437 protein-coding genes, 3 tRNA genes and 5 pseudogenes (1 of these 445 cut by a window edge) are annotated in these 444,604 nt (G+C 63.9%); 219 read left to right on the forward strand and 226 right to left on the reverse strand.

What is annotated here, in order from left to right:
* Together AB4Z43_RS09375 and dnaQ are read left to right on the forward strand one after the other, a co-directional pair.
* A pseudogene (locus tag AB4Z43_RS09375) lies at positions 1-116 on the forward strand (IS110 family transposase); the annotation flags it as partial.
* Between the two features lie 138 nt (positions 117-254).
* A complete protein-coding gene (gene dnaQ / locus AB4Z43_RS09380) occupies positions 255-977 on the forward strand; it encodes a DNA polymerase III subunit epsilon (protein WP_441937090.1) in 723 nt (240 codons plus the stop codon).
* Between the two features lie 9 nt (positions 978-986).
* On the opposite strand, the gene AB4Z43_RS09385 is transcribed toward dnaQ, so the two are convergent.
* From AB4Z43_RS09385 to AB4Z43_RS09395, 3 genes are read right to left on the reverse strand one after another with little or no spacing between them, the layout of a single operon-like run.
* Positions 987-1,943, reverse strand: a complete 957-nt coding sequence (locus tag AB4Z43_RS09385; RefSeq protein WP_441937092.1) for an alpha/beta hydrolase — start codon at positions 1,941-1,943, stop codon at positions 987-989.
* Positions 1,940-2,620, reverse strand: coding sequence for an isochorismatase family protein (locus AB4Z43_RS09390; RefSeq protein ID WP_441937094.1), 681 nt, complete (start codon positions 2,618-2,620; stop codon positions 1,940-1,942). The genes AB4Z43_RS09385 and AB4Z43_RS09390 overlap by 4 nt, the downstream gene beginning before the upstream one ends.
* Positions 2,617-3,912 carry a M24 family metallopeptidase gene (locus AB4Z43_RS09395; protein WP_441937096.1) on the reverse strand — a complete coding sequence of 432 codons (1,296 nt, stop codon included), beginning with the start codon at positions 3,910-3,912 and terminating at the stop codon, positions 2,617-2,619. The genes AB4Z43_RS09390 and AB4Z43_RS09395 overlap by 4 nt, the downstream gene beginning before the upstream one ends.
* A 327-nt stretch (positions 3,913-4,239) precedes the next feature.
* Here AB4Z43_RS09395 and AB4Z43_RS09400 point away from each other — a divergent pair, with 327 nt between their 5' ends.
* Positions 4,240-4,548, forward strand: a complete 309-nt coding sequence (locus tag AB4Z43_RS09400; protein WP_027047565.1) for a hypothetical protein — start codon at positions 4,240-4,242, stop codon at positions 4,546-4,548.
* 51 nt (positions 4,549-4,599) lie between these two features.
* On the opposite strand, the gene AB4Z43_RS09405 is transcribed toward AB4Z43_RS09400, so the two are convergent.
* On the reverse strand, positions 4,600-5,571 hold the full coding sequence (locus AB4Z43_RS09405; RefSeq protein ID WP_441937099.1) for a GlxA family transcriptional regulator: 972 nt from the start codon (positions 5,569-5,571) through the stop codon (positions 4,600-4,602).
* A 219-nt stretch (positions 5,572-5,790) separates the two neighbouring features.
* Here AB4Z43_RS09405 and AB4Z43_RS09410 point away from each other — a divergent pair, with 219 nt between their 5' ends.
* Positions 5,791-7,032 carry a DUF262 domain-containing protein gene (locus AB4Z43_RS09410; RefSeq protein WP_441937101.1) on the forward strand — a complete coding sequence of 414 codons (1,242 nt, stop codon included), beginning with the start codon at positions 5,791-5,793 and terminating at the stop codon, positions 7,030-7,032.
* Positions 7,025-7,837 carry a HEPN domain-containing protein gene (locus AB4Z43_RS09415; RefSeq protein WP_441937103.1) on the forward strand — a complete coding sequence of 271 codons (813 nt, stop codon included), beginning with the start codon at positions 7,025-7,027 and terminating at the stop codon, positions 7,835-7,837. The genes AB4Z43_RS09410 and AB4Z43_RS09415 overlap by 8 nt, the downstream gene beginning before the upstream one ends.
* Before the next feature lie 80 nt (positions 7,838-7,917).
* On the opposite strand, the gene AB4Z43_RS09420 is transcribed toward AB4Z43_RS09415, so the two are convergent.
* The 3 genes from AB4Z43_RS09420 to AB4Z43_RS09430 all read right to left on the reverse strand — a co-directional run bounded on the left by AB4Z43_RS09420 (position 7,918) and on the right by AB4Z43_RS09430 (position 11,100).
* Positions 7,918-9,102: a trans-sulfuration enzyme family protein gene (locus AB4Z43_RS09420; RefSeq protein ID WP_019862191.1), complete on the reverse strand. Its 1,185-nt coding sequence runs from the start codon at positions 9,100-9,102 to the stop codon at positions 7,918-7,920.
* Complete coding sequence (locus tag AB4Z43_RS09425) at positions 9,099-10,532, reverse strand: pyridoxal-phosphate dependent enzyme (protein ID WP_441937104.1); 1,434 nt, start codon at positions 10,530-10,532, stop codon at positions 9,099-9,101. The genes AB4Z43_RS09420 and AB4Z43_RS09425 overlap by 4 nt, the downstream gene beginning before the upstream one ends.
* Positions 10,533-10,701: 169 nt before the next feature.
* Positions 10,702-11,100, reverse strand: coding sequence for a RidA family protein (locus AB4Z43_RS09430; protein WP_441937106.1), 399 nt, complete (start codon positions 11,098-11,100; stop codon positions 10,702-10,704).
* 169 nt (positions 11,101-11,269) lie between these two features.
* Here AB4Z43_RS09430 and AB4Z43_RS09435 point away from each other — a divergent pair, with 169 nt between their 5' ends.
* On the forward strand, positions 11,270-11,602 hold the full coding sequence (locus tag AB4Z43_RS09435; protein ID WP_441937108.1) for a hypothetical protein: 333 nt from the start codon (positions 11,270-11,272) through the stop codon (positions 11,600-11,602).
* On the forward strand, positions 11,599-12,246 hold the full coding sequence (locus AB4Z43_RS09440; protein WP_441937110.1) for a cysteine hydrolase: 648 nt from the start codon (positions 11,599-11,601) through the stop codon (positions 12,244-12,246). Before AB4Z43_RS09435 ends, AB4Z43_RS09440 begins: the two co-directional genes overlap by 4 nt.
* Before the next feature lie 13 nt (positions 12,247-12,259).
* Here the strand turns inward: AB4Z43_RS09440 and AB4Z43_RS09445 are convergent, their stop codons facing one another.
* Entirely contained in the window at positions 12,260-12,613 is a 354-nt protein-coding gene (locus AB4Z43_RS09445; RefSeq protein ID WP_064982314.1) for a winged helix-turn-helix transcriptional regulator, read from the reverse strand.
* 111 nt (positions 12,614-12,724) lie between these two features.
* On the opposite strand from AB4Z43_RS09445, the gene AB4Z43_RS09450 reads away from it, so the two are divergent.
* On the forward strand, positions 12,725-13,495 hold the full coding sequence (locus AB4Z43_RS09450; RefSeq protein WP_441937112.1) for a type 1 glutamine amidotransferase domain-containing protein: 771 nt from the start codon (positions 12,725-12,727) through the stop codon (positions 13,493-13,495).
* A gap of 14 nt (positions 13,496-13,509) precedes the next feature.
* Here AB4Z43_RS09450 and AB4Z43_RS09455 read toward each other — a convergent pair whose 3' ends face one another.
* From AB4Z43_RS09455 to AB4Z43_RS09465, 3 genes are all read right to left on the reverse strand, one after another.
* Positions 13,510-14,853: an FAD/NAD(P)-binding protein gene (locus AB4Z43_RS09455; RefSeq protein ID WP_441937114.1), complete on the reverse strand. Its 1,344-nt coding sequence runs from the start codon at positions 14,851-14,853 to the stop codon at positions 13,510-13,512.
* A 25-nt stretch (positions 14,854-14,878) separates the two neighbouring features.
* Complete coding sequence (locus AB4Z43_RS09460) at positions 14,879-15,349, reverse strand: RrF2 family transcriptional regulator (RefSeq protein ID WP_064982249.1); 471 nt, start codon at positions 15,347-15,349, stop codon at positions 14,879-14,881.
* Between the two features lie 169 nt (positions 15,350-15,518).
* A complete protein-coding gene (locus tag AB4Z43_RS09465; protein WP_171903232.1) occupies positions 15,519-15,674 on the reverse strand; it encodes a hypothetical protein in 156 nt (51 codons plus the stop codon).
* Positions 15,675-16,236: 562 nt separating this feature from the next.
* Here AB4Z43_RS09465 and tauA point away from each other — a divergent pair.
* The 4 genes from tauA to AB4Z43_RS09485 all read left to right on the forward strand — a co-directional run bounded on the left by tauA (position 16,237) and on the right by AB4Z43_RS09485 (position 19,213).
* Entirely contained in the window at positions 16,237-17,250 is a 1,014-nt protein-coding gene (gene tauA, locus AB4Z43_RS09470) for a taurine ABC transporter substrate-binding protein (RefSeq protein ID WP_441937117.1), read from the forward strand.
* Positions 17,251-17,373: 123 nt separating this feature from the next.
* Complete coding sequence (locus AB4Z43_RS09475) at positions 17,374-18,147, forward strand: taurine ABC transporter ATP-binding protein (protein ID WP_441937742.1); 774 nt, start codon at positions 17,374-17,376, stop codon at positions 18,145-18,147.
* A complete protein-coding gene (locus AB4Z43_RS09480) occupies positions 18,144-19,004 on the forward strand; it encodes an ABC transporter permease subunit (protein ID WP_441937119.1) in 861 nt (286 codons plus the stop codon). Before AB4Z43_RS09475 ends, AB4Z43_RS09480 begins: the two co-directional genes overlap by 4 nt.
* Positions 19,005-19,030: 26 nt before the next feature.
* On the forward strand, positions 19,031-19,213 hold the full coding sequence (locus AB4Z43_RS09485; protein ID WP_064982315.1) for a hypothetical protein: 183 nt from the start codon (positions 19,031-19,033) through the stop codon (positions 19,211-19,213).
* A gap of 119 nt (positions 19,214-19,332) precedes the next feature.
* Here the strand turns inward: AB4Z43_RS09485 and AB4Z43_RS09490 are convergent, their stop codons facing one another.
* Both AB4Z43_RS09490 and AB4Z43_RS09495 read right to left on the reverse strand, forming a co-directional pair.
* Entirely contained in the window at positions 19,333-20,094 is a 762-nt protein-coding gene (locus AB4Z43_RS09490) for an ABC transporter permease (RefSeq protein ID WP_019862205.1), read from the reverse strand.
* The gene (locus tag AB4Z43_RS09495) at positions 20,091-21,017 is read right to left on the reverse strand and encodes an ABC transporter ATP-binding protein (RefSeq protein ID WP_064982255.1); all 927 of its coding nucleotides are present in this window, start codon (positions 21,015-21,017) and stop codon (positions 20,091-20,093) included. Before AB4Z43_RS09495 ends, AB4Z43_RS09490 begins: the two co-directional genes overlap by 4 nt.
* A 238-nt stretch (positions 21,018-21,255) precedes the next feature.
* Between AB4Z43_RS09495 and AB4Z43_RS09500 the strand changes: the two genes are divergently transcribed.
* Positions 21,256-22,617 (forward strand): cytochrome ubiquinol oxidase subunit I, encoded by a 1,362-nt coding sequence (locus tag AB4Z43_RS09500; protein WP_441937122.1) that lies wholly within the window; start codon positions 21,256-21,258, stop codon positions 22,615-22,617.
* A gap of 5 nt (positions 22,618-22,622) precedes the next feature.
* Positions 22,623-23,627 (forward strand): cytochrome d ubiquinol oxidase subunit II, encoded by a 1,005-nt coding sequence (locus AB4Z43_RS09505; protein WP_038650851.1) that lies wholly within the window; start codon positions 22,623-22,625, stop codon positions 23,625-23,627.
* Between the two features lie 31 nt (positions 23,628-23,658).
* Here AB4Z43_RS09505 and AB4Z43_RS09510 read toward each other — a convergent pair whose 3' ends face one another.
* Positions 23,659-26,247, reverse strand: coding sequence for an ATP-binding protein (locus tag AB4Z43_RS09510; RefSeq protein ID WP_441937124.1), 2,589 nt, complete (start codon positions 26,245-26,247; stop codon positions 23,659-23,661).
* A 244-nt stretch (positions 26,248-26,491) separates the two neighbouring features.
* On the opposite strand from AB4Z43_RS09510, the gene AB4Z43_RS09515 reads away from it, so the two are divergent.
* From AB4Z43_RS09515 to AB4Z43_RS09525, 3 genes are all read left to right on the forward strand, one after another.
* Positions 26,492-26,764 (forward strand): DUF4242 domain-containing protein, encoded by a 273-nt coding sequence (locus AB4Z43_RS09515; protein WP_032932362.1) that lies wholly within the window; start codon positions 26,492-26,494, stop codon positions 26,762-26,764.
* On the forward strand, positions 26,742-27,032 hold the full coding sequence (locus AB4Z43_RS09520; RefSeq protein WP_441937126.1) for a hypothetical protein: 291 nt from the start codon (positions 26,742-26,744) through the stop codon (positions 27,030-27,032). Before AB4Z43_RS09515 ends, AB4Z43_RS09520 begins: the two co-directional genes overlap by 23 nt.
* A 103-nt stretch (positions 27,033-27,135) precedes the next feature.
* Positions 27,136-27,606 carry a hypothetical protein gene (locus AB4Z43_RS09525; RefSeq protein WP_441937744.1) on the forward strand — a complete coding sequence of 157 codons (471 nt, stop codon included), beginning with the start codon at positions 27,136-27,138 and terminating at the stop codon, positions 27,604-27,606.
* Positions 27,607-27,668: 62 nt separating this feature from the next.
* Here AB4Z43_RS09525 and msrA read toward each other — a convergent pair whose 3' ends face one another.
* The 6 genes from msrA to AB4Z43_RS09555 form a co-directional block, all read right to left on the reverse strand.
* The gene (gene msrA, locus AB4Z43_RS09530) at positions 27,669-28,397 is read right to left on the reverse strand and encodes a peptide-methionine (S)-S-oxide reductase MsrA (RefSeq protein WP_441937127.1); all 729 of its coding nucleotides are present in this window, start codon (positions 28,395-28,397) and stop codon (positions 27,669-27,671) included.
* Between the two features lie 210 nt (positions 28,398-28,607).
* On the reverse strand, positions 28,608-28,928 hold the full coding sequence (locus AB4Z43_RS09535; RefSeq protein WP_441937128.1) for a hypothetical protein: 321 nt from the start codon (positions 28,926-28,928) through the stop codon (positions 28,608-28,610).
* A gap of 84 nt (positions 28,929-29,012) precedes the next feature.
* Positions 29,013-29,711: a DUF1223 domain-containing protein gene (locus tag AB4Z43_RS09540; protein ID WP_038650867.1), complete on the reverse strand. Its 699-nt coding sequence runs from the start codon at positions 29,709-29,711 to the stop codon at positions 29,013-29,015.
* Between the two features lie 263 nt (positions 29,712-29,974).
* Complete coding sequence (locus AB4Z43_RS09545; RefSeq protein WP_038650869.1) at positions 29,975-30,301, reverse strand: hypothetical protein; 327 nt, start codon at positions 30,299-30,301, stop codon at positions 29,975-29,977.
* A gap of 263 nt (positions 30,302-30,564) precedes the next feature.
* Positions 30,565-30,936, reverse strand: a complete 372-nt coding sequence (locus AB4Z43_RS09550) for an endonuclease domain-containing protein (RefSeq protein ID WP_441937130.1) — start codon at positions 30,934-30,936, stop codon at positions 30,565-30,567.
* A 141-nt stretch (positions 30,937-31,077) separates the two neighbouring features.
* Positions 31,078-32,205: a TadE/TadG family type IV pilus assembly protein gene (locus AB4Z43_RS09555; protein WP_441937132.1), complete on the reverse strand. Its 1,128-nt coding sequence runs from the start codon at positions 32,203-32,205 to the stop codon at positions 31,078-31,080.
* 197 nt (positions 32,206-32,402) lie between these two features.
* Here AB4Z43_RS09555 and lepA point away from each other — a divergent pair, with 197 nt between their 5' ends.
* A complete protein-coding gene (gene lepA / locus AB4Z43_RS09560; RefSeq protein ID WP_441937134.1) occupies positions 32,403-34,208 on the forward strand; it encodes a translation elongation factor 4 in 1,806 nt (601 codons plus the stop codon).
* A gap of 109 nt (positions 34,209-34,317) precedes the next feature.
* Here lepA and AB4Z43_RS09565 read toward each other — a convergent pair whose 3' ends face one another.
* Positions 34,318-34,887 (reverse strand): hypothetical protein, encoded by a 570-nt coding sequence (locus AB4Z43_RS09565; RefSeq protein ID WP_441937136.1) that lies wholly within the window; start codon positions 34,885-34,887, stop codon positions 34,318-34,320.
* A gap of 640 nt (positions 34,888-35,527) precedes the next feature.
* Between AB4Z43_RS09565 and AB4Z43_RS09570 the strand changes: the two genes are divergently transcribed.
* The gene (locus AB4Z43_RS09570; protein WP_441937138.1) at positions 35,528-35,917 is read left to right on the forward strand and encodes a hypothetical protein; all 390 of its coding nucleotides are present in this window, start codon (positions 35,528-35,530) and stop codon (positions 35,915-35,917) included.
* 218 nt (positions 35,918-36,135) lie between these two features.
* Positions 36,136-36,648: a hypothetical protein gene (locus tag AB4Z43_RS09575; protein ID WP_441937140.1), complete on the forward strand. Its 513-nt coding sequence runs from the start codon at positions 36,136-36,138 to the stop codon at positions 36,646-36,648.
* 217 nt (positions 36,649-36,865) lie between these two features.
* Here AB4Z43_RS09575 and AB4Z43_RS09580 read toward each other — a convergent pair whose 3' ends face one another.
* From AB4Z43_RS09580 to AB4Z43_RS09590, 3 genes are all read right to left on the reverse strand, one after another.
* Positions 36,866-38,506: an ABC transporter substrate-binding protein gene (locus AB4Z43_RS09580; RefSeq protein WP_441937142.1), complete on the reverse strand. Its 1,641-nt coding sequence runs from the start codon at positions 38,504-38,506 to the stop codon at positions 36,866-36,868.
* A gap of 358 nt (positions 38,507-38,864) precedes the next feature.
* Entirely contained in the window at positions 38,865-39,365 is a 501-nt protein-coding gene (secB, locus tag AB4Z43_RS09585) for a protein-export chaperone SecB (RefSeq protein WP_019862223.1), read from the reverse strand.
* A gap of 258 nt (positions 39,366-39,623) precedes the next feature.
* Positions 39,624-40,121, reverse strand: a complete 498-nt coding sequence (locus AB4Z43_RS09590; RefSeq protein WP_202361211.1) for an FxsA family protein — start codon at positions 40,119-40,121, stop codon at positions 39,624-39,626.
* Positions 40,122-40,328: 207 nt separating this feature from the next.
* Between AB4Z43_RS09590 and AB4Z43_RS09595 the strand changes: the two genes are divergently transcribed.
* The 4 genes from AB4Z43_RS09595 to AB4Z43_RS09610 all read left to right on the forward strand — a co-directional run bounded on the left by AB4Z43_RS09595 (position 40,329) and on the right by AB4Z43_RS09610 (position 43,178).
* Positions 40,329-41,036, forward strand: coding sequence for a Tim44/TimA family putative adaptor protein (locus tag AB4Z43_RS09595; RefSeq protein ID WP_019862226.1), 708 nt, complete (start codon positions 40,329-40,331; stop codon positions 41,034-41,036).
* 126 nt (positions 41,037-41,162) lie between these two features.
* On the forward strand, positions 41,163-42,263 hold the full coding sequence (mltA, locus tag AB4Z43_RS09600; protein WP_441937144.1) for a murein transglycosylase A: 1,101 nt from the start codon (positions 41,163-41,165) through the stop codon (positions 42,261-42,263).
* Positions 42,260-42,790 carry a Smr/MutS family protein gene (locus AB4Z43_RS09605; RefSeq protein ID WP_019862228.1) on the forward strand — a complete coding sequence of 177 codons (531 nt, stop codon included), beginning with the start codon at positions 42,260-42,262 and terminating at the stop codon, positions 42,788-42,790. The genes mltA and AB4Z43_RS09605 overlap by 4 nt, the downstream gene beginning before the upstream one ends.
* 19 nt (positions 42,791-42,809) lie before the next feature.
* Positions 42,810-43,178, forward strand: a complete 369-nt coding sequence (locus AB4Z43_RS09610) for a helix-turn-helix domain-containing protein (protein WP_019862229.1) — start codon at positions 42,810-42,812, stop codon at positions 43,176-43,178.
* An 84-nt stretch (positions 43,179-43,262) separates the two neighbouring features.
* On the opposite strand, the gene AB4Z43_RS09615 is transcribed toward AB4Z43_RS09610, so the two are convergent.
* From AB4Z43_RS09615 to AB4Z43_RS09630, 4 genes are all read right to left on the reverse strand, one after another.
* Entirely contained in the window at positions 43,263-43,505 is a 243-nt protein-coding gene (locus AB4Z43_RS09615) for a hypothetical protein (RefSeq protein ID WP_019862230.1), read from the reverse strand.
* A 384-nt stretch (positions 43,506-43,889) separates the two neighbouring features.
* The gene (locus AB4Z43_RS09620) at positions 43,890-44,504 is read right to left on the reverse strand and encodes a transglutaminase-like cysteine peptidase (RefSeq protein ID WP_038650891.1); all 615 of its coding nucleotides are present in this window, start codon (positions 44,502-44,504) and stop codon (positions 43,890-43,892) included.
* Between the two features lie 158 nt (positions 44,505-44,662).
* Positions 44,663-45,940 carry a polyhydroxyalkanoate depolymerase gene (locus AB4Z43_RS09625; protein WP_441937148.1) on the reverse strand — a complete coding sequence of 426 codons (1,278 nt, stop codon included), beginning with the start codon at positions 45,938-45,940 and terminating at the stop codon, positions 44,663-44,665.
* Between the two features lie 288 nt (positions 45,941-46,228).
* Positions 46,229-46,594 carry a septal ring lytic transglycosylase RlpA family protein gene (locus tag AB4Z43_RS09630; protein WP_019862233.1) on the reverse strand — a complete coding sequence of 122 codons (366 nt, stop codon included), beginning with the start codon at positions 46,592-46,594 and terminating at the stop codon, positions 46,229-46,231.
* 309 nt (positions 46,595-46,903) lie between these two features.
* Here AB4Z43_RS09630 and AB4Z43_RS09635 point away from each other — a divergent pair, with 309 nt between their 5' ends.
* A complete protein-coding gene (locus AB4Z43_RS09635) occupies positions 46,904-47,080 on the forward strand; it encodes a hypothetical protein (RefSeq protein WP_010912525.1) in 177 nt (58 codons plus the stop codon).
* An 88-nt stretch (positions 47,081-47,168) separates the two neighbouring features.
* Here AB4Z43_RS09635 and AB4Z43_RS09640 read toward each other — a convergent pair whose 3' ends face one another.
* The 5 genes from AB4Z43_RS09640 to AB4Z43_RS09660 form a co-directional block, all read right to left on the reverse strand.
* Positions 47,169-47,966: an ATP-binding cassette domain-containing protein gene (locus AB4Z43_RS09640; protein WP_441937150.1), complete on the reverse strand. Its 798-nt coding sequence runs from the start codon at positions 47,964-47,966 to the stop codon at positions 47,169-47,171.
* 8 nt (positions 47,967-47,974) lie between these two features.
* The gene (locus tag AB4Z43_RS09645; protein WP_441937152.1) at positions 47,975-48,751 is read right to left on the reverse strand and encodes an ABC transporter permease subunit; all 777 of its coding nucleotides are present in this window, start codon (positions 48,749-48,751) and stop codon (positions 47,975-47,977) included.
* A complete protein-coding gene (gene ssuD / locus AB4Z43_RS09650) occupies positions 48,748-49,905 on the reverse strand; it encodes an FMNH2-dependent alkanesulfonate monooxygenase (protein ID WP_441937746.1) in 1,158 nt (385 codons plus the stop codon). The genes AB4Z43_RS09645 and ssuD overlap by 4 nt, the downstream gene beginning before the upstream one ends.
* 92 nt (positions 49,906-49,997) lie before the next feature.
* A complete protein-coding gene (locus tag AB4Z43_RS09655; protein WP_441937154.1) occupies positions 49,998-50,951 on the reverse strand; it encodes a sulfonate ABC transporter substrate-binding protein in 954 nt (317 codons plus the stop codon).
* Between the two features lie 229 nt (positions 50,952-51,180).
* Positions 51,181-52,218 carry a phosphatidylglycerol lysyltransferase domain-containing protein gene (locus tag AB4Z43_RS09660; RefSeq protein ID WP_441937156.1) on the reverse strand — a complete coding sequence of 346 codons (1,038 nt, stop codon included), beginning with the start codon at positions 52,216-52,218 and terminating at the stop codon, positions 51,181-51,183.
* 405 nt (positions 52,219-52,623) lie between these two features.
* Between AB4Z43_RS09660 and AB4Z43_RS09665 the strand changes: the two genes are divergently transcribed.
* Positions 52,624-53,793 (forward strand): flavin-containing monooxygenase, encoded by a 1,170-nt coding sequence (locus AB4Z43_RS09665; protein ID WP_038650896.1) that lies wholly within the window; start codon positions 52,624-52,626, stop codon positions 53,791-53,793.
* Between the two features lie 73 nt (positions 53,794-53,866).
* On the opposite strand, the gene AB4Z43_RS09670 is transcribed toward AB4Z43_RS09665, so the two are convergent.
* Positions 53,867-54,091 (reverse strand): hypothetical protein, encoded by a 225-nt coding sequence (locus tag AB4Z43_RS09670; RefSeq protein ID WP_019862237.1) that lies wholly within the window; start codon positions 54,089-54,091, stop codon positions 53,867-53,869.
* A 259-nt stretch (positions 54,092-54,350) separates the two neighbouring features.
* Positions 54,351-56,354: a PhoX family protein gene (locus tag AB4Z43_RS09675; RefSeq protein WP_441937159.1), complete on the reverse strand. Its 2,004-nt coding sequence runs from the start codon at positions 56,352-56,354 to the stop codon at positions 54,351-54,353.
* Positions 56,355-56,629: 275 nt separating this feature from the next.
* On the opposite strand from AB4Z43_RS09675, the gene AB4Z43_RS09680 reads away from it, so the two are divergent.
* Positions 56,630-57,268 carry a hypothetical protein gene (locus AB4Z43_RS09680; RefSeq protein WP_441937161.1) on the forward strand — a complete coding sequence of 213 codons (639 nt, stop codon included), beginning with the start codon at positions 56,630-56,632 and terminating at the stop codon, positions 57,266-57,268.
* A 187-nt stretch (positions 57,269-57,455) separates the two neighbouring features.
* Here the strand turns inward: AB4Z43_RS09680 and AB4Z43_RS09685 are convergent, their stop codons facing one another.
* Both AB4Z43_RS09685 and AB4Z43_RS09690 read right to left on the reverse strand, forming a co-directional pair.
* The gene (locus AB4Z43_RS09685) at positions 57,456-58,118 is read right to left on the reverse strand and encodes a response regulator (RefSeq protein WP_202361202.1); all 663 of its coding nucleotides are present in this window, start codon (positions 58,116-58,118) and stop codon (positions 57,456-57,458) included.
* A complete protein-coding gene (locus AB4Z43_RS09690) occupies positions 58,115-59,506 on the reverse strand; it encodes a sensor histidine kinase (protein WP_027047576.1) in 1,392 nt (463 codons plus the stop codon). Before AB4Z43_RS09690 ends, AB4Z43_RS09685 begins: the two co-directional genes overlap by 4 nt.
* A 171-nt stretch (positions 59,507-59,677) precedes the next feature.
* Here AB4Z43_RS09690 and AB4Z43_RS09695 point away from each other — a divergent pair, with 171 nt between their 5' ends.
* The 4 genes from AB4Z43_RS09695 (at position 59,678) to AB4Z43_RS09710 (ending at position 63,171) form a co-directional block, all read left to right on the forward strand.
* Positions 59,678-60,016 (forward strand): hypothetical protein, encoded by a 339-nt coding sequence (locus tag AB4Z43_RS09695; protein ID WP_019862242.1) that lies wholly within the window; start codon positions 59,678-59,680, stop codon positions 60,014-60,016.
* A gap of 28 nt (positions 60,017-60,044) precedes the next feature.
* On the forward strand, positions 60,045-60,755 hold the full coding sequence (locus tag AB4Z43_RS09700) for a phosphatase PAP2 family protein (protein WP_064982293.1): 711 nt from the start codon (positions 60,045-60,047) through the stop codon (positions 60,753-60,755).
* 295 nt (positions 60,756-61,050) lie between these two features.
* Positions 61,051-61,329, forward strand: coding sequence for a helix-turn-helix domain-containing protein (locus AB4Z43_RS09705; RefSeq protein WP_010912541.1), 279 nt, complete (start codon positions 61,051-61,053; stop codon positions 61,327-61,329).
* A 66-nt stretch (positions 61,330-61,395) separates the two neighbouring features.
* Positions 61,396-63,171, forward strand: coding sequence for a SulP family inorganic anion transporter (locus tag AB4Z43_RS09710; RefSeq protein WP_441937165.1), 1,776 nt, complete (start codon positions 61,396-61,398; stop codon positions 63,169-63,171).
* 13 nt (positions 63,172-63,184) lie between these two features.
* Here AB4Z43_RS09710 and AB4Z43_RS09715 read toward each other — a convergent pair whose 3' ends face one another.
* Positions 63,185-63,916 (reverse strand): haloacid dehalogenase type II, encoded by a 732-nt coding sequence (locus AB4Z43_RS09715; protein ID WP_441937167.1) that lies wholly within the window; start codon positions 63,914-63,916, stop codon positions 63,185-63,187.
* 83 nt (positions 63,917-63,999) lie between these two features.
* A pseudogene (locus tag AB4Z43_RS09720) lies at positions 64,000-64,925 on the reverse strand (DMT family transporter).
* Between the two features lie 207 nt (positions 64,926-65,132).
* On the opposite strand from AB4Z43_RS09720, the gene AB4Z43_RS09725 reads away from it, so the two are divergent.
* Positions 65,133-66,023, forward strand: a complete 891-nt coding sequence (locus tag AB4Z43_RS09725; RefSeq protein ID WP_019862247.1) for a LysR family transcriptional regulator — start codon at positions 65,133-65,135, stop codon at positions 66,021-66,023.
* Positions 66,024-66,061: 38 nt separating this feature from the next.
* Here AB4Z43_RS09725 and AB4Z43_RS09730 read toward each other — a convergent pair whose 3' ends face one another.
* From AB4Z43_RS09730 to AB4Z43_RS09740, 3 genes are all read right to left on the reverse strand, one after another.
* A complete protein-coding gene (locus AB4Z43_RS09730; protein WP_019862248.1) occupies positions 66,062-66,688 on the reverse strand; it encodes a DNA-3-methyladenine glycosylase in 627 nt (208 codons plus the stop codon).
* Positions 66,667-67,047, reverse strand: coding sequence for a nuclear transport factor 2 family protein (locus AB4Z43_RS09735; RefSeq protein ID WP_038653595.1), 381 nt, complete (start codon positions 67,045-67,047; stop codon positions 66,667-66,669). Before AB4Z43_RS09735 ends, AB4Z43_RS09730 begins: the two co-directional genes overlap by 22 nt.
* Positions 67,048-67,165: 118 nt before the next feature.
* Positions 67,166-68,026, reverse strand: coding sequence for an SMP-30/gluconolactonase/LRE family protein (locus AB4Z43_RS09740; RefSeq protein ID WP_441937170.1), 861 nt, complete (start codon positions 68,024-68,026; stop codon positions 67,166-67,168).
* 113 nt (positions 68,027-68,139) lie between these two features.
* Here AB4Z43_RS09740 and AB4Z43_RS09745 point away from each other — a divergent pair, with 113 nt between their 5' ends.
* Positions 68,140-68,937 (forward strand): helix-turn-helix domain-containing protein, encoded by a 798-nt coding sequence (locus tag AB4Z43_RS09745; RefSeq protein WP_441937172.1) that lies wholly within the window; start codon positions 68,140-68,142, stop codon positions 68,935-68,937.
* A 6-nt stretch (positions 68,938-68,943) separates the two neighbouring features.
* Here AB4Z43_RS09745 and AB4Z43_RS09750 read toward each other — a convergent pair whose 3' ends face one another.
* From AB4Z43_RS09750 to AB4Z43_RS09760, 3 genes are read right to left on the reverse strand one after another with little or no spacing between them, the layout of a single operon-like run.
* Entirely contained in the window at positions 68,944-69,750 is an 807-nt protein-coding gene (locus tag AB4Z43_RS09750; RefSeq protein ID WP_202379580.1) for a lipo-like protein, read from the reverse strand.
* A gap of 55 nt (positions 69,751-69,805) precedes the next feature.
* Positions 69,806-70,750 carry a CHAD domain-containing protein gene (locus tag AB4Z43_RS09755; RefSeq protein ID WP_019862252.1) on the reverse strand — a complete coding sequence of 315 codons (945 nt, stop codon included), beginning with the start codon at positions 70,748-70,750 and terminating at the stop codon, positions 69,806-69,808.
* On the reverse strand, positions 70,747-71,220 hold the full coding sequence (locus AB4Z43_RS09760; RefSeq protein ID WP_202379578.1) for a CYTH domain-containing protein: 474 nt from the start codon (positions 71,218-71,220) through the stop codon (positions 70,747-70,749). Before AB4Z43_RS09760 ends, AB4Z43_RS09755 begins: the two co-directional genes overlap by 4 nt.
* 90 nt (positions 71,221-71,310) lie before the next feature.
* Here AB4Z43_RS09760 and AB4Z43_RS09765 point away from each other — a divergent pair, with 90 nt between their 5' ends.
* The 4 genes from AB4Z43_RS09765 to AB4Z43_RS09780 are packed head-to-tail and all read left to right on the forward strand — an operon-like array spanning position 71,311 to position 75,051.
* Entirely contained in the window at positions 71,311-72,051 is a 741-nt protein-coding gene (locus AB4Z43_RS09765) for a CerR family C-terminal domain-containing protein (RefSeq protein ID WP_064982301.1), read from the forward strand.
* Complete coding sequence (locus tag AB4Z43_RS09770; RefSeq protein ID WP_441937175.1) at positions 72,048-73,001, forward strand: HlyD family secretion protein; 954 nt, start codon at positions 72,048-72,050, stop codon at positions 72,999-73,001. The genes AB4Z43_RS09765 and AB4Z43_RS09770 overlap by 4 nt, the downstream gene beginning before the upstream one ends.
* Positions 72,998-73,918 carry an ABC transporter ATP-binding protein gene (locus AB4Z43_RS09775; protein WP_441937177.1) on the forward strand — a complete coding sequence of 307 codons (921 nt, stop codon included), beginning with the start codon at positions 72,998-73,000 and terminating at the stop codon, positions 73,916-73,918. Before AB4Z43_RS09770 ends, AB4Z43_RS09775 begins: the two co-directional genes overlap by 4 nt.
* The gene (locus tag AB4Z43_RS09780; RefSeq protein WP_441937179.1) at positions 73,915-75,051 is read left to right on the forward strand and encodes an ABC transporter permease; all 1,137 of its coding nucleotides are present in this window, start codon (positions 73,915-73,917) and stop codon (positions 75,049-75,051) included. Before AB4Z43_RS09775 ends, AB4Z43_RS09780 begins: the two co-directional genes overlap by 4 nt.
* A gap of 113 nt (positions 75,052-75,164) precedes the next feature.
* Here AB4Z43_RS09780 and AB4Z43_RS09785 read toward each other — a convergent pair whose 3' ends face one another.
* Together AB4Z43_RS09785 and AB4Z43_RS09790 are read right to left on the reverse strand one after the other, a co-directional pair.
* Positions 75,165-76,142 (reverse strand): threonine/serine dehydratase, encoded by a 978-nt coding sequence (locus AB4Z43_RS09785; RefSeq protein WP_064982308.1) that lies wholly within the window; start codon positions 76,140-76,142, stop codon positions 75,165-75,167.
* A 305-nt stretch (positions 76,143-76,447) separates the two neighbouring features.
* On the reverse strand, positions 76,448-76,768 hold the full coding sequence (locus AB4Z43_RS09790) for a hypothetical protein (protein WP_019862259.1): 321 nt from the start codon (positions 76,766-76,768) through the stop codon (positions 76,448-76,450).
* A gap of 179 nt (positions 76,769-76,947) precedes the next feature.
* Here AB4Z43_RS09790 and mbfA point away from each other — a divergent pair, with 179 nt between their 5' ends.
* Complete coding sequence (gene mbfA / locus AB4Z43_RS09795; RefSeq protein WP_441937181.1) at positions 76,948-77,931, forward strand: iron exporter MbfA; 984 nt, start codon at positions 76,948-76,950, stop codon at positions 77,929-77,931.
* A 171-nt stretch (positions 77,932-78,102) separates the two neighbouring features.
* Here the strand turns inward: mbfA and AB4Z43_RS09800 are convergent, their stop codons facing one another.
* Positions 78,103-78,447 carry an antibiotic biosynthesis monooxygenase family protein gene (locus AB4Z43_RS09800; protein WP_064985388.1) on the reverse strand — a complete coding sequence of 115 codons (345 nt, stop codon included), beginning with the start codon at positions 78,445-78,447 and terminating at the stop codon, positions 78,103-78,105.
* A complete protein-coding gene (locus tag AB4Z43_RS09805; protein WP_064985386.1) occupies positions 78,444-78,800 on the reverse strand; it encodes an NIPSNAP family protein in 357 nt (118 codons plus the stop codon). The genes AB4Z43_RS09800 and AB4Z43_RS09805 overlap by 4 nt, the downstream gene beginning before the upstream one ends.
* Positions 78,801-78,947: 147 nt before the next feature.
* Here AB4Z43_RS09805 and AB4Z43_RS09810 point away from each other — a divergent pair, with 147 nt between their 5' ends.
* A complete protein-coding gene (locus AB4Z43_RS09810) occupies positions 78,948-79,622 on the forward strand; it encodes an ArsR/SmtB family transcription factor (RefSeq protein ID WP_019862264.1) in 675 nt (224 codons plus the stop codon).
* Positions 79,623-79,632: 10 nt separating this feature from the next.
* On the opposite strand, the gene ligD is transcribed toward AB4Z43_RS09810, so the two are convergent.
* From ligD to AB4Z43_RS09825, 3 genes are all read right to left on the reverse strand, one after another.
* Positions 79,633-82,122, reverse strand: coding sequence for a DNA ligase D (gene ligD, locus AB4Z43_RS09815; protein ID WP_441937184.1), 2,490 nt, complete (start codon positions 82,120-82,122; stop codon positions 79,633-79,635).
* Positions 82,123-82,131: 9 nt separating this feature from the next.
* Positions 82,132-82,989, reverse strand: a complete 858-nt coding sequence (gene ku, locus AB4Z43_RS09820; protein ID WP_441937185.1) for a non-homologous end joining protein Ku — start codon at positions 82,987-82,989, stop codon at positions 82,132-82,134.
* A gap of 113 nt (positions 82,990-83,102) precedes the next feature.
* Positions 83,103-83,609 (reverse strand): YciE/YciF ferroxidase family protein, encoded by a 507-nt coding sequence (locus AB4Z43_RS09825; RefSeq protein ID WP_441937187.1) that lies wholly within the window; start codon positions 83,607-83,609, stop codon positions 83,103-83,105.
* A 398-nt stretch (positions 83,610-84,007) separates the two neighbouring features.
* Here AB4Z43_RS09825 and AB4Z43_RS09830 point away from each other — a divergent pair, with 398 nt between their 5' ends.
* Positions 84,008-84,148, forward strand: coding sequence for a hypothetical protein (locus AB4Z43_RS09830; protein ID WP_013892047.1), 141 nt, complete (start codon positions 84,008-84,010; stop codon positions 84,146-84,148).
* Positions 84,149-84,497: 349 nt separating this feature from the next.
* On the opposite strand, the gene AB4Z43_RS09835 is transcribed toward AB4Z43_RS09830, so the two are convergent.
* On the reverse strand, positions 84,498-84,959 hold the full coding sequence (locus AB4Z43_RS09835; RefSeq protein ID WP_441937190.1) for a RidA family protein: 462 nt from the start codon (positions 84,957-84,959) through the stop codon (positions 84,498-84,500).
* A gap of 221 nt (positions 84,960-85,180) precedes the next feature.
* Between AB4Z43_RS09835 and AB4Z43_RS09840 the strand changes: the two genes are divergently transcribed.
* Together AB4Z43_RS09840 and AB4Z43_RS09845 are read left to right on the forward strand one after the other, a co-directional pair.
* On the forward strand, positions 85,181-85,549 hold the full coding sequence (locus AB4Z43_RS09840) for a YciI family protein (protein WP_019862269.1): 369 nt from the start codon (positions 85,181-85,183) through the stop codon (positions 85,547-85,549).
* 25 nt (positions 85,550-85,574) lie between these two features.
* Entirely contained in the window at positions 85,575-86,819 is a 1,245-nt protein-coding gene (locus AB4Z43_RS09845) for an RNA polymerase sigma factor (protein WP_441937192.1), read from the forward strand.
* 3 nt (positions 86,820-86,822) lie between these two features.
* Here the strand turns inward: AB4Z43_RS09845 and AB4Z43_RS09850 are convergent, their stop codons facing one another.
* The 6 genes from AB4Z43_RS09850 to hrcA form a co-directional block, all read right to left on the reverse strand.
* Entirely contained in the window at positions 86,823-87,449 is a 627-nt protein-coding gene (locus tag AB4Z43_RS09850; protein WP_441937194.1) for a glutathione S-transferase family protein, read from the reverse strand.
* 340 nt (positions 87,450-87,789) lie between these two features.
* Positions 87,790-88,770, reverse strand: coding sequence for a cysteine synthase A (gene cysK / locus AB4Z43_RS09855; RefSeq protein ID WP_019862274.1), 981 nt, complete (start codon positions 88,768-88,770; stop codon positions 87,790-87,792).
* Positions 88,771-88,950: 180 nt separating this feature from the next.
* Positions 88,951-89,568: a LysE family translocator gene (locus tag AB4Z43_RS09860; protein ID WP_441937196.1), complete on the reverse strand. Its 618-nt coding sequence runs from the start codon at positions 89,566-89,568 to the stop codon at positions 88,951-88,953.
* Positions 89,569-89,678: 110 nt separating this feature from the next.
* Positions 89,679-91,046 (reverse strand): PQQ-dependent sugar dehydrogenase, encoded by a 1,368-nt coding sequence (locus tag AB4Z43_RS09865; protein ID WP_441937198.1) that lies wholly within the window; start codon positions 91,044-91,046, stop codon positions 89,679-89,681.
* Between the two features lie 91 nt (positions 91,047-91,137).
* Complete coding sequence (locus AB4Z43_RS09870; protein ID WP_010912574.1) at positions 91,138-91,335, reverse strand: hypothetical protein; 198 nt, start codon at positions 91,333-91,335, stop codon at positions 91,138-91,140.
* A 39-nt stretch (positions 91,336-91,374) separates the two neighbouring features.
* Positions 91,375-92,457, reverse strand: a complete 1,083-nt coding sequence (hrcA, locus tag AB4Z43_RS09875; RefSeq protein ID WP_010912575.1) for a heat-inducible transcriptional repressor HrcA — start codon at positions 92,455-92,457, stop codon at positions 91,375-91,377.
* Positions 92,458-92,615: 158 nt separating this feature from the next.
* Here hrcA and rph point away from each other — a divergent pair, with 158 nt between their 5' ends.
* From rph to AB4Z43_RS09900, 5 genes are read left to right on the forward strand one after another with little or no spacing between them, the layout of a single operon-like run.
* The gene (gene rph / locus AB4Z43_RS09880; protein ID WP_019862277.1) at positions 92,616-93,332 is read left to right on the forward strand and encodes a ribonuclease PH; all 717 of its coding nucleotides are present in this window, start codon (positions 92,616-92,618) and stop codon (positions 93,330-93,332) included.
* Between the two features lie 15 nt (positions 93,333-93,347).
* On the forward strand, positions 93,348-93,758 hold the full coding sequence (locus AB4Z43_RS09885) for a VOC family protein (protein ID WP_441937201.1): 411 nt from the start codon (positions 93,348-93,350) through the stop codon (positions 93,756-93,758).
* Entirely contained in the window at positions 93,758-94,420 is a 663-nt protein-coding gene (rdgB, locus tag AB4Z43_RS09890) for an RdgB/HAM1 family non-canonical purine NTP pyrophosphatase (RefSeq protein ID WP_064985363.1), read from the forward strand. Before AB4Z43_RS09885 ends, rdgB begins: the two co-directional genes overlap by 1 nt.
* Positions 94,417-95,595 (forward strand): radical SAM family heme chaperone HemW, encoded by a 1,179-nt coding sequence (hemW, locus tag AB4Z43_RS09895; RefSeq protein ID WP_038650954.1) that lies wholly within the window; start codon positions 94,417-94,419, stop codon positions 95,593-95,595. Before rdgB ends, hemW begins: the two co-directional genes overlap by 4 nt.
* A 58-nt stretch (positions 95,596-95,653) precedes the next feature.
* Positions 95,654-95,977 (forward strand): low molecular weight protein tyrosine phosphatase family protein, encoded by a 324-nt coding sequence (locus tag AB4Z43_RS09900; RefSeq protein WP_441937204.1) that lies wholly within the window; start codon positions 95,654-95,656, stop codon positions 95,975-95,977.
* Positions 95,978-96,016: 39 nt separating this feature from the next.
* Here AB4Z43_RS09900 and AB4Z43_RS09905 read toward each other — a convergent pair whose 3' ends face one another.
* Together AB4Z43_RS09905 and AB4Z43_RS09910 are read right to left on the reverse strand one after the other, a co-directional pair.
* Entirely contained in the window at positions 96,017-96,205 is a 189-nt protein-coding gene (locus AB4Z43_RS09905) for a hypothetical protein (RefSeq protein WP_038650961.1), read from the reverse strand.
* Between the two features lie 7 nt (positions 96,206-96,212).
* On the reverse strand, positions 96,213-96,398 hold the full coding sequence (locus tag AB4Z43_RS09910; protein ID WP_095773398.1) for a hypothetical protein: 186 nt from the start codon (positions 96,396-96,398) through the stop codon (positions 96,213-96,215).
* A gap of 170 nt (positions 96,399-96,568) precedes the next feature.
* Here AB4Z43_RS09910 and rsmI point away from each other — a divergent pair, with 170 nt between their 5' ends.
* Together rsmI and AB4Z43_RS09920 are read left to right on the forward strand one after the other, a co-directional pair.
* Positions 96,569-97,483 carry a 16S rRNA (cytidine(1402)-2'-O)-methyltransferase gene (rsmI, locus tag AB4Z43_RS09915; RefSeq protein ID WP_441937207.1) on the forward strand — a complete coding sequence of 305 codons (915 nt, stop codon included), beginning with the start codon at positions 96,569-96,571 and terminating at the stop codon, positions 97,481-97,483.
* Entirely contained in the window at positions 97,476-97,853 is a 378-nt protein-coding gene (locus tag AB4Z43_RS09920) for a YraN family protein (RefSeq protein ID WP_019862285.1), read from the forward strand. The genes rsmI and AB4Z43_RS09920 overlap by 8 nt, the downstream gene beginning before the upstream one ends.
* A 101-nt stretch (positions 97,854-97,954) precedes the next feature.
* On the opposite strand, the gene AB4Z43_RS09925 is transcribed toward AB4Z43_RS09920, so the two are convergent.
* Entirely contained in the window at positions 97,955-98,761 is an 807-nt protein-coding gene (locus AB4Z43_RS09925; RefSeq protein ID WP_019862287.1) for an undecaprenyl-diphosphate phosphatase, read from the reverse strand.
* A 158-nt stretch (positions 98,762-98,919) separates the two neighbouring features.
* Here AB4Z43_RS09925 and AB4Z43_RS09930 point away from each other — a divergent pair, with 158 nt between their 5' ends.
* The 13 genes from AB4Z43_RS09930 to AB4Z43_RS09990 all read left to right on the forward strand — a co-directional run bounded on the left by AB4Z43_RS09930 (position 98,920) and on the right by AB4Z43_RS09990 (position 110,977).
* Entirely contained in the window at positions 98,920-99,612 is a 693-nt protein-coding gene (locus tag AB4Z43_RS09930; RefSeq protein WP_010912586.1) for a glutathione S-transferase family protein, read from the forward strand.
* On the forward strand, positions 99,593-100,747 hold the full coding sequence (queG, locus tag AB4Z43_RS09935; protein ID WP_441937210.1) for a tRNA epoxyqueuosine(34) reductase QueG: 1,155 nt from the start codon (positions 99,593-99,595) through the stop codon (positions 100,745-100,747). The genes AB4Z43_RS09930 and queG overlap by 20 nt, the downstream gene beginning before the upstream one ends.
* Complete coding sequence (locus AB4Z43_RS09940) at positions 100,744-101,643, forward strand: SDR family oxidoreductase (protein WP_441937211.1); 900 nt, start codon at positions 100,744-100,746, stop codon at positions 101,641-101,643. Before queG ends, AB4Z43_RS09940 begins: the two co-directional genes overlap by 4 nt.
* Before the next feature lie 64 nt (positions 101,644-101,707).
* Entirely contained in the window at positions 101,708-102,787 is a 1,080-nt protein-coding gene (gene mepA / locus AB4Z43_RS09945; protein WP_069090626.1) for a penicillin-insensitive murein endopeptidase, read from the forward strand.
* A 188-nt stretch (positions 102,788-102,975) separates the two neighbouring features.
* Positions 102,976-104,001, forward strand: coding sequence for a glucokinase (locus AB4Z43_RS09950; RefSeq protein WP_038653604.1), 1,026 nt, complete (start codon positions 102,976-102,978; stop codon positions 103,999-104,001).
* Between the two features lie 135 nt (positions 104,002-104,136).
* Positions 104,137-105,996 (forward strand): ABC transporter ATP-binding protein, encoded by a 1,860-nt coding sequence (locus AB4Z43_RS09955; protein WP_441937214.1) that lies wholly within the window; start codon positions 104,137-104,139, stop codon positions 105,994-105,996.
* Positions 105,993-106,814 carry a 4-hydroxy-tetrahydrodipicolinate reductase gene (dapB, locus tag AB4Z43_RS09960; RefSeq protein WP_019862294.1) on the forward strand — a complete coding sequence of 274 codons (822 nt, stop codon included), beginning with the start codon at positions 105,993-105,995 and terminating at the stop codon, positions 106,812-106,814. Before AB4Z43_RS09955 ends, dapB begins: the two co-directional genes overlap by 4 nt.
* A gap of 41 nt (positions 106,815-106,855) precedes the next feature.
* Positions 106,856-107,476 carry a 2,3-bisphosphoglycerate-dependent phosphoglycerate mutase gene (locus AB4Z43_RS09965; protein ID WP_038650980.1) on the forward strand — a complete coding sequence of 207 codons (621 nt, stop codon included), beginning with the start codon at positions 106,856-106,858 and terminating at the stop codon, positions 107,474-107,476.
* A 142-nt stretch (positions 107,477-107,618) separates the two neighbouring features.
* A tRNA-Leu gene (locus AB4Z43_RS09970) sits at positions 107,619-107,703 on the forward strand.
* A gap of 288 nt (positions 107,704-107,991) precedes the next feature.
* Positions 107,992-108,534, forward strand: coding sequence for a cytochrome b (locus AB4Z43_RS09975; RefSeq protein ID WP_019862317.1), 543 nt, complete (start codon positions 107,992-107,994; stop codon positions 108,532-108,534).
* Between the two features lie 108 nt (positions 108,535-108,642).
* Entirely contained in the window at positions 108,643-108,969 is a 327-nt protein-coding gene (locus AB4Z43_RS09980) for a PepSY domain-containing protein (RefSeq protein WP_019862319.1), read from the forward strand.
* Positions 108,969-109,634, forward strand: a complete 666-nt coding sequence (locus AB4Z43_RS09985) for a response regulator transcription factor (RefSeq protein ID WP_019862321.1) — start codon at positions 108,969-108,971, stop codon at positions 109,632-109,634. The genes AB4Z43_RS09980 and AB4Z43_RS09985 overlap by 1 nt, the downstream gene beginning before the upstream one ends.
* Entirely contained in the window at positions 109,634-110,977 is a 1,344-nt protein-coding gene (locus tag AB4Z43_RS09990; RefSeq protein ID WP_019862322.1) for a sensor histidine kinase, read from the forward strand. The genes AB4Z43_RS09985 and AB4Z43_RS09990 overlap by 1 nt, the downstream gene beginning before the upstream one ends.
* Positions 110,978-110,984: 7 nt before the next feature.
* Here AB4Z43_RS09990 and AB4Z43_RS09995 read toward each other — a convergent pair whose 3' ends face one another.
* From AB4Z43_RS09995 to AB4Z43_RS10005, 3 genes are read right to left on the reverse strand one after another with little or no spacing between them, the layout of a single operon-like run.
* On the reverse strand, positions 110,985-112,496 hold the full coding sequence (locus tag AB4Z43_RS09995; protein ID WP_441937216.1) for an RnfABCDGE type electron transport complex subunit D: 1,512 nt from the start codon (positions 112,494-112,496) through the stop codon (positions 110,985-110,987).
* Complete coding sequence (locus AB4Z43_RS10000) at positions 112,493-113,212, reverse strand: FAD:protein FMN transferase (protein WP_223217833.1); 720 nt, start codon at positions 113,210-113,212, stop codon at positions 112,493-112,495. The genes AB4Z43_RS09995 and AB4Z43_RS10000 overlap by 4 nt, the downstream gene beginning before the upstream one ends.
* 24 nt (positions 113,213-113,236) lie before the next feature.
* The gene (locus AB4Z43_RS10005) at positions 113,237-114,064 is read right to left on the reverse strand and encodes an FMN-binding protein (RefSeq protein ID WP_441937219.1); all 828 of its coding nucleotides are present in this window, start codon (positions 114,062-114,064) and stop codon (positions 113,237-113,239) included.
* Positions 114,065-114,310: 246 nt separating this feature from the next.
* Here AB4Z43_RS10005 and AB4Z43_RS10010 point away from each other — a divergent pair, with 246 nt between their 5' ends.
* Both AB4Z43_RS10010 and AB4Z43_RS10015 read left to right on the forward strand, forming a co-directional pair.
* Entirely contained in the window at positions 114,311-116,065 is a 1,755-nt protein-coding gene (locus AB4Z43_RS10010) for an FAD-dependent oxidoreductase (RefSeq protein WP_202361179.1), read from the forward strand.
* Entirely contained in the window at positions 116,065-116,373 is a 309-nt protein-coding gene (locus AB4Z43_RS10015) for a UBP-type zinc finger domain-containing protein (protein WP_015314705.1), read from the forward strand. Before AB4Z43_RS10010 ends, AB4Z43_RS10015 begins: the two co-directional genes overlap by 1 nt.
* 49 nt (positions 116,374-116,422) lie before the next feature.
* Here the strand turns inward: AB4Z43_RS10015 and AB4Z43_RS10020 are convergent, their stop codons facing one another.
* The 5 genes from AB4Z43_RS10020 to AB4Z43_RS10040 all read right to left on the reverse strand — a co-directional run bounded on the left by AB4Z43_RS10020 (position 116,423) and on the right by AB4Z43_RS10040 (position 120,185).
* The gene (locus AB4Z43_RS10020; protein WP_019862329.1) at positions 116,423-116,596 is read right to left on the reverse strand and encodes a hypothetical protein; all 174 of its coding nucleotides are present in this window, start codon (positions 116,594-116,596) and stop codon (positions 116,423-116,425) included.
* 140 nt (positions 116,597-116,736) lie between these two features.
* The gene (locus AB4Z43_RS10025; RefSeq protein ID WP_441937222.1) at positions 116,737-117,219 is read right to left on the reverse strand and encodes a DUF2127 domain-containing protein; all 483 of its coding nucleotides are present in this window, start codon (positions 117,217-117,219) and stop codon (positions 116,737-116,739) included.
* Positions 117,220-117,355: 136 nt separating this feature from the next.
* Positions 117,356-117,736 (reverse strand): YkvA family protein, encoded by a 381-nt coding sequence (locus AB4Z43_RS10030; RefSeq protein ID WP_441937224.1) that lies wholly within the window; start codon positions 117,734-117,736, stop codon positions 117,356-117,358.
* A gap of 151 nt (positions 117,737-117,887) precedes the next feature.
* Entirely contained in the window at positions 117,888-118,067 is a 180-nt protein-coding gene (locus AB4Z43_RS10035; protein ID WP_027047588.1) for a hypothetical protein, read from the reverse strand.
* A gap of 96 nt (positions 118,068-118,163) precedes the next feature.
* Positions 118,164-120,185, reverse strand: coding sequence for a transcriptional regulator (locus AB4Z43_RS10040; RefSeq protein ID WP_441937226.1), 2,022 nt, complete (start codon positions 120,183-120,185; stop codon positions 118,164-118,166).
* A gap of 215 nt (positions 120,186-120,400) precedes the next feature.
* Between AB4Z43_RS10040 and AB4Z43_RS10045 the strand changes: the two genes are divergently transcribed.
* The 3 genes from AB4Z43_RS10045 (at position 120,401) to AB4Z43_RS10055 (ending at position 123,414) form a co-directional block, all read left to right on the forward strand.
* A complete protein-coding gene (locus AB4Z43_RS10045; RefSeq protein WP_441937228.1) occupies positions 120,401-121,489 on the forward strand; it encodes a PLP-dependent cysteine synthase family protein in 1,089 nt (362 codons plus the stop codon).
* Between the two features lie 12 nt (positions 121,490-121,501).
* The gene (locus tag AB4Z43_RS10050; protein ID WP_441937230.1) at positions 121,502-122,989 is read left to right on the forward strand and encodes a pyridoxal phosphate-dependent decarboxylase family protein; all 1,488 of its coding nucleotides are present in this window, start codon (positions 121,502-121,504) and stop codon (positions 122,987-122,989) included.
* A gap of 68 nt (positions 122,990-123,057) precedes the next feature.
* Entirely contained in the window at positions 123,058-123,414 is a 357-nt protein-coding gene (locus tag AB4Z43_RS10055; protein ID WP_027047591.1) for a hypothetical protein, read from the forward strand.
* 62 nt (positions 123,415-123,476) lie between these two features.
* On the opposite strand, the gene AB4Z43_RS10060 is transcribed toward AB4Z43_RS10055, so the two are convergent.
* Complete coding sequence (locus AB4Z43_RS10060; RefSeq protein WP_240564570.1) at positions 123,477-124,991, reverse strand: winged helix-turn-helix domain-containing tetratricopeptide repeat protein; 1,515 nt, start codon at positions 124,989-124,991, stop codon at positions 123,477-123,479.
* 229 nt (positions 124,992-125,220) lie between these two features.
* Between AB4Z43_RS10060 and AB4Z43_RS10065 the strand changes: the two genes are divergently transcribed.
* From AB4Z43_RS10065 to AB4Z43_RS10105, 9 genes are all read left to right on the forward strand, one after another.
* Positions 125,221-125,469 carry a DUF1127 domain-containing protein gene (locus tag AB4Z43_RS10065; RefSeq protein ID WP_051726949.1) on the forward strand — a complete coding sequence of 83 codons (249 nt, stop codon included), beginning with the start codon at positions 125,221-125,223 and terminating at the stop codon, positions 125,467-125,469.
* Between the two features lie 143 nt (positions 125,470-125,612).
* A complete protein-coding gene (locus AB4Z43_RS10070) occupies positions 125,613-125,984 on the forward strand; it encodes a hypothetical protein (RefSeq protein ID WP_019862338.1) in 372 nt (123 codons plus the stop codon).
* Positions 125,985-126,095: 111 nt separating this feature from the next.
* On the forward strand, positions 126,096-126,722 hold the full coding sequence (locus AB4Z43_RS10075; protein ID WP_064985346.1) for a CDGSH iron-sulfur domain-containing protein: 627 nt from the start codon (positions 126,096-126,098) through the stop codon (positions 126,720-126,722).
* Positions 126,723-126,780: 58 nt separating this feature from the next.
* Positions 126,781-127,083, forward strand: coding sequence for a cupredoxin domain-containing protein (locus AB4Z43_RS10080; RefSeq protein ID WP_019862340.1), 303 nt, complete (start codon positions 126,781-126,783; stop codon positions 127,081-127,083).
* A gap of 175 nt (positions 127,084-127,258) precedes the next feature.
* On the forward strand, positions 127,259-129,301 hold the full coding sequence (locus tag AB4Z43_RS10085; RefSeq protein ID WP_019862341.1) for a hydantoinase/oxoprolinase N-terminal domain-containing protein: 2,043 nt from the start codon (positions 127,259-127,261) through the stop codon (positions 129,299-129,301).
* A gap of 269 nt (positions 129,302-129,570) precedes the next feature.
* On the forward strand, positions 129,571-131,742 hold the full coding sequence (locus AB4Z43_RS10090; RefSeq protein ID WP_441937234.1) for a malate synthase G: 2,172 nt from the start codon (positions 129,571-129,573) through the stop codon (positions 131,740-131,742).
* A gap of 252 nt (positions 131,743-131,994) precedes the next feature.
* Positions 131,995-132,579, forward strand: coding sequence for a DUF308 domain-containing protein (locus AB4Z43_RS10095; protein WP_441937236.1), 585 nt, complete (start codon positions 131,995-131,997; stop codon positions 132,577-132,579).
* A 132-nt stretch (positions 132,580-132,711) separates the two neighbouring features.
* On the forward strand, positions 132,712-133,299 hold the full coding sequence (locus AB4Z43_RS10100) for a TetR/AcrR family transcriptional regulator (protein WP_019862344.1): 588 nt from the start codon (positions 132,712-132,714) through the stop codon (positions 133,297-133,299).
* Between the two features lie 314 nt (positions 133,300-133,613).
* Complete coding sequence (locus tag AB4Z43_RS10105; protein ID WP_069090636.1) at positions 133,614-133,925, forward strand: DUF3303 domain-containing protein; 312 nt, start codon at positions 133,614-133,616, stop codon at positions 133,923-133,925.
* Positions 133,926-134,121: 196 nt separating this feature from the next.
* Here the strand turns inward: AB4Z43_RS10105 and AB4Z43_RS10110 are convergent, their stop codons facing one another.
* Together AB4Z43_RS10110 and gshB are read right to left on the reverse strand one after the other, a co-directional pair.
* On the reverse strand, positions 134,122-135,654 hold the full coding sequence (locus tag AB4Z43_RS10110; protein ID WP_441937239.1) for a YifB family Mg chelatase-like AAA ATPase: 1,533 nt from the start codon (positions 135,652-135,654) through the stop codon (positions 134,122-134,124).
* Positions 135,655-136,176: 522 nt separating this feature from the next.
* A complete protein-coding gene (gene gshB, locus AB4Z43_RS10115) occupies positions 136,177-137,118 on the reverse strand; it encodes a glutathione synthase (protein WP_441937241.1) in 942 nt (313 codons plus the stop codon).
* Between the two features lie 223 nt (positions 137,119-137,341).
* On the opposite strand from gshB, the gene AB4Z43_RS10120 reads away from it, so the two are divergent.
* From AB4Z43_RS10120 to AB4Z43_RS10160, 9 genes are all read left to right on the forward strand, one after another.
* A complete protein-coding gene (locus AB4Z43_RS10120) occupies positions 137,342-138,586 on the forward strand; it encodes a glycosyltransferase family 2 protein (RefSeq protein WP_064985340.1) in 1,245 nt (414 codons plus the stop codon).
* On the forward strand, positions 138,583-138,990 hold the full coding sequence (locus tag AB4Z43_RS10125; RefSeq protein WP_441937243.1) for a GtrA family protein: 408 nt from the start codon (positions 138,583-138,585) through the stop codon (positions 138,988-138,990). The genes AB4Z43_RS10120 and AB4Z43_RS10125 overlap by 4 nt, the downstream gene beginning before the upstream one ends.
* 115 nt (positions 138,991-139,105) lie before the next feature.
* On the forward strand, positions 139,106-140,923 hold the full coding sequence (locus tag AB4Z43_RS10130) for a GtrA family protein (RefSeq protein ID WP_441937245.1): 1,818 nt from the start codon (positions 139,106-139,108) through the stop codon (positions 140,921-140,923).
* A gap of 209 nt (positions 140,924-141,132) precedes the next feature.
* Positions 141,133-142,482 (forward strand): putative bifunctional diguanylate cyclase/phosphodiesterase, encoded by a 1,350-nt coding sequence (locus tag AB4Z43_RS10135; protein ID WP_019862352.1) that lies wholly within the window; start codon positions 141,133-141,135, stop codon positions 142,480-142,482.
* A gap of 266 nt (positions 142,483-142,748) precedes the next feature.
* A complete protein-coding gene (locus AB4Z43_RS10140) occupies positions 142,749-143,516 on the forward strand; it encodes an SDR family NAD(P)-dependent oxidoreductase (protein WP_019862353.1) in 768 nt (255 codons plus the stop codon).
* A complete protein-coding gene (locus tag AB4Z43_RS10145) occupies positions 143,513-144,472 on the forward strand; it encodes a 2-dehydro-3-deoxygalactonokinase (protein WP_441937247.1) in 960 nt (319 codons plus the stop codon). The genes AB4Z43_RS10140 and AB4Z43_RS10145 overlap by 4 nt, the downstream gene beginning before the upstream one ends.
* Positions 144,469-145,107 (forward strand): 2-dehydro-3-deoxy-6-phosphogalactonate aldolase, encoded by a 639-nt coding sequence (locus AB4Z43_RS10150; RefSeq protein ID WP_441937249.1) that lies wholly within the window; start codon positions 144,469-144,471, stop codon positions 145,105-145,107. The genes AB4Z43_RS10145 and AB4Z43_RS10150 overlap by 4 nt, the downstream gene beginning before the upstream one ends.
* On the forward strand, positions 145,107-145,979 hold the full coding sequence (locus AB4Z43_RS10155) for an SMP-30/gluconolactonase/LRE family protein (RefSeq protein ID WP_441937251.1): 873 nt from the start codon (positions 145,107-145,109) through the stop codon (positions 145,977-145,979). Before AB4Z43_RS10150 ends, AB4Z43_RS10155 begins: the two co-directional genes overlap by 1 nt.
* 152 nt (positions 145,980-146,131) lie before the next feature.
* Complete coding sequence (locus AB4Z43_RS10160) at positions 146,132-147,205, forward strand: D-alanine:D-lactate ligase-like protein (protein WP_441937253.1); 1,074 nt, start codon at positions 146,132-146,134, stop codon at positions 147,203-147,205.
* A gap of 7 nt (positions 147,206-147,212) precedes the next feature.
* On the opposite strand, the gene AB4Z43_RS10165 is transcribed toward AB4Z43_RS10160, so the two are convergent.
* Positions 147,213-147,749 carry an autotransporter gene (locus AB4Z43_RS10165; RefSeq protein WP_019862360.1) on the reverse strand — a complete coding sequence of 179 codons (537 nt, stop codon included), beginning with the start codon at positions 147,747-147,749 and terminating at the stop codon, positions 147,213-147,215.
* 78 nt (positions 147,750-147,827) lie between these two features.
* Between AB4Z43_RS10165 and AB4Z43_RS10170 the strand changes: the two genes are divergently transcribed.
* Positions 147,828-148,574: a GntR family transcriptional regulator gene (locus AB4Z43_RS10170; RefSeq protein WP_441937255.1), complete on the forward strand. Its 747-nt coding sequence runs from the start codon at positions 147,828-147,830 to the stop codon at positions 148,572-148,574.
* A gap of 29 nt (positions 148,575-148,603) precedes the next feature.
* On the opposite strand, the gene AB4Z43_RS10175 is transcribed toward AB4Z43_RS10170, so the two are convergent.
* From AB4Z43_RS10175 to dnaK, 6 genes are all read right to left on the reverse strand, one after another.
* A complete protein-coding gene (locus AB4Z43_RS10175) occupies positions 148,604-148,891 on the reverse strand; it encodes a DUF1330 domain-containing protein (protein WP_019862362.1) in 288 nt (95 codons plus the stop codon).
* A 16-nt stretch (positions 148,892-148,907) separates the two neighbouring features.
* Positions 148,908-149,621 (reverse strand): orotidine-5'-phosphate decarboxylase, encoded by a 714-nt coding sequence (gene pyrF / locus AB4Z43_RS10180; protein ID WP_038653622.1) that lies wholly within the window; start codon positions 149,619-149,621, stop codon positions 148,908-148,910.
* An 11-nt stretch (positions 149,622-149,632) separates the two neighbouring features.
* A complete protein-coding gene (locus AB4Z43_RS10185; RefSeq protein WP_019862364.1) occupies positions 149,633-150,229 on the reverse strand; it encodes an NADPH-dependent FMN reductase in 597 nt (198 codons plus the stop codon).
* Between the two features lie 80 nt (positions 150,230-150,309).
* Complete coding sequence (gene pmtA, locus AB4Z43_RS10190; RefSeq protein ID WP_019862365.1) at positions 150,310-150,912, reverse strand: phospholipid N-methyltransferase PmtA; 603 nt, start codon at positions 150,910-150,912, stop codon at positions 150,310-150,312.
* Between the two features lie 150 nt (positions 150,913-151,062).
* Positions 151,063-152,193 (reverse strand): molecular chaperone DnaJ, encoded by a 1,131-nt coding sequence (gene dnaJ, locus AB4Z43_RS10195; protein WP_019862366.1) that lies wholly within the window; start codon positions 152,191-152,193, stop codon positions 151,063-151,065.
* 223 nt (positions 152,194-152,416) lie between these two features.
* A complete protein-coding gene (gene dnaK, locus AB4Z43_RS10200) occupies positions 152,417-154,333 on the reverse strand; it encodes a molecular chaperone DnaK (protein WP_010912682.1) in 1,917 nt (638 codons plus the stop codon).
* Between the two features lie 212 nt (positions 154,334-154,545).
* Between dnaK and AB4Z43_RS10205 the strand changes: the two genes are divergently transcribed.
* The 5 genes from AB4Z43_RS10205 to AB4Z43_RS10225 all read left to right on the forward strand — a co-directional run bounded on the left by AB4Z43_RS10205 (position 154,546) and on the right by AB4Z43_RS10225 (position 164,406).
* Entirely contained in the window at positions 154,546-156,783 is a 2,238-nt protein-coding gene (locus AB4Z43_RS10205; protein WP_441937259.1) for a hypothetical protein, read from the forward strand.
* A 10-nt stretch (positions 156,784-156,793) separates the two neighbouring features.
* Positions 156,794-160,648 carry a DUF7929 domain-containing protein gene (locus AB4Z43_RS10210; protein WP_441937261.1) on the forward strand — a complete coding sequence of 1,285 codons (3,855 nt, stop codon included), beginning with the start codon at positions 156,794-156,796 and terminating at the stop codon, positions 160,646-160,648.
* Between the two features lie 207 nt (positions 160,649-160,855).
* Positions 160,856-161,533, forward strand: a complete 678-nt coding sequence (rpe, locus tag AB4Z43_RS10215) for a ribulose-phosphate 3-epimerase (protein WP_019862369.1) — start codon at positions 160,856-160,858, stop codon at positions 161,531-161,533.
* A 447-nt stretch (positions 161,534-161,980) separates the two neighbouring features.
* Entirely contained in the window at positions 161,981-162,724 is a 744-nt protein-coding gene (locus tag AB4Z43_RS10220) for a GntR family transcriptional regulator (protein WP_069090647.1), read from the forward strand.
* Between the two features lie 167 nt (positions 162,725-162,891).
* Positions 162,892-164,406, forward strand: coding sequence for a malonate--CoA ligase (locus AB4Z43_RS10225; protein ID WP_441937264.1), 1,515 nt, complete (start codon positions 162,892-162,894; stop codon positions 164,404-164,406).
* On the opposite strand, the gene AB4Z43_RS10230 is transcribed toward AB4Z43_RS10225, so the two are convergent.
* From AB4Z43_RS10230 to AB4Z43_RS10255, 6 genes are all read right to left on the reverse strand, one after another.
* Positions 164,403-166,475, reverse strand: a complete 2,073-nt coding sequence (locus AB4Z43_RS10230; protein ID WP_441937266.1) for an ATP-binding cassette domain-containing protein — start codon at positions 166,473-166,475, stop codon at positions 164,403-164,405. The genes AB4Z43_RS10225 and AB4Z43_RS10230 overlap by 4 nt on opposite strands.
* Before the next feature lie 76 nt (positions 166,476-166,551).
* Positions 166,552-167,664, reverse strand: coding sequence for an NAD(P)/FAD-dependent oxidoreductase (locus AB4Z43_RS10235; RefSeq protein WP_441937268.1), 1,113 nt, complete (start codon positions 167,662-167,664; stop codon positions 166,552-166,554).
* 10 nt (positions 167,665-167,674) lie between these two features.
* Positions 167,675-168,847: an N-acetylglucosamine-6-phosphate deacetylase gene (nagA, locus tag AB4Z43_RS10240; RefSeq protein WP_441937270.1), complete on the reverse strand. Its 1,173-nt coding sequence runs from the start codon at positions 168,845-168,847 to the stop codon at positions 167,675-167,677.
* Complete coding sequence (locus AB4Z43_RS10245; protein WP_202361160.1) at positions 168,844-169,878, reverse strand: SIS domain-containing protein; 1,035 nt, start codon at positions 169,876-169,878, stop codon at positions 168,844-168,846. Before AB4Z43_RS10245 ends, nagA begins: the two co-directional genes overlap by 4 nt.
* Complete coding sequence (locus AB4Z43_RS10250) at positions 169,875-170,657, reverse strand: GntR family transcriptional regulator (RefSeq protein ID WP_095202943.1); 783 nt, start codon at positions 170,655-170,657, stop codon at positions 169,875-169,877. The genes AB4Z43_RS10245 and AB4Z43_RS10250 overlap by 4 nt, the downstream gene beginning before the upstream one ends.
* Positions 170,654-171,535: an N-acetylglucosamine kinase gene (locus AB4Z43_RS10255; RefSeq protein WP_202361159.1), complete on the reverse strand. Its 882-nt coding sequence runs from the start codon at positions 171,533-171,535 to the stop codon at positions 170,654-170,656. The genes AB4Z43_RS10250 and AB4Z43_RS10255 overlap by 4 nt, the downstream gene beginning before the upstream one ends.
* A 198-nt stretch (positions 171,536-171,733) precedes the next feature.
* Here AB4Z43_RS10255 and AB4Z43_RS10260 point away from each other — a divergent pair, with 198 nt between their 5' ends.
* From AB4Z43_RS10260 to AB4Z43_RS10285, 6 genes are all read left to right on the forward strand, one after another.
* On the forward strand, positions 171,734-172,693 hold the full coding sequence (locus AB4Z43_RS10260; protein WP_019862379.1) for an N-acetylmuramic acid 6-phosphate etherase: 960 nt from the start codon (positions 171,734-171,736) through the stop codon (positions 172,691-172,693).
* Positions 172,694-172,695: 2 nt separating this feature from the next.
* Entirely contained in the window at positions 172,696-173,955 is a 1,260-nt protein-coding gene (locus AB4Z43_RS10265; protein ID WP_143974041.1) for an ABC transporter substrate-binding protein, read from the forward strand.
* Between the two features lie 252 nt (positions 173,956-174,207).
* A complete protein-coding gene (locus AB4Z43_RS10270) occupies positions 174,208-175,137 on the forward strand; it encodes a carbohydrate ABC transporter permease (RefSeq protein ID WP_284276597.1) in 930 nt (309 codons plus the stop codon).
* Positions 175,138-175,364: 227 nt separating this feature from the next.
* Complete coding sequence (locus tag AB4Z43_RS10275) at positions 175,365-176,204, forward strand: carbohydrate ABC transporter permease (protein WP_010912697.1); 840 nt, start codon at positions 175,365-175,367, stop codon at positions 176,202-176,204.
* Positions 176,201-177,262, forward strand: coding sequence for a Gfo/Idh/MocA family protein (locus tag AB4Z43_RS10280; protein WP_441937275.1), 1,062 nt, complete (start codon positions 176,201-176,203; stop codon positions 177,260-177,262). The genes AB4Z43_RS10275 and AB4Z43_RS10280 overlap by 4 nt, the downstream gene beginning before the upstream one ends.
* Positions 177,263-177,278: 16 nt before the next feature.
* The gene (locus AB4Z43_RS10285) at positions 177,279-178,277 is read left to right on the forward strand and encodes an ABC transporter ATP-binding protein (protein WP_064985322.1); all 999 of its coding nucleotides are present in this window, start codon (positions 177,279-177,281) and stop codon (positions 178,275-178,277) included.
* Positions 178,278-178,455: 178 nt separating this feature from the next.
* Here AB4Z43_RS10285 and AB4Z43_RS10290 read toward each other — a convergent pair whose 3' ends face one another.
* The 7 genes from AB4Z43_RS10290 to AB4Z43_RS10320 form a co-directional block, all read right to left on the reverse strand.
* A complete protein-coding gene (locus tag AB4Z43_RS10290; RefSeq protein ID WP_019862383.1) occupies positions 178,456-179,301 on the reverse strand; it encodes a fumarylacetoacetate hydrolase family protein in 846 nt (281 codons plus the stop codon).
* A gap of 192 nt (positions 179,302-179,493) precedes the next feature.
* Positions 179,494-180,225 (reverse strand): SDR family oxidoreductase, encoded by a 732-nt coding sequence (locus tag AB4Z43_RS10295; RefSeq protein ID WP_441937278.1) that lies wholly within the window; start codon positions 180,223-180,225, stop codon positions 179,494-179,496.
* Between the two features lie 189 nt (positions 180,226-180,414).
* Entirely contained in the window at positions 180,415-182,787 is a 2,373-nt protein-coding gene (locus AB4Z43_RS10300; protein WP_441937280.1) for an aldehyde dehydrogenase family protein, read from the reverse strand.
* A 76-nt stretch (positions 182,788-182,863) separates the two neighbouring features.
* On the reverse strand, positions 182,864-183,919 hold the full coding sequence (deoC, locus tag AB4Z43_RS10305; RefSeq protein WP_038651093.1) for a deoxyribose-phosphate aldolase: 1,056 nt from the start codon (positions 183,917-183,919) through the stop codon (positions 182,864-182,866).
* A gap of 99 nt (positions 183,920-184,018) precedes the next feature.
* Complete coding sequence (locus tag AB4Z43_RS10310) at positions 184,019-187,177, reverse strand: efflux RND transporter permease subunit (RefSeq protein ID WP_441937282.1); 3,159 nt, start codon at positions 187,175-187,177, stop codon at positions 184,019-184,021.
* Complete coding sequence (locus AB4Z43_RS10315; RefSeq protein WP_441937284.1) at positions 187,177-188,319, reverse strand: efflux RND transporter periplasmic adaptor subunit; 1,143 nt, start codon at positions 188,317-188,319, stop codon at positions 187,177-187,179. The genes AB4Z43_RS10310 and AB4Z43_RS10315 overlap by 1 nt, the downstream gene beginning before the upstream one ends.
* A gap of 533 nt (positions 188,320-188,852) precedes the next feature.
* Positions 188,853-189,680, reverse strand: a complete 828-nt coding sequence (locus tag AB4Z43_RS10320) for a ferredoxin--NADP reductase (RefSeq protein WP_019862391.1) — start codon at positions 189,678-189,680, stop codon at positions 188,853-188,855.
* Between the two features lie 220 nt (positions 189,681-189,900).
* Here AB4Z43_RS10320 and AB4Z43_RS10325 point away from each other — a divergent pair, with 220 nt between their 5' ends.
* From AB4Z43_RS10325 to AB4Z43_RS10340, 4 genes are all read left to right on the forward strand, one after another.
* Positions 189,901-191,985, forward strand: coding sequence for a hydantoinase/oxoprolinase family protein (locus AB4Z43_RS10325; RefSeq protein ID WP_441937288.1), 2,085 nt, complete (start codon positions 189,901-189,903; stop codon positions 191,983-191,985).
* A 16-nt stretch (positions 191,986-192,001) separates the two neighbouring features.
* Positions 192,002-193,744: a hydantoinase B/oxoprolinase family protein gene (locus AB4Z43_RS10330; RefSeq protein ID WP_441937749.1), complete on the forward strand. Its 1,743-nt coding sequence runs from the start codon at positions 192,002-192,004 to the stop codon at positions 193,742-193,744.
* Positions 193,745-193,868: 124 nt separating this feature from the next.
* A complete protein-coding gene (locus AB4Z43_RS10335; RefSeq protein ID WP_441937289.1) occupies positions 193,869-194,642 on the forward strand; it encodes an ABC transporter substrate-binding protein in 774 nt (257 codons plus the stop codon).
* Positions 194,643-194,696: 54 nt separating this feature from the next.
* On the forward strand, positions 194,697-195,827 hold the full coding sequence (locus AB4Z43_RS10340; protein WP_441937291.1) for an aminomethyltransferase family protein: 1,131 nt from the start codon (positions 194,697-194,699) through the stop codon (positions 195,825-195,827).
* A gap of 422 nt (positions 195,828-196,249) precedes the next feature.
* Here AB4Z43_RS10340 and AB4Z43_RS10345 read toward each other — a convergent pair whose 3' ends face one another.
* From AB4Z43_RS10345 to AB4Z43_RS10355, 3 genes are all read right to left on the reverse strand, one after another.
* Complete coding sequence (locus tag AB4Z43_RS10345) at positions 196,250-196,906, reverse strand: methionine ABC transporter permease (RefSeq protein ID WP_441937292.1); 657 nt, start codon at positions 196,904-196,906, stop codon at positions 196,250-196,252.
* A complete protein-coding gene (locus AB4Z43_RS10350; RefSeq protein WP_441937294.1) occupies positions 196,887-197,984 on the reverse strand; it encodes a methionine ABC transporter ATP-binding protein in 1,098 nt (365 codons plus the stop codon). The genes AB4Z43_RS10345 and AB4Z43_RS10350 overlap by 20 nt, the downstream gene beginning before the upstream one ends.
* 92 nt (positions 197,985-198,076) lie before the next feature.
* On the reverse strand, positions 198,077-198,931 hold the full coding sequence (locus AB4Z43_RS10355; RefSeq protein WP_441937296.1) for a MetQ/NlpA family lipoprotein: 855 nt from the start codon (positions 198,929-198,931) through the stop codon (positions 198,077-198,079).
* Between the two features lie 248 nt (positions 198,932-199,179).
* Here AB4Z43_RS10355 and hpaR point away from each other — a divergent pair, with 248 nt between their 5' ends.
* Both hpaR and AB4Z43_RS10365 read left to right on the forward strand, forming a co-directional pair.
* Complete coding sequence (hpaR, locus tag AB4Z43_RS10360) at positions 199,180-199,683, forward strand: homoprotocatechuate degradation operon regulator HpaR (RefSeq protein ID WP_010912713.1); 504 nt, start codon at positions 199,180-199,182, stop codon at positions 199,681-199,683.
* Positions 199,684-199,728: 45 nt separating this feature from the next.
* Positions 199,729-200,022, forward strand: a pseudogene (locus AB4Z43_RS10365) (helix-turn-helix domain-containing protein); the annotation flags it as partial.
* An 11-nt stretch (positions 200,023-200,033) separates the two neighbouring features.
* Here AB4Z43_RS10365 and AB4Z43_RS10370 read toward each other — a convergent pair.
* From AB4Z43_RS10370 to AB4Z43_RS10380, 3 genes are read right to left on the reverse strand one after another with little or no spacing between them, the layout of a single operon-like run.
* On the reverse strand, positions 200,034-202,691 hold the full coding sequence (locus AB4Z43_RS10370; RefSeq protein ID WP_441937298.1) for a glycoside hydrolase family 99-like domain-containing protein: 2,658 nt from the start codon (positions 202,689-202,691) through the stop codon (positions 200,034-200,036).
* Positions 202,684-203,967, reverse strand: a complete 1,284-nt coding sequence (locus AB4Z43_RS10375; RefSeq protein WP_441937300.1) for a rhamnan synthesis F family protein — start codon at positions 203,965-203,967, stop codon at positions 202,684-202,686. The genes AB4Z43_RS10370 and AB4Z43_RS10375 overlap by 8 nt, the downstream gene beginning before the upstream one ends.
* A 22-nt stretch (positions 203,968-203,989) precedes the next feature.
* The gene (locus AB4Z43_RS10380; protein ID WP_032920834.1) at positions 203,990-204,865 is read right to left on the reverse strand and encodes a glycosyltransferase family 2 protein; all 876 of its coding nucleotides are present in this window, start codon (positions 204,863-204,865) and stop codon (positions 203,990-203,992) included.
* 372 nt (positions 204,866-205,237) lie between these two features.
* Here AB4Z43_RS10380 and AB4Z43_RS10385 point away from each other — a divergent pair, with 372 nt between their 5' ends.
* The 5 genes from AB4Z43_RS10385 to AB4Z43_RS10405 are packed head-to-tail and all read left to right on the forward strand — an operon-like array spanning position 205,238 to position 209,830.
* A complete protein-coding gene (locus tag AB4Z43_RS10385; protein ID WP_441937302.1) occupies positions 205,238-206,446 on the forward strand; it encodes an ABC transporter substrate-binding protein in 1,209 nt (402 codons plus the stop codon).
* 12 nt (positions 206,447-206,458) lie between these two features.
* The gene (locus tag AB4Z43_RS10390; protein WP_038651124.1) at positions 206,459-207,238 is read left to right on the forward strand and encodes an ABC transporter ATP-binding protein; all 780 of its coding nucleotides are present in this window, start codon (positions 206,459-206,461) and stop codon (positions 207,236-207,238) included.
* The gene (locus AB4Z43_RS10395) at positions 207,231-207,941 is read left to right on the forward strand and encodes an ABC transporter ATP-binding protein (protein ID WP_064985307.1); all 711 of its coding nucleotides are present in this window, start codon (positions 207,231-207,233) and stop codon (positions 207,939-207,941) included. Before AB4Z43_RS10390 ends, AB4Z43_RS10395 begins: the two co-directional genes overlap by 8 nt.
* Before the next feature lie 7 nt (positions 207,942-207,948).
* Positions 207,949-208,836: a branched-chain amino acid ABC transporter permease gene (locus tag AB4Z43_RS10400; protein WP_441937304.1), complete on the forward strand. Its 888-nt coding sequence runs from the start codon at positions 207,949-207,951 to the stop codon at positions 208,834-208,836.
* Between the two features lie 22 nt (positions 208,837-208,858).
* Positions 208,859-209,830, forward strand: coding sequence for a branched-chain amino acid ABC transporter permease (locus AB4Z43_RS10405; RefSeq protein WP_441937751.1), 972 nt, complete (start codon positions 208,859-208,861; stop codon positions 209,828-209,830).
* A gap of 76 nt (positions 209,831-209,906) precedes the next feature.
* On the opposite strand, the gene AB4Z43_RS10410 is transcribed toward AB4Z43_RS10405, so the two are convergent.
* The 8 genes from AB4Z43_RS10410 to AB4Z43_RS10445 form a co-directional block, all read right to left on the reverse strand.
* Positions 209,907-210,299, reverse strand: coding sequence for a lysozyme inhibitor LprI family protein (locus AB4Z43_RS10410; protein ID WP_441937306.1), 393 nt, complete (start codon positions 210,297-210,299; stop codon positions 209,907-209,909).
* 144 nt (positions 210,300-210,443) lie between these two features.
* Positions 210,444-211,424, reverse strand: a complete 981-nt coding sequence (locus AB4Z43_RS10415) for a 2-dehydropantoate 2-reductase (protein ID WP_441937308.1) — start codon at positions 211,422-211,424, stop codon at positions 210,444-210,446.
* Between the two features lie 2 nt (positions 211,425-211,426).
* Positions 211,427-212,947 (reverse strand): acyl--CoA ligase, encoded by a 1,521-nt coding sequence (locus AB4Z43_RS10420; protein ID WP_441937309.1) that lies wholly within the window; start codon positions 212,945-212,947, stop codon positions 211,427-211,429.
* 66 nt (positions 212,948-213,013) lie between these two features.
* On the reverse strand, positions 213,014-214,600 hold the full coding sequence (gene ggt / locus AB4Z43_RS10425) for a gamma-glutamyltransferase (protein WP_441937311.1): 1,587 nt from the start codon (positions 214,598-214,600) through the stop codon (positions 213,014-213,016).
* A 31-nt stretch (positions 214,601-214,631) separates the two neighbouring features.
* Positions 214,632-215,432 (reverse strand): ABC transporter permease, encoded by an 801-nt coding sequence (locus AB4Z43_RS10430; protein ID WP_202361139.1) that lies wholly within the window; start codon positions 215,430-215,432, stop codon positions 214,632-214,634.
* Positions 215,429-216,352, reverse strand: coding sequence for an ABC transporter permease (locus AB4Z43_RS10435; protein ID WP_019862413.1), 924 nt, complete (start codon positions 216,350-216,352; stop codon positions 215,429-215,431). The genes AB4Z43_RS10430 and AB4Z43_RS10435 overlap by 4 nt, the downstream gene beginning before the upstream one ends.
* Complete coding sequence (locus tag AB4Z43_RS10440; protein ID WP_019862414.1) at positions 216,349-217,434, reverse strand: ABC transporter ATP-binding protein; 1,086 nt, start codon at positions 217,432-217,434, stop codon at positions 216,349-216,351. The genes AB4Z43_RS10435 and AB4Z43_RS10440 overlap by 4 nt, the downstream gene beginning before the upstream one ends.
* 193 nt (positions 217,435-217,627) lie before the next feature.
* Entirely contained in the window at positions 217,628-218,668 is a 1,041-nt protein-coding gene (locus AB4Z43_RS10445; protein WP_441937314.1) for an ABC transporter substrate-binding protein, read from the reverse strand.
* 216 nt (positions 218,669-218,884) lie between these two features.
* On the opposite strand from AB4Z43_RS10445, the gene AB4Z43_RS10450 reads away from it, so the two are divergent.
* The 6 genes and pseudogenes from AB4Z43_RS10450 to AB4Z43_RS10475 all read left to right on the forward strand — a co-directional run.
* The gene (locus AB4Z43_RS10450; protein WP_019862416.1) at positions 218,885-219,586 is read left to right on the forward strand and encodes a GntR family transcriptional regulator; all 702 of its coding nucleotides are present in this window, start codon (positions 218,885-218,887) and stop codon (positions 219,584-219,586) included.
* 265 nt (positions 219,587-219,851) lie between these two features.
* Entirely contained in the window at positions 219,852-220,382 is a 531-nt protein-coding gene (locus AB4Z43_RS10455) for a dihydrofolate reductase family protein (RefSeq protein ID WP_441937317.1), read from the forward strand.
* 286 nt (positions 220,383-220,668) lie between these two features.
* The gene (locus AB4Z43_RS10460; RefSeq protein ID WP_441937319.1) at positions 220,669-221,226 is read left to right on the forward strand and encodes a helix-turn-helix domain-containing protein; all 558 of its coding nucleotides are present in this window, start codon (positions 220,669-220,671) and stop codon (positions 221,224-221,226) included.
* A 13-nt stretch (positions 221,227-221,239) separates the two neighbouring features.
* Positions 221,240-221,764 (forward strand): GNAT family N-acetyltransferase, encoded by a 525-nt coding sequence (locus tag AB4Z43_RS10465; protein WP_064985289.1) that lies wholly within the window; start codon positions 221,240-221,242, stop codon positions 221,762-221,764.
* Between the two features lie 4 nt (positions 221,765-221,768).
* Positions 221,769-222,023 carry a DMT family transporter gene (locus AB4Z43_RS10470; protein ID WP_148307433.1) on the forward strand — a complete coding sequence of 85 codons (255 nt, stop codon included), beginning with the start codon at positions 221,769-221,771 and terminating at the stop codon, positions 222,021-222,023.
* A gap of 11 nt (positions 222,024-222,034) precedes the next feature.
* Positions 222,035-222,103: pseudogene (locus AB4Z43_RS10475) on the forward strand (hypothetical protein); the annotation flags it as partial.
* A 201-nt stretch (positions 222,104-222,304) separates the two neighbouring features.
* Here the strand turns inward: AB4Z43_RS10475 and AB4Z43_RS10480 are convergent.
* Together AB4Z43_RS10480 and AB4Z43_RS10485 are read right to left on the reverse strand one after the other, a co-directional pair.
* Positions 222,305-222,381, reverse strand: a tRNA-Arg gene (locus tag AB4Z43_RS10480).
* 276 nt (positions 222,382-222,657) lie between these two features.
* A complete protein-coding gene (locus AB4Z43_RS10485; protein WP_441937321.1) occupies positions 222,658-224,145 on the reverse strand; it encodes an ATP-binding protein in 1,488 nt (495 codons plus the stop codon).
* Between the two features lie 280 nt (positions 224,146-224,425).
* On the opposite strand from AB4Z43_RS10485, the gene rpmH reads away from it, so the two are divergent.
* From rpmH to AB4Z43_RS10505, 4 genes are all read left to right on the forward strand, one after another.
* Entirely contained in the window at positions 224,426-224,560 is a 135-nt protein-coding gene (rpmH, locus tag AB4Z43_RS10490) for a 50S ribosomal protein L34 (RefSeq protein WP_008833937.1), read from the forward strand.
* Between the two features lie 14 nt (positions 224,561-224,574).
* The gene (gene rnpA, locus AB4Z43_RS10495; protein ID WP_064985287.1) at positions 224,575-224,928 is read left to right on the forward strand and encodes a ribonuclease P protein component; all 354 of its coding nucleotides are present in this window, start codon (positions 224,575-224,577) and stop codon (positions 224,926-224,928) included.
* A gap of 14 nt (positions 224,929-224,942) precedes the next feature.
* Positions 224,943-226,754, forward strand: coding sequence for a membrane protein insertase YidC (gene yidC / locus AB4Z43_RS10500; RefSeq protein WP_019862425.1), 1,812 nt, complete (start codon positions 224,943-224,945; stop codon positions 226,752-226,754).
* Positions 226,755-226,919: 165 nt separating this feature from the next.
* Entirely contained in the window at positions 226,920-227,480 is a 561-nt protein-coding gene (locus AB4Z43_RS10505) for a fasciclin domain-containing protein (protein WP_441937323.1), read from the forward strand.
* Between the two features lie 204 nt (positions 227,481-227,684).
* Here AB4Z43_RS10505 and AB4Z43_RS10510 read toward each other — a convergent pair whose 3' ends face one another.
* Genes AB4Z43_RS10510 through AB4Z43_RS10520 form a run of 3 tightly spaced genes read right to left on the reverse strand, consistent with a single transcriptional unit; the run spans position 227,685 to position 230,843 of the window.
* Positions 227,685-229,232, reverse strand: a complete 1,548-nt coding sequence (locus AB4Z43_RS10510; RefSeq protein ID WP_038651159.1) for a DHA2 family efflux MFS transporter permease subunit — start codon at positions 229,230-229,232, stop codon at positions 227,685-227,687.
* A complete protein-coding gene (locus AB4Z43_RS10515; protein WP_441937324.1) occupies positions 229,229-230,530 on the reverse strand; it encodes an HlyD family secretion protein in 1,302 nt (433 codons plus the stop codon). The genes AB4Z43_RS10510 and AB4Z43_RS10515 overlap by 4 nt, the downstream gene beginning before the upstream one ends.
* Positions 230,523-230,843, reverse strand: a complete 321-nt coding sequence (locus AB4Z43_RS10520) for a hypothetical protein (protein ID WP_441937325.1) — start codon at positions 230,841-230,843, stop codon at positions 230,523-230,525. The genes AB4Z43_RS10515 and AB4Z43_RS10520 overlap by 8 nt, the downstream gene beginning before the upstream one ends.
* Before the next feature lie 178 nt (positions 230,844-231,021).
* On the opposite strand from AB4Z43_RS10520, the gene AB4Z43_RS10525 reads away from it, so the two are divergent.
* From AB4Z43_RS10525 to yihA, 3 genes are all read left to right on the forward strand, one after another.
* Positions 231,022-231,336 carry a hypothetical protein gene (locus AB4Z43_RS10525; protein WP_019862430.1) on the forward strand — a complete coding sequence of 105 codons (315 nt, stop codon included), beginning with the start codon at positions 231,022-231,024 and terminating at the stop codon, positions 231,334-231,336.
* Positions 231,337-231,456: 120 nt separating this feature from the next.
* Positions 231,457-232,095: a CatB-related O-acetyltransferase gene (locus tag AB4Z43_RS10530; protein ID WP_019862431.1), complete on the forward strand. Its 639-nt coding sequence runs from the start codon at positions 231,457-231,459 to the stop codon at positions 232,093-232,095.
* The gene (gene yihA / locus AB4Z43_RS10535; RefSeq protein WP_019862432.1) at positions 232,092-232,751 is read left to right on the forward strand and encodes a ribosome biogenesis GTP-binding protein YihA/YsxC; all 660 of its coding nucleotides are present in this window, start codon (positions 232,092-232,094) and stop codon (positions 232,749-232,751) included. The genes AB4Z43_RS10530 and yihA overlap by 4 nt, the downstream gene beginning before the upstream one ends.
* Positions 232,752-232,847: 96 nt before the next feature.
* Here the strand turns inward: yihA and AB4Z43_RS10540 are convergent, their stop codons facing one another.
* Entirely contained in the window at positions 232,848-233,582 is a 735-nt protein-coding gene (locus tag AB4Z43_RS10540; protein WP_019862434.1) for a TetR/AcrR family transcriptional regulator, read from the reverse strand.
* A gap of 128 nt (positions 233,583-233,710) precedes the next feature.
* Here AB4Z43_RS10540 and AB4Z43_RS10545 point away from each other — a divergent pair, with 128 nt between their 5' ends.
* Both AB4Z43_RS10545 and AB4Z43_RS10550 read left to right on the forward strand, forming a co-directional pair.
* Positions 233,711-234,898, forward strand: a complete 1,188-nt coding sequence (locus tag AB4Z43_RS10545) for an HlyD family secretion protein (RefSeq protein WP_064985282.1) — start codon at positions 233,711-233,713, stop codon at positions 234,896-234,898.
* Positions 234,899-234,970: 72 nt separating this feature from the next.
* Entirely contained in the window at positions 234,971-236,566 is a 1,596-nt protein-coding gene (locus AB4Z43_RS10550; RefSeq protein WP_441937329.1) for a DHA2 family efflux MFS transporter permease subunit, read from the forward strand.
* A gap of 172 nt (positions 236,567-236,738) precedes the next feature.
* On the opposite strand, the gene msrB is transcribed toward AB4Z43_RS10550, so the two are convergent.
* The 4 genes from msrB to AB4Z43_RS10570 form a co-directional block, all read right to left on the reverse strand.
* The gene (msrB, locus tag AB4Z43_RS10555) at positions 236,739-237,242 is read right to left on the reverse strand and encodes a peptide-methionine (R)-S-oxide reductase MsrB (RefSeq protein ID WP_019862438.1); all 504 of its coding nucleotides are present in this window, start codon (positions 237,240-237,242) and stop codon (positions 236,739-236,741) included.
* Positions 237,243-237,451: 209 nt separating this feature from the next.
* A complete protein-coding gene (locus tag AB4Z43_RS10560; RefSeq protein WP_064985421.1) occupies positions 237,452-238,009 on the reverse strand; it encodes a fasciclin domain-containing protein in 558 nt (185 codons plus the stop codon).
* 225 nt (positions 238,010-238,234) lie between these two features.
* The gene (locus AB4Z43_RS10565; protein WP_027047605.1) at positions 238,235-238,957 is read right to left on the reverse strand and encodes an anti-sigma factor; all 723 of its coding nucleotides are present in this window, start codon (positions 238,955-238,957) and stop codon (positions 238,235-238,237) included.
* Positions 238,954-239,493 (reverse strand): sigma-70 family RNA polymerase sigma factor, encoded by a 540-nt coding sequence (locus tag AB4Z43_RS10570; protein WP_019862441.1) that lies wholly within the window; start codon positions 239,491-239,493, stop codon positions 238,954-238,956. The genes AB4Z43_RS10565 and AB4Z43_RS10570 overlap by 4 nt, the downstream gene beginning before the upstream one ends.
* A 136-nt stretch (positions 239,494-239,629) precedes the next feature.
* Between AB4Z43_RS10570 and AB4Z43_RS10575 the strand changes: the two genes are divergently transcribed.
* Both AB4Z43_RS10575 and argB read left to right on the forward strand, forming a co-directional pair.
* Complete coding sequence (locus AB4Z43_RS10575; RefSeq protein WP_019862442.1) at positions 239,630-241,126, forward strand: amidase; 1,497 nt, start codon at positions 239,630-239,632, stop codon at positions 241,124-241,126.
* Positions 241,127-241,288: 162 nt separating this feature from the next.
* Positions 241,289-242,182: an acetylglutamate kinase gene (gene argB, locus AB4Z43_RS10580; protein ID WP_019862443.1), complete on the forward strand. Its 894-nt coding sequence runs from the start codon at positions 241,289-241,291 to the stop codon at positions 242,180-242,182.
* A gap of 6 nt (positions 242,183-242,188) precedes the next feature.
* Here the strand turns inward: argB and bchE are convergent, their stop codons facing one another.
* Both bchE and AB4Z43_RS10590 read right to left on the reverse strand, forming a co-directional pair.
* Positions 242,189-243,754, reverse strand: a complete 1,566-nt coding sequence (gene bchE, locus AB4Z43_RS10585; protein ID WP_038651186.1) for a magnesium-protoporphyrin IX monomethyl ester anaerobic oxidative cyclase — start codon at positions 243,752-243,754, stop codon at positions 242,189-242,191.
* 112 nt (positions 243,755-243,866) lie between these two features.
* The gene (locus AB4Z43_RS10590; RefSeq protein WP_019862445.1) at positions 243,867-244,343 is read right to left on the reverse strand and encodes an Lrp/AsnC family transcriptional regulator; all 477 of its coding nucleotides are present in this window, start codon (positions 244,341-244,343) and stop codon (positions 243,867-243,869) included.
* Positions 244,344-244,482: 139 nt separating this feature from the next.
* Here AB4Z43_RS10590 and phhA point away from each other — a divergent pair, with 139 nt between their 5' ends.
* Complete coding sequence (phhA, locus tag AB4Z43_RS10595) at positions 244,483-245,319, forward strand: phenylalanine 4-monooxygenase (RefSeq protein ID WP_019862446.1); 837 nt, start codon at positions 244,483-244,485, stop codon at positions 245,317-245,319.
* Positions 245,320-245,384: 65 nt separating this feature from the next.
* Here the strand turns inward: phhA and AB4Z43_RS10600 are convergent, their stop codons facing one another.
* On the reverse strand, positions 245,385-245,786 hold the full coding sequence (locus tag AB4Z43_RS10600) for a VOC family protein (protein WP_441937334.1): 402 nt from the start codon (positions 245,784-245,786) through the stop codon (positions 245,385-245,387).
* Positions 245,787-245,888: 102 nt separating this feature from the next.
* Here AB4Z43_RS10600 and AB4Z43_RS10605 point away from each other — a divergent pair, with 102 nt between their 5' ends.
* Positions 245,889-246,521, forward strand: coding sequence for a TetR/AcrR family transcriptional regulator (locus AB4Z43_RS10605; RefSeq protein WP_038651194.1), 633 nt, complete (start codon positions 245,889-245,891; stop codon positions 246,519-246,521).
* Between the two features lie 50 nt (positions 246,522-246,571).
* On the opposite strand, the gene AB4Z43_RS10610 is transcribed toward AB4Z43_RS10605, so the two are convergent.
* Positions 246,572-247,069: a MarR family winged helix-turn-helix transcriptional regulator gene (locus tag AB4Z43_RS10610; RefSeq protein ID WP_019862451.1), complete on the reverse strand. Its 498-nt coding sequence runs from the start codon at positions 247,067-247,069 to the stop codon at positions 246,572-246,574.
* 95 nt (positions 247,070-247,164) lie between these two features.
* Between AB4Z43_RS10610 and AB4Z43_RS10615 the strand changes: the two genes are divergently transcribed.
* Positions 247,165-247,332: a hypothetical protein gene (locus AB4Z43_RS10615; protein ID WP_010912744.1), complete on the forward strand. Its 168-nt coding sequence runs from the start codon at positions 247,165-247,167 to the stop codon at positions 247,330-247,332.
* 2 nt (positions 247,333-247,334) lie between these two features.
* Positions 247,335-248,546, forward strand: coding sequence for an FAD-dependent oxidoreductase (locus AB4Z43_RS10620; RefSeq protein ID WP_441937336.1), 1,212 nt, complete (start codon positions 247,335-247,337; stop codon positions 248,544-248,546).
* 43 nt (positions 248,547-248,589) lie between these two features.
* Here the strand turns inward: AB4Z43_RS10620 and AB4Z43_RS10625 are convergent, their stop codons facing one another.
* The 3 genes from AB4Z43_RS10625 to AB4Z43_RS10635 form a co-directional block, all read right to left on the reverse strand.
* Entirely contained in the window at positions 248,590-250,029 is a 1,440-nt protein-coding gene (locus tag AB4Z43_RS10625) for a GMC oxidoreductase (RefSeq protein WP_064985277.1), read from the reverse strand.
* Entirely contained in the window at positions 250,026-250,223 is a 198-nt protein-coding gene (locus AB4Z43_RS10630; protein ID WP_027047606.1) for a hypothetical protein, read from the reverse strand. Before AB4Z43_RS10630 ends, AB4Z43_RS10625 begins: the two co-directional genes overlap by 4 nt.
* 185 nt (positions 250,224-250,408) lie before the next feature.
* A complete protein-coding gene (locus AB4Z43_RS10635; RefSeq protein WP_019862455.1) occupies positions 250,409-251,170 on the reverse strand; it encodes a GGDEF domain-containing protein in 762 nt (253 codons plus the stop codon).
* 162 nt (positions 251,171-251,332) lie between these two features.
* On the opposite strand from AB4Z43_RS10635, the gene AB4Z43_RS10640 reads away from it, so the two are divergent.
* Complete coding sequence (locus AB4Z43_RS10640; RefSeq protein WP_069090685.1) at positions 251,333-252,061, forward strand: pyrimidine 5'-nucleotidase; 729 nt, start codon at positions 251,333-251,335, stop codon at positions 252,059-252,061.
* 62 nt (positions 252,062-252,123) lie between these two features.
* On the opposite strand, the gene AB4Z43_RS10645 is transcribed toward AB4Z43_RS10640, so the two are convergent.
* Positions 252,124-252,969: an LOG family protein gene (locus AB4Z43_RS10645; RefSeq protein ID WP_081296171.1), complete on the reverse strand. Its 846-nt coding sequence runs from the start codon at positions 252,967-252,969 to the stop codon at positions 252,124-252,126.
* 225 nt (positions 252,970-253,194) lie between these two features.
* On the opposite strand from AB4Z43_RS10645, the gene dapD reads away from it, so the two are divergent.
* From dapD to AB4Z43_RS10665, 4 genes are all read left to right on the forward strand, one after another.
* A complete protein-coding gene (dapD, locus tag AB4Z43_RS10650) occupies positions 253,195-254,049 on the forward strand; it encodes a 2,3,4,5-tetrahydropyridine-2,6-dicarboxylate N-succinyltransferase (RefSeq protein ID WP_140889928.1) in 855 nt (284 codons plus the stop codon).
* A 72-nt stretch (positions 254,050-254,121) separates the two neighbouring features.
* The gene (locus tag AB4Z43_RS10655) at positions 254,122-254,475 is read left to right on the forward strand and encodes a DUF805 domain-containing protein (RefSeq protein WP_019862459.1); all 354 of its coding nucleotides are present in this window, start codon (positions 254,122-254,124) and stop codon (positions 254,473-254,475) included.
* A complete protein-coding gene (locus AB4Z43_RS10660; protein ID WP_019862461.1) occupies positions 254,468-254,845 on the forward strand; it encodes a DUF805 domain-containing protein in 378 nt (125 codons plus the stop codon). Before AB4Z43_RS10655 ends, AB4Z43_RS10660 begins: the two co-directional genes overlap by 8 nt.
* Before the next feature lie 127 nt (positions 254,846-254,972).
* The gene (locus AB4Z43_RS10665) at positions 254,973-255,746 is read left to right on the forward strand and encodes a hypothetical protein (RefSeq protein WP_019862464.1); all 774 of its coding nucleotides are present in this window, start codon (positions 254,973-254,975) and stop codon (positions 255,744-255,746) included.
* On the opposite strand, the gene AB4Z43_RS10670 is transcribed toward AB4Z43_RS10665, so the two are convergent.
* Positions 255,649-256,701 carry a 2-dehydropantoate 2-reductase gene (locus AB4Z43_RS10670; protein ID WP_019862465.1) on the reverse strand — a complete coding sequence of 351 codons (1,053 nt, stop codon included), beginning with the start codon at positions 256,699-256,701 and terminating at the stop codon, positions 255,649-255,651. The two genes, AB4Z43_RS10665 and AB4Z43_RS10670, sit on opposite strands and share 98 nt — an antisense overlap.
* Before the next feature lie 125 nt (positions 256,702-256,826).
* Here AB4Z43_RS10670 and dapE point away from each other — a divergent pair, with 125 nt between their 5' ends.
* Complete coding sequence (dapE, locus tag AB4Z43_RS10675; RefSeq protein ID WP_019862466.1) at positions 256,827-258,020, forward strand: succinyl-diaminopimelate desuccinylase; 1,194 nt, start codon at positions 256,827-256,829, stop codon at positions 258,018-258,020.
* 5 nt (positions 258,021-258,025) lie between these two features.
* Complete coding sequence (locus AB4Z43_RS10680) at positions 258,026-258,658, forward strand: transporter (RefSeq protein ID WP_064985272.1); 633 nt, start codon at positions 258,026-258,028, stop codon at positions 258,656-258,658.
* 82 nt (positions 258,659-258,740) lie between these two features.
* On the opposite strand, the gene truA is transcribed toward AB4Z43_RS10680, so the two are convergent.
* The 4 genes from truA to def all read right to left on the reverse strand — a co-directional run bounded on the left by truA (position 258,741) and on the right by def (position 261,607).
* Positions 258,741-259,490 (reverse strand): tRNA pseudouridine(38-40) synthase TruA, encoded by a 750-nt coding sequence (gene truA, locus AB4Z43_RS10685; protein ID WP_038651216.1) that lies wholly within the window; start codon positions 259,488-259,490, stop codon positions 258,741-258,743.
* A gap of 121 nt (positions 259,491-259,611) precedes the next feature.
* Positions 259,612-260,118: a GNAT family N-acetyltransferase gene (locus AB4Z43_RS10690; RefSeq protein ID WP_019862469.1), complete on the reverse strand. Its 507-nt coding sequence runs from the start codon at positions 260,116-260,118 to the stop codon at positions 259,612-259,614.
* Entirely contained in the window at positions 260,115-261,068 is a 954-nt protein-coding gene (gene fmt / locus AB4Z43_RS10695) for a methionyl-tRNA formyltransferase (protein WP_064985269.1), read from the reverse strand. The genes AB4Z43_RS10690 and fmt overlap by 4 nt, the downstream gene beginning before the upstream one ends.
* An 8-nt stretch (positions 261,069-261,076) precedes the next feature.
* On the reverse strand, positions 261,077-261,607 hold the full coding sequence (gene def, locus AB4Z43_RS10700; RefSeq protein WP_441937343.1) for a peptide deformylase: 531 nt from the start codon (positions 261,605-261,607) through the stop codon (positions 261,077-261,079).
* 103 nt (positions 261,608-261,710) lie between these two features.
* Here def and AB4Z43_RS10705 point away from each other — a divergent pair, with 103 nt between their 5' ends.
* Complete coding sequence (locus AB4Z43_RS10705) at positions 261,711-262,982, forward strand: DNA recombination protein RmuC (protein ID WP_202361115.1); 1,272 nt, start codon at positions 261,711-261,713, stop codon at positions 262,980-262,982.
* Between the two features lie 14 nt (positions 262,983-262,996).
* On the opposite strand, the gene AB4Z43_RS10710 is transcribed toward AB4Z43_RS10705, so the two are convergent.
* The 4 genes from AB4Z43_RS10710 to AB4Z43_RS10725 all read right to left on the reverse strand — a co-directional run bounded on the left by AB4Z43_RS10710 (position 262,997) and on the right by AB4Z43_RS10725 (position 266,258).
* Positions 262,997-263,809: a class I SAM-dependent methyltransferase gene (locus tag AB4Z43_RS10710; RefSeq protein WP_202361114.1), complete on the reverse strand. Its 813-nt coding sequence runs from the start codon at positions 263,807-263,809 to the stop codon at positions 262,997-262,999.
* Positions 263,810-263,890: 81 nt separating this feature from the next.
* The gene (locus tag AB4Z43_RS10715) at positions 263,891-264,295 is read right to left on the reverse strand and encodes a GFA family protein (protein WP_069090692.1); all 405 of its coding nucleotides are present in this window, start codon (positions 264,293-264,295) and stop codon (positions 263,891-263,893) included.
* 76 nt (positions 264,296-264,371) lie between these two features.
* A complete protein-coding gene (locus AB4Z43_RS10720; RefSeq protein ID WP_019862475.1) occupies positions 264,372-265,325 on the reverse strand; it encodes a cation diffusion facilitator family transporter in 954 nt (317 codons plus the stop codon).
* A 123-nt stretch (positions 265,326-265,448) separates the two neighbouring features.
* On the reverse strand, positions 265,449-266,258 hold the full coding sequence (locus tag AB4Z43_RS10725) for a transglutaminase-like domain-containing protein (protein WP_019862476.1): 810 nt from the start codon (positions 266,256-266,258) through the stop codon (positions 265,449-265,451).
* A gap of 213 nt (positions 266,259-266,471) precedes the next feature.
* Between AB4Z43_RS10725 and AB4Z43_RS10730 the strand changes: the two genes are divergently transcribed.
* Together AB4Z43_RS10730 and sugE are read left to right on the forward strand one after the other, a co-directional pair.
* Positions 266,472-266,597: a hypothetical protein gene (locus tag AB4Z43_RS10730; protein WP_080643851.1), complete on the forward strand. Its 126-nt coding sequence runs from the start codon at positions 266,472-266,474 to the stop codon at positions 266,595-266,597.
* A gap of 202 nt (positions 266,598-266,799) precedes the next feature.
* On the forward strand, positions 266,800-267,114 hold the full coding sequence (gene sugE / locus AB4Z43_RS10735) for a quaternary ammonium compound efflux SMR transporter SugE (RefSeq protein WP_010912766.1): 315 nt from the start codon (positions 266,800-266,802) through the stop codon (positions 267,112-267,114).
* A 100-nt stretch (positions 267,115-267,214) separates the two neighbouring features.
* Here sugE and AB4Z43_RS10740 read toward each other — a convergent pair whose 3' ends face one another.
* Positions 267,215-267,643, reverse strand: coding sequence for a DUF6481 family protein (locus AB4Z43_RS10740; RefSeq protein WP_027047610.1), 429 nt, complete (start codon positions 267,641-267,643; stop codon positions 267,215-267,217).
* Between the two features lie 221 nt (positions 267,644-267,864).
* Between AB4Z43_RS10740 and AB4Z43_RS10745 the strand changes: the two genes are divergently transcribed.
* The 5 genes from AB4Z43_RS10745 (at position 267,865) to AB4Z43_RS10765 (ending at position 273,048) form a co-directional block, all read left to right on the forward strand.
* The gene (locus tag AB4Z43_RS10745; protein ID WP_064985264.1) at positions 267,865-268,926 is read left to right on the forward strand and encodes an LLM class flavin-dependent oxidoreductase; all 1,062 of its coding nucleotides are present in this window, start codon (positions 267,865-267,867) and stop codon (positions 268,924-268,926) included.
* Positions 268,927-269,040: 114 nt separating this feature from the next.
* A complete protein-coding gene (locus tag AB4Z43_RS10750; RefSeq protein WP_032921437.1) occupies positions 269,041-270,210 on the forward strand; it encodes an AI-2E family transporter in 1,170 nt (389 codons plus the stop codon).
* A gap of 71 nt (positions 270,211-270,281) precedes the next feature.
* Positions 270,282-271,118, forward strand: a complete 837-nt coding sequence (locus tag AB4Z43_RS10755; RefSeq protein ID WP_441937348.1) for an arylamine N-acetyltransferase family protein — start codon at positions 270,282-270,284, stop codon at positions 271,116-271,118.
* Positions 271,115-272,116 (forward strand): LLM class flavin-dependent oxidoreductase, encoded by a 1,002-nt coding sequence (locus AB4Z43_RS10760; protein WP_019862482.1) that lies wholly within the window; start codon positions 271,115-271,117, stop codon positions 272,114-272,116. The genes AB4Z43_RS10755 and AB4Z43_RS10760 overlap by 4 nt, the downstream gene beginning before the upstream one ends.
* A 137-nt stretch (positions 272,117-272,253) precedes the next feature.
* Positions 272,254-273,048, forward strand: a complete 795-nt coding sequence (locus tag AB4Z43_RS10765) for an inositol monophosphatase family protein (protein WP_441937350.1) — start codon at positions 272,254-272,256, stop codon at positions 273,046-273,048.
* 32 nt (positions 273,049-273,080) lie between these two features.
* Here the strand turns inward: AB4Z43_RS10765 and AB4Z43_RS10770 are convergent, their stop codons facing one another.
* The 6 genes from AB4Z43_RS10770 to AB4Z43_RS10795 are packed head-to-tail and all read right to left on the reverse strand — an operon-like array spanning position 273,081 to position 280,397.
* Positions 273,081-273,542, reverse strand: coding sequence for a MarR family winged helix-turn-helix transcriptional regulator (locus AB4Z43_RS10770; protein ID WP_019862484.1), 462 nt, complete (start codon positions 273,540-273,542; stop codon positions 273,081-273,083).
* On the reverse strand, positions 273,539-274,123 hold the full coding sequence (locus AB4Z43_RS10775; RefSeq protein ID WP_441937353.1) for an amino acid synthesis family protein: 585 nt from the start codon (positions 274,121-274,123) through the stop codon (positions 273,539-273,541). The genes AB4Z43_RS10770 and AB4Z43_RS10775 overlap by 4 nt, the downstream gene beginning before the upstream one ends.
* Positions 274,116-275,000 carry a UPF0280 family protein gene (locus tag AB4Z43_RS10780; protein ID WP_441937355.1) on the reverse strand — a complete coding sequence of 295 codons (885 nt, stop codon included), beginning with the start codon at positions 274,998-275,000 and terminating at the stop codon, positions 274,116-274,118. The genes AB4Z43_RS10775 and AB4Z43_RS10780 overlap by 8 nt, the downstream gene beginning before the upstream one ends.
* Positions 275,000-276,541 carry a 6-hydroxynicotinate reductase gene (locus AB4Z43_RS10785; protein ID WP_441937357.1) on the reverse strand — a complete coding sequence of 514 codons (1,542 nt, stop codon included), beginning with the start codon at positions 276,539-276,541 and terminating at the stop codon, positions 275,000-275,002. Before AB4Z43_RS10785 ends, AB4Z43_RS10780 begins: the two co-directional genes overlap by 1 nt.
* A complete protein-coding gene (locus AB4Z43_RS10790) occupies positions 276,538-279,519 on the reverse strand; it encodes a molybdopterin-dependent oxidoreductase (RefSeq protein WP_441937754.1) in 2,982 nt (993 codons plus the stop codon). The genes AB4Z43_RS10785 and AB4Z43_RS10790 overlap by 4 nt, the downstream gene beginning before the upstream one ends.
* 17 nt (positions 279,520-279,536) lie before the next feature.
* Positions 279,537-280,397 (reverse strand): FAD binding domain-containing protein, encoded by an 861-nt coding sequence (locus tag AB4Z43_RS10795; protein WP_064985257.1) that lies wholly within the window; start codon positions 280,395-280,397, stop codon positions 279,537-279,539.
* A 297-nt stretch (positions 280,398-280,694) separates the two neighbouring features.
* On the opposite strand from AB4Z43_RS10795, the gene pncA reads away from it, so the two are divergent.
* Positions 280,695-281,309 carry a bifunctional nicotinamidase/pyrazinamidase gene (gene pncA / locus AB4Z43_RS10800; protein WP_064985256.1) on the forward strand — a complete coding sequence of 205 codons (615 nt, stop codon included), beginning with the start codon at positions 280,695-280,697 and terminating at the stop codon, positions 281,307-281,309.
* 45 nt (positions 281,310-281,354) lie between these two features.
* Positions 281,355-282,764, forward strand: a complete 1,410-nt coding sequence (locus AB4Z43_RS10805) for a sodium:proton antiporter (RefSeq protein WP_441937359.1) — start codon at positions 281,355-281,357, stop codon at positions 282,762-282,764.
* Here the strand turns inward: AB4Z43_RS10805 and AB4Z43_RS10810 are convergent, their stop codons facing one another.
* The 8 genes from AB4Z43_RS10810 to gcvA (AB4Z43_RS10845) all read right to left on the reverse strand — a co-directional run bounded on the left by AB4Z43_RS10810 (position 282,765) and on the right by gcvA (AB4Z43_RS10845) (position 291,746).
* Positions 282,765-283,487: an ABC transporter ATP-binding protein gene (locus AB4Z43_RS10810; RefSeq protein WP_441937361.1), complete on the reverse strand. Its 723-nt coding sequence runs from the start codon at positions 283,485-283,487 to the stop codon at positions 282,765-282,767.
* Entirely contained in the window at positions 283,484-284,209 is a 726-nt protein-coding gene (locus AB4Z43_RS10815) for an ABC transporter ATP-binding protein (protein WP_027047612.1), read from the reverse strand. The genes AB4Z43_RS10810 and AB4Z43_RS10815 overlap by 4 nt, the downstream gene beginning before the upstream one ends.
* Positions 284,206-285,168 (reverse strand): branched-chain amino acid ABC transporter permease, encoded by a 963-nt coding sequence (locus AB4Z43_RS10820; protein WP_441937364.1) that lies wholly within the window; start codon positions 285,166-285,168, stop codon positions 284,206-284,208. The genes AB4Z43_RS10815 and AB4Z43_RS10820 overlap by 4 nt, the downstream gene beginning before the upstream one ends.
* Positions 285,165-286,046: a branched-chain amino acid ABC transporter permease gene (locus AB4Z43_RS10825; protein ID WP_019862495.1), complete on the reverse strand. Its 882-nt coding sequence runs from the start codon at positions 286,044-286,046 to the stop codon at positions 285,165-285,167. The genes AB4Z43_RS10820 and AB4Z43_RS10825 overlap by 4 nt, the downstream gene beginning before the upstream one ends.
* A 217-nt stretch (positions 286,047-286,263) precedes the next feature.
* Positions 286,264-287,568 carry an ABC transporter substrate-binding protein gene (locus AB4Z43_RS10830; protein ID WP_038651261.1) on the reverse strand — a complete coding sequence of 435 codons (1,305 nt, stop codon included), beginning with the start codon at positions 287,566-287,568 and terminating at the stop codon, positions 286,264-286,266.
* 155 nt (positions 287,569-287,723) lie between these two features.
* Positions 287,724-289,160, reverse strand: coding sequence for a hypothetical protein (locus tag AB4Z43_RS10835; protein ID WP_441937366.1), 1,437 nt, complete (start codon positions 289,158-289,160; stop codon positions 287,724-287,726).
* A gap of 171 nt (positions 289,161-289,331) precedes the next feature.
* Positions 289,332-290,636, reverse strand: a complete 1,305-nt coding sequence (gene pncB / locus AB4Z43_RS10840; RefSeq protein ID WP_019862498.1) for a nicotinate phosphoribosyltransferase — start codon at positions 290,634-290,636, stop codon at positions 289,332-289,334.
* Between the two features lie 135 nt (positions 290,637-290,771).
* Positions 290,772-291,746 carry a transcriptional regulator GcvA gene (gene gcvA, locus AB4Z43_RS10845; RefSeq protein ID WP_019862499.1) on the reverse strand — a complete coding sequence of 325 codons (975 nt, stop codon included), beginning with the start codon at positions 291,744-291,746 and terminating at the stop codon, positions 290,772-290,774.
* Positions 291,747-291,956: 210 nt separating this feature from the next.
* Between gcvA (AB4Z43_RS10845) and speB the strand changes: the two genes are divergently transcribed.
* The 4 genes from speB to AB4Z43_RS10865 all read left to right on the forward strand — a co-directional run bounded on the left by speB (position 291,957) and on the right by AB4Z43_RS10865 (position 295,217).
* Positions 291,957-293,018, forward strand: a complete 1,062-nt coding sequence (speB, locus tag AB4Z43_RS10850; protein WP_019862500.1) for an agmatinase — start codon at positions 291,957-291,959, stop codon at positions 293,016-293,018.
* A gap of 82 nt (positions 293,019-293,100) precedes the next feature.
* Positions 293,101-293,910: a transporter substrate-binding domain-containing protein gene (locus AB4Z43_RS10855; protein ID WP_441937369.1), complete on the forward strand. Its 810-nt coding sequence runs from the start codon at positions 293,101-293,103 to the stop codon at positions 293,908-293,910.
* 6 nt (positions 293,911-293,916) lie between these two features.
* Positions 293,917-294,573, forward strand: a complete 657-nt coding sequence (locus tag AB4Z43_RS10860) for an amino acid ABC transporter permease (RefSeq protein WP_441937371.1) — start codon at positions 293,917-293,919, stop codon at positions 294,571-294,573.
* Positions 294,570-295,217 carry an amino acid ABC transporter permease gene (locus AB4Z43_RS10865; protein WP_038651269.1) on the forward strand — a complete coding sequence of 216 codons (648 nt, stop codon included), beginning with the start codon at positions 294,570-294,572 and terminating at the stop codon, positions 295,215-295,217. The genes AB4Z43_RS10860 and AB4Z43_RS10865 overlap by 4 nt, the downstream gene beginning before the upstream one ends.
* 77 nt (positions 295,218-295,294) lie before the next feature.
* On the opposite strand, the gene AB4Z43_RS10870 is transcribed toward AB4Z43_RS10865, so the two are convergent.
* Entirely contained in the window at positions 295,295-296,179 is an 885-nt protein-coding gene (locus tag AB4Z43_RS10870; RefSeq protein WP_441937373.1) for an AraC family transcriptional regulator, read from the reverse strand.
* A gap of 176 nt (positions 296,180-296,355) precedes the next feature.
* Between AB4Z43_RS10870 and AB4Z43_RS10875 the strand changes: the two genes are divergently transcribed.
* Both AB4Z43_RS10875 and AB4Z43_RS10880 read left to right on the forward strand, forming a co-directional pair.
* A complete protein-coding gene (locus AB4Z43_RS10875; RefSeq protein WP_441937375.1) occupies positions 296,356-297,219 on the forward strand; it encodes a dienelactone hydrolase family protein in 864 nt (287 codons plus the stop codon).
* Positions 297,220-297,414: 195 nt separating this feature from the next.
* On the forward strand, positions 297,415-298,005 hold the full coding sequence (locus tag AB4Z43_RS10880; RefSeq protein ID WP_441937377.1) for a sulfotransferase family protein: 591 nt from the start codon (positions 297,415-297,417) through the stop codon (positions 298,003-298,005).
* A gap of 54 nt (positions 298,006-298,059) precedes the next feature.
* Here the strand turns inward: AB4Z43_RS10880 and AB4Z43_RS10885 are convergent, their stop codons facing one another.
* Positions 298,060-299,463 carry an MATE family efflux transporter gene (locus tag AB4Z43_RS10885; RefSeq protein ID WP_441937378.1) on the reverse strand — a complete coding sequence of 468 codons (1,404 nt, stop codon included), beginning with the start codon at positions 299,461-299,463 and terminating at the stop codon, positions 298,060-298,062.
* A gap of 252 nt (positions 299,464-299,715) precedes the next feature.
* On the opposite strand from AB4Z43_RS10885, the gene AB4Z43_RS10890 reads away from it, so the two are divergent.
* The 6 genes from AB4Z43_RS10890 (at position 299,716) to AB4Z43_RS10915 (ending at position 306,103) form a co-directional block, all read left to right on the forward strand.
* Positions 299,716-300,633: an AraC family transcriptional regulator gene (locus tag AB4Z43_RS10890; protein WP_064985415.1), complete on the forward strand. Its 918-nt coding sequence runs from the start codon at positions 299,716-299,718 to the stop codon at positions 300,631-300,633.
* Positions 300,634-300,872: 239 nt separating this feature from the next.
* Entirely contained in the window at positions 300,873-302,147 is a 1,275-nt protein-coding gene (locus AB4Z43_RS10895) for an ABC transporter substrate-binding protein (RefSeq protein ID WP_027047615.1), read from the forward strand.
* 130 nt (positions 302,148-302,277) lie between these two features.
* A complete protein-coding gene (locus AB4Z43_RS10900) occupies positions 302,278-303,144 on the forward strand; it encodes a carbohydrate ABC transporter permease (RefSeq protein ID WP_027047616.1) in 867 nt (288 codons plus the stop codon).
* Positions 303,141-303,953, forward strand: a complete 813-nt coding sequence (locus AB4Z43_RS10905) for a carbohydrate ABC transporter permease (RefSeq protein WP_027047617.1) — start codon at positions 303,141-303,143, stop codon at positions 303,951-303,953. Before AB4Z43_RS10900 ends, AB4Z43_RS10905 begins: the two co-directional genes overlap by 4 nt.
* Before the next feature lie 15 nt (positions 303,954-303,968).
* A complete protein-coding gene (locus tag AB4Z43_RS10910) occupies positions 303,969-305,015 on the forward strand; it encodes an NAD(P)-dependent alcohol dehydrogenase (protein WP_019862512.1) in 1,047 nt (348 codons plus the stop codon).
* Between the two features lie 2 nt (positions 305,016-305,017).
* Positions 305,018-306,103, forward strand: a complete 1,086-nt coding sequence (locus AB4Z43_RS10915; protein WP_441937382.1) for an ABC transporter ATP-binding protein — start codon at positions 305,018-305,020, stop codon at positions 306,101-306,103.
* An 8-nt stretch (positions 306,104-306,111) separates the two neighbouring features.
* On the opposite strand, the gene AB4Z43_RS10920 is transcribed toward AB4Z43_RS10915, so the two are convergent.
* The 9 genes from AB4Z43_RS10920 to gcvA (AB4Z43_RS10960) form a co-directional block, all read right to left on the reverse strand.
* On the reverse strand, positions 306,112-307,698 hold the full coding sequence (locus AB4Z43_RS10920) for an FGGY-family carbohydrate kinase (protein WP_019862515.1): 1,587 nt from the start codon (positions 307,696-307,698) through the stop codon (positions 306,112-306,114).
* Complete coding sequence (locus AB4Z43_RS10925) at positions 307,695-308,378, reverse strand: HAD family hydrolase (protein WP_441937385.1); 684 nt, start codon at positions 308,376-308,378, stop codon at positions 307,695-307,697. The genes AB4Z43_RS10920 and AB4Z43_RS10925 overlap by 4 nt, the downstream gene beginning before the upstream one ends.
* A gap of 15 nt (positions 308,379-308,393) precedes the next feature.
* Positions 308,394-309,872, reverse strand: a complete 1,479-nt coding sequence (locus AB4Z43_RS10930) for a mannitol dehydrogenase family protein (RefSeq protein WP_019862518.1) — start codon at positions 309,870-309,872, stop codon at positions 308,394-308,396.
* Positions 309,873-310,023: 151 nt separating this feature from the next.
* Entirely contained in the window at positions 310,024-310,794 is a 771-nt protein-coding gene (locus tag AB4Z43_RS10935) for an L-iditol 2-dehydrogenase (RefSeq protein WP_441937387.1), read from the reverse strand.
* Complete coding sequence (locus AB4Z43_RS10940; RefSeq protein WP_019862520.1) at positions 310,791-311,795, reverse strand: ABC transporter ATP-binding protein; 1,005 nt, start codon at positions 311,793-311,795, stop codon at positions 310,791-310,793. Before AB4Z43_RS10940 ends, AB4Z43_RS10935 begins: the two co-directional genes overlap by 4 nt.
* Positions 311,796-311,857: 62 nt before the next feature.
* Positions 311,858-312,682, reverse strand: coding sequence for a carbohydrate ABC transporter permease (locus AB4Z43_RS10945; protein WP_019862521.1), 825 nt, complete (start codon positions 312,680-312,682; stop codon positions 311,858-311,860).
* 11 nt (positions 312,683-312,693) lie between these two features.
* Positions 312,694-313,566, reverse strand: a complete 873-nt coding sequence (locus AB4Z43_RS10950) for a carbohydrate ABC transporter permease (RefSeq protein WP_027047618.1) — start codon at positions 313,564-313,566, stop codon at positions 312,694-312,696.
* A 123-nt stretch (positions 313,567-313,689) separates the two neighbouring features.
* The gene (locus AB4Z43_RS10955) at positions 313,690-315,000 is read right to left on the reverse strand and encodes an ABC transporter substrate-binding protein (RefSeq protein WP_019862523.1); all 1,311 of its coding nucleotides are present in this window, start codon (positions 314,998-315,000) and stop codon (positions 313,690-313,692) included.
* Positions 315,001-315,203: 203 nt separating this feature from the next.
* On the reverse strand, positions 315,204-316,109 hold the full coding sequence (gcvA, locus tag AB4Z43_RS10960) for a transcriptional regulator GcvA (protein ID WP_019862524.1): 906 nt from the start codon (positions 316,107-316,109) through the stop codon (positions 315,204-315,206).
* Between the two features lie 110 nt (positions 316,110-316,219).
* Here gcvA (AB4Z43_RS10960) and AB4Z43_RS10965 point away from each other — a divergent pair, with 110 nt between their 5' ends.
* On the forward strand, positions 316,220-316,405 hold the full coding sequence (locus AB4Z43_RS10965) for a hypothetical protein (RefSeq protein ID WP_027047619.1): 186 nt from the start codon (positions 316,220-316,222) through the stop codon (positions 316,403-316,405).
* A gap of 64 nt (positions 316,406-316,469) precedes the next feature.
* On the opposite strand, the gene AB4Z43_RS10970 is transcribed toward AB4Z43_RS10965, so the two are convergent.
* Positions 316,470-317,429: a sugar-binding transcriptional regulator gene (locus AB4Z43_RS10970; protein WP_010912814.1), complete on the reverse strand. Its 960-nt coding sequence runs from the start codon at positions 317,427-317,429 to the stop codon at positions 316,470-316,472.
* Positions 317,430-317,674: 245 nt separating this feature from the next.
* On the opposite strand from AB4Z43_RS10970, the gene AB4Z43_RS10975 reads away from it, so the two are divergent.
* A complete protein-coding gene (locus tag AB4Z43_RS10975) occupies positions 317,675-318,307 on the forward strand; it encodes an HAD family hydrolase (protein ID WP_038651309.1) in 633 nt (210 codons plus the stop codon).
* Here AB4Z43_RS10975 and AB4Z43_RS10980 read toward each other — a convergent pair.
* The 8 genes from AB4Z43_RS10980 to ureC form a co-directional block, all read right to left on the reverse strand.
* On the reverse strand, positions 318,304-319,071 hold the full coding sequence (locus AB4Z43_RS10980; RefSeq protein ID WP_069090717.1) for a class II aldolase and adducin N-terminal domain-containing protein: 768 nt from the start codon (positions 319,069-319,071) through the stop codon (positions 318,304-318,306). The two genes, AB4Z43_RS10975 and AB4Z43_RS10980, sit on opposite strands and share 4 nt — an antisense overlap.
* A gap of 87 nt (positions 319,072-319,158) precedes the next feature.
* Positions 319,159-319,800, reverse strand: coding sequence for an urease accessory protein UreG (ureG, locus tag AB4Z43_RS10985; protein ID WP_069090718.1), 642 nt, complete (start codon positions 319,798-319,800; stop codon positions 319,159-319,161).
* The gene (locus AB4Z43_RS10990) at positions 319,797-320,237 is read right to left on the reverse strand and encodes a DUF3995 domain-containing protein (RefSeq protein ID WP_019862528.1); all 441 of its coding nucleotides are present in this window, start codon (positions 320,235-320,237) and stop codon (positions 319,797-319,799) included. Before AB4Z43_RS10990 ends, ureG begins: the two co-directional genes overlap by 4 nt.
* Entirely contained in the window at positions 320,234-320,905 is a 672-nt protein-coding gene (locus tag AB4Z43_RS10995) for an urease accessory protein UreF (protein ID WP_038651313.1), read from the reverse strand. The genes AB4Z43_RS10990 and AB4Z43_RS10995 overlap by 4 nt, the downstream gene beginning before the upstream one ends.
* A complete protein-coding gene (gene ureE, locus AB4Z43_RS11000; protein WP_441937393.1) occupies positions 320,898-321,506 on the reverse strand; it encodes an urease accessory protein UreE in 609 nt (202 codons plus the stop codon). Before ureE ends, AB4Z43_RS10995 begins: the two co-directional genes overlap by 8 nt.
* Entirely contained in the window at positions 321,503-322,108 is a 606-nt protein-coding gene (locus AB4Z43_RS11005) for a glutathione S-transferase family protein (protein WP_441937395.1), read from the reverse strand. Before AB4Z43_RS11005 ends, ureE begins: the two co-directional genes overlap by 4 nt.
* Positions 322,109-322,152: 44 nt before the next feature.
* On the reverse strand, positions 322,153-322,746 hold the full coding sequence (locus AB4Z43_RS11010) for a hypothetical protein (protein WP_019862533.1): 594 nt from the start codon (positions 322,744-322,746) through the stop codon (positions 322,153-322,155).
* An 80-nt stretch (positions 322,747-322,826) separates the two neighbouring features.
* Positions 322,827-324,539: an urease subunit alpha gene (gene ureC, locus AB4Z43_RS11015; protein WP_441937397.1), complete on the reverse strand. Its 1,713-nt coding sequence runs from the start codon at positions 324,537-324,539 to the stop codon at positions 322,827-322,829.
* 167 nt (positions 324,540-324,706) lie between these two features.
* Between ureC and AB4Z43_RS11020 the strand changes: the two genes are divergently transcribed.
* Together AB4Z43_RS11020 and AB4Z43_RS11025 are read left to right on the forward strand one after the other, a co-directional pair.
* Entirely contained in the window at positions 324,707-325,084 is a 378-nt protein-coding gene (locus AB4Z43_RS11020) for a hypothetical protein (RefSeq protein ID WP_027047623.1), read from the forward strand.
* 114 nt (positions 325,085-325,198) lie between these two features.
* The gene (locus AB4Z43_RS11025) at positions 325,199-325,693 is read left to right on the forward strand and encodes a hypothetical protein (RefSeq protein WP_441937399.1); all 495 of its coding nucleotides are present in this window, start codon (positions 325,199-325,201) and stop codon (positions 325,691-325,693) included.
* An 80-nt stretch (positions 325,694-325,773) separates the two neighbouring features.
* On the opposite strand, the gene AB4Z43_RS11030 is transcribed toward AB4Z43_RS11025, so the two are convergent.
* The 5 genes from AB4Z43_RS11030 to AB4Z43_RS11050 are packed head-to-tail and all read right to left on the reverse strand — an operon-like array spanning position 325,774 to position 328,127.
* Positions 325,774-326,079 carry an urease subunit beta gene (locus AB4Z43_RS11030; protein WP_038651327.1) on the reverse strand — a complete coding sequence of 102 codons (306 nt, stop codon included), beginning with the start codon at positions 326,077-326,079 and terminating at the stop codon, positions 325,774-325,776.
* A gap of 6 nt (positions 326,080-326,085) precedes the next feature.
* Positions 326,086-326,673 (reverse strand): HupE/UreJ family protein, encoded by a 588-nt coding sequence (locus AB4Z43_RS11035; protein WP_441937401.1) that lies wholly within the window; start codon positions 326,671-326,673, stop codon positions 326,086-326,088.
* 30 nt (positions 326,674-326,703) lie between these two features.
* Positions 326,704-326,958 carry a DUF1272 domain-containing protein gene (locus AB4Z43_RS11040; protein WP_019862539.1) on the reverse strand — a complete coding sequence of 85 codons (255 nt, stop codon included), beginning with the start codon at positions 326,956-326,958 and terminating at the stop codon, positions 326,704-326,706.
* A 10-nt stretch (positions 326,959-326,968) separates the two neighbouring features.
* A complete protein-coding gene (locus tag AB4Z43_RS11045; protein ID WP_019862540.1) occupies positions 326,969-327,271 on the reverse strand; it encodes an urease subunit gamma in 303 nt (100 codons plus the stop codon).
* A 13-nt stretch (positions 327,272-327,284) separates the two neighbouring features.
* Positions 327,285-328,127, reverse strand: a complete 843-nt coding sequence (locus AB4Z43_RS11050) for an urease accessory protein UreD (RefSeq protein WP_202361095.1) — start codon at positions 328,125-328,127, stop codon at positions 327,285-327,287.
* 202 nt (positions 328,128-328,329) lie between these two features.
* Between AB4Z43_RS11050 and AB4Z43_RS11055 the strand changes: the two genes are divergently transcribed.
* From AB4Z43_RS11055 to AB4Z43_RS11065, 3 genes are all read left to right on the forward strand, one after another.
* A complete protein-coding gene (locus AB4Z43_RS11055; RefSeq protein ID WP_019862542.1) occupies positions 328,330-328,584 on the forward strand; it encodes an acyl carrier protein in 255 nt (84 codons plus the stop codon).
* 4 nt (positions 328,585-328,588) lie between these two features.
* Positions 328,589-329,797: a beta-ketoacyl-[acyl-carrier-protein] synthase family protein gene (locus tag AB4Z43_RS11060; RefSeq protein ID WP_019862543.1), complete on the forward strand. Its 1,209-nt coding sequence runs from the start codon at positions 328,589-328,591 to the stop codon at positions 329,795-329,797.
* A gap of 186 nt (positions 329,798-329,983) precedes the next feature.
* A complete protein-coding gene (locus AB4Z43_RS11065) occupies positions 329,984-330,688 on the forward strand; it encodes a glutathione S-transferase family protein (RefSeq protein WP_019862544.1) in 705 nt (234 codons plus the stop codon).
* Positions 330,689-330,751: 63 nt separating this feature from the next.
* On the opposite strand, the gene AB4Z43_RS11070 is transcribed toward AB4Z43_RS11065, so the two are convergent.
* The 4 genes from AB4Z43_RS11070 to AB4Z43_RS11085 all read right to left on the reverse strand — a co-directional run bounded on the left by AB4Z43_RS11070 (position 330,752) and on the right by AB4Z43_RS11085 (position 335,107).
* Positions 330,752-331,060 (reverse strand): hypothetical protein, encoded by a 309-nt coding sequence (locus AB4Z43_RS11070; RefSeq protein WP_038651334.1) that lies wholly within the window; start codon positions 331,058-331,060, stop codon positions 330,752-330,754.
* Positions 331,061-331,153: 93 nt separating this feature from the next.
* Complete coding sequence (locus AB4Z43_RS11075) at positions 331,154-331,765, reverse strand: nucleoside triphosphate hydrolase (RefSeq protein ID WP_027047624.1); 612 nt, start codon at positions 331,763-331,765, stop codon at positions 331,154-331,156.
* A 98-nt stretch (positions 331,766-331,863) separates the two neighbouring features.
* Positions 331,864-332,958 carry a hypothetical protein gene (locus tag AB4Z43_RS11080; protein WP_441937406.1) on the reverse strand — a complete coding sequence of 365 codons (1,095 nt, stop codon included), beginning with the start codon at positions 332,956-332,958 and terminating at the stop codon, positions 331,864-331,866.
* 334 nt (positions 332,959-333,292) lie between these two features.
* Complete coding sequence (locus tag AB4Z43_RS11085; protein ID WP_441937408.1) at positions 333,293-335,107, reverse strand: methyl-accepting chemotaxis protein; 1,815 nt, start codon at positions 335,105-335,107, stop codon at positions 333,293-333,295.
* Positions 335,108-335,640: 533 nt separating this feature from the next.
* Here AB4Z43_RS11085 and AB4Z43_RS11090 point away from each other — a divergent pair.
* The 7 genes from AB4Z43_RS11090 to AB4Z43_RS11120 all read left to right on the forward strand — a co-directional run bounded on the left by AB4Z43_RS11090 (position 335,641) and on the right by AB4Z43_RS11120 (position 344,068).
* The gene (locus AB4Z43_RS11090) at positions 335,641-336,534 is read left to right on the forward strand and encodes a D-alanyl-D-alanine carboxypeptidase family protein (RefSeq protein ID WP_441937410.1); all 894 of its coding nucleotides are present in this window, start codon (positions 335,641-335,643) and stop codon (positions 336,532-336,534) included.
* Between the two features lie 291 nt (positions 336,535-336,825).
* Positions 336,826-337,749 (forward strand): DUF1003 domain-containing protein, encoded by a 924-nt coding sequence (locus AB4Z43_RS11095; RefSeq protein ID WP_019862550.1) that lies wholly within the window; start codon positions 336,826-336,828, stop codon positions 337,747-337,749.
* A 272-nt stretch (positions 337,750-338,021) separates the two neighbouring features.
* A tRNA-Arg gene (locus AB4Z43_RS11100) sits at positions 338,022-338,098 on the forward strand.
* Between the two features lie 100 nt (positions 338,099-338,198).
* Positions 338,199-339,224 (forward strand): tyrosine-type recombinase/integrase, encoded by a 1,026-nt coding sequence (locus tag AB4Z43_RS11105; protein ID WP_441937411.1) that lies wholly within the window; start codon positions 338,199-338,201, stop codon positions 339,222-339,224.
* Positions 339,221-339,616 (forward strand): hypothetical protein, encoded by a 396-nt coding sequence (locus AB4Z43_RS11110; RefSeq protein ID WP_441937413.1) that lies wholly within the window; start codon positions 339,221-339,223, stop codon positions 339,614-339,616. The genes AB4Z43_RS11105 and AB4Z43_RS11110 overlap by 4 nt, the downstream gene beginning before the upstream one ends.
* Positions 339,617-339,908: 292 nt before the next feature.
* A complete protein-coding gene (locus tag AB4Z43_RS11115; RefSeq protein ID WP_441937415.1) occupies positions 339,909-341,771 on the forward strand; it encodes a hypothetical protein in 1,863 nt (620 codons plus the stop codon).
* 656 nt (positions 341,772-342,427) lie between these two features.
* Complete coding sequence (locus AB4Z43_RS11120) at positions 342,428-344,068, forward strand: RNA-directed DNA polymerase (RefSeq protein ID WP_441937416.1); 1,641 nt, start codon at positions 342,428-342,430, stop codon at positions 344,066-344,068.
* A 351-nt stretch (positions 344,069-344,419) separates the two neighbouring features.
* Here the strand turns inward: AB4Z43_RS11120 and AB4Z43_RS11125 are convergent, their stop codons facing one another.
* Positions 344,420-346,423, reverse strand: coding sequence for an ATP-binding protein (locus AB4Z43_RS11125; protein ID WP_441937418.1), 2,004 nt, complete (start codon positions 346,421-346,423; stop codon positions 344,420-344,422).
* A gap of 344 nt (positions 346,424-346,767) precedes the next feature.
* On the opposite strand from AB4Z43_RS11125, the gene AB4Z43_RS11130 reads away from it, so the two are divergent.
* Positions 346,768-347,613, forward strand: a complete 846-nt coding sequence (locus AB4Z43_RS11130; protein ID WP_441937420.1) for a hypothetical protein — start codon at positions 346,768-346,770, stop codon at positions 347,611-347,613.
* 403 nt (positions 347,614-348,016) lie between these two features.
* Here AB4Z43_RS11130 and AB4Z43_RS11135 read toward each other — a convergent pair whose 3' ends face one another.
* Both AB4Z43_RS11135 and AB4Z43_RS11140 read right to left on the reverse strand, forming a co-directional pair.
* Positions 348,017-348,613 (reverse strand): hypothetical protein, encoded by a 597-nt coding sequence (locus AB4Z43_RS11135; RefSeq protein WP_441937422.1) that lies wholly within the window; start codon positions 348,611-348,613, stop codon positions 348,017-348,019.
* A 130-nt stretch (positions 348,614-348,743) separates the two neighbouring features.
* Complete coding sequence (locus AB4Z43_RS11140; protein WP_441937424.1) at positions 348,744-349,847, reverse strand: LacI family DNA-binding transcriptional regulator; 1,104 nt, start codon at positions 349,845-349,847, stop codon at positions 348,744-348,746.
* A 608-nt stretch (positions 349,848-350,455) separates the two neighbouring features.
* Here AB4Z43_RS11140 and AB4Z43_RS11145 point away from each other — a divergent pair.
* The 6 genes from AB4Z43_RS11145 to AB4Z43_RS11170 all read left to right on the forward strand — a co-directional run bounded on the left by AB4Z43_RS11145 (position 350,456) and on the right by AB4Z43_RS11170 (position 356,448).
* Complete coding sequence (locus tag AB4Z43_RS11145) at positions 350,456-351,418, forward strand: sugar-binding protein (protein ID WP_019862553.1); 963 nt, start codon at positions 350,456-350,458, stop codon at positions 351,416-351,418.
* Positions 351,419-351,533: 115 nt separating this feature from the next.
* Positions 351,534-353,072, forward strand: coding sequence for a sugar ABC transporter ATP-binding protein (locus AB4Z43_RS11150; protein ID WP_441937756.1), 1,539 nt, complete (start codon positions 351,534-351,536; stop codon positions 353,070-353,072).
* A gap of 54 nt (positions 353,073-353,126) precedes the next feature.
* Positions 353,127-354,122 carry an ABC transporter permease gene (locus AB4Z43_RS11155; RefSeq protein WP_020629113.1) on the forward strand — a complete coding sequence of 332 codons (996 nt, stop codon included), beginning with the start codon at positions 353,127-353,129 and terminating at the stop codon, positions 354,120-354,122.
* Between the two features lie 82 nt (positions 354,123-354,204).
* A complete protein-coding gene (locus AB4Z43_RS11160) occupies positions 354,205-354,984 on the forward strand; it encodes an SDR family NAD(P)-dependent oxidoreductase (protein WP_019862556.1) in 780 nt (259 codons plus the stop codon).
* On the forward strand, positions 354,981-355,571 hold the full coding sequence (locus AB4Z43_RS11165; protein WP_441937428.1) for an SDR family oxidoreductase: 591 nt from the start codon (positions 354,981-354,983) through the stop codon (positions 355,569-355,571). Before AB4Z43_RS11160 ends, AB4Z43_RS11165 begins: the two co-directional genes overlap by 4 nt.
* Positions 355,555-356,448, forward strand: a complete 894-nt coding sequence (locus tag AB4Z43_RS11170; protein WP_441937430.1) for an aldose 1-epimerase — start codon at positions 355,555-355,557, stop codon at positions 356,446-356,448. The genes AB4Z43_RS11165 and AB4Z43_RS11170 overlap by 17 nt, the downstream gene beginning before the upstream one ends.
* A 40-nt stretch (positions 356,449-356,488) precedes the next feature.
* On the opposite strand, the gene AB4Z43_RS11175 is transcribed toward AB4Z43_RS11170, so the two are convergent.
* A complete protein-coding gene (locus AB4Z43_RS11175) occupies positions 356,489-357,766 on the reverse strand; it encodes a rhamnan synthesis F family protein (RefSeq protein WP_223217827.1) in 1,278 nt (425 codons plus the stop codon).
* Between the two features lie 96 nt (positions 357,767-357,862).
* Here AB4Z43_RS11175 and AB4Z43_RS11180 point away from each other — a divergent pair, with 96 nt between their 5' ends.
* Complete coding sequence (locus AB4Z43_RS11180; RefSeq protein ID WP_245307014.1) at positions 357,863-359,521, forward strand: methyltransferase domain-containing protein; 1,659 nt, start codon at positions 357,863-357,865, stop codon at positions 359,519-359,521.
* Here AB4Z43_RS11180 and AB4Z43_RS11185 read toward each other — a convergent pair.
* The 5 genes from AB4Z43_RS11185 to AB4Z43_RS11205 all read right to left on the reverse strand — a co-directional run bounded on the left by AB4Z43_RS11185 (position 359,507) and on the right by AB4Z43_RS11205 (position 365,038).
* The gene (locus tag AB4Z43_RS11185) at positions 359,507-360,496 is read right to left on the reverse strand and encodes a class I SAM-dependent methyltransferase (protein WP_223217825.1); all 990 of its coding nucleotides are present in this window, start codon (positions 360,494-360,496) and stop codon (positions 359,507-359,509) included. The two genes, AB4Z43_RS11180 and AB4Z43_RS11185, sit on opposite strands and share 15 nt — an antisense overlap.
* 126 nt (positions 360,497-360,622) lie before the next feature.
* Positions 360,623-361,381 carry an SDR family NAD(P)-dependent oxidoreductase gene (locus AB4Z43_RS11190; RefSeq protein WP_441937433.1) on the reverse strand — a complete coding sequence of 253 codons (759 nt, stop codon included), beginning with the start codon at positions 361,379-361,381 and terminating at the stop codon, positions 360,623-360,625.
* The gene (locus tag AB4Z43_RS11195; protein WP_441937435.1) at positions 361,381-362,943 is read right to left on the reverse strand and encodes a sugar ABC transporter ATP-binding protein; all 1,563 of its coding nucleotides are present in this window, start codon (positions 362,941-362,943) and stop codon (positions 361,381-361,383) included. The genes AB4Z43_RS11190 and AB4Z43_RS11195 overlap by 1 nt, the downstream gene beginning before the upstream one ends.
* Positions 362,944-362,998: 55 nt before the next feature.
* Positions 362,999-363,973: a sugar ABC transporter substrate-binding protein gene (locus tag AB4Z43_RS11200; protein WP_441937437.1), complete on the reverse strand. Its 975-nt coding sequence runs from the start codon at positions 363,971-363,973 to the stop codon at positions 362,999-363,001.
* Between the two features lie 54 nt (positions 363,974-364,027).
* Complete coding sequence (locus AB4Z43_RS11205) at positions 364,028-365,038, reverse strand: ABC transporter permease (protein WP_202361085.1); 1,011 nt, start codon at positions 365,036-365,038, stop codon at positions 364,028-364,030.
* 244 nt (positions 365,039-365,282) lie between these two features.
* Here AB4Z43_RS11205 and AB4Z43_RS11210 point away from each other — a divergent pair, with 244 nt between their 5' ends.
* Positions 365,283-366,314, forward strand: a complete 1,032-nt coding sequence (locus AB4Z43_RS11210; protein WP_027047628.1) for a LacI family DNA-binding transcriptional regulator — start codon at positions 365,283-365,285, stop codon at positions 366,312-366,314.
* 4 nt (positions 366,315-366,318) lie between these two features.
* Here AB4Z43_RS11210 and AB4Z43_RS11215 read toward each other — a convergent pair whose 3' ends face one another.
* Genes AB4Z43_RS11215 through AB4Z43_RS11230 form a run of 4 tightly spaced genes read right to left on the reverse strand, consistent with a single transcriptional unit; the run spans position 366,319 to position 370,143 of the window.
* Positions 366,319-367,500 (reverse strand): mandelate racemase/muconate lactonizing enzyme family protein, encoded by a 1,182-nt coding sequence (locus AB4Z43_RS11215; RefSeq protein ID WP_441937439.1) that lies wholly within the window; start codon positions 367,498-367,500, stop codon positions 366,319-366,321.
* 9 nt (positions 367,501-367,509) lie between these two features.
* The gene (locus AB4Z43_RS11220) at positions 367,510-368,499 is read right to left on the reverse strand and encodes a transketolase family protein (protein WP_441937441.1); all 990 of its coding nucleotides are present in this window, start codon (positions 368,497-368,499) and stop codon (positions 367,510-367,512) included.
* Complete coding sequence (locus tag AB4Z43_RS11225) at positions 368,496-369,344, reverse strand: transketolase (RefSeq protein ID WP_441937443.1); 849 nt, start codon at positions 369,342-369,344, stop codon at positions 368,496-368,498. Before AB4Z43_RS11225 ends, AB4Z43_RS11220 begins: the two co-directional genes overlap by 4 nt.
* Positions 369,345-369,348: 4 nt before the next feature.
* Positions 369,349-370,143: an SDR family NAD(P)-dependent oxidoreductase gene (locus tag AB4Z43_RS11230; protein WP_441937445.1), complete on the reverse strand. Its 795-nt coding sequence runs from the start codon at positions 370,141-370,143 to the stop codon at positions 369,349-369,351.
* A 118-nt stretch (positions 370,144-370,261) separates the two neighbouring features.
* Between AB4Z43_RS11230 and AB4Z43_RS11235 the strand changes: the two genes are divergently transcribed.
* The 11 genes from AB4Z43_RS11235 to AB4Z43_RS11285 all read left to right on the forward strand — a co-directional run bounded on the left by AB4Z43_RS11235 (position 370,262) and on the right by AB4Z43_RS11285 (position 383,520).
* Positions 370,262-371,482 carry a mandelate racemase/muconate lactonizing enzyme family protein gene (locus tag AB4Z43_RS11235; protein WP_441937447.1) on the forward strand — a complete coding sequence of 407 codons (1,221 nt, stop codon included), beginning with the start codon at positions 370,262-370,264 and terminating at the stop codon, positions 371,480-371,482.
* Between the two features lie 138 nt (positions 371,483-371,620).
* A complete protein-coding gene (locus tag AB4Z43_RS11240) occupies positions 371,621-374,005 on the forward strand; it encodes a thiamine pyrophosphate-dependent enzyme (protein ID WP_441937449.1) in 2,385 nt (794 codons plus the stop codon).
* A 31-nt stretch (positions 374,006-374,036) separates the two neighbouring features.
* Positions 374,037-375,047, forward strand: coding sequence for a C-terminal binding protein (locus AB4Z43_RS11245; RefSeq protein WP_441937451.1), 1,011 nt, complete (start codon positions 374,037-374,039; stop codon positions 375,045-375,047).
* Complete coding sequence (locus tag AB4Z43_RS11250; protein WP_202361080.1) at positions 375,044-375,769, forward strand: E3 binding domain-containing protein; 726 nt, start codon at positions 375,044-375,046, stop codon at positions 375,767-375,769. Before AB4Z43_RS11245 ends, AB4Z43_RS11250 begins: the two co-directional genes overlap by 4 nt.
* Before the next feature lie 82 nt (positions 375,770-375,851).
* Complete coding sequence (locus tag AB4Z43_RS11255; RefSeq protein WP_019862576.1) at positions 375,852-376,616, forward strand: GntR family transcriptional regulator; 765 nt, start codon at positions 375,852-375,854, stop codon at positions 376,614-376,616.
* Positions 376,617-376,878: 262 nt separating this feature from the next.
* On the forward strand, positions 376,879-377,943 hold the full coding sequence (locus AB4Z43_RS11260) for a substrate-binding domain-containing protein (RefSeq protein ID WP_202361079.1): 1,065 nt from the start codon (positions 376,879-376,881) through the stop codon (positions 377,941-377,943).
* A 58-nt stretch (positions 377,944-378,001) separates the two neighbouring features.
* Positions 378,002-379,069, forward strand: a complete 1,068-nt coding sequence (locus tag AB4Z43_RS11265; protein WP_038653674.1) for a substrate-binding domain-containing protein — start codon at positions 378,002-378,004, stop codon at positions 379,067-379,069.
* A gap of 67 nt (positions 379,070-379,136) precedes the next feature.
* The gene (locus AB4Z43_RS11270) at positions 379,137-380,639 is read left to right on the forward strand and encodes a sugar ABC transporter ATP-binding protein (protein WP_441937455.1); all 1,503 of its coding nucleotides are present in this window, start codon (positions 379,137-379,139) and stop codon (positions 380,637-380,639) included.
* Between the two features lie 3 nt (positions 380,640-380,642).
* On the forward strand, positions 380,643-381,671 hold the full coding sequence (locus tag AB4Z43_RS11275; RefSeq protein WP_064985191.1) for an ABC transporter permease: 1,029 nt from the start codon (positions 380,643-380,645) through the stop codon (positions 381,669-381,671).
* A complete protein-coding gene (locus AB4Z43_RS11280) occupies positions 381,668-382,636 on the forward strand; it encodes an ABC transporter permease (protein WP_064985190.1) in 969 nt (322 codons plus the stop codon). The genes AB4Z43_RS11275 and AB4Z43_RS11280 overlap by 4 nt, the downstream gene beginning before the upstream one ends.
* 2 nt (positions 382,637-382,638) lie before the next feature.
* Positions 382,639-383,520, forward strand: a complete 882-nt coding sequence (locus AB4Z43_RS11285) for an SMP-30/gluconolactonase/LRE family protein (protein ID WP_019862583.1) — start codon at positions 382,639-382,641, stop codon at positions 383,518-383,520.
* A gap of 67 nt (positions 383,521-383,587) precedes the next feature.
* Here AB4Z43_RS11285 and AB4Z43_RS11290 read toward each other — a convergent pair whose 3' ends face one another.
* The 11 genes from AB4Z43_RS11290 to AB4Z43_RS11340 all read right to left on the reverse strand — a co-directional run bounded on the left by AB4Z43_RS11290 (position 383,588) and on the right by AB4Z43_RS11340 (position 394,409).
* A complete protein-coding gene (locus tag AB4Z43_RS11290; RefSeq protein ID WP_019862585.1) occupies positions 383,588-383,803 on the reverse strand; it encodes a hypothetical protein in 216 nt (71 codons plus the stop codon).
* Complete coding sequence (locus tag AB4Z43_RS11295) at positions 383,800-384,555, reverse strand: COG4280 domain-containing protein (protein WP_064985186.1); 756 nt, start codon at positions 384,553-384,555, stop codon at positions 383,800-383,802. Before AB4Z43_RS11295 ends, AB4Z43_RS11290 begins: the two co-directional genes overlap by 4 nt.
* 187 nt (positions 384,556-384,742) lie before the next feature.
* Positions 384,743-385,372, reverse strand: a complete 630-nt coding sequence (gene phnN, locus AB4Z43_RS11300) for a phosphonate metabolism protein/1,5-bisphosphokinase (PRPP-forming) PhnN (protein ID WP_064985184.1) — start codon at positions 385,370-385,372, stop codon at positions 384,743-384,745.
* Positions 385,369-386,508: an alpha-D-ribose 1-methylphosphonate 5-triphosphate diphosphatase gene (locus AB4Z43_RS11305; RefSeq protein WP_064985182.1), complete on the reverse strand. Its 1,140-nt coding sequence runs from the start codon at positions 386,506-386,508 to the stop codon at positions 385,369-385,371. Before AB4Z43_RS11305 ends, phnN begins: the two co-directional genes overlap by 4 nt.
* 35 nt (positions 386,509-386,543) lie before the next feature.
* Positions 386,544-387,251 carry a DUF1045 domain-containing protein gene (locus AB4Z43_RS11310; RefSeq protein WP_064985180.1) on the reverse strand — a complete coding sequence of 236 codons (708 nt, stop codon included), beginning with the start codon at positions 387,249-387,251 and terminating at the stop codon, positions 386,544-386,546.
* Between the two features lie 151 nt (positions 387,252-387,402).
* A complete protein-coding gene (gene iolB / locus AB4Z43_RS11315) occupies positions 387,403-388,215 on the reverse strand; it encodes a 5-deoxy-glucuronate isomerase (protein WP_441937459.1) in 813 nt (270 codons plus the stop codon).
* Positions 388,216-388,219: 4 nt separating this feature from the next.
* Positions 388,220-388,438 (reverse strand): hypothetical protein, encoded by a 219-nt coding sequence (locus tag AB4Z43_RS11320; RefSeq protein WP_019862591.1) that lies wholly within the window; start codon positions 388,436-388,438, stop codon positions 388,220-388,222.
* Positions 388,439-388,481: 43 nt separating this feature from the next.
* Positions 388,482-389,399 (reverse strand): myo-inosose-2 dehydratase, encoded by a 918-nt coding sequence (gene iolE, locus AB4Z43_RS11325; protein WP_441937461.1) that lies wholly within the window; start codon positions 389,397-389,399, stop codon positions 388,482-388,484.
* A 188-nt stretch (positions 389,400-389,587) separates the two neighbouring features.
* On the reverse strand, positions 389,588-391,438 hold the full coding sequence (iolD, locus tag AB4Z43_RS11330; RefSeq protein WP_441937463.1) for a 3D-(3,5/4)-trihydroxycyclohexane-1,2-dione acylhydrolase (decyclizing): 1,851 nt from the start codon (positions 391,436-391,438) through the stop codon (positions 389,588-389,590).
* Between the two features lie 35 nt (positions 391,439-391,473).
* The gene (locus AB4Z43_RS11335; RefSeq protein ID WP_441937465.1) at positions 391,474-393,408 is read right to left on the reverse strand and encodes a bifunctional 5-dehydro-2-deoxygluconokinase/5-dehydro-2-deoxyphosphogluconate aldolase; all 1,935 of its coding nucleotides are present in this window, start codon (positions 393,406-393,408) and stop codon (positions 391,474-391,476) included.
* Between the two features lie 155 nt (positions 393,409-393,563).
* Positions 393,564-394,409: a MurR/RpiR family transcriptional regulator gene (locus AB4Z43_RS11340; RefSeq protein ID WP_038651410.1), complete on the reverse strand. Its 846-nt coding sequence runs from the start codon at positions 394,407-394,409 to the stop codon at positions 393,564-393,566.
* Positions 394,410-394,565: 156 nt separating this feature from the next.
* Between AB4Z43_RS11340 and AB4Z43_RS11345 the strand changes: the two genes are divergently transcribed.
* Positions 394,566-395,675 carry a Gfo/Idh/MocA family protein gene (locus AB4Z43_RS11345; RefSeq protein ID WP_441937467.1) on the forward strand — a complete coding sequence of 370 codons (1,110 nt, stop codon included), beginning with the start codon at positions 394,566-394,568 and terminating at the stop codon, positions 395,673-395,675.
* A gap of 11 nt (positions 395,676-395,686) precedes the next feature.
* Here AB4Z43_RS11345 and AB4Z43_RS11350 read toward each other — a convergent pair whose 3' ends face one another.
* Positions 395,687-396,382 (reverse strand): helix-turn-helix transcriptional regulator, encoded by a 696-nt coding sequence (locus AB4Z43_RS11350; RefSeq protein ID WP_027047635.1) that lies wholly within the window; start codon positions 396,380-396,382, stop codon positions 395,687-395,689.
* Between the two features lie 129 nt (positions 396,383-396,511).
* Between AB4Z43_RS11350 and AB4Z43_RS11355 the strand changes: the two genes are divergently transcribed.
* On the forward strand, positions 396,512-397,147 hold the full coding sequence (locus tag AB4Z43_RS11355) for a LysE family translocator (RefSeq protein WP_064985172.1): 636 nt from the start codon (positions 396,512-396,514) through the stop codon (positions 397,145-397,147).
* Positions 397,148-397,179: 32 nt separating this feature from the next.
* Here AB4Z43_RS11355 and AB4Z43_RS11360 read toward each other — a convergent pair whose 3' ends face one another.
* The 7 genes from AB4Z43_RS11360 to AB4Z43_RS11390 all read right to left on the reverse strand — a co-directional run bounded on the left by AB4Z43_RS11360 (position 397,180) and on the right by AB4Z43_RS11390 (position 404,832).
* A complete protein-coding gene (locus AB4Z43_RS11360; protein WP_069090754.1) occupies positions 397,180-398,271 on the reverse strand; it encodes a 3-deoxy-7-phosphoheptulonate synthase in 1,092 nt (363 codons plus the stop codon).
* Between the two features lie 328 nt (positions 398,272-398,599).
* A complete protein-coding gene (locus tag AB4Z43_RS11365; protein WP_038651421.1) occupies positions 398,600-399,394 on the reverse strand; it encodes an SDR family oxidoreductase in 795 nt (264 codons plus the stop codon).
* 73 nt (positions 399,395-399,467) lie between these two features.
* Positions 399,468-400,469 (reverse strand): inositol 2-dehydrogenase, encoded by a 1,002-nt coding sequence (gene iolG / locus AB4Z43_RS11370; protein ID WP_038651424.1) that lies wholly within the window; start codon positions 400,467-400,469, stop codon positions 399,468-399,470.
* A 121-nt stretch (positions 400,470-400,590) separates the two neighbouring features.
* On the reverse strand, positions 400,591-401,358 hold the full coding sequence (locus AB4Z43_RS11375; RefSeq protein ID WP_441937470.1) for an ATP-binding cassette domain-containing protein: 768 nt from the start codon (positions 401,356-401,358) through the stop codon (positions 400,591-400,593).
* 2 nt (positions 401,359-401,360) lie between these two features.
* Positions 401,361-402,437, reverse strand: a complete 1,077-nt coding sequence (locus AB4Z43_RS11380; RefSeq protein WP_019862603.1) for an ABC transporter permease — start codon at positions 402,435-402,437, stop codon at positions 401,361-401,363.
* 106 nt (positions 402,438-402,543) lie between these two features.
* A complete protein-coding gene (locus AB4Z43_RS11385; RefSeq protein WP_019860851.1) occupies positions 402,544-403,485 on the reverse strand; it encodes a sugar ABC transporter substrate-binding protein in 942 nt (313 codons plus the stop codon).
* A 315-nt stretch (positions 403,486-403,800) separates the two neighbouring features.
* Entirely contained in the window at positions 403,801-404,832 is a 1,032-nt protein-coding gene (locus AB4Z43_RS11390; RefSeq protein ID WP_202361071.1) for a LacI family DNA-binding transcriptional regulator, read from the reverse strand.
* Positions 404,833-404,998: 166 nt separating this feature from the next.
* On the opposite strand from AB4Z43_RS11390, the gene AB4Z43_RS11395 reads away from it, so the two are divergent.
* Genes AB4Z43_RS11395 through AB4Z43_RS11405 form a run of 3 tightly spaced genes read left to right on the forward strand, consistent with a single transcriptional unit; the run spans position 404,999 to position 407,678 of the window.
* Entirely contained in the window at positions 404,999-406,090 is a 1,092-nt protein-coding gene (locus AB4Z43_RS11395) for a fatty acid desaturase family protein (protein ID WP_441937473.1), read from the forward strand.
* 38 nt (positions 406,091-406,128) lie between these two features.
* Positions 406,129-406,443 carry a MocE family 2Fe-2S type ferredoxin gene (locus AB4Z43_RS11400; protein ID WP_019862608.1) on the forward strand — a complete coding sequence of 105 codons (315 nt, stop codon included), beginning with the start codon at positions 406,129-406,131 and terminating at the stop codon, positions 406,441-406,443.
* A gap of 5 nt (positions 406,444-406,448) precedes the next feature.
* A complete protein-coding gene (locus AB4Z43_RS11405; protein ID WP_441937475.1) occupies positions 406,449-407,678 on the forward strand; it encodes an NAD(P)/FAD-dependent oxidoreductase in 1,230 nt (409 codons plus the stop codon).
* 6 nt (positions 407,679-407,684) lie between these two features.
* On the opposite strand, the gene AB4Z43_RS11410 is transcribed toward AB4Z43_RS11405, so the two are convergent.
* The 5 genes from AB4Z43_RS11410 to hslV all read right to left on the reverse strand — a co-directional run bounded on the left by AB4Z43_RS11410 (position 407,685) and on the right by hslV (position 411,807).
* On the reverse strand, positions 407,685-408,659 hold the full coding sequence (locus AB4Z43_RS11410) for a DUF1402 family protein (protein ID WP_441937477.1): 975 nt from the start codon (positions 408,657-408,659) through the stop codon (positions 407,685-407,687).
* A 168-nt stretch (positions 408,660-408,827) separates the two neighbouring features.
* A complete protein-coding gene (gene hslU / locus AB4Z43_RS11415) occupies positions 408,828-410,138 on the reverse strand; it encodes an ATP-dependent protease ATPase subunit HslU (protein ID WP_027047638.1) in 1,311 nt (436 codons plus the stop codon).
* A 2-nt stretch (positions 410,139-410,140) separates the two neighbouring features.
* A complete protein-coding gene (locus tag AB4Z43_RS11420; RefSeq protein ID WP_069090759.1) occupies positions 410,141-410,740 on the reverse strand; it encodes a DUF2585 domain-containing protein in 600 nt (199 codons plus the stop codon).
* A gap of 4 nt (positions 410,741-410,744) precedes the next feature.
* Positions 410,745-411,266: a GNAT family N-acetyltransferase gene (locus AB4Z43_RS11425; RefSeq protein ID WP_019862613.1), complete on the reverse strand. Its 522-nt coding sequence runs from the start codon at positions 411,264-411,266 to the stop codon at positions 410,745-410,747.
* Positions 411,256-411,807 carry an ATP-dependent protease subunit HslV gene (gene hslV, locus AB4Z43_RS11430; RefSeq protein ID WP_019862614.1) on the reverse strand — a complete coding sequence of 184 codons (552 nt, stop codon included), beginning with the start codon at positions 411,805-411,807 and terminating at the stop codon, positions 411,256-411,258. Before hslV ends, AB4Z43_RS11425 begins: the two co-directional genes overlap by 11 nt.
* 237 nt (positions 411,808-412,044) lie before the next feature.
* On the opposite strand from hslV, the gene hisB reads away from it, so the two are divergent.
* From hisB to coaA, 8 genes are read left to right on the forward strand one after another with little or no spacing between them, the layout of a single operon-like run.
* Positions 412,045-412,644, forward strand: a complete 600-nt coding sequence (hisB, locus tag AB4Z43_RS11435) for an imidazoleglycerol-phosphate dehydratase HisB (protein ID WP_441937480.1) — start codon at positions 412,045-412,047, stop codon at positions 412,642-412,644.
* Between the two features lie 3 nt (positions 412,645-412,647).
* Positions 412,648-413,124: a DUF2628 domain-containing protein gene (locus AB4Z43_RS11440; RefSeq protein ID WP_441937482.1), complete on the forward strand. Its 477-nt coding sequence runs from the start codon at positions 412,648-412,650 to the stop codon at positions 413,122-413,124.
* A 1-nt stretch (position 413,125) separates the two neighbouring features.
* A complete protein-coding gene (gene hisH, locus AB4Z43_RS11445) occupies positions 413,126-413,776 on the forward strand; it encodes an imidazole glycerol phosphate synthase subunit HisH (RefSeq protein ID WP_038651438.1) in 651 nt (216 codons plus the stop codon).
* 27 nt (positions 413,777-413,803) lie between these two features.
* Positions 413,804-414,553 (forward strand): 1-(5-phosphoribosyl)-5-[(5-phosphoribosylamino)methylideneamino]imidazole-4-carboxamide isomerase, encoded by a 750-nt coding sequence (hisA, locus tag AB4Z43_RS11450; protein WP_441937484.1) that lies wholly within the window; start codon positions 413,804-413,806, stop codon positions 414,551-414,553.
* Positions 414,550-415,386, forward strand: a complete 837-nt coding sequence (locus tag AB4Z43_RS11455) for an arginase family protein (protein WP_038651441.1) — start codon at positions 414,550-414,552, stop codon at positions 415,384-415,386. The genes hisA and AB4Z43_RS11455 overlap by 4 nt, the downstream gene beginning before the upstream one ends.
* On the forward strand, positions 415,383-416,177 hold the full coding sequence (hisF, locus tag AB4Z43_RS11460; protein ID WP_064985396.1) for an imidazole glycerol phosphate synthase subunit HisF: 795 nt from the start codon (positions 415,383-415,385) through the stop codon (positions 416,175-416,177). Before AB4Z43_RS11455 ends, hisF begins: the two co-directional genes overlap by 4 nt.
* A gap of 35 nt (positions 416,178-416,212) precedes the next feature.
* A complete protein-coding gene (locus AB4Z43_RS11465; RefSeq protein ID WP_019862623.1) occupies positions 416,213-416,536 on the forward strand; it encodes a phosphoribosyl-ATP diphosphatase in 324 nt (107 codons plus the stop codon).
* Positions 416,537-416,560: 24 nt separating this feature from the next.
* The gene (gene coaA / locus AB4Z43_RS11470) at positions 416,561-417,520 is read left to right on the forward strand and encodes a type I pantothenate kinase (RefSeq protein WP_019862624.1); all 960 of its coding nucleotides are present in this window, start codon (positions 416,561-416,563) and stop codon (positions 417,518-417,520) included.
* Between the two features lie 200 nt (positions 417,521-417,720).
* On the opposite strand, the gene AB4Z43_RS11475 is transcribed toward coaA, so the two are convergent.
* The 4 genes from AB4Z43_RS11475 to AB4Z43_RS11490 all read right to left on the reverse strand — a co-directional run bounded on the left by AB4Z43_RS11475 (position 417,721) and on the right by AB4Z43_RS11490 (position 422,314).
* Positions 417,721-419,262: a DegQ family serine endoprotease gene (locus AB4Z43_RS11475; RefSeq protein WP_441937487.1), complete on the reverse strand. Its 1,542-nt coding sequence runs from the start codon at positions 419,260-419,262 to the stop codon at positions 417,721-417,723.
* 196 nt (positions 419,263-419,458) lie between these two features.
* Positions 419,459-420,178, reverse strand: coding sequence for an MBL fold metallo-hydrolase (locus AB4Z43_RS11480; RefSeq protein ID WP_441937759.1), 720 nt, complete (start codon positions 420,176-420,178; stop codon positions 419,459-419,461).
* A gap of 35 nt (positions 420,179-420,213) precedes the next feature.
* Positions 420,214-421,380: a diphosphate--fructose-6-phosphate 1-phosphotransferase gene (locus AB4Z43_RS11485; protein WP_441937489.1), complete on the reverse strand. Its 1,167-nt coding sequence runs from the start codon at positions 421,378-421,380 to the stop codon at positions 420,214-420,216.
* A 166-nt stretch (positions 421,381-421,546) separates the two neighbouring features.
* Complete coding sequence (locus tag AB4Z43_RS11490) at positions 421,547-422,314, reverse strand: L,D-transpeptidase (RefSeq protein WP_441937491.1); 768 nt, start codon at positions 422,312-422,314, stop codon at positions 421,547-421,549.
* Positions 422,315-422,394: 80 nt separating this feature from the next.
* On the opposite strand from AB4Z43_RS11490, the gene AB4Z43_RS11495 reads away from it, so the two are divergent.
* Entirely contained in the window at positions 422,395-422,676 is a 282-nt protein-coding gene (locus AB4Z43_RS11495; protein ID WP_167470444.1) for a hypothetical protein, read from the forward strand.
* A 156-nt stretch (positions 422,677-422,832) separates the two neighbouring features.
* On the forward strand, positions 422,833-423,456 hold the full coding sequence (locus AB4Z43_RS11500) for a LysE family translocator (protein ID WP_019862631.1): 624 nt from the start codon (positions 422,833-422,835) through the stop codon (positions 423,454-423,456).
* Between the two features lie 49 nt (positions 423,457-423,505).
* Here AB4Z43_RS11500 and AB4Z43_RS11505 read toward each other — a convergent pair.
* A pseudogene (locus AB4Z43_RS11505) lies at positions 423,506-426,340 on the reverse strand (autotransporter family protein).
* Between the two features lie 227 nt (positions 426,341-426,567).
* Here AB4Z43_RS11505 and AB4Z43_RS11510 point away from each other — a divergent pair.
* On the forward strand, positions 426,568-427,890 hold the full coding sequence (locus AB4Z43_RS11510; RefSeq protein ID WP_019862632.1) for a tetratricopeptide repeat protein: 1,323 nt from the start codon (positions 426,568-426,570) through the stop codon (positions 427,888-427,890).
* Between the two features lie 81 nt (positions 427,891-427,971).
* Entirely contained in the window at positions 427,972-429,426 is a 1,455-nt protein-coding gene (gene xylB / locus AB4Z43_RS11515) for a xylulokinase (protein ID WP_441937494.1), read from the forward strand.
* 32 nt (positions 429,427-429,458) lie between these two features.
* Here xylB and AB4Z43_RS11520 read toward each other — a convergent pair whose 3' ends face one another.
* Positions 429,459-429,821 carry a nuclear transport factor 2 family protein gene (locus AB4Z43_RS11520; protein WP_019862634.1) on the reverse strand — a complete coding sequence of 121 codons (363 nt, stop codon included), beginning with the start codon at positions 429,819-429,821 and terminating at the stop codon, positions 429,459-429,461.
* A gap of 136 nt (positions 429,822-429,957) precedes the next feature.
* Between AB4Z43_RS11520 and xylA the strand changes: the two genes are divergently transcribed.
* The 3 genes from xylA (at position 429,958) to AB4Z43_RS11535 (ending at position 432,015) form a co-directional block, all read left to right on the forward strand.
* Positions 429,958-431,283: a xylose isomerase gene (xylA, locus tag AB4Z43_RS11525; protein ID WP_038651459.1), complete on the forward strand. Its 1,326-nt coding sequence runs from the start codon at positions 429,958-429,960 to the stop codon at positions 431,281-431,283.
* A gap of 89 nt (positions 431,284-431,372) precedes the next feature.
* The gene (locus AB4Z43_RS11530) at positions 431,373-431,585 is read left to right on the forward strand and encodes a hypothetical protein (RefSeq protein ID WP_223217824.1); all 213 of its coding nucleotides are present in this window, start codon (positions 431,373-431,375) and stop codon (positions 431,583-431,585) included.
* Between the two features lie 226 nt (positions 431,586-431,811).
* Positions 431,812-432,015 (forward strand): hypothetical protein, encoded by a 204-nt coding sequence (locus AB4Z43_RS11535; protein WP_019862638.1) that lies wholly within the window; start codon positions 431,812-431,814, stop codon positions 432,013-432,015.
* A 14-nt stretch (positions 432,016-432,029) separates the two neighbouring features.
* Here the strand turns inward: AB4Z43_RS11535 and AB4Z43_RS11540 are convergent, their stop codons facing one another.
* Positions 432,030-433,010 (reverse strand): GlxA family transcriptional regulator, encoded by a 981-nt coding sequence (locus AB4Z43_RS11540; RefSeq protein ID WP_064985393.1) that lies wholly within the window; start codon positions 433,008-433,010, stop codon positions 432,030-432,032.
* Between the two features lie 79 nt (positions 433,011-433,089).
* Here AB4Z43_RS11540 and AB4Z43_RS11545 point away from each other — a divergent pair, with 79 nt between their 5' ends.
* From AB4Z43_RS11545 to AB4Z43_RS11575, 7 genes are all read left to right on the forward strand, one after another.
* The gene (locus tag AB4Z43_RS11545) at positions 433,090-434,013 is read left to right on the forward strand and encodes a 3-keto-5-aminohexanoate cleavage protein (protein ID WP_032933947.1); all 924 of its coding nucleotides are present in this window, start codon (positions 433,090-433,092) and stop codon (positions 434,011-434,013) included.
* 14 nt (positions 434,014-434,027) lie between these two features.
* The gene (locus AB4Z43_RS11550; RefSeq protein WP_019862641.1) at positions 434,028-434,657 is read left to right on the forward strand and encodes an HD domain-containing protein; all 630 of its coding nucleotides are present in this window, start codon (positions 434,028-434,030) and stop codon (positions 434,655-434,657) included.
* On the forward strand, positions 434,654-435,748 hold the full coding sequence (locus tag AB4Z43_RS11555) for a carnitine 3-dehydrogenase (protein ID WP_019862643.1): 1,095 nt from the start codon (positions 434,654-434,656) through the stop codon (positions 435,746-435,748). Before AB4Z43_RS11550 ends, AB4Z43_RS11555 begins: the two co-directional genes overlap by 4 nt.
* Before the next feature lie 4 nt (positions 435,749-435,752).
* Positions 435,753-436,916 (forward strand): acyl-CoA dehydrogenase family protein, encoded by a 1,164-nt coding sequence (locus AB4Z43_RS11560; RefSeq protein ID WP_019862645.1) that lies wholly within the window; start codon positions 435,753-435,755, stop codon positions 436,914-436,916.
* A gap of 82 nt (positions 436,917-436,998) precedes the next feature.
* Positions 436,999-439,077, forward strand: a complete 2,079-nt coding sequence (locus AB4Z43_RS11565; protein ID WP_027047642.1) for an acetate--CoA ligase family protein — start codon at positions 436,999-437,001, stop codon at positions 439,075-439,077.
* On the forward strand, positions 439,070-439,852 hold the full coding sequence (locus AB4Z43_RS11570) for a carnitinyl-CoA dehydratase (RefSeq protein WP_032932615.1): 783 nt from the start codon (positions 439,070-439,072) through the stop codon (positions 439,850-439,852). Before AB4Z43_RS11565 ends, AB4Z43_RS11570 begins: the two co-directional genes overlap by 8 nt.
* A gap of 216 nt (positions 439,853-440,068) precedes the next feature.
* A complete protein-coding gene (locus tag AB4Z43_RS11575) occupies positions 440,069-441,007 on the forward strand; it encodes an alpha/beta hydrolase (protein WP_441937499.1) in 939 nt (312 codons plus the stop codon).
* A gap of 39 nt (positions 441,008-441,046) precedes the next feature.
* Here the strand turns inward: AB4Z43_RS11575 and AB4Z43_RS11580 are convergent, their stop codons facing one another.
* From AB4Z43_RS11580 to AB4Z43_RS11595, 4 genes are all read right to left on the reverse strand, one after another.
* On the reverse strand, positions 441,047-442,705 hold the full coding sequence (locus tag AB4Z43_RS11580; RefSeq protein WP_441937501.1) for an FAD-binding dehydrogenase: 1,659 nt from the start codon (positions 442,703-442,705) through the stop codon (positions 441,047-441,049).
* Between the two features lie 40 nt (positions 442,706-442,745).
* Positions 442,746-443,732 (reverse strand): Gfo/Idh/MocA family protein, encoded by a 987-nt coding sequence (locus AB4Z43_RS11585; RefSeq protein ID WP_441937503.1) that lies wholly within the window; start codon positions 443,730-443,732, stop codon positions 442,746-442,748.
* Positions 443,733-443,813: 81 nt separating this feature from the next.
* Complete coding sequence (locus AB4Z43_RS11590; protein ID WP_019862651.1) at positions 443,814-444,389, reverse strand: YceI family protein; 576 nt, start codon at positions 444,387-444,389, stop codon at positions 443,814-443,816.
* Positions 444,390-444,458: 69 nt separating this feature from the next.
* Positions 444,459-444,604: the end of a cytochrome b gene (locus AB4Z43_RS11595; RefSeq protein WP_069090771.1), read on the reverse strand. 424 nt of this gene lie beyond the right edge of the window; 146 of the gene's 570 nt are visible here — the last part of the coding sequence; the start codon falls outside the window, past its right edge — the gene reads right to left on this strand; it ends in the stop codon at positions 444,459-444,461.

The following is a 444,604-nucleotide window of genomic DNA, read 5'->3' on the forward strand; positions in this document are numbered from 1 at the left end:
TGCAGACTGCCGGAAAGGAGAAAATGGTCATCCGCATTGCGCTCGCCCGCAAGCTGCTCGTCATTCTCAATGCAAAAGCACGCGACGCGCGTAACGAATTCGCAAATGCAACTTGACACCTCAGATAGTCGCTCATCCGTCTCGGCGCTACGCGCCGATCCACCTTCTCCCACAAGGGGAGAAGAGAAAACAGGCATTGCCATTGCCATTTTGTTCCGCTGTATGATTCTGCTTGCTTAGAACGGACTGATTCGATGCGCGAGATCATCTTCGATACGGAAACCACCGGCCTTGATTCGCGCGACGACCGCGTGATCGAGCTGGGCGGCGTCGAACTGGTCAACCGTTTCCCGACCGGCAGGACGTTCCACTACTATATCAACCCGCAGGGCCGGGCGATCCATGAGGAGGCGCAGGCCGTGCACGGCATCAGCGCGGCCGATCTCGCGGGCAAGCCGACCTTTGCCGACATCGCCGAGGAATGGCTGACCTTCACCGACGGCGCCAAGCTGGTCGCGCACAACGCCACGTTCGACATCGGCTTCCTCAATGTCGAATTCGGCCGGCTCGGCCATCCCGTCGTCGACCCAGGCCGTGTCGTCGACACGCTGGCGCTGGCGCGCCGCAAGCACCCGATGGGCCCCAATTCGCTCGATGCGCTCTGCCGGCGCTACGGCATCGACAACACGAAGCGCACCAAGCACGGCGCGCTGCTCGATTCCGAATTGCTCGCCGAGGTCTACATCGAACTGATCGGCGGCAAGCAGGCGGCGCTCATCCTCGACAGCGCCACCGCGCCGGCGCAGGGCGAGAATGTCCGCCACATCGAGATCATCGTCGCCGAGCGCCCGAGGCCGCTGCCGGCGCGCCTGACCGATGCCGAGCGCGCGGCGCATGCCGCCATGGTCGCGACACTCGGCGAAAAGGCGCTCTGGCTGAAAGCCAATTCCTCCGAAAAGAGCGTTGCGGCGTCGTAGGACAAACACTCAATACGGCCACTCGCTCCGCCCCAGCGATGCAATCGCCGCGATGATGCGCGCGAACGCCTCCGCCGCGGCCGGCACCGTGGTGCGGGCGCGCAGGAAACTGTGCACCAGGCGCTTCTCTTCATGCCACCATGCCTTGCCGCCGGCCGCAACGATGCGGTCGCGGTAGGTTTCGCCATCGGACGATAGCGGGTCGCACTCGGCCGTGATGATCACCGTCGGCGGCAGGCCCGAAAAATCGTTGTCGCGCAACGGCGAGAAGGTCGGGTCGTCGGGCGATTGCCGCTTGGCCGAGCGGACGTTGCGATAGAAGGCGATGTCGCCGACGGACAGCAGTGGCGCCTCGGCATGCTCGACATAGGAGCTGGCTGCCTCATCGCCGCCGAGGCCGGGATAGATCAGCACCTGGCCGATCGCGGCTCTGATATGCTGGCGCGTCGCCTGCGCCACGGCCGCCGCCAGATTGCCGCCGGCGCTCTCGCCGCACAGCACCAGCGGCAGGCCCGACGTCGCCGCCCATGCGAAGGCGGCCATCGCATCGTCGAAGGCGGCGGGGTGCACATGCTCGGGCGCCAGCCCGTAGTCGACCGACACCACGTCGAAGCCGGTGCCGGCGCAGATCTCGGCACAGATGTCGTCATGGCTGTCGAGCCCGCCGAGGATGAAGCCGCCGCCATGGAAATAGAGCACCATGGCCCGCGCTGCCTTGCCGGCGGGCTGGTAGTGGCGGATCGGGATGCTGTGGCCCGAAGCGGCGACCAGGCCATCGCTGGCCTTGACCCCCGGCGGACGGCCCTGATGGAAAGCCCGGCACATCCTGTCATAGACCGCGCGCTGCTTGTCGATCGGCAGGCCGATCACCTCGGGCGGGTACCAGGCGTTGACGCTGTCGATATAGGCCCACAGCGCCGGGTCGAGCCGTGTTTCATATTTGCCGCGGTGTCGGTCTGCCGTCATAGATCGGCGTAGAGCGCCGCCGCATTGTCGAAGGTGAAGCGCAGCGGCACCGACCCCTCGACCTGCCAGGCGGTGACGGTCTCGCCGGCCAGCAGCCGGCAGGCGCCGTCCGTGTCGGTGACCGCGCCGCCATAGAGCCGGTTGGCGAGGTTGAGGATGCCGGTCTGGTGCATGGCCGCGCTGCCGCTGCCGCAGGCATCCTTGACCAGCAGCACGCGAAATCCCTTCGCCACGGCGTCCTTTACGGTGGCGTCGATACAGGCTTCGGTCCAGACGCCGGCGACCACAAGCCATTCGATGCCGCAGGCCTTGAGCCGATCGGCCGCCGGACCGCTGCGCAACGCGCTGGCCTCGGCCTTGATCAGCAGCGCCTCGTCCCTGGCCGGCGCTACCTCACGGCAGATCTCGGTCAGCGGATCGCTCTTGTCTGAGAAGGCCGACTTGCCGTCGGCACCGAGCGGATGAAAGGGCCGGTCCTGCTTGTCGAGATCGACGATATAGGCCCAGTGCTGGAGCGGCACGTGATTGGCGCGCGCCGCTTCTTGCAGCCGCTGGACATTGGCGAGGATGCCGGCAAAGCCCTCGACGAGGTAGCGCTTGTCCTGCCGGTGCTCTTCCTGCAGGTCTATGAACACGGCGGCCACCGTGCCGCGCTTGATGGAGATGGGAGCCTTCACGCCAAAAACTCGTCCTCATAGGGAAAGCGCGACAGAAGCTCCGTGCCCGTCTCGGTGATCAGGATCTCGTCCTCCAGCTTGACGCCCTCGCGGCCGCCCTTTTCGCCAATATAGCTTTCCACGCTCACCACCATGCCTGGCACGATATGGCCGTCGCGGCCATAGGTCTCGTAATCCATGGCATGCGCGATGAACGGTGTCTCGCCATGCATGCCGACGCCATGCATCACCGAAGTATAGCGTTGGTCGACGAAGCGGTCCGGGATCTTCCACGCCTTCTCGGCGATTTCGCGAAACGCCATGCCGGGTTTGACGATCGAGATGTTGTGCTGAACCTGGTCGTGCGCCATGCGGTAGAGCGACTTCTGGTAATCGGTCGGCTTGCCCGGCCCGCAGCGGAAGGTGCGCGAGAAATCCGAATAATAGCCGTAGCAGCCGATCGTGTCGGTATCGAGCGCGAGCAGCTCGCCCGGCCGGATCTTGCGGCCGCTCGCCTCGTTGAACCAGGGATTGGTGCGCTGGCCTGAGGTCAACAGCCGCGTCTCGATGAACTCGCCGCCCTGGCGGATGACCTCGCCATACATGATGGCGAACAAATCGTTTTCGGAAACGCCGGGCTTGATCGCCTCACGCACTGCATAGACGGCGGCCTCGGCGCCGGCCATCGACACTTGCAGGCATTTGACCTCCTCTGGGGTCTTCACCGCGCGCACTGCCAGGATCTCGCCCTGGCAATCCTTGACCTCGCAGCCGCGCTTTTCCAGGGCGAGCGCCTGCAGATGACTGCAGCGGTCGAGCCCGAGCTTCATCGAACCCCCGCCATGCTTCTTCAGGAGTTCGGCGATCTCGTCGGCGAAGGGGCCGGCGGTTTCGTCGTCGCGGCCCGAAACCGACGACCACACCAGCTTGGACGGACGCGCCTCGTCGATCGTGTCGAGCACCATCGAGACATGGTAGCTCTGCGGGTACTCGAACAGCACGATCGGCCCTTGGGTCGGGATAAAGAAGTAACGGGTCGAATTGCGCAGGAAGTAGCCGAACATGTTGCGCGAGCCGGTGGCGTAGCGCTGGTTGTACGGGTCGAACAGCACCACCCCGCCATAGCCGGCGTCGCGCATCCAGCCCCTCAATTTGGCCAGCCGGCCCTTGCGCAAGGCATCGGCGTCGATGAAGGATGGCTCGGTGTCAGACAGCCACATGCCGCCGGCCGGATCAGCCGCCGCCGGGTGGCGCATGCGGTCCTTGAAGTCGACGTCCTCGGTGCTGTCGGGGTCGAATACGACGATGCTCATGGGGTTCGGCCTTGGGTCGGTTGCGAGCCCAGACCATGGCGCAGGAGTGGCGGAGGCATTGTGCGGAAAACCGTATATGTTGTGCGGGATGCCGCTACACCCTAGACCCAGTGCCCATCAACCGAGCGATCGACTTCGATCTTTTGCTGACGGCCATCACCGAGTGATAGAAATGCTCTAGAGGCCGCAGTGGCTCCCCCAAGGGCTAGCGACTGAACTACTGCCAATCGCCCATTGCGGGCCATGCGTCATTCGCGGATATTGTTTGCATGTGAATTGGCCGGACGGAGCTATGAAGCCGCGATTGGCACCGATGGGAAGAGTGCTGTGCAAACCTTCAGCGAAAGAATGATCGGCAAATCGATCCGCTCCGTTGAGAGGAGCGAGCCGGGGTTCGGGATCAGCGTTCTTTTCTCCGACGGCACTGGGCTTACCGTCTATACAGAAGTGTCGCTGCACATGCGTGACAATGCAGGCGGTTCGTATATCGAACGCGTTACATCCACCGATGAAAGGATTACGCTCCACTTGGGTGGGGATGACTTCGTCGCGATTTCGATCGACCGCCAAAAACACGACGCCGTCGAGTTGTTCGTCTACCAAGACACAGACGGTACCTTTATCGTCGAGAACTAAGCGCATCCCTCTCCGCCCCGTTGGCTACAAGCAGAGGGTTGAGTTCTGACTCTAGTGCCGTCGCGCCAGCTTCGGCGGATGGCCATGCTCCTCGCGAAAAGCCCGGGCAAAGCTCGACATCGAGGCAAAGCCGCAGGCGAGCGCCACGTCGCGCACGGCGAGCGTCGAATGCGCCAAGAGGTCGGCGGCGCGCTTGAGCCTGAGCCGCCGGTAGTAGCCATTGGGCGAGATGGCGAGTTCGGAGCGAAAGCTGCGCTCGAGCTTGTCGGAGGAGACGCCGAGCCGCGCCGTCAGCTCCGCCATGCCGAGCCGTTCCTCGACCGCGTCTTCCATGATGGCGATGGCCGACAGCACCAGCTCGTTCTGCACGCCGGTGCGCAGTCTCAGCGGCATCAGCTTGCGGTCGACGCTGGAGCGCAGCTGGCTGTGCACGAACCATTCGGCGACGCCGGCGGCAAGCTCGGCGCCATAGTCGCGGGTGATGATCTCCAGCATCATGTCGAGACTACCGACGCCGCCGGCCGAGGTGAAGCGCTTGCGGTCGATGACATAGAGATCGCGGCGCAGCTCGATGTTGGGGAACGCCTCGGTGAAGGCGGCCTGGCTGGTCCAGTGCAAGGTGCAGGCATGGCCGTCGAGCAGGCCGGCGCGCGCCAGGAAGAACGCCGCATCCGCCACCGCGCCGATATGCGCGCCATTGCGCAGGCTGCGGCGGATCCAGCTTGCCGCGTCCTCGGCGACGAGATGGTCGGCATCGCCGCCCGAGCAGACGACGATGCGGTCGACCTTCGGCGCATCCTCGGCGTAGAACCCCGGCTGGATGACGACGCCGTTCGAGGCCTCGACCGCCCCTTTCGTGCCGCCGACGATGATCCAGCGATAGCATTGCCGCTTCGCCAGAACATTGGCGGCGCGCAGCGGCTCGATGACGGAACTGAACGCCATCATCGGAAAGCCAGGAAACACCAGCACCGCGAAGGTCAGGGGTTCGGTGGGTTTTTCGGGTTCGCGCGGGTTGTTCATGGCGTCGTTTGCCTCCGGCTGGGCCAACCTACCGATAGTACCTGCTGGAGCCGCACAAGTGCACTCAGCTATCTAGCGGCCGACGTAGGACGAGGATAGCGTCGGCGTTCGTTGAAGTACGACTCGTAAAAGAGAGGGACGATCGGCACCTGTCCTGCGAGAGCCATTTGTTGCATAACACCGCACTTTAGCCGCTACTACCACAAGGGAGACGACATAGTGGGTTCAATAGGCAGCAAAGATGAAGATGACGATCCGCTATTCGAGGAATTGGATGACGCAGAAGAAGCTGATGCCGATTTCAATGTGATTTCATTTAAGACGGTGGATGAGATCGAGAAATCAATCGTCGACTCGCCATTCAGAGCCATATATCAAACAAATAATTTTCTATTGCCACAGATAAAAGACGTCGTCGACGAATCGAAAACCGTAAACTTGAGGCCAGAATACCAGAGGCGATCAAGATGGACGAATAAACAGAAGTCATTGCTGATTGAATCGTTTTTGCTAAACATACCTGTCCCGCCAATCTTTCTATTTGAAGGTGATTTTGCACGATATGAGGTAATGGATGGCCAGCAAAGGCTTCTCGCGATTCGCGAGTTCTTTGCCAATCAGTTCAAATTGTCGTCGTTAGGCGTTCTGGCGCCATTAGTGGGCCGCACCTATGCGACTCTCCCACCTCGCACGAAACGTACACTCGAGAGGGCCTCGCTTTCCGCCATTGTGCTTTTGAAAGAATCTCGCGCCTCATTGAGGGACGCCAACACAAATCGTGTGCTTGAATTAAAGAAATTTGTTTTCGAGCGACTTAATACAGGCGGAAAAAAGCTCAACGCCCAAGAGATTCGCAATGCGGTCTATTCTGGTGTATTCAATGATACCATCATCAGTTTGACAAGAACTCCGGCCTTTACCAACATTTGGGGAATCCCCCCTTACAGCGCGGAATACACCGAGGCAGACTATGAGAGTCCTGAGAGAAAGAAAAATGCTCTCTACCAGACCATGGGCGATTGCCAGATTGTTCTTAGATACTTTGCTCTTCAGAACGGCAAGGGCATCAAGGGATCAATGCGTTCTATCCTCGATAAATGCATGGAGGCCAACCTAGACATGACTTCCGCGCAAGGGAGCATAATTTCTAAGCAATTTTCCGAAAGACTGATCTTCGCTGACGCACTTTTCGATGGAGCGCCTTTCCGCCTATCGCCCGGCGACACGGAACGACGATCGGAGAGTATGTACGATGCGGTAATGATCGCGATTGACCGACTCTGGGCAAAGCGAAATGACCTTGCCGCTGCAAAACAAGCGATTCAAGCTGCGTATTGGGCTGCATTGGATAGCCCGGAGAAGATTGAGCAGTTTACAGGACGCGCCAACACGGCAGCCGACATCCGAGCGAGAATATCTGCCATGGAGCAGCTTTTTAAGGCTTGCATCCAAAATGCCTGATTTCAAAGTTGCCGACTCCGAATTCGACAGGCAGGCGTCTATCCTCGAGATTTTAGTCAAGACGATTGACGTGTCGTCGCTCCAAGACGCCCTTGCTCCGACTCTTGTGGCTGGTGCCGCTTTACCTCTGGTTCCAGCGGGCGGGAAAAATACTATGGCCGCCGCAGCTATTGTATTATTAGCTGCACATTTTGAAGAGTATGTTCGGCAACAGGTGGAGGAGTATGCCAAGAGTGTGATCGTCGAATATGCGTTTCTGAAGAGTGAATTCAAGGATAAGTTAGTAGATACCTACTGGAGATCCGGCTCGGGAAAATTGTCACGAATCAAACCAAAAGGTTTTCCCGGATGGGCCGGTTTGGCAGAGCCCGTTCTACACGCGTTAATCGATTACCCGATCGGCACCAACATGCTGTCGTTCCAAGCAAAACTGGTGTCTGAGCACGAAAACAATATGAGATTCGATACTATGGCAGAGCTTTGCGGCAGAGTGGGTATAACAAAGCTTGGAGAACTGATGCATAAGTCCAAACCGCTTCGAGATGCTCTGAATACTCCATCGAAGGATCAGTTCAATATAACCCTTCAGCGGCGCGTATCCGAGTTTTACGAACTCCGGAACGGAATCGTACATTCGATCTCTCAGAATGCTGGTGTAGGCTCAACAGTTTTCAATCAGTGGGCGGTCTTCTTTCGGCACCTTACAACTGCTTTTTCCGGCGCGTTGGATGATGCATTTCAGAAGTTTAACAAGGAAATCGAGAAGGCGAAGCACGACGCGGCAGCGTCCGCGGTGGCAGGTTAGACGCTTGCTGCTCCAAGCTGATAGTCCCCACTAGCAACGGGTTGAGCAACGATCGGATGCGCAGCGAAACCCACCCTCCCCTATCCCCCCAGCGCCTGCTCCAGATCGGCGATCAGGTCATCGCCATCCTCGATCCCCGCCGACAGCCTCACCAGCGAATCCGAAATGCCGATCTCGTCGCGCTTCTCGGCGGGAATGGACCCATGCGTCATCAGCGCCGGATGCTCGATCAGGCTCTCCACGCCGCCGAGGCTTTCGGCCAGCGTGAACAACTGCGTGCGTTCGAGGAAGCGTTTGGTTCCGGCGAGATCGCGGTCGAGCACAGCTGATATCATGCCGCCGAAAGCATGCATCTGCTGGACGGCGATGGAATGCTGCGGGTGGCTGGCGAGGCCTGGATAGATCACGCGGCGCACATCTTTTCGCGCTTCCAGCCACTGCGCGATCTTTAGCCCGTTGTCGGAATGGCGCTCCATCCGGAGCGCCAGCGTCTTCAGGCCGCGCAGCGCGAGGAAACTGTCGAACGGGCCCGATATGGCGCCGACGGCGTTCTGCAGGAATTTCAGCTGGGCCGCCATTTCCTTGTTGTCGCCGACGACAGCGACGCCGCCGACCATGTCGGAATGGCCGTTGAGATACTTTGTCGTTGAGTGCACGACGATATCGATGCCCAGTTCCAGCGGCCGCTGGATATAGGGGCTGCAGAACGTGTTGTCGGCGACAGTGAGGACGCTCTTGCGCTTGGCCAGCGCGGCGACACCTTCGAGATCGACGATGCGCAGCAGCGGGTTGGTCGGCGTCTCGACCCACAGCAGCTTCGTCTCCGGGCGGATCGCCGCCTCCACGGCGGCAAGGTCGGTGAAGTCGACGAAAGAGACCTGCAGACCCGCCGAGCGCTTGCGCACCCGCTCCATCAGTCGGAAGGACCCGCCATAGATGTCGTCGGTGGCGACGATATGGGCGCCGCTGTCGAGCAGCTCCAGCACCGTCGAGATCGCCGCCAGGCCGGAGGCGAAAGCGAAGGCGGCCGTTCCGCTTTCAAGATCGGCCACCGCGCGCTCGAAGGCAAAGCGCGTCGGGTTCTGGCTGCGGGCGTACTCGAACCCCTTGTGCACGCCGGGCGACTGCTGGCCGTAGGTCGAGGTCGCGTAGATCGGCACCATCACCGCGCCGGTCAGCGGGTCGTGGCTCTGGCCGCCATGGATGGTGCGCGTGGAGAAGGCCAGGCGGTTCTTGCCCGATGGTGGTGGTGTGTGGCTGGTCATCGTGCGCGCCTCAAATGGTTGATCAGGTCGATGCGGGTGATCAGGCCGACGAACTCGTCGCCGTCGAAGATGATGGCGACCTCGTTGCGGTCGAACACCGGCAGCAGTGCATCCAGCGTCTGGCTGGCCTGCAGCGTGTGCAGATTGGAGGTCATCGCCGTGCGCACGGGCCCGTTGAAGCGCTCCCAGCGGCCGTCATAGGGGCCGTCGACTTTCGCCAGAATATCGCTCTCGTCGACGATGCCGATCAGCTTGCCATCTTCCAGAACCGGCAGCTGCGAGACATCGGAGCGGCGCATGCGGCCATAGGCGTTGAGCAGGCTTTCGTCCGGGCCGACATAGACCGTGTCGCCGGTGCGGTGCGAGCGCATCACGAGGTCGCGCAGATCGCCATGCTGCTCGTGCTCGGCCAGCCCTTGCTCGGCCAGCCAGAAATCGTCGAACACCTTCGACAGGTATTTGTTGCCGCTGTCGCAGACGAAGGTGACGACGCGCTTGGGCACCGTCTGCTCGCGGCAATAGCGCAAGGCGGCCGACAAAAGCGTGCCCGAGGACGAGCCGGCCAGAATGCCTTCGCGCGATAGGAGATCGCGCACCGCCAGCATGCTTTGCTTGTCTGATATCGAATAGGCTTTCTTCACCAGCGACAGGTCGGCATTGGGCGGTACGAAATCCTCGCCTATGCCCTCCACCGTCCAGCTGCCGGCCTCTTCCATCTTGCCGGTCTTGATCAAGGGCGCCAGCACCGAGCCGACCGGATCGGCCAGCACCATTTCGGTCTTCGGCGACACCTCGGCAAAGTAGCGGCCTAGCCCGGTCAGCGTACCGCCCGAGCCGACGCCGACGACCACCGCGTCGACATCACTGTTAAGCTGCGAGAAGATCTCCGGGCCGGTGGTCGTCTCATGCGCCAGCGGGTTGGCCGGATTGGCGAACTGGTTGGCATAGAAGGCGCCGGGCACCTCCGCCGCGATCTTCTCGGCCATGTCCTGATAATATTCCGGGTGACCCTTGCCGACATCCGAGCGGGTCATGCGCACCTCGGCGCCCAGCGCGCGCAGATGCTGGATCTTTTCACGCGACATCTTGTCGGGCACGACCAGCACGATGCGGTAGCCCTTGGGGATGCCGACCTGGGCAAGGCCGAGGCCGGTATTGCCGGCGGTCGCCTCGACGATGGTGCCGCCCCGCTTGAGCCTGCCCTCACTCTCGGCCGCCGCGATCATCGACAGCGCGATGCGGTCCTTGATCGAGCCGCCGGGATTCTGGCTTTCGAGTTTGATGAACAGCCGGCATTTGCCGGTGTCGAACTTGGTCAGCTCGACCACCGGCGTCTGGCCGATCAGATCGAGAACCGACTTGTAAGGCGGCCGCAGGCGCGAGGATTGGCCATCCGGGCTGCCTGGCGCAGCTTTTCCGTGCTCGCTCATATCGAAGCTCCCTGATCAAGCAACCGGCTCGGGGGCAGAGCGGCAGCGTAGCCTCTTTTCCAGCCGTTTGTCGCGGGAAAGAAGATAGAACGTGCCAATCAGCCGGCCAGACGAGGAATGAAATTCCAAGCGGCAGCTGCTCATCCCCCATGGCACCAAAGCAGGGCTTCTACACGATCGCCGCCTGCCCCTCGATCTCGATCAGGAAATCCGGATTGGCGAGGCCGAGCACGCGTATGCCTGTCACCACCGGCGGCGGCCCGCGATCGCCCCAAAATGCCATCCAGGCGCCGAAGGCCGGCCTGATGTCGGCGTCGCCGACAATGTAGATCGACAGGCGGACGAGGTCTTCCGGCCTGGCGCCGCCGGCATCGAGCACCATCGCCAGATTGGCCAGCGCCTGCGCGGTCTGCGCCGCGATGTCGCCCTTGCCGACGATCTGGCCATTGGCGTCGATGCCGTTCTGGCCGCCGATCAGTATGATGCGGGCCGAGGCCGGCAGCGCCACGCCCTGCGAATAGGCCGGGTTGCTGTGCATGCCCTTCGGGTTCAGCCGCTCGATGGCCATTGTTGTCTCCTCTCCGCTGGATGCCACGCGCCACGAAAGGGCAACCGGCCGGCTCGTTCAATGAACCATCTCGTTCGTTGAAGCCGCCATTTTCGACATGCTAGCCGAACGGGATGCAGGCCGAAACAAGCAGGCCGCGCGATCCTGACATGCCAAGAGGAGACAGCCGATGAAGATCATCGCCTATGACAACTTCAAGCCCGGCGTCACACTCGATGATTTGAAACCCTATCTGCGCGACGAGGTGTCGAATGTCTGGCGGCTGTGGAAGGCCGGCATCGTGCGCGAAAACTATGCCCGCGCCGATCTCGGCGGCGTCATCATCGTCTTCGAGCTCGATAGCGTCGAGGAGACAAGGCGCTATACGGACGACTTCCCGCTGTCGAAGGCCGGGCTGCTCGAGTGGCATTTTCTCGCCTTCGATCCGGCGCCGCTGCCGCTCGAATATCTGTTCGACCCCGGCGTTGACATCGCCCAACCCTGGGACCGGACCGCGGCATGATCCGGTCGAGCGAAGGCATAGAGGTTCCAGCCAACCTGGCCGAATGGTGTGATCCCAGCCGCGTGGCGCTGGTGGTCTACGACATGCAGGTCGGCATCTGCCGCCAGGTCGCCGGCGCGGCCGATATCGTCGAGCGCACAGGTATTGTGCTCGAAGCCGCCCGCTCGGCCGGCATGCGGGTGGCGTTCACGCGCCATCTCTCCTTGCCGCGCAAATGGATGGGCGCCACCCAATTGCGCACCGCCATGGCCTGGCAGCGGCGCGACAGTCCCGACGCGGTAGAGCCATGGTTCCTGCGCGACGCCGAAGCGACGAGAATTGTCCCCGAACTGGCGCCTCGCGCCGACGAAGCCGTGTTCGACAAGCTGACCATGTCGGCCTTCGATTCCACCGCCCTGGGCTTCGCCTTGCGCGATTGCGGCGTGCGCGCCGTCGCCCTTGCCGGCATCGCCATGGAGATCGGCATCGAGCCGAGCGTGCGCCAGGCGACCGACAATGGTTTTACGGCTGTGGTGATCGAAGACGCCTGCGGCTTCGGCAACCAGGAAGCGCGCGACCGCTCGATGGCGACGCTGCGTTTCCTCGGCGAGGCCGTCATCACCGATGTCGCCGGCTTTTGCGGCGCGCTTGCCGATGCGGCGTGAGGGACAAAAGTTGCTAGGCCGCCGCCTCGATATCACTGCGGAAGCGCACACCCTCGGCGCGGCCATGCACGCTGCCCCAGTCGTAGAGCGCCTGGAGCGCTGCGGCCAGATCTTGGCCGCGCTCGGTCAAGGCGTAGCGCGCCTTGCCGTCGGGCGACGTCTCGAGCACCACGAAGCCGATCTCGACGAGATCGGCCAGGCGCTGCGTCAGCATCTTGTCGGACAGCGACGGGATCAGCCGGCGCAGTTCGGAATAGCGCAGCGGCCCTTGCTTGATGCGCGCGATGATCACCGTTTTCCATTTGCCGCCGAGCGCGTCGAGCGCGAACTCGACCGGGCAGCCATAGAGTCTACCGCGTTGTGTCATGGCACCATCGTAGGCAAGGCGCCGCCGCGACGGAAGCGGATTTTGCCCGGCCATGTGGCCAGATTGCCGGGCCCGGCTTTGTCGGCGACAGTTTCATGAGGGAGAGCGAAGATGAGCGTCAGGGATGCCAATCCGGTCAATGCACGCAAGCCGAAACGTGTGGCCATCGTCATCGCCAATCCGGCCATATCGACCACGACAGGATGGCCGGTCGGCTTCTGGTGGAGCGAGTTGAAGCATCCCTGGTTCGCCTTCACCGAGCGCGGCTATGCGGTGGAAATCTTCTCGCCCGAGGGCGGCAGATGCGAGGCCGACGCGCTGAGCGATCCGCGTGATCCCTCGGGTTATTCCGAAACCGATCTCATCTCGCTCGGCTTCCTGTCGAGCCCGAAACTCGCGGCCCTGGTCGAGACCACGCGGCAGGCGGCGGAGATCGATGTCGGCAGCTTTGACGCGATCGTGGTTGCCGGCGGCCAGGCGCCGATGTTCTCTTACGAGAGCGCGACCGACCTGCAACGGACCTTCGTCGCCTTCCATGAGGCCGGCAAGGTGGCCGCCGCACTCTGCCACGGCACCGCCATCCTGCGTTACGCCAGGCGCGCCGATGGGGCGCTGCTCGCCGCCGGCAAGACCGTGACCGGTTTCGCCAATGCCGAGGAGGATTTCGCCGACAAGGCGACGTGGGAGATGGGCGCGCTCGAGCGCGGCAAGCACCTGATGCCCTGGCGCATCGAGGACGAGTTGAAGGCGATCGGCGCCAACTATGTCCAGGCCGGGCTGTGGCGCGGCTTCGCCGTGCGCGACGGTAATCTGATCACCGGCCAGCAGAATTTCTCCGGCGCCGAGACCGCGCGCCTGGTCTGCGAGGCGCTAGGCGGCTGAGCGCCAGCCGGCATTTATCCCAGCAACTGCTTGCTCAGCCGCGCGCACTGGACGCGGATGTCGGGAATGGCGTCGATCTCGAAGAAGGTGCCGCGCGTCAGCGGGCCGACGGCGAGGATCTTGCGCGAGACCGTGCCGTCGCTGGCGATGATCTCGCAATTGGCCGAGACGTCGAGGCCGATGCGCATCGGATCCGGCCGCGCGAGCCCGCGGTCGACCAGGGAGCGCACCACGCTGTTCGACGAGGTCGAAATGTCCCGCACGATGCCCGAGCAATCATAGATACGGGCGACGTCTAAAGTCTCGACAAGCTGGCTGTGGCGCGACTGGATGTCGACGCTGAAAGCCTCGCTTGGCACGATGCCGACGACGCGCCCGGCGACAAGCCGGATGCGGCCGGCCTGCACGGCTTGCGTCACCTTGGCGTAGACTTCCGGCGCCATGCGATGGCGGTGGATGTCCCACCAGGCCTTGGTGTGCTCGACGAACCGGCGCTTGGCCGAAGCCGGCCAGTTCTGCCAGATCTTCTGGTTGAACGGCCTCAGACCATCGACCACGTCGCGCCAGTCGATGCCGGCCTTCTGGTTCTCGCGGATCAGGTCGCGGAACCAGCCGACGAAATAGGAAAGCTGGGTGCCGAGCGGAATGTCGGCGACGTCGAGCTTGATCGGATTGCCCTTGCGGTGCGGCGACGGCAGCAGGCCGCGCCGCGACACCGCGACGATCTCGCCCGTGTGGCCGCGCTGTTCCAGCGCCAGGAACGCATCGACCATGCTGAGGCCGGTGCCCAGCACCATGACGCGGCTTTCGGCGTCGAGCGCGGTGTCGGCCTCCGAGCCCATGCGGATCGCATGGCCTTGCGCCGGCTGTTCGTCATGGCCGGTGGCGAGTATGGCCAGATGGGCGACGACGCTGGTGCCGTTGGCAAGCGCCACCTCGACGCCCGACGCGGTCGGCGTGATCGACAGGCTCTCTTCGTGGATCAGGCGCAGCCGTCCGGTCGGCTGCTCGCGCGCTTCGAGCTCGTCGAGCAGCTCGCCGAGATAGCGGGCATAGAGGCTGCGCGGCGCGTAGAAGGGTGTTTGCGGCGTCTGCTCCTGGTCTACAAGGCCACGTCCCTGCAACCAGCGCCAGAAATTGCCGGGGTCGTCGGCATAGGCGCTCATGCCGGCGGCGCTGACATTCAAGACATGGGCCGACAGCAGCGTCGAATAGGCGATGCCTTGACCGAAATGCGGGCGCTTTTCGATCAGTGTGACGCGCAGATCCGGATTGGGTGATTTCAGGAGATGCGCGGCCATCACGACGCCCGAGGCGCCGCCGCCGACGATGATGATCGAGTTCGCGCGGCCACTCATGCGCGCCTCCGCAGGACGGGAGGCGTCAGGCCTGGACCTTCACTGGTAGCTCGTCGATAGCCCTCGCGACCGTAAGGTCGTCGAGGACGATGTCGCGCATTTCGGCGAGGCTGCGCTGGTCGAGCACCTCGGCGATCGCCTGCCGGACCTCGAGCATCAGATGTCGGACTTGGCATGTCGCCTCGTTGCAGTCTTCACAGCGCTGATATTGCGTGCGGCTGGCGCAGGGAATTGGCGCCAGCGGCCCGTCGAGGACGCGCACGACATGGCCGACCTTGATCTCGTCGGCCGGCCGCGCCAGGCGGTAGCCGCCATCCTTGCCCTTGCGGCTCTGGACGAAACCGGCATTGCGCAGCTCGCCCAGTATGGCGTCGAGAAATTTCTTCGGAATGTTGTTGCCGGTCGCGATGTCGTTGACGAAGGCCAGTTGCCCGGCCGGCATATGCGCGAGGTGGACCAGCGCCTTGAGGCCGTACTTGCCTTTTTTGGTGAGCATTGACCGAACGTTTCTCTGTCATGCGATGGCACGAGGCCATCCGTTGCGAAACGCCTGGCGAGCCTCCCCGCCGCGTCCAAGCATTCATGACACATAAATTCTAGTGACATGATGTACAAGCCGAGAAACGTTGAATTTGCTTCGTTTTCAAGCCGCAATAGCCATTTTGTCAGGCCTTTGTGCCAATAAGAGCACAGAAATGCATCTCGATGGCGAAGAGGCGGCAAATGGTTTCCCGCAGGTCCGCCGTGTCGCGCGCCGACTGATGTGGTGCCTTCAGCCGACGCATGCCGTGAACGATCATGGTGGTGGGGTGCTCGCTCATCGTCGCCTCCAATCCCTCATGTCGATAAGGATACTATACTTACCCTCGAACACGCGGAATGGCTTGTCAATTCCGTGGCTGTTTGCGGTATGGATTTGCGTGGCAAGCGCAAAAGCAAAAATTGTCGTTCGTAGGGGGCGGCGCCGACGGTTGTTGAATAGCCGATCCTTCGTCATCCACGGGCGGAGCAGCCGCGTAGCGGCGTCGCGGAGACCCGAGGATCCATTCCGTGACGTTGGACGAAGGGCGCAACGGAGCAGAATTATGCACCGCAGCGGCGCTCGAAAGTCACGGCACGGATCCTATGGTCTGCGCCGCGTCGCTGCGCTCCTTGCTTCGCCCTCGGATGACGAAGTCTGGCGTTCGCGGGGCACCCTTTCCCGTTCATATGGAGGGGCGATGACGGCAATTGCAGCCGACCTTTCCGTCTCGGCGCCCTCTCTTCGGCGGATTTTTTCCAACAAACCCACCTTCGTTGGAAGGATTTAACTCTACAAGGCCGATAGAATTAGCGGACTATCATAGGGCAATCCGGTTTTCTCTGTTTTCATGGAGCCCTTTGATGTCCACCATTTCGCGACGCATTCTACTTCTGTCGTCGGCTGCCCTCGCCGGCGCCGCCTTTCTCAGCCCGGCTTTGGCCGATGACCTGAAGATCACCATCGGTTACCAGACGGTGGTCGAACCCTCCAAGCTGCCGCAGGCCGATGGCGCCTATGAAAAGGCCACCAAGGCCGCGATCGACTGGCGCAAATTCGATTCCGGCGCCGATGTCATCGCCGCGGTCGCTTCCGGCTCGGTCGATATCGGCTATGTCGGTTCGAGCCCGCTGGCGGCGGCGGCCAGCCGCGAATTGCCGATCCAGACCATCTTCGTCGTCGGCCTGATCGGCCCGTCCGAAGCGCTGGTCGCGCGCAACGGCGCCGGCATCGAGAAGGTCGCCGACCTCGCCGGCAAGAAGGTCGCCGTGCCCTTCGTCTCGACCACGCATTACAGCCTGCTTGCCGCGCTCAAGCACGAGAATGTCGATCCGAAGTCGGTCCAGATCCTCAATCTGCGGCCGCCGGAAATCGCCGCCGCCTTCACCCGCGGCGACATCGATGCGGCCTATGTCTGGGATCCGGCGCTCGGCCAGATCAAGACGACGGGCAAGGTGGTGGTGGATTCCTCGCAGGTCGCCGCCTGGGGAGCGCCGACCTTCGACGCCTGGATCGTGCGCACCGATTTTGCGCAGAAGAACCCGGAAGCCGTGCGCGACTTCGTCAAGGTGACGGGTGCGGCCTATGCCGAGTACCTCGCCAAGCCCGACGCCTGGTCGGTGTCCTCGCCGCAGGCCGGCAAGATCGCCAAGCTCACCGGCGCCAAGCTGGAAGAGGTGCCGGAACTGTTGAAGGGCTATGTCTTCCCGACCTTGAAAGAGCAGGCCTCCGACAAATTCCTCGGCGGCGGCACGGTCAAGGCGGTCGCGGCGGCCTCCGCCTTCCTCAAGGAGCAGGGTAAGGTCGATGCCGTGCTGCCGGACTATTCGAAATATGTGACATCGAAATACGTCACCGAGGCGCTGGCCTCGAACTGAGCGCCTGGCGCCACCTGAACGCGCGCGGATCTCCTTCCCTGACGCCGCGTACCTGCCCCGGAATCGCTGGACGAGGCGCGTTTTCGGGGCAGGCGAGTTTCAATGAACGTCCTGAGAGGCTCCATGCCGCATCTCGTGCTCGACAAGATCTCGATCCACTATGACGGCCAGCCGGCACCTGCCGTCGAGCGTGTGTCGATCGATGTGGCCGGGGATGATTTCGTCGTCCTTGTCGGCCGTTCCGGCTGCGGCAAGACCTCACTGCTCAATGTCGCCGCCGGCCTGGTCACGCCGGCGCGCGGCAATGCCACGATCAACGGCCGGCCGATCACGGCGCCCGGTTCGGATCGCGCCGTGGTGTTCCAGAACGATGCCTTGTTTCCCTGGCTGACCGCGCGCGAAAATGTTGCCTTCGCGCTGCGCCTGCGCGGTGTCCGGCCGGCCGAGCGTGCGCGGCGCGCCGACGAACTTCTGGCGCTGGTCAAGCTCGGTGACGCCGGCGACAAGCGCATCTGGGAGCTGTCCGGCGGCATGCGCCAGCGTGTCGGCCTTGCCCGCGCGCTCGCCGCCGAGCCGCAATTCCTGCTGCTCGACGAGCCGCTCGGCGCGCTCGATGCGCTGACGCGCGAGCGCATGCAGACGACGCTGCTCGATCTCTGGACGGCCAGCCATGCCGGCGTGCTGATGGTCACGCACGGCATAGAGGAGGCGCTGGTGCTCGCCACCCGCATCGTCGTGCTGGCGCCAGGCCCCGGCCGTGTGGTGCGCAGCTTCGAGCCAGGCTTTTCCAGGCGCTACGCCGCGGGCGAGGCCATCCGCGCGATCAAGGCCGACCCGGCCTTCGCCGCGGCGCGCGGCGAACTGAGCGATGCCATCTTCGAGGGAGAAGCGGCATGACCATCTCCTCCTACACCGAGCGCGCCGGCCACAGGACCGAAGAGGCCGACGGCCTATCGGTGCCGTGGTCGCGGCCCAGCCCGAAACGCAAAGGGGTTTCGGCCCGCATGATCAGCGCGGTCACCATACTGCTGGTGCTGGCGGCGTGGGCGCTGTCGGCCCGCCTGCAGCTGGTGTCGCCAGTGTTCCTGCCCTCGCCGGTCGCGGTGTGGAACAAATTCATCGTCGTGGCGCGCGACGGCTTCGTCGACGCCACGCTGCTGCAGCACATTGTCGCCAGCCTGGGCCGCGTGTTTGCAGCACTCGTCGCGGCCATCCTAGTCGGCGTGCCGGTCGGTCTTGCCATCGGCATCAGCACGGTCGGGCGCGGCATTTTCGATCCACTGCTGGAATTCCTGCGGCCGATCCCGCCGCTGGCCTATCTGCCGCTGGTCATCATCTGGTTCGGCATCGGCGAGCCATCGAAGATCCTGGTGATCGCCATCGCCATGCTGGCGCCGGTGGCGCTGTCGACCGCATCGGGTGTTCGCGGCGTCTCGCAGGAGCGCATCGACGCGGCGCGCTCGCTCGGCGCGACCACGCGCCAGGTGGTCCGCCACGTCATCCTGCCGAGCGCCCTGCCCTCGATCCTGACCGGGCTGCGCATCGCGCTCGGCGCCGGCTGGTCGACACTGGTGGCGGCCGAGCTGGTGGCGGCGACGCGCGGGCTTGGCTTCATGATCCAGTCGGCGGCGCAGTTCCTGGTCACCGACGTGGTGATCATGGGCATTCTGGTGATCGCGGCCATCGCCTTCGTGCTCGAATTCACCATCCGCCGGATCGAGCGCGCGCTCGTCCCGTGGGCGGGACGGGAATGATCAACCGCAAGCGCAGGAGAGTGACGATGACCCATTCCACCGCCGTGCTGTTCGCCCATTTCGGCGCCTGGCTGCTCGGCCTTGCCTCCGACGACAAGGCGGCGAGCCAGGAGCGCTCGCCGGCGTCGGTCCAATTCCCAACCGGCCGCGACCGCCTGCCGCCGCGCGACGAAAGTTTTTACTGGGCCTGGCAGTATTGGTCGCAGTGAGAGCTCCAGGGAGCTTCGCTCCCTGTATCGCTCCAACTCTTTGTTTTGAAGCAATTCCGGACGGAAAACCGCTCACACTTTTCCTGGAATTGCCCCAGGACGACGACTTTAGCACTGCGTCAGTTCCGCAGCCTGTAGCCGGTCTTGAAGATCCAGGCGACGATGGCGATGCAGACGGCCAGGAAGACCAGCGTCATGCCGAGGCTGACGCCGACCGAGACGTCGGCCTTGCCGTAAAAGCTCCAGCGGAAACCGCTGATCAGGTACACGACCGGGTTGAACAGCGTGATCGTCTTCCAGATGCCGGGCAGCATGTGGATCGAATAGAAGCTGCCGCCGAGGAAGGTCAGCGGCGTGACGATCAGCAGCGGCACAAGCTGCAGCTGCTCGAAACTTTTCGCCCAGATGCCGATGATGAAGCCGAACAGGCTGAAGGTCACCGCCGTCAGCACCAGGAAGGCGATCATCCAGAAGGGATGTTCGATCTGCAGCGGCACGAACAGCGAGGCGGTGGCCAGGATGATCAGGCCGAGGATGATCGACTTGGTCGCCGCGCCGCCGACATAGGCGATGACGATCTCCAGATAGGAGACCGGCGCCGACAAAAGCTCGTAGATCGAGCCGACGAATTTCGGAAAATAGATGGCGAAGGAGGCGTTGGAGATCGACTGCGTCAAGAGCGACAGCATGATCAGCCCGGGCACGATGAAGGCGCCGTAGCTGATGCCGTCGATCTCGGTGATGCGCGAGCCGATGGCCGAGCCGAAGACGACGAAGTACAGCGATGTCGAGATGACCGGCGAGATGATGCTCTGCAGCACGGTGCGGAAGGCACGCGCCATCTCGACCCGGTAGATCGCCCAGACTGCGCGCAGGTTCATGGCTCTCTCCTCACCAGATTGACGAAGATCTCCTCGAGCGAGCTGTTTTGCGTGTCGATGTCGCGGAACTGGATGCCTGATGCCTCGAGGTCGCGGATCAGTGAGGCGACGCCCGGCCGCTCGGCTTGGTTGTCATAGGTGTAGGTCAATTGCCCGCCATCCGGCGACAGCTCCAGCGCATAGCGCGAGAAGGTTTCCGGGATCGCCGTCAGCGGATTGCGCAGCTCCAGCACCAGCCGCTTGCGGCCGAGCTTGTGCATCAGCTCGGCCTTGTTCTCGACCAGGATGATTTCGCCGCGGTTGATGACGCCGACGCGGTCGGCCATCGCTTCGGCTTCCTCGATATAGTGGGTGGTGAGGATGATGGTGACGCCATCCTCGCGCAGCCGGCGCACCATCTCCCACATGTCCTGGCGCAGCTCGACATCGACGCCGGCGGTCGGCTCGTCGAGGAACAGGATGCGCGGCTCATGCGACAGCGCCTTGGCGATCATCAGCCTGCGCTTCATGCCGCCCGACAGCGTGATCGCCTTGGCGTCCTTCTTGTCCCACAGCGACAGGTCGCGCAGCACCTTCTCGACGAAGCCTGGATTGGCCGGCTTGCCGAACAGGCCGCGGCTGTAGTTGACCGTCGCCCAGACGCTCTCGAAAGCGTCGATGGTCAGTTCCTGCGGCACCAGGCCGATCAGGCTGCGCGCGGCGCGGTAATCCTTGCTGATGTCGTGACCGTCGACGGTGACGGTGCCGGTCGAGCGGTTGACGATGCCGCAGACGATCGAAATCAGCGTCGTCTTGCCGGCGCCGTTTGGCCCGAGCAAAGCGAAGATCTCGCCGCGCTGGATGTCGAGATTGACTTCCTTGAGCGCGGTGAAACCGGTGGCATAGGTCTTGGAGACCCCGGAAATGGACAGAATGGAGGGCATGGGCTGAAAACGGCTGCCTGAAAGAGGTCCCCTGATATAGGCCGAATGTCGTCGCGTGCAACCGCAAGTCAATGGCGCTGCTGACAGTTCTGGACAGCCAGTGTCGGGACGGCTGGAGATGTACCGCATGAACCGGTAAAATTGTCCTGTGGCGTTCAGCCTCGCGGCAGGACGCCGCTTTGACCAACTCGCATTACGGGCATACGCTGCCGCCAGCAAATAGCAGCCGGAGCCCGCCATGGACCCGCTCATACTGTCGCGCATCCAGTTCGGCGCGAATATTTCGTTTCATATTCTGTTTCCGACAATCACCATTGCACTTGGCTGGGTGCTGCTGTTCTTCAAGCTGCGCTACAACGCGACCAACGATTCCGCCTGGATGCGCGCCTATTTCACCTGGGTGAAGGTGTTCGCGCTGTCCTTCGCCATGGGCGTGGTGTCCGGCGTCACCATGAGCTTCCAGTTCGGCACCAACTGGCCGGGCTATATGGAGCATGTCGGCAACATCGCCGGACCGCTGCTGGCCTATGAGATCCTCACCGCCTTCTTCCTAGAGGCGGCCTTCCTCGGCATCATGCTGTTCGGTTTCCGCCGCGTCTCCAACCGCGTCCACACGCTGGCCACGGTGCTGGTCGCCGGCGGCACCACCCTGTCGGCCTTCTGGATCATCGCGCTGAATTCCTGGATGCAGACGCCGGCCGGCTTCGAGATGATTGACGGCAAGGCGCATGCCGTCGACTGGTGGGCCATCGTCTTCAACCCGTCCATGCCCTACCGCCTCGTTCACATGCTGCTGGCATCGGGTCTGACGGTTTCGTTCCTGGTATCGGGCCTGTCGGCGCTGCGTTATCTCAATGGCGACCGCTCGGAATCGATGTGGAAGGCGTTGCGCACCGGCGTCTTCACCGCCGCGATCCTGATCCCGATCCAGATCTTTGCCGGCGACCAGCATGGGCTGAACACGCTGGAGCACCAGCCGCAGAAGATCGCCGCCATGGAGGCCAACTGGAACACCGGCCCCAACGTGCCGCTGGTGCTGTTCGCGCTGCCCGACGAGGCGGCGAAGGAAAACCGGTTCGAGATCGCCATTCCCGACGGCGCCAGCCTGGTGCTGCGGCACTCGACCGACGGCGTCGTGCCGGGGCTGAACGATTATCCCGGCAATCATCCGCCGGTCTTCCCGGTGTTCTGGGGGTTTCGCATCATGGTCGGCACCGGCCTTCTGATGCTCGCCGTCTCCTGGTCGGCCGCCTTCTTCCTCAAGCGCCGGCATAGCCTGCCCAAGCCGCTCGCCATGCTGATGGTGCCGATGGCGCTGTCGGGCTGGCTGGCGACGCTGGCCGGCTGGTACACGACCGAGATCGGCCGCCAGCCCTGGCTGGTCACCGGCGTGCTCAAGACCGCCGATGCCGTCGGCCCGGTGGCGGGCAGCCATGTCGCGCTGACGCTCGCCGTCTATCTCATCCTCTACGTGCTGCTGCTGCTCGCCTATCTCGGCGTGCTGGTGCATCTGGCGCTGAAGGCGGCGAAGGATGGCGATTCATCACCACTGCCGGGCGTCATGAAAGCAGCCATGTCGCAGCCGGCGGCTGGGGAGTAAGAAAAATGACCTTCGACTGGCCCACCGCTCTCCCCCTCATCTTCGCCGGCCTGATGGGCCTCGCCATCCTGATCTATGTCATTCTCGACGGTTTCGACCTCGGCATCGGCATTCTGTTCGCCGTGGCCGAGGACGGCGAACAGGACACGATGATCGCGGCGATCGGTCCGTTCTGGGACGCCAACGAGACCTGGCTGGTGCTGGCCGTCGGCCTGCTGCTGGTGGCGTTCCCGATGGCGCATGGCGTCATCCTCAGCGCGCTCTACATTCCCGTCTTCGTGCTCTTGGTCGGGCTGATCCTGCGCGGCGTCGCCTTCGATTTTCGCGCCAAGGTGCCGAGCGGCAAGAAGCATCGCTGGAACCGCATTTTCTTCCTCGGCTCCGTCATCGCCTCGCTGGCGCAGGGCTATATGCTGGGCGTCTATGTGCTCGGCCTCGATGTCGGCCTGGGCGGCATGGCCTTCGGCGTGCTGGTGGCGTTCTGCCTGGCCGCCGCCTACGCGGCGATGGGTGCCGCCTGGGTGATCTACAAGACCGAAGGCGAGCTGCAGAAGAAGGCGGTGCGCTGGCTGCGCACCGCGCTGGTGCTGACGGCGCTCGGCATGGCGGCGGTGTCGCTGGCGACACCCTTCGCCAGCCCGCGCATCTTCGATAAATGGTTCGTCTGGCCGCAGATTCTCTATCTGTCGCCGCTGCCGATCCTGTCGGCGCTGTTGTTCCTGTGGCTGTGGCGGCAGACCTTCCATCTGCCGAAGCCCGACGACCGTCATGCGCTGACGCCGTTCCTGACGCTGGCCGCCATCTTCGCGCTCGGCTTTGCCGGCCTCGCCTGGTCGTTCTACCCGTTCGTGGTGCCCGATAGATTGACGATATGGCAGGCGGCGTCGGCGACCGAAAGCCTGGCCATCATCCTTGTCGGCACGGTGGTGGTGCTGCCGATCATCATCTTCTATTCCTTCTATGCCTACCGGGTGTTCGGCGGCAAGGCGACGGATCTGACCTACGATTGAGGGGCCGGCCGTTCAAACTGGCCTGCCGCCTTCAGATCAGCCCGCTGGCGCGCGCGGACGCGGAGGCCTGGCCGCGTGAGACGGCATCCAGCTTGCCCAGCACCGCCGAGACGTGGTGATCGACCGTCTTGGGCGAAATGGCGAGATGCTCGGCTATGCGCTTGTTGGAGAGACCCCGCTCGATCAGCTGCAGCACTTCCATCTGGCGCTGGGTCAGGCCGGCGCTGTTGGCGCGCGTGGTGCGGCGCGGTCCGCGCGCGATGCCGATGACGCCGTTTCGCCGCATGATGTCGCGCACATGGCTCGCGACCGGCCGGGCGCCGAGCGCCTCAAGGATCTCCAGCGCCGCCCGCTGTGCCGCCTCGTCGCCCTGCGCCAGCGCCAGGGCGCGTTCGTAAGGCGCGTCGAGTTCGGCCCACGCCGCGGCCGCTCCCCGCCAGTCGCCGGCCAGCAGCATCCGGTAGGGCGCGGCCATGCCTGATGTGTCGCCCGCATCTGCATCGGGCGCCAGCATCTGCCGCCAGCTTGCCAGTTCGGCGAACACCGCCCGGGTCGGCGACATGCCCTCGGCAAGGTCGATCAGCCGCAGCGCCTCGTCCTTGTCCGCCTCCCCCAGCCAGGCCAGTTCGGCCATCACAGCCGCGTAGGGCAACAGCCGCTGCAGTTCGGCGCCCTTCTCCAGAAACCGCTTCATCTCCGCCAGGAGCGGCTCTGCCGAGGGGTCGCCGCGGCGGACCCTCAGCCGCGACAGCGCCACGAGCGCGGGATAGCGCACCAGCGCCGTCGCCCGGTCGTTGGCAATCACATCCAGCGCCTCGGCAGCCGCGTCATCCCAGCGTCCGTTGCGCACCAACAACTGGGCCCGCACGCCACGCATGTAATCGCGCCAGGTCGCCAGATCGTTCTCGACGCAATAGTCGATGCCGCGATCGAGGAAGGACTGGGCCTGGCTGTAGCCCAACTGGTTCATCTCGCCACAAGCGCAGTTGGTGAAGGCGCGCGCGGCATGTTCCTGAAAATTCTGCTCCAGCGCGATCTCGAGGCTGCGGGCAAGATGCAGCCTGCTGCTGCTCAGGTCCAGCCACTGCTCGGCGGCGCCGACATTGTTGAGAGCATGGCAAACGACTTCCGGCCTGTTCAACCGTTCGGCGAGTTCGATCGCCCTGGCGCCGAGCGACAAGGTCTCGTCCAGCCTTTCGGCCAGCATCGCAAGCTGCGAAAGGTTCGAATAGGCCATGGCGAGTTCGGCGCTGGCCGGAACGGTTTCCAGCAATGCGACCGCCTGGGCGCCGAACATGTCGGCTGCCTGTCGGTCCCCCAGAAGATAGGCGAAGCGCGACAGCCATCTGAGGCTGTCGCCTTCCTTCAGCCTGTTGCCAAGCGCCTGTTGCAGCACACGTGCCTGTTCCTGCGCCTTGATGGCCTCGTCTATGCGAGCGATCAAATGGCACTCGAACGCATATTGCTCGTAAAGGCCGGCGCGCTCGTCTTGAGGCAAGGTATCGGCCTGCCGCAGGGCAACCTCGTAATAGCCGGCGGCGTCGCGATGGGCGCCGACACGGGAGGCCTCCCGCGCCGCAATCGGTGCGAACTCACGCACCGCCTGCAGATTGTACGCCTCGACCGCATGGTGGACGAGGCGCGCTGTGGCGACACCACCGTTCTCGAGCAGCGCCGACAGCGCACGCTGATTGAACAATCTCCTGGAACTGGTCGTCAGCATCATCTCGATGGCGCGGCGCGCGATCTCATGACGGAAGGCGTAGCCGTCGCCGAGATCGTCGAGCAGGCCGTTCGACACGCATTCCGCGAGCTGGCCGGCAGCCGCGACGCCGCACAGACCCTGCAAGGCCCACGCGTCGGCGCGTCTGGGAAACACCGAAACTGCATCGAGCATCGAGCGGGCGCCGGCCGACAGCCGTTCGGCCCGTGCGACGACGGCGTCGCGCACGCTGGCGGGTGGCGTCATCTCATTGTCCGCGCACAAAAGCTCGGTGACGAAGAAGGCATTGCCCGCCGTCGCGCGGTAGATGGCATCGCCATCACGGCCGGCGGCATTGGCAAGCAACAGCACCGCCGCCTCGCTCAGCAGCGGCACATCGATGCGCACGACGTTGCCGGCAGGGATTTCGCCGAGCGCGCGGCGCACGCGCATCTGCCCTTCACTGCGGTCGGTGCGCGCCGTCAGGGCGAGCAGGATGTGGGTGTTGGCGATGCGGCGCCCGAGGAAGCGAACGAAATCCAGCGTCGCGTCGTCGGCCCAGTGCAGGTCTTCGATGACCAGGAGCGTCGGCTGGCTCCTTGCCTCGAAGACTCCCAGCGCGTCGGAAAACAGGGGCAACCTCTGCCCCTGCCGCGCGTCGATCGCCTGCGGCATCGCCCATTGCGCCTCGCGGGCAAGATCGTAGAGCGGGCCGAGCGGATCGGGGATCGACAAATCCTCGCAGGCGCTGCGGAAGATGCGCGTGCCATCGGCAACTCCGCCAACGAAGGCCTCGACAAGCGCCGACTTGCCGGCGCCTGCCTCGCCCGACAGCGCCACCACGCGGCCGCGGCCATTCGCGGCCTCTGCGAGAAGTTCATCCAGCTGCGCCAGCTGTGTCTGCCGTTCCAGAAGCATCATCATACGCCCAGAAAGGATTGTGTTTCGGCGGTTCCCTGGACGTCCGCCAGAAGCGTCCGGGACCATCACCGACAATGTGACCCTCCACACATTTCGGTGCAACCTCACACATAACGTCGCCATTATAGGGAATCTTCCCACAAAACATAGGGAAAGGCTCCGATGCGCGTCCATGGCGAGCGTGGTCAATGTCCTGGCGCGCTCAAATCGAGCGTGAAACCATGGAAAAAGGAAAACCAATATGCCTCGCTATGTGGTTGAACGCACATTTCCCGATGGCCTCAGCGTGCCGATGAACGATGTCGGCGCCGAGGCGCTTGGCGGCGTCATCATGCGCAACGCCGAGAAGGGCGTGACCTGGGTGCAATCCTTCGTCTCGCCGGACAAGAAGCAGAGCTTCTGCATCTATGATGCGCCCTCGCCCGAAGCGATCCGCAGCACTGCCCAGAAAAACGCGCTTCCGGTCGACAAGATCACGGAGGTGCGAGTTCTTGACCCTTACTTTTACCGTTGATCGCGGCAATGCGCATCCAACTGCCCTTCGCGGCGATGGCGGCTTGCCTGACAACGCGTCCAGCGAGGTGTCGGCGGCTTCGAGACCGGTCGGACGAGGCCCGTTGCTGGGCCGGCTTTTCCGGCAGCTTGCCGCCTTGCTGTTCGCACCCTGGCGTTCGAGCCGGCGCGGATTGCCACCGCAGGACGATTATCTGAGACGCGACATCGGCTTGCCGGAGCTCGTGGAGCTGCCGCAATACTGGGACTTCACCCGGTCGGACAGATGATGCGCCCAGCCCGGACCCGACTTCGCGGCGGGGGCGGCTGTCCCCGCGCGCAATCAACAAACCAGGAGAGAAAATGAACATTCATGTGTAGACCAGGCACCTCATCAACCTGTCGATCCTGTCGATCGCGGCAACGGCGGCGAATGCCAATGACACGGGTAGGCTGGATGAGAAGGTGCGGGCAGCCGACAGCCGTTTCGAGGATGTGGCGAAGGCCACCGCCGAAGGCTATGCGCCGATCCCTTGCGCCAGCGGCATCACCGGCGGCGCCATGGGCATTCACTACGTCAATGCGGCCTACCTGAAGGACGACGCCGTCGACCTCGCTAAGCCGGAGGCCGTGATGTACGAGCCGATGGCGGACGGCAAGCTCAAGCTGGTGGCCGTCGAATACATCACCTCGAAAGGTCCGGCCTCGCTGGAAGGACAGCTGTTCAACTTCAACAGCGCGCCCAACCGGTATGGCCTGGGGCCTTTCTACGAGCTGCATGTCTGGGCCTGGAAGAAGAACCCGACAGGCACCTTCGCCGACATGAACCCTGATGTTTCATGCGACGCGATGAAGGCCATGTAACCGGCTGGATAGAAGGGGCGCGTATCCACCCTTGGAGGTAAGATGCGCGCCCCTTTTTGAATTCAATTGCTGGCCGACAGAACCAGGACCGGCTTGTCGCTGTACAGCGCCGGGAACAGCTGCTTCAGGTTCGCCACCTTGGGCAGGTCGTTGTAGACGATGTAGGGATAGGTCGGGTTCAGCGTCAGGAAATCCTGGTGGTAGTTCTCGGCCGGATAGAAGGTCTTGCCGGTCTCGATCGTGGTGACGATTCGTGCCGGGTAGAGCTTGGCCTTGTCGAGCTGCTCGATATAGCTCTGCGCGATCTTCTTTTGCGTGTCGTTCTCGGCGAAGATCGTCGAGCGGTACTGGGTGCCGGAATCCGGTCCCTGGTAGTTTAGCTGCGTCGGATTGTGGGCGACCGAGAAATAGACCTGCAGCAGCTGGCCGTAGGTCACCTTGGACGGGTCGTAGGTGATCTCGACGGATTCGGCATGGCCGGTGCGGCCGGTGCCGACGGTCTCGTAGACGGCGTCATCCTTGGCGCCGCCGGTATAGCCGGAGACGGCCTTGCTGACGCCCTTGACGTGCTGGAACACGCCCTGCACGCCCCAGAAGCAGCCGCCGGCGAAGATCGCCGTCTCGCTGCCCGGGGCGGCCTTTTCGTCCATTGCCGGCGGTGGAATCACCACCGCGTCCTCGGCCGAGCGCGCCGGGGTCTGCCATAGGGCGGCCGCCGCCACCGCGGCAAAACCGAGCACGGCCAGCGCGCCGCGGGTAAAGAACGGCCGTGTCTTTTCGATACCGGTCATGTTCTGATCTCCTGTTGTTGTTCCAATATATACGACGTGAGCCGCCAAGAGGTCTCAATTTGCCGTGCGGCGGCTCCCGCCGCCGGCACTTCCCCTCATCCGGCCCTTCGGGCCACCTTCTCCCCGAGGGGGAGAAGAAAAGTTGGCGCCGTTCGCCCCGGAACGGTCAGGCGAGCGAAGCGGAGGCTGGGTGAGGGGCAGCTGACCTGCTTACTGCGCTGGCTTCATCGCGTCGGTGGCCGGCTTCATCGCATCCGCCGCCGGTTTCATGGCGTCGGCGTCAGGCTTCATGGCGTCCGCTGCGGGCTTCATCGCATTGGTGGCCATCGGGTCGGCCGGCTTCATCGCGTCGGTTGCGGGCTTCATGGCATCCGCCGGCTTCATCGCATCCGTCGCCGGCTTCATGGCGTCGGTGGCCATCGCATTGGCGGGCTTCATGGCGTTGGTCGCGTCGTCGGCACGGGCGCCGGCGACGAAAACGGCGGCCGAGAGCGCGAAGGCGAGCGCCGGCAGGGTCAGGTACTTGGTCATTGAGAGTCTCCTTGGGTTTTGGCGCGCAAGCGGGCCGGGTGATGCGTTGCCGCTGAATGCGGCCCCGCGCGAAGAGAAAGAAAATCAGTTGGTGGCGGCGGCCAGGATCGGTCCGCCGCCCGGCGATTGCACCAGCACGGCGGTGCTCAAGCCACCGGGCGCGGCCGGCAGCGCATAGGCGGTGGCGCCGCCGGTCCAGCTGCCGAGGTTTTCCAGCGCATGCACGACATTGGCATGCGGCAGCGTGCGGCCGGTGTTTTCGCCGCGCGCCACCGGCACCTGCACGACGCCCTTGGCATAGCGCACCAGCCAGACATCGGCCTTGCCGCCCGGTGCGGCACCGGCGCCGATCGTCACCTTGCCGCCCTCGAGCGACAGCGAGGGGCCGCCGGTCTTGCCCGTCGCGGAAATCAGCTGCTCGATCTCGCCAGGTGCTGCGCCGACGACATCGGCATGGCCGTTGACCACCACCTGCGGCGTGAACGGCCCGTCATGGCCGAGCGGCGGCTCGTAGGAAACCTGGCGCTGGGTAAATTCCTGCTTTCCAAAAGTGTCCTTCCAGCCGAGATAATCCCAGTAGGTGACGTTGAAGGACAGCGCCAGCACGCCGGGCTGGTCCTTGACCTTGATCAGATTGGCATTGGCCGGCGGGCAGGACGAGCAGCCCTGGCTGGTGAACAGCTCGACGACGCTGAGCGGCTGCGCGGCGGCGGCACCGAGCGAGGCTGCGAGCGCCAACGCCCCCAGGCTGGACAGGGCAATGAACTTTGAGGATCTCGGCATAGGGCGGGCTCCGTGGGGGGCGCTGAGATGCGCCGGTCATTCCCCCATTTCGCCGCCATCTGCCGCTTCGTTACAGCGCTCACCGGTTTGTGATTGGAGCGCCTCTTCCTTCTCCCCCTTGCGGGAGAAGGTGGCCTCGCGAAGCGAGGTCGGATGAGGGATGCTCCAGCGGAGTGAGGCGTTGGCGTTCCCTGGAACACCCCTCATCCGTCGCCTTCGGCGACACCTTCTCCCACAAGGGGAGAAGGGGGAGCTACTACCGCCTACGCGAGCGGCCCGAAACGCCACAGCGAGGTGTAGTGCATGATCGGCCGCTCGAACCTTGCGCCTTCGGCGACAAAACGCTTTCCCGCATCCAGCATGGGCTGGAACGTATCGAGTTGCCTGGCGTGCTCCAGCGTGTCCCACATACTGGTGTTGATCAGCGACGATGTCGCCTCGTCGGCGCCGGCGTAGAAGACGAGCAGCCCCGGCAGTGCCTCGATGCCGGGCCGAAGCTCTGCTTCGGCGTCCACCATCATCTCTCGCAACGACGCGAACTTCGCTGCATCGCAGCGCAGGATGGACACACGCAGCACGGAATCAGGCATCGGGTTCTTCTCCAGGAGTTGACGTGCCCCAGGCTAGGCCCCGCCGACCCTGTCCGCCAATACCGTGCCAATCAAGATTGAGTGCGCATTGAGCCTGGTCTTCCCTTCTCCCCTTGTGGGAGAAGGTGGCCTCGCGAAGCGAGGTCGGATGAGGGGTGTTCCAGGGAATGCCGACGTCTCACTCCGCTGGAACACCCCTCATCCGTCTCGCCGCTACGCGGCGATCCACCTTCTCCCGCAAGGGGAGAAGGAAAGGCGCGCCATCACCGCCAGGGTTGCAGACTGGTGTCCCTTACATAGGCGATGATCGTGTCGCAGACGGCGTTGAGGTCTTTCAGGACATCGTCATTCCAGAAACGCAGAACCCGAAAGCCCTTGGCCTCGAGTTCGGTCTTGCGGATCTGGTCCGTGTCCGACTCCGCATGCTGGCTGCCGTCGATCTCGATGATCAGTCGAGCTTCGGGACAAACGAAATCGGCGACGTATTTTCCGATAGGCGCCTGGCGGCGGAATTTTATCCGGTCGAGCCTGCGGTCGCGCAGCTCCTGCCAGAGCTTGCCTTCCGCTTCCGTCATCTCGCGCCGGAGCGAGCGAGCAAATCTACGTTTGGCTGAGGTAACGGGTTGATGCGGCATGGCGCCAGATTAGCCAGACCCAGCGCTCCGTCCAACCATCCGTCTCGCCGCTGCGCGGCGATCCACCGCCCGAGGCCGAGTCACTGGCCTCGCCCGCCCTTCCTTCTCCCACAAGAGGAGAAGGAAGATCAGCAGCGCCCCTCACTGCGTCAGCGCCGTCAGCGACGGGCGTTGGTTGAAGTCGCACTTGCCGGAGATGTTGTAGACGAAGTCGGCATTGGTATAATCCGCGGGAAGGGTTGTACCGCCGTCTTCCCAGGCCTGGTAGCTGGTCTGCGAGCAAGGCACGACGCTGAAGATGTCGATGAGCTTGCCCGCGGCGACCTCGGTCAAGGGCGTGGGTGTGGTGCCCAGATAGAGGTGGTCGGAGGTGGTGGCGTCGTTCGATTTGAACGTTGCCTTGTTGCCGGTCGTGACATCCATCTGCAGGTAAAGCTGGCCCATCTGGCTGACGTCGACGGCGGCGCCGGCCCCGGTGGCCGGCACGTTGGTGGTGACGCATGTGGTCTGGAAATAGACCGTCTTGCCGCTGTTGCTGTCGTACTGCCCGGCGCTCAGGATCGCGCCCGACGGCGGGCTGGTGAAAGCGGCCGTCGCACCGATGGTCGAGCATGTCTGCGTCTGGACTATCGTCGATGTCGAACCATTGACAAGCGAGATCGTCGTCGTGCCGTAACCCTTCGGTTCCGTCATGGAATAGGACTTGCCGTTCACCTTGTATGAATAGGTGTAGGGCGAGTAGACATAGCTGGCGGTCATCAGCTTTTGCGACGTCGTCGCGCTGAAGGCCGTGCCGTAAAGCGTCATGGTCTTGTTCCAGTAGCCTGACACCTTGTCGATCTTGAACGTCGCCTGCACCAGGCCGGGCGCCTTGTTGACACCCGAGGCGACGGCGACCGGCACGGTGTTGATCCGGGCGATGGTCATGAAATTGGTCGGCATGGCAAAGCTGGCCGAGGTCTGCGCGGTGACGGTGCCGTCGGCGGCGACGTTGAAGCTCACCAGCGTCGTGGTGCCCTGGCCGTTGTTGGCGGTGAAATTGTCCTGCAGCGCTTGCTGGCGGACCGGCTGCGTCGTGCTCGGCGGCAGCGTGGTGATGGCCAGCGTCGCGGCATCCAGCGCTTCCTGCATGTTGGAGCGGGTCTCGACGGCATTGGTGTAGTCGACGGAGAAGCCGACGGCGGTGATCAAGGGCACCAGGCTCAGGAAAAACAGCGGCATCATCGAGCCGCTGCGCGAGCGGGCGAACCCGCCTGCAATTTTCAGCATTTTTTTACCCCGCGGATATTAGTGATGCCGCATATACCACGCGGCAGCAAACCAAGGTCTAACGCGATCGATCAAAGTTTAAGCATCCGCGGCCGCCGCGGCCGGCATTTGGCGCGGCTCACCGCTTTGTGATCGAAGGCGCCGCCCTTGCGCCGCAAGCCTTGCCGCCGCAAGCCACCCCTGCTAAAGCGCGCGACATGAGCACGCCCCTCGACCACATCCGCAATTTCTCCATCGTCGCCCATATCGACCATGGCAAATCCACGCTCGCCGACCGCCTGATCCAGTCCACCGGCGGGCTGGAGCTGCGCGACATGAAGGAGCAGGTGCTGGACTCGATGGACATCGAGCGCGAGCGCGGCATCACCATCAAGGCGCAGACCGTGCGGCTGAAATACCGCGCCAACAATGGCGAGGACTATATCCTCAACCTCATCGACACGCCCGGACATGTCGACTTCGCCTATGAAGTGTCGCGTTCGCTGGCCGCCTGCGAGGGCTCGCTGCTGGTCGTCGACGCCTCGCAGGGCGTCGAGGCGCAGACGCTCGCCAATGTCTACCAGGCCATCGACAACAACCACGAGATCGTCGTGGTGCTGAACAAGGTCGACCTGCCGGCCGCCGAGCCCGAGCGCATCCGCGAGCAGGTCGAGGAGGTGATAGGCATCGACGCTTCCGGCGCCGTGCTGATCTCGGCCAAGACCGGCCTTGGCATTCCCGATGTGCTGGAGGCCATCGTCCACCAATTGCCGCCGCCGCGCGAGGGCGATGCGACAGCGCCCTTGAAGGCCATGCTGGTCGACAGCTGGTACGACGCCTATCTCGGCGTCATCGTGCTGGTGCGCATCATCGACGGCGTGCTGAAGAAGGGCCAGACCATCCGCATGATGGGCACCGGCGCCAAATACCTGGTCGAGCGCACCGGCGTGTTCACGCCCGCCCGCATCAATGTCGACGAGCTCGGCCCCGGCGAGTTCGGCTTCTTCACCGGCTCGATCAAGGAAGTCGCCGACACCCGCGTCGGCGACACCATCACCGAGGACAAACGCCCCACCGCGCATGCGCTGCCCGGCTTCAAGCCGGCGCAGCCGGTGGTGTTCTGCGGCCTGTTCCCGGTCGACGCCGCCGATTTCGAGGATTTGCGCGCCGCCGTCGGCAAATTGCGCCTCAACGACGCGTCCTTCTCCTATGAAATGGAAACCAGTGCGGCGCTCGGCTTCGGCTATCGCTGCGGCTTCCTCGGCCTGCTGCACCTGGAAATCATCCAGGAGCGGCTGGAGCGCGAGTTCAACCTCGACCTGATCGCCACCGCGCCATCCGTCGTCTACCGGCTGCTCCTCAATGACGGCTCGGTGAAGGAACTGCACAACCCGGCCGACATGCCCGACGTGGTGAAGATCTCGGCCATCGAGGAGCCGTGGATTCGCGCCACCATCCTGACCCCGGACGACTATCTCGGCGGCATTCTAAAGCTCTGCCAGGACCGGCGCGGCATCCAGGCCGACCTGTCCTATGTAGGCAAGCGCGCCATGCTGGCCTACGATTTGCCGCTCAACGAAGTCGTCTTCGACTTCTATGATCGCCTGAAGTCGATCTCCAAGGGCTACGCCTCGTTCGACTATCACCTGACCGACTACCGCGAGGGCGACCTGGTGAAGATGTCGATCCTGGTCAATGAGGAGCCGGTCGACGCGCTCTCCATGCTGGTGCACCGCACGGCGGCGGAAAAGCGCGGAAGGCAGATGTGCGAGAAGCTGAAGGAGCTGATCCCGCACCATCTGTTCAAGATCCCGATCCAGGCCGCCATCGGCGGCAAGGTCATCGCCCGCGAAACCATCTCGGCGCTCCGCAAGGACGTCACCGCCAAATGCTACGGCGGCGACGTCTCGCGCAAACGCAAGCTGCTGGACAAGCAGAAAGAAGGCAAGAAGCGGATGCGGCAGTTCGGCAAGGTGGACATCCCGCAGGAGGCGTTTATCCAGGCGCTGAAGATGGGCGATTGAGCGGTCCGGCCTACGGCCGGACGTATCGACCCGGTGGGTCGATACGAGCGCAAGTCCGGGTGGGAGCTGCCGCAGGCAGCGGGTCCCGCCCCGGGGGTTGCGGCAAAGCTCATGACGATTTTGGAAGGGTTTCTTCGTCTTTGACGAATACGTTGTAGATCGTTTGCAACTGCTCCGCGCCGCCTGCTGTCGGCACTGGGGCTATCCCAAGAAACATCGGGGAGTCCGACCAAAATCGAATGTGGATCCCGAAACTTGTCGAATATGCAATTGCCCGAGCCTCTTCTTGTGTGATCTTAGCAAAGACGTTCACATAGATGCCGCTCACTATCCGCTCACATCTATTTGAAATATCGATCTTTTTTTCCTCACCGTTCAATACGATCTCAACAAGGCCGAGTGTAGTCAGCTCGTCCTCCCTGCCTTGAGCTTCGATAACGGCCCAGAAAAAGAAACCCGCTCCCTTGGTGTGGCCAAGCATAACCTTGTGGTGACCAAAGAGCGAATCTCGTTCTCCGCGCACATAAATCATGCTGGCCCGCGCCTGCACCGTCCAATTGGTACCGGTTTCGCCACCAGTTACTACGCCGAGTGTCTTTAGATTGTCTTCGTCTGCGATGAGTATTGAGTTGCTTCGAACCGAAGATGAGAATTCAAGGAAGTCGGGGGATACTCCCATGTCAACCAAAAAACGGGCAATCTTCGCCGATAATACTTGTGACTGACCAACGTCGTCTGGTGACGGGTTTTAAATGAGAATTGATGAACTCCAAACTCAGACCCTTGCGGAAAGTACCTTAGCCGACCACCCAGGAAAATCGGGGTTGCAGCACTCATACATCTACCTGGTAACCACATGCGAGGCACCATAATGTGTGAAATATCAGAGATTTTATTGGTGTTGAGGAGGTACTTGCCGATCGAAGTCGAGAACCAGCAATCTCGGATCGTTCGCCCGATTAACATCGCTTCTTCGACGTTGCCGCCACTCGAATCGATGTAAACAGTTGTTCGTGGCGGCGGCGCAGATCGATTCACGAATTCGCGGAACTTGATCCCATCTCCCGCTTGAATGGTCCCAAGGGCGTTAATCGAAAACGACCCGCCAATGGCCCTTTCAAATTCGGTCTGGGGATCAGTAAACTCGAATTGCACAGTCACTCCTGACCAGAAATGTCTTGATCTTTTCGCCGGATCGAGCGGCTTTATCCCCAGAAAGCCCGCGCAACTATGCGTATCCTTTCATCTCGACTTGTTGCCGCAGGGGAATCACCGGCATAATCGGGCTCCTCCCCACGATTCGTAAAGGCAACAATTCAATGGCCTACAAGCATGTCCTCCTGCTTCAGGTCTTCCTGAGGTTCGAAATCGAGCACTGCGATAGGGAAGTTAAAGCTTTGCGACGAGCGCTAGGCCCTTCCGCCAAACCATGCATGCATGAGAAACGGCATCTTGCGTTCATACTGAAGACAGGCGAGAGGCCCCAGGAGCTAGTGGACCGCCTGCGACCCGTTCTGGATGTAGATAACTTTGCCGACTTCACCGCTGTTGCTGTGCTCGGGGATCCAGCAGGCAAACACGGCGGGTTGAACAGCCTCGTCACTCATATCAACGTGGCTTTCGCCACGCTCAATACGAGCCCAACCAAGTATCTTGAAGAGAGTCAAGTTCTCGTCAAACAGTACCTCCGCAAAGACGCATCGCGTTAAATGCGCGTCGAAGGCTTCCGTATGTGGTAATTTTCTAAGGACCCGGACTGTCCAAATTCCAAACGACGCCATGCTTGCCCTCATGACTATGAACGGCAGTGTGACTGTTGAAGCTTGCGCGGGCAATTCGCCATTGGTCTTGTTTCGTTTGCGCCAGTCGCACTTTGAGAACGCCCCGCCTGGGCGTATCCTCTCCGCAGCTTGGGGGGAGAAATCACATGCGTTCCACTCTGGATACCGTCGCCGCGATCGGCCTTGCCATCGGCGGCGCTCTTGGCTTGGCCGGCACCTTCGTCGCCAGCGATGCGCTGCGCGAAACGTTGTGGGCGATCGACGGCACAGCACTCGTGGTGGCGACCGCGCTGTTGGCGATGAAATACCAGCGGCTGGGCAATGATTGCGTCGCGGCCGGCTTCCTGACCTTCCTGGCCGGCGAGAGCCTGCTGCTGGCCGGCAATGCGGCGGGCTTACAGGCCAGCGTGCCTTCCTATGTCGGCGGCATTTCGCTCTGGGCGGCGGGGCTGGTCATGGTCAGCGCGCCGGGCACGTTCGCGCTGTGGATGCGGCTTACCGCGCTCGTCGCCGCCGTGCTGTTTGTCGTCTCGGCCGGCATGATCCTGTGGGGCGCGCCCTTGCTGCCGACCTCGTCGCCGCTGCCGGCGGCAGGCTATCCGTTCCTGGTGCTGACTTTTATCGGGTGGATCTGGACGCTGGTGCGGGATGGGCGGTGAGGGGAGCGCGCCTTTCCTTCCCCCCTTGTGGGGGAAGGTGGATCGGCGCGCTAGCGCCGAGACGGATGAGGGGTGTTCCAGCGGAGTGAGGCGTTGGTGTTTTCTGGTTCGATTCGTTGTCGACGTCGCGTCAAGCTGGAACACCCCTCATCCGTCTTGCCGCTTCGCGGCAATCCGCCTTCTCCCACAAGGGGAGAAGGGAAGAAGCGTCGGCGCCTCACCCCTCGATCCAAACCTTCTCAAAATGCTGCTCGAGCGCCTGGTGCTGCTCGCAGCCCTCGACCCCCTCGCGATAGGTCCGGTACACCGAGCGCCAGTAGGGCTGGATGATGATGCCTGAATCGCGCAGGTTCTTCTCGATGCCGGCCATGATCTCCTTGCGCGCCTTGGCGTCCGGCGTCGCCAGCGCCTTGTCGAGCAACTCGTCGAACTCCTTGCTGGCATAGGCGCTTTCGTTCCAGGCCGCACCCGATTTATACGCCAGCGCCAGCACCTGGACGCCGAGCGGGCGTCCGAGCCATTCGGTGCAGGAGAAGGGGTATTTGCTCCAGTCGTTCCAGAAGGTGGCGGCGGGCAGCACGGTGCGCTTGATCTTGAGGCCGGCCTCGCGCATCTGCGCGGCGATCGCGTCGCCGGTGCTCTTCTGCCATTCGACGTCGACCGAGATCAGCTCATATTCATGGTCCGGCTTGCCGGAGGCGGCGAGCAGATTCTTGGCTTCCTCCACGTCGCGCTTGGCCGGGCCGATATCGGCATATTCGGGGTGCATGGGGCCGACATGGTGGTTGTCGGCGGGCTTGCCGCGGCCGCCGAGGCCGAGCGCCAGCACGGCCGAATTGTCGACGGCGAGCTGCGCGGCGCGGCGGACCTTGATGTCGTCATAGGGCGCGTTGCCGATGTTGAAGCGGGCGACGATGGTCGAGCCGGTGGCGATCTCGGAATTCTTGAGCCCCATCTTGTCGGTCTGCGAGACGGCGTCGGAGGCGGTTTCATGGTCGGTATCGATCTCGCCGGATTCGAAGGCCGACAGCATGGCGTTGGGGTCGGAGCCGTAGTCGATCCACTGGATGCCATCCAGATAGAATTCGCCCTTCCACCAAGGCTTGTCCTTGCGCTTGACCTCCGCGCCCGTCTCGGCGTCCCATTTCACCAGTTCGCAGGGGCCGGTGGTGATGGCCAGCGCCTTCATCGGATCGCCGTCGCCCCCATAGGAGCGGTGCATGATCAGCGCGGGATAGTCGGCCATGCCGGCGATCAGCGAAATGTCGGGCTTGGGCAGGTTAAGCTTGATCGTGTAGTCGTCGACCTTCTCGATGCCGCCATCGACCGCCTTCTTGGTGTCGGCATTGACCAGCGCGCCCATGCGCGCGGCGACCGAATTGCCGGCCACACCGGCCTCGCACCAGCGGGTGAGGTTGTGGACGACATCGTCGGCGTTGAAGGCGTCGCCGTTCGACCAGGAAATGCCCTTGCGCACATGCAGCGTCAGCGTCTTGGCGTCGTCGCTCATCTCCCATTTTTCGAGCAGCCAGGGCTCGAACGAGAAATCGGTGTTCCAGCGCACCAGATATTCGTTGCAGTGGCGGGCGACATTGGACATTTCGACGCCGTCGAAGGTGCGCGGGTCCTTGAAACCCTTGACGTTCATGGCGACGCGCAAGGTGCCGCCCTTCTTCGGCTCGGCGGCGCGGGCAGGTGTCGGGGCGAGGCCGCCCAGTGCAAACGCGCCGGCGGCGCTGACGCCGAGGCCGGCCATCAGCGCCAGATATTCGCGGCGGCTGATGCCGCCGGTTTTGAAATCCTCGGCGACGGGCTTGGCCTGCGGATGCAATTTGCGGTCGGTCAGCATGAATCTCATCGTCGTTCCCTTTGTCGTTGGTGCAGGCCGCCCAAAAGCGCTGGGGTTTTGGGGCTTGCACGGAAGCAGGCTCGTCCCGGCGGATCGCCGACGCGGGGCGGCTACGACCGCCGGGACGCCTTTGCCTGAGGCGGCCATGATAGGGCGGGGTGACGTAGCGGAGTGTTCTGGAATCCGCAGCAGTTGTGCGCTGCTCCGCAGGGTGAGTGCCGGTCCACGAAGTGAATTCGTCGTGCCTGGGGCACGATGAAAGGCAGCAAACGCCGGGACGCCGCGAAGCAACGGGGACCCGGCCGGCCGTGGCCAACAAAAAACCCGGCTCAAGGCCGGGTTTTTCGAGGCATTCCTTAGATATAGTTCAGCTCACCTGAACCTTCGACGCGGCCTGGTCCTCGGCGATCTTCTGCTGGAACATCTGCGCGAAGTCGATCGGGTCGAGCATCAGCGGCGGGAAGCCGCCATTGCGGGTGGCCTCGGCGATGATCTGGCGGGCGAAGGGGAACAGCAAGCGCGGGCATTCGATGAACAGGATCGGCAGCATGTGCTCCTGCGGGAAGCCGGAGATGGCGAAAACGCCGCCATAGACCAGCTCGACATTGAACAGCACTTCCTGGTCGAAGGAGGCCTTGGCGTTCAGCGTCAGATTGACGTCGAACTGCTTGTCGGAAAGCGGGTTGGCGTTGACATTGACGTTGATGGCGATGCCGGGCGCCTTGTCGCGGCCGCGCAGCGAGTTCGGCGCGCCGGGGCTTTCGAAGGACAGGTCCTTCACATACTGGGCAAGCACGTTGAGCGACGGCTGCGCCGCATTGCCGTTGCCGTTGGCTGCGCCGGTCGGCGCGTCATCATTGCTGGCCATGAGCCTTATATCCTTTTCCCCTGGGCAGCCTTGCTGACCGAATTGAAATCGGGCGTTCGCTACCATGGTCGGCATGACAAGACAAGGTTTGCCGCCTTGTGACCGGAGCGGACCCAGACTGCATCGAGATTCAGGTCAGGCCGAGGCGAAAAGGGTGGTTTCCGAGAACCGGAGCGGAGCGTACTTGAAGTACGTGAGCACCGGAAGCGCAGGAAGCCGCCCTTTGCAGACCGGCATCACCTGAATATCGGTGCAGTCTCAGTCGTCCTTCAGCCGCCGCCACGGCGAATTATGATCCGGGCCGCGCTTGAAATCGTCCTCGCGCGAATAGTCGCCGTCGTCGAGGTCGATGACCCTGTCGCGCGACCGGCGAAAACCGCCGGCCGAGAAATCGGTGGCGACGACGATGCGGCCCTTGAACCGGCGCCAGGCAAGGTCGCGCACCGGCGGCAGGAACAGGAGCAGGCCGATGATGTCGGTGATGAAGCCGGGGATGATCAGCAGGATCGCGGCGACCACGATCATGGCGCCGTGGGCGAGGTGGCGGCTGGGATCATGGCCGGCGTCCATCTCGGCGCGCACCCGCGCCATGACGCCGAACCCTTGGTGGCGGAGCAACAGCACCCCGGCGATGCTCGAGGCCAGCACCAGGCCGACCGTCGCCAGCGCGCCGACCTCACGGCCGACGATGACGAAACCGGCGATTTCCATGAGCGGCAGGGCGAGAAGAAAAAGGGGAAGCAGCGAAATGCGCAAGTCTTGCCAACCTTGTTGGTCGTTTCGATTGTTTTGGCCCCTGGCGGCCAATCGCCGCTGGCACTGAGGCTGTTAGATAGGTATGCCTGCCTTTAATTTGAATGATTGCACCTTGCGTTCTATATGCTTTGAATGTTGAACGCTATGCGACCGCGGCCTGTTGGCCGGATGGTCCGGCCTAGAGGCAGGGATTGATTGGCGGAAGATATGGGCTTCTTCGACTTCGGCACGATTTTCTTCCTGATCGCGGCGGTGGTGATCTTCTTCCAGCTGCGCAACGTGCTGGGCCGTCGGACCGGTAGCGAGCGGCCGCCCTTCGACCCCTACTCGGCGGCGCGCACCGACAAGGACGCCACGCAGAAGCCCGAAAATGTCGTTTCGCTGCCGCGCAAGCGTTTGCCCGGCGAGCCGGCGCCGGCCGACGCCTATACGGCGATCGACGCCTTCGCCAAGCCCGACACCGATCTCAACAAGGGCCTGCGCGCGATCAAGGACAATGACCCGTCCTTCGACCCGAAGGGGTTCATCGACGGCGCCAAGATGGCCTATGAGATGATCGTCATGGCCTATGCCGATGGCGACCGCAAAACGCTGAAGAACCTGTTGTCGCGCGAGGTGTTCGACGGTTTCGTCGCCGCAATCGGCGAGCGCGAGGCCAAGTCGGAAAAGATCCAGTCCTCCTTCGTCGGCATCGACAAGGCCGATATCGTCTCGGCCGAGATGAAGGGCGGCGAGGCGCATGTGACGCTGCGCATCATCAGCGAGCTGATTTCGGCGACGCGCGACAAGGCCGGCACGGTGATCGACGGCGATCCGGAAACCGTGGCCGAGGTCAAGGATGTCTGGACCTTCGCCCGCGACACGCGCTCGCGCGATCCGAACTGGAAGCTCGTCGCCACCGAAGAAGAAGACTGAGCCCCGATGCATGTCGCCCAAAGGTGCGAAGCGGTTTTGGGACAACGACTTGCAGCAAAATCAAGACTCCAAGCGCGTCGCATGACCCTCTTCAAACACGACGCGCTTTAAAGCGACGGGGCTCCGGTGTCGCTATCGCCTCTCTTCATCGAAAAATCCTTCGACGATCTGCCTGGCTGGGGCGATGACGACGCTGTGCCGGCCTTCGCCGCGTTTCGCCGTTCCGCCTTCCATGCGCCGGTAAAACCCTATCGCAGCGGCGCGCTCGGCGTCGATTTTGGCGCCTTCACGGCGGCTTATGCGGAGGCGCGCGGCGCTTCGCCTGCGACCCGAGCGGAAGCCCGCGCCTTCTTCGAGCGCCATTTTGTCCCCATGCTGGTCCGCCCCGAGAGCGGCGCCGGCCTCGTCACCGGCTTCTACGAGCCGCAGGTCGAGGCCTCGCCGGTGCGCACGGAGCGCTTCGTCGTGCCGCTGCTGTCGCGGCCGGCCGATCTCGTCGATGTCGACGACGCCAACCGGCCCGCCGGGATGGATCCCTACCTCGCCTTCGCGCGCCGGACGACGGATGGACTGGCCGAGTATTTCGACCGTGGCGCTATCGAGCGCGGGGCGCTTGCCGGCCAAGGGCTGGAGATCGCCTGGCTGGCCGACAAGGTCGACGCCTTCTTCATCCATGTGCAGGGCGCGGCACGGCTCGCCATGACCGACGGCCGGCTGCGCCGCGTCACCTACGCTGCCAAGTCGGGCCAGCGTTTCACAGGACCCGGCAAGGTACTGAGCGAGCTCGGCGAAATCCCGCTGGCGCAGGTGACGATGCAGTCGATCCGCGCCTGGTTCAAGGCACATCCGCGGCGCATCGACGAGATCCTGTGGCAGAACCGCTCCTACATCTTCTTCCGCGAGGCCGATGTCGAGGACGCCGCGCTCGGCCCGATCGCCGCCGCCAAGGTGCCGCTGACGCCGGGCCGCTCGGTCGCGGTCGACCGGCTGCTGCACACATTCGGCACGCCCTTCTACATCGACGCGCCGACGCTGACCGCCTTCGACGCAAAACCGTTCCGCCGCCTGATGATCGCGCAGGACACCGGCTCGGCCATCATCGGCCCGGCGCGCGGCGACCTCTTCGCCGGCTCGGGCGATGCCGCCGGCGAGATCGCCGGCGTGGTGCGCAACGCCGCCGATTTCTATGCGCTGGTGCCCCGCGCGCTGGCCGGGGGCGCCAAATGAGCAAGCGCCCGGACAGGCTGAGCGAAGACGACCGGGTGCTGTGGAACCTGGTGGCGCGCACGGCCAAGCCGCTCAAGGGCAGGGCCTCGGTCGACATTCCCGACATGGCCATCGAGGCCAAGCCGGCGGCGCCGCAGGCGGCCCAGCCCGCCGCCAATGCGGCGGGCGCGGCGAAGCCGAAGGTGCAGCATGTCACCCATCGCCTCGACGAGCCGACGCTGGACAAATTGTCGAAAGGCCGGCTGCCGATCGAGGGCCGCGTCGACCTGCATGGCATGACACAGGACGAGGCCTATTCGCTGCTGTTCTCGTTCCTGCACCGGGCGCATGCCGGCGGCATCCGCTATGTCCTGGTCATTACCGGCAAGGGGTCGTCCTCCGGCGGCGACGGCGTGCTGCGGCGCGCGGTGCCCGCCTGGCTGTCGACGCCGGCCTTCCGGCCGCTGGTCTCCAGCCACGACCATGCCGCACGCAACCATGGCGGCGCGGGCGCGCTCTATATCAGGCTGCGGCGGGCACGCTCATGAGGGCTGGAGGGCAGGCCGCATGACGCCGTTCGGCGAGAGGCTGCGGGCGCTGCGGCGCGAGCGCGGCGTCAGCCAGAAGGACATGGCCGCGGCAATCGGCGTCAGCGCCGCCTACCTCTCGGCGCTCGAGCATGGCAGGCGCGGCGCGCCGACCTGGACGCTGATCCAGAAGATCATCGGCTATTTCAACATCATCTGGGACGATGCCGAGGAGCTGGCGCGGCTGGCCGAAGCCTCGCACCCGCGTGTTCGGCTAGACACGTCGGGTCTCAATCCCGCCGCCACCGAGCTCGCCAATCTCCTGGCCGAGAACATCGAGAAGCTCGACGAAGCGGAGCTGCGCCGCATCACCGCCTCGATCCGCGCCGCGCTTGGCCGGCTGAAGTAGCAGGTTTTACCCGGATTTCGCGACGGCCTGCCGGAGCGCAAAACAGGGCCCGCCGGCGGCAGCCGGCGGGCCACTGTGGCGGGATCAGGGCTTGCCGGCCGTGCTGCCATTGGGGTTGCCGCCCTTGGTGCCGGGGTCGCCATGGTCGTGGCCATTGTTGCCGCCGCCCAGGCAGTCCGACGCGCCGGCAGTGCCGCAACAACGGCCGGCCCAGAGATCATTGAGGTTGGTGTGGACGCAGCTGACCGTCTGGTCGGCCATTGCGGATCCGCCCAGGGCCGACACGGCAGCGAAGGCGAGAAGGGTGTTGCGCAGGAAAGCAGTCATTTGAAGTCTCCATGGTTGGGTTTTCGTCGTTCACGGCTGTGTGTCGCCGGGCGGACGGAAATGGTTCATGGAGAGGTGTGGAAATTTTTCGGGAGGGATGCGTGAGGTGGGTGGCTGTCTATGTTGGCGCCGCCCTCATCCGCCTGCCGGCACCTTCTTCCCGTATAGTTACTGGGAGGAACAGCCGCGCGGTTGACGCTGTCTTGCGGCGTTGGTGATTGGCGAAAGCGGCGATGACAGCATCTTCTCCCCGTCACTATACGGGGAGAAATGCCCGGCAGGGCAATGAGGGGCGGCGCTGACCTCTGCTATTTGACTACAATGGCCGCAGCGCCCATGGGACTCGCAAGAACGGCCGCGCCTCTAAAACCGCAGCCGCAGCCCCTACTCCACCGACCCGACCAGCACCTGCTGGCCACCGCGAATGGAGACCCAGCGGCCGGTGTTGTCGATCGCCTGCCGCTTGAGGAAGCGGTAGCCGGTCTGGTCCCAGGCCTTGACCTTGTCGGTCAGATTGTCGAGCACGTAGTCGCCCTTGTCGGTGCGCACCGTCAGCACGGAATGGCCTTCGCCGTCGGGCTTGCGCACCACGGTGATGAGCAGGTCGGCCAGCGAGATGCCCATGTGGGACAGCCGGCGGCGCTTTTCCAGAACATAGTCCTCGCAGTCGCCGACGCCCTTGTCGGGATAGGCCCAGACCTCGTCCTTGCCGTAAATGTCCATGTCGCTCATCGGCTTGACGGCGGCATTGACCCTGGCGGTGACGCTAGCGAGCTTGCTCATCAGCCCATTGGTCATCCTGGCCGGCGCCAGGTTGCTCGGACGGATCGAGCATTCGCCCGGGTGCTGCTTGCAGAAATCATAGTGGCCGATCGGCTGCGAGGTGATGCCCCCGGTCGCCATCGCTCCGGCAGCCATTGCCGGCCAGCTTCCCGTGGCTGCCAGACCGGCCGCAGCCACGCACAAACGCAGCCTTCTCGCCATTGTTGAGGAATTCATTGTCCCCGCTCACCCTGTTATTAACGAAACGTTAAGGGCGATTGACAGTCCGTGTCAATTACGACGACGGACTGATTTGCGGCATGGTTACCCGCGGGCAGGGACAGCGTCTATTGTGCAACAGAATCGGCCCTGCAGCCGATCTGTCCCGGAATGGCCTACCGCTTGGCGGTGCGGACCAGTTTCGGCTTCACCGCGACGCGGTTCTGGCGGCCATAGCTGGTGATGAAGTCGACGATGCGCGGCACGATTTCGGAGCGGAAGCGCGAGCCGTTGAAGACGCCGTAATGGCCGACCGCCGGCTGCATGTAATGCGCCTTCTTGTCGGCCGGAATGTTGACGCACAGATCCTGCGCCGCCTTGGTCTGGCCGAGGCCCGATATGTCGTCATTCTCGCCCTCGACCGTGAACAAGGCGACGTTGCGGATATCAGACGGATCGATCCTGGTGCCGCGATGCATCATCTCACCTTTCGGCAGGGCATGGCGCACGAACACGGTGTCGACGGTCTGCAGGTAGAATTCCGCCGTCAGGTCCATGACGGCCAGGTACTCGTCATAGAAGTCGCGGTGCTTCTCGGCATTGTCGCCGTCATGCTTCACAAGGTGCATGAAGAAGTCCTTGTGGGCGATGATGTGTCGGTCGAGATTCATGCTCATGAAGCCCGACAGCTGCAGGAAGCCCGGATAGACCTCGCGGCCGAAGCCCGGCACCGGCCAGGGCGCTCGCATGATGACATTGTCGCGGAACCAGTCGATGCCCTTTTCCCCGGCCAGGAGATTGACCGCGGTCGGGTTGCGGCGCGTGTCGATCGGGCCGCCCATCAGCGTCATGGTCGAGGGCACGAAGGGATCGCCCTTCGCCTCCATCAGCGCCACCGCCGCCAGGACCGGCACGGAAGGCTGGCACACCGCCATCACATGGGTGTCGGGACCCAGCGTGTGGAACATGTCGACGATATAGTCGATATAGTCGTCGAGATCGAAGCTGCCGTCGGCCAGCGGCACCATGCGGGCGTCGACCCAGTCGGTGATGTGGACTTCGGCATGGGGCAGCATTGCTTCCACCGTGCCGCGCAGCAGCGTCGCATAGTGGCCCGACATCGGAGCCACGATCAGCAGCTTCGGATCCGGCTTGCGGCCGGCCGGCACGGCGCGTTCGAAGCGGACGAGATTGCAGAAGGGCTTCGACCAGACGGTCTTTTCGGTGACCGCGACGCTCTTCCAGTCGACGACGGTCTTGTCGAGGCCGAAGGAGGGCTTGCCGTAGCGGCGCGTGGTGCGCTCGAACAGTTCGGCGCCCGCCGCGATCGAACGGCCCCAGGGCGTGTGCGAGACCGGGTTCAGCGGGTTGGAATAGAACATCCGCACCGCATCGGCATAGAGCCGGGCCGGCTGCAGCGCTGCATGGTTCAATTCGTAGAGCTGGTAGAACATCGACAACCCCGCTGCTGCTGCGACCGAAGGGACGACGAGCAGCGCCGAGCCTCAAATGTCTCGTGGCGAAGTTAACAACTAATTGCTGCGATGCAATACGTCACGTGGCGTGACCAATGGTTCTTTCGTCCAAAGCGCTGCAAATCCGCCTGGGACGGCCGAGCCGGCTCAATGTGCAGTGCCGAAATGTGTAGGAAATGTGTCCGGCCCTGCTGCCGGACACCAGACCATGATCCCGAAAAGTGGTTCCGGTTTTCGGAAGAAGATCATGGTCCAGGGAAAATCATATCAAACGCGCGCCATGCAGACCGAGGTATGGCCGGAACCGATGAAGCCGAGCTGGCCGGCGGCGCCCTTCGACAGGTCGAGCACGCGACCCCGGATGAACGGGCCGCGATCGTTGATGCGCACGACGACGCTGCGGCCATTGTTCTGGTTGGTGACCCGCAATTTGGTGCCGAACGGCAGCGTGCGGTGGGCGGCGGTCAACGCCGACGGGTTCATGCGCTCGCCCGATGCGGTGCGCGAGTGCAGCGCGTACCAGGAAGCACGGCCACACTGGCCGGCGGCGGTTGCCGAAGTGGCCGAAGCGCCGACCATCAGGCCAGCAGCGATCGTTACCGCGACAAGCGCGGTCTGGTTTAGGGTCTTCATATTTGAGGGGTGGCTCCGTTTTTGACAGACCCCAGCCGTTAGGTGCCGAATAAGGCAGGAAATGCGGCAAGCATCTGTCCGTTCCGTGGCGAGATCACACGTTTGGAGTCAGAAGGTAACAGTCTGTCAGGGATTTTCCGGCGCGATTTGATTCATTTCCGATGATCTTCGGGCCGATATGCGAGATGTCTTTGACAAGATATCGGATAAATATCCAAGTAGAATCCGACGTGATTGGGGGCCTTCCTTTGGCTCTTTCATCACGCTCACTGCGCGGCAAACGATCGACTTGAAAAGCGAGATCCGTCAATGAGACTGACCAAAAACCTGCTGGCCTTGATTGTGCTGGCTGTCGGCGCGGTGTGGGCGCTGCAAGGCATCGGCGTGATCGGCGGCAGCTTCATGACCGGCCAGTCGCAATGGCTTTATATCGGTCTAGTCGCCATGCTGCTCGGCCTGGCCGGGCTGGTGTGGGCGAACCGGTAGGGGTGATGAGTGGCGCTAGACTGCGTTGCAGAACGAGCGTGGGCGCTGTCGCGCCGCCGTCTCGAGGTTCGCGCCGCCCCCGACACCCCTAACCGAACAGCCGGTCCAGGATCGTGCCTTCGAGGCGGGCGAGCTCGGCGGAGCCGCGCCGGCGCGGCCGGGCCACCGGCACCTCCAGGTCGAGCGCGATCCTGCCGGCGCTGATCACCACCACCCGGTCGGCGAGGGCGACCGCCTCGGCGACATCATGCGTGACCAGAACGGCGGTGAATTTCTGGGCGAGCCAGATGCGTTCCAGCAATTGCTGCATCTCGATGCGGGTCAGCGCGTCGAGCGCGCCGAGCGGCTCGTCGAGCGCCAGGATCTGCGGCTGGCCGACCAGCGCGCGGGCCAGCGCCACGCGCTGCTTCTGGCCGCCGGACAGCACCGAGGGCCATTCGTCGGCGCGGTCGGCCAGGCCAACCTCGCCCAGAATGTCGAGCGCGCGTTGCCTTGCGTCCTGGCCGGCAGCGATGCCGGTCAGCCCGACCTCGACATTTTTCACGACACTCGCCCAGGGCAGCAGGCGCGGCTCCTGGAACATGAAGCGCGTGCGGCTGTGGCCCTCTTCCTCGGCGCCCAGCGTCAGCGATCCCGATGTCGGCCGGTCGAGCCCGGCCAGCAGCCTGAGCAGCGTGCTCTTGCCGCAGCCGCTCTTGCCGATGACGGCGACGAATTGCCCGGCCGGCACATCAAGGTCGATGTCGTCGAGCACGATCTTGTCGCCGAAGCGTTTTTCCACGCCCTTGAAGGCGAAGGCGCGGCGTCCTTCGACAGAAATCGTCGGGCGCGCCGGCACTGGTGCTGCGACAAAAGAACGGACGGAGGTCAGGCTGGCGGCTGGCATCGAAAACCTCATCCGTTATGGAAGGCGGGATGCCAGCCGAGCGACAACCGCTCGAGCAGGCGGGCGAGGCTATCGGCGAGCTTGCCGAGCAGCGCATAGATCAGGATCGACAGCACGACGACATCGATCAGCAGGAATTCGCGCGCCTGCATGGCCATGTAGCCGAGGCCGGAACTGGCCGAGATGGTTTCGGCGACGATCAGCGTCAGCCACATAATGCCCAAGGCATAGCGCAGGCCGACGAAGATCGCCGGCAGCGCGCCGGGCAGGATGACGCGGAAGAACAGGGCGCGCCGGTCCATGCCGTAGACGCGGCCCATCTCGACCAACTGCGGATCGACGCTCTGTATGCCGAGCAGCGTGTTGACGTAGATCGGAAAGAAAACGCCGAGCGCCACCAGGAACAGTTTTGCTTCCTCGTCGATGCCAAACCACAGTATGACGAGCGGAATCAGCGCCAGATGCGGGATGTTGCGGATCATCTGCAGCGTGGTGTCGGTCAGGCCGCGGCTGAGCCGCGACAGCCCGTTGGCAAGGCCGAGCGCGAAGCCGATCGAGCCGCCGACGGCAAAGCCGGCAAGCGCGCGTGCCGTGGAAACGCCGATGTTGCGGATCAGTTCACCCGAAAGCGTCAGCCGCCAGAAGGCCTCGGCGACAGCACTTGGCGCCGGCAGCACATTGGCCGGCACGACGCCCGCGCGCGATGCGGCTTCCCAGCCGGCGATCACCAGCACCGGCAGCACCCAGCCGATGGCATTTGCGTGGAGGCGCGCGGAAAAGCTCATGAGGAGGCCTGCAGGCGAGCGGGGCCATGGAAGCCGACCGAGAATTCGTTGGCGATGTCGCGATGCGCCCGCTGCCGCCTGGTGCCGAGCCCGAGACGCGGGAACAGGAGCTCGGCGACGCGGTAGGCTTCCTCGAGATGCGGGTAGCCGGAGCCGATGATGGTGTCGATGCCGGTCGCCTGGTATTCGCGGATGCGCTGCGTGACCTGCTCCGGCGTGCCGACAAGGGCGGTGCCGGCGCCGCCGCGCACCAGGCCGACGCCGGCCCACAGATTGGGCGAAACGACGAGCCTGTCGCGGCGGCCGCCATGCAGTTCGGCCATGCGGCGCTGGCCGACCGAGTCCATCTGGTTGAGGAAGCGGGCCTGCGCATTCTCGATCTGGGCGTCGGTGACATGGCGGATCAGCCGGTCGGCGGCGCGCCATGCTTCGTCCTCGGTTTCGCGCACGATGAAATGCAGCCGGATGCCGAAGCGCAGTTTCCTGCCGCGCAGCGCCGCCTTTTTGCGCGCGGAAGCGAGCTTTGCCGCCACCTGTGCCGGCGGCTCGCCCCAGGTCAGGTACATGTCGACGAGGTCGGCCGCGAGATCCTGGCCGGCGTCGGACGATCCACCGAAATAGAGCGTTGGCCGCTCTTGGCTTGGCAGAAGGTCGAGGCGGCCATTTTCGACGCGGTAATATTTGCCGTCGAAATTGACGCGCTCGCCCGAGACGAGGCCGCGCCAGATGGTCAGGAATTCATGCGCCTGGGCATAGCGCTCATCATGCGGCAGGAAGACGCCGTCGCCGGCGAGCTCGGTCGGATTGCCGCCGACCACGACATTGAGCAGCAGGCGGCCATTGCTCAGCCGGTCGAGTGCCGCGGTCTGCCGCGCGGCGAAGGTCGGAAGGGTCACGCCGGGCCGCAGCGCCACTAGGAATTTAAGTCTTTCGGTCAGCGTCGCCAGGCCCGTTGCGGTGATCCATGAATCCTCGCAATTCTGTCCGGTTGGCAGCAGCACGCCCGGAAAACCGAGCCTGTCGACCGCCTGTGCGATCTCCTTGAAATAGCCGAACTCCGGCGGTCGCTGTTGCTCCTCGGAACCGAGATAGGAGCCGTCGCCATGCGTCGGGATGAACCAGAAGAAATCGAGCGGGTTGGCTGGAGCGGTCATGTCTGGCGCGGTCACGTGCGGATCTCCCTGGATACACAGGCACAAACGGCAACAGCGCCGGGCGGTCTCACCCGGCGCCGCGAGACAAAAGATCAGTTGCCTGGCGCGGTCCACACGGCGTCTGAGATGCGGACCGCTTTCGGGATCAGGCCGAGCTTGTAGAAGCGGTCGGCGGTCGCCTGCTGGCTGGCGACGATCTCGTCGGTAATCGGAAAGATGCCGAATTTGCTGCGGTTGGCGGCGATGGTCTGGGCGTCGAGCGGCACACCGGTCACCTCATGCAGCGCCTCGGCCACCTTGTCGCGGTTCTGGTCGGCCCATTTCGCCGCTTCGCCGAGAGCGGCGATGGTGGTGGTGATGATTTCGGGATGCGCCTTGGCGAAATCCTTGTTGGCGAGGAAATAGGTGTTGACCTTGAGCACCTCGCTGGAGCGGGCCAGCACACGCGGCTGGTAGCGTGTTTCGGCGATGGCGAAGAACGGATCCCAGACCGCCCAGGCGTCGATCTGGTCGCTGGCGAAGGCGGCGGCCGCATCGGCGGGGCTGAGATAGATCGGCGTGATCTGGTCGAAGGGAACGCCGGCCTTTTCCAGCGCGGCGACGAGCAGATTATGCGCAGAGGTGCCCTTGCCGACGCCGACGCGCTTGCCCTTGAGGTCGGCGACAGACTGGACCGGCGAGGCCGGCTTGACGAAGATCGCCTCGCCATCGCCATTGGACGGCAATGCCGCCGCATAGACGATGTTGGCGCCGGCCGACTGGCCGAAGATAGGCGGGGAGTCGCCGGTCCAGCCGACGTCGATGGCGCCGACATTGAGCGCCTCGACCAGTGGCGGGCCAGCGGTGAATTCCACCCACTTGACGGTGACGCCCTTGTCGGCGAGCGCTTTCTCGATCACCTGCTGCTGCCGGGCGATCACCGGCAGGCCGGTCTTTTGGTAGCCGATGTTGAGCTGCTTCAGCTCCTGCGCGGCGGCGCCGAACGACAGGCCGACGGTCGCGGCGAGCAGGCCGATGCCGAAAACGCGTCTCGTCAGATTGAACATGATCCCTCTCCTTGGCTGCGGATCGGCGCCGGGAAACGCCCTCGCCGGTTGGGACAAGGCTAGGTAGTTCTATAAATTTAGTAGAGGAATGATTTTGCGAATTGGCGCAAAGGTGCGGAAGTATCTTCCACGACAACCCGGCATTCGTCATTCGAGGGCAAGGCAAGGGGCGGAGCGACGGCGCAGGGATGACGAATGAAAAGGCTTTGGCCAGGACCGCGCCGGGTCCCTAGATTGCTTTCACCAGCCGCAGCAGGCCCAGCATCTCGATATAGGTCCCCTTGCGGAAAGCGATGTAGACCGGCTCTTCCATGCCATGGAAGCGGCGCTTGAATGCCGCCTGGCCCTGCAGGTTGAACCTGCGGCGGTTGACCCATGGCGAAGAGTAGGCGCGCTGAAAAGTGTTGCGCCAGAAATCGCTTTCGGCAAATCCGCTGGGGGTGACGTCGAGAAGCGGCGACAGGCCGAGCGTGACCGCCGAAATGCCCTCTTCGCGAAACCGGCCGACAGCGAATTTGGTCAGGCCGATCTCGGCGTGCGGCGAGGCATCGATGTGCTTGCGCTTGAAGGCGGTGGTGTAGCCGATGACCTTGCCGTCGCGAAACAACGGATCGAAATCGAGCAGCGCGATGAGTTCGCCATCGGGGCCATGCAGGACGAAGCGGCGCATGTCGGTGCCGAGCTGATCGTAGAATGGGCGGTTGAGAAAACCCATCTCCCAGCGCTTGACTATGCGGTCGCCGCGCCAGTTCTCGGACAGCCGGGCGATTTCGTCGAGGAATACCGTCCGCTTGTCTTCCTCGAACGAAAAGCCCTTCTTCAAGAGCCAGCGCTCGGAATAGCGCACGGTCTCGTTGCGCTTGCCGGAAAAGTCATGCTCGGGCAGGGCGAGGCGGGTGTCGATGCCCAGCCGGTTGACCTTGTAGCCGAGCCCGGCCAGCACGCGCGCGGTCTCCTCGCCAACCTGCACGAACCACGGGTCGCCGGCGGTCTCGACGAAGCGCCTGATATAGTCGGGCCGCCGGGCCGGCGCCGCCACCGGGTCGCCAAGCGCGAAATGATGCTTCATCTTGGTGCCGAAGGCGATGTAGCCGTCGGCGTCGCCAAAATAGGAAAGCTTGCGCTGTACGGCAGTCGAATAGGCGAGCGAGAAGTCGCCATGGCGACGGACCATCGCCAGGCGTTCGACATGCGTCAATGCCTGGCGCTCGACCCTGGGCGAGGCACCCTCGAGGATTTTGTCGAAATAGATCCGCAAGGAGGGCATGGTCCGGATTCCGCGTGCCGTCTGTGGCGCGACGTGCCTTTCGGCACGCCAGACGCACCACGGCGCCTTGATTTTTCACGGGAAGCCGAAATCGCTTCGGTTTCGAATTCCTGCGTCGGTAACGAGATCCGCCAGCCCCTCGGAACTCGAATCAATCACATTGCCGCGACCTGATTATCGCCGATGCCGCTGATATGCCATATAGGGCTGCATGGTTTCGGACGGAAGCGGGGCATTCCGTTCCATGTCGTTGGTTTAGCCGCATTTGCGCGACGGGAGTTGTTTGCGCCCTGGCGGCGCAAGGCACTTGAGCGCACCGATCCGCTGTTGGGTTTGCGCGCGATCAAACGGTTACAGCGTCCTGCGAGCTTGTAGGGCGGGCGGTTGAATGGATTTTGAGAGCGAATGGCAGATACGACAACCAGATCGAAGGTGGAGCAGGTGGCGGCGATCGAGCCGGCGATTGTCATTGGCGCCGGCGCCGCCGGACTGGCTGTCGCGCAGGCCCTGATCAAGGCCGACGTGCCGGTGGCGATCCTGGAACAGGAGAGCCGGCTGGCCGAACCCTGGCATCGGCGGCACCAGCAGCTGCATCTCAACACCCATCGCGATCTCTCGGCGCTGCCCGGCCTTTCCTTTCCCGGGGGTACGCCAGCCTTTCCACCCAAGAGCGTCGTCATCCGCCATATGAACGATTTCCGCGAGGCGAACCAGTTGCCTGTGGAGTTCGGCGTTGCCGTCGAGACCCTCGTGTTCAAGGGCGACCATTGGCTGGTGCGCACCAGCGCCGGCTCGCGTCTGGCGCGTCATGTCATCGTCGCCACCGGTCGTGACAAGGAGCCCTTCACGCCGCAGTGGGTGGGCATGCAGGCCTTCGCGGGCCGGATCATCCATTCGGCGGATTTTGGCGACGCCAAGTCCTATGCCGGCAAGAAGGTGCTGGTCGTCGGCGCCGGCAATTCGGGCTTCGATGCCCTCAATCATCTGGCCGGCGTGGATACGGCTTCTCTCTGGCTGTCGGCCCGTAATGGCCCCGCGCTTCTGCCCAAGCGGATCGGCAAGATCGCCGTGCACCGGCTTTCGCCGCTCATGGCGCGCTTGCCGCTGCGCGTTGCCGATGCGGTGATGGCCGCGACGCAGCGGCTGGTTTTCGGCGATCTCACCAAATTCGGCATGCCGCCCGCGCCGTCGGGCGGCGCCAGCCGCCTGGCCTCGGACTACACCGCGATTGCTGCGGATGACGGTGCCGTCGACGCCATAAAGTCTGGCAAGATTACCGTGGTGCCGGCGATACGGGAATTCACCCGCGATGGCGTGATCCTGGCCAATGGTCGCCTGATCGATCCCGATATCGTCATTGCCGCCACGGGCTACCGCACCGGGCTGGAGCGCATGGTCGGCGATCTCGGCGTGCTCGACGGCAAGGGTGTCCCGCTCTTCAACGGCGGTGAAGCCGACCCGAAACTGCCCGGCCTGTGGTTCACCGGTATGCGGCCGAGCATTCGTGGCTGCTTCGCCAATGCCGCCATTTTGGGCAAGGCGATCGCCAGGCGGATCGCCGGCGCGGGCCGCTAGCGCAATTCCGGGAAGTGTGAGCGCTTTCCCTTGGGAATTGCGTCGAAACAAAGAGCTCTAGCGACCTGACGCCTCACGCCGATTTCGGCTCGAGCCGGCGGAAGCCGACGGCTTGCATCAGCATCTCCTCGTCGACCATGCCGGCATTGTGCAGCGCGAGCAGGGTGAGCGCGATCTCGCGTGCTTCCGGCGAATCGGGCTGAGCTGTGCGCCGCAGGCAGACTTCGTCAAAGACGCGCTGCAGCCTGGCGATGTCGCCGGGCTTGAGCAGGCCCCGGTCATAGACTGACTTCGACATGGTGGCGGGCTCCAGGAAACGACCCAATGCATCTCGCCCAAAAGCGGCTCCGGTTTTGGGAGTACGACATGCACAAGACAAAGACCTAACGCGCGTCGCACGAATCCGTTTCGACGCGCGTTAGGGCGCCACCAGTAAATTGCCGATCTTTCCCGAGGCTTGAACCTTGGCGATTGGCGGAAACATCCATCGACGTTGGGGAGGCGGTCCGGCACGCAGCGCTCGGTCAAATCCCCTGCGTGCTCCAGCCGCCTGATTATCACACCGCGATCTTGCCGCCGCCTTGCCTGGTGATGGCGACGACCGACGGCCGCACCGGCATTTCGGACTTGAAGTCCGGCCAGCGCGTCGATGGATCCTCATAGTAGGACGGCCGGCCGAAGCCTTCCCAATCCTCGCCGCCATCGCCCGGATGCTGGACGGCAACGAAGGCGGTCCGGTCGTCGGGCGCAAACAGCGGGCCGCACATTTCCGCGCCGATCGGCACGCGGAAGAACAGTTTTGAAGTTGCCCGCGCAGCCCCCTCGGTGTCGACCGCCCACAAGCCATCGGTGCGGCCGGTGGCCTTCGGGCCCTGGCCGTCGGTAGCGACCCACAGGCGCCCGGCCGAATCGACCGCGCAATTGTCGGGCATGCCGAACCAGCCATGGGCCGTCGTCGCCGTCGAGAAGGTGGCGCCGACATCGGCAACCGACGGATCGCCGCATTTCAAAAGCACTTCCCATTTGCCCTTGGCGGCGGTGAAATCACCGTCGGTCTCGGTGATCTCGATAATGTGGCCGAAGGCATTCTCGGCGCGCGGATTGGCGGCATCGACCTGGTCGGCCTTGCGCTTCGAATTGTTGGTCAGCATGACATAGACCTTGCCGTTGACACCATTGGGCTGGATGTCCTCGGGCCGGTCCATCTTGGTGGCGCCAAGCAGATCGGCGGCGCGCCGCGTCTCGATCAGCACGTCGGCCTGGCTGCCAAAGCCGTTTTCCGCCGTCAGCGGCCCCTGGCCGAAGACGATCGGCAGCCAGTCGACCGTGCCGTCCTCGGCGAATTTGGCGACATGCAGCGTGCCCTCGTCGAGCAGGTCCTTGTTGGCGGCATGGTCGTTGGCGGTGAACGTGCCCTTGGTGACGAATTTGTAGACATAGTCGAAGCGCTCGTCGTCGCCGAGATAGAAGACGACGCGACCGTCCTTGGCGACAATGGACTCGGCGCCCTCATGCTTGAAGCGGCCCATGGCGGTGCGCTTCCTCGGCGTCGAATTCGGATCGTTGACGTCGACCTCGACGATCCAGCCGAAGCGATTGGGTTCGTGCGGCTCCTTGGCGAGGTTGAAGCGGTCGTAATGCGCGCCCCATTCATAGGCACCTTCCGGAATGCCGAGCCGCTTGTAGTTGGCGGCTTCCTTGTGGCCCTCGGGCAATTCGCCGGAGAAATAGCCGTGGATGTTCTCCTCGGCCATCACATAGGTGCCCCAAGGGGTGACGCCGCCGGCGCAATTGTTGAAAGTGCCGAACACTTTCGTGCCGGACGGGTCGGCATTGGTCTTGACGCGGTCGTGGCCGGCGACCGGGCCCGACAGCGCCATTTCGGTGGTGGCGGTGATGCGGCGGTTGAGCTTGCCGTCCCGCACCACTTGCCATTTGCCTGACACCTTGCGGATTTCGACGATGGTGCCGCCATGCGCCGCCATCTCGACATCGACCTGCTCCTTCGAGAGCGGCGCGACCTCGGCCTTCTTCTTCCCGTCCTTCTCGACGATCGAGACGATGCCCGGAAACATCAGATGCGGGTTGGTGTATTCGTGGTTGACGACGAGCAGGCCGTGCTCGGCCGAGCCGTCGATCGCGATGTAGCCGACATAGTCGTTGTTGTAGCCAAACTGTCTGGCCTGCGCCTCGGCCGACTGTTTCGTCGGGTCGAACTGCGGCGAATCGGCAAACAACGGATCGCCCCAGCGCAACAGCACGTCGGCGTCGTAGCCCGGCGCGACATGATGCTTGTCGTCTATCCCGGCCTCGAGCTCGTCGAATTTGAAGGCGGAGCCTTCCGCGGCGCGGGCATCGTCGGCGGCGATCATGGCCAGCGGGCCGACGGTCGCGGCGATCGCCGAGACGGCGAGCGATCCCTTCAGGAATCCCCGGCGCGAGAACCGCGCGGCGATGATCTCGCCCATGGTGCGGTTGTCGGTGGGGTTGGTGGCCGGTCCTTCGTTTTCCTCGAGCAGGCTGGTGCGGAATCGGGCGTCGGGAGAGCGATGTTCGGTCACGAAGGGCCTCTGGCTTTGGAGTGGCTGGATCTTTTTTGTCGCCTTTCGACCCCTACAGCCAACTGATCACATTTTCGTGACATCATACCTGCTCCGCCGCTCCACGCGAGGTGGTTGTCACCGTGACATCGGACTTTAGTCCAACCTTGCGCTTGCAAAAGTCCTGGAGGACAAACGCAACGGTCGGAGGTCGCTTCCGGCCAATACATCTTTCGGCGATGTTGCTGGTTGCAACCTTGGGGGTGGGCGCGCCGGCTCAATCGACGGAGATCAGGATGCACGGATCGATCACGGCCCGGTGCCGCCGGCTGACGCTCGTTTCGGCGGCTGCTCTGGCGCTGACCATCATTCCCTATCGAATTGCCCTGCACGGCTCCGCCCCCGGAATCGACGCCGCATCAGCACAGGCCGCCAATGGCGGCAATGGTGGCGGCAACGGTGGCGGTGGCAATGGCGGCAACGGCGGCGGCGGCGGTGGCAACGGCGGTAATGGCGGCAACAGCGGCGGCGGTAACGGTGGCAACAGCGGCGGCGGTAACGGCGGTAACAGCAGCGGCGGTAACGGCGGTAACAGCAGCGGCGGTAACGGCGGCAACAGCAGCGGCGGTAACAGCGGCAACAGCAGCGGCGGTAACAGCGGCAACGGAAATGGAAACGGCGGCAATTCCGGAACGGATGGCAGTGGTGACAACTCGGCATCCGGCAAGGGACAGAGCGACAAAGGCGTCAGCCATGTCAACGCCGCGACCGGTGACAAGGTCTCGGTGAGCGGCAACAACATCACGGTCACACATCCCGACGGCATCACCGAAAAGATCGAAAACGGCCGTTTCAAAATGAAGGATGCGCTGGGTCGCACGATCATCGACCGCCGGGCCACGCCGGCCGATGTCAGCCGTCTAAAGGCCTTGTGAAACTGGCTAGCAGGCAACGGCCGGTTTCACACGTCACCTCCGCCGCCCCCGGCGGAGGTGATCTTCCCTTGTCCGGCCCTTGCGCGGGTCCGCAATGGCCTGACTGTTTGTTTTGCCGCGATTCCCAAGGGAAAAGCGCCATGCGCTTTGCCCGGGAAACCCGTTTCACACTTTTCCTGGAATTGCTCTAAGAGCGGTTTCTGTCCCGGTCGCGGAACTCGCGCACCATGAGAGCCGCTTCCGTGCGGTTTCGCACATTGAGTTTGGACAGCACCCCGGTCATGTGGTGCTTGACCGTCTTCTCCTGCAGCTCCAGGCGCAAGGCAACCTCCTTGTTGCTGAGCCCCTCCGCCACCAGCCGCAGGATTTCCGTCTGCCGTTCAGTCAGTTGCCGCAACCGGTCCGCCACGCCGTTGGCAGGTTGCGGGGACTGGAGATCGGAAAGCAGCCGTGCCGACAGCGTCGGCGTAAGGTAGCCCTCGCCGGCAGCCACATTGCGCAGGATGTCGGCGAGCGCGCGCGATCCGACGCCCTTGAGGATATAGCCCTGCACGCCTGCGTTCAGCGCCGTGGTTACATCGGCATTGGTCTCCGAAACCGTGAGCATGACGATCTTCTGGGCAGGATGGTCGGCGAGGATGCTGACAACCGCGGACAGGCCGCCGCCCGGCATGGAGATGTCGAGCAGCAATATGTCAGGCTGCACCGTCGAGGCGATGCGTTCGGCATCCTGCGCTGTCGCGCCTTCGCCGACGATCTCGAAACCTCCGATCTCCGACAGGCTGCGCGTCACGCCTTCGCGAAACAGCGGATGATCGTCGACAATAGCGATGCGGATAGCGCCAATCATGCTTGCTCCTCGATCGAAAGACTGATCACCAATCGCGTGCCTTGCGCTCCGGTCAAGGTCTCGAACTGGCCGCCAATGCTTTCGACCCGCTCCCTGAGGCCGGCGAGCCCCAACCCGTCGACCCGCGCCGGATCAAAACCCGGCCCGCCGTCCGACACTTCGACAAAAAGCCTGCCATTCTTCATCCCGGCCCGCACCGTCTGATCCTTGGCCCGCCCGTGGCGATAGGCATTGTTCAGCCCTTCCTGCACGAAACGATAGATGCTGATCTTTTCGGAAGTGCCGAGCTCAGGCAAATGCCTGGGTAGCGTGAGCAGCACGGACGTTCCCGTCCGGTGCTGATGTTCGTCGACCGCCATCCGCAATATGTCCGTTGCCGCGGCAGTTTCGATCTGCGGCAAGACGAGACCGGTGCAGATACCGCGAATTTCGCGCATCGCATCCTCCAGCGTCTTGCGGATCATCGCGACCTCGGTCGCGCGGTTTTCGCCCCAATGGCCGTCGCCGGAGAATACCGGGCTGTCCATGCGCAGCGCCGCCAGGGCCACGAGTTGCGCCGGTCCGTCATGCAGGTCGGCACCGATCCGGCGCAAATATCGTTCGTTGAGCGCGGTGGCGCGGCGGGACGCCCTCTGCACACGCTGCCGCAAGGCGCTGTTTTGCGTCACCAGGCCTTGCAACTCCGACACCTGGCGGCGCAGCGCCCCGCGCTGATCGTCGATGGTGCGGCTGGCGCGCAGCACGATGCTCGACAGGAGCAGAAAAGCCGTCAGGGTGGTGCCGGCCACGATCAGCCAGCTCGACAGCAGGGCAGAGGCCAGCGTGGCCTTGAAATCAGTGGCGACCTCGAAGAATTCGGTGACGGCCACCACCTCGCCCGACCAGGGTTCGCGCACGGGATTGTAGATCTCCAGCAATGGCACGCCCGCGGCCTGCTCCTTGCTTTCGGTTTCGTCGAACGTATCGAATTGGGCGGTGACGTTGCCCTGAAAGGCGGACCGCAGATCGTCGGTCAGATCAAAGCGGCGGCCGATCAAAGTTGCATCTTTCGCGTAGAGCACGGTGCCGTCCCGGCGCCAGAGCCTGAACGAGACCAGGCGCTTGCCGAGCGCGCCCTGGCCGAGCGTCTCGTCGAGCGCCTGCTTGACGGACTCGCTGAGCTCCTCGCTCTTGCGCAGGTCCGGCAGCAGCGGCGCGATCACGCTGTCGACATAGAGCGCCGTCGTGGCTGCCGAATTGCGGGTGACGCCGTCCCGGATCTGCGACGTCACCCAGGCACCCACCACCAGCATGACGGCCAGCAGGCCAAAGCCGCCGGCAACGAGGAATTGCAGGGCAAGCGAAAGCTCGCTCCAGCGCCGCGCCAAATTCTGCAGAATGCGAATCATGATCCCCTGACCGCCCTTCCATCGAACAGCTGGGCGACATCGCACATTGAGCCTCAGTCTTGCCGTTGCCAAGACCCTGTCGTTAGAACGAGGTCGCTTGACGTCTCGAGGCGCTTCGGAAACAAGGTCCGCGGCACATGCGGCGGCAGCCGCTTCGAGGGGGATGGGACGTTGAGTTTTTCGGGACTGCTGCAGCTTGGCTTTTCGACGGTGATCTTCCTTTTGGCGGCGACCGCCGCCAAGCAATGGGGACTGGCGCCGAGCCTCGGCAAGATCCTGTTGACGCTCGCGCTCTATTCGCTGGGCAATCTGATCATGCTGCGGCTGATCCGCGAATTCGGCATGTCGGTGTCGTTCAGCCTCTCGGCGGTCATCCAGCTTGTCTCGGTCAACGTCGTGGCGCTGGTGTTCTTCGGCGAGCGCGTCAACGCGCTGCAGGCCACCGGCATCGTGCTGGCGATCGCCGCAGTGGCGCTGATCACGCTTGGGCCCTATCTGCAGGGGCGTTGATCGAGATGAAGATTGCGACACCGGCCCGATGAAAGACACCGCAAGCACCCTGCTCAACCGCATCGAATTCCCGGTGCTGCTGGCCGGCCTGGTCATCGCCGGCGGCCTGTGGGGCTTCGTGGAGCTCATGGAGGTGGCGCGGGCAACCGCGTCGCACGCCTTCGACACCGAAATCCTGCTTGCCTTCCGCCAGGTTGGCCAACCGGCAATCCCGATCGGCCCATCGTGGCTGGAAGGCGCGATGCGCGACATCACCAGCCTCGGCAGCGCCAGCGTGCTGGTGCTGATCACGACGGCAACGATCCTCTATTTGCTGTTGATCCGCCGGCCGGGGACGGCACTTCTCATCTTCGTCGCCGTGGCCGGCGGCCAGGTGCTGTCGAGCCTGCTGAAGGTCGGCGTCGACCGGCCGCGGCCCGAGCTCGTTTCGCATCTGGTCAGCGAGACGTCGCTTTCCTTCCCAAGCGGCCACGCCATGCTGTCGGCGGTGACCTATCTCACGCTTGGTTCGCTCGCGGCGCGCTTCCTGCATGGCAGGGCGACGAAGATCTACGTCTTGTCGCTGGCCGTGCTGACGACGGTGCTGGTCGGCGTCAGCCGCATCTATCTCGGCGTCCACTGGCCGTCGGATGTGCTGGCCGGCTGGTGCGCGGGCTTCGCCTGGGCGATGCTGTGCTGGCTGGTGGCGCGTGTGTTGCAGCGCCGCAAGGTGGTGAGCGACGATGCCGATGGCGCCTGACCGCACCCTCGGGCTTGCGCTCAGATCAAGCGGTTGATGAGGTGTCCACCACAGCCTGCCAGAGCCAGAACCATCGAAAGCAGGCATGCGGATGTCATCAAGGTCTTGAAAATATTCACCGCGTTACCCCCTGCCCAGATGGGCAGCACCCTAGCCTGCAATCCTCGGGAAGTATCGGAAAAAATGGACAATCAGGCGAAGGCGCTTACGCCTCAGACATTCATATTGATGCTTGAAACATCATGACAATGGTATTATACCTTATTCCTGCAGACTCAGACATGGGGTCCGGCCGATGATCACTGCCGCGCAGATGCGTGCCGCAAGGGCCTTGGCCGGCATCGACCAGAAGACGCTCGCCGAACGCGCAGGCGTTTCGCTTCCGACCATCCAGCGCATGGAAGCGAGCGATGGCGTGGTCCGGGGCGTGGTCGATACGCTGATGAAGGTCATCCAGGCGCTCGACGAGGCCGGGGTGGAGTTGATCGGCGAGAACCAGGCCAGCGAGCGCGGCGGCAGGGGCGTGCGCCTCAAACCCGCCGTGCCGCCAGATCCCAGGGCTGAGCCGGCATAAGTCGCGACGGCGACCGCCGACATTCCTGCCGACGATCCCGCCGCCTTCATGTGCGGAAGGCAGTCCATGGATCAGACACGGCAGGCAGTGCATCAATCGACCCAAAGGTCGGCCCACAAATCGACTCGTGGGTCGGCCCAAGGGTCGGCCCAAGGGTCGGCAAGCCCGACATTTGCCGAATTGTTCACGCCCAAACTGGTGACGGTCTGGCGCGAAGGTTACCACCTGCCGCAGTTCAAGGCCGACTTCATGGCCGGGCTGACCGTCGCCATCGTGGCGCTGCCGCTGTCGATGGCGATTGCGATCGCCTCCGGCGTGACGCCGGAGCGCGGCCTGTTCACAGCCATCGTCGGCGGCTTCATCATCTCGGCATTCGGCGGCAGCCGCTTCCAGATCGGCGGGCCGGCCGGAGCCTTCATCGTGCTGGTGGCGGCGACCGTCCAGCGCGAAGGTGTCGATGGATTGCTTCTGGCAACGATGATGGCCGGCGTGTTCCTGCTCGCCATCGGCTATCTCAGGCTTGGCACCTACATCAAATTCATCCCCTATCCGGTGACGGTCGGCTTCACCGCCGGCATTGCGATCATCATCTTCTCCGGCCAGATCGTCGAATTGTTCGGGCTTAAGCTTGCGGGGCCGGAGCCGGGGCCGCTGCTGCCGAAATTGATGGCGATCGGGCAGGCGGCCGGCACGGTAAACATCTCGGCGACGCTGGTGGCGGTGCTGACCATCGTCACCATTGTCGCGGTGAAGCGCTGGCGGCCGGGCTGGCCGGGCATGCTGATCGCCGTCGGACTTGCCTCGCTGGTGGTGGCGCTGCTGGCGTTGCCGGCTGAAACCATCGGCACGCGCTATGGCGGCATTCCCCGCAGCCTGCCGTTTCCGACGCTGCCGACGCTCAGCATGGGCAAGATCGTCGCGGTGCTGCCGGACGCCATTGCCTTTGCCCTGCTCGGCGCCATCGAATCGTTGCTGTCGGCCGTGGTTGCCGACGGCATGACCGGCCGGCGGCACCGTTCCAACTGCGAGCTGGTGGCGCAGGGTTTCGCCAACACCGCATCCGCATTGTTCGGCGGCATCTGCGTCACCGGCACCATCGCCCGCACCGCCACCAATGTGCGGGCCGGCGCGCATGGGCCGGTCTCGGGCATGCTGCATTCACTGTTCCTGCTGGTCTTCATGCTGGTGGCCGCGCCGCTGGCCAGCTACATCCCGCTTGCCGCGCTTGCCGGCGTGCTGGCGGTGGTCTGCTGGAACATGTTCGAGAAACAGGCCTTCGCGACGCTGTTGCGCGCCTCGCGCGGCGACGCGCTGGTGCTGATGGCGACCTTCCTGATCGTCGTCTTCCGCGACCTGACCGAAGGCATCGTCGTCGGTTTCGCGCTGGGCTCGATCCTGTTCATCGACCGCATGGCCAAGTCGATCGCTGTCGAGGCGGATCTGGTGCAGGACGATGTCGCCGACAGCAGCGGTCGCGCCTATGATGCCAGCGAGGCGAGCGACGTCGACACCGTCGTCTACCGCATCTCGGGCGCCTTCTTCTTCGGCGCCGCTTCCACCGTCGGCGGCGTGCTCGACCGCATTGCCGACCAGCGTAAGAATTTCATCCTCGACTGCTCGGCGGTGCCTTTCTTCGATTCGACGGCCGCCAATGTCATCGAAAGCGCGGCCCACAAGGCCAGGCGCGCCGGTGTGCGCTTCATCATATCGGGTGCCTCTCCGCAGATACGGCGCACCCTGATCAACCACGGCGTCAAGCGGCCGCTGGTGACCTATGCCGCTTCGATCAGCGATGCGCGGGCGCAACTGACGGTTCCGCCGGCGGTTGATGCCACGCAATAGGCAGCCTGGCGGCTCAGAGGCCAGCGCCCCGTATTTCTTCAGCGTGCGCCTTCACGAGGTCGGCCATGCTGTCGAAGCGAAAATCCACCGTCGGTGCATCGCCGGGGTTCATCGTGGCGCCGAAGCCCTGATCCGCATGCCGGCGATAGATCCAGCACGATGTCAGGCTGAAGCGATTTGCGGGAGCGTGATCGTGAAACATGCTTTCCGCGGTGTGTAGGACCTCTCGCTTTTCTACCCCGATTGTACCGAGCTTTTCGAGCATATAGTCGAAGTTCCGGTCGGAGGGCTTGTAGGAGCCGATATCTTCCGCCGTATAGATCGCGTCGAAATCAACGCCGAGCTTCTTGTTGCTGAACGAGAAACTTTCGTTGTCGACGTTGGAGAGGATGATCAGCTTGTAGTGCTTTTTGAGGTACTGCAAGGCTTCCGCGGAGTCGGCGAAAGCCGGCCAATCCCTCACGCTTTCCCCATACGCCACGCATTCCTCTCGCGTGGCGACGACACCCCACTCCTCCGCAAGTCGCTTGTAAACGATCGGCAGGAGGTCGCGGTAGCGTTTCCCCGGCGTCCATTTCTGTTGACTGGATTCGTGCCGGGCGTGCGCCTCGAGGATCTCGTTCCGGCTCAAGCTGCGGGCAGCCCTTTCTGTCAGCGGCTTCAGGCCGGCGATCATGCCGGACTCCCAATCGATCAGGGTGCCGTAGCAGTCGAAGGTCAGGGCTTTGAATTCTGTGAGTTTCATGAAACTACCTCCTTTGAAGTCCATGGGTGAAGCGACACTGACGTGGATCGCCATCAATCATCAGGTCGATTTCGCCTCGGCGACTAGCCGACATGATGCTGACTGAGCTGAAAGTCCTTCGACGCTGCGCTGCCCGACGAGATGAACCAGACGCCGGACAGCGTCACCGCAAGGCCAGCCAGCATCGCCTTCGAAAGCGGCTCGCCGAACATCGACCAGCCCCAGAGCATCGTCACGGGTGGGCTGAGATAGATCACGCTGCTGACCTGTGAGGCCGTGTAGAGGCGCAGGCTTGCGTAGTACGTGCCGTAGCAGAAGAAGGTCGAAAACAGCACCAGCCAGGCGATGCCGAATCCGAACCTGGCATCGAGGGGCGGCATCAGCCCGCCATTCCATCCGGCGCAAGCGGCGAAAAGGACTGCTGCCGTCAGGCATTGAATGCACAGGCTCTGATGAATGGGCATATTGATCGTCCCCATCCGCTTCTGCACCACCGTTGCCAGCGCCAGAACCATCATGGAAGCGACTGTCAACAAATATGCCCAGGCCGGGGCCGTCCCGAGGCTCAGGCTGTCCAGCGAAACGATGAGAACGCCGGTCACTCCGAGAGCCGTTCCGATCCACTGTCTCCCGGTCAATCGGTGTCCCAGAACCGGCTGCGACAAGGCCGCGATGGCGAGCGGGACAAGATCGGAATCAGCGCGACAAGGCCGGTCGGCACGCGCTGGCCGATGGCAAGCGCGAATCCGCCGAGATAGAGGAACATCGTCGCCACGCCGAAGACCATCTGCTGGACAAGGGCACGGGCGTTGACGCGCGGTCCGATCAGGAGAGCAAATGGCACGAGGATCAGCCCGGACATCAAGGTCCGCCAGAACAGCACCAGCATGACATCGGCATTCTCGCTGGCGTAGCGGATGCCGACGAAGCCGGAACTCCAGCTTACGACCAGCGCCGTCGCCATTGTTGGCCACACGAGGCGATGGATCCTGGTTTGCGGGAGCTTCATGAAATCTCTCTGTTCAAGCCGGCCCGTGACCCCGAAGCGGAGCATGGCCGACGTGGCTCAGACCATTGAAGGCTCCAGCGCGTGTTTGCACATGACAAATTTCGATACGATCATGAAGCAGTCAGAAAAATCGCCATACTGGCTTGCCTGAAACGCATCGGAGGATCAGAAATTGGCGCGTCTCTTTGGTTTCGAGCGAGGATTGTCATGACCGGACTGATGAGCCGCCGCTTGGATGTCGACGCCTTGCGCGCACTGGTCGCGATCGAGAAGCACGGCGGCGTCACGCGCGCGGCCGAGATTCTTGGCCTGTCGCAGTCGGCCGTCAGCCACAAGATCAAGAGACTCGAAACGAGTCTCGACTGCGAAATCCTCACCCGGAAAGCAAACGCGCCGATGTTCACCACGGCCGGACGGGACCTGCTTGGCTATGCGCGGCGCATTCTGGGCATCCATGACGAGGCGGTCCTGAGCCTGTCGAAAAGCTCTTTGCAAGGCAAGATCGCGCTGGGAATGACCGAGGATACCACCTGCACGGACCTTTCGCGCATTCTTGGCCGGTTTCGCCGGCTCTACCCGGAGGTGAGCGTCCGCACGCAGGTGCGCATGAGCCTCGTCTTGCAGGAGCAGCTCAGCCAGGGAGCCCTTGACGCCGCCATCATCCAGGTATTCCAGCACGAGGTCCGCCCCGCCGACATCCTCCTGTTCCGCGAGACGCTGCATTGGGTGAAATCTCGCGACCTGGTTCTGTCGAACGGGAAGCCGGTCCCATTTCTTTCCTTCGATGAGAATTGCTTTTACCGGCGCTGGGGCATCGACGTCGGGCAGGACGAGGATACGGTGTTGGAGACCGTGTTCGAATGCTCCAGCGCGGCCGGGATCATTGCAGGCGTGACCGCGGGGCTCGGCGTGGCACTCCTGAGTCAGCGGTACCTGCAGCCCGACATGGAGATTGTCGACAACACATTCCCCAAGCCGCCAGACCTGGCCTATGTCATCAGGCGCGCGCGCACCCCCAGGAACCCCGCGCTCGAGACTCTGGTCAGGGAGATCGAGGCTGAGGTAAAGCGTTACGGGACGCTGCAAATTGCCGTCTAGAGCTTAAGCGCGGCGCGCTGCGAAAGCTGGCTGGTCTGTTATTTCTGAAGCGATCTCGGACCGCTGACGAACGGGCTTCCCCTGACATAGAACCGCAGCAGCCGGTCCGCATCCTTGGTAATGCCGATCCTGATGCCCTGCCCGATCTCGCCGGCCTTTTGGCCGTCCTTCGCCAGCCATAGCGGCCCTTTCCGGCAGAGGTCGAGCCCGTCGAGCGACCGATCGATCCGCAGCGCCGCGGCCAGCCTGCCCGGTCCGCGCGCCAGGTCGCGCAAGCGCTCGACGCCGCGATTCTGACGCATGATGGCGATGCCCTCGAGTGGCTCGAGCGCCCGGATCAGCACGCCCGTTCCGATTCCTTCCGCCTCGCTCGAGACATTCAGCATCATGGAGACGCCATAGGCGAGATAGACATAGGCGTGGCCGCGCTCGAGGAACAGCGAACGGTTGCGCGGGGTCATCCCCCTGAAGCCATGCCCGGCGGCGTCGCCGACGACATAGGCCTCCGTTTCGACGATGCGGCCGCTGACCATGCCCTCCGGCAAATCGCGCACCACCAGCTTGCCGATGAGGAAGCGGGCTAACGCAGCCGTATCATCAGGCAGCTCCGAACGAGCGATCGGCGGATGATCTTCCCCATGGCTCACGGCATGCGCTCGACCCATTGCGCACGCGACGGTCCCGGCTCGAACGGGTCGCTGAAATACTGGGTCTCGTGGGCCACCTTGCCGTCGAGGAACTCCATGATGCTGACTGTATAGGAGGGCCGCCCGTCATAGGTCAGGACATATTCGGTGACCCAGAGACCATCCGTGCCGGTGATCCGCCGCACGGCAAAACGCTTGCGGTTGGGCTGCGCGGCGCGGGAGGCCTGGATGTTGCGCCGCCCGTGGATGCGCTCGCCCGATTGCGGATAGTCGAGCACCGCATCCTCCCGATAGATCTCATGCTCTGCCTCGAAATCACCGGCATCCGAGGCGGCCCAGTGACGATCCAGAGCCACGGGGATGTCCCGGTCTTCCATGGCAATGTCTTCCATCGCAATCCTCCTTGACCGTCACCGTGGGATGGACCGTCGTAGCACGGTCCATCCCACGGCTGTTAGCCAGAGGTCGCGCGGATCGACCCTGAGGCGCCGGCTCTCAGTCCAGCTTCAGCGCCGCGATTTCGCCCTCGTTCATGAGCGGCACATAGAGGATCGACTTGCCGTCGGTGCCGATGTCGGCGCTGCCCGGCTTGAAATGCGCCACCGCTTCCGGTGCGCCACCGGCCTTGTATCGGTAAAGCGTGCCGGTCATGTAGGCGGTGGCGTAGATGGTGTCGCCAATGGCGACGACGCCATCGAGGTCGGCGAATTTCTGCGCGCCGGGCAGCGGCGAAATCGCCTTGCTTGCGAGGTCGATGGCGAGCAGCCCGCCTGGCTCCGCCGTGCTGAAGTCGGGCTTGATGCCCTTGCCCCAGGAGGCGACGATCAGCCTGTCGCCATCGGCGAAGACGCCGTTGGGCGAAGCCAGCAGCGCATCCCTGAGGAACAGCTCCGGCCGGTCGCCGTCGATGCGGTAGATCGTGTCGGCCAGCATGTCGCTGACATAGACCTTGCCTGTCTGGTCCGAGGTCATGTCGTTGAGGAAGACGGCATTCGGCACCATGATGCTGGCGATCAGCTTGCCGCTGGCGAGATCGACGACGCGGACCTTGGTGATGTCGGCGACATAGAGTTTGCCGCCGGATATCGCCATGCCCTTGGGCGCGTCCATGCCGTCGGTCCAGTGCTGGGTCATCGTCTTGCCGTCGAGGGAAAGCACCGAGAGATAGCCGTTGCCGTCCGCAGCGCCGGGATTGCTTACGATGTTGGAGACGATGATGCGGTTGTTGGCGGCGTCGAACAGCGCCGATTCCGGCTGTTCGAGGCCCGTGGCGCGCCAGAGCTCGCCGGCCCGGGCGACGGGTGCGGCGGTAATTCCGATGGCGGCGGCAAAGGCTGAGAGGATGAGGCGGTTCATGGCTGTTCTCCTGTGATGACAGGCAAGAGCTAGGATTTTCGATACTTTTCCGGAAGCCAGATTACCGCTAGTATCAAATATCGATACGAAACTGCCGGCAAGAGGTGCATGCCATGAACAGTCTGATCTTCGAGGCGCTGAAGCGGACGCTGAAGGCCAAGGGCGTCACCTATCGCGAGCTTGCCGAACGCATGGGCGTTTCCGAGCCGACGGTGAAGCGCATCTTCCACGAGCGCAACTGCAAGCTCGACCGGCTGGTGGAGATCTGCACGGCCGCCGGCGTCGAGCTGGAGAACGTACTCGGCTCGATGAACCGCGGGCCGGGTCCGGTCAACCACATCGCGCCCGAGATCGAACAGAGGCTGGCCGGCCGGCCGGCGCTGCTGTTCATCTTCGTCATGCTGTCGGAAAAGTTCACGCCCGAAGGCATCATGCGCTCGCAAGGCCTGAGCGAGGCCTCGATGTTCCTCTATCTGCGCGACCTCGAGGAACTCGGCCTGATCGCGCTCGGCCGAGGTCTTTCGGCAAGATTGCTGGTCGAGACGCCGATCCAGTGGAATTTCGAAGGGCCGCTGAGGCCGCTGTTCGAGATCACCAACAAGAATTTCATCGGCTGGGCCATCACCCATATCGACAAGGAGGCGACCTTCGTCAGCTTCTCCAGGCGGATGCGGCCGGAGACGGCGGAGATGGTACGGCGCGAGGCCGAGGAGTTGGCCGAGCGCGCCAAGCTGCTCGCCCATCACGACCAGCATACGACGCCCGAGGACGGGCTCACCGGCTACAAATTCACGTTTGCCTTCGGCGCGACGCCGTTCCCCGCGATCATGCCGATCGGCCCGCACCCGCGCGATGCCGGGGCAAGGCCCGACGATCGGGTCGCCAAGACACGTCGCCCCATGCCGGCCTAGCATCTGCTATTCGGCGGCCCTCGTCTCCGCGCCCGCAGCCTTGTCGTCCCAGACCATCTGCCGGTAGTCGAAACCATATTCCAGCGTCGGCTTGACGATGCGGAAAAACGGCGACAGGTCGAAGTCGCGAGGCGTGTAGAGCGAGTGGTGGCGAATGTGCAGGATTTCCTTGCGCATGTAGGTCGACTGCGCCGAAGCGCGGCCCGGCGCACGGGTGATCTCGGGCAGGATCGGGTAGTGGATCTGGCCATAGGCCTCGGCGATGAGCGAGGAGCAGATGGCCCGCGTCGGATCGCCGGAGCCGAAGGCCAGCATGCGGCGGCGCCAGCGCACCGGCACCGGCGGTGTCGGGAAGAAGTAGCGCAACATGTCGAAAATGTTCTTGAGGTCGTATCTCAGGCCAAGCTTGCCGATCATGAAGGCGACGACATGATCGCGGTCCTCCGGTGTCAGCCCGCTCGCCCGGCAGATGCGGGTGTTGTAGGTGCGATAGCGCGACAGGGGTACCGCCACGCAGCCTTCGCCGAGCGTCACCTCGATCAGCCGACGCCGCTCGGTTCCGTCCTCCGGTTCGGCCAGCGCGTCGCCGACATAGAATGCCGCATGCGACCAGGTCGACTGGGTGAGGTATTTGATCGCCGCCGAAATCTTCTGGTTGCCCTCGATCAGCAGGATGTCGCCCGGCTCCAGCGTGCGGCGCAGCGTTTCGGCGTCGGATGGGGTATAGGGCTCATAGCCGGAGGATTCTTGCTGCAGCCGACCAGCCAGCCAGCGGCCAAGTCGATCCAGAAGCGTGTCGCCGGGCTCGGTCATGGTAGAGCGTGACTAGCACGGGCCGGCGGGGGAGTGCCAGCGCGCCGGCGTTTGGTCAGCCGGCGGAAGCGTTCGTCTCGTCATGCGGCGCCGGGCTGGCCAGGTCGTCGCGCGCCTTGCGGGCCAGCTTGCGTGTCGAGCGCTTGGGGCTGTCGCCGAACAGCTCGGCCGCCTCGGCAAGGCAGGATTTCCTCAGGCTCTTCTCCGAGCGCTTCAACAGCTTGCCGAGAAGCTTTGTGTCCTCGTGCGGACCCAGCGGCTCGTCGTCCGCCTCGAGCAGCGCGCGCATGACGAACAGGTCATGCAGTTCGCCGAGCCGCTCGCCCAGTTCATCCACCGCCTTGCGCCGCGCCTTGATCGGCGTCGGCCACAGCCTGCCCAGCAGGGACAGGTGCATGCCATGCGTCTTGGCGGCCTTGCGCAAATCATGGAAATCATTGGCTTCGCCGCGCGCGCTGGCCTTGTCGAGCGCCTTTTTGGCGCGGCGCAGAGTGACGCGTGCGCCCTCGGCCAGCACGTCGGCTGCCTGTTCCGGCTGGTCGGGCAAGGCGAGGCTTTCGATTCGCTTCATGCCGTCTTCGCACGCAGCGGTCGCCGCGCCGATCGCGGCTTCGAGGCCGGCGCCTTCATGCAAATCGTGCTGACGGGCGACCAGCCTGTCGCGCACGGCGTCGAGCCCGCCATCGGCGCTCTCCTTGGGAAAAGCTGCGGCCAGCCGGTCGAGGGTCTCGATCAGCGCCGTCGCCTCGCGGGGGGCGGCAAGCAGCGCCGCCACGTTGCGATAGCATTGATTCTCTGTCGTGCAGAATGTTTCGTCACCGGAATGAACCAGCCGCAGCAAGGCACGCGCGCTCTTCAGCCGCTTGCGGCATTTATGCAGCCCCTGTTCCGGCCGGCTGCGCGCCGCATCCAGATGCTGGAGCGCCTTGCCGATTTCCGCGGCAAGGATGCGCCTGACCTCGCCGGTCAGCGGCAGGCGCGGGTCGATGCGAAAGCTCATGCGGCGATCTCCGGTATCCCCCCGAGGGCGAGCGACGCGTTGTAGAATTTCTGCTCGCCGGTCACTTCACGGCCGAGCCAGTCAGGCAGCATTTCGTCCGGCACATCTTCCGGAGTTTCGAGTTCGGCCACCACAAGTCCCGCCAGTGCACCGCCAAAGACATCGACTTCATAGAGATAGCCGCGATACCTAACATGGTGACGTGTCTTCTCGATGACACGTCCGATGGCGAAGTCCAGCATCTCCAGGGCATCGGCAAGCGGGATCGGATATTCGAACTCGTCGCGCTCGCGAGCGCCGCTGCCGAATTTGAGCGTCAGCTTGGCGGAAGCGCCGTTGCTGATGCGGATGCGGACGGTTCGTCCGGGCGCCGTGGCGAGATAGAACTGTCGGATGCGGATGTCCGCCTCGGCCAGCTCCCGCCATGCGGTGCTGGAGACCAGGAACTTGCGCTCGACTTCCTTGCCCATGGCCGCGCACTAAAGCGTTTGGCGCGGGCGGTGGCAAGACAGCTCCGAACACAAGTTGACTTTAATCAATCGATTGATTAAAGCCCTGTCATGATCAAATTGCCCGACGCCAAAAATTCCCGCCGCGAGACATCACCGGAGCCGACCCGTGCAGCACTCGTGCAGGCGGCGCTGAAACTGTTCGGCCGGCAGGGTTTCGACGGCACCTCGACCCGTGAGATAGCGGGCGAGGCGCAGGCCAATATCGGCTCGATCGCCTATCATTTCGGCGGCAAGGAGGGCCTCCGCGCCGCCGTCGCCGACTATATCGTCGAAACCGTCCAGGCTGTTGCCGGCCGGGCACTGGCCGCCGGCCAGGCGCCAGCCAGTGGCCAGGCCGCGCCGGCGGGCGATCCCGAGGCGGCGCGCGCGCAGCTTTTCGCCGCAATAGAGGGGATCGTCGGTTTCGTCGTGGCGCAGCCGCACGCCGGCGAGATCGTGCAATTCTTGCTGCGCGAACTGCAGCATCCCACCGCTGCGCTCGACCGCATCTATGACGGCGTGTTCGAGCCCACGCATCGCCGGCTATGTTATCTCTGGGAGCAGGCGACCGGCGAGCCGGCCGAAAGCGAGCGGACCCGGCTCACCGTGTTCACGCTGATCGGCCAGGTCGTCTATTTCCGCATCGGCCGCGAGGCGGTGAAGCGCCGCATGGGCTGGCACGACATCGGCGCCGCCGAGGCCGCCAAGGTCGTGGCGGTCACGACGGACAATCTCAGCGCCATACTGGCCGCCCGAATGGGATCAAAACCTAAAATGGGATCAAAACCCCCAATTGGATCAAAACAATGAGTTTCCTTTGCTCCTTGCCGCTTGCCGCCAAGCTCCTCAGTGCCTGTGCGCCCGCCGCTCCACTCGCCGTCGGCTATGTCGAGGGCGATTATGTGCTGCTGGCGCCGATCGAGGTGGCGCAGGTCGAGACCGTCGCCGTCAAGCGCGGCGATCGCGTCACGCCCGGTGCGACGGTGGTGACGCTGGAAAGCGCCGACGCCAGGATCGCGGTGGCGCAGGCCGAGGCAAGCCTCGCCCAGGCGCAGGCGCAGCTCGCCGATCTGCAGGTCGGCAAGCGGCCGGAAGAGATCGCCGCACTCAAGGCGCAGGTCGACATGGCCAAGGCGCAGGCCGACGATGCAAAGCGCAAATACGACCGCGCCGCCGATCTGTTCAAGCGCGGCACCGGCACCCAGGCCGATTACGACACCGCCTCGGCGACGCTGGAGACCGCCAACGCCCAGGTCGGCCAGGCGCAGGCCAATCTCGCCGTCGGCGGCCTGCCGGCGCGGCCCGAGACGATCAAGGCCGCCGACAACCAGGTCAAGCAGGCGCGGGCAGCCCTGCAGCAGGCTCAGTGGCGGCTGTCCAAGCGCACGCTCGCCGCACCTTCGCCCGGCCGCGTCAACGACGTCATCCGCAATCCCGGCGACACCGCCGGCCCGACCGCGCCGGTCATCTCGATGCTGCCTGACGGTGCGGTCAAGCTCAGCGTCTACATACCGGAAGCCGCCTTCGCCTCGGTCAGGATCGGCAGCCTGCTCAGCGTCCATTGCGACGGCTGCGGCCCCGATGTGAAGGCGCGCGTCAGCTATGTCTCGCCCGATCCCGAATTCACCCCGCCGGTGATCTATTCGCTCGAGAACCGGCAGAAGCTGGTCTATCTGGTCGAGGCGCGGCCGGAGGGCGACGCCGGCCCGCTGCAGCCCGGCCAGATCGTCGACGTCGATCTTGCGGGAACGGCAAAATGAACGCCATCGACGTTCACGGCCTGGTCAAGCGGTTCGGCGACAAGACCGTCGTCGACCATGTGACGATGTCGGTCGCCGAAGGCGAGATCGTCGGCTTCCTCGGCCCCAACGGTTCAGGCAAGACCACCACCATCCGCATCATGTGCGGCCTGCTGACGCCCGACGAAGGCGAAGGCACGGTGCTCGGTTTCAACATCCGCACGGAGTCGCTCAGGATCAAGCGCGAAGTCGGCTACATGACGCAGAAATTCTCCTTCTACGAAGATCTGACGATCGGCGAGAACCTCGAATTCGTGGCGCGGCTCTACCGGCTGAAACCGGTCGAGGAGTATGTCGCCAGGACATTGGAGGAACTCGGGCTGACCACGCGCCGCAACCAGCTGGCCGGCACGCTCTCCGGCGGTTGGAAGCAGCGGCTGGCGCTCGCCGCCTGCATCATGCACAAGCCGAAATTGCTGCTGCTCGACGAGCCGACGGCAGGCGTCGATCCGAAGGCGCGGCGCGAATTCTGGGACGAGATCCATCGCCTCGCCAGCGGCGGGCTCACCGTGCTGGTCTCGACCCATTACATGGACGAAGCCGAGCGCTGCCACCGCATCAGCTACATCTCCTATGGCAAGATGCTGGCCACCGGCACCGTTGAGGAGGTGGTGAAAAACGCCGGCCTGACGACGTTCGTGGTGCAGGGTCCACGGCTCGCCAAGGTGGGCGAAGAGCTGCATGGCCGCCCCGGCGTCGACCAGGTGGCGCCTTTCGGTGCCACGCTGCATGTCGTCGGTTCCGACAGGAAGAAGCTCGAGGCAGCCCTTGCCGATGTCGAGAAGGAGCATGAGGGCGTGACGGTCGCGCCGGGCGAAACCAGCCTGGAGGATGTCTTCATCCAGTTCATGTCGGGGTCGAAGGACAATATGGCATGAACAGCGTCTTCTCTTTCGCCCGGCTCGGTGCCCTGCTGATCAAGGAATTCATCCAGATGCGGCGCGACCGCATCACCTTCGCCATGATGCTCGGCGTGCCGCTGCTGCAGCTCATTCTGTTCGGCTTTGCCATCAACAACGATCCGAAGGGCCTGCCGACGGCGCTGGTGGCGATGAGCAACGACCAGTATACGCGCGCCATGGTCTCGGCGCTGCAGGTGACGGGCTACTACCATTTCGACCATGTCACCGAAAGCGCCGAAGAGGCGGAGTTCCTGATGGCGCGCGGCGACGTTTCCTTCGTCGTCACCATCCCGGCCGACTTCGCCAGCCGAGTCGAGCGCGGCGACAATCCGCAGATCCTGATCGAGGCCGACGCGACCGATCCCTCGGCCGCGAGCGGCGCCATTTCCACGCTGAGCACGGTGGCGAGCCAGGCGCTGCTGCGCGCGCAAGGCATGCAGCCGGCGGCCGCCGAGAATGCCAGACAGCAGCTGCAGGTGGTGGTGCACCATCGCTACAATCCTGAAGGCATTTCGCAATACAACATCGTGCCCGGTCTGCTCGGCGTCATCCTGCAGATGACCATGGTGATGATGACGGCCATGGCGCTGACCCGCGAAACCGAGCGCGGCACGATGGAAAACCTGCTCGCCATGCCGTCCAGTCCGGCCGAGATCATGCTGGGCAAGGTGCTGCCCTTCCTTGTCGTCGGCGCGGTGCAGGTGGCGGTGGTGCTGGTGGCGGCGAAGCTTCTGTTCGATATCCCCTTCGTCGGCAGCCTGACGCTGCTGTTGTCGTCGGTGCTTGTCTTCGTGCTGTCGCTGGTGCTGCTCGGCTACACCATCTCGACCATGGCCCGCTCGCAGATGCAGGCGATGCAGCTCACCTTCTTTTTCTTCCTGCCGTCGCTGCTCCTGTCCGGCTTCATGTTCCCCTATCGGGGCATGCCGGGCTGGGCCCAGGCGCTGGGCGAAATCTTCCCGCTGACGCATTTCCTGCGCATCACCCGATCGGTGATGCTGAAGGGCGCCGACTTCCATGCCATTGCCACCGAGGTCGGCTGGCTGGCCGTGTTCGTGCTGGTCTTCGCGGGCACCGCGCTGCTGCGGTTCAGGCGCACGCTGGACTGACCGGCGCTCGCAAGGAGGTCGCTGAAAAGGCTACGCTACGTGCAAGCCACTTGGGTTGGATGGCAGGCCGTCGGGCCGCGCCGATAGTGGGCACCCCGGAGAGTATAGGGCGATCAGGCGGCCGCCATGATTTCGGCATAGGTGCCGAAATCGACATTGCCGCCGGACAGCACCACGGCAACGCATTTGCCGGACAGTTCGATCTCGCCCGACGACAGCGCCGCGAGCGCCACGCAGCCGCCCGGCTCGACCACCAGCTTGAGATAGCCCATGGCATCGCGCATCGCCTGTGCGGTCGCTTTGTCGGAGACGGCGATGGCGCCGGCGAGGTTCTTGCGGTTGATTTCGAAGGTGATGGCGCCCGGCTCGGCGGTCAGGATCGCGTCGCAGATCGAGCTGTAACCCGGTTCGTTCGAAACCCGGGCGCCGGCGGCGAGCGAGCGGCGCGTGTCGTCGAAATGCTCGGGCTCCACCGCCCAGACCGCGGTGCCCGGCGAGGCGTCCTTGACCGCGACTGAAATGCCGCTCGACAGCCCGCCGCCACCGCAGGGAATGACGACGGCGTCGAGGCTGACGCCGAGCGCTTTGGCCTGCCGCATGAGTTCAAGGCCGATCGTACCTTGCCCGGCAATGATGGCCGGATCGTCGAAGGGCGGCACCAGCACCATGCCCTTGTCGATATAGGGGCGAACCACGGTCATGCGGTCATCGCGAAAGCGGTCGAACGGCACCACTTCCGCCCCCATCCTGCGGACATTGCCGATCTTCATCGCCGGCGCGTCCGCCGGCATGGCGATGACCGCCTTGACGCCGAACATGGCCGCCGAAGCGGCCACCCCTTGCGCATGATTGCCGGAGGAGAAGGCGACGACGCCACGGCTGCGCTCTTCCTCGCTCAGCGACGACAGCTTGTTGTAGGCGCCGCGGAACTTGAACGAGCCGGTGCGCTGCAACGTCTCCGGCTTGAACAGGATACGGCCGCCGAAGCGTTTGTTCAGCTCGGCCGATTCGATCAATGGCGTTTCGACGATCAGGCCGGAGAGGCGGGCGGCGGCAGCATGGATGTCGGCGATGCCGGGAGAGGTGGTCATGGCGGATCCTGTGGCGATGTGATCCGGCCATGGTGCACGCAAACGGCCGCGCCATGCCAACGAAAAGATGTGACCGATACAAAGTTGGCGATGTGAGCTAGGTGCCAAGTGTGGCTAGCGTTACGGCCGGCCACCCCCCTCTGTCCGGCAGGACAGACGGGGGTGCTGTCCCGCCGACGTCTGCGATGTTCTGCTTCCTGCAGTCGGAGCGCTTAGCCGGGGGCCCGCTGCCTGCGGCAGCTCCCCGGTTCAAACCTTTGAAAGGTCCACCGGACCTTTCAATTCGCCTGCGGCGAAGCGGGTTCTCACCCCAGCAACGTCCGCTGCCTCTTCGTCCCGCCCAGCTTGCGCCAATTGTTGAAGCGATGCGTGGCGGCGGCAAATGAGATCTTCATCTGCTGGGCGACCGAATAGCGCGACTTGCCTTCGTCGAACATGCGGTAGCAGCACTCGACCCCTTCCTCGGTCAGCTTGCCGTCGGGGGCCTTGTTGTGCGGGTTGGCGGGGTCGAATTTCTCGATCTGCTGCTCGACCAGGCCCTTCAGGCGCTGCAGATCGGCCTCGATGCTGGCGATGAGATCGAGAACGGGTTTCGGGTCGAAATGCTGGGGGTGCGGCTTCGTCATACGCTCAAAATCCTCATTCTTGTCTTAGGTTCAGCTATATAGGTGAAGCTTTGCCAATAGATAAGGGTCGACGCCGCTCAAGCGCTTCAACAATTCTTGAACCCCGAGACTTCAGCGCGATTGACCCGGAGCACCGCAGACCCTAGTTTAGAACAATTCTAAACTAGGGTCCTTTCCTCATGCTTTCCCGTGTTTTCGGTTTCGGCCGCCGCCCCTTCGAATCGCTCTCCGAACAGGAAATCCTGGCGCTGGCCATTTCATCCGAGGAAGATGACGGGCGCATCTACCGCGCCTATGCCGACGGGCTGGCGGAAAACTTCCCGCAATCGGCGAAAGTGTTCGAGGAGATGGCCGAGGAAGAGGACGGCCATCGCGACTCGCTGATCGAGCTCTTCCGCAAGCGTTTCGGCGAGCGCATCCCGCTGATCCGGCGCGAACATGTGAAGGGCTACTATGAGCGCAAGCCCGACTGGCTGGTGAGGCCGCTCGGCATCGAGCATGTGCGCAGCCAGGCCGAGGCCATGGAGCGGCAGGCCTATCTGTTCTACGTCGAGGCGGCAAAGCGCACGACCGATGCCTCGACGCGAAAACTTCTCGGCGACCTGGCAATAGCCGAACAGGGCCACGAGACGCTCGCCCAGCGGCTGGAGCAGAAGCATGTGCCTGGCGAAGTGAAGGATGAAGAGGCCGCCGCCGAGCAGCGCCAGTTCATCCTGACTTATGTGCAGCCGGGCCTGGCAGGCCTGATGGACGGTTCGGTGTCGACGCTGGCGCCGATCTTCGCCGCTGCCTTTGCCACGCACGACACCTGGCAGACCTTCCTGGTCGGGCTTGCCGCGTCGATCGGCGCCGGTATCTCCATGGGCTTTACGGAAGTCGCTTCCGACGACGGCAAGCTCTCGGGTCGCGGCTCGCCGATAAAGCGCGGCATCACCACTGGCGTCATGACGTCGGCCGGTGGTCTCGGCCACGCATTGCCCTATCTCATCCCGCATTTCTGGACGGCGACGGCGGTTGCCGCCATCGTGGTGTTCTTCGAACTGTGGGCCATCGCCTTCGTCCAGAACCGCTACATGCAGACCCCGTTCCTGCGCGCCGCCTTCCAGGTGGTGCTGGGCGGCGCGCTGGTGTTCGCGGCCGGCGTGCTGATCGGGAATGCATAGTTCTTCCTTCCCCCCTTGTGGGGGAAGGTGGATCGGCGCGTAGCGCCGAGACGGATGAGGGGTGCTCCAGCGGAGTGAGGCGCTGGTGTTCCCTGGAGCACCCCTCATCCGACCTCGCTTCGCGAGGCCACCTTCTCCCGCAAGGGGAGAAGGAAGAAACGCGCCTCTCCACTACCCATTCACGGCCCGGCTGTCCGCCGGCGCCTCGTCCCTTTCGGTCAGCCCATAATCCCTGACCACATGCGCTATGCGCAATCGGTAGCCGGCAAAGATGCCGCCGCGGCCGGCCTGCTGCGCCTGCCTGTGCTCTTCGGTGTTGCGCCAGGCCTTCACCGCGTCCTCGTCGCGCCAGAACGACAGCGACAGGATGCGGTTCGGGTCGGCGAGGCTCTGAAAACGTTCGATCGAGATGAAGCCGTCAATGCCGTCGAGCAAGGGACGCAGATTGGCGGCGATGCCGAGATAGGCATCGCGTTTGCCCTCCGCGGGCTGCACCTCGAAGATGACGGCGATCACGGCAGCACCAGCTTGGCGTGCGGCCCGGAGACGTGTTTCAGGAACATGCGGTCCTCCTTGAGGATGAATCGTTCGCGCTTGGCGAACTCATAGTTTGCCTTGCCGGCGGGATCGGCGGCAAGCCGGGCGCGATAGGCTTCATAGGCCGCCAGGTTCTCGATGTTGTAGGCGGCGTAGGCCGTCGTCGCCGAGCCTTCATGCGGGGCATAGTAGCCGATCAGATCGGCCCCACAGCGCGGAATGGCCTGGCCCCAGTTGCGGGCGTATTCCTCGAAGGCGGCCTTGCCGAACGGGTCGATCTCATAGCGGATAAAGCAGGTGATGGTCACGGTCGTCTCCTTGGGGTTCTGCATCGAGGCTTCGAGCGCGGTCGAAACGTCATACGCATTGGTGTGCTAGGCAGTTCGTGTCAGGAGCCATCGTCGCTTGCGTCGCCGGCTCCTTGATCTGGCCGGAGAATAATGGCTATCTGACAAGAATGCTTCGATGAGGAACGAACTATGCGTGAAGGACCTGACATCGCCCGCATCGCCAGCCTGGTCGGCGACCCGGCCCGCGCCAACATGCTGAACGCGCTGATGGGCGGCACGGCGCTGACGGCGAGCGAATTGGCGCTGGAAGCCGGCGTGTCGCTGCCGACTGCCTCTTCGCATCTGTCGAAACTGATGGAGGGCGGGCTGCTGACCTTGGCCAGCCAGGGCAGGCACCGCTATTACGGCCTTGCCGGGCCGCAAGTGGCGGGCATGATCGAGGCCATCACCGGTGTCGCCGAGGCTGTCGGCCCCAAGCGCGTGCGGCCTGGCCCGCGCGACGGCGCCATGCGCGTCGCCCGCGTCTGCTACGACCATCTCGCCGGCGAGCAGGCGGTGGCGATGCTCGACCGTCTGGTCGAGAAAGACATATTGCTGCGCGACGACAGGGAGATCAGGCTTGGGCCATCCGCGTCGTCGCATTTTGCCGCGATCGGCATCGATGTCGACGCCAAACCGCGCCGCCCGGTCTGCCGCGCCTGCCTCGACTGGAGCGTGCGCCGCTCGCACCTCGCCGGCACGCTGGGCGCCGCCATCCTCGACAAGATCCTTCTGGAAAAATGGGCGCGCCGCGAAAAGGACAGCCGCGCGGTGATTTTCTCGCCACCGGGCAAGCAGGCCTTCGAGAAAGTGTTTTTGAGCTGAGCGCCGAGAACTACCCCCGCTTCAACACCTTGCCCTGCTTGAAGAAATCCACCCAAGGATCGGCTTCCGCCAACTGCTTCAGCGTCGTCTTGTCGCCTATGGGGAACGCATTCGGCGCCAGGCCGGCCTCGATCTCGGCCCAGGTCACCGGCATCGATACGGTGGCGCCCTTCTTGGCGCGCGAGGAATACGGCGCGACCGTTGTCGAGCCCCTGCCATTGCGCAGATAGTCGACGAAGATTTTCCCGGTGCGCGCCTTCTTCGAGAGTGTGGCCGTGTAGCGGTCGGGGGCCCCCTGTTCGAGCGCCTTGGCGAAATCATGGGCGAAGGTCTTCACCGCCTCCCAGTCCGCCGATGGCTTCAGCGGCACCAGCACATGATAGCCCTTGCCGCCCGATGTCTTGACGAAGTTCGGCAGCGACAGCTCGTCGAGCTTGCCCCTGATATCGAGCGCCGCCTCGCGCACCGCCTTCACGTCGACGCCTTCATCGGGGTCGAGATCGAAGATGATCTGGTCCGGCTGTTCAAGCTTGTCGATCGTGCAGCCCCAGATGTGGATCTCGACCACGCCGTATTGGACGAGCGCCGCCACACCGTCGAAATCCCTCACGAACAGGATCTCCTCGCCATCCGTCGGGTCTTTCATCCGGGCTATTCTGTCGCTCATGCCGGCCGAGGCATGTTTCTGGAAGAAGCGCGGGCCGCCGACGCCGTCCGGCGCCCGCACCAGGCTGAGCGGCCGGTTGACGACGAACTGCTCCATGCGCGGCCAAACCTCGGCGTAATGGTCGAGCAGGCCCTGCTTGGAGATCTTCTCGTCGGGCCATAGCAGCTTGTCGGGATGCGAGAGTTTCACGCTGGTCGTCATCGTCCCGCCGCCGCTCGAGGCCGGCTTGGCCTTGCCTGTCGCTGCCTTGGGCTTTTCCTGCACAACGTCCTCCGCCGGCTTGTCCTCGCGCAGCCCCTGGAACGAGGCATGACGTATTATACGGTCCGACGTCCAGCTGCGAAACTCCACTTCGCCGACCAATTCCGGCTTGACCCAGACCAGCCCCTTGCCTTTCGGCACGGCCTTGTCGAAGGGCGAAGCCTTCGCCTTCAGCGCATCGAGCTTGTTCTTCAGCGCGATAGCGCCCTTGGCCGAGAAGCCGGTGCCGACACGCCCGGCATAATGCAGTTTGCCGGCCTCGTAATAGCCGACCAGCAGCGAACGCAGCCCGCGCCCGGTCTTGTCCGACGGCAGATAGCCGCCGATTACGAATTCCTGCCGTGCCGTGCATTTCGACTTCACCCAGGTCGGGCCGCGCCCGCTGCGATAGGGCGCATCGGCGCGTTTTGAGACGACGCCTTCCAGCCCCATGCGGCAGGCATGCTCCAGCATGATCTTGCCAGGTTCAAAAAAATGGTCGGAGAAACGCACCGCCGCATTTTCCGACTGCTTGCCGAGCAGTTCCTGCAAGGCCTGCTTGCGCTCGACCAGCGGCTCGGCGCGCAAATCCCTGCCGTCGAGACGCATCAGGTCGAACACGTAGTAGATGAAGCGATTTGTCCGCTTCGCCGACAGATCCTGCTGCAGCAGCGCGAAGGACGAGACGCCGCTGTCGGCCAGCACGACGATCTCGCCGTCTAGGATGGCGTCGCTGCATTTCAGCGCGGCCAGTTCCGCGATGATCTCGCTCCCAAACTTGTCGGTCCAGTCGAGGCCGGTGCGGGTCAAGAGCCGCACTTCCGTGCCGGCGATCTGCGCCTGCATGCGATAGCCGTCGAATTTGACTTCATGCAGCCAGTCCTTGCCCGGCGGTGCGTCCCGCTCCAGCGTCGCCAGTTGCGGCTCGATGAAATCGAGTTTGCGGCTTGCGGCCTTCGCCTTGCCGGCGGCCGGCTTGTTGGAGTGCCAGACTTCAGGCTTCTTACCCTTGGCGGTCTTGCCTTCACCGACCTCTTCGATCGTCAGGCCCGACTTCACCGATTCCGGCTTCTCCTTCAAAATGTCCTCGCCCGGCCGCGCCGCGGCGTCGTCAGACTTGATCAGCAGCCAGTTGTCGCGCTTTTCGCCCGCGCGGGGTTTCAGCCGCACCAGATGCCACAGCCCATGCAATTTGTGGCCGTTGAGTTCGAAGCTGATATGGCCCTTCTTCATCGCCTGGGCCGGGTCGGTCTCGGGTACCCATGTTCCCTCGTCCCAGACGATGACCGAGCCGCCGCCATATTCGCCCTTCGGGATCGTGCCTTCGAACGGCGCATAGTCGATCGGGTGATCCTCGACATGAACGGCGAGCCGCTTTTCGTGCGGATCAAGGCTCGGCCCTCGCGTCACGGCCCAGCTCCACAGCACGCCGCCATGCTCAAGGCGAAGATCGTAATGCAGCCTGGTCGCAGCGTGCTTGTGGATGACGAAGATGCCGCCCGCTTCGCTCTTTTTCGTGCGTGCGACCTTGCCCGCCGGCTCCGACGTTTTCTTGAAATCGCGCTTGGCGTGATATTGTTCGAGGCCGGCCATATGATGTCCTCAGGCGGATTTGCGCTTCGGCGCGGTGGCTTTCGGCTTGGCGCGTTTGGCCGCCGGCGATGAAGCCTTCGTTGACCCCGAATCCGACGACAGGCTCTTCTTCAGCGCGTCGAACAGATTGACGACGTTGGAGGGTTTGGGGGCCACCTTGGCCTTGGGCGCCTTGTGCCCCGCCTTCTTGGCCCGGATCAGTTCGAGCAGCGCGTCCTCATATTTGTCGTCGAATTTCGAGGGGTCGAATTTTGCTTTCTTCTTGTCGATGATCAGCTCGGCCAAATCGGTCATTTCCTGGTCGGTCTTCACCGCCTTGATCTCGCCGAACACGCTGTCCGCCTGGCGCACCGTGTTGTCGTAGCGCAGCGTCGTCAGCACCATGCCCTTGCCGAGCGGCTCGATGACCACGGGGCGCTCGCGTTGGTAGAGCACGATGCGCGCCAGCCCGGCCATCTTCTTGCCCGCCATGGCATCGCGGATGACGGCGAACGCCTCTTCCGACACCTTGTCGGCCGGCGCGACATAGTAGGGCGTGTCGAGATAGATCTGCTGGATCGAGGCCTTGTCGACGAAACCGTCGAGGCTCATCGTGTGCGAGGATTCGATCTGCACGGCCTCGATCTCGTCTTCCTCGATATGGACGAAATCGCCGCCGTCCAATTCATAGCCCTTGATCTCGTCGCCATCGTCCAAGGGCTTGCCGGTTTCGGCATCGACATAGATGCGCTTCACCGTGTTGCCGGTCTTGCGGTTGAGAATGCGGAACGACACCCTTTCGGTATGCGTCACGACATTGATCAGTTCGACGGCACAGGTGACCAGCGACAGCTTCAGATAACCCTTCCAGGCTGGACGCGGCGCCATGACAAACTCCTTGCAATGGGTTCAATCCAGAACGGGGCAAAGCCCATTCCGGTTCCGACCGCGCGACAAGGCAAGTCGGCGCCGTTGCCGCGCCGATCTTGCCTGCCATCTCACTATTCGGCAGCCTGGAGATTGATCTTGCTTTCCGCCATCTCGGTGAGCTTGCGATCGGTCGCCTGCTCTTCCTTGAGATTCTTCGCGAGTACATTGGCGCAATCGCTGCGGCCGAGTTGCTTGGCCCATGCAATCAGCGTGCCGTAGCGGGTCATTTCGTAATGCTCGACTGCTTGCGCAGACGCGATCAGGGCGGCGTCCAGGACCTCCTTGTCGGCGATGTCGCCGCTCACCTCGTCGGCTTCCTCGAGGATGCCGTCAATGGCCGGGCAGTCGATGGCCTTGGCCTTGACGCCATGCAGCTCGAACACCTCTTCGACGCGTTCGATATGGCCCCTGGTCTGTTCAAGATGCTTTTCGAAGCCTGCTTTGAGCTGCGCGTTGGTGGCCTTGTCAATCATCTTCGGCAATGCCTTCTCGATCTGCTTTTCCGCGTAATAGATGTCGCGCAACGTGTGCACGAACAGGTCGTCCAGCGTGTTGATGTCCTTCGAAAAGAAGCCCATGGTTCTAGCCTTTCCATTTGCTCTTGCGGTGTTGGTGTACGTGCCTGCGGCTTGCAGGCAATCGCGGGCCGGCCACGCCAGTCCCGACGGTCAACGTCCGCCCTATATGCCGGTTCCTTCCTTTCCTGCCTGAGCAAGGAAATTCCATCAGCCAGCCGGAAATTGAAACAGAACCGCGCCCAGGCGACATTCAAACGAAACATATGTGATGCAAAAGTCACACTGGCCGGAAAGGCGACAAAAGGCGCGGAAACACCCCGAAACAGCCGCATTCCGGCCACGAAGCAACGGGTTTTCGACCGGATATTAACATCGTGTTCACCGACTATTCACGCCTCGATGCTATCCTTCGCGCAATTCGGAAGGGACATCCGAAAATCGGGACAGGGACAGGGTAAATGAACTTCCTCACGCACCTCATCGGCTACGCCGCCGCCATCCGCGAATTCGTCGCGCCGACCTATCGGCCGGAGCGCTACTACATGCGCGGCCCCGGTCCGGCTTGCGCCCGTCGCGGCACGTCGCTGGGCGCGCACTGACCATGACGTTCGAGAGCCGCCACAACAGCCGCATCTGCAGGCCGGGAGCCACGACCCGCGCCACCACCTATCGTTCCGAGCGCCCGGCTCTGAGCGACAGGCGTCGTGCGACATCGCCACGTCTTTGATCCCGCCCCCGGCTGGCCTGGTGTCCCAGGACACGATCAGCCGAGGACCGCGTGACCGACCTTCCTCGGTCCAGTCCGCCCCAATCACGTCTGGCCAAGCCCAGTCCTCCCGCTGAACCATCTTTCGATACCAGCCATCCGCTGATCGTCTTCGATGGCGTCTGCGTACTGCGCTCCGGCCTCGTGCGCATGGGGGTGAGGGAGGCACGCCAAGGCCCGGCTCAATCCGGCAGGGCCGCGATCGCGACAATTTCAATGACGATGTCGGCTTGAGCGAGCGCGGCAACGCCAATCACCTCCGAGGGCGGCGGGTTGTTGTAACTGCAGTGCTTCGGGCAATGCTCGGCAAAGAACGCGTCCAGAACGTCCAGGCGAAAATTGGGAGAGCTGAGAACGCCGCCGTCGGGAAACGGTCCTCGGACGAAGAAGGTCAGTTTGACGAGGTTTTCAAGCGCGGTGCCCAGCTCCTCCAGATCGGATTTGATGTTGCCCAGAACCTCGAGCCACTGCGCCGCCGCATCGCCGGCGAAACGACCGCCCTGCTTGCCGGCCGGATCGTAGTCGGCGGCGGTCGCCGTGTTTCCGCAAAGGTAGACGAATCCCTTCGCGCCGGTGACGACGGTCCCCTTGCCCCACGGCATCAACCGGCCGCTTTTGAATTTCTTGTGGGTCACGAGTTCCATTGCTCATCTCCCATCTCTGGCGTGACGTGCCTGGATCACAAAGGGTAGCGCGGCGAGGCATCATGGCCAGCGCCGCCGGCCGCTTGGCGAAACCTGGTCCTTGCGAAACCGCGTGACGAAGCCGAAAGTTTTTTCTTGGCGCCTGTCGAAATCGGTCGACGCCGCGCGACATACGTCTGGCCCCGCAAGGACGCGGCCTTCGAAACCACGGGAGAAGACCCATGCGATACATGCTGATGATCAACAATAACGAAGCCGCAATGGCGGCCATGCCGATCGAGAAGACCCAGCAGATGAGCGCGGCCTATGGCGCCTATACCGAAGCGTTGAAGAAATCCGGCGCCTGGCTGGCCGGCGAACGCCTGCGCCCGACCCAGGCGACCACCTCGGTGCGGATCGCCGACGGCAAGACCAATGTGATCGACGGCCCCTATGCCGACACCAAGGAGCAGCTTGCCGGCTTCTACATGATCGAGGCGGCCGATATCGACACCGCCATCGAATGGGCCGCGCGCTGTCCGGCGGCCAGCACCGGCACGGTCGAGTTGCGGCCGATCTGGGAAATGGCCGACTACATGCCCAAGCAATGACGACGTGCCAGGAAATGACCATGTGATGGACAGTCGCCCGGAGATCGCCCGGGCGGCCGCCGAGGCCGCCGCCCGGCAGAGCTACGGCAAGCTGGTCGCCTGGCTCGCGGCGCGCAGGCGCGACGTGACCGCGGCCGAGGATGCGCTGGCGGACGCCTTTGCCGCCGCGCTCGAGCGCTGGCCGAAGTCAGGTGTGCCTGAAAAGCCGGAAGCCTGGCTGCTGGCCGTGGCGCGGCGGCGGCGGGTCGATGCGGTTCGCCGGCGGCTCACCCGGGAGGCGGCCCGCGATCATCTCAAGCTGATCGCCGAGGAGATGGAGGCGCGCATGACCGACGAAGAGCTGCCCGACGAACGGCTGCGGCTGATGTTTGCTTGCGCGCATCCTGCGATCGAGCCGGGCGTGCGGGCGCCGCTGATCCTGCAGACAGTGCTGGGCTTCGATGCCGCGACGATCGCTTCCGCCTTCCTGGTCTCGCCGGCAACGATGGGCCAGCGCCTGGTGCGCGCCAAGACGCGCATCCGCGAAACCGGCATTCCGTTCCGTGTGCCGGAGCGGGCCGAACTCGGCGAAAGGCTGGGCGCGGTGCTGGAAGCGATCTACGCCGCCTTCGCCGAAGGCTGGTCCGATCCGGTCGGCACCGAGACGCAGCGCCGCAACCTCGCCACCGAAGGCATCTGGCTCGGCCGCCTGGTGGCGACGCTGATGCCGCAAGAGCCGGAAGCGCTTGGCCTGCTGGCGCTCATGCTGTTTGCCGAGGCGCGCCGCACTGCCCGGCGCAGTGCCGAAGGCGACTTCGTGCCGCTGGCCGAACAGGATTGCGACCTGTGGGACCGTGCCCTCATCGACGAGGCGGAGGCGCTTCTGTCCCATGCCGCGCTGAGCGGCGTCGTCGGCCGCTACCAGCTCGAGGCGGCCGTCCAGTCCGCCCACGCGGCGCGGCGGCTGACCGGCCGCACCGACTGGCCGGCGATACGCGCGCTTTACGACGCACTGTTTTCGATCGCCGCGTCACCGGTGGTGGCGATCAACCGCGCGGTGGCGCTTGCCGAGACGGAAGGCGCCGTGGCGGGGCTGGCGGCGCTTTACGTGCTGGGCGACGACAAGAGGCTCAATGAGTATCAGCCCTATTGGGCGGCGCGCGCCGGTCTCCTGGCCAGGCTTGGCCAGGTGCCGCAGGCAACCGAGGCCTATGACCGTGCAATCGGCCTCGAACGCGACCCGGCGGTGCGCCGCTTCCTGCAGGGTAAAAGGGCGACGCTGCGAAACTGACCTTCAGCCCGGCCACATCTCATGTGAGCTGTTGAGCGTCTTCAGCAGCGGATGGCCGCGCAGCCTGGCCCAGAGACGTTCAATATCAGGCCATGCCGCTCGCGCGGTGTCGATGTCGGGATTCCAGGCCACCAGCATGACGAGATAAATGTCGGCCAGCGACATCTGGTCACCAACCAGCCAGTCACGCCCCTTCAGAGCGGCATCGAGGACGGCGAAGCCACGGTCCATCTCGGCGACTGCCGCCTGCTTGACGGCTTTCGTGCCGTCGGCGTCTGCCGTGTAGCGATGGGCGTAGTAATACCGCAGCACCGCCGGGTAGAGCACCGACGACATGAAGGCCATCCAGCGCAGGAAATCGGCGCGGGCAGGCGCATCGACCGCCGGTGCCAGACGGGCCTCGGGATGGCGCTCGGCGAGCAGGATGCAGATCGCCGCCGATTCGGTCATCGAGCTGCCGTCCGGCAAGGTCAGCACCGGCACCTGGTTCAGCGGGCTGATGTCGAGGAAGGCCGGATCGGGGCGGTCGGTCTTCGGCACATCGACCTGTTCGAACGGTGCGTTGGCGAGCGCCAGCGCCGCCTCGACGACGAAGCCGCCGCTGCCGGGACGGGTATAGAGCTTGTACATGAAATTCTCCCCTGATCCGCGCAAAGCGGACCGGGGCGATATGCACCGGAAGCAGGGTCCTGCTCAAGCCGGCTCACAGGCGCCACGGGAGGATTTTTCAACGGGCCAGCGAGATTGGGTCACGACACTGCCCTTCGCTTCGTCATCCACGGGCGGAGCAAGGAGCGAAGCGACGCGGCGCAGACCCGAGGATCCATGCCGCGACTTCAAAGCGCCGCGACGATGCAAAATAGAGCTTCATCCTGAACCGCGGCACTCCTCGGCCGCGATCACGGCATGGATCCCAGGGTCTGCGCGCCGCTTCGCGTCGCTCCGCCCTGGGATGACGAAGCTGTTAGGCCTAAGCCCCCAATCCCTCGAACAAGATCGTCGACAGGTAGCGTTCGGCGAAGTCGGGAATGACCACGACCAGGGTCTTGCCCCTGTTCTCCGGACGCGAGCCGACGACGATTGCCGCCTGCAGCGCGGCACCCGACGAGATGCCGACCGGCACGCCTTCGAGGCGGGCGACGAGGCGGGCATTGGCGACCGAATCCTCGTTGGAAACCTTGACGATCTCGTCATAGATCGTGGTGTCGAGGATCTTTGGCGCGAAGCCGGCGCCGATACCCTGGATCTTGTGCGGGCCGGGCTGGCCGCCAGACAGCACCGGCGAGGCTTCCGGCTCGACGGCGACGACATGCAGCGAAGGCTTGAGCTTCTTCAGCACCTGGCCGACGCCGGTGATGGTGCCGCCGGTGCCGATGCCGGCGACGAAGATGTCGACCTCGCCCTGCGTGTCGTTCCAGATCTCCTGCGCCGTCGTCTTGCGGTGGATTTCCGGGTTGGCCGGGTTTTCGAACTGCTGCGGGATGACGGCATTGGGGATCGTCGCGGCCAGTTCGTCCGCCTTGGCGATGGCGCCCTTCATGCCTTTCGGCCCTTCGGTCAGCACCAGTTCGGCGCCGAGCAGCGCCAGCATCTTGCGGCGCTCGACCGACATCGTCTCGGGCATGGTCAGGATGAGCTTGTAGCCCTTGGCGGCGGCGGCGAAGGCAAGCGCGATGCCGGTATTGCCCGAGGTCGGTTCGATCAGCGTCGTCTTGCCGGCCGCAATCTTGCCGGCAGCCTCGAGCGCCTCGATCATCGCCACACCGATGCGGTCCTTGACCGAGGCGATCGGGTTGAAGAATTCGAGCTTGGCGACCAGATTGGCGACGACGCCCTTCTCCTTGGCGAACTTGTCGAGCCGGACCAGGGGCGTGTCGCCGATCGTGTCGGTGATGGAACTGTAGATGCGGCCGCGGCCGGGGACGCGGGCGGAGGTGACGGGCTTGTTCATTGGTTTCGCTCCCAGGATTTCAGGCAAGTGGCATTGCAGCCGGCAAGATAGGGCTTTCAGCCGCGCAACATAAGCTGTCGGCCGGAAATATCCGAGTGGGGCCTGTGTCTAAAACGCCCAAGTCCCGGAAAAGCATTTCGCGGGGAAGCCTGGCCCCGGAATGTTTTGGCTGAAAGGCTGCTACTGGCGGGCCGCGATCGCTGCCGCGGCGCCGACCATGAAGCCGGCGGCGGTGCGGTTCAGCAGCTTTAGCGCGCGCGGCGATTTCAGGAACCAGCGCGCCTTGGCGGCGAGCGCCAGGTAGGGAACCAGCACGACGAACAGCACGACCACCGTCAGCGCGGCGAGAATGCCGTAATCGGCCAGCGTGATCGTCTTCAGGTCGACGATGGTCGGCGTGATCGCCAGGTAGAAGATCATCGTCTTCGGATTGCCGAGCGTGACGGTGAGGCCGGCGACAAAGCTCGACACCAGTCCGCCCTTGCCCTTTTTCGCCTCGACCGTCTCGGGCGTGATGCCGGCGGTCCAGAAGCGCCAGCCCAGAAATGCCAGATAGGCGACGCCGGCCCATTTGATGGCGAGGAACACCATGCCGAAGGTCTGCGCGACGAAGGCGAGGCCGAGGACCACGGCGGTCAGGTAAATGAGGTCACCGAGCATCAGGCCAAAAGACATGGCCAGCGACGAGCGAAAACCCGAGCCGAGCGCCCGTGCGACAAGCGCGGTGACGCCGGGGCCGGGAATGGCGGCGGCGATGCCGAGGGCGGCACTGTAGGCGAGGAAGCCGGTGAGGGTCATGGCGAGTGGTCCTGGATCAGGCGGCCTTTTCGCACGGAACGGACCAGGATTGAATTCCCTGGCGGTCGGATTCTATTGCACCAGATACCGCGCCATCCGAGTAAAATCCCTCAAGAACGGCCGCCGTCATAGGTCACGCGCCAGATCGTGCCATTGCCGTCCTCGGTGACGATCAGCGCGCCGTCATGGGCCACCGCCACGCCCACGGGCCGGCCCCAGACCTCGCCGCTGGAAACGACGAAGCCGGTCATGAAATCCTCATACTCGCCGGTCGGGTTGCCATCCTTGAACAGCAGGCGGACGACCTTGTAGCCGGTCCGGTTGCCGCGATTCCACGAACCGTGCAGAGCAACGAAGGCATCGCCCCTGTATTCCTTGGGAAAACCGCTGTCGGCGGGCAGGTCCTTGCGGTCGTAGAAGGCGATGTTGAGCGGCGCCGAATGCGCCTGCATCAATACGTCGGGAGTGGTTGCCTTGCCGGCGAGGTCGGGCCGCGCGCCCTTGTGGCGCGGGTCCTCGTGGTTGCCGATATAGTACCAGGGCCAGCCATAGTACGCGCCGTCCTTGACCGAGGTGGCGTATTCGAACGGCACATTGTCGCCCAGCGCGTCGCGCTCGTTGACGACGCACCACAGCGCGCCGGTCGCCGGCTGGATGGTCATGCCCGAACAGTTGCGCAGGCCGGTGGCGACGATGCGGCCGTTCTTGCCGTCCGGATCGAAGGCCTGCACGTCGGCGCGCCCCGCTTCGGAGCCCCAGGTCGCGCCCAGCGGCTGCGATTTCCCCCATGCTTCAAGGCCGCCATCGGGCTCCTCGCCCATGTCCTCGGCGACGTTCGAGCCGGAGCCGACCGACAGATAGAGCGTCTTGCCGTCAGGCGAAAAGACGATGTCGCGGGTCCAGTGATGGTTCGCGGGAATGTTGGCGACGATGATTTCGGGTTCGCCGGATGCCTTCAGGTCGCCACCGCGGTAGGCGAAGCGCACGATGCTGTCGCTGTTGGCGACATAGACCCATTGCGGGTCGTCCCCCGGCGGATAGAAGGCAATGCCATAGGGCTGGTTGAGATTGCCGGCGAAAATGCCGTCCTCGGCGGGCTTGGCGCTGTCCTTGGCCAGGCGATAGACGCGGACCTGGTTGGCTTCGCTGTCGGCGACGAACAGGTCGCCATTGGGTGCGACGCGCACGGCGCGCGGATTGTCGATGCCGGATGCGATCAGCTCGGCCGAAAAACCCGGCGGCAATTGCGGCTTCGCGCCCGCCGGCATGTCGGCAAGCCCGGCGCTGTTCGATACCGACTTGGTGACATAGGGCTTCGGCAGGTCTTCCGGCGTGATCAGTCGGCGCACGCCCGGTTTGTCGGCACGCCAGTCGCCGAAGGCCGCCGCGCCCTTCAGCACCGGCTGGTCCGCCTGCTGTGCGAACGCCGCGCTTGTGAGGAACAGGGCGGGGATCACCAGTCCGGCCAATCGGATCATCTTGTCCTCCATCTGGTCGCGAAGGAAACCAACGGCCGGCGTGTCTCCGGGTTCCGCTCGCTCGACCTGACGAGGAAGCGAAAATCCGGTCTTATGTGCCGGCAGCGTAAAAATCGTCGTCGAGGCGTTTTTCCAGCGCGACCAGATCGGCCGGCAGCGGCAGGCCCATGGCGCGCATTTCCCGCAATTTCTCGCGCAATTGTTCCTGGATTTCGTGCTGGTCTTCCGGCTGGTTGACCATCTCCTCGAGCAGCAGGCTGATCCGGGCCTTGAGTTCTTCGAGCGCCATTCTTTTCTCCTTGCTGCCCGTCTCTTACCGTCCAGGGCCCTACCTTAGCATGCGTGAAATCAGCTGCGCCGTATAATCGACCATCGGCACGATGCGGGCGTAGTTCAACCGGGTCGGCCCGATGACGCCGAGCGCGCCGACGACGCGGGCATCCTTGTCGCGATAGGGCGCGACCACCAGCGACGAGCCCGACAGCGAAAACAACTTGTTTTCCGAACCGATGAAGATGCGCACGCCCGATCCCTGCTCGGCGAGGTCAAGCAGCTGGATCAGCCCGTCCTGCGTCTCCATGTCCTCGAACAGATGCCGCAGCAATTCGATGTCGGCCTGGGCGGTGACGTTTTCGAGCAGGTTGGCGCGGCCGCGCACGATGAGCCGTGCCGGCAGGCCGCTTTCCGCACCCGCCCACACCGCCAGCCCCTTCTCGACGAGGTCCTGCGACAGCGTGTCGAGGGCGGCTCTCGTCTCTTCCTTGATGCGGGCGATCTCGGTGCGCGCCTCGGCCAGCGTGCGGCCGCGAATATGGGCGTTGAGGAAATTCGAGGCTTCGTGCAGCTGCGAGACGGTGATGCCCGCCGGCAGCTCGACGACACGGTTCTCGACGTCGCCATTTTGCGACACCAGCACGGCGAGCGCCTTGGTCGGCTCCAGCTGGATGAATTCGATATGCTTCAGCGCCACCTCGTTCTTGGCGGCCAGCACCAGGCCGGCGCCGCGCGACATGCCCGACAGCATCTGGCTGGCCTCGGTCAGCATGTGCTCCAGCGTCGCGCCCGAGCCGGAGGCCCGCACCTGCGCCTCGATGGTGCGGCGCTCCTCGTCGGAGAGGTCGCCAAGTTCCATGAAGGCATCGACGAAGAAGCGCAGGCCCGCCTGCGTCGGCAGCCGGCCGGCCGAGATATGCGGCGCGTAGATCAGCCCGAGATGCTCGAGGTCGCTCATCACATTGCGAATGGTGGCCGGCGACAGCGAGGAGGGCAGGATGCGCGACAGGCTGCGCGAACCCACGGGCTCGCCGTCCCTGAGATAGGAATCGACGATGCGCCGGAAGATGTCGCGAGAGCGCATGTCGAGTGATTGAAGTGCAAGCGGCTGCGAACCCGGATCGATTGCCTTGGTCATTCGGCCAAAAACCTCCTTGTTCAGGATATAGACTTCGGCACGGTGGGCGCAACCCGGTCTCTGTATCGGGTCGCCCGGTCCGTTTTCCTTTGCGCGCTGCCCCCCATCCGTCTAAAAGCCGGCCACGATTCCGAAAAATGACTGGGAAAGAAGCCTGAATGCGCCCCTCCAAACGCCAATTCGACGAAATGCGCGCCATCTCCTTCGAGCGTGGCGTCTCCAAGCACGCCGAAGGCTCGTGCCTGGTGAAGTTCGGCGACACCCATGTCCTGTGCACGGCGAGCCTCGAGGAGAAGGTGCCGGGCTGGATGCGCAATTCCGGCAAGGGTTGGGTGACGGCCGAATATGGCATGCTGCCGCGCTCGACCGGCGAGCGCATGCGCCGCGAGGCCTCGGCCGGCAAGCAGGGCGGCCGCACGCTGGAAATCCAGCGCCTGATCGGCCGGTCCTTGCGCGCCGTCGTCGATCTGCAGGCGCTGGGCGAACAGCAGATCACCGTCGATTGCGACGTCATCCAGGCCGATGGCGGCACCCGCACCGCCTCGATCACCGGCGGTTGGGTGGCGCTGTATGACTGCCTGCGCTGGATGGAAGCCCGGCAGATGGCGAGCGTCGCCAAGGTGCTGAAGGACCATGTCGCGGCGATTTCCTGCGGCATCCATGACGGCCAGCCGGTCATCGACCTCGATTATCTCGAGGATTCCGCGGCCGGCACCGACGCCAATTTCGTCATGACCGGCAAGGGCGGCATCGTCGAGATCCAGGGCACAGCCGAGGGCGAGCCCTTCTCGGAGGACCAGTTCGGCGAGTTGATGGGCCTGGCCAAGAAAGGCATCCAGCGCCTGGTCAGCCTGCAGCAGATGGCGGTGGCATAAGCCATCGATTTTCTGGTGACCCCCTCCGCCATCCTTGAATCAGCCCTCTACGTCACCGATCTGGCGGCGGCGGAAGAATTCTATGTCGGCGTGCTCGGCCTTGATCTGCTCGGCAAGGTCGACGGCCGCCACCTCTTCTTTCGTTGCGGGCCGGGCGTGCTGCTCATCTTCAACGCCGAGGCGACCAAAATACCGCCGGCGCCGGATGCCCGGCTGCCCGTGCCGCCGCACGGCGCGGTCGGCGAAGGTCATCTCTGCTTTGCGGCCAGCGCGGATGAAATCGTGGCTTGGAAAGCGCATTTAGGGGCAAAAAGAATCGCCATCGAAAGCGAATTCGAATGGCCGCAAGGCGGCCGTTCGCTCTATATACGCGACCCCTCGGGCAATTCGATCGAGTTTGCCGAGCCGAGAATCTGGGGCCTTTGATGCATACACTTGATGGCAAGAAGATCGTCGTCGCCAGCCACAATGCCGGCAAGCTGCGCGAATTCGCCGATTTGATGGGGCCGTTCGGCTTCGAGGCGAAGTCGGCCAAGGACTACGGCCTGCCTGAGCCAGACGAGACCGGCACCACTTTCGAGGAAAATGCCTACATCAAGGCGCTGGCCGCCGCGAAGGCGACCGGCCTGCCGGCGCTGTCGGACGATTCCGGCCTGTGCGTCGACGCGCTCGACGGCGCGCCCGGCGTCTACACCGCCAACTGGGCCGAAACCCCTGACGGCAGCAGGGATTTCGCCATGGCCATGCAGCGCACCGAAGTGGCGCTGCAGGAAGTCGGCGCGGCCTCGGCCGAACAGCGCAAGGGCCGCTTCGTCGCCGTCATTTGTCTCGCCTTCCCCGACGGCGAGGCCGAATATTATCGCGGCGAGGCCGAAGGCACTCTGGTCTGGCCGCCGCGTGGCGAGCTTGGCTTCGGTTACGATCCGGTATTCTTGCCCAATGGTTTCGACAAGACGTTCGGCGAGATGAGCGCCGAGGAAAAGCACGGCTGGAAACCCGGCCAGGCTGCGGCGCTCTCACATCGCGCCCGTGCTTTCCAGAAATTCGCCCAAGCACGGTTGGATCTGCCGAGATTGGGCTCGGCATGACTGGACCCGGCATGACCATGCCGCTCGACCGCAGCCCCGGCTTCGGCGTCTACATCCATTGGCCGTTCTGCGCGGCCAAATGCCCCTATTGCGACTTCAACAGCCATGTCCGCCACCAGCCGGTGGACCAGGAGCGCTTTGCCGCCGCCTTCGAGGCGGAACTGGCGACGATGCGTGAGCGCACCGGGCCGCGCGAGGTGACCAGCATCTTTCTCGGCGGCGGCACGCCCTCGCTGATGAAGCCGGAAACCGTGGCCAGGGTTCTGGACGCCGTGGCCAAGAACTGGACGGTGCCGGACGGCATCGAAGTGACGCTGGAGGCCAACCCGTCCTCGGTCGAGGCCGAACGCTTTCGCGGCTATCGCGCGGCCGGCGTCAACCGCGTCTCGCTCGGCGTACAGGCGCTGAACGACAAGGATTTGCGTTTCCTCGGCCGGCTGCACAATGTCGACGAGGCGCTGCACGCCATCGGCCTCGCGCGGGAAATCTTTCCGCGCCTGTCTTTCGACCTGATCTACGCCCGGCCCGGCCAGACGCCGGAAGCCTGGGCAGCCGAGCTCGAACAGGCGATCGGCCACGCCGCCGACCATCTCTCGCTCTACCAGCTGACCATCGAGGAAGGTACGCCCTTCCACGCTTTGCACGCGGCAAAGAAATTCGCCATTCCCGACAATGACCACGCCGCCGACCTCTATGCGCTGACGCAGGAGATTACGTCCGCGCATGGCCTGCCGGCCTATGAGATTTCCAACCACGCCAGGCCGGGCGCCGAAAGCCGGCACAATCTGACCTATTGGCGCTATGGCGAATATGTCGGCGTCGGCCCCGGCGCGCATGGCCGCTTCGTCGAGAACGGCCGCCGCACGGTGACGATCGCCGAGCGGATGCCGGAAACCTGGGCCAACCTCGTCGAGGCCAAGGGCCATGGCGTCACCGGCGGCGAGATCCTGACACGCTCGGAGGAGGCCGACGAGTTCCTGCTGATGGGGCTGAGACTGGCCGAGGGCATCGACCTCTCGCGCTACGAGGCGTTTTCCGGCCGCGGCCTGTCGAGCGCACGGCTGTCGGTGCTGCAGGGCGAGGGGCTGGTAGCGCCGATCGGCAATGCCCGTCTGCGCGCCACGCCGGCCGGGATGATCGTTCTCGACGCCGTGGTCGCGGATCTGGCGCGCTAAGCATGATCCCGAAAAGTGGAAGCCGGTTTTCGGTCAAGATCATGCTTGAGCAAAAGTCTTGAAAAACGTCCTCTTCGTCTGCAGTCAGAACCGCTTGCGCAGCCCGACCGCCGAGCAGGTGTTTTCAACGCGCCGGGATATCGAAGTTGCGTCGGCCGGCACCAATCATGATGCCGACACGCCGCTGACTCATGAGCTCGTCGCCTGGGCCGACATCATCTTCGTCATGGAAAAGGTGCACCGCACCAAACTGCAGAAGAAATTCAAGACCAGCCTGAAGAAGGCCCGGGTCATCTGCCTCGATATACCGGACAACTATGAATTCATGGATATGGAGCTGATTGACCTTCTGAAGGCGCGCGTTTCACGCTATCTGGGGTGACCCAGACGAAGGCAGAACGGTCTCGGCCAGTCGCGGCGGTCAGGCGTCGTGCTTGAAACGGCGCTTGCCGCGATCCTTCTCGGCATGCGCCTCGCCGTTCCGGGCCGGTTTGGCGTCGGCCTTTTCGCGGCGAACGCTGTGCTGGTCGTTCATCGGGTGCGGGGGCACGCCTTCCCTGGCGCTTTTCGTTTCAAGACGGGTGATGAAGATATCGAAGCGATTGGGCATCGTCCGGTCAGTGCTCCGTCGTGCTATCGGGTTGGTTGTCGGAAAGCCTGACATTCGTCGGCAGGGCGGTTGTCGCCCGCTCGGTCAGGCTGGTGTCGGTCTTGGCAGGCAGGCGCTTGTCCCTGGCGGCGGCAACGCGCTTGCGGCCGGCATAGTAAGGCTCGAAAGCGTCCTGTATCTTCAGGCTGTCCATCCTGTCCTCCCTTTAGGAATCAGGGGCTAAATCTGCCAATGCCGGTTTGGTTCCCTACTGTGGCGAAGGCATGGCGATCACCTTACATCGGCATGACCTTTTGCAAGGCCGCGCCAGCCATGCCAAACAAGATTTGGCAGGCCAAACAGGGCGGAACGGAGACGGCATCAGTGACCGAAGAGACGGGAAGACGCAGCTATGTGGTCGGGCAGACCGAAATCCCCGCCCGTCCGCTCGAGCCGGCGCTCTACCTTGTGGCGACGCCGATCGGCAATCTCGCCGACATCACGCTGCGCGCGCTGGAGACGCTGGCCGCCGCCGACGTCGTCGCCTGCGAGGACACCAGGGTGTCGCGCGTGCTGCTCGACCGCTACGGCATCCGCCGCCGCACCACGGCCTATCATGAGCACAATGCCGGCGAGGCCGGGCCGAAGCTGATCGCGGCGCTTCAAGGCGGCCAGAGCGTGGCGCTGATTTCCGACGCCGGCACGCCGCTGGTCTCCGATCCCGGCTACCGGCTGGTCGGGGAAGCGATCGACCACGGCATTCGCGTCGTGCCGATTCCCGGTCCGTCGGCCCCGCTTGCGGCTTTGACCGCGTCCGGCCTGCCGTCCGACGCCTTCCTGTTCGCCGGATTTTTGCCGGTCAAATCAGGGCAGCGGGTGACGCGGCTGGAGGCGCTGAAGGCGGTACCGGCGACGCTGATCTTCTTTGAATCGCCGCGCCGGCTGGCCGAATCGCTCGGCGCCATGGTCGAGGCGCTCGGCGGCGAGCGCAAAGCCGCCATCGGTCGCGAACTGACCAAGACCTTCGAGGAAATGCGCACCGGCACGCTACGGGCGCTGGCCGACCATTATGCGGCGGCCGACACGCCGAAGGGCGAGATCGTCGTCTGCGTCGGCCCGGCCGAGGCCAAGGCGGACGAGCCCGCAGACATTGACCGGTTGCTTTTGTCGCTCGCTGCCGAAATGCCGGCCTCCAAGGCAGCGGCCGAGGCCGCGAAGATGACCGGTGGCCAGAAGCAGGCGCTGTATCGCCGACTGTTGGAACTCAGGGACGCCTCAGGAGAAAGCAACGGTGGCTGAGCGCCCGAGCGCCAGCCGCCAGAAAGCCTATCGGCGCGGCCATCGCGGCGAGTGGCTGGCAGCCGCCGCACTGATGCTGAAGGGCTACCGGATTCTGGCGCGCCGCCATCGCACCCGCTTCGGCGAGATCGACCTGATCGCGCGGCGTGGCGACCTGGTGCTGTTCGTCGAGGTCAAGGCGCGGCGCACGCTGATGGAAGCCATGGAAGCGATCGGCCGTGAATCGGAGCGCCGCATCGAAGCGGCGGCCGACATCTGGCTGTCGCGGCAGGCGGATTATGGCAGGCTGTCGATGCGCTTCGACATGGTCGCCGTGCTGCCCTGGCGCTGGCCGGTGCATGTCGAAAATGCGTTTTATGGACGGAATTAGGGGGGACCTCAGAGAGGCATTGCTCGCCCTTCGCCGGCTCAGGGCGTTCGTCGTTCGGAAAGCCAAGCAATTGGCTTTCCGTCCGCTTCGCGGATCACTCCTCACCCCCAGATCATCAACGCCACCAGGCCGACGATGCCCACCACCAGCCGCCACCAGCCGAACAGCGAGTAGCCGTTGCGCGAGACGTAATCGAGCAGGAAGCGGACGACGATGAGCGCCGCGACGAAGGCGGCGACGAAGCCGATGGCGATGATCGGCAGGTCGGCCGAGGTCAGCACATTACGGTTCTTGAACAGGTCGAAGGCGAAGGCGCCGACCATGGTCGGGATCGCCAGGAAGAAGGAAAATTCCGCCGCCGCCCGCTTGTCGACGCCCAGAAGCAGCGCGCCGACGATGGTCGAGCCCGAGCGCGACGTGCCGGGGATCAGCGACAGGCACTGGAACAGGCCGATCTGCAGGTAAAGCCTGGTCGGGAAGCGCTCGACGTCGCGGTAGACCGGCTTCAGGTTCATGCGGTCGACCGCCAGCAGCACGACACCGCCGATGATCAGCATGATGCAGATCAGCCTCGGCGATTCGAACAGCACCGTCTTGATGAAATCATGCGCCAGCGCGCCGATGATGGCCGCCGGCAGGAAGGCGATCAGGATGCCGATGACGAAATGCCGCGTCAGCCGGTCGTGCGGCAGGTCGAGCAGCATCTGCCACAGGCGGCGGAAATAGACGCTCAGGATCGCCAGGATGGCGCCGAGCTGGATCAGGATCTCGAAGGCCTTGCCGGTCGAGTTGAAGCCGAGGAAATGGCCGGCAAGCAGGATATGGCCAGTCGAGGACACCGGTATGAACTCCGTCAACCCCTCCAGCAGGCCGAGCAGCAGGGCTTCGACGATGGTCTGGCTTTCCATGGCTACCTCGGCTTTGCGCGACGGCTAACAGAACGGCTTGCTTGTCATGGCGTTGAACTCCCCCTATAGGTCGCAACACCTGACGGCCCGCTAACCGGGCGGCCAAGACTTACCGGTGCGACCGGCGATTCGCCAGTGCGCTTTATCATCGCGGAACCATGCTGACGCTTTTCCATCATCCCATGTTCGCCACCTGCCGCTTCGTCCGCCTTGCTTTCGGCGAGTATGGCGAGGAGCTGGCGCTGATCGAGGAAAAGCCGTGGACGCGGCGCAAGGAGTTTCTGGCGCTGAACCCGGCCGGCACGCTGCCGATCCTGCTCGCCGAAGGCGACGTGCCGATCGTCGGCGCGACGGTGATCTCGGAATATCTCGACGAGACCCGCGGTGTGCTCAAGCGCGACAAGCGGCTGTTCGCCGAGGACCCGATGCAGCGCGCCGAAATCCGCCGGCTGATCGACTGGTATCTCAACAAGGCCGAAAGCGAAGTCACCCGCCATCTGGTGCGCGAACGCGTGCTGAAGCCGATCATGCCGGAAACGGCGGGCGGCGGCTCGCCCGATTCGGGCGCGATCCGTGCGGCGCGCGCCAACATCCGCCAGCATATGAAATACACCAACTGGCTGGCCGGCACCCGCCATTGGCTGGCCGGCGGCAGGGTCACCTATGCCGATTTGGCCGCCGCCGCGACGCTGTCGGTGCTCGACTATCTCGGCGAGATCGACTGGCGCGAACACGCCGCGGCGCGCGAATGGTATACGCGGGTGAAGTCGCGGCCCTCCTTCCGGCCGCTCTTGACCGACCGCGTGCGCGGTCTGTCGCCGGTGTCGCATTATGCGGACCTCGACTTCTGACGTCGCAAAACTGCGCGCGCTGATCGACGCGGAGGCGCAGCGCGCCGGCTTCGATGCCATTGCCGTCGCCACCCCTGATGCGATCCCGCTGGCGCCGGCGCGGCTCGCCGAATTCGTCGCCGACGGCTTTCACGGCTCGATGGACTGGATCGCCGAGACGATTGCAAGGCGGAGCGAACCTTCCACGCTTTGGCCTGAAGTGCGCTCGATCGTCGTGCTGGCGATGAATTACGGCCCCGACCACGACCCGCGTGCGCTGCAGGCCAGGCGCGACCGGGGCGCCATCTCGGTCTATGCGCAAAACCGCGACTATCACGATGTGATAAAAGGCCGGCTGAAGGAAATCGCCGGCAAGATCGTCGCGCGCGCCGGCGGCGACGTGAAGGTGTTCGTCGACACCGCGCCGGTGATGGAAAAGCCGTTGGCCGAAGCCGCCGGGCTTGGCTGGCAGGGAAAACACACCAATCTGGTCAGCCGCGAACATGGTTCGTGGCTGTTCCTCGGCACTATCTTCACCACGGTTGAGCTCGCGCCCGACCGGGCCGAGATCGATCATTGCGGCTCCTGCCGCGCCTGTCTCGATGCCTGCCCGACCGATGCCTTTCCCGCGCCCTACCGGCTCGATGCGCGGCGCTGCATTTCCTACCTCACCATCGAGAACAAGGGTCCGATCCCGCACGAATTCCGCGAAAAGATCGGCAACCGCATCTATGGCTGCGACGATTGCCTGGCCGCCTGCCCCTGGAACAAGTTCGCCCGCGCGGCATCGGAAGCAAAACTCGCCGCGCGCGACGATCTGCGCAAGCCGCCGCTCGCCGACCTGCTCGAACTGGACGACGCGGCCTTCCGCGCCTTCTTCTCAAGTTCGCCGATCAAGCGCATCGGCCGCGATCGTTTCATCCGCAACGTGCTGATCGCCGCCGGCAATTCCGGCGATGCCGCGCTGGCCGTCCCTGTGCGTGCGCTGCTCGGCGATCCCTCGCCGCTGGTGCGGGGCGCGGCAATATGGGCGCTGGCGCGGCTGGTGCCTGACGCCGAATATGCCAAATGGGCCGCGACCGGTCTGAAAACCGAGAACGATGCGGCGGTGCGCGAGGAATGGCGCCTGGCGCCGCCAGACGGGGCGCATGCATGAGCGAGAAGCAGATCTTCATCTTCGGCGCCGGTTATTCCGGCAAGGCCTTTGCCCGCGCCAACAGGGATGCCGCCGTGATCCTTGGCACGACGCGGTCCGATGAAAAATTCGACGCGCTGCGCCAGGCCGGCATCGCGCCGCTGCTGTTCGATGGCGCGTTGACCGGCGAAATCGGCGAGGCGCTGGCGAAAACGACGCATCTTGTGATTTCGGTCGCCCCGGAAGAGGCCGGCGACCCAGTCTTGAATGCCGCCCGGGAGGCAATCACGGGGATGCCGGCGCTCGAATGGATCGGCTATCTCTCGACCGTCGGCGTCTATGGCGACTATGGCGGCGCCTGGGTCGATGAAACGGCCGCATGCCGGCCGGTGTCGAAGCGCTCCGTCATGCGGGTTGAGGCTGAGCAGGCATGGCTGAAGCTCGGCGCGGAAATCGGCAAGCCGGTGGCGATCCTGCGCCTGTCCGGCATCTATGGTCCTGGCCGCAATGCGCTGGTCAATCTGGAAAACGGCACCGCGCGGCGGCTGGTCAAGCCGGACCAGGTGTTCAACCGCATCCATTGCGACGATATTGCCGGGGCGTTGTGGCAGCTTGTCGAAGGCAACACTGGGGGCATCTTCAACGTCACCGATGATGAGCCGGCGCCGCCGCAGGATGTCGTTGCCTATGCCGCGTCGCTGATGGGCGTCGAGCCGCCGCCCGAAATTCCTTTCGACACCGCCCAACTTTCGCCCATGGCGCGGTCCTTCTATGGCGAGAACAAGCGTGTCGCCAATGCGGCGATCAAGGCGGCGGGCTATTCCCTGCGCTTTCCGGACTACCGCGCCGCCTTCGACCATATGTGGGCAAGCGGCGACTGGCGCGACGGCGAAGCGCGCAGCCCGATGAAACGCTGACGATCGAAGCATACTGCGCGGCGTGCTATGATTCGGCTTGGGATTGCGGTGGGGATCCGGTTTCATGAAGACAGCGATGCGGCTTGGCAAGAAATCACTGCTGGCAGCGGTGCTCGGTTTGCTTGGCCTCGCCATCCAGCCGGCGGCGGCCGAGGAACGGGCCAAGGACCTGTTCGGCGCCGAAAAACTGCCGGCCGCGACCGCCGCGCAATCCTTCGGCTTCTATTCCAAGGGCTGCTTCGCCGGCGGTGTCGCCATCCCCATGGACGGCCCGACCTGGCAGGTCATGCGGCCCTCGCGCAACCGTCGCTGGGGCCACCCGGCGATGATCGCGCTGATCGAGAAACTGTCGCGCGACGCCGCCGCCGACGGCTGGCCGGGCCTTCTGATCGGCGACATTTCGCAGCCGCGCGGCGGCCCGATGATGACAGGCCATGCCTCGCACCAGATCGGGCTCGATGCCGACATCTGGCTGACGCCGATGCCTGACCGCGCCATGACCAGGGCGCAGCGCGAATCGATGAGCGCCACCTTGATGGTCGACGAGAAGACCCATCTGGTGAAGGACGCGCTGTGGACGCCCCAGCACACGGCGCTCTTGAAGCGGGCGGCGAGCTACCCCGAGGTGGAACGCATCCTGGTCAATCCCGGCATCAAGAAAAAGCTCTGCGACACCGTCAAGGGCGACCGTAGCTGGCTGCGCAAGATCCGGCCGTTCTGGGGCCACGACTATCATTTCCACATGCGCATCGGCTGCCAGCCGGGCTCGCCCGACTGCAAGGCGCAGGAGGCGACGCCGGATGATGACGGCTGCGGCAAGCCGCTGGCCTGGTGGTTCACCGAAGAACCGTGGCGGCCCAACAAGAACCCGGATGCGCCGAAGGCCCGCGACGTGATGACGATGGCCAACCTGCCCAAGGAATGCCGCGCCGTGCTCGACGCGCCGGGGCCGGTGTCAGCCGAGGCGGCGACCTATCACGGCGGCGCCGTGCCGGTCGCGGCCGCGGCACCCGAACCGGCAGCGCCGTCCGGGCCCGCCACCCCGGCCAGCGATAGCGGCGATTTGCCGAGCGCGGCAAATGCATTCGCCGCGACCCCCAGAATGGGCGCGCCGGTGCCAAGGCCTCGACCGCCCGCGAACTGATTGCCTCCGCGCCACCGGTCGGCTCAATCGGTTTAGCCAGCCGTTTTCGGGAAATAGTGGCCGTTTGGCCGCAGAACCCCTCTCTGCGCACCGACGGGTTCGAAAACCGTTTCCCTTTTCAAACTCATGCGCTAGTCAACGGAGGAACGGCGACACGCCGTCAGGGGGCGCCGGGGACGGACGAGAGCATGCCAAGCGTAAGCGATACCGACACGTCGTTGCGGTTTCCGATCCTGATCGGCGACATTGGCGGCACCAATGCGCGCTTTTCGATCGTGCTTGACGCCAATTCCGAACCGACCGAGCCGCAGATCGTCCAGACCGCAAGTTTCAACACGATCGACGAGGCGATTCAGGCGGCGGTGCTCGACCGCTCGTCGGTCCGCCCCAATTCGGCGGTGCTGGCGGTGGCCGGTCCGGTCGACGGCGACGAGATCGAACTCACCAATTGCCCGTGGGTCGTCAAGCCGAAGCAGATGTTCGCCAATGTCGGCTTGAGCGACATCGTCGTGCTCAACGATTTCGAGGCGCAGGCGCTGGCCGTCGTGGCGCTCGGCGAAGAGCATATGGAAAAGATCGGCGGCGGCACGCCGGAGCCCAATGCCGGCCGCGTCGTGCTCGGGCCCGGAACCGGGCTCGGTGTCGCCGGGCTGGTCCATGCGCTGCACCACTGGATCCCGGTGCCCGGCGAGGGCGGCCATATGGACATCGGTCCGCGCACGCCGCGCGATTTCGAGGTTTTCCCGCATATCGAGAAGCTCGAGGGCCGCATTTCCGGCGAACAGATCCTGTGCGGGCGCGGCCTCGTCAACGTCTACCGGGCTGTCGCCAAGGCGGACGGCAAGCCGGCGCCTTTCACCACGCCGGCCGAGATCACCGGCGCGGCGCTGGCCAAGACCGATCCGGTGGCGCAGGAAGCGCTGGAGACCTTCGTCACCTGCCTTGGGCGCACCGCCGGCGATCTTGCCCTGGTGTTCATGAGCCGTGGCGGCGTGTTCTTGACCGGCGGCATCGCCCAAAAAATCGTGCCGGCGCTGAAGGAGGGCAATTTCCGCGCCGCCTTCGAGGACAAGGCACCGCACAGCGCGCTGATGCGCACCATGCCCGTCTATGTCATCACCCATCCGCTGGCGGCCCTTCTCGGCCTTGCCGCCTATGCCAGGAACCCGTCGCTGTTCGGCGTCCAGACGGCCGGCCGGCGCTGGCAGGCCTGAACCCTCGGCGCGAAGCGTCGGGGCGCCCGCGACGAAGTTAATCAGCCGCGGGCATAGGCAAGCCGGCCGCATGGCGCTAAGAGGAGTGCCGAATTGCAGCCCGGCCCCAGGCGAAAAACCCACGAAGCTCCCGATTTGACACTTCAAGCTCCAAACAAGCAGAAAGCCAGCGTTGGCGAAGTCAACGCCGTGCTGCGCCGCATCCTCTCCGAAAACGGCCGCGATCATCGCCGGTCCTATGTCGTCGCCATCACCTGCATGCTGCTGGTGTCGGGCACGACGGCCTTCACGGCCTGGATCATGAGCCCGATCGTCAACCAGATCTTCTACGAACGGCGCGGCGACCTGGTGGTGTGGATTTGCGCCGGGATCATGGCGGCCTTCCTGGTGCGCGGTTTCGCCGGCTACGGCCAGGCGGTGGCGCTGGCCACGATCGGCAACAATCTGGTTGCGCGTTACCAGAAACGCATCTTCGACCATCTGATGAAGCTCGGCGTCGGCTTCTTCAACGATACGCGCTCCGGCCGGCTGGCGGCGCAGGTCAACGAGAATGTCGGCGGCATCCGCGACCTCTTGTCGATCACGCTGACATCCATCACCCGCGACGCGGTGACCCTGGTCGGCCTTGTCGGCATCATGATCTACCAGGATCCGGTTCTATCGCTGAGTTCGCTGCTGATCGGACCGCCGCTGATCTGGGCGGTCGTCTACCTGACGCGTCGCGTGCGGCGTATCACGCGGGAATCCGTGCTGATCAATTCCCGGCTCATCGGCGCCGTCCAGGAAGCCACGCAAGGCATCGCCATCGTCAAGGCCTTCACCATGGAGGACCAGCTGGCGAGCCGCATCGGCGCCTTGGCCGACACGGCCGAACAGCGCTCGAACAAGATCGCCCGCGTTTCGGAGCGGTTGGCGCCGATTTCCGACATGCTGGCCGGCCTCGCCGTCACCTCCGTCATCGCCTATTCCGGCTACCGGGCACTCGTTCTCGGCCAGCCGCCGGGCGCGGTGTTCTCCTTCATCACCGCGCTGATCCTGGCCTACGATCCGGCCCGGCGCCTGGCGCGCATGCAGGTCGGCATGGAGCGCGCGCTGGTCAATGCCCGCATGATCTACGAACTGCTCGACCTCAAGCCGCAGCAGGGCGACGCGCCGGATGCCGTCGAGGCACACTTCACGTCGGGTGAAGTGCGCTTCAACAACGTGTCCTTCCGCTATGTCGAGGAGACACCGGTGCTGCAGGAGCTGAGCTTCGTCGCAGCCGCCGGCAAGATGACCGCCATCGTCGGGGCCTCGGGCGCCGGCAAGACGACGCTGGTGGCGCTGCTGCAGCGTTTCTACGACGTCGAGTCCGGCACCATCGAGGTCGATGGCCAGGACATTTCCAAGGTCACCAAACAGTCGCTGCGCGGCTCGATCGCCTATGTCTCGCAGTCGCCCTATCTGTTCGAAGGCACGATTCGCGACAACATCCGCTACGGCCGTATCTCGGCCACCGACGCCGAGATCGAGCGCGCGGCAAGCCAGGCGGCGGCCGACGAGTTCATCCGCCAGCAGCCGCAAGGCTACGACACGCCGGTCGGCGAGAACGGCGCGACGCTGTCCGGCGGCCAGCGCCAGCGCGTCTCGATCGCCCGCGCCATCGTGCGCCAGGCGCCGATCCTGCTGCTCGACGAGGCGACCTCGGCGCTCGACAACGAGGCGGAGGCGCGTGTCCAGGAAGCGCTGACCCATGTCATGGAAGGACGCACCACCATCGTCATCGCCCACCGCCTGTCGACGGTGGTCAATGCCGACCACATCGTCGTCATGGAACGGGGCCGGGTGGTCGAGGAAGGCACGCATGCCGAGCTGATGGCCGACCAGCACAGTGTCTATGCACGGTTCCACCGGGTGCAGGGCAAGAAGGGTCTGGGGCTTGTCGATGACAGCAAGCCGATCCAAACTCCGGTCCGGGCCACGCGTGCGAAAAAGACGGCGGTGAGGAGCACATGAGCGAAGCAGGCGATATGGGCCTTGTGGTGGTGGGGGCAGCCGGCCGCATGGGCCAGACGCTGATCCGCGCCATCCACACCATTCCGGGCGCCCGCGTCATCGGCGCGGTCGAGCGCGCGGATTCGCCCCATCTCGGCAAGGATGCCGGTGAGCTCGCGGGCATAGGCATCATCAACGTGCCGATATCAGACGATCCGCTGCCGGTCTTCGCCAAGGCCGACGGCGTGCTGGACTTCACCACGCCGGCCTCGTCCGTCGAATTCGCCGGCTACGCGGCGCAGGCGCGCATCGTCCATGTCATCGGCACCACCGGCTGCTCAGCCGACGACAATGCCAGGATCGCGGCCGCGGCGCGCCACGCGATGATCGTCAAGTCGGGCAATATGAGCCTCGGCGTCAATCTGCTGGCGGTGCTGGTCGAACAGGCGGCACGCGCGCTCGACGCCGACGATTTCGACATTGAGATTTTGGAGATGCACCACAAGCACAAGGTCGACGCGCCGTCGGGCACGGCACTGCTGCTCGGCGAAGCCGCCGCCGCCGGGCGCGGCATTGCGCTCGCCGGCAACGATGTGCGTTCACGCGACGGCCATACGGGTGTGCGAAAAACCGGGTCGATCGGCTTCGCCACGCTGCGCGGCGGCTCGGTGGTCGGCGACCACAGCGTCATCCTGGCCGGCACCGGCGAGCGCATCACGCTGTCCCATCATGCCGAGGACCGCGCCATCTTCGCGCGCGGCGCCGTCAAGGCGGCGCTGTGGGCCCGTGGCAAGAAGCCTGGACTGTATTCGATGCGGGACGTGCTCGGCCTGAGCTGAAGCGGCCAATCTGCCAATTTTGCCAATCTGAAGGAGCAAACATGTCGAGAACCCTCGTGCTCGTGCGCCATGGCCAGAGCGAATGGAATTTGAAGAACCTGTTCACCGGCTGGCGTGACGTCGACCTGACCGAGCAGGGCCATGCCGAGGCCAAGGCCGCCGGGCAGAAACTCAAGGCGCGCGGCCTGAAGTTCGACATCGCCTTCACCTCGGCGCTGAGCCGGGCGCAAAAGACCTGCCAGCATATTCTCGACGCGGTCGGCCAGAGCGATCTCAAGACCATCCGCGACCAGGCGCTCAACGAGCGCGACTATGGCGACCTTTCCGGCCTCAACAAGGACGATGCCCGCAAGAAATGGGGCGAGGAGCAGGTGCATGTCTGGCGCCGCTCCTATGACGTGCCGCCGCCCGGCGGCGAGAGCCTGAAGGACACCGGCGCCCGCGTCTGGCCTTACTACCTGCACGATCTGCAGCCGCACGTGCTGCGCGGCGGCACCGTGCTGGTCGCCGCGCACGGCAATTCGCTGCGCGCACTGATCATGGCGCTGGACGGCAAGTCGGGCGAGGAGATCGTCAAGCTGGAACTGGGCACCGGCGTGCCGGTCATCTACCAGCTGAACGCCGATTCTACCGTGGCGTCGAAGGAAGTGCTGGAGAGCTGACGCTTGCTGAGCCGGCAAGTGGAAATCCAGGCCCTGGCTGGAACGTGGCGCTTTTGCCAAAGCTGTGTTTCCAGCTTTCGGCGGCATGGTCCAAAAAGCGCGTTGACAGCAATCGCTTGCCCGCTTACATGAGCCCGCACCAGCCCAGATGGCGGAATTGGTAGACGCGCACGGTTCAGGTCCGTGTTCCGCAAGGAGTGGAGGTTCGAGTCCTCTTCTGGGCACCAAATTCCCGTTTCGAACCGTTCGATGGTTCAGAGACCCAAAGAAAAAGCCCGGTTCGTCCGGGCTTTTTCTTTGTCCGGCATATCGGCGTTGTCCGGTGTCCGACTGTCAGCGAATTGACAGGTTCCTCCAGCCAATGTCCCACTAGGTCACGATCGCCAAAGCCCGGTTCCAGGACCGCTCTCGTCGGGGGAACCGTCACGGCCCCCTCGATTGCCGTCGAAGGGACCTGACAAAGCTTTGACATGATCGCGGCTAGTTTAGAAACATTCGAAATTGGACAGCCCTGCATGAATCCTACCTACACAAGCGCACAGAAGGCCATTCATTGGGCCGTGTTTCTGCTGGTTATCGGCCTTTACGGCCTGACTTATGTCGCGGATATCTTTCCACGCAACGACCCCGGCCGGGCACTCGTCTGGTGGTTCCATATCTCGTTCGGGATGCTGCTGTTTGCGCTGGTCGTCATCCGCATTGGCCTGCGCCTGATCTTGGGAACCCCGGGTCTGCCGCGGGAAATGTCGGAGCTGGAACGATGGGTGGCCAAGGTCGCGCATCTCGTGCTTTACGGGCTGCTTGTGGCCATTCCGGTTCTTGGCATCCTGGTGACCTGGTACAGGGGCGACGCCTTGAGTTTCTTCGGCCTCTTCACCATCCCCGCTCCGGTCTCCGCGGACAGCGCCACGGCCCGAACCATAAGAGAATTGCACAGCCTCTGCGCCAATCTGATCCTTATCCTTGCCGGCCTGCATGCGGCGGCTGCGCTCTGGCATCACTATGTCCGCCGGGACGAGGTGCTCAAGCGTATGCTGCCGGGGACAAGTGGCCCCTGATCGCGAGTCAAACGTCGGCGGGCGATGCCCTTTGTCGTGTTTGTGGGCCAGGAGACTGGCCAGGTGACGAGCCGGATTGAAACACAAGGTCTGCTGCATGGCCCTTGGATGAAACCGATACTGAAACATCTGGCGACGGCGAGCCTGGTCGGGCTTGTCCTGCTTCGACCGTTCCACGCCCGCGCGGACGAGGATGACGACGGCGATCACGACCGGGCGCGGGACCTTTACGAGCGTGGCGAAATAAAGGGCTTGGCCAATATACTGGGCGTGGTTCACGCCGATGCTCCCGGCGACATCGTGGCCGTCGATTTCATCCGGATTGGCGACCGCTGGGTCTATCGCTTCCAGGTCGTCGCCCCTGACGGACGCCGCAGGATCGTTGACGTCGACGCCGGCGCCGGCGTGCTGATGCGCGACAGGGGTGGTGATTGATGAAAATACTCCTTGCCGAAGACGAGCCGCGCATCGCGGGCGACATCGCGGCAGTGCTCAAGGCCGCGGGGATGGCCGTCGATACCGTGCGCGACGGAGAGGCCGCGTGGTTCGCGGGCGACGTCGAGAATTACGACGCGGCGATCCTCGATCTCGGATTGCCGAAACTCGATGGCCTGACGGTGCTGAAGCGCTGGCGGGCCAACACGCGCCGCTTTCCCGTCCTCATCCTGACGGCACGGGGCCTTTGGACCGAGCGCGTCGAAGGCATCAACGCGGGCGCCGACGACTACCTGCCCAAGCCGTTCGAAATGGACGAGCTGCTGGCGCGGCTGCGCGCGATCCTTCGCCGTTCGACAGGCCAGGCGGCACCGGTGCTGAAATCTGGACCGCTGGTCCTCGATACGCGCCAGATGCGCATTTCGCTGCGCGGCGTTCCCGTCGCACTGTCGCCGCTGGAATACCGGCTGATGGCGTTCCTGATGCATCATGCCGGGCGCGTGGTGGCGCCGACCGAACTCGCCGAGCATCTCTACGATTCCGGCAATGATCGCGATCCGAACACAATCGAGGTCATTGTCGCGCGCCTGCGCCGCAAGCTCGGCAACGACGTCATCGAGACTCGGCGCGGCTTCGGATATTTCGTACCCGACGAGCCGTCCTGATGGGCAATTCGATCCGCTTCAGGCTTTGGTCGGCGGCCACCATTTCGATCCTCGTCGCCCTTGCCATCGCCGGGGTCGGGCTACGCTATCTGTTCGAGCTGAATGTCGAGAGGCGTATCGTCGGCGAACTGACCGCCGATCTCAATGAACTGATCGGCGCGACCAGCTTCGCGGCCAACGGCCAGCTTTCGGTCGCCCCGGGCCTGACCGACCCGCGCTTCACCAATCCGCTGTCGGGTCATTACTGGCAGGTGGAAGACCTGGCCAGCCATGGCCTGGTGCGCTCGCGTTCGTTGTGGGACGCAAAGCTTGCATTGCCCGGCCAAGGCGCGAGCGGCGAACTGAGAACGATCGAGGAGCTCAAGGGGCCTGGCGACGAACTCACCGTAGCCGTCGTGCGCACCATAACCGATGCAGACGGCCGGTCGTTTCGCGCCATCGTGGCGGAAGATCATAGCAGCGTCACAGTGTCGGTGCGCGAATATGTACGCGATCTCATCCCGGCGCTCATCCTGCTCGCCGCCGCCCTCATGGCGGCCTTCTTCGTCCAGATCACCGTTGGCCTCGCGCCGCTGGAAAGCCTGCGGGTCGCCGTTCGAAACGTGATCGCGCAGCGGACGGCGCGACTGGACGTGGCGGCGCCGAGCGAGGTGCAGCCGCTCGCCGACGAAATCAACCGCCTCCTCGATGCGCAGGAGAAGGCCCTTGCACGCGCCCGGTCGCGCGCCACCGACCTGGCGCATGGCCTCAAAACGCCACTACAGGTGCTGTCGGCCGACATCCGGGCCCTGCGCGGGAAGGGCGAAACCGAGTTGGCCGACGAGATCGAGAAGAGCGCTGGAGCGATCCGACGTCATGTCGAGCGCGAACTCGCGCGCGCCCGTCTGGCGCCCGGCGTTTCCGGCAAGGCATCTTGCCGCGTCAGGGAAGCCGCGGCCGGCGTCATCGCCGTCATCAAGCGCACGCCGGGCGGCAAGCAGCTCTCGTTCCTGGTCGACGTCGCGGACGATTTCATGGCGCCGGTCGACGAGGGCGACCTTTCGGAAATCCTCGGCAATCTGGTGGAGAACGCCGCGCGCTTCGCGAGATCCTCGGTCAAGGTCAATGCGTGGGCAACCGGCGGCGAGGTGTCCATAGCCGTCGCCGACGACGGCCCGGGCATCCCCGATGCCGACCGGGAATCCGCCCTGTCGCGCGGGGTGCAGTTGGACAGCAAGGGCGGCAGCAGCGGGCTGGGCCTGGCCATCGTCTCGGACATTGTCGAAGCCTATGGCGGGCGGCTGACCATGGCCAACGCCGATCCCGGCCTGGTCGTGACCATCACCCTCCCCCGCCAGGGTTGATCGACACTCAGGCAAAGCCGGGGAAATAGTCGACCTTTATCTTCGAGCGGCGAACACCCATGGCCAGCAGCGTGTCGCGCAGCGCCTTGACCATGGCCTGGGGGCCGGAAATGTAGAAGGTCCGCTCCAGATAGTCGGGAATGGCCAGGCGCACCAGGCGCGCGTCGATATAGCCGGGATACTGGCCCCGCTCGGCCCCCCGGGCCACGGCAAGCACCGTCCTTATACCCAGTTCCCGTCTCGCCGCGCCGAGCACGTCGCGATAGGCGATGTCCTGCTGGGTCTCTGCTCCGTAGAGGACGACGATGGGCCGCCTTTCATGGCTGTCGATGAGATATTGCAGCATCGAGCGGAATGGCGTGATGCCGATGCCGCCGGCCAGGAAGGCAATCTTGGTTTGGGGATTGGCCGGCAAGGTGAAGTCGCCGGCCAGCTGGGAGGCGTGGATCGTGCTGCCCGGCTTCATCGCGCCCAGCATTCGCTTGAAGGCGCTCGATTGCGGGTAGAACTTGACGCCGAGCCGTATGGATTGCTCCGTGGGCGCCGACGCCACCGTGAAATAGCGGCGGTTGCCGCGACTGTCCGATCGGTCGAGCCCAAGTGTCCATTCCAGATATTGTCCAGCCTGGAAGGCAAGCTTTCGCGGTGACCTGAAGATGAAATCATAGCTGTCGACCGCCGATTGCTCGATGCGCTCGAGCGTCAACACGAGGCGTCCTCTCGGGCTCACGGCGTAGGCAAACAGATTGCCGGTCAGAAGCGCCAGTTCCGGCGTGAAATAGAACGAGCCGACATGGATGTTGGGCGCGAACAGGAAGCCGACGATGGCGGCGAAGGCGATGCGTGGCCACCGTGTCGTCGGCGCCGTCAGCGGCTCGGTCAGCATCACGAAGGCGAAGAACAGCAGCGGCGACGAGCCCAGTGTCTCCGTCAGCGCGGCAGCGTATTGCGACGGCTCGGTGGTTGCCAGGATTGTCGCCAGCGCGACGACACCGAAGGTGGCGACCAGATCGAGCCGGCGCAGCTTGCGCCCCATGAGAAGGCCGCCAAGAAGCACGACGGGAAGCAATGGCAAATTGCCGCCGACCCACCAGGTGGCCGGCTGGTCGAGCAGCAGCGCGGTCAGCGCCACGCCCAGCGCCGCGGGATTGAACAGGTGTTTCCCGCCGATGGCGAGGATGAACTTGGATGAAATCGCCCAGACGCAGGCGAATACCACCGCGCATATCCCCTTGAGGTCCGTGGCGGCCACCGGATCGAGGATGAGCGCCAGGATGAGGGCGGTGATGTAGACCGACTCGTTGTTGGCCGGAACCTTGAAGACGGCGGCAAAAACCCTGTTGGCGATCCAGCAGGCTGCCAGCATCAGCCCCGTCGTGAAGGCGAGCATGACCGGGTCATGCGGCACCAGTTTGAGGAAACCGAGCACGAAGGCCGTGCCCAGCAGGGCGATCAGGTAATAGAGGACCAGCCGGTACATGGTCTGATGGTCGAGAAGCCGGTCGATGGTCTTGATCATGGCTGGCAAAAAGCTCCGAAGCCGCTCGTCGGCGTGGCCCGACGGTTGCTGTCGACGACGTAGCCTTCGAGGCCAGGCGCCTGTTCGAGAAAGAGAATGCCCTGCCGGCCCATGGCGAAGGCGGCGGTGGCGAAACGGTCGGCCTCCAACACATCCGAGCCGATGACGGTCAGGCTGACGATTTCGGTGATCGGATCGGCTCCGAGCGGATTGTAGATGTGCTGCCCGCGCACATAGGTGCCGGAGGTGGCGACGCCGTGTCCTCGCGGGTAGACGATCTTGATGATCTCTTCGGCATTGAAGGGATTGCGGATGCCGACGCTCCAGTCGAGACCCGAAGCATTTCGGCCGCAGGACTGGATGTCGCCGCCCGCCTCGATGAAGAAATCGCCGACGCCGGCCCGGCGAACGATCCCGGCGGCATTGCGGATGGCCCAGCCCTTGACGATGCCGGACGGGTCCAGCGATCCGTCGGGCTTGCGGATGTCGAAATATCCGTCCGTCTGGTTTTTCGTCTGTGCGGCAAGCGCCATCACTTCCATCATTTCGGCGCTCCAGTCGCGGATCGGAAGATCACCCCGGTTGATGGCCGAAATCTCGCTGTCGGTCCTGTAGGTGCTGAAGCGGCGGTCGATGTGCTCGAAATAATCGAAGACCGCTTCCACAAGGGTCGCACCCGAGGCACCGGCGATGTCGACGGTGATGGGCATGCCCATCAAGATCCTCGTGTCGCGCATCGATCAGGACGATGCCTTCTTCAATGCGCCGCCAAGCGACTGGATGAAGGCCTTGCTGGTCAGCGTGGCGCCCGAAATGATGTCGACATTGGCGCTCTGCGCACTGATCGCCTCGTCACGCAGCATCGGCAGCGCCTGCCTGTTGATGCTGACCGAGGTGCGGCGGTCATTCGGGTATTTCAGCACCTTGAGCGCCGTGAGACGGCCGCCTTGGATGGAGGCCTGAATCTGGATGAGGCCGTAATAGGCATCGGCGGCAGGACCGGTGTAGGTACCGTCGGCAAAGCCGTGCCCCGCCGGCTTGGGGCTCACAGCCAGCTTCATGGCGGCCTTGAAGACGCGGGCGGGTGCTTGCGGATAGTCCGGCCTCGGCTGGGGAATGGGGATATAGACGGCCGGGGTTATGGTGAAGGATGCCGTCCGTGGCGCGGCATCGGCGCCAATTTGAACTGGCGCCTGTTCGGGCTGGGCTGCGGGCGCTTGAGAAAGCTGCGGAGGGCTGGATGAGAGCGGCGGCTTTATCGCCTGCTGCTTCGGGGTGGGCGCCGAGATCGCGGCGGTGGTTTCGTCGCCGACCGATGTTGGCTTGGGTGCAGGAGGATCGAACCGCACACTCTGCTGGCGGATCCCAGGCGATGGCGGCGCAGGCGCTGGAGTGGGATCGGTTCGAACGGGGCTGGCCGGAGCTGGGGGCTGCACCACACTGTCCTCGGCCGCATTGGCGGAACCCGCTGTGTCGATCATGTCGCCGGCAGGACCCTTGCCTGCCTGGTCCCATACATAGGCGCCCGAAGACGCGATCACGAAAAGTGACAGGGCAATCTGTTTCATGGGCTCGTTTCACCTTGAATCCCGTGCCGGCGAATCGGCTTCGCGGCTATTCGGAAACAATGTCTCACGATCCACCTGACAATTGGCTGTCAGGCCCCGGCACCGTCGACAGCACCGATCCTTGAGCCTCCAGTCGTCACCTCGAAACGAACGGGACGACGGCGGCCGTCAACCAAACCTGCCCTCGCGGCTAGGCGCTGAACAAACCACTTCAAACCGGGCCGCGGCTTCGCTACGCTTGCGGCCATGTCTCAATCCAGCACCGCGATCTTCGGCGCCCGTCGCGACCAGGCGTTTCCCACGCTGAGCGAGGCCGACATCGACCACATGCGCCGTTTCGGCGAGGCCAGCGCCTATGCGGCCGGCGAGCACATCATCAGGGCCGGCGATGTCGCGCCGGGTCTGATCGTCGTGCTGTCGGGCAAGGTCGATATCACGCAGGATGGTCTTGGCCGGCGCGAGACGATCGTCACCCACGGCCCCGGCAGCTTCGTCGGCGAGCTGGCGCAGCTTTCGGCCCGGCCCTCGCTGGTCAATGCCGAGGCCGCCGAGCCGGTCGAGGCCTTCGTCATTCCCTCGCGGCGGGTGCGCGACCTGATGGTGCAGGAGGCCAATCTCGGCGAGCGCATCATGCGGGCGCTGATCCTGCGCCGCGTAGGGCTCCTGGAAAGCGCCACAAGCGGGCCGATCATCATCGGACCATCAGGCAATGCCGACGTGCTGCGGCTGCAGGGCTTCCTGGCTCGCAGCGGCCAGCCGCACCGCGTGCTCGATTCCGGCAGCGACCCTTGCGCCAAAACCCTGGTCGAGCGTTTCGATGTCGACCCGCACCATCTGCCGGTCGTGCTGTGCCCGAACGGCAGGCTGCTGATGAATCCCGGTGAGAAGGACCTCGCCCGCTGCATCGGCCTGCTGCGGCCGATCGATGCCGATACGCTGTATGATGTCGCCATTGTCGGCGCCGGGCCTGCGGGCTTGGCGGCGGCGGTCTATGCCGCCTCCGAAGGGCTGTCGACCATCGTGCTCGATTGCCGGGCCTTCGGCGGCCAGGCCGGCGCTTCCTCGCGCATCGAGAACTATCTCGGCTTCCCCACCGGCATCACCGGCATGGCGCTGATGGCGCGCGCCTACAACCAGGCGCAGAAATTCGGCGTCGAAATGGTGATCCCGGACGAGGCGAAGCTTTTGAGTGCCGCGACCGACAATTCGGGCGCCCGTTACCTGCTCGATGTCGGCGACGGCGAGACGGTGCGCACCCGCAGCGTGGTGATCGCCAGCGGCGCGCGCTATCGCCGCCTCGATGTCGCTAATTTGTCGCAGTTCGAGGGAACGTCCGTCCACTATTGGGCCTCGCCGATCGAAGGCCGGCTTTGCGCCGGGCAGGAGGTGGCGCTGGTCGGCGCCGGCAATTCGGCCGGGCAGGCGGCCGTCTATCTCGCCAGCCATGCGCGCAAGGTGGCGCTGCTGGCGCGCGGCGGCAGCCTCGATGCCTCGATGTCGCGCTACCTCGTCGAGCGCATCAAGGCGCAGCCGAACATCGAGGTGCTGACCGAGACCGAAATCGAGGCGCTGGAGGGCGAGGAAGGCAATCTTGCCACTGTCCGCTGGCGCAACCGTGTCAGCGGGCAGGAGACGACACGACCAATCGGCCACCTCTTCCTGTTCATCGGCGCCGATCCCAACACCGACTGGCTGGCGCAATGCAATGTGGCGCTCGACGCCAAGGGCTTCGTCCGCACCGGATCGGAGCTCGGACCGGAGCATGGCCTGATGGAGACCAGCCGCAGCGGCGTGTTTGCCATCGGCGACGTGCGCTGCGGCTCGGTCAAGCGCGTCGCGGCCGCCGTCGGCGAAGGTGCCCAGGTGGTCGCGGCCTTGCATGCCTATCTCGCGCGGGACGGCAGCCCCGCCGTCACGCCTCAAAGCATGATCCCGAAAAGTGGCAACCGGTTTTCGGAAGAAGATCACGCTTCAACGAAGAGATATTTCAGGAGAGAGTGATGGCGGACGAATGCAAGCATGCGGCCGGGATCAAGGATGTGACGCCGAGCGCGCTCGGCTGTGAGGAATGCCTGAAGAGCGGCTCGTGGTGGGTGCATCTGCGGCTCTGCCGCACCTGCGGACACGTCGGCTGCTGCGACGACTCGCCCAACCGCCACGCGACAAAGCATTTCCACGCCACCAGCCATCCCGTCATCGAGGGCTACGATCCGCCGGAAGGCTGGGGCTGGTGCTATGTCGACGAGGTCTTTCTCGACCTCGGCGACCGCACGACGCCGCAGAACGGGCCGATCCCAAGGTTTTATTGAGGCGCCGCGCACGCGGCCAAGTTTCCGCCCGATACTGCCGATCTCGCGATCAGTCCCGCTTTGGCGTCACGGGCGCGCGTGCCGGATTGTCGACGCTGTTCTCATTCACCTGGAAGGCCTTTCCTTCGACCTTCTTTTTCCTGAGATCGTCGCCGGTCTGCGGTTGCGGCGGACCCTCGGGATTTTGCTCGGTGTTTTCGTTGACGTCGAGGGCTCGGGTCATGATGTCCTCCAGGGCTGTCCTGGAAGACAATGTTCGACGCGGCACGCGGTTCCGCCGGCAAAGCAGGCGCGCCTTGCAATCAGGCGTTTGTGGCCGGACAGCAGCAGCGTTTACCGTCGGTCCACCTTGTGCCGGCACCGTCATGCCGGCTTGTGCTGTCGCACGACCCTCCACTCATGCCAGATCAACACCATCACGACCGCATCGAAGACGGTCAGGACCAGCAGGCCGGGTGAATGGGTGTATGAGTAGCGGTAGACTTGATAGATCATGAACAGGCCCAAGGCCGCGAGCGAGGCCGGGTAAGACCAGAGCTTGCCTCTCAAAAGCCCGACAACCAGGGCAAGCTTTATCAGGCCGTGGCTGAGCAGGTAGAAGGCGTAGAACTCTTTGCTGGCGATAGAAAAATGGCTTGCCATCTGCGACAGATGCCCAGCTATGAAATCGTTCGGATCTTCGATCAATTCTTCCGCGGTGAGGGCATTGACCCAGGAGGCGATGGTATCGGTGGTGACGACATAGAGCAGAAGCCCGCCGATGCATTCGATCAGGGCATGCGCGCCCTTCAGCCATACGCTGACTTCGAAGATCTGATGGATGCGGTGTTCATCGACGGGTTTCAACAATCCACCTCACAACCAGCCACGTGGTACGACTGGCTTACCGCGAGAACTCCCGGCTGGACAATCTGGTGACCAAAGTTCTTTAGGCCGCCAACGGACGCGTGCAGAACGCGATCGACGGGACGGCTCTTCAGGATCAGCCCGCGAAGTACCGATACCCCAGCCATCCCGCCAGCGCCACCGAAGCGACCCAGATACAGGCGATGATCAGCGCCGCGCCGCGGCTCACCGGCCTATCGATGGCGAGGGCGGCGGCCGCCCTGTGTTCTGCCATGACCTCGGGCGGTATCATCTTGACCACGGCAAGGATGCCCAAGGGGACCAGGACCGCATCGTCGAGGTAGCCAACCACGGGGATGAAATCGGGAATCAAATCGATTGGCGACAAGGCGTAGCCCGCGACACACATAGCAAGCGCCTTGGCGTACCACGGCGTTCGGGGATCGCGCGCGGCGAGGTAGAGCGCATGCACGTCGCGCTTGATCGTTCGCGCCCATTCATTCGTTCTCGGAGCCATTGGCGACCTTAACGCCGACGATGATGCCCCGATAGCGCACGCCAGCCGCCCGGCGCCCCTACATGGCATCCGCCTCGAAGAGCTGACGGACCTCTTGTTAATACATGGCACCGGTTCGGGGCTTCCCGCAAGCGGCTCGGAGCCGCTCCGTTTATCGCACGGATCCGGTAACGGTCCGGTCGACATCCGGAACGGACTTGCGGTCATTGCCGGCAAGCGCGGCTATGAGCAGCAGGCTGGCCACCACCGGAACGAACAGGACAGCGACACGGGCCTGTACATGAAGAATGGCGCGCCATTCGTTGCTGCGCTTGTCGGGGCTGTCGCTCATCATACTCACTTTGCCATGGACCCCCCGAGGGGTCACATAGAGGTGAACTGTTAAGCAACTCCTTCCGACTTCGTTAACGGGGCCGCAAGCGCGAAATCAGCTGAGCCCAATGCGCCTCGCGCCTTGCCGGAACAGCGCCTCGGCATCGGGGTCGAAGCGGAAGGTGCCGATGAAATCGTCGGCACGGTAATCAGGCAATGTCCTGCGGATCGCGGCGGCGAAGCCGCGCGCCTCCTCGAGCCGGCCGGCAAGCGCCAGGCAGTGCGCGGCGATCGCCAGGATGATGGTATGCGCGTTGGGCCGCGCCGCCGCCTTGAGCGCCCATTCGGCCGCCTCCTCGAACTGGCCGAGCCGGACATGCGACATGGCGCGCGACCCCAGCATGCCGAACAGCAGCGGGTCGAAGGGGCTGAGATGCCGCGAATGGTCGGACGAGCTTATCGCCGCCTGCGGGTCACCCGACTGCGAGTGGACGAAGGACAGCGCGTAATGGCCAAGCGCGAAATTCGGGCTGAGATCCACCGCCCGCTCCAGTTCGGAGAGCGACCCGTCCTGCTCGCCGCGCAGCCACAGCGCCCGGCCCATCGCCCAGTGCGCGGCCGGATTGTGATCGTCGACCAGCAGGCTGTGGCCGGCGCTCTCATAGGCCAGCGCGCTTTCCCGGTCGCGGTCGCCCCAGCGCTGGAAGGCATTTTGCCAGTGGGTGAAGGACAGGCCGGCATAGGCGCGGGCAAAGGTCGGATCGAGCTGCAAGGCCTTGTCGAAGAAATGCCGCGCCTGCTCGTTCTCGGCCTGGGTGAAGCGGTACATGTGCCAGAGGCCGCGATGATAGGCTTCCCAGGCATTGAGCGAGTTGGGCGCCTTCAGCATGGCGCGGTTGCGCTCGACCGTTTCGATCTCGGCCGAGATCGACGACACGATGCTGTCGCCGATATCGTCGAGCACGGCAAAGAGGTCGTCGGGCCTCCGCTCGAAGGTTTCGGCCCACACAATCCTGGCCGTGCGCACCTCGACCAGCTCGACGCTGACGATCAGGCGGCCGGTCAGGCTGCGCACCGTGCCGGTGGCGACATAGTCGACGCCAAGCTTTCTGCCTGCCTCCTCGGGTGCCATGGCTTTCTCGGCCAGCGCGAAAACCGATCCGCGTGCGATGACGAAGAAATCCCTAAGCTTGGCAAGCCGGGTGATGATGTCGTGGGTGAAACCGTCGGCGAGCCCGCCACGCCCGCCGCTTTCCTCGACAAAAGGCATCACCGCCAGCGACGCCTGGCTTGGCTCGACCGTGGCCACGTCATCCGCTGTGACCACCAATTGCGGCAGTGTGGAAAGGCCGGCCGGCTGTGACTTGAGCGGGCTGCTTGACTGTTGATGGCGGATGGCCTGCCAGGCCGCGCGAAGCGGGGCGAAATCCAGCTCTTCCGACTGGAATAGGCGAGCAGCCGACGCCAGATGCTCCTCGGCCGCGCCGATAGCCCCGCGCTCGGCCAGATTGGATAGCAAGGCCAGATGAGCGCGCGTGTCGAAAGGCGCCAGCTCGACCCATTTATCGAGATGCGTGGACATTTCGGGCGAGCCCGCCGGATGGTTTGCGGCAAGCTGTTCCAGCACGGCGGCGTGGTATGCGTGAAAACGCCGGCGCTGGGCGACCAGCCAGCCGTCGAAAAGCGGGCTCCGCTCCAGCTCCAGCCCGTCGAGCAGATCGCCGGCGAAGAGTCCTGCCAGCGCCTGCAGCCGCTCCACATCAAGCGTAGCGATCCCTTGCGCGGCGGCATGGCTGATCTCCAGCGCATCGACATGGCAGCCTTCGAGATCGAGCGCGACCGTATCGCCTGGGGTGATGACCCGACGCCGGTCCGGCGTGTCGAGGGCGGCGCGCAGCTTGCTCAGGCACCAGCGCAATTCGCCGCGGGGGTCGTTGGGCACATCCCACAGCAACTCGCACAGGCGGCCACGGCCCACGGCGTGCGGCGCCAGCACCAGATAGGCCAGGAGCGCGCGCAACTTGCGCGATGCCGGCAGCGCCACTGGCACGCCGTCGCGCAGGATTTCCAGCGGTCCGAGCAGGCGTAAGGACAGGATCGGCCTGTCAGCCTCCAGCCTCGATGGTGCGGATTCCACGTGCGTTTCCACGCCTGCTCCCACGCTGGCCCGTCGACCCTTGCTGTATCACCAAACGTGACACGGCGCATCCGGGGCGAATCTCGCGCCGGATACCGTCATTGCCGCATCGTCGGCATGTCAGTCCTAGCGCGGCCATGTCTCGAAACCTCGCCGCCCAAGCCGCCGGTTTGTAACCGGCCTGTGAAGATGAACACGATCGAGGAGATCAAAACATGTTGAATCGACAGAAAATCAGAACCACCGCCGGACGCGGCCGCCTGTTCGACAGCATTCTTGACACCGTCGGCGACACGCCGGTGATCCGCATCAACAATCTGGCACCGGCCCATGCGACGATCTACGTCAAGGCCGAGTTCTTCAACCCCGCCGCCTCGGTGAAGGACCGGCTGGCGCTCAACATCATCGAGCAGGGCGAGCGTAGCGGCGCATTGAAGCCCGGCCAGACGGTGGTCGAGGCAACCAGCGGCAACACCGGCATTGGGCTGGCCATGGTCTGCGCGCAGAAGGGTTATCCGCTGGTCGTCACCATGGCCGACAGCTTTTCGGTCGAGCGCCGCAAGCTGATGCGCATGCTCGGCGCCAAGGTGGTGCTGACGCCACGCGCCGAAAAGGGTTTTGGCATGTACAAGAAGGCGGTGGAACTGGCCGAGGCCAATGGCTGGTTCCTCGCCCGGCAGTTCGAGACGGCGGCGAACGCCGCCATCCACGAGGCCACCACGGCGCGCGAGATCATCAATGATTTCGCCGGCTCGCGGCTCGACTGCTTCGTCACCGGTTACGGCACCGGCGGCACGGTCGTCGGCGTGGCGCGCGTGCTGCGCCGCGAGCGGCCGGAGACCCGCATCGTGCTCTCCGAACCGGCCAACGCGCAGCTGGTCGGCAGCGGCAAGGCGCAGCAGCGCGGTGCCCATGGCGCCCCTGCCGCCAGCCACCCGGCCTTCGAGCCGCATCCGATCCAGGGCTGGACGCCGGACTTCATCCCCAACGTGCTGCAGGAAGCCATCGACGCCAGCCTCTATGACGAGGTGGTGCCGATTACCGGACCCGAAGGCATGAAGTGGGCCAAGGCCTTGGCGCAGAAGGAGGGCATCTTCACCGGCATTTCCGGCGGCGCCACCTTCGCCGTGGCGCGGCAGGTCGCGGAAAAGGCGCCGGCCGGATCGGTGATCCTGTGCATGCTGCCCGACACCGGCGAGCGCTACATGTCGACGCCGCTGTTCGACGGCATCGAGGCCGAGATGGATGCCGAGGAGATGGCGCTGTCGCGCTCGACGCCCGGCTGCCAGTTCCCGGCGGCTTGACGGAGACCGGTCATGGACATCGCGCAGGAAACCCTCGGCGTGGCCGCCGAGGAAACGCTCGACCCCGCCGACTGGGCCTCAGTGCAAGCCCTGTCGCACCAGGTCATCGATGATGCTGTCGATTACCTCAGCGACATCAGGGACCGCCCGGCCTGGCGCGAGATGCCGGCGGAGGTGCGAGAAGCCTTCGCGGCACCCTTGCCGCGATCGCCGGCGCCGCTGGCTGCCGTCTACGGCGAGGTGTCGCGCACGGTGATGTCCTATCCGATGGGCAACATCCATCCGCGCTTCTGGGCCTGGTACATGGGGTCGAGCAACTTCACCGGCGCGCTCGGCGATTTCCTGGCGGCGATCCAGGGTTCCAATCTCGGCGGCGGCAACCACGCCGCCGGGCTGATGGACAGCCAGGTGGTGAACTGGTGCAAGCAGATGCTGGGCTTTCCCGCTTCCGCCTCCGGCACGCTGGTCAGCGGCGGCTCGATGGCCAACATCATCGGCCTGACCGTGGCGCGCAACACCAAGGCCGGCATCGACGTGCGCGAGCACGGCGTCGCCGCAATCGAAAAGCCGCTGCGCTTCTATGGCTCGGACCAGATCCATTCCTGCCACCGCAAGGCGATGGAAGCACTCGGCCTCGGCAACCGGGCGCTACGGCGCATCCCGACGGATGCCGACCTGCGCATCGACATACCGGCCTTGCGGGCGGCGATCCTTGAAGACCGCGAAGCCGGCTTCAAGCCGGCCTGCGTCATCGGCAATGCCGGCACGGTGAACACCGGGGCGATCGACGATCTGCGGGCGCTCGCCAAGCTGGCGCATGAGGAAGGCCTATGGTTCCATGTCGATGGCTGCATCGGCGCGCTGATCGCGATCGCGCCCGACAATGCGCATCGCGTCGCCGGCATCGAATGGGCGGATTCCGTCGCGCTCGATCCGCACAAATGGCTGCACGCGCCGTTCGAGGTCGGCTGCGCCCTGGTCAGGGACGCCGTCGCGCATCGCCGGACCTTCGCGGTGACGCCGGAATATCTGGAATCGACGCCGCGCGGCCTCGCCTCCGGCGAATGGCTGCACGATTACGGCCTGCAGACCTCGCGCGGTTTTCGCGCGCTGAAAGTCTGGATGGCGCTGAAGGAACATGGCGCCGATAAATTCGGCCGCCTCATCGACCAGAACATCGCGCAGGCCTCCTATCTCGCCGGGCTGATCGAGGCCGAGCCGCTGCTGGAGCTGGCGATGGCGCCGACCATCAACATCGTCTGCTTCCGCTACCAGCCCGGCGTCACCGGCGAGGCACTGAAGGCGCTCAACACCGAGATCATGCTGCGGCTGCAGGAAAAGGGCATCGCCGTCCTTTCCGACACCACGGTGCATGGCGAGCACTGGCTGCGCGTGGCGATCGCCAACCACCGCACAAGGAGCGACGATCTCGATCTTCTGGTCGGCGAAATGGTGCGGCTGGGGCGGCAGATCATGGCGGAAGGTTCTTCCGTGAAATAGTTCCAAAAGCGAAGCGACAGGCATGGGCGGTCATGCGATTCTGCGGTGGTGATTCGGGAGGTCCGACCGTGACGCTGTTTCGTATGGCCGTGCTCGCGGCGCTCGTCTGCACGACCTCGGCCAAGGCCGCCGACATGGCCTTCTTCGTCAAGAACCTGCGCAAGGAAGCGGTAGCGGTCGAGCTGTTCAGCCGCGACCGCGAGACCGTCTGGCCGGGCAACGGCAAGGTGTTCCTGATCGACCCGAATTCCCAGAAATCGGTGCCTCTTTCCTGCAATCAGGGTGAGCGCATCTGCTATGGCGCCTGGGTCGACGGCAATGACCGGATCTCGGCCGGCGTCGGGCCTGATAACGACCAGCCTTGCGACACCTGCTGCTTCATCTGCGTGGAACACACGACCGAGACGATCGATCTGGTGCCGTGATTGGCCGGGCGTCACCAGAGCAATTCCGGGAAATTGTGAAATGGTTTCGGTCAGGAATTGCTCTAGGGAAGGCCCGCCTTGCGAAAACCGTCGACGAAATGATCGCGCATCGCGGTGTCGCGGAATGGCTCCGTCCAGACCCAGTAGCTGGTCGTGAAGTGCGGGTTGCCGATGAGGAACATTTCGACCTCGGCCCGCGCCTCGTCGAGCCGGCCGAGTTGCGCCAGGCTCGCCGCCAGGAAACGGCGTGAGCTCGTCCGGTAAGTCTCCTCCCGGCGCAAGGTCTCGACGGCGGCTTCGTAGTCGCGCGCCGCATATTGTGCTTCGCCGAGCGTCAGATAGTACCAGCTTGCCGGATAGGGATTGAGCCGGAACGCCTTGCGGATGTGCTCGAGGCCTTCCTCGACTCGTCCGGCCAGCACCGCGATGTCGGACAAGGTCGCCCAGGCGTCGGCCTCGTTCGGGTCGAGTTCGAACGCTTTGGCGAATTCGGCTTCCGACTCTTCGAAACTGTGCTCATAGGCGAGCAGATTGCCGAGCACCCAACGGCAGCCGGCATCGTTGGGATCGATCGCCACGGCCTTGCGCGCCAGTTCCAGCGCGATGCGACGGTTGGGGTCGACCGGCTCGCCCCAATGCACCCATCCCATCCAATGGTTCATGGCAAGCCAGCGATGAGCCTCGGCGTAGTCCGGGTCGAGAGACACCGCGCGCGTCAGCAACAGATGCGCTTCCCTTGCCGTCTGTGGTGATTCGTCGATCAGCTTGCGCGCCCGCACGCACAGATCGTAGGCCTCGAGATTTGTCGGCCGGTTGCGTGGCGGCGGCGCCCGCAGCCGTCCGAGCAGCGCCTCGACGATCTTGGCCGTGGCCTCGTCCTGAACGGCAAATATGTCGTCCAGGCCGCGATCGAAGCGTTCGGCCCACAGATGCTCGCCGCTTATCGCGTCGACCAGCTGGGCGTTGATGCGCACGCGCCCCGCGGCGCGTCTGGCGCTGCCCTCCAGCAGATAGCGCACGCCAAGCTCCTCGGCGATCGCGCGCACGTCCATCGCCTTGCCCTTGTAGGCAAAGGTCGAGTTGCGGGCGATGACGAACAGGCCCGGGGCCCTGGACAAGTCGGTGATCAGATCCTCGGTTAACCCGTCGGCGAAGGCCTCCTGCTCGGGGTCGTTGCTGAGATTGACGAAAGGCAGCACCGCTATCGATGGCTTGTCGGGCAGCGGCAAGGGTTTACGCTTTGCCCGGTCGAGCTTTTCGATGGCGCCCGTGAAGCGGTAGCCGACGCGCGGAACCGTCGATATCCATTCTCCGCCATCGGCGGGCGGACCAAGCAGCTTGCGCAGCTGCGCGATCTGGACGGTGAGGTTGCCTTCCTCGACCGCCGTTCCCGGCCACGCCGCATCCATCAGCTCGGCTTTCTCCAGGATTTCGCCGGGCCGTCCGACGAGCGCGGCAAGCAGCTTCAGCCCACGATAGCCGACAGCAACAGGATCGTCGTTCCGAAGCAGCGTTCCCGCACCCGGATCAAGCACGAACGGACCAAAGGCAAAGCGCGATCCCTGCATAGGGCGCATCTATAGAGCAATTCCGCGAAAAGTGTGAGGCGGTTTCATCGGGGAAAGCGCGCGGCGCCTCCCCAGGGAATGGCGTCAAAACAACGCGTTAGCGCCTGTTTGGAACTTTTGAGAACTATTTGGCAGGGCTTAATTACGGCGCCCTCCATATCCTGCAGAATTCAACCTCGTTCAGATCAAAGGCCGCCCATTCTCAAGCCTGTGGGCGCCAAAACATATGGAGGTTGTCATGACCAATATCTTTGCTTCGGCCCCGCATCAGGCAGTGCGGTGTGGAGCGCGCGTGGGGCAGACATCGCGCCGGCGCTACAGCCTTGCCACCTTGCGGAACACCATCGCGGCCTGGCGTCAACAGACACGCTATCGCTGGGACCTCAAGCGGATCTCGGAAGTCAATCCGCATCTGATCGACGATATCGGCCTGACCAGGCGGGAGGTCGATGAAGAGATCGCCAAGCTGCCGTTCTGGCAACGATAGGGCGAAGCCTGCAATGACGCCGGTTGGTCGTTTAGCTCCCGCGATTCTATCAGGGATTGTCGTCATCCCCCTTTAGCACCGGCCCCCGTCATGGCATGATGACCCCATCGGCCGTGGGGGCCGATTCTTCATCGGGGGTTTCCATGTCTTTCATACCAGCGCGCCGGCTTGCCGCCGCGTTCTCGCTTGCCATCCTTTTTGCACCAGCCGCCCATGCCGGCGACGTCACCTTTGCCATCAAGAACAGCCATCCCAACGCCATGCGCCTTGAGCTCTACAGCCAGGATCGCGATTATGTCTGGCCGGGCAACGGCAAGGACTTCTATCTCGATGACGGCGAGACCAAGTCGTTGCCGATCTCCTGCAACGAAGGCGAATCCATCTGCTACGGCGCCTGGGTCGATGGGGACGAGGGCACCTATTGGGGCGTCGGCCCCGGCAACAAGGAAAAATGCGAGGATTGCTGCTACACCTGCAGCGGCGGCGAGACCGAGGAGATCAATCTCGTCCCCTGATCGGTTTGCCAGCTTGACGGTCTCCCCCATGGGAGCGATAGCCTGTGCCGATACCCAAAGCGCGCCGCGTCGGTTCAGCCGCGCCGCGCCCCAGGCGAGAGGAGCACGGCAATGGCAGGCACGGTCGAGGGTGAGAAGATCGACGTCGGCTTTTCCGGCAAGCGCTGCATCCATTCGCGCAATTGCGTGCTCGGCGACCCGCATGTCTTCGTGCCCAATGCGCCGGGGCAATGGATCCATCCCGACGCGGCCAGTGTCGAAAAGATTGTCGCCATCGCCGAAAGCTGTCCGTCGGGTGCCATCACCTATGTCAGGAAGGATGGCGGGCCGCAGGAACAGCCGCCGGTGGTCAACACCGTGCGGCTGCGTGAAAACGGCCCGCTTGCCGTGCATGCCGAGATCGTGCTCGACGGCGAAACCTTCTTTCGCGCCACGCTGTGCCGCTGCGGCGCGTCGGAAAACAAGCCGTTCTGCGACGGCAGCCACAGCAAGGCCGGCTTCACCGCCACCGGCGAACCGCCGCTGAAGGACATGCCGGCGCTCGAAGCGCGCAACGGCCCGCTGAAAGTGACGCCGACCACCAACGGCCCACTCAAGCTGGAAGGCAATGTCGAGATCGTCACCGGCACCGGCCACACGATCGACCGCACGCAGCGCACCTTCCTCTGCCGCTGCGGCCACTCGGCCAACAAGCCGTTTTGTGACAATACGCATAAGAAGATCGGCTTCGTGGCATAAAAGGCCGTTCGCCAGCGTTAGTGTAGGATGAGGGTTCGCGCTCAGGAGGAAATCCATCATGCGCACCATGCTCGTTCTTGCTTTGCTTGCCTTTGCCGTGCCCGCCTACGCCGCCAATCATGCGGTCCAGATCAAGGGCATGAAATTTAACCCACCGAAAATCGCGGTCGCCGTTGGCGATACCATCACTTTCACCAATGCCGACTCGATGACGCACACCGCCACCGCGCTCGATGGCTCCTTCGACACCGGCCATCTCGCCACCGGCAAGAGCGCCAAGGTCAAGGTATCGGCGGCCGGCGCACATCCATTCCATTGTGCGATCCACAGCTCGATGAAGGGCATTGTCACAGCCAAATAGCGGCATCCTCGCCAGAGGGCCCCTGGCGTTGCGGTCAAAGCCGCCGATCCCCTCCCAAGGGGAGATCGGGGCTCCTATTGCGGTCATCGCGTGTTGGCCCAGCGCTCGTGGCTTTATCGGCCGGCCGCGATAGGCTAAGGGCGGGAAGCAAAATTCCCCACCGCCCGGACTGCCAATGACCGCCAAGACCAAGTCAAAACCTCTGTTCCTCGGCATCGACACCGGCGGCACCTACACCGATGCCGTGCTGTGGTCCGAGACGGAGGGCCCGCAGCAGGGGCCGAACAAGGGCAAGGTGCTGGCCAAGGCCAAGGCGCTGACCACCAGGCATGATCTCGCTGTCGGCATTTCCGGCGCGGTCGACGCGGTGCTCGAAAAGGCCGGTACCGATCCGGCCGCGATCAAACTGGTCTCGATGTCGACGACGCTGGCCACCAATGCGCTGGTCGAGGGCCAGGGGGGCCGCGTCGCGCTCGTCATGATCGGCTTTTCCGAAGCCGACCTCGCCCGCGATGGGCTGAAGACCGCGCTCGGCACCGATCCGGTGGTGTTTTGCCCGGGCGGCCATGATGTCCACGGCAATGCCGCCAAGCTCGATCTGTCAGGGCTGGAAGAGGCCCTGCCGGAACTCGGTGCCTCGGTGTCCGGCTTTGCCGTGTGCGCCTATTTCGCCACCCGCAACCCGGCGCATGAGATCGCCGCCCGCGAACTGATCCGCGACAAGACCGGCCTGCCGGTCACCGCGAGCCACGAACTCTCGGCCAAGCTCGGCGGCCCGCGTCGGGCGCTGACCACGCTGCTCAACGCCAGGCTGATTTCGATGATCGACCGGCTGGTGGCGGCGACCGAAGGGTTTTTGCAAGCCCGCAACATCGCCGCTCCCCTGATGGTGGTGCGCGGCGACGGTGCGCTGGTCTCGGCGGTGTTCGCCCGCCAGCGGCCGATCGAGACCATTTTGTCCGGTCCGGCGGCCAGCCTGGTCGGTGCCCGCCACATGACCGGGCTCGACAATGCCGTGGTCTCCGACATTGGCGGCACCACCACCGATGTCGCCGTGCTCGACAAGGGCCGGCCGCGCCTGGATCCCGAAGGCGCCACCGTCGGAGGCTTCCGCACCATGGTCGAGGCGGTCGCCATGCGCACCTTCGGCCTTGGCGGCGATTCCGAAGTGGCGCTGGAGGACGGCGCGCTCAATCCAAAAATCCTGCTCGGGCCGCGCCGCCTGGTGCCGCTGGCGCTGGCCGGCATGGCGCATGGCGACGCCGTCAAATCGGAGCTCGAACGCCAGCTGCGTTCGCCCAATCCCGGCCGCATGGACGGCCGCTTCGCGGTGCGCACCGGCGTGCCGGACAGGCTTGCGGCGGGCCTCACCGCTCCGGAAGCTCGGCTTTACGAGGCGATCGGCGCGACGCCGCTTGCCCTCGACAGGTTGCTGACGTCCAATGCCCAGAACGCCACCTTGAACCGGCTAGTCTCGCGTGGACTGGTGCATATCTCAGGCTTCACCCCGTCGGACGCAGCACACGTGCTGGGCAAGCAGGCCAATTGGGATGCCGCCACCGCCCGCCTCGGCGCCGAGCTGTTCGCCCGCAAGCGCGATGGCCGTGGCCAGCCTATCGCCGCGTCGCCGGAAGTGATCTCGGAGCGCGTGCTGGTGACGCTGACGCGCTGGTCGGCCGAATACATCCTCGAAACCGCCTTCGCCGAGGACGGGCTCGATGGCGCCGCGACCGTGGCGCACGCGCTGGTGCAGCGCGCCGTCGATGCCCATCCCGGCATCGCCCGGTTGAGCGTCGCGCTCGACCGCCCGGTCATCGGCCTCGGCGCTTCCGCGCCGCTGCACTACGCCGGCCTGGCGCCCCTGGTCGGCAATGACTGCGTGGTGCCCGAGGACACCGATGTCGCCAACGCGCTCGGCGCCGTCGTCGGCCAGGTCAGGGTCTCGGCCGAAGCGCGGGTCAGCCAGCCCAGGGAAGGGCTGTTCCGTCTGGCCTCCGGAGAAACGGTGCGCGATTTCCTCGACGAGGCTGCGGCGATCGCCGCTGCCGAGGCCGATGTGCGAGCGATCGTGGCCGAGCGCGCCCGGGACGCCGGTACCGACAATGCCGAGATCGACGTCGCGACCGAGTTCAAGGTTTCCACCGTCGAAGCCCAGCGCATGTTCATTGAGGCGCATGTGGTGGCGGTCGCCTCGGGACGGCCAAGGATCGCGATGTGAGCGCCTTCCTTCTCCCCGTTCATGGGGAGAAGGTGCCCGAAGGGCGGATGAGGGGCAAAGCCAAGGGAATGCAGTTTCACTGTGCCGCCCGTTCGGCCAACGCCGCGCCGCCCCCTCATCTGGCTGCCGCCATCTTCTCCCCATAGAACGGGGAGAAGGACGCAGCTTCGCCAACCTTGCCTAAATGTCCCCTTCACCTTAAGCCGAATTGACCCTGTAGACCTGACATGCCAAAGGCCCGCCCGAGCCTTTCGTCTGGAGACAAGCTGATGACCGATCGCATCGAGATCGCTGGATTGCGGATTGCCCGCGCGCTGCATGATTTTGTGGCTGGCGAGGCCGTGCCCGGCACCGGCATCGCCGCAGATGCGTTCTGGAACGGTTTTTCGGCCATCGTCCACGACCTCGCGCCGAAGAACCGGGCGCTGCTCAAAAAACGCGACGCCATGCAGGAAAAACTCGACGGCTGGTATCGCGACAATGGCGCGCCGGTCGACATGGAGGCTTACAGGGGCTTCCTGAAAGAGATCGGTTATCTCGTTCCCGAAGGGCCGGCCTTCAGCGTGTCGACGGGAAATGTCGATCCCGAAATCGCCGTTGTTGCCGGGCCGCAGCTGGTGGTGCCGGTGATGAATGCGCGCTATGCGCTCAACGCCGCCAATGCGCGCTGGGGTTCGCTCTACGATGCGCTCTATGGCACCGATGCCATTCCCGAGACCGGCGGCGCGGAAAAGGGTAAAGGCTTCAACCCGGCGCGCGGCGCCAAGGTCATCGCCTGGGCCAAGGATTTCCTCGACCAGTCGGTGCCGCTCACCTCGGGCAAATGGGCGGGGGTCAACGGCCTGTCGGTGGCGCATGGCGCGCTGAAGCTTGGCGCCGGCGCCGGCGGCACCACGCTGGCCGACCCCACGCAATTCGTCGGTTATCGCGGCGATGCCGCCAACCCCGATGCCGTGCTGCTGGTGAAGAACGGACTGCACATCGAGATCGTCATCGACCGCGCCAACCAGATCGGCCGCACCGATCCGGCGGGCATTGCCGACGTCCTCCTGGAATCGGCGCTGACCACCATCCAGGACTGCGAGGATTCGGTCGCGGCGGTGGATGCGGAGGACAAGGTCGTGGTCTACCACAACTGGCTCGGCCTGATGAAGGGCGACCTCGCCGAAGAGATCAGCAAGGGCGGCAAGACGTTTGTCCGCAAGCTCAACCCCGACCGCGCCTACACCGCGCCCGGCGGCGGCACGCTGACGTTGCCCGGCCGCTCGCTGATGCTGGTCAGGAACGTCGGCCACCTGATGACCAATCCGGCGATCCTGGACCGCGACGGCAACGAGGTGCCGGAAGGCATCATGGACGCCGCGCTGACGGCGCTGATCGCGTTGCACGATGTCGGGTCGAAAGGCCGCCGCGCCAATTCCCGCGCCGGCTCGATGTATGTGGTGAAGCCCAAGATGCACGGGCCGGAGGAAGTCGCTTTCGCCGTCGAGATCTTCGACAGTGTCGAGGCGCTGCTCGGCATGGCGAAGAACACCATCAAGATGGGCATCATGGACGAGGAGCGGCGTACTACTATCAACCTCAAGGAAGCGATCCGCGCCGCGAAGGAACGCGTGGTGTTCATCAACACCGGCTTCCTCGACCGCACCGGCGACGAGATCCACACCTCGATGGAAGCCGGCCCGATGATCCGCAAGGGCGACATGAAGCAGGCCGCCTGGATCTCCGCCTACGAGGCCTGGAATGTCGACACCGGGCTCGAATGCGGGCTCGCCGGCCATGCCCAGATCGGCAAGGGCATGTGGGCGATGCCGGATCTGATGGCGGCGATGCTGGAACAGAAAATCGCGCATCCCAAGGCCGGCGCCAACACCGCCTGGGTGCCGTCGCCGACGGCCGCGACCTTGCATGCCACGCACTATCACAAGGTCGACGTCCATGCCGTGCAGGCGGCGTTGAAGAGCCGGCCGAAGGCGAAACTCGACGATATCTTGTCCGTTCCGGTGGCCGTGCGGCCGAACTGGACACCCGACGAGATCCAGCGCGAACTCGACAACAACGCGCAAGGCATTCTGGGCTATGTCGTGCGCTGGATCGACCAGGGCGTCGGCTGCTCGAAAGTGCCCGACATCAACGATGTCGGCCTGATGGAAGACCGCGCCACGCTGCGGATCTCCTCGCAGCACATCGCCAACTGGCTGCGCCACAAGGTGTGTTCGGAGATCCAGGTACGCGATTCCCTGCAGCGCATGGCGGCCATCGTCGACCGCCAGAATGTCGGCGATACGCTCTACCGGCCGATGGCGCCGGATTTCGACACCTCCATCGCCTTCCAGGCCGCCTGTGACCTGGTGTTCAAGGGAACCAGCCAGCCCAACGGCTATACGGAGCCGGTGCTGCACGCGCGGCGGCTGGAGCTGAAGGCGCGCGATAGGACCTGAAAAGCGCCTCGACGCTGTGGATGCGCCCGACCGTCTCGCTGGCGCCGGCCAGTGCGCGCGCTAGCGAAGGCTGCCACTCAAGTCAAAAACATGCCTAAAGCAGCCACTGTCGTTCCTTGGCGCCAGCGCAGGCGCAAGCGAACGCTGATCACATAAATGCGATGTCGAGGTGACCGGCAATCAGTTCCAGGCGCCTTGACGACCACTAATCTACCTACTAGTTGGTAGGTAGATTAAACGAGAGACCCCATCATGCCTGGACAAATGAACGATCAGAGCCCGTCATCAAACGGCTGGCTCAAAAGCTATTACTATCTGCGGTTTGCCGTATCGGCAGCCTGGGTTGTGGCGGCTTTCACCGTCGCGAAAAGCAGCCCGCCGCTCGCTGCCGCCATGCTGGTTGCCTATCCTGCATGGGATGCGCTTGCGAATTACATCGACGCCCGGCGCACCGGCGGGCTCGGCCGCAACAAGTCGCAATTGCTGAACTTCGCCGTCAGCATCGTCGCCACGATTGCGGTCGCCATCGCGCTCGGTCACAGCATGAATGCGGTGCTCTCGGTCTACGGCGTCTGGGCCGTTGTCTCCGGCGTGTTTCAGCTCCTGACCGCGGCGCGGCGCTGGAAAACCAACGGTGCGCAATGGCCGATGATCCTGAGCGGCGCCCAATCGGCGCTGGCGGGTCTGTTCTTCGTCAAGATGGCCGGCGGCACGGAGATCATCGGCATCACCAATGTTGCACCTTATGCCGCGTTCGGCGCCTTCTACTTCTTCGTGTCCGCTCTGTGGCTGTCGGTCAGCGACGTCCTTCGCAAGTCGCCGCGGGTCGCAAGTTAGGGCAATGCCAGCAAAAGTGTTAGCGCTTTTCCTTGGGAATCGCTTCAAAACAAACGGGTTAGAGCGGTTCGCCGGTTTCCATGAAACGGCGAACCGCTCTAAGTGCAGAGGAGCCCTCCGCCGGAGCAAGTCATGAGCAAGCCTTCGAACACCGCCGACGAGATCCTGGCCGCCGCGCGAGCCTTCATCGTCGCGGGCGGCTACAATGGATTCAGCTACGCCGATATCGCCGAGGTGGTTGGCATCCGCAAAGCCAGCATCCATCACCATTTCCCCAGCAAGGTCGACCTCGTGCAGACCCTGCTCAAGCGTTACCTCGAGGATGCCGTCATCGGCATGGGAGGGCTCGAGCGCGATGTCCCCGAACCGCCCGAGTTGCTTCGAACCTATGCCGGCATCTGGGCCCGATGCATCGAGGATGCGAGCGTGCCGTTCTGCGTCTGCGCGCTGCTTGCCAGCGAGCTGCCCGCCCTTCCGCCGGAGGTTGCCGTGGAAGTCCGGGCGTATTTCCAGTTTCTCTCGGGATGGCTGACTGGCGTCATCGAGCGCGGCGCAGAACAGAGGACACTGGCAATATCGAATGCGCCGCGTGTGGAAGCGGAAGCCTTCATGGCGACCGTCCACGGGGCAATGCTTTCCGCGCGAGCCTATGGCGATGTCTTGACCTTCGGCATGATCCTGACGCCGACGCTGCAGAAGTTGATCCCCGCGACCGATTGATCCGGGCAAAGGCGGATCGGCCCGACGCGCGGTTTAATTGACCACAATGTTAGCATAGGTGGCTCCCCCGAAGCCGCACCTGTAGCTCCCAGCGACGGGCTGGTCGCGCGCGTGAAAATCGGCAAAACCGTGCTTTACGAGGCCCTCTACGCCCAAAATCAGCCGCATCCACCGTCAGGCCGAATGAGTTCTTCATACGTTCTCAAATGTCGGACAGATTCACCGCCTTTCCTGTCGTGATGCCTACCTCTTTTTGAAGGAGGGGAGCTACAATGCCGCTCGGGGATTTACGGTCACCCCAGAGGGAGGAGATTATGAAATACCTCGTAAATTGGAACGAGCGGCCACAGGGATCGGCGATCGAATACGAGAACGTCCAAAAGCGCATCCTGAAAATCTTCCGGCACTGGGAGATACCCAGCGAAGTCAAGGTACATGCCTTCGTGGCGCGGGTGGGTGAATGGGGTGGCAGCATGCTGATCGAGGCAGATGACCCGCTGGTAGTCCACAAAATGTGTTCGACCTTCCCGGCGTTCCAATTCGACGTCCATCAGGTCATCGACGTTCAGGACGCGGTCCGCGTCGAGATGGAAGCTATCAAATGGCGGGATGAACTTCCTTCATGAGCGGCAGCCGACGAGGCTGCGCATCTCGCAAAAGCCGGACGAGGCGACGCATTCGGAGCGCACTCGCTTCACCGGCTTCGTGGGATCCAGCCGGTGCGCTCACGAAGCAGGTCGCGCACCGAGGCATGGATGCCGGCTTTTGGGGCGAGACAGTACCTGGGTGCTGCGGAAGTGATTGGCGACGGCGGAAGGCGCTCTACGCCGCCTGCGCCACGCGTTCCGAACTCATGCGATAGGAAATCGCCTCGGCAAGATGGATGCGGCCGACGGTTTCGCTGGCGTCGAGGTCGGCCAGCGTGCGCGCCACTTTCAGCACGCGGTGATAGGCCCGCGCCGAGAAAGCGAGTTTCTCGCTGGCGTCCTTGAGCAGCGACAGGCCGGCTGCGTCGGGCATCGCGATGTCCTCGATGACAGAAGGTGCGCAATGGGCGTTGGTGGTGGCGCTGGTCACGCCGAGCCGTTCGAAACGCTCGCGCTGCAGGGTGCGGGCGCGTGCGACGCGCAGCGCCACATCAGCACTCTTCTCCGCTCGATCCGGCCTTATCAGGTCGCTGGCCGAGACCGCCGGCACTTCGATCCGCAGGTCGATGCGGTCGAGCAGCGGACCGGAAATGCGTGCCTGATAATCGGTGCGGCAGCGTTCGCCGCGCAGGCAGCGATAGCCCGGTTCGCCGGCCATGCCGCAGCGGCACGGGTTCATCGCCGCCACCAGCTGGATGCGCGCCGGATAGGTGACGCGGTGGTTGGCGCGCGCGATCATGCAGTCGCCCGTCTCCAGCGGCTGGCGCAGCGCGTCGAGCGTCTGCGGCGTGAACTCGGGGAACTCGTCGAGGAACAGCACGCCGTGGTGGGCGAGCGAGACTTCGCCCGGCCGTGCGCGCAACCCGCCGCCGACCATTGCCGCCATCGAGGCCGAATGGTGCGGGGCGCGGAACGGCCGCCGGTCGGTCAGCTTGCCTTCGCCGAGCTCGCCCGCCACCGAGGCGATCATCGAGACTTCGAGCAATTCCTTCGGCGCCAGCGGCGGCAGGATCGACGGCAGCCGCTGCGCCAGCATCGATTTTCCCGAGCCTGGCGGGCCGACCATCAGCAGATTGTGGCCGCCGGCCGCCGCCACTTCCAGCGCCCGCTTGGCCGTCTCCTGGCCCTTGATGTCGGCAAGGTCGGGCAGGTCGCGCGCCGCGGGGTGGATACCGGCCTCCGGCCGCGACAGCACCTGCGTGCCACGGAAATGGTTGGCGATGGCGATCAGGCTGCGCGGCGCCAGAATATCGAAGTCCTTGCCGGCCCAGGCGGCTTCCGGCCCGCAGGCGAACGGACAGATCAGCCCCTTGCCCTCGGCATTGGCGCCGATCGCCGCCGGCAGGGCACCGGCGACGGCGGCAATGGTGCCGTCGAGCGACAATTCGCCAAGCACGACATAACCGGCCAGCATGTCGCCCGGAATGGCGCCAAGCGCGGCCATCAGGCCAAGCGCGATCGGCAGATCGTAATGGCTGCCTTCCTTGGGCAGGTCGGCCGGCGCCAGATTGACCGTCACCTTCTTCGACGGCATCGACAGGCCCGACGCATGCAGCGCCGCCTGCACCCGCTCACGGCTTTCGGCCACCGCCTTGTCGGGCAGGCCGACGATCTGCATGCCGACCTTGCCGGGCGCGATCATCACCTGCACGTCGACCGGCACGGCCTCGATGCCCTGGAAAGCGACCGTGCGAACCCGCGCCACCATTTTCCCACCCCGGATATGGGCCGCAACCCATGCGATAGGCCTGGAACGTGGCCCCGGCAGAAGACAATCACAGATTGCCGGTCAAATCAAGAACATTACGAGAACAAGGCAATCGCTATGGTTGCAGCCGGATTGACCCCGGTTGAAAAGGCGGAACATGGTTAATACGAACTGAAAACGGAAAATATCGCTGTGTGCCTATGACCGCAGGGAGGCGCGACATCGTCACAGAATTGTCAGCCCCAGTCTCGCGGCAGGTCTCATTTCGATCCACCCAGGGAGTGAATATGAGCAGCCATGAAAATGACTGCCAGGATAACCAGTATCGAAGCAAGTCCGTAAAGGCTTCGGTCCTTCTCGTCGAGAGGACGAAAGAATTTACCTCGCATGCTGTCAACCCAAATAAATTCACCAGTGATGCCGCAATACCGAAACAAACGGCGAGTATTAAAAAGACATTTTCATATAGGATGCTTGCCACATTTCTCCTCCAGGGTCGCTTAGGCAGCAGGGTGTCGGAGGTTACTTCCGCTTCCCCTCGACCGCATCCCAGAACAGGCTGGCAACGTCGGCGCCGCCGAAGCGCTGCACTTCGCGCACGCCGGTCGGCGAGGTAACGTTGATCTCGGTCATGTAGTCGCCGATGACGTCGATGCCGACCAGGATGAAGCCGCGTTCCCTGAGCGACGGCCCGATGCGGGCGCAGATCTCGCGCTCGCGCTCGGTCAGTTCGGTCTTCTCGGCGCGGCCGCCGACATGCATGTTGGAGCGGGAATCATGCTCGGCCGGCACGCGGTTGATGGCGCCGACCGGCTCGCCGTCGATCAGGATGATGCGCTTGTCGCCCTTGCGCACATCCTTGAGGTAGCGCTGCACGATATAGGGCTCGCGGAACAGCTGGCCGAACATTTCGAGCAGCGAGGCGAGGTTGCGGTCGGCCTCGTGCAGATGGAAGATGCCGGCGCCGCCATTGCCGTAGAGCGGCTTGACGATGATGTCGCCGAATTCCTTGCGGAAGGCGGCGACTTCTTGGCTGTCCTTGGTGATCAGCGTGTCCGGCATCAGGTCGGCAAACTCGGTGACGAAGATCTTTTCCGGGCTGTTGCGCACCCAGGCCGGGTCGTTGACGACCAGCGTCTTCGGGTGGATGCGCTCGAGGATATGCGTGGTGGTGATGTAGTTCATGTCGAAGGGCGGATCCTGGCGCAGCAGGACGACGTCCATCTCCGACAGGTCGGTGCGCACCTTGTCGCCCAGCGAGTAATGGCTGCCCTTCTCGTCGCGCACCTGCATCTCCTCGATGCGCGCAAACACCTTGCCGTCGCGTAGCGACAGCCGGTCGGGCGTGTAATGGAACAATTGGTGGCCGCGCCGCTGCGCTTCCAGCGACAGCGCGAACGACGTGTCGCCGGCGATCGACACGGTGGAGATATGGTCCATCTGGACGGCGATTTTCAGCTTCATGGCGGGTCCCCAGCGCAGTCGACGAGAGCGATATAAGGGTCGCCGCGCCTTCTGCCAATCGCGACATCTGAAGATCGGCAACAGCAGGGCACAATCCCCGCCAGCCCAATCGCGACAAGACAAGCGGCCGCGTCATCGTTTTCTTAAGCCTTGCTGTACAAGAATAGGCCTCGAATACCCCAACGGCAGGCGCCGGATGGGGGCCCTCGATGGAACAACGACCATGAACGCGCTCACCGCCATCCGCGCCGCCGCGACCAAACAGCTTGAACTCACCATCCTGATGCCGTGCCTCAACGAGGCCGAGACGCTGGCCGTTTGCATCGGCAAGGCCAGGGCTTTCCTCGACAAGGCCGGAATCCTGGGTGAGGTGCTGATCGCGGACAATGGCAGCACCGACGGTTCGCAGGAGATCGCGGCCCAGGACGGCGCTCGTGTCGTTCCGGTGGCGCAGAAGGGCTATGGCGCGGCACTTCTCGGCGGCATCGCCGCCGCCAGGGGGCGCTTCATCATCATGGGCGATGCCGACGACAGCTACGATTTCGGCGCGCTGGATGCCTTCATGACGCGCCTGCGCGACGGCGCCGACCTGGTCATGGGCAATCGCTTCCAGGGCGGCATCGAAACCGGCGCCATGCCGCCGCTGCATCGCTATCTCGGCAATCCGGTGCTGAGCTTCGTCGGCCGCCTGTTTTTCCGCATCAAGACCGGGGACTTCCACTGCGGCCTGCGTGGCTTCAATGCCGAGAGCATCCGCAAGCTCGACCTGCAGACAACCGGCATGGAATTCGCCAGCGAAATGGTGGTGCGCAGCGCGCTTGCCGGGCTGCGCATCGAGGAAGTGCCGACCACGCTCAAGCCCGACGGCCGCAGCCGGCCGCCGCATCTCAGGACCTGGCGTGACGGCTGGCGGCATCTCAAATTCCTGCTCGTCTACAATCCGCGCTGGATGTTCTTCATCCCGGGCGCGGCGTTGTGCGGCCTGGGCATGCTGTTCGCGGCCCTGCTGGTGTTTGGACCGCTGCGGGTGATCGACAATCTGTCGCTCGACCTCAACACTTTCGTCGCCGCCTGCTTCATGATCATCACCGGCATCCAGCTCATCACCTTCGGCGCCATATCGCGATACTATGCCGAGATCACCGGCATCCTGCCGCGCAGCCGCGGGTCCGACTGGCTGAGAAGGACCATCAGCACCGACCGTCTTGCCGCCAATGCCGGCATCTGCTTTGCCGGCGGCGTCCTGTTCTTCGGCTATGCGGTGCTGCGCTGGGCGCATCTTGGCTTCGGCCCGCTGAACGATTCCGAAATCCCGCGCATCGTCGTGCTGGGCCTGAGCCTGATCGTCATTTCGTTCCAGGCCTTCTTTTCGGCATTCCTGCTCGGTGTCCTGGAGATTCCGGTCAAGCGGCTGAAAGCCGGCCAGCCCGGCGGATCCGGCGAAGCCGCCGCGACTGCCGAAAAATGAGCCGGCTTCTACGAAGATTCGCCGCGGTACGGCTTGTCCGGTTTGTCATCGTCGGCGTTGGCGCGGCGCTGCTGTTGTTCATGCTGTCATGGGCCTTGGTGTCGGCCGGTTTGCCGCCATTCGTCGGAAGCGTCATCGCCTATATGCTGGCCTTCGTCGTGGCGTATTCGGCACAACGTGGCTGGACGTTCGAGGGACGCCACGACCACGTCCATGCGTTTCCACGCTATCTCGTCACCCAGCTGGTCTGCGCAGCGTTTGCAGGCCTGTCCGCCCATGTCGCGGTGTCGATATTTTCCGCCTCGCCGCTGATCATGTCAGCCATTATCACGGTCGCCGCAAGCGCCGCGAGCTATGTGCTCTCATCGGTCTGGGTGTTTCGCGACGATCAAAGAGCCGCGTGAAGGCATTCGACGGCGGCCCGCCGACGCGATGCGACGACGTGCAAGGCTGGTTTAAGATTTGCGCAGTGAGTTCGCGATAACTTCCGTCGCGAAAAGAGCGCCCAGAGGCCGTCCCGTGACTCCTGCCGATACCATGATCTCCGTCGAGGCCAAGCCACTTCCGTCACGGCGCAACGACCTTGCGCTCGTGCTCGTCGCCACGCTGGTGATGGTTGCCGTCAGCGCTCTCAGCGGATTCCGCGACTTGACCGACGCCGGCGGCGACAATGACAATCTGCTGCGGCTGGTCGAGGTTCGCGACATGCTGGCCGGCCAGGGCTGGTTCGACCTGCATCAGTACCGGATGGGTCTTGAAGGCGGCTTCATCATGCACTGGTCGCGGCTGGTCGACGCGCCGCTCGCCGCAATCGTTCTCGTAGCCTCGGCGCTGACCGGCAGCATGGCCAGGGCCGAGACCATCGCCGAGGTGCTCTGGCCGGCGCTGCTCTTCTACCTCGCTTTGCTCTTTACCGCCCGCGCGGCGCGCAGTTTCGCCGGTGCCGCAGCCGTGCTGCCGGCCGTCGTCATCGGCGCCGCGGCGCTGCACTTCATCGGCATCTTTTCGCCCGGCTCGCTCGATCATCACAATGTCCAGCTGACGCTGACCATGGCCTGCCTGAGCTTGCTGCTCGATGCACCCGAGCAGCGCTGGGCCGCGCTGCTCGCGGGCCTGTGCGCGGCGCTGATGCTGGCCGTCGGCATGGAAACGGCGCCCTACGTCGCCACCATCGGCGCGTGCATTGCCCTGCTGTTTGTCGCCGACCCCAGCGGCGAGGGGCGGATCGCCAGGGATTTCGGCCTTGGCTTTGCCGTCGTTTCGGGGCTGGTCTTCCTCACCACCATCGCCCCATCGGCGTGGGGCCAGCCGCAATGCGATGCTTTCTCGACAGTGCAGTTCGTGATGGCCGCGGTCGCCGGATGCGGCCTTGCCGCCGTGGCATCGCTCGACATGGCTAACGCCACGCTCGGCCGTCGCCTGTTTGCGCTCGGCCTGCTTGTGCTCGTGCTGGGCGCTGTCGTGGTGTCGCTTTTCCCGCAATGCCTGGCAGCCCCCTATGCGAACCTCGATCCGCGCCTCAAGGAATTGTGGCTCGACAACATCGAAGAGGCGCAGTCGCTGTACAAGCTCGTCATCTACAACCAGGTCGCGGTGGTGGAGCGTTTCGCCACGCCACTGGCGGCGATCCTGCTGATGGCGCTTGGCCTCGGCCGTGGCGGCTCGCGGCGGCAGGACAGCCTCGTTGGCGCGCTGCTGGTGGTGGCGTTCCTGGTCAGTGCCTGGCAAGTGCGCGGCTCGACCTTCTCCATTGCCTTGGCGGTGATCCCGCTTTGCGCCTGGATCGCCAAATGGCGGCAGCGGGCCGAAGCCAGCCCATCGCGCGGTTCCGCGCTCAGGGTGGCCGCGGCCTGGCTGGTCTCGGTCAACGCACTCTGGGCGTGCGCGGCCGTGGCTGCATCGAGCGCCTTCGAAACCGCTGAGGCCGTCAAGGCCGCCAGTGTCGATGGGAACTGCCAAGGCAAGACCTCGTTCGCAGCGCTCAGCCAGCTGCCGGACACCACCGTGCTCGCCATTTCCAATCTTGGCTCGCCCATCCTGGCCTATTCCGGACATCGCGTGTTCGCCGGGCCGTATCATCGCAACGTCGCGGGAAACCTGCTTGCACTCGATACCTTCCTCGGATCGGCCGCCGATGCCAGGTCGGTGGTCGAAAGCCACCATGTCGGGCTTGTCGCGCTCTGCCGCGGCAACCCGGAAACCCGCCTGCTCGTCGGCAGGGCGCCGGACGGCTTTCTGGCCGGGCTGACGCGCGGCAATTTGCCGGACTGGCTGGAGCCGGTGGCGGAGACACGGGGTGCCCAGCTCGAGCTCTATCGCGTCAAGCTCGGCGGCTGAAAATCAGCGCGAAAACAAAGGCTTGACGCTTGGTTTAGCCGGCTCCCCGGGGTATCCGGCTTTCTGCCCCGGCAAGATCGCCGGTGAAACCCGGATTCCGCTTTTCCGGATTACGTTCCGGCCGCGAAAAATCGATTTTCGAGATACGTTTCCTAAAGGGTTTGCTGGCAGTCTCCGACACAAATTCCGACGTTAAAACAGGGACACCGATGCAAACTCCGTTTGGCACCGGTCAGGCAAACAGGGAGAGCACGGATCTGGCCTTCACCGATCCGTTGACCGGGCTTGGCAACCATCGCCGCTTCTTCGACAAGGTCGATCGCCTGATCAGCGACCGCGCCGATGATCCCGCGCCCTTCACAGTCGGCATTCTCGACCTCGATGGCTTCAAGCCTATCAACGATCTGTTCGGTCACAAGGCCGGCGACGACATCCTGATCCAGGTCGCCATGCGGCTGCGCGCCTCGATGGACGGCCATTCGACGGTCTGCCGCATCGGCGCCGACGAATTCGCCTTCCTCTATCCGCTGGTGTTCTCCGAGGACGCGGCGGCGGAAAAAGCCCGCATGCTGATCGAGATCCTGTCGGCGCCCTACGATGTCGGCGAACGCACCGCCAGGCTGTCGGCCTCGGTCGGCTGCTCGCTGTTCTATTCCGGCGACGAGACCACCGAGATCCTCGTCAACAAGGCCGAGACGGCGCTCTACCACGCCAAGCGTTCCGGCCGTGGCCGCGTCGTCGTCTACACCCGCGAGATGGAAGAGGCGGCCAAGCGCGTCACCCGCATCGAGCAGGCGCTGCGCCGCGCCGTCTCGGCCGGCGAGGTGGAACCGCATTTCCAGCCGATCGTCGACCTCACCACGCGCCGCACCATCGGCTTCGAGACGCTGGCGCGCTGGACCGATCGCGATCTCGGCGCGGTGCCGCCGACGGTCTTCATCCCCATCGCCGAGGAGCGCGGCATCATCGGCCCGCTGTCGCAGCTGGTGCTGCGCAAGGCGACCGAGGCGGCGAGGAGCTGGCCGAGCGACCTGTTCCTGTCGTTCAACCTGTCGCCCTCGCAGCTCGTCGACCAGAACACCGGCCTGCACATATTGGCGATCCTCGACCGCACCGGCTTCGATCCGCGCCGTCTCGAGATCGAGATCACCGAGACCGGCCTGATGAACGACCCGGCCTCCGCCGCGCAGATCGTCGAGGATCTACGGCGCGTCGGCATCCGCGTCTCGCTCGACGATTTCGGCACCGGCCAGTCTTCGCTCGGCCGCCTGCGCGAATTCCATTTCGACAAGCTCAAGATCGACCGCGCCTTCGTCGCCTCCATTCTCGACGACCGCCCGTCCGAACACATCATCCGCGCCATTCTCGCCATGTGCGAAGGGTTGGGCATGGATGTGGTCGCCGAAGGCATAGAAGAGGAAGCGCAGGCCGATCGCCTGGTCCAGTTCGGCTGCGCCGGCGGGCAGGGTTATCTGTTCGGCAAGCCGGTCGATGCCGACGCCACGCTCGGCTATCTCCGCGATTCCTTCCGTGGCGCCCTGCGCGCCAAGGCGATCTGACCGGCGCTTTCGGCCTAATCGACATTCCGCCGATATCGCGGCGCGCTTCCGGTGCGGCGCATTGTCGTTTTGTCCGACATAAGCCTGCAAATCCGACGTTTCGCCCTTGCCCGCGCGACTTGCGTGGCTAGGATGCGCGCCGTTCATGCCTACAGCACCGCGCGTCCTTGGGACGCGCAAAGGACGCTGTAGCAACTTATATTTGCGCATGATCCCTGTCCGAAAATCGATCCGATTTTCGGGGTCATGCGCCGGGAGAGAAGAATATGATGCCATCGGCGGATTTTGCCGACCTCAAGGGAGCCTCGGTGCTGATCACCGGCGGCGGTTCCGGGATCGGCGCGGCGCTGACCGAGGGTTTCGTGCGCCAGGGTGCCAATGTCGCCTTCATCGACATCGCCGAGGGGCCGAGCACGCTGCTTGCCGACCGCATCGAGAAGGAATTCGGCCGCCGGCCGCTCTACCTCAAGACCGACCTGCGCGACATCGAGGCGCTGCGCGCCTCGGCTGCCAGGGCGGCACAGGCGCATGGCGATGTCACCGTGCTGGTCAACAATGCCGCCTGGGACGAGCGCCACGCCGTCGAGGACGTGACGGTGGAGTTCTGGGACAACAACCAGGCGATCAACCTCAGACCACATTTCTTCACCGCGCAGGCGGTGGCACCGGGCATGAAGCGGGCCGGCGGCGGCTCGATCATCAACTTCACCTCGACATCCTACCTCATCAACCACCCTGACATGCCGGCCTATACCGCCGCCAAGGCGGGCATCCTCGGCCTCACCAAGGGGCTGGCAGGCAAGCTCGGGCCTGACCGCATCCGCGTCAACGCCGTCGCGCCAGGCTGGGTGATCACCGAACGGCAGCAGGAACGCTGGGTGACCGAAGGGGCGCTTGCCGCCCATGTTGCCAAGCAGTGCATCAAGGAGGTCATGCGCCCGGACGACATGGTCGGGACGGTGCTGTTCCTCGCCTCGGACGCCTCGCGCATGCTGACCGCGCAGATGCTGATCGTCGACGGAGGTTTTCTGTGAGCCCGGAATTTGCCGGCAACGCTCCGGCGGTCGCCGCGCTCGATTGGGGCACGACCCGGCTGCGCGCATGGCTGATCGACGGCAGCGGCAAGGTGCTGGCCGAGCGCCGCGGCGATGACGGCCTGATCACCGCGCGCGAAAAAGGTTTTTCGAACGTTCTGGAAGGCCATCTGGCAGCCATGGGCGCGCCGGAAACACTGCCCGTCATCATCTGCGGCATGGCCGGCTCTCGTCAGGGCTGGATCGAGGCGCCGTATGTGACCGTACCGGCGCCGATCGGCGCCATCCTTGGCGGTGCCGCTCGCGTGGCTGATCAGAAACGCGACATCCGCATCGTGCCGGGTCTCGCTCAGCGCCTGGCCGATGCGCCCGATGTCATGCGCGGTGAGGAAACACAATTGGCCGGCGCCGGTTTGCCGGCAAAGGGGCGGCATCTCGCCTGCATGCCCGGCACCCATTCGAAATGGGTGCTGGTCGAGGATGGCGCGGTTGCCGGCTTCGGCACATGGCCGACCGGCGAGTTGTTTTCGGTGCTGGCCGCGCACTCCATCCTCAAGCATTCGCTGGGCGAGCATCCGGCTCCCGTCACCGGGGACAATACATTCTTCCGGCAATGGTGCGAACGCGCGCTCGGCGAGGGTGGCGATGTCACCTCGAAGTTGTTTGCCATCCGTGCCGCCGGGCTCTTGCAGGACCTGAAGTCGGAAGATGCGGCGGCCTGCCTGTCCGGGCTTTTGATCGGCGGCGAGATCGCCTCGGCGAAGCGCCGCTATGGCGCCGGCGATGCGCCGGTCGTGCTGATTGCCTCGGGTACGCTCGCTGTGCTCTACCAGGCTGCACTCGACCTCGCAGGGCTTGCCGTCCGCGCCGTCGACGCCGACGAAGCGGTGCGCGCCGGACTCACCGAAGCCGCGCGCGAAAACGGCATGATCGTCAGAACCGGAGCCTTGGCATGACCGAGACCGCAGCCTTTCCAAAACTCAAGCGCGGGCTGGTCGCCATCCTGCGCGGCCTGAAACCCACCGAGGCGATTGCCATGGGGCAGGCGCTGTTCGATGCCGGCATCGAGGCGATCGAAGTGCCGCTCAACTCGCCCCAGCCCTTCTCGTCGATCGCCAGGATTGTCCAAGTGCTGCCGAAGTCGGCCTTGATCGGGGCCGGCACGGTGTTGACGGCGGCCGATGTCGACGGCCTGCACCAGGCCGGCGGGCGGCTGCTGGTCAGCCCCAACATCGATGCCGAGGTGATGGCGCGCGCTATGCACTACGGCATGGTGACCATGCCTGGCGTGTTCACGCCGACGGAAGCCTTCCAGGCGATCCGGCTGGGCGCTTCGGCCTTGAAATTCTTTCCGGCGAGCGCGCTCGGCGCATCCGGCATTTCCGCCATCCGGGCGGTGCTGCCGGCGCAGACGCTGGTCGGTGCCGTTGGCGGCGTTTCGGAGAAGGATTTTGCCGGCTACAAGGCGGTGGGCGTCACGGTGTTCGGCCTGGGCTCAAGCCTTTTCAAGCCCGGCATGAGCGTCGACGACGTCGCGGCGCGTGCGCACGCCGCCGTCGCGGCCTGGGACGCGGTGTTCGGAGAAGCATGATGAGCGCGGTTTCGGTTTTTTCCGATCACATCTGCCAGCTCGGCGAAGGCCCGAGCTACGATCCGGCCAGCGATGCGCTGTTCTGGTTCGATATTGTCAACGGCCAGCTTCTGGAAAAGCCGCTCACGGGCGCGCTGAAAATCCACGAGCTTGGCCAGATGGCCAGCGCCATCGCCATCATCGACGACCAGCGCCAGCTGATCGCCACCGAGACCGGGCTTTTTGTCCGCGAGGTCGCGACCGGTGCGATGACGCTGCATACGCCCATCGAGGCCGACAATCCGCTCACCCGCTCCAACGATTCCCGCGTCCATCCCTGCGGTGCCTTTTGGGTCGGCACGATGGCCAAGGACGAGAGCAAGGGTGCGGGCGCGATCTACTGGTTTTTCAGGGGCGAGTTGCGCCGCCTGTTTTCGGACATCACCGTGTCGAACTCGATCTGCTTTTCGCAGGACGGGACGATCGCCTATTACACCGACACCGCGACCGGCCTGTTGATGCGCGTCGCCTGCGATCCGGCGACTGGCCTGCCGGTTGGCGTACCGAAAGTGTTCGTCGACCATCGCTCCTCGAAGGGCTATGTCGACGGCTCCGTCGTCGACCGCGATGGCGTGCTGTGGAATGCCGTCTGGGGCGGCGCGGCGGTGAAGGCCTATTCGCCCGATGGCGCATTGCTGCGCGAAATTCCCATGCCGGTGACGCAGGCCTCCTGTCCCGCCTTTGTCGGCGCCAAGGCCGACCGTCTGGCGGTGACCTCGGCCTGGAAGGGCAAGGACGACAAGCAGCGCAAGCTCGATCCGCAGGCGGGCATGACCTTCCTCATCGACATCCCCGTCAACGGCCGGTTCGAACCGCGCGTGCTGATCGCCTGAACAGAGAGCGCCCGAACAGACTGGGCGATCGGCGCCGCCCCTCTTCATAGCGGTGTTGTCACGCAGGCGTCCGGCTTGGGTCGGTTTCGCGAAAGCTGTTTGCGTCGGCCGTGCGATGGTAGGCGATCGCATCGCCGGGAATCGTCCATCTCATGTCGAGCCGCAAGCCGAAGCTGATCCTTGTCTACGAGCCGGAGAAGGCCTGCTTCGACCGGCTGGTCGCCGACGGCTTCCCGCCGCAGCGCGCCACCGAAATCTCGTCCTACCTGGCGCAGTCGACGGACATCGCTCCCGAATTCGCGGCACTCGCCGTCGCCTGCGAGGCGCGCGGTCTCGCCTTTGCGCCGGTGGCGCTCGACGATGCCGCCGAGGCGCTGGAGGGTGAGGATGTTGAGAACACGCTGGTCTGGACGTTGTCTGATGGCGTCGCCTATTTCCGTGGCGGCGCGGCTCCTGCGCTGGCCCGGCTCAAGGGGTTGCGGACGATCGGAGCCGACGATTCGCTGTTCGCGCTCTGCCAGGACAAGTTCCGCTCCGGCGCCGTCCTTGGCGCGCTCGGCCTGCCGGCGCCGCAGGCCGGCCTTGCCCGCGATGGCAAATGGCTGGTCGAGCCGCCGGCCTCCACCGCCGGCTGGTTCGTCAAGCCCAATCGGCTTGGCGCCAAGATAGGCATCTGGCCGGATTCCCGGTGCTATGAGCTGGCCCATGCGCTGGAGCTTAGCCGGCGCGTCTTCGCCGCCTATCGCGACGATGTCGTCGTCCAACCCTATGTCGCCGGCCGCAATGTGCGCGCCAGCTTCCTCGGGCTGACGCCGCAAACCGGTGTCGAGGCGCTCGGCATCGCCTTTGTCGATTCCGGCGCGGATTTCCAGACCATGGCCGACAGCATGGCGCTCTACGGCGAAACCGGCGAGGCGGCGAAGGCGGCAGGACTTTATGCCGAACCGGAGCTCGTCGCCGTCGCCGATGCCCAGCCGGTCGCCGACGCCAGGGTCAGGGCGATCGCCGGGCGGCTGATCGGCGGGCTCGGCCTGCGCGACGTGTTTTCCATCGACCTGCGCGTCGAGGCCGACGACACGGTTCACCTGATCGAGTTCGAGGTCTGCCCCGGCCTTCCCTGCTTCGATTTCCGCGCCTATTGCCGCCAGCAATGGGGCCTGAACCTCGCCGATGCCATGGCGGCGACGGCGGCAGGCCGATTTATCGGTCAGCGCCGCAGCGGCTAGGCTTGGCCTATATCGGTCGCGCGCCGGCCATGTACCTGGCGTTGTCGAAGGGTTCCGGCCGGTTGTCGGCAAGGCTCCACAATTGGCGGTCGGTGCCCGGCAGATCGCCGAGATAGACATGCAGGGCGCCGGAGCGGGCGCTGCCGGTATTGGCGACTGAGTGGATGGTGCTGGAAGACATGTGCACCAGCGAGGGCGCCGAAAAATCCTGCCGCTCCGGCTCGTCGACCTTTTCGCCGGCGAGCGGGTAGATGAAATTGGTCTCGCCGCCCCAATAGATGCCGACCAGGGCGTCCATCAGATGGTTATGTGGCGGATACTGCACCCCGGGCGAAAGCGTGATGTGGTAGATCGTCAGCTTCGGGCTGGCATGCAGCAAAAGCTCGTCGTCCTCCTCCTCGTGAACCAGCCCGCCGAGCGCATGGAAGCGGTTGGTATAGTCGCTCAAGACAGCCTTGACGTCCTCGAAAGGATTGGCGCCAGCCGCCGCGTTGACGATATCCCTGATCGCGCGGTAGAGAGGGGAGTCGGCCGATAGAGGCATGCCACAGCTCCTGACTGAGATGCTCAGTTAGCATAGCTAAGATGGCCAATGTCAAGACCGATGCAAGGCGAGACAAGCATGAAGCCGACAAAAGCCACGCCATCGAAATCGGCCGCGTCCCCGGATGGTACGCCGGCGCTGTCGACGGCGGATGTGCTGCGCAGCGAACAGGCCTACGAACAGCTGAAGAGCGATATCGTCGCTTGCGTTCTGCCGCCCGGTGAAGCGCTGACCGAAAAGCAGATCGAGGCACGCTACGGCATCAAGAAGGCGACGATCCGCTCCGCACTTGCCCGGCTCATGCAGGAGGGTCTGGTCAGGAGCGAGCCGCGTCGCGGCTATGTCATCACCACGCTGACCCTACGCGACGTCAACGAGATCTTCGACGTGCGCAGCCTGGTCGAGCCGGAAGTGTTCCGGGTTGCCACCACCGGCATCACCGAGCGCGGGCTGGAAGAGATCAGGCTGGCGGCCAGAAAGGTGCTGAAGCCGGAGACGCTGCGCAGCCCTGTTGCGTTCCTCGCGGCCGACCGTGCCTTCCGCCTGGCGATCGCCGAGCTTTCCGAGAATTTGCGGCTGGCACAGCTGCTCAGCCAGATTCTCGACCAGTCGGAACGGGCGCTCCATCTCGGCTTCAAGTCGCGCGATTTCATGCCGCTGATCATCGAACAGCAGAAGCAATTGCTGCAGGCCTGCGAAAAGAGCGACGTTCCCGGCATCGTGAAACTCGCCCGCTCGCAGTGCCTTGCCCTCAAGCACCAGCTGGTCGGGGCGCTGCTTGGCGGGGCAAAGCTGCGGGATGTGAACCTTCAGGACTTCATCTGAAGTAGTTCCGGGGAAAAGCGCTGAGCGCTTCAGGCCCCTTCGACCAGCACGATCTCGCCGTCGGCGACCTTCTGGCGGATGGCGACCGCGCGCTGATATTCCGGCGAGTGGTAGCAGTCATGCGCGATCGCAAGCGATTCGAATTCGATGATCACGTTGCGGGCGCGGCCAGGCCCTTCGGCCAGCTCATGGGCTCCGCCGCGTGCCAGGAATTTCGCGCCAAAACGGTCGAAGGCGAGCTTCGAAGCGGCGATATACTCCTTGTAGCCTTCGGCATCGCGCACATCGACGCGAGCGATCCAGTATCCCTTGGGCATTGTTCTCTCCCTTATTCTATGCAGAGCGCATTTCGTCGAGGATCGCCTGCGCCGCCGCGCGGCGGTCGCTTGCCGCGACGATCGGGCGGCCGACGACGAGATGGCTGGCGCCGTTGCGGATCGCTTGCGCCGGCGTCACCACGCGCTTCTGGTCGCCATGGTCGCTGCCCACCGGCCGGATGCCGGGCGTCACCACCGCCATGTCGGGTCCGACGATGCGGCGCACCGCTTCGGCTTCCGCGGCCGAGCAGACGATGCCGCCCATGCCGGCATGCAGCGCCTGTTCCGAGCGCCGCAGCACCAGCGTGTGCGGGTCATATTCATAGCCGACATCGATCATGTCCTGCTCGTCCATCGAGGTCAGCACGCTGACGGCGAGCAGGCAAAGGTCGCTGCCCCTGGCCGCGTCCACCGCCGCACGCATCGCCTTGGGATAGGCGTGGATGGTCAGCATCGTCATGCCCATCTTGACGATGTTCTCGACGCCCTTGGCCACCGTGTGGTCGATGTCGAGCAGCTTCATGTCGAGGAAGATTTTTGTCCCGCCGCTGGCCAGCTCCCTGGCGAAGTCGAGCCCGCCGGCGAAGGCCAGCTGATAGCCGATCTTGTAGAAGGAGACGACGCCGTCGAGTTCGCGCACCGCCTGCTCGGCTTCCCGCACGGTCGGCACGTCGAGGCCGACGATCAGTCTTTCCTGGATGGACTGGGCCCGGATGGATTTGGCCTGCATGGTCGTGGCGGTCACGCCTCGATCCGGGTCGACAGCATGCGCGAGGTTTCGATCAGCGTGCGGCATAAATGCTCCATCGATTTGTACAGTCTTTCGTCACGGAAATTGCCGCCTTCGTCGAAGGCGTCGCCGCCGTCCGGCACCGAGCATTCCGGTGTCACCACCTCCATCTGGCAGCGTACCAGCACCGCGCGCAGATGGTTGATGCAGCGTATGCCGGCAAAATGGCCATTGGAGGACGAACACAGCCCGACGACCTTGCCGGCAAGCGGCCTGACCGATCGGCCGCCATCGCGGCGCACCCGGCTCACCCAGTCGATCGTGTTCTTGAGCAGCGGCGGGATCGAGCCGTTATATTCGGGCGTGGCGATCAGCAATCCGTCATGGGCTGAAATCAGACGGCCGAGTTTGACGGCGTTTTCGGGGACACCCTCCTCCTTCTCCAGATCCTCGTCGAGGATCGGCAAGGGATAATCGGCGAGCGAAATGCGGGTCACCTCGGCGCCCTGCACCGCAAGTTCCTTCTGCGCCACATCGGCGGTCCTGCCGCTATAGGCGCCGCTGCGCACCGAGCCGGCGAAGACGAGGATTTTCGGGATCACTGCCATTGCTTCGCAAAGAGAGTAGGCAGTGGGGAATAGGCAGTAGGAGATAAGCGGTTCCTGACTATTCCCTACTGCCTACTGCCTTATCCCTCTCTTCGATAGATCCACAGCTGCGTCGGCGGGATGTTGCGGAAGATGAAATCGAAATGCTTGACAGTGTAGTCGCCGCGGCCGGCCGGGATCGGCGACATCGGGCCATAGGTTAGCTGCACGATCGGGCGGCCCGCCGGGATGCGGTCGAGCAGGCTCTCTATATAGGCAATGCGCTGGGCGACCGGGAAATTGAGCAGCGGCACGCCGGACACGACGGAATCGAAGATCATCCCGCTCCTCTCGCCAAGCGTCGCGTTGAGGTTGAAGGCGTCGCCCTCGATGACGTTGACGCCGGGATAGAGCTGGCGCAGATGGCGCACGAAATCGGTGTTGTATTCGACGGCATAGAGGTTTTCGGGCCGTACGCCCTGAGCGAGGATGGCGCGGGTGATGACACCGGTGCCCGGACCGACTTCAAGCACCGGCAGGCCGGACCTGGGATTGACGATCGAGGCCATCTTGCGCGCGGTGATCGAACTGGTCGGCACGATCGAACCGACCGTCTTCGGCTTGTCGATCCAGCCCTTGAAGAATTTGAGTTCGTCGTCGAACTTCTCGGCAAGCGCCTTCCGCAGTCCGTGACCACGTGTCATGCAAGCTCTCCTCAAGGCTCCCCGCAAAGCTACTTAACATCTGGTTGACGCAAGGCAAGGCGTTGCGAGACGCATGTCGTGGATAAGATAGATTTCGTCGCGTCTCAAAACACGGCGCGTTTCATGCATTCCCGCGCCGTTCTTGCACTATCAGCGCTCGCCGAAAGACTCGAAAAAATCCTTCATGCGGGCGAAAAACCCGCTCGATTGGGGCGAATTGTCCTGCGAGGACAGCTGTTCGAACTCCTCCAGCAACTCGCGCTGGCGGCGCGACAGGTTCTGCGGGGTCTCGACAGCGGTCTGGATGTAGAGGTCGCCGACATTGGGCTGGCGCAGCACCGGCATGCCCTTGCCCTTGAGGCGGAACTGGCGGCCGTTCTGCGTGCCTTCGGGTACTTTCACCTTGGTCTGGCTGCCATCCAGCGTCGTCACCTCGAAGGAGCCGCCAAGGGCGGCCGTCGTCATCGAGATCGGCACCTTGCAATAGAGGTCGGCACCGTCGCGCTGGAAGAATTCATGCGGCTTCACCGCCAGGAAAATATAGAGGTCGCCCGAAGGCCCGCCGCGCAGGCCGGCCTCGCCCTCATTGGCAAGGCGGATGCGGGTGCCGTCCTCGATGCCGGCCGGAATGTTGACCGACAGCGAACGCTCCTCGGTGACGCGGCCCTGGCCGGCGCATTTCGGGCACGGATCCTTGATCGTCTGGCCGCGGCCCTGGCATTGCGGGCAGGTACGCTCGATCGAGAAGAAGCCTTGCGTGGCGCGCACCTTGCCGTGGCCATGGCACATCGAGCAGGTCACCGGCTGGGTGCCGGGCTTGGCGCCGCTGCCGGAGCATTCCGTGCAGGAGATCGAGGCCGGCACCCGGATCTGCGCGGTCTTTCCGGCGAAAGCCTCTTCCAGCGAGATTTCCATGTTGTAGCGCAGGTCGGCGCCGCGCTCGCGGCCGCCTGACGATCGGCGCTGGCGCCCACCCATCATGTCGCCGAAAATATCCTCGAAGATGTCGGCGAAGCCGCCGGCGCCAAAGCCTTGCGCGCCGCCATTCATGCCGCCCTGTTCGAAGGCGGCGTGGCCGAAACGGTCATAGGCCGCGCGTTTCTGCGGGTCCTTCAGCGTCTCGTAGGCTTCGTTGATTTCCTTGAACTTGTGCTCGCAGGAATGATCGCCGGGGTTGCGGTCAGGATGGAACTGCATGGCGAGCTTGCGAAAAGCGCTCTTGAGCTCCTTCTCGTCGGCGCCCTTTTGCACGCCCAGCGTTTCGTAGAAATCAGCTTTCATTTTTTCCCGCTGTCCGGATGCTCAACGTCTTGATGCATTGTTGCGTCTTTTGCCGGCACGCTGTCTCGATTTAGGATCGGTGCCGCCCGGATGCCAGTGCTGGCGTGCCTCTGTCCGGGTTTTTCTGTCGTTTTTTCGGGGAGGTCCCGCACTTTTCCGGCAAGGGTTGCAAAAAAGCCCGGCTTTATGCCGGGCTTTCCGCTTTATCTTGCCGTCAGGCGGCTCAGGCCGACTTCTTCTTGTCGTCGTCCTCGTCGATTTCCTCGAAATCGGCATCGACCACGTCGGAGTCCTTGGCGGCGTCCGCCTTGGCATCGGCTTCCGCCGCTTCCTTCTGCGAAGCCTCGTACATGGCCTGGCCAAGCTTCATCGAAGCTTCGGCAAGCGCCTGGCTCTTGGCCTCGATGTCGGCCGCGTCGTCGCCCTCGGCGGCGGTCTTCAACGCCGCGATGGCATCGGAAATCGCCGTGCGCTCGGCTTCCGAGACCTTGTCGCCATATTCCTTCAGCGACTTCTCGGACGAATGCACCAGCGCCTCAGCCTGGTTGCGGGCCTCGACCACGGCGCGCCGCTTCTTGTCGGTCTCGGCGTTGGCTTCGGCGTCCTTCACCATCTTCTCGATGTCGGCGTCCGAAAGACCACCCGAGGCCTGGATGCGGATCTGGTGCTCCTTGCCGGTGCCCTTGTCCTTGGCCGAAACGTTGACGATGCCGTTGGCGTCGATGTCGAAGGTGACCTCGATCTGCGGCACGCCGCGCGGCGCCGGCGGGATGCCGACCAGGTCGAACTGGCCGAGCGCCTTGTTGTCCGCGGCCATTTCACGCTCGCCCTGGAAGACGCGGATGGTCACGGCCGACTGCGAATCTTCAGCGGTCGAGAACACCTGGCTCTTCTTGGTCGGGATCGTCGTGTTGCGCTCGATCAGCCGGGTGAACACGCCGCCCAGCGTCTCGATGCCGAGCGACAGCGGCGTCACGTCGAGCAACAGCACGTCCTTGACGTCGCCCTGCAGCACGCCGGCCTGGATGGCGGCGCCGAGAGCAACGACCTCATCCGGGTTGACGCCCTTGTGCGGCTCCTTGCCGAAGAACTGCTTCACGATCTCCTGGATCTTGGGCATGCGGGTCATGCCGCCGACCAGGACCACTTCGTCGATCTCGCCGGCCTTCAGGCCGGCATCCTTGAGCGCCGCCTTGCACGGGTCGATGGTGCGCTGGACGAGATCCTCGACCAGGCTTTCGAACTTGGCGCGCGTCAGCTTCAGCGTCAGGTGCTTCGGGCCGGTCGCGTCGGCGGTGATGAAGGGCAGGTTGATCTCGGTCTGCGTGGTGGACGACAGCTCGATCTTGGCCTTTTCAGCCGCCTCCTTGAGACGCTGCAAGGCGAGCTTGTCGTTCTTCAGGTCGATGCCCTGTTCTTTCTTGAACTCGGCCGCCAGGTACTCGACTAGGCGCATGTCGAAATCCTCGCCGCCGAGGAAGGTGTCGCCATTGGTCGACTTCACCTCGAACACGCCGTCGCCGATTTCGAGCACCGAAATGTCGAACGTGCCACCGCCAAGGTCATAGACGGCAATGGTCTTGCCATCCTTCTTGTCGAGGCCGTAGGCGAGCGCGGCAGCCGTCGGCTCGTTGATGATGCGCAGCACTTCGAGGCCGGCGATCTTGCCGGCGTCCTTGGTGGCCTGGCGCTGGGCGTCGTTGAAATAGGCCGGAACGGTGATGACCGCCTTCTCGACCTTCTCGCCGAGATAGGCTTCCGCCGTTTCCTTCATCTTCTGCAGGATCATGGCCGAGATCTGGCTGGGCGACTGCTTCTTGCCGCCGGCCTCGACCCAGGCATCGCCATTGTCGCCCTTGACGATCTTGTAGGGGACAAGCTTCTTGTCCTTTTCCGTCACCGGATCGTCATAGCGGCGGCCGATCAGGCGCTTGACCGCGAAGATGGTGTTTTCAGGATTGGTGACCGCCTGGCGCTTGGCCGGCTGGCCGACCAGACGTTCGCCGTCGCCCGAGATGGCGACGATGGAAGGCGTCGTGCGCGCGCCTTCCGCATTCTCGATCACCTTGGGCTCCTTGCCATCCATGATGGCGATGCAGGAATTGGTGGTGCCGAGATCGATACCGATTACTTTTGCCATTTTTCTAGTCTCTCCTCTAAGCAGGCTTTCAGGACCCATGAAGGCGTTCCGACGAAAGCCCCTGTTCATAAGAAATCCCGTCCGGCCACCGGTGTCCCAGCGTCGCACGGCTTGGCGCGTATATAAGAACAGGCAGCATCGGGCGCAAGCATTCTGCGCAAGGCTTCCATGAACCTTTCCACCTCCGTCCGCGACAGAGGTCAAGGTGCCGCATGGTGCGGCCCGGAAAGGAAGCCCCCATGACCAGCAACCCAGAGGCTCTGAGGTCTCCGGGAACAACAGGAGCTCGGCGCGACCACCGCCTTCGGGACGGGGTCGATGCGCTGGGCTTCCCGCTGATTCCGTTGACCCTGCGTAAGAGCAGGCGTATCGTAACAATGAGGAAAGCAGACAATTCGAGCAGGGAAGAACGAGCCGGACCGCCGCGCCTTGCCCTGGTTCGCGCGGCACAGCCGGAGGCTCCTCCCGCAGACTTCGGGGGGAGTTCCATGTCTTGCGATCACGGCCCGTTCGTGTCTTCTCGCATCAGCCGGTTGCACCGCCTGATCAAGGCAACCGGCGGACTTCTTGCGTTTGCCCTGACCGCCGGCCTTTGGCTTGGCGGCGTCGCCCGGGCGCAGGACACCCAGATCATCTATCCCGGCTCGATGGCGGTCACCGGATTTTCCGGCACCATCATTCCGAATTTCGACGAAGGCCTGCCGCCCGGTGTCGATCCGGTCGACGAAACCTTCATCGACACCACGCGCGCCACTTTGCGCGTTTTCGACGTTTCGCATCTCGGCGGGCCGGCCTCGGGCCAGCTCGTCTTCACGCCGCCGCCCTTCGAGGTCACGGCCGGCCAGATCGGCCAGGTTTTCGGCCTCACCTATGATGACGGCGTGCGCGATGGCGTTCCGTCTGGCGTTCCCAATCTTTACGCCGCCGCCACCTCGCTGCACGGCATCCGCATCGTCACGCCTGATACCGACAGTGACGGCAGGCCGGAGCGGCAGCGCCGCGGCACGGCGGGCGCCGCCTTCATGGATGGCCAGTTCGGCACCGAAAACGGCGGCGGACCCGGCACTATCTGGAAGATCGACGGCATCACCGGCCAGGTCGCCAAATTCGCCGACATCGACACCAACAGCGGCCCCGGCATCGGCAATCTCACCTTCGATCCCAACCACCGCCAGTTTTTCGCCTCGGATCTCGACACCGGCCTGATCCATCGCATCGACGCCACCGGCAGATTGATCGACACGTTCGATCATGGCGTCGCCGGGCGCCCGGCGCATGGCCTGGCTCCCGTCGCCGACGACGGCGCGGTGATGGACATTCAGGGTGCCGCCTTCGACACCGAAGACCCCGAGACCTGGGGCTACACCCAGGACGAGCGCCGCGTCTGGGCCGTCTCCTACCATGGCGGCCGGCTCTACTATTCGGTCGGCGAAAAGTCGGAAATCTGGTCGGTGGGCATTGCCCGCGACGGCAGCTTTGCCGGCGACCCGCGCTGGGAACTGACGGTCAAGGCCGACAAGGACTACGCCGTCACCGACATCGCCTTCGACAACAGCGGCTTCATGTATCTCGCCCAGCGCGGCCCGGTCGAAAACCGTTATGATTACAGCCAGTTCGCGGATTCCGGCAAAGGCGAGGTCATCCGTTATTGGCGTGAGAATCCGGACGATCCGGCAACGGAATCGGTCTGGGTGGAAGTGCCGCAGGAATACGCGGTCGGTTTCCCGCAAGGCAACCGGCAGTCGGCCGGCGGCCTCGACCTGCAATATGGCTATGACGCCGACGGCAATCTCGACACCTCGGTATGCACGCAGACGCTGGTCAACACCGGCGACAAACTGCGCGACAATCCGACGCTTGCCGAGCAACTCGCCGCCGGCGGGCCGCTCGCCGTGCACGGCGTGCAGATCACGCCCAAGGACCTGGTCAAGCCGGCCAACGTGCCGCCCTTCGGTTCCTGGTTCGTCGATTTCGACGGCTATTTCGAGGATCCCGAGGTGGAAGGCCATGTCGGCGACGTCGCCGTCTGGCACCCCTGCGAGGGCCGCGCCGGCTACTATGAAGAAATCCCGGGCGGCTATCTGCCACCCTTCTACCCGCCGGACTTCCCACCGCCCGGCAATCTGCCTCCCTGTCTCGATGTCGACGACGTGCAATATTACTGCACGCCTTCGGGCCTCGAGGCCGATCTCTATCTCCATGACCATGCCGGCTTCGGCGGCGATTCGATCAAGGCCCAGTCCAGGACGCCAGGCGTCGCGGTGACGTCACCCATGTCGCATGCGCCCGGCAAGCCTTACACGATCGGCATCACCGGCCATTATCCGGGCGACAGAGTGGATGTTGGACTTTGCTTCTACAGGAAGTCCGACAAGGACAAGGGTGGCTACTACCCTTGCTGCAAGATGACCTTGCCGCTCCGCACCCCAGCCGTCAGTTGCGAACGTTGAGGAGGGGAAGATGAACAATCTCGCACTCTCCCCGCTCGCGCAAAACCACGCAACCGTCATGGAGACGATCATGAAACCCCTGTCATACGCCAGGCGCGGCGCGCGCTGGCTGATGGCGGCCGGTATCGCGGTCGCCATGCTAACCCCGTTCGCGAGCCACGCGGAAGACGCCGCTCCGATCACCCCGGAACTGAGGCTCGATCTCGACAATTCGCGCGTCGTCAATCCGAGGCCGGAGCGGGTCGTCCCGTTCTTCACCAAGCAAGGCACCCAGAGAGGCTGCGACTATGTCGTCTACTCCCTGAGCTTCGGCCTGCGCGGTGACCCGCAGGGTTTTGCCGATCCGGGCCTGGTGGGCTTGCTGAAGAAACTCAAGATCGAGTTCAAGGACCAGCTTCCGCACGGCCTTGCCATCGTCAACGTCAATGTGTCCGGCGACGGCACGGATGCCTCCGGCGGACCCCTGCCGAGCGCGACGATCAGCAATACGGCGGGTCCCAATGATACCGCCACGGTGTCCGATTTCCGGCTCTCCGCCGCCGATCTCGACGGCGCCGGTGCCGCCAATGAACGTGTCATCAATTTCCAGATCACCGCCAAGATCGACCATGCGGCGTTTCCCGCGCCGACGATCGTCGACAATCAGGGCTTGATCAAGGTGAGCAACGAAGCCGGCACCGGGACCATCATCCCGTCGCAGGATCCGAGCAAGCCTGACGATGGTGACTACAAGACCGGTGTGAAGACCTCGATCAAGATCGATGTCACCAAATGCAACCCGCCGCCGCCACCTCCCGGCAAGGAATGCTTCAAGGTGGAACGCGGCACGGTCGATTGCGTGCCCGGCGGCGGCGCCTTCATCTACCACATGCCGGTCGGTCCGGAGATGGGCGGCAAGTGGGTGCAGGTGTCGACCACCACGCCTGGCATCACCATCATCCCCGACACCCAGCTGGTGCCGGTGGGCGGCGGTGTGCTCAACTGGAAGATCGTCGGCGCATCGCCTGGCGACGTCATCCACCTCATCGTCACCGGGATCGAGACCTATGCCGGGCCGAAGGAGGGCTGGGGCCTGTGCTGCACGCAGACCATCGACATCGTCATCCCGCGTGACCAGCGGTGCCCGCCCAAGGACAAGGAGCCGGATCTCAAGGTCGAGAAACGCGCCGATGTCCCACGCTGCACCATGGCCGGCGGCTGCGACTTCACCATCAGGGTCACCAATGTCGGCACCGCGCCCTACAACGGCAAGATCGTGCTCGACGAGGTGACGCTGCCGGCCGGCTCGACGCTGACTTCAGGGCCCAATCCGCCCTGGGTCTGCGTGCCCGGCACCACGCCGATGACATGCACCTATCCGGTGACCACGCTCAATCCGGGGGCCTTTGTCGACCTCAAGCTCGGCTTCAAGCCGGCCGGGGGCTGGCAAGGCAGTGCGCTGCGCAACTGCGCGACCTACAACTATGCCGCCAGCGGCAAGCCGCTGTTCGGCAGCCAGTCGAATGATCGTGGCTGCGCCTCGATCCCGATCTGCCGCCGTGGCGATCGTGACCGCGACTGCCAGCCGCCGGTCGAGAAGAAGGTCGACCTGATCCTGAAGAAGCGCGCGCGCATCCCGGTCTGCACGCCGGACGGCGTCTGCTACTTCGTGATCGACATCATCAACAACGGCACATCCACCTATAACGGGCCGCTGACGGTGATCGACAACTATCCTGGCGGCGCACCGAGCTCCTCGACCTTCGGGCCGAGCCTGCCCTGGACATGCGGTCCGAACGGCCCCGGCCAGTTCCGCTGCGACAATGCCGGCATCTCGCTGCCCCCGGGCGCCTCGACGCCGATCTTCGTCAAGGCGGTCATGCCGGCCGACTATCAGTCGGATACGGTCGAGAACTGCGCCGCGGTGAAGGCCATTCCCGGTGAGGTCGATCTCACCAACAACAAGGCCTGCGCCAAGGAACACATCCGTCGTCCCAATGGCGGCAAGCCTGGCCTGCGCATCACCAAGGTGTGCAACGGCTCGCTGGCCGGTGCCGCGGTCGTCTCTTGCCGCATCACCGTTTCCAACGCCGGCACGGCCGCCCCCACCGGGCCGGTGCGGGTCAACGATGCCGCCACGCTGGTGTCCGGCGGCGCGCCCGTCCAGATCCAGACCGTCACCCCTGACGGCGCGGAATGGGCGTGCGGACCGGTTCCGGCCAACACGCTGTCGTGCCAGATTCCCGGCGCCGTCATGACGCCCGGAACCAGCAGGCACTTCGACGTCACGGTCTCGGCCAATGGCGAGTTCGAAAACTGCGCGCGCGGCTCCTATGGTCCGGCGCCTGGCGACGACATCGTCTATCCGATCGGCCAGGCCTGCGCCAAGGGCGGCGGCGCTTCGACCATCCGTGTCGAGAAGACCGGCGACCGCGAATGCCGGCTCGGCCAGCCCTGCTCGTTCGACATCACCATATCAAATGACGGGACGAGCCCCTTCTCCGGCCCGGTCCGCATCGGCGATGCGATCGGCGTGGAAGGTCTCGGCCGGCTGGACGGCGTCGCGATCACCTCGATCGATCCGCCCTTCGGCTGCTCGCCCGAACCGGCAACCCTGCCTCTGTCGTGCATTGCCAACCTGACGCTCGGCGCCGGCGAGAGCCAGTCGCATCATGTCACCGTGGTCATTCCCGACGACGGGCGTCTGGCCAACCTGCAGGGCAACGTCAATGGCCAGAACTGCGTTGGCGTCCTGTCTCCCGACACGCGGGTGCAGGACGGCGGCGACGTGCTGTCCAAGGATGCGGCCAATGTGCAGGGCGATCGCGGCAAAGCCTATGCGTGCCATCCCTTCATCATCACCCATGAGGTGAAGAAGGAATGCTCGCCGGGCTTCGTCATGAGCGATGCCGGCCGCTGCGTCTGCCCGGAAGGCACCACCTTCCGCAACGGCCAGTGCACCGGCGGCGGCACCAACATTCTGCCGACGCCACCGCCGCCGCCGAAGCGCTGCGTGCTGCTCGAAGGCCAGATCCGCACCGAGGACGGGCGCTGCATCTGCCCGCGCGGCACGGCGCTGGAGAACGGCAAGTGCGTCAGCACCAACAGGCCCGAGCAGTGCACCATCCGCGGCCAGATCCACGACGCCGACGGCTACTGCGTCTGCCCGCAAGGGACCGAAGTGCGCAACGGCGCCTGCCGTCCGATCCGGCCGAAGCCCCAGGAGTGCCGCATCCCCGGCCAGATCCGCAATGCCGATGGCGATTGCGTCTGCCCGCAGGGGACCGAGGTGCGCAACGGCGCTTGCCGTCCGGTGCGGCCGAAGCCTCAGCAGTGCCGCATCCCCGGCCAGATCCGCAATGGCGATGGCGATTGCGTCTGTCCGCAGGGCACCGAGGTGCGCAACGGCGCCTGCCGGCCGGTCCGGCCGAAGCCTGAGCAGTGCGCTATCCGCGGTCAGGTCCACGACGCCAATGGCGATTGCGTCTGCCCGCGGGGTACCGAGGTGATCGACGGCGCATGCCGGCGCAAGCAGCCGCAACTGGAGCAATGCGACATACGCGGCCAGGTCCACAACAAGCGCGGCGAGTGTGTCTGTCCGCGCGGGACCGAGGTGATCGACGGCGCATGCCGCAGGGCCAGGCAGCAGACGGAGTGCGCGCCGGGCACCCAGATGATCAATGGCCAGTGCCAGCCGATCTTCAAGCGGCGCTGCCCGGAAGGCACGATCGGACGGTATCCAAACTGCCGTCCGATCCGGGGACAACCATCGCTGGAGATCAACCCGGGACTGCTGCTGCAGCAGGTGCTGCCACGGCGTCAGCCGCAGGTCGACCAGCAGCAGGATCCAGCACCAAACAGAATCCTGAAGCTCCAGCAGCAGTAACCAGCTGCTCGACGCCAGACCAGAAACCCGCCGGGGCAATCCGGCGGGTTTTTCTTCATGGCACCGGCAATGGGGGATCGCAGACGCGGCAACGCCACCCAAGCCTGTGGAGCCGCCACGTCTGCACCCTCGACAAGTCACCCGCCGGGCATTAGGCAGTCGGTCCAGAGTGACCGGTATGAAAAGGGCGCCCGGAAAGGCCGCAGGATGAGCAGAAAGACCTTGATCGCACCATCGGTGCTGGCTTCGGACTTTTCGAGGCTCGGCGACGAGGTCGAAGCCGTCGCGGCGGCAGGCGCCGACTGGATCCATCTCGATGTCATGGATGGCCATTTCGTCCCCAACATCACCTTCGGCCCGCCCGTCATCAAGGCGATCCGCAACCGCACCAAGGCCTTCTTCGACTGCCATCTGATGATTGCGCCGGCCGATCCCTACCTCGCCGCTTTCGCCGAGGCCGGCTGTGACGGCATGACCGTGCATGCCGAGGCCGGGCCGCATCTCGACCGTTCGCTGCAGACCATCAGGAATCTCGGCAAGAAGGCCGGTGTGTCGCTCAATCCGGCGACGCCGGAAACGATGATCGAATATGTGCTCGACCGGCTCGACCTGATCCTGATCATGACCGTCAATCCGGGTTTTGGCGGCCAGGCTTTCATCCCGGGGATCGTCGACAAGGTGAGAAGGGTCAAGGCGCTGATCGGCGACCGGCCGATCCGCATCGAGATCGACGGCGGTGTTTCGCCAGAGACAGCCCCCCTGGTCACGGCAGCCGGTGCCGACGTGCTGGTGGCGGGTGCGGCCATCTTCAAGGGCGGCAGCGTCGAAGCCTACCGCGCCAACATCGAGGCGATCAGGACAGCGGCCGACAAGGCCGCCGGCTAGAGCGTTTCACCATTTCACGCAAACGGCGGATCGCTCTAACGCTTTGTTTTGACGCAATTCCCAAGGGAAAGCGCTACGCGCTTTTCCCGGGAAAACCGCTCACACTTTTCCTGGAATTGCTCTAACGCGCCGCCACGAATCGGATTCGCTGAAAGGCCTGATAGGGGCAAGCCGCCCGCAGTCTTTGCGCGCGACAGAAAAGATGCTCGCACAGGCACACAAGAAACGGATAAACCTGCGTGTATACAAAACACGTTAAGTTTCTACTGGTTGTAGAGATGCGCAAGTTTCCACGATCAGATGCAGAGCAGGGTATATTTCTTTGTGCTTAAGTACAATAGCGCCATCTTCTGCTTGAGCCCCTTTACGCAGACATTGTATGGTACACGTACGGAAGATTCTTCTAGGACTCGCATTGCCCGGAAAATTGGGGACAAGGAGTCAACCTTGACATACGGAGCTGCCAATCTGAACGACGACGGCACAGGATCCAAGAGCACACTTGCCAGTACGGTCTACCAACGATTGCGGGAGGATCTTCTCAGCGGCGCTCTTGAAACCGAAAGCAAGCTGCGGGTCGAGTGGGTTGTTTCCAAATATGGCGCCGGCGCTTCCCCGGTTCGCGAAGCTCTCAATCGCCTTGCCTCCGAAGGACTTCTTGGTCGCCACGACCAGCGTGGCTTTTTCATCATGCCGGTCAGTGCGGCGGAGCTCGAGGAGCTGACGCGCACCCGCTGCTGGCTCGAGGAGCGGGCGCTTCGCGAATCCATCGCCCACCGCACCGCGGAATGGGAAGAACAACTGGTGCTGGCGCTGCATCGCCTGGGCCGCGCCTCACGTCTTTCGCCGCAAGATCCCTCGTCGCTCGATCCGGATTGGGAGAAATTGCATCGCACCTTCCATCGCGTGCTCATCTCCGCCTGCCGGTCGCACTGGCTCGTGGGTTTCTGCGATCAGCTTTCCGATCACGCCTATCGCTACCGGCAAATGGCCAATGGCGGCGAAAGCGTCCCGCGCGACGGTTCCGCCGAACACCGGCTGATCGCCGAATACGCGCTGGACGGCAATGCCGATGGCGCGGTCCAGGCCTTGATCGAGCACTACCAGCTGACCGCTTCCATATGCATGGAGCGTTTCAAGCAAGGTGAAGTCTCAAAGGTCGCCGCCTCGGTCGCACGCGCCCGGCGGTAACGATCTTTCCCTTGGCGCCTTGTCGCGACCTTCGGCGGGAGTGACGTGCTGGACCGCCGTTTGCGGCCTTGACGGCATGGCTTGGAAACGCGAACTCTTCGCCGCCGACTCATGTAGCCCTCAAGGCGTTGCCGGCGTCGCCATTGCCGTCACTGCGGGAAGACTTCATGAGCAATCATCTGTTCGATGCGTTCAAGTCCCGGATGCCGGCGCCCGGGCATCTGTTGATGGAAACCGATGACGGGCGCACGCTCAGCTATGGCGACATGCTGGCGCGGTCGGCACAGTTCGCGCATGCGCTGCTGCAATTGGATGTCGAGCCCGGCGACCGGGTCGCCGTGCAGGTCGACAAGAGCCCGGAGGCGCTGCTGCTCTATCTCGCCTGCGTGCGCGCCGGCGCTGTCTTCCTGCCGCTCAACACCGCCTACACGCTGACCGAGCTTGCCTATTTCTTCGGGGATGCGGCGCCGCGCGTCATCGTCTGCGATCCGGCAAGGGCGGCCGATATCGGGCGCATGGTCGAGCCATCCGGCGCCGTCGTCGTCACGCTCGACCGCAACGGCCGGGGATCGCTGGCGGACCAGGCCTCGCGTCTGCCGTCGGATTTTCACGATGTGGCGCGCGGGCCCGATGATCTCGCGGCAATCCTCTACACGTCGGGAACGACAGGCCGCTCGAAAGGCGCCATGCTCAGCCACGAAAACCTGGCCTCGAATGCGCGGGTGCTGGTGGAGCAATGGCGCTTCACATCGGGCGACGTGCTGATCCATGCGCTGCCGATCTTCCACACCCATGGCCTGTTCGTCGCCACCAATGTCGTCCTGATGGCGGGCGCCTCGATGCTGTTCGAGCAGAAATTCGACCCGGCCCGGATCGTCGCGCTGCTGCCGCGCGCCACCGCGCTGATGGGCGTGCCGACCTTTTATGTGCGGCTGCTGCAGCAGGATGGATTGGACCGACAGGCGACGAAGACCATCCGCCTGTTCGTGTCCGGCTCGGCGCCGCTGCTGGCCGACACGCACAAGGCCTGGCGCGAGCGCACCGGCCACGCCATTCTCGAACGCTACGGCATGACCGAGACCAACATGAACACCTCGAACCCCTATGAGGGCGAACGGCGCGCCGGCACGGTCGGCTTCCCCTTGCCGGGTGTCGCTTTGCGCATCGTCGACCCCGACAGCGGCAAGCCACTGGCCCAGGGCGAGGTCGGCATGATCGAGGTCAAGGGTCCGAACGTTTTTGGCGGCTACTGGCGCATGCCGGAAAAGACCAAGGCGGAATTCCGCGCCGACGGTTTCTTCATCACCGGCGATCTCGGCATGGTCGACGCCGACTTCTATGTCCATATTGTCGGCCGCGGCAAGGACCTGATCATTTCGGGCGGCTACAACATCTATCCGAAGGAGCTCGAAAGCGAGATCGACGCGCTTGATGGAGTGAGCGAAAGCGCCGTCATCGGCGTCGCCCATCCGGATTTCGGCGAAGGCGTCACCGCGGTCGTCGTGCGGGCGCCAGGGGCAGCGATCACCGGAGCCGAAATCCTCGGCGCCATCGCCGGGCGACTGGCCAGGTACAAGCACCCGAAGCAAGTGATCTTCGTCGACGAATTGCCGCGCAACACGATGGGCAAGGTCCAGAAGAATCTTCTGCGCGATGCCTATAAGGATATTTACGCGTCCTAACTGCCGTTCGCCGTCTTGCGCGGCTTGTTGATCCTGGTGCCGGAACCCCACAAGGCGCGCTGAAATAGCCCGCGTTTGCGGTTGCGCGGCACGAGATCGATATCCCCGACCAGTTTCGCGCCGCCCTTGCGCCGCTCCAGCGTGATCTTGCGGGTGTGGAACGCTTCCAGCTCGGCGCGATGCGCCACGCTGACGATGGTAACCTCAGGCAGTTCGCGGATCACCGTTTCCATCATCTGGTCCTGGCTCTTTTCGTCCAGCGCCGACGTTGCCTCGTCCAGCACGACGATGTCGGGGCGATGCAGCAAGAGGCGCGCGAAGGCGACACGTTGCTTTTCGCCGCCCGACAGCATCTGGTCCCAGGGCGCTTCCTCCTTGATCCGGCCGGCGAGGTGGCCGAGACCGACCTTGTCGAGGGCGGCCTTGATTTGCTCGAGCTTCCACTTGTCGGCGGCCGCGGGGTAGGCGACCACCCGGCGCAGCGTGCCCGAAGGGATATAGGGCCGCTGCGGCAGCATGAACAACCGCTTGTCGGGATGTAAATTGACGCTGCCGCTTCCCCACGGCCACAGGCCGGCGATCGCCCGCACAAGCGTTGATTTGCCCGAGCCGGATTCGCCTGAGACCAGCACCCTCTCGCCCGCTTCGACCGCGACTTCCGTTTCCTTCACCATGGACGTGCCGTCGTCGAGCGTCACGGAGAGATTGTCGAGGGAGAGCATGGTGTCGCCCTTGGTCTCGCCGTGCTGGATGCGCCCGAGTTCGTCGCTCTGCTCGGCGCGCTCCAACCCGTCGAGCGACATCATCAGCGAAGCAATGCGGCGTGCGGAGGCGTTCCAGTCGGCGAGGCGCGGATAATTGTCGACCAGCCAGCCGAAAGAGCCCTGCACGATGGCGAAGGCGGACGCCGCCTGCATGACCTGGCCGAGCGACATCGAGCCTTCGAGGAATTTTGGCGCGCACAGCAGCACCGGCACGACCGGTGCGAACAGGCTCGAACCCTGCGACACCAATGCCGTGCGCATGTGCTGGCCGGTCAGTTGTGCCCAGCGTGTCAGCACGCCGGCAAAGGTCTTGTCGATGCCGCTGCGTTCCTCCTCCTCGCCGCCGAGCAAGGCGATGCTCTCGCCGTTTTCGCGCACGCGCGTCAGCACGTAGCGGAATTCGGCTTCCGCCTGGTTCTTCTCTTCGGACAGCCGCACGAAATCGCGGCCGATGACGAACATCGACGTGGAGGTGATCGCGGCATAGATCACCGCCGTGACGACGAGGAAGCCGGGCACGGTGAAAGTCGAGCCTCCCAGGGTGAAGCTCAAGGCCCCGCCGATCGTCCACAGCACCACGATGAAGGTCGAGGCCGACAGGGTGGCGACAATCACGCCGGCGACGAAGTCGACGGGCGCCTCGGTGGCGACCCGCAGATCTTCCGAGAGGCGGGCCTCGGGGTTCTGGTGGTCGCCCTGCACGAGGTTCAGCTGGTAGTAGCGGCCATTGGCGAGCCAACGCGCTATCACCGAGGTGGTCAGCCAGGCGCGCCAGCGGCGCTGCATCGTCATGCGCAGATAGACCTGCGTGACGACAAGACTGATGCTGCCGATGACGAGCGGCACGAACACCGCGCTCAGGAAATAGACGGTGTGGGCGTCGCGCTTCTCTATGGCGTCGAAAATCGAGCGGTTCCAGACATTGATCCCGTACTGGAAGCCGACATTGATGCCGATCAGGATCAGCAGCCCGATCGTCAATGGCCAGCCGAGCCTGTCGCCGTGCCGCCCCCAATAGCCGCGCCCGCTGATCCAGAACCGTTTCAGCAAATATTTCTTGCGCGCCTGTTCTACCTGCTCGGGCGTCAGCTCGGGATCGGGTTCGGCGGCCTCCGGCGGTGGGGCTTCGCCGACAATCTCGGACGCCGCCGCTTCCACGGTCGATGCCTTCTTGTCGCGCGGCTTCTTTTCGCCCGGTTCCTCCCCGCGCGGTCTCTCGTCACGCGGCTTTTGCCGTCGCGGCTTGGGGGTGCCGCGCGGTTTGATGCCGTCGGCCGGTTTCGATCTGGGTTTCGCCTCGGACATACGCCCCGACAACGAGCTTGAAATCAAAAGGTTTCATGCCGCCCGCTTGATATGGCAAAATTCCCGGCTGCGACCGCTATCGCGGGTACAGCAGTTCGACGACATGGTCGGCGATGGCCAGGCTTGCCGTCAGGCCGGGGCTCTCGATGCCGAACAGGTTGACAATCCGTCCGGCTCCGTGGTCGGCCGGACCCTGGATGATGAAATCGGCGGCAGGCTGGCCGGGACCTGACAGTTTCGGCCTGACCCCGGCATAGGCTGGCTGCAAGGCGCCGTCGGCAAGATCGGGCCAATAGCGCCGGATCGCTTCGTAGAAGGCAGCACTTCGGCCGGGATCGACCGTGTAATCCACATGGTCAATCCATTCGACATCGGGTCCGAAGCGCGCGCCGCCGCCAAGGTCGAGCGTCAGATGGACACCGAGGCCACCTTCGACCGGAACCGGATAGATCAGCCGCGAAAACGGCGACCGGCCGGGAAGCGCGAAATAATTCCCGCGAGCCAGCCACTGCCGGGGGATGAAATCCCCGGGGAAACCGTCGATCCGGTCGGCCAGGGCCTGCGCCTCGAGGCCCGCGGCATTGATGAAGGCACCCGCGTCCAGGGCGAAGGCCTCGCCATTGGCATCGCGCGTTTCGATCCGGATCCTGTCGGCCTCGATCGTCGCCCCGGCAACGGTGGTCAGGAAAGCCAAGGATACGCCGGCGGCTTCGGCCTCGCCGCGCAGCGACAGCATCAGCGCATGGCTGTCGACAATGCCCGTCGATGGCGACAGCAGTGCGCCGGCGCAGGTCAGTGCCGGCTCCAGGCTTTCGGCCTCGCTTTGCGTCAAAAACTCGAGATCATCAACCCCGCTGCGTCGCGCATTGGCCTCGATCTTCCGCAACCCGTCGGTCTGGCCGGGCTCGCTGGCGACGATCAGCTTGCCGGTACGCTTATGGGCGATGTCGTGCTCGGCGCAGTAAGCGTAGAGACGCCGGCGGCCTTCGACGCAGAGTCGGGCCTTCAGGCTTCCCGGCGCATAATAGAGCCCGGCATGGATGACTTCGGAATTGCGCGAACTGGTGGCAGTGCCGATCGCATCGGCCTGCTCGACCACCACCACCTCGCGGCCCGACACGGCCAGCGCCCTGGCGACGGCAAGCCCGACGACGCCCGCTCCGGCGACGACACAATCGATTGTCTGCATGGCCCCGCCTTCAGCGTGAAGCGCCGGCCTCGAACACCTTGTCGCCGCCGATCCAGACGCTTCCTATGCCAAGATCGTCCGACAGCGCAACGATGTCGGCCGCCGTGCCATTGGCCAGCCGGCCAAGCCGGTGCGACTGGCCGATCGCCTGCGCCGGATAGAGCGAGGCCATGCGCAAGGCCTCGGACAGATCGACACCGACGACTTCATGCATGAACCGCACAGCCGAGATCATGTCGAGATCGGCGCCGGCCAGCGTGCCGTCGGCAAGCCGCAGGCTCCCGTCCTTGCGGTAGATGGTGCGGCCGTTGAGCGTGAACGAGGTCATGTCGGTGCCGATCGTCGCCATCGCATCGGTGACCAGCACGATCTTGCCCGGCCCCTGCTTGGCGTCGAGCGCGATCCGGATGCTGGCCGGATGGACGTGGATGCCGTCGGCGATCAGTCCGGCTGACAATGTGCCGATGTTGACGGCCGCGCCCACGAGGCCAGGCTCGCGGTTGCCGATCTGGCTCATCGCGTTGAACAGATGCGTGACCACGCCGGCACCGGCCTCGGCAAAGACCTTTGCCGTGGCGTAGCCCGTGTCGGAATGGCCGAGGCTGACGACAATGCCGGCCTTGGCCAAGGCCGTAACGCGTGCCGGATCGACGGATTCCGGTGCGATGGTGGTGAGCAGCACCGGCAGTTTCGGCCGCGCCGCGATCAGCATTGCCTGGTCGGCATCCGTCATCGGCCGGATCAGCGCCGGATCATGCGCGCCCTTGCGCGCGATCGACAGATGCGGGCCTTCAAGATGCAGGCCGAGGAAGCCCGGCACCTTTTGCCGCGCGGCGGCCTCGCCGGCGGCGATGGCGGCAGCGGTGATCGCGGGCGTGTCGGTGATCAGCGTCGGCAGCAGCGCCGTCGTGCCGAACGGCGCATGCGCCCGGCATATGGTTTCGATCGAGGCGACATCGGGGTGGTCGTTGAGCATGACGCCGCCGCCGCCATTGACCTGGATGTCGACGAAGCCCGGCACCAGCATGCCGCCGCCTGTGTCGGCGGCGCGGATATCCGAGGGAATGGCGCCGGTGGGTAAAATCGCCTCGACCAGGCCGTCGCGCACGACTAGGGCGTGGCCTTCATGCCAGTCGTCACCGTCGAAAATGCGGGCGCCAGTCAGGGCAAAACGGTCGCTCATACGGTCTCCGTCACCTTGCGAAGATTGCGCGGCGTGTCCGGATCGAGGCCGCGATGGCGCGCGAAGGCCTCGACGAACACGTAGAACGAAACGATCAGCGTCAGCGGATCGGTCAGCGGGTGACCGGTGGCGACATGCGGCAGGCGCGTGGCGCGGTTGGCAAGCGCTGAGGTGACGAACACCGGCGCCCCCTTGGCCGCCAGCCCGTCGGCCGCCTCAGTGATGGACGGTTCTGACGCATCGCGCGCGGCCAGCGCCAGCACCGGAAAATCGGGACCGATCAGCGCCAGCGGGCCATGCATGACTTCGGCCGCGCTATAGGCCTCGGCATGCATGCCGCAGGTTTCCTTGAACTTCAGCGCCGCCTCGTTGGCCATCGCCGCCGACGGGCCGCGGCCAAGGATGAACAGCGATTTCTGCTTCTCGATGGTTTCAGCCAGCACGCTCATCCAGTCGCAGGCGATCGCTTTGCCGAAATGCTCGGGCAAGCGGGCCAACGCTGCCAGAAGTGCTTCGTCGCCGGTGGAATGCGCCATCAACGCGAGACCGGCGACCGCGGAATTGACGAAGGTCTTGGTGGCCGCGACGCTACGCTCGGGCCCGGCAAGGATGTCGATCGCATAGTCCGAGGCGCGCGCCAGCGGCGAGTCGGCGGTGTTGGTGACGGCGATGGTCAGCGCGCCGCCGGCGCGGGCGGTTTCGGCCATGGCGACGATGTCGGGGCTCTTGCCCGACTGCGAGATCGCGAGACACGCCGAGCCGTCGAGCCTCAGCTTGCGGCCATAGATCGAGGCGATGGACGGACCGACCGAAGCGACGGCAAGGCCCGCGGTCAGCTCCACGGCATATTTCATGAAGGTGGCCGCATGGTCGGACGACCCGCGCGCCACGGTGACGACGAAATGCGGGTCGCGCTCCTTGATACCGCGCCCGGCCTCGGCGAGCACGGCGCCGGAGCCGTCGAGCAGCCGGGCGACGGCCTCAGGGATCTCCTCGATCTCGCGCTGCATATGGGTGGTGTTGGAGATCATGGTCGGCCCTCTTCGCTCGGCCCTGTCAGCCGCAGTTCGGCAACGAAATCATAGGCGTCGCCCCGGTAGATGGAGCGGGTGAATTCGATCACCTTGCCGCTTGCCAGATAGGAAATGCGTTCGATATGCAGGCCGGCGATACCGGGCGGCACTTCGAGCAGACGCGCATCGCTGTCGCCGAGATTGGCGGCCGAGATGCGCTGCACCGCCCGTACCGGGCGGTTGCCGGTCAATTCCAGCGCCGCATAGAGCGAGGAGCCGATACCAGCTGGGTCGGGCAGCACGCTCGCTGACAGCGAGGCGCGTTCGATCGCCAGCGGCGTGTCGTTGGCGATGCGCAGGCGCGCCACGCGCGCCACCAGCTCGCTCGACGACAGGCCAAGCACCATCATCTCGTCGGGCGAGGGCGCGTAGAGGCCGCGGTCCAGCCATGCCGAACGCACCGCCATGCCGCGCCGCGCCATGTCTTCGGTAAACGAGGTCAGCCGCGACAGCGATTGCTCGACGCGCTCCATGCGCGGCGCCACGAAAGTACCGGAGCCGTGGCGCTGCACGAGAATCCCGCCCTTGACCAAATCCTGCACCGCCTTGCGCACGGTGACGCGCGAAATGTCGGCCTTGGTGGCGATGTCGCGTTCGGAAGGCAGCGCGTCGCCCGGGCCGATCAGGCCGCGGTTGACGGCGTCCTCGATGCTCTTGCGCAGCTGCAGGTAGAGCGGCGCGCCGCTTTGCGCGGATTGCTTCAGCGTGGCGAAGATCTGGTCGGCGGCGTCGCTCATCGCGCCGCCTCCACTGGCTTGGCGAAAAGCCGGACTGCCATCTGCACCGCGCCGCCCAGCGCGTCGTCGAGCGGCGGCTTCAGCAGTGCCCGGTAGCGCGCCGACAGGCGCGGCGCGTAAAGCGGCGCCAGCCCGCCGAGCAGGCAAAGCGGTGCGTCATCCGAAAGGCCGAGTGCGCCCAGCGAGGCCTCGACATCGCCGACCGCCTTGTCGACGATCCAGTTGGCGACGGCATCGCCCTTTTGCGCATGCTCGAACACTTTCGGCGCGAAGCCGCCGAAATCGCCGGGCTTGGCATTGGTGGTGAATTCGACCACGTCCTCGGGATTGTTGCGGAAGATCGCCATCATGGCGTCGGTCAGCGGCGAAGCCGCGCGCACGCCGTCATGGGCAAGCAGCGTCTGCTCCAGGAGGTCGCGGCCGATGCGGGCGCCGCTGCCCTGGTCGCCGACCTGGAAGCCCCAGCCGCCGATGGCGCGCGACGTGCCATCCTTGCGCGCCATATAGGCGGTGCCGGTGCCGAGGATGGCCATGGCGCCGTCACCGGAGCCGACGGCCCCTTCGAGCGCGATCTCGGCATCGGTCTCGACACGGCTTGTGCTGAACGGCAGGATGGCTTCGAGCTGCTGCCGGTAGGTGCCGACATTGGCACCGGCAAGGCCGAGAATGGCCGGTGTTTGCGGGATGAGTTCGGGATCCTTCCCGGCGGCGATGAAGGCTTGCCGCGCGGCGTCGACAATGTTCGAGCGCGCGCCGGTGAGGTCGGTGCGGATGTTGGCGGCGCCGCTTTTGGCACGGCCGATGACCGAACCTTCAACCGTTGCCAGGGCGGCCCTGCAGCTGGTGCCGCCGCCATCGATACCGAGCACGAATTTCACGCGATTTCTCCTCCGGGCGGATAATACCAATAAAATACCAATAGCCAAGAGTTAATTTCCGTTTCAAAAAGATTAAGCCGTATTTTATTGAAAATCCTGAACATTTCGTCGGCTGAACGATTTCCTCTCCGCGATTTCGTTAATGCGTGTGGACAAGTGGTATTTTTTTGGTATTGTTCTGGTATTGGAGGAACACGGATGGCTGAAACGCGCACCGAAGCGCTTCACAGGAATGCCGAGGGGCTGGATATCCAGGCTCCGGAAGCCATCCTTGTTTCGCTGGCCGATGCGCAGATCGAAGCCGCCAAGGCCGTCCACAACGCCATCCCCGCCATCGCTCGGGCAGCCGAGATCATCGCCAGCCGGTTGAACGGCGGCGGCAAGCTTGCGTATGCCGCGGCCGGCAGTTCCGGCCTGATGGCTTTGGCCGACGCCCTGGAGCTTCCCGGCACTTTCGGCATCCAGCGCGACCGCATCGCCATCCTGATCGCCGGCGGCGACGAGGCCTTCAAGACGCTGGCCGGCGGCCCCGAGGACGATACGGAGGAAGCCGCGGCGGCGGTCGCCAAGGCCGGCATCGGCGCCGGCGATTGCCTGATCGCCCTTTCCGCCAGCGGCACCACGCCCTATGCGGTGCGCGCCATCGAGGACGCCCGGCGCCGTGGCGCGGCCACCATCGGCATCGCCAACAACCGGGACTCAGCGCTGCTGCGTCAGGCGGAAACCGCCATCCTCTTGGAAACGCCGCCGGAAGTGATCGCCGGCTCGACGCGCATGGGGGCCGGTACCGCCCAGAAGATCGCGCTCAACATGCTGTCGACGCTGACCGCCGTCCATCTCGGCCATGTCCATGACGGCTACATGGTCAATCTCATGGCCGACAACATCAAGCTGCGCGACCGCGCCGCGCGTATCGTCGCCGCCATCAGCGGGCGCGACAGGGACGAAGCCGCCCGGCTGCTCGAAAAGAGCGGCGGCGCGGTCAAGACCGCCATTCTGCTCGCCGCCGGCGCCGACAGCGCCGATGCGGCGGAGAAACTGCTGGAAGGAACCGGCCAGAAGCTGCGACCGGCGCTTTCCGCGATCGAGGGGAGCAAGGGGCCTAAAACCTCTGTTCTCATCAAAACCGAACCTGAAAAAGGTCAACAGGGAGACTGAGCATGACAACGAAATTACTGACGGCACTGCTTCTGGGCACCAGCATTCTCGGCTCGGCCGGGTTGGCTCATGCCGAGGACGTAACGCTCAACATCGAAAGCTGGCGCGGCGACGACCTTGCCATCTGGAAGGACAAGCTGATCCCGGCCTTCGAAGCCAAGAATCCCGGCATCAAGGTGGTGTTCGCGCCATCGGCTCCGACCGAATATGACGCAGCACTCGGCGCCAAGCTCGCCGCCGGCTCGGCGGGCGACCTGATCACCTGCCGCCCCTTCGACAAGTCGCTCGAGCTCTACAAGAAGGGCAACCTCGCCGATCTCTCGGCGCTGCCCGGCATGGAGAACTTCTCGCCGGTCGCCAAGTCCGCCTGGCAGACCGATGACGGCAAGGCGAGCTTCTGCGTGCCGATGGCGTCCGTCATCCACGGCTTCATCTACAACAAGGACGCCTTCGACAAGCTCGGCATCAAGGTGCCGACGACACGCGACGAGTTCTTCGCCGCGCTCGACAAGATCAAGGCAGACGGCACCTACATCCCGATGGCGATGGGCACCAAGGACCTCTGGGAAGCCGCGACCATGGGCTACCAGAATATCGGCCCCAACTACTGGAAGGGCGAGGACGGCCGCGCCGCGCTGATCAAGGGCACGCAGAAGCTGACCGACAAGGACTGGGTCGCGCCCTATGAGGAGCTGGCCAAGTGGAAGCCTTACCTCGGCGACGGTTTCGAGGCGCAGACCTATCCGGACAGCCAGAACCTGTTCACGCTCGGCCGCGCCGCCATCTACCCGGCCGGCTCGTGGGAGATCGGCCTGTTCAACACCCAGGCCCAGTTCAAGATGGGCGCCTTCCCGCCACCGGTCGAGAAGGCCGGCGACACCTGCTACATCTCCGACCATACCGATATCGGTATGGGTCTGAATGCAGCCTCCAAGCATGCCGACGCGGCCAAGACCTTCCTGTCCTGGGTGGCCTCGCCGGACTTCGCCACCATCTACGCCAACGCGCTGCCGGGCTTCTTCAGCCTGAATTCCTCGCCGGTGAAGATGGCGGACCCGCTGGCGCAGGAATTCGTCTCCTGGCGCGGCAAGTGCAAGTCGACGATCCGCTCGACCTACCAGATCCTGTCGCGCGGCACGCCGAACCTCGAAAACGAGACCTGGGTTGAATCGGCCAACGTCATCAACGGCACCGACACGCCGGAAGCCGCGGCCAAGAAGCTGCAGACCGGTCTCGACAGCTGGTATAAGCCGGCGAAGTAAGAGCTCAGGCAACGGAGCCGGCCGGGCGCTTGCCTGGCCGGTTCCGGATACCCTGGCCTTCAGAATAAGTCCGTTCAGATAGCGATTGTCGGCACCGCCTCGCGGCCTTACCCTTGCTCGTCTTGGGGAAGGCTAGCTGATCAGTCGAGGCCTTTGTTCTTGCCGCACCGGGCAAGGAGGTTGGGGCCGTGCATCGAGGCATCATCTAGCAACAACATCGTCTGGAACCGAGAGACGGCGGGAACCGAACTCATGGCCGCAGATATCAGACCGAAAAGACCGTTTCGCTGGCACATCGCCATCTTCCTGGCGCCGGCCGTGCTCGTCTATACGGCGATCATGATCTTGCCGCTTGCCGGCACGCTGCAGCTCTCGCTGTTCCGCAACATCGAGCAGCACCAGGTCTTTGTCGGTCTGGACAATTTCCGCACCTTGTTCGGCGATCCCAACTGGTCGGTGAATTTCTGGAATGCGCTGCGCAACAATGTCTGGTTCTTCATCATCCATATGCTGGTGCAGAACCCGATCGGCGTCATGCTGGCCGCCCTCTTGTCCAGCCCCAGGCTTAGGTTCGCGGCCTTCTACCGCACGGCGATCTTCGTGCCGACGATCCTGTCTTTCGTCATCGTCGGCTTCGCCTGGAAGCTGATCCTGTCGCCGCTCTGGGGCGTGGCGCCGCATATGATGGACCTGGTCGGCCTGAAAAGCCTGTTCACGCCATGGCTCGGCAAGGAAGAATACGCGCTGACCGCGCTCAGCCTGATCTCGGTGTGGCAGTTCGTCGGCATCCCGATGATGCTGATCTACGCCGCCCTGCTGTCGATTCCCGAAGAGGTGATCGAGGCCGCCGAATGCGACGGCATCACCGGCCTGTCGCAGTTCTGGAAGATCAAGCTGCCGCTGATCCTGCCGTCGATCGGCATCATCTCGATCCTCACCTTCGTCGGCAATTTCAACGCCTTCGACCTGATCTACACCGCGCAAGGCGCGCTCGCCGGGCCGAACTATTCGACCGATATTCTCGGCACCTTTCTCTACCGCGCCTTCTTCGGCTTCCAACTGCAGGTCGGCGATCCCAATATGGGCGCGGCGATCGCCACGATGATGTTCCTGATCATCCTCGGCGGCGTCTGCGTATACCTCTTCCTCGTCCAGACGCGCCTGCGTCGCTACCAGTTCTGAGGGGTGGATATGTTACGGCTGAACACCCCCCTCTGGCCTGCCGGCCATCTCCCCCGCAAGGGGGGAGATCGGATGTCATTTCGGCCTTCGCCAATCTCCAGCGTTGCAAGACGTGCGGCAACGCAAAAGCTGCCAATCTCCCCCCTTGCGGGGGAGATGCCCGGCAGGGCAGAGGGGGGTGCCTGGGCGCCGACCTCACGGATCGCGATTGTCCAGGAGACCATCCAATGAGCACCGCCACCCGTTCGCTGCCTCGCACCATCGGCGCCCACGCAATCCTTTTGACCTACACGGCGATCGCGCTGTTCCCGGTGATCCTGGTCATCATGAATTCGTTCAAATCCCGCGCCGGCATCTTCGGCGCGCCGTTGACGCCGCCGACGCCGAAGACCTTCGACCTGATCGGCTACACCACGGTGATCGGCCAGGGCGACTTCATCCATTATTTCCAGAACAGCCTCGTCGTCACCGTCGCCTCGCTGTTCTTCGTGCTCCTGTTCGGCGCGATGGCGGCCTTCGCGCTGTCGGAATACCGCTTCCGCGGCAATTCGCTGATGGGGCTCTATCTCGCGCTCGGCATCATGATCCCGATCCGGCTGGGTACCGTCGCCATCCTGCAATTGATGGTGGCAAGCGGGCTGGTCAACACGCTGACCGCGCTGATCCTGGTCTACACCGCGCAAGGCCTGCCGCTCGCCGTCTTCATCCTGTCGGAATTCATGAAGCAGGTGTCCGACGATTTGAAGAATGCCGGCCGCATCGACGGCCTGTCGGAATACACCATCTTCTTCCGGCTGGTGCTCCCGCTGGTGCGGCCTTCGATGGCGACGGTCGCCGTCTTCACCATGATCCCGATCTGGAACGATCTGTGGTTTCCGCTGATCCTGGCGCCGTCGGAAGAGACCAAGACGGTGACGCTCGGCGCGCAGCTCTTCCTCGGCCAGTTCGTCACCAACTGGAACGCCATCCTGGCCGCACTCTCGCTGGCGATCATGCCGGTGCTGATCCTCTACGTCATCTTCTCGCGGCAGCTGATCCGCGGCATTACTTCCGGAGCCGTCAAGTGAGTTCGCAAAAGCCTCTTCGCGTCGTCGTCGCCGGGCTCGGCAATATGGGCCGCAGCCATGCGCTGGCCTATCACACCAATCCGGGCTTCGAGATCGCAGCCCTGATCAACCGCTCCGACGTGCCGCTGCCGGAAGGCCTGTCGGCCTATGGCATCAGGCGGTCTTTCGACGAGGCGCTGCGCGAGGAAAAGCCCGATGTCGCCTGCATCGCCACCTATTCCGACAGCCATGCCGACTATGCGGTGAAAGCGCTCGAGGCCGGCTGCCACGTCTTTGTCGAAAAGCCGCTGGCAACGACGGTGGCCGACGCCAAACGCGTCGTCGCCGCCGCCAAGGCCAACGGCAGGAAACTGGTGATCGGTTACATACTACGCCACCATCCGTCCTGGATCCGGCTGATCGCCGAGGCGCGCAAGCTCGGCGGCCCCTATGTCTTCCGCATGAACCTCAACCAGCAATCCTCAGGCCATACCTGGGAGACGCACAAGCAGCTGATGCACACGACCTCGCCGATCGTCGACTGCGGCGTCCACTATCTCGACGTCATGCTGCAGATCACCGATGCCAGGCCGGTCGAGGTGCGCGGCATGGGCGTGCGGCTGACGCAGGAGGTCGCGCCGACCATGTACAATTACGGCCACCTGCAGGTGCTGTTCGATGACGGCTCGGTCGGCTGGTATGAGGCCGGCTGGGGGCCGATGATTTCCGAAACCGCCTTCTTCGTGAAGGACGTCATCTCGCCGAATGGCTGCGTGTCGATCGTCATGAAGGAAGGTGTGAAGTCCGACGACATCGACACCCATACCAAGACCTCGACCATCCGGCTGCACAGTGCGGCGACCGGCCCGGACGGCAAGTTTGTCAAGGCGGACGAAATGCTGTCCATGGCAGGCGAACCCGGCCACCAGGACCTCTGCGATCTCGAACAGGCCTTCGTGCTGAAGGCGATCCGCGAGGACATGGATCTCACCCGCCACATGGACGACGCGGTCAAATCGCTCGCCGTCTGCCTTGCCGCCGACGAGAGCGTGCGCAGCGGCGCAGCCGTCAAACTCTAAAGCTAGGAACAATATTGTGGGCTCGCTGAAGATCGAGAATGTGAAGAAGGCCTTCGGGCCGGTCGAGGTGCTGAAGGGCATCAACCTCGAAGTGACCGATGGCGAATTCGTCGTCTTCGTCGGCCCGTCGGGCTGCGGTAAGTCGACCTTGCTAAGGGTCATCGCCGGGCTGGAGGATTCGACCTCGGGCCGCGTGGTCATCGACGGTCAGGACGTCTCCGTCACGCCGCCGGCCAAGCGCGGTATTGCCATGGTCTTCCAGACCTATGCGCTCTACCCGCATCTGACGGTGAAGAACAATATGGGCCTCGGCCTGAAACAGGCCGGCACGCCGGCAGCCGAGATCGACCGCCGCATCGGCATCGCCTCGTCCATGCTGTCGCTGGAGCCCTATCTGGAACGGCGCCCGGCCGAACTCTCCGGCGGCCAGCGCCAGCGCGTCGCCATTGGCCGCGCCGTGGTGCGCGAACCCAAACTGTTCCTCTTCGACGAGCCGCTGTCGAACCTTGATGCGGCACTGCGCGTCAACACCCGGCTTGAGATCGCGCAGTTGCACCGCCGGCTGAAGGCGACGATGATCTACGTCACCCACGACCAGGTAGAGGCGATGACCTTGGCCGACAAGATCGTCGTGCTGAACGCCGGCAGGATCGAGCAGATCGGCGGCCCGATGGAGCTCTACAATTCACCGGCGAACGAATTCGTCGCCGGCTTCATCGGCTCGCCGAAGATGAACTTCATCGACGGCGCGCGCCTCGGCGAGACGGCCAAGACCATCGGCGTGCGGCCGGAACATCTGACCGTCGATCCGAAGTCAGGCAGCTGGAAGGGCACGGTGGTGCATGCCGAGCATCTCGGCGCCGACACCAATCTTTATCTCGATTGCGAGAAGGCCGGACTGATTACGGTGCGGATTTTCGGCGTCTATGACGCCGAGCCGGGCGCGACGCTCTATGCGACGCCGGATCCGGCGAGGACGTATAGATTTGGCGCGGATGGGAAGACGATCAAGTAGCGCGGGACCGCGCTCTTCCTTCCCCCCCTTGTGGGGGAAGGTGGATCGGCGCGCAGCGCCGAGACGGATAAGGGGTGCTCCAGCGAAGTGACGTCGGCGTTCCCTGGAGCACCCCTCATCCGACCTCGCTTCGCGAGGCCACCTTCTCCCGCAAGGGGAGAAGGTCAGGAGCCGCCGCCTACAAATCAGCCTTGAACGTCTGCTTCTGCTGGCCCAGGCCCTCGATGCCCAGTTCCACCACATCGCCAGCCCTGAGGAACACCGGCGGTTTCATGCCCAGCCCAACGCCGGGCGGCGTACCTGTCGAAATGATGTCGCCGGGATGCAGCGACATGAACTGGCTAAGATAGGACACCAGATATTTGACGCCGTAGACCATGGTCTTGGTCGAGCCGTTCTGCATGGTCTTGCCGTTGACGGTCAGCCACATCTTCAGGTTCTGCGGATCGGCGACTTCGTCCTTGGTCACCAGCCAGGGGCCGGTCGGGCCGAACGTGTCGCAGCTCTTGCCCTTGGTCCACTGGCCCTGACGCTCGGCCTGGAAGGCGCGCTCGGAGACGTCATGCGCAACGGCATAGCCGGCGACATAGTCGAGCGCATCGGCTTCGCTGACATATTTTGCGGTCTTGCCGATAACCACGGCGAGCTCGACTTCCCAGTCGGTCTTTTCAGAGCCGCGCGGGATCAGCACGTCGTCATCCGGGCCGACAATGGCCGAGCTTGCCTTCATGAAGATGATCGGTTCCGGCGGCACGGTGGCGCCGGTTTCGGCGGCGTGGTCGGAGTAGTTGAGGCCGATGCAGATGAATTTTCCGGTGCCGCCAACGCAGGCGCCGAGGCGCGGCTTGCCGGAAACCACCGGCAATGACTTCGGATCGAGCTTGCCCAGCATCTCCAGCGAGGCCGGATGAAGCGTGGTGCCGGCAATGTCGGCGACATGGGCGGAGAGATCGCGGATCGTTCCATCCGCATCGAGCAGGCCGGGGCGTTCGCTCCCTACCTCGCCATAGCGCAGCAGTTTCATCTAAATCCTTCTCCTGGTTGCGGCCTCGCGGCCTTTTGCAAACTCTCCGCCGAGGCGATGGCTCCCCGAGGAGCCGGGCGGACCGTACCCATCGACCTCTTCCCGGGCAAGCGCGGACAGCTGTTGGGCGCCCCGGCACGCCGGAATTTCAGACTTCTCGATCCGCGGCAAACGTTAGGGCGCAGCCCGATCTCAGATCGACCAGCCGCCGTCGATATTATAGGCCTGTCCGGACGTGTAGGTTGCGCCGGCCAGGTAGACGGCTATATCGGCGATTTCCTCCGGCGTGCCGAGCCTGCCCATCGGCTGGCGGGCGATGAAGGCGGCGCGGGCGGCTTCGTAGTCGCCTTGCGCATGCATGCGGTCCTGCAGCGACGGGCTCTCGACCGTGCCGGGGCAGATGGCGTTGCAGCGTATGCCCTTGCCGACATAGTCGGCGGCAATCGCCTTGGTCAGGCCGATGACAGCGGCCTTGGTAACGCCATAGGCAAAGCGGTTCGGCACGCCTTTGCCGGCGCCGGCGACCGAAGACATGTTGACGATCGATCCGTCGCCGCGCTCCAGCATACCGGGCAGCACGGCCCTGATGGTGCGGATCATGGCGCGGACATTGAGGTTGAAGGCGAAATCGAGATCGTCATCCTTCATCTCCAGGATCGAGCCGGAATGGACAAAGCCGGCGCAGTTGAACAGCACGTCGACGCGGCCGATCTCGGTGAAGGCGGCGTTGACCGCCTCGTCGTTGAGCACATCGAGCTTGCGGGTCTTGATCCCAGGCGTCTTGGCAAGTTCGGCGAGAAGCGTCTCGTTGATGTCGGTGGCGTGGACGGTGGCTCCAGTCTTGGCGAAGGCCAGCGCGCTCGCCTTGCCGATGCCTTGCGCCGCCGCCGTGATGACAACGACCTTGCCTGCCAGATCCGCCATGCTTCTTTCCTCGCCTGCTTGGGTCAACTGCCTTTATCGGCGGCCGGCCAAGGCGTCATGTGCCAGTCAGGCTCGATTGTGCGGCCTGTGTCGCAGCCAGTTCACTGATAAAGATGTTTTTTCTCGTTAAAGAACATGTGTCCGGGCGTCAAGCCCGAACACGATCACCATTGCGACAGTCTGGAAATGTCAGTCGCCGTAAGGCACCCAGACATTCTTCACCTCGACGGCGCGGCGCAGGAAAGCATCGCCGGCCGCCTCGTCGGATGCCCAGTCGAGGCTGCGGCCATTGCCGCTCCAGACGCGCTTGAGGTTGCCGATGGATTCGGCCTCCGCCTTGGCGCAGGTCTCGGCGTCGGCGAACACCCAGAGCCCGTCGACATCGTCATGCTTGGCCAGCACGCCGGCAAGTTCCGCCGTGCGGCCGGTGACAATGTTGATCGCGCCGGCCGGAACGTCGGAATATTCGATGACCTGATAGAGATCGGTGGCGAGCAGCGGATAGCGTTCCGAAGGCACCGCGACCACCGTATTGCCCATGGCCAGCGCCGGCGCGATCAGCGAGATCAGGCCGAGCAGCGGCGAGGCATCCGGCGCGACGATGCCGACGACGCCGACCGGCTCATGCAGCGCCAGCGTCACGGCGCGAGCCGGCGGTTGGTGCACGCGCCCCTCGAACTTGTCGGCGAGGCCGGCATAGAGAAACAGCCTTTCGATGGATTGCTCTACCTCTTCCCGCGCGGCCTTGGCGTTGGCGCCGGTCAGCTCACTGAGACGGGCGGCGAATTCGCCGGCGCGGCCGGAAAGATTCTCCGCCAGGTAATACAGCACCTGGGAGCGGTTATAGGCGGTGGCTTCCGGCCAGCCCTTGCAGGCGCGTGCGGCGGCGACGGCGTCACGGATGTCCTTGCGGTTGCCAAAGCCGACTTCGCCGGCCAGCTTACCCTTGGCGGTGGCGACAGCCAGCGAATAATTGCTATCGGGCCGAATTTGCTTGCCGCCGATGAACAGTTTTGCGGTGCGGTCGATGGCCGCGCCGTCAGCCTGCTCGACGGGCTGCGCGGAGACCACCGCCGGCTTGATGACCGGTCCGAGCGGCAGCTTTGCCGCGAGATATTCGAACATGCCTTCGCGCCCGCCCTCGCGGCCGAAGCCGCTCTCGCGGTAGCCGCCGAAGCCGCAAGCGGCGTCGAACATGTTGGTGCCGTTGACCCAGACCACGCCGGCCTTCAATTGCGGCGCCACGTGCAAGGCGAGGTTGACGTTCTCGCTCCACACGCTCGCCGCGAGCCCATAGCGCGTGTTGTTGGCAAGCTCGATCGCTTCCTCGGTGTTGCGGAAGGTCATGGTCGCCAGAACCGGTCCAAACACCTCTTCCTGCGCCAGGATATTAGCCGGCGAAACGCCGGTGGCGAGTGTCGGCAGATGGTAGTAGCCGGAAGACGGCAGTGCTGCGTCCGGCTGCCAGCAGACGGCGCCCTGCCTGGCGCCTTCGGCGACCAGGCCTTTGACGCGGTCAAGCTGGGTCAAGTCGACCAGCGGGCCGATATCGGTGTTCTTGTCGAGCGGGCTGCCGACGCGCAGCCGGCTCATCCGCGTCTTGACCTTGGCGATCAAGGCCTCGGCGATGCCTTCCTGCACCAGGAGCCGCGACCCGGCGCAGCAGACCTGGCCCTGGTTGAACCAGATGCCGTCGACCAGGCCTTCCACGGCGCTGTCGAGATCGGCGTCCTCGAAGACGATGAAGGCCGACTTGCCGCCGAGCTCCAGCGACAGTTTTTTGCCCGACCCGGCGGTGGCTTTCCTGATGATCTTGCCGACTTCCGACGAGCCGGTGAAGGCGATCTTCTGGATGCCGGGATGGTTGACGATGGCCGCGCCCGCTTCTGGGCCGCCCTGCACGATGTTGACGACGCCCTTCGGCACGCCGGCACGCTCGCAGATTTCGGCGAACAGGATGGCGGTGAGCGGCGTGAATTCGGCAGGCTTCAGCACCACCGTGCAGCCGGCGGCCAGTGCCGGTGCGATCTTCCAGGCCAGCATCAGCAGCGGGAAATTCCACGGTATGATCTGACCGACGACACCGACGCCCTTGTGGCCGGGAAAATCCTTGTCCAGCGCTTGCGCCCAGCCGGCATGATGGATGAAATGGCGGATCGCCAGGGGCACGTCGATGTCGCGGCTTTCGCGGATCGGCTTGCCGTTGTCGATCGATTCCAGCACCGCGAACAGGCGCTGATGCCGCTGCATGGCGCGGCCGATGGCGTAGAGCACCTTTGCCCTGGCGTAGCCTGAACTGGCGCTCCATTTCGGCAGCGCCTTGGTGGCGGCCGCAACCGCCGCGTCGATGTCGGCCGCACTGGCGTCGGAGACCTTGGCCAGCAGCTTGCCGGAAGACGGCTCGCTGGTGTCGAAGGTCTTGCCGCCGGAAGCGGCTTTCCAGCCGCCGTCGATGAACAGCGCCTTGCCGAAGTCGCGCGCGGCAAGCCACGCATCGGCCTCGTTGCGGGCTTCCGGCGCCGGGCCGTATTCCATGGCATGATAGCGGTCGAGAATATTCATGGGATGCCTCCTTTACCCTCCCCCTTGTGGGGAGGGTCGATCGGCGAAGCCGATCGGGGTGGGGGTAATTGGGTGCTCAAGCCATTGCGTGGCGGTGATTGGCCGAATAGTGACCGGTCAGATGATGCTCGAGCTGCCGCTCGATGTCGGTCAAAAGGCTCGACGCGCCGAAGCGGAACAGTTCCGGTTCCAGCCATGGCCGGCCGAGTTCTTCCTTCATCAGCACCAGCCAGTCGAGCGAGGCCTTGGCGGTGGAAATGCCGCCGGCCGGCTTGAAGCCGATGAGATAGCCGGTTTCCTCGAAATAGGCCCTGATGGCGCGCACCATGGCAAGGCCAACGGGCAGCGTCGCGTTGACGCTTTCCTTGCCGGTCGAGGTCTTGATGAAATCGGCGCCCGCCATCATCGCCACCATCGAGGCCAGCATGACGTTGCGCAAAGTGGCGAGGTCGCCGGTGCCCAGAATGACCTTCAGATGCGCGTCGCCGCAGGCGGCGCGCATCGAGACGATCTCGTTGTAGAGCTCCCGCCACTTGGCGCCGAACACCAGCCCGCGCGGAATGACGACATCGATCTCGTCGGCGCCGTCGCGCACCGAAGCCTCGATTTCCTGCAGCCGGGTCGACAGGGGCGCCAGGCCATGCGGAAAGGCGGTGGAGACGGCCGCGACATGAATGCCGGTGCCGCGCACGGCATCGACGGCCGTGGCGACGAAGGGATGGTAGACGCAGACGGCAGCCGGCCGGATGGTTTCACCCGCAATGCCGAGGCCTTCGACGATGTCGCGGCGGAACGGGTTGATCGCCTTGGCGCAGAGCCGGCGCACGCGCTCCTCGGTGTCGTTGGAGTTCAGCGTCGTCAGATCCATGCAGGCGACGGCGCGCAGCAGCCAGGCCGCCTGGTTGTCGGCCTTGATCGAACGCCGTTTGGTCAGGCTGGCGACGCGCCGTTCCAGCGCCGAACGGTTGACGCTGCGCACCGATTCCATGAAGCCGAGGTCGAGTTTCATGCCGGGATTGCGCGCGATGCGATGGTCCAGCGGTACGGGGGTGTTGGCGGCGGCGCGGGCCGGCAGCGGCGTCACCTTGGACGCGCTGGTGCCAGGCTCGGCTTCGCGGATCGTGTTGCTCATTTCCTGCCCTTTCTCGTTTAGGGCGATACTTACACGATCGTTTGGACCGAGGCCACAAGCCTGTCGGTCCGATGCCGACCTTAGGCGCTGACGTAAGGCCTACTCGGCCGCCAGCTTGCGCCGAGCCGGGCCGATTTCAGCCTCCACGCCTTCGGGTTCGCCGTCATCCTGCTCATGCCTGCGCAATGAGGTGAGCCAATGGGAAAGGTCGTCGAGGTAGAGATAGATCACCGGCGTGGTGAAGAGCGTCAGCGCCTGGCTGACAAGCAGCCCGCCGAACATCGTGTAGCCGAGCGGCTGGCGGATTTCCGCCCCCGTACCGTTCTCCAGCATCAGCGGCAACGCGCCCAGCATGGAGACCATGGTGGTCATCATGATCGGCCGGAAGCGCAGCAGGCAGGCCTGGCGGATCGATTCCAGCGAGCTGAGGTTCTGGTCCCTCTCGGCCGCGATGGCAAAGTCGACCATCATGATGCCGTTCTTCTTGACAATGCCGATGAGCAGGATGACGCCGATCAGGCCGATCAGGTTGAACTCCATATGGAAGACGAGCAGCGTACCCAGCGCGCCAAGCCCGGCGGAGGGCAGCGTGGAGAGAATGGTCAGCGGGTGGATGTAGCTTTCGTAGAGGATGCCGAGGATCAGGTAGACCACGACCAGGGCGCCGAGGATAAGCACTGGCACCGAAGACAGCGACTGCTGGAAGGCCTGCGCCGTCCCCGTGTAATTGGTTTGGATGGTCGCCGGCAGCCGCATCTCGGCGGCGGTTCTGTCGATCGCGGCGGTGGCCTGGCCGAGCGCGACATTGGGCGCCAGGTTGAAGCTGATCGTCACCGACGGGAACTGGCCTTCATGGTTGATCACCAGCGGCTGTACGGGCTTCGTGGTCCATCTGGCAATCGCCGAGAGCGGCACCTGCGAACCGCTCGGCGTCGTCAGGTAGATCTGGTTGAGCGCCTTGATGTCGCCGCGCAGCGACGGCAGCACCTCCAGGATCACGTCATAGGTCGAAAGCTGCGTGAAATACTGGGCGATCTGGCGTTGCCCGAAGGCATCGTTGAGCGTGTTGTCGACATCGTTCGCCGTTAGCCCATAGCGGGCAGCCTGATCGCGATCGACCTGCAGCGTCAGCGTCGTGCCGGAACTCATCTGGTCGGTCGAGACGTCCCGCAATTCGGGTAGGCGCTGTAGGGCCGTCAACAGCTTGGGCGCCCAGCTATCCAGCGTGTCGAGGTCGCTGCTTTCCAGCACATATTGATATTGTGACGCGGACAGTTTGCCGCCGACGCGCACGTCCTGAGAGGCCTGCATGAACAAGCGCGCGCCTTGGACGGCCGAAAGCTTCGGCTGCAGCCGCCGGATGATCTGGTCGGCGGAAACGTCCCGCTCGTCGCGTGGCTTCAGCTGGATGAACAAGCGGCCGGTGTTCTGCGTGTTGCCATTGCCGCCCGTCGATGCCGCAAAATGCGCCACCGCCGGATCCTTGGAGACGATCCCGGCAAATCGCGCCATGTAGGACTGCATCTGGCCGGTGGAGACATCCTGCCCGGCGATCACCTGGCCGAAGATCAGGCCGGTATCCTGCTGTGGGAAGAAGCCGCTCGGCACCAGCGTGAAGAAATAGCCGGTAAGGCCCACACAGGTCAGGAACACCAGCAGCGTGATGAAACGATGCCCGAGCGCATGGTCGAGGCCGCGCTCATAGGCGCGCAGCATCCCGTCGAAAACGCTTTCGCTCCACCGGTAGAGCCTGCCGTGATGCTCCTCGTTCGCCGGCTTGATGAAACGCGAGGCCAGCATCGGCGTCAGCGTCAGCGAAACGCAGGCCGAAACCAGGATGGTCATCGCCAGCGTCACCGCGAACTCCTTGAACAGGCGGCCGATATTGCCGCTCATCAGGAGCAGCGGGATCAGCACGGCCACCAGCGAAATCGAGATCGACATGATGGTGAAGCCGATCTCGCTGGCCCCGCGGATCGCGGCATCCATCGGTTTTTCGCCATGCTCGATGTAGCGGACGATGTTCTCCAGCATGACGATGGCGTCGTCGACGACAAAGCCGATCGAGATCGTCAACGCCATCAGCGACAGATTGTCGATGCTGTAGCCGGCGGACCACATCAAGGCGCATGCGCCAAGCAGCGCCAGCGGCACGGTGAAAGCCGGGATGGCGGTTGCCCAGACATTTCGCAGGAACAGGAAGATCACCATCACCACCATCCCGATGGTGAGCATCAGCGTGAACTGCACGTCCGCCACCGAGGCGCGGATGGTCTGGGTGCGGTCGGAAAGCACCTGGAGCTTCAGTGAAGCCGGCATCGAGGCGGTCAGCATCGGCAGCTCCGCCTTGATCCTGTCGACCGTGTCGATGATGTTGGCGCCGGGCTCCTTGAATATGACGAGCACGACGCCGCGTGTCGTGTCGGTCCAACCGGCCTGGGTGTAGTCCTGCGCGTCGAGCACGGCCCGGCCGACATCCTTGACCCGCACCGGCGCGCCGTCGCGATAGGCGATGATGGCGTTGTTCCAGTCATCGGCCGCCGTCATCTGGTCGTTTGAGAAGATGGTGAAGGAGCGTACTTCGCCCTGGATGTTGCCCTTGGGCAGGTCCACCGTGCCGATCGACAGCGGGGGACGCACCGCTTCCAGTGACAGGCCCCTTGCCGCGAGCTTGGCCGGATCGAGCTGGACGCGGATCGACGGTGTCTGCTGGCCGCCGACCAGCACCTGGCCGACGCCGTCGACATGACTGATCACCTGCGCGAGCTTGGTGTAGACGTCGTCGCTCAACGTTGTCAGCGGCAAGTCGGTCGAACTGGCCCCGATCAGCATAATCGGCGAATCCGTCGGGTTGACCTCCCGGTAGGTGGGCGGATTGGGAAGGTTCTTCGGCAGCTGTCCGCCGGCGGCATTGATGGCCGATTGCACCAGCCCGGCCGCCGATGCGATGTCGACGTCGAGCGCGAATTGCAAGGTGACCTGGCTGGAACCGGACAGGCTGCTCGATGTCATTTCGGCAATGCCCGGGATCTGCGCGAACTGCGTCTCGAGTGGCTGGGTCACCGACGACGCGATGGTGATCGGATCGGCGCCCGGCAGGCTGGTGGACACCTGGATCGTCGGAAAGTCGACGTTCGGCATCGCCGCGACCGGCAGGTTGAGATAGGCGACCACGCCGACGAACAGCACGCCGATCATCAGAAGCGACGTGGCGACGGGATAGCGGATGAAAGGCGTGGAAACACCGATCTGTGCCATCAGCTTGCACCTCCGGCAGCGCCGCTCTGCGCCTGTCCGGCGCCGGGACCCGTGGCGGCGTCGACGCTTGCGCCGTCAACCACCCGGTATTGGCCGGCAACCACGACACGTTGCCCCGCGGCGAGACCGTCGGTGACGACCGTCTCGCCGCCGTCGGAAGGGCCTGTCTTGACGGTCTGGCGACGGACCTTGGCGTCGTCGCCGACGACATAGGCGAAGAGCCCGTCAGGGCCATGCTGGACAGCTTCGTCGGGCACCACGATCGCGCCTGCCATCGTGCCGATGCGTATGCGTGTGTTGACGGACAGGCCCGGCCATAGCGCATTGTCCTGGTTCGTAAACGTTGCCTTGAGCGAAATCGTGCCGGAAGCCTGGTCGACCGCGTTCTGGATCGCTTCCAGCCTGCCGCTCGCCAGCACGGTCTTCATATCCGCGCCAAGTGTATCGATCGCAACCGGACCGGCCGCGAAAACCTTGTTGATGGTCGAAACCTCGTCCTGCGGTTGCGTGAATGACACATAGATCGGCTGAAGCTGCACGACCGTGAAAAGCCCGGGGCTCTGGCCGGCCTGCACGATGTTGCCCGGATCGATGGTGCGGAAGCTCGTCTTGCCGGTCAGCGGCGCCGTGATCTTGGTGAAATCGAGGTTGAGTTGCGCCGCCTCGACCGCGGCCTTGTCACCCTCGATCGTGGCGGCTGCCGTCGTGACCACTGCTTGCTGGTTATCGACATCCTGCTGCGTTTCGAACGTCTTTTTCAGGAGCGTGGAAAGGCGATTGAGAACGACCTGCGCGTTCTTGAGCGTCGCTTCGTCCTGCGCCTCCTTGGCCTTCGCCTGGTCGAGCGCCGCCTGATACGGGCGAGGGTCGATCTCGGCGAGCAGATCGCCCTGCTTGACCATCTGTCCCTGATCGACCGGAACCTGGTTGACGACACCGGCGACCCGGCTCGAGATGCTGACGCTGTTCAGCGGCGTAACCGTGCCGAGTCCATAGAGGTAAAGCGGGAAATCGGTCTTTTGCACGGTTGCCACGGTAACCGGCACCTTGGGTGCGGGCGGCGTCGATTGAGTGGCTGCCCTTGCCTCGGCGTGGTTGCGCCATATGCCGTAACCGCCGCCGAGCAGGAGGAGTGTGGTCAACAGGACGATGCCCCGGGAGCGCATGGGTCGTTTTCGCCTGGCTTGCTGTGTCGTGGAATTAGTCATGGTGCCGTCCACCTGGCTGGCAAGGATATCAAGCCTTTTTCGGGATGGTTGGGGGTTAGGACCGACCGCGTCGATCACCGGGACAGTAGTCCTGACGACCCAGCCCTGTCAGGTTACAAGTCGGTCATGTTGCGCCGCAGCATTCAAGGATGCGTGAGGCCGCGCTGAATGCACCATCGCGATAAAGTTACTCCCGGGGTCAGGGCTGAGCCTCGATCGACCGGGGGGATGCGAGGCGCTTGTTAACCGCCCACGGATACATCGGTCCGGTCGACGCAGGAGACGTCGCCATTGCCATTGCGGGGCACTTCGCCTGGCCTGAAATCAGATATGGCTGGGACAACGCGACAGGCGCGCGCTTGCCGTATTCGCTATTGGGAAGGAGTGGCCGGAGCTGTTGCGGCAGCCTATCCGGGCTTCGGTATTCGCCTGGAAAGGCAGCCTGTCCTCAGGCTGGGCAGAGGCCCTCAGCCGACGAAAGCGCGCTCGACGACGAAAGTCGCGGGATGGCTGAGCGAGCCTTCCTGGAAGCCGAGGCTTTCGGCGAGTTCCTTGACGTCCTTCAGCATATGCATCGAGCCGCAGATCATGATGCGGTCCGTTTCCGGATTGAGCTTCTCGATGCCGAGATCGGCGTAGAATTTGCCAGAGCCGATCAACGCGGTGATGCGGCCCATGCGAGCTGATTCTTCGCGGGTCGTCGAATTGTAGAGCGTGACGCGCCCGGTGGTCAGTTCGCCGATCAGCGGGTCGCTTTCCAGCGCCGCCACCAATTCCTGGCCGTAGGTCAGCTCGGCATTGTCGCGGCAGGTATGGGTCAGGATCAGCTGGTCGAATTTCTCATAGGTGTCGGGGTCGCGCAGCAGGCTGGCGAACGGCGCGATGCCGGTGCCGGTCGAGATCATGAACAGCCGCTTGGCCGGGGTCAGCGCGTCGACCACCAGCGTGCCGGTCGACTTCTGGCGCATGATAACGGTGTCGCCGACCTGGATCTTCTGCAGTTCCGAGGTCAGCGGGCCGTCCGGCACCTTGATCGAGAAGAATTCCAGCTCTTCGTCCCAAGCCGGGCTTGCCACCGAATAGGCGCGGAACACCGGCTTCTCGGCATTGGGCAGGCCGATCATGACGAACTCGCCGGAGCGGAAGCGCAGCGACTGCGGACGGGTGATGCGGAACGAAAAGAGCCGGTCGGTGTAGTGCTTCACCGAGACGACCGTTTCGGCATAGACATTGGCCGGTATAGGAAACTGCAGCGGGCGGGCGCCGGCGGTGTTGAAGGCGGATGTGGTGTTCATCAAATCCAACTTTCTGGCCCAACCGGGGACGCGGGCGCCAAACTTTTACCTGCGCGCCCGGACCGTTCAGATCCCGGCGTGCTGCTCGCACACTCCAAAGCGGTAAGCTCTTGTGTCCGGAATTTATTAGTATACAAACGATATTTGCGTCAAGATACCGCCGCGAAACACCTTTCCAAACTGTGCCATATCCGTAGTCCCAGCATTTCGGGTTTCGACAATGAAAGAGAATTTTTCGGTGCAGCCGCCGGATTCCCTGGGCAGCGTCGTGGCCGGCATCGATGTCGGCGGGACCTTCACCGACCTGCTTCTGATCGACGGCAAGCACGGCGGCAAGGTGCATATCGCCAAGACCCCGACGACTGTCGACAACCAGGCTTTCGGTGTGGTCTCAGCACTTGGCGCCACCGGATTTGCGATCGACGGCATCGACCTCATCGTGCACGGCACGACCACCACCACCAATGCCGTGCTGGAGCGCCGGCTGGCCAAGACCGGCATGATCACCACGCGCGGCTTTCGCGACGTGATCGAGCTTGGCCGGCGCACGCGGCCGCAACCCTATGGCATGACCGGCACTTTCGTCCCCGTCATCCCGCGCAACCTCAGGCTCGAAGTGTCCGAGCGCGTCGAGGCGTCCGGCACGGTGCGCACGCCGCTTGACGAGGCCGGGATGCGCGAGGCGGTGAAGGCGCTGATCGGAGCCGGCTGCGAATCCCTCGTCATCCACTTCCTGCATTCCTACGCCAACCCGTCGCATGAGCGGCGCGCCGCCGAGATCGCCGCCGAGCTCTGGCCGAACGGCTACATCACCACGGGCCATACGCTGCTGTCGGAAGCGCGCGAATTCGAGCGCGGCGTCACCGCCTCCGTGAATGCCTCGGTGCAGCCGATCCTCGAGCGCTATGTCGAGCGGCTGCGCAAGGAATTGGCGGCCAAAGGCTATGCCCGCGACTTCCTGATCATGAACGGCAATGGCGGCATGATCTCGGCCCGCTTCGTCACACGTGAATCGGCCAAGACCGTCATGTCCGGCCCGGCCTCCGGCGTCATCGCCGCCGCCTATACGGGCAAGCGTGCCGGCTTCGAAAACCTCGTCACCTACGACATGGGCGGCACCTCGACCGACGTGGCGCTGATCCGCAACGCCGAGCCGGCGGTGTCGAACGAGATCGAGATCGAATATGCCATGCCGATCCATGTGCCGATGGTGGCGGTGCACACGGTCGGCGCCGGCGGCGGTTCCATCGCCCGCGTCGACGCGGCCGGCCTGATCCAGATCGGTCCCGAAAGCGCCGGCGCCAATCCCGGCCCGATTTGCTATGGCCGCGGCGGTCTCGAGCCGACCATCACCGACGCCAATCTGGTGCTCGGCCGGCTGGCGCCGAAGAAGCTGCTGGCGGTCGAAAACCCGGTCACATCAGAGCGCGTTACCGGCATTTTCGAGGAGAAGATCGGCAGGGCAACCGGTCTGTCGGGCGTCGAGGCGGCGGGCGCTGTGCTGCGGCTCGGCAACATGAAGATGGCCGGCGCCATCCGCATGGTCTCGGTGTCGCGTGGCCATGACCCGCGCGATTTCGCACTGTTTGCCTTCGGCGGCGCCGGGCCGCTGCATGCGACCGCGCTGGCGCGCGAACTCGGCCTGCCACGGGTGCTGGTGCCGGCGCGTCCCGGCATCACCAATGCACTCGGCTGCGTCGTCGCCGATCTGCGCCATGACTTCGTCAACACCATCAACCAGCCGGTTGCCGTGCTCGACGAAACCCAGCTGCACCATGTATTGGAACGGCACCGAAACGAAGGTGAGGAACTGATCGGCAAAGAAGCGGTGAAGCCGGAGACGATCCGCGTCACCCACTCCGCCGACATGCAGTTCGTCGGCCAGACCCACATCATCAACGTGCCGCTGCCGTCCTCGACGGTGAGCCGGCAGGAGCTGCAGGCCCTGTTCGAAAAGGCCTATTTCGCCCGCTTCAAGGTCGAGCTGCCGGAAATCCGCGCCAACCTGGTCAACCTCAACACCTCGGTTACCGGCGTGCGCCCGGCGATCGACCTGTCGCGCCTGATCGACCCGGCCGGGCGCGCGAAAACGCTGGACGCGGCGCGGCGCGAGATCCGGCCGGTCTGGTATGCGGGCCAGTGGCACGACACGCCGGTATACGCGCGCGAAAAGCTACCGATCGATGCAGTCATCGAAGGGCCGGCGATCCTCGAACAGATGGATGCGACCACGGTGCTCGAACCCGGCGACCGCGCAAGGTCGGACGCCGACGGCAATATCATCATCGACATTGGCGAGGCCTGAGATGTCTGACATCAATATGGCAAAGCTCGACGCCATCACGCTTTCGGTCCTCCAGGCTGCCTTGCAGCAGGTCTGCGACGAGATGGACCTGACCTTCTCGCGCGCTGCCTTCTCGCCGGTCATTGCGGAAGCCAACGACCGCTCCGACGGCATCTATTCGGCCGTCGACGGCTCGCTGATCGCGCAAGGATCGCAAGGCCTGCCGGTGTTCGTCGGCGTCATGCAATATTCGACGAAAACGGTGATCGAGATGATCGCCGACGGCCGTTGCCTGGCCCCTGAGCCGGGCGACATCTATATCGTCAACGATCCCTATCTCGGCGGCACGCATCTGATGGATGTGCGCTTCGCCATGCCGGTCTACCGCGACGGCAAGATCTTCTGCTGGCTGTCCAACACCGGCCACTGGCCCGACATTGGCGGCTCGGTGCCGGGCGGCTTCTCCGCCTCCGCCACCGCGGTCGAGCAGGAAGGCCTGCGGCTGCCGCCGGTGAAACTGTTCAAGAAGGGCGTGCTCGATCCCGAAATCTACGCAATCATCTGCTCCAACATCCGCGTCGCCGACCAGCGCATCGGCGACATCAGGGCGCAGGCCGCGGCGCTGCTGATCGGCCAGGATCGGCTCAACGGGATCCTGGATCGTTACGGAGACGAAACTGTTGTCGAGGCGATCGCCGAACTGCGCCGCCGCGCCGCCGAGCAGATGCGCGCCAACATCACGGCCATTCCCGACGGCACCTATCGCTCGAAGGCCTTTGTCGATTCCGACGGGGTGGTCAACGAGCCGCTGACCATCGCGCTTGCGGTGGAGAAACAAGGCGACACGCTGACCTTCGATTTTACAGGTTCGTCCAGGCCTTGCGCCGGGCCGATGAACAGCGTGCTGGCGACGACCCTGTCGTCGGTCTATCTCGCCATGCGCCACATTTTCCCGGATGTGCCGATCAGCGCCGGCGCTTTCGAACCGTTGATCGTCAAGCGGCCGGAGGGCACCTTCCTCGACGCCAAATATCCGCGTCCGGTGTCGGGCTGCGCGGCGGAAGTCTCGCAGCGCATCGCCGAGGCGGTATTCGCGGCCATGGTGCAGGCATTGCCCGACAAGGTGACGGCCGCACCCGCCGGCTCCAGCGGCAATTTCGCGCTGGGCGGCAACGATCCGGCGCGCGGCCGCGATTACGTCATGTACCAGATCTCCGGCGGCGGTTATGGCGGCAATTCTGGCCATGACGGGCTGACCAATGGTTGCTCGACCATCGGCATCTCCAAATCGCCGCCGGTCGAGATCATGGAACAGGCCTTTCCGGTGCTCTATCGCCACTACGCCCTGCGCGAAGGCTCGGGCGGCGCCGGCAAGCATCGCGGCGGTTTCGGCCTCGCCTATGAGGTGGAGATCCTGCGCGGCGACGCGCGGGCCTCCTTCGTCATGGATCACGGCCGTTTCGGTCCGCAAGGCGCGCTCGGCGGCAAGGATGGCGAACCCAACAGCGTGACGGTCTTCCGTGGCGGCGTCGAACATGTGCCGCCGCATCTGTCCAAGGAGCAGGACATTCCGCTCAAGGCCGGCGACCGCGTGCGCGTCGGCACGCCGGGCGGTGGCGGCTATGGCGATCCGTTAGAGCGTGACGCCAATCTCGTGCTTCGCGACGTAGCGCTGGGGTACTACACCTCAGAGGAAGCCAGCGAGAAGTTCGGCGTGGTTCTGTCGGCGGGCGGTCTCACAATTGACCGCAAGGCGACGGACCGGCAGCGCGCCGGCTAACGCACTGCTATCCGCCACGGCGTGGATCGCTCACGGCGCCGTGATCGCCGCAGCGCATGTCGCTTCCGTCTCCGCCGCGCGAATGAAAGCCCGTAGACTTCTCCGGTCAACGGAGATCTGGAACATGCGTCTTTTCGGTCGTTTCGTGCTTGCCGCTTCCGTCGCCCTTACCCTTGCCAGCGGTGCCGCCAGCGCCCAGGACAAGCTCAGGATCGGCACCGAGGGCGCCTATCCGCCCTTCAACTACGCCAGTGCCGACGGCACGCTGGGCGGCTTCGACATCGATCTCGGCAAGGCGTTGTGTGCTGAGATGAAGGCCGAATGCGAATTCACCGTTCAGGATTTCGACGGCTCTATTCCGGCGCTGCAAGCCGGCAAGTTCGATGCCATCATCAACATCACCATTACGCCCGAGCGGGCGCAGAAGGTCGAGTTCACCCACAAATATTACCAGACGCCGCCGGCCATCGCCGTGCCGAAGGATTCGACCATCGCGGGCACCTCACCCGACGATTTGAAGGGCAAGGCGCTCGGCGTGCAGACCGCCACCATCCACCAGAAATTCGCCGAGCAGAAATATGCGGGCTCGACCGTCAAGGCCTACCCGACCGGCGACGATGCCCGCACCGACATGGCCAATGGCCGCCTCGACGCCATGATGGACGGCTCGATCATCCTGACCGAATGGCTGAAGAAGCCCGATGGCGCCTGCTGCAAGCTGCTCGGCACGCTGACGGCCGATCCGGCCATTCACGGACCCGGCGTCGGCATCGCCCTGCAGAAGGGCAACAAGGAACTTGCCGGTAAGTTCAATGCGGCGGTCGACGCCTTGCGCGCCAACGGCAAATACAAGGAAATCAACGACAAGTATTTTGCCTTCGACGTCTACGGCAACTGAGACCGGCAACCAATGCCTTCCGGCAGCGCCGCTTGGCGCTGCTGCTTTTCATGAATGATGGAGACCTTCTTGGCTGAGCGGCGTTCCCCCTTCTACAGCAGCATCGTCGGGCTCGGCGCGACCATGGGTCGGGTCGGCGGCGATTTCATCTCGGCCAAATATTATTCCGGCATCGCCGACGAGCACCTGAACACGCGCGCCAATGTCGGCGTGCAGGATCTCAGCACCATGGGCAAGATGGACATCAAGGGGCCGGAGGCCGAGGCGCTGGTCAACCATGTCATCGTCAACGACGCGGCGGCGATGAAGCCGGGCCAGGTCCGCTACTCCACGGTCTGCCGCGAGGATGGCGGCATCATGGACGACCTCACCGTGTTCCGGTTGGCGACTGAGCATTTCATGCTGGTCACCGGCTCGGTCAACCGGCTGAAGATGCTGCCCTGGCTGCAGCACCATGCCCAGGGCCGCAAGGCCTATGTCACCGACATCACCGCGGCGATAGCCTTCCCGACCATCCAGGGTCCGCGCTCGCGCGAACTGTTGAAGGCGATGATCTCGGATGCCGATCTGGACGGTCTCAAGCGCTGGGCGTTCACGTCGGGCCATGTCAATGGCACTCGCGTCCTGATCTCGCGCACCGGCGTCACCGGCGAGCTCGGCTTCGAACTCTTCGTGCCGGCCGACGAGGCGGCCTCCGTCTGGGATACGCTGATGCGGGCCGGCAAGGACTTCGGCCTGAAACCCTATGGCGTGCTGGCGATGTTCACGCTCGGCCTGGAAAAGGCCTATCCGGCGCATGGCATCGACATGGACGAGAGCCGCACGCCGTTCCATGTCGGCCTCGACCGCTGGATCAAGTTCGACAAGGGCGATTTCATCGGCCGCGAAGCGCTGCTCAAAATCCGCGACAAGGGCCTCGACGAGCGCTGGACGGGACTGATCCTCGACGGCGACAAACCGGCGGCGACGGACGCCAGGATCCTGGCCGATGGCGAGGATGCCGGCATCGTCACCTACAGCGACCACGGCTACTCTCTCGGCAGGGTGCTGGCCACCGCGCATCTGCGCTTGCCGTTCACGGCGGTCGGTACCGAACTCAGCATCGACATTAATGGCGTGCCGACCCGCGCGGTCGTGGCGCCGATGCCGTTTTTCGATCCGGAGGGTATGAGGTTGAGGGGGTAGCCTGGCTTGCCTGAAATCGTTTTGGTTTCCCCTCCGGGTCCATGATATGATTTGCGAATGAAGGCTCCCAATTCAAGAATCGGCCGTACGGCCAAACTGGTCATTTTGTGCTCCGAGCATGCGCGGCGAAAAAATCAGCGCCGTGGAAGGCATGAAGTTGTCCCCCGTATGGGTGAAATACTTAGCCAGGGCGTTCGATGCGGACTGTCCGGTGATGAGCGGCGTTCGCTCATCAAGGAGGAAATCCGTAGGAAATAGTCCTAGAGCATTGTAGCGGTCATCAGTCGGCGCTGCCCCTCACCTGCCTGCCGGCATCCTCTCCCCGTATAGTGACGGGGAGAGATGTCCGGCAGGACAGTGAGGGGAGGCGCCAACGGTAAGATTGTTCGTGAAAGGTCCGGCAGATGTGAATGTTAGCCGGCTCACCCCCGCCGATCCAGCCGCGCCACCAATCGATCCCCCGCCCACTGGATTCCACACACCAGGATGATCAGCACGATCACCACCGCCACCATCACCGAGGTCTCGAAGCGCTGGTAGCCATAGCGGATGGCGAGGTTGCCGAGGCCGCCGGCGCCGATGGCGCCGGCCATGGCCGAGGCGCCGATCAGCGTCACCAGCGTTACCGTGAAGCCGGCGACGATGCCAGGCAGCGCCTCGGGCACAAGCACCTCGCGGATGATCGTCCAGCGGTTGCCGCCCATGGCCCGCGCCGCTTCGATCAGCCCGTGGTCGACCTCGCGCAGCGACACTTCGGCGATGCGGGCGTAATAGGGCGTGGCGGCGATCGACAGCGGCACGATCGCCGCCCAGGTGCCGATCGAGGTGCCGACGATCAGCCGCGTCAGCGGGATCAGCGCCACCAGAAGGATGATGAACGGCACCGACCGGAAGCCGTTGATGATTGCGCCGAGCACGCGGTTCACCCACAGGTTTTCGGCGATCCCGCCGCGTTCGGTTGATATCAAGGCCAGCCCAAGCGGCAGGCCGAAGACCAGCGAGATCAGGCCGGAGGCGGCCGTCATCAGCACCGTCTCCCAGATCGAACGCAGCAGAAGCTCAAACAGGATTGGCGACATGGCCAAGCACCTCCACCCGCGCCTGGCGGGCCTTCAGGAATGTGATGACGGCAGCGAGATGGCTCGCATCGCTGCCGGGAACGGAGAGAAACAGCGTCCCGATCGGCTGCTGCTGGATATGGTAGATGCCGCCATGGACGAGGCGGAAGGCGCCCGGAACAGAAGTGGCAAGGTCGGACAGCAATGGTCCACGTGCGACCTCGCCAGCCACATCGATACGCAGGATCGTCTCCGCGCCGGAAGCCGGCAGCAGCCGCGCCGTCAGTTCGGCCGGCAGTTGCGGCCGGATGGCGCCGAGCAGGCTTTTGGTGATGTCCGATTGCGGGTCGGCGAACACCGACCAGACCGGCCCCTCCTCGACGATGCGCCCGGCATCGATCACCGCCACACGGTCGGCGATCGAGCGGATCACCTCCATCTCATGGGTGATCAGCAGAATGGTCAGGCCAAGCTGCCGGTTGATGTCTTTCAGCAGCGCCAGGATCGAGCGCGTCGTCTCCGGGTCGAGCGCCGAAGTTGCTTCGTCCGACAACAGCAGCGCCGGGCGCGCGGCCAGCGCCCGGGCGATGCCGACGCGCTGCTTCTGGCCGCCTGACAGCGATGCCGGATAGGCCCGGGCTTTCTCCGACAGGGCAACAAGTTCAAGCAGCTCCGCCGCCCGCGCCAGCCGCTCGGCCTTCGGACGGCCCTCGATCTTCAGCGGCAGCGCCACATTGTCCTCGACCGTCTTGGCCGACAAAAGGTTGAAGTGCTGGAAGATCATGCCGATGCGTCGGCGCAGCGGCTGCAGGTCACGCTCGCCGAGCTGGCTGATCTCGCGACCCTCGATGAACACCTCGCCGGAATCGGGCCGCTCCAGCCCGTTCAGGCAGCGGATAAGCGTCGATTTGCCGGCGCCGCTGCGGCCGATAATGCCAAGGATCTCGCCCTTGCGCACCGTCAGCGAGATGCCGTCGATCGCCGGCGTGGCGCCAAAGTGGCGCTTCAGGTCGACAAGGCGCACCACGTCTTGCGACGCGTCGGGTCTCGCGTGGTTCGGATCGGCGATCGCCTGGGATGCCGTGATATGCTGGTTCATGCGTGTTCCTGCTCTCGCCATCCGAAAATGCAAGTGCGGCCCGCGCTCAGGCGCGGACCGCATTGCTCTCGAACCGGGCGTCCGGTCGCGGATCAATAGGCGCTGAGGCCGGTGCCCTTGTAGACCTTGTCGAACTCGGCCTTGACCGCGTCGTTCTGGTACGAGGCCACCAGCGTCTTCACCCAGGCGTCGTTTTCATTGCCGACCTTGACCGCGATGAAGTTGCGGTACGGATTGTCGGCAATGGGTTCCTGCGCGATGCGGTTTTCCGGCGTCAGGCCGCTCTTCAGCGCCCAGTCGGTATTGACCACGGCGGCGTCGAGATCCTCGACCGAGCGGCCGACGATGCCGGCATCAAGTTCCTTGATCTCGACCTTCTTGGGGTTCTCCGCAATGTCGGCGGTGGTGGTCAGAATGTCGGTACCGTCCTTCAGCTTGATCACGCCCTCGTTCTGCAGCACGCGCAGCGCCCGGCCTTCATTGGACGGGTCGTTCGGCACGCCGATGACAGCGCCTCCCGGCAGGTCGGCGACCGCCTTGTACTTCTTGGAGTAAAGGCCGATCGGCCAGACCCAGGTATAGCCGACGCCCACGATGTGATAGCCTTGAGTCTTTATCTGGTTGTCGAGATAGGGCTGGTGCTGGAAGGCGTTGGCGTCGATCTCGCCGCGCTCGAGCGCTTCGTTGGGCTGCGTGTAATCGTTGAACACCACGGTCTCGATGGTCAGGCCCTTCTCGGCGGCCTGGGCGACCACGATGCGCCAGACATCCTCGTCCTCGCCGCTGATGATGCCGACCTTGATCGCCTTCTTGTCCTCGGCGAAGGACGCATGCGGTGCCATCAGGCTGCCGACCGCGACGGCCGAGGCGAACAGCAGAGCAAGGCCGCCGCGCCGGTTGAGGGTTGACCAAAGGGACGAGGGCAAAGTGTTGTTGACGTCGGACATGATTGATCTCTGCGGTTGTGAAGTCATGGCAGCAAGGCGGATTGCCCAGGCTTGGTCACATCGTCAGAAATTCTATCGATTTTATCAAAGAACGTGTTTCGCCGTTCTCGGCAAAGCCGGGAATATTCTCTCAAAAATTTGAAGGGCCGGAGCACAAGACGGCACCGGACCGACCATGGCGCCAGCACGCCGCGATCCGGGGACATCGGAAGTCAAGCCTTGCATCAGGCCTGAGGCGACGATACGGGATGAAGGTGACCGGCTTTAGGGCTAGCGCTCGGCAAAGCCTGCCGATTGCAAGCCTGCGCTGGAGAGAATTTCACTTGCTGCCCGAGAACACCCGCCGCTCCTTACCAATGGCGCTGCTTCATGCTCGCGAAGTGGTGATGGCGCGGTTTCGCCCGATGCTCGCCGCGCATGACGTCACCGAGCAGCAATGGCGTGTGCTGCGCGTGCTGAGTGAGGCCGGCCCGGTCGAGGCGACCGAGCTCGCCGATCGTGCATCGGTGCTGCCGCCCAGCCTGACGCGCATCATCAAGGCGCTCGAGGGCCGAAGGTTCATCACCCGCAACAAGGCGGAAGGCGACGGCCGCCGCGTCGTGCTGACCATCGCCCCGGCCGGTTCCGCCCTGATCGACGCCCTGTCGCCCGAGCGCCGCGTCATCTACGACGACATCGAGCGGCGGCTTGGGCATGAGAAGCTAGAGCAGCTGCTCGATCTCCTGGAGGGTCTGATCGAGGGTGAGAGCTGAGGCGTTCGGTTCGTCGCGGCAGAACTTTCCACGGTCATGCGCATTTTCCGCGATAACTGGCCGGTCGACCGCTACGTCGAGACGCTGGCCACGACGCCGCATCTTCTCGACAAGGCCGCGCGGATGTTGCTGGGCAGCGGCGTCAAGCGCGTCGTCAGCGAACGGCGGTTGCTGGAAGCCAAGCGGCTCTTGCTGTTCACCGTGCGCATGGTCGAAGACATCGCCTACGAGATCGGCTTCGACGACCCCGCCTATTTCCCAAGGTTCTTCCACGGACGCGTCGGCGAAGCGCCTGCCGCCTGGCGGCGGAAGCAGTTGCACGGCGCTGATCGTACATAGGCGGGCATAATTTAGTTAGGCACGATGATCGGAACCGCGGGCGTCTGGCCTGCAACCTTCCGCATGGTCGACAGCAGGCGCGGAAAGACCTGGTCGGTGGAAAAATGCCGCCGCGCCTTGGCGCCCGCCTGCCTGCCGAGCTGCATCCGCAACGGCTGGTTCCGGATCAGTTTCAGCGTGGCATCGGCCATGGCGGCCGGATCGACCCGTTCGACGATGATGCCGGCATCGTCCTCGACGAAATCCGGCGCCCCGCCGCTGCCTGCGAAGCAGATCACCGGCAACTCGGCGAATGCCGCCTCCAGCATGACGCGGCCGAACGGCTCTTCGCGGGATGTCAGAAGAAACAGATCGGCAGCCCGAAGATAGCCGCTCACATCGTCGACATCGCCCAGAAATGTAACTTTTTCGTCCAACCCGTCCGCCCGCATCCGGTCGAGGTGCTGCGACCAGGTGCCGAGAACCTCATCCCGTTCCCGCTCCGGAAACGAGCCGAGCCAGTAGAAATGATAGTCCTCAATCCCCCGCGCCCGAAGAATTCGGGCCACCTCGATAAACAGGTCGGCACCCTTGCGGAATGGCATTGCGAGGCCGGATCCCAGGACGATGGTCTTGTCCACGGGCCAGCCGGCCAGCCGGCGACGTTCAAGACGCTGGATTTCCATCTGACCGGGATCGGCGCCGGGCTGCGGAACCGCGCTTGGAATGACGTCGATGGCGTTCGTTTCGACCTTGTGCTCGGCCACCAGGTAGTCCCGGACGCTTGGCGAGCACGCAACGAATCTCCGCGTGTGGGAAACGACATCCTCCATATCGTACTTGGCATATCGGGCGACGCTCGCTGCCAATTCCCTGGCATGCGTCAGGATAGGAATGTCCAGTTCACCAAGCAGAGCATGCACACGGCCGGTGGCCAGGCTGTTGCAATAGATCAGGTCCGGTCTGCCACCGTACCAATCGGCGATGCGGGCCAGCTTCGTGGCGGTCGTCTCGGTCGGCGAAACCAGATCGTCCAGAAGGGCGGTATCGACGATGCGTCGAAACTGTTCGAGCCGTTCACCGCCTGCCAGGCACAGCACCTTGACCTCTAGCTCCGTGTGCGATTGCAGCCATTGGACGATGTCGATCAACGAAGCCTGCGCCCCACCGAGAGCCGCATCGTGCGAAACGAACAAAACGCGCCAGGACGCATCCCCGGGGAATTTACCGGCCGCTGACGGAGCCGACAGGACGTTCCGCGTCTCTTGCAGATAGGCATATCCATAGCGGGCGTCGGGCTCGAGATAGGCTCCCTCCGCCCACTCGTTCCAGGCATTGACGAAGATCAGGCGGCTGTCGAAATCGGCGAAACGATCGCACGTATCGGCGACCGCGTTGGCGAGCCATTCTGCGTAGCGCGACGGTGATGCGTTCATCAGAATGTGGGCTGCCTCCATTCTCCGTGCGGTGTTGTCCCAGGAAGGGCAAAGTCCGCGAAACAGCGTGTAGGGAACCTGTGGGTAGGCGCGGCTGCGATTGAGGAGCTCCGTCCAGTCGAAGATCTTTCCCCTGAAGCCGCTCTTGAGCGTTGGAATTCTGTCGCTGATCTCGCGAAATTTCCCAAGATTCGGTGGAAATTCGACGGCAGCGTCGAATCCGAATTTGGCGGGATCGTCCTTGTCGAACGACTGCGGATAGGCAAGAAAAATCTCGCCGATGCCGGCTTCCCGGCAATAGGCTCTCCAGCGTTGTGCTGTTTCAGCGGCTGACGGAAACAATCCGGGCCGGTAAATCATCAGGAGTGGCTTGCCGCCGATGCGGATGTATCGCCGGTCGCGAAAATAGCGGGATACATATTCGATGAAGGCCAGGTCGTCTTCGGGTGAATGCGATTGCGCAATCAGCACCTCCTGCTCGCGCCCATCCCAACGGCGGCTCCAGGGTTCATTTGCCCAATTGATGCAGAAGCCCAGTTCGTGCGCGTCATTTTCGACAAATTGTGTGATCGGCATCTCGAGGACGCGCTTGCCGTTGAACCAGTAGAAGTGAAAGCAGAACCCCGAGACGCCGTACTGAAGGGCAATCTCGATCTGTTCCTTCTGGATGTCCTTCACCCTCAGATCGTAGAAGCCGAGGTCCGCCGGCCGCCTGGGCTGATAATGATCGTCGAACTGCGGCGTCGCGCGTGTCACATTCGTCCATTCCGTGAAGCCCTTTCCCCAAAAGGCGTCATTTTCAGGAATCGGATGAAACTGTGGTAGGTAGAAGGCAATGAGGCGCGCCTTTAATGCGGCGGGTCGCCTCTCGTTGGATCGCGGCACGTAGGTGTCGGGTCTCTGGATGGCGCCGGCATTTGTGCCCGGAGCACGTCGGGGGCTGCGCCCCTCGCTCTTGCCGAAACGAATGTAGTGATCCAACGGATTCATCGACGCGGCGGCCACGTCGGGATTTTTCGCCAGATAGTATTCGTTGTCGAAGTCCGGACTCGGGTTTCGGGACTCCGAGACACCGTACCTGATGTAATGCAGGATCGGATCTTTCCCGCTCCGGGCTAAATCCGGATTTTGAACCATATACCACGACACATCGAACAGGCCGCTGGCCCGAATTCGTTGCCGCAGGCGAAATCTCTTCCATCGGCTTCTGCTGGTGAACGATCTTACAAAGATCAAAAATTCGGATCTATCCAATCGGGTCTGCCTCGCGGGAATCCGTCGTCATGTCACCATCCGAGGCAACGCCGATCTTTGTGCAGATCATTCCAAGAACACGCTCGAGGGCATGCTGCAAGGTGCCGTCTTGTTGGCCTGCCTCTTCGGGAAAGGCTGCCAAAGGCAGATCGAGCCATCGCAGTGGTTCCAGCGCGCTGCGACGGACCCAGAACATCGTCCCGGCAAAGAAATCGAGGCGAGAACTGGAAGGCATCCCCATAGCCTCCAGCAGATTGAGGGCCATCGCCCTGTTCTCGCCCCACGCAGCCTTCTCCCCCTTCCATTCGTTGGGCAGCCGAAAGCGTCTGGATCCAATCATCTGGGTGTCGGGAGAACGCTCGAAGTTGGCGATGATGCGGTCGACCACGCCGCGGGATCCGATCAGGTCGAACGCGCTCACCTGGCGCCAGATCTCGCCGAGAACCATGCGCGGCCCGCTCTGCCCCGACTTCTTGCCATGCAGCTTGCAGATAAGATCGAAGGGATCGAACTTTCCTTCGCGAAGCAATTGGATGAAAGGGCCGACGTCGCGGCCACGATTTTCGTAGACCGTGATCTCGGCACCCGGAAATCTTGCCTGAACGCGTTGCGCAAGTGCCGCGTCAGGCTGGGTCAGCGTGAGAAAGAGCTGGAATTGACGACCGGTTGCTTCCAGCAACGCCTCGAACTCGGGCCAGAGATCGGGGTAATGCAGGTGAAGCGCTACGGCAATCTTCGGCTCGACGGTGGGCCGGCGCTCGGGGGCCTCGGCTGGCGGACCATCAAAGTGCCGCGACAGGGTCTTCTGCAGATTGTCGCTTGCAGTGCCAAAGCCCCAACCGGCAAGACTGCCGAGCGCCCGGGCCAATTCACGCCCTTGCGATCCCGAGACGTGGAAAAGAGGCTGCAAGACCAGGCCTTCGCCAAGCGGCAGCTGAAATCGCTTGTGGCGACGGCGCCGACGCAGCAGCGCGCCAATATCCCCGATGGTTAAGGGCCTAACACGCGCCGCAACGACGTCGCCTCTATCAAATTGCAGCGCCAGGCCGCCTTCTCTGCTTGTGAGCAGATAGGACGTCCGCGTGGTGACCGGCACATAGACGGTCCTGTCCGCATGTCCGGGGCGGCGCACGTCGAGCCGGAGAAACGGCATCCACCTCTCTGTCGGCCGCAACTCGACGATATAGCGTCCCGGCGCGTGGATGTGGATTTCGCTCACGGCACTGCTTGGGTCGGCGTCGCTTTTTTGCGGCTCGCTGGACAGGACATCAGGCAAGGCGACCCTCGTGTCGGCAGCGTCAGGCGACATAGCCGCCGTTCCGATTCGCGCGCGATCGGTCAAGGATGCTGTCGAATATGCCAATCAGTCGGCCCAGGGAATTGATCAATCTGTTTCGATTAAGCGTCAGGCAATAGAAGCCAATTTTCGTCGAGTAACGGAGTATGTCCACAAACGGGCTATAGGCGATGCCGTATTTCTTGCGCAAGTGGATCTCCGATCGCATCTTCGAGCGATACCGGAAAATGCGCGACCGGGTTGATTGCGCAACCGACGTGCCAATGTCGTGGACAGCATGCGCGCCGCTGACAAGGATCATGGGTTCGTCACGCTGCAGCAGACGATATGAAAGGTCGTCATCTTCGAAATACAGGAAAATATCCTCGTCAAACCCGCCCGTATCGAGGAAGAGCGTTCGTTTGATCATAAACACGCCGCCATTGACGAAGCGGACGCAACAATCTCCCCAGACCTGCCGGATGCGTGTGGGCAGCGACACGCCGGAAAGGCGATCGATCTCGCTCTCCTCGCGAAACCAGAGCCGGCCATCCACCGTATTGGTGCGCGGCACGAAGACGCCGCAATTTGGATAGCGTTCAGCCGCCTGCATGAGCGCATCGACGGCGTCCGTCCCAAGACGCACGTCGGGGTTGACGAACAGCAGAAACTCCCCCGTCGCCGCCGCCGCCCCGATGTTGCAGGCGCGCCCGAAGCCGAGGTTTACAGGATTGTCGATACGATGAACGGCAAGGCCGGACAGCGCGGTGGAAAGATCGTCAGTACTTGCATTGTCGACGCATACGATCTCCACCCCTGGAGGCAGGCGAGCGAGCGCGCCCCGCACGGTATGCGCGCTGTTGTGCGTCACAGTAATGGCAGTTATCGACCTGTTCATTGCCAAAGCCACCCTGATACCTCAGTTGGCTTCCCCCGTGGAAAGGCTAGTGATCCGTACGCAATCTAAGCGTTGCGACTCCGGCGGTCGAGTCAATACTCCCGACTAAGTTCGTGGGCATGGACGCGCGGTCTCGCCAAGCCGCCGGTCACGGTTCACATGGTCTTCCTGCTTCCGAGGTTTCCGGCTGGCGTGATCGCCAATCGGCTTGACTGCCCTCGGGGCGGTAAACTCCCGGCGAGGAAGGGCTGCTTCGAACCAGAAATCCGCAACGGCCCCTTGCCGTTCATCCCCATCTTGCTCATGTTCAATACCGCTTGCTGGTGATCGTCCGGGGGGAACGGTCGGATTCATCATGGGAGGAAGTCGATAATGAAGGTATGCTATTTCGTTTCCGCCGCGCTTCTTGCCGCGGCCGCTATCCCCGCCTCGGCCGCCGAAATTTCCGACGGAAAAGTCAAGATCGGCATCCTCAATGATCAATCCGGCGTCTATGCCGATTTCGGCGGCAAATGGTCGGTCGAGGCGGCCAAGATGGCGGTCGAGGATTTCGGCGGCAAGGTACAGGGCGCGCCGATCGAGATCATCAGCGCCGACCATCAGAACAAGCCTGACATCGCCTCCAACATCGCGCGGCAATGGTACGACACCGAACAGGTCGATGCCATCATGGAGCTGACAACCTCATCGGTCGCGCTCGCCGTCCAGGGGATTTCCAAGGAAAAGAAGAAGATCGACATCGTTACCGGCGCGGCAACCACCGATCTCACCGGCAAGCAATGCTCGCCCTACGGCTTCCACTGGGCCTATGACACCCATTCGCAGGCGGTGGGAACTGGCGGCTCCCTCGTGCAGCAGGGCGGCGACAGCTGGTTCTTCGTCACCGTCGACTATGCGTTCGGCTATTCGCTCAAGGAGCAGACCGCCAAATTCGTCGAGAGCCACGGCGGCAAGGTGCTGGGCGAAGTGCGTTATCCCCTGGGGTCGACCGATTATTCATCCTTCCTCCTGCAGGCGCAGTCGTCGGGCGCCAAGGTCATCGGGCTGGCCAACGCCGGCCTCGACACGTCCAATTCCATCAAGCAGGCGGCTGAATTCGGCATTGTCCAGGGCGGCCAGCGCCTTGCGGCACTTCTGTTCACGCTGGCCGAGGTACATGGGTTGGGCCTTCAGGCCGCGCAGGGCGTCGTGCTGACCGAGGGCTATTACTGGGATCGCGACGACAAGAGCCGCGAATTCGGACAGCGCTTTTTCAAACGCACCAACCGCATGCCGAACATGATCCAGGCCGCGACCTATTCGGCGGTGACGCAGTATCTGAAGGCGATCGACAAGGCCGGCACCGACGAGACCGAGGCCGTCGCCAAGCAATTGCATTCGATGCCGGTTGACGACGCCGTGACGACCAACGGCAAGGTGCAGGCGGACGGCAACATGGTCCACGACATGTATCTCTACCAGGTCAAGGCGCCCAGCGAGAGCACCAAGGACTGGGACTATTACAAATATCTCGCAACCATCCCCGGCAACGAGGCCTTCCTGAGCGACAAGGAAAGCGGCTGTCCAACCGCGGCACAGTGATCGGCGCGGCCCGTGGCGCCGTCTGATCTCAACGCCGACGAGCCGCCGGTGGTGCTCTCCGCCCGCGGGCTGCGGCGCGATTTTGCCGGCTTCGTCGCCGTCAGGAATGTCGATCTCGACGTCCGCCATCGCAACATCCATGCGCTGATCGGGCCTAACGGCGCCGGCAAGACGACCGTTTTCAACCTGCTCACCAAGTTCCTGGCGCCGACCAGCGGCAGGATCGAACTGCTCGGCCACGACATCACCCGCACGCCACCGGCAAAGGTGGCGCGCATGGGGCTGGTGCGCTCGTTCCAGATATCGGCGATCTTTCCGCACCTTAGCGTGCTCGACAATGTGCGCGTCGCATTGCAGCGGCCGGGTGGGCTCGGCGTCCAGTTCTGGCGTTCCCTGGCGGCGCTCGATCGGCTGACGCCGCGAGCCGTCGAACTGTTGCGCTCCGTTGGTCTCGACGACGCCAGGAACAGGCTGGCCGGCGATCTTTCCTATGGAAGGAAGCGCGCGCTGGAGATCGCCACGACCCTGGCTCTCGACCCGAAGGTGCTGCTGTTGGACGAGCCGATGGCCGGCATGGGGCATGAGGACGTCGCCATGGTTTCCGACCTCATCCGTTCGGTGGCGAGCGAGCGCGCGGTGCTGATGGTCGAGCACAATCTGACTGTTGTCGCCGATCTCTGCGACTGGATAACCGTCATGCAGCGCGGCGAGGTGCTCGCCGCCGGCGACTACGCGACGGTCAGCCGCGACGAGCGGGTGAAGGTCGCTTACATGGGCACCGCCGATGACTAGTGCCGCCCCCCTGCTTGCGGTCCGCGGCCTCAATGCCTGGTATGGCGAGGGCCATGCGCTGCACGGCGTCGATCTGGAGGTGTTTGCCGGCGAGACGGTCACGCTGCTCGGCCGCAACGGCGTCGGCAAGACGACGACGTTGCGCGCCATCATGGGGCTGATCCGCACGCGGACCGGCGAGGTCGTTTTCGACGGCGCGGATCTGATGCGCCTGCCGCTGCACCGCACCGCGCATCAAGGCATCGGCTTCGTGCCGGAGGAGCGCGGCATTTTCGCGACGCTGACGGTCGACGAGAATCTGGTGCTGCCGCCGGTCGTCGCCGAGGGCGGCATGAGCGTCGCGGAGATATTCGACCTCTTCCCCAATCTGAAGGAGCGCCGCAACAGTCCCGGCACGAGGCTGTCGGGCGGCGAACAGCAGATGCTGGCGATCGCCCGCATGCTGCGAACCGGCGTCAAGATGCTGCTTCTCGATGAGCCGACCGAGGGCCTGGCTCCCGTCATCGTGCAGCGCATCGGCGAGTTGCTGGTGACGTTGAAGAAGCGCGGCATGACGATCCTGCTGGTCGAGCAGAATTTCCGCTTCGCCAGCCGTGTCGCCGATCGCTTCTACCTGATGGAGCACGGCAAGGTCGTCGCCGGGTTCCCGGTCGGCGAACTGACGAACCGCATGGGGCAGCTCCACGACGTTCTGGGTGTATGAGGACGCCATGACGATGATCTTCGGAATCCCCGTCCAGGCACTGCTTGGCCAATTGCTGGTGGGGCTGATCAACGGCTCCTTCTACGCCATGCTGAGCCTGGGTCTGGCCGTCATATTCGGCTTGCTGCGCGTCATCAATTTCGCCCATGGCGCCCAGTATATGCTCGGCGCCTTCGTCGGCTACCTGCTGCTGACCCATCTCGGCATCGGCTATTGGCCCGCGCTGATCCTCGCGCCGCTGATCGTCGGCCTCTTCGGCATCGTGGTCGAGCGCCTGGCGCTGTCGCGGCTTTACGACACCGATCCACTCTATGGCCTGCTTTTCACCTTCGGTCTCGCGCTCGTGCTCGAAGGCATATTCCGCTATTACTACGGCGTGTCGGGAAACCCCTACGCCGTGCCGCCGCTGCTTGCGGGCGGCACCAATCTCGGCTTCATGTTCCTGCCCAACTATCGCGGCTGGGTCGTGGTCGCCTCGCTGATCGTCTGCTTCGGAACCTGGGCGCTGATCGAGAAGACCAGGCTCGGCTCCTATCTGCGCGCGGCAACCGAGAATCCCCGTCTCGTCCAGGCCTTCGGCGTCAACGTACCGTTGCTGCTGACACTGACCTACGCCCTCGGTTCCGCCCTTGCCGGGCTTGCCGGCATTCTGGCCGCCCCCGTCTATCAGGTGAGCCCGCTGATGGGATCGGATCTCATCATCGTCGTCTTCGCGGTCGTCGTCATCGGTGGCATGGGGTCGATTCTTGGCGCGATCGTCACCGGCTACATGCTCGGCCTCGCCGAGGGCCTGACCAAGGTCTTCTATCCCGAGGCCTCCAACCTCGTGGTCTTCGTCATCATGGCGATCGTGCTTCTGGTCCGGCCGGCCGGCCTGTTCGGAAGGGATGCCTGACATGTCGGAAGGGACATCTGACATGGCCGGGCTGTCGCGTCGCGAGACATCAGCCGGAACCCCGGCATGGCTCGAATGGACGCTGGTCGGGCTTGGCATAGCGGCGCTGCTGGTAGCGCCCTTCCTGGTTTACCCGATCTTCCTGATGAAGATGCTGTGTTTCGCGCTGCTTGCCTGCGCGTTCAATCTCCTGCTCGGCTACACCGGCCTGCTGTCGTTCGGCCACGCCACCTTCTTTGGCGGCGCCGCCTATTTCACCGCGCATGCCGTCAAGGTGTGGGGCTGGCCGCCGGAAGCCGGCATCCTGTTCGGCATGGCGGGCGGCGCGCTGTTCGGCCTGGTCATGGGCTTCTTCGCCATTCGCCGGCAAGGCATCTATTTCGCCATGATCACCCTGGCGCTATCGCAGATGTTCTTCTTCTTCTGCGTGCAGGCGCCTTTCACCGAGGGTGAGGACGGCATTCAGGGCGTACCGCGCGGCATGCTGTTCGGTGTCCTCGACCTGAACGTCTCCCTGAATATGTATTACTTCGTGCTCGCGGTATTCCTGATCGGCGTTTTCGCCATCTGGCGCATCGTCAATTCACCCTTCGGCATGATCCTGCGCTCGATCCGGGAAAACGAGAGCCGCGCCATTTCGCTGGGCTATTCCGTCGCCAACTACAAGCTCGGCGCCTTCGTCATGTCGGCGGCGCTGGCCGGGCTGGCAGGCTCCCTCAAGGCGATCGTCTTCCAGTTCGCCACGCTCACCGACGTCACCTGGCAGATGTCGGGCGAGGTGATCCTGATGACGCTTCTGGGCGGCATCGGCACCATGGTCGGGCCGATTGTCGGCGCCAGCCTCGTCGTCGGACTGGAGAACAAGCTTGCCACCTCCGGTTTCCCGGTGACCATCGCCACCGGGCTGATCTTCATGGTGTGCGTGCTGGTCTTCCGGCGCGGCATTGTCGGCGAACTTTATGCGCGGCTTCTCAAGCGACAGGGCAAGCACTGATCAGTTCCAGATCGACCGGGCGCGATTGATCGGGCCACGCCAGGGTGCCGGCGAACGATGACCCCCGGTTGAGCGACTACGGGTTTTGCTGGACACGTTTTTCGAGTTCGGCCGTGCGCGCGCTCAAATCGTCCAATTCAAAGCTTTGAGATGTAAGGAAGGCGGCCGATCCGTTGTTCGGATCGGCGGCAAGACGATGCGCTTCCCGCAGATGATGTTTCAGCCAGGCGCGCTGCTCGCGCTGCAACCGGGCACGTTGAGGGCCTTGTTCGCGATGCATCAGCGTATTGTAAGCCGCGTTCAACCTGGCATCGAACTTGTCGATCTCGGTCTTCCCGCAATCCAGCATTTCCGACGTGGCGCCGCCGGACCGGTCGACGCACGCTTTCATTTCATCATCGCTCTGTGCCATCGCGGGATGAGCCGTTGTCATGGCCAGAATTCCGAGGAGGCAGGCATATCGGAGCATGGTGGCGGTTCCTTGAAACCAAAGGCTGGATGCGGGTCAGGGCATATCTGTTTCGGCCTGCCCATCTCGGACCGGCAACAAGGGCGGCCCACGATATGTTGGGCAGGGCGTGAGCACTTCAAGGTTCGGCCCGCCGTGCCCCCATCACCCGTAACACCCCCGCTCCACCGCCAGCCGGCGCACCAGTGCCAGCACCGCGTCGATGGTCGGCGTCGGCTTGTCCGTCAGCCGGCCAAGCTCCTGCACCGCGCTCACCAGCGCGTCGATTTCCATCGGTCGGCCCCGTTCCAGGTCCTGCAGCATCGAGGTTTTATGCTCGCCGACATCGCCGGCGCCCTTGATGCGGCGGTCGACCCCGATCGGAAAGCGCACGCCGAGGCTTTCGCCGATCGCTTGCGCCTCCAGCATCATCGTGCGGGCAAGCGCGCGGGTGCCGTCGTCGGCGACGATTGCGGCAAGCGTGGAGCCGGTCAGCGCCGAGATCGGGTTGAAGGAGAGATTGCCCCACAGCTTCACCCAGATTTCGCTGCGGATATCCTCGCGCACCGGCGCCTGCAGGCCGGCCTTGACCATTTCCTCCGCCAGTCGCGTCACCCGTTCGCTGCGTTCGCCCGAGGGTTCGCCGAGCGAGAACCGCTTGCCCTCGACATGGCGGATGAGGCCGGGCGCGTCGACCTCGACGGCGGGATAGACGACCGAGCCGATGACGCGCTCCGGCCCGATCCGCTGCCAGATCGCCCCTCCGGGATCGACCGCGCTCAGCCTTGTGCCTTCGAGCGGCCCGCCCAGTTGATGGAAATACCACCATGGCACGCCATTCTGCATGGTGACGACGGATGTGTGATCCCCGAGCAGCGGCGCGATCTGGTCAAGCGCCGGGGTCAGCGAATGGGCTTTCAGCGCCAGCACGACGATGTCCTGCACGCCGAGTTCCTCGGCCTTGGCGGCGGCTCTCACCGGCGCAACCGATTCCTCGCCGTCCTCGATCAGGCGCAGGCCGTTCGCCTGGATCGCTTCCAGATGCGCGCCGCGCGCGACGATCGACAGGTCGGTACGGCCGGCGAGCGCCAGCTTGGCGGCGAGATAGCCGCCGATGGCGCCGGCGCCGAAAATGGTCATCTTCATCGTCAAAGCCCGAGTTTGGCGGCGAGCCCGATGCGCTGCAGCTTGCCGGTCGCGCCCTTGGGGATCTCGTCCAGGATCAGGATCTTGCGCGGCACCTTGAAGTCGGCGAGCCGCGTGGCGGCATGGCTGCGGATGTCGCTTTCGGTGGCGCTCATACCTTCGCGCAGCACCACGGCCGCCGCCACCTCCTCGCCGAGCTTGTCATGCGGCATCGCGAAGGTGACGACCTGCGCCACCGCCGGATGGTCCATCAGCACGTCGTCGACCTCGAGCGGCGAGATCTTTTCGCCGCCGCGGTTGATGATCTCCTTGAGCCGGCCGGTGACGCGGAGATAGCCGTCCTGGTCGAGCACGCCCTGGTCACCGGTGTGGAACCAGCCATGCGCGAAGGCCGTGGCATTGGCCTCCGGGTTCTTCTCATAGCCTGCGGTGACATTGGGTCCGCGAATGACGATCTCGCCGGTCTCACCGGCTGTCAGCAGCCGGCCGTCCGGCGCCATCACCGCGACCTCCGGTCCGGCGCCGGCACCGACGCTGCCCGGCTTGCGCAGGCCCGGCGGCAGCCGGTTCGACGCCATCTGGTGGGCGGCCTCGGTCATCCCGTAGGATTCGATCACCGGGCAACCGAAGGTCGCTTCCAGTTCCCCCATCACTTGCGCCGGCAGCGATGCCGAGGACGAGCGGATGAAACGCAGGCGTGCCGCCGCCAGCACTTCCGCATTGCGCGCCGCACGCGGCAGGATCGCCTGGTGCATGGTCGGCACCGCCGTGTACCAGCTCGGCTTGGCATCGCCCAGCCACTGGAAGAAGCGCAGCGCGTTGAAACCCGGCGTGCAGTAGATGCTGCCGCCCGCCGCCAGCGACGACAGCACCGCCGCGATCAACCCATGGATGTGGAACAGCGGCATGATGTTGAGGCAGCGGTCGTCGGCGCTTAGGCCGAGCGTGGCGCCGATATGGGCTGCCGAGGCGGCGATATTGGCATGGCTGAGCGGCACCAGTTTTGGGCGCGATGTCGTGCCTGACGTGTGCAGCAGCAGCGCGATGTCGCCATCTCCTGCCATGTCGGGCGCCGCCTGCGGACCGATCGCCGCGCCCTCGATGGTGAAGGAGCCGGCAGGCGCGTCGGCTTGCACGACAAGCCTGAGCACGCCGATGCCGAGCCGTTCGGCGACCGCCACGGCCGGACCGCTTTCGGTCTCCGCGACAAGGATCGCCTTGGCGCCGATGTCGGTGAGGTAGAAATCGAGCTCGTCGGCGCGGTACGCAGGATTGAGCGGCGCCGTCGAGGCTGTCGCCGCCACCGCGACGAAGGCGGTGGCCATTTCCGGTCCGTTCGGCAGCACGATCGCCACCCGGTCGCCCCGGCCGATGCCGAGCGCATGCAGCCGCTCAGCGGTACCCGCGATCAGGCTGCGCAGCCCACCATGGGTCAGCGTCGCCCTGTCGGGCGCCAGGATCGCCGGTGCGTCGTCCGCGCCGGCGGCGAGACGATGGGAGAGGTCTTTTGAATTCGTGCTCATGGTCACCGACTATTGTTCCAATCTGTCAAAATCCAGCAGCGACACACAGTGTGAAGCCGGCGGCCATCAATATCCCAACGCCATGCCGTCCTTGCGCGGATCGGAAGCGCCGGTCAGCGTGCCTTTCTCCCAGTCGATCAGCACCGCCTGGCCGCCGCCGAGCGGCTGGTACGGCTCGACGACGCGATGGCCGCGCTCGCGCAAGCCTTCGATCGCAGCAGTGGGAACGCTGCGCTCCGCCTCCACGGTGTCATCATTGTAGAACACACGCGGCGCATCCAGCGCCTGCTGCGGGTCCATCCCGAAGTCGATCATGTTGGTCAGGAGATGGACATGGCCGAAAGGCTGGTAGCCGCCGCCCATGACGCCGAACGGCATCACCACGCGGCCATTCCTGGTCGCCATGCCCGGCATGATCGTGTGCATCGGCCGCTTGCCGGGCGCGATCGCGTTGGGGTGCGCCGGGTCGAGGCGGAAGCTCGATCCGCGGTTCTGCAGCACGACACCGCTCTTCGGCCCAACGACGCCACTGCCGAAAGAGTAATAGGTCGAGTTGATGAAGGAGACCGCGTTGCGGTCGCGGTCGACGATCGAGATGTAGACCGTGTCGCTGCCCGGCAGCTCCAGGCGCGGCAGATGCGTCATGGCGCGGTCGCGGTGGATTTCGGCGCGCAGCCGGTCGGCATAGGCGCCGGACAGAAGCTGCCGCACCGGCACGTGAACCTGGTCCTGGTCGCCGACGAAGCGGTCGCGGTCCTGATAGGCCAGCCGTCCGGCTTCGATCTCCAGATGCAGGCGCTCGGCGCCATTGGGGTCGAGGCCGCCGAGCTTGAAGCCGGACAGAACGTTCAGCATCAGCAGCGCCGTCAGCCCCTGATTGTTCGGCGGCATCTGGTGGATGTCATAGCCGCCATAGGCGGTGCTGACCGGCGCCACATAGTCGCCCTTGGTCGCGGCGAAATCCTCTTGGCTATGCAGCCCGCCCAGTTCATTGAGCCGGCGCACCATGTCGTCGGCAACGGCGCCTTCGTAGAAGCCGGCGCGGCCCTGCTTTGCGATCACACGCAAGGTGGCGGCGAGTTCGGGCTGGCGGTGGATGTCGCCGGCCTTCGGCGCCTGGCCGCCTGGCAGGAAGATGCGCGCGGCGTGTTCGTCGGCGGTAAGGTCGATCTCCGGGTCCGCCCAGTCGAAGGCGACGCGGTCATGCACGACATAGCCGTTCTCGGCATAGTGGATGGCCGGCGCCAGAACCTCGGCCAGGCTCTTGCGGCCATGGTCTTCCAGGAGCCGGCTCCAGGCATCGACGGCGCCCGGCACGGTCACCGCGTGAGGTCCCTGCTTAGGAAGCTCGTTGAAACCCTTGTCGAGGTACCAGTCGACGGTGGCCTTGGCGGGCGCGCGGCCCGAACCGTTGAAGGCCAGCACGTCGCCTTGTCCCTTCGGGCAGTAGAGGACAAAGCAATCGCCACCAATGCCGGTCGATTGCGGCTCGACCACGCCCTGCACGGCGGCGGCGCAGACGGCGGCGTCCATGGCGTTGCCGCCGGCACGCAGCATCTCGATCGCCGCCAGCGTCGACAGCGGGTGCGATGTCGCCGCGACCGCTTGCGTAGCACGAACCGGCGAGCGGCCGGGAAACTGGAAATCACGCATTGTCGTCTGGGTATCCCATGGTCTGATGAAATCAATGCCGCCGGCCGAAGATCTGCGCCACCGACAGGAGCAGGACGGAAAGCACGATCAGGCAGGTCGAGATGGCGGCGATGGTCGGGTCGATCTGGTCGCGCAGCGCGTTGAACATGCGCCGCGTCAGCGTGGTGGTCTCGCCGCCCGAGATGAACAGTGAAACCACCACTTCGTCGAAGGAGGTGATGAAGGCGAACAGCCCGCCCGAGACGATCGAGAAACGGATCTGCGGCATCGTCACCTGCCAGAAGGCCCCGATGCGCCCGGCGCCCAGGCTGCGCGCCACGCGCTCCTGGTTCATGTCGTAGGAGCGCAGGCCCGACAGCACGGTCAGCACCACCAGCGGCAAGGCCTGCACCGTATGCGCGATGACCAGGCCGGTCAGCGTGTTGTTGAGACCGATGCGGGCATAGAGGAAGAAGGTGCCGATGCCGATCAGGATCACCGGGATGATCAGCGATGCGGTGAGCAGCGCATTGATGGTGCCGTTGAAGCGCAGCGTGCCCCGGTTGATCGCATAGGCGGCGGCGGTGCCGAGCGGTGTCGCCACCAGCACGGTCATGACAGCCACCTTGACCGAGACGATGGTCGCATCACGCCATTCCACCGACTGAAAATAGGTTTCGTACCAGCGCAGCGACCATTGCTGCGGCGGGAACTGCAGCAGCGTCGAATCCGAAAATGACATGATGACGATGATCACCGACGGCGCGATCAGGAACAGCAGCACCAGGCCGCCCAGAGCGTAAAGCCACAGGCGTTGCCGATGCGAGATTGGCAGGCCGACATCTGCGCTCATCGCGAACTCCACACGCCGGTGGCGCGCGCGCCAAGCAGCCATTGGAACAGGCCGAGAAGCGCCAGCGTGACCACCAGCAGCACCACGCCGAGCGCGGCACCCGCGCCCCAGTTGGAATAGAGGCTGGTGGTCTGCTCCATGCGCATCGCCCACATGATCACCTTGCCGCCGCCCATCAGCGCCGGGGTGACGAAGAAGCCGAGACACAGCACGAAGACGATGACCACGCCCGAAGCAAGGCCGGGCAGCGACAGCGGAAAGAAGATCTGCCGGAAGGTTGCGACCGGACCGGCGCCGAGATTCATGCCGGCGCGCAGGCAGTCGGTGTCGATGGTCTTCATCGAGGCGTAGAGCGGCAGCACCAGGAACGGCAGCAGGATATGCGTCATGCCGATGACCACGCCGGACAGATTGTTGGCGAGCGACAGCGGCTGGCTGATCACGCCGAGGTCGATCAGCCAGCTGTTGATCAGGCCCTTGCGCTGCAGGATCACCAGCCAGGCATAGGTACGCACCAGCACCGACGTCCAGAACGGCAGGATCACGAAGATCAGGCAGATCGATGCCGCCCGGCGCGGCAGCTGCGACAGCATGTAGGCGAGGGGATAACCCAGCAGCACGCAGGCGCCGGTGACGATGAAGGCGACCTTGAAGGTGGTGACGAAGGTCTTGATGTAGGAGGCCTGCTCGAAGAAGCGCGCATAGTTGGATGTGCTGAAGGCGCCGGCCTCGTCGAACAGCGATAGCCAGAACAGCCAGCCGATCGGCACGATGATGATGGCGAAGACGAGGAACAGGCTCGGCGACAAAAGTGCCAGCAGCCGCAGCGACTCGCGCCGCGCGTCGGCGCGCAGCGCCTGCGCGTTGAGGTCCCGGCCCGCGCCGGCTGGTTCTCTCAGGAGGGCGGATGGCGCGCTCATCTTTCGGCCGCCACCAGGATGGTGTCCTGCGCATCGAGGCCGAGGCGGATCGGCTGGCCGGGCGCCGGCAGCCTGGCCAGCACATCGCTGCGGCAGTAGTCGCGCAGAGTCAGCTGGCGGCCGTCGCGCAGGACCGCGTAGCAGACGAAACTGTCGCCCTGGTAGATGATGTCGCCGACCGTGGCATCGAGCACATTGATGCCGCTCGACGGTTCGGCCGCCGTGACCAGCCGCAGCTTTTCCGGCCGCACCACCATCAGATGTTGGCCGGGGGCCGGTGCCGCCCCCGCCGTTTGGATGCGCCTGTCCTCATACCAGACCGAACCGTTGCGGCATTCGACCGGAATGAAATTCGATTCGCCGATGAAGCCGGCGACGAATTGCGTCTTCGGCGCGGCGTAGAGCGTCTCGGGCTTGTCGAGCTGCTCGATGCGTCCGGCATTCATCACCGCGATGCGGTCCGACATGGTGATGGCTTCGCGCTGGTCGTGCGTGACATAGACCGTCGTCATGCCAAGCCGCCGGTGCAGGGCGCGCAGCTCGATCTGCATATGCTCGCGCAAGCCTTTGTCCAACGCCGACAGGGGCTCGTCCATCAGCACGATGCGCGGTTCGAAGACAATGGCGCGCGCCAGCGCCACGCGCTGGCGCTGGCCGCCGGAAAGCTGGTCGACACGCCGTTCGCCTAGGCCCTTGAGCTTCACCAGTTCCAGTGCTTTTTCGACACGCTCGGCGGTCTCGGTGGCCGCCACGCCGCGCTGCTTCAGCGGAAAGGCGATGTTGTGAAAAACGTTCATATGCGGAAACAGCGCGTAGTTCTGGAACACCATGCCGATGTTGCGCCTATGCGGCGGCGTGGTGATGATCTCGTCGTCGCCGACCCGGATCGACCCTCCATCGGCCCGCACGAAACCTGCCAGGATCATCAGCAGCGTCGTCTTTCCGGAGCCGGAAGGCCCGAGCAGCGTCAGGAACTCGCCGGCCTCGACATCGAGGTTCAGGTCGCGCAGCACCGATACGCTGCCAAATCGTTTCTCGATCCGGCGCATGCTGATCGGCAGCGCGGATGGCGCAATGGACAAGATTCTTTTCTCCTTAGGGCAATTCCAGGAAAAGTGAGGAGCGGTTTTCCCTCAGGAATTGCGTAAAAACAAAGAGATAGAGTGGTTCGACGTTTCGGAGAAACGGTGAACTGCTCTGGGCGGCGAAGAGGAGGGCGGGGCGAAGCAGCCTTTGCGGCTTGCGCCGCCCTGCCGTGAAGTGTCTTCCGGGCAGCTATTGCTGGATCAGATTGTTTAACTTCTCGGTCGCCTCGACCAGCGTGTCGCGCCAGAACTCGGCATCCTGCAGCACCTGCTTCTTGACGTTTTCGGGCGCCGAGTTGATGTCCTTGATCCGCTCGGGCGGGATCTTGCCGGTCTCGAAGGCCTTTTCGTTCACCGGCCCATTGTCGACATAGAGCGGCAGGTTGGCCTGCAATTGCGGGCTCACGAACATCGCCAGCGCCTTCATCGCCGCTTCCTTGTTCTTGGCGCCCTTGGGGATGACCATGCAGTCGGCGGTCAGCACGCCCTGGTCGAACGAGAAGCTGACCGGTGCGCCTTCCTTCTTCAGCGTGCCGGCGCGGCCGTTCCAGATGCTCGCCATGTCGACCTCGCCGTCCTTGACCAGCTGCATGGCCTGTGCGCCTGATGTCCACCAGGCGTCGACATGGCCGCGGATCTTGTCGACCGATTTCAAGGCGCCGTCGATGTCGACTGGATAGACCTTGTCGATCGGCAGGCCGGAGGCGAGAGCGGCGACGCTCAGCGTCTCGGTCGCCTGGCTGCTGGAGAGCGCGCGCCGCCCCGGGAATTTTTCCACGTTCCAGAAATCGGCCCAGGTCTTGGGGCCTTTGTCGCCGAACACATCGGTCCGGTAGATCAGCACGACGGAGGTGTAGGAAATGCCGACCCAGTCGTCATGGACCAGCTTCGGGTTGATGCCGCTCTTGTCGATCAAGCCGTAATCGAGCTTCTCGAACAGCCCTTCCTTCGAGCCGCGCGCGCATTCGTCGGCGCCAAGCTCGGTGATGTCCCACTTCACCGCGTTGCCGGTCACCTGCAGCCGCACGTCGTCGAGGCCGTTGGTGGTGTCCTGCTTGATGGTGATGCCGAGCGCTTTGGCGGTCGGATCGAAGAACGCCTTGGTCTGCGCCTCCTGATAGGTGCCGCCCCACGAGGCGACAGTGATCGTATCGGCGGCAAAGGCGGGCGCCGCTGCCGATGCCATGAGGCCCGCGACCGCGGCAATCCCAAGGCTATTGATGGTTTTCATGTCGGTTCTCCAGCCGGTGTTCCCATTTGTTTTGATTTAGCATGCGATTTTGTATACAATCTTGAGTGTAGCCTAGGGATCGACGATGTCAACACCGTCCGAATCTGGCTGACAGGCACGATGCAGGCGGGCGTGAGCAGCGCCGTCAAGGCGTGGCAAATCGCGCCGACTGCGAATAGAGATAGGCAAATATCGATTGCCGGTGGGGACGGATCTTTGAGCAAGCAACCCAAAAACACACTGCGCGACTCGGTCTACACGTCGCTGAAGGCGATGATCGTGACCGGCCAGATTCCGCCCGGCTCGCGCGTCACCGAGAGCGACATAGCCGCAAAACTTAATGTCAGCCGCACGCCGGTGCGCGAAGCCTTCAACCGCCTCGAGCGCGACGGCCTGGTCACCGGCCGGCCGCGCCAGGGCTATGTCGTCACAGAGTTCGACATCAACATGTTCCGCGAGGCCTTCGCCATCCGCGAACTGCTCGACGGCCATGCGACCGAACTGGCCGCGGCCGCCGCGACCGACAAGGACAAAGCGCGGCTGCGCGCCATGCTGGCCGAATGCGAGCGGTTGGCCGCCATTCCGGACCGCACCACAAAGGAAAAATTCCAGGAGCTGGAGGTCGGCATCGACCTGCACCGCGTCATCGCCGAGATCAGCGGCAATGCCATGCTGCACGGCATGCTGTGCGGCATCCTCGACAAGTGCCAGCACTATGTCTGGACCGAACTCTTGTGGCTCGACGAATGGAAGATCGCCCGCGACGAGCATGCGGAGATCGTCGAAGCGATCTGCGCCGGCGATGCCACCCGGGCCGGCGCCCTGGCCCGCGCCCATGTGCGCGGCTCACGCGAAAACGTGCTGCGCCTGCTGCAGGCAAAGTCGGACTACCAGAGCTTTCTCGCCAAGGCGTCCTGAGGAGACCAAAGCGCGAAGCATGAATCCGTTCAGGCGCGGCGCGCTTTAGCGGACGCCTGGACCCACGCTCGCGTGGCCTGACAGCTTTCCATCGCCCGCCAGAAGGCGTCGCGTTCGCTGAGCCGGGCCATGTAGGTTTGCTCGACCTCGCCGAGCGCGACCCCGCCAAAAACCAATTGCGATCCAAAATCAGTCGATCTAGCCTATAACCGATTGCATAACACAATCGGAACCGCGCGGACGTGCCGGTGAGGAAGGAAGGGGTATGGCCAAGCTCGTGTTCGGAATGAACCAGTCCCTGGACGGCTATGTCGACCATATGGGATTTGCGCCAGGCCCCACGCTCTTCCGCCACTTCATCGAGGAGGCTCAGGCGCAGGCGGGCAGTGTCTATGGCCGCCGGATGTATGAAATCATGCGGTACTGGGACGACGATCATCCCGAATGGAGTGCGGACGAACGCGCCTTCGCGGCGGCGTGGCGGAACCAGCCGAAATGGGTCGTCTCGCGCTCGTTGAAGTCGCTTGGTCCCAACGCCAGGCTCGTCGGGGATGATCTCGAGGGCGCGATGCGGGAGTTGAAGGCCGACCGCGATGGGGAGATCGAAGTTGCCGGCCCGAACCTGGCGCAAACCCTCACCGAACTTGGCCTGATCGATGAGTATCGGATCTACTTGCATCCCGTCGTGCTTGGGCACGGCAAGCCCTATTTTGCCGGACCCCGGCCACCGCTGCGCCTTATGACCCACGATCGGATCGGCGAGGATGTGATCAGGTTGACCTACGTTCCTGTATAAGCTCGCGGCCCGTCGAATGAAATCGCCGCTGAAGTCCGGTCTTGGGTTGGGCCCACCGGGCTAAGATGATCACTTGTCTACGCTATCGCCTCCAGGTCCTCCTTCTTGCAGATGGCCCAGGCTTCGAGCCGCCGGCTATGCGCTATGGCGCGTCGCTTCCGGCTCCTCGAGACATTCACCGCCGCTTCCAGCGTTCCCAGAAACTGCCTTTAGGGCCGTGCGACAGACATGTTTACGATCAGGTCTCGCGCTTGCAATTTCCCTGACTTGGGATATTTTCCCACATATGGACACAGCGTCTCGCCACGTTAAAGCCTTGGCCGACCATCTTCGTCTGCTTCGAGCAGATCGTGGGCTTACCCTTCAGGAGCTCGCGGCAAACAGCGGGGTCAGTCGGGCGACGCTGTCGCGGATCGAGAATGGCGAAGTCAGCCCCACAGCGGAAACGCTTGGTCGTCTGGCGTCGGCTTTCGCATTGCCGCTTTCCCAGCTTCTGGTGCCGCTCGAGCCGGACTTTCCCCCGCTTGTCCACCACGCTGACCAAAGCATATGGTCGGATCAGGAGAAGGGCTTCACTCGTCGTGCTCTTTCGCCGCCCAGCGGACAGCTGAAGCTCGAAATGATCGAGTGCGAGATCGCGCCCAACCAGCGCATCGTCTACGATCGGCCCGCTCTTCCGGGGCACGAACACCACCTCGTGCTTTTGGCAGGTGCGCTTGTTTTGATCGTCGATGGCGTTAGGCACGACCTGCGTCCCGGTGACTGCCTGCGCTATCGGCTGCGTGGCGCCTCTTCCTTTGAGACCGGCGAACAATCGGCCCGCTACATTATCGCCATGGCTTAAGGAACCGCCATACATGGAAATGCAGATCATTGAACTCGACGGTCTCGCCATCGAAAAAAGGCTGGGCGAGCTTTCCAGGGTTCTCGCGGACAGCGTAGCCGATGGCGCGGCTATCAGCTTCATGGCGCCCATGCCCTACGAGGACGCGGCTCGGTTCTGGTCGGGCGATGTTCGGCGTGAGGTCGCTGCAGGACGCAGAGTGCTTTTCGGCGCGGAGCGGGACGGCGAGATCGTCGGAACCGTCCAGCTTCTCACCGCCATGCCGCCCAACCAGCCGCATCGCTGCGAGATCGCAAAGATGATCGTCCATCCGCAGGCACGCAGGCTCGGCATCGGGCGAGCCCTGATGAATGAAGCGCTGGATCGCGCGCGTGAACTGGGGAAAACCCTCGTAACCCTCGACACGCGAACCGGGGACGCCGCGGAGCCGTTATACGCTTCCGTCGGCTTCGAGGTGGCTGGTGTGATCCCCGACTTCGCCTGGGACCCGGACGGCAAGGCGCTGCACGCGACGACCTACATGTTCAGGCGGATATAGCCGGGTGCCAGCGGGTCTGATTCTCGCCGGCATGAGCGCGGTGATCGGCGGAATGCTGGTTGCCGCGCAAGGTCCGATTTGCGCGCGTCTGTCCGAGGAACTGAACCGCGATTCGCTTGCCGCGGTCTTTTTGGCCTTCTTGATAGCCACCGTCGCGGCCCGTCTGCTGGTGGTCAGGCTCGGCAGTTGGCGCTCGATCCGTACCCGCCCTGACCTCGATGCCTCACGGTCTACGATCACTTTGGGGCGTTCGGACTAACCGAAAGGCCTTTCGGCATGGGGCGTCTGATCGGATTGATGCTCGTTGTGATCGGAGTGCTCGTCAGGGCAAGGGCATAACGAACGACGGCTTCTCGACACGCCCGTGACGTCCCTCGCGCGCTCCTCATGCCGCCGGCAGAGAGGGCTTGAAACCTCGTTTCCGGATCGTCGCCACGATTTATCATCCGCCTCGGTGTGACACCTGTGCGACAGATCGACTCTCGCGTGGCTTCCGACGGGGCCACTCGATCCGAATACCCAACGACATGGATGAGTTTTTGGCGCGCCCGAAGAGATTCGAACTCCTGACCCCCAGATTCGTAGTCTGGTGCTCTATCCAGCTGAGCTACGGGCGCGCATCAGGCCATGTTTTCAACGGCCCTGCGATCCGATCCCAAGGACCGGCCGCGAATGTGTGCAGTTCCCTAACGACTGAATTTGGGAAAAGCAAGCCGATCCGGCAAAAGTTTTGTCGTGGGTGTGTCATCCGGTGACGACGGCCCCGATCTCAGGGCTTTGAAGCTGCCGCGAAGCCAGTCTGATTCAGGCCGAGTGGGGAAAAGTCGCGGCGAAGATCATCGAAAGCGTCAGACTTGAAGGGCAGAAGCCTCGGGAAAACAGCGCCGAGCCCGTCACGCCGGGCGGCGCAGGCTGCCGCGGGCCTGGTCGAGCCGCACCGGCTGGTCGGGGATGGTGACGGCGAAAGTGGTGCGCCCGCCAATCGATTCGACCAGTTCCACCGAGCCGCCATGCGCCCTGATCAGTTCATGGGCGATCGCCAGGCCAAGGCCAGTGCCGCCGCTGCGCGCCGAGCCGCGGAACGCCGCGAACAGGTTTTCGCGCGCCTTCGGCGGCAGGCCGGGGCCGGTGTCGGTGACGGCGATGCGGCTGACGCTGCCCATGCGCTCCGCCGAGACGGCGAGCCGCCGCACCACGGCGCTCTCGGTGTCGGCCGCCATCGCCTGCACCGAGTTGCGGCAAAGATTGGTGAGCACCCTAAACAGCTGGTCGGAATCGGCGTCCACCTCGAAAGCCGCCTCGACGGCGTTGATGAACTCGATGCCTTCCTCGATGTCGAGCAGGCCGTGCACGTCCTCGACCAGCTGGCGCAGCCGCACCCGGCGGCGCGAAGGCGGCGGCTCCTGCGTGCGGCCATAGTGAAGCACGCCTTCGGAATAGGAGACGGCCCGGTCGAGCGCGCGCAAAAGCTTCGGCGCGAAGGCCTGCACGGTCGGGTCCTTGACCAGGCGCAGGCGGTCCGAAATCAGCTGCGCTGAGGCCAGGATGTTGCGCATGTCGTGGTTGATCTTCGAGACAGCCAGGCCGAGATCGGCAAGGTGTTTCTGCTCCGAAAGCATCTTTTGCAGCCGCTCCTGCATCTGCGACAGTTCGCGTTCGGCAACGCCGATCTCATCGGAGCGGGCGGCGGGATGGATGATGCGGCCAGGGTCGTCGGGCGCTTCGGAGAAGGACAGCATCGAGCGCGTCATGGTGCGGATCGGCCCGATCATGATCAGGTCGATCGCGGCATAGACCAGCATGGCGGTGAACAGCGAGATCAGCAGCGAGACGAAGGCGACGTTGCGTGAATAGATGAGCATGGCCTTGCGCAGCGAGTAATCCGGCATGATCAGCTCGAATTCCTTGTCGCTGTCGCCGACCGGTCCGAAGACGCGCAGCATCCGGTCGCCGCCGAAGAACAGCGTGTCGAGAGCGCCTGTCATGCCTTTGATCATGCCGACGCTGGCGAGGTCGATATGCTCGTCGACCTGCGGCGGCATGTCTGCCACCACCAGAAGCCGCGAGACGCCGCCGTCGCGCACCGCGATCGCCTTGGCGCCGATCGCCATCAGCACGTCATTCTGGGCCGTCCGCGACAGCGAGGTCGACTCGCCCTGCACCAGCACGATCGACACGGCCGCCGCCGTGCTCAGCCGTTCCTTGAGCCAGCTCAGCCGGTAGCTGGCGATCCAGGGCAGGAAGATGAGCACTTCGGCCAGAAGCACGAAAACGATGGTCAGCAGCAGCAGTTTCGTCGACAGGCCGCGTGACAGGGGTACCGTGCGGACGGCGGCGGGCGCCGTTCCGTTCCCTTCCCCCGCTTGGCTGGTTTCGCTCATGCGACTCTGTCTTCACGATCACTTGATCGGCCAAGATTAGGCGATTACGGCATTTTTGCCAATTTCATCCTTTGGCCGGAACATTAAATTACCGTCATGAAGCCGGCGTCCGCGCCGCGCCGACGCCGGATTGACTTCCAAAACCCTTCTTTCTATAAGCCCGCTCACGCTCGGGCCACTCGTCCCGGCGCGGTTTCGATCGCGCCAAAGCCGGCCCGGCAAAGCTCCTGTTACAGAGTGACAGAATCAAGAAGGGCCGCACCCCGCGGTATTAAAACAAATGAAGCGTACCTACCAACCGTCCAAACTCGTCCGCAAACGCCGGCACGGTTTCCGTGCCCGCATGGCCACCAAGGGTGGTCGTGGAGTCGTCGCAGCTCGCCGCAACCGCGGCCGCAAGCGGCTCAGCGCCTAAGCGAGACGATATCGTTGCCCGCAACCGGCAAGCCAGTGGGGCAAAATCCCAAGCGGCTTCTGAAACGCGCGGAATTCCTGGCCGTCCGTCGTGGTGAAAAGCGACGCGGACGGTTTTTCCTCGTCGAGGTCCTCGACCGCGGCGATGGCCGGGTACCGCGCGTCGGCTACACCGTCACCAAGAAGGTCGGCAACGCTGTTGTGCGCAACCGCGTCAGGCGGCGGCTTAAAGAGGCCGTCCGCGTCCATGCCGCAGATGACATGGTGCCCGGCAATGATTATGTCATCGTCGGGCGCGACGATGCGCTGCGCGCCCCTTTCGGCCAGTTGAAGGCTGAACTTTCCCGCCGACTTCGCGGAACACGATAGGCCAAAGGCTCTCGATGGAAAACAACCGGAACTTCTTCATCACCATCGCGCTGTCGGTGCTGATCCTGACTTTGTGGCAGGTTTTCTACATGAACCCGCGCGTGGAGCAGCAGCGCGAGGCCGCCAAGATCGAGCAGCAGCGGGTGGAAGAGCAGAAGAAGGCGGCCGAGGCCGCCAATCCGGGTGCTGGAACGCCGGCTCCGGCGCCGGGCACCATTCCCAACGCGCCCGGCGGTGACACCGTCACCGCTGCTGGCCGCGATCAGGCGCTGGCCGCTTCCAAGCGCGTCAAGATCGACACGCCGAGCCTCGAGGGCTCGATCAACCTGACTGGCGCGCGCCTCGACGACCTCAAGCTCAAGCACTACACCGAGACCGTCGACAAGAATTCGCCCGAGATCGAACTGCTCAACCCGCAGGCGCTGCCCACCGGCTATTTCGCCGAGATCGGCTTCGTCGGCAACGACAAGACGGGTACGGTACCGGGTGCCGAAACGGTGTGGAATGTCGAGGGCAACCCGACGCTGACCCCATCGACGCCGGTGACGCTCACCTACACCAACGACAAGGGCCTGACCTTCAAGCGCATCTTCTCCGTCGACGCCAATTACATGTTCACGGTGTCGGACACGGTGCAGAATTCCGGCTCGAGCGCGGTTTCGCTGTTCAATTACGGCCGCGTCACGCGCTACGACAAGCCCGCCGTTGCCAGCACCTATGTGCTGCACGAAGGTCTGATCGGCGTTACCGGCACCGAGGGCCTGGCCGAGTACAAATACGCCAAGATCGAATCCGACAAGCAGATTACGCCCGGCAAGTCGACCGATGGCTGGCTCGGCATCACCGACAAATACTGGGCCGTCACGCTGGTGCCGACCGAAAAGCAGCCTTTCCAGCCGCGCTACGCCTTTTTCGAGGACGGCCGGCACCGCTACCAGTCCGACTTCCTGACCGATGCCATCAATGTCGAGGCCGGCCAGTCCGCGACGGTGGAGACTGAGATCTTCGCCGGCGCCAAGGAAGTCGCCAAGATCAACGCCTACGAGGCGGACCGTCATATTCGTCAGTTCAATCTGCTGATCGACTGGGGCTGGTTCTATTTCATCACCAAGCCGATGTTCTGGCTGATCGACACGCTCTACAAATTCTTCGGCAATTTCGGCCTGGCGATCCTCGCCACCACCGTTATCGTCAAGGCCATCTTCTTCCCGCTCGCCAACAAGTCCTACGCGTCGATGGCGAACATGAAGAAGGTGCAGCCCAAGATGCTGGAGATCCGCGAGAAATACGCGGACGACAAGATGAAGCAGCAGCAGGCGATGATGGAGCTGTACAAGACCGAGAAGATCAATCCGCTTGCCGGCTGCTGGCCGGTGGCGCTGCAGATCCCGGTCTTCTTCTCGCTCTACAAGGTGCTCTACATCACCATCGAGATGCGGCACGCGCCGTTCTTCGGCTGGATCCAGGATCTGGCCGCGCCCGATCCGACGTCGCTGTTCAACCTGTTCGGCCTGATCCCGGTGACGTTGCCGCACATGCTGATGATCGGCGTGTGGCCGCTGATCATGGGCGTCACCATGTTCCTGCAGATGCGCATGAACCCGACGCCGCCGGATCCGACGCAGGCCGCGATCTTCACCTGGATGCCTGTTATCTTCACCTTCATGATGGCGGGCTTCCCGGCCGGCCTGGTCATCTACTGGGCCTGGAACAACACGCTGTCGATCCTGCAGCAGGGTGTGATCATGAAGCGCCAGGGCGCCAAGATCGAGCTATGGGACAATCTGATGGCCCTGTTCAAAAAGAAACCGTCACCGGCGGAATAGAAGCTCTCTCTTCGCGAAAGCCCGGTTCGTCCGGGCTTTTTCTTTGGGTGGATATCCGTTCACGTTCCCGTGATCGGCGAAACTGCGAGCGGTCGCGGAGCGTGACTGCGTGTGCATTTCCAAAGGCTATCAATTCCGATCAGCCCTCACCCGGAGGAAGACCACATGCGCTTGCCGTCATTCAAGATCATCGCCATTTCCGCTCTCGTCGCCGGCGTGGCGATTGCCGCCCCCGCCTACGCCAAGAACCCCAATGTCGGTGGGGCGCCGATGTACACCACCAAGAACATCGTCGAGAACGCCGTGAATTCGAAGGACCACACCACGCTCGTCGCCGCCGTCAAGGCCGCCGGGCTGGTGGACACGCTGCAGGGTGCCGGCCCGTTCACCGTCTTCGCACCGACCAACGAGGCCTTCGCGGCACTGCCGGCCGGCACGGTCGACACGCTGCTCAAGCCCGAGAACAAGGACAAGCTCACCAAGGTCCTGACCGCGCATGTCGTGGCTGGCAAGATCTCGGGCGCCGAGATGATGAAGCAGGCCAAGGCGATGGGCGGCAAATACGAGATGAAGACCGTCTCGGGCGACACGCTCACCGCCGAGGTCAAGAAGGGCAAGCTCTTCATCATGGATGAGTCCGGCGGCGAGGCGAAGGTGACCATCGCCGACGTCAACCAGTCGAACGGCGTCATCCATGTCGTCAATAAGGTGCTGTTGCCGAAGTAACGGCTTCCGGTGAAAGGGGCAGTGGCAGGTCGTTGGGGCTTTCTTGGCCTGCCATCCCCGCCTCGTGACGAGGTGCCAAGTTTCTTGGGGAAGTCGTTCTCGGCGAGGCCGGGGTCCTGTAGTCCCTCACAGGGCCCCGCTTTCCTTATACGTACCGTGAAGACGCTTGGCTTCAGCGATCGAACTTCGACCGCTTCCAGCCCATCATTCCATCACGGCACTATGGTCGACCTTTGCCGGCGTGCCTGGCTTGCGCAGCAAGAGTACCAGCGGGATGGCGGCCAGCGACAGGATCATCATCAGCTTGAAGTCGTCTATATAGCTGATAACGGTCGCCTGCAGCGTTACCACGCCGTCCAGTGCTGCGCGACCGGCGGCGGTGTAGGGGTTCATCGCCTGCGCGATCGCCGGATTGCCGAATGCCTGGTTGAAGGGCGTCACATAGGTGGCGATGTTGGCATGGTTGATCTGCACGTTCTGCGTCAGCAGCGCGGTGACCACCGAGATGCCGACGCTGGAGCCGATATTTCGCGACAAATTGTAAAGCCCGGTGCCTTCCGCCCGCCGTTCCGGCGCCAGCGTGGCGAAGGTGATGGTGGTCAGCGGCACGAACAGGAAGCCGAGCCCCGCACCCTGGATGAAGCCGGTGCTGATGATCGTCCATTGCGAGACATCGGGCGTCCAGCCGGTCATGTCGTACATCGCCCAGGCGGTGATCGCGAGGCCGATGAACAGCAGCCAGCGTGTGTCCACCTTGCCGACCAGCCTGCCGACCAGGAACATGCACGCCATCGTGCCGAGGCCGCGCGGGCCCATGACGATGCCGGCCGTCACCACCGGATAGCCCATCAGCGTCTGTAGATAGGGTGTCATCAGCGCCAGCGAGGCGAGATAGGTGATGCCGACGATGAAGATGAAGATCATGCCGACGGCGAAATTCCGGTCCAGGAACAGCCGCGGGTTCACGAAGGTGTTCTTGGCGGTGAAGGTGTGGACGAGGAAGATGTAGAAGGCCGACGCGCAGATCAGCGCCTCGACGATGATCTCGGATGAGGAGAACCAGTTGAGCTGCTCGCCGCGGTCGAGAAACATTTGCAGCGCCGCGATGGTGATGCTGAGCATGCCGAAACCCAGCCAGTCGAGCTTTGCCTTGATGTCCAGCTTGGTTTCCAGCACGAACAGCGATACGCCGGCGAAAGCCAGCGCTCCGATCGGCACGTTGATGTAGAACACCCAGCGCCAGGAGACGTTCTCGGTCAGCCAGCCGCCGATGACCGGGCCCAACACCGGCCCGACCATCACCGACACGCCGAACAGCGCCATCGCCGAGCCCCGCTCCTCCACGCTGTAGATGTCGAGCAGGATGCTCTGCGACAGCGGCACCAGTGCGGCGCCGAACAGGCCCTGCAGCAGGCGGAAGCCGACGATCTGCGGCAGCGACTGCGCGAAGCCGCACAGCACCGAGGCGACCACGAAGCCGGTGATCGAGGTCAACAGGATGCGCTTGCGGCCGAAGCGGTTGGCAAGGTAGCCCGAAGGCGGCGTCATGACGGCGGCCGCGACGATATAGGAGGTCAGCACCCAATTGATCTGATCGGCGCTGGCCGAAACGCTGCCCTGTATGTAGGGCAGCGCCACATTGGCGATGGTCGTGTCCAGCGCCTGCATGATGACCGCCAGGATCACGCAAGCCGTGATGGCGCCGCGATTGGCGACCACCGGTGTGGCACCTGCCGCGGTCGCGCTGGTCATGATTTTTGTCCGAACCGGTCGATGAGGTTGGTGACGAAGTCCGGCAGGCCGCGCGCATGGCCGGTCTCGACGTCGACCACCACGCTCATGCCGCCGCGCAGCGGCGGATTGCCCTTGGTGTCGTCGACCGTCACGCGCATTGGGATGCGCTGCACGACCTTGACCCAGTTGCCGGTGGTGTTCTGCGCCGGCAGCAGTGAGAAGCTCGACGACGAGGCCGGGCTGATCGAGGCAACCGTGCCGTGCCAGACGGCGCCTGGATAGGTGTCGACACTGATCGTCGCCGTCTGTCCCGGCCGCACATAGGTCAGTTCGGTTTCCTTCGGCTCCGCCTCGATCCACAGATCCGTCGACGAAACCAGGCTGAAGGCCGGTTGCGAGGCCGGCAGATATTTGCCGACCTGAAGCGCATCGACATTGGTGACGACACCGTCGAACGGCGCCTTGACCACGGAATCGGCGAGGTCGCGCTGCGCATCGTCGACGCCCGACTGGGCCTGCAGGTAGAACGGGTTCTTTTCCACCGGCTGGTTTGCGTCGCCGCCCAGCTGGGCAAGCGTGGCCTGCGCCTGCGCCTTGGCGACGGCCACTTTCTGGCGCGCCGCGACGAGGTCGTGCTGGGCGCTATCGAAAGACGCCTTGGAGGCGGTGGAGGTCTTGAGAAGGTCCTGCTGCCGCTGGAAGGCGGCCTCGTAATAGGGAATGTCGGCCTGCGCCTGTTCGATCTGCGACAGCGACTGCTGGTAGCTCGCCTGCAGGGTCAGCACCTGGTTGCGCACCGTCCCGAGCTGGGCCTGGGCGGCGGCAAGAGCGGTTTCGAAGGAGGCCGGCCGCAGGCGGAACAGCACGTCGCCCCTCTTCACCACCTGGTTCTCGTGCACGTCAATCTCCTGCACGGTGCCGGAGACGTCGGTGGACACACCGAGCGACTGGGCCTGGATGTAGGCATTGTCGGTCGTCATCACCTGGCCGCCGGTCACGTAGTAATAGCCGCCTACGGCGAGCGCGATGGGAAGCAAGGCAAACAGCACCGGCCGCTTCAGACTGCGCTTCGGCTTGGCCGGGGCAGCAGCGGGAGGGGCAACGGCGATAGGAGCCGGCTGCGGCTGCGGCTCCTTGGTCGGCGCCTCGAGTGCCGCCGGCTGCGGCGCAACCGGCGCTTCCAGCTCGTCATTGTCGATGACGACATTGGCACGCCTCTGTTCGCGCTCGCTGTCCAGCCGGATGATCTGGTCGCCGGGGCGACCCGTGGCGGGGTCGTTTTCGGCAGGCTTCTTGGGGGATGTTGATTCAGCCATGGACTTTCTCCCGGTCGCCGGCTGGCTGGGTGCGAGCCGCGAGCAGATTGGATTTGATAAAGTTTGGGGTTTGCAGCCGATGCTGCCGTGTTTCAGGAGAAGGGCCGGCGAAGGCCTCGTCTCGCGTTCTCCGGCCGTTGCCGCGCATGATCTCGAGCAGCCGGTGGACCAGCGGGGCCAGGTAAGGCAGCCAGGCCAGCACCTGCGATTGGGGACGGCTCAGCCCCGACGCCCGCAAACGCTGCTCGAACCGCGTTCGAAGCAGGCGCGCGACGTTGTGCAGCACGAAGCTGATATGGGGCGAGGAGGACATGGGAAGAGATCAGGATCTACGGACAAGTTTTCGTGAGCATGCTTATTATCATCATGCACATAATCCCGCTGGACGGCGCGTGCAAGACGGACTAAGCCGCGGTGGCCAAAAATCGCATGGGCCACGACACGGAAGAGGCGCCCCTGCGGCGCGAATTTTTCCGGCAAGGATTTCGACGATGAACTGGATCAGGATCGCAGCCGTGACGGCTCTCGTCGGGTGTCCCGGCATCGCGGTTGCAAAGGAGGCGGTGAGCTGCGGCGGCGCCGCCATGCTGGGTGGCGCGCAGCTGAACTGCAGCCACGTCGAACCCGCGGCACCGCCGCAATTCTGCACGTTTAGCTGGGCTCTCCACACCATGGCGGGCGACCAGAAGGTCGTCGAAGGCACGTTCCTGCTGCCGCCAGGTGCGGCCAACGTCACCGTCTACCAGGGCAGCGGTTTCGACAGCGCGCTGTCCAATCCGATCGTGATCTGCCGCGGCGACAAATGAGCCTGGCACGCACGGAAGACTCGCACCCCGGCCGATTGGTGCTATAGGGCGGATCACGTTATTTTGACCAGGCGCCTCCGGTTCGGATGCGCCTGTCTGCCAATTCCCGGACGACCCGACATGGACGGACCCAACCCCGACATCAAGCACCCGATCCCGATGCACACGCGCGTCGGCTTCCTGAAGCCGCTGGTGACGGAGCCGAACATCGAGATCGGCGACTTCACCTATTATGACGACCCGGACGGACCGGACAAATTCGCGCAGAAATGCGTGCTGCACCACTATCCCTTCATCGGCGACAAGCTCATCATCGGCAAGTTCTGCGCCATCGCCGAAGGCGCGCGCTTCATCATGAACGGCGCCAACCACGCAATGTCCGGCTTTTCCACCTATCCGTTCAACATTTTCGGCCATGGCTGGGAAAAAGGCTTTGACCCGGCGACATGGTCGAAGGAGGTGCGCGGCGACACGGTGGTCGGCAGCGATGTCTGGATCGGCATGGAGGCGGTTATCCTGCCCGGCGTGGAAATCGGCCATGGCGCCATCATCGCCGCCAAATCCGTGGTGACGCATGATGTGCCGCCCTATGCCATTGTCGCCGGCAACGCCGCCAAGGTGGTGAAGATGCGTTTCGACGACAGGACGATCAGGCGGTTGCTGGCACTGGCATGGTGGCATTGGCCCGTGGACAAGATCGGCCGCAACCTCGATGCCATCAGGGGCGCCGATATCTCTCTTCTGGAGGCAGCAGCTTGAACGCTCTGAACAGCACTGTGATCACCACCGACCTGTTCACGCGCGGGTGGATCTTCATCCGCGGCGTGCCGGCCATGAAGTTCCTGCCGCCGGAAGGGCCGCCGGAAATCGCCTTTGCCGGCCGCTCCAATGTCGGCAAATCGTCGCTGATCAACGCCCTGGTCAACCAGAAGGGGCTGGCGCGCACCTCCAACACGCCGGGGCGCACGCAGGAATTGAATTATTTCGTGCCGGACGGATTTTCCGGCGAGGGCGCTGACCTGCCGCCGATGGCGCTGGTCGACATGCCGGGCTACGGCTACGCCACCGCGCCCAAGGAGAAAGTCGACGAGTGGACCAAGCTGGTCTTCGACTATCTCAAGGGCCGGGTCACGCTGAAGCGGGTCTATGTGCTGATCGACGCCCGCCATGGCATCAAGGCCAAGGACGACGAGGTGCTGTCGCTGCTCGACAAGGCGGCGGTGTCCTACCAGATCGTGCTGACCAAGACCGACAAGATCAAGGTCGCCGGCGTGCCGCGGCTGATCGAGGAGACGCTGCAAAAGATCAAGAAACGGCCGGCGGCGTTTCCGTTCGTCCTGGCGACGTCATCGGAAAAGGGCGAGGGGCTGGAGGAATTGCAGGCCGCCATCGTGCTTGCCGCCAATGGCGGCTAGAGCAATTCCAGGAAAAGTGTGAGCGGTTTTCCCTTGGGAATTGCGTCAAACTAAGAGTTAGAGTGGTTCGCCGTTTCCATGAAACGGTGAAACGCTCTAGGCCTTTGCCTCCAGCGCAATCATCTGGTGGCTTTCTTCCTCCGCGAGCCGTTCGGTGCCATAGTTCTTCAGGAACATGCCGACGCCCGACCTGACGATGTGGTCGATCTCTTCGTCGCTCGGAGCCTTGGTGCGGTAGGCGAAGATGCACTGCCGGAAGAGGCCGGCCAGGCACAGTTCGGTAAACTGGTAGGCGGCAAGATCGACATCGTCGATCTTGAGCAGGCCGCGTTCGATGGCGGCATTGAGAAACTCCACCACCTTGTCATGGCCGCGTTTGGGGCCGCGTTCGTAAAACCGCGCGCCCATGTCGGGGATCCTGTCGGAGGCGCCGATCACCGTGCGTTGCGCCTGGATGACCCTGGCCGAGGTGATCTTCATCGACAGCACCTTGCCGAACTTCACCAGGGTCTGGCGCAGATCGTCGGCGCGGTCGAGCATGTCGTACATATTCTTGAAGATGGTGCCGCGCTCTTCCTCGATCAGCGCTTCGAACAGCTCTTCCTTGTTGGCGAAGTAGACATAGATGGTGCCCTTCGAAACGCCGGCCTCGCGCGTGATGTCGTTCATCGAGGCGGCCTCGAAGCCCTTGTCTATGAAGACTCGGCGGGCGCCGTCGATGATCTGGCTGCGCTTGGCCGGATCCTGTCCGGCCGCCGGGCGGCCGCGGCGCAGGCTTTCCAGCAGGTCGTTGCAGTTGTCGGTTTCGACGTCAGGCGTTGTCTCGGCCATAAAAGTCACACCTCGAAAATAATTCGAACCAACCGGTTCGATTGCCCCTTGATATGGTCCTCTTTTCACGCTATGTCAACGGCCGGATCGAACCGAACGGTTCAGTATTATTACTTTAGAGAGATGTCATGTCCTCGAACGCGCCCAACACAGCCGAAGTCCGCCCCTTCCCCAACGCCAAGGTCGCTCCGGCGACGGAAGCACCGGAGATTCCCGTCCTGCCCGTGGCACCGCCGCCGGCGGCCGAAGCTCCAGCCAAGAAGAAGCGCTCGGTGCGTTCCTTCCTGTTGCCGATCATCGGCCTTGCCCTCCTGAGCGGTGGCGCCTGGTACGGTTATGACTACTGGACCACGGGCCGTTTCATGATCTCGACCGACGATGCCTATGTCCAGGCCGACATGGCGTTCGTTTCGCCCAAGATCTCCGGCTATGTCGATCAGGTCAAGGTCAGCGAGAACCAGCTGGTCAAGGCCGGCGACCCGCTGCTGACGATCGACGATGGCGACTACAAGATCGCCGTTGCCCAGGCCGAAGCGCAGATCGCCACATTGTCCAAGACGCTCGACCGCATCGACGCGCAGACCAAGGCGGCGCAGGCCTCCCTGCAGCAGGCGCAGGCGCAGAAGGTCGCCGACCAGGCCGCGGCCGACAACGCCGCCCGTGCCCAGCAGCGCGCCGCGCAACTGGTCAAGACGCATGTCGGCACGCAGGCGCAACTGGACGATGCCCAGACTGCGCTCGACCAGGCCAATGCCGCGTTGGTTGGCGCCGATGCGCAGATCGCCGCTGCACAGGCCAATATCGGCGTGTTCGAGGCGCAGCGCGCCGAGTCGGCGAGCACGCTCGCTTCGCTGCAGCTCAGCCGCGACAAGGCCGCGCGCGACCTGTCCTTCACCGTGCTCAAGGCGCCTTATGAAGGCGTCGTCGGCAACCGCTCGGTCGAGCAGGGCGATCTTGTCAGCCCCGGCCAGAAGCTCGCCGTCGTCGTGCCGTTGGACAAGCTCTACATCGTCGCCAACTTCAAGGAGACGCAGCTTGCCCGGCTGGTTCCGGGCGAAAAGGTCAACATCTCGGTCGACGCCATCGACGGCCATCCCATCCAGGGAACCGTCTCGTCGCTCGCTCCGGCTTCAGGCGCGGTCTTCTCGCTCCTGCCGCCGGAAAACGCCACCGGCAACTTCACCAAGGTTGTGCAGCGCGTCCCGGTCCGCATCGACGTGCCGGCCGATGCCCTGAAGACCGGCAAGCTGCGTGCTGGCCTCAGCGTTGTCGTCAACGTTGACAGCCGCACCGCACCTGCCGCGACGACCAACTAAGCGCTTTCGGAGGGTGGCTCGGCGGCTGATGAAGCGCTGGGCCGCCCGGCCGGCCTCAAGGAGGCCCATGAAATGGCAACCGCTACCACCACCGCAGGATCGCCGCCGGCAAGACCGGCGGTCCCTGACACCATCTCCACACGCCGCGTCATCGCCTTCCTGGCGATGGTGTTCGGCATGTTCATGGCGATCCTGGACATCCAGATCGTCTCGGCTTCGCTGGCCGAGATCCAGGCGGGCCTCAGCGCCAGCTCCGATGAAATTCCGTGGGTGCAGACGGCCTATCTGATTGCCGAGGTGGTCATGATCCCGCTGTCGGGCTTCCTCAGCCGCATGCTGTCGACGCGCGTGCTGTTCACCATCGCCGCCGCCGGCTTCACCGCGGCCAGCGCGCTTGCCGCGACCGCCACCAACATCGACCAGATGATCGTCTACCGCGCCGTGCAGGGCTTCATCGGCGGCGGCATGATCCCGAGCGTCTTTGCCGCGGCCTTCACCATCTTCCCGCCTTCCAAGCGCGCCGTCGTCTCGCCGATGATCGGCCTGGTGGCGACGCTGGCGCCGACCATCGGCCCGACCGTCGGCGGCTATATCAGCCACGCCTTTTCATGGCACTGGCTGTTCCTGGTCAATGTCGTGCCCGGCATCCTGGTGGCGAGCGCCGCCTGGGCGCTGATCGATTTCGACAAGCCCAATCTCAAGCTGTTCAACAAGTTCGACTGGTGGGGCCTCGCCGGAATGGCGGCCTTCCTCGGCTGTATGGAATATGTGCTGGAAGAGGGTCCGAACAATGACTGGCTGCAGGACCAGGGCGTGTTCATCTGCGCCATTGTCATGAGCGTCGGCGCGGTGATCTTCTTCTGGCGTGTCTTCGCCGCCGAGGAGCCGATCGTCGACCTCCGGGCCTTCAGCAACGTCAACTTTGCCTTCGGCTCGCTGTTTTCCTTCGTCATCGGCATCGGCCTCTACGGCCTGACCTATCTCTATCCGGTCTTCCTCGGCCGTATCCGCGGCTATGATTCGATGATGATCGGCGAGGCGCTGTTCGTCAGCGGCCTGGCGATGTTCGTCACCGCGCCGATCTCCGGCATCCTGTCGAGCAAGATGGACTTGCGGCTGATGATGATGATCGGCTTCTTCGGCTTCGCCACCGGCACCTGGTGGATGACGCATCTGACCGCCGACTGGGATTTCTACGAACTGCTCATCCCGCAGATCCTGCGCGGCTGCTCGATGATGCTGTGCATGGTGCCGATCAACAACATCGCGCTCGGCACCTTGCCGCCCGACCGGCTGAAGAACGCCTCCGGCCTGTTCAACCTCACCCGCAACCTCGGCGGCGCTGTCGGCCTTGCCCTCATCAACACCGTGCTGATCGACCGCAACGCCTTCCACTATGCGAGGCTCGCAGAGCATGTGCAGTGGGGCAGTGCCGCCGCGCAGACCAAGCTGCAGAACATGACGCTGAACTTCGAACAGACCACTGGCCTGGATGCGGCCAGCGCGGCGATCTCCAAGCTGTCGGGCATGGTCCAGCAGCAGGCGGCGCTGCTGTCCTTCATGGACGTGTTCTACATGCTGACGGTGCTGTTCGCGACGCTCGGCCTGTTCACGATGCTGATCAACAAGCCGGCCGCGCCCGGTGGTGGCGGAGGTGGCGGGCACTAAGCAATTCCAGGATAAGTGTGAAGCGGTTTTCCCACAGGAATTGCGTCAAGACAGAAACACAGACGTGGGCAGCGGTTTCGGGAAGCTCCTCCAGTCCACGCCCGAAAGCTCTGACCGCGCAAAAAACTCCGGGCCGCAAGACCCGGAGTTTTTCGTTTCCGGTCGAATTTCGTCAGGCCGTGGCCGGCTTGAAGGTCAGCGCCACGCCGTTGATGCAGTGGCGCAGGCCGGTCGGCGCCGGACCGTCGTCGAAGACGTGGCCGAGATGGCCGCCGCAGCGGCGGCAATGCACCTCGGTGCGGGTCATGCCGAGCGACCTGTCCTCGGTCTTGCCGATGCCGTTGGCGATCTCCTGCCAGAAGCTCGGCCAGCCGGTGCCGGAATCGAATTTCGTCTCAGAGGGGTAGACCGGCAGGTCGCAGCCGGCACAGGCGAAGATACCCTTGCGGTGCTCGTTGAGCAGCGGGCTGGTGCCCGGATATTCCGTGCCTTGCTTGCGCAGCACGTCGAAGGCGGCAGGCGACAGGATGGCTTTCCACTCGTCATCCGTCTTGGTGATCTCGAATTTTTCGGCCGCCAGCGCGGGCTGCGGAGCGCCCATGCGCAGCATGGTTGCGGCGGCCCCGACGACGCCAAGGGCGGCGGCACCGCTCAAAAGAAAGTCGCGACGGTTCATGACCATTCCTCCGGTTGTTCCTTTTGCCAAACTATACCGCCACGCCAAAATCAAAAGCCGGTGACGGTTGCCCCCAAACGACACTCCGCGCCGTTCCACAGTTGGCTGTGGGCGGCGCGGAGCGTGCGTGTCGATTGCGGATCAGGGGAGCGGGACGACGCAATCGGCGGAGAGCTCTTGCCGCAGGTTCGTCCGCGGCTGGCCCCTTGTTACATCTTCGGCAAAAGAACCTTGTCGATGACGTGGATGACACCGTTGGACTGCTCGACATCGGCGATCGTCACATTGGCGACATTGCCGTTCTCGTCGGTAACGGTGACCTTGCCGCCCTCGGCCTTCAGGGAAAGCTCGCAGCCGCCGACCGTCTTGACCTTGTGCGTGCCGCCGTCGGCCTTGGCCATCGAGGCCACATCCGCCGCCATCGCCTTGGCGCCGACGACATGGCAGGTCAGGACCTTCGTCAGCTTGTCCTTGTTCTCGGGCTTGAGCAGCGTGTCGACCGTGCCGGCCGGCAGTGCCGCGAAGGCCTCGTTGGTCGGCGCGAAGACGGTGAACGGACCGGCGCCCTGCAGCGTGTCGACCAGGCCGGCCGCCTTGACGGCGGCGACCAGCGTGGTGTGGTCCTTCGAATTGGCGGCGTTCTCGACGATGTTCTTCTGGGCATACATGGCGGCGCCGCCGACCATTGGGTTTTCGGCATAGGCGGCGGTGGCAAGCGCGGAAACAGCGATCGTACCGGCAAGCAAAAGGGTGGCGTATCTACGCATGATGTTCAAACTCCTCGGTTTTCTCTTCCCATTTTTGGGGACGCGAGGAGATACGCAACACAAACGCGCGAGTTTCAGAATATTTTTGGATTTTTGAATTTTTCGCTCGGGCAAAGAAATTTTATGGCGCACCTTCTTACCGGCACGCACACCTATTTTAGGCAGGTGTTACATAAGATATATTTGGGAAATTCCGGAAACGGATTCGCTGCGAGATGCAGCAGGTCAGATGCCCTTCAGGTCGCCAGCGGCAACCACCGGTCCGGTCGGTTGTCCCGTCGGCGAGCCGCCGGCCGGTTCCAGGCTGACGGCCAGCACCGCGCCCTGCGCCAGCTTCTGCTGCGTGGCGGGCGAGACCCCGATATGCGCGGTCGCGCCGGCCGGGATGACGCCCATCGAGACCGGTGCGTTCTTGCCTTCGATCATCCAAAGTTCGAAGTCCTTGCCGGAAGCAAGCGTGCCGGAAACGTGCGAAAGGCTGACGTCATGCCGCTCGGAATCATAGACGGCGAGATATTTTACATCGCTGCCGTCGGCCGCCAGCGAGGCAACAAGCCGCGCCTGCGGCTGTTCGGCCGGCCGATTGACATAGGGCACGGCGATATAGAGAGCCAGCGCTGCAACAGCAGCGACGGCAAGGCCGCGCCAGAAGGCGAGGCTGGACCACAGGCCGGCACGGGCCTCGGCCGGAGTGGCGGCGGTCGATGCAAACAGCCGGCGGTCGACAGCCGCCTTCACCGAAGCCGGCGGCTCGACCTCGGCATAGGCTGATGCCAGCGGCGACAGGCGAACCTCCCAGCCATCGACGAGCCGCGCGAAATCGGTGTCGGTGTCGACGCGCCTGGACGCGATCTGCCGCTCTTCTGCCGGCAGAACGCCGAGAACGTATTCGGCGGCGAACAGCTCGTCGCCTCCACGTTCCGGTCCGTTGTCCTCTGCCAGTGTCATCTTTCCAGACATTCTCTCAGTTTCATCAGGCTGCGGCGCAGCCAGGTACGCATCGTGTTCAGCGGCACGCCGTGGCGCTCCGCCAGTTCGGCATAGCTTTCGCCCTTGAGATAAGCGCCCCGGACGGCCGCCGCCCGGTCCTTCTCCAGCTCCTCGAGACAATGATGGATGCGTACGGATTCGTCGCCCGCCACCACCATCGCTTCAGGTCCCGGTGCCGGATCGGCCACCTCGAGCGCGGCATCGATATCGGCGGCAGGCTTGCGCCGTGCCCTGACGCGATCGATCGCGTGGTTGCGGGCGATTGCCACCAGCCAGGAGATCGGGCTCAGATCGGAGACGGCGAAACGATCCGCCTTCGTCCATATCTTCACGAAGACTTCCTGCAGCGCTTCTTCAGCATCTCCCCGGTCGTTCAATACACGAAGGCACACGCCGAAAAGTTTCGCGCTGGTCTGCCGGTAGAGCAGATCGAACGCTGCCCGATCCTTCATCGAAGTCCGGACGATCAGCTTGGTGATGTCCTGCGGCGTCATGTGCGCCAAGTTAGGCGATTGCGTTGTATTTGCAACGCTGGAATATTCCGTGCACCTAAAGTCCGGCGTGCTGGCGCAGGCTTCGATTGCCAAGGGATCAGCCGCTGGCTAGCTTGGCGGGAACGGGGAGGCGCCGATGTCGGTCGAACGCATTCTGTGGCAAGAAGACGCCACCGGCCTCGCCGGTCTGGTGCGCAAGGGCGAACTGTCGGCGATCGAGTTGACCGAAGCGGCGATCGCGCGCGCCGAGGCCTCAAGGCCTGAAATCAATGCCACGGCCGAGCCGCTCTACGAGGCCGCGCGGGCGCGGGCGAAAACCATGGACCGCTCGCTGCCGCTGGCCGGCGTGCCCTTTGCCATCAAGGACCTCGGCATCGCCATCAAGGGTGTGCCCTCGCATGGCGGCAGCCGCATTCCGGCCTCGGTGCCCGACGTCAATTCGCTGATGACCGACCGCTACCTTGCCGCCGGGCTGATCCCGATCGTCACTTCGACTTCGCCGGAGCACGGGTTGCGGCTGATGACCGAATCCAAGGCCTTCGGCATCACCCGCAATCCCTGGAACACCGGCCACACCAGCGGCGGCTCATCGGGTGGCGCGGCGGCCCTCGTCGCTGCCGGCGTGGTTCCGGTGGCGCACGCCTCCGATGGCGGCGGCTCGATCCGCGTGCCTTCCGCCTGCACGGGCCTGGTCGGCCTCAAGACCTCGCGGGGTCGAATCCCGCTGACGCCGCTGGTCAGCGAAAGCTGGTACGGCATGGTGGTCGATCATGCCGTCACCCGCTCGGTGCGCGATAGCGCGCTGCTGCTCGACCTCACCCACGGTCCCGACTCCCTGTCGCCCTATGCGGCACTGCCGCCAAAGGGCACGTTCGCCGCCGCCGCCGCGCGCGATCCCGGCAAGCTCAGCCTGGCCGTCTACCGCAAGTCGCCGCTTGGCCTGCCGATCTCGGCCGAGACGATGAAAGCGCTCGACACGGCTGTGGCGCTTGCGCGCGAGGGCGGCCACACCACCGTGGAAATCGACCTGCCCTTCATCGGCCGCGATTTCATGGCCGACTTCTGCAGGACGGTTGCTTCCGCCGTCGCCGGCACGCTGCGGGCCGAAGCGCTGCGCGTCGGCCGTCCCGTCACCGGCGACGTCGAGCGCGCCACGCGGGTGCTCGGCCGGTTGGGCGAAATGGTCTCGGCCGGCGAAATCTATGCCGGCCTGCAGCGGCTACATGCCGCCTCGCGCCGGATGATCGAGGAAACCGCGCAATATGACGCTGTGCTGATGCCTGTTATCGCGCACCCGCCGCTCGCCTGCGGCGCCATGGACCCGAAAGGCACCGATGAGCTGGTCGAAAACCTTCTCGACAAGCTTCACCTGACGTCTTTGCTCAAGCTGAAACCCTTGTTCGGCCAGCTGATGGACAAGAGCCTTTTGTTCACGCACTGGCCGGCAATCCACAATGTCAGCGGCCAGCCGTCGATCGCGCTGCCCGTCCATGTCACCGAGGCCGGCCTGCCGCTCGGCATCCAGGCCGCCGGGCGCCCGGGCGATGAGGAGACGCTTTTGTCCTTCGCCGCGCAGATGGAGAAGCTTTCGGGTTGGCTGAAACGGCGGGCGCCGCTGATGGTGCCGTCATGATGACGAGGCCGTGAACGCGGCGAATATGACAGCAATGCCATTTGCCCCCCGGGCCAAATCCCGCTAAGACGCCGCCGTCTTTACCTGATGCATGTCGCCCAAAAGTGCCCGGCGGTTTTGGAGCAACGACATGCATAAACCAAAAAGCCAGGGAACCGCCCGATGACGGACATCGCCGCCACCGCCGAAATGCAGGCCGCCCTGCTGTCGCGCGCTTTGCCGTACATGCAGCGCTACGAACACAAGACCGTCGTGGTGAAATATGGCGGCCACGCCATGGGCGATATCGAGCTCGGCAAGGCCTTCGCCCGCGACATCGCGTTGCTGAAGCAGTCCGGCGTCAACCCGATCGTCGTTCACGGCGGCGGGCCGCAGATCGGCGCCATGCTGACCAAGATGGGCATCGAATCCAAGTTCGAGGGCGGCCTGCGCGTCACCGACCAGAAGACGGTCGAGATCGTCGAGATGGTGCTGGCCGGCTCGATCAACAAGGAGATCGTTGCGCTCATCAACGCCGAAGGCGAATGGGCGATCGGCCTCTGCGGCAAGGACGGCAACATGGTGTTCGCCGAAAAGGCGCGCAAGACCATGATCGACCCCGATTCCAACATCGAGCGCGTGCTCGATCTCGGCTTCGTCGGCGAGCCGGTCGAGGTCGACCGCACGCTGCTCGACCTTCTGGCCCGCTCCGAAATGATCCCGGTGCTGGCGCCGGTGGCGCCGGGCCGCGACGGCCACACCTACAACATCAACGCCGACACTTTCGCCGGCGCCATTGCCGGCGCCTGCAAGGCCTCGCGCCTTTTGTTCCTTACCGATGTGCCGGGCGTACTCGACAAGAACAAGAAGCTGATCGACGAATTGACCGTCGCCGAGGCCAGGGTGCTGATCAAGGACGGCACGGTCTCGGGCGGTATGATCCCCAAGGTCGAGACCTGCATCGAGGCGATCGAGCGCGGCGTCGAAGGCGTGGTCATCCTCAACGGCAAGACGCCGCATGCGGTGCTGCTCGAACTCTTCACCGAACACGGCGCCGGCACGCTGATCGTGCCTTAGTCGGCCTCAGCCGGCTAATCTTCTGGCCGGCAGCCCGCTATTTGTGGAGGCGGAAAGCTCCGGCTTGCGCGGCTGTCGCGCGACGATCATCGATTCCTCCTCCGCGTCCTGCGGCGCGCCCCAGAATTCGGCAAGCGTCGGACCGTCCTTCACCCTGCCATCACGGGCCAGGAAACCCCAGACCTCGCGAAACCAGACCCGGCGGCCCATCTTGGTGTACCAGCGCATCGAATGCCGTTGCTCGGGATCGGGGTGGAACAGGATGCGCGCCAGCGCCTTCGGCCGCGATTGCACGGCGAGCTCGATGAGCTTGACGCTGAAGAACAGCATCCACGGCTTCAGCCGCGTCATCTGCAGCACCTGGTGCTTGTAGTCCCACAGCCGGGCATCCTTCTGGATCACCTTGCGGTCGCGCGCGATGCGGAAGAACGGCGTCCAGCGATGCGGCGTCACATAGAGCGCCTGGATCTGGTCGGGGTCATAGGCGATGAGCTGGCGAAAGCCGCGCCACAGGTCGCGAAACCCCTCATCCTCGAAGCCGGCCACCCAGGTCGCCATCGACAATATGCCGTGCTTTCGCAGCAGCCTTATCGCCTCGCGGTCGGATGAGGTGCTGCCGCCCTTGCGGATCAATTGCAGCGTCTGCTCGTCGGTGTTCTCCATGCCGAGCAGCCAGCGGATGACACCGGCCTTGCGGTAGAGATGCAGGATGTCGGCGTCGCGCACGATGTCGTCGGCGCGGGTCGAGCCGACTATCAGCACCGGCACGTTCTCGGCGATCAGCGCGTCGAGAAAGGCGCGCCACGCCTTCTTCGAAACGGTCGGGTTCTCGTCGGCGAGGTTGATCAGTTTGACGCCGTGCTCGCGGTGCAGCCAGGCGATCTCCTTGGCGAATTTTACGGGATCGCGGTGCCGCCATCGGGTCCAGAAACCGCGCTGGCCGCAATAGTTGCACAGATGCGGACAGCCGCGCGAAAACTGCATCACCACGGCGCGCTTGCCGCCCCAGTAACTATATCGGCCGTGGTCGATCAGCTCCCAGCCGACGCGGTAAGCGTCGAGATCGGCGATGGTCATGGCGCCCTGCGTGGCAAAGGGACGGCGCAGATCGTCACGGAAGGCGATGCCGGCGACGCTCGCCGGCGGCTGGTGCATTTCCAGCGCCTCGACCAGCGCCACCACGGTCGCCTCGCCTTCGCCGCGCACGATGAAGTCGAAGACGTCGGTCGCCGCCAATATGTCGCGCCAGTGATAGGTCGGGAAGACGCCGCCATAGATGACGATCGTCGCCGGCTCGCGCTGCTTGATCATCTTGGCGATCAGCAAGGCGGTCGGGTGCGCCGAGGTCGAGCCGGAATGGCCGATCAGGACGAAGTCCGGAAAGCAGTCCAGGGCGTCGCGCACCACCTTTTCGAGCGGCATCGGCCCGAGTTCGGCATCGACGAGCCGCAAATCATGGCCGGCATCGATCAGCGGGCCGCCGATCGCCAGCAGGCCAAGCGGCGGCAAATGATCGTCCGGCACCCGGCTGCCGATGGCTGTGTGCGGTGGATTGATCAGGACGATTTTCATGGCGGACCTCTTAGGCAGTTGGTCCGCATATGCTGGCCGGCGATCTAGCCGCCCAATTGGCCCGTTTCAGCAGTTTGCGTGCAGCTTTTCCGCAGGAGCGCTGGAGATGGCGCTACTTCCTGAGATGCGCGAGCGGCACGTGGCCGGGTCCCTTGATGTTTTGCAGCACCAGCTGCGTGTGGACGTCGCGCACGCCGTCGAGCCGCATCAGCCGGTGCATGACGAAGGCGTTCAGCTCGTCGACCGAAGGCACCATCACATGCAGCAGGAAGTCGTGGTCGCCGGTCATCGTCCAGCACGAAGACACCTCGTCCATGCGCTGCACCGCGGCAATGAACTTTTCCGGCGAGCCATCGCTGTGGCTGACAAGGCGCACCTGGATGAACACCTCGACCGTCAGGCCGACCGCGCGGCGGCTGATCACCGCGGCAAAACCCTTGATGACGCCTGCATCCTGCAGCGCCTCGAAGCGCCGCGCGCATGGCGTCGTCGACAGGCCGATCTCTTGCGCCAGTTCCGAGACAGGCTTGCGCCCGTCGCGTTGCAGTACATCGAGCATCTTGATCTCGAAATCATCGAATTGAGGCATTTTCACTCCTCGGATGCGGATTGTGAGTGAATATTATCCCGAACATTGCTGATGAGCCATCATCAAAACCGAATTGCCTCGCCAAATCCGGTTATCCTATGCACACGTCTGCAATTGCCGATTTGCGAGGAGAAAAACCATGACGACGATGAGTGTTGCCGAATATGCCCGCGATTGCGCGGCGCAGGGGTTGCGCGGCGACTATTCGGTCTGCCGTGCCGATTTCACCGTGGCCCAGGGTTATGACTACAGCGACGAGGAACAGGCGGTGTGGCGCACTCTGTGCGATCGCCAGACGAAGCTGACGCGCAAGCTCGCCCATCATTCCTATCTCGACGGTGTTGAAAAACTTGGCCTGCTTGACCGCATTCCCGATTTCGAGGACGTCAGCGCCAAGCTGCGCAAGCTGACCGGCTGGGAGATCGTTGCCGTGCCGGGTCTTATTCCCGCCGCCCCCTTCTTCGACCATCTCGCCAAACGCCGCTTCCCGGTCACCAACTGGCTGCGCACCAGGCAGGAGCTCGACTACATCGTCGAGCCGGACATGTTCCATGATTTCTTCGGCCACGTGCCCGTGCTGTCGCAGCCGGTCTTCGCCGACTTCATGCAGATGTACGGCAAGAAGGCCGGCGACATCATCGCGCTCGGCGGCGACGAGATGATCACCCGGCTCTACTGGTACACGGCCGAATACGGCCTGATGCAGGAGGCCGGCCAGCCGCTGAAGGCCTTTGGCGCCGGCCTGATGTCGTCCTTCACCGAATTGCAGTTCGCCGTCGAGGGCAAGGACGCCCATCACGTGCCTTTCGACTTGGAAATGGTGATGCGCACCGGCTACGAGATCGACAAGTTCCAGCGCGCCTATTTCGTGCTGCCGTCCTTCGACGCCTTGCGCGATGCCTTCCAGACCGCCGATTTCGAGGCGATTGTCGCGCGCCACAAGGACCAAAAGGCGCTCGACCCGGCGACGGTCTAAAACGCAAAGCGCGTCGCATGAATCCGTTTCAACGCGACGCGCTTTGGACGCTTTGATCCGCGGGGCTATTGCATGGCGGCAGGGTTCATCCACAGGAACTCCCAGACGTTGCCGTCGGGGTCTTCGATGTGGCGGTTGAACATGAAGCCGAGGTCCTGCGCGGGGTTGGGATCGGCGCGGCCACCGGCCGCCACGCCCTTCTCGATCGTGGCATTGACCTCGTCCTTGCTGCCGGCGGTGAGCGCGATCAGCATCTGGCTGTCGCGCCTGGCGTCGCCGATCTGGCGCGTCGTGAACTGGCCGTAGTGCTGGTGCGTCAGCAGCATCACCCCGATCGAGTCGGAGAACATGATCGAGCTGGCCTGGTCGTTCGAGAACTGCGGATTGAGCGTGCCGCCGATCGCGAGATAGAAGTTGGTCGCCGCCTGCAGATCGCGCACCGGCAGATTTATGAAGATCTTGGTCATCGGTCTAAGCCTTGCCTTCGTTGACAGGTACTAGTCAGTCCAGTACCGTTTCATGGCTACCATGCGGGAACGGTACCGTCTAGTACTGGCCAGGAGAGCGCCTTGAAAATCGACGGTGAGACCAGATCGGAACGCAAGGATCGCGAGATCATCCAGGCGGCCACGGCGGCGTTCATCAGCAAGGGTTATGACGGGACCAGCATGGAGGAAATCGCTACCAAAGCGGGGGCCTCCAAGCAGACCGTCTACAAGCATTTCACCGACAAGGAGACGCTGTTCGGCGAAGTCGTTCTGTCAACCGCTGGCCAGGTCAACGATATTATCGAGTCCGTGACGACGCTGCTTTCCGAGGCGAAATTCATGGAAGGCGGCCTGCAGCAGCTTGCCCGACGTCTGATAGCGGTTCTCATGGACGAAGAGTTGTTGAAGCTGCGGCGCTTGATCATCGCCAACGCGGATCGAATGCCGCAGCTTGGCCGCGCTTGGTACGAAAAAGGTTTTGAGCGCATGCTTGCCTCGACGGGGTCCTGCTTTCAAAAGCTCACCGATCGAGGACTGATACAGACCAGCGATCCCTATCTGGCAGCCAGCCATCTTTTCGGAATGCTTCTTTGGATCCCCATGAATGAAGCCATGTTCACGGGAAGCAACCGGCGCTCCAAAGCCGAACTGGAACGGCACGCGGATGCCTCGGTGGAGGCATTTCTGGCCGTCTATGGGGTCCAGCCGAAATAGTCGCGTTCCCCGCCGACATTGCGGTAACGCCGCGAACAAAAAATGCGCCCCTATCGCCCTGAGGTGTCCGACCCCTCGGCTTTCAGCCGCGCAAGCTGGGCGCGCTGCAGGTCGAGCGCGGCGTTGACGAAGCGTGATATGGTCGCGAGTTCGGCGTCGCTGAAGGTGGCGATCACCTTCTCTCCCTCCTTGGCGATGGCGCCGTAATAGCGCGCCGACAGGTCCCGCGTAGCCTCGGTCGCTTCGATCACCACCTTGCGCCTGTCCTCGAGGCTGCGCGTGCGCGTCAGCAGCCCGCGTGCCTCGAGCCGGTCGATCAGCGCCGTCACGGCGGCCGGCGTCAGCCCGGTCGCGGTCGCGATCGCGCCGGCCGATTGCGGGCCGCCATAGAGCAGTCCGATGCAATGGCGCTCGGCCATGTTCAGCCCGAGCCTCGCCCCCACCGCCTCGTCATAGGCCTGCGTGGCGTCCTGCCATTGCATCACGGCAAGGCCGATCGCGGCCGCGATTTCGTCGCGATACCTGCTTGACGAATTTATTTCGATCATCTAACTATCAATCCGTCTAACATTTAGACTATCGCAGCAATATGCGGCCGTAGCACCGACAAGGCAAGAGCCGGCCGCCGACAAGGAGTGAAAAAATGAGCTTGATTCAACAACGTACCCCTCTCTCCCACGAGGATGAATTCAAATACGCCAAGCTGGCGATGGAATGGTATGGCTGGGGTTCCCCGATCGGCCTCGGCATCCTGCTCGTGGCGCTGGCCGCCGCGGCGGTGCTGGTGCGCATCGCCATCTACGGCCTGTGACCATGGCCGTCACCACCCCCTCGGCATTGCCGGTCGCCATCATTGGCGCCGGTGTTGCCGGGCTGGCCCTTGCCGTCATGCTTCGGCGGCAGGGGCTTGCCGTCCGCCTGTTCGAGGCGCGGTCGCGCGAAGCGTTGAGCGAAGGCGCCTTCCTCACTCTGGCCCCCAACGGCATCAACGCGCTGCGTGCGCTTGGGCTCGCCGAGCGGGTAAGCGCGCTGGGCATTCGCACCCTTGGCTTCGAGATCATGAACGCCGCCGGGCGCCGGCTCATCCATCTTGACGAGCAGCTATCGATGCGCGAGGCCGGCGCCGAAAGCGTCACGTTGCGGCGCTCGGACCTGCTCGGCGCGCTGCTGGATGAGGCGCTGGCGCTTGGCGCCGACATCCGTTTTGGCCATGCGCTCGCCGAAATCGAAGACCAGCCTGATTGTGTGCGCCTTGCCTTCGGCAATGGCGTCACCGTCGATGCCGCCTGGCTCGCGGGCTGCGATGGCGTCTGGTCGCGCGTCCGTCGCGTCTGTTTTCCGGCCTCCCCGGATCCGGTCTATACCGGACTGACCGGCGTCGGCGGCGTGGCGGAACTGCCCTTTGTCGAGCCGACCGACGGCCTGATGCATATGGTGTTCGGCAAGAAAGCCTTCTTCGGCTACATGAAACCGCATGATGGACCGGTGTTGTGGTTCTCGTCCTTCCCGCTGGACGAGGATGCCGCCCTGGCGAGACCTGATCCCTTGCATTTGGCGGCAACCGTTCGCCAGTTGCACGCCGGCGATCCCCGGACGATCCGCCAGATCGTCGACACCGTCACGCAAATCCCGCGCGCCTACCCCGTGTTCGACATGCTGCATCTGCCAAAATGGCACACCGGCCGGGTGGTCGTGCTGGGCGATGCAGCGCATGCCGTCGCGCCGCATTCCGGGCAGGGCGCGTCGATGGCCATCGAGGACGCCGTGGTGCTGGCCGCGTGCCTGGATGCGACACCATTGCCGGCGCAGGCCTTCGCCGCCTTTCAGGCGCTGCGTCAGGACCGCGTCGAGCACATCGTCAAGGTCAGCCGGCGGATCGGCGCGCAAAAACAGGTGAAAGGCCGCGTCGCTCTGTTCCTGCGTGACCTCATGTTGCCGTTCTTCGTCCGCTTGGGCGCACGCACGAACCGCGCCATGACGCGTTACCGTGCCGACCTGACGCCGCTCGAAAAACCGTCGGTCTGACTGGATTTCCGCGCCGGTCGCGGGCGCGGAAGACCCCAGCCGTTCAGACAGCGACCACCTTGCTCAGATGATCGCCCAGCCGGCAGGCCAGCGCGGTGATCGTCGTCGTCGGGTTGGCTTGACCGGATGTGCAGAACACCGAGGAGCCACCGACATAGAGATTGTCCATGCCGTGCACCTTGCAGTTGGCGTCCACAACACTTCTGGCGATGTCGGTGCCCATGCGTGTGCCGCCCATATGATGGTGGCCAGCGGTCTCCTCGTCGGTCGGATAATCCTCGCCATTGGCAATCCAGTCCATGAGACGGACACGGCCGAGATCCTTTTCGATGAGCGTCGTGCCGAACAGCTTCAGGCCTTCGACAAGCGTGCGGCGTTCGAGCTCCGATTTCTTCCAGTGCAGCTCGATGCGCGGCACGCCGGCATGGTCGACATCGGTCTTGGACAGCTCGATCTGGTTGGAGGCCAGCGGGGCCTGTTCCCAGGCGACGTAGAGTTGGGCCGCGCAGCGCAGGTTCTGGCTGAGCTGATAGGCAACCCATTCGGCCATGTCGGGCGCCGTGCAGGCGAGGTCGGCAATCACATGCTTGACGCCGGCATAGGGCGTCTCGATCAGCCGGATGCCGAAATTCATGATCCGCAGGCGCTCCATCGCGGCAAGCGTCGGCGAGAAGAAGGCCTCATTGACGGCATCGACCTCGAACTCACCGTAGTCGGCCAGGATGGCATTGCCGCCCTCGAAGGTCGGGTGCTCCATCCAGTAGCGGCCAAGTGCCGTGGCGTTCGGGACGACGCCGCCGTTGGAGCGCTGGTTCGACCACAGAAGCAGCCGCGAATTCTCCAGCCCGCCGGTGCAGACGATGAAATAGTCGGCACTGAAAGCGCCGGCCTCCTGGCCGTTGGACCATAGTTTGGCACCGTTCACGCGTTTGCCGTCGCCGGCAAGCTCGGTGGCATAGGTGTTGAGCACGACGGCGATGTTGCGGCTCTTGTCGAGCTCGTCGGCGAATTTCTCGCCGAAGCGCACCGCCGGGCTCTTGATCAGCTGCACCCAGCGAATGTCGTCCGAGATCGGCACATCGGGCCGGAAATCGGGAAGTTCGAGAATATCGTGCACCTCGGGCAGATAGGGCTCGATGTCGGCACGGCGGATCGGCCAGCCTGTGTCGGGTGCCCAGGCCTTCGGCTCGAAATCCTGATTGTCGAGCACGCGGCACCAGCCGGCCCAATGGTTGGAGCTGCCGCCCATATACCGCAGCCGGGTGATGTCGAGGCCGAAATAGAAATCGCCGACCGTGGTGCCGCGGTAGAAATCCTGCGACTCGTCGCTGAACTCCCGCGAGCCGGCCTCCAGCACCACGACCGGGATGCCGGCGGCGCCCAGCTTGCGGGCAATGGTGGTGCCGGCCGGACCCGAACCGAGGATGCAGACCTTGGGTTTGAAGTTGGCGGCGCGATACGCCTCATAGCTGTCGAAGATCATGCCAGGTCGCTCCGCTTCAGGATCCAGCCATTGACCTCGACGATCTCATTCGGGTCGTCCGGTGATGGATCGGACCTTGAAGGACCGGCACGGGCCGCGTCGGCTTCAGGCAGCTTGCGGAACAAGGACAGGGCAGGCAGGGCGATCAGCGCCTGCACGAGCGTGCGGCGCGACATTTTTTTGAAGAAACTCATGCCAGGTCTCTCGGATAGGGGCCTCGATGCGCGCATGACAATCCCCGAACGGCACACGCATCGTCACAGAGGCCAGTATCGTGCCAAGCCCGGCCCCAGCGCGTGAAAAGGCGGGCAAGCGGTACAACCGAATGCAAACAGGGTTAGAAATTCCTTAACGGGCGAGGTGTGCCGGACCGGCCGGCTCACGCGGCCGCGGAAATGTCCGTATCGAGGATCGTCAGGTTGCGGCCGCCATGCTTGGCCTGGTAGAGGCGCCGGTCCGCGGCGCGCATCAGCTCCGATACGTTGACGTCCTCGCCGCACACGGTGCCGCCGATGCTGACGGTCAGCGGAATGGTGCGTTCGTCCACCGGTCGGAAGCGGATCAGCTCGACCTCGCGGCGAATGCGCTCGGCGACACGCTTGGCTTCCTGCTCGGTGGCGCCGACCAGAAAGGCGCCGAATTCCTCGCCGCCGATGCGGCCAAGCACGTCGCCGCTGCGCACGCCGCGCTCGATGGCGCTGGCGATCAGCAGCAGCGCGTCGTCACCTGTCAGATGGCCGAAACTGTCATTGATCTTCTTGAAATGATCGGCGTCGATGATCAGCAGCGCGCCGCGGTCGGACTTGCGCCGCGAACCGTCGAGCGCGGCGAAGAAACTTTCCCGGTTGAGCATGCCGGTCATGTCGTCGCGGCTAGCCTTCTCCGACAGGCGGCGGTGCGCGGCTGCAAGCTGGGCGTGCGCCCGGGCCAGTTCGCGGTGCGCGTTTTTCAGCCGGTCGCTCTGCCAGAAGGTGCTGGCGCAGGCCACCCATGCAAGCACCAGCGGACAGAGCGTCGAACTCAGCCAGATCGTTCGGTTGACCGGGAATCCCAGGGCCGGAACGATGATCAGCGTCAGAAGAAGCGAGGCGGCGACGGAGGCGAAAGCGATAGCGGCGGATTTCAGAATGATGCTGTTCATCGCGGGCTCCCCACAGGACTGTCTCTGTGCCAGCAAGCCCTGAAGGCCACCTTTCCCGGTTGCATAAAATTTGAATCGTGCGGCCATTTCTGCCACTAAAAGCGCGTGGAAGTTGTGGATAAAGTCTCTTTCAGTATCCGCGTTTCATGCCATAAGGAGCGCATGACCACGCAGCCTGATCCCGCCCGCTTCGCCCATGTCACCGACTGGGTGTTCGACCTCGACAACACGCTCTATCCGCATCATTCGAATCTGTTCTCGCAGATCGACGTCAAGATGACCGCCTATGTCGGGGAGCTGCTGTCGCTGCCGCGCGAGGAGGCGCGCAAGCTGCAGAAGGAGCTTTATCGCGAATATGGCACGACGCTGAACGGGCTGATGACGCGCCATGGCATCGATCCCGATGATTTCCTCGAGAAGGTGCATGACATCGACTATTCATGGCTGGTGCCCGACCCTGTCCTGGGCACCGCCATCCGCCAGCTCCCCGGGCGCAAGTTCATCTTCACCAATGGCGACCGCCGGCACGCCGAGCGCACCGCGCGCCAGCTCGGCATCCTCGACCATTTCGACGACATTTTCGATATCGTCGCTGCCGGCCTCAATCCCAAGCCCGCGCGCCAGACCTACGAGAAGTTCGCCGAGCTACATGCCGTTACCGGCCACAATGCGGTGATGTTCGAGGACCTCGCCCGCAACCTGGAGGTGCCGAAGGCACTGGGCATGACCACCGTGCTCGTCGTGCCGCGCAATTTCGAGCCGACCTTCGCCGAGATCTGGGAACGCGACCCCGCGCAGGAAGACGACGTCGATTTCGTCACCGACGATCTGGCGGGGTTTCTGACCGCGATAGTTGCGGGAGAACAGGCGGTAGGCAGTAGGGAAAATTGATCTGGATGCAGCGACTGCAAACGCCTTATTCTCCTACTGCCTACTGCCTACTGCCTACTGCCTTACTCCCCCAACTTGTAGAACCGGCTGACAATCCCCCAGGCTTCGTCGGCGGTGTCGACGAAATCGATGATGTCTTGGTCGCCGGGGCTGATCGTGCCTTGCTCGGCGAGGAAGTCGAGATTGATCGCGCGTTTCCAGAACGATTTACCGAACAGGATCACCGGCACGCGCTCCATGCGTCCGGTCTGGATCAGCGTCAGCGTCTCGAAGAACTCGTCCATCGTGCCGAAGCCGCCGGGAAACACGGCCACCGCCTTGGCGCGCATGACGAAATGCATCTTGCGGATAGCGAAATAGTGGAAGTTGAAACACAGCTCCGGCGTCACATAGGCGTTCGGCGCCTGTTCATGCGGCAGCACGATGTTGAGCCCGATCGACGGTGCGCCGACATCGTCGGCGCCGCGGTTTCCCGCTTCCATCACGCCGGGGCCGCCGCCGGTCACCACGACATATTCGCGGTAATACGAGGCGGCCGATTGCTGCGAGCACAGGCGAGCGAATTTGCGCGCCTCCTCGTAATATTTGCTGTTTTCCTCGAGATTCTTCTTCTGCGTCTCGTTCTTGGCCGCCCAGGCCTCGCCGCCAGGTTCCGGCAGGCGCGCGCCGCCAAACAGGATCACCGTCGATCGGATGCCGCGCTCGGCCAGGATCATTTCCGGCTTCAAGAGTTCGAGCTGCAGACGCACCGCGCGCAATTCGCGCCGCGTCATGAAGTCGGGATCGTTCCAGGCAAGCCGGTAGGTCTCGGCCCGCGTCTGCGGCGTGTCCGGCACGCTTTTCGACCGCTCCAGATCCTCGTCCGAATGCGGCAGCGGCGTCCACCCCGCCTTTTCCATAGGTGTCATCAAATTACCCGTCCAAATTTCCTTGACTGCGCCGTCTCATGACGCAGGTGCGATTGACCCTCACTGAGCCTTAACATAAGCAGGTCGCGCAAACGTGTCCGGCGGTTTTGCGACAAGAACCTGCTACATGCAAAGACCCAGGCAGACGAAGCATGCCTGCGGTCCACGCGACGTCAAAACAGGTTAAGGCGCAGCCCCTTAACAGCTTGGTAATGGAGCGAATTCATGTCGAAGCCCGATCTGGCGAGCCTCGAAAAGACCATCGAGAAGGCCTTCGACGAACGCGATACGATTTCGACCGCGACCCGCGGCGAGACGCGCGACGCCATCCAGGCCGCACTCGACCTGCTCGACCGCGGCACGGCGCGCGTCGCCGAGCGCCAGGCCGACGGCAAGTGGCACGTCAACCAGTGGCTGAAGAAGGCCGTGCTGCTCTCCTTCCGGCTCAACCCGATGGAGATCATCAAGGGTGGCCCGGGCCAGGCCGTCTGGTGGGACAAGGTGCCGTCCAAGTTCGATGGCTGGAGCGCCGTCGATTTCGAGAAGGCAGGCTTCCGCGCCGTGCCGTCGTCGATCGTGCGCCGTTCCGCCTATGTCGCTCCGGGCGCCGTGCTGATGCCATCCTTCGTCAATGTCGGCGCCTATGTCGATACGGGGACCATGGTCGACACCTGGGCCTCCGTCGGCTCATGCGCCCAGATCGGCAAGAACGTACATCTGTCGGGTGGCGTCGGCATCGGCGGCGTGCTGGAGCCGATGCAGGCCGGCCCCACCATCATCGAGGACAATTGCTTCATCGGCGCGCGTTCAGAAGTCGTCGAGGGCTGCATCGTGCGCGAAGGCTCGGTGCTCGGCATGGGCGTGTTCATCGGCCAGTCGACCAAGATCGTCGACCGCGCCACCGGTGAAATCTTCTACGGCGAAGTGCCGCCCAATTCGGTGGTCGTCGCCGGCTCGCTGCCGGGCAAGCCTTTTCCGAACAACGAGCCCGGCCCCGGCCTCTACTGCGCCGTCATCGTCAAGCGCGTCGACGCCAAGACCCGGTCCAAGACCTCGATCAACGAATTGCTGCGCGATTGATCTTTCCGCAAAGCGGGCGCACCTTCCGCCGGCGCGACAATCCGTCGCGCTGGTTCGACATGGAGGGGTGACATGGACTGGAAATATCTGCTCACAAGTTTCGACGGCCGCATCAACCGCGCCAAGTTCTGGGCCTGCGTTGGCATCATTTTCGTTGGCGCGGTCATCGCGATGATCCTCGACAACATACTGGGCACGACATTCAACCAAATGCCCTACGGCTTTATCTATTTGCTCTATGGGCTGGCCATGCTCTATTCGGTCTTCGCCGTCTACGCCAAGCGCTGGCATGATCGGGGCAAGTCCGGCTGGTGGAGCCTGATCATCCTGGTACCCTTTATCGGCGCGATCTGGTTTCTGGTGGAATGCGGCATTCTCGAAGGCGCCAGGGGTGCCAATCAATACGGACCGGACCCGCTTGCCTGACAGTTCAAATCTCACCTGGCTTTTCTTCAAGATATCGGGCCGCGTCAGCCGCGCGGCCTATTTTCTTGGTGGCCTGCTCGTCGCCATCATCCAGGCCTTCCCGCTCTACCGCTTCACGCTGGTTCCGGAAGGCTCGGCCGAGAGCAATATGTGGTCGTTCATCTTCTTCATCGCCTTCATTGCCTCGCTATGGTCGAACATCGCGCTGGCGGTGAAGCGGCTGCACGACCTCGACAAGCCGGGCATTGCCGCGCTGATTCTGTTCGTACCGGTCGTCTCGATCGTCGCCTTTCTTGTGTTGTGTCTGTTTCCAGGGCAGCCTGGACCCAACCGCTATGGCCGGCGCACCAACGAGCCGGCACAACCCTAGAGCCGGATGATTTCAGGTCGAATCGACCTGAAATCTGAATCCGTCTCTAAATCAAAGAGATAGACCATGATGCCGTCCGAAAACCGCTTCACATTTTTCGGCATCATGCTCTGAGGGCCGATCGGACATGCGCTACCGCACGCTTGATCCGAAACTGATCATCGAGACCGCCGAACGGCTTGAAGAGCGCGTTGCGGAACGGTTTCCCCAGGCCGGGCTGCGCGGCGTCGCCGCCGAACTGGTGTCGCTGTCTCGCGACCTGGCCAAGGCGGCCCAGGCGCTCGAAGCGCCGATCTGGTGGCTGCGCGGGCTCATCATCGCCGCCGTCCTCGCCGGCGCGTTGATCTTCCTGTTCGTCGGCACCATCCTGCCGCTCATCCACATCTCCCAGGCTGACGATGCGGTGCAGTCGGTGCAAGGCATCGAAGCCACGATCAACATGATCATCCTTGCCGTGCTCGGCCTGCTGGCGCTGATTCGCACCGAGGAGCGCATCAAGCGCAAGCGGGTGTTTCGCCAACTGCACGGTCTGCGCTCGCTGATCCACGTCATCGACATGCATCAGCTGACCAAGGATCCGGCGGCTCTTTCGGCCGATTTCAGGCCGACGGCGCATTCCCCGGCCCGCATCACCAATGCCGCTGATCTCGCGCGTTACCTCGACTATTGCTCCGAAATGCTGTCGATCACCGGCAAGATCGCCGCTCTGTTCGCGCAGTCGGTCAATGACGATGTCGTCATCGACGGCGTCAATGACATCGAGAACCTGGCGTCCAACCTGTCGCGCAAGATTTGGCAGAAGATCACGCTGATCGAGAGGCACCCGGCGGCACAACCTGTTCCGGCGCCAGGCCGGGCGAGCCAAGCCGTGCCGCTTCCGCCGCGCGCACCAAAGCGGTAACGCTTTTCAGGAGCGGCGCCGGCGTCCCCGTTCTCTGGGCGAGGCCGAGCACCGCGCCTTGCAGTTCGTCGATCTCCGTCGGCCGGCCGCGCTGCAGATCGTCCCACATCGACGAGCGCGCCTGAGGGTCGATCGCCAGCATGCGCCGCGCCAGCAGTTTGAACAGCCAGTCCGGCAGCCGCAGCACTTTCGGCAGCAGCGCCGGCCGCAGTCCGGCGATACGCGCCGGCGCGATGCCGGAGGCGTTCATCGCCCGCAGCGCCTCGTCGATCTGGCCGGCCAGGATCAGCCGCCAGCGACGATCGGCGAGTTCGCGCGCCAGCGGCAGGTCCGACAACGCCACCAGCGCGTTGTTGAGGTTCATCAAAAGCTTGCCCCACAGCACAGCCTTCATGTCGCCATGCGTCTCGACCGCCAGCCCTTCAACATCGAGAACACCGGCGACATCGAGAAGGCCGGCAAGGCCGCCATCCTCTATCATCACCTTGCCCTCGCTGGCGCGGTGGACGCGCAGCGGCAGCTCGCCCTCAGGCGATTGCACCACATTGAACGGCACCATGCCGGCCAGCACGGTTCGCTGGCCAGACCTGGCGCGCAGCCTGTCGGCGTTGTCGACGCCGTTCTGCAGGCTGATCACCACCGCATCGGGTCGGGCATGGGCCTTGATCAGCGCCGCCATCTCCTGTGTCGCGCCGCTCTTGACGGTCACCAGGATCACATCCGCCTGCGGCAGAGCGACGGCGGGATCGGCGGTGACCCCGAGCGCGTCCGGCTTGACCAGGCGATCGCGGCCTTCAAGGTCGCTGACACGCAATCCGCCCTGTCGTAGCGCTGCCTCGATGCGCGGCCGGGCCAGCAGGACAACCTGCCGCCCGGCGAGCGCCAGGCAACCGCCGACATAGCAGCCGATGCTGCCGGCGCCTGCGATGACGATCCGTTTTTCCCCGTCTGCCATCTCTTGCTCCGCACCGGCCCGACTATACGACATGAAAACCATAATGTCGGCGGCATCGTCTGCCATTGCGCTGGCCCCTATGTCTGCCCGTGACAGGCCCTCAGCTTTCGACTATCGCTTTTGCCATGACGCTGCCGACCGACCCCGCCGCAAACCTCGCCGCCCTTATCCGTTGTGCCTCGGTGACACCAGCCGAAGGCGGCGCACTGAGCGCGCTGGAAACGATGCTGAAGCCGCTCGGCTTCCTGGTCGACCGGCCGGTCTTTTCGGAAGACGGCACGCCAGACATCGAGAACCTCTATGCAAGGCGGTCCGGCAACGGTCCGCATCTGATGTTCGCCGGCCATACCGATGTCGTGCCGGTCGGCGACGAAGCCGCCTGGACGCATCCGCCTTTCGCCGCCGAGATCGCCAATGGCGAGATGTATGGCCGTGGCGCCGTCGACATGAAGGGCGGCATTGCCTGCTTCGTCGCGGCGATAGCGCGCCATGTCGAGAACAATGGCGGCCCCAAGGGTTCGGTCTCGCTGCTGATCACCGGCGACGAGGAAGGCCCGGCCATCAACGGCACGGTCAAGCTGCTCGAATGGGCCGCTTCCAGGGGCGAGAAATGGGATGCCTCGATCGTCGGCGAACCGACCAATCCGGATGCGCTCGGCGACATGATCAAGATCGGCCGGCGCGGCTCTCTGTCCGGGTCGATCATGGTCAATGGCCGCCAGGGCCATGCCGCCTATCCGCAGCTTGCCGACAATCCGGTGCGCGGCTTGATGGGCCTGGTCGACGCCTTGCTGCATCCCGTCTTCGACAAGGGAACCAGGGATTTCCAGCCGACCAATCTGGAGGTCACCTCCATCGATGTCGGCAACCCGGCCACCAATGTCATCCCCGCCAAGGCCACCGCGACCTTCAACATCCGCTTCAACGACACCTGGACGGCCGAGACCGTCCAGGCCGAAATCCACAACCGGCTCGACCAGGCGGCGAAGCGCAAGAAGTACCGGCCGGGCAAGAAGACGCCGGTCGACTACGACCTTGTCTGGCGCGACCGGCCAAGCCATGTTTTCCTGACCCGCGACGACAAGTTGGTCGACACGCTTGCCGGTTCGATCAAGGCGGCGGTCGGCAAGAAGCCGGCGCTGTCCACTTCGGGCGGCACATCGGATGCGCGCTTCATCAAGGATTACTGCCCGGTGGTCGAGTTCGGTCTGGTCGGCAAGACCATGCATATGGTCGACGAGCGCGTCGCCCTTGCCGATCTCGAAACGCTGACGCGGATCTACCAGCGCTTCATCGAAGACTGGTTCGGGCAGGGCTGAGCAGCATGCTTTCGGCGGATGAAACCCACGCTTCGCTGACCGGTGCCTGGCGGCTGATGCTCGGCAAGGCCGACGGCCTGCGCCTGCTCGACCTGTCGGCCGACGGCTTCTGGAATTCCTTCTTCGCCATCGTCGTTGCCGCGCCGGCGCTGATCGTGGGCTGGGTCGGCATCGCCAACCAGATCGGCGATCCCGACGCCTTCGTGGGCCGTTTCGGCATGCTGTTGCGCCTGGCGACGGTCGATATCGGTTCCTGGGTGCTGCCGCTGGTCGCGCTCGCCTTGGTCGCGCCGCGCGCCGGCATTGGTGGGCGCTTCGTGCACTATGTCGTCGCCAGCAACTGGGCCTCCGCCATCACCGCCTGGCTCATGCTGCCCTCGGCGCTGATCAGGCTTTTCCTGTCGTCGGCAAGCCAGGTCGCGAGCCTTGTGTCGCTGTTGCTGTTTGCCTTGTCGATGGCGCTGACCTGGCGCATGACCAATGCCACAATCGGCAAGGGCGCGGCGGTCGGCACCGCCGTTTTCGTCGGCATGTTCATTGCTTCGCTGCTGGTGCTGTTCGGGCTGCAGATACTGCTTGGCATCACCGTGCCGGACGATATCGGGGCTCAGAGCCTTTCCGGACCGTTCCCGGGGTAGAGCCTGCCTGGCTCTGAATAGCGGCTACGGACTCTGTTCTGAACAGAGCTTCTGGGCACTGTTCAGAATAGAGCCTGCCGGCTCATCCGGGATAATCGACGCCAATGAGGAAAAGCCCGTCGGGCGGCGCCACCTGGCCGCAGGCGGCGCGGTCGCGCGCTTCGAGCGCCGCCTTGAGGTTGGCCTCGGTCCAGCCGCCATCGCCGACGCGCTTGAGCGAGCCGACCATGGAGCGCACCTGGTTGTGCAGGAAGGAGCGGGCCGAAGCTCTCACCTCGATCATGTCGCCCGCCCGGCTCACATCGAGCCGTTCCAGTGTCCGGACCGGGCTGTTGGCCTGGCACTGGGTCGAACGGAAGGTGGTGAAGTCATGCCGGCCGAGCAGGAGTTTCGCGGCCTCGTGCATGGCGCCGGCATCGAGCCGCTTCGGCACCCACCACACCTTGCCCTTTTCCAGCGCCGCGGGCGCGCGGCGGTTGAGGATGCGATAGAGATAGTGGCGGCCGGTGGCAGAGAAGCGGGCGTCGAAATCGTCCGGGACGATCGCCGCCTTCAGGATGGCGACATGCGCGCCGGCTGCCTGCAGATGGGCATTGACGGCATCGCGCACCTTGTCGCCGGGCCATGGCTTGGCGAGGTCGACATGCGCCACCTGGGCGCTCGCATGCACGCCGGCATCGGTGCGGCCGGCGGCGCGCAGCCGCACCGCCTCGCCGCAGAATTTCTCGATTGCCTGCTCGATCGCCTGCTGCACCGAAGGCTGGTCGGCCTGGTGCTGCCAGCCGGCAAACAGGCCGCCGTCATATTCGATGTCGAGGCGAAAACGCGGCATTTGCGGCTAGAGCTCTCGCCTTGAGCAATTCCAGGAAAAGTGTGAAACGGTTTTCCGTCCGGAATTGCGTTAAAACAAAGAGGTAGAGCAGGTCACCGTTTCCATGAAACGGTGGACTGCTCTACGCGGCGAGAGCGGTGAAGGCGGAAGCGTAGACCAGCCTGCCGGCCTCCGGAGCGTCGCCCCAGGCCAGCGCCTGCAGCGCCTCGCCTTGGTACTCACTCTCGAATTTTTCGGCCCGCGCATGGCTGTAGCCGAAACGGCCGTAATAGGCGGGGTCGCCCAGCACCACGGCCAGCGTCTCGCCGGCATCCTTCAGGCGAATATGCGCCTCGCGAATCAGCGCGCCGCCAATGCCGCTGCCATGGAACGAAGGTTCCACCGCCAGCGGCGCCAGCGCCACGGCCGCGAAGCTCTTGCCGCCATTCTGGACGAACAGCCGGGAAAACAGGATGTGGCCTACCGCCTGGCCGTCTTCTTCCGCCACCAGTTCGACGACGGCGTCGCCGCCGGTGACCAGCGCGTCGACCAACCCGGCCTCCGCCTGCTGGCCGAATGCATGTTCCTCGACGAGGCGAATGGCCTCGCGATCCCGCGGCGTCGCCGCGCGTATCGACATCATGCTCATGAGAACTTCATTCCTTTTACGATCTTGGCTCCGCGCAGGAATTCCGACGCGGCGGCGGGCTTTCCGCCCGCACGTTGAACTTCGACCAGCCTGATCGCGCCTGCCCCGCAGGCGACCGTCAGCCGGTCATCGAGAATTCCTCCCGACTCGCCCGAACCTTCCGAAAGCGACAGGCCTTCGGATAGTGTCGAGCGAAGCAGTTTCAGCCGTTCCACGCGGCCGCCAATGTCAATTTCGGACCAAGCGCCGGGAAAGGGCGACAGGCCACGAAGATGGTTGTGGACCTCGGCCGCGGGCCGCGTCCAATCCACCCGCGTCTCGGATTTATCGATTTTTCTGGCGTAAGTCACCCCTTCCGCCGCTTGCGCGGTAAATGTCAGGATGTTCCCTTCCAGCCGCGCCAGCGCTTCCACCATCAGGGCAGCACCAACGCTCATCAACCGATCATGCAGATCGCCGGCTGTTATATCGGGGTCGATGGCGCATTTTTCAAGCAATCCCACCGGACCGGTGTCGAGACCCTCTTCCATGCGCATCACCATCATGCCGCTTTCCAGGTCACCCGCCATGATGGCGCGCTGGATGGGGGCGGCGCCGCGCCAGCGCGGCAAAAGCGATGCATGGCCGTTGATGCAGCCAAGCCGGGGCGCGTCGAGAATTGCCTTAGGCAGCAGCAAACCATAGGCCACGACCACGGCGATATCGGCCCGCAGGGCGCTGAAAGCGGCCTGCTCGGCCTCGCCCTTGAGGGAGGCCGGCGTCCGCACCGCGATGCCCAGACGCTCGGCCTCGCGCTGTACCGGCGACGGCGTCAGCTCCAGCCCGCGCCGGCCGGCCGCGCGTGGCGGCTGGGTGTAGACGGCCGATACCTCATGTCCGGCCTCGGCGATCGCGCGCAACGTCGGCACCGAAAACTCCGGCGTGCCCATGAAGATGACGCGAAGGGGCATTCTTTCCCCTATCCCACCAGCTTGCCCGGCGCCTTGTCCTTGGCGAGCTTCTTGAATTTCTTCACCACCATGTCGCGCTTCAGCTTCGAGATGTGGTCGATGAACAGCACGCCGTTGAGATGGTCGATCTCGTGCTGCAGGCAGGTCGCCATCAGCCCCTCGGCCTCCATCTCCTGCAGCTTGCCGTCGCGGTCGAGATAATTCACCCGCACCGAAGCCGGGCGTTCGACCTCGGCATAATAGTCCGGGATCGACAGGCAGCCTTCCTCGTAGACCGAGCGCGCCTCAGCGGTTTCCAGGATCTCCGGGTTGATGAAGACGTGCGGCGCCGGCGTTTCGTCTTCCTTGGCGAGGTCGATCACCAGCATGCGCAGCGGCTCGCCGATTTGGATTGCCGCCAGGCCGATACCGGGCGCGTCATACATGGTCGCCAGCATGTCGTCGGCCAATTTGCGCAAAGGCGCGTCGATGCGCTCCACCGGCTTGGAAACCTGGCGCAGGATGGGATCGGGAAGGATGATGAGCTGCTTGATCGGCATGGCGTCCCACGTAAGACGTCCAGCGAAAAGCGTCAACCGGTGGACCTGAGCCTCGTTCACGTTTTGATCTGTGCCGGCCCCACGAATCGGCTATGCTGTCCACATGAATGATCTGAGCACCATCCTTTCCGAGCCTGTCGCACGGCTTGGCGCGTCGACAATCACGCTGGGCCACGCCTTGGCCTTCGGCGCCTTGTTGTTTCTCGGCCTGTTCGTGGCGCTGGTCATCGCGCTGTGGCGGTCGGCCAAGGCGCGCGCCGTCGCTGCGGCGGAAGCCGCCGACCATGCCCGCGACGCCGAGGCGCGGATGGCCGGCATCTTGCAAAGCCAGGCCGAGATGCAGGGCCGCATGGGCGCCATTGCCGAAGTGTTCGGCGCGCGCCAGGCGGAGCTGACGCAGTCAATCGGCCAGCGCCTCGACGCCATGACCGGCCGCATCGGCCAGACCATGACCGAGCAGACCAAATCCACGCATGAGAGCCTGGCGAAACTGCAGGAGCGGCTGGCGATCATCGACACCGCGCAAGGCAACATCCAGTCGCTCGCCGGCCAGGTCGTGCAGCTGCAGGCCATCCTCTCCAACAAACAGACGCGCGGTGCCTTCGGTCAGTCGCGCATGGAGGCGATCGTCGCCGACGGCCTGCCGCATGGCGCCTATGAATTCCAAGCGACGCTGTCGAATGGCAGCCGGCCCGATTGCCTGGTGAAGATGCCGAACGGCGCGCCGTCACTTGCCATCGACGCCAAATTTCCGCTGGAAGCCTGGAACGCCATCCGCGCCGCCGACGGTGCGGACCTGCAGAAGGTCGCGTCCCAGGCCTTCCGCCGCGACATCGAAATCCATGTCCGCGACATCTCGGAAAAATACCTGATCCAGGGCGAGACGCAGGATACAGCTTTCATGTTCGTGCCGTCGGAATCGGTCTTCGCCGAGATCCATGAGAATTTCGAGGCGATCGTCCACAAGGCGCACCGCGCCCGCGTCGTCATCGTCTCGCCGTCGCTGCTGATGCTGTCGATCCAGGTCATCCAGGCGATCCTCAAGGACGCCCGCATGCGCGAACAGGCGCATCTGATCCAGGGCGAGGTCATCCGGCTGATGGAGGATGTCGCGCGCGTCGACGAACGTGTGCGCAAGCTGCAGGTGCATTTCGGCCAGTCGGCCAAGGACATCGACGACATCCTCGTCTCGACGTCGAAGGTGACCAAGCGCGGCCAGAAGATCGAGGCGCTGGAGTTCGGCGCGCAGGCCGATGGCGATGCCGGCCCGGAGACGCCGTCACGGGCGCCTGCGGCGAAAATCGAGCCTGGGCCGCGCGTTGCCGATTCAAAGACCGGGCAGCTCAGGCTGCGGGTCGTCGAAGGCGACGACTAGCCGGCAATCCCGGCTTAGGCCACCGCCACGATGACGTGTGCCTGAATTTTGGCGGCAACCGCACCGCTGCCATGCCTGGCCGCAATCGCGGATGCGGCATAATCCGTTGCAGCGTCCAGTTTCCCGGGATCCCTGGCCTCGATTTCGGTGCGAAGCACCGTTCCCTGGCAATAGGCAACGGCCGGAATGCGCGGTGAGGGCGCACGGCTCTGTTCGGCTCTCGTCTCGATCGCCACATCGGAGAAGCCGGCCTCCTCAAGGTCTCCGCGGATCAGCGCCGTATCGTGGTAGCCATGCGGCGTGCGGGCCAGAAAGCGCGGCGGATCGTTCGGAAAAAGCCTGGCCAGCGCATTGGTCACATCATCGGCAAAGACATTCTCCTCGATGCGGTCCCATACGTTGAACAGGAAATGTCCGCCGGGCTTCAGCACCCGCCTGGCCTCGCGGTAGGCGGATGGACGGGTGGGAAAGAACATCGCGCCGAACTGACAACAAACCAGATCGAAGGCCGCGTCTTCAAACGGCAGCGCCATGGCATCGGCCTGGCGCCATTTGATGCGACTGTCGGGAGCCTGTAGCGAAGCGGCGTAGTCGAGCATCGGCTGGTTCAGGTCGGTCACGACATAGCTTGCGTCAGGGGACAGTTTCGGCGCCAAGGCACGGGTGACGACCCCGGTGCCCGCGGCGACTTCCAGCACGGCTTTGGGCGAGAAGGACGCTGCCCGCCGTGCAAGGTCCGCGGCGAACGGCTCGAAAATCAACGGCACCATATAGCGGTCGTAGTTTTCCGGGATCGAGCCGGCAAACAGCTTGTCCGTTTCCAACATCGCTATTATCCGCCCGTCTGAGGTGAGCGAAGCTAGCACAGAATTGCCTGTCTTGGGCGGCTTTCGGCCGGGAGGCAGGTGCTACTGCTCCTCCACGATGCTCATGCCTTCAAATTCGGGAAGCCAGTGCAGGGCCGACCGGTGCCATTTCTGTTGTGTCGGCACCAGATCCTCGCGTTGCCGCGCGGTGCCCGTCCTGATTCCATAGATCTTCGGGCCGTCGCCAACCGACGTCGCGTAAAGATGCGCCCCGCAGTCGCCGCAAAAGGCCTGGGCGCGCTTGGCGCCGCTCGATCCGGTCTTGATATAGATTTTTGGCGTGCCTCTGGTGATCTGGTAGTGATCCTCGGGCGCGGGAACGGTGACGCGAAAGGCCGTGCCGGTCAATTGCTGGCAATCCGTGCAATGGCAGATCGAGGTCTTTGTCGGGTCGACCTCCGCCTCGTAGGTGATGGCGCCGCAATGGCACCCGCCGTCGATCTTCATGGTCAATCCTCCGAAATCCATCGCCTGATGTTAGCAAGGCAATGCGACGGGGCAACGGTGCAACGCTGGTCCAGGACTAATTGGAAGCGGCTTCGATCAGCTTGCGCCGCTGCTCCCAGGTGCCCGTGGTCTGCGGCTTGACGAACAGCCGCGTGATCTCCGGCATCTCCTTCTTCAGCCGTGCCTCGATGCGCTCGACACAGGCTTCGATCTCCGGCGCCGACAGATGGTCCTCGAATTCGATGCTGAGCCCTGCAACGATCTCTTGCGGTCCCATATGGACGGTCAGGACACCGTTCGCGCGCTGCACCGCCGGATCCTGCTGCGCGATCGCCAGCACCTTTTTCTGCACTTCGGGCGAAGCCGGCTCGCCGATGAGCAGCCCCTTGCTTTCGCGGGCGAGGAAGATCGCCGTGGCGCCGAGAATGAGCGCGATGCCGATCGAGGCGGCGCCGTCGAGCTCCGGCATCTCCAGCAGCTCCGCCGCCAATATGCCGGCAAAGGCGACGATCAGGCCGAGAAGCGCCGCGCTGTCCTCGAACAGCACCGTATAGACGCTCGGGTCCTTGCTCGACTGCACGGCCTGCAGCCAGCCTTGCTTGCCTTTCTCTCGGCGGAATTCCTTCAGCGCCACCAGCCAGGAGCTGCCCTCGAACAGGAAGGACAAGCCGAGAACGACATAGTTCACCTTTACGTTGGCGACAGGCTCCGGCGCCATGATGTGGACGATGCCCTCGTAGAACGACACGCCGGCGCCCAGGGCGAAGACCAGGAGGGCAACGATGAAGCTCCAGAAATAGAGTTCGCGGCCATGGCCGAGCGGATGCGTGCGGTCGGCCGGGCGCGCGGCACGGTGCATGCCGTAGAGCAGCAGGCCGCCATTGCCGGTATCGACCAGCGAATGCACGCCTTCCGACAGCATCGCCGAGCTGCCGGTGAAGAAGGCGGCGGCGAATTTGGTCAGTGCGATCGCCAGATTGCCGGCGAGCGCCGCATAGATGACCATCTTGGAGCCGCCGTGCCCGGCCATGCGGTCTGGTCCCCGTTCAACGTGCCCAGTCTAGCGGCCGGATGGCCGCAGCTCCACCATAACGCGCCAACGGCCGGGTCGTTCAAGACGCGATTTGTTTGGGATCGGCCGCGGAGACTGCGACTATTCGACGATCTCGTCGGTCCACACCTTGAAGCCGGCCAGGGTCCCCGGTCCGAAAATATGGGTCAGCGGCACATCCGCCGCGTCGCGGCCGGAAGCGATCAGGATGCGGCCGATGCGCGGGGCATTGTTGCGCGGGTCGAAGACATGCCAGCGGCCGCCGAGATAGACTTCCATCCAGGCGGCGAAATCCATGCTCGACCACGGCTTCGGCATGCCGATATCGCTGATGTAGCCGGTGCAGTAGCGCGTCGGGATGTTGAGCGCCCGGCAGAAGGTGACGGCAAGATGCGCGAAGTCGCGGCACACGCCGCTCTGTTCCCGATAGGCTTCCGCCGCGGTGCGCGTCGGCCGCGCATTGCCGTAGTTGAAGACGATGTGGTTGTGAACGAAATCGCACACCGCCTGCACGCGCGGGATGCCGAGCGGTGTGTGGCCGAACAGCCGCCACGCTTCGCTGGCCAAAAGGTCGCTCTCGCAAAACCGGCTGGGCAGCAGGAAAAGCAGGGTTTCGGCCGGCAGGTCGCGCACCTCGTGCTGCCAGGCCATCAGCTCGGCCATCTCGAATGTGCCGGGCGCGCGGATCACCGCATCCGTGCCGAAGGTGAACCGTCCGGGCGGCGCGACGAAGCGGTTGCACCAATTGCCGAAACTGTCGCGGTAGCTCTCGATCGGTACCGGCGGGCTGGAAGTTAGGAAATCCGGCCGCTCGAGGTCGGAGGCGCGCGAATAGTGGACATTGAGCATCGCGATGAGCGGCGTTTCCTGCGGGAAGTCGAAGCTCATCTCGCAGCCGATGTGGATCCGCATTTTCGTCCTGACCGGCCTGCCCGACGATCACCCGGCGAAAGCGCGGGTCGATGTTGCAGTGCGAAGAAGAGAATGGCACGGACGGCCATGGTTTACGAGCAAATTAGAAATTGGTTGAAAGCAGTCAGCCTGAGGCTTCCCGCCAGCGCTGCCCTCTTGCAGCAAAGCGTTTCTCTTGTTTCACTTCGCTCCCCGCAACAGGAGGAACGAATCATGGCTAAAGGCGCGATGAAGGCAGGCAAGGAAGCCCGCAAGCCGAAGAAGGATGCCAAGAAGCCGGCGCCCGCTCCCGTCCTGAAGGCGCCGCCGGTCAAGGCGATGCGCATCAAGGAAAAGTAGGCCTCGGCAGGTCAGGCGCGGCAAATCCCACCGGCGGCGTCAGACAATGCCGCCGGGTTGATCGGGTATTTGGATAACCTATATCGATAGTGCGGGGACGACCCCGCGCCTCCCCAACAATTCGGTCGGGACGACCCGCCATAATGATCGGCATCTGAGGATCGGATCCTGTCTCCGGCCCGATGCTGGATGGAGCGTTCCGATGTCTTGGACTTTTCTGTTTTTCGCCGGCCTCTTCGAAATCGGCTGGGCGATCGGCCTCAAATACACTGACGGATTTACCAGGCTTGTTCCGACCGTGCTCACGGTCGCCTCGATGATCGTCAGTCTTACCTTGCTGGGCCTGGCGCTGAAGGCGCTTCCCGTCGGCACCGCCTATGCGGTGTGGACCGGCATTGGCACGGTCGGCACGGCCCTGCTCGGCATCTGGCTGCTCGGCGAGCCCGCCACCGCGATCCGGCTTGCCTGCATCGCGCTGATCGTCTGCGGCATTATGGGGCTGAAATTCGCGGCCTGAGCGGAAGTCGCCCAAAAAAGCGCACCTTCCGCACAAACACCTTCAGGGCCGCTGCGAGGCGACCCTGATTCAATGTTCGAACTTGGCTGCGCCGAAGCTGCTAGCGGGCCGAGAAGCCCGGAGGAGCTCGGCCGGTCCGTGCCTTGCGCGCCGCATAGCGTGCGTCACGCTTGGCCTTGCGCTCGGCCTCGTCGGCGAGCAGGCGGGCAATGCGCTCGGTCTCTTCGGCTTCCCGAATTTTGGCCTCGGCTTGGGCTGCCTCTTCGGCGGCAATGCGTGCCGCTTCGGCTGCTGCCTCGCGCTCGGCCTTCTCTGCGGCTTCGCGTGCCAGCTTTTCCTGCTTCAGCCTGGCCTTCTCGGCTTCGCGGATCTCACGAGCCTGGAGGATTGCCTTGCGTTCGGCCTGTCGCGCCAGCACCGCAGGATCATCTGCCGCCGGCTTTGACTTGAAGCGCTCCAGAAGCGCCTTCTTTGCCTCGTTCGCGGCATTGCGCCGCTCGAAAATGTCTTTTTCCCTGTAGATAGCCAAGTCCACTTCCCTGAAGTCAATTCGCGAGGCTTACATACGCGCGAATGCCGAGAGTTCAAGCGCCAAATCGGTATGCCAGCCATGAAATTCCGCGATGTTGCAGCCGGGAGACGCCTTTTGCCGCCCAAACCGACATGCACTGTTCACCGATAGCCCCTCTGGCGGCGAGGCGAGCCGGTGGTTACTTCTAGCGGCAAAACCCAACACCAGGATGACATCACATGGAACTCGGTCTCTACACTTTCGCCGACGTCAGCCCGCAGCCCGGCCCGGGCGCCATCGGGCCGCATGAGCGCCTGCGCAACCTGATCGAGGAGGTCGAACTCGCCGACCAGGTCGGTCTCGACGTCTTCGGTCTCGGCGAACATCACCGACCCGACTACGCCGCCTCCGCGCCAGTCGTGGCGCTCGCCGCTGCCGCCGAGCGCTCGAAGCGCATCAAGCTGACCAGCGCGGTCACGGTATTGTCCTCCGACGATCCGGTGCGCGTCTTCCAGCAGTTCGCCACGCTCGATCTTCTCTCGGGCGGCCGTGCCGAGATCATGGCCGGGCGCGGTTCGTTCATCGAATCCTTCCCGCTGTTCGGCTACAATCTGGAAGACTATGACGAGCTCTTCGCCGAAAAGCTCGATCTGCTGCTCGCCATCCGCGATAGCGTCAAGGTCACCTGGTCCGGCAATCTGCGCGCGCCGATCAACGATCGCGGCGTCTATCCCCGGCCCTTCCAGGACAGGTTGCCGGTCTGGATCGCCATCGGCGGCACGCCGCAGTCCGCCGCCCGCGCGGGCGCGCTCGGCCTGCCGCTGGCGCTTGCCATCATCGGCGGCGAGCCGGCGCGCTTCGCGCCGCTGTTCGACCTCTACCGCGAGGCCGCCAGGCGCGCCGGCAGCGACCCGGCGGGTCTCGCCACCAGCATCAACGTGCATGGCTTCATTGCCGAGACGACCGAACAGGCGGCCGACGATTTCTACGGCCCGCAGGCCGAGGTGATGAACCGCATCGGCCGCGAGCGGGGCTGGGGCCCGACGTCGCGGGCGCATTTCGACCAGTCGCGTGGTCCGAACGGCGCCCTGTTCGTCGGCAGTCCAGAGCAGGTGGCCGAGAAGATCGTCGCCCAGCACAGGATCTTCAACAATGACCGCTTCCTGCTGCAGATGGCGATCGGCGCCATGCCGCATGCCAAGATCATGAAGGCGATTGAACTCTACGGCACCAAAGTGGCGCCGATCGTGCGCAAGGAAACGGCGAAGTCCACGCCTGCGGTGGAAGCGCCCGTCGCATGAGCCAACGGCAAAGCTCCGTACCCGCGGGCCTTGCCGGCTAAAGGAACCTTGAAGCGACGCGGGCGTTTCCATCAACGGACTGCACCAGTTGCGGTGCACCGCTGAGGGTCCATGATGAAAGCCGAACCCGCCGCTACGGGCGCAGGCGTTGCCGAAAGCCCGGATCCGCGCGTCGAGGCCCGCGCGGACACGCATTTGATGCGTTCGCTGCTGGTCGGCATATTCATATTCATGAGCGTCTATGCGCTCTATTTCGGCCGCGCTTTCTTCATGCCGGTCATGCTGGCTTTCCTGCTGGCGCTGACATTGACGCCGATCGTGCGGCTGCTGCGCAAGCGCGGTATTCCCGAAGCGGTTTCGGCGACGCTCCTGGTGCTTTTGTCGATCTGCGTCTTCGCCATCGCCGGCTATTTGCTCTCAGGTCCTGTCATCGATCTCCTCAACAACACCTCGTCGATCGGCCAGCAGCTCACCGAGCGGCTGGCGCAGTTGCGGCGTCCGCTTGAAAAGATCATGCAGGTCTCGCATCAGGTCGAGCAGATGACCGAGACCTCGCAGGAGCCTGGCGTCCAGAAGGTGGCGGTCGCCCAGTCCGGCATCCTGTCGTCGGCCGCCGGCAACATCCTGGCGGCGGGAACAAGCCTGACCATCATCTTCGTGCTGTCGCTGTTCCTGCTCGCCTCGGGCACGATGTTCTACGAGAAGATCATCCAGTCCTTCGCCAGCCTAAGCGAGAAGAAGCGGGCGCTGCGCGTCGTCTATGACGTCGAGCGCGAAATCTCGCACTATCTGCTCACCGTCACCATCATCAATGTCGGCCTCGGTTTGGTCATCGGCCTAGGCCTGTGGGCGCTCGGCATGCCGAACCCTCTGGTCTGGGGTGTCGCCGCGGCATTGTTCAACTTCCTGCCCTATGTCGGCGCGCTGCTGACCATCGTGCTGGTCGCGGTGATGGCGCTGATCAGCTTCGACACCATCTCCTACGCGCTTCTGGCGCCGGCCTTCGTGCTTTTGTGCGATGTCGTCGAAGGCCAGTTCGTGACACCGATGGTGGTCGGCAGGCGTCTCGAGATCAACGCGGTGGCGATCTTCATCGCCATTGCCTTCTGGTCGTGGCTCTGGGGTTTCGTCGGTGCGCTGATGGCAGTGCCGCTGCTGGTCGTCATCAAGGTGTTCTGCGACCATTTCGAGGGACTTGGCCATGTCGGCAATTTCCTCGCCGCGCAGCAAACCGCCGTGGTCGAGGACGAACCCGTCGAGGAGAACGGCAAGGCCACGGCATAGAAGGCGGACGCCGTTTGCGGCGGCTGGATCGAATGCCTATATCCGGCCGATCAACGCCCGGTGCCTTCCTTATGAGCGATGCTCCCGCCTTCGACCTCGACGCCTATATCGCGCGCATCGGTTACGCCGGTCCGCGTGACGCGTCGCTGAATACGCTGAGGGCGCTGCATTTCGCGCATCCGCAGTCGATCCCCTTCGAGAACATCGATCCGTTTCTTGGCCGCCCGGTCCGGCTCGACCTCGCCGCGCTTCAGGACAAGATCGTCCTTGGTGGGCGTGGTGGTTATTGCTTCGAGCACAACCTCCTCTTCATGCATGCGCTGCGGGCGCTCGGCTTCGAGGTCGTCGGCCTGGCCGCGCGTGTGCTCTGGGGCCAGAGCGAGGACGCCATCACCGCGCGCAGCCACATGCTTTTGCGCGTCGAGCTCGATGGCCGGACCTGTATCGCCGATGTCGGCTTCGGCGGCCTGACCCTGACCGCGCCATTGCAGCTGGAACCGGGCCGCGAACAGAAAACCCCGCATGAGCCGTTCCGCATCGTCGAGGCCGGCGATCATTTCCGCCTGCAGGCCGCCATCGGCGGCGACTGGCGCTCGCTCTACCGCTTCGATCTGCAGCCGCAATACGAGGTCGATTACTCCGTCACCAATTACTTCCTGTCGACCAGCCCGACATCGCATTTCCTCTCCTCCGTCATAGCGGCCCGCGCCGCGCCGGACCGGCGTTACGCGCTGCGCGGAAACCGCCTGTCGATCCATCACCTTGGCGGCCGCACCGAGCAGACAGAGATAGCCACCGCCGCCGAACTCGCCGACACGCTGCAAGGCCTGCTCGGCATCATCATTCCGGACCGCACGGCTTTCGAGGCCAAAGTGCGTGAGACGAAGATCGTGGAGACCACCGCATGACCGAACTGTCCGTTCTCGACCTGTCGCCGATCATCCAAGGCAGCGATGCCTCGCAGTCGCTGGCCAACTCGCTCGATCTCGCCCGCCATGCCGAGCGGCTGGGCTACAAGCGCTACTGGCTGGCCGAGCACCACAACATGCCGGGCATTGCGAGCGCCGCCACATCCGTGGTCATCGCCCATGTTGCCGGCGGCACCAAAACCATCCGCGTCGGCGCCGGCGGCATTATGCTGCCCAACCATGCGCCGCTGGTCATCGCCGAGCAGTTCGGCACGCTGGCCGCCCTGTTTCCGGGCCGCATCGATCTCGGCCTCGGCCGGGCGCCAGGCACCGACATGAACACCGCGCGCGCCTTGCGCCGCAACCTCGAGGCCGGCGCCGACAGTTTCCCGCAGGATGTCGTCGAACTGATGGGCTATTTCCTGCCCGCGGAGGAAGGCCAGCGCTTGCGCGCCGTGCCCGGCGAGGGCCAGACCGTGCCGATCTGGATTCTCGGCTCCAGCCTCTACGGTGCGCAGCTCGCCGCCATGCTTGGCCTTCCCTACGCCTTCGCCTCGCATTTCGCGCCGGCCGAGCTCGATCATGCGCTGGACATCTACCGCTCGCGCTTCCAGCCGTCGGAACAGCTCGACAGACCGCATGTGATGCTCGGCCTCAACGTCTTTGCCGCGCCCACCGATGCCGAGGCACGGCTGCTGTTCACGTCGCTGCAGCAGGCCTTCGTCAATCTGCGCACCGGCCGTCCCGGACGCTTGCCGCCGCCGGTCGAGAATTATGACCGCGATCTCGACCCGATGGCCAAGACCATGCTCGGCCAGGCGCTGTCCTGCGCCGTCGTCGGCTCTCCCGAAACCGTCCGCCAGGGCATCGACGCCTTTGTGCGCCGCACCGGCGCCGACGAGCTGATGGTGACCGCGCAGATCTTTGATCATGCCGCGCGGGTGCGGTCATTCGAGATCTTGGCTGACGCGCACAAATCGCTGTCGCAGGCGGCCTGACATTTATCCGCCAGATGCTTTTGCCGGCAGCGATGCTCTAACTCTTTGTTTTGACGCAATTCCAGACGGAAAACCGCTTACACTTTTCCTGGAATTGCTCTAAGTGCGGCGCATCCTTCCGCAGAGCGAGCCTTACCGTGACCCATGACCTTGACGCCCGCACGCAGTTTGCCATCGATCTGGCGCGGCGGGCCGGCGAACGCGGACTCGAATATTTCCGCGATCTGGAAAGCCTGACCATCGAGAGCAAGGGTCATCAGGACCTGGTCTCGCAAGCCGACCGCGAGGTCGAGCTGTTCATCCGCGCGGCGATCGCCAAGGACTATCCGCAGGACGGCATCGTCGGCGAGGAACACGCCTCGGTTTCCGGCTCGAGCGGCTATGCCTGGGTCATCGATCCCATCGACGGCACCGCCAATTTCGTGCGCGGCATTCCGGCCTGGTGCGTGGTGATCGCTTGCGCAAAGGACGGGGAGACGGTCGTCGGCGTCATCCACGAACCGTCGACCGGCGAGACGTTTCACGGCAGGCTCGGTGGCGGCGCCTTCATCAACGGCAGGCCGATCAAGGCAAGTGCCGAGGCCAGCCTGGAAGAAGGCTCGGTGGGGACCGGATTCTCGAACCGGGCCGAGGCCGAGAACATCGCCGTGCTGATCAAGAAGCTCCTCGCCGAAGGCGGTGTCTTCTTCCGCAATGCGTCCGGCGCCCTGATGCTGGCCTATGTGGCCTCGGGCCGGCTGCTTGGCTATGTCGAGGAACACATGAACGCCTGGGACTGCCTGGCCGGCATGCTGCTGATCGAAGAGGCCGGCGGCACCGTCCTGAAGGCGGATCCCAAGACGGTGCTGCAGAGCGGCACGCAGGTCATCACCGGCGGCAAGGGCGTCTTTTCGAAGCTGCAGGACCTGTGCAGGGAAGCGTTCCCGCTCTGATCGCCATTTGACGCGATGGATCGTGGCGGCACCTACGCCAGCTTGGCCAGCAGCTTCATGAAGGTGGCGATCTCCTTGGCCGAGAGCGGCGCCAGCGTTTCCCTGGTGATCTCGCGCGCCAACGGGATCAGGCGTTCGATGGCGTCGCGGCCTTCGGCGGTCAGATTGACCAGCAGCCGTCTTTTGTCGACCTCATGCTTGGAGAGCTCGACCAGGCCGCGTGCCTTTAAGCGATCGATCACGCCCTTCACCGTCGCCGCATCCATGGCGATCAGCGTGCCGAGCTGGTTCTGCGAGGTCTCGCCGACATCGCGCAGCTTGGCGAGTGCCGCGAATTGCGGCGGCGTCAGGTCGCCTATATGCGCGGCGAAGATCGAGACATGGCGCTGGTGCGCCTTGCGCAGGATGAAGCCGACCTGCTCCTGCAGGAGGTAATCCTGGTCCTCGGGCTCTTCGACCTCGACCAGCTTGAGCAGATTGTCCTCGCCGCTCACCGCAGCCCGTCCCAGGCCTTGATGTCGGCTGCCGCCAACCCGCCCATGCGGTTGTGGATGCGCGGCCCGCAGGTCATGGCCAGACAAAAAAGAATCTCGTCGGGACGAGGCCCGTCGCTGATGCCGACTTCCATGGCATCGAAATGGCTGCGCACATAGGCGGCGTTGATGTGGCCGAGCGGCACGTCGAGCTTTGAGCCGAAGGCGCCGACCTTCTTGGCCGAGGGCACGATCGCCTTGGCGTCGCCGAGCCGCTCGCGCATGGCGTAGCCGCCCGGTACATGCCAGAGCGCGCCATGCTCCAGTTCGCCCGCCGTGCCGACGATGGCGCCCTTGCCGTAGCCGTCGATCTGTTTGACGTCGCCGCCCAACGCGGCGATCAGCCGGTCGGAAAGCAGCAGGCCGAGGGGCTTCAGATCGTCCATGGCGCTCTGCAGATCCTCGACATAGCGCCCGGCGAATGGGTTCTTGATCACGGCCATGGCCGCCGCACGCCGGCGCGGCACGTCCGCGACCGGACCGCCATCATGAAAGATCTCTTCGCTCAGCACCGCGATCTTGCGGATCGGAAACTCAGGCATGGGCAACTTCCTCCCTCGGATTTTTGTTGGGCGCGGCAAGCGCCACGGAACCACTGATGCGGGCCTCACCGCCAAGAAACAGCGCCGATCCGGCAATCAGGCCGCGCCGACGAAAATCTTCGGCGACGGCAAGGCCATTGTCCAGCGCCCGCGCCACCTCGCCAGGCGCAAGCATGCCGACGCCTTGCGTCACCAGCCGCGCGCCGAGGTCGCTGTCGGGCGACAGTTCGCGTGCGGGAATGCGCTTGATGGCGGGATTGCCGGGAAGGTCCACCGCATTGGCAATGAGTGTCGCCGCCGCATCGGCCTCAGCGCCGGTCCGCGCCAGCACGGTGACGGCGTCGGCAATGCCAAGCGAGAAGGAACGGCCGCGCCAGCCGCTGGTGGCGACGCCGCGAACGCCATCCTCCGCGCGGATCGTGATCCGGTCGGCCATGCCGTTGCCGGTGCCGGCGACCGCCAGGCCGATCGACCGGCCCTTGCCGATGTGAAGGGCGCTGTCGCCGCCATTGTTGACATAGGCGCGCTCGAGCTTGCGGCCGGCAAGCAATGCGGCGAGAATTTCGTCGGCTACCGATCCTGCAACGGCGGCCATCGGTGTTATGAAACATTCCGCGAGCGGCATGACGGCCGCTTCCATGCGGCGTGCCGTCGGGCCGTCAAAGGCGCGCGGCGCCAGGAAAAATGCCGGGAGCCGCAATTCGGGAAGCTCCCTGACCAGCTCGATCAGGATCGTCTGGAAGCGCGCCACGGCTTGCTCATAGGCCAGACGGCATTCCTGCGCCTCGCCAAAAGCCTCGATGATCAGGTCGATCGGCCCATGGTTGAGATGCAGCCGCTTGCCGTCCTGCAGCCAATGCGCTTGCGGGCCGTCCATCATCCGGCTCCGTTCGACGCGGCGCGCCGCAATTGCGCCAGCGGCGGCCATGGATTGTCGGACGGCGCACCGGTGCCGTGGCGCTGGTTGAGGTATTCGCCGCCCTTGGCGACGATGTCCTCGACGCTGCGGATCTCGGCCTCGTAGCCGCCGAGCCTGACATAGTCGTCGCGGCGCAAGGTGAACTCGATCGGCGCCACCAGCGCCGGCGTCGGCACATAGCCGAAGGCGCCTTCCGGCACGCGCGTCACGTCGACCATCAGCGTGATGCCGCCTCCCGGCCAGACATAGACCGGCGCGCCGCCGACCGTCACGTAGGTCGTCAGGCCTTGCACCGAGCGGGTGAGATTGACCGGGTTTTCGGTGACGCCGGCGCGCAGCGAGCCGCCGGCGCCGCCGATGAACAGCACGGTGCATAGCGCCGGCTCGCAATTGTCCTCGATCAGGTTCACGGACTTCTGCAGCCGTTCTGGAAACGACTTTTCGACCGGCTTCAGTTCGTCGTCGAGTTCGTAATAGGCGTACTGCTCGCCGGTGGTCGAAACCATCAGCATCGACAGGCCCGGCCGCGCGCCCTTCTTGGCGTTCCACTCACCAAGGATCGACAGCGGGTCGGAAATCGAGGTGCCGCCCCAGCCGAGGCCGGGCTCGGAGACCTTGAAATAGCGACCCGGCGTCGAGCGGCGTCCGATGATCTTGATGCCGGTGTCCTGCCAGCCCAGCACCTTGCCGGCCTGGTGTTCGGAGACGACGCCGGTGATATGGTCGTCGACCACCACCACCTCGTCGACCAGCCCGCGCCATTGCGTGGCGAACATGCCGATCGTGGCCGAGCCGCAGCCGACGCGCATGCGGTGCTCCTGCTTGCCGTCGATAACAGGTGGTTTGCCGGCTTCGACGATGATGGTGGCGCCGCCATCGATGGTCAGTTCCACCGGCTTGCGGTTGCACAGGTTGAGCAGCGCATCGCAAGTTGCCCGGCCTTCCGCCTTGGAGCCGCCGGTCAGATGATGCACGCCGCCCAGCGACAGCATCTGCGAGCCGTATTCGCCCGTGGTGACATGGCCGATCGCCTCGCCTTGCGAGCGCACGATTGCCGTTTCGGGCCCGATATGACGGTCGGTGTCGATCTTCACCTTGACGCCGCAATACGAAAAAATGCCTTCGGTGACGACGGTGACGAGATCGACGCCTTCGACCTGCTGGCTGACGATGAACGGCGCCGGCTTGTAGTCGGGATAGGTGGTGCCGGCGCCGATTGCCGTGACGAAGCGGCGCCCGGTGTTGACCAGTTCGCCGTCCCATGCCTCGCCTTCGGCGACGAAGGGCACGATTGTCCCGCCGGACCCGGCCGCGTGGTCGAGAATGGTCAGCGGATCCATGCGCACGATCCGGCCGCCGGCATTGCCGTAGCGGTCGCAGGCGCCTGTGCGGCCATCGGCTATGTAGCACATGACCGGGCAGGCATCGCAGCGGATCTTCTCCGCCACCTGCTTCTCGCCGGGGTCATGGGTCTCAAAACGCTCGGCAAGCTCGCTCATGCGCGTGCCTCCTTTTCGCGGATGCCATCTTTTCCAAGGATGCCAGCGCGGATGCGCGTCGGCGTCGCCGGAACCTTGGTGACCAGCACGCCGGTGGCGTGGCGGATGGCGTTGAGGATCGCGGGTGCGGTCGGGATCAGCACATGTTCGCCCAGCCCTTTGGCGCCGAACGGCCCCTCGGGATCGGGAACCTCGACCAGGATGGTCTCGATCGGCGGCACGTCGCCGATGGTCGGGATGAGATAGTCGTGCAGATTCTCGGTGCGGCCGGGAATGTATTCTTCCATCAGCGCCATGCCGATGCCTTGCGCGATGCCGCCTTCTATCTGGCCCTCGACCAGCAGCGGGTTGATCGCCTTGCCGACATCATGCGCGGCGGTGATCTTGATCAGCTTCACTGTGCCGAGCTTGAGATCGACCTCGAGTTCGGCGATCTGCGCGCCATAGCCATAGACGGCGTAGGGCTTGCCCTGGCCCTTGGCATCGAGCGGCAGCGTCGGCGGGTCGTAGGTCTCCTCGGCGCGGAAGACGAAGCCGTCGGCATCCATGTCGAGCGAGGCGAGATCGATGCGGCGCGTGGCTTCGCCCTCGCGGATGACGATCGCCGCGCCGTCCAGTTGCAAAGTTGCCTTTTCGGAGACATTGGCGAAGCGCAGGATCTTTTCCCGCAGGGTCCGCCCGGCTTTTTCGGCCGCCTTCCCGGTCACGAAGGTCTGGCGCGAGGCCGAGGTCTTGCCGGCGTCGGGGCTGATTGCCGTATCGGCGCTCTTCAGCCGGAATTTTTCCAGCGGCAGGCCAAGTGCGTCGGCGCAGATCTGCGTGATGACGGTGTTCGAGCCCTGGCCGATGTCGACGGCGCCCTGATGCAGGATGACGGTGCCGTCAGCCGCGATGCCGACCCGGATGGTCGACGGATTGGGCAGCGAGGTGTTGCCGCAGCCATACCAGCACGAAGCCACGCCGACGCCGCGCTTTTTTTCTTCATGGTTGCTGTTGAAAGTATCCGCATCAGCCTGCGCTCGCGCCCAATGCGGCAGCAGGGCCTCAAGACATTCGGCAATGCCGACGCCGGACTCCAGCCTCTGGCCGGCAACCGTTTCGGAGCCGTTCCGAAGGCAGTTTCTCAGGCGAAAGTCGAGCCGGTCGATGCCGAGCTTGCCGGCCAGCTCATCATAGAGCGTCTCCTGCATGATCGTCGCCTGCGGCACACCGAAGCCACGGAAGGCGCCGGAGATCGGGCCATGCGTATGGATGGCGCGGCCCTCGGCGCGGTAGTTCGGCGTCGCATAGGGGCCGGAAGCATGCACCGGCACGCGGTTGGCGACGGTCGGCCCCCAGCTGGCGTAGGCTCCGGTGTTGAAATCGCCTGAAAAGATCATGCCGGTGACATGGCCGTCGGCATCGGCGCCGATGGTCGCCTTCATTTCGGCCGGATGGCGCTTGGTGGTCGACATCATCGATTCGTTGCGGGTGTAGGCCAAGGCGGCCGGCCGGCCGGTCTTAAGCGCCACAAGGCCGATCAGCGGCTGCAGCGAAACGTCGAGTTTCGAGCCGAAGCCACCGCCGGTCGCGGTCGGCACGATGCGCACCTTGTCGACGGGCAGGCCAAGCACCTTCGCCGTGTCGTCGCGGTCCATATAGGGTGCCTGGGTGCAGGCGACGACGACCAGCGTATCGCCGTCCATATAGGCATGGCCGGCTTCCGGCTCGATATAGGCGTGCTCGACATAGGAGGTTTCGATTGCGCCCGTCACGGCAACGGCCGCATTGGCAAGCGCCGTCTCGGGGTCGCCGCGCTCGACGAAGCCGGAGGTCAGCAGGTTCGAAGGGCGGTTCCCATGGATCAGCGCAGCATCCTTGGCCTGCGCTTCGCTGGGCTGCAGGATATGCGGCAACTCGGTCCAGCGGATCGGGAAATCCGACATATCGAGATCGAACATCGCCTCGCGCTCGCCGGCGACCAGCGCCACCGCCTCGCCGCGCAGCCGCGCAAACCCTTCGGCGAGCGCCGGCTGGTCGGCAAACGGACCGATGACGCCGAAACAGTTTTTGCCCGGAATGTCGGCCGCCGTGAAGACACCAACCATGCCGGGGTGCTTGTTTGCCCAGCCGTCGAGATCGCCGAAGGCGAAGCCGGCGTGATAATGCGGCGAGCGGACCACCAGCACGGCAAGCGCATCGGCCGGGAAGGAATCGCCGCCGAATTTCTCAGCCCCGGTCACCTTTGGCACACCGTCGAGCCTGACGGGCGACGCGCCTACGGCATTGCCCGAAATTGGCATTCTACGGTCAAGGCCGAGATCGAACGAATGACGTTCGCGCTGCTCCTCACCCTCTCCCCGTGAAGAACGGGGAGAGGGGGTCGCCAGCGCTGGAGCTTCTCCCTTCTCCCCGTCACTATACGGGGAGAAGGTGCCGGCAGGCGGATGAGGGGCGGCGCTGTCGGTTGACGGTTCGAATCGTCCTGCCTCCATCACCGCCGCGATGATCTTCCGGTAGCCGGTGCAGCGGCACAAAATCCCGCCCAGCGCATCCTGCACCTCGGTCTCGGTCGGTCTGGGAGTCGTGTCCAGCAGCGCTGTCGCTGCCACCAGCAGCGCCGGCGTGCAGATGCCGCATTGCGCCGCGCCATGGGCGAGGAAAGAGGCCTGCAGCGCCGAAAGCCGGCCGTTGGCCAGCCCCTCGACCGTCGTCACCGATGCGCCGGCGGCCGAAGCCGCCGGCATCAGGCAGGCGCAGACCGGATCGCCGTCGACCAGCACCGTGCAGGCACCGCAATCGCCGGCATCACAGCCGACCTTGGTGCCGGTGAGCCGCAATTCCTCACGCAGCACCTGGGACAGCCGGCGCAGCGGCGGCACATTGACCGAGACGGCGGCGCCATTGACCGCGAAGGCGATGTCGGCGCGGCCGAGACCGGGCTGGACTACGCCCAATTCGGGCCGAGCTTCACTGACTTCAGGCAGAACCTGGTTCATGTCAGGCTGAGCTTGTCTCATGCCGCCGCCACCATATGATCGTTCATCGGTCCGGCGGCCGTCAGCACGGCCCGCGCGACGATCTCGCGCACCGCGTCGAGCCGGTATTCGGCGCTGCCACGCACATCGGCGATCGGCGACAGTTCGGTCATCGGCGCGGATTGAATGGCGCCGGCGAGCCCGCCATCCCTAGGCAATCCGAGCAGCGCCGTCTCGACGCCGGCAAGCCGCCTGGCGACAGCCGAGCAGGAGCCGACGGCGATGGCCGCCTCAGTAACCCTGCCGTTGTCGACGACCAGGCGCGCCGCCACCATGGCGATGGAAATGACGAGATAGCGCCGTGCGCCGAGCTTGACGAAAGCCGATGTACCGGCGGCTGGCTTCGGCACGCGGATGGCGGTCACCATTTCGCCAGGCTGCAAGGCCGTGCGCCGATTGCCGAGAATGAAATCGGGCAAGGGCAGATGCCGTGTCGCTATCGCCGAACGCAGTTCGACCTCGGCATCGAGCACGAGCAGGCCCGGCACGCCATCGGCGGCCGGCGAGGCGTTGCAGAGATTGCCGGCGACGGAAGCGACGTTCTGGATCTGCGGCGAGCCGACCTCGCGCGCGGCCTGTTTCAGCGCATCGAATGCTGGCGGCAAGGGGTGGTGGATGAGGTCTGTCCAGGTCGTGCGCGCGCCGATGACAAAGTGGTCGTCCGTCTCGGCGATGCCGCGCAGCGCAGCGAGGCCGTTGATGTCGAGGACATTGTCGCGGAACGGCTTCGCGCCCTGTGCCGGATAGAAATCAGTGCCGCCGGCAAGAATGCGCCAGGCGCCCTCGCCAAGCAAAGCGAGCGCCTCGTCGAGAGTGGTGGGTTTCGCGTAACGGATCACGCTTTGCCTTCCCAGAGAGTGGGCCTTCCCCGAAATGGCCCTCCCAGGGCGTTTACCCCAGGCATGATCTTGCCGGTCCGCAAACCGGAAATTCATTCGTATGCAAATGATATCAAGCCGGTGGAAATTGTCAAAGCCAGAGTTTGGGCCGCCGTGCTTGCCAGGGTGCATGCAACGAGATTGTTACGCCTTCGGAGGTTGACGCGGCCGGCCATCTGGTCAAGTTTCTGCCTCCGGTCGCGTCAGCGGCATCTTTCTACTGGAGCCTGAGCCCAACGCAGAGAAGAAGGAGGCCCAATGGCCGACCAAGCGCTTGTTGTGATCGACCTGCAGAACGACTTTTGCCCGGGCGGCGCGTTGGCCGTGACCGGCGGCGACGAGATCGTGCCGCTGGTCAATGACATGATCCGGCACGCCGACCATGTCGTGCTGACGCAGGACTGGCATCCCGCCGGGCATTCGAGCTTCGCCTCCAGCCATCCCGGCGCGCAACCCTTCTCCGTGATCGAGATGCCTTACGGCCAGCAGACGCTGTGGCCGGACCATTGCATCCAGGGCAGCCTCGGTTCGGATTTCCATTCCGGCCTTGCCTGGACCAAGGCCGAACTCGTCATCCGCAAGGGCTTTCGCCCCGCCATCGACAGCTATTCGGCCTTCTTCGAAAACGACCACGCGACGCCGACCGGCCTCGGGGGCTACCTCAGGGAGCGCGGTATCGACACCATCACCCTGGTTGGCCTTGCGACCGATTTCTGCGTCGGCTTTTCGGCGCTGGACGCCGTCAGCCAGGGTTTCAAGACCACCGTGCGGCTCGACGCCTGTCGCGGCATCGATCTCAACGGCTCGCTCGACGCGATGTTGCAACGCATGCGCGATGCCGGCGTGACGCTCGAAGACCAACTGTCGGACTGAACGGTGGGGCATCGAGGGGGCTTTTCGCGGATCAGTGCAGGCGTGATGGTGGGCGCTGGCATCGCCGTCCCCATGCTGTTCCCGGACGTAGCCGTAGCGGCCGAGGAACATGCTCTGCCCGGTGCCGCGATGTCGCTGTGGTGGGCACTGCCCTTTGCCGGCCTGCTGCTGTCCATCGCCACCGGCCCGCTGCTGTTCCACCATGTCTGGGAGCATCACTACGGCAAGATCGCGGCCCTGTGGGCGGCGCTGGTCGTCGTGCCGCTGGCGCTCGCCTTCGGGATCCCCCAGGCGGCCGAGGCGGTGCTGCATGCGCTGCTCACCGAATACATGTCCTTCATCATCCTGCTGTTTGCGCTGTTCACCATTTCGGGCGGCATCCTGGTCGCCGGCAACATCCACGGCACGCCGCTGGTCAATGCCGGGCTGCTGCTGGTCGGCGCGCTGCTCGCCTCGGTCATCGGTACGACGGGCGCCTCGATGATCCTGATACGGCCGATCATCCGCGCCAATGATAACAGGCCGTTCAACGCCCATGTCGTCGTCTTCTTCATCTTCCTTGTGTCCAACATTGGCGGCTCGCTGACGCCGCTCGGTGATCCCCCGCTGTTCGTCGGCTTCCTGCGTGGCGTCGACTTCTTCTGGACAACCGCCAACCTTTGGCGCGAGACGCTGTTCGTCGGCGGCCTGGTGCTGGCCGTGTTCCTGGCGATCGACATCATCCTGCACCGGCGCGAGGCCGGCGCGCCGAAGATCAAGGACCCGACGCCGGATTCGAAGGTTCGCATCCGCGGCCTGCCCAACATTCCGCTGCTGGCCGGCGTTATCGGCGCCATCCTGCTGTCGGCGACGTGGAAGCCTGATGTCGCCTTCTCCATTCAAGGCGTGGCGCTGGAACTGCAGAACCTGGTGCGCGACGCCGTCATCCTGGCGCTCGCCTTCGTGTCGCTGGCGGTTTCGCGCAAGGAATACCGCGCGGCGAACGGCTTCAACTGGGGTCCGATCGCGGAAGTGGCAAAATTGTTTGCCGGCATCTTCATCTGCATCGTGCCGGTCATCGCCATCCTGAGGGCCGGTCACGAGGGTGCGCTGGCGCCGCTGGTCGCGCTCGTCACCTCGGCGCAAGGCACGCCTAACGATCTCGCCTATTTCTGGTTGACCGGAGCGCTGTCGTCCTTCCTCGACAATGCGCCGACCTATCTCGTGTTCTTCGAGCTTGCCGGCGGCGATCCTAATCACCTGATGACCGAATTCGCCTCGACGCTTGCCGCGATCTCGGCGGGTGCGGTGTTCATGGGGGCCAACACCTATATCGGCAACGCGCCCAACTTCATGGTCTATGCCATCGCCAGGCAGCGTGGCGTGAAGATGCCCGGCTTCTTCGGCTACATGCTGTGGTCCGGCCTGGTGCTGATCCCGGCCTTCCTGATCGCCGGCTTTCTGTTTTTCGGCTGATCAACCAACGCCCACATAGCGCCTGACCGCCGATGTGTCGGCACGCAATTCCTCGACATCCACCGTCTCGCGGTTACGGCCGTTCTCGATGAACGACACACGGTCGGCGACCGACAGCACCGCATCGACGCGCTGTTCCACCAGGATGGTCGAGACGTCCATCTCGCGCAGCTTCGATACCGTCTCGCGGATCTTGGCGATCATCGACGGCATCAGCCCTTCCGTCGGCTCGTCGAGCAACAGCACTTGCGGTTCGAGGCAAAGCGCGCGCGCCATCGCCAGCATCTGCTGCTCGCCGCCCGACAAGGTGCCCGAGCGCTGCCGCAGCCGCTGGCGCAGCAGCGGAAAGAGGTCGAGGACGTTTTCCCGCACGGCCTTGCCCTTGCCGCGCGCCATCAGCCCGATCTCGATGTTCTCCGCCACCGTCATCTCGGCAAACAGCCGCCTGCCCTGCGGCACATAGGCGACGCCGGCCTTCGGCACTTCGTGCGCCGGCAGGCCGGTCAATTCCTGGCCGTCGAGTTTGATCGAGCCCGCGCTCGAAGGAAGCAGGCCCATGATCGCCTTCAGCGTCGTCGTCTTGCCGGCGCCGTTGCGGCCGAACAGGCACAGCACCTCGCTTTTGTTGAGCACGAGGTCGAGACCGTAGAGCACCTGGACCTCGCCGTAGAAGCAGTTCAGTCCCGCGATCCGCAATGCCTCGGCCTTGCTCGTCTCATTCATGGGGCGGTCCCCAGATAGGCTTGCTGTACCGCCGCGTTCTCGCGGATCGCTTCCGGGGTGCCTTCCGCCAGGATCCTGCCGGCGTTGAAGACGGTAATGCGGTCGGCGAGTTGCATGACGACGGGCATATTGTGTTCGATCAGCAGCACCGTGGCGCTGCTGGCGATGTCGCGCACCAGCACGATGAAATTGTCGATCTCGCTGTCGGCGAGCCCCTGCGTCGGCTCGTCGAGGATCAGCAGGCGCGGCTTGAGCGCCAGGCCCATCGCCACTTCGAGCAGGCGCTGGTGGCCATAGGACAATTGCCCGGCCGGCATATGGGCGCGGTCCGCGAGCCCGGTGCGTTCCAGCGCCGTCATGACAGCGGCCTGTATCGCGCTCTTGGAAGGCCCGTGCCTCAGTGTCAGTTGCACGGGCAGCGCGACGTTGGCGTAAACGGACAGGTTGGCATAGATGCTGGTAATCTGGAACGTGTAGGCGATGCCTTGGCGCACCCTGACATAGGCCGGCATGCCGGTGATGTCGGCGCCATCGAACACGATCGCTCCTGAAGACGGCTGGATGCGGCCGCTGACCATGCTGACGAAGGTAGTCTTCCCCGCCCCGTTGGGGCCGATGACGGCACGGATTTCACCGGGCATCAAGGTGAAGTCGACGTTGTCGACGGCGCGCAGGCCGCCGAAATGGCGCGACAGGCCCTTGGTGGCCAAAAGCGGCGTCATGGCAGCCATCCGAGCCAGCGCTGGCGGATGGTGCCGAGAATGCCTTTCGGGAAAAACAGCACCAGAAGGATCAGCGCAATGCCGACGATCAGCAGATAGGCCGAGGTGTAGCCGCTGGAGACGTCGATGACATAGTACATGAAGACGGTGCCGATCAGCGGCCCGAGCGTCGTGGCGGCCCCGCCGAGCAGCACCCACAGCAGCGGCAGGATAGAATATTGCACCGACGCGAAGCTCGAGCCGACATAGCCGAACAGCAGCGCGTAGGCGGCGCCCGACGCCGCGCAGATCGTGCCGGAGACGACGACAGCAATGAGCTTGTTGGAGAAAGTGTCGTAGCCCAGCATCTTCGTGCGTTCCTCGTTTTCGCGGATGGCGACCAGAACGCGGCCATACCGGGAGCGGACGATGGCCAGCGTAACCAAAAGCACGAGCGAGAACAGCACGAGCGCGCTCATGTAGCGCACGGTCGGGTTGGTGAGGTCGAGCGAGGTTGCGCCGAGATTGAGGACGCGCGCCGGCTGCGGCACGACCTGGCCCTGATCGCCGCCGGTCCATGCCGCGAAGTAGAGGATCAGGAGATAAAACACCTGCGCGAACATCATGGTGACGATCATGAAGGCGACGCCCGTGGCGCGCAACGCCAGCAGGCCGATCACCAGCGCCAGAACCGCGCCGCTGGCAATCCCGCCGAGGAAGGCCAGGGGCACGCCCCAGCCGAGCTGGATGATGGCAAGGCCGGCGCCGTAAAGCCCGGCGCCGAAGAACATGGCATGGCCGAGGCTGAGCAGGCCGACATAGCCGAACAGCATGTTGTAGCCCATGGCGAACACCGCCAGCACCATGATGCGGGCGAGCAGGCCGTGATAGTACTCAGGCAGCACGAAGCTCAACGCGAAGAGCAGGGCGATCACGCCGAGATGCAGCGCATAGGCCTTTGCCGGCGAAGCTTCGCTCATCGCGATGCCGTCCCGAACAAGCCTTGCGGCCGGAACACCAGCACCATGGCGACCAGCAGCGTGGCGATTATCTTGGCCAAGGTCGGCGAGAAGAACATCGAAATGATGCCGTCGGAAAGGCCGATCAGCACGGCGGCAACGACGGTGCCGCGCAGCGAGCCGAGGCCGCCGATGATGACGACGATGAAGGACAAGAGCAGCGGATCCTGCCCCATCAGGTAGTGCGCCTGGCTGATCGGCACGATCAGCACTGCGGCGATCGCCGCCAGCATGGCGCCGAGCGCGAAGACGCCGCCATAGACGCGGCCGACCGGGATGCCGAAGGCCTGCGCCGTCTCGCTGTCATACTGTGTGGCGCGCATGATCAGGCCGATCCTGGTGCGCGTCAGCACCAGCCAGGTGGCGATCAGGAGAAGTGCGGAAGCCGCAATGATCGACAGCTTGTAGCCGGAATAGCCGAACCACGGCAAAAGGATGCGGTAGCTGAAGGGCGGCTCCACCGGCCGCGCCTCCGGGCCATAGAAGGTCAGCGCCAGCTGCTGGATGATGTAGAGCATGCCGATCGTGGCGACGATGGTGGCTTCCGGATTGTAGTCGAGCCGGCGCAGCACCAGTCGTTCGGCCACCAGCGCAATGGCGCCGACGATCAGCGGCGCGATCACCAGCGCCGCCAGGAAGCCGACCGCCGGGTGGCCCGATATTGCTGTCGAGATCGCCCAGGCGAGCACTGCGCCCAGCATGAAGAACTCGCCATGCGCAACATTGACAACGCGCATGACGCCAAACACCAGCGACAGCCCAAGCGCGGTCAGCGCCAGCACGGCTGATGTGACGAGGCCTTCGAGGGCGGCGAGGAGAAGGTGGGGACCGAAGTGCATCGGCTAGGCACCGAGGGATGCGCGAGGCACCCCCCTCTGCCCTGCCGGGCATCTCCCCCGCAAGGGGGAAGATTGGATGTCGTCTCTGGTTTCGCCAATCATCAACGCTGGCGGATGGGCGCTGCCACACAAACTGCCGATCTCCCCCCTTGCGGGGGAGATGTCCGGCAGGACAGAGGGGGGTGCCTTGGCGCTCACGCTTGCTAGATGGCTAAGCCTAAAGCGCCTGCTTCGTATAGTCCCCCTCGGCCTCGTAAAGCCCGTCCTCGATCTTGGTCTTGTGCACCACCTTCAGCTTGCCGCCTTCGACCTTGGAGATATTCTGGATGCCGAAGCACTGGTGGATCTTGCCGTTGAAGGTCTTTGGCCCCTGCGGATGCTCCGGACCTTCGGCGAAGGCGGTCAGCGCCTCGGTCGCCTCGACGAGCTTGGCACGGTCCTCCGGACCCTTGTAGCCGGCATCTTCCATCGCCTTCTTGACGACATAGAGCGTTTCCCAGCAGCCGAACATGTGCGCCGCGGTGGAAACGTCCTTGGGATCGCCGACCGCCGCTCCATTGTCGTCGATGCCGACGGCGGCGCGGTAGGCCTTCTGCGCAGCGCTATCATCGGGCTGGGCGTAGCGTGGCGAGCCTTCCCAGAAATGGCTGCCGTCCAGGAATTCCAGGCCGGGGCTGTTGATGTCGGTGGCTTCGAGCGAATCGATGAAGCCAAACAGCTGTGGCCGGTTGGAGCCGTAGAACTCGCCGAGCTCCTTGACGAAGGTGAGCACTGCCGGGCCGACCATGACGTGGTAGATCACCTCGGTCTCGGGCGGGATCTGCGGAAAATATTTGGTGAAGGAGGATTCCGTCGGCGGGATGGCGATCTGCGCGATGACCTCGGCGCCTTGCGCCTTCAGCGCCGGCGGCAGGTAGTCGCGGTGGTCGTAGCCGAACGCGAAGTCTGGGAAAATCTGCGTCACCTTCTTGCCGGCATTGGCCGCGATCCACGGCGCCATCGACTGGATCTGGCTCTTCACGTCGGTGATGCCGGGCTGGAAGACATAGCGGTTGAGCTTGGTCGAGGCGACGTGGTGGCCTTCGCTGACGACGAAATAGGGCATCTTGTTTTCGCCAGCGGCGGGCGCCGAGCCGATGACGACATGCGAGAACAGCGTACCGAAGACGATGTCGGTCTTGTGCTGGGTGGCGAACTTGCCGACAACTTCCGCACCACGGCCGGGATCGGTGCCGTCATCCTCGATGATCACCTCGACCTGACGGCCACTGATGCCGCCGGCGGCGTTGATCGCCTTGACCGCGGCGGCGGTGGTCTTCTCGTACCAGCGGCCATAGGCGGCGCCGATGCCGGTGCGGTGCGACTGGAAGCCGATCTTGATCGGCGCCGAGCTCTGCGCCTGGGAATAGCGGACGAAACCGGGCGCCACGGCAAGGCCGGCGCCCGCGGCCAGGCCCTTCAGCGCGGTGCGGCGGGTGAGGCCAGTCTTGGAGAGGTCGAAAAATCCGTTCTTGTCAGCCATGTTCGTTCCCCTGTTTTTTCGGTTTTGACCAACGATAGTGCGGGTTCGGCATCCTCGCTCAGAGGGTGCGGAAAATTGCATGTGTACAAACTAAATCACCAAAGCCCTGATGTGGCAAGCGAGCTTTCCCCAACGACATCGGGGTCGCCCTTTTCTCATCCAACGGTTGGCGTGGCAAGCAGCCAGAGGCCGAAGACCGTGTAGGCGATCATCAGCAGCGTGAGCGGAAACTGGCTGAGTGCGGCGCGGGCAGGTTGCGGATGCAGGCGCCAGGCAAAGCCATGCGCGACGAGCACGGCGAGCACATGGCCCAGGATGATGGCGCCGGCCTGGATGTTCCACAGCCACCAGGCCGACTCCGCGCCGGCGACGATGCCGGCCTCGACCTGTATGTCGGCGGAGCCGAACAGGTTCCAGCCCAGTGCGAACGGGTCGGACAACGAGGCTAGAGCATACTGGCCGTCGACCAGCAGCGCCGTTAGATAGTGTGCGACATGGTAGGCGAGCGCGATCGGCACGATCGACCACACCAGCAGTCCGGCCGCCTGGCCAAGTGGCGGACCGCTGCCGGCCAGGCGCTGGCCGAGCCAGACCGCGAAAAGGAACACCGCTGCCAGCAGCACGAATGTCAGAACGAGCCCAAAAGTGCCGCTACCGATCACCGCCGTGCGGCCCGGGAATTCAAGCGGATTGACGCCGAACAGGCCGAGCCAGAAGAAGGTTTTCGACAGGCCGTCGAACGAGACCGAGGACAAGGCCAGCAGCAGGAAGGCGATGCCGCTGGGCGGCAATGGCTCCGCCGCCAGCAGCTTGGCGGCCGGCCAGCACAGTACTAGCCGGCCTGCCTCGTCGCGCTCGACCGGTGCAAAGCGCGCCACCATGGCGAAGAACGCGGTCAGGAACTCGCCGCTCCGGCTCCAGTCGCGATAGCCGAAGGCTAGCATGGCGAGGAATGAGAACAGCCAGTAGAGGCCGGCGGCAAGGGCGAGCCGTGCCGGGTCGTCGGGCGCCGCATCGATCAGCTCGAACCAGGCAAAGGCGAAGAACAGCATGACGGCAGGCCAGCAGCCGACCCATCGTGGAAGGCGCCAAGGTCCCTCATCGTCTGTGCTGAGCAGGCGCGAGACGAGGCGCCGCGGCCCATACCAAGGGTTCAGCCATGACCAGAGATCGCCGAAAACCCCTTGCAACAGCGTCAGGCCGGCCCAAAGCAGCGTCCAGATCACCAGCGGCAGCGGGTTGGAGAGCGGGTCGCGGCTGCCGAAAAGGCCGGCGGCGACGAGAATTGCAAAGCCGGCAAAGCATATCAGGCTGATGGCGCTGCGGGCGCTGTCGCCGGGGGTGAACAGCGGCAGGCGCCTACGCCAGAAACGGTCGAGGGAGGCCGCGGGCAGCAGTGCCAGCACAAGAAAGCTGACGGCCACGGCGAATGCGCCGCCGATCAGGTAGTAGCCTGTTGGGAGGAGCAGGACGTGGCCACGGTCGGAGGCGTGGGCGAAGGCGGGTGTGGGGGTGATAAGCAGCGCGACAAACAACAAGGCCAACGACAGGAAACGGCACTCTACGGCGCCCCCCTCTGTCCTGCCGGACATCTCCCCCACAAGGGGGGAGATCGGCAGTTGACACGATCGGCGCCCTTCTTGCGACGTTGAAAATTGGCGAAAGCGGAGATCACAGCCAATCTCCCCCCGTGTGGGGGAGATGTCCGGCAGGACAGAGGGGGGCGCCAAGGAACTCGACCTATCCAAGAGCCCGCCTGTTCTTCACACCTTGACCAGTTGCTCCACCCGGTCCTTCTCGCCGAAAATCCTGAGATACCGCTGTATTTCCTTCTCGTCCCCCGTCGCCTTGGCGGGATTGTCGGAAAGCTTCACCGCCGGCCTGCCATTGGCTTCCGTCACCTTGCAGACAAGCGATATGGCGTCGAGGCTGTTGGTTTCGGTCGGCGCGCAGCCTTCGAAGTCATTGGTCAAGTTGGTACCCCAGCCGAAGGACATGCGCACCTTGCCCTTGAAGTGGCGGTAGGTCTCCTCGATGGTTTCCACCTCAAGCCCGTCGGAGAAGATCAGCAGCTTCTGCTTGGGGTCCTTGCCCCTCTCGCGCCACCAGGACAGGATCTTTTCGCCGCCCTCGATCGGCGGCGCGCTGTCGGGGCGAAAGCCTGTCCAGTCGGCCACCCAGTCCGGCGCGTCGCGCAGGAACGAGGCGGTGCCGAAGGCATCGGGCAGCACGATCAGGAGGTTGCCGCCATAATAGCGCTGCCAGTCCTGCAGCACCTTGTAGGGGGTCTGTTTCAGCTCCTTCTCCGAATTGGCAAGGGCGGCAAACACCATCGGCAATTCATGCGCATTGGTGCCGAGCGCTTCGAGGTCGTTGTCCATGGCCAGCAGCACGTTGGAGGTGCCGGTGAAGGCTTCGCCAATGCCTTCCTTCAGCGCCTCGACGCACCAGCGCTGCCACAGGAAGGAATGCCGCCGGCGCGTGCCGAAATCGGAAATGCGGATACCGGGCAGCGCCTTCAGCCGCTCGGTCTTAGCCCACATCTTGGCCTTGGCGCGGGCATAGAGCACATCGAGCGCGAACGGCCCGAAGGCCCGCATGGCGGCGCGGGAGCGCAGCTCGTTGATGATCGCGAGCGCCGGGATTTCCCACAGCGTGGTGTACATCCACGGGCCGCTGAAGGAGAGCTCGTACTGGCCGTCGCGCTTCGACAGCTCGTAGTCGGGCAGCCGGAAGCCTTCCAGCCAGGCGAGGAATTCCGGTTCGAAGATCTGCTTGCGGCCATAGAAATTGTTGCCGCCGAGCCAGATCATTTCCTTCTTGGAGAAGCGCAAGGTGCGGGCATGGTCGAGCTGTTCGCGCAGTTCACCTTCATCGATCTCGTCGGCAAGACGCACCGAGGTGGTGCGGTTGATCAGCGAGAAGGTGGCGTCGACCTTGGGGTACATGCCCCAGATCATCTGCAGCATCAAAAGCTTGTAGAAATCCGTGTCGAGCAGGCTGCGCACGATCGGGTCGAGCTTCCAGGTGTGGTTGTAGACACGCCGCGCAATATCGGTCTTAGCCATGTTTCAACACCGCCTTCGCTGCCTGCCATCCACAACCGCGACAGGCCTCATAGCATCGAATTGGCCAAAGCGCTGCCCGCTTTCAGGCTGGCCCGACAAAAAGAACGGCCTGCGCATGGCCATGAGCAGCCGGTCTCAGCCGACCGCCTTCGCGCCGATGACCTTGAGTTGCGGACGCTTGCGGCGGCTGATGATGCGGCCGGCGACCGGAGCGTCGGCACGGCCGTCATCTCCGGCCTTCTCGGCAAACAGCCAGTCGATGAACACCTGCACGATCGGCGTCGCGCGCATCTCGTTGCGGCAGACGACATAGAAATCGTCGACCGCCGGCACCGAAAGGCTGAACGGCGCGATCAGCATGCCCCTGGCCAGCAGCGCGCTTGCCGTCACGGAATCGCCAAGCGCCACGCCATGGCCATGCACCGCCGCCTCGGCCGCCATGCGCGCGTCGCCCAGATGATGGCGGCGGCCCTTTTCGAGGTCCAGCGCATCGGCGGCCGCCAGCCAGGTGTGCCATTCGCGGCCGTCGTCGCCATGCAGGAAGACATGGTCGGCCAAGTCCCTGACGCTGCGGATCGGCCGGTTGTTGATCAAAGTCGGGCTGACCACGGGAAACAGCTCCAGCCCCGACCATTTGCGCATCCAGCAATCGGCCCAGCTGCCATCGCCATAGTGCACGCAGACATCGATATGCGGCGCACGGATATCCCTGGGGTCGTTGGAGGGGATCAGCGTCAGCTGGATGTCGGGATATTGCGCGGTGAAGCTGCCCAGCCTCGGCGTCATCCACAAAAGCAGCAAGGCCGGCACGCAGGATACCGACAGCGCGCCGCTGCTGGCCGGCCGCGTAAGCCGCTGCGTGGCGGCGGCGATGCCGTCGAAGGCGGTCGATACCGCCGGCAACAGCTCCGCGCCATGCGGCGTCAGCCTGACCCGCTGGCCAATACGCTCGAACAGCTTGACGCCGAGCGACTGCTCCAGCGCCTTGATCTGGTGGCTGACGGCGCCATGCGTGACATTCAGCTCACTCGCCGCCTTGGTCAGTGAGCCATGGCGCGCCGTTGCCTCGAAGGCGCGCAACGGGTTCAGGGGTGGCAGGCGCTTGACCATGGACGCTCGGCTTCTTTGTGAGATTTTCTCACAGGAAACACCCTAACAATATCAATTGCTTTTTCAATTGGGCTGCCGGACACTTCGGCTCGAAATAACACCAAGACGTGAAATCTGCAGGCAGCCAGCGGGACAGCGACCCGGCCGGATGACGGCCGGTTCGTTTGAGATCGCCGACGGCGGCACTGCATCAGCCCAGGAGGAGCGGATATGGGTTACGATCGCGGCAAGCTCGACGCGTTGCGCCGCAAGTATGGCGAGAGCCATGGCGGCGAGATGTTCGACCCGAAATTCCGCAAGGTCGCCGACAAGATCTTCTCCAAGTCGGGCACAAGGCTGGCGCCCTATTCCGGCATCCCGACCTTTCTCGCCGCGCCCTACCGCGAAATCGCTGCCGAGAACCCGGATTTCGGCGACTTGCAGGTGGCCATCATCGGCGTGCCGATGGATCTGGGCGTCACCAACCGGCCCGGTTCGCGCTTCGGGCCGAGGGCGCTGCGCGCCATCGAACGCATCGGCCCCTACAACCATGTGCTGGAATGCGCGCCGACGCATGAGCTTCGCGTTGCCGACATCGGCGACACGCCATTCCGCAGCCGCTACCGGCTGGAGACCAGCCATGAGGACATCGAGCGCCGCACCAACCAGATCGTCGATGCCGGCGTCATCCCGCTGTCGGTCGGCGGCGACCATTCGATCAGCCATCCGATCCTGAAGGCCGTCGGCAAGAAGGCGCCGGTCGGCCTCATCCATATCGACGCCCATTGCGACACCAGCGGCCTGTTCGACATGACCAAGTTCCACCACGGCGGCCCGTTCCGCAACGCGGTGCTCGACGGCGTGCTCGACCCGACGCGGACCATCCAGATCGGCATCCGCGGCTCGGCCGAATATCTCTGGGAGTTCACTTACGAGTCGGGGATGACCGTGGTGCACGCCGAAGAGGTGACCGGGATGGGCATCCCCGCCATCATCGAGAAGGCGCGCAAGATCGTCGGCGACGGCCCGACCTACGTCTCCTTCGACATAGACAGCGTCGATCCCGCCTTCGCGCCCGGCACCGGCACGCCGGAAGTCGGCGGCCTGACGACGCGCGAAGTGCTCGAGCTGCTGCGAGGCCTCAAGGGCCTCAACATCGTCGGCGGCGATGTCGTCGAGGTGGCGCCGCAATATGACGCCACCACCAACACCGCGCATGCCGGCGCCCAGGTGCTGTTCGAGATATTGAGCCTGATGGTATTCAGCCCGGCCATCACGGGCAAGCGCGCCTGACACCTGAACCAGTAAAGGCGGCCGCCGCGCTGGAGCCGGCAGCCGCCTCAAACAATCAAGAGCTTCCAGAAGGGGAATAAGAATGACAATCCACTCGACACTGAAATCATCCATAGCCGCCATCCTAGTGCTCGGTGCCGCCGGCCTCGGTCTCGCCACCCAGGCGGCCAATGCCGACGCGCTGGCTGACATCACCAAGGCCGGCACCATCAATGTCGGCGTCTTCGCCGACTTCCCGCCCTTCTCCTCGGCCAGCGCCGATATGAGCCTCAAGGGCTACGACATGGATGTCGCGCAATACATCGCCGACACGCTCAAGGTGAAGCTCAATCCGGTCGCCGTCACCGGCCAGAACCGCATCCCCTATCTCAACGACCATCGCGTCGACATACTGATGAGCGTCGGCTACTCCAAGGAGCGCGAGCAGGTCATCGACTTTGCCGCCGCCTACGCGCCCTACTACATCGCGGTGATCGGTCCGGCGGCGATGTCGGTCAAAGGCAAGGAAGACCTTGCCGACAAGTCGATCGCCGTCAATCGCGGCACGCTCGAGGACACCTCGCTGACCGAGGCCGCGCCCGCCTCGGCCGACATCAAGCGCTTCGACAACTACAATTCGGTCATCCAGGCCTTCATCTCGGGCCAGACCCAGCTGATGGTCGTCGGCAACGATGTCGGCGCCCAGGTGCTGGCCAAGCAGGATGCGCTGAAGCCGGAGCAGAAGTTCCAGCTGCTGACCTCGCCCTCGCATATCGGCCTCAACAAGAACGAAGACGGGCTGAAGAAGGCGGTCAACGACGCCATCGCCAAGATGCTGGACGACGGCAAGCTGGACGAAAGCTCGAAAGCCTGGCTGAAGACGCCGCTCAACCCCGACAACCTCAAGGATTGAGTCGCCGTGGCCTTTGCCTGGCTCCCGGGTGCCTTGGGCGACATCGCGCATGGCGCGGCCACGACGATCCTGCTGATCGCCGTGACCACGCTGGCCGGCACGCTGCTAAGCATCCTGGGCGCCGCCGGACGGCGGAACGGTCCCGTGCTGCTGCGCCGGGCCATCGGCTGGTATGTCGAGGTGATGCGCAACACGCCGTTCCTGGTGCAGCTGTTCTTCATCTTCTTCGGCCTGCCGAGCCTCGGCATCCGGCTCGACCCGATCCTGGCCGCCATGCTGGCGATGACGCTCAACATGGCGGCCTATACGATCGAGATCGTCGGCGCCGGGCTCGATGCCGTGCCGGGTGGGCAGACGGAAGCAGCCCTGGCTCTGGGGCTCAGGCCCCGCCAGGTGTTCGTCAAGATCGTGCTGCCGCAGGCGCTCAAGATCATCTATCCGGCGCTGACCAGCCAGATCGTCATCATGATGCTCGAATCGGCCGTCGTGTCGCAGATCGCGGTGCGCGAGCTGACCTATGAGGCCGATATGCTGCAGGCGCGCACCTTCCGGTCCTTCGAGACCTATTTCGTCGTGACGCTGGTCTATCTCGCAATGTCGATGGCCTTGCGCCGGCTTCTGGTCACCGGCGGGCGCCGTGCGCTCGGAGCGGGCGTGTCATGATCGAGTTCACTTTCTGGGACATCGTGCGCAACCTTCTGCTGGCCACACGCTGGACGGTGCTGCTGTCGCTGGCCGCCTTCGTCGGCGGCGCGCTGGTTGGCATGGCGGTGCTGTTCTTCCGGATCTCCAAGCATAAATGGAGCCGCCGCCTTGCCTCGGGCTACATCGCCCTCTTCCAGGGTACGCCGCTGTTGATGCAGCTCTTCCTGATGTTCTTCGGCCTACCCATGCTCGGCCTGCGCATCGAGCCCTGGACCGCGGCGGTGCTCGGCCTCACCTTCTTCGCCAGCGCCTATCTCGCCGAGATCTGGCGCTCCGGCGTCGATGCCTTGCCGCGCGGCCAGTGGGACGCTGGCGCCAGCCTCGGCCTGCACTATCTGCAGGAGCTCAGGCTGATCATCCTGCCACAGGCATTCTCGATCACCCGCGCGCCGACGGTCGGCTTCCTGGTGCAGCTGATCAAGTCGACGGCGCTGACCTCGATCATCGGTTTCGAGGAGCTGGTGCGGACCTCCAACGCCATCAACAACGCCACCTTCGAACCGTTCAAGGTCTACGGGCTGGTGGCGCTGATCTTCTTCCTCATGTGCTTCCCGCTGACGCAATATGCCCGTTCGCTCGAAAAGCGCGCGGCGGCCCGCTAGATCCAGGCGGAACAACCGAGGTGGAGTGGACGGCTTGTCCGCGTCTTGCGATCAGAAGGGACAAGCCGCCAAAAGCGCTATTTCAGGGGCAGGAAGAGCTCGACGACCACTTCGTGCAGCGGGCCTTCCGCGAGGCGGAACAGCCGGCGCTGGCAATAGACTGGAAAGTCGCGCACGTCCTCGCCGCTGGCCGGAAGCCATTCCCGATAGAGGTAGAGTGCCGCGGGTTCGAGATTGTTGGTGTTGCCGGGGTAGCGCAGCACCGCGCAGCGTCCGCCGGGAATCACGCCGGCCATCATCTGCCCGTCATTCTCATCGATCGGCTGATCGGTCCCAACACAAATGTCCATGCTGTAGTCAGCCGCGATTGCGGGCTCCCTTTCGGAACGGAAGACGTTGAAGGTCGGGCTTGTCTCGGGCGACAAGCCCGCCGCCTTGCGCCAGGCGATGAACCGCTGGATGGTGTCCTGGAGTGTCGCCCGGTCTCCGCGATGCTCCATGATCGCCACCGGTGTGGGCGGCACATCGCGGATCGTCACGTCGTCGGGTTCGAAGATTATCTGCATGAGCGTGTTCCTTGCTTTGTCGAAAGGCCCGAAGGCCATGAGCCACGCCCCCCAGTCGGGAGATTTCCGAAACGACGAGGGCGACTGTCCGAACCGTTGCCGAAAGGCGCGGGCGAAGGCATCCGGTGCGTCGTAACCGGCATCCATCGCTATATCGGTGACGCTTTGGGCGTCGCTCGCGGCAAGCCTGTGCGAAGCGCGCTTCATGCGGGCGAGTTGGACATAGCGATGCACGGACAGCCCGAAGGTGGCCATGAACTGCCGGTGGAAATGGAATTTCGAGAACGCCGCGACGCCGCTCAACGCTTCCAGGCCCAGATCGCCGTCCAGATGCTGGTCTATGTGGTCCAGCACCCGCTGCATCCGGGCATGATAGTTTTCAAGCGCCGCCTTCACCGTCTCTTCCTCCGTGGCAGCACCAGATAGACGCTCCCAGATATGTCGCGCTCGACCGATCTTGCCATTTTGGCCTCGTCGGTTTCCCTATCTTCACCACGCAACCGTGATTTGCGGTAAGCCGCGCCGCGCCTCACTGTGAGCGCAACGGCTTTCGGGAGGGAGGGGCGTTGGCCATGCAGGCGAAATATCGTGTCGCTCTCGCGGGCCTGTTTGCCTTTTGGATGATACAGCCGGCCGCGGCCGCCGACCAGGCACCCGATCGCATAAGCATACCGGCCGACGGCAAGAACGAGCCGGCGATGCTGGACGCAATGCTGTTCAAGCCGCAAGGGCAAGGGCCATTTCCGGCGGTCGTGGCCATGCATGGCTGCAGTGGCCTATGGAGCAGTAAGAACGGGGCGGAGCTCAGCCCGCGCCATGCCGATTGGGGCCGGCGCCTGGCCGCTCTCGGCTATGTCGTGATCTTTCCGGACAGTTTCGGCTCGCGCGACCTTGGACCGCAATGCAAGAACGGCGACCGCGAGGTCGAACCCTACCGCGAGCGCGTGGAGGATGCCAATGCCGCCCGCCGCTATCTGCAGACGCTGCCCTATGTGAAGCCTGCCGCCATCGCCTTGCTTGGCTGGTCGAATGGCGGCTCGACCGTTCTTTACACGGTCCGGCCGAAGGATAGGCCGAAGCCGGATTCGCCCGACTTTCGCGCGGCGGTTGCCTTCTACCCCGGCTGCAGGGCTCCGGCCGAAAAACGCGATTGGGCGACCCGTGTGCCGCTGCTGATTGTGATGGGCGAGGCGGACGACTGGACACCGGCCGCGCCGTGCAAGGCGCTGGCCGACGCCAATCCCGACAGCGTCAAGCTTATCCTCTATCCCGGCGCCTATCATGATTTCGACAATGAGGCGCAAAAGCTCCACGAACTGCATGGGCTGGCCTATACCGCCGATGGCGACGGCGTGGCCCATGCCGGACTGAATCCGGCAGCCCGTGCAGCAGCGCTCAAGGACGTGCCCGACTTCCTCGCCGGGCTGAAGCAATAGGCGACATCGGATCAACCTGACTGTCACCGGGCGACGGGCTGCGTGTGGCCCGAATTATGTGCAAGACAGGAATATTATTCACGGCTAATCTTCCAGCGCTGACCACCGATCCTGAGGGAAACCGCCTGCGGGTGCTGCTCGCAAGCGATTGATCTAACAGCAGCAGACCTGAATCGGGGAACTGTGGTGATAAGGGTGATCGGAACGGGCTTTGGCCGGACAGGAACGGATTCGATGCGCGAGGCGCTGACGATCCTTGGCTTCGGCCCGTGTCACCACATGTATGAAGTCATGGCCAATGAAGACCAGAAGCGGCTTTGGCGCGCTCTGGCCCAGGGCGCGGCGCCAAAATGGAATCAGCTGTTTGCCGGCTATGCATCCTGCGTCGACTGGCCCTCGGCGCACTATTGGCGTGAGCTGATCGACTTCTATCCGGACGCACGGGTCATTCTGACATATCGCTCGCCGGAAAGCTGGTGGGCAAGCTTCGAGGAGACGATCCTGGCGGGCATCAACCAGAGTACGGATCAGGAATCGCTCGGTCTTGCCTTGATCTCCAGGCAGGTCTTCGGCGGCCGGGCGCACGATCGCGCCCATGCCATCGCCGTTTACGAAGCCAATGTAGGGGCAGTCATTGCGACAGTGCCACCGGGTAGGCTTCTGGTCCACAATCTGGGAGACGGATGGGAGCCGCTTTGCCTCCATCTCGGTGTGCCGGTGCCGGACCGGTCGTACCCCAATCGCAACAACACCAAGGACTTCCGGTCGGCTCTCGGACAGAACTAGCTTGCCCCACATCTGCAAGTGTCGATGACCGCTGGCGGCCACCGGCCGTCTGGTTCAATGCCCGAACGCCAGCGGCGGTGCCAACCGATCCCGCCGCAGCCAGCGCGCCAGGAGCAGCGCCGCCACCACCGCCAGCCCTGATGACAGGCCGATCCAGATACCGACGCCGTGGAAGCCGAAATGGAAGGCGAGCAGCACACCGAGCGGCAGGCCGACGCCCCAATAGCCGATCGCGGCGTAGATCATCGGCACCTTGGTGTCGTGCAGGCCGCGCAGCATGCCGGCGGCGACCGCCTGCGCGCCGTCGAAGACCTGGAACAGTGCGGCAAACACCAGGAACGACACGGCAAGCGCGATCACCCTGGCGTTGGCCGGGTTGGCGAGATCGATGAAGGCGCTGATCAAGAGATGCGGCCACAGCACCATCACCAGCCCCATCAGCGCCATGAACGAGACGCCGATGACGAACGCGGTCCAGCCGGCACGCGACACGCCCTCCGGATTGCCGGCGCCATGCGCAAGCCCGACGCGAACCGTCACCGCCTGGTTGAGGCCGAGCGGCACCATGAAGGAGATCGAGGCGATCTGGATGGCGATGGCGTGCGCGGCCAGCGAATCCGCGTCGATCAGGCCCATCAACAGGGCCGCCGCGTTGAAGATCGTCACCTCGAAGGCGAGGATGCCGGCAATCGGCAGGCCGAGCCGCAGCAGGCCCTTGAAGCGCGGCCAGTCGGACCGCCAGAAGCGGCCGAACAGGCGGTAGCGCCGGAACCTCTTCTCCAGCATCACCACGAGAGCCATGCCCATGAACATCAGCATGCTGGACAGCGAGGTGGCGAGGCCCGAGCCGGCAATGCCCATCGCCGGAAAGCCGAGATTGCCGAACATGAACACCCAGTTGAACAGCGCGTTGCAGGCGACGGCGACGAAGACGATGATCAGCGCCCAGCCCGGCCGCTCCAGCGCCGAGATGAACGAGCGCAGCACGATATAGCCGTAGAAAGGCAGCACCGCCCATTCCAGCCAGCGCAAATAGATGCCGGCCTGGTGCGCCAGCGCGGGTTCCTGCCCCATCGCCAGCAGGATCGCCTCACCGTGCCAGAGCACGATCCAGATCGGGATCGAGATCAGGATCGCCAGCCACAGGCCCTGGCGCACGGTGCGGCGCAAATCGCGCACCGAATAGCGGCGGCGGCCGAGCTCGGTGGCGATCATCGGGGAGGTCGCCAGCATCAGGCCGAGGCCGAAGATCAGCGGCATGAAATAGAGGTTGGCGCCAAGCGCGCCGCTGGCCAGCGTGTCCGGCCCGAGCCTGCCCATCATCATGACGTCGGTGGCCGTCATCGCGGTCTGGCCGAGATTGGTCAGCACCATCGGCCAGGCCAGCGCCAGCGTCGCCCTGATTTCCTGACGCCAAAGATTTTCCGGCGCGCGAGCGCCGGCTTCGATCGCAGACATTGTTCCGCTCTTTCAAGGTTGCGGCGCATCGGCATAGGCCGGAAGCCGCATTGCAAACGGCAAAACCTTCGGTTTCGCGGCGTTTGCGCCGTCTATTGAACGAAATGCGACATGATGGCAAGGGAGGAGGAGCGGGCACCGATTGAGCCAGCGCCATTCCAGGGGCTACCGTAGCCTCGTTCCCTTGCCGGCCGCTGGCTGCTACGGATTGTCGTGGAGACCGGCAGCCAGCGAACCCGCCGGGAGGAACGGATGGCGTTCAGGCAGCGAAAAAACACGGCCGCGATTCCGCGCACGGCGCCCGCTTTCGAGCACATCGTGACCGAGGCGAGCGACAGTTTCCTGTGGCGGCTCGATGACTATCCCTGGGAGCGCAATGTCTGGAACTTCCATCCGGAATACGAAATCCATCTGCTGCGCAAATCCTCCGGCGTGGTCCTGGTCGGCGATCACATCGGCGAGTTCGGGCCGGGCTACCTGACCATTGTCGGCGGCGGCCTGCCGCATGACTGGGTGACGGCGGTGCAGCCGGGCGAGTTGATCGAAGGCCGCGACATCGTCCTGCAATTCGATGCGCAGAGGCTGCGCGGCTCGGTGGGCCTGCTGCCGGAACTGCGCGAACTGGAGCCGTTCCTGGAGCGGTCGCTGCGCGGCATGGTCTTCCACGGCCGAACGGCGCTGGAAGGCGCCGAGCTGATGGAGCGGATGGGAACCGTGCATGGGCTCGCGCGCCTCTGCCTGTTCCTCGAACTGGTCGACCTGCTGGCCAGGACCGACGAATACGAGCTTTTGTCGTCGCCGGATTTCTCGCCGCTCCTCGACGCCGCCTCGCTCGACATCATCCAGCGCACCCTGACCTATCTGTTCCAGCATTTCGCCGAGGATCTGAAGCTGCCGGACGTTGCCGAACGCGCCGGGATGAGCGAGAGCACATTCTCGCGCTTCTTCCAGAAGAACACCGGCAACTCCTTCAGCGACCACCTCGCCAAGCTCCGGCTCTGGCAGGCCTGCAAGCTGTTGGCCGACACCGACGTCGCGATCACCGACATCTGTTTCCAGGTCGGCTACATGAACATCTCCAACTTCAACCGCGCCTTCCTGCGCAAGCACAAGATGACGCCGTCCTCCTATCGCAAGCTGTCGCGGCAGCGGCTGACGATGCGCGCATAAGCACGGCCTAAATCAGCGGCTTTCACGCGATCGATACTCATGTGACGGACTTCGTTGAAGGGCGCCGTATTTTGCGCTGCACAATGCATAAAAGTACAGGTTTGCTGCAACGGGGCTTCTAGCTTGGCCCGGTTGAACTCCGCATTTTGGCGATGGGCGGCTTGTCGTTCGGGCGATGGTGAGGATCGCGAAGCCCGAGGACTTGCGCTTCCTGCGAATGTTCCTGGAGGAGAAAATCAATGAAACCAATTCGGCTCGCTGCGGGCTTGGGCGCAGCTTTCATGCTTTCCGCTACCGTATCAACCATCGCGCTGGCACAGGCGCCGGTCTGCTCGGCGCCGGTCAAGGTGCTGGCGCAACCGCGCGACGGCCTGACGCTTCTGGAGGACTCCAAGGCCGAGTTCGAGAAGCTCGCCGGCGCCGGCTTCCAGATCGACTATCTGAACGAAAACGACCGCCGGGCGAAATCGCGCGCCGATGCGTCCACCGTCGGCAATTACAACGTCTACTATGTCGACGAAGCCAATGTCGCATTGTTTGCCTCGTCGAAATGGATCGTGCCGCTGACCGATTATTACCCGGCTGACTATGACTATGCCGACTTCGATCCCGGCCGCCAGAAGGTCGCCACCTTTGACGGCAAGGTCTGGTTCGCGCCGCTGACAGGCGGCGGCGACCTGATGGTCTACCGCAAGGACGTGCTCGAGGCCGCCGGCATCCAGCCACCCAAGACGCTGGACGAGCTGATCGCCGACGTGCCGAAGCTCACCAACCCGGACAAGGGCATGTATGGCATCGCGCTGCGCGGCGCGCGCGGCTCGGGCGCCAATGTCTGGCGCTGGATGCCGTTCTTCAAGGCCTATGGCGGCCAATGGTTCGATGGCGACAAGCCGGTCTTCAATTCGGACGCCGCCGTCAAGGCGACCGAAACCTATCTGAAGCTGTTCAAGGATTCGGCACCCGGCACGCAGACCGGCAGCTGGGATGAATCGACCGGCGCCTTCCTGTCGGGCCAGGTCGCCATCCTCGTCGAATCGACGCCGCTGTCGGGCATGGCGGTGGACCCGAAGACCTCGCAGGTGGTCGGCAAGATCGGCTTCCTGCCGCCGCCCTCGCCGCTGCCCGGCGGCGGTTACGGCCATGGCCTTGCCATCGCGGCGAAGGCCAATGCCGATGACGCTTCGAAGAAATGCGCCGGCCTGTTCATCGCCTGGGCGACATCGAAGGAAAACGAGAAGCGCCGGCTCGACGCCCACCAGTTCGGCGAGTTGAACCGCACCAGCATCCTGTCCAGCAAGGAGTTCGCCGACATCTACGGCGCCGATCTCGGCCAGGCGCTGGCCGAAACCGGCAAGGTCACCGCGGTCAACTTCTGGCAGGATCCGCGCTGGCCCGATCTCGGCGACCGCTGGGGCATCATCCTCGAGGAACTGGTGACCGGCACCCGCACCGACATCAAGGGCGGCCTCAACGAACTCGACGCCTATGCCAACGAGCTGGCGAAGAAGAAGTAGGGCCATCCTCCCGCCCGTGGCACGCGGTCCGCGGCATTGTCCGCAACGCCGGGACCTGCGCGCCACGGGGAATTTGCCCAACGAGGAAATCATGCCGACACGATCGAGACGCAAGCGAGGATAGATGCCAATGGCCCGACGCACGTCGCTCCCTGTCACCTTCGTCGTTCCGACCATTGCCATCCTTCTGGTGCTGTCGATGGTGCCGACGCTCTACGCCATCGTCATCGCCTTGCAGAATCGCGAGTTGAGCACACCCGATTATTCCTGGGTCTGGCTGTCTAACTTCGTCGACCTCTTCCTCGACCGCCGCTTCCTCAACGCGGTCTGGGTGTCGGTCAAGTGGGAGATCGTCACTGTTGTCGCGACCATGGTGGTGGCGATCGGCCTCGGCGTGCTGATGTTCGAGGTCGCCAGCCCACGCCTACGCAATATCTACTGCCTGCTCTTCATCATCCCGGTGCTGTTGCCGCGCGTCTCGGCGGCCTTCGTCTGGAAGTTCGCCTATCACCCGCTCTACGGCATCGCCACCTATCCCTATAGGCTACTGACCGGTGGGCTAATCTTCGACCCGCTGTCCAAGCCGGCGACGGCCTTGTTCGCCGTCGCTTCGGTCGATGTCTGGCAATGGGGGCTGTTCTTCGCCGTCATCGTGCTGAAACTGCTCGAAACCTTGCCGCCGCAGCCGATCGAGGCGGCGCGGCTCGACCATGCCAAACGCTGGCAGATCCACGCCTATGTCACCTTGCCGATGCTGAAGGCGCCGTTGATCAGCCTGATGTTCGTCAAGATGATCGAATCGCTGCGCTCCTTCGACCTGATCTATGTGATGACCCGCGGCGGACCGGGCGTGGCCACCGAGACGCTCGACATGTACGCCTTCTCGCAAGGCTTCATCGAGTCCGGCAAGGTCTCATACGCCTCGGCCATGGCCGTGCTGATGATGATCGCCACCGTCATCACCTTCACCATGCTGTGGAAGCGGGTGCAGGCATGAGACCGGGTCGCCTGATCGGCAAGGCCATATTGGCGCTGGCTGGATTCCTGGCCGTGTTTCCGCTGCTGTGGACGGCGCTCAATGCGCTGAAGAACAATGTCGACATCATTACCCGCGTGCCGCGCCTGGTGTTCACGCCTACATGGGCCAACATCGGCTACATCCTCGGCCGCGACAGCGTGCTGACCGGGCTCTACAACTCGGTCGTCGCCTGCGGCTCGGCCGTGCTGATCGGCATCGTGCTCGGCCTGCCGGCGGCTTACGCGGTGGCGCGCTATCCCAACCGCTGGGCCGGCGACATCCAGTTCTTCGTGCTGTCGCTGCGCTTCCTGCCGCCGGTGGCGGTCGCCATCCCGCTGATGGTGATCTGGCTGCAGGTCGGCCTCTACGATACTTTGCCGGCGCTGATCATCACCTATTCGTTGCTCACCATCTCGGTGATCATGTGGCTCGCCATCCCCGCCTTCCAGAGCGTGCCGAAAGAGATCGAGGAAGCCGCCTTCGTCGACGGCTACGGCGCCTATTCGGTGTTCTGGCGCATCGCGCTGCCCGTGGCCGCCCGCTCCCTGGCAGGGGCGGTCGCCTTCAGCTTCGTGCTGGTCTGGAACGAATTCCTGATCGCGCTGATGCTGTCCAGCTCCAACGCCAAGACCTTGCCGATCGTCGCCTCGGAACTCTCCCAGCAAGGCATGAACGTGCCATGGGGGATTCTCAACGCCTCGGTCGTGCTCCTGTCGCTGCCGCCGCTGCTGTTCCTCGGCGTGCTCAGCGGCTTCCTGAATTCCGTTTTCCGGCAAAAAAAGACTTGATGTGAGGATTTCCCGATGCGGGCACTGGTGCTTGAGAAAAAAGGCGAACTGTCGTTGCGCGAGATCGCGCTGCCGCTCGATGTCGGGCCGGACGATGTCAAAATCGCCATCCACACCGTCGGCGTCTGCGGCAGCGACGTGCATTATTACACGCATGGCGCCATCGGCAGCTATGTCGTGCGCGCGCCGATGGTGCTCGGCCACGAAGCCGCGGGAACGGTCGTCGAGACCGGCGCCAATGTCGAGACGTTCAAGGTCGGCGACCGCGTCTGCATGGAGCCGGGCGTGCCGAACCTGTCGTCGCGCGCGACCAAGCTCGGCATCTACAATGTCGATCCCGACGTCAGTTTCTGGGCGACGCCGCCGGTGCATGGCGTGCTCGCGCCCTATGCGGTGCATCCCGCCGCCTTCACCTACAAACTGCCGGACAACGTCTCTTTCGCCGAGGGCGCGATGGTCGAGCCCTTCGCCATCGGCATGCAGGCGGCAAGCCGTGCCCGCATCGTTCCGGGCGATGTCGCCGTCGTCGTCGGCTGCGGCCCGATCGGCATCATGATCGCGCTTGCCGCCCTGGCCGGCGGCTGCTCAAAGGTGCTGATCTCCGATTTTTCCGCGCCCAAGCTGAAGATCGCCGCGCAATATGCCGGCATCGTGCCGGTCAATATCGGCGAGCGCTCGCTGGCCGACGCGGTAGCCGCCGCGACCGACAATTGGGGTGCCGACATCGTCTTCGAGGCCAGCGGCAGCCCGAAGGCCTTCGCCGATCTGTTCGATGTCGTGCGGCCGGGCGGCGCGGTGGTGCTGGTCGGGCTGCCGGTGGAGCCGGTTGCCCTCAACGTGCCGGCGGCGATCTCGAAGGAGGTGCGCATCGAGACGGTGTTCCGTTACGCCAACATCTTCGACCGCGCCTTGCAACTGATCGCCTCCGGCAAGGTCGACCTCAAGCCGCTGATCACCGGCACCTATGATTTCTCAGACAGCATCGAGGCCTTCGAGCGCGCTGCCCAAGGCAATCCGGAAGACGTCAAGCTGCAGATCCTGCTCACCGGCGAGAAGGGCTGACCATGTCCGCGATCGTTTGCTCCCATGTCGACAAGGCCTATGGCGCCACCACTGTGATCCGCGACCTCAACCTCTCGATCGAGGAACACGAATTCGTCGTGTTCCTCGGCCCGTCCGGCTGCGGCAAGTCGACCTTGCTGCGCATGCTGGCGGGGCTGGAGGATATCAGCGGCGGCGAGGTCTCGATCGGCGGCAAGGTGGTCAACGATCTCGATCCGGGCGACCGCGGCATCGCCATGGTTTTCCAGAACTACGCGCTCTATCCGCACATGACGATCTTCGACAACATCGCCTTCGGGCTGCGACGCCAGAAGGTGCCTTTGGCCGAGATCCGCAAGCGAGTCGACGCGGTGTCGAGGACGCTCGGGCTGGATCCCTATCTCGGCCGCAAGCCGGCCGAGCTTTCCGGCGGCCAGCAGCAGCGTGTGGCGATCGCGCGGGCCATGATCAAGACGCCAAAGGTGTTCCTGTTCGACGAGCCGCTTTCCAATCTCGATGCCAAGCTGCGCAACCATATGCGTGTCGAGATCGCGCGCCTGCACCAGTCGCTGAAGACCACCACCGTCTACGTCACCCATGACCAGCTGGAGGCGATGACGCTGGCCGACCGCATCGTGCTGCTGAAAGACGGTGTCATCGAGCAGATCGGCGCGCCGGCGGAAATCTATCTGCGGCCCGCCAACATGTTCGTGGCCGGCTTCATCGGCACGCCGAACATGAACTTCGTCGAGGTGACGGTCGGCCGCACAGGCAATGGCTGGACGTTGACCGGCGCGGGAACGGTGCTTTCGATCGAGGGCCGGGGTTTTCATCTGCAGCATGGCGACCGCGCCGTGCTGGGCATCCGGCCGCCGGACCTGAAGACGGCGAATGCCGGCGCCGCCGGCATATTGCAAGGCACGGCCGATCTCATCGAATTCCACGGCAATGACGCGCTGGTGACATTCGGCTCCGGCGGCAAGGAGATTAGCGCGCTGGTTCCGGCACGCGAATGCCCGGCGCTGAATGCCCCTGTCCGCTACACATTCGAGGAAGAGGCCATCCATTTGTTCGACGCGACATCAGGCGCGTCGCTGCGCAAGCAGTAGGCAAAAGCCTATCGGATGGCGTCGAGGGCCTGGCGCTGGCGGTGCATCTCCAGGAAAATCCGGTAGTCGCGGTCGAAGCGGGCGCCGGCTGCCGGGTTGGCGGCCCGCCTCTTGCCGCCTTGCTGCATGGCAAGGCAGGCGGCGTTGAGGTCGGGAAAAAGCCCGGCGGCGGTGGCGGCAACCATGCCGGTGCCGAGCAGCACCGCCTCGTCGGCCAGCGGCTCGACCACAGTGCAGCCGGTGGCGTCGGCGTAGAGCTCCATCAGCAGCGGGTTCTTGGTGTGGCCGCCGGTGACATGCAGCGTGTCGATCAGATAGCCATTCTCGTTCAGCGCCTCCAGCACATGGCGCACGCCGAGCGCGATGCCGACGGCGGTGCGCCAGTAGAGCTTGCAAAGACTGTCGAAAGAGGAATCCAGCGTCAGCCCGCTGACGACGCCGACGGCATGCGGGTCGGCGAGCGGCGAGCGGTTGCCGTGAAAATCCGGCAGCACATGCAGGCGCGCGGCGAGGTTGTCGCCCTCGGCGGCGCGCAGTTCGGCGACCCGCCTGGCGATCTTGGCGTGCATGGCGGCGTCCGGCTCGCCGCCGGCGCCGTGCCAGCGGATAATGTGGTCGAGCAGCGCGCCGGTGGCCGACTGGCCGCCTTCCGACAGCCACAGCTTCGGCAGCGCAGCACCATAGTAAGGGCCCCAGACCCCGGCGAAAGGCTGCGGATCGGGCGACATCGCCATGACGCAGCTCGACGTGCCGGCGATCAGCGCCAGATGCCGGCCGATATCCTGATCGTCGCCGGCAAAGCCGCCGAGCACGCCAAGCGCGCCGGCATAGGCGTCGATGACACCGGCGCCGACCCGGCAGTTTTCGCTCAGGCCGAGCTCCGCCGCCGCTTGCGCCGTCAGCGGACCAATGTCGGCGCCGACCGGACTGGCCCGCTCCGGCAGATTGCCGTGCTCGAAAAGGTCGTCAAGGCCGACAATCTCGAAGAAATCGCGCTGCCAGGCGCTTTCCTCATGCGCGAGATAGGTCCACTTCGCCGTCAGCGTGCATTGCGAACGAGCCAGCGAGCCGCTCGCCTGCCAGGTCAGGAAATCGGCCAGGTCGAATAGATAGCCGGCTTCATTCCAGGTCTTGGGGAGGTTGCGCTTCAGCCACATCAGCTTCGGCGTCGCCATCTCCGGCGACATGACGCCGCCAATATAGTTGAGCACCTCGTGGCTGCTCGCCGTGCATTCGTCGGCTTCGGCAATGGCGCGGTGGTCGAGCCAGACGATGGTATCCCAGCGCTTCTCGCCGGTGGTCGAAACGCTGAGCTGATCGCCTTGCCGGTCGCGCACCACCAGCGAACAGGTCGCGTCGAACGAGATGCCGACAATGTCTTGCGCCGCGACGCCGGCTCTTTCGCGGGCGGCACGCACGGCGGCGCAGACCGCCGACCAGATGTCGCGCGAATCATGCTCGGCATGATCGGGCTTCGGCTGGTTCATGGCGATCGGCCGATCGGCACGGCCGAGCAAGATACCACGGGCGTCGAGAATGCCCGCGCGAGCGCTCCCGGTGCCGACATCGACCGCGCAAACAAACTGTTTCGTCAAGATGCTCTAACTCTCGCTCCCAGGCCTGCAATCAGATCGGGCAATTGCAGCATGTCAGCGAATATAAAGTCCGGTTCACTCGACGCAAGCCGCGCTTTCAAAGCGGGGTTGCCGGCATGAGCGCCGCCGGTGAAGGCAAGGACGCGCATGCCGGCCGCACGCGCCGCCGCGACGCCGGCCGGACTGTCCTCGATAACGAGGCATTTGCGCGGATGCGCCCGCATGCTGGCGGCGGCGTGCAGGAAAAGGTCGGGCGCCGGCTTTCCCTTGGCGACCATGGCTGCGCTGAACAGATGCGGCTCCATCAGCCCGAGCAGTCCGGTGACGTCGAGCGCGTAGCGGATGCGCTCCAGCGTGCCCGAAGAGGCGACGCAGAACGGCAGGCCGAGCTTCGGCAACATCTCCTTGACGCCGGGGATGGGCTTGAGCTCCTCGCGGAATCTTCTCATCAGGTCGACGCGCATGGCGGTCAGATGCTGATCGCTGATCTCCAGGCCGAAGTCGCGGGCAAGGATCTCGCGCACGCTTTTCATGCTCTTGCCGAGGAAATGCTCGTAGGCGGCGTCCTCACTGACAGTGCCGCCGGCACGTCCGATCATGCCGAGCAGTGCCGAGACGGAGAGCGCCTCGCTGTCGACCAGCACGCCATCGCAGTCGAAGATGACCAGTTCAGGCGTCATGATGGCTGGTAGCTCTCAGAGCTTGCCGGCGATGTAGCGTGTCAGCGTGGCCCGGGCGCCGTTGGCCCACAGCACGTTGAGGGCGTGGCCGAAGGCCTCGACGAACGCCGTGGCGCGGCCGACATCGCCATAGATGTCCTCCATGGCGAGCCAGGCGGCCGGCGCCTCCTTTGCTGCCTTTGCCGTCGCTTGCAGCCGGTCCCAGCTCGGGTCGTTGGGTTCGATGACGGCGCCGCTGTCTGATGTGCCGAAACAGTAGCGGCACCACAGCGCCGATTCCAGCGCCAGCCCGGCAACGCTCTTTCCGGCCTTCAGGCGGTCGGCGATGGTCGGGATGATGAATTTCGGCTGGCGGTTGGAGCCGTCGAGGCAGAGCCGGCGGATGGTGTCGCCGATCTTGGGATTGGAAAAGCGCTTCTCGATGAGCTGGTAATAGTCCTCCAGCACCGTGTCCGGCACCGGCGGCACCGTCGGGATGATCTCGTCGTGCTCGAGCTTGTCGAGAAAGCCGCGCACCAGCGGCTCCTGCATCGCCTCATGGACGAAATGAATGTCCATCAGCCCGGCGGGATAGGCGATCGTGGCGTGGCCGCCATTGAGGATGCGGATCTTCATCAATTCGTAGGGCGCGACGTCTTTGACGAACTGCACGCCGACCTTTTCCAGCGGCGGCCGGCCATCGGTAAAGCGGTCTTCCAGCACCCATTGCCGGAACGGTTCGCAGAACACCGGCCAAGCGTCCTCGACGCCGAAATCCTTTGCCAGTATGCCGCGCTCGCGGTCGGTGGTGGCCGGCGTGATGCGGTCCACCATGCCGTTTGGAAAGGCGACGTTGCTGCTGACCCAGTTGGCGAGATCCTCGTCGATCAGCCGCGCCAGACCGATGACGCCATCCGAGGTGACGTGGCCATTGTGAGGGATGTTGTCGCAGGACATCACGGTGAACGGCACGGTGCCCTCGTCGCGCCGGCGCAGCAGTCCGGCGAGGATGATGCCGAACACGGTCTTCGGCGTCGCGCCCGGCTGCGCGTCGGCGACGATATCGGGATGGGCCGGGTTGAAGACGCCGGAGGCCGGGTCGATGAAATAGCCGCCTTCGGTGATGGTCAGCGAAACGATCTTGATCGCCGGATCGGCAAGCCGCTCGATGATGCCGGCCGCGTCGCCGGGCATCAGGAAGTCGATCATGGCGCCGGTGACGCGGGCGCTCATATGGCCTTCATCCTGCTCGACCACCGTGGTCAGCCAGTCCTGCTCTTCGAGCTTGCCGCGACCGATCTTCTCGCCCTCGAAGACGCCGGCGCCGACCAGCGCCCAGTCATGGCCGACACCTGAATTGAACAGATCGTCGAGATAGACCGCCTGGTGCGAGCGGTGGAAGTTGCCGACGCCGAAATGCACGATGCCGGCCTTGAGCTTGGCGCGATCATACTTAGGAACGGCAACATTGCCGGGCAGGCTGGAGAGGTTTGAAGACGAGAGTTTCACGGTCATCTGTTTTACCCTTTGGCCGGGCTTCGGCCTCGTTACTCCGCCTCTCTCCGTCCTGTCGGGAAAGGGACGACACATGCCTTGCGAGGCCGATGCGGCCTGTAATGTGAGCCTCTGCTCCTCGCGGAGGGACGAGAAGCAGAGGCCGCCCCCCTCAACTCATCCACTGGCCGCCATCAACATTGTATGTCTGGGCGACGATGTACTCGGCTTCATCGCTGGCCAGGAAGACGGCCATGCCGGCGAGGTCCTCCGGTTTGCCCATGCGGCCATAAGGCACCCCTTCGCCGACAAGCCGCTTCTTCTCGCCCTTCGGCCGGTTTTCGTATTTGGCGAACAGGGCATCGACCTGATCCCACATGTCGCTGTCCACGACCCCGGGCGCGATGCCGTTGACGTTGATGCGGTGCTTGATCAGGTCGAGCCCGGCCGACTGGGTCAGCGAAATGACGGCGGCCTTGGTCGCGCAATAGACGCCGACCAGCGGCTCGCCGCGTCGTCCGGCCTGGCTCGCCATATTGATGATCCTGCCGCCCTTGCCCCGCGCGATCATCGAGCGGGCCGCCGCCTGCAGCATGAACAGCGTGCCGGCGACATTGACGGAGAACAGTTTTTCATAGCTCGCCCGCGAAATCTCGACGATCGGCGCCAGATCGAACAGAGCGGCGTTGTTGATCAATATGTCGAGGCCGCCGGTCCCCGTTTCCACTGCCTTCACCGCGGCGTCGATGGAGGCCTGATCCGTGACATCGAGTTTGACCGCATAGGCCTTGTCGCCGATCTCGGCCGCCGTCTTTTGCGCGGCCTCGAGATTGATATCGGCAATGGCAACGATAGCGCCTTCGCGCGCATAGGCTTCGGCGAAGGCCTTGCCGATGCCACGCGCCGATCCCGTGATCAGCGCCGATTTGCCTTTCAGCCTCACGTCGCCATCGCCTTGCCGTCGGGGCCGAAGCGATGGAGCTTGGCCTTGTCGGGCGTGAGATAGATGGTATCGCCATGATGCACGGCCAGTTCGCCGTCGGCACGCACCGTCAGCGGGCCGACGCCGTCGGCCTGGACATGCAGGAAGGTGTCGGAGCCCAGATGCTCGGCAACGCCGACCGTGGCCTTCCATTCGCCCGCCGTGGTCGAGATCTGCATATGCTCGGGGCGGATGCCGATGGTCTTGGCGCCATATTTGGCGGCCGGCGCGCCTTCCACCAGGTTCATCTTCGGCGAGCCGATGAAGCCGGCGACGAACAGGTTGCGCGGCGTCTTGTAGAGCTCCATCGGCGAGCCGACCTGCTCGATATTGCCGGCGTTCAGCACCACAATCTTGTCGGCCATGGTCATGGCCTCGACCTGGTCATGGGTGACGTAGATCATGGTCGTCTTGAGCTGGTGGTGCAGCTCGCTGATCTCCAGCCGCATCGTGCCGCGAAGGGCTGCGTCGAGATTGGACAGCGGCTCGTCAAACAGGAAGGCCGAGGGCTGGCGCACGATGGCGCGGCCGATAGCGACGCGCTGGCGCTGGCCGCCGGAGAGCTGGCCTGGCCGCCGTTCGAGATAGTTGGTGAGGTTCAGGACGCGCGCCGCATCCTTCACCTTCCGGTCGATGGTCGCCTGGTCCTCGCCCGCCATCTTCAGCGGGAAGGCAATGTTCTTGGCCACCGTCATATGCGGGTAGAGCGCGTAGGACTGGAACACCATGGCGAGCTTGCGCTTGGCCGGCGCCTCGCCGGTGACGTCGCGGCCGTCGATGTTGATGGTGCCGCCGCTGGTGTCCTCCAGCCCGGCGATCAGCCGCAGCAGCGTGGACTTGCCGCAACCCGACGGGCCGACGAAGACGACGAACTCGCCATTCTCGATCACCAGGTCAATGCCTGGAATGATGACCGTCGACCCGAACGATTTGGAGACGTTCTTGAGCGTGATGTTTCCCATGGTTTCCTCCCCGAGGGGTTATTGTCCGACGTTCTTGAGCGTCACGTTAGGTCACGGCTTACTTACTTCACGGCGCCGAAGGTCAGGCCGCGCACCAGCTGCTTCTGGCTGAACCAGCCCATGATCAGTATCGGCGCGATCGCCAGCGTCGAGGCCGCCGAAAGCTTGGCCCAGAACAGGCCTTGCGGGCTGGAGAACGAACTGATGAAGGCGGTCAGCGGCGCTGCTTCCGTGGTGGTGAGCCGGATCGTCCAGAACGCCTCGTTCCAGGCCAGGATGATGTTCAAGAGCATGGTCGAGGCGATGCCGGGCACCGCCATCGGGGTCAGCACATAGATGATCTCGTTCCACAGCGAGGCGCCGTCCATGCGCGCCGCTTCCAGGATCTCGCCCGGGATCTCGCGGAAATAGGTGTAGAGCATCCACACCACGATCGGCAGGTTGATCAGCATCAGCATGACCATCAGGCCGATGCGGCTGTCGAGCAGGCCGGTGTCGCGGAAGATCAGGTAGATCGGGAACAGCACCGCGACCGCCGGCATCATCTTGGTGGACAGCATCCACATCAGAATGTCCTTGGTCCGCTTGGTCGGCGAGAACGCCATCGACCATGCCGCCGGAATGGCGACCAACAGGGCCAGGACGGTCGATCCGACCGAGAGCAGGACCGAATTGAAGAAGAACTTGAAATAGCCGCTCTGCGCCTGAACCTCGGTATAGCTCTCGAAAGTTCCCGACGGGATCAGCGCGAAGCCCTGGATCGCCTCCTGTTCCGACTTGAACGAGGTGATGATCGTGTAGAGGATCGGGAAGAAGATCAGCAGGGCGACGATCCAGGCCGCAACCGTCGCGATCGTCTTGTGCTGGGTGGTGACTGCACGGGCCATCTTGTCCTCCCTTACTTGTCGAGGTTCTTGCCGACCGCGCGCATGGCGAAGAAGGCGACGATGTTGGCGAGAATGACGGCGATCACACCGCCCGCGGATGCCTGGCCGATTTTGAACTCCAGCAGCGCCTTCTGGTAGACAAGGAAGGGCAGGTTGGTGGAGGCGTAGCCGGGGCCGCCATTGGTGGTGACGAGGATCTCGGCATAGACCGAGAGCAGGAAGATCGTCTGGATGAGGATGACGACGGTGATGGCGCGCGACATGTGCGGCAGCGTCAGATAGATGAAGCGGCTGATGAAGCCGGCGCCGTCCATTTCGGCGGCTTCCTTCTGCTCGCCGTCAAGCGACTGCAGCGCGGTCAACAGGATCAGCGTCGCGAAAGGCAGCCACTGCCAGGCGACGATGATGATGATCGCCGTCATCGGATGTTGCCCGAACCAGTCGATCGGTTGCGCCCCGAAGAAGCGCGCTATGTCGGCGAACACCCCGTATTGCGGGTGCATGATCATGTTCTTCCAGACAAGCGCGGCCACCGGCGGCATGACGAAGAACGGCGAGATGACGAGGATGCGCACGATGCCTTGTCCCCACATCGGCTGGTCGATCAACAGCGCCAGCAGGATGCCGCCGATCACCGTGATCAGCAGCACGCTGATCACCAGGATCAAGGTGTTGAGGATCGACTGCAGGAAGGCCGGATTGGAATAAAACAGCGCGTAATTGGAGAAGCCGACGAACCCGTCGCGGATCGGGTTGAGCGGATTGTACTGCTGGAAGGAGAACCAGATGGTGATGACCAGCGGCACGATCATCCAGACGAACAGCAGCACGACGGATGGTGCCATCATGAAACGGGCAAGCGAACGGGTCTGCTGAGTAGCCATGACGGTCACCCTTCAATGGTCAGACTGAATTTTCAGAGGCGTTGAAGGCGGCCGCCCGAGCTGGGAACTCGGGCGGCCGTTGCCGGTCGAGGAGGCAACCGGCATTCGGCACCGGGAGGAGCCTTACTTGATATACCCGCCTTCGGTCATCGCCGCGGTGGCGGCGTCCTGGGCCTGCTTCAGCGCATCGTCGACGCTCGACTGGCCGGCAAGAGCCGCCGAGAAGAGCTGGCCGACCGTGGTGCCAAGCCCCTGGAATTCAGGGATGGCGACGAACTGGACGCCGACATAGGGTACCGGCTTGACGGTCGGATGCGTCGGGTCGGCGGCGTTGATGGAGTCCAGCGTCATCTTGGCGAACGGAGCCGCCTTCTGGTACTCGGCATTGGCGTAGAGCGAGGAGCGCGTGCCCGGAGGGACGTTGGCCCAGCCTTCCTTCGAAGCGACGAGTTCGGCGTAGTGCTTGCTGGTCGCCCATGAGACGAATTTCTCGGCCGCGTCAGCCTTCTTGGTGCCGGCCGGAATGGCCAATGACCACGCCCACAGCCAGTTGCCGCGCTTGCCGAGGCCATTGTCGGGCGCCAGCGCATAACCGACCTTGTCGGCGACCTGGGATGCCTTGGGATCGGAGACGAAGGACGCCGCGACGGTGGCGTCGATCCACATGCCGCACTTGCCCTGCTGGAACAGCGCCAGGTTCTCGTTGAAGCCGTTGGAAGAGGCGCCTTCGGGGCCGTCGGCCTTCATCAGGTCGACATAGAACTGCAAGGTCTTCTTCCACTCGGGCTGGTCGAATTGCGGCTTCCAGTTCTCGTCGAACCAGCGGGCGCCGAAGGAGTTCGACATGGCGGTCAGGAAGGCCATGTTCTCGCCCCAGCCGGCCTTGCCGCGCAGGCACACGCCGTTCACGCCATTGGCGCGGTCGGTCATCTTGTCGGCGGCCTGCTTGATGAAATCCCAGGTCGGCGCGTCGGGCATCTTCAGTCCGGCTTTCTCCATCAGGTCCTTGCGGTACATGACGAAGGAGCTTTCGCCATAGAAGGGCGCGGCATAGAGCTTGCCGTCGACCGAAAGACCGCCGGCGATGGCCGGGATGATGTCCTTGGCGTCATAGTCGTCGCCGAGCTTGTCGAGCGGCAGCAGCCAGCTCTGCTTGGCCCAGATCGGAACCTCGTAGGTGCCGATGGTCATCACGTCATACTGGCCGCCCTTGGTGGCGATGTCGGTGGTGACGCGCTCGCGCAGCACGTTCTCTTCAAGCGTGACCCAGTTGAGCTGGATGTCGGGGTTGGCCTTGGTGAAGTCGTCGGTCAGCTTCTGCATGCGGACCATATCGCCATTGTTGACCGTGGCGATGGTGATGGATTCGGCATGTGCGGCAAAGGCGAGAGCGCTGGCCGACAACAAGCCCAGGGTGAGCGTACGCAGTTTCATCAAATTCCTCCCATGAACCAAGATGAGCATTTGCCTTGGCTGTGAGCAATTACTCACTTGCCGTGAATTATGTCAAGCCGGATTCGATGCTGCAGCGCAGCACCGGACCTGCCGATGGACAGACAAAGAGAGGCTTGTCCGCCCCTGATATCAGGCGGCGGGACTGGAAGGGCCGGAGGATTGAATCGGGAGAAAAGCGCCTGTCAGCAGGCGATCTCGGCCAGCAGCCAGTCGCGGAAGGCGCGGATCTTCGGCACGTTGCGGCGTGCTTCGGGATAGACCAGCCAATAGGCATGGCCGTCATCGCCAACCAGGTCGAAAGGCTGGATCAGGCGGCCGTCGGCAAGTTCCGCCTTGAACAGTGCCCGGGTCAGGATCGCCACGCCATGGCCCGCGATAGCCGCATTGGCCTCATAGGCCTGCGCGCCCATGCTGCTGCCGGGCCGCTTGGCAAGATCATGCGCATGCACGCCGGCCGTCTCGAACCATTGCGTCCACCAGACATCGCCCGGATCGAGGATCGGCAGCCGCAAGAGGTCGGCCGGCTCCTTGACGCCGCCAATGCTGGCCGCGAGCTTCGGGCTCAGCATCGGCGTGAAATCGGCGTCGAGCAGCTTGTGGGCCTCCAGACCCGGCCATTTGCCGCTGCCCGAGCGGATGGCGAGATCGACATCCTCGCGGGCGAAATCCGTCAGACGGCTCGATGTTTCGAGCCGCACGGCAAGTGCTGGATGAGCCATCTGGAACGAACCCAGATGATGAGCCAGCCAGTTCGAGGCGAAGGTCAGCACGGTGGTGACGCACAGCAGCCCGTCCGCGCCACCGCGCGCGGAGGCATAGGCCTGGCTAAGAATGGCAAAGGCCTCGCTGACCGCCGGCGCCAGCCTTTGGCCGGCTTCGGTCAGCTCGATTTGCCGCGGCCGCCGCAGGAACAGCGGTGCGCCGACGCGCTCTTCCAGCACCTTGATCTGATAGCTGACGGCGGCCTGTGTCATGGCGAGTTCCACGGCGGCCTTGGTGAAGGAAAGATGCCGCGCCACCGCTTCGAACACCCGGATCGCCTGCAGCGGTGGCAGTTGCGAAACCTGCGGTGAGCTCAGATCCGGCATAAAGGGTCCTTATGGGTCCTTATCGACGTTCGATTGGCAAAGCTGGCCAGCAAGACCGACATTCACTGTCAACCCGTCATTCGGGTCTAGGATAGCGAAGGTTGACGATCATGACCATGGCGCAGCAAAAATGCACTCCCGCTCCCGATCACCGCTGGATTTCGTGGCTTGCGGACGGATTCGGCTGGTTCGCGATCAGAAAAAAGGCGCATCTGGACATCAGGGACCTGTCGCCGCATCTGCAGCGCGACCTCGGTTTCCTCGATGGTAACGATCCCCTCGGGCGGCATAAATAGACTTGTTGGCTTTATCGCCAGCCAGTCGCCGCGGCCGTGTCCGGCAGGCGCCACCGCGTCCCGGTCAGATGCTGGCCAGCAAAGCGGTCGCCGTCCGTTCGTCGGTGATGAGACCATTGACCAGCCGGCGGTTCACGGCCGCCAGGATACCCGGCAGCTTGCGCTCGCCCATGGCCAGCGCGATGACCAGCGACTTCTCGCGCGACGGCAGCGATGCCGACGACACCCGGTCGTTGGTGATGCCCTCGATCATGCGGCCTTCCCTGTCGAACACCCAGCCGACGATTTCGGCGATGCCGCCAGCCTTCTGCAGGGCCTTCAACTCACTTTCGGAAATGAAGCCGTCCTCGTAGAGCGGCGCCTTCGGACCGAGATCGCCGATGCCGATGAAGGTGACGTCGGCTTCCGCCGCAAGCGCCAGCGTTGGCTGGATCATCGGCTGGTTGAGCAGCATCTCGCGCTCCTGCGGCGAGGAGGCGATGACCGGCAGCGGCATCGGGAAGGAGCGCGCCTTGACCCGGTCGGCCATGGTGAAGATGACGTTGTAGAAGGCGGCCGAGCCGTCCGGCGAAATGTTGCCGGTCAAGGACACCACCTTGTGCTGCGGGCATTCCATTGGCGGCAGTTGCTCGATCGCCGCCTTCAGCGTGCGTCCGGTGCCGATGCCCATGACGATCGGCGTCGGCGACCGCAGCCGCCGCTCGATCTCGGCGGCCGCCGCTTCGGCGATGCCGATGGTGGTGGAGGATGAATTCGGATCACTTGGCACCACTTCGACCAGGTCGAGGGCGAAACGCGATTTCAGCCGGGCGGCGAGGTCAAGGCAGTTGGCGATCGGATGATCGACACGGACCTTGATCAGGCCTTCCGACACCGCCAGCGACACCAGCCGCTGCGCCGTCTGCCGCGAAATGCCGAGCGTGGCGGCGATCTGGTCCTGTGTGTTACCGGCGACATAATAGAGCCATCCGGCGCGCGCCGCGTCGTCCAGCCTGTTGCTGCCGCCATCCTGCCGGGTATTCACGTCCTGCCTCCGCAAACCGCTGCTCACAGGAGCGGTCCGCTCCCAGTTTCGCAGGGAACGGCCTCCTGCGCAATTGTCAATCTCAAGGGCAATTGTTTGGCCACGCACGGCAGGGATTTTCCCGCTGACACGATCGCGACGCGCAAAGCAGGGCGGCTTCGCTTCCGGCGGCAGTCACCTTCTGTGATCGCGATGGTTTATCTCCCGGCGCAAACCCTTTAAGGGGATCGCAAAAGGAGCGCTGCATGACACCGAAGGCGGTTTTCTGGGACATGGACGGCACGCTGGTCGATAGCGAGCCGCTGCACGAGGCCGCCCTTGTGGCGGCAATGCGCAATGCAGGCCTCAAGCCGCCCGCCGACCTTCATGAGCGCGTGCTCGGTGTCGCCGCCTGGCCGGTCTACGAAATGATGCGCGACGAGTTCGGCCTCGATCTTCCCTTCGACGACTGGATCATGCGCAAATACGAGCACTATCTGCCGCTGGTGGAGGGGCTGAAACCGCGTCCTGGCGCTATAGAAGTCTTCAATGAATTGCGCGCGCTTGGCGTGCAGCAAGCGGTGGTATCGAATTCGGACCGGATGATCGTCGACGCCAATCTGCGCATGGTCGGTCTGTTTTATCCCGGCATGAAAACGATCAGCCGCAACGATGTGCGTGATGGCAAGCCGCACGCCGAACCTTTCCTGCGCGCCGCGTACCTGGCCGAAGTCGATCCCGCGCACGCGGTCGCGGTCGACGACAGCTGGCCGGGCGCCATGGCAGGTCTGGCGGCGGGCATGAAGACGATCTTCTGGCCGGAAAAGCCGATGGAAGGACCGCCCGGCGCCATCGTCATCAACAGCGCCGAGGAATTACGGGCTCAGCTCGGGCTCTAATTCCTGTAGACCGGCTCTTCCTCGTCGAGGATCGCCTTCAACTCGGCGAGATGGCGCTCGGCCTGGCCGGGATAGTCGTCCATTTCGCTGGCCGCCTTCTCGGCGATCGCATCGGACAGCGTGCGCAGAGGCCGGCCGGTCCACAGCGCCTTGATATAGGTCTCGGCGGCGCGCTCGAAATAGAACATGCGGTTGAAGGCATCGGCGACCGTATCGCCGATCACCAGCACGCCGTGATTGCCCATCACCATGACCTTGACCTTGGGGTCGGTGAGAAGCTGCGAGCAGCGCTCGCCCTCTTCCTCGAAGGCCAGCCCGCCATAATGCGCGTCGACGACATGGCGGTTGAAGAACATCGCCGAATTCTGGTCGATCGGCGGTAATGTCGAATCGGCGAGCGACGCCAGCACCGTGGCATGGATGGAATGCACATGCATGACGCAGCGCGCATGGGGCACGTTGCGGTGGATGGCGCCGTGCAGGCCCCAGGCCGTCGGGTCGGGCGCGTTGGGGCCGGAGAGCGTGTTGGGATCGTTGGCGTCGATCATCAACATGTCGCTGGCCTTGATGCGCGAGAAATGCACCTGGTTGGGGTTCATCAGGAACTGCGTGCCGTCATCATTGACCGCCAGCGAGAAATGGTTGGCCACCGCCTCGTGCATGTTGAGCCGCGCCGTCCAGCGAAAGGCACAGGCGAGATCGACGCGCTCTTCGTAGAAGGGCAGGTTGGTCAGCGGTTCCTTCTGCAGGCGGGCGATGCTCATGGAAAAATCCTCCGGTTTTGGCCAGAATGCCGCGAGCCACCGCTGCCCGCAACGGGTTTCGGTTGGTGCAGAGGGGCCGGATGCCTGTCAGGCCGCCGTGCTGGTGGCGGTGCCAATCCTCAGCCCGCCATGCTCGACGATGAAATCGATGACATCTTGCAGCCCCTTGCCGCGCGACAGATCGGTGAAGCCGAACGGCCGCTTGCCGCGCATGCGGCCGGCGTCGCTCTCCATCACGTCGAGATTGACGTTCACATAGGGCGCCAGATCGCTCTTGTTGATGATCAGGAAATCGGAGCGGGTGATCGCCGGCCCGCCCTTGCGCGGGATCTCCTCGCCCTGGCAGACCGAAATGACATAGAGCGTCAGATCCGCGAGGTCCGGCGAGAAGGTGGCGGCAAGGTTGTCGCCGCCGGATTCGATGAAGATGATGTCGAGGTCGGGAAACTTCCGGTTGAGTTCGGCGATCGCCTGCAGATTGATCGACGCGTCCTCGCGAATGGCGGTGTGCGGGCAGCCGCCGGTCTCGACGCCGACGATGCGATCCTCCGGCAGCGCCTGCAGCCGGGCCAGCATCATGGCGTCTTCCCTTGTGTAGATGTCGTTGGTGACGACGGCGATGGAGAACTCGTCGCGCAGCGCCTTGCAGAGTTTTTCGGTGAGCGTCGTCTTGCCGGAGCCGACAGGGCCGCCAATACCGATGCGAAGAGGACCGTTGGCTTGAGTCATGTCGGGAACTCCATGATGGCAAGGACTGCGAAGCCGAGCCCGATCAACAGGCACAGCGGCGAATAGTAACGCACATCGAGCCGCGCGAAAGGCTGTTCTGGCGCCAGGCGCCGCCACCACGGCGTGAAGCCGGCAATGCCGCGCCCCAGGAACACCAGCCCGATGAGCAGCGAGGTGGCGGCAAGGCCTTCCCTCGGGAAAGGCGAGGCAAAGAAGCCGATGAGCGCCAGCGGCCAGAGCGTTGCCAGGCCAAGACAGGCGGCAACGGCGAAACTGGCGAAGGGCGTCGGCATTTCGTCGACACCGCGAAAGCCGACGACCGCGCGGGCGCAGGACGCCGCATCCCTGCCCGGCCAGATGCCGCCAATGCCCCAATAGACATGCAGCGCCGTGATCAGCAGCAGGACGAAGGAGAGGACAAAGGCGAGGGCGATCATGAACGGAACAATCGCGAATACTGGGTTTCGTGCCTCATCGCCATGATGTCGGAGACGAAGGCGCAGCCGCCGAGATCGTCCAATGTCGATCGGGACGCGCGGTCGGCGGTTGAGAGCGCCAACGGCTCGAAGCCGGCCAGCAGCGTGGTGGCCTCGCTCTGGCCGACGACACCGAGCCTGATCGCCGCCTGGACGAGGTTGGAGAAGAAGGCTTGCAGGAAGGCGGACAGCGCATCCTGCAGCGCAATGCCGTTGCCGCCGGCAATGGCGCCGACGGTGACGCAATAAGCGCATTCGGCGGGCAGGCGCGCCAGCACCGGATTGGGCCAGGCCGCAGCTGCTTTGAGGAAGGCGGCACCTTGCAGCATGGTCTCGGTATGGCGTTCCCGCGAGCCGGCCAGCGCCTCGGCCAGTGCGGCGACTTCGTCGAGATCGCCGGCGGTGCGGGCGCGGCGCCAGCTCTCGGCAAACAGCACGGCATCGTTCCAGCCCGAGCCCATCTCGACCAGCGTTTCCAGCCAGTGGGCCAGGCTCGCGGCATCGGCAACCTGCCCGTCATGCACCGCCCGTTCGAGACCGTGGCTATAGGCAAAGCCGCCGACCGGGAAGGCCGGCGACAGCCACGCCATCAGCCGCAGCAGGGCGATGTTCGAAGGCTGGTCAGTCATGATCGTGGTGGTGGCCGGTATGGCTGTGCGAATGCGATTCGCTATGCGAGTGGGAGTGTGCCTCACCGTGGCTATGTGCATGCGCCTCGGCATGGCTGTGATCGTGGCCATGGTCATGACCATGCCCATCACCATGGCCGGAATAAGCGCCGCGCACCGGCTTGAACGGTTCGGAGACCTCGCGCACCGTGGCGCCAAGCCCCTCCAGCATCGCCTTGATGACATGGTCGCGCAGGATGACGATGCGATCCGCCTCGATGCCTGCGGCGAGATGGCGGTTGCCGATATGCCAGGCCAGTTCGGTCAGATGCACGCCGTCGCGGGCGCGGATGTCATAGACCTCTTCCGGCGCCGCGATGATCTCGACATGGCGGCCATCCTCCAGCACCAGCCGGTCGCCATCGTTCAGGGCGACGGGTTCGGGCAGGTCGACCAGCACCTTGCTGCCGTCGGACAGTTCGATGGCGCGGCGGCGCAGATGCCGCTCGTCATGCGCAAGCACAGCCTTGGCAAACGGAGCCGCCGCGCCCGCCTCGCCGGCGAGCAGCACCGTGACGGCGCGCGGGAATTTGGTGAAGTCGGTGTTGAGGTTGAGTTTCATTTCATGGAGCCTCCGTTGGCCTGCGCCCGCGCGCGGGCAGGGCGCGAAAGCACCCGGTCGAAATAGGCGTTGACGCGGGCGGACTCGATCGGGAATTTTCCGGCGCGCGCCCAGTTGCCCATGTCGCCGAGCAGCACGTCGACCGCGGAAAACCGGTCACCCAGCGCAAACGGCTTGTCGCCGAGCCGGCGGTCCAGTGCCTTGGCTTCCGAGGCGAAATCGTAGGCCGCCGCCGGGCCGACATCGACGCGTACTTCCTTCGGCAGCAGGAAGCGGTGGCGCAATTTGTTCCACAGCGGCGCCTCGAACTCGCTCTGGGCAAAATGCATCCAGGAATCCATCTCGGCGCGGCCGGCAACACCGGGATTGGCGCCCATGCCTTTGTCAGCGTGCTTGTCGGCCAGGTAGACGCAGATCGCCGCCGAATCCGTCACCGTCAGCTCGCCGTCGATGAGGACCGGCACCTTGCCCGACGGGTTGAGCGCATAGGCTTCTGGCGAGCGCAGTTTGACCTCGACGAATTCATAGGGCTGCCCGAGCTCCTCGAGCATCCAGAGAACGCGGCTGACCCGGGATCCCCGTGATCCAACGGCCTTGTACATGCTTAGATCCTGTCTCTTCCTGGACTCTAGACCATCCGCAACAGTCATACGATCGTGTCGAAGAGCCGCAGGATGAACGATATCTGGTAGATTAGTGCTGCCGCGACGAAGGCGATGTGGAAGCGGCGGTCGCGCACCAGGATCGCGGCGATGCACAGTGCCACGAAGACCGGCGTGCGGAACAGATATTCGTTGCCGAAGCGGGCGAAATGCTCGGGCCCTTTCAGCAGCGTATCGATGACATCGAGCAGATAGGTCGCCGCCAGCAGGCCGAAGAACCAGCCGCGGCGCGAATAGAAGAAATCCTCGTAGCTGGTGTAGTCCAGCATCGAATCCGGAAACAGCAGCGCGCACAGCAGGAACAGCGTGATCGCGTAGAAAATGATGAACAGGTACTTGCCGAAGGTCCAGGTCTCGATGGCGTAGAGCCCGAACTCCCACCACCAGAAATGCACCAGCATCAACAGCACCGAGGCGACCCAGGCCAGATGCACGGGATACAGCCGGTACTGGCCGGGATGCTGGACGATGCGCGCCACCCCCGACAGCAGGCGGGCGACACCAAGCCCGATCACCATGCCCATGACGATCCGGATATGCGGGAAAATGTCGTGGGGAGAGGCGATTTCGGTGGCCATGCCTGATCACGGTGGGTTTCTGCTCGACCGCATATTGCGGCCTATGCATACCAGCCGCAACGGAATTTGGCCGACCGGCCTCAGAACAGGAAATACCTTTGCGCCATCGGCAGCACGGTCGCCGGCTGGCAGGTCAGCAATTCGCCGTCGGCGCGGACCTCGTAGGTTTCCGGATCGACCTCGACATGCGGCGTGGCGTCGTTGAGCACCATGGAATGCTTGCCGATGCCGCCACGGGTGTTTTCCACGGCGACGAACTGTTTTTCGACGCCAAGCCGGCCATGCAGGCCAGACTCGAGTGCCGCCTTGGAAACGAAGGTCACAGACGAGTTGGTCCTGGCCTTGCCATAGGCGCCGAACATCGGCCGGTAGTGCATCGGCTGCGGGGTCGGGATCGAGGCGTTGGGGTCGCCCATCGGGGCGGCGGCAATCATGCCGCCGATCAGCACCATGTCCGGCTTCACACCGAAGAAGGCCGGGTGCCACAGCACCAGGTCGGCGCGTTTGCCGACGGCGATCGAGCCGATGTCTTTCGACAGCCCATGCGCGATGGCCGGGTTGATCGTGTATTTGGCGATGTAGCGGCGGACGCGGAAATTGTCGTTGTCGCCGGTCTCCTGCGGCAGCGAGCCGCGCTGGCGCTTCATCTTGTCGGCGGTCTGCCAGGTGCGGATCGCCACTTCACCGACGCGGCCCATCGCCTGGCTGTCCGACGAGATGATCGAGAAGGCGCCAATGTCATGCAGGATATCCTCGGCCGCGATCGTCTCCTTGCGGATGCGGCTCTCGGCAAAGGCGATATCCTCGGGGATCGACGGCGACAGATGGTGGCAGACCATCAGCATGTCGAGATGTTCGGCCAGCGTGTTGACCGTGTAGGGCCGCGTCGGATTGGTCGAGGACGGGATGACATTGGGCAGGCCGCAGACCTTGATGATGTCGGGCGCATGGCCGCCGCCGGCGCCCTCAGTGTGGAAGGCGTGGATGGTGCGGCCCTTGATCGCCGCGACCGTGTTTTCGACGAAGCCGGATTCGTTCAGCGTGTCGGTGTGGATCATCACCTGAACGTCGTAATCGTCGGCCACCGACAGGCAGCAATCGATCGCCGCCGGCGTCGTGCCCCAATCCTCATGCAGCTTCAGCGAGCAGGCGCCGCCCAGCACCATTTCCTCCAGCGCCGCCGGCAGCGAAGCGTTGCCCTTGCCCGACAGGCCGATATTCATCGGAAAGGCGTCGAAGGACTGGATCATGCGCGCCATGTGCCACGGCCCCGGCGTGCAGGTGGTGGCCAGCGTGCCATGCGCCGGCCCGGTGCCGCCGCCCAGCATTGTGGTGATGCCGCTCATCAGCGCTTCCTCGATCTGCTGCGGGCAGATGAAGTGGATATGCGCGTCGAAACCGCCAGCGGTGAGAATCTTGCCTTCGCCGGCGATGATTTCGGTGCCCGGGCCGATGATAATGGTGACGCCGTCTTGCGTGTCCGGATTGCCGGCCTTGCCGATCGCTGCGATGCGGCCGTCCTTGAGGCCGATATCGGCCTTGAAGATGCCGGCGCTGGCGTCGATCACCAAGGCGTTGGTGATGACGGTGTCGACCGCGCCCTGGGCGCGGGAAACCTGGCTCTGGCCCATGCCGTCGCGGATCACCTTGCCGCCGCCGAATTTTACTTCCTCACCGTGAATTGTGAGGTCCTTTTCGACCTCGATGAAGAGTTCGGTGTCGGCCAGCCTGACCTTGTCGCCGACAGTCGGCCCATACATCTGGGCGTAGGCGGCACGCGAGATTCTGGCCATCAGCGATTGCTCCCGAAATGCGGTGTGGTTGAGGCTGGGCTGCACATTGCCGCCATCCAATGGTCACGCAATGACCCGCTGGGCGACACCTTCTGATCCCATTTGGCGGTTGAGGTTGGCAGGTCACCCCAAAACGACCGTTTGCCAAATCGATGGAAGGAAAATCCATGCGCAAAACGATAATTCTTGCAGCCGCCGCCAGCCTGATGCTGGCCGGTGCCGCCAGTGCCCAGCAGCAGCCCGCTCCGGCCACGCCTGCCCCCAAGGCGACGACTCCCGCCCCCGGCGGTCAGCAGGCCGCGCCGGCGATCCAGAGCGTCAACATTGTCGACATCACCGAGCTGCCGAAGGACACCCAGACGCAGGTCAATCAGGTGATCGCCCAGCGCGGTGACGCCGGCCTGCAGAAACTGCGCAGCTCGATCGACGCCACCCCCAAGGTGAAGTCCGCCCTCCAGGCCAAGGGAATGACCTCGGCGCAGGTCGTCGCGGCCAGCATGGAGCCCAATGGCGCGCTGACCTTGATCACCAAGAAGGCCAGCTGACGGGTCGGCGCGGCGGGCCGGTATCCGGTCCGCCGGCCGTATTGCGAGGGGAACCGTGGCAGGGCTGGAGTCGTTTCGCTTGCTGATTGTTGAAACAAGCTGCGAAAGCGAACGATGACCTCCACCACCTTGCCCGATGCCCGATGGCTGCATGCCATTGCGGCGGCCGCGTTTATGGAAGCGAGCCTTCCCCAGGCCGCGCTGAATGCGCAAGGCCTTGAAAGCCCGGAGACCGTTGACCGCATCGTCGGCTCGCAAATTAGCGAGGAACAGGCCAAGACGACAGCTGAAATCGGAAAAGTCAGTTCGGCGATCGACCGCACGCGCGACAACATCGGCACGGTGCGCAAGACCTCCAAGCTCAACAAGGTCGATATCGTGTTCCTGACCGACGCGGCACGCAGCGAAGGCGGCCCGCCGCCGGTCATCGAGAACAAGGTCCGGCAGCATCAGGACGACGTCGCGGAACTGCGCAAGGAGATTGAGGCGAACGCCCTGCTCTTTAACGCCATCGATTCGCGGCGCGTGGCCGCGCAGGACGTCCTTGCCGTCGCGTTCGACGATCCCGGAAAGATCATCATCTATGCGGCCGCCAAACCGTCGGACTGAGCCGAAAGCACCATTTGCTTTCACGCTTGCCCAAACACCGTTCGCGGCCTTTGAAGGCCAAGCGCGAGACGCCACAGAATTCACAGCTTGCCCATCACCTTCTGCTGGAATCCATAGACCTCGCGCTTGCCACCGAGCGGCACCAGCGTGACATCGCGTTCCTGTCCCGGCTCGAAGCGCATGGCGGTGCCGGCGGCGATGTCGAGGCGCATGCCGCGGGTCTGTTCGCGGTCGAATTTCAGCCCTTCATTGGTTTCGAAGAAATGGTAGTGGCTGCCGACCTGGATGGGTCGGTCGCCGCTGTTGGCGACTTTCAGGGTGACGGTCGGCAGACCCTTGTTGAGCTCGATGTCGCCTGGGACGGGAATGATTTCGCCGGGGATCATCTGATGTCACACGACGCCGAAGGCGAGGCCGACGCCGATCGCCGCGCAGGCAGCACCGGCGACACGAGCCAGGCCACGGAACCTCATGCCAAGGCTCATTCCGGCGGCGATGCCGACGGCATGGAGCAGCACGGTGGCGACGGCAAAGCCGGCCACGTATTCGAGCCCGCCGGCGTTTTCCGGCACTTCGGTGCCATGAGCGTGGCCGTGGAAAAGCGCGAAAAGGCCGAGGATGGCGACGCCGGCCGAAACCGGCAGGTCGACCGCCAGCGCCACGAGCAGGCCAAGCGCCACCACGGAGGCCAGTATGCCTGGCTCGACGAAGGGCACCGGCACATGCGCCATGCCAAGGGCCGAGCCGGCAAGCATCACGCCGACAAAGGCCGCCGGCCATGCCCAGATCGCCCTGCCGCCCTTGAGCGCCGCCCCCAGGCCGACGGCGATCATCACAATCATATGATCAAGGCCGGATAAGGGATGCATGAAGCCGGCTGTGAAGGACGAGGTCGTGCCGATGCCGACATGGGCATAGGCCGGCATGGCGGCAGCGATGAGCAGGATCGCCGCGAGGCACAGGCGTTTGGCAGGGATCATTCTACATGCCTTTCGTTTGCGATGGTGCAGTCACGCGGCCTTGCGCGGGCCGCAGCCCTCGGCCTTAAGGACGCGTTTGGTCGACGCCGGGTATTTTTCCAGCTTCGCTGCCGGGCGGATCGGCCGGGTCGAAAAATTGCCGCCGCAATTGGGGCAGACGCCGTTCAGCACGTTTTCCACGCAATCGGCGCAGAAGGTGCATTCGAAAGTGCAGATCAATGCATCCGTCGCCTCAGGCGGCAGGTCCTTGTCGCAGCACTCGCAGTTTGGGCGCAGTTCGAGCATGTCGATCTCCTCACCTGATGGGCTCGTGCACGGTCACCAGCTTGGTGCCGTCGGGGAAGGTCGCTTCCACCTGCACGTCATGGATCATCTCGGCGATCCCTTCCATCACCTGCGTGCGGGTGACGACATGGGCGCCGGCCTCCATCAGTTCGGCGACCGGGCGGCCGTCGCGGGCGCCCTCGACGACGAAATCGGTGATCAGCGCGATCGCTTCCGGATGGTTCAGCTTGACGCCGCGCTCCAGCCGCTTGCGTGCCACGATCGCCGCCATGGCGATCAGCAGCTTGTCTTTTTCCCTCGGCGTCAGGTTCATGCGGTTTCCAGAATCACAGTGACCATAATTTGGGCAGCCCCGCCCTTCCGTTGAGCAGTCCGACGAGCGGAACCAGCCGCTGACGCAGTTGGTAGCCGTCCCCGGCGTAAAGCCTCGCAAGAAGCTTGCCAGATGCCTTCACGCTCCAGACGCTGGCGCCGCCCTGGTCGCCGATGATTTCCCGGACCGGGTCGAGCAGGGTCTCGGCCCGCTGCGACACCAGCAGCAGCGTCGCCACGGCGATCGCGCCGCCGGCGGCCGCCGGGCGTGCCAGGGCACCAGTGATATCGGGTCCAATACGGAAATCCTCGGCATGGATGAGGAAACCGTCCTGGCGAACCCGCCAGCGGTCACGGAAAATGCCTTGCGCGGCGCGTTCGCCCATGGCCAGGCGGCCGAAGACGGTGGCCTCCAGCACCAGCGCCTCGGCCCCCGCGGCAAGCTCGACATCCAATGTGCGGGCAAAGGCCGCCCGGTCGAAGACGATGGTCTCTTGCGGCAGCCAGGCGATGCGGCCGTTCTCGCCGACCGTCAGCTTGACCCGCACCTCGGCATGGTCGGATGCGGCGCGATACACCTTCTCGCAGGCCTGGGTCGTTATCGACGCCGAGGCTTCTGTGCCGACATCCACATCCCAGCCGATGCGGTCGCCGCCGGTCAATCCGCCGGCGGTGTTGATCAGCACTGCCTCCAGCGGGTCGGCCAAAACGGCCGGCAGCCTTATCTTGGCGGAACCGTCCTGATAAAGGCGTCGCAGCCGCGTGCGCCCGTCCGCGCTGGCGCAGCCCAGCTGGGCCAGACCCGCGGCGCGCTGGGCCAAAGGGGCCGAAAACTTGGTATGTTCGATCGTATCCACGCCGTCAGGTTAAGCACTGCGGCGGTTTTGTCGATATATAGCTTGTTGCTTGATGGCGTTTCCGTTTCTATAGAGGGAGCCACCTCGATACGGTCAGGCGATGCTTGACGGGGGTAGAAGGCGACGATCGCGGCCTGATATCGAGGATAAGAAGGCGCTGTTCAGTTGGCGTCGGGAAACGATAAAGTGGGGAAGAAACCGAATGGCTGACCAGCTGGCAACGGACATCATCGAAAAGATCAAGGCCCATGCCGAGCCGGGCGGTGAAGAAATCACCACCAGCACCGAATTGACGTCGCTCGGCATCCATTCGCTGGAGCTGACGGAGATCATCTTCGACCTCGAGGAGCAGTATGACATCGAGATCGAGATGAACACGGTCGATGCCTGGAGCAATCTGAAGAATGTTGGCGACATGGTCGAGGCCGTTCGCGCGCTGATCGCGAAAAAAGCCTGACCGAATGCTGAAACGCGTCGTCATTACCGGCATTGGCGGGCTGTGCGGACTAGGCGTCGATGCGCAGTCGATCTGGGCTGAAATGCGGGCCGGCCGTTCGGCCATCGGCCCCATCGACAATCCCTTCCTGCATGACCTGAAGGTCAAGACCGGCTGCGAGATCAAGGCGCTGCCCGATCACGGCATCGAGCGCAAGCAGCTTGTGTCGATGGACCGTTTCAGCCTGCTTGCGGTTATCGCTGCGAAGGAGGCGATGCAGCAGTCCGGCCTGGCCCCACATGCCGACAACACCTATCGCATGGGAACCATTGTCGGCGTCGGCGTCTGCGGCTTCGAGACCGTCGAGGAGAACTATCGCGCTATTCTGATTGAGGGCAAGAATCGCGCCGGCATATTCACCGTGCCCCGGGTCATGCCAGGTGCCGCCTCCGGCCAGGTCAGCATGCATCTTGGCCTGCGTGGACCGGTTTTCGGCGTCACGTCGGCCTGCTCGTCGGCCAACCACGCCATCGCCTCCGCGGTCGACCAGATCAGGCTCGGCCGTGCCGACGTGATGGTCGCCGGCGGCACCGATGCGCCGCTGGTCTGGGGCGTGCTCAAGGGCTGGGAGGCATTGCGCGTGCTATCGCCCGACACCTGCCGGCCGTTCTCGGCCGACCGCCAGGGTCTGGTGCTCGGCGAAGGCGCCGGCATGGCGGTTCTGGAAAGCTACGATCACGCCATGGCGCGTGGCGCCACCATCCTCGCCGAAATCGCCGGCGCCGGCCTTTCGGCCGATGCCTCCGACATCGTCGCCCCGACCATCGAGGGACCGGAAGCGGCGATGCGCTTCTGTCTCGCCGATGCCGGGCTCAATCCCGAGGACATCGATTATCTCAACGCGCACGGCACCGGCACCAAGGCCAACGACCAGATCGAGACCAACGCGATCAAGCGCGTCTTCGGCGAGCACGCGCGCTCGCTGTCGGTCTCCTCGACCAAGTCGATGCATGCCCATTGCCTCGGCGCTTCGGGCGGGCTGGAGATGATCGCCTGCGTCATGGCGATCCGCGAAGGCGTCGTGCCGCCGACCGCGAATTACCGTGAACCCGATCCCGATTGCGATCTCGACGTGACGCCCAATGTCGCGCGCGAGCGCAAGGTGCGCGCCGCGATCAGCAACGGTTTTGCTTTCGGCGGCACCAACGCGGTGCTGGCATTCAAGGCCATCTGATCTCGGCGGTCACCACCGCCCCAGGGCGGGGACACCATCCACCGCGTTCGATTCGGTGTCCAAGGATAAGGATGGCGAAACTGCCGCCGCCATATTGATCCTAGCGGGTCGCAGGCCTAGTTCTTGGGCCTACCCGCCAACACCGCGCACCTTGGCGCGCCAAATCCCCCGCTCAGGAGTTTCCCGATGGCCGACCTGTCCGCCTTTCCGATCACCATCCGTTGGCCGGCCAAACATCCCGACCAGATCCAGCTCTATTCGGCAACGACGCCGAACGGCGTGAAGATATCGATCGCGCTGGAAGAGCTCGGCCTGCCCTATGAGCCGCATCTGATCAACATCAGCAAGGACGAAAGCTGGACGCCGGAATTCCTGTCGCTCAACCCCAATGGCAAGATCCCGGCGATCATCGATCCCAACGGCCCGGACGGCAAGCCGATCGGCCTTTTTGAATCCGGCGCCATCCTGCTCTATCTCGCCGACAAGACCGGCCTGCTCGTCCCGGCGGACGCAGCGCGGCGCTACGAGACGATCCAGTGGGTCTTCTTCCAGATGGCTTCCATCGGGCCGATCTTCGGCCAGGTCGGCTTCTTCCACAAATTCGCCGGCCGCGAGATCGCCGACAAGCGTCCGCTGGAACGTTACCGCGACGAATCGCGGCGGTTGCTTGGCGTGCTCGATGGCAGGCTGAAGGGCCGCAAATGGATCATGGGCAATGACTACACCATCGCCGACATCTCGCTGCTCGGCTGGGTGCGCAATTTGATCGGCTTCTATGAAGCGCGCGACCTCGTCGGTTTCGATGATTTCGCCAATGTGGCGGCATGGCTGGAGCGCGGCCTGGCCCGGCCGGCGGTCCAGAAGGGCCTGACCATTCCGGCAAAGGACTAGTGCGGCCTGTCGCTGCAAGGCGACGGCCTTGGCCCAATACACACGGTCGGGCGGAGCAGCCTGCTACTTCGCCTTGGCCTTCGAGCCGCCCCTGCCGATAACCGAGGCCGCCAGCGAGACGGCGCCGCGCGCGGTAGCGACCACCGCGCCGGCGGCAACATTAGCCGCCGTCCTGACGGCACCGGCCTTTGCCGGCGCCGGTTTGCGCGGGCTGGCGGTCTTTGCGACCGGTACGACTTTTCGCGGTGCGGCCTTGCCGAAAGCGGCCTTGGCGTCTTTCGAGCGTTCTGCAATCGCGGGGCCAGCACCGGCTTTCGCTTGAGTTGCCTTCGCAGGCCTCGTCTTGGCTGGTTTTTTTGCCTTGGTGGCCATTGGAAAATCCCTTACGCCGGACAAATGGGTTGTAAGGCATAACGGCGCGAAACTCTTAAGGTTCCCGCCAAGAAATACCGAAAATTAAGCGTGTTAACCAATGATCAGGTCGGCGGCCCGGCGCCGGGCCAGCACGCGTTCGATGTTGGGCATGTCGTTGGAGGCGATCCAGGCGCGCGCCTCCTCGTCGGAACGGCCATGGCCGTGCCAGCGTTCCATCAGGCGTCGCTCGAGTTCATTGCGCGGCACGTCGACGAAGATCGAGAAATCGAACAGCGGCGCCAGCCGCGCCCACGGTTCCTCGTCGAGCAGCAGGTAATTGCCTTCGACCAGGATGAACTTGGTCTCGGTGCCGACGATAGCCGCGGCGGCGCGCGACAATTCCATGCTGCGGTCGAAGACGGGAATGGCGATGTCGGGTTCGCCGGCCCGGATGCGCTTCATCAGGGTCTCGAAGCCGGCAAAGTCGAAGGTTTCCGGCGCGCCCTTGCGCGCCCGCATGCCGCGCGCGTTGAGCACGATGTCGTCATAGTGGAAGCCGTCCATCGGCACGACTTCCACCGCCCCTTCCGGCAAAAGGTCATGCAGGCCGGCCGACAGCGTGGACTTGCCGGAGCCTGGCGGTCCGGCGATGGCGACGATGAAGCGTTTTGCCTTGCCGGCACGTTTGAAGATGGTGGCGGCTAGGTGGGCGATTTCGGACATGGGAGCCTCACTTGCCTGGATGATCGGCGAAACATTACGCCGCATTTTGGCGGCAGTCGGCGGAAATTTCAAACCCTGCGCTCAGGGCATACCTCGCCTCAGGCGGCCGCAGGCTGGCCGATGCGCAGGAACGCGCTGTCGAACGGCACGTCGGACGTCGAGCCGCCGGTCGCAAGCCGCATCCGGCCGTCGGCCGTGGTGATCTCTCGCGGCGGGGTGCCGCCGGACAGGGCGCCGATGACATGGCGGAACGAAAAGCTCCGGCCTTCGCCGAGCGCAAAGGCGGTCGCCACGCCTTCGCGTTTCAGCCAGTTGTCGCCGATGGAAGCGGCATGGCCTATCGCCGTGCGGCCGTCCTCTATGCCGAGCACGCCGAGATGGCGGCCGCTCCACGGCGCATAGTCGCGCCCGCCATTGCTCAGCCACAGCATGGTAACAGGCAGCTCCGCGGGGTTCTTCAGCACCAGCACCAGGTCCTCCTCGGCCTGGCGTGCCAGTGCCGTCCAGCCCGGCCCGGCATGGTCGGCTTCGACCAGGGTGATGAAATCCTCGCGCCTGTCCTCCATGCGGTATTGCGTCAGGTCGAGCGTGCCGCCGCCGGCGGCGGGAAACTGGCCGAGCTCGGCCGAACGCGCCGGATAGGCCAGCATGAAGCGGCCGCGCGCGGGATCCGGCTCCAGCGGATCGGCCAGCGTCGCGGCAAAGCGCTTCGGCGAAAAGGCTAGCCGTCCGCCGCCTTTCATCACCGTCATCGGGTGGTGGGCGACGGAAATCGCGCCGGAGCCGCCGGAAAACACATGTTCCTGGTAGAGGAAGGGATGGCCGTCGATGAGCGTAAAAATCTTGTCGACGCTGGCGCCCATGACCTCGTGCCGCAGCCGGAAGACAGCGCGCCAGCCGTCGTCCGTGGCACTGCTTTCGGTGACATCCCAGGCACTGTTGGCCGTCCAGCCATGCAGCGGCGCCTCCTCGACATCGCTGCGCGAAAACGGCGCGCAGAGGAAATCGCCGGACAGCCGGACCGTGCCTTGCGGCAGGTCCTTCGGTAGCGTCTCGTTTGCGTCGACCCAGGGCGCGCGGTGCAGCGGCTTCAGCTGGCGTCCGTCGCTTTCGACGGTCATGTCGGCGATGTGGCCGACGGTGAGGTCGAGCGAAACCGAAATACCTTTGGCCTTGATCGTGATCGTATCCATAGCGCTCTCACCCGAATCTGACGGGCGCAAACAGAACCTGTAGGCGCTGATTGCGCAAGCACTGCGTAAGGCATTTTGCATCAGGCACAATGGAAGCCGTCGGCGCTGCCCTCATCCGCCTGCCGGCACCTTCTCCCCGTATAGTGACGGGGAGAAGGAACTGGCCGCACGCTGGAGCTTTCTCTGCAACGCTGATGATTGGCGAAACCGTTGACGACAGCGCCCTCTCCCCGTCTCTACACGGGGAGAGGATGCCGGCAGGCAGGTGAGGGGCGGCGCAAACGAGAAGACGAGGGCCAAACTGAAGCCATCGCCATGACCAGCGCTCTCAGGCCTACTGCCGCTTGTACTCCCTGACCGGCGATTTCGTCCCGTCGGTGTAGGTCACCTGCACGGACATCGATTTCACGCTGTCGGCGACCTTGAAATAGCCCTTGGCGTCGTAGGGGATGGCGTAGGGGTCCTTCTTGTCGCAAGGCGGGATCTCGAGCGACTTGTCGAGCGCGGCGCCGTTCAGGCTGTAACGCACCTCCTTGATGGCGCAGCGGTAGGACAGCATCTGGGTGAAATAGACCAGGCCGTGATTGCCGCCGGAATCGAAGGCGATCCACGACGTCCAGAACTGGTCGAGGATCTGTTTGTCGCCTTGCTGCAGCGCGGCGTCCGGATCGAAGCCTATGTCGAACGGGCCGGTCTCGCGGCCCCTTATGTCGAGATATTTTATCGCGATCGTGGTCGCCGCCGTGCTGTCGGGCAACTCGAAGCTTGGATTGGCCATCGGCTTGCCGGTGGTCTGGTCCTTCATCGCCAGGAAGCCGGTGTCGGTGAACGGGCCGGCGGTGCCCAGACGCCAGGAGATCGCGGTCGCCGGCTCGGGCAGCGAAATGGTCATCGACCAGCCCTGGTTGGAGCGCATCGGCGTCAACGAAGGCGCAAAGCGCGCCGGATCGAGCACGTCGCCAAGGGCTGCCAGCCGGCTGCGGCTGCGGTCCAGCCAGTCGGCCAACTGCGTCTGGTCGACGAAATATTTGAGCAGCCCGCCATCCTTCTCGTAGGACACGAACTTGGTCAGCGCCTGGGCTTCGCTGCGCTTGTCGGCCAGCGTCTGGCTGCCGAGGCGGTCTTCCGAAAACTCCTGCGCCTTGAGGAAATAAGCCGGCGCGTAGTCGGGATTGGCCGTGACGAAGGCGTCGAGCTTGTCCAGCCGCTGCGCGTCCTCAAACTGCAATATATGCACCAGCTTGATCGACAGCGCCTTGCCCTTGTCGGCCAGCTGCCCGAACACTTCGCGCGCGCCCGCCTTGCCGTCCTGCACCCGAAGCAGCGTGGCAAAACGCGTATAAGGGTCGATGGCGTCGACATCGAAGCCGGCAAAGGCGAGGTAGGAGCGCCTTGCGTTGAGCATGTCGCCCGACAATTCGTAGACGCGGGCATTGTGGTAGAACTCGTCCGGCCGCTTCGGCTCGGCGATCGCCCCGCCTTGCGCCGAAAGCTGCGCAAACCCCTTGGCGATGGTGTCGATCGAGGCGGCGATCTGCTCGGTGGTGGCCTGCAGCTTTTCGGCCTGGACCTGCTGCTGTTGCTGGCCGGCGGCGAGCGTGTCGGTGGTCTGCTTGACCGCCTCGACGGTCTTTTGCGTCTGCGCGCCCTGCTGCGTCTGCTGCTGCTGCGCGGACGCGATCTGGTCCGTCTTCTGCGCCACCGTGTCGGTCGATTTCTTGACCTCTTCGACGGTCTTCTGCGTCTGCGTCACCGTCTGCTCGATCTTGGCCACCTTTTCGGAGACGATGCCCATCGACTGCTGCAGCTGCGCGATCGCCGGCACCAGGCCGGCGATGACGCCGTTCTGCGAATTGGTTTCCTTCTGCACGGCAAAGACGCCGCCGGCGACCGCCGCCGCACTGGTGGCGAACAACAGCGCCGGCAGCGCCTTGGCCGCCAGCACGAGCCTGAGCACAATGGCAATGGCGATGATGGCCGCGGCAATCGACGCGACCAGCGTGATATAGGCGGCGAACGGCGCCAGCGGATTGAGCACGTCGCCAACGGCGCCGCTGATGAAAGCCACGCTGCCGGCCCATTTGCCGGTGCGGCTGAGCGATGCCTTGATAAGCGAGGGCGCTGCGCCCCCGGCCCCGATATTCGTCATGCCACCCCCCAAGCCAGCCAATGCCACGCCCCTTCCCACAGGAAACGCGGCTCTGGCAAGGAAAGACACAGAAACAGGCGTTTTCGGGGCGGATAAATCCTCAAGTTCCTCGCCCTCACTACCGTGCAACGGCATGCACACATTTCCAAGAGCCTGGTCTTTGGCGATAGCCTGCATGGCAGCGCTGGTCGACCCCCACTCCGTCTCGGCTTCGACGGGGTAGAGGAAAGGCGCCAGGCTTTTTCGCCGGCAAGGCTCGTGCAGCAATGCTCCCTTCTTTTCCCTCCGGAGGGGGGAAAGGTGGCGCTGCGAAGCAGCGACGGATTGGGGGAGCCACGTGGCAATCAAGCCTTGCGTCGATCAGTCACGCCAGTCACAGAAGATGTGTGCATAGCGTAGCGCAAAGCGGGGAAGAGGAACCAGGTCGAGCTCGACAATCCTGGGGCTAACCGCCATTAACCAAATGGACGCATCCAGCGCGTTACGTTAGCTTCGCCTTATCTCAGCAACAGCATCGCCAGAACAGTCCGCCCTTGTCCAAATTGCGTCCTTTCCCGCTTCTCCAGAGAGTTCTCGTCGCCCTTGGCCTGTTGCTGATGGTGGCCGGCTGCTCGACCACGACCCCGCCGGACCAGGTGCTGTCCGTGCCCGCGCCGCCGCAGAAATATGCGGCCATCGTCGTCGACGTCAGGACCGGCAAGCAGATATTCGAGGTCAACTCGACGGCGCAGCGCTATCCGGCCTCGCTGACCAAGATGATGACGCTCTATCTCCTGTTCGAGGCGATGGAGTCCGGCCGCGTGACCAAGGAAACGCAGATCCCCGTCTCCGACCACGCCGCCTCGCAGCCACCGACCAAGATGCGTTTCCGGCGCGGCGAAACCATCGACGTCGATTCGGCCATCCGCGCCATCGTCGTCAAATCCGCCAATGACGTGGCGGTGGCGGTCGGCGAATATTTCGGCGGCTCGGAGGACCAGTTCGCCGCCATGATGACATCCAAGGCGCGCTCGCTCGGCATGACCAGCACCACCTTCCGCAACGCCTCAGGCCTGCCCGACGACGGCCAGATGACCACCGCGCGTGACATGGCGGTGCTCGGCATGGCGCTGCGCCAGCGCTTCCCCCAGCATTTCCACTATTTCTCCGAAAGCGATTTCATGTTCCGCGGCAGGCTGGTGCGCGGCCACAACGACATGCTCGGCCGCGTGCGCGGCGTCGACGGCATCAAGACCGGCTACATCAGGGCCTCCGGCTTCAACATCGTCACCTCCTACAATGCCGACGGCCGCCAGCTGATCGTGGTGGTGATGGGCGCCGACTCGGCCCGCCAGCGCAACGACCATGTCGAGGCGCTGATCCAGCGCAGCCTGTCGCCGACCACGGCCGACGCCAACACCAGGCTGATGTTCGCCGAACAGCAATAGCAAGGGCGGAACCGCTTCACTTCGTCATCCAGGGATCTTCGCGACGCCGCTTCGCGGCTGCTCCGCCCGTGGATGACGAAGTCGGGGTGGCCTCGGCTAATCTCCAGGGTCTCAGATGGCGCGCCGCTATGAACCCCTGAACCGCCCCCAAAAACCCGCAGCCGGCTATTGTTATCCTGTTGTCATGCAATCGTCGGAAGCCATGGCATAGGCAGCGCAAACCGACAGTGGATATGCGCCGTCACCTCGGCGTATCCTCAAACCAGCAGCGCCACAGCAGGAGCCCGCACCATGAGCACTGTCCCAAAGGCATCCGAGCAGCAGGCGGCGGACACTGAGAACGACAGCGGCGGCGAATATTTCGAGGCGCCGATCACGCCGGAAGACCTGCACGAGGTTTCGGACGAGCATTTCGACACGCCCGAAGTGCCGGACTCAGAACCCACCGGCCTAGGAACGTCGCGCATAAAGCCGAAGAAGAAGCCGTCGGCGATCTCGGGCCGCAAATTCCACAAGCGCGACCTGGTGCGCATCGACACGCTGCGCCCGAGCCTGGCCGACCGCATCCGCTCCGACCATCCGGACCTGCCCCGGGGCGCCCGCATCAGCCGCGAGGAGCTCGGCCGCTACCGCATGCGCTATATGGAAGAGCTGCTGCAGCAGGAGCACGGCGAATTCTCCGAGCTCGACCGCCAGGTGGTGGAATCGATCGCCAGACAGGACACGATTTCCGAGAACTCGGAAGAAGAATTCGAGGAGCACCGCACCTTCCCCGACCGCGTCTCGGACAATATGGCCGCCTTTGGCGGCAGCTGGTGGTTCCTGATCTCGTTTGCCGCCGTGCTCTTGGTCTGGATCGGCGTCAATTTGTTCGAGGGGTTGAACGGCGCCTTCGACCCCTATCCCTTCATCCTGCTCAACCTCTTGCTTTCCTGCATCGCCGCCATCCAGGCGCCCATCATCATGATGAGCCAGAAGCGCCAGGAGGTGAAAGACCGCCTGCGCTCCTTCAACGAATACCGCGTCAACCTCAAGGCCGAGCTCGAAGTTCGCCATCTGCACGAAAAGCTCGACTACCTCATCTCCCGCCAATGGACGCGCCTGGCCGAAATGCAGCAGATGCAGCTCGACGCGATGAACGAGCTTGCGGGTACCAAGAAGGTGAAGCGGGCCGTGCGCGGGCGGCGGGTGGTGAAGAGTGAGGCGGGGGAGTGACGCTTGGGTTCCTCGCCCCCACGAATGTGGGGGGTCCGAAGGACGGGCGAGACCCGTGGCTCGCCCCGGCAGGGTGGCTCGGCGAAGCCGAGACGGAGAGGTGAGCGCTATATCCAACAAGCGCACCCGTTAGAGCACTAACCCACCCCACCCCCTTCACAGGACGCCGCTCAATCGCCAATTGCCCGTTGAAGCCCGCGCCGGCTTCCGCTAAGAAGCCGTGACTTGCCGGTTCGCCGGCTGGTTCGTTTTCCGGATTGTCGATCCTGAAAGCACCCGTAGCTCAGCTGGATAGAGCGCTGCCCTCCGAAGGCAGAGGTCACAGGTTCGAATCCTGTCGGGTGCGCCAGTACAAACCCTTATACAGCAAGGGTTTCGAGCGACTGCTTCATTCCTTGAAATGCTCCTCAAAGCAACCAGTCACAATCTGGTCACAAGGAGCAGCGCCGATGGCGTCTCTACGCAAGCGAAACGACAAGTGGCAGGCACAGGTCCGCCGCACTGGGCATACCCCGATAAGCAAAACCTTCATCAACCGTGCTGACGCGCTGAGATGGATACGACAGACTGAACAGGAGCTAGACCGCTCAGCGCTGGCTTACGACCCGTCCACCTTGCAACGTACAACCGTTGCAGACCTACTACGCCGCTACGCGAGTGATGTAACACCGGCCAAGCGCGGCCATGCATCGGAAGCCACACGCATAGAGGTTTTCCTCCGGTACGACTGGGCCAACCTGACCTTAGCTCGGATCACGCCGCAGGCATTCACCCGGTACCGAGACAAGAGGCTAAGAGAGGTAGAAGCCGGAACGGTCATACGGGAACTTGGCCTATTGCGTACCGTCTTTGAGGTCGCGCGGCGTGAATGGGACATACCCTTACATGCAAATCCAGTTGCCAGCGTGCGCAAGCCCAAGGCTGCTAGCGGACGTAGCAGGCGGCTTCATGCTGATGAGTTTGCGGCGCTGTTGGCTGCTTGTGCAGATGGCCGGTCAGAATGGCTGGAACCGGGTATCAAGCTTGCGATCGAGACTGGGATGCGTCGTGGCGAGCTTCTAAACATACGCCGTGCGGACCTCGACCTAGCCAATGGCCTGCTGTCGATACCGGAAACAAAGACCGACATTCCGCGCACCATTCCCTTGTCTGAAAACGCAGTGGTCATACTGCGAATCTTGATGGACGCGGCAACTAACGACCGACTGTTTCCGGTCTCGGCAAATGCGTTCCGCCTAGCATGGGAAAGGTGCAAGCGCAGAGCCGCAAAGGACAAGCCGGGCATTATAGACCTGAGATTCCACGACCTCAGGCACGAGGCTGTAAGCCGGTTCTTTGAGCTAGGCTTGAACGTACCAGAAGTCGCAGCCATCAGCGGGCACAAGGACCCAAGAATGCTGTTCCGGTACACGCATCTCAAGCCGGAGGATATCGTTGCGAAACTTAGGAAAGCCAGCCAGCAGGTGGCGGCATGACGAACACAGCACTCGTGATGCCTGACTACGTGGCCGAGCTGGTAAAACTATGTGTGACGCAGCTTGGATTGAACCTGTCAGACGAGCACAAGGACGTCATAACCGCACCGCTTCGCTATCAGGATGGGACGGAGCTTTCTGTAGTTATTATGTGCATGGCCCAGAAAGGTTGGTTTCGCGAAAAGCCTATGGTGTCTGTTGCGATAGCGAAGTTGGATGCCAGCATGAGGGCAACCGACATCTACCTACGGGAGGTCATGCCAGTTCCCTATGGTCCAAGCGATTTGCAGTTCCTACTGGCGCTCAATACCAATATTAGGGCTATGGCCTGGACCATCGCAGCAACTGCCGGATTGGGCGAATGTTTAGAACTACTGAGATCGTCCAGGTGACGCAGCTTGTCCTTGGGAAGACCTATGTCGCTGTCCCTCATAAGTGGAAAATCGGTCCCGATCTGCGTAGCTGCTATTTTCCTCCCTATGTGGAAATCAGAAACGGGCCTGTCGGACCAGCGTAGCTCCTATACCTCCCTATAAGGAATAACCCGGGCTGATTTTTCACCTTCCCGTAAACTCCCTCACTTGTCCCTAAATTATCTTAAGAGCTAACTGCGGGACTTTCAGATTTGGGCCTGCCGGCTTGCGAGCCGGTGGGCCTTTTTGTTGTCTCAAGAGAAAGGAACAGATGCTCACATCTTTTACCAAGCAAATGAACAGCCACTGGAAACAATCCCTTGGACTAGCCGGCTCGAATGCCTTGACAGAGGGTTGGCAACAGCTCGCACAAGCCATTTGCAGTCGTAACACTGACCCAGTGCGCTGGCAGGTTGTCCAGTTGCCTACCGGATCAGGGAAGACTGAAGCCCTGAAAGTTCTGTGCTCGATGCAGGACTATATACGGCACCCAGGAGCGCTTATTGTCACAAAGTTCCGAGAGGAGGCGAACAGACTGTCGGAGGGGATTAACAAGCTTGCTGGGTGGAAGATGGCTCGGCCGTTTCACCAAGAAGCTTCGGCAACTAACGATCAGCTCGCCTTCGCTCCAGTGGTTATCACCACACATGCCGCCTATCGGCTGGCTCTAAAGGACATTGCTGATACTGGCTTGAACCACAAGGCAAATAGATTACTGAGCTACCAATGTGGCAAACGTGACTGGGTAGTGATCGACGAAGCCTTCGACTGGGCTGATAACTACAGCCTGATCGCTAGCAATCTACGGTCAATGTCCGGCGATCTTGCGAGGGCCATGCATGGTGAACTGCGAACTGCCGCCGAGCAACTATTCACTTTTTCGATCCGCCTCACGGATACAGACCTTGGTCGATCTGATCGGGTGCTGGATGCTGAGTCCTTCGACATCTTGGCACGCATTGATCTCAGCGGACTGAGGGCAGGCATTGCTGGAACCTCAGACGACGCATTCGCTGAGCACACACCAGCTACCAAACCCGAGTCGGCTTCACGCATGGAGAGATCGTCCAAGACTCAATATCTTGAGCAACTGGACCAGTTGCAAACTATCGCCCGTATTGGCCACGCATGGACGAGCAGACGCGGTGGACGGACCCAGTTGCACAGCGCCAGATCGCTCATCGGCGTAGATGGAATGCGAGGCGTCATCCTCGACGCTACGGCGGGCATAGACCCCGTTTATTCGATCATGAGGCAACGGGTTGATGTACTGGCTCGACCACCGGGAATCCGAACTTACCGGAATGTGACGCTACACGTCTCATACGGCCATAAGGTCGGCAAGGAACATCTCGCGCAACATGCAGGGAAGGAATGGTCGATCGTCTGGGGCGACCTATCAAAGCGGCTATCCGGAAAGCGGATCCTCGTATGTGCCCATAAGGATGCTCGACCTTCTATCGAACCTTACGGGCCTAAGGACGGAAGTGTCCAGTTCGATAATTGGGGCAACCTTGATGGCAGAAATGATTGGAATAGGTGCGAGGCCGCCATACTCTTCGGCCTGCCCTATCTGGACGACATTGAGCCGGCTCAGAGGTTCATTGCGCATCGAGGTCGACAGTCGGACGACTGGTTCTACGGAAGCCGCAAATACGGGGACTATGCGGATATACGGACCGCTCTGAGCGATGGCTTCATAGCCAGAAGCGTAGTCCAGGCCATAAACCGCATCCAATGCCGAAACGCAATTGATGCTGATGGCAATTGCAAGCCCACGGACATTTATATGCTCTTGCCAAGAGGGAACACAGGGACAGCGGTTGTACGAGCAATCGAACAGCAGATGCCCGGCATACGGCTAGCAAATTGGCTTTCAGGCGCAACGAGGCGGAAGGCTCGCAAAGTTCCGACAGAGATCAAACTGGTTGAGCATTTCGAGAGCGCCGATCCCGGCTACTACGCAAAATCTAAAATCGCAAACACGCTACGGATCAATCCTTCCAGCTTGGAACGGATTACCGCCAAACTTCGCGACCCATCGTCGGTGCCGGCTATGAAGCTACAGGCATGCGGGGTCCAGTACCACTTTCGCACAGGTCGCGGGAAGGAGGCGTTTTTCATCAAACAATAGGAAACTTAAATGTCACTACAGAGTGTCGGCACGTCTATCGTGCTGAGCAGAAATGAGGCCGCTGCGAGCGGCCTTTCTCGTTTTTATACGGGGCAGACCTGCAAAGAAGGTCACCACGCGGAACGCTTCGTCGGCAACCGGCAATGCGTCGCCTGCAATGCCCGACAGGCGCGGCAACGCGAGCTGCTGCGAGGGATTAGAGAACCCTCATTCAGAATGTACAGGAATACCCTCCGCCGAACCGGAATGGCCCTTAGTGGGCGCGCCAGCCCCTCCTATGCACTCGGCTGCAATCACTCCAAGCTCCGAGACCATATTGCGACACAGTTTCGGATCGGCATGTCCTGGGACAGCTACCGGCAGTGGGAGGTTGACCACATAGAGCCGCTGGCAAACGCCAGGGACTTAGACCACCTTATCCAGCTTTGCTATTACACCAACCTTCAACCGCTTTGGCGGCGGGAAAACCGAATGAAGGGCGGGGCCTAGTGCCCCGTCCACGTCCGCGCATCTGTATTCATCTATTCACGAAGCAAATTCGCAACTGAGCCCAAACTTGCAAGTTCCAAAATACCCAATGTTAGTCCGTGTTGCCAGTTGCTGTCTTATAGACATCGGGTATATGGAGGCTCTGTGGCTTCTCAGGGGACGTTGACATGGCAGATGTGAAACTAGGCGAGCCCTTCGGTATGGAGAGTGCTGCATTCGCCAAAATGGATCTCGACCTGTCGATTAAGCGTATTTTGAATGACGTGAAATCGGACTTCATATACGCACCGCATCTTAGCCTGATCTATGCACGGGCTGGCGATGCTCTCAAGGAAGCTGTCTCCGCTGACATAAAAGCTGGTCAATTCACACCTGGAATCCCTATCTCTATGGAAGTTCCGAAGTCATTCCGGATACCCGTAGAGTCCACAAAGCGCCTAGGCCCTGCATATTCCCGGCCTGGTAGCATCTTACTTCCAAAAGACCGCCTACTGTACCAAGCACTAGCCGACAGATCGACAGCCGTTATCAGAAAATCTCTCGATAAGGCCCGCTCGTTCAGCCATCAGCTGGCGGACGAGGATAGTCCCGCAATGTTTCTCTCAACCAGAAAGTGCTGGAATGACCTCCAATCCTCGCTTTCCGAGAGCGTCAAGGATAAGAGCGTCCAGTACGTTCTTAAACTTGATATTGCAAACTACTTTAGTTCGATAAACCTTCATACGTTAATTAACGTTCTGAATGATTCCGGCTTCGATAAAGCATATTCATCCCGCTTAGAGGCTCTGCTTACGAGTTTCACCGGGGAGAGGAGTTCAAGGGGAATCTTACAAGGAATATTTCCGTCAGACCTTCTCGGAAATTTCTACATGGCTCCAATCGATAGAATCCTAAAGGACATGAAATTGCATTCGGCAAGATATGTCGACGATCTGTACATTTTTGTTGACTCAGTTGAGCATGCTGATCGCATTCTACGAGATTTAATCCCGGCTTTGAGAAGCTATGACCTTTCGCTCAACGAAAGCAAGTGCAAGATCATACCAAAGAACTTGCTTCATACAATGGAACCCGATTTGGAGTCATTGTTTCAAGCAGCGGTTGATGAGATCGCGGACCAAATTGAGGACGAAGACTTCGATGCGGACTATGGGTTCCAGTCAGAATGGGAGTCGGAGGACGAGGAGGATGCAGTCGAAGACGAAAAGGAAGGCGTCGAGGAAACACCGATCGAGTTGGCTGCAACGATGTCCCTGTTCGACTCGATGGACGAGTACCCTGGACAGGAAGAGAATGTTGAAAGGTTTTGCCTACCGCTCTTTGCGAAGGCCGGATCAGATCACGCCGTAGAGCACGTCAAAGACGCATTCAAGCGGCGACCGTCGATGGCGCAAATTTATTCGTCATACCTAGCGAAGTTTCTTGACGACAAGGACCTGAGAACCTTTGTCGTTGGGTTGGCAGCCGATGAAGCCCTTGCCGACTGGCAACGCATGTGGCTCATCGCTGCCATGATGCAAGCTACGGAGCCTACTGATGACGAAGTGAAGATTGCATTAGACATTGCGAAGGACGGAACCCGGCATGACGCGTTGCGTGCTGTGGCTGCATATTATGTGGGCAGGTTTGGCGATCATGCTAGGAGGACCAGTCTGCGGACACTCTATGCGCAAGTTTCAAACTACGTTCAGGCTGCGATCTACGCATCATCTCGTTTTTGGCCAGGAGTGGAGCGTTTGAATGCAAAGGCAACATGGGCAGGCCACGGGCAACTTCATTCACTGCTGACTATCGCAATGAAGAAGTGACCGATCGGACGTTGGCCGCGCAGCTTGCACCAGTGGACCGGCAAGCTTCGCTCGGATTCAAGCAGCTTATCTTGGCAAGAAAGTAGCGCCGCTCACCATCGACTAAGCCCGTCCGTGCGAACCACCAAGGCCCCCAGAACCTGTCCATTCGGTCCTTCGCTTTACGGTGCTCCTTCCATTCAAGATGCTAGTGAGGGCGCAGGGAGCGTCGGCGCTGGCAACCGCCAGGGACGCTGCATCAACTTTCCTGAACAACCGAAAGGCTTGCTGACCTTGAGAAGAAGCTGAGCGAACGAGTTAGCTATCTCCTTGACGCCTAGCCCTTTCGCACTGTCCATGAGGGCCGGTGCATTAGCTGTCGTCATCTAGCATCTGACGTTGCCGCGCGACCTCTGCCACGGGGTCCTTTAAATAACTGACGAGATCATGAAGTATGACCGCTTCAAAGGCATGAACGCCAGAGACTGAGTGTGCAAACGAATGCGTCGTGCCATGGATTTGTCTGTGATGGGCGTTGTCGTCGTCTAAGAGGCTGGTGACGTCAAACATCTCCCTCCACTTGGTACCCATCGACCAAGAGACAGATAAACCAATATCATTGGTGTCCTTAACGCCAGACTGAAGCTCTTCAATCAATCCATCTAGGTTGTATTTGTACTCCAGAATCTTGACCACCGTCTGGTACGTCTCATCCTTCGTAAACATTTCTGCATCAATACCAAGCGGATTATTGGTGCTTTTTATGTATTTATCAAACGGTGGGTCCATCTTTACGCGGTATAGACCGTCGTACTGGTTGTATTGGCTACTGGCTATCAGCTGCACACCTCTCACCAGGCCAGATGAAAGCATCTGATTGAAGACGGCCACTACATCTTGCTCTACGAGCGGCTCCGATCTTATAGGAAGCTCTTCCGTTGGCATAAACAGGCCAGCGCCTTTGATGATAAGAGCGTGGTCGGTTTCGTGCTGAACCTGTTGCTTAATCCATTGATCCACCTTCAACTCATCACTGAAAATCTTGGCGACACCTGGCTTCCGGAGTAAGTGATAGCGGCGACGAAATGCAGTTACCGCAGATACCGCGATCTTCTCGGCAAGAGTTACATACTCGGGCTGGAAGCCCTTACGGCCAAGGTCAGGTTCCGCATTGTCGAAGTGGATGATAACATGCGCCAGATTTTGAAAACCTATGTTATTCGTCATCGGAATCGTAAGGGTACTACCCTGTGGCATACCTCTCGTCGCAAGCTGCAGGCCGCCGTGAAGTACTCGTGCACCCTTCCTCAGTTTTAATATTGAATCGTTTACCGTATCCCATAACTCTGTAGAAAAGGCGAGGTATACGTATGCAGAAATACCTGCGTCATTTGCAAGCGCCCGCTCTGCAGTATCAAGGCGCATCTGAATGGGGCTTGTTTTGCCGTTTTGACGAAGTAGTTCGTCTGTTCCCCACTGCCCCCACAACCCATTTAACTTTAAGAACTTTGGGGGTATCTTCGTTGCGTCAGCTCCGCTTACGAGCTTTTTCTCGACATAGGCGTTGTACTCTCGTATATCGCCGCTGCGCGCTATCAGGTTATGAGGATATAGGTATTGTGGCGTGGTTGGCCCGGCAGTTGTCGTCACTCCCTGCGCGTCGGTCACCCTCACTTCGACCTGTGTTGTTGGAGCTTCGGTCCCCTTGAGGTAGATGCCTCCTACTGGGGTCAAAATGCGTAGCAAAGCTAACCACTGTTCGGCGGTGGTGGCTTGATACCAAGCTAGGTTCGATGGTCGTATCTTCTCGCCTACCAACCTCACGCAGATGGAGGTGCCGTCTTGTGTTAGCTGGAATGGTCCATCTGGCTCGGGGTGAGCTACAATTTTTGGTCTGCTGACGGTGCCCGTATTGTCGTCAACCCAGTGTCGCCCATTTTCGATGATGCCGGAGTAGGACTGGCCGGCCTGTTTGGAACTCACGTGCAGGGAGTTAAATCCGTATCCCAAATATGTAGCGCCGACACCCTTGCTTCCGCGTGTGGCCGCTCCCGCTTTGAATGAGAAGTTGGGTCGGAGAAATTGACGCATCTGATCGATGCTCATTCCAATGCCATTGTCGGTGACACGCACCGTGTGTTGTTTCAGGTCAATTTCAACCCACACTTTACCCTGGAAGTCTGTACTTGTGTTGCTTGCTTTCCGCTCTACCGCATCAAGGGCATTTTGCAACAACTCGGAAAAGAGGTCGTAGTAGCCAGTATAGCTCCTAAGGATGTTCGCAATTTCGCGTTTCTGAGCACTTATTAAGATGCCGGGGTCTGCTCCAGCATCGGCATCAAGCGGGTCCCATGCCTCGAACGTAGACGCAGTCATAAGCCTTCCCCCCAGTCGAAACGGCGATGTTGCAAGGAGTTGTGTGTAGGGCAATCCGATATGGTTGGCAAAGGGCTATGCGACAGTCTCAAAATCAAAAGAATTTTTTTTGCGCAGGCCGCTGCCTGGCCCCACAAGGTCGGCAATTCTGGCCTGTAGGAGCACTCATCTGCTTGGCGCATTCCGTGGCAACAAACCATCAGCCCAATTCAAGAGCACAATCACCAGGAAGCGCCGATTGAGTTGGTGCGCATCGGCGCTAAATGTCCGGGGCTTTACTTCGCCTGCGTGTCGGCCAAAAGTGACAGTGGGTTCTTTGGAATGGGTCGGGGTGGCTGGCTGAGATGAGCGCAATTCTAGGCTTCTTCAACCAAGGCTGGGTCGGGGTTCTTGTAGGCGCCATCGGCATTGCGGTTGCGATCTACACCATCTTCCGACGCACGAAAGGACGTCTTCTATATCAGCAAACTAGCATCCGCTTGCTCGACGCTGGTCGAAGCTCTCTCCTGAACAATGTATCGGTGTTGTACGCGGACAAGAAAGTCCCTCGCGTTTCACTGACGCACGTTGCGATCTGGAATAGCGGTAGATCTGCAGTTCGGTCAACGGATGTATCCGAACATGGGCCAATCAAGATCGAATTGAATGGTGATGGAGAGATTCTGGAAGCGACTGTAGCCGCATCAAGTATGCCAGAAAATGACCCAACTCTAACTATCAGTGATGATGCTAAGTCGTTCTCATTGAATTTTTCATTTCTAAACCCTGGTCAAGGCGTTATCATCCGCGCCATACATACCGCAGACAAGGGAAGTGCCTTGATTAGCGGTACGCTAATTGACTTACCTGTAATTGGCAATGCCGGGCAACTGGGGATGTTTTCATCGCGCGGCCCTGACGCCAACAAGGCGATGGTAATTAGCAAGGGCAAAAACATCGTTGGGGCGTATCTACTCGTCACAGGTGTGATATTTATTGTACTTGCCACCTTCTTTAAAGAAGATATGGCAGCAATGGACCAGAAGATGTCTGCGCTCTCGCAGGCCTACGGGTGGCTGATGGGCATCGCCATGGGCATACCCATGATCCTGGGCTCGCTCCTACTACTTACTTCTCGACGCGCGCCTCCCAATGCGCTTATCGCCAAATTGTCGAGTTCTGCGGAAGCTCCTGGAAGCAAAGCGACATAGGGAACTGTCAACCTCAAAATCCTATCGCTTCAGCCTTTGCCTGTGAGTGTGCCTGTCCAAACCAATCTGGACGCGGCCCAGGGAAACGACGAATTTTTTCGTACGGGTATCAATAAATGACCAAGTCAGTTGTCCCCCCGTGCCCTCGTTCTTCGAGAGTCTGTGGGTCACAACGTGGTCACAGCTGTCACAGATTTGGGACGGGACGTGCTTGACGAGGTATAGGGGGTGGGGTTACGTCTTGTCCGTCAACCGGTTGTAGCGAAAGAGTTATTCCGGGATGCAAGCAGCTCTCTACTGAGACGCAACCGCTGCCTAGCTGCCCTCCGAAGGCAGAGGTCACAGGTTCGAATCCTGTCGGGTGCGCCAGACCTTGCACCAGCGCTACAGTCCGCAGACTCCCTTACGACGAAGGCACCCTCGGCTCCTCCACCAGGTAAAACCGATCCTTCGGCGAAAAGTCCGTCACCAGGAACGAGAACGACGCACTCTCCTGCGGGTCGACCTTGCCCTTGCTGAACAGCAACCGGTCATAGGGTTCGAAGTCGCGTTTGAATTCGGCGAAGCTGTCGGACTTGATCATGTTGTCCACGCGCTGCGCCTGGTCGAAGGACAGCCCGTCGCCATAATCGCTCGGCGCGTTCAGGATCGCCTGCAGCTCGAATCCGAATTCGATCCAGGCCTCGCCGCTGTTGTTGCGGGTGACGATTTTTAGCGGCAAGAAGCCGGTCGAGTAGTTGCCCGTCGATCCGAAGGGCTGGATCGGCCGCGCGGCGCGTATGGTCAGCGTCACCGGGTCGGCGGTGTCCAGTTCCTCGGTGACCACGATCGGGTCGGCGCGGGTCCCGGCGCCCGTGGCCGAAAGGATCCGGAAGCCGCCGCGTTCGTCGGAGAAGGAGTAGGCGCCCGCCTCGACGATCCCGTCGGCCATGGCGCGCGGGCAGCTCGCGGCCAGCAGAGCCGCGAATACCTGCACACAGCGCAAGCCCGGACGCGTCATGGCCCGAGTATGATCGACAATTGCCCGGCCGCATACTGCCCGGCCACATGCCGGAGTGACTATTGCCCCTGGTAGACTATCAAAAGAATGCCGGCCGCTCCGCGCAACGGCATGGCTAGGCCGCCTTGCCTCAGCCTCCCGCCACCGCCCGCACACTCTCCCGCTCCACCAGCGGGCACTCCAGCTTGGTGATCGGATAGCGCCCCTGTCCGGGCGCCGTCGGTGATTCCAGCTGTTCGATCGCCCATTGGCCCATCGCCATGTGCGGCAGGATCGAGGTGGTCAGCGGCGGGAACAAATGCCGGGCGATTTCCTCGTCGTCGTAGCCGACCACCGAAATGTCCTGCGGAATGTGCAGGCCGGCTTCCTTCAGCGCCTCGTAGCAGCCGATCGCGGTGCGGTCGTTCTGGCAGAAGATGGCGGTCGGGCGGTCTTTGAGCGCGAGCAGCTTGACGGTCGCGGCGTAGCCCGCACTGGCCGACCAGTCGCCCTCGACCACCAGCTCCGGGTCGAAGGGAATGTCGGCGGTGGCGAGCGCGCGGCGGTAGCCTTTCAGCCGGTCCTGCGCCGCCTGCATCCAGGGCTCGCCGGTGATGGTGGCGATGCGGCGGTGGCCGTGGCTGATCAGGTGCCTTGTCGAGTTCTGGCCGCCGGCGATCTCGGAGGGCACCACGGCGGGGAAGGCATAGTCGGCCGTATAGCAATTGAGCAGGATCACCGGAATGTCGAGGCTGTAGAGGAAGTCGGGCGCGGTGATCTCGCGGGTGAAGATGGTCATGTAGATCAGCGCCGAAATGCCCCGCCTTGTCAGCGCCTGGATGGCGCGCGGCTCCATCACGGCGTCGCCCATGGTCTGCGCCACCAGCAGCACGTTGCCGGCATTCCACGAAGCCTGGCGCGCGCCTTCGATCGCCACCACCGCCTCCGGGCTGGTCGCCAGCTGGTCGACGGCAAAGCCGATCACCCCGTCCAGCCCGTCGAAGGTGGCAACCGGCTTGCGCAGCGCCGAGAAGGCGGGTGCGCTGTAACCCAGCGCCCGTGCGGCGTCGATCACCCGCTCGCGGGTGTGCTGCGACAGCTTGATCCCTGGCGAATTGTTGAGCACGAAGGAAACCGTCGCCTGCGAGCAGCCGGCGGCCCGGGCGATGTCGGTCATGGTGACCCGCCCCTTGGGCTTGGCCGGCGCCTTGCGGCGCTTGACCGTCTCGATGGCCGAATCCCTGGTCTCGCTCATGGCGTTCGTGTCCCCAATCACGGCCTGTCTAGCGGCCGCCTGCCGGTCCGACAAGATGGCTCGGCGGTGCCGGTTTATAGAAACCGCCGCTTCGTTTATATCTATTAGCGGCCGTGTGGTCCATCGATCATCAGGCTCCTTATGCGCAGGGACAGTAATGACTGCCCGGCTTCTTGCGTCGTGCGGCCAGGGCATGGGTTCGTCGGTGCACCGTTCGCGGTGGCGCCACGCTGTGCCCGAATATCGGCTGAAAACTAATAGTGTTTACTAATACAAAAATGCGCTGTAACGTCAATCCGTCGCGCCCGGCCTTGTTGGGTCCGGAGCGGCGGGAAAGCGAACGTCAATGGTCCGATGGCTTGCGGAGATTTGCCTCCGCGAGCCTTGTCTCGGATATGTGATATGTCAGACAAATCGGACTATTTACGAACGAAGGATGAGTCTCTAAAGTCTGCAACCGTGGCTGGAACGAGGCCATTCTTGTGAGTGCCGGGAAACCCTGAGGAGGAGGGGGTATCCAAGCCGCAAACGGCAAATTCAGGTGAGCACGCAATTCTAGTGAGCAAGACGGTCCAGCCCGACGGCTGAACCAAAAAGGGAGGTTGAACATGAAGTCCTTGATACGCAATGCATCCGTGGCCGCCGCGGCCCTGGTTGTCGGCCTGACGGCGACGGCCATCGCGCGCGCCGACGACAAGCCGACACTGGCTTTCGTCGTCAACGGCGCTTCCGATTTCTGGAAAGCGGCCGAAGCCGGCGTCAAGAAGGCGCAGGGCGAGCTACCCGACTATAATCTCGAACTCAAATATCCCGAACAATCCTCGGTCGCCATCCAGCAGCGGCTGATGGACGATCTGGTGACGGCCGGCGTCAAGGGCATCATGGTCTCGGCCGTCGATCCCAAGACCTCGACCGACGGCCTGAACAAGATCGCGTCTGAAACCGCGCTGTTCACCACCGACAGTGATGCGCCGCAGACCAAGCGTGTCGCCTATATCGGCTCGTCCAACGTCGATGCCGGCAAGCAGGCGGCCGAAATCGCCAAGAAGGCGATGCCCAATGGCGGCAAGTGCCTCGGCTTCGTCGGCCTGCTCGGCGCCGACAATGCCAAGGAGCGCATCCAGGGCATGAAGGATGGCCTCGCCGGCACCAAGATCGAGCTCGTCGACGTGCGCGGCGACGATATCGACCAGGCGCGTGCCAAGAAGAATGTCGAGGACGCGCTGGTCGCCAGCCCCGACGTCACCTGCATGGTCGGCTTCTATTCCTACAACACGCCGCGCATCTATGAAGCGCTGCGCGATGCCGGCAAGCTCGGCCAGATCACCGTCGTCGGCTTCGATGACGATCCGATCACGCTGGGCGGCGTCAAGGAAGGCACCGTTGCCGCCACCGTCGTGCAGCAGCCCTTCGAATGGGCCTATCAGGGCATGAAGCTGATGGCTGCCTATCTCAAGGGCGACAAGTCGGGCATCCCGGCCGGCAACCTCATCATCATCCCCACCAAGATCATCGGCAAGGATGATGTCGACGCCTACGCCGCCAATTTGAAGGCGATGGCCGGAAAGTAAGACCACAGGCAGTTCAGCCGGCTCAACTTCGCTTGAGCCGGCTGCGCGCATTGACGAACCCTTCGAGGATCGTCAGTCTGCCGGAAGGCCGGCCCGCTAACTGCTGTCAGGCATGATGAACTATTCCGATACATCCATCGCAGCGACCACGCCGTTCCTCAGCCTCGAGAGCGTGCGCAAGACCTATCCGGGCGTCGTCGCGTTGGATGGCTTCTCCATGGAGGTCAGGCCGGGCGAGGTCATCGGCCTGGTCGGCGAGAACGGCGCCGGCAAGTCGACCCTGATGAAGATCCTCGGCGGCGTCACCACGCCGGACACCGGCACGATCACGGTCGACGGCACCGCCCATAAGGGGCTGAGTGTCGAAGGTAGCCTGGGTTCGGGCATCGCCTTCGTCCACCAGGAACTCAATCTGTTCGAAAACCTCGACGTCGCCGCCAACATTTTCTTCGGCCGCGAGCCGCTGCGCGCCGGGCCGCTGAAACTCGTCGACCGCTCGAAGCTGCGCGAGATGGTGGCGCCGCTCTTGAAGCGCGTCGGCGCCAATTTCTCCGCCGATGCGCAGGTCGCCGACCTGTCGCTGGCGCAGCAGCAGATGGTCGAGATCGCCAAGGCGCTGTCGATCAAGGCAAGGCTGGTCATCCTCGACGAGCCGACATCCAGCCTGCCGCTCGCCGAGACCGACAAATTGCTCGACGTCATCAAGGCGCTGAAGGCCGACGGCATCAGCGTCATCTTCATTTCGCACCGCCTGCACGAGGTCGAGCGGGTCGCCGACCGCGTCGTCGTGCTGCGCGACGGCATGCTGGCCGGCACGCTGGGCAAGCGCGACATCAACCACGACCAGATGGTCAAGCTGATGATCGGCCGCATGCTGAAGGAGCGCGAGAAGGCCTCCGAGGCCGCGCGTGCGCCTGGCGCCGTGGCACTCGCGGCCAAGGCCATCCGCACCCCCACCTATCCCAGCCGACCCGTCGACCTCGATGTCCGGCGTGGCGAGATCCTCGGCCTTGCCGGCCTGGTCGGCTCCGGCCGCACTGAGCTCGCCCGCGTCTTCTTCGGCATCGACGGCAGCCTTGGCGGCACGCTCGAGCTCGACGGCAAGACGCTTGTGCTGGGTTCGGCGGCCGACGCCGTCGCGCACGGCATTTTCCTGGTGCCGGAAGACCGCAAGCTGACCGGCATCCTGCTCGACCTGTCGATCGCCCAGAATATTTCGCTGCCCAATCTGCCGGCGCATGCCAGGCGTTCGCTGGTGTCGGCAAGTGCGGAGACCGCCACTGCCGAGAAGCAGAAAAAAAATCTCGGCATCAAGGCGCCTTCGGTGCAGACGCGCACCGGCACGCTGTCGGGCGGCAACCAGCAGAAAGTCGTGCTCGGCAAGTGGCTGGCCATGAACCCGAAGGTGATGATCCTCGACGAGCCGACGCGCGGCATCGACATCGGCGCCAAGGCGGAAATCTACGGGCTGATGCGCGCCCTGGCCGATGCAGGCGTCGCCGTGCTGATGATCTCCAGCGACATGGAGGAGGTGATCGGCGTGTCCGACCGCATCGCCGTCATGCATGAGGGCCAGATCTCGGGCATTCTCGACAAGGACCAGTTCAGCCAGGAAAACGTGCTGCTGCTGGCGGTGGGCAAGCAGCCGAAATAGTTTTTGCGCTGCGAGACCGCGCAACCTGCCCAGGCAGGAATTGGGGAGACGACGATGAGCAAGAAAGATCTCGGCCTGCTGATCCTGATCCTGGTGGTCGGCGCGATCGTGGCCATCATCAATCCGCGCTTCCTCTTGCCGATCAACCTTGCCAACACCTCGAACCTGATCGGCCTGTTCGGCATCCTGTCGATCGGCCAGGCCTTCGTCATCATCACCGGCGGCATCGAACTGTCGGTCGGATCGGTGGTGGCGCTGCTGGGAACGCTGTTCATCGATTTCATCGCCGTGCGCGAGCTGGACTGGCCGCTGGCCTTCGTGCTGATCATCGCGCTTGGCGCCATCATCGGCCTGGTGCATGGCTGGCTTATCACCAGGCTGAAGCTGCAGCCCTTCGTCGTCACCTTATGCGGCCTCTTGATCTATCGCGGCGTCGCCCGCTTCTACACCGCCGACGGCACCGCCGGCTTCGCCTTCGGCCAGAATTTTCCCGAGCTCGAATTCCTGACAGCCGGACGTTCCTATGGCGTGCCCAACAGCTTCATCGCGCTGATCGTCATCGCCATCGTCATGTGGGTGGTGCTGCACCGTTCGGTGTTCGGCCGCTATCTCTATGCCATCGGCAAGAATGAGGAGGCGGCGAAGTATTCCGGCATCCGCACCGGCCGCATCGTCATGGCGGCTTACGTCATCTGCGGCGTGCTGACGGCGCTGTCGGCGATCTATTTCGCCATGTACACGCGCTCGATCTCGCCGGCCAGCCATGGCCAGTTCTATGAACTCTACGCCATCGCCGCCGCCGTGCTCGGCGGCTTCTCGCTGCGTGGCGGCGAGGGCTCGCTGATCGGCGTCATCCTCGGCACCGTGCTGCTGCAGGAGCTGCAGAATCTCGTCAATCTGCTCGGCATCCCGTCCTCGCTCAACTTCGCGGTGATGGGCGGCGTCATCCTCATCGGCGTGCTCGTCGACCAGCAATGGGGTGTGTTCCGCGCACGGCGGCTGATGGTCGATGCCGCCCGCAAGAACGTTGCCGGCGCGCCGGCGGAATAATCGCGGGGCGACGCTGCCGCTTGCCCGGCTCTTGTAGATATTATAATAGCATACCCGGTATTGCTCGGGGGGTGTGCGGGACATGCGCTGCGATTTGCGAGGCAAGGTGGCGCTGGTCACGGGAGCGGCTGGCGCCATCGGCAGTTCCATCGCCAGGCGCCTGTCCGACAATGGTGCCGCGGTCGTCGTCGCCGACATCAACGGCGAGGGCGCAAGCCAGGTCGCGGCCGACTTGACCGATGCCATGGCCTGCGCCACCGACATCCGTGATGCCGCATCGGTCGGCAGCGCGATAGCCGCGATCATGCAGCGTTACGGCCGCCTCGACATCCTCATCAACAATGCCGGCGTCAATACGCTGGCGCATCGTGTCACAATTGACGAATTCCCGGCCGAGGAATGGGACCGCATCACCGGCATCGATCTCGACGGCCTCTACATTATGAGCCGGGCGGCACTCGGTCCCATGCTCGCCGCCGGCAGGGGCGGGCGCATCGTCAACATCGCCTCGGTCGTCGGCCTTGCCGCCATGCGCCTGCAGAGCCCGTTCGTCGCCGCCAAGGCCGGCATCATCCATCTGACGCGGTCTATGGCGATCGAACTCGGCGCCAAAGGCATCCTGACCAACGCGGTCGCCCCGGGTTCGGTGATGACGGCGCTGACCGCCAAGCTGTTCTACGGGGATGACGGCAAGTTCGCCGGCCGCACGCAGGAATTCCTGGCCCATGTACCGCTCGGCCGCCCGGCCGAGCCGCGGGAGATCGCCGAGGCGGTGCTGTTCCTGGCCTCGCCGGCCGCCAGCTACGTCAACGGCCAGGTGCTGGCCGTCGATGGCGGCTGGACGGCGGGATACATGATGTGAGTGGCGCGATGGAAATCGATCTCAACGGCGCCGCGGTGGCCCTCGATGGCGAGACCAACCCGATCGTCGACGCCGTGCTTGCCGCACTGCGTGCCAATGGCGGCACGGTTCTCGAAGCAGGGGGTGCCGCCGACATCCTGCTGATGTCCAACCCGCTGCGCCCGGGAACGACGATGCAGGATCCACGCTGCCAGTATGCCGATGCGCGCAGGGCGGCCGTGGCCATGGCCGAGCGCGGCGGCGGGCGCATCGTCTTCCTGATCTCGGCCACCGCCGGCATGCCGATGCGCCGTCATCCGCGCTTTTCCATGGAGAACGCGGCGATTCTAGCCGGCATGCGTGCCTTGGCCATGGAGTTCGGGCCGAAGGTGTTGGTGAATGCCGTCGGCTTCGGCGCGGTCGAGGACGAAACCATGGTCTCGGGCGACAAGGCGATGCTCAGCCACACGCCGGTCGGCCGCGCCGGCTGCATCGAGGAAGCGGTCGCGGCCGTGCTGTTCTTCTGCGATCCGCTCAACACTTACACGACGGGCCAGATGCTGGGCGTCGACGGTGGCTGGACGGCAGGCTATGGCCGCAATTTCTGAATTGCTGAGCATCGGATCGGGAGCGCTCGAAGTCGCGCTGGTACCGCAAATCGGCGGCTCCGTGAGTTCGCTGCGCTGGCGCGGCATCGATCTCATGCGCCGGCTCTCGGAAGATGATCGCAGATCCGGCAACGTGCTTGGCGTCGCCATGTTTCCGATGACGCCCTATGCCAACCGCATCGCCGGAAACGCCTTCGACTTCCGCGCAAGACGCTGGCAGGTCCTGCCCAACAATCCGCCCGAGAAATTCAACGTCCATGGCAGCGGTTGGCAGCACGCCTGGGATGTCACCGGGGCAGGTGCCGCCAACGCCACCCTGTCGCTGGACATCGCCGCCGGAGCCGAGCCCTATTCCTACCGCGCGACCCAGGCTTTCGCGGTTTCGGATGAGGGGCTGAGCGTGACCATGACCCTGACTAACACCGGTCCGGTCGCCATGCCGTTCGGTTTTGGACTGCATCCCTGGTTCGATCGCGATCCGGACGTGACGGTGCAGTTCGACGCCAGGCGTTTCTATCTCGAAGAGCCCGACGGCATTTCAGGCGATGCCGTCACCTTGCCGCCCGAACTCGACTTTGCCGAAGGCAGACCCCTCCCGAGTGGTTGGCGCAACAATGACTATGGCGGCTGGGGCGGTGAAGCGACGCTGCGCTTGCCGGCTCGCGGCGCGGGACTGCGTATGAAGGCCGACCCGATTTTCAAGCATCTGATGTTTTACGCCGATCCGGCCAAACCATGTTTCTGCGTCGAGCCGCAGACCAACGCCTCCGGCGCCTTCAACCGCGGCCGATGGGATGATGCGGACGAGGGCGTGATCGTCCTCGCCCAGGGCGAAAGTGCTGCCGGCACCGTCTGGTTCACGCCCTTTTCGCTTTAGGTCGGGGCAAAAGACGGGTGCGCCTGACGACGATGATCGTCTAAATAAGCCCATTCCTGAGCTTGAAGCGGCGCATGCCACGCACATTGACGGCCCGCCCACGGTTCAACAACTCGCGCATGATCGGCTCCCGCCGTGGCGGCGTCAGATGTTCGAGGATACGAGCACAGTCATGTTCAAGCAAAATCCCCCGAATAAGTAGGTCGCGCTTCACCAAAGGACTATCCATCACCCGATGAAAGAGCCCGAAGCCGAAGTGTATTTGGCTGCCATTGATGATGGTCCCAATCATATGATTGACCAGGGTCTCTTGTTTAATCTGAATGGCCACGGATGCATTTTTCTCGGCTTCCGCAAGCCGGGCCTTTGTTTCGGCCGAAAACCTGCCAAACTCCGATATTGTAGGCGTTCGCGATTCCTGTTCGAGAATGGCGGAGTCCTTTCCGCGTTTTTCTCCACGCCTTTTTGATTTGGGATTGCCCGCCAGCATTTGTCCGGTTCTTTGAGCGCCTTTCAGAAGCGGGCCAAGATCGTAACCGCGAAGCGCGCCATAAGGGACGTAACGAAGTGTTGCTACCAGCTCGGAGATCGACATCTTGTCGAGCCGAAGCGCGAGCTTGTCGGCGGAATAGATAACATCAACCCGGTAGCCACAACGCTCCAGGCATTGCGAAAAGCCGAGTTCTCCCTTCCGTATCGCGTGGGGGCGAATGTCGTAGGGCCTGTACTCTCGCCAAAATCGCCGAATCTGTGCATCGGCGAATACTTTGCCGGCTACACTAAATGCGTAGCTGCCCATATGATGGGCAAACTCATGGTTCTCGTAGGTGCCAACGGCGTCATAGTCGCTCTGAAGCAGAGCTTTGATCATTGAGTCCAAGCCAGGTCCGGCAATGTAAATGACACTATCGTTCAGATAAATCATACGTTCGGGTCGGAGTTCCTCCGACGCCAGATGCAAGGTCGCGGCACGGTAGGCTCCGAAGTCACGGCCAATGTTGTTACGCACAAGGATGCGGTGCGCAAATGCCCTTAAGGTCACGAGTTCATCCGGACGAAGATCGCCATTGCAGACAACAATGGCGTTGACATGTTGGCGACGAAGCGTCGCCAGGAGGTCGAGAAAGTCGCTCGTAATCCCAATGAGGTGATATTTGACGACGATCGCATAACAATTGCCAATTGCCGGCGTCACGGTCTCATCGGAAACAAATCGCGGCTCGCGTTCGGCCAGAATGCCTGGGAACTGAATTATCTTGGCGGCCAGAACATACGCTCCTGCGGCCGCCCAGTTCGCAATTTGCCCGATCTTTTTCATGGCCGCGCGCCCCCCGGCCCCGACAGATAACACTTCAGTCGACGCTGTGAAATGGTCTACTCATGACGTGCAACGCTCGGTGCGGGGGATGCGAACTTGGACTTCCGAAAGACTATCCGAACGGCAATCGGCAAGAATGGACGCGGCATCGAGATTGGCGCTTCATACTCGCCCATATTGCCCAAGGCCGAAGGTTACAAAACGCTCGTTGTCGATCATACCGATGCCGACGGATTGCGCTCGAAATACGCTGCGATCGGCGTCGACGTTTCACGGCTTGAAACGGTAGATGCCATCGACGATGGAGGCGAATTCAGACAACTCGACCTGACTGGCGAGGGCTTCGACTTCATAGTGGCCAGTCACGTCTTTGAGCATCTCACGGACCCTGTTCATTTCCTCCAACGCTGCGAACGGGCACTCAAGCCGGGTGGGCGGGTGTATCTCTTGATTCCGGATCGTCGATACACCTTCGATTATCTGCGGCCCAGTTGTACCGCGGGCCATCTGTTGGCCGCCTATGTGGCAGGGCAAAAAAGGCATGGCACGGCGGCCATGTTCGATCATCATGCATCGCATGGAACGCGCGGAGGTGTGCAGGTCTGGCTGGAAGGGTTCAAGGGAGAGTATGCTTTCGCCGGAACGCCTCAAGCAGGCTACGCGATGGCAACCAGGCAAGGAGACGACTATGTCGACTGTCACGCCTGGGTCTTCACGCCGTCCAGTTTCCGCCTGGCCATGGCCGATTTGCACGCAGCAGGAGTCCTGGGACTTCGTGAAGAGCAATTTTACCCGACTGTAGGGTGCGAGTTCTTTGCGGTGATGTCCGCCAATCCGGCGACGCATAGTCCCGACAGACTGGCCCTGGCGCTCGACGCGATCAACGAAGCCGGGCCTGAACACATCGCTGCGGCCGTTGTCGATCCTCCCGTGTACATCGGATCAGCGCCGTCAGCCCAAAATGCGATTGATGCATTCAAGGGCCAATGGGTCACCGCGTTCCCGGCAGCGCAAGGCTTGCAGGCGGGCACATCCCATCTGCACGAGGACCCACGCATACTTTGGCTCGCGGAGAAACTGGGTGGCTGGCTCAACGGGAAGCAAGTCCTCGAACTAGGTCCCTTGGAGGCGGCGCATACCGCAACTTTGTTGTCCCAAGGTGCAGGGTCGGTTCTGGCCATCGAGGCCAATCGCGATGCCTTTCTTCGCTGTCTGGTCGCGAAGGAAATCCTTGGCTTGCGCGACGCGAGCTTTCGGCTCGGCAATTTTGTGCCCTTCCTGGAGAGTGAAACAAAGCATTGGCCGCTGATCGTAGCCAGCGGTGTTCTCTATCATATGACGGACCCGCTGCACGTGCTGGACTTGTTGGCGGACCGAACCGATCGCCTGTTTTTGTGGACTCACGTCGTCGACGACAATGCGATGCCGGTCGGTGACCGGCGGCGCGCGGCGCTTGGAGCGCCAGAGCAACGCGACTGGCACGGCCGAACGGTGACGCTTTATCCGCGCCCCTACGGACCGCTTGGCGCATCGACATTTTGCGGAGGCATGGACCCGGTACCGCGCTGGATACATCGCGACGATCTGCTGTGGGGTCTGGCTAAACTGGGGTTCGACGATCTGGCGGTCGCACACGAGACAGCGGACAACGAGCATGGTCCGTCGCTGTCGATCCTGGCGAGGCGCAGCCCCAAGGCTACGCGTAAAGAACCACGGCCCTTACCAACCGCTAAAAAGGTTCTAAAAAGGGTATAGATCTTCGGCAACGTCGGAAAGCGAGACCGGCCAATCCAATTTTGTTTCACCTGTCTTGCGAAACAGGACGGCCGACATCAACGCTCCGGTGTGCATCTCGCCAAAATGCGTCGATATGTTGTGCACTCGGGCCACGATGTATGCCCGCACACCATCGATGGCTTCGATGATTTCAAACCCGGTCGATCTGTTGAGCAAGGCCTTCCAGGAGTGACTCGAAAACCGAAAATAGTCGCACGGCTCTTCGTGCAGAGCCCATGTCTGCGGCGCCAGGATAATCCCCAGAGCGCCTGTCTTGAGAACCCGGTTCATTTCGATCGCGGCCTTCCAGGGCATCAGGAGGTGCTCGAACACCGCAAATGACATGACGGCGTCATAGGTTTTGCGAGGCAGAAAGCGGCTGGCCTCATGGGCGTCTCCAACGATGTCGACGTTCTCGCCGTCCAGAATATCGAAACCGGTGTAGACCCAGCCCGGCGGTAGGCTGTTGCGCCACATTGCACCGGTCCGGTTGCGCGAACCGATCTCCAGCAAATGTCCGCCGGAACGTGACCGCAACTCGGCAAAGAATCTGTTTACCAGGGGCAGTATCGGATCGTTCGGATCTGCCGCCGCAAGCGGGCGCACTTCCTTCGACCCGTCCGCCAATCTTATTTCGAGTTTCACATCCAGCATCTGAGCGTTGTCCAGCCCCGTAAAGACCCGCTCGTCAAATCGGCACGACGCCGCAAGTCGCCCATAGAGACGACTCAAATCCGCACTGGGAAGGCCAGTTTGCGACAGGACGACTGTGCGGCCATCCGGCAGAAGCAAGGCGACCCCAATGACAGGGGATTTTGCGGAAAACGTGAATCCTGAAACGTGAATCGCGCCATGGAAACACGAACTGCGATCGACGATGCAAACAAGCTCGCTACCGATGGCCGGGGCGGTCAAATGTGGTGTCGGACCAGCAATGGTCGAGTCCATGTTCATGGTGGCTTGCCCCCCGCTACAGCCATGGCTGCGGAATTCCGTGCCCTGGCAGGGTAGCGCCTGTGCGCGGCAAACTGAAGGGCAGGATAATCGGATCTTCAGTCAACCAGCCGATTGCGTTTAGGCTTAGAGAAGCCGCGCCAGCAGGCCGCCATCCACCTGCATGGCGCTGCCGGTGACGAAGGACGCGGCGTCCGAGATCAGGAAGCCTATTGCCGTGGCGACCTCGGAAGGGTTGGCGATGCGGGCAATCCTGTTGGGCTCGAAGGACAGGCCCAGCGCTTCGGCGCCGCCGGCCGCTTCCAGCCCGTCCAGCGTCATGCGGGTGGCGACCGAGCCGACCAGCACGGCGTTGACGCGGATGCGGTCGACGGCATAGTCGAGCGCCATCTGCCGCGACAGGCCGACGACCGCCGCCTTCGTCGCGGCATAGGCGGGCACGCCGGGAACCGTGGCATCGGCGTGGACGGACGCTATGTTGACGATCGAGCCGCCGCCGGCCGCGCGCAGCAGCGGCAAGGTCGCGCGGCAGACCCGGAAAATGGCTGTGAGGTTGACGGCGATGGTTTTTTCCCACTCCGCGTCGGAAACGTCTTCAAGCCGCTTGCCGGTGGGGTAGATGCCGGCGCAGTTGACGACGGCGTCGAGCCCGCCAAGCCGTTTGGCGATTGCCGTCGCTGCCGACTGAACCTCCGCTTCGCGGGTGAGATCGCACTCGCGGAAGATCAACTGGCTTTTGCCATAGCGGCCGGCAAGGGCCTTGCCCTCCGCGCCGTCCAGTCCGGCGCCGAAAACCCTGGCACCCTCGTCGGCGAGGTACTCCGCGGTCGCCCGGCCAATGCCGGTCGCAGCACCCGTGACGAAAACACGTTTGCCGGCGAACATCATGCTGAAACCTGTGCAGCCACAGCGTGGCGTTCCGCTTGCGCCGCAGTCACCGAGCGCAGCACGCGGTCCTCGCCGCCTTCGCCACGGCCAAATTCGTCGACGATGCGCCCGTCGGCGACCACGAGGCAGCGATCGCAAAGGCCAATCAGCTCTTCCAGTTCGGAAGCGACGATCAGCAAAGCCACGCCCTTCTCGGCGAGTTCAACCACCAGCCGGTAGATTTCGTGCCGGGTCGCCGCGTCGACGCCCTTGGTCGGCTCGTCGAGCAGCAGCACTTTCGGTGCCCGCATCAGCACACGGGCGAACAACAGCTTCTGCTGATTGCCGCCCGACAGATGGGTGACCACGGCCTGCGGCGACGACGCCTTGACGTTGAGCGCGCGCATGGCGGTGAGGATGGAGCTCCGCTCCAGTCCGCCGCGCACCATGCCGTGACGCGACAGAGGCGCGAGATTGCCGATGGTGATGTTGGCGCCGACCGGCAGGTTGAACAGCAGGCCGTCGCGTTTGCGATCTTCGGTCAAGAGCGCAATGCCGGCCGCGCGGGCATCCCTGGGCGATTTGATAGACACGGTCTGGCCGGCGACACGGACTTCGCCCTCGGCCGCGACGCGGCCATAGATGCCGTGCAGGATCTCGCTGCGGCCCGAGCCCAGCAGCCCGGCCAGCCCGACGATTTCGCCCGCCGCCACGGACAGGTTGATATCCCTGGCGCCATGGACCGCGCCGCTGTGGCCGGCGACTGTGAGATGGCGCACCTCCAGCGCCGTCGGCGCGCCGACGGGTGCTGCATGTTCAGGAAACAGCCGCTGCAGCCTTTGACCCGACATCGAGAAGATGAAGGTCTCGGCATCGAAGTCCTCGCGCGCGATCCGTACCGCCACCTGCCCGTCGCGCAGCACCGTGGCGCGGTCGCAGATGGCGAGCACCTCGGGCAGGCGGTGGGTGATGTAGATCATCGCCACGCCTTGCGCCTTCAGGCGGCGCAGCACGGCGAACAGCGCATCGACCTCGGTGCCGGAGAGCGAGGCCGTCGGCTCGTCCAGCATCAGCACGCGTGGCTTCGTGACGATGGCACGCGCAATCATCACCAGATGACGCTGCGCCGAGGTCAGCGACGCGACATAGGCCGTGGGGTTGATGTCGATGCCGAGGTCGGCAAAGATTTCGCCGGCCCGCTGCTGGAGCTTGCGCTGATAAACCAGCATGCCGGTACCCAGCCCGGTGCGGCCGGCAAAGACATTCTCGGCGACCGACAGCTGTTCGAGCACCTCGATTTCCTGCGGCACGTAACCTACGCCGTTCGATCGCGCATCGGCCGGCGAAGCGAAGCTGATGGGCCGGCCGTCGAGCTGGATCGTGCCGGTGTAGGAACCGGCCGGATGCACGCCGTTGAGGATCTTGACCAACGTCGACTTGCCGGCGCCGTTCTGGCCGAGCAAGGCGTGGATCTCGCCGGCCACGACATCGAAATCGACGCCGCGCAGCGCCTGCACGCCGCCGAAATTCTTGGCGATGGCGGTGGCCGAAAACAGCGGCGCTTGGGTGGTGATGGACAAGACGCATCCCTTCGGAAAGCGCCGGGCCTGCAAGGCGCGGGCCCGGCGGCAGGTGTTACTGGCCGGCGCTGTCCAGCATCTTGTAATAGGGATCGAGATCAGATGCGGTGATCACCTTTGCCGGCAGCGGATTGCTGTAAGGCACGGTCTTGCCCTGGGCGAGATCGCCGAGCAGTTCGGCGACCTTGGCGCTCTCTTCATAGAGCGGCTGCGCAACGATGCCGTAGGCGGCGCCGGATTTCACCAGATCGAGATTCTGCCTGATATAGTCCATGCCGACGATGACGACGTCGCGTCCGGCCTTGCGGGCGGCGCCCGACCAGGTCTGGATGCTGTTGCCGGTGGTGCCGAAGGCGGCGGTCACATCGGGATTGCCCTGCAGGATCGCCACCGCCTTTGCCTCGGCCGCCGACGGCTCAAAGCCTTCCATCTGCGTGTCGAGCACCTTGATGCCTGGATATTTCGCCGCGATGGTCTTGCGGAAGGCATCCGACATGGCGTTTTCGGTGTCGTTGGAAGCGCCCTGCGTCAACGCTACGGTGCCCTTGCCGCCGAGCTTGTCGCCGATCGCGATCGCGGCATTGGTTCCCGCTTCGGCGATGTTCTCTCCCGTTGCCGCTTTCAGGCCGTTGACGGTCCCTTCGGGCGGCAGGACGTGCCAGGTGACGATCGGGAAACCTTCCTTGGCCAGTTTCGAGATGTAGGAATAGATGGCCGGATCGGGACCGTAGACGCCGATCGCGTCGTATTTGGTGCGGGCAAGGGCGGCCTCGGCAAGCGGCAAGGTCGCCGGAATATCCCAGTTGGTGGCGCTCGGGTCGCCGACCACCTCGCAGGTGTAGCCAAGTTCCTTGCACTTGTTGAGGAAGCCCGCCTGCATCAGCCGATGCACCGGGTGATCCTTCATCGCCTGCACCCAGAGCAGGTGGATGTCCGCAGCCCGGGCCAGGCTCACCGAGCCGAGCGAGGTGGCGAGTGCCGCTGCCACCAATGCGGTTCGGATCAGCCGCTTTTTCAAATGGGTTTTCATGCCTTACCTCCCTTGGTTCGCCGGCATTTTTGCCGGCGCAATATCCGCGGCCTCTCAGGCGCCGGCGATGAAGTAGCGGCGGCGCACTATGTCGAGGCCGACAGCCATGACCATGATCACGCCAACCGCGATCTGCTGCCAGTTGGAGTTGACGCCGATGACGACGAGGCCGCTCTGCACCACTTTCAGCATCAGGATGCCGACGACGCCGCCGGCCACCGTGCCGGCGCCGCCGAACAGGCTGACGCCGCCGACCACGACGCCAGCGATGACGGTCAGTTCCCAGCCGCTGCCGATCGAAGTGCCGCCGCTGCCGAGATCGGCCATGACGAACATGCCGGCGATCGCCGACAGCGCGCCGACGGTGATGAAGGCGCCTATCTTGTAGGCGCTGGTGTTGATGCCGACGAGATGCGCCACTTCCTTGTTGCCGCCGGTGGCATACATGTTGCGCCCGAGCACGGTGCGCCGCAGCACGAAGTCGGCAAAGAGGGCGGCGACGATGAAGAAGGCAAAGCTCCAGCCGAGACCGAAGGCGAGATCGGTGCCGCCAATGGTGTTGATCGCCTCGGGCAGCGGATAGACCGGATAGCCGCCCGTCACCACCTGGATCAGGCCCTGGCCGATGAACAGCATGCCGAGCGTCTGGATGAAGGCGGGGATGCCCAGCCTGACGACGATCAAGCCGTTGAGGAGGCCGATCAGCGCGCCGACGCCGATGCCGCCGAGAATGCCGACGCTCACCGGCAGGGCGGCCGCGGTCATCAGCTTGGCGGCGACTACGGCCGACAGTCCGGCCACCGAACCGACCGACAGGTCGAACTCGCCGGCGACCAGCAGAATGGTCTGGCCGATGGCGATGATGCCGACAAAGGAGACGACGTTGAGAATGGCGCGGATGTTGCGCTCCGACAGGAAGGCCGGCTCGAGCAGCCAGAAGAAGGCGATCAGCAAAGCCATGGCCGCCAGCACGCCGACCTCACCGACGGCAATCAAGCCGATCAGTCGCCGCCGGAACGATCGCGCGTCCCTTGGCGGCGCGCTCACCTCAGCCGCGCTGTTCATCCCGACCTCCCTGGCAGCGACCGTTGCCGCTCTTGCGGCCGGCCCCATGCGCCCGCGCCGATCCTGGCGCGCTCCTCTCGGCCATTAAGATTATAATATTATAACTTGTCAACGCTGAAATTTTCTGGCGGTGCATAGCTGGGTCCATCGCTGGAAAGCACTCTCGGCAACCGCTATGAATGGACGTTTCCGCGTGATCCGCAGGACATTGCCTTGGTGGATAGCGCTTTCTTGGAGCATGGTGATGGTCGACAAGCCGCCGGCGGGCGAAAAGAAGCCGCAACGCCTCGGCGTTCGCGAGATCGCCAAGCGTGTCGGTGTGGCGCCGATGACGGTGTCGCGCGCGCTGTCTAATCCCGACATGGTCTCGCCGGAAACGCGGGCCAAAGTGCTGGAAGCCATCGAGCAGGCCGGCTTCGTACCCAACCGGCTTGCGTCCAGCATGCGCGGCAATGGCCGCATGATCGGCACTGTCGTGCCGCCGCTGATCAATTCGGGCATTGCCGAACAGGTGCAAGGCATGTCCGACGAATGCCATGAGAGCGGCTACTCGATGCTCCTGGTGCAAGGCGAGTTCACGCAGGAGGCCGAGGAGAAGTCGATCCGCAACCTGCTCGGCTGGCGCCCGGTCGGCATGATCCTGCAGAGCTTCGTGCAAAGCGAGACCGCGCGCGCCTTGCTGAAGAGCAGCGGCGCCCCGGTGGTCGAAATTTCCGAAATCAAGGGCCGCAAGCCGATCGACATGGTGGTCGGCGTCTCCAACTTCGAGACCGCCTATGCCATGACCATGCATCTGGCGGCCAAGGGCTACAAGCGCATCGGCTTCGTTTCGACGCCGATCCACGGCAATGACCGCCTGCGGCAGCGCCGCACCGGTTACCACGCCGCCCTGACGGAACTCGGCATCAAGAACCATGCCGATATGGAGGTCGAAGTGCCGATCACCGCGCAGGGCGGTGCCGAGGCGCTGGTGACGCTGACCTCCCGCCACCGGGATATCGATGCCATCTTCTTTTCCAGCGACACGCTCGCGGTCGGCGCCGTGCAGGAATGCCACCGCCGGCGCTGGGCGGTGCCGGGCAGGATCGCCATCGCCGGCTATGGCGACATGGATCTCGCCGCGCAGCTCTATCCGCCGCTGACCACGGTGAAGGTCAACCGCTACGAGATGGGCCGCCGTGCGGTGCGGCAATTGCTGGCACGGCTCGGCGGCGACACCAAGGTGCCGACCATCACCAGCCTCGGCTTCGAGATCGTCGATCGCGAAAGCGCGTGACGGATTAGAAAGCACGCTGCCCCGCTTCTTCCCGCCGCCCGAGCCGTTTTTCCCATCCTTCCGCATGGACGTTGAGATAGGCGTTGGGATCGTAAGGGTGGCTCTTGATCGCCTCGATGTTGAGATCGATGCCAAGGCCTGGCGCGTCGGGCAGTGACAGATGGCCATTGTCCGGATCGACGGTCGGGTGCCAGGTCACGAGATCGCGCGTCCACGGGTCGTTGAAAGCGTCGAAGTGCTCCTGGATGAGGAAGTTCGGCACCGCGGCCGCCAGCTGCAGGCACACCGCCGTCGCCACCGGGCCGCCGCTCTGGTGCGGGGCGATGTGGCTGCCATGGGCAAGCGCGAGGTTGGCCACCTGCATGGACGGCGCGATACCGCCGAGCGACATCGGTTCGGGCTGGAAGATGTTGACGCCCCCACCTGCGGCCAGCGTGTAGAATTGCCCGACCGTGTCGTACATTTCGCCGGTCGCCACGAGGATCGGTGAGCGATGCGCCACTTCGTGCACCGTCTCTTGCCGGTCGCGCGAGGTCGGCTCCTCCCACCAAAAGATGTCGAGATCGGCGAATTTCTGCGCTGCCTGCAGGGCGGCGATCTCGGTGAAACGCGCATGCACGTCGATCAGGATCAGAGTATCCCGAGGCAGTTCGTCCCGCAAGTTTCGGCAGATCGCGTAGGAAAGCTCCAATTCCTCGCGCGAGATAAAACCTTGCGCTGTGCCGAACGGATCGAGCTTGAACGCCTTGAACCCCTTGGTCAGAACCGCCTTGGCGGCCTCGAGGAAGGCCTCCGGCGTGCGCTCGGTGCGGTACCAGCCATTGGCGTAGCCGAGCACGCTGTCGCGCACCTGGCCGCCGAGCAACTGGTGGATCGGCACGCCGAGGCTTTTGCCCAGAATGTCCCAGCAGGCAACCTCGATCGCCGCGATCACCGTGCGATGGATGTGGCCGCCGTCGAGCGAGACACTATCCAGCATGCGCTTGGCCAGCGCATTGATGCGGCGCGGGTCCTGGCCGATAGCGAGATGCTTGAGCTCGTGCACGCCGGCTTCGGTGGTCTTGATGAAGCCGTTCAGCGTGCCTTCGCCGATCCCATGGATGCCCTTGTCGGTATGGACCTTGACGAACAGCCAGTTCTTCCAGCCGGCGCCGACGGCAAAGGTCTCGATTTCGGTGATTTTCATGCGGTGGTCCTAACCCAGGGCTATGATCGCGGCGACGACGGCCTCTGATGTCAGGCCGTATTTCGCTTGCAGGGTCGGCACCGCGCCGCATTCGATGTAGCGGTCGGGCAAGCCGATGCGGGTGACTTTCTTCGCAATGCCGGCGTCGAACAAGGTCTCGACAACGAGGCTGGCCAGGCCGCCGACGACAACATGGTTTTCCGCTGTGACGATCTGGCTGACGCCGGCTGCGAACGCGGCCACCGCCTCGGCATCGAACGGTTTGATGGTCGGCACGTGCAGCACGCCGGCGGAGATGCCTTGTTTTCGCAACGCGTCCGCCGCATCCAGTGCCCGCTCGGTCATGAAGCCGGCCGAGATGATGCCGACATCGAAACCGTCACGAAGATGCCGCGCCTTGCCGATTTCGAAACGATAGCCGGATTCAAATACCACAGGCACGTTGCCACGCAGCAACCGCATATAAACCGGCCCGTGACGCTCGGCGATCGCCTCGGTCGCCGCCTCGATCTCTGTCGCGTCGCAGGGGTCGATGATGGTCAGGCCGGGAATCATGCGCATCAGTGCCAGATCCTCGATCGCCTGATGCGTGCCGCCATAGCCGGTGGTCAATCCCGGCAGGCCGGCGACGATCTTGACGTTAAGGTTGGAGTGGGCGAGCGCGATGGCGACGAAATCATAGGCACGCCTTGTCGCGAACACGCCATAGGTGGTGGCGAACGGCACCTTGCCGGTACGCGCCAGCCCGGCGGCGACAGCGACCAGGTTCTGCTCGGCCATGCCGACATTGAAGAAGCGGTCGGGGAACGCGTCGCGGAACGGCAGGATGTCGGTGTATTTGCCGAGGTCGGCGGTCAGCCCGACAATGTCGGGACGGTTCTGGCCGAGCCGCGCCAGCGCCTTGCCAAACGGCGCCTCCACGCTTTGCCGGCCACCGCCAACAGCTTCGTCCTGACCCATGGCCAGCGTGCGGCCGGCCTCCGTCGCCGCACCGCTCATTGGGCTGCTCCCACGGTTTTTTCGAACTCGGCGATGATGCCGTCCCATTGCGCCACATCGATGTGGAAGAAATGCGATTTCTCGGAGGTTTCGATGCGCGGCACGCCCTTGCCAGGCAGCGTGCGCAGCACGATCGCCTTCGGCTTGCCGTTTCGCTCGCGCGCATCGGCCAGTGCGCCGACCACCGCCTTCATGTCGTTGCCGTCGATCTCCGATGTCTGCCAGCCGAAGGCGCGCCATTTGTCGGCCACCGGCTCCATATCGAGCACGACAGGCCCGTCGGCCTGGATGCCGTTGCAGTCGACCAGCGCCACCAGCCCGTCGAGCTTGAAATGGCTGGCCGACATCGCCGCTTCCCAGGTTGAGCCTTCCTGCATTTCGCCATCGGACAGTTCGACGAAGACGCGCGCCTCGGATTTGTCGATGCGCAGGCCCAGCGCCTGGCCGACGCCTTGTCCCAGCCCATGGCCGAGCGAGCCGCCGATGACCTCGACACCGGGCGTCGTGTCGAGCGTCGACATCTCCAGCCGGCTGTTGTCGGCGCCATAGGTGGCAAGTTCCTCGACCGGGATGATGCCGGCCTCGGCCAGCGCTGCCCACAGCGCGATCGAATAATGCCCGGTCGACAACAGGAAGCGGTCGCGGTCGGCCCACGCCAGATTGTGCGGGTCGTAGCGCAGTTCGTGGAAGTAGAGCGCGGCCAGCACATCGGCGATGCCGAGGCCCTGGCCGATGTAGCCCTGGCCCTGGCCGCGCGCCATGGTCAGCATGTGATGGCGCAATTGTATCGCCTTGCGTTCGAGCGCGCCGATATCGGCGCTGCCGGGTGGGGAGTTTCGCAGCATCTGATCAGTCCTTGTCGAGCCCGCCCGACATGTTGAGCCGCTCGGCGGTCATGTATTTGGGCGCATCGAGGCACAGCCAGACGACGGCTTCCGCGACTTCCGCAATCTCGGCGCGGCGGCCGAGCGGGATGCGGCGGGTGCGCTCGTCGAGGAAGGCCTGCAGGTCGCTGCGGCCATTGGCGTGGGCGAGGTCGACCTCGGTCGAGCGCTGCATGTCCGTGTCCATCATGCCCGGCGCCAGGCTATTGACCAGCACACCATAGGGCGCCAGCGCCACCGCCGCGGCGCGGGTGATGGAATCGACCCCGGCCTTGCTCGCCGTGTAGGCGGTGTAGTCGGGCAGCGCCATGCGCGAACCCGGCGAGGTGATGTTGATGATGCGCCCCGAACGCTGCTCGCGCATCACCCGGCCAGCTGCCTTGCAGGCCATGGCCAATGCGGTGACATTGAGCGCCAGCGTGCGCGTCCAGGCCTTGAAGGTGGCGTCGAGGAAGGGCTCGATCACGCCATAGCCGGCATTGTTGACGAGGATGTCGATGCCGCCCCAGCGCGCCACCACTTTCTCCACCGCCGCCTCCGGCACGCCTTCCCCGGTGAAGTCGCTGACGATGCTCTCGCTTTCCGCGCCGGCTTCGCCGATCTGCCTGGCGGTCTCGGCCAGGCCCTCGCCATTGATGTCGGTGACCGCGACGACACAGCCGCGCCGCGCCAGCTGGATCGCCACCTCGCGACCGAGGCCGCCGGCGGCACCGGTGACGAGTGTTCTTCGTGGGGGCGTATTGTGATTTTCGGCTGGCAAGAAAACACCCTCCCGGTGGCCATCTTGACGGAATTGATACCGGTACCATAAATGGCTGTCAACGGCGATGTGCTATTGTCCCATCGACCGTATGGTCCGCTGCAATGGGGAGAAGAAGATGAAAGTCGTCGCGCTCGAAACGCTGCAGCTGGCGGAGTTTCCCTTCCTGTTCTGGCTGCGCGTCCACACCGATGCCGGCCTGATCGGCACCGGCGAGACGTTCTGGGCGCCGGGGCCGGTCGCTGCCTACATCCACGACAATGTCGCGTCCTATCTGCTGGGCAAGGATCCGCGCGACATCGAGCTGCATGATCGCACGCTGGGCAGCGTCTATGTCGGCGCGCGCGATTCCGGCGCCGAGGTGCGCGGCAACTCCGCCGTCAACATCGCGCTGTGGGATATCTATGGCCAGGCGCTTGGCGAGCCGGTCTGGCGGCTGCTTGGCGGGCGCACCCACAAGAGCGTGCCGATCTACAACACCTGCGCCGGCTACAAGCATGTCCGCGCCACGAAGAAGAACGCCCTGTTCGAGCGGGGCGAGGACTGGTCGCTCAAGCCTGGCGATTCCCACGAAGGCCCCTACGAGGACCTGCTCGCCTGGCGCTACAATGCCGGCGATCTCGCCAGGAGCCTGAAATCCGAAGGCATCGGCGCGATGAAGATATGGCCGTTCGACATCGCCGCCGAAGCGTCGAACGGCACCCGCATTTCGCTGGCCGATCTGGACAAGGCATTGGAGCCTTTCCAGAAAATCCGCGACGCCGTCGGCCGCGAAATGGAAATCATGGTCGAGCTGCACGGCCTGTGGACCTTGCCGCCGGTGCTGCGCATTGCCGAGGCGCTGAAAGCCCATGACGTCGCCTGGCTGGAAGAGCCGATCCGCTACAATGAGCTCGACGCCATGGCCGAGCTTGCCCGCCATACCTCGATCCCGATCGCCGCCAGCGAGCGGCTGGCCTCGCGGCAGATGTTCAAGCAGCTGATCGACAAGCGCGCGGCCAGCGTGATCATGATCGATCTCGCCTGGTGCGGCGGCCTCTCCGAGGCGCGCAAGATCGCCAACATGGCCGAGGCCAGCGAACTGCCGGTGACCTTGCACGATTGCACCGGGCCGATCGTCTATGCCGCCAGCTGCGCGCTGTCGGCGACCTTGCCGAACGTCAACTACCAGGAGGCGGTGCGCGCCTATTTCACCGGCTGGTATACCGAGATCGTCGCCGACATTCCGCCGGTCAAGGACGGTCACGTCGCGCCGCTCGAAGGGCCGGGGCTGGGTCTCAGCCTGCGGCCGGAGCTGTTTCAGCGGCCCGACGCGACCGTTCGGATCACCAGACTCTAGCCGTCGCACGGCTTTGTCCGAAGCCAGTAGACATTATGCTATTATAATCTATGATGCGCCAAAGCGAGCGGCCGACAAGCTCGCCGCCGGCGCTCTGCCGCCCGGCGTCGGACGCATTTCAGGGAGGCTTTGGTGGCAATGTCTGCGGCGCGCGCACGCGACGATTTCAAGGGCGCTCCAAACCTGCCCGATCCAAAAATCCTGCTCGACCTGTTCGAACGCATGGTGCTGTTGCGCCGCTTCGAAAGCATCGCCCAGATCGCCTGCCGCAAGGGTGAAACGCCAGGCTTCCTGCATCTCTATATCGGCGAGGAGGCGACAGGCGTCGGCGTCTGCGCGCATCTCAGGCCAACCGACTGGGTCACATCGACCCATCGCGGCCACGGCCACGCACTTGCCAAGGGCGCCAATCCCGGCCGGGTGATGGCCGAGCTGTTCGGCAAGGTTGACGGGATTTGCGGCGGCCGTGGCGGCACCATGCATCTCTACGACCGTTCGGTCGGCCTGTTCGGCACCAACGGCATCGTCGCCGCCGGCATCGGCCATGCCGTCGGCATCGGCATGAGCGCCCGCCAGCAGGGCCGCGACGACATCGGCGTCGCCTTCTTCGGCGACGGGGCCGCCAACCATGGCGGCTTCCACGAGGCGCTCAACTTCGCTGCCGTGCAGCGGGCGCCGGCGGTCTTCATCTGCGAGAACAACCTCTACGCCACCGCGACGCCGTTGAAGTCGGTCACGCTGAACCCAGAGATCGCCACCAAGGCCGCCTCCTACGGCATGCCTGGGGTCGCGGTCGACGGCAACGACGTCTTCGCCGTCTGGCTGGCGATGAAGGAGGCCACCGAGCGCGCCCGTTCAGGCAAGGGCCCGACGCTCATCGAGGCCAAAACCTACCGCACCGTCGGTCACCATGAGGGCGATCCGGTCATCGGCACCTATCGCACGCAGGAGGAACTCGACGCCTGGGTCAAGCGCGATCCCATCGACATGTTCCGCAAGCGGTTGATCGAGGACTATGGCATCGCCGATGCCGAGGCGCTCGCGGCAATAGAGGCGCGGATCGAAAAGGTGGTCGAGGAGGCGCTGACCTTCGCCCGCAAGTCGCCCGAGCCCGATCCGGCGACGGTGCGCCTGCATGTCTTCGCCGATCCGATCAATCCGCCGGCTGCATTACAGCCGCGCGCCGTCGGCGAGACGCGCACGCAAGGTTGGCTCGAAGCGGTGCGCGACGGCATCGCCGAGGAAATGCGCGCCAATCCGGCGATCCTCTATTTCGGCGAGGGCACCGGCGAGCGTGGCGGCAGTTTCGCACACACCAAAAACCTCTGGCAGGAATTCGGCGCCGAGCGCATGGTCGACACGCCGATCTCCGAACAGGGTTTCACCGCCGCCGCCGTCGGCGCTTCGGCCACCGGTGCGCGCACCGTATCGGACCTGATGTTCGCCGACTTCGCCTTTGAGACCGCCGGCCAGATCTTCCTGCAGGCAGCCAAGCTGCGCTACATGACCAGCGGCCTGATGAGCGCGCCGATGGTGGTGCGCGTCGGCGCCGGCGCGCTGCGCAGCTCCGGCCCGCATCACAGCGGCATCTATCATCCGGTCTTTGCCCATATGCCGGGCCTTATCGTCTGCGTGCCGTCGACCCCTGCCGACGCCAAGGGCCTGATGAAGACAGCGCTCAGGGCCGGCGATCCCGTCATCATGCTGGAACCCAAGGCGCTGTTCGCCTCCAAGGGCGAGGTGCCGGTCGGCGAGCATTTCGTGCCTTTCGGCGTCGCGCGCGTCGCGCGGGCCGGCACCGACATCACCATCGTTGCCGCCGGCCAGATGGTGCAGCGCGCGCTGGAAGCTGCCGATGTATTGGCCGCCGAAGGCATCGAGGCGGAGGTGATCGATCCCCGCACCATCATGCCGCTCGACATCGACACCATCGTCGCCAGCGTGCGAAAGACCCATCGCCTGCTCATCGTCGACGAAGCCTGGGCGATGTGCGGCCTTGGCGGCGAGATCGCCCAGGCCATCAACGAACTCGCCTTCGACGAACTCGACGCCCCGCCCGGAAGGCTGCACACCGCGCCGACCTCGCATCCCTTCGCGCCGGTACTGGAGCGCGCCATGCTGGTCGACACGGCGCGCATCGCCCAGGGCGTGCGCGATGTCATATCAGGCCAACCGCCGGTGCCGGACCATTGGTACACGGTCGGCCTGAAAAGCGCTGCGCCGGCTAAACCAACGCCTGCTCCAGCCAAACCTTTGCCCGCCGCTTCAGCGGCTGCCGCTCCCAGCGACGACGAGCCGATCACAATGCCGTTCGGTGATCTCACCGTCAGCGAAGGCACTGTCGTCAAATGGCTGAAGGCGGTCGGTGATCCGGTCAAGGAAGGCGAACTGATCGCCGAGATCGAGACCGACAAGGCCGTGGTCGAGATCGAGGCACCGGTCAGCGGGACGCTCAACACCATCGATCAGCCGGTCGGCGCCGTGGTGCCGATGGGCGGCCGCATCGGCGGCATCAAGAAATAATCATCGTACCGAGGAAATCCGAAGGGCAAGCATGAAGATCCTTTGCGCCAACTGGCAAGCCGCCGACGAGGCCGAACTCGAGCGGCAGCATTATCTCGATGTGGAGTTCATCCTCGCCCGCTCGACCAACGACAAGGCAGCCGCACTCGATCCTGCCGTCTGCGAGGTGGTCGACGCCGTCATCAACTATTCGCCCACCCACAATGTCGCGGCCGCGCCATCGGCCTTTCCCAAGGCGCGCATCGCCGTGCGTTCCGGCGTCGGCTTCGACAACATCGATACGGCGGGCTGGGGTGCGCGCAAGATTCCGGCCTGCAACGTGCCGGACTATGGCACCACCGAGGTCGCCGACCACGCCATCGGCCTCATGCTGGCGCTGACGCGCGGCACATCGGCCTATGGCGCGGAGCTTTCCGGCCATGGCGCCGGAGGCTGGCATTTTTCCAAGGCGCCGCTGGTGCGTCGGCACAAGGGCGCCACCATCGGCATTGTCGGCCTCGGCCGTATCGGGCTGGCCACGGCGCGCCGCGCCGCCGCCTTCGACATGAAGGTGGTGTTCTATGACCCGCATCTTCTCTCCGGTGTCGACCTGTCGACCGGCTACGAACGCGTCCATTCGCTCAGTGAATTGATGGAGCGGGCGGATGTGGTAAGCGTCCACACGCCGCTCAGCGAGGAGACCCGCAAGCTGCTTGGCGCGTCCGCCTTCGCCGCCGCCAAGCCCGGCCTTGTCCTCATCAACACCGCGCGCGGTCCGATCGTCGATCTCGACGCGCTGGAAGCGGCGATGCGCGAGGGCATCGTCGCCGGCGCCGGCCTCGACGTCTTGCCGAACGAGCCCGGCGATCTCGACCATCCGCTGCTCACCGCATGGCGCGCCCGAGAACCTTGGATCGCCAATCGGCTGATCGTCACCCCGCACGCCGCCTTCTACAGCCCGGCGTCGATGCGCGACCTCCGGCTGAAATCGATCGAGGTGGTGCACGCCTATCTCGCCGAGGGGCGGCTGACCAACTGCGTGAATTCAGAGTATCTGAAATGAACATCGCGACGGCGCAGACCCGGCTGGCGGTTTCGCCCTATGCCCGCCGCCTGGCGCGCGAGCGTTCCCTGCCGCTCGAAACACTTCGCGGCAGCGGCCCGGGCGGCCGCATCCTGGCCGCCGACGTGCAGGCCTTCGTTCCGGTTGCCGCGCCGGTCGTCTCGCCAAAAGTCGCCCCCGCGGCAGCGCCCCTGTCCCCGACCGCGCCCCGGATCGCCGCCTTTGCCACCTCCGTTGCCCTTGGCTCGCTGCAAGACCTGCTGGCGGCGCTTGAGAGCTCGGGGCATGTGTTCGCCATCGACGACGTGCTGCTGCGTGCCGCCGGTCGCGCATTTGTCGAGATGCCGGAGGCAGCTAGGTTAGGTGGCGCTTGCGTGGCGCTGGAACTGGCGGGTCGGCAAACCGTATTCGCAGTGATTCCCGAGATGCCGCTGACATCGCTGCGCGCCATGCGGCTTGCGGCATTGGCCGACAGCCGGGATGGGACGGAAACGCCAGCGACCCTATCTCTGCGGCTGCTGCCGGCGAGCGACATCAGGCCGGTGATGACGCCGCTTCTGCCGGGCCGTGCCATGCGCCTGACCGTTTCGCCCGACACGCCGGGCGGCCATGCTGAATGCCTGCTGACGATAGATGCGGCAAGTGTTGACGAGGCTACCGCTGCCGCATGGCTCGCGACCCTGAAATCGGTGATCGAACAGCCGCTTCGGCTCTTTGTCTGAGACGGTTGATCGTCAACAGCCTTGCCTAGCCTCGGGCCCAGGAAGCTATTATAAAAGCTTCGACACAGACGCGACGAGGCACATGGACCACCCCACCATAGACAGTCTTCCCAGGCGCACGCTCGGCCGCGCCAACGGGCCGCTTTACCGCCAGCTCGCCGACATTCTGCGCGAACCGATCGGCAACGGCACCTTCCCCGTCGGCGGCGAACTGCCGAAGGAAGCGACCATTGCCGAGCATTTCGGCGTCAGCCTGATCACGGTTCGCCAGGCGCTGCGCGATCTCGAAGCCGACGGGCTGATCCGCAAGCGCTCGGCCAAGCCTGCCGTGGTCGCGGCGCGCAGCCCCTCGGTCAATCTGAGCTGGAAGTTCAAGAATTTCGCCGACATGGCGGCCTTCACCAAGGATGCCGAGCTGACGGTGAAATCCTACCGCAAGGAGGTTTCGCCCGTGCTCCAGCGGCATTTCGGCATGGGCAAGGACGAGGCCGGCTATTGCCTGCGCAGCGTGCTGTCGATCGGCGAACAGCGCAAGGCGCAGATCACCACCTATTTCCCGCCCGACATCGGCGCGCGCCTGAAGCGGGAGGATTTTTCGGACGTGCTGATCTTCCGTTCGGTGCAGCAACATCTCGGCCTGCGGCTCGACGTGGCGCATGTCACGGTGCGCGCCGAGATCGCCGACGAGGCGGTTGCCGCCGACCTTGGCATAACGCTCGGCAGTCCGGTGCTGACGGTAGAGATGCTCTACCAGTCGGCGGACCAGCGCAGCATCGAATTCTCCGTCGCCCGCCACCCCGCCGATATCTTCAGCATCACTTACGACGCACCGAACGACCTGTCCTGAAGCGCGCCGGAGGCGGGATTTTCTGCTGACGTCGCATAGACAGGTCCATAAAATTATAATAGCATGATAGCTAGGCTGAAGTGCCGGCCACGGGAGACGTCGCAAGAGAAGAACTCCTGCGAATTCGGCTCGCGGACGCAGCCTTTGGGAAGTCTGGGCAAATTGACAACAGCGATTGGTACCGGTATCAATTTGTCGTCTTCATCCGACTAAGATGGCGCAGTCCATCACCGGCTGGGCAGGAAATACAGGGAGGAAGACCATGAAACTAACGAGCTTGAGCGCCTGCTTCGTGGCGCTTGCCGGGTTCGCAGCGTCGATGGCTGCGATGCCGGGCCATACCGCGACCCAGAAACCGTACACCATCTATCTCTCGAACAATTTCGTCGGCAATGACTGGCGCCAGCAGATGGAACGCGTCGCCAATGTCGCCGTCAACAAGGGGCCGCTGAAGGGTCGCGTCGACCTCAAGATCGAAAATGCCGAGAACACCGTTCAGGCGCAGATCAATTCGCTGAACAACATCATCCGCCAGAAACCGGCCGCCATCCTCATCGATGCGTCGTCGGCCGAGGCGCTCAATCCCACCATCAAGAAGGCCTGCGACGCCGGTATCATCGTCGTCAGCTTCGACCAGACCGTGTCTGCCGAATGCGCCTACAAGATGCATTCCGATTTCGACATCATGGCCAACAACCAGGCCGAGTGGATGGCTTCCATCCTCGGCGGCAAGGGCAAGGTCTTCATGGATCGCGGCCTCGCCGGTGCGCCGATCTCGGAACAGTTCGAGAAGAACTTTGGTGCCGTGCTGAAGAAATATCCCGGCATCGAGATCGTCGGCTATTTCAACGGCAACTATGCCGCCGGCCCCGAACAGGAAGGCGTCGCCAGCCTGCTCGCCGCGCATCCGGAAGTCGACGGCATCTTCTCGCAGGGCTACGGTACAGGCGCCATCAAGGCGCTGCAGAATGCCGACCGGCCGATGGTGCCGATCGTCGCCGCCGCCTTCAACGGCACCGGCGTAACTTGCGCGCAGACCAAGGGCGCCAAATGCTGGCTCGGCGCCAATCCGCCGTCGCTGTCGGCCGAAGCGATCAAGCTCGCGGTCGACATACTGGACACTGGCAAGAAGCCAGCCGACACCACCGTGCTGTTCAATTCGCCCGGCCTGACCACGGATATGGTCGATGCCAAATATGCGCCGAATTCCTCGGCGGTGAAGATCGAGCTCGGCAAGACCGTATTTCCCGATCTCGCGCCGGGACTTTCCTTGCCGGTGTCGCCGAGCTGGGTGGAGATCACCCCCAAGGAGGCCTCGGGAACCTGAGTTGGTGAATTGCAATGCGCCGCATCGGGCGCGAAACGAAAAACGGGAGGAGAAAATCATGAAATCATTGAGCCGTAACATCGGCTTGGCAGCTTTTGCCGCCACCATGATGGCTGCCGGCATGCAGACTGGCCACGCCGAGGACAAGAAGCCCTACACCATCTATCTTTCGAACAATTTCGTCGGCAATGACTGGCGCCAACAGATGGAGCGCGTCGCCACCGTCTCGGTCAACAAAGGGCCGCTGAAGGGCCGCGTCGACCTCAAGATCGAGAATGTCGAGAACACCGTCCAGGCGCAGATCAACTCGCTGAACAACATCATCCGCCAGAAGCCGGACGCCATCCTCGTCGATGCCGGTTCGGACTCGGCCTTGAATCCGACCATCAAGAAGGCCTGCGACGCCGGCATCGTCGTCATCTCCTTCGACCAGGTGGTGACCGAACCCTGCGCCTATGCCGTCGCTTCCGACTGGGACCGCATCCCCTCCGTCATGGCCGAGTGGATGGCCACGCAGCTCGGCGGCAAGGGCAACATCATCCTCGACCGCGGCCTCGCCGGCGCGCCGATCTCGGCGCAGCTGCAGGGGGGCTATGAGAAGGTGCTGGCCAAATATCCCGACATCAAGGTCGTCGGCTACTACAACGGCAACTATGCGCTCGGACCGGAACAGTCGGGTGTCGCGGCGCTGCTCGCCGCCAATCCGAAGATCGACGGCATCATGACGCAAGGCTATGGCTCGGGCGCCATCCAGGCGCTGAAGGATGCCGGCCGGCCGATCGTCCCGGTCGTCGGCTTCTCCTACAATGTCGCCGCCGTCACCTGCGCGCAGACGCAAGGCGCCAAGTGCATCCTGGGCTCCAACCCGGCCTACCTCTCCTCGGAAGCGATCAAGCTGGCGGTCGACATTCTCGACACCGGCAAGAAGCCGGCCGAGCGTTCCGTCTCGGTCAAGGGCGATTTCGTCACCACCGATCCCTTCGAGTCCAAGCTCTATCCGGGCACCAAGATGATCAAGATCGCCATTGGCGAAAATGCCTTCCCGGACCAGGCGCCCGGCCTGACGCTGCCGATCACGCCCGACTGGGTAGAGATCACCGCTGCGGAAGCCGCCGGGGCGAAGTAACATCCAGTGACCATGACCCTGTCTCCCGGCATCGCAGATGTCGGGAGAGCTTTTCGAAGGCGCATGCATGGACCTTGTCACCGTCAACGGCCTGTCCAAACGCTATGGCGGCATTGTCGCGCTGAGCGAGGCGACATTCAGCGCCCGTGCCGGCGAGGTGCATGCCCTGCTTGGCGAGAATGGCGCGGGCAAGAGCACCTTCATCCAGATCCTGTCGGGCGCCGTGCAGCATGATGGCGGCTCGATCCTGGTTGATGGCCAGGATTATCGCCCGGCCAATCCGGATGCGGCGCAGGCACGCGGCATCGCCGCAGTCTTCCAGGAGTTGTCGCTGATCCCTGATCTCAGCGTCGAACAGAACATCTGGTTTCGCCATGAGCCGCGCACGTGGCTTGGCACCGTCAACCGCACGGAGATGCGCCGCAAGACGCTGGCGCTGCTGGAAAAATACAACTTTCCGGCGCTGCGCCCCGATCAGGAGCTGCGGCGGCTGACCCTGGCCGAACGGCAGATCGTCGAGATCGCCAAGGGCCTGGCCAAGGACCCGCGCATCCTGATCCTCGACGAGGCGACCTCGGCGCTGCCGGCACGGGAAGCCGAATGGCTGCTGAACCTTACCCGGCAGCTCGCCGCTGAGGGCAGGTTGGTCATCTTCATCTCGCACCGCATGGCCGAGGTGCGCGCCATCGCCGACCGGCTGACCATCTTCCGCAATGGCAGCACCGTCGCCGCGCATGAGGCCGATGCGGTGTCCGACAATGAGATCGTAACCCAGATGATCGGCCGCCATCTCGACCGGCTCTATCCCGAGCGTGTGTCCACCGCGACCGATCGCATCGCTCTCGGAGTAAAGGGGTTTTCGAGCGGCAGCCGGCTTTCCGGCGTCGACTTCGCGCTACGCGAAGGCGAGGTGCTCGGCGTCGGCGGTTTGCAAGGCCATGGCCAGCGCGAACTGTTTCAGGCGCTGTTCGGCGCCACCAAGGCAAGCGGCTCGATCGAACTGTGGGGCAAGCCGGTTTCGATCGGCAATCCGCGCCAGGCGCTGACCGGCAAGGATGGCATCGCGCTGGTACCGGAGGACCGGCGCGGCCAGGGCCTGCTTTTGACCAAGAGCGTGCGCGAGAATTTGACGCTGTCGGTCATCAAGCGCTTCACTGAAAACGGCTTGCTAAGCCGGCAAAAGGAAGCGGCGCTCGTCAAGGAGATGGTCGATTTCCTGCGTATCAAGGCCGGCACGTCGGAACAGCTTGCCGGCACCTTGTCAGGCGGCAACCAGCAGAAGGTGATCTTCGGCAAGATGCTTTTGACGCAGGCGCGCGTGCTGTTGCTCTACGATCCGACGCGCGGCGTGGATGTCGGCACCAAGGGCGAGATTTTCCAGCTGATGCGCGACCTCGCCGCCAAGGGCTATGCGATCCTGTTCCATTCCAGCGACATGCCGGAACTCGTCCATGTCGCCGACCGCGTGCTGGTGATGCGCAACGGCCGCATTGCCGCGACGCTGGAGGGGGATCACATTTCGGAGGAGGAAATCCTGCGCGCCGCCATGCTTGAAACCAGGGCGGCCTGAATCATGGTGATGTCCGTGGAGCAGACTGTGGAGATGGCGCAGAGGCCGGCCGAGACGAAGCCCACCAAGCCGGCCATCGACTGGCGCGGCCGCCTGCTCGACCGCGCGCCGTTCCTGGTCGCCTGCCTGATGCTGGCCTTGATTGTCGGCATCTATGGCAGCCTGCAATCCGGCGTCTTCTCGCTGGACGAGCTCAATCTCGACACGGCGGCGGCGATGACGCTGATGCTGGCGGCGACCGGGCAGACCATCGTGCTGCTGCGCGGCGGCATCGACCTGTCGATCGGCGGCATGATCAGCCTCGGCACGGTGATCGCGGCGACGCGCTTTACCGACGATGCGTCGACCACGGCACTTTGGGCGCTGATCATCCTGGCGCTCGGTTTCCTGATCGGCGCACTCAACGGCCTGCTGATCTCGCTGCTCAAGCTGCAGCCCTTCCTGGTCACGCTCGCCACCTGGTCGATCCTCAACGGCGTCGCCATGATCATCCTGCCGACCGATGGCGGCAGCATTCCCTCATGGTGGGTCGGCTTCGCTTCCGCACAGCCCCTCGGCCTGACCAGCCCGGTCTGGATGCTGCTGGTGCTACTGTTGTTCTGGTGGTGGTTTCGCGCGACGCGGGTCGGCATCGCCATCCAGGCGACCGGCTCCAACGAAAAGTCGGCCTTCCTGTCCGGCGTCTCGATCGCAAGGGTCAACCTCGTCACCTATGGCCTGTCCGGCCTGTTCGCGGCTGGTGCGGCGCTGTTCCTGGTGACACAGACCGGCGCCGGCTCGCCCACCATCGGCAAGGATTATATCCTGCCTTCGGTGGCGGCGGCGGTCATCGGCGGCGTCAGCCTGTTCGGCGGACGCGGCCATCTAGCCGGCACGCTGATCGGCGCCTTCGTGCTCACCCTGATAGGCAATCTGGTCTTCGTCCTGCATGTGTCGAGCTATTGGCAGCCGGTCGCCTCCGGCGTCATCCTGTTGCTCTCGGTGCTGGCCAGTTCCGTCGCCGAGAAAGCCGCAAGGAACCGTGTCCAATGAGCGCTTTCCTTGCCCGCAACCGCCTCATCGTGCTCGCCTATGCCGGCATGGTGGTGCTGCTTCTGGTCACGGCGCTGTTCTCGCCGGGTTTCCTGTCGGTCTCCAACATGCGCTCCACCGTCGTGCTGGCCGCCTTCGTCGGCATCGTCGCGCTCGGCCAGACCTTCGTCATCATCGGCGGCGGCATCGACCTGTCGGTACCCTGGGTGCTGAATTCGGCCGCCATCATCATGGCGCTGCTGTGCGGCGGGCAGGATCTGCCGCTGGTCTGGGTCATGCCGCTGCTGCTTGCCGGCGGCGCTTTCATCGGCTTCATCAACGGCATCGGCGTTGCCCAGTTCGGCGTGCCGCCGATCATCATGACGCTGGCCACAAACGTGATCCTGCAAGGGCTGATCCTGGTGCTGACCGGCGGCTCGCCGACGCCTTCGGCCCCGGCCCTGATCCAGTTCCTGTCGGTCGGGCGGCTCGGTGGTTTTCCGGTCATCGCGCTGATCTGGCTGGCGCTGACCCTGGTGGCGACGCTGCTGCTCTCCAAGGCGGCGTTCGGCCGCCATCTCTACGCGCTAGGCACCAGCGCCACGGTCGCCGAATTCTCCGGCGTGCCGACCGCACGCACCACCATCCTCACCTATGTCATCTCAGGCCTTACCGCCGCTTTCGCCGGCATGCTTTTGACCGGCTATTCCGGTCAGGCCTATCTCGGCATGGGCGACGCCTATCTGTTCACCTCGATCGCGGCGGTGGCCATCGGCGGCGCCTCCATCCTCGGGGGCAGCGGCCATTATCTCGGCACCGTCGCCGGCGCCATGGTGCTCACCATCCTCACCGGCCTTTTGCCGGCGCTGAACCTGTCGAGCGGAGCGCTGCTCATCGTTTACGGCGCTGTCATCCTGCTCACCGTGTCGATCGGCAGCGAGACCTTCGCCGGCCTCGGCGGCAGGCTGCGGAGAAAAGAGGGCTGACCATGGTCGAAATCACTTGCGTCGTCGATGCCAGGGCCGAACTCGGCGAAGGCACGCTCTGGGACCCCAAGGCCGGCGTGCTGTGGTGGATCGACATCTGGAAGAAGCTGATCCACCGCTATGATCCAGCGACCGGCAAGGACGAGACCTTCGAGACACCGGAATATCTCGGCTGCCTCGGCCTGCGCGAGAAGGGCGGCCTTGTGCTGACCATGGCCAACGGCTTTCACTTCTTCGACCCGGCGACCGGCACGTTCCAGGCGATCGTCGACCCGGAATCTCATATGCCCAACACCCGTTTCAATGACGGCAAGCCGGATCGCCAGGGCCGCTTCTGGTCGGGCTCGATGTTCGAGGTGCCGGGTCAGCCGATCGAATTCATCGGCGCGCTTTATAGGCTCGATCCCGACCTTTCCGTGCACAAGATGATCGATGGCATCGGTTGCTCCAATGGGCTGGCCTGGAGCCCGGATTCCAAGACCATGTATTTCTCCGACAGCCATGCCGGCGCGGTGTGGGCCTATGATTTCGAGGCCGCCACCGGCGATATCGAAAACCGCCGCACCTTCATCGACATGACGGCGACCGGCGGCGTCGCCGACGGCGCCACCGTAGATGCCGAGGGATGCTATTGGGTGACCATCCCGGTGACCAGCAAGGTCTGCCGATATGATCCTGATGGCGAATTGATGCAGACCGTGGTTCTGCCGACCGACCTGCCGACCTGCTGCGAATTCGGTGGCAAGGACCTCGACATCCTCTATGTCACGTCAGCCGTCCTCAAGCGCCCGGCCAGCCACTTCGTCCGCCAGAAGAATCCGGGTGGACTGTTCGCGCTCGATGTCGGCGTCAAGGGCCTGACCCTGCCGGCGTTCAAGGGATAGCAAGCATCGCTGGGGCATCGTTTTGCTATCGAAACGATGCCCGAGGTAGCGGCCATGCGGGCCGCCTTTATCGTTTGACCGCACGTGCCGCGCGGCGAACGCTTTGCAGCAGGATGGCGAGGCAGCCGACCAGCAGCAGCACGCCGCCGAGCAGCGGCGGCAGGGCCAGCAGCTTCACCGCCGCCGCGACGGCGGCCACCAGCACCAGCGCCAACAGCGCCAGATTGCCGTCATCGACGAACATGCCGAGGAATTCCCTGGCAACAAGACGGATGACGCTCATCGGGCGAACCCTCCGGCTGATACGGGATAGGTGCCGCGCAGCCAGCGCACCATGGCAAAGGACGCCAGCGTGACGATGGCAAAGATGGCGAGTAGGGCTAGATCGGCGCCCGGCCAGTCGGCGCCGATGCCTTCGCCGGTCCAGAAGATGCCGAAGCTGGTCAGCATCAGCCCGACCACGAATTTCAGCGCATTCTCCGGCACGCGTGCCAGCGGCCGGTGCACCGCCAGGCCGATAAGCATCACCAGGACGAAGGCTGCCAGCGCGCCCAGGCTGGCGTAGAGCGTCTGCCCATGGGCGGCGCCGACGGCAATGACGATGAACACAACCTCGACACCCTCGAGCAGCACCGCCTTGAACGAGGCCAGGCCGGCGAGGTAGTCGGCGCGGCGGTCATTGGCCTGCTGGCTGAGGGCGGCGGTCTCCTTGGAGAAGGCCGCCTCCTCGTCATGCAGTGCAATGACGCCGACGCTGCGCAGGATGGCCTTTCGCAGCCAGCGCATGCCAAACAGGACCAGCAGCACCCCGACGATGAACTGCAGCGTGGTGATCGGCACCAGCGCCAGCAGCGGCCCGAACGCCAGCACCAGCGCCGCCAGCAACGCCAGCGCCAAGGCGGCGCCAGTCAGCGCCGGGCGCCAGCTGCGCGTCACGCCGACCGCAAGCACGATGGTGAAGGCTTCGACGACCTCGACGAAGGAGGCGAGAAATGCCGCCGTGACCGTCGGGAGGATGGGCGTCAGCGTCTGCATGAAAGCTCCCTGTCCTCGTTCGCCCCGGATTCTCTGATCGGGTGTTCCAGGACGCGTGGCCTGGAATCACTTCTGTGGTCAGCACCACATAGCGCTCCGGAAGCCGCGGGAAAGCAAGTGAGCGCCAATGGGCGGCGCTTAGGCCAATTGAGCCGCGCACGCTGCCGCTGCAGGATGCACGCCTAAATCAGATCATGCCCGACATGTCGGAGAAGGCCATTGCCTTGCGCAGCAGCTCGGCGAAGCGCTCGCCGGCCACTTCGCGCGGGCCGCTATTGTCGATCGTGGTCACGCCGGGGCCGGTCAGGGTCACATTGGCGCTGCGCGCCAGGCGCGCCAGCACTTCGCCGCGCGACTCGCGGCCGCGCATCGCCAGCCGCTCGGCCAACACGTCAGGCGAAGCGGTGATCTCGACAATGGCCAGATTGGCATAGCGCTCGCGCAAGGTGGGAATGATCGCACGCGACACGTTCGCCACCGCCACATGGCCATTGGCGACCGACCAGTCGACATCGGCAGGCAGGCCGTAGCGCAAGCCATGCGCTTCCCAGGAGATGGCGAAGGCGCCGTCGGCCTCGGCCTCGACGAAGGCGGCGTCGGCCAGTGTGTCGTGATCCTCGCTCGCCGCATCGCTTGGCCGGGTGATGACGCGGCGGACGAATTCCAGCCGGGTCTCATCGGCGAAGAGGGCACGGGCGTAACCGATCACCGTGTCCTTGCCGGCGCCGCTCGGCCCCACGACGGCGACAAAGACGCCATGACGCACAGGGAACGTTTCAGCGGACAACTCGCGCTCGATCAAGGCCGACACCATCATGCGACCCGGCGCCCTTGCCGCCAGACGGTGCGCACCACCGGAACATGGTCGTCGACGCGCACGCGCACCAGGTCGGCGCGGCGGCCCTGCTCGATGACGCCGCGGTCGGTCAGGCCAACGGCCTCGGCCGGGTTCTTCGACACCATGGCGACCGCCTGCGGCAGCGAAATGCCTTCGACCATGTCGCCGAGGAAGAAGGCCGACTGGATCAGGCTGAAGGGAATATAGTCTGATGACAAGATGTCGAGCAGGCCGTCCCCGGCCAGCGCGCGCGCCGAGACATTGCCCGAATGCGAGGCGCCGCGCATGACATTCGGCGCACCCATCAGAACACCCAGGCCCGCGGCCTTCGAAGCGCGCGCCGCTTCCTCGGTGGTCGGGAACTCGGCAACGCGCACGCCCTGCTCGATCGCCTCGTCGACATGGCCCGATGTGGCGTCGTCATGGCTGGCAAGCACAATGCCGCGCTCACGGCAGGCAGCCGCGATCACCGCGCGGTTCGGCGCCGAATAGCGCGCCGATTCCGCCATCCGCTTCTCGCAGAACAGTTTGAAGTCGCGGTCGGTCAGCTTCAGCTTGCGCTGGTAGTAATAGGCATAGGTTTCGAGATTGACGAACTGACGCTGGCCGGGCGCATGATCCATCAGCGAGGCCAGCTTGACCCGGTCGTCCCGGTCGAAATCGGCGAAGGCCTGCAGGCAGTCCGGCGCCGAAACCTCGCAGCGCAGATGCAGGAAGTGATCGGCGCGCAGACGATCCTGCGCGACGCTGTCCTCGATGGCATCGGCCAGCTTGCGGATATCGGCTAAGGTGAGGTCGGCGTCCTCGTCCATGCCGACGCGCAAGGCGTCGAGCACGGTGGTGATGCCGGCCGTCGCCACCTGCGCGTCATGGGCAAGCACCGCGGCGATCGGGTTCCAGCGCACCTTAGGCCGGGGTGCGTAATGGCCTTCCAGGTGGTCGGTGTGCAGCTCGACCAGCCCGGGAATGACATAGTCGCCGCCCATGTCCTCGCCCGACCGGCTGCCGCCGGCATCGATGCCGGCGATAAAGCCGTCACGCAGCACCAGCGACCCCTCGACGATCTCGTTGGCAAGCACGATGCGGGCGTTGGAAAGAACGGTTTCGGCGGTCATTTCGAGCAGTCCTTTGGTTCTTCGAGCAGGTTAGTTCAGGCAGTTTTCCTTGCCGGGCGGCGTCCCAGCGCGTGCTGCGAAAGCACCATGAACGGCGCGCCCGGTTCGGGCTCGATAAACAGCGTCAACGCGTCGACCAGCACCGGCTGCCGCAACACATCCGCGAACAGGCTGTCGATTGCTGCGCGCAAACGAGGGCTTTCCTGTGGCCCGGCGCGGCCCGACAGAGTCATGTGGAAGCGGAAGGTCTCGAAGACATAGGGGTAACCCCACTGGCAGAGATTGCGGAACTCGGCCGGCTTCAGCGAATCCGGGCTGCGCCGTTCGATCTCGGCCTCGGTCAGTGGCGCGCGGAAGCGGTCGAAATCGCGCACCACCTCGTCGGCGAAACGGTTGAGCGGCGGCAGCGGTCCTTCCGGCACCAGCGCGAAGAAGCTGTCGATCTGGCTGACGACGAGACGCGGGATCGTCACAACCGGCGTCGCTTCGGCAAAATGGTCGATTGCGGCGCGCAGCGACGTCTCGGTCTCGCTGGCGGCCAGGCGAAAGGGTGCCTTCAGCGTCGCGTGGAAGCCATAGCGGCGTGCCGAGGCGGTGTGGAAGGCAACTTCCTCCGCCGCCAGATCGGCCACGGCCTCAACCGGCATTGTCGCCGCGCCGAATGGGTCACGGCCCAGCCAGTTGGCGGCGATCCGCGCCAGCGGTTCGTCCTGCCGGGGGGTGAAGTAGATGGCATAACGCATCGAAAATCCTCGTCAGACCGCTGCCATAGGTGATTTCCATGACGGATTGACGAAGCTTTGAAGGGTTTTCGAAGGCAAATCGACCCAATAGGTCCTTAGCCGACGATTTTTCCGAGCTGGACCAACAGGTTCAGGAGGAATCTCGGACCGGTCAGGCCTTCATCAACCATTCGTGCTCGGGCGCATTGTGGAATTTCCACGTCCGCTTCGGCCCGGCCATGACGTTGAGATAGTAGAGATCGTAGCCATGGCAGGCGGCGCAGGGGTGATAACCCCTGGGCACCAGCACGACATCGCCATCCTCAATCGCCATGGCTTCGTCCAGCGCGCGATGGCCATTCGTGTCGGCATCGGTGTAGACGCGCTGGAAGGCAAAGCCCTGCGGCGGGTTGAGGCGGTGGTAATAGGTCTCCTCGAGATAGGATTCTGCCGGCAGATTGTCCTGGTCATGCTTGTGCGGCGGATAGCTCGACGTGTGGCCGCCCGGCGTGATGACCTCGACCACCAGCAAAGAATCGGCCGGCTTGCCTTCCGGCAGGATGTTGGTGACGTAGCGCGTGTTGGTGCCCTTGCCGCGCACCTCCTGGCCGAGATCGTCCGGCCCGATCACTCGAACCGGCAAGCCGCCGCCGAGGCCGGGGGCCGAACAGACTGCGAGCTCCAATTCGGTGTCCGCTGTCACCGACCAGTCCGATCCCTCGGGCACATAGACCGACCACGGCTTGCCCTCGAAAGGCGACATACGCGCGCCGAGCAGGCCGAGATCCTTGCCTCCGGCTTTCGCCGTGCCCTTGCCGGTGACGAACACCAGGCAGACTTCGCGGTCTTGCGTCTTTCCCGAGGCGCTTTCGCCGGGTTGCAGCCGATGCAGGTCGAAACCGACATAGGTCCAGCCGGCACTTTTCGGCGTCACATGGGCAACGCGGCCATGGCCATTGTCGGCCTTCACCAGCAGCTTCGACATCGGGTTACTCCTTCGGTTCGGACTCGGCCGGCGCCTTGTTCTCATCAACCGGCTTGTACAGATAAAAAAACTGCCAGACGGCATAGCCGGCGAAGCCGAGCGCGATGGTGCCCCAGAATGGCGTGCCGGTGGTGAACTCGATGATCGACCAGATGATACAGACCGCGACGACGGCGACACGCCGCCACAACGGGCGGAAGAAGGGGTGCTCGGAATCTTTCATCGGGCCAATCTACAGCAACCTGCCTCGCCGTGAACCCGTCGCGTCAGGCATTCGGAAAACCCTGGGTTTCGACCGTGTAGCCGGCTGCCGTCATCACCCGCATCAGCTCCTTGTGGCCGACCTGCGCCATCTTGAGCGGCGGGTTCTTCTTCGGATCCTGCTCGGCCTCGACCACGAACCAGCCTTCATAGCCATGGTCGGCGAAGCGCTGCACGATGGCGCCGAAGTCGAGCGAGCCGTCGCCCGGCACGGTGAAGGCGCCGAGCGCCACGGCGTCGAGGAACGACTGTTTCGTGCGGTCGAGCCTGTCGATCACATCCATGCGCACATCCTTCACATGCACATGGCTGATGCGCTTGTGGTGGTTGTCGATGGCGCGCAGCACATCGCCGCCGGCAAAGGCCAGGTGTCCGGCATCGAGCAGCAGCGGAATGCCTTCGCCGGAATGGCGCATGAATGCATCGAGCTCCGGCTCGGTCTCGACCACCGCCGCCATGTGGTGATGATAGGACAGCGGCATGCCTTGTTCGGCGCACCATTCGCCGAATTCGGTCAGGCGCCTTGCATAGGCCTTCATCTCGTCGCCGGTGAGTTTCGGCTTGGTGGCCAGCGGCTTCGAGCGGTCGCCCTGGATCGAGCGGCCGACCTCGCCATAGACGATGCAAGGCGCGTTGACCGCCTTGAACAGCTCGATCATCGGCTGGATGCGATCCTTGTTCTTGCTCATCTCCTCATCGACCAGCGTGCCGGAAAACCAGCCGCCGCACAGCGTCACGTCGGCGGCTTTCAGGATCGGCAGCATGACAGCGGGATCGTTGGGGAAGCGCCGCCCCATCTCCATGCCGGTGAAGCCGGCCGAGCGCGACTGGCGCAAGCATTCTTCCAGCGACACGTCATCGCTGAGTTCCGCAAGATCGTCGTTCCACCACGCGATGGGGGACATGCCCAGTTTGGCTTTCAAGTCGTCACTCCAGTTTCAGTTCGTATCTGTCCTCCCCCTTGTGGGGGTCCGAAGGACGGGCGAGACCCGTGGCTCGCCCCGGCAAGTCGCTGCGAAGCAGCGGGGTGGGGGTGCGACGCCGACCCCCACCCGGACCCTCGGTCCGACCTCCCCACAAGGGGGCGGTAGGGAGCAGCGCCGACTTAGCATCAATCGCCAACGCTCTGCATCTGGCGCTTTTCGTCATAGGCCTTGCGCGCCGCGTTCACCTGCGGCCGCGCGGAGACTTCCGGCACCGCCACATCCCACCAATGGCCGCCGGCGTCGGTGGAGACCAGCGGGTCGGTGTCGATGACCAGCACGGTGGTGCGGTCGTTCGTCTTCGCCTTCTGCAGGGCGTTTTCCAGGCCGGCAATCGACGGCACTTTCTCGGCAATTGCGCCCATGCTCGCCGCGTGCGCGGCGAAGTCGATGTCGGGCAGGATTTCGTGGCGCGAATCCTTCAGGAGATTGTTGAAGTTGGCGCCGCCGGTCGCCATCTGCAGCCGGTTGATGCAGCCATACCCACGGTTGTCGAGCAGCACGATGGTGAGCTTCAAACCCAGCATCACCGAGGTGGCGATCTCCGAATTCAGCATCAGATAGGAGCCGTCGCCGATCATGACGACCACCTCTTCGCCGGGCTTGGCCATCTTGGTGCCGAGTCCGCCGGCAATCTCGTAGCCCATGGTCGAGAAGCCGTATTCGGCGTGGTAGGAACCCGGCGCGCCGGCCTGCCAAAGCTTGTGCAATTCGCCGGGCAGACCGCCGGCTGCATGCAGCAGCGTCACGCCGGAGCCCATGGCCCGCTGCACGGCGCCGATCACCTGCGCGTCGGACGGGAAAGCGGCGTTGGTCGAGGCCGTCACCTTGGCCGCGTCGGCCTGCCAGGCCTTCTTGCCGGTGGCCGCATCGTCGGTCCAGGCGGCAGGCGCCTTCCAGCCCTTCAGCACGGCACCGAGTTCGGCCAGTCCCTCGGCCGCGTCGGCGACCAGCGGGAGTGCCCGGTGCTTGCCGGCATCGAAAGGTTGGACGTTCAGCCCGATGATGGTCTTGCCGGAAGTCTTGAAAAGCGCCCATGAGCCGGTGGTGAAATCCTGCAGGCGCGTGCCGATGGCGAGCACCACATCGGCATCTTCCGCCAGCCGGTTGGCGGCCGAGGTGCCGGTGACGCCGACCGCCGCCATGTTGAGCGGATGATCGTCCGGCAGCGAGGATTTGCCGCCTTGTGTCTCGCAGACCGGAATACCGGCGCCCTGGGCGAATTCGGCCAGCGCATCGGAGGCCTGCGAATAGAGAACGCCGCCGCCGGCGATGATCAGCGGCTTCTTCGCGCCCTTGAGTGCCGCCACAGCGGCGGCGAGTTCGTGGCGGTCCGGGCGCGGCCGGCGCTGGTGCCAGACCCGTTCGGCGAAAAAGCTTTCGGGATAGTCATAGGCCTCGGCCTGCACATCCTGGCAGAGCGACAGCGTCACCGGGCCGCAATCGGCCGGATCGGTCAGCACCTGCATGGCGCGGCTCAGCGCCGGGATGATCTGCTCCGGCCGCGTGATGCGGTCGAAATAGCGCGACACCGGACGGAAGCAGTCATTGACCGTCGCCGTGCCGTCGGAAAAATCCTCGGCCTGCTGCAGCACCGGGTCGGGGATGCGGTTGGCGAAGACGTCGCCGGGCAAAAACAGGACAGGCAACCTGTTTACATGGGCAAGCGCCGCCGCCGTCACCATGTTGAGCGCGCCGGGGCCGATCGAAGAGGTCGCGGCCATGAAGCGGCTGCGGAAATTGGCCTTGGCATAGGCGATAGCCGCATGCGCCATCGCCTGTTCATTGTGGGCGCGGAAGGTCGGCAGTTCGTCGCGCACCTGGTAGAGCGCCTCGCCCATGCCAGCGACATTGCCGTGGCCGAAGATCGCCCAGACGCCGCCGAAGATGGGCACTTTTTTGCCGCCGATCTCGGTCATCTGGCGGGACAGGAAGCGGGTCAGCGCCTGCGCCGTCGTCAGGCGGATTGTCTTGCTCATGGTATTTTCCTCCGCAGTCCTTGTGCCGCGCCTTCTTATGCCGCCTTGCGGCCGCGCGCGGCAAGCCACGCCTCGGTCAACTGTTCGAAGCGCGACGCCATGTCGGCGACAGCCTCGTCATCCGACATCCTGCCGGCCAGCCACTCTTCGGCCGCATGGACGAAGATGGTGCGGCCGACGGCGAAACCCTTGACGATCGGCGCATTGGCGGTGGCCGCAAAGGCGGCTTCCAGCTCGTCCTGCGGCGCTTCCAGGCCAAGCAGCACGATGCCGCGGCACCACGGATCATGCTTCAGGATGACCGCTTCGATCCTGGTCCAGGCACCGGCTGAAGCCTGCGGTTCGAGTTTCCACCAATCCGGCTTGATGCCGAGCGCATAAAGCTCTTCCAGCGCGCGCGGAATGGTCATGTCGTCGAGCTTGCCATGCTTGCCCGCGATGATCTCGACGAGCAGTTCCCGGCCGACTTTCCGCGCCGCCTCGAACAGCGCGCGCAATTTCTGCTGCTGTTCCTCCTTCAAGGCCGCCGGATCGTCGGGGTGGTAGAAGCACAGGCACTTGATGCAATGGTCGACCGGCCATTCCACCAGTTGCGAGCCGATGTCCTGCGAGAACTCAAAACGCAGCGGCCGCGAGCCCGGCAGTTCCACGGGGCGTCCGAGCCAGGCGAAGGAATGCCTGGCGAATTCGAACATCGCCTCGCGGCCATGTTTCTCGTCGATCAGCATGCCGTAGCCGTCACGGCCGGCAGCGACCTTGGCCGCCGCCTTGACCGCCAGCACCTTGAAATCGCGGATGCGCGCCGGATCGGCGCCGGCTTTCGCCGCCACGTCTTCTAGCTGCACACGGTGATCGCAGGCGAGTGCCATCAGCGAGGGGATATCGCGCCGCCGGGTCGTTGCCCAATGGATATGGTTGATCGCCTCGTCCTTGCGCAGCGCCCTGTATTTGCTGCCGTTCTTGAGGAAGAACTGCAGCTCCTCGAAGGTCGGATATTCCGGCGCGCAGAGCAGCCGCGACACGGCGAAGGCGCCGCAGGCATTGGCCCAGGTCGCCGCCGTCGCGTGGTCTTGCCCGCCCAGCCAGCCGCGCAGGAAGCCGGACATGAAGGCGTCTCCGGCCCCCAGCACATTGTAGATCTCGATCGGGAAACCCTTGCCGACCACACCGTCCTCGAGATCGTCGCTGATCGGTCCGTCATAGACGATGCAGCCCATCGCGCCGCGTTTCAGCACGATGGTGGCCGCCGACAGCGCGCGGATCGTCTTCAGCGCGCTCAGGCAGTCGTCGGCGCCCGAGGCGATCATGATCTCTTCCTCGGTGCCGACGATGAGATCGCAATCGGGCAGCACGGTCTTCAGCTGGGCCGAGACCCGGTCGGATTTGACATAGCGCTCGAAGCCTTCGGCATGGCCGGCAAGGCCCCACAGATTGGGCCGATAGTCGATGTCGAAGATAACCTTGCCGCCCTTGGCTTTCATGATGCGGATCGCCTTGCGCTGGGCGGCGTCGCTGTTGGGTCGGGAAAAATGCGTTCCGGTGACGACGATCGAACGGGCCGAAGCGATAAACGCCTCGTCAATGTCTTCCGGCGCCAGCGCCATGTCGGCGCAGTCCGAGCGGTAGAAGATCATCGGCGAAACGCCTTCGCTCTCGACCGAAAGCAGCACCAGGGCGGTCAACCGCTCCTTGTCGGTCTTCAGCCCGTCGGTGTTGACGCCTTCGCGCTTGAGCTGTTCGCGGATGAAGCGGCCCATCTGCTCGTCGCCGACGCGCGTCAGCAGCGCCGAACGCAGGCCGAGCCTCGCCGTGCCGACCGAAATGTTGGCGGGGCAGCCACCAACCGACTTGGCGAAAGAGGTGATGTCCTCCAGCCGCGAGCCGATCTGCTGGCCATAGAGGTCGACGGAAGCGCGACCGATGGTGATGACGTCGAGCGGCGCCTGTCTGGCGTCCACGGCTTCGCTCATTGGAACCTCCCGTCAGTCTTGTTGTCAGGAACAACATTGTTTGGGTAACACGCGCGAGCGGCGGCGTGGTGCCGGGAATATGAAATAATAATTCCAATCCATAGTCAATATGGAATGAGCATTCCCGGATCTAAAATTGGCTTTTAGGTGCCCGATCAGGCTTTGCGCCTGCGGGCGGTATCGCGCCGCTTCTCGCCGACGCCAACGGTCAACGCCATGGCCAGGGCCATCGTCGCCGACAGCGAACGGAAGCCGGCGAAATCCGCCTCGGCAACCTCGAACCAGACCCTGGCGAACTGGGCGAGCGGCGAAAACGAGCTGTCGGTGATGGCGACGATCGGCACGCCCTGTTCCGAAATGGTGCGTGCTTCCTCGATGGTGGCCGGCGCATAGGGCGAGAAGGAGATGGCGATGACGGCGTCCGCCGGCGTGGCGAAGGCGATCATCTCGGCGTTCAGGCCGGCGGCCGATTCGATCAGCTGGTTGCGGATCTTCAGCTTGCCCAGCGCATAGGCGATATAGCTCGCCACCGGATAGGAGCGCCGCTTGGCTAAGACATAAATGGTCTGCGCCTTTGCCAGCAGCGAAATCGCCTCTTCCAGATGCGCATCGTCCAGCGTGCGCGAAATGTCGTTGAGCGAGGTGCTGGCGGCGGCGACGAAGCCGTCGAAGATCGCGCGGTGACCGGCGCCGCCCTCGGCCTTGGCGCGCAGCGCCTGCAGCCGCTCGTCATAGGATGAGTTGCGCTCGCGCAGCCGCTCGCGGAACACCTGCTGCAGGCTGGTGAAGCCGTCGAAGCCGAGCTGCTGGGCAAAGCGGATCAGGGTGGAGGGCTGCACGCCGGCCGAGGCGGCGATGCTGGCGGCGGTACCGAAGGCGATGTCGTCGGGATTGTCGAGCGCGTAGGCGGCGATCTGGGCGATGCGCTTGGGCAGGCTTTCGCGCCGGTCCAGGATGGTGGCGCGCAGCGTCTCGAAGTCGCGAGGTACCCGTTCGTCCATCGTCGGCCCGTCCAAGCTCATCCGTGAAACGTCCTCTCTGCCCCATCATAGCGAGCCTGCGCAAGAACGCCATAAAAAATGAGGCAGACATTCCATTTGGAGAGAAAATGGACTAATTCATCCACGCAGTGCTTCAGGCAGCGGAGGAAACGGAAAATGGTCGGCGTCGGTCTTATCGGCACGGGTTTCATGGGCAAGTGCCACGCCATTGCGTGGAGTGCCGTCGGCGCCGTCTTTCCCGACGTGGCCAAGCCCAGGCTCGTCCATCTCGGCGAGGTCAATGAGGAGCTTGCCCGGCGCAAGGCCGGGGAGTTTGGCTTTGCCAAGGCCTCAGGCGACTGGCGCGCCGTCGTCAACGATCCGGAAGTCGATATCGTCTCGCTGACCACGCCCAACCAGTTCCATCCGGAAATGGCCATCGCCATCCTCCAGGCCGGCAAGCATCTGTGGTGCGAAAAGCCGATGGCGCCGAGCTTTGCCGAAGCCGAGGCGATGGCGGCAGCAGCGAAGAAATCCGGCAAGGTCGCTGCCCTTGGCTACAATTACATCCAGAGCCCGGCCATCCGTCACATCGGCGCGCTGCTCGACGAGAAGATCATCGGCGAGGTCAATCATCTGCGCATCGAGATGGACGAAGATTTCATGGCCGATCCCGAGGCGCTGTTCTTCTGGAAGCACGAAGCCGCCTCCGGCTACGGCGCGCTCGACGACTTCGCCGTGCATCCGCTGTCGCTGGTCTCGGTCCTGTTCGGCCGCGTCGCCAGCGTCATCTGCGATATGGCCAAGCCCTATGCCGACCGCAAGCTGGCGGCGGGCGGCCGCCGCGCGGTCGAGACCTACGACATCGCCAGCATCTTGATGCATCTGGAAAACGGCATTGCCGGCACGCTCCAGGTCAACCGCTCGGCCTGGGGCCGCAAAGGCCGCATCGCCATCCAGATCTTCGGCTCCAAGGGCTCGATCCTGTTCGATCAGGAGCGGATGAACGAATTGCAGCTCTATCTCACCGCTGATCGCCCGACCGAGCAGGGCTACCGCACCATCCTGGTGGCGCCGCACCACAAGCCCTACGACGCCTTCCTGCCGGCGCCCGGCCATGGCCTGGGCTTCAACGACCTCAAGATCATCGAGTGCCACGAATTGCTGACGCGGCTCGCCGGCAGACCGGCGCGCCTCATGGAATTCGCGCAAGGTCTGGAGATCGAGCGCACCGTGCACGCCATGGCACGCTCCTTCGAGGAAAAGCGCTGGGTGGATGTGCGGTAATACCTGCTCGTCTAGCCGCCGGGGGCCGGGGTTTCCCAGCCGTCGACCCAGATTTGGCGCAGGCGGTCGCCTTCGCCCTTGAAGTGCAGCCCGGTCGGCTGGCAGTCCTCGATGCGGTCGCTGCGGAAATTGCGGATCGCGTGCCGCAGTTCGCACCAGGCGACGATGTTGGCGGACTCGGCGTAGTAGATCAGCGCGATCGGCCGGATGATGCGTTGCGTGGTCCGGCCTGCTTCGTCGCGATAGGAGAGGTCGAGCTTCTCCTCGTCGCGGACGGCGCGGCGCACCAGCGCCAGGTCGATCGTGCCGGCCGAGGGGGCGGCAAAGCCCCAGGCATGCAGGGCATTGGCGTCGAATGTCTGGCGCAGCGGCGGCGGCACCGCGCCGGCGATCTTGCTGCTGACGCGCTTGGCCGCCTGCTTGAGTTCGTCGTCGCCCGTGCGCTCCAGCAGCGCCAGCGACAGCACGATCGCCTCCATCTCCTCGATCGAAAACATCAGCGGCGGCAGGTCGAAACCGGGGCGCAAGATATAACCGATGCCGCGCCCACCCTCGATCGGCACGCGCATCGCCTGAAGTGCGGCGATGTCGCGATAGATCGAACGGATCGTCACTTCCAGCCGTTCGGCGATCATGGCGGCCGTCACCGGCTGCCGCGCCAGCCGCAGGATCTGGATGATCTCGAACAGGCGTGACGCCTTGCGCATATTCCTCACCCGGCTCCGACCGCAACTGACACACCCTTGTCAGTTGGGTCGACCTATAGGACTGCCTATCGAATTGAAAATCAACAGGTTCCGCTGCGGCTTGGTGGAACGAGGCGACAGGCAACTGACATGGGCTACGCGGAAAATCTCTGGCTTTTCTTTATCCTGCTGTTCGGCATCATCGCCGTTCCGGGCATGGACATGCTGTTCGTGCTGGCCAATGCGCTGACCGGCGGCCGCGACAGGGGTCTGGCCGCGACCGGCGGCATCATGGTCGGCGGCATGGTGCACACGCTGAACGGGGCGATCGGCGTCGGCCTGCTGATGCATTTCGTGCCGATCCTGTTCAAGCCCCTGCTGATCGCCGGCGCCGCCTACATGGCCTTCATCGGCATCACGCTGATGCGCAGCTCCATCACCGTCGGTCAGGACGGGCCTGTCGGCAGCCGCTCCGCATGGAAGGCGTTTCGCCAGGGGCTGGTGACCTGCCTGATCAATCCGAAGGCCTATCTGTTCGTGCTTGCCGTCTATCCGCAGTTCCTGAAGCCGGACTACGGCCCGATCTGGGTGCAGGCGACTGTCATGGGTCTGATGACGGTGATCACCCAGGCCGCGATCTATGGCGGGCTTGCAATCACCGCCGGCCGCAGCCGCAAGCTTCTGATCGCCAATCCGCGGGCGACCATCCTTGCCGGCCGCGCGGCCGGGCTGTTGCTCTTTGCGGTCTCGGTGTTCACCGCCTGGGAAGGGCTGAGGACGGCGTAATCCAGCGCCGCCCTTCCCACATTGCCGTCCTGTCAGGCAGCGCCTTGCCGGCTTTCCAGCATGGCGCGGCGTGCCGACCGGCGCCATTCGACGGCGCCGGCAAGGCCGTGCAGCACGGTCTCGGTGGTCGCCCAGTCGATACAGCCATCCGTGATGCTCTGGCCATATACGAGCGGCTTGCCGGGCACCACGTCCTGCCGGCCGGCGACGAGATTGCTCTCGATCATCAGGCCGATGATGCGCTCGTCGCCCGCCGCCACCTGGCCGGCCACATCGGCCGCCACCTTGGGCTGGTTCTCCGGCTTCTTGGTCGAGTTGGCGTGGCTGGCATCGATCATCAGCCGCGGCGCGACACCGAGGCGGGCGAGTTCGAGCGAGGCCGCCTCGACGCTTGCCGCGTCATAGTTCGGCTGGACGCCGCCGCGCAGGATGACGTGGCAGTCTTCATTGCCCGTGGTGGTGGCAATGCCGCTGCGTCCCCCCTTGGTCACCGCCATGAAATGATGCGGCTGGGTGGCCGATTTCACCGCCTCGCCGGCGATCCTGAGATTGCCGTCGGTGCCGTTCTTGAAGCCGACCGGGCAGGACAGGCCCGAGGCCAGCTCGCGGTGGATCTGGCTCTCGGTGGTGCGCGCGCCGATGGCGCCCCAGGCGACGAGGTCGGCAATGTATTGTGGCGTGGTCATGTCGAGGAATTCGGTCGCCGCCGGCAGGCCGAGATTGTTGACCGCCGACAGCACATTGCGCGCCATCCTGAGCCCCTTGTCGATGTTGAAGCTGCCGTCGAGGTCGGGGTCGTTGATCAGGCCCTTCCAGCCGACCGTGGTGCGCGGCTTCTCGAAATACACCCGCATCACGATCTCGAGCCGGTCGGACAGGGTCTCGCGCAGCGCCGCCAGACGGCTGGCATAGTCAACGGCCGCGACCGGATCATGGATCGAACAAGGTCCGACGACGACAAGCAGCCGGTCGTCGGTGCCGTTCAATATGGCGTGGATGGCATTGCGTGAGGCGCTCACGGTGCGCGTCGCCGTCAGCGTGCGCGGGATCTCCCGCATCACCTGGTCCGGCGTGCTCAGTTCTCGGATTTCCTTGACCCGAAGGTCGTCTGTGGTGGTCAACACGGCTTTCTGCTCCTGTTAGGAGACCTGCCGGCTGAAACAAAAAAGCCGCCAGGTCTGGCGGCTGTTCGGATCTTGTTGCTGCAATCTTCAGATCGAGCGCAATCCTCCCGCCGCCAGCGAGCTGCTAAAGTACCAATAGGTGGCGGACAGGTGGATCATGCGGCTCATATAGTCGAAGCCGAGGCGTTTGTCACGTCCCCTCGACGACAGTCAATCAGGGATGAGCCGTACCCTCGCGATTTCGTCATCCTCAGGCTGCGCGGCGTCGCTTCGCTCCTTGCTCCGCCCGTGGATGACGAAGTGAGGAGCGTTTGCGCAGGGCTCGCTGCTACTCCGGCGACGACCCGGCAACGCTCTGGTCGTAGTCAACCAGCGACCCCGTCATCACCCCCGATTGCGGGCTGACCATGTAGCTGATCAGCCGGGCCAGCTGGTCCGGCTTGACCAATTGGCCCATCGGCTGCGCGGCTTCGGCTTTCGCCAGCCAGTCGTCCGGGGCGTCGTGCCATTTCTTCTGCACGATGTCCTCGCCCTCGGTATCCATCCATCCAGGCAGCACCGCGTTGCAGCGGATGCGGTTGAAGCGATAGGCGTTGGCGACGTTCTTGGTCAGCGTCATCAGCGCGCCCTTGCTGGTCGAATAGGGCGTCAGGAACGACTGGCCGCAATGCGCCGACATCGACAGCACGTTGACGATCGAGCCCGGCGCCTTGCGCTCCAGGAGATGGGCGACCAGCCCCTGCATCAAGAAGAAGGGTCCGCGCACATTGGTGGCGAAGATCTGGTCGAAAAGCTCTTCCGAGGTTTCGACCAGCGAGCCGCGCGCCGAGGTGGCGGCGGCGTTGACCAGCGCGTTCAGCGTGCCGAAATGAGCGAGCGCGGTCGAAACCGCGCGCTTGCAGTCCGCCACCTTCGAGACGTCGGCGCTGACAAAGATCGCGTCGACGCCGGCCTTTTTGAAATGGGCAACGGCCTTGTCGCCCTTCTCCTGCGAGCGGCCGATGAGCGCCAATGCCCGGCAGCCCTCGTCGGCCAGCGCCTCGGCGACGGCAAAGCCGATGCCTTGCGCGCCGCCGGTGACGATGGCGCGTGTCTGTGAATTACGATCGGCGGATGCGCTCATCGCCCTACTCCTTTGTTAGGTTCCAAACATCAAGGTGTGTTTAGGTTCGGGTCAGGCCGGCCTCACCCGAATATCAACGCACCGTGTCGAGACGAACGGTCTTGCCTGTAGTCGCCGACTTCAGCGCCGCATCCGCCAGCTTCAGCGCCACGAGGCCGTCTGCACCGCTCGGTGCCGCTTTCTTGCCTGATGTCGCGGCGGCGATGAACGAGGCGATCTCGATCGCATAGGCGTCGAGATAGCGGGTCATGAAGAAATCGTGCAGCGGTGGGCGCGTATAGCCCTTCTCATTGGCCAGTTCGATGGACACCGGCCTCTGGTTCTCGGCTGCGATCATGCCTTTCGAGCCATGCACTTCGATGCGCTGGTCGTAACCATAGGTGGCGCGGCGCGAATTGGAGATGACGGCCTGCTTGCCGGAAGCCGTCTCCAGGATGACGCTGACGCTGTCGAAATCGCCGGCCTCGCCGATCTTCTTGTCGACCAGCACCGAGGCGTGGGCGCTCACGGCAACGGGCTCTTCGCCGAGCAGGAAGCGCGCCATGTCGAAATCATGGATGGTCATGTCGCGGAAAATGCCACCGGAGCGCTTGATGTAGTCGATCGGCGGCGCGCCGGGATCGCGCGAGGTGATGGTGACCATCTCGACCGTGCCGATGGCGCCGTCGTCGATTGCCTTGCGCACGGCGGCGAAGTGGGGGTCGAAGCGGCGGTTGAAGCCGACCATCAGCGTCGCCTTGGCCTTCTCGACCACGGCCAGGCATTTTTCGACGCGCTTGACGTTCAGGTCGATCGGCTTCTCGCAGAAGATCGCCTTGCCGGCCTTGGCGAAACGCTCGATCAGATCGGCATGGGTGTCGGTCGGCGTGCAGATGACGACGGCGTCAATGTCCTTGGACTTTTCGATGGCGTCGATGGTGCGCACTTCGGCGCCATAGGCCGTTGCCAGTTCGGTCGCCGCCTTCTCGAAGGCGTCGGCCACCGCCACCAGTTTGGCCTGCGGGTTGGAGCCGACAGCGCGGGCGTGGACCTTGCCGATGCGGCCGGCACCGAGGAGGGCGAAACGAACAGTCATGGATGTTTCCTCTGAGGGATGGGTTCGAGAGCGTTGTGTCCGCACCTTCCTGTTAGGGAAAGGTGCCTGGGGTATTTTGTTGGCGCGGCAGATCGTCCCGGAAGCGGGCGATCGCCTAGCCTCAAGCCGCGAGTTCCGCCTCCCCGGTCTTGGCGCCGGTGATGTAGGAGACGATGTCCTGGCCGTCGGTATTCTCCTTGCGCAGATTGGCGACGATGCGGCCGCGCCGGAACACCACGATGCGGTCACACAGGTCGAATACCTGGCGCATATTGTGGCTGATCAGGATCAGCGGCTCGCCATTGTCCTTCAGCGTGCGGATGATGTTTTCGACCTGCGCCGTCTCCTGCACGCCGAGTGCGGCTGTCGGCTCGTCCATGATGATCAGCTTGGAGGCGAAGGTCGCGGTCCGTGCGATCGCCACGCACTGCCGCTGGCCGCCCGACATGTGGCGGATGGTGTTGGAGAGATTGGGGATCTGCACCGCCGTGCGCACCAGCGCCGCCTCGGTTGCCTTGCGCATGTATTTGCGGTCGAGGATTGAGAAGGGCCCCAGATTGAACAGCACCTTTTCGCGGCCGAGGAACAGGTTCGACGGCACGTCGAGATCGTCGGCCAGCGCCAGGTTCTGGAACACTGTCTCGATGCCCGCGGTGCGGGCCTCGATCGGCCCGGCAAAATTCACTTCCTTGCCGTCGAACCAGATCTGGCCGCTGGTGCGCTGCTCGACAGCGGTGATCTGGCGCACGAAGGTCGATTTGCCGGCGCCATTGTCGCCCATGATGGCGACATGCTCGCCCTTGCGCAGTTCGAAGTTTGCGCCTTCCAGCGCATGCACGCCGCCATAGCGCTTGGTCAGGTTTTCGGTCTTCAGGACGATGTCTGACATGGTCAAGCCCTCAATGCCCGCAGGCGTTGGCGCCACTGGTCGAGAACGACCGCGCCGACGATGATCACGCCCTTCACCATCTCCTGGTAGTAGGCGTCGAGGCGCAGGAAGGTGAAGCCGGAGATGATGACGCCGAAGATCAGCGAGCCGATCACCGTGCCGATGATCGAGCCGCGGCCGCCCGACAGCGAGACGCCGCCGATGACGGCCATGGCGATGGCGTCGAGTTCGTACATCACCCCCATGCCGGCCTGGGCGGTGAGGTTCTTGGACGAGAGCACCACCGCGGCGAGCGAGGCGAGGATGCCGGCGATGACGTAGACCAGGATCTTGTGGTTGGCGATCTTGATGCCGGACATGCGCGCGGCGTCCTCATTGGAGCCGATCGCGTAACAGTGCTTGCCGTAGCGTGTGTAGCTCATGATGAGCTGGAACAGCACGGCCAGCGACAGGAAGATGATGACGGGCATCAGGCCCTTGCCGATCGCCGCGAAACTGTCGGTGGGAAACGAGATGGGCTGGCCCTTCGACCACCATTTGGCGATGCCGCGCGCGGTCACCATCATGCCGAGCGTGGCGATGAAGGGAGGAATGCGCGTGTAGGCGATCAAGGAGCCATTGACGAGGCCGGCGAGCAGCCCGCAGCCGATCGCCACCAGCAGCGGCACGATGACGGGCAGGTCGGTCCAGCCTTGCGCCAGGAACATCGCCTTCGGGTTGGGATTGCCGTTGACGGTCGCCACCTGGGCGAAACTCATGGCGATCATGGCGGTGGCCCCGACGATCGAACCCGAAGACAGGTCGATGCCGCCGCAAATGATCACCTGCGTCACGCCGATGGCGATGATGCCGACGATCGACACCTGCAGGATGATGATCTGCAGGCGGGCCTCATTGAAGATCCCCGAGACGTCGCTGCGGGTGTTGAACAGGAAACTGTCGCCGAGAAAGATGCGGCCGATCAGTTCGAAGATGACGACGAGAATGACGAGCGCCAGGAAAACGTTGAATTCGGCCGGCCAGGCGCGCTTCTTCGCATCGTAGGTAAGCCCTCCGACGCCATGAGATGTCTGTGCCAATCTTCTATCCTCCGTCAGCCGCGGTCGCGCCTCGAGCGCCGTCAGGCGCCGAGGGAAAGGGGAGCGGCGCTGCCTTCTGCGCGCGCGCCGCTCCTATGTCCGCGGCTCAGTTCTTCTTCAGGAACTTGTCGATGTTTGCCGGGGTGACAAGCTGGAACGGCACGTAGACCTTGTGCTCGACCTTCTCGCCCTTGGACAGTTTCAGCGCCGCATCCAGCGCGCCTGCGCCCTGGCCGGCGGCGTCCTGGAACACGGTTGCATCGAGGTCGCCGGCCTGCATGGCGGCAAGCGCGTCCTGCGTGGCGTCGACGCCGCCGACGACAACCGACTTCATGTCGATGTTGGCGGCCTTCATCGCCTGGATGGCGCCGATGGCGCTTTCGTCATTGTTGGCGATGACGCCGTCGAACTTCTTGCCGGTCGACAGCCAGTTGGTCATCAGGTTCTGCGCCTCGTCGCGGTTCCAGTTCGAGGTCTGCTTGTCGATGATCTTGATGAAGCTGCAGTCCGGCGTGGCGATCACCTCTTCAATGTCCTTGGTGCGCTGCACGGCGGCCTGGTTGGAAAGCTCGCCCATGATCACATAGACATTGGCTTCCTTCTTGCCGGCTTCCTTGAACAGGCGGCAGACTTCCTTGGTCTCGAGCGTGCCGGAATCGGCCTCGTTCGAGGCGACGAAGGCCTGATTGTCGGGCAGCGAGTTCACGTTGACCGGCTCGCGGTTGACATAGACCAGCGGGATCTTGGCGGCGGCGGCAGCGTCGGACATCGCCTGCGTGGCCGAGGTGTCGACCGGGTTGACGATGATGGCGTCGACGCCCGAAGCGGCGAAGTTCTTGATCTGGTCGAGCTGCTTGGCAACGTCGTTCTGTGCGTCTTCGACCTGCAGCTCGACGCCACTCATGCCCTTGGCCTGGGCGATCATGCCGTTGCGCAGCACGGTGAGGAAGTTGTCATCGAACTTGGCCATCGATACGCCGATCTTGGCGGCAAAAGCCGATGAACTCATCAGCGCCGCGAAGGCGACGCCCAAAAGCAGTTTCTTCATTGTATCTCTCCTCCACTTTTGGTGTCCGGTTGCACCGATCTATCCGGAATCCCCGATCTCCCCGGGGAATCTCTCCCTGATATCGCTTCGCTCCGTGTGGCATCCCCTACTTGGGCTGGCCCCTGCTTGAGCTGGAATGCCAAACCCTCTGTTTGAAACAGACGTTCCGGAACGAAAGAACCAAAATGTACAGTGGGTGAAATATTTATTCCATTCCAGCGGAACGTCAAGGGCGATTCCGCGGCCTGCCGCCGGATTTTCGGATCGTCCTGATGGATTCTATCATTTCCGGCGGCTGCTCCCGCCCGGCAAAGGTCAGATATTTTCCGGCAGATAGATGTCGAAGGGCAGGAAGGTCTGGCCAGGCGCGTTGGCCGCGCCGGTTTCGATGGCATGCACCATGCGATCGACCAGTTCGCGGCAGAGCGCGGCGAGCGGCGTCGAGATCACCATGGTGAGGATGTTGTCGGCGAGTGCCGCGCGCGACTCGGCGTTGATCTCGTTGCAGACGACCACCGGCATATGCACCGGCCTTGCTGCCCGCAGCGCCGAGACCGCGCCTTCCATGCCGCCGCCCGCGACGTAGCAGCCGGCAAGATCCGGATAGCGCGCCAGAAGATCGATCATCGCATCATGGGTCACCTGGTTTGCCTCCAGATTGACCAGCGTTTCCAGCACGCCGAAGTCGGGTGCATGCTCGCGAAAGAAAGAGCGGAAGCCGATCTCGCGCAGCTCGTGGCCATGGAAACGATGGCTGCCGACGAAGAGGGCGACCTTGCCGGGCTGCCGCGCCGCCCTGGCGATCATCCAGGCCGCGGTACGACCGACCTTGCGGTTGTCGAGGCCGACATAGCCCTCGCGGATACCGGCGGCAAAGTCGGACAGCAGCGAGAAGACCGGTTGCCCTCTCGCCTTCAACGCCTCGACCGCCGCCGTCAGGGTCGGATGGTCCGGGCCGACAACGGCGATGGCCCTCGATTTTGCCGCCAGCTTGCGCATCTGGGCGGCGATCTCGTCGGGGACCAGGGAACTGGCGAAGTCGATGGTTGCGGCGCCACGGAACCGCTGCGATTGCGACACCGCCAGTTCGAGCTCCGCCGCGAAATCGCCGTAGAAGACATCGTTGCCTCGCAAAAGCAGGAAGCCGAGCCGGTACTCCGGCAGTTCATGGCGCATCCGTTGCTTGATCAGGCCGGCCGCGTGATAGCCGATCTCGGTCGCGGTCTCATAGACGCGCCGCGCGGTCTCCTCGCGCACCGGCAGGCGATTGTTGAGCACGCGGTCCACCGTGGCAACGCTTACGCCGGAGATGCGTGCCAGATCGGATATGGTCGGCCGTTTCGCCATGGTCGCCCCTCGGTTCCGTTGCCGGGCACGATACATCATTCTGATAGGAAATGATAGAAACTATCTTTGTGATATTGAGTCTATCATGGGCAAGCGGTACTTTCACGCTAGAAGCCATATGGGCAACCGGCATTCGCCTGGGCGAGTGCCTGCCGAGGAGGCAATCATGATCACTGCGCCGTCCCGGCGGGACTACAGCCTGATCGGCCGCGACGCCAAACTAGCCGTGGAAACCGGCCTGTCGGCGGCCGAGTGGTATCACACCGACGTGTCCCGCAAGCAGATGAAGGAGCTGATGCAGCGCTCCGACGGGCCGGCGATCCGCGACACCGCGATCTGGCTGGCCGCGCTCATCGCCAGCGGCGCCGGTGGCGCCTTGTTCTGGGGCAGCTGGTGGTGCGTGCCGTTCTTCTTCGTCTACGGCGTCCTCTACGGCTCATCGACGGATTCACGCTGGCATGAATGCGGGCACGGTACGGCGTTCCGGACGCAGTGGATGAACGATGCGGTCTATCAGATCGCCTGCTTCATGATCATGCGCAATCCGGTGACCTGGCGCTGGAGCCACACGCGCCATCACACCGACACCATCATCGTCGGCCGTGACCCGGAAATCTCGGTCATGCGGCCGCCGGACCTGGTGCGCGCGCTGCTCGGCTTTGTCGGCGTGCTGGACGCCTGGCATGCGATGTCGGACATGCTGCGCAACGCCGCCGGCAACATCAGCGCCGCCGAAAAGACCTTCGTTCCCGAGCAGGAGCAGGGCAAGGCGATCCGCATTGCCCGCATCTGGACGGCGATCTATGCCGCAACCATCGCGCTGGCGATCTATTCCGGCTCGTTCCTGTCCTTGATGCTGGTCGGCCTGCCCAGGCTCTATGGCGCCTGGCATCACGTCATGGTCGGCCTGCTGCAGCATGGCGGCCTCGCCGACAATGTCATCGACCATCGGCTGAACAGCCGCACCGTCTACATGAACCCGATCAGCCGCTTCATCTACTGGAACATGAACTACCATGTGGAGCATCACATGTTCCCGATGGTGCCCTACCATGCGCTGCCTAGGCTGCATGAACTGATCAAGCATGATCTGCCGGCGCCGACGCCGTCGATCCTGGCCGGCTATCGCGAGATGGTCCCGGTCTTCCTGCGTCAGCTGCGCAACGAGGATTATTTCCTCAAGCGCGAACTGCCGGCGACCGCCAGGCCATACCGCGAGGAATTCCACAACGATGTCGTCGCCGCCGCTGCGGAATGATCGCGCGCTGGCTATCCGATCTTCCAGGGGAGGACTGAATGAGCGACTGGGTCGAGGCGTGTGCCGCCGGTGACATCGATGAAGAGGACGTGATGCGCTTCGATCATGGCGGCCGCACCTTCGCCATCTATCGCAGTCCCGACGATGACTATTTCGCCACCGATGGGCTTTGCACGCATGAAAAGGTGCATCTCGCCGACGGTCTGGTGATGGACGACATCATCGAATGCCCCAAGCACAATGGCCGCTTCAACTACAAGACGGGCGCGGCCCGTGGCGCCCCGGTCTGCGTCAATCTGAAAACCTATCCGGTCAAGGTCGACGCCGGCAAAGTCCTCGTTCAGATCGGGTGACGGAGATGGCGCGGGGCATGGTCATCATCGGCGCCGGCGAATGCGGCGGGCGGGCAGCACTTGCGCTGCGCGATCTCGGCTATGATGGGCCGGTGACGCTGGTCGGCGACGAGCCGTATCTGCCCTACGAACGGCCGCCTCTGTCCAAGGAGGCGATGGCCAGCGACGCGCCGGAAATCAAGGCGATCGCCAGCGACGCGGTGCTGGTCGAGAGGTCGATCCGCCATATCCATTCCGTCCAGGCCGTGGCGATCGATCGCGCCGCACATAGGGTGCGCCTGTCGGATGGTTCGGTCCTGCCTTACGACAAGCTCCTGCTGACCACCGGCTCGACCCCACGCAAGCTGCCGATGCCCGGCCTTGGCGCGCGCTGCGTGTATCTCAGGACCTTCGCCGATGCGCTGGCCATTCGCGGCCATCTCCGTGCCGGCAACCGCATTGCCGTCATCGGCGGTGGCTTCATCGGCCTCGAACTCGCCGCCGCGGCCCGCAAGCTCGGTGCTGCGGTCACGGTCATCGAGGCGCAGCCGCGCATCCTGATGCGCGGCGTGCCGGCCGAGATCGCCGAAATCATCCATCAGGCCCATGTCGCCGAAGGCGTCGACATCGTGTGTGGTCAAGGTATTGCCTCCATCGCCGACGACGGCAGGCAAGTGTACCTGACACTCGCCGGCGGGCGCGAGATATCAGCCGACCTCGCCATTATCGGCATCGGCGCCGTGCCGGTGACCGGGCTCGCAGCCGAGGCCGGCCTGACGATAGACAATGGCATCGCTGTCGATGCCGAGCTGCGCAGCAGCGATCCCGACATTTTTGCCGCCGGCGACTGCTGTTCGTTCCCGCTTGCCGTCTATGGCGGCCGCCGCGTGCGGCTGGAGGCCTGGCGCAACGCCCAGGAACAAGGCGCACTGGCGGCAAAGAACATGCTCGGTGCCGGCGAGGCGCATGCGGCGGTGCCGTGGTTCTGGTCGGATCAGTATGGCCTGTCACTGCAGATAGCCGGACTTTCGGACGAAGGCCGAAACACGGTGCGCCGCGATCTCGGTGACGGCGCCTTCATACTTTTCCATCTCGCCGAAGACGGCAGGCTGGTGGCGGCCAGCGGCATCGGCCCCGGCAATGCGGTCGCCCGCGACATCCGGCTGGCCGAAATGCTGATCGGCAAGCGGGCCAAGCCGGCACCGGAGGCGCTGGGATCGCAGGCCGTCAAGCTGAAGTCGTTGCTGGCGGCGTGAACCGGTCTAAAAAAGCGCCTTCAGCTCCGGCAGCTTGTCGTTGACCAGCCAGCCGTAATAATTCTCCTCCGGCAGTTTTTCCGGCTCGCCTGCGGCGCGACGCCTGTCGTTTTCCGCTTTCAGCGCATCGGCGCGCTGCTCCGGATTGCCGACATTGTAGAGAGTCGCGGTCAGCCCGGGATTGCCCGAAATGTCGAAGCCGGCAATGCTCTTGTAGGCATCGATCGATTTCCTGATCGTCGCGGCGACATAAGGCAGTGTCAGATCGGGATCCATGATGGTCTTGTAGACCGAATTGGGGTCACCGACATCGAGCTTCGGCAGGCCCGACACCTTGTGCACGAGATCGCTCATCTGCAGCGCGGTCAGCGGGTTGAGCTGACCGAGCCCAAAAGTCTGGCCGGCATAATAGGGCTGGAAGAAGGTGGCGCCGAAGCGGTCATCGGGAAAGTCCTCGCCGCCGACGTTCTTGCCGCGAAACGTATGGTTCCAGACCTGTTCACGACATTCCCAGAGGTCGTAGCTGTCCGACATCCCGGCGCATTTCTTGAATTCCGGCCGCTGCACGAAATCGGTGATGTCCTCGCCATCATAGGCGAAGGAGAGCTTGCTGGAGAGGTAGGAGATCGCCTTGACGTAATAGGTCTGCAGCCGGTCATAGGCGTCGACATTGTAGGTGTGCTCGCCGACGATGGCGCCGACGATATGCATCGGATCGATGCCATAGGCGGCAGCGGCCTTCTTGATCTTGCCGCGCAGGTCGGGGTCGTTCTGCAGCAAGGCATAGACCTTGCGGTATTTCGCCTGGAAGGTGGTGTTGGTCGCCTGCGTGCGCCGGCTCGACGCGCCGGGGATATCGGGCTGCTCGGCATTGCGGTTTCCCGCCGGCACCAATGTCGCCGCCTCAGCGGCGAACAGCGTCACCGCCAGCGTCAAGCAGAGAATGACTGGCCTGAGAATGATTGGGATGAGTTTTTTCATGCGTCCGCCGCCTGCAATCTTGCGGGCAAACTAGGGTAGTGCTCCCGTTCGAGTCGAGAGCGCCCCTTCACCCGGCAAGACGAAAGGTGGCCAGATGGTACCATCTGGCCACACATGATTGTTCTGCCGGGTTGCCTGAACCGGCGCCGGACCAGCCGGCRCCGTGCTTTAAAGGATGAATCGCGACAAATCTGTGTTTCGCGACAGGTCGCCCACATGCTTTTCCACATAGGCGGCGTCGATGGTGACCGATGTGCCGTTGCGGTCGGGCGCGTCGTAGGAGATTTCGTCCAGCACCCGCTCCATCACCGTCTGCAGCCGCCTGGCGCCGATATTCTCGACGCTGTCATTGAGGTCGACGGCAATGCCGGCCAGCGAATCGATGGCGTCGTCGGTGAAGGTCAGGTCGACACCCTCGGTCTTCATCAGCGCGATATATTGCTTGATCAGGCTCGCTTCCGTCTCGGTCAGGATGCGGACGAAATCTTGCTTCTCCAAGGCCCGCAGTTCGACGCGAATCGGCAGGCGGCCCTGCAATTCGGGCAACAGGTCGGACGGCTTCGACACGTGGAACGCGCCCGAGGCGATGAACAGGATGTGATCCGTCTTCAACGGCCCGTATTTGGTAGCCACCGTGGTGCCTTCGACCAGCGGCAGCAGGTCGCGCTGCACGCCTTCGCGCGAAGGGCCGCCGGAAATGTCGGATCTGGCGGCGATCTTGTCGATCTCGTCGAGGAAGACGATGCCGTCATTTTCCGCGGCATCGAGCGCCCGGCGCACCACCTCGTCCTGGTCGAGCAGCTTGTCGGACTCGTCGCTGACCAGCAGATCGTAGGACTCCTTCACCGTCGTCTTGCGCAGCTTGGTCTTCTTGCCGCCCATCGCCTTCGACAGCATGTCGTTGATGTTGAGCACGCCGATATTGGCGCCCGGCATTCCGGGGATCTCGAAGCCGGGCATGCCGCCATTGCCGGTGTCGGCCACTTCGATCTCGATTTCCTTGTCGTCGAGCTCGCCGTCGCGCAGCTTTTTGCGGAAAGAGTCGCGCGTCGCCGGGCTGGCGGTCTTGCCGACCAGCGCTTCCAGGACACGTTCCTCGGCATTGATGTGGGCGCGCGCCTTGACGTCCTCGCGCATCTTTTCGCGGACGAGCCCGATGGCGATCTCGACGAGATCGCGGATGATCTGCTCGACGTCACGGCCGACATAGCCGACCTCGGTGAATTTGGTGGCCTCGACCTTGACGAAAGGCGCGCCGGCCAGCCGCGCCAGGCGGCGCGAGATTTCGGTCTTGCCGACGCCGGTCGGGCCGATCATCAGGATGTTCTTCGGCATCACCTCTTCGCGCATCTGGCCTTCCAGCTGCTGGCGGCGCCAGCGGTTGCGCAAGGCGATGGCTACGGCGCGTTTGGCGTCCTTCTGGCCGATGATGAAGCGGTCGAGTTCCGAAACGATTTCGCGGGGAGAAAATGTCGTCATAGCTAAATTCCACTTTGCCACTGCTTGATGGCCTCGAACGGATGCAGCAGCATGATCACGTTGAGTGTCAGATTGTCCCGGATGAGATAGCCGGTACCGAGTTCGAAGAGGATGGCGAGGCTGACGATCACCCATATAGGTAGCCTTCGCGCCATCACAAATCCCAGCACCATGGCCAGTGTGTCGGACACCGAATTGATGATGCTGTCGCCGTAATAATCGAGCGAGATGGTGCCGGCGCGGTAGCGGTCGATGATGAACGGGCTGTTCTCCAGCAGCTCCCAGCCGCCCTCGATGAGGACGGCGAAGGCCAGCCGCAAGCCGATCGGCGAACGCGGAAACAGGAACCTCGCCAAGGCATAGAACAGGAAGCCGTGGATGATGTGCGAGAAGGTGTACCAGTCGGAAATGTGCTGGGAATTCTCCGAACTGTTCACCACGCCATGCCAGAGTTTCACGTAGCCGCAGGTGCAGATCGGCGTCCGGCCCATGCCATAGAGAGCCCCGGCCTGGAAGATGAGCAGGCCAAGGACGAGCAGAAGACCCATGCGCCAGCTGTCTTCATAGGCCGAATAGCCATCATCCGCGGCCGGCTTGCTCATCTGGTTATTCCCCCATTTGTTCATCGTCGGCATCGATCGCCATCAGCACGACGTCGCCATAGACCGATTGCCTGCGGTCTATGGCCCGGAATCCGGCTTTTTCATAGGCGCGGATGGCCCGAATGTTGGCGGGGTTGGGATCAATGATGACGCGGGGCACACCTTCCTCGAACAGATCTTCGACGAACTGGCGTACGATCGCCGAGCCATGGCCGATGCCGACCAGCTCCGGCGGCCCGATCGACAAATCGATGCCGAGCGTGCCGAACGGCTGGTCGGCATAGGGATGGTCGTCTTCCAGATGCGGGTCGTAGCTCTGCAGATAGGCGATCGGCTTGCCGTCGAGTTCCACGATCAGCGGCTCGACCGAAATCGAGTCGATATGATCGCGAATCTCGGCGATCTCCGTCTCCGGATCGTTCCACCACTGGGCAACATGCGGCTCGGCGAGCCAGCCGGCGATCATCGGCAGGTCCTTTTCGGTAACCGGCCGAAAATCGTAGAGCACACCCTTCTCAGGCGGCATCGAGCGTTTCGACGACGAAATTGTTGTTGGTGTAGACGCAGATGTCGGAGGCGATCTGCATCGCCTTGCGGGCGATCTCCTCGGCATCCTTGTCGGTGTCCATCAGCGCCCGCGCCGCGGCCAGCGCATAGTTGCCGCCTGAACCGATGGCCATGACGCCATGTTCGGGTTCGAGCACGTCGCCGGTGCCGGTCAGCGCCAGCGAGACCGACTTATCGGCCACCAGCATCATCGCCTCCAGCCGGCGCAGATAGCGATCGGTGCGCCAGTCCTTGGCGAGCTCGACGCAGGCGCGCGTCAGCTGGTCGGGATATTGTTCGAGCTTGGCTTCCAGCCGTTCCAGCAGTGTGAAGGCGTCCGCGGTGGCGCCGGCGAAACCGGCGATCACATTGCCTCCCTTGCCGATGCGGCGGACCTTGCGGGCATTGCCCTTCATGATGGTCTGGCCAAGGCTGACCTGGCCGTCGCCGGCGATCACCACCTTGTTGCCCTTGCGCACCGTCACGATGGTCGTGGCGTGCATGGTCAGATTATCAGACATTTATTGGCTCCGATTCGCGCGATCCCAAAAGGCGATTGGCGCGGTACGAGTGATTTTATCGGCCATATGTATGCACGGGACCCATGATTGCAAATCGCCACTCCGGCAAGGCCGATACCTCTGTCCGAGGCAACTGGCAATCGCCGGATCATGCTGATAGAAGGCTTTCGTTTTCAAGCCGGTGAATGTTCGAAGCTCGTCTGCGGAGCTTTGAAACCCTGAGACAAGGACAAGGTCATGGCGCCCCGTTCCGCCGAAGCCAGCCGCAAGACCAAGGAAACCGACATCTCGGTGTCGGTCCATGTCGACGGCTCGGGCAAATCCGATATCGCCACGGGCGTCGGCTTCTTCGACCATATGCTCGACCAGCTGTCGCGCCATTCGCTGATCGACATGACGGTGAGGGCCAAGGGAGACCTGCACATAGACGACCACCACACGGTCGAGGACACCGGCATCGCGCTCGGCCAGGCGCTGACCAAGGCGCTGGGCGAACGGCGCGGCATCATGCGCTATGCCTCTTTCGACCTTGCCATGGACGAGACGCTGACGCGCGCGGCGATCGACGTGTCGGGCCGGCCGTTCCTGGTCTGGAACGTGTCTTTCTCGTCGCCCAAGATCGGTACTTTCGACACCGAACTGGTGCGTGAATTCTTCCAGGCGCTGGCGCAAAATGCCGGCATCACGCTGCATGTCACCAACCATTATGGCGCCAACAACCACCACATCGCCGAGACCTGTTTCAAGGCGGTGGCGCGCGCGCTGCGTGCCGCACTCGAGCCCGACCCGCGCCAGCCGGACGCGGTTCCCTCCACCAAGGGATCGTTGAAGGGATAGGCCATGGCCACCTATGTCGTGATGGAACCGCCCGGCCGCAGCGAGAAGGTCGACGCAACGGCCTTTATCCGCGACGGCTTCACCTGGCTCGGCCTGCTGGTGCCGCCGCTTTGGCTCGCCTGGCACCGGCTGTGGATCGAAGCCGGACTTGCCTTCGTCGTCATGGGCGCGCTTTCGATGGCTGGGCAAAACCTTGGCCTTGGATTGGCAAGTTCGCTGCTGTCGACGCTGGTTTCGTTCTATATCGGCCTGGAAGGGCAGGGGTTGCGCATAGCGGCCCTGCGCCGGCGCGGCTGGCATGAATGGGGCGCGGTTCAGGCCGGCCGGCTCCACGATGCCGACATACGCTATGCGCTGGAGATCGAGGGGCATGCGGAGGAAGCCGCGCCGCCGCCGCGCATCGTTCCGGATGCCGCCCAGGCGCGTCCGGCGCAGCCGGGCATGGCGCTGGGCCTGACCCACATACCGGGACGGCCCTGACATGCGGGTAGCAATCATCGACTACGGCTCGGGCAATCTGCGCTCGGCCACCAAGGCTTTCGAGCGCGCCGCGCGCGAAGCCGGCATATCGGCCGAAATCGACCTGACGGCCGATGCCGACCGGGTGCGCAGCGCCGACCGCATCGTCCTGCCCGGCGTCGGCGCCTATGCCGACTGCGCGGCCGGTCTGCGCGCGGTCGACGGCATGTGGGACGCGGTCGAAGACGTCGCCATCGCCAAGGGCCGGCCCTTCCTCGGCATCTGCGTCGGCATGCAGCTGATGTCTGAGCGCGGCCTGGAAAAGACCGTCACCCATGGCTTTGGCTGGATCTCGGGCGACGTCAAGGAGATCACGCCCGCCGATCCGGCTCTGAAAATCCCGCAGATCGGCTGGAACACGATCGAGCTCAGACGCCAACACCCGCTGTTTGTCGGCATTCCGACCGGACCGGAGGGGCTGCACGCCTATTTCGTCCATTCCTACCATCTCGACGCGAAAAAGCCGGCCGAGGTTCTGGCCGTCGCCGACTATGGTGGTCCGGTGACGGCGGCCGTCGCCCGCGACAATCTCGTCGGCACGCAGTTCCATCCCGAAAAGAGCCAGGCGCTGGGGCTGGCGCTGATCACCAATTTCCTGCGCTGGAGGCCCTAGTGCATGAGCAAGAAGGGTGCCTGAATCGTGATCCTGTTTCCCGCCATTGACCTCAAGGACGGCCAGTGCGTGCGCCTGAAGCACGGCGACATGGCGACCGCGACCATCTACAATGATGATCCGGCCGCGCAGGCAAAAGCCTTTGAGGACCAGGGCTTCGAATGGCTGCACGTCGTCGACCTCAACGGCGCCTTCAAGGGCCAGAGCGTCAACAGCGCGGCGGTCGGCGCCATCCTCAAGGCGACGAGGAACCCGGTGCAGCTCGGCGGCGGCATCCGCACGCTTGCGCAGATCGAGGACTGGCTCGACCGCGGGCTGGCCCGCGTCATCCTCGGCACGGTGGCGGTGCGCGATCCCGACCTTGTCAGGCAGGCCTGCAAGGCTTTCCCGGGCAAGGTGGCCGTCGGCATCGACGCCAAGGGCGGCAAGGTCGCGGTCGAGGGTTGGGCCGAGGCGTCGAGCCTCGGCGTCATTGAACTGGCGAGGAAATTCGAGGGTGCCGGCGTCGCCGCCATCATCTACACCGACATCGATCGCGACGGCGTGCTGACCGGCATCAACTGGGACGCCACCATCGACCTCGCCGAGGCCGTATCGATCCCGGTCATCGCTTCTGGCGGCCTCGCCTCGATCGCCGACATCGTGCGCATGACGATGCCCGATGCAAAGAAGCTTGAAGGTGCCATCTCCGGTCGCGCGCTCTATGACGGCCGCATCGATCCCGTCGAGGCGCTGGCGATCCTGCAGGGCCGGCCGGCGGCGGAGGCGAAATCGTGAAGATCACCATCATCCTCGCCTCCTATGACAGCGGCCACTATCACGGCGGCATGGGACAGGGCCCGGATGCGCTGATTGCAGGCGGTCTGGTCGACGCACTGACCATTGCCGGCCACGAGGTCGCGGTCGCGGATATCGGCAGGGTCGGTGACGACCAGGAACGCGAGATCGCCACCGGTTTCGCCGTCTGCAATGCCGTCTCGGGCGAGGTCCGCATTGCCATCGACAGGGGGCGGTTCCCCATCGTGCTGGCCGGAAACTGCCTGACATCGGCCGGCGCGGTCGCCGGCGAGGGTGCCGATGCGATCATCTGGGCCGACCAGCATGGCGATCTCAACACGCCCGAGACCTCGGTATACGGCTTTCTCGACGGCATGGCGCTGGCGACCGTGCTTGGCCTGTGCTGGCGTCCGATGGCAGCGGCCATTCCAGGTTTCAAGCCGATCGATCCGTCACGCTGTGTGCTTGTCAACGCCCGCGATCTCGATCCGGCCGAGGAAGAACTGCTCAAGACCTTGCCGGTCATCCGCACCGAATGTCCAGGCATTGGACCAGCAACAGCGAAGCTGAAGGCCGCAGGCGCCAAAAGCGTGCACATGCATCTCGATCTCGACGTGCACGACCCCAAGGAACTGCAGGCCAATCGATACGTCACGTCAGGCGGGCCCAGCCCGGAACAGTTGCGCGACGCGGCCTGCGCCATCGCGCTGGCGGTGCCGGTCGTCGGCATCACCGTTTCCGCCTACGATCCGGCCTTCGACGCGCAGGGCGACGTCCCGCCGCTGGTCGGCGAGCTGCTAAACGATCTCATCGCCACGATAGAGGGCCGCTGATGCTGAAAGCCCGTGTCATCCCGTGCCTCGACGTCAAGGACGGCCGTGTCGTCAAGGGCGTCAACTTCGTCGACCTCATCGACGCCGGCGACCCGGTCGAGGCGGCCAAGGCTTATGACGCCGCTGGTGCCGACGAGCTCTGCTTTCTCGACATTACCGCCTCGTCCGACAACCGTGAAACCATTTTCGATGTCATCGCCCGCACCGCCGAACAGTGCTTCATGCCGCTGACCGTCGGCGGCGGCGTGCGCCAGGTCGCCGATATCAGGAAGCTGCTTCTGGCCGGCGCCGACAAGGTGTCGATCAACACGGCGGCGGTGAAGAACCCGGATTTCGTCGCCGAAGCCGCCGACAAGTTCGGTAACCAGTGCATCGTCGTCGCCATCGACGCCAAGAAGGTCTCCGGCGCCGGCGAGGCCGACCGCTGGGAGATCTTCACCCATGGCGGGCGCGAGAAGACCGGCATCGACGCGGTCGAATTCGCGCGTCAAATGGTCGATCGCGGCGCCGGCGAGATCCTGCTGACCTCGATGGACCGCGACGGCACCAAGGCCGGCTACGACATCGCGCTGACGCGTGCGATCGCTGATGCGGTGCGCGCGCCGGTCATCGCTTCGGGCGGCGTCGGCACGCTGGATCACCTGGTCGAAGGCATTCGCGACGGCCATGCCGGCGCGGTGCTTGCGGCGTCCATCTTCCATTTCGGCACCTATACAATCGCCCAGGCCAAGGCGCATATGGCCGCCGCGGGCCTGCCGATGCGGCTGGACTCCTCGGGTGATCGGCCCTAGAGGCTGTTCCGGCTAAGAAAAGGGCCCCAGGCGCCATGGCTGAATTTTCGTTCTCCGATCTGGAGACAATCATCAGGGACCGCGCCCATTCCGGCGACCCGGACTCCTGGACGGCGAAACTGTTCGCGCGCGGCATCGACAAGGCGGCCCAGAAACTCGGCGAGGAGGCGGTCGAGACGGTGATTGCCGCCGTCAAGGGCGACAGACAGGGCCTCGTTTCCGAAAGTGCCGATCTTATATATCATTGGCTCGTCGTTCTCGGCCTCTCGGGTGTTCCGCTGAGCGACGTGCTCAAGGAGCTCGAAAGCCGCACCGGGCGTTCGGGCATCGCCGAGAAGGCGTCACGGCCCCAGGGCTGACCGCGAGGGAGGGCAGGTATCTCGATGGATCAGCTCGCGCCAACCGAGAAATATTCCCCCTTTCGTTTCTTCTCGGCCGAGCAATGGTCGCAATTCCGCGCCGACACACCACTGACGCTGAGCGAGGACGAGTTCCGCCGCCTGCGTTCGCTCAACGATCCGGTCGACCTCGAGGAGGTCAAGCGCATCTATCTGTCGCTGTCGCGGCTTTTGTCCGCCCATGTCGAGGCGAGCCAGCTCTTGTTCCGGCAGCGCCAGGCTTTCTTCAACGCCGTCGATATCGTCAAGACGCCGTTCATCATCGGCATCGCCGGCTCCGTCGCCGTCGGCAAATCGACCACCGCACGCGTGCTGAAGGAGCTTCTGGCGCGCTGGCCGTCGAGCCCCAAGGTCGATCTCATCACCACCGACGGTTTCCTGCTGCCCAATGAGGTGTTGCGCCGCGAGAACCTGATGGAACGCAAGGGCTTTCCCGACAGTTACGATGTCGGCGCGCTGCTACGTTTCCTCTCGGGCATCAAGTCGGGGCTGCCCGATATCCGCGCGCCGGTCTATTCGCACCTCACCTACGACGTCATTCCCGGCGAGTTCGTCACCATCGACCGGCCCGACATCCTGATCTTCGAAGGCATCAATGTCCTGCAGCCGGGCAAGTTGCCGCAGGACGGCAAGATCGTGCCCTTCCTGTCCGACTTTTTCGACTTCGCCATCTATATCGATGCCGACGAGAAGCTGATCCACGAATGGTACATCGCGCGCTTCATGCGGCTGCGCGAGACCGCCTTCCGCAATCCGGACTCGTTCTTCCACCGCTACTCGCAGCTTTCGGAGGAAGCGGCGCGCGCCATCGCCGAAGGCCTGTGGTCCAACATCAATCTGAAGAATTTGCGCGAGAACATCCTGCCGACACGCGCCCGCGCCGACCTCATCCTGCGCAAGGGCGCCGACCATCTGGTCGAGGAAGTGGCGCTGCGCAAACTTTAGACCGGAGCGTTTCACCGTTTCATGGAAACGGCGAAATGCTCTAACTCTTTGTTTTGGCGCAATTCCCAAGGGAAAGCGCTACGCGCTTTTCCCGGGAAAACCGCACACTTTTTCTGGAATTGCTCCAGCCAGATACCGAGGTGGCGGCCCCGCCTCCGGCAGGCCCGCCACTTCGACGTTCATGTCATCGGCATCGCGGCTCAGCCATTGGCGAACGGCACGGCGACATAGATCTGGCTGCCATCGCGTTCGATCAAAAGCAGCACCGACTTGCGGCCCGACTTGCTCGCCTGCGCGATCGCCTGCGTGACCTGCCTGGCGCTCTTCACCGGGGCCTGGTTGACGGCGACGATGACATCGCCGGGCTGAATGCCGGCAGCAGCGGCCGCCTTGTCGGGATTGACGCGCGCAACCACCGCGCCATGCTCATTGTCGGCGAGGTTCATTTCCTGGCGAATGTCGGGCGTGATGTCCATCAGGCCGAGGCCGATCGCCGGTGCGCGCGAGCCCTGCTCGGCGCTCGGTGCGCCGGAATCGTCGGTCGATGCCGTCTTAACATCGTCGCTGTTTTGCCCGACGTTGACGGAAATCTGCATCGCCTTGCCCTTGCGCCAGACATCAAGCGTTTCCTTGGCGCCGGGCGCGACATCGGCCACGGCCCGCGACAGATCCTTGGGATCCTTCACGTCCTGTCCGGCGAAGCCGGTGATGACGTCGCCGGCCTCGACTCCGGCGCTGGCGGCGGGCGAGCTGTCATTGACCTTGGAAACCAGCGCGCCGCCGGGGTGATCGAGCCCGATGGCGCTTGCCACGTCCGGCGTCACCGACTGGATCTCAACGCCGAGATAGCCGTACTGGATGGAACCGTCCTTCATCAGCTTGGCGACGACCTTTTGCGCCTGGTCCGACGGGATGGCGAAGCCGACGCCGACACTGCCGCCATTGGGCGAATAGATCGCCGTGTTGATGCCGACGACATTGCCGTTCACATCCACAAGCGGGCCACCGGAATTGCCATGGTTGATCGGCGCGTCGATCTGGATGAAATCGTCGAACGGCCCGCTATGCAGGTCGCGGCCGCGTGCCGAAACGATGCCGGCGGTGACCGTGGTGCCGATGCCGAACGGATTGCCGATCGCCAGCACCTGGTCGCCGGTCATCAGCCTGTCGGAATCGCCCCATTTGACCGTCGGCAAGGGCTTGTCGGATTTGATCTTGAGCACGGCAAGGTCGTTCTTGGCATCGCGGCCGACGAGCTTGGCGGGAAGTTCGGTACCGTCATCGAGCGTCACCTTGATCGAAGAGGCGCCGTCGACGACGTGGTTGTTGGTGACGATGGTGCCGTCGGCGCTGACGATGAAGCCGGAACCGAGCGCTTCGGCCCGTTGTGCCTGCTGAGGCGGCGTCTGCGGAGCGGGCATGCCCTGGTCACCGAAGAACTGGCGGAAATACTGGTCGAACGGCGAATTGCCGAGAGGCATGCCGTCATCGGCGCCTGCCGGCTGGGCCTTCATGATGGTGGTGACCGTGACCACTGCCGGCTTGTCGGCCGCCACGATCGGCGCAAAGGAGCCGTTCGGGGCCGTTATTCCGGCGACTGGGGTCTGGGTCGTCGCGACAATCTTGCTGACGCCGGTACTGTTCGCGCTCTGGGCGAACGAGACGACGACGGGGGAGATGATCAGCGCAGCGCCCAGCAGGGCGGCGACGCGATGCCTACGAAGAATACCAAGAGGTGACATGGTCGTTCTGTCCGGGCGAGAGTTGATCGGGCGCCGCGGGCACCTTGGGAGAAGCGCCCGCCGGCGTGTCGACGACCGGATTGCCTGTCTCGCCGTACATGGCGGCCGGCCGGATCGACACCGAGGTATCTAGGGTGCAGATCGGCCCGAATTAGGGTTTTCGGCCGACCTTACGAAGATTTAATTCAGGGAGCGCTTACGGATCGTCATGCCGGCGCAGATAGTCGGCCGCAATCTCGCGCATACGCTTGCCGTCGAAGCTCGGCCCGTGGCCGCCATGGCCGATGCGGATCGGCAGGTCGAGCAGGCGCTGCATGGTGCTGGCATAGGCGGCCCGATCGGAATCCGGCAGCGTGTCGATCAGTGTGTCGTCGTAGATGGCATCGCCGCTGAAGAACAGCCCGTCGGCCTCGTCGAAAAGCGCGATCGAATCCGGCGAATGCCCGGGCAGATGCAGCACGCGCAATTGCCGGTCGCCGAGATCGATCACGTCGCCCTCATCAAGCGTCCGCGTCAGCGGCGCCGAGGGGATCTTGTAGTCGGCGGCCTTCCAGCCCGGCGCCGGCAATTTCGACACGGCGCCTTCGAGATCGTGGAACATGTAGGCGTAGGTCGCCGCCTCATCCATGCTTTCGAATTGCGCCGCACTCATCTTCGGCCCGGCCCGCCACGCAAATTCGTGCAGCGAGCCGACATGGTCGAGATGGATGTGGGTGGCGACGACCAGCAGCGGTTTGCCTTGCGGCGTCTCGATCTGCGGCGCCAGCGGGCAGATGCCCATCCCGGTGTCGACCAAAAGGTCGGCGTCGCGGCCGCGCAGATGCCAGATGTTGGCGCGCACATAGTCATGCACGAACGGCTCGGTCAGCATCGTCGTCCTGTCGTCGACGATGCTCTTGCTGAACCACTCCGGCATCACTTGTGAGCCCGGTATCAGGTGGAAGCCTGACATCAAACGAAAGGCTTCCCGACCTTGTACTTTTCCGGCACCAGCCGCTTGAGATAGGCCATGCCGGCCTCCGACAGCTGGTTGACGTCGGGCTTCATGAAATTGTCAGGCATGTGGCGGGTCTTGCCGGCGACGTTCTTCAGCGGCACCTTCTTCAGAACGGTCTTTGCGCCGTCATATTGCAGCGCCACGGAGCCGCCGCCCTGTTCGGCGACGGACACGGCGAAGGCGCCGGCATCGAACGCCTCTTGTCCGTCGACGGCGCTGATGGCGCCGACATAGCCGCGCGGCATGTAGCCGAGCGCGTCGACGCGGGCCCGCTTGCCCGGCAGGCCCTCGGCCAATGCGCGCTCGAGAGCTGCCGGCAGGTCGCTGCCCGACAATTTGACGTTGCCATGCGCGTCGCGCTCGAGCTTCTCCGGCGCTACCAGGCTTTCGACCAGCGCCTTGCCGTCGGCGGTGCTCACCCCTTCCGACACGGCAACGATGCAGCGCTTGTGGCGGTCGAGCGTGGCACGCACATCGTCGATGAAGCCCCCGGCCGAGAATGGCCGTTCCGGCACGTAGACCAAATGCGGGCCGCTGTCGGGATCGAGCTGCCAGGCAGCCGCCGCGGCCGTGAGAAAGCCGGCATGCCGGCCCATCACGATGCCGACATAGATGCCGGGCAAAGCGCGGAAATCGAGATCGACCGAGAGGAAGGCGCCGGCGACGAACTCGGCCGCCGAGATGAATCCCGGCGTATGGTCGTTCTCCTCCAGATCATTGTCGATGGTTTTGGGCGCATGGACGAAAGCGATCGAGCCGCCGGCGGCATCGGTCAGGATCTGCTGCGTGCCCGACGTGTCGTTGCCGCCGATATAGATGAAGGCGTCGGCGCCGGCCTTCTTCAGGCCGTTGAGGATGACATCGCAATAGGCGGCATCCGGCTTGTCGCGTGTCGAGCCGAGGGCCGCGCTTGGCGTTCCGGCGATCAGCCGCAGCCGATCCTCGGGAATGGCCGAAAGGTCGACATAATTGCCGTCACGGATGCCGCGCACGCCATGGATGGAACCCAGCACCTTGGCGCCGGGATGCCGCTTGCGGATCTCCAGCGTGGCGCCGACCACCGTCTGGTTGATGACGGCGGTCGGGCCGCCGCCTTGTGCGATGACAAAAGTTCCGGCCATTCCTGACGTCTCCCGAGCGATGGTTTTCAAGGCACCTTGGCCTGTCTTGCCGCGTCACGCAACGGGAGAGTCTTGAGCATGATCCCGAAAAGTGGAAACGGGTTTTCGGGAAAAGTTCATGCGCGAACAGGAAGATGGAAGCGGCCGCCTGAGCCGCCCAAAACGATCACATGACGACGACCGGGTTTTTCTTCGAAACGCGGCTGTAGAGGTCGATGATGTCCTGGTTGATCAGGCGCACGCAGCCAGACGACATCGCCTGGCCGATGCTCCACCATTCGGGCGAGCCATGGATGCGGTAGCCGGTATCCTTGCCGTCCTGGTAGATGTAGAGCGCGCGCGCGCCGAGCGGGTTGGTGAGGCCGCCTGGCTGGCCGCCCTGCCACTTCACCAGTTCGGGCTTGCGCTGGATCATCTCCGGCGGCGGCGTCCAGGTAGGCCATTCCCTGCCATACTGGATGTTGGCGCGGCCGGACCAGCGGAAGCCGTCCTTGCCGATACCGACGCCATAGCGGATGGCGTCGCCGCCCGGCTGGACGAGATAGAGCATGCGCTCCTTGAGATGGACGACGATGGTGCCGGGCGCCTCGCCGGTCGTGTCGACGACGATCTGGCGGCGGAATTCCGGCTTGACCTTCAGATACGGCACTTCAGGCACGTTGAAACCATTGTCCGTCAAGGCGGCGTACATCAGGTCGGGGCTGGTGATATTCCTGTCGACGCTGATCGCCGGCCGCATCGGCGGCACGGAACCGGTGACCGTATTGTCGAGTTCGAGCGCCGGCATGCCGCCGCCGGACGTCGAGCAGCCGGCCGCGCTGAGCAGCGCCAGCGCGCCTGCCCCGGACAGGATAGCGCGGCGGGAAAGATGATGATCGGTATCGATTGCGTCGCCGTATCGTGGCGGCGTCGGACCTTGCGGCAACTCACGCATATACCCAAACCCTACGCTGTCGGCGGGAAGCACGGTCCGGCCGGATAGCGGGCATTTTCATCATTCATGGTTGATAAAGCGTGAATGCCTTGCGCTGCCTGGATTTGCGCCTGGCCTGGCGGCACCTGACCGTGCCGAATGAACTGGCAACCGGGCGTTCCTGCACAAAAAGACCCAGGCCGGGTCATAATCCCGGCACCGGTCTTTCCTACCCATCGGGCGATCAGCGAGGGGCCTCCATGTGCAAGACGTTAAAAACCGACATCACGCTTTTTGCCGCTGCCATTGTCGCGGCCGCATTGGTTCTCGGTGCCGATGTCAGCCTGGCCGATATCGTGAGCACGCTGAGCGGCGCGAACTGACGCCGACCTGCCTTTGGCGCAATTGATGGCGCGGCAATTCCAAGGAAAGTGCGTGGCGGTCTTCCGCCCGGATTTTCGTAAAAACAAAAATCAGGCCTCTTTACATTGCCCCTGGGCTGAGGATTTATCCGTCTCCTTAACCCAAGGGAGACAGACATGTCCTTCGAGAACTGGGCCGCCTTCGCCGCCGCGTCTACCATCCTGCTCATCATTCCGGGGCCAACGATTCTGCTGGTCGTGTCCTATGCGCTGGGCCAGGGCTGGCGTACCGCTTTGCCGATGGCGGTTGGCGTGGCACTCGGCGATTTCACCGCCATGACCTTGTCGATGCTCGGCATTGGCGCGCTGCTCGCCGCTTCGGCGACGGTCTTCACCATCTTGAAGCTGATCGGCGCCGGCTATCTGATCTATCTCGGCGTAAAGCTGTTCCGCGCCGGCGGCGCGCTGAAGGCCGAGCCGCGCACCGACGTGGTGTCTTCGGCCAAGATGATGGCGCATGCCTGGCTGGTCACCGCGCTCAACCCGAAAAGCATCACCTTCTTCGTCGCCTTCCTGCCACAGTTCCTTGACCGGCACGCCGATTTCTGGACGCAGATGCTGATTTTCGAGACGACTTTCCTGGCGCTCGCCTTCGCCAATGCCTTCGGCTATGCGCTGGTCGCGGCCCGCGCCCGAAACGTCGTCCGCAATCCCAAGGCGATCCGCATCTTCAACCGCACCGGCGGCACGCTACTGGTCGGCGCCGGCATCGCCACGGTGGCGATGCGTTCGGGGAACTAGGCGACCCTTTATTCCACCATCCGAACCGGAACCGGTTTCGGATGGTGGTTCACCACTTCACGCTGATGCCCACATTGCCTCGAGGATGCGGCGCTTGTCGCCGCCCAGATTGGTCGTGTAGTCGCCGGTGGCGAAGAGGCTGACCTTGTCGGTCACTTTGGCGACCACGCCGCCGCCGAACTCGAAGGAGGTCGACCGGCCCTCGGTCGAGATGTCGGTGGTGTCGAAATTGACATGGCTGGTGCCGCTGAAATCGTGCCAGATGTTGGCTTTGAGGTAGGGTTGCAGCGCCATGCCGTTGATGGTGGTCTCGCCCTGCAGCCGCGCACCCAGCCGGCCGCTGACGCTGTCGTTGGTGTCGAAGGAAACCGACGAGAAGCGGTCGTTGGTGTCGTCGAGCGACAGATGCCGCCAGACCAGTTGCGCCTGCGGTTCGAGCGTCCAGCCCTGCGCCAGCGCGATGGGATAGCCGCCTTCCAGCGAAGCGGTGACGCCTGTTCCGCCGACATCGATGCCGATGTCGCGCGACGATGTCGCGTGGCCGCCGAAGAACGTGGCCATGAGGACGCCGTCAAGGTACCAGCCGCTTTGGCCGATCCGGGTCCAGTAACCGCCGACGCTGGTGCCGGTGACGTTGAGGCTGCCGACGGACAGATCGTTCCATCCCAGCGCCTGGCCGCGCAAATCGCCCTTCATGCTGGCATAGGCGACGAACAGGCCGGCGCGATCGATTCCGCCCGAGGTGGTGTCGCGGCCGAACACGTCGAAACCCGCCTGGAGGCCGAACAGCGTGCCGTCGAAGGAGGGCGACACCGTTCCCGACCAGCCCATCTTGGCGTCCTGGCCATAGATGCGGCCCCAGACCGGCGATAGCTCGGGGTTCGACAGCAGGCTTTGCTCACCCCGCCGTTCGTGGAAGGTGCCGAGCGTCGTCATCGCCAGGTGTTCGGCCACCGGCGGCAAGGCCGAATAGACCGGGACCTCGATGCGGTAGAGCGGGATCACGGCTGCCTGCACCGCGGTCGCTCCGGGTGTCGGCGGCGCCGGCTGGACAGGCGGCGGGCCGGGCAGTGTCGGCACCGGAAGCGCCGGCGCTTCGGTCGGCACCACCGGTGGCGGCGGTGGCGGATCCGCCGGAGGCGCCGGTGGCGGCGGCGGCGGCGGTTCGGGTTGTGGGTCGCTGGCCTGCACGGGCGGTGTCGGGTCGAGCGGCGGATTGTTGATGTCGCCCTCGCTCGGCGGTGGCGTCGGCGGCAGTTCGGATGGCGGCGGGGGTGGCGGCTCGGCCGCCGGCGGCACCGGTTCCACCGGCGGGGAGGGCTCGACCGTCGGCGGCGCCGCGGCCGGCGTCGTCGGTGTTATCAGCGTCGAGCGCAGATACCAGTTCTCCTCGCTGCCGGCGCTGACGCCGCCCTTGAACAAATAGTATTCAAAGGCGCCGGCGGCGACTGGCCCGTCGAGCGCGAAGGTCGAGGCGCCGGAAGTGGCGCCGTTGACTGCCTGGACGAGCATGATGCCGTCCTGAGCGGTCGCGGCACCCGCGCCGCCGGCGTTGACCACGGAAATGCCGGTCGAGCCGGAAGCCGTGCCGCCCGAAAGCACCAGCCTGTCGGACGCGGAAGAATCGTCGCCGAGTTCGGTCTGGACAAGCAGCACGCCGCCGGCGCCGACATAATTGCCCGAAATCGTCAGCCGATCGGTTGCGCCTGTGGTGCCGTTGGTCAGGTCGATGCGCCCGGCATTGGTCACTTCCGCCAACTGGCCTGCCGTGAGGGCCTGGATCGTCGCGTTGAAGCCGCCGCCATAGAGCGTGCTCGAAGCATCGACGCTGAGCGAGCCCGTGCCGGTGCCGCTGTCGCCGAGCTTGAGATTGCCGTCGAGCAGCAGCTGTGTGTCGTTGGTGGCGCTGATGCTTTCCCAGTTCTGGACTCTCCAGCTTGACGTTGTCGAAGGTCAGCGCATCGGTACCGAGGCCGCCATTCAGGGCATCCGTGTCGCCGAGATTGGCGTTGGTGAGGTTGCTGAGCTTGGCGGTATCGTTGTCGGCGCCGAGATCGACGGCGCCATAGATGATGCCGCCGCCATTCCAGACGAAACTGTCGGAGCCAAAGCTCATCAGCACATCGCCGCCGACCGTGCCGCCTGATATCGTCACGCTATCATTGCCGCCGCTGACGCTGATGTTGCCGCCGATCGTGCCGCCCGAGAGGATGATGGTGTCCTGGTCGAAGCCGGTGACGAGGTTGCGGTCGATGGTGCCGCCGGACATGTTGAAATAGTTCTTGTCGAGCTTCATGTTGACCCGGCCGATGCGGCCGCCGGTCATCACCGCGTTGTCGCCATCGTCGAAGAAATCGACGATGCGTCCGCCCGTCATGGTGAATGTGTCCAGTCCGTCGCCCTGGTTGAGCGATCCGATCTGGCCGCCGCTCATGTTGAAATCGTCGATGCCGGCGCCCTGCTGGACATTGCCGGAGACGGTGCCGCCGCCGATCGTGAAGAAATCCGTGCCGTCGCCCTGGTTGACCGTACCGGTAATGGTGCCGGACTGCATGTCGATGCGATCCGTACCGGCGCCGAAGGTGACGTTGCCGCTCACCTGCCCGGTGCCGCCGGCGGGAAAGGTCAGCGTGTTGTCGCCGCTTGTATCGGTAAGGCCGCCGCCCGAATCGCCGCTATCGCAGGTGAAGGTGGTATTTCCAGCCGACGGAACCAGCACGCAGGCCGCCAGGGCCGCGGAATTCGGCAGCAACACAAGCGTGGTAGTTGCAAGTAAGCTAATAAACCATGGATGGATTTGCCGTGGTTTTCGCCACAACAAAGAAATCGACTCATCAACGTTTTCCGAACGGCTGTTCGGACGCTGTATTTCAAAATGCCGCATCGCGTCCCCTCTCAGATCGCGATTACAAGCCCTTCGCCGCGCCGCAATGAAGCCACAATTCGTTCGATTTTACAAAGCCTAATCTGCATTCCATGGTTGATGAACTGCAAAGGCTGCTGGCATAGACCTTATGCAGTGCACGATTGGCACGTCCGTGGCCCATGATTTAAGATCGCCTTGGCCCGAAGGGTCCGGGGCTTGTTCCAGGTCGATCAGAGGGATGTTGCATGGCAATCAGGGACACATTCGGCCTGACATTTTCGGGCGCCACCGAAGCGGGGTTCACGCCCTACAGCCAGGCCGTGCGTGAACTGCTGTGCTTCATCGGCGATCCCGTCGCTTCCGTCGACAGTGCCATATCGGCGGATCCCGGTTTCGTCATGGCGCATGTCTTCAAGGGCTATCTCTTCGGCCTTGCCACCGAGCGCGACGCGACGGCGGTGGCCAGGGCTTGCCACGAGGCGGCGCTGCCGCTTGCCGCGACGGCGCGCGAAGCGGCGCATGTTCTGGCCCTCGGCCACCTCGCCAACGGGCGCTGGCATGACGCCGCCAGGATCCTCGAGGATATCGCCATCCAGACCCCGCTCGACGCGCTGGCGCTGCAGGTCGGGCACCAGATCGATTTCTTCACCGGCAATGCCCGCATGCTGCGTGATCGCATCGCCCGCGCCTTGCCGTCATGGCAGAGCGGCATGCCGGGCTACCACGCCATCCTCGGCATGCAGGCCTTCGGGCTGGAGGAAATGGGGGACTATACCAGGGCCGAAAAGCTTGGTCGCGCGGCGGTCGAGATCGAGCCGCGCGACGGCTGGGCGCAACATGCGGTCGCCCATGTCATGGAAATGCAAAGCCGGCAAAAGGACGGTATCGCCTGGATGCGCGCCAATCCCGAAGCCTGGACAAAGGAGAGCTTCCTGCAGGTGCACAATTGGTGGCACCTGGCGCTGTTCCACTACGATCTCGGCGAGATCGACCAGGTGCTGGCGCTCTATGACGGACCGATCTATGGCACGCCATCGGCGATGGCGTTGAACATGGTCGATGCGTCGGCAATCCTGTGGCGGCTGCATCTCGGCGGCATCGATGTCGGTGACCGCTGGACGGCGCTCGCCGCCAATTGGCCCAAGGCCGGCGCCGGCGATTATGCCTTCAACGATGCGCATGCGATGATGGCCTTCGTTGGCGCCGGGCTCGACGGACCCGCCCTTGCCTTGCTCGAGGCGCAACGCGAGGCGATGCATGGCGGCGGCGACAACGTCGCTTTCACGCGGGATGTCGGCCATCCACTGACGCTGGCAATCAAGGCGTTCGGCGAGGGCAACTACAGCGAGGCCGTGCACCTGATCCGGCCGATCCGGGCGATCGCCAACCGCTTCGGCGGCAGCCACGCACAGCGCGACGTCATCGACCTGACGCTGATCGAAGCGGCCTTGCGGGCCGGTGACCGCGCGCTCGCCGGGGCGCTCACGGCGGAGCGTTCGATGGCGCGGCCGGATAGCCCGCTGTCTGTGCTGCTTGCGCGACGCGCGGCCGATTTGTCAGAGAATTGACCGCAAGCCGATCTTGCCTTAAAAACTGCTCAGCCAGATTTTTTCGAGATCCGAAAAAAATAATTGGCATGGGAGGATGATATGTATCTCGGCCTCGACCTGGGCACGTCGGGCGTCAAGGCGATGCTGATCGATGCCGGACAGACCGTCGTCGGCTCCGGCCATGGTTCGCTTGACGTTTCGCGGCCGCATCCCGGCTGGTCCGAACAGGACCCGTCCCACTGGATACGCGCCTGCGAAGACGCGATCGCCGAACTCAAGGCTTCGCACCCCAGGCAGTTCGCGGCGGTGAAAGGCATCGGCCTGTCCGGCCAGATGCACGGCGCGACCTTGCTCGATGCGGCTGATCATGTGCTGCGCCCCTGCATCCTGTGGAACGACACGCGCAGCCATGTCGAGGCAGCAGCGCTCGACGCCGATCCGCGCTTCCGCAAGCTCACCGGCAACATCGTTTTCCCCGGCTTCACCGCGCCCAAGCTCGCCTGGGTGAAGAACAACGAACCCGCCGTCTTCGCCAAAGTGGCCAAGGTGCTGCTGCCGAAGGATTTCCTGCGGCTTTGGCTGACTGGCGACCACATTTCCGAAATGTCGGACTCAGCGGGCACGTCCTGGCTCGATGTCGGCAAGCGCCGCTGGTCGGCCGAATTGCTGGCGGCAACATCGCTCGACGAGAAGCAGATGCCGTCCCTGGTCGAAGGCACCGAGAAGGCCGGCGGTTTGCGCAGCGAATTGGCATCGAAATGGGGCGTCGAGGCCGGCATCCCGATTGCCGGTGGCGCCGGCGACAATGCAGCCTCGGCCTGCGGCATGGGCACGGTCGGCGCTGGCCATGCCTTTGTCTCTCTCGGCACGTCGGGCGTGCTGTTTGCCGCCAACGCGTCCTATCTGCCCAACCCGGCAAGTGCCGTCCACACCTTCTGCCATGCGCTGCCCGACACCTGGCACCAGATGGGCGTCATCCTGTCGGCGACCGATTCGCTCAACTGGCTGTCGGAGATCACTGGAAAGGGCGCGGGTGAACTGACCGCTGAACTCGGCGACGCGCTGAAGGCGCCGACCGGTGTATCCTTCCTGCCCTACCTCTCGGGCGAGCGCACGCCGCACAATGATTCCGCCATTCGCGGTTCCTTCACCGGGCTGGCGCATGAATCGAGCCGGGCAGTCCTGACGCAGGCGGTGCTCGAAGGCGTCGCCTTCGCCTTCCGCGACAGTCTCGAAGCCCTGAAGACAGCCGGCACCACATTGACGCGGGTGACGGCGATCGGCGGCGGCTCACGCTCGCGCTACTGGCTGAAATCGATCGCCACCGCGCTGCAGGTGCCGGTGGATATTCCCGCCGACGGCGATTTCGGCGCCGCCTTCGGTGCCGCCAGGCTCGGCCTGATCGCGGCGACGGGTGCCGATCCGCTGGCCGTCTGCTCCGCCCCAAGGACGGATGCCACGATCGAACCGGATGCCAAGCTCGGCGGCGCCTACGCCGATGCCTATCATCGCTACCGGACGCTCTATCCGGCAATCAGGGGTGCCACGGCGTGAACGATTTCTCGCCCACGCCGCGACTTCCGGCCTCACTGCGCCGGGACCTTGTCGAGGAAGCCGGTGATGCTCTTCAGGCGGCCGTTTTCGATGACGCCGATATCGGTGCCTTCGATGACCGAAGGAACGCCTTCAGGCCCGAGGTTCCAGGAGAAGCGGATCTTGTCGGCGAAGCCGTCCGGCGTGCCCTTCAGCGAGAAGCGGAAGCCGGCAAAGCGTTGCTGCACGCCGTCGATCAGCGCCGCGACACCGTCATGGCCGTCGCCCTGCATCAGCGGATCGCGATAGCTGACGTCTTCGGTGAACGTGGCCTTCAGCAATTCGGCGCGACGGCTGGCATCGCTTTCGTTCCAGGCGGTGATGTAGCCCTCGGCGATTTTGTTGAGGTCGGTCATGGTCTGTCTCCTTCGTTGAGTGGCTTTGACGCAACCCTTTTCACCCCACGGCAGTGCGAAACCAATTACGCCTGAGGTAATCAAGGCGAATTACCTGAGGTAATCAGGGCGAACTATTCGAGAGAGGACAGAAATCATGAGCAGCGGATTTTTCGGCGACATTCAGAAGATCAAATATGAGGGGCCGGATTCGACCAATCCGCTGGCCTACCGCTTCTACAATCCTGACGAGGTCGTCGCCGGCAAACGGCTGGAAGACCATCTTCGCTTCGCCGTCGCCTATTGGCACTCCTTTGCCTGGCCGGGTGGCGACCCGTTCGGCGGCCAGACCTTCGATCGCCCCTGGTTCCCCAAGGCCGGCGGCATCGACACGATGGAACTGGCGAAGCTCAAGGCCGATGTTGCGTTCGAGATGTTCTCGCTGCTCGGCGCGCCCTATTTCTGCTTCCACGACGCCGATGTCCGGCCCGAGGGCAAGGACTTTTCAGAAAGTGCCGCCCGCCTCGACGAGATCGCGGACTATTTCGCCGGCAAGATGAAGCAGACCGGGGTCAAGCTGCTCTGGGGCACGGCAAACCTTTTTTCGCATCGCCGCTTCATGTCGGGCGCCGCCACCAACCCCGATCCGGATGTCTTTGCCTATGCGGCGGCGACGGTGAAGAGCTGCATCGACGTCACCAAGCGGCTGAAGGGTGAGAACTATGTGCTGTGGGGCGGGCGCGAAGGCTATGAGACGCTGCTCAACACCGACCTTGCCCGCGAGCAGGAACAGGCCGGCCGCTTCCTCAGCCTCGTCGTCGACTACAAGCACAAGATCGGCTTCAAGGGCACCATCCTGATCGAGCCAAAGCCGCAGGAGCCGACAAAGCATCAGTACGACTATGACGTCGCCACGGTCTATGGCTTCCTCAAGCGCTTCGGCCTGGAGAAGGAAGTAAAACTCAACATCGAGCAGGGCCACGCCATCCTCGCCGGCCATTCCTTCGAGCACGAGCTGGCGCTCGCCAATGCGCTTGGCGTCTTCGGTTCGATCGACATGAACCGCAACGACTACCAGTCGGGCTGGGACACCGACCAGTTCCCCAACAACGTGCCGGAAATGGCGCTGGCCTACTACCAGGTCCTGCAGGCCGGTGGTTTCAAGACCGGCGGCACCAATTTCGACGCCAAGTTGCGTCGCCAGTCGCTCGACCCGCAGGACCTGCTGATCGGCCATATCGGCGGCATGGATTCTTGTGCGCGCGGCCTCAAGGCCGCGGCCCGCATGGTCGAGGACAAGGCGCTGTCGGCGCCGCTGGCCGAGCGCTATGCCGGCTGGAACACGGCAGAGGGCAAGGCAATGCTGTCGGGCAAGCGCACGCTCGAGGACATCGCCGAGCGCGTGGTCAAGAAGAAGATCGAACCGCAGCCGCGCTCCGGCCGTCAGGAATTGCTGGAAAACATCGTCAACCGCTACGTCTGAGGGCGGACGCTGGACAGACAGCTGCCCGATGTGGCCGAAAGCCGCCGTGATCGCCTTTTGCTAATCCGCTCTTCCTAAGGGAGATGACGATGGCAAACGGGCGGATCACGGTGCGCAAGGCGCAGGCGGGCGACGTCGCAGCCTTGACACAGGCGCTGCGGGAAACCTTTGAAGGCACCTGGCTGCCGCACGTCACCCAGGCATCGGCGCGGCGCTATGTCGAGACCGACACGTTCAACGAGCGCACCCGCAATGTCTACAAGGCGGTCGGCTACATCCGAAAAAGACCGCTATCCCGATGATGAATGGGACAGCGGCTTCGCCACCGTGCTGTTCGTGAAACGGCCCGGCTGATCTTCCTGACTCGGGTTTTGGCGCGCGGAACGGCTTTGCGCCGAAGCGCTCATCCGGCGACAAGGTTTTGCCCTTGGCCGCCCCTCAATGACCTCGCTCTTGCCTTCAAACTGCCGTCACGTATCTCGTATAAGAGGGGCCTGTGGCGGGTGAAAAGGAAGGAGGCGAACCGATATGCAGCACGAACGCGAAATCGACGCCCTGCTCTCATCTGGGGAGACCGGATCGATCATCGACCGGCTGATGGCGCTGCCGCGGCCGACCGACGACGTGAAAAACCAATGGGATCGCGCCGTCAGCAACCGTTTTGAAGTCCGGCTGGTGAGACAGATGCGCTCGCAGATCGACGCCGGCAGCGATCGCCAGAACGCTGCTTGATTCCCTGAACTGACTTAGCCCCGGCGCAACCTGACCGGGGCTTCGCCAAAAGCTCTTGAAAACGCTCTGGAAAATGCCGCGGCGGACGAGAATCCCGTCCGCCCGGCAATATCCGCCATGGCCACGCGCGTGTCGACCACCAGCCGGCGCGCGGCCCCTAGCCGCAGCCTCAGATAATAGGCGCCCGGCGTCTCGCCAATCGACTTGCGGAAGATGCTTTCCAGGGTGCGCGCCGTCACGCCGGCACGCTTGGCTATTGCTTCGATGGTCAGCGGCTGATCGACATGCGCTTCCATCAGCCGGATGGCCTGCGCCAGGCGTGGATCGTAGCCATCGAGCCGACCAAGCGAGACCAGCGGTTGCGCATCCGTCGCCACGCGCGCCTGATCGTAGATGAATGCGCTTGCCACATCGAGCGCAACGGCCATGCCGAGCCGGGTGCGAATCAGGTGCAGCATCAGGTCCAGGGTCGGTGATGCGCCGCCCGTGGTGAACACCGGCCCATCGATGATGTATCGATCGGGGCGCACGTCTACGCCGGGAAAGGCCGACGAAAAATCTTCCATGTCTTCCCAATGGGTGGTGGCGCTGCGCCCTTCCAGCAAGCCGGCGCGCGCCACCAGCCAGGTGCCCGCCTCGACGCCGCCGCAGGCGCGGGCCGACCGCGCCGCGCGGCGCAGCCCGGCGAGCAAGGCAGACGTGGCATAGTTCTGCGTGCCGAAGCCCGCGACCACGACCAGGACATCGGTTGGTTCCGTCGCATCGAATCGGCCGCTGACCGCCACGGGCAGGCCGCATGTCGTGACCGGCGCCTCCCCGGTTACCGAAACCAGCTTGAAGTCGAACAGGGTTTCGCCGGCGATGCGGTTGGCGGCGCGCAGCGGATCGACGGCGCACGCCACGCACATGATGGATGCCCCGGAAAACACCAGCAACGTCACCTTGAGCGGCGACTGCTCGGCGCGAAAGATTGTCGTTTTTTCGTTTTTTGGCATGCAGCCTTCGTAAAGCGCAAAACAGTCGCGTGCAAGTCGCGCAATGCTTTGCTTCTGTTTCGATTGGGAGGAGAATTCCATGCCGCTTGCGATGAACCGTGAGGTCTTCATTACCTGTGCCGTGACCGGATCCGGCGGTTCGCAGGATCGCTCTCCGCATGTGCCGCGTTCGCCCAAGCAGATCGCCGATTCGGCCATCGACGCGGCCAAGGCCGGCGCGGCAATCGTCCACTGCCATGTCCGCGACCCTGAGACCGGCAAACCCAGGCGCGATGTGCATCTCTACCGCGAAGTGACCGAGCGCATCCGCGACGCGAATGTCGACGTGGTGCTCAACCTCACCGCCGGCATGGGCGGCGACATGGTGTTCGGCTCGCCGGAAGCGCCGCTTCCGCTCAACGAAAAGGGCACCGACATGGGCGGCGCCACCAACCGCATGGAACATGTGCGCCAGTGCCTGCCGGAAATCTGCACGCTCGACTGCGGTACCATGAACTTCGCCGAAGCCGACTATGTCATGACCAATACGCCCGGCATGCTGCGCGCCATGGGCGGCATGATGACGGCGCTCGGCGTCAAGCCGGAGATCGAGGCTTTCGACACCGGCCACCTCTGGTTCGCCAAGCAACTGGTCGAGGAAAAGGTGCTTAACCCCGATGCGCTGGTGCAGCTCTGCATGGGCGTGCCGTGGGGCGCGCCCGACGATCTCAACACCTTCATGGCAATGGTCAACAATGTGCCGTCGACCTGGAATTGGTCGGCCTTCGCCATCGGCCGTAACCAGATGGCCTATGCCGCCGCGGCCGTGCTCGCCGGCGGCAACGTCCGCGTCGGTCTGGAAGACAATCTCTGGCTCGACAAGGGCGTGCTGGCCACCAACGCGCAGCTGGTCGAGCGCGCCGCCAGCATCGTCACCAATCTCGGCGCCCGGATCTTGGGGCCGGAGGAAGTGCGCAAGAAGCTCAACCTGACCAAGCGGGCGCCGATCGCAGCCGCGGCGTAAAACGGGGTCTGATCATGGCTACCGTCAAGTTCACCGCGATGAAGGATGGCGACAGGGACGATTACGAGTTCCTGACCGCCCATGAAATCGACTATGCCGCCAAAACCGGCGAGCGGCTGCTCGACGCGCTGGTCCAGCTCGACGAGGGGCTGTCCGGCTACAAGATCACCCGGCTCGGCCATTCGCTGCAGGCGGCGACGCGCGCCTGGCGCGACGGCGCCGACACCGACTGGATCGCCTGCGCGCTGCTGCATGATATCGGCGACATCTACGCGCCCTACAATCACGACGAATACGCCGCTTCGATCCTGAAGCCCTTCGTGCGCGAGCAATGCACCTGGGTGGTGGAAAAGCACGGTGACTTCCAGCGGCTCTACTACGCCCATCATCTCGGCGGCAACCGCCATGCGCGCGATCGCTTTGCCGGCCACGCCTATTTCGACGATTGCGACCAGTTTTGCGAGCGCTGGGACCAGTCGAGCTTCGATCCCGATTACGAGACGCTGCCGATCGACTTCTTCCGACCCTTCGTGCTCGAGGTCTTTGCCCGCAAGGCTTACGACCCGGCCGTGATCCGCGCCGGCGAGCGCGTGCCTCTCGTCGATCCCGAAACAGCCAGGACAAGAACCGGAGCTTCCGCGTGAGCATCATCAACAAGGCGGCCGCCATTGGCGGCGGTGTCATCGGCGCCGGCTGGGTGGCGCGGTTGCTGCTCAACGGTATCGACGTGTCGATCTTCGATCCCGATCCCGAAGCCTCGCGCAAGGTCTCGGAAGTGATGAAGGGCGCGCGCCGCGCCTACAAGCAGATGGTGCCCGGCGGCTTGCCGAAAGAGGGCAAGCTCACCTTCGCCAAGACCATTGCCGAGGCGGTCGCCGATGCCGATTTCATCCAGGAAAGCGTGCCGGAGCGTCTCGATCTCAAGCACAAGGTGCTGGCCGAGATCGACGCCCATGCGCCGGCCAACGCGATTGTCGGCTCCTCGACCTCCGGCATCAAGCCGACCGACATGCAGGTGGCGATGAAGAAGCACCCGGAGCGGCTGGTCGTCGGCCATCCGTTCAACCCGGTCTATCTCCTGCCGTTGGTCGAAATCGTCGGCGGCGAGCAGACCTTTCCCGAGGCCATCGAGGTCGCCAAGGAGATCTATGCCTCGATCGGCATGAAGCCTGTCGTCATCCGCAAGGAGATCGAGGCCTTCGTCGGCGACCGCCTGCTGGAAGCAGCCTGGCGCGAGGCGCTGTGGCTGATCAAGGACGGCATCTGCACGGTCGAGGAACTCGACGACATCATGCGCTACGGTTTCGGCCTGCGCTGGGCGCAGATGGGCATGTTCCAGGTCTACCGCGTCGCCGGCGGCGAGGCCGGCATGCGCCACTTCATGGCGCAGTTCGGGCCGTGCCTGAAATGGCCGTGGACCAAGCTGATGGACGTGCCGGAATTCAACGACGAGCTGGTCGACCTGATCGCCACCCAGTCGGACGACCAGGCGCATGGCCTGTCGATCCGCGAGCTGGAAAAGATCCGCGACGACAATCTTGTCGCGATCATGGATGCGCTGTCGAAGCAGAACAAGGGCAAGGGCTGGGGCGCCGGCGCGCTGCATAAGGATTATACGAAGCAGCTGGCCAAGCTGGCGGCGAAGAAGCCGACGGCTTCCACGGCCGCCGAGAAGGCCAAGGCCTCCAAGCCGGTGAAGAAGGCGGAGAAGCCGAAGAAAAAGAAGAAGGGCTGAGGCCATGGATTTCGGTCTTTCGGAGGAACAAAAACTCATCGTCGAGACGACGCGCGCCTTCGTCGAGAACGAGCTTTATCCGCATGAGCGCGAGGTCGAGCGCACCGGCGTGCTGCGCCGCGAGCTGATCGAGGAGATCAAGGCCAAGGCGATCGAGGCCGGGCTCTATGCCGCCAACATGCCGGCGGACGTCGGCGGCGCGGGTCTCGATACGGTGACCTGGCTGCTCTACGAAAAGGAACTCGGCCGCGCCAATTATGCGCTGCACTGGACCTGCGTCGCGCGGCCTTCCAACATCCTCCTGGCCGGCACCCCCGAGCAGCGCGAAAAATATCTGTTTCCTTGCATCCGTGGCGAGAAATGGGACTGCCTGGCGATGACCGAGCCTGGCGCCGGCTCCGATTTGCGCGGCATGAAGGCGTCAGCCGTGCAGGACGGCGATGACTGGGTGCTCAACGGCACCAAGCATTTTATCTCTCACGCCGATCTCGCTGATTTCGCCATCGTCTTCATGGCGTCCGGCGAAGAGGATTCGCCGCGTGGCAAGCGCAAGAAGATCACCGCCTTCTTTGTCGACAAGGGCACCAAGGGTTTCACGGTGCGCGATGGCTACCGCAACGTCTCCCACCGCGGCTACACCAACGCCATCCTCGAATTCGACGATTGCCGGCTGCCGGCAAGCCAGGTTCTCGGCGAAGTGCACAAGGGCTTCGATGTTGCCAATTCCTGGCTGGGCGCCACGCGCCTGCAGGTTGGCGCCACCTGTCTCGGCCGCGCCGAGCGGGCGCTCGGCCATGCGGTGGAGTATGCCGCGCAGCGCCAGCAATTCGGCCAGCAGATCGGCAAGTTTCAGGGCGTGTCGTTCAAGCTCGCCGACATGGCGACCGAATTGAAGGCCGCCGACCTCATGGTCTTCGAAGCCGGCTGGAAGTACGATCAAGGCACCGTCACCGACCAGGACATGGCCATGGCCAAGCTGAAGGCCACCGAAATGCTCGCATACGTTGCCGACGAGGCGATCCAGATCCATGGCGGCATGGGGCTGATGGACGACCTGCCGCTGGAGCGCATCTGGCGCGACGCTCGCGTCGAACGCATCTGGGAGGGCACGTCGGAGATTCAGCGACATATTATTTCGCGGGCGCTGCTGCGTCCGTTCGGTGCTTAGAGCATGATCCCCAAAGCCGAGATTCGGTTTTGTCGGGCAAACGAGATCGTTTGTCCTGAGATGCTCAAACGAAAAGATGACCATGCATAAACTCGAACGTCTCCTGCGCCCGAAATCGATCGCCGTCTTCGGTGGCGTGCAGGCCGCCGCCGTCGTCGCGCAATCGATCAAGATGGGTTTTGCCGGCGAGATCTGGCCGGTGCACCCGACCAAGGACGAGGTTGCCGGACGTAAGGCCTACCGGTCCGTCGCCGATCTGCCCGGCGCGCCGGATGCCGCCTTTGTCGGCGTCAACCGGCATCTGACCATCGAGGTCGTCAAGGCGCTGGCCGAACGCGGCGCCGGCGGCGCCGTCTGCTTTGCCGCCGGCTTCCTCGAGACCGAAGCCTATGACGATGACGGCGAGCGGCTGCAGGCCGAATTGGTCTCGGCCGCTGGCGAGATGCCGATCATCGGGCCGAATTGCTACGGCCTGATCAACTATGCCGACGGCGCGCTTTTGTGGCCTGACCAGCATGGCGGCATCCGGCTGGAGGAGGGCGGCAAGGGTGTCGCCATCATCACCCAGTCCTCCAACATCGCCATCAACATGACGATGCAGAAGCGCGGCCTGCCGATCGCCTTCCTGATGACCGCCGGCAACCAGGCGCAGACCGGCCTCTCCGAAATGGCGCTCGGCCTGATCGAGGATGAGCGGGTGACATCGCTCGGCCTGCACATCGAGGCCTTCGATTCGGTAGCCGGCTTCGAGCGGCTGGCGGCGCGCGCACGCGAACTGAAAAAGCCTATCATCGCCATGAAGGTCGGCCGCTCCGAACAGGCGCGGCAGGCGACCGTTTCGCACACCGCCTCACTGGCCGGCTCGGACGCGGCCTCGGGTGCCTTCCTGAGGCGGCTCGGCATTGCGCGCGTCGATTCCATCCCCGCCTTCATCGAGGCGCTGAAGCTGCTGCACATCACCGGGCCGCTGCCCGGCTACAGGCTGTCGTCGATGAGCTGTTCGGGCGGCGAGGCCTCCGTCATGGCCGACAGCGCCGAAGGCCGCTGGGTCAATTTCCCGGTTCTGACCGAGAGCCATCGCGCCCATGTCAAGTCGACGCTCGGGCCGCTGGTCGCGGTCGCCAATCCGTTGGACTATCACACCTTCATCTGGAACAACGAGCCGGCGATGACCGCCACCTTCACCGCCATGGTGTCGGGCGGTTTCGACCTCAACATGCTGGTGCTCGACTTTCCGCGCCCCGACCGCTGTTCGGTCACCGACTGGTGGGCGACGCTGCGCGCCTTCGAATCGGCGCTGAAGACCAACAGGGCGCATGGCGCGATCGTCTCCTCGCTGCCGGAGAACCTGCCCGAGGAATACACCGCCGAACTGATGGCGCGCGGCATGGTGCCCTTGTTCGGCATTTCCGAGGCCATGGATGCCGCAGGTGCAGCGGCCTTCATCGGCTGGGCATGGGCTGAACCGCAGGCGCAGCCGGTCGACACATCCGCTGCAGGTGCTGCCGGCGGTGAGCATGTCACGCCAGACGAAGCCGAAGCCAAGGCGCGGCTGATCAAGGCCGGGCTTCCGGTGCCCAAGGGCGAGCGCGCCGGCAATGCGGTCGAGGCGGTGATCTCCTCGATGGCGCTCGGCTTTCCCGTGGCGCTGAAGGCGCTGGGCGTCACCCATAAATCCGAGGTCGGCGCCGTCCGGCTCAATCTCAAGGACGCCGAATCCGTCAGCACGGCGGCGCATGATCTGCTGCCGCTCGGCACCGGCCTCTATGTCGAGCGCATGGTGCGCGACGGCGTCGCCGAACTGATCGTCGGCTTCACCAGGGATCCGATGTTCGGCGCTGTCATGACACTGGGCACTGGCGGCGTGCTGGTCGAATTGCTGCGCGACAGCGTCACGCTGATGCTGCCGGCGACCCGCGACGACATCGAGGCGGCTTTGCGCGGCCTGAAGCTGTTCCCGCTGCTCGAAGGCTATCGCGGCCGGCCGAAGGCCGATGTCGCGGCCGCCATCGACGCCATCGCGGGCATTGCCGGCTTCGTGCAGAAGAATGCCGGCGAGATCGAGGAACTCGACATCAACCCGCTGATCGTCTGCGTCGAAGGCAAGGGTGCCTGGATCGCCGACGCGCTGCTGGTGCTGGGAGAGAACAAGAATGTCTGACGTCATTTCGACGCGCCGCGAAGGCTCGATCCTCGAGGTCACGCTCGACCGGCCCAAGGCCAACGCCATCGACCTGAAGACTTCGCGGCTGATGGGGCAAACCTTCAAGGCGTTCCGCGACGATCCGGAACTGCGCGTCGCCATCGTCAAGACAGCCGGCGACAAGTTCTTCTGCGCCGGCTGGGACCTGAAGGCCGCCGCCGGCGGCGACGCGGTCGACGGCGACTATGGCGTCGGCGGCTTTGCCGGCCTGCAGGAATTGCGCGACTTGAACAAGCCGGTCATCGCTTGCGTCAACGGCATGGCGGTGGGTGGCGGCTTCGAACTGGCGCTGTCCTGTGACCTCATCTACGCCTCTGACCACTCCTCTTTCGCGCTGCCCGAAATCCGTGCCGGCACGCTGGCCGACGCGGCGACGATCAAGCTGCCGAAGCGCATTCCCTATCATGTCGCCATGGACCTTCTGCTCACCGGCCGCTGGATGGATGTCGCTGAGGCGCATCGCTGGGGCCTGGTCAACGAAGTGCTGCCCAAGGAAAAGCTCGAGGACCGCGTCTGGGAGATCGCCCGCCTGCTCGCCAGCGGCCCGCCGCTGGTCTTCGCCGCGATCAAGGAGACCGCGCGCGTGGCCGAAGCGCTGACCTTTCAGGACGCCATGAACAAGGTGACGCGCCGCCAGTTGGCGACCGTCGATGCGCTGTATGGGTCGGAAGACAATATGGAAGGTTTCCGCGCCTTCGCCGAAAAGCGCGATCCGGTGTGGAAGGGGAAGTGACTCCGCGGAGATGACAGCGCGAAGCACCCCCCTCTGCCCTGCCGGGCATCTCCCCCGCAAGGGGGGAGATCGGATGTTATCTCTGCTTTCGCCAATCACAGGCGCCGCAAGAAAAGCGCCGCGATCAAAGTTGCTAATCTCTCCCCTTGCGGGGGAGATGTCCGGCAGGACAGAGGGGGGTGACTGGGCTCGACCTTTGCAGTCGGCGTGTCCAGCATGACCGATTACACAAAACTCATCGACGCAGAGACCTGGGCCTTCATCGAGCGGACCAATTCCTATTATCCGCCCGATACGATCGACTACACGATCGCGCAGCAGCGCGAGATCTATGACCGTATGTGCCGGGAATTCTTTGCCGGCTATCCCCAGGGCGTGACGGTCGAAACCTCGGCCATTGCAACACCAACGCACAATATCCCGATCCGCACCTACCGAAGCGCCCCGCAACCGGCGGCGACAGTGCTCTACATCCATGGCGGCGGCTTCATCCTTGGCGGGCTGGACAGCCATGACGACGTCTGCGCCGAGCTCTGCGCCCGCACTGGCTACGAAATTGTCTCCGTCGATTACCGGCTGGCGCCGGAGCATCTGCATCCGGCCGCCTTTGACGACGCCATGAGCGCTTTCGCATGGGCTGCCTCCACCCACGACCGACCCATCCTGCTTTGCGGCGACAGCGCCGGCGGCAATCTCTGCGCCGCCACTGCGCACGCAACGCGCGGCCATGCGAAACGGCCGGCAGGCCAGGTGCTGATCTATCCCGGCCTCGGCGGCGACCGCTCGAAGGGTTCGTATGTGACACATGCCGAAGCGCCGATGCTGACCATGCGCGATCTCGAATTCTACAAGCATATCCGCACCGGCGGGCAGGATCGCAGCGGCGATGCCACGCTGGCGCCGCTTGCCGACACCGACTTCGCCAAGCTGCCGGCGACAGTGCTGGTCACCGCTGAGTGCGACCCGCTGTCTTCGGACGGCGAGGCCTATCGTGACCGCATCGTCGCGGCAGGCGGGCGGGCCACCTGGTTCGAGGAACCGGGTCTGGTGCACGGCTATCTCAGGGCCCGGCACACGGTCGGGCGCGCCCGCGAAAGTTTCACGCGGATCGTCGACGCGGTCGCCGCACTTGGACGAGGCGCCTGGCTCTGGTAAGCGGTTTCCCGTCTCACCACGGGCCATGGTAACGTCGTTTCACGCCACCGAGCGTCCCGCCGCTCGGCCGGCGCTGCGGCCGGAGAAGATGCAGCCGCCAAGGAACGTGCCTTCCAGTGCGGCATAGCCGTGCACGCCGCCGCCGCCGAAGCCGGCCGCTTCGCCCACCGCATAGAGCCCGGGTACTGGTTGGCCATCGGCGCCCAGCACGCGGCTGTCGAGATCGGTCTGCAGGCCGCCCAGCGTCTTGCGGGTCAGGATGTTGAGACGCACCGCGATCAGCGGGCCGTTTGCCGGATCGAGCATCTTGTGCGGCTTGGCTGTACGGATGAGCTTGTCGCCGAGATAGGCGCGGGCGCCGCGCAGCGCGGTGATCTGCATGTCCTTGGAGAACGGATTGTCGAGTTGGCGATCGCGGGCTCGGATCTCGCGTTCCACCTGGGCGACGTCGAGCAGCGGCTCGCCGCCGGCCAGCGCGTTCATGCGCGTCACCAGCTTCGAAAGGTCGGCCTCGACGATGAAATCCTCGCCCTTCTCCATGAACGCTTTCACCGGACCCGGAATGCCCGACGTCGCGCGGCCGAGCACCTGGCGCCAGCTCTTGCCGGTGAGGTCGGGATTTTGCTCGGAGCCCGACAGCGCGAACTCCTTCTGAATGATCTTTTTGGTCAGGATAAACCAGGAATAGTCGAAGCCGGTGCTCATGATGTGGCTGAGCGTGCCCAGCGTGTCGAAACCGGGATAGAGCGGCACCGGCAGGCGCTTGCCGCGCGCGTCGAGCCAGAGCGAGGACGGGCCGGGCAGGATGCGGATCGCATGGTCGGTCCAGATCGGCGCCCAGTTTCTTATGCCCTCGACATAGTGCCACATGCGGTCGCGGTTGATGATCATGCCGCCGGCCGCTTCGGTAATCGCCAGCATGCGGCCGTCGACATGGTCAGGCACGCCGGTGATCATGCGCTTGGGCGCCGTTCCCAGCCGCTTCGGCCAGTTTTCCCGCACCAGCTGGTGGTTGGCGCCGATGCCGCCGGAGGCGACGATCACCGCTTGCGCGTGAAGCTCGAAATCGCCCGATATGTCGCGCGAGCTCTTGTGGCCGCGCTCGACGGTGCTGGGTTCCAGGATGTCGCCGCTCACACCGGTCACGACAGCGCCAGTGCGCGTCAGTTCGTTGACCCGGTGGCGGAACTTGAAGCTGACCAATCCGCGCTTCTGCGCCTCGCGCACGCGCTGGACAAAGGGCTCGAGAACACCGGGGCCGGTGCCCCAGGTGATGTGGAAGCGCGGCACTGAATTGCCGTGGCCGATGGCATTGCCGCCGCCGCGCTCGGCCCAGCCGACGACGGGAAAGAATTTCAGGCCGCGCTGCAGCAGCCAGGAGCGTTTCTCGCCGGCGGCGAAACCGACATAGGCTTCCGCCCATTTGCGCGGCCAGAAATCCTCCGGCCGGTCGAAAGCGGCCGTGCCCATCCAGTCCTCGAGCGCCAGATCATGCGAATCGCGGATGCGCATGCGCCACTGCTCGGGCGAATCGACGAGGAAGAGCCCGCCGAACGACCAGAACGCCTGTCCGCCCAGCGACTGCTCCGGCTCCTGGTCGACGATGATGATCTTCTTGCCGGCCTCGGCAAGCTCGGCGGCGGCAACCAGCCCGGCAAGGCCGGCGCCGACAATGACCACGTCCGCATCGTCAGCCATTTTTCCTCCCCGAATTGGCCGGCTACTTTATTGCAAAGAGTTAGACGGCCTCCCAGCCGTCCTTGCCGCCGGCGCGGAAGATGGCGTCGATGACCTTCTGGTTGAGCACGGATTCCTCCAGCGTGAAGACACGCTCCTTGCCGCCCTGTGCGGCGCGCGCGAAAGTCTCGACCTCCAGCCGGTACTGCTGCGTGCCGGGAAAGCGGAACACTTGCGCTTCGGTATGGTTCTGGTTGTGCAACTCGACGCGGTGATGGTCGTAGAGCCCGGCATTGAAGGGCGAGAAGACCTCGATGAAACCCTTCTCGCCGTGGAACACCATCACCTGGCGCGCCGCCATCTGCGTCGACAGATAGAAGGACAGTTCGAAATCGCCGAAATCGGCGCGGATCGAGGAGTAGATGTCGGTGCCGAATTTCTTGTCGCGGTCGATCGTTGCCTGCACACGGCTAGGCTCCTTGCCGGTCGAAAACCGCGTCGACACAGTCGGGTAGACGCCGATGTCGGGCAGCGCGCCGCCGCCGAGGTCAAGCTGGTTGCGCATATTGTTGGGGTCGACATTGTAATAGGAGAACGCGCCCTGCACATGGCGCAGCCGGCCGATGGCGCCGCTGGCGATGAGGTCGCGCACCTTGATCCATTGCGGGTGGTAAATGACCATGAAGGCTTCGCAGACCAGCACCTTCTTGGCATCGCGCAGCTTGATCAGCGGCGGGATATCCTTGGCGTCGAGCGCCAGAGGCTTCTCGACCAGCACATGTTTTCCCGCCTCGATGGCCTTGGCCGTCCATTCGACATGCTGCGAGGTCGGCAGCGGGATATAGACGCCGTCAATATCCTTGGAGGCCAGCAGTTCCTCGTACGATCCGAACGCATGGCGCGCGCCGAAGCGCTCGGCCAGGGCCGTGGCTTTCGACAGGTCGCGGCTGGCAATCGCCGACAGCACGCCATTCTCCGCCTCGACGATTGCCGGCAACAACTGCTCGCGACCGATCTTGGCCGTCGACAACACACCCCATCGGAACATCACGCTTCTCCATGTCGGTTACATCAGGCGAGGTTTGCCCGAAATCGACGGAAAAGCCAATGACCGAGGCTGACCCCTGGCTCAGCCCCGCTTCCCCGTCAGCGTCATGTCGAAGTCGACGACGTTGGAATAGAGCGGCGTGCCGACATCCATGCCGTAGCGCGACCGCAGCACCTTGCCGGTGACATGGAATTTGATCGTGCCGCCCTTCAACCCATTGAGCTCGGCGGTGAATTTTTCCGCAAACGTCTTGCCGCGCGCCGTCAGCCTGCCGGTGACAAGGGCGGACGTGTCGCCGGTGCGGGTCACGCTGGTCGAGCGGAACTGGATTTCCGGGCTGTTGGCCGCATCGAACACCGCGTCGGAGCGCAGGAAGGCATCGATGCGGCTCTGGCCGGTGCCGACGCTTTCCGGATAGATGGTAAGGTCGACCTTCGAGCGCCCGACATCGCCATTGTCGATGCGGATCGTGCCCTTGAAGTGGGCGAAGGCGCCGTCGAAGCCGCCGCCGCCGGCCTTGCCTATGGTGAAACGGATGCTGGAGCCTGCCGGGCTGATCGTGTAGCTGCCGGCGGCGTCGCTCAATGCCACCGCCGCGGCTGCGGGCACGGCAAGGCATGCGGCAAAAGCCGCGAATCCAAGGATGCGCGCATGCATGGGATTGTTCCTTTCCTGGAGGCAACGCTTGTTCGCGTCCTCACCTCACAAACGCGCGTGCCGCCCGCTCTATTCCCCACCTGACGAAGGTGTGATCATACGCGTGAGCACGCTGTCGCGCAGCAGGAAGTGATGGCGCAGGGCGGCTGCGACATGCAGCGCGACGAGCGCGATGCCCAGATAGGCGAGATACCAGTGCGCGGCTGCCCAGAAGC

The organism is Mesorhizobium sp. 2RAF45, from assembly GCF_052115225.1.
Taxonomy (GTDB): Bacteria; Pseudomonadota; Alphaproteobacteria; order Rhizobiales; family Rhizobiaceae; genus Mesorhizobium; species Mesorhizobium jarvisii.

Bases quoted from the DNA above. Each gene is read 5' to 3' on its own strand.
- dnaQ (WP_441937090.1), top strand. From the start codon at position 255: ATGCGCGAGATCATCTTCGATACGGAAACCACCGGCCTTGATTCGCGC.
- AB4Z43_RS09385 (WP_441937092.1), bottom strand. From the start codon at position 1,943: ATGACGGCAGACCGACACCGCGGCAAATATGAAACACGGCTCGACCCG.
- AB4Z43_RS09395 (WP_441937096.1), bottom strand. From the start codon at position 3,912: ATGAGCATCGTCGTATTCGACCCCGACAGCACCGAGGACGTCGACTTC.
- AB4Z43_RS09405 (WP_441937099.1), bottom strand. From the start codon at position 5,571: ATGAACAACCCGCGCGAACCCGAAAAACCCACCGAACCCCTGACCTTC.
- AB4Z43_RS09415 (WP_441937103.1), top strand. From the start codon at position 7,025: ATGCCTGATTTCAAAGTTGCCGACTCCGAATTCGACAGGCAGGCGTCT.
- AB4Z43_RS09420 (WP_019862191.1), bottom strand. From the start codon at position 9,102: ATGACCAGCCACACACCACCACCATCGGGCAAGAACCGCCTGGCCTTC.
- AB4Z43_RS09425 (WP_441937104.1), bottom strand. From the start codon at position 10,532: ATGAGCGAGCACGGAAAAGCTGCGCCAGGCAGCCCGGATGGCCAATCC.
- AB4Z43_RS09430 (WP_441937106.1), bottom strand. From the start codon at position 11,100: ATGGCCATCGAGCGGCTGAACCCGAAGGGCATGCACAGCAACCCGGCC.
- AB4Z43_RS09435 (WP_441937108.1), top strand. From the start codon at position 11,270: ATGAAGATCATCGCCTATGACAACTTCAAGCCCGGCGTCACACTCGAT.
- AB4Z43_RS09440 (WP_441937110.1), top strand. From the start codon at position 11,599: ATGATCCGGTCGAGCGAAGGCATAGAGGTTCCAGCCAACCTGGCCGAA.
- AB4Z43_RS09445 (WP_064982314.1), bottom strand. From the start codon at position 12,613: ATGACACAACGCGGTAGACTCTATGGCTGCCCGGTCGAGTTCGCGCTC.
- AB4Z43_RS09450 (WP_441937112.1), top strand. From the start codon at position 12,725: ATGAGCGTCAGGGATGCCAATCCGGTCAATGCACGCAAGCCGAAACGT.
- AB4Z43_RS09455 (WP_441937114.1), bottom strand. From the start codon at position 14,853: ATGAGTGGCCGCGCGAACTCGATCATCATCGTCGGCGGCGGCGCCTCG.
- AB4Z43_RS09460 (WP_064982249.1), bottom strand. From the start codon at position 15,349: ATGCTCACCAAAAAAGGCAAGTACGGCCTCAAGGCGCTGGTCCACCTC.
- AB4Z43_RS09465 (WP_171903232.1), bottom strand. From the start codon at position 15,674: ATGAGCGAGCACCCCACCACCATGATCGTTCACGGCATGCGTCGGCTG.
- tauA (WP_441937117.1), top strand. From the start codon at position 16,237: ATGTCCACCATTTCGCGACGCATTCTACTTCTGTCGTCGGCTGCCCTC.
- AB4Z43_RS09475 (WP_441937742.1), top strand. From the start codon at position 17,374: ATGCCGCATCTCGTGCTCGACAAGATCTCGATCCACTATGACGGCCAG.
- AB4Z43_RS09480 (WP_441937119.1), top strand. From the start codon at position 18,144: ATGACCATCTCCTCCTACACCGAGCGCGCCGGCCACAGGACCGAAGAG.
- AB4Z43_RS09485 (WP_064982315.1), top strand. From the start codon at position 19,031: ATGACCCATTCCACCGCCGTGCTGTTCGCCCATTTCGGCGCCTGGCTG.
- AB4Z43_RS09490 (WP_019862205.1), bottom strand. From the start codon at position 20,094: ATGAACCTGCGCGCAGTCTGGGCGATCTACCGGGTCGAGATGGCGCGT.
- AB4Z43_RS09495 (WP_064982255.1), bottom strand. From the start codon at position 21,017: ATGCCCTCCATTCTGTCCATTTCCGGGGTCTCCAAGACCTATGCCACC.
- AB4Z43_RS09500 (WP_441937122.1), top strand. From the start codon at position 21,256: ATGGACCCGCTCATACTGTCGCGCATCCAGTTCGGCGCGAATATTTCG.
- AB4Z43_RS09505 (WP_038650851.1), top strand. From the start codon at position 22,623: ATGACCTTCGACTGGCCCACCGCTCTCCCCCTCATCTTCGCCGGCCTG.
- AB4Z43_RS09510 (WP_441937124.1), bottom strand. From the start codon at position 26,247: ATGCTTCTGGAACGGCAGACACAGCTGGCGCAGCTGGATGAACTTCTC.
- AB4Z43_RS09515 (WP_032932362.1), top strand. From the start codon at position 26,492: ATGCCTCGCTATGTGGTTGAACGCACATTTCCCGATGGCCTCAGCGTG.
- msrA (WP_441937127.1), bottom strand. From the start codon at position 28,397: ATGACCGGTATCGAAAAGACACGGCCGTTCTTTACCCGCGGCGCGCTG.
- AB4Z43_RS09535 (WP_441937128.1), bottom strand. From the start codon at position 28,928: ATGACCAAGTACCTGACCCTGCCGGCGCTCGCCTTCGCGCTCTCGGCC.
- AB4Z43_RS09540 (WP_038650867.1), bottom strand. From the start codon at position 29,711: ATGCCGAGATCCTCAAAGTTCATTGCCCTGTCCAGCCTGGGGGCGTTG.
- AB4Z43_RS09545 (WP_038650869.1), bottom strand. From the start codon at position 30,301: ATGCCTGATTCCGTGCTGCGTGTGTCCATCCTGCGCTGCGATGCAGCG.
- AB4Z43_RS09550 (WP_441937130.1), bottom strand. From the start codon at position 30,936: ATGCCGCATCAACCCGTTACCTCAGCCAAACGTAGATTTGCTCGCTCG.
- AB4Z43_RS09555 (WP_441937132.1), bottom strand. From the start codon at position 32,205: ATGCTGAAAATTGCAGGCGGGTTCGCCCGCTCGCGCAGCGGCTCGATG.
- lepA (WP_441937134.1), top strand. From the start codon at position 32,403: ATGAGCACGCCCCTCGACCACATCCGCAATTTCTCCATCGTCGCCCAT.
- AB4Z43_RS09565 (WP_441937136.1), bottom strand. From the start codon at position 34,887: ATGGGAGTATCCCCCGACTTCCTTGAATTCTCATCTTCGGTTCGAAGC.
- AB4Z43_RS09570 (WP_441937138.1), top strand. From the start codon at position 35,528: ATGGCCTACAAGCATGTCCTCCTGCTTCAGGTCTTCCTGAGGTTCGAA.
- AB4Z43_RS09575 (WP_441937140.1), top strand. From the start codon at position 36,136: ATGCGTTCCACTCTGGATACCGTCGCCGCGATCGGCCTTGCCATCGGC.
- AB4Z43_RS09580 (WP_441937142.1), bottom strand. From the start codon at position 38,506: ATGAGATTCATGCTGACCGACCGCAAATTGCATCCGCAGGCCAAGCCC.
- secB (WP_019862223.1), bottom strand. From the start codon at position 39,365: ATGGCCAGCAATGATGACGCGCCGACCGGCGCAGCCAACGGCAACGGC.
- AB4Z43_RS09595 (WP_019862226.1), top strand. From the start codon at position 40,329: ATGGGCTTCTTCGACTTCGGCACGATTTTCTTCCTGATCGCGGCGGTG.
- AB4Z43_RS09605 (WP_019862228.1), top strand. From the start codon at position 42,260: ATGAGCAAGCGCCCGGACAGGCTGAGCGAAGACGACCGGGTGCTGTGG.
- AB4Z43_RS09610 (WP_019862229.1), top strand. From the start codon at position 42,810: ATGACGCCGTTCGGCGAGAGGCTGCGGGCGCTGCGGCGCGAGCGCGGC.
- AB4Z43_RS09615 (WP_019862230.1), bottom strand. From the start codon at position 43,505: ATGACTGCTTTCCTGCGCAACACCCTTCTCGCCTTCGCTGCCGTGTCG.
- AB4Z43_RS09620 (WP_038650891.1), bottom strand. From the start codon at position 44,504: ATGAATTCCTCAACAATGGCGAGAAGGCTGCGTTTGTGCGTGGCTGCG.
- AB4Z43_RS09625 (WP_441937148.1), bottom strand. From the start codon at position 45,940: ATGTTCTACCAGCTCTACGAATTGAACCATGCAGCGCTGCAGCCGGCC.
- AB4Z43_RS09630 (WP_019862233.1), bottom strand. From the start codon at position 46,594: ATGAAGACCCTAAACCAGACCGCGCTTGTCGCGGTAACGATCGCTGCT.
- AB4Z43_RS09635 (WP_010912525.1), top strand. From the start codon at position 46,904: ATGAGACTGACCAAAAACCTGCTGGCCTTGATTGTGCTGGCTGTCGGC.
- AB4Z43_RS09640 (WP_441937150.1), bottom strand. From the start codon at position 47,966: ATGCCAGCCGCCAGCCTGACCTCCGTCCGTTCTTTTGTCGCAGCACCA.
- AB4Z43_RS09645 (WP_441937152.1), bottom strand. From the start codon at position 48,751: ATGAGCTTTTCCGCGCGCCTCCACGCAAATGCCATCGGCTGGGTGCTG.
- ssuD (WP_441937746.1), bottom strand. From the start codon at position 49,905: ATGACCGCTCCAGCCAACCCGCTCGATTTCTTCTGGTTCATCCCGACG.
- AB4Z43_RS09655 (WP_441937154.1), bottom strand. From the start codon at position 50,951: ATGTTCAATCTGACGAGACGCGTTTTCGGCATCGGCCTGCTCGCCGCG.
- AB4Z43_RS09660 (WP_441937156.1), bottom strand. From the start codon at position 52,218: ATGCCCTCCTTGCGGATCTATTTCGACAAAATCCTCGAGGGTGCCTCG.
- AB4Z43_RS09665 (WP_038650896.1), top strand. From the start codon at position 52,624: ATGGCAGATACGACAACCAGATCGAAGGTGGAGCAGGTGGCGGCGATC.
- AB4Z43_RS09670 (WP_019862237.1), bottom strand. From the start codon at position 54,091: ATGTCGAAGTCAGTCTATGACCGGGGCCTGCTCAAGCCCGGCGACATC.
- AB4Z43_RS09680 (WP_441937161.1), top strand. From the start codon at position 56,630: ATGCACGGATCGATCACGGCCCGGTGCCGCCGGCTGACGCTCGTTTCG.
- AB4Z43_RS09685 (WP_202361202.1), bottom strand. From the start codon at position 58,118: ATGATTGGCGCTATCCGCATCGCTATTGTCGACGATCATCCGCTGTTT.
- AB4Z43_RS09690 (WP_027047576.1), bottom strand. From the start codon at position 59,506: ATGATTCGCATTCTGCAGAATTTGGCGCGGCGCTGGAGCGAGCTTTCG.
- AB4Z43_RS09700 (WP_064982293.1), top strand. From the start codon at position 60,045: ATGAAAGACACCGCAAGCACCCTGCTCAACCGCATCGAATTCCCGGTG.
- AB4Z43_RS09705 (WP_010912541.1), top strand. From the start codon at position 61,051: ATGATCACTGCCGCGCAGATGCGTGCCGCAAGGGCCTTGGCCGGCATC.
- AB4Z43_RS09710 (WP_441937165.1), top strand. From the start codon at position 61,396: ATGGATCAGACACGGCAGGCAGTGCATCAATCGACCCAAAGGTCGGCC.
- AB4Z43_RS09715 (WP_441937167.1), bottom strand. From the start codon at position 63,916: ATGAAACTCACAGAATTCAAAGCCCTGACCTTCGACTGCTACGGCACC.
- AB4Z43_RS09725 (WP_019862247.1), top strand. From the start codon at position 65,133: ATGACCGGACTGATGAGCCGCCGCTTGGATGTCGACGCCTTGCGCGCA.
- AB4Z43_RS09730 (WP_019862248.1), bottom strand. From the start codon at position 66,688: ATGGGTCGAGCGCATGCCGTGAGCCATGGGGAAGATCATCCGCCGATC.
- AB4Z43_RS09735 (WP_038653595.1), bottom strand. From the start codon at position 67,047: ATGGAAGACCGGGACATCCCCGTGGCTCTGGATCGTCACTGGGCCGCC.
- AB4Z43_RS09740 (WP_441937170.1), bottom strand. From the start codon at position 68,026: ATGAACCGCCTCATCCTCTCAGCCTTTGCCGCCGCCATCGGAATTACC.
- AB4Z43_RS09745 (WP_441937172.1), top strand. From the start codon at position 68,140: ATGAACAGTCTGATCTTCGAGGCGCTGAAGCGGACGCTGAAGGCCAAG.
- AB4Z43_RS09750 (WP_202379580.1), bottom strand. From the start codon at position 69,750: ATGACCGAGCCCGGCGACACGCTTCTGGATCGACTTGGCCGCTGGCTG.
- AB4Z43_RS09755 (WP_019862252.1), bottom strand. From the start codon at position 70,750: ATGAGCTTTCGCATCGACCCGCGCCTGCCGCTGACCGGCGAGGTCAGG.
- AB4Z43_RS09760 (WP_202379578.1), bottom strand. From the start codon at position 71,220: ATGGGCAAGGAAGTCGAGCGCAAGTTCCTGGTCTCCAGCACCGCATGG.
- AB4Z43_RS09765 (WP_064982301.1), top strand. From the start codon at position 71,311: ATGATCAAATTGCCCGACGCCAAAAATTCCCGCCGCGAGACATCACCG.
- AB4Z43_RS09770 (WP_441937175.1), top strand. From the start codon at position 72,048: ATGAGTTTCCTTTGCTCCTTGCCGCTTGCCGCCAAGCTCCTCAGTGCC.
- AB4Z43_RS09775 (WP_441937177.1), top strand. From the start codon at position 72,998: ATGAACGCCATCGACGTTCACGGCCTGGTCAAGCGGTTCGGCGACAAG.
- AB4Z43_RS09780 (WP_441937179.1), top strand. From the start codon at position 73,915: ATGAACAGCGTCTTCTCTTTCGCCCGGCTCGGTGCCCTGCTGATCAAG.
- AB4Z43_RS09785 (WP_064982308.1), bottom strand. From the start codon at position 76,142: ATGACCACCTCTCCCGGCATCGCCGACATCCATGCTGCCGCCGCCCGC.
- AB4Z43_RS09790 (WP_019862259.1), bottom strand. From the start codon at position 76,768: ATGACGAAGCCGCACCCCCAGCATTTCGACCCGAAACCCGTTCTCGAT.
- mbfA (WP_441937181.1), top strand. From the start codon at position 76,948: ATGCTTTCCCGTGTTTTCGGTTTCGGCCGCCGCCCCTTCGAATCGCTC.
- AB4Z43_RS09805 (WP_064985386.1), bottom strand. From the start codon at position 78,800: ATGCAGAACCCCAAGGAGACGACCGTGACCATCACCTGCTTTATCCGC.
- AB4Z43_RS09810 (WP_019862264.1), top strand. From the start codon at position 78,948: ATGCGTGAAGGACCTGACATCGCCCGCATCGCCAGCCTGGTCGGCGAC.
- ligD (WP_441937184.1), bottom strand. From the start codon at position 82,122: ATGGCCGGCCTCGAACAATATCACGCCAAGCGCGATTTCAAGAAAACG.
- ku (WP_441937185.1), bottom strand. From the start codon at position 82,989: ATGGCGCCGCGTCCAGCCTGGAAGGGTTATCTGAAGCTGTCGCTGGTC.
- AB4Z43_RS09825 (WP_441937187.1), bottom strand. From the start codon at position 83,609: ATGGGCTTCTTTTCGAAGGACATCAACACGCTGGACGACCTGTTCGTG.
- AB4Z43_RS09830 (WP_013892047.1), top strand. From the start codon at position 84,008: ATGAACTTCCTCACGCACCTCATCGGCTACGCCGCCGCCATCCGCGAA.
- AB4Z43_RS09835 (WP_441937190.1), bottom strand. From the start codon at position 84,959: ATGGAACTCGTGACCCACAAGAAATTCAAAAGCGGCCGGTTGATGCCG.
- AB4Z43_RS09840 (WP_019862269.1), top strand. From the start codon at position 85,181: ATGCGATACATGCTGATGATCAACAATAACGAAGCCGCAATGGCGGCC.
- AB4Z43_RS09845 (WP_441937192.1), top strand. From the start codon at position 85,575: ATGGACAGTCGCCCGGAGATCGCCCGGGCGGCCGCCGAGGCCGCCGCC.
- AB4Z43_RS09850 (WP_441937194.1), bottom strand. From the start codon at position 87,449: ATGTACAAGCTCTATACCCGTCCCGGCAGCGGCGGCTTCGTCGTCGAG.
- cysK (WP_019862274.1), bottom strand. From the start codon at position 88,770: ATGAACAAGCCCGTCACCTCCGCCCGCGTCCCCGGCCGCGGCCGCATC.
- AB4Z43_RS09860 (WP_441937196.1), bottom strand. From the start codon at position 89,568: ATGACCCTCACCGGCTTCCTCGCCTACAGTGCCGCCCTCGGCATCGCC.
- AB4Z43_RS09865 (WP_441937198.1), bottom strand. From the start codon at position 91,046: ATGATCCGATTGGCCGGACTGGTGATCCCCGCCCTGTTCCTCACAAGC.
- AB4Z43_RS09870 (WP_010912574.1), bottom strand. From the start codon at position 91,335: ATGGCGCTCGAAGAACTCAAGGCCCGGATCAGCCTGCTGCTCGAGGAG.
- hrcA (WP_010912575.1), bottom strand. From the start codon at position 92,457: ATGACCAAGGCAATCGATCCGGGTTCGCAGCCGCTTGCACTTCAATCA.
- rph (WP_019862277.1), top strand. From the start codon at position 92,616: ATGCGCCCCTCCAAACGCCAATTCGACGAAATGCGCGCCATCTCCTTC.
- rdgB (WP_064985363.1), top strand. From the start codon at position 93,758: ATGCATACACTTGATGGCAAGAAGATCGTCGTCGCCAGCCACAATGCC.
- hemW (WP_038650954.1), top strand. From the start codon at position 94,417: ATGACTGGACCCGGCATGACCATGCCGCTCGACCGCAGCCCCGGCTTC.
- AB4Z43_RS09905 (WP_038650961.1), bottom strand. From the start codon at position 96,205: ATGCCCAATCGCTTCGATATCTTCATCACCCGTCTTGAAACGAAAAGC.
- AB4Z43_RS09910 (WP_095773398.1), bottom strand. From the start codon at position 96,398: ATGGACAGCCTGAAGATACAGGACGCTTTCGAGCCTTACTATGCCGGC.
- AB4Z43_RS09925 (WP_019862287.1), bottom strand. From the start codon at position 98,761: ATGGAAAGCCAGACCATCGTCGAAGCCCTGCTGCTCGGCCTGCTGGAG.
- AB4Z43_RS09930 (WP_010912586.1), top strand. From the start codon at position 98,920: ATGCTGACGCTTTTCCATCATCCCATGTTCGCCACCTGCCGCTTCGTC.
- queG (WP_441937210.1), top strand. From the start codon at position 99,593: ATGCGGACCTCGACTTCTGACGTCGCAAAACTGCGCGCGCTGATCGAC.
- AB4Z43_RS09940 (WP_441937211.1), top strand. From the start codon at position 100,744: ATGAGCGAGAAGCAGATCTTCATCTTCGGCGCCGGTTATTCCGGCAAG.
- mepA (WP_069090626.1), top strand. From the start codon at position 101,708: ATGAAGACAGCGATGCGGCTTGGCAAGAAATCACTGCTGGCAGCGGTG.
- AB4Z43_RS09950 (WP_038653604.1), top strand. From the start codon at position 102,976: ATGCCAAGCGTAAGCGATACCGACACGTCGTTGCGGTTTCCGATCCTG.
- dapB (WP_019862294.1), top strand. From the start codon at position 105,993: ATGAGCGAAGCAGGCGATATGGGCCTTGTGGTGGTGGGGGCAGCCGGC.
- AB4Z43_RS09965 (WP_038650980.1), top strand. From the start codon at position 106,856: ATGTCGAGAACCCTCGTGCTCGTGCGCCATGGCCAGAGCGAATGGAAT.
- AB4Z43_RS09975 (WP_019862317.1), top strand. From the start codon at position 107,992: ATGAATCCTACCTACACAAGCGCACAGAAGGCCATTCATTGGGCCGTG.
- AB4Z43_RS09980 (WP_019862319.1), top strand. From the start codon at position 108,643: ATGAAACCGATACTGAAACATCTGGCGACGGCGAGCCTGGTCGGGCTT.
- AB4Z43_RS09985 (WP_019862321.1), top strand. From the start codon at position 108,969: ATGAAAATACTCCTTGCCGAAGACGAGCCGCGCATCGCGGGCGACATC.
- AB4Z43_RS09990 (WP_019862322.1), top strand. From the start codon at position 109,634: ATGGGCAATTCGATCCGCTTCAGGCTTTGGTCGGCGGCCACCATTTCG.
- AB4Z43_RS09995 (WP_441937216.1), bottom strand. From the start codon at position 112,496: ATGATCAAGACCATCGACCGGCTTCTCGACCATCAGACCATGTACCGG.
- AB4Z43_RS10000 (WP_223217833.1), bottom strand. From the start codon at position 113,212: ATGGGCATGCCCATCACCGTCGACATCGCCGGTGCCTCGGGTGCGACC.
- AB4Z43_RS10005 (WP_441937219.1), bottom strand. From the start codon at position 114,064: ATGAAACAGATTGCCCTGTCACTTTTCGTGATCGCGTCTTCGGGCGCC.
- AB4Z43_RS10010 (WP_202361179.1), top strand. From the start codon at position 114,311: ATGTCTCAATCCAGCACCGCGATCTTCGGCGCCCGTCGCGACCAGGCG.
- AB4Z43_RS10015 (WP_015314705.1), top strand. From the start codon at position 116,065: ATGGCGGACGAATGCAAGCATGCGGCCGGGATCAAGGATGTGACGCCG.
- AB4Z43_RS10020 (WP_019862329.1), bottom strand. From the start codon at position 116,596: ATGACCCGAGCCCTCGACGTCAACGAAAACACCGAGCAAAATCCCGAG.
- AB4Z43_RS10030 (WP_441937224.1), bottom strand. From the start codon at position 117,736: ATGGCTCCGAGAACGAATGAATGGGCGCGAACGATCAAGCGCGACGTG.
- AB4Z43_RS10035 (WP_027047588.1), bottom strand. From the start codon at position 118,067: ATGAGCGACAGCCCCGACAAGCGCAGCAACGAATGGCGCGCCATTCTT.
- AB4Z43_RS10045 (WP_441937228.1), top strand. From the start codon at position 120,401: ATGTTGAATCGACAGAAAATCAGAACCACCGCCGGACGCGGCCGCCTG.
- AB4Z43_RS10050 (WP_441937230.1), top strand. From the start codon at position 121,502: ATGGACATCGCGCAGGAAACCCTCGGCGTGGCCGCCGAGGAAACGCTC.
- AB4Z43_RS10060 (WP_240564570.1), bottom strand. From the start codon at position 124,991: ATGCGCCCTATGCAGGGATCGCGCTTTGCCTTTGGTCCGTTCGTGCTT.
- AB4Z43_RS10065 (WP_051726949.1), top strand. From the start codon at position 125,221: ATGACCAATATCTTTGCTTCGGCCCCGCATCAGGCAGTGCGGTGTGGA.
- AB4Z43_RS10070 (WP_019862338.1), top strand. From the start codon at position 125,613: ATGTCTTTCATACCAGCGCGCCGGCTTGCCGCCGCGTTCTCGCTTGCC.
- AB4Z43_RS10075 (WP_064985346.1), top strand. From the start codon at position 126,096: ATGGCAGGCACGGTCGAGGGTGAGAAGATCGACGTCGGCTTTTCCGGC.
- AB4Z43_RS10080 (WP_019862340.1), top strand. From the start codon at position 126,781: ATGCGCACCATGCTCGTTCTTGCTTTGCTTGCCTTTGCCGTGCCCGCC.
- AB4Z43_RS10085 (WP_019862341.1), top strand. From the start codon at position 127,259: ATGACCGCCAAGACCAAGTCAAAACCTCTGTTCCTCGGCATCGACACC.
- AB4Z43_RS10090 (WP_441937234.1), top strand. From the start codon at position 129,571: ATGACCGATCGCATCGAGATCGCTGGATTGCGGATTGCCCGCGCGCTG.
- AB4Z43_RS10095 (WP_441937236.1), top strand. From the start codon at position 131,995: ATGCCTGGACAAATGAACGATCAGAGCCCGTCATCAAACGGCTGGCTC.
- AB4Z43_RS10100 (WP_019862344.1), top strand. From the start codon at position 132,712: ATGAGCAAGCCTTCGAACACCGCCGACGAGATCCTGGCCGCCGCGCGA.
- AB4Z43_RS10105 (WP_069090636.1), top strand. From the start codon at position 133,614: ATGAAATACCTCGTAAATTGGAACGAGCGGCCACAGGGATCGGCGATC.
- AB4Z43_RS10110 (WP_441937239.1), bottom strand. From the start codon at position 135,654: ATGGTGGCGCGGGTTCGCACGGTCGCTTTCCAGGGCATCGAGGCCGTG.
- gshB (WP_441937241.1), bottom strand. From the start codon at position 137,118: ATGAAGCTGAAAATCGCCGTCCAGATGGACCATATCTCCACCGTGTCG.
- AB4Z43_RS10120 (WP_064985340.1), top strand. From the start codon at position 137,342: ATGAACGCGCTCACCGCCATCCGCGCCGCCGCGACCAAACAGCTTGAA.
- AB4Z43_RS10125 (WP_441937243.1), top strand. From the start codon at position 138,583: ATGAGCCGGCTTCTACGAAGATTCGCCGCGGTACGGCTTGTCCGGTTT.
- AB4Z43_RS10135 (WP_019862352.1), top strand. From the start codon at position 141,133: ATGCAAACTCCGTTTGGCACCGGTCAGGCAAACAGGGAGAGCACGGAT.
- AB4Z43_RS10140 (WP_019862353.1), top strand. From the start codon at position 142,749: ATGATGCCATCGGCGGATTTTGCCGACCTCAAGGGAGCCTCGGTGCTG.
- AB4Z43_RS10150 (WP_441937249.1), top strand. From the start codon at position 144,469: ATGACCGAGACCGCAGCCTTTCCAAAACTCAAGCGCGGGCTGGTCGCC.
- AB4Z43_RS10155 (WP_441937251.1), top strand. From the start codon at position 145,107: ATGAGCGCGGTTTCGGTTTTTTCCGATCACATCTGCCAGCTCGGCGAA.
- AB4Z43_RS10160 (WP_441937253.1), top strand. From the start codon at position 146,132: ATGTCGAGCCGCAAGCCGAAGCTGATCCTTGTCTACGAGCCGGAGAAG.
- AB4Z43_RS10165 (WP_019862360.1), bottom strand. From the start codon at position 147,749: ATGCCTCTATCGGCCGACTCCCCTCTCTACCGCGCGATCAGGGATATC.
- AB4Z43_RS10170 (WP_441937255.1), top strand. From the start codon at position 147,828: ATGAAGCCGACAAAAGCCACGCCATCGAAATCGGCCGCGTCCCCGGAT.
- AB4Z43_RS10175 (WP_019862362.1), bottom strand. From the start codon at position 148,891: ATGCCCAAGGGATACTGGATCGCTCGCGTCGATGTGCGCGATGCCGAA.
- pyrF (WP_038653622.1), bottom strand. From the start codon at position 149,621: ATGCAGGCCAAATCCATCCGGGCCCAGTCCATCCAGGAAAGACTGATC.
- AB4Z43_RS10185 (WP_019862364.1), bottom strand. From the start codon at position 150,229: ATGGCAGTGATCCCGAAAATCCTCGTCTTCGCCGGCTCGGTGCGCAGC.
- pmtA (WP_019862365.1), bottom strand. From the start codon at position 150,912: ATGACACGTGGTCACGGACTGCGGAAGGCGCTTGCCGAGAAGTTCGAC.
- dnaJ (WP_019862366.1), bottom strand. From the start codon at position 152,193: ATGAAAGCTGATTTCTACGAAACGCTGGGCGTGCAAAAGGGCGCCGAC.
- dnaK (WP_010912682.1), bottom strand. From the start codon at position 154,333: ATGGCAAAAGTAATCGGTATCGATCTCGGCACCACCAATTCCTGCATC.
- AB4Z43_RS10205 (WP_441937259.1), top strand. From the start codon at position 154,546: ATGGTGCGGCCCGGAAAGGAAGCCCCCATGACCAGCAACCCAGAGGCT.
- AB4Z43_RS10210 (WP_441937261.1), top strand. From the start codon at position 156,794: ATGAACAATCTCGCACTCTCCCCGCTCGCGCAAAACCACGCAACCGTC.
- rpe (WP_019862369.1), top strand. From the start codon at position 160,856: ATGAGCAGAAAGACCTTGATCGCACCATCGGTGCTGGCTTCGGACTTT.
- AB4Z43_RS10225 (WP_441937264.1), top strand. From the start codon at position 162,892: ATGAGCAATCATCTGTTCGATGCGTTCAAGTCCCGGATGCCGGCGCCC.
- AB4Z43_RS10230 (WP_441937266.1), bottom strand. From the start codon at position 166,475: ATGTCCGAGGCGAAACCCAGATCGAAACCGGCCGACGGCATCAAACCG.
- AB4Z43_RS10235 (WP_441937268.1), bottom strand. From the start codon at position 167,664: ATGCAGACAATCGATTGTGTCGTCGCCGGAGCGGGCGTCGTCGGGCTT.
- nagA (WP_441937270.1), bottom strand. From the start codon at position 168,847: ATGAGCGACCGTTTTGCCCTGACTGGCGCCCGCATTTTCGACGGTGAC.
- AB4Z43_RS10245 (WP_202361160.1), bottom strand. From the start codon at position 169,878: ATGATCTCCAACACCACCCATATGCAGCGCGAGATCGAGGAGATCCCT.
- AB4Z43_RS10250 (WP_095202943.1), bottom strand. From the start codon at position 170,657: ATGAGCGACGCCGCCGACCAGATCTTCGCCACGCTGAAGCAATCCGCG.
- AB4Z43_RS10260 (WP_019862379.1), top strand. From the start codon at position 171,734: ATGGCTGAAACGCGCACCGAAGCGCTTCACAGGAATGCCGAGGGGCTG.
- AB4Z43_RS10265 (WP_143974041.1), top strand. From the start codon at position 172,696: ATGACAACGAAATTACTGACGGCACTGCTTCTGGGCACCAGCATTCTC.
- AB4Z43_RS10270 (WP_284276597.1), top strand. From the start codon at position 174,208: ATGGCCGCAGATATCAGACCGAAAAGACCGTTTCGCTGGCACATCGCC.
- AB4Z43_RS10275 (WP_010912697.1), top strand. From the start codon at position 175,365: ATGAGCACCGCCACCCGTTCGCTGCCTCGCACCATCGGCGCCCACGCA.
- AB4Z43_RS10290 (WP_019862383.1), bottom strand. From the start codon at position 179,301: ATGAAACTGCTGCGCTATGGCGAGGTAGGGAGCGAACGCCCCGGCCTG.
- AB4Z43_RS10295 (WP_441937278.1), bottom strand. From the start codon at position 180,225: ATGGCGGATCTGGCAGGCAAGGTCGTTGTCATCACGGCGGCGGCGCAA.
- AB4Z43_RS10300 (WP_441937280.1), bottom strand. From the start codon at position 182,787: ATGAATATTCTCGACCGCTATCATGCCATGGAATACGGCCCGGCGCCG.
- deoC (WP_038651093.1), bottom strand. From the start codon at position 183,919: ATGAGCAACACGATCCGCGAAGCCGAGCCTGGCACCAGCGCGTCCAAG.
- AB4Z43_RS10310 (WP_441937282.1), bottom strand. From the start codon at position 187,177: ATGGCACAGATCGGTGTTTCCACGCCTTTCATCCGCTATCCCGTCGCC.
- AB4Z43_RS10320 (WP_019862391.1), bottom strand. From the start codon at position 189,680: ATGAACACCACATCCGCCTTCAACACCGCCGGCGCCCGCCCGCTGCAG.
- AB4Z43_RS10325 (WP_441937288.1), top strand. From the start codon at position 189,901: ATGAAAGAGAATTTTTCGGTGCAGCCGCCGGATTCCCTGGGCAGCGTC.
- AB4Z43_RS10330 (WP_441937749.1), top strand. From the start codon at position 192,002: ATGGCAAAGCTCGACGCCATCACGCTTTCGGTCCTCCAGGCTGCCTTG.
- AB4Z43_RS10335 (WP_441937289.1), top strand. From the start codon at position 193,869: ATGCGTCTTTTCGGTCGTTTCGTGCTTGCCGCTTCCGTCGCCCTTACC.
- AB4Z43_RS10340 (WP_441937291.1), top strand. From the start codon at position 194,697: ATGATGGAGACCTTCTTGGCTGAGCGGCGTTCCCCCTTCTACAGCAGC.
- AB4Z43_RS10345 (WP_441937292.1), bottom strand. From the start codon at position 196,906: ATGTCGCCAATCCTGTTTGAGCTTCTGCTGCGTTCGATCTGGGAGACG.
- AB4Z43_RS10350 (WP_441937294.1), bottom strand. From the start codon at position 197,984: ATGAACCAGCATATCACGGCATCCCAGGCGATCGCCGATCCGAACCAC.
- AB4Z43_RS10355 (WP_441937296.1), bottom strand. From the start codon at position 198,931: ATGTCCGACGTCAACAACACTTTGCCCTCGTCCCTTTGGTCAACCCTC.
- hpaR (WP_010912713.1), top strand. From the start codon at position 199,180: ATGAAGGTGACCGGCTTTAGGGCTAGCGCTCGGCAAAGCCTGCCGATT.
- AB4Z43_RS10380 (WP_032920834.1), bottom strand. From the start codon at position 204,865: ATGAACAGGTCGATAACTGCCATTACTGTGACGCACAACAGCGCGCAT.
- AB4Z43_RS10385 (WP_441937302.1), top strand. From the start codon at position 205,238: ATGAAGGTATGCTATTTCGTTTCCGCCGCGCTTCTTGCCGCGGCCGCT.
- AB4Z43_RS10395 (WP_064985307.1), top strand. From the start codon at position 207,231: ATGACTAGTGCCGCCCCCCTGCTTGCGGTCCGCGGCCTCAATGCCTGG.
- AB4Z43_RS10400 (WP_441937304.1), top strand. From the start codon at position 207,949: ATGACGATGATCTTCGGAATCCCCGTCCAGGCACTGCTTGGCCAATTG.
- AB4Z43_RS10405 (WP_441937751.1), top strand. From the start codon at position 208,859: ATGGCCGGGCTGTCGCGTCGCGAGACATCAGCCGGAACCCCGGCATGG.
- AB4Z43_RS10410 (WP_441937306.1), bottom strand. From the start codon at position 210,299: ATGCTCCGATATGCCTGCCTCCTCGGAATTCTGGCCATGACAACGGCT.
- AB4Z43_RS10415 (WP_441937308.1), bottom strand. From the start codon at position 211,424: ATGAAGATGACCATTTTCGGCGCCGGCGCCATCGGCGGCTATCTCGCC.
- AB4Z43_RS10420 (WP_441937309.1), bottom strand. From the start codon at position 212,947: ATGAGCACGAATTCAAAAGACCTCTCCCATCGTCTCGCCGCCGGCGCG.
- ggt (WP_441937311.1), bottom strand. From the start codon at position 214,600: ATGCGTGATTTCCAGTTTCCCGGCCGCTCGCCGGTTCGTGCTACGCAA.
- AB4Z43_RS10430 (WP_202361139.1), bottom strand. From the start codon at position 215,432: ATGAGCGCAGATGTCGGCCTGCCAATCTCGCATCGGCAACGCCTGTGG.
- AB4Z43_RS10435 (WP_019862413.1), bottom strand. From the start codon at position 216,352: ATGAGCGCGCCATCCGCCCTCCTGAGAGAACCAGCCGGCGCGGGCCGG.
- AB4Z43_RS10445 (WP_441937314.1), bottom strand. From the start codon at position 218,668: ATGAAAACCATCAATAGCCTTGGGATTGCCGCGGTCGCGGGCCTCATG.
- AB4Z43_RS10455 (WP_441937317.1), top strand. From the start codon at position 219,852: ATGGCCAAGCTCGTGTTCGGAATGAACCAGTCCCTGGACGGCTATGTC.
- AB4Z43_RS10460 (WP_441937319.1), top strand. From the start codon at position 220,669: ATGGACACAGCGTCTCGCCACGTTAAAGCCTTGGCCGACCATCTTCGT.
- AB4Z43_RS10465 (WP_064985289.1), top strand. From the start codon at position 221,240: ATGGAAATGCAGATCATTGAACTCGACGGTCTCGCCATCGAAAAAAGG.
- AB4Z43_RS10485 (WP_441937321.1), bottom strand. From the start codon at position 224,145: ATGAGCGAAACCAGCCAAGCGGGGGAAGGGAACGGAACGGCGCCCGCC.
- rpmH (WP_008833937.1), top strand. From the start codon at position 224,426: ATGAAGCGTACCTACCAACCGTCCAAACTCGTCCGCAAACGCCGGCAC.
- yidC (WP_019862425.1), top strand. From the start codon at position 224,943: ATGGAAAACAACCGGAACTTCTTCATCACCATCGCGCTGTCGGTGCTG.
- AB4Z43_RS10505 (WP_441937323.1), top strand. From the start codon at position 226,920: ATGCGCTTGCCGTCATTCAAGATCATCGCCATTTCCGCTCTCGTCGCC.
- AB4Z43_RS10510 (WP_038651159.1), bottom strand. From the start codon at position 229,232: ATGACCAGCGCGACCGCGGCAGGTGCCACACCGGTGGTCGCCAATCGC.
- AB4Z43_RS10515 (WP_441937324.1), bottom strand. From the start codon at position 230,530: ATGGCTGAATCAACATCCCCCAAGAAGCCTGCCGAAAACGACCCCGCC.
- AB4Z43_RS10520 (WP_441937325.1), bottom strand. From the start codon at position 230,843: ATGTCCTCCTCGCCCCATATCAGCTTCGTGCTGCACAACGTCGCGCGC.
- AB4Z43_RS10525 (WP_019862430.1), top strand. From the start codon at position 231,022: ATGAACTGGATCAGGATCGCAGCCGTGACGGCTCTCGTCGGGTGTCCC.
- AB4Z43_RS10530 (WP_019862431.1), top strand. From the start codon at position 231,457: ATGGACGGACCCAACCCCGACATCAAGCACCCGATCCCGATGCACACG.
- AB4Z43_RS10540 (WP_019862434.1), bottom strand. From the start codon at position 233,582: ATGGCCGAGACAACGCCTGACGTCGAAACCGACAACTGCAACGACCTG.
- AB4Z43_RS10545 (WP_064985282.1), top strand. From the start codon at position 233,711: ATGTCCTCGAACGCGCCCAACACAGCCGAAGTCCGCCCCTTCCCCAAC.
- AB4Z43_RS10550 (WP_441937329.1), top strand. From the start codon at position 234,971: ATGGCAACCGCTACCACCACCGCAGGATCGCCGCCGGCAAGACCGGCG.
- msrB (WP_019862438.1), bottom strand. From the start codon at position 237,242: ATGAACCGTCGCGACTTTCTTTTGAGCGGTGCCGCCGCCCTTGGCGTC.
- AB4Z43_RS10560 (WP_064985421.1), bottom strand. From the start codon at position 238,009: ATGCGTAGATACGCCACCCTTTTGCTTGCCGGTACGATCGCTGTTTCC.
- AB4Z43_RS10565 (WP_027047605.1), bottom strand. From the start codon at position 238,957: ATGACACTGGCAGAGGACAACGGACCGGAACGTGGAGGCGACGAGCTG.
- AB4Z43_RS10570 (WP_019862441.1), bottom strand. From the start codon at position 239,493: ATGACGCCGCAGGACATCACCAAGCTGATCGTCCGGACTTCGATGAAG.
- AB4Z43_RS10575 (WP_019862442.1), top strand. From the start codon at position 239,630: ATGTCGGTCGAACGCATTCTGTGGCAAGAAGACGCCACCGGCCTCGCC.
- argB (WP_019862443.1), top strand. From the start codon at position 241,289: ATGACGGACATCGCCGCCACCGCCGAAATGCAGGCCGCCCTGCTGTCG.
- bchE (WP_038651186.1), bottom strand. From the start codon at position 243,754: ATGAAAATCGTCCTGATCAATCCACCGCACACAGCCATCGGCAGCCGG.
- AB4Z43_RS10590 (WP_019862445.1), bottom strand. From the start codon at position 244,343: ATGCCTCAATTCGATGATTTCGAGATCAAGATGCTCGATGTACTGCAA.
- phhA (WP_019862446.1), top strand. From the start codon at position 244,483: ATGACGACGATGAGTGTTGCCGAATATGCCCGCGATTGCGCGGCGCAG.
- AB4Z43_RS10600 (WP_441937334.1), bottom strand. From the start codon at position 245,786: ATGACCAAGATCTTCATAAATCTGCCGGTGCGCGATCTGCAGGCGGCG.
- AB4Z43_RS10610 (WP_019862451.1), bottom strand. From the start codon at position 247,069: ATGATCGAAATAAATTCGTCAAGCAGGTATCGCGACGAAATCGCGGCC.
- AB4Z43_RS10615 (WP_010912744.1), top strand. From the start codon at position 247,165: ATGAGCTTGATTCAACAACGTACCCCTCTCTCCCACGAGGATGAATTC.
- AB4Z43_RS10620 (WP_441937336.1), top strand. From the start codon at position 247,335: ATGGCCGTCACCACCCCCTCGGCATTGCCGGTCGCCATCATTGGCGCC.
- AB4Z43_RS10625 (WP_064985277.1), bottom strand. From the start codon at position 250,029: ATGATCTTCGACAGCTATGAGGCGTATCGCGCCGCCAACTTCAAACCC.
- AB4Z43_RS10630 (WP_027047606.1), bottom strand. From the start codon at position 250,223: ATGAGTTTCTTCAAAAAAATGTCGCGCCGCACGCTCGTGCAGGCGCTG.
- AB4Z43_RS10635 (WP_019862455.1), bottom strand. From the start codon at position 251,170: ATGAACAGCATCATTCTGAAATCCGCCGCTATCGCTTTCGCCTCCGTC.
- AB4Z43_RS10640 (WP_069090685.1), top strand. From the start codon at position 251,333: ATGACCACGCAGCCTGATCCCGCCCGCTTCGCCCATGTCACCGACTGG.
- AB4Z43_RS10645 (WP_081296171.1), bottom strand. From the start codon at position 252,969: ATGACACCTATGGAAAAGGCGGGGTGGACGCCGCTGCCGCATTCGGAC.
- dapD (WP_140889928.1), top strand. From the start codon at position 253,195: ATGTCGAAGCCCGATCTGGCGAGCCTCGAAAAGACCATCGAGAAGGCC.
- AB4Z43_RS10655 (WP_019862459.1), top strand. From the start codon at position 254,122: ATGGACTGGAAATATCTGCTCACAAGTTTCGACGGCCGCATCAACCGC.
- AB4Z43_RS10665 (WP_019862464.1), top strand. From the start codon at position 254,973: ATGCGCTACCGCACGCTTGATCCGAAACTGATCATCGAGACCGCCGAA.
- AB4Z43_RS10670 (WP_019862465.1), bottom strand. From the start codon at position 256,701: ATGGCAGACGGGGAAAAACGGATCGTCATCGCAGGCGCCGGCAGCATC.
- dapE (WP_019862466.1), top strand. From the start codon at position 256,827: ATGACGCTGCCGACCGACCCCGCCGCAAACCTCGCCGCCCTTATCCGT.
- AB4Z43_RS10680 (WP_064985272.1), top strand. From the start codon at position 258,026: ATGCTTTCGGCGGATGAAACCCACGCTTCGCTGACCGGTGCCTGGCGG.
- truA (WP_038651216.1), bottom strand. From the start codon at position 259,490: ATGCCGCGTTTTCGCCTCGACATCGAATATGACGGCGGCCTGTTTGCC.
- AB4Z43_RS10690 (WP_019862469.1), bottom strand. From the start codon at position 260,118: ATGAGCATGATGTCGATACGCGCGGCGACGCCGCGGGATCGCGAGGCC.
- fmt (WP_064985269.1), bottom strand. From the start codon at position 261,068: ATGCCCCTTCGCGTCATCTTCATGGGCACGCCGGAGTTTTCGGTGCCG.
- def (WP_441937343.1), bottom strand. From the start codon at position 261,607: ATGCCGATCAAGCAGCTCATCATCCTTCCCGATCCCATCCTGCGCCAG.
- AB4Z43_RS10705 (WP_202361115.1), top strand. From the start codon at position 261,711: ATGAATGATCTGAGCACCATCCTTTCCGAGCCTGTCGCACGGCTTGGC.
- AB4Z43_RS10710 (WP_202361114.1), bottom strand. From the start codon at position 263,809: ATGTTGGAAACGGACAAGCTGTTTGCCGGCTCGATCCCGGAAAACTAC.
- AB4Z43_RS10715 (WP_069090692.1), bottom strand. From the start codon at position 264,295: ATGAAGATCGACGGCGGGTGCCATTGCGGCGCCATCACCTACGAGGCG.
- AB4Z43_RS10720 (WP_019862475.1), bottom strand. From the start codon at position 265,325: ATGGCCGGGCACGGCGGCTCCAAGATGGTCATCTATGCGGCGCTCGCC.
- AB4Z43_RS10725 (WP_019862476.1), bottom strand. From the start codon at position 266,258: ATGCGGATCCACATCGGCTGCGAGATGAGCTTCGACTTCCCGCAGGAA.
- AB4Z43_RS10730 (WP_080643851.1), top strand. From the start codon at position 266,472: ATGGCTAAAGGCGCGATGAAGGCAGGCAAGGAAGCCCGCAAGCCGAAG.
- sugE (WP_010912766.1), top strand. From the start codon at position 266,800: ATGTCTTGGACTTTTCTGTTTTTCGCCGGCCTCTTCGAAATCGGCTGG.
- AB4Z43_RS10745 (WP_064985264.1), top strand. From the start codon at position 267,865: ATGGAACTCGGTCTCTACACTTTCGCCGACGTCAGCCCGCAGCCCGGC.
- AB4Z43_RS10750 (WP_032921437.1), top strand. From the start codon at position 269,041: ATGAAAGCCGAACCCGCCGCTACGGGCGCAGGCGTTGCCGAAAGCCCG.
- AB4Z43_RS10755 (WP_441937348.1), top strand. From the start codon at position 270,282: ATGAGCGATGCTCCCGCCTTCGACCTCGACGCCTATATCGCGCGCATC.
- AB4Z43_RS10760 (WP_019862482.1), top strand. From the start codon at position 271,115: ATGACCGAACTGTCCGTTCTCGACCTGTCGCCGATCATCCAAGGCAGC.
- AB4Z43_RS10775 (WP_441937353.1), bottom strand. From the start codon at position 274,123: ATGCCTGAGTTTCCGATCCGCAAGATCGCGGTGCTGAGCGAAGAGATC.
- AB4Z43_RS10780 (WP_441937355.1), bottom strand. From the start codon at position 275,000: ATGGACGGCCCGCAAGCGCATTGGCTGCAGGACGGCAAGCGGCTGCAT.
- AB4Z43_RS10785 (WP_441937357.1), bottom strand. From the start codon at position 276,541: ATGAGCGAGCTTGCCGAGCGTTTTGAGACCCATGACCCCGGCGAGAAG.
- AB4Z43_RS10790 (WP_441937754.1), bottom strand. From the start codon at position 279,519: ATGAACCAGGTTCTGCCTGAAGTCAGTGAAGCTCGGCCCGAATTGGGC.
- pncA (WP_064985256.1), top strand. From the start codon at position 280,695: ATGGCCGACCAAGCGCTTGTTGTGATCGACCTGCAGAACGACTTTTGC.
- AB4Z43_RS10805 (WP_441937359.1), top strand. From the start codon at position 281,355: ATGGTGGGCGCTGGCATCGCCGTCCCCATGCTGTTCCCGGACGTAGCC.
- AB4Z43_RS10810 (WP_441937361.1), bottom strand. From the start codon at position 283,487: ATGAATGAGACGAGCAAGGCCGAGGCATTGCGGATCGCGGGACTGAAC.
- AB4Z43_RS10815 (WP_027047612.1), bottom strand. From the start codon at position 284,209: ATGACGCCGCTTTTGGCCACCAAGGGCCTGTCGCGCCATTTCGGCGGC.
- AB4Z43_RS10820 (WP_441937364.1), bottom strand. From the start codon at position 285,168: ATGAGCGAAGCTTCGCCGGCAAAGGCCTATGCGCTGCATCTCGGCGTG.
- AB4Z43_RS10825 (WP_019862495.1), bottom strand. From the start codon at position 286,046: ATGCACTTCGGTCCCCACCTTCTCCTCGCCGCCCTCGAAGGCCTCGTC.
- AB4Z43_RS10830 (WP_038651261.1), bottom strand. From the start codon at position 287,568: ATGGCTGACAAGAACGGATTTTTCGACCTCTCCAAGACTGGCCTCACC.
- AB4Z43_RS10835 (WP_441937366.1), bottom strand. From the start codon at position 289,160: ATGTCCGGCAGGACAGAGGGGGGCGCCGTAGAGTGCCGTTTCCTGTCG.
- pncB (WP_019862498.1), bottom strand. From the start codon at position 290,636: ATGGCTAAGACCGATATTGCGCGGCGTGTCTACAACCACACCTGGAAG.
- gcvA (WP_019862499.1), bottom strand. From the start codon at position 291,746: ATGGTCAAGCGCCTGCCACCCCTGAACCCGTTGCGCGCCTTCGAGGCA.
- speB (WP_019862500.1), top strand. From the start codon at position 291,957: ATGGGTTACGATCGCGGCAAGCTCGACGCGTTGCGCCGCAAGTATGGC.
- AB4Z43_RS10855 (WP_441937369.1), top strand. From the start codon at position 293,101: ATGACAATCCACTCGACACTGAAATCATCCATAGCCGCCATCCTAGTG.
- AB4Z43_RS10865 (WP_038651269.1), top strand. From the start codon at position 294,570: ATGATCGAGTTCACTTTCTGGGACATCGTGCGCAACCTTCTGCTGGCC.
- AB4Z43_RS10875 (WP_441937375.1), top strand. From the start codon at position 296,356: ATGCAGGCGAAATATCGTGTCGCTCTCGCGGGCCTGTTTGCCTTTTGG.
- AB4Z43_RS10885 (WP_441937378.1), bottom strand. From the start codon at position 299,463: ATGTCTGCGATCGAAGCCGGCGCTCGCGCGCCGGAAAATCTTTGGCGT.
- AB4Z43_RS10890 (WP_064985415.1), top strand. From the start codon at position 299,716: ATGGCGTTCAGGCAGCGAAAAAACACGGCCGCGATTCCGCGCACGGCG.
- AB4Z43_RS10895 (WP_027047615.1), top strand. From the start codon at position 300,873: ATGAAACCAATTCGGCTCGCTGCGGGCTTGGGCGCAGCTTTCATGCTT.
- AB4Z43_RS10900 (WP_027047616.1), top strand. From the start codon at position 302,278: ATGGCCCGACGCACGTCGCTCCCTGTCACCTTCGTCGTTCCGACCATT.
- AB4Z43_RS10905 (WP_027047617.1), top strand. From the start codon at position 303,141: ATGAGACCGGGTCGCCTGATCGGCAAGGCCATATTGGCGCTGGCTGGA.
- AB4Z43_RS10910 (WP_019862512.1), top strand. From the start codon at position 303,969: ATGCGGGCACTGGTGCTTGAGAAAAAAGGCGAACTGTCGTTGCGCGAG.
- AB4Z43_RS10915 (WP_441937382.1), top strand. From the start codon at position 305,018: ATGTCCGCGATCGTTTGCTCCCATGTCGACAAGGCCTATGGCGCCACC.
- AB4Z43_RS10925 (WP_441937385.1), bottom strand. From the start codon at position 308,378: ATGACGCCTGAACTGGTCATCTTCGACTGCGATGGCGTGCTGGTCGAC.
- AB4Z43_RS10930 (WP_019862518.1), bottom strand. From the start codon at position 309,872: ATGACCGTGAAACTCTCGTCTTCAAACCTCTCCAGCCTGCCCGGCAAT.
- AB4Z43_RS10940 (WP_019862520.1), bottom strand. From the start codon at position 311,795: ATGGGAAACATCACGCTCAAGAACGTCTCCAAATCGTTCGGGTCGACG.
- AB4Z43_RS10945 (WP_019862521.1), bottom strand. From the start codon at position 312,682: ATGGCCCGTGCAGTCACCACCCAGCACAAGACGATCGCGACGGTTGCG.
- AB4Z43_RS10950 (WP_027047618.1), bottom strand. From the start codon at position 313,566: ATGGCTACTCAGCAGACCCGTTCGCTTGCCCGTTTCATGATGGCACCA.
- AB4Z43_RS10955 (WP_019862523.1), bottom strand. From the start codon at position 315,000: ATGAAACTGCGTACGCTCACCCTGGGCTTGTTGTCGGCCAGCGCTCTC.
- gcvA (WP_019862524.1), bottom strand. From the start codon at position 316,109: ATGCCGGATCTGAGCTCACCGCAGGTTTCGCAACTGCCACCGCTGCAG.
- AB4Z43_RS10965 (WP_027047619.1), top strand. From the start codon at position 316,220: ATGACCATGGCGCAGCAAAAATGCACTCCCGCTCCCGATCACCGCTGG.
- AB4Z43_RS10975 (WP_038651309.1), top strand. From the start codon at position 317,675: ATGACACCGAAGGCGGTTTTCTGGGACATGGACGGCACGCTGGTCGAT.
- AB4Z43_RS10980 (WP_069090717.1), bottom strand. From the start codon at position 319,071: ATGAGCATCGCCCGCCTGCAGAAGGAACCGCTGACCAACCTGCCCTTC.
- ureG (WP_069090718.1), bottom strand. From the start codon at position 319,800: ATGACTCAAGCCAACGGTCCTCTTCGCATCGGTATTGGCGGCCCTGTC.
- AB4Z43_RS10990 (WP_019862528.1), bottom strand. From the start codon at position 320,237: ATGATCGCCCTCGCCTTTGTCCTCTCCTTCGTCCTGCTGCTGATCACG.
- AB4Z43_RS10995 (WP_038651313.1), bottom strand. From the start codon at position 320,905: ATGACTGACCAGCCTTCGAACATCGCCCTGCTGCGGCTGATGGCGTGG.
- ureE (WP_441937393.1), bottom strand. From the start codon at position 321,506: ATGAAACTCAACCTCAACACCGACTTCACCAAATTCCCGCGCGCCGTC.
- AB4Z43_RS11005 (WP_441937395.1), bottom strand. From the start codon at position 322,108: ATGTACAAGGCCGTTGGATCACGGGGATCCCGGGTCAGCCGCGTTCTC.
- AB4Z43_RS11010 (WP_019862533.1), bottom strand. From the start codon at position 322,746: ATGGCCACCGAAATCGCCTCTCCCCACGACATTTTCCCGCATATCCGG.
- ureC (WP_441937397.1), bottom strand. From the start codon at position 324,539: ATGGCCAGAATCTCGCGTGCCGCCTACGCCCAGATGTATGGGCCGACT.
- AB4Z43_RS11020 (WP_027047623.1), top strand. From the start codon at position 324,707: ATGCGCAAAACGATAATTCTTGCAGCCGCCGCCAGCCTGATGCTGGCC.
- AB4Z43_RS11025 (WP_441937399.1), top strand. From the start codon at position 325,199: ATGACCTCCACCACCTTGCCCGATGCCCGATGGCTGCATGCCATTGCG.
- AB4Z43_RS11030 (WP_038651327.1), bottom strand. From the start codon at position 326,079: ATGATCCCCGGCGAAATCATTCCCGTCCCAGGCGACATCGAGCTCAAC.
- AB4Z43_RS11035 (WP_441937401.1), bottom strand. From the start codon at position 326,673: ATGATCCCTGCCAAACGCCTGTGCCTCGCGGCGATCCTGCTCATCGCT.
- AB4Z43_RS11040 (WP_019862539.1), bottom strand. From the start codon at position 326,958: ATGCTCGAACTGCGCCCAAACTGCGAGTGCTGCGACAAGGACCTGCCG.
- AB4Z43_RS11045 (WP_019862540.1), bottom strand. From the start codon at position 327,271: ATGAACCTGACGCCGAGGGAAAAAGACAAGCTGCTGATCGCCATGGCG.
- AB4Z43_RS11055 (WP_019862542.1), top strand. From the start codon at position 328,330: ATGGCTGACCAGCTGGCAACGGACATCATCGAAAAGATCAAGGCCCAT.
- AB4Z43_RS11060 (WP_019862543.1), top strand. From the start codon at position 328,589: ATGCTGAAACGCGTCGTCATTACCGGCATTGGCGGGCTGTGCGGACTA.
- AB4Z43_RS11065 (WP_019862544.1), top strand. From the start codon at position 329,984: ATGGCCGACCTGTCCGCCTTTCCGATCACCATCCGTTGGCCGGCCAAA.
- AB4Z43_RS11070 (WP_038651334.1), bottom strand. From the start codon at position 331,060: ATGGCCACCAAGGCAAAAAAACCAGCCAAGACGAGGCCTGCGAAGGCA.
- AB4Z43_RS11075 (WP_027047624.1), bottom strand. From the start codon at position 331,765: ATGTCCGAAATCGCCCACCTAGCCGCCACCATCTTCAAACGTGCCGGC.
- AB4Z43_RS11080 (WP_441937406.1), bottom strand. From the start codon at position 332,958: ATGGATACGATCACGATCAAGGCCAAAGGTATTTCGGTTTCGCTCGAC.
- AB4Z43_RS11085 (WP_441937408.1), bottom strand. From the start codon at position 335,107: ATGACGAATATCGGGGCCGGGGGCGCAGCGCCCTCGCTTATCAAGGCA.
- AB4Z43_RS11095 (WP_019862550.1), top strand. From the start codon at position 336,826: ATGAGCACTGTCCCAAAGGCATCCGAGCAGCAGGCGGCGGACACTGAG.
- AB4Z43_RS11105 (WP_441937411.1), top strand. From the start codon at position 338,199: ATGGCGTCTCTACGCAAGCGAAACGACAAGTGGCAGGCACAGGTCCGC.
- AB4Z43_RS11110 (WP_441937413.1), top strand. From the start codon at position 339,221: ATGACGAACACAGCACTCGTGATGCCTGACTACGTGGCCGAGCTGGTA.
- AB4Z43_RS11115 (WP_441937415.1), top strand. From the start codon at position 339,909: ATGCTCACATCTTTTACCAAGCAAATGAACAGCCACTGGAAACAATCC.
- AB4Z43_RS11120 (WP_441937416.1), top strand. From the start codon at position 342,428: ATGGCAGATGTGAAACTAGGCGAGCCCTTCGGTATGGAGAGTGCTGCA.
- AB4Z43_RS11125 (WP_441937418.1), bottom strand. From the start codon at position 346,423: ATGACTGCGTCTACGTTCGAGGCATGGGACCCGCTTGATGCCGATGCT.
- AB4Z43_RS11130 (WP_441937420.1), top strand. From the start codon at position 346,768: ATGAGCGCAATTCTAGGCTTCTTCAACCAAGGCTGGGTCGGGGTTCTT.
- AB4Z43_RS11135 (WP_441937422.1), bottom strand. From the start codon at position 348,613: ATGACGCGTCCGGGCTTGCGCTGTGTGCAGGTATTCGCGGCTCTGCTG.
- AB4Z43_RS11140 (WP_441937424.1), bottom strand. From the start codon at position 349,847: ATGAGCGAGACCAGGGATTCGGCCATCGAGACGGTCAAGCGCCGCAAG.
- AB4Z43_RS11145 (WP_019862553.1), top strand. From the start codon at position 350,456: ATGAAGTCCTTGATACGCAATGCATCCGTGGCCGCCGCGGCCCTGGTT.
- AB4Z43_RS11150 (WP_441937756.1), top strand. From the start codon at position 351,534: ATGAACTATTCCGATACATCCATCGCAGCGACCACGCCGTTCCTCAGC.
- AB4Z43_RS11155 (WP_020629113.1), top strand. From the start codon at position 353,127: ATGAGCAAGAAAGATCTCGGCCTGCTGATCCTGATCCTGGTGGTCGGC.
- AB4Z43_RS11160 (WP_019862556.1), top strand. From the start codon at position 354,205: ATGCGCTGCGATTTGCGAGGCAAGGTGGCGCTGGTCACGGGAGCGGCT.
- AB4Z43_RS11170 (WP_441937430.1), top strand. From the start codon at position 355,555: ATGGCCGCAATTTCTGAATTGCTGAGCATCGGATCGGGAGCGCTCGAA.
- AB4Z43_RS11175 (WP_223217827.1), bottom strand. From the start codon at position 357,766: ATGAAAAAGATCGGGCAAATTGCGAACTGGGCGGCCGCAGGAGCGTAT.
- AB4Z43_RS11185 (WP_223217825.1), bottom strand. From the start codon at position 360,496: ATGAACATGGACTCGACCATTGCTGGTCCGACACCACATTTGACCGCC.
- AB4Z43_RS11190 (WP_441937433.1), bottom strand. From the start codon at position 361,381: ATGTTCGCCGGCAAACGTGTTTTCGTCACGGGTGCTGCGACCGGCATT.
- AB4Z43_RS11200 (WP_441937437.1), bottom strand. From the start codon at position 363,973: ATGAAAACCCATTTGAAAAAGCGGCTGATCCGAACCGCATTGGTGGCA.
- AB4Z43_RS11205 (WP_202361085.1), bottom strand. From the start codon at position 365,038: ATGAACAGCGCGGCTGAGGTGAGCGCGCCGCCAAGGGACGCGCGATCG.
- AB4Z43_RS11210 (WP_027047628.1), top strand. From the start codon at position 365,283: ATGGTCGACAAGCCGCCGGCGGGCGAAAAGAAGCCGCAACGCCTCGGC.
- AB4Z43_RS11215 (WP_441937439.1), bottom strand. From the start codon at position 367,500: ATGAAAATCACCGAAATCGAGACCTTTGCCGTCGGCGCCGGCTGGAAG.
- AB4Z43_RS11220 (WP_441937441.1), bottom strand. From the start codon at position 368,499: ATGAGCGGTGCGGCGACGGAGGCCGGCCGCACGCTGGCCATGGGTCAG.
- AB4Z43_RS11225 (WP_441937443.1), bottom strand. From the start codon at position 369,344: ATGCTGCGAAACTCCCCACCCGGCAGCGCCGATATCGGCGCGCTCGAA.
- AB4Z43_RS11235 (WP_441937447.1), top strand. From the start codon at position 370,262: ATGAAAGTCGTCGCGCTCGAAACGCTGCAGCTGGCGGAGTTTCCCTTC.
- AB4Z43_RS11240 (WP_441937449.1), top strand. From the start codon at position 371,621: ATGTCTGCGGCGCGCGCACGCGACGATTTCAAGGGCGCTCCAAACCTG.
- AB4Z43_RS11245 (WP_441937451.1), top strand. From the start codon at position 374,037: ATGAAGATCCTTTGCGCCAACTGGCAAGCCGCCGACGAGGCCGAACTC.
- AB4Z43_RS11250 (WP_202361080.1), top strand. From the start codon at position 375,044: ATGAACATCGCGACGGCGCAGACCCGGCTGGCGGTTTCGCCCTATGCC.
- AB4Z43_RS11255 (WP_019862576.1), top strand. From the start codon at position 375,852: ATGGACCACCCCACCATAGACAGTCTTCCCAGGCGCACGCTCGGCCGC.
- AB4Z43_RS11260 (WP_202361079.1), top strand. From the start codon at position 376,879: ATGAAACTAACGAGCTTGAGCGCCTGCTTCGTGGCGCTTGCCGGGTTC.
- AB4Z43_RS11265 (WP_038653674.1), top strand. From the start codon at position 378,002: ATGAAATCATTGAGCCGTAACATCGGCTTGGCAGCTTTTGCCGCCACC.
- AB4Z43_RS11270 (WP_441937455.1), top strand. From the start codon at position 379,137: ATGGACCTTGTCACCGTCAACGGCCTGTCCAAACGCTATGGCGGCATT.
- AB4Z43_RS11275 (WP_064985191.1), top strand. From the start codon at position 380,643: ATGGTGATGTCCGTGGAGCAGACTGTGGAGATGGCGCAGAGGCCGGCC.
- AB4Z43_RS11280 (WP_064985190.1), top strand. From the start codon at position 381,668: ATGAGCGCTTTCCTTGCCCGCAACCGCCTCATCGTGCTCGCCTATGCC.
- AB4Z43_RS11285 (WP_019862583.1), top strand. From the start codon at position 382,639: ATGGTCGAAATCACTTGCGTCGTCGATGCCAGGGCCGAACTCGGCGAA.
- AB4Z43_RS11290 (WP_019862585.1), bottom strand. From the start codon at position 383,803: ATGAGCGTCATCCGTCTTGTTGCCAGGGAATTCCTCGGCATGTTCGTC.
- AB4Z43_RS11295 (WP_064985186.1), bottom strand. From the start codon at position 384,555: ATGCAGACGCTGACGCCCATCCTCCCGACGGTCACGGCGGCATTTCTC.
- phnN (WP_064985184.1), bottom strand. From the start codon at position 385,372: ATGATGGTGTCGGCCTTGATCGAGCGCGAGTTGTCCGCTGAAACGTTC.
- AB4Z43_RS11305 (WP_064985182.1), bottom strand. From the start codon at position 386,508: ATGACCGCCGAAACCGTTCTTTCCAACGCCCGCATCGTGCTTGCCAAC.
- AB4Z43_RS11310 (WP_064985180.1), bottom strand. From the start codon at position 387,251: ATGCGTTATGCCATCTACTTCACCCCCCGGCAGGACGAACCGCTGGCG.
- iolB (WP_441937459.1), bottom strand. From the start codon at position 388,215: ATGTCGAAGCTGCTGGTGAAGGCCGACAATGGCCATGGCCGCGTTGCC.
- AB4Z43_RS11320 (WP_019862591.1), bottom strand. From the start codon at position 388,438: ATGAAAGATTCCGAGCACCCCTTCTTCCGCCCGTTGTGGCGGCGTGTC.
- iolD (WP_441937463.1), bottom strand. From the start codon at position 391,438: ATGAGCAAGACAATCCGCCTGACGACGGCGCAGGCGCTGACCCGCTTC.
- AB4Z43_RS11335 (WP_441937465.1), bottom strand. From the start codon at position 393,408: ATGAGCGAAGCCGTGGACGCCAGACAGGCGCCGCTCGACGTCATCACC.
- AB4Z43_RS11340 (WP_038651410.1), bottom strand. From the start codon at position 394,409: ATGGACGAACGGGTACCTCGCGACTTCGAGACGCTGCGCGCCACCATC.
- AB4Z43_RS11345 (WP_441937467.1), top strand. From the start codon at position 394,566: ATGGTCGGCGTCGGTCTTATCGGCACGGGTTTCATGGGCAAGTGCCAC.
- AB4Z43_RS11350 (WP_027047635.1), bottom strand. From the start codon at position 396,382: ATGCGCAAGGCGTCACGCCTGTTCGAGATCATCCAGATCCTGCGGCTG.
- AB4Z43_RS11355 (WP_064985172.1), top strand. From the start codon at position 396,512: ATGGGCTACGCGGAAAATCTCTGGCTTTTCTTTATCCTGCTGTTCGGC.
- AB4Z43_RS11365 (WP_038651421.1), bottom strand. From the start codon at position 399,394: ATGAGCGCATCCGCCGATCGTAATTCACAGACACGCGCCATCGTCACC.
- iolG (WP_038651424.1), bottom strand. From the start codon at position 400,469: ATGACTGTTCGTTTCGCCCTCCTCGGTGCCGGCCGCATCGGCAAGGTC.
- AB4Z43_RS11375 (WP_441937470.1), bottom strand. From the start codon at position 401,358: ATGTCAGACATCGTCCTGAAGACCGAAAACCTGACCAAGCGCTATGGC.
- AB4Z43_RS11385 (WP_019860851.1), bottom strand. From the start codon at position 403,485: ATGAAGAAACTGCTTTTGGGCGTCGCCTTCGCGGCGCTGATGAGTTCA.
- AB4Z43_RS11390 (WP_202361071.1), bottom strand. From the start codon at position 404,832: ATGGCGAAACGGCCGACCATATCCGATCTGGCACGCATCTCCGGCGTA.
- AB4Z43_RS11395 (WP_441937473.1), top strand. From the start codon at position 404,999: ATGATCACTGCGCCGTCCCGGCGGGACTACAGCCTGATCGGCCGCGAC.
- AB4Z43_RS11400 (WP_019862608.1), top strand. From the start codon at position 406,129: ATGAGCGACTGGGTCGAGGCGTGTGCCGCCGGTGACATCGATGAAGAG.
- AB4Z43_RS11405 (WP_441937475.1), top strand. From the start codon at position 406,449: ATGGCGCGGGGCATGGTCATCATCGGCGCCGGCGAATGCGGCGGGCGG.
- AB4Z43_RS11410 (WP_441937477.1), bottom strand. From the start codon at position 408,659: ATGAAAAAACTCATCCCAATCATTCTCAGGCCAGTCATTCTCTGCTTG.
- hslU (WP_027047638.1), bottom strand. From the start codon at position 410,138: ATGACGACATTTTCTCCCCGCGAAATCGTTTCGGAACTCGACCGCTTC.
- AB4Z43_RS11420 (WP_069090759.1), bottom strand. From the start codon at position 410,740: ATGAGCAAGCCGGCCGCGGATGATGGCTATTCGGCCTATGAAGACAGC.
- AB4Z43_RS11425 (WP_019862613.1), bottom strand. From the start codon at position 411,266: ATGCCGCCTGAGAAGGGTGTGCTCTACGATTTTCGGCCGGTTACCGAA.
- hslV (WP_019862614.1), bottom strand. From the start codon at position 411,807: ATGTCTGATAATCTGACCATGCACGCCACGACCATCGTGACGGTGCGC.
- hisB (WP_441937480.1), top strand. From the start codon at position 412,045: ATGGCGCCCCGTTCCGCCGAAGCCAGCCGCAAGACCAAGGAAACCGAC.
- AB4Z43_RS11440 (WP_441937482.1), top strand. From the start codon at position 412,648: ATGGCCACCTATGTCGTGATGGAACCGCCCGGCCGCAGCGAGAAGGTC.
- hisH (WP_038651438.1), top strand. From the start codon at position 413,126: ATGCGGGTAGCAATCATCGACTACGGCTCGGGCAATCTGCGCTCGGCC.
- AB4Z43_RS11465 (WP_019862623.1), top strand. From the start codon at position 416,213: ATGGCTGAATTTTCGTTCTCCGATCTGGAGACAATCATCAGGGACCGC.
- coaA (WP_019862624.1), top strand. From the start codon at position 416,561: ATGGATCAGCTCGCGCCAACCGAGAAATATTCCCCCTTTCGTTTCTTC.
- AB4Z43_RS11475 (WP_441937487.1), bottom strand. From the start codon at position 419,262: ATGTCACCTCTTGGTATTCTTCGTAGGCATCGCGTCGCCGCCCTGCTG.
- AB4Z43_RS11480 (WP_441937759.1), bottom strand. From the start codon at position 420,178: ATGCCGGAGTGGTTCAGCAAGAGCATCGTCGACGACAGGACGACGATG.
- AB4Z43_RS11485 (WP_441937489.1), bottom strand. From the start codon at position 421,380: ATGGCCGGAACTTTTGTCATCGCACAAGGCGGCGGCCCGACCGCCGTC.
- AB4Z43_RS11490 (WP_441937491.1), bottom strand. From the start codon at position 422,314: ATGCGTGAGTTGCCGCAAGGTCCGACGCCGCCACGATACGGCGACGCA.
- AB4Z43_RS11500 (WP_019862631.1), top strand. From the start codon at position 422,833: ATGTCCTTCGAGAACTGGGCCGCCTTCGCCGCCGCGTCTACCATCCTG.
- AB4Z43_RS11510 (WP_019862632.1), top strand. From the start codon at position 426,568: ATGGCAATCAGGGACACATTCGGCCTGACATTTTCGGGCGCCACCGAA.
- xylB (WP_441937494.1), top strand. From the start codon at position 427,972: ATGTATCTCGGCCTCGACCTGGGCACGTCGGGCGTCAAGGCGATGCTG.
- AB4Z43_RS11520 (WP_019862634.1), bottom strand. From the start codon at position 429,821: ATGACCGACCTCAACAAAATCGCCGAGGGCTACATCACCGCCTGGAAC.
- xylA (WP_038651459.1), top strand. From the start codon at position 429,958: ATGAGCAGCGGATTTTTCGGCGACATTCAGAAGATCAAATATGAGGGG.
- AB4Z43_RS11530 (WP_223217824.1), top strand. From the start codon at position 431,373: ATGGCAAACGGGCGGATCACGGTGCGCAAGGCGCAGGCGGGCGACGTC.
- AB4Z43_RS11535 (WP_019862638.1), top strand. From the start codon at position 431,812: ATGCAGCACGAACGCGAAATCGACGCCCTGCTCTCATCTGGGGAGACC.
- AB4Z43_RS11540 (WP_064985393.1), bottom strand. From the start codon at position 433,010: ATGCCAAAAAACGAAAAAACGACAATCTTTCGCGCCGAGCAGTCGCCG.
- AB4Z43_RS11545 (WP_032933947.1), top strand. From the start codon at position 433,090: ATGCCGCTTGCGATGAACCGTGAGGTCTTCATTACCTGTGCCGTGACC.
- AB4Z43_RS11550 (WP_019862641.1), top strand. From the start codon at position 434,028: ATGGCTACCGTCAAGTTCACCGCGATGAAGGATGGCGACAGGGACGAT.
- AB4Z43_RS11560 (WP_019862645.1), top strand. From the start codon at position 435,753: ATGGATTTCGGTCTTTCGGAGGAACAAAAACTCATCGTCGAGACGACG.
- AB4Z43_RS11565 (WP_027047642.1), top strand. From the start codon at position 436,999: ATGCATAAACTCGAACGTCTCCTGCGCCCGAAATCGATCGCCGTCTTC.
- AB4Z43_RS11570 (WP_032932615.1), top strand. From the start codon at position 439,070: ATGTCTGACGTCATTTCGACGCGCCGCGAAGGCTCGATCCTCGAGGTC.
- AB4Z43_RS11575 (WP_441937499.1), top strand. From the start codon at position 440,069: ATGACCGATTACACAAAACTCATCGACGCAGAGACCTGGGCCTTCATC.
- AB4Z43_RS11580 (WP_441937501.1), bottom strand. From the start codon at position 442,705: ATGGCTGACGATGCGGACGTGGTCATTGTCGGCGCCGGCCTTGCCGGG.
- AB4Z43_RS11585 (WP_441937503.1), bottom strand. From the start codon at position 443,732: ATGTTCCGATGGGGTGTGTTGTCGACGGCCAAGATCGGTCGCGAGCAG.
- AB4Z43_RS11590 (WP_019862651.1), bottom strand. From the start codon at position 444,389: ATGCATGCGCGCATCCTTGGATTCGCGGCTTTTGCCGCATGCCTTGCC.